Origin of the sequence: Xanthobacter sp. SG618 (assembly GCF_012932745.1) — a bacterium.
GTDB classification, from domain to species: Bacteria; Pseudomonadota; Alphaproteobacteria; order Rhizobiales; family Xanthobacteraceae; genus Xanthobacter; species Xanthobacter flavus.
In genome coordinates this window covers 560,411-1,010,507 of the sequence record NZ_JABBHL010000001.1, presented here as the reverse complement: position 1 = coordinate 1,010,507, position 450,097 = coordinate 560,411, and the positions used below count along the sequence as shown (strand labels likewise).

Below are 450,097 nucleotides of genomic sequence, written 5' to 3'. Positions count from 1 at the left end.
CGAAATACAGCCAGGTGATGAGGGCGAAGGGCGGCAGCAGGAAGGTGAGGGACCACGCCATGTAGCCGAAGAAGCTCGGCATCTTCACGCCGCGGTGGCGGGCGATGGAGAGCACCATGAAGTTGGGCGCGTTGCCGATATAGGTGATGGCGCCCATGAACACCGCGCCGGCCGAGATGGCCTCCAGCGTCACCGCCAGCGGCCCCATCAGCTGGTGGGGATCGCCGCCGGCGAGGTTGAAGAAGACGAGATAGGTCGGGGCATTGTCGAGGAAGGCGGAGAGCGCGCCAGTCAGCCAGAAGTACCAGACATTGACCGGCTGGCCGTCCGGCGCGGTGACGAGATTGACCAGCGGGGCCAGCGCGCCGCTGGTGCCGGCCTTGAGGATGGCGATCACCGGAATGATGGTGAGGAAGATGGCGGCGAACAGCTTCGCCACCTCCTTGATGGGCTCCCAGTCGAAGCCGTTGCGCTCGCGCACCAGCGCCGGGGTGATGGCCAGCGAGATCAGCGCGAACACCAGGAGCAGCACGTCGCGCACGACCCATTGCAGCTCCACATGGGTGCCGTAGACGTCGAAATTGATGCCGGGCTTCCACAGCGCCGAGATGAGGATGGCGCCGATGATGCCGCCGAGCAGCGGCACGTTCTGCGCGCCGCGCAGGCCGAGACGCTCGGTGGTGGGCGTGGGGTCCGGCGCCTTGCGCGCGGTCGCATCCTCGCGGCTGTAGAAATAGCGGTCCAGCAGGTAGTAGGCGACGAGCAGGAAGGTCGCGACCACCGCCGTGTCGTGCAGGAGGTGGGTGGTCGTCCAGAAGAAGTTCACGCCCTTCAGGAAGCCGAGGAACAGCGGCGGATCGCCCAGCGGCGTCAGCGAGCCGCCGATGTTCGACACCAGGAAGATGAAGAACACCACCGTGTGCACATTGTGCCGGCGGCCGTCATTGGCGCGCAGCAGCGGGCGGATGAGCACCATGGAGGCACCGGTGGTGCCGATGAGGCTGGCGATGACCGTGCCGATGGCGAGGATCACCGTGTTCACCAGGGGCGTGCCCTTGATGTTGCCGGTGACGAGGATGCCGCCGGACACGGTGAACAGGGCGAACAGCAGGATGATGAAGGGGATGTATTCCAGGATCGCCGTGTGCACCACCTCGTGCGCCGTCGCCGACGGCCCGTAGGTGAGGGAGAAGGGCACGGCGAAGGCGAGGCCCCAGAACAGTGCCACCTTGCCGTAATGGTGGTGCCAGAAGTGCGACGCGAGCAGCGGGAACAGGGCGATCGACAGCAGCATTCCGGCGAAGGGAATGCCCCAGAGCAGCGGGAGCTTGGCGCCGTTGAGGGCGGGGACTCCGTCCGCCGCCAGTGCCGGCGCGGCCGAGAGGGTGGTCAGGAGGAGTGTTGCGGCAATGCCCGAAGCGACTCTCATCCCGCGACCCGGCGCCGTCATCGCCACCCTCCCCGTAGATATCCCAGGGTTTGATGGACGATGGGCCGGCATGTGGCAAGGCCAAACCGGCCCCGTTGTCCGACAGGAGAACCTCCCGCGCGTCCCGGACGCATGCAGTGCCGGACGCATCCAGCGTCACCGGAATGCACCGGCCATGCCCCTCTCCCGCGAGGGGAGAGGGGAGGACGGCGCGCTGCGCGGGAGTTCTTGCGCTGGACCCCGGATCAGCGCTCCGGCTGGCGCCGTCGCTTGTCCGGGGAACGGTGGGGGGCTCGCGTTGGCCGCCGTCGCTCGAGGAAGCGCTTTCGGCGGTGCGGGAAGGTTGACCGCAGGGTTCGTTTCTGTCCTAGTCCCGGCCGTTTCGACGCCTGACGGACCCATGACCCAAGATCGTATGACGGAGCACGCCCCCGAGCGCGCGCAAGAACGCACCCAGGACCGCTACAACGCCCGCGAAGCCGAGCCGAAGTGGCAGAAGACCTGGGCCGAACGCGGCATCTTCCGCACGCGCAACGACGACCCGCGTCCGAAATTCTTCGTCATGGAGATGTTCCCCTATCCGTCGGGGCGCATCCATATCGGCCACGGCCGCAACTATGTGATGGGCGACGTGCTCGCGCGCTACAAGCGCATGCAGGGCTTCAACGTGCTCCATCCCATGGGCTGGGACGCCTTCGGCCTGCCGGCGGAGAATGCCGCCATCGAGCGCGGCATCCACCCCAAGAGCTGGACCTACGAGAACATCGCCTCCATGCGCGAGCAGCTCCAGCTGCTCGGCCTCTCGCTGGACTGGAACCGCGAGATCGCCACCTGCGACCCGTCTTATTACGTGGAGCAGCAGCGCATCTTCCTCGACTTCCTGGACAACGGCCTCGCCTACCGGAAGGAGAGCGAGGTCAATTGGGACCCGGTTGATAACACCGTGCTCGCCAACGAGCAGGTCATCGATGGCCGCGGCTGGCGCTCCGGCGCCATCGTGGAGCGGCGCAAGCTGTCGCAGTGGTTCCTGCGCATCACCCAGTTCGCCCAGGAGCTGCTCGACGCCATCGACACGCTCGACCGCTGGCCGGACAAGGTGCGCCTCATGCAGCGCAACTGGATCGGCCGCTCGGAAGGTCTCGAGGTGCTGTTCGAGTTCGCCAAGGGCTCGCTCGCCGCCGGCAAGCTGCCGGCCGACACCAAGGCGGTGAAGGTCTACACCACCCGCCCGGACACCCTGTTCGGCGCCTCCTTCCTCGCGCTCTCGCCCGACCATCCGCTCGCCAAGCACCTCGCCGGTACGGATGGGCAGCTCTCCGCCTTCATCGCCGAGTGCAAGCGCGGCGGCACCTCGGCGGAAGAGATCGAGACGCAGGAGAAGAAGGGCTACGCCACCGGCCTCAGCGTCGTCCATCCGCTGGATGCCACGCGCACCGTGCCGGTCTACGTCGCTAACTTCGTGCTGATGGACTACGGCACCGGCGCCATCTTCGGCTGCCCGGCCCACGACCAGCGCGACTTCGACTTCGCCACCAAATACGGCCTCGCCATCACCCCCGTGGTGCTGCCCGAGGGCGCGGACCCCGCCACCTTCTCGGTGGCCGACGGGCCGTATGACGGCGACGGCACCCTGTTCAACTCCGCCTTCCTCGATGGCATGAGCGTGCCCGAGGCCAAGGAGGCGGTGGCCCGCCAGCTGGAGCGCTTCCGCGTCGCGGGCGAGCCGCAGGGCACAAGGCGGGTGAACTTCCGCCTGCGCGACTGGGGCATCTCGCGCCAGCGCTATTGGGGCTGCCCCATCCCGGTCATCCATTGCGACGATTGCGGCCCGGTGGGCGTGCCCCGCGACCAGCTTCCGGTGGAATTGCCGGACGACGTCACCTTCGACCGTCCCGGCAATCCGCTCGACCGCGCCAAGGCGTGGCGCGACGTGCCGTGCCCCAAGTGCGGCAAGCCGGCCCGGCGCGAGACGGACACCATGGACACCTTCGTGGATTCGTCCTGGTACTTCCTGCGCTACGCCTCCGACAACGTGGAGAAGCCGCTGGACAAGGCGGCGGTCTCCCATTGGCTGCCGGTGGACCAGTATATCGGCGGCATCGAGCACGCGATCCTGCACCTGCTCTATTCCCGCTTCTTCACCCGCGCGCTGAAGCATTGCGGCCGGGTGGACCTGGAGGAGCCCTTCGCCGGCCTCTTCACCCAGGGCATGATCGTCCACGAGACGTACAAGGATACCGAAGGCAAGTGGCTGTTCCCGGAGGAGGTGAAGCTCCTCGGCAACGGCAAGGCGGTGCGGATCTCGGACGGCTCGCCCGTCACCGTCTCCCCGCCGGAGAAGATGTCCAAGTCCAAGCGCAACGTGGTGGCGCCCGAGGTGGTGGCGGATACCTACGGCGTGGATTGCGCCCGCTGGTTCATGCTCTCCGACACCCCGCCCGAGCGCGACAGCGAGTGGACGCAGGGCGGCATCGAGGGCGCCTGGCGCTTCGTGCAGCGCGTGTGGCGCCTGGTGAACGAGGCGGTGGAGCTGGGCGCCAAGCCCGGCGCGCCGTGTCCCGCGACCTTCGGCGAGCAGGCCCTCGGCCTGCGCCGCGCCGCCCACGGCCTCGTCGCGACGGTGGCCGAGGACATCGAGCGGCTGCGCTTCAACGTGGCCGTGGCGCATGTCCACGAGTTCGCCAACGCCTTCGGCTCGGCCATCGCCGCCGCCCGCTCGGCGCCCGAGGTGCCGGAAGACCTCGCCTTCGCGCTCCGCGAAGCCGCCGAGATGCTGACCGGGGTGGTGGCGCCCATGACGCCGCACCTCGCGGAGGAGTGCTGGGGCGTGCTCGGCCACGGGTCGCTGGTGGCGGAGGCCGCCTGGCCTGTCACCGAGGCCGATCTGCTGCGCCGTGACACGGTCACACTTCCGATCCAGATCAATGGCAAGAAGCGCGACGATATCGTCGTCCCGCGCGAGGCGACCCCGGCCGAGGTCGAGGCCGCCGTGCTTGCGCTGGAAAGCGTCCAGCGGGCACTCGACGGACGCGCGCCGAAGCGTATCATCGTGGTGCCGCAGAGGATCGTGAATGTCGTCGCCTGATCCGTCCTTCCGCATGCGCCCCGCCGCCCTTCTGGGGCGGCTGATGCTGGTGTGCGCCCTTTCCGGGGCGCTCGCGGGCTGCTTCCAGCCGCTCTATGCCGAGAATTCCACCACCGGCGGGCCGGCGCTGCTCGACAAGATGAAGGACGTGGAGATCGTCCAGATCCAGGGGCGGCTCGGCAACGATCTGCGCAACGACCTGATCTTCGCCCTCACCGGCGGCGAGGGGAATCCCAAGGGCGCGCCGCTGCAGATGATCATCACGGTGGATTCCTCCGTCTCCACAGCGCTCATCAATTCGGCCTCGGGCCTGCCCGAGAACCAGATCATCCGCGTCACCGCCAACTGGCGCATCATCAAGGCGGACGACAAGAAGAAGGCCACCGTGACGGAAGGCGCCGCCACCGGCACGGCCACCATCGACACCAGCGACCAGCGCTTCGCCAATTACAGCGCGCAGATCGACGCCGAGAAGCGCGCCGCTCGCTCCGTGGCGGACCAGATCAAGGCGCAGCTCGCCGCGTGGTTCATCCGTACCGGCAACGCGCCGCCGGCCCGTTCGGCGAGCTGAGCGGATGGTCGCGGTCCGGCCCGGCGACGCCGACGCGGCGCTCGCCCGGCGCGACCGGACAAAGAGCGTCATCCTCATTTACGGCCCCGACACCGGCCTCGTGCGCGAACGCGCCGAGGGCCTGGTGCGCCGCGCCGTGCCCGATGCCCACGATCCCTTCGCGCTGGTGCGGCTGGAGGGCGACGAGATCGCCTCCGATCCCCGCCGGCTGATCGACGAGACCTCCACCATCGGCCTGTTCGGCGGCGAGCGGGTGGTGTGGGTGCGCGCCGGCTCCAAGAACATCGTGCCCGCGATCCAGCCGGTGCTCTCCAATCCCTGCGACGCACTGGTGGTGGTGGAGGCCGGCGACCTGAAGAAGGGCGCTCCGCTGCGCACCCTGTGCGAGAACGCCCAGAACGCCCTCGCCATCGCCTGCTATGCCGACAGCGAGCGCGACCTCGCCCGCCTCGTGGATGCGATGATGGCGGAGGCAGGCCTGTCCATCGACCGCGACGCGCGCGAACTGCTCGTCTCCCTCATCGGCGGCGACCGGCTGGCCTCGCGCGGGGAGATCGCCAAGCTCATCCTCTATGGCATGGGCACCGAGCGGGTGACGCTGGAGGACGTGCGCCTCATCGTCGGCGACGCCTCGGCCCTGGCGCTGGACGACGTGGTGGATTCCGCCCTCGCCGGCGAGACGCGGGATGCGCTGGCGGCCCTCTCCAAGGCCTTCGGCGCGGCGACGCGGCCGGATGCCGTGCTGGGCGGATTGCTGCGCGCGCTCACCGCCTTGCATCCCATGACGCTGGCCGTGGCGGGGGGATCGAGCCCCGAGACGGTGGTGGGCTCGGCCCGCCCGCCGGTGCATTTCTCGCGCAAGCCCAAGCTGGAAAAGGCCCTGCGCGGCCTCGATCCCGACCGTTGCATGAAGGCGCTCCTCGCCGTGGACGACGCCGTCCTCGCCGCCCGCCGCAATGCGCCGCTGGCCCCCGCCATCTGCGAGCGCGTGGTGCTGCAGGTGGCCCAGCAGGCGGGGCGGCGGCGGTAGGGGCGCTCTTAGGCGTCGTCATTGCGGGGCCTGTCCCGGCCTTCACCCCGGAACCGCCGTCATGGCCGGGCTGGTCCCGGCCATCCACGTGGTCCGGCTGGGACTAATCCTACGGACAGTGGCGCCGTCGGCCCGACGTGGATGCCCGGCACAAGGCCGGGCATGACGGCACCGATAGGGGAGAGCGGCGGCGCTCACAGGCGGGCGATATTAGCCGGGACGGACGCGCCCCTTCGGGCCATTTTCCGCCATCGGGAGCTGGCGCCCAGCGATGCCATAAGTCCGGGGAGGGCGGCTTCGTCTCGCGTGCCGCCCTGTCCACGCCTGCCCGGAGCGTCGCATGAACTGGATCCTGCCGGAACGCATCGACAACCACTTCCCCGGCCACCGTGCGGTGGTGGCGGTGTTCGCGGTGATCACGGCCATGACCATCGGGCGCAGCCTGTTCCACATGTTCGCGCCGGATGGCGGGGCGCAGTCGGTGGCGCATATTCCGCTCAGCACCTTCTCGCCCGTCCAGGCGGGGCAGGCGGTCATCTTCGTCTTCGCGCTCTGGGGCCTGTCGCAGCTCATCATGGGGCTGCTCTACGTGGTCGCGCTGGCGCGCTATCGGGCGCTGATCCCGCTGCTGCTGGTGTTCATCGTCGTGGAATATACGAGCCGCTATTTGCTCGGCCACATGCGCCCGCTGGATGTCACCCACGCCCCGCCGGGCAAGATCCTGGACCATGTGATGATCCCGCTCGCCTTGGTGCTGCTGTTCTTCAGCCGGCCCGCCTTCGGCCGGCGCTGAGGCGCGCCGCTCAGGCCTTGTCGCGGGCCAGCTCGGCGAAATGGCCCTTCATCTGCAACCATCCGAGGGCCGCGAGGCCGGGCAGGCCGGCGACGGCGGTGAGGATGAAGAATAGCGGCCAGCCCGACGCCTCGGCGATGGCGCCGCTGGAGGAGCCGAGCAGGGTGCGGCCCACCGCGGTGAGCGCCGTCAGCAGCGCATACTGGGTGGCGGTATGCTCCCGTGCGCCGCACAGGGCCGAGAGATAGGCCACGAAGATCACCGTGCCGATGGCGCTGGTGAAGTTCTCGATGAGAATGACGCCCGTCAGCACCGCCTCGTTCGGGCCCACATAGGCCTGGAGCGTGAAGCCGAGGTTGGAGGTGATCTGCAGCACGCCGGAGATCCACAGGCAGGTCACCAGCGGGCGGGCACGGGCGATCCAGGCGCCGACAAAGCTGCCGGCGATGGTGCCGCCGAAGCCCACGACCTTCACGATCTCCACGTAGGTCGCCTTCGAGAAGCCGATGTCCAGCACGAACGGCCCGGTGAGCACGCCGGCGAAGGCATCGCAGAATTTGAACAGCATCACGAACAGCAGGATCATCACCGCCTGGTTGCGGCGCAGGAATTCGCCGAACGCGCCCACGGTGGTGGCGACGAGCCGGTGCCCGGTGCCTTCATCCGGCGCGCGCACCGGCGCCCGGGGTTCGCGGGCGAACAGGGTGGCGATGACGCCGATGGCGACGCACCCGGCGGCGATCATGTAGCCCCAGAACCAGCTGGTGCCGCGGGGCAGACCCAGCGCCGTCTCCAGATAGGCGACCAGCGCGATGACGCCGGCGCCGGTGGCCAGCATGGCGACGCGATAGCCGGTGACGTATCCGGCCATGCCGGCGGCCTGTTCGCTTGCACTTTCCAGCCGCTCCACGCGGAAGGCATCCACCGCGATGTCCTGCGTGGCCGAGGCGATGGCGACGGCCAGCGCGCAGGCGGCGACGCCGAAGGGGGCGCTGATGGGGTCCTGGAGCGCGAGCGCCGCGATGGCGGCGATGAGCACGATCTGGCAGGCCAGAAGCCAGCCGCGCCGCCGGCCGAGCAGGCGGGACAGGATCGGCACGTCCACCGCGTCCAGCACCGGCGCCCACAGGAATTTCAGAGTGTAGGGCAGGCCCACGAGGCTGAACAGGCCGATGGCGGTGAGCGTCACCCCCACGTCCTTCATCCACAGCGAGAGCGTGCCGCCGGTGAGCGCCAGCGGCAGGCCGGAGGAGAAGCCGAGCAGGCTGACGGAGAGCACGTCGCGCTGGGTGTAGAGCGCGACGGCCTCCTTCAGGGAGCGCCGCCGGGGGGCGTCGGCGCCGGTCGGGCTGAGGCTTTGCTCGGTCATCTCGATCCTTCCGCCATTCCCGGAACGCCGGTGGCGTGCCGCTGCGGGATGCTGCGCGCGGCATCCCGGTCCTCGCCCTGCTTTATGAGCGTGACCGGTGAAGAGGTCCCTACCGCGGCAGAAAGGGCCGGTCCGCGCTCACGCCTGCGGGTGGCTCCACAGGCCTTGCTCCACCTTGGACACCGCGATCACGGCCTGGGTGCGGCTTTCCACCCCGAGCTTCTGCAGGATGGCGGAGACGTGGGCCTTCACGGTGGCTTCCGAAACCGACAGCTCGTAGGCGATCTGCTTGTTGAGCCGGCCTTCGGCCAGCATCATCAGCACCCGCACCTGCTGGGGCGTGAGGGTGGAGAGCCGGGCGATGATGGCGTCGGTCTCGGCGTCGGCCTTGGTGGTCACGTTGATGTCGGGCGGCAGGAATGTCTCGCCCTTCAGCACCTGCGCCACCGCATCGCGCATGTTGCCGACGCTCATGCTCTTGGGGATGAAGCCCGAGGCGCCGAGATCGAGGCAGCGGCGGATCACCGCCGGCTCCTCATTGCCGGAGACCACAACCACCGGTATCGCCATGTACTGGGCGCGCAGATAGATGAGGCCGGAAAAGCCCCGCGCGCCGGGCATGGTGAGGTCGAGCAGGATGAGATCGAAGTCCTGGTCGCGCTCCAGCAGCGCCGTCAGATCGTCGAAAGTGCCGACCTCCTCGATCCTGGCATCGGCGCTGCGGCCGAGCACCGCCTCGCGCAAGGCACCGCGGAACAGGGGATGGTCGTCGGCGATGACGAGGCGCAGTCCGTTCCCGGCATCTTCCACCATGCTTCCTCCCCCGCAAGGCTTCTGCTTCTTGTCGCGCGGTCGCCACAACGTTAGCGCGAATCGATTCTGCGATCATCAATCCGTGGCGAAGCGGTGACAAGCCGATCAGGGAAATTGACCAAGCGTTCCGGTGAAAGTCAAAACCACCTCGCGCCGATGCGGCCGCTCGCGATGCTCCACGAGGTAGATTCCCTGCCACGTCCCGAGCCCCGGCCGCCCGCCACGCACCGGGATGGAGAGGCTGGCGTCGCTGAGCATGGTGCGCACATGGGCCGGCATGTCGTCCGGCCCCTCGGTGTCGTGCACCCAGCGGAAATTGCGCGGCGCGAGGGTGCGCAGGGCGGTGATGAGGTCGGTCTGCACGTCCGGGTCGGCGTTCTCCTGGATGGTGAGGGAGGCCGAGGTGTGCCGACAGAAGACGGTGAGCACGCCGTCGCCGGCCGAAATCTCGCTGAGGAAGGCGGAGGCCTCGCGGGTGATGTCGGTGAAGCCCTCGCCGGGCGTCTCCACCTGAAGCGTCGCCTCGGCGTGGCGCACGGCTCCGCTCAGTCTCGCCGGGGTGCGGCTGGTGCGCGCCATGGTGATCTCTCCTCCTGCTTGCGCGGCTTTCGCCCGCCACGTACCAGTTGGGGACCTGTCGCGCCGCGCCGTCGGGGCGGTTATTCCCGAACCATCAGGGTCCTTCAATGTCGAAGCTGGTTCTCGATCCCGCCGTGTTCTCCGACGCGGCCGTCGCGCCCGACACGCGCATGGTCAACGATGCCATCGTGAAGGCCCTGGGCGCCATCCCCGATCGCTGGGCGACCCCGCTGCCGGACATCCGCGCCGCCCGCCTCGCCGGCAAGGGCCCCTTCCCGCTGGCGCCGGAGAGCCCGCGCGCCTCGGTGGAGACCATCCCCGGCCCGCGCGGCGAAGTGCCAGTGCGCATCTTCCTGCCGGACGGGGCACCGAAGGGCGTCTATCTGCACATCCATGGCGGCGGCTGGACGGTGGGCTCGGCGCGCGAGAACGAGGCGCTGCTCGACCGCATCGCCGCAAACTGCGGCCTCGCCGTCGTCTCGGTGGACTACGCGCTGGCGCCGGAAGAGCCCTATCCCGCCGGCCCGGACGATTGCGAGGCGGCGGCGCTCTGGCTGCTTAAGGAGGGCAAGGCCCGCTTCGGCACCGAGCGCTTCGCCATCGGCGGCGAATCGGGCGGCGCGACTCTGGCCGTCGTCACGCTGCTACGCCTGCGCGACCGGCACGGCCTCAGCCCCTTCTCCGCCGCCGTGCTCACCGCCGGCTGCTACGATTTGCGCCTGACCCCTTCCGCCCGCAATTGGGGCGACCTGCCGCTGGTGCTGAACACGCGGGACATCACCTTCTTCGTCGGCAACTACCTGCGCCTTCAGGGCAAGGCGGACGACGCGGACGTCTCGCCGCTCCTCGCCAAGCTCAAGGGCCTGCCCAAGGCGCTGTTCATCGTCGGCGGCCGCGACGCACTGGTGGACGACACGCTGTTCATGGCCAACGCCTGGGCAGCGGCGGGGAATGGGGCGGAGCTGGAGGTCTATCCCGGCGGCTGCCACGTCTTCATCGCCTTCCCCGGCACCATCTCCGACCAGGCGCTGAAGCGCATCGACGGCTATCTGACGGAGTTCTGAGGCCGCTGTCCGTTCGGAGAACAGCTCTCGTGCACCGGACGCATGCCGCGATAGCGGAATGCGAGCCGGGGCCCAGCGCAAGGGTTCGCCGAAGGCACTTCCGACACTGCACCGCTCTCAGGCACTGCCCCGCTGCGCGGGAGTTCTTGCGCTGGACCCCGGATCAGCGCTCCGGCTGACCCCATCGCTTGTCCGGGGCATCCCCCTCAGAGCTTCTCCTGCCCGTTGGGCGCGCGGAATTCGTCGATGAGGCCGCGCAGGCGCTTGTAGAAGCGTTCGGCATAGTCGAGGGCGCGGTCCATGTCGGACGTATCGGCATTCGGTCCCGGCGTCGGCGGCAGGGGCGGGATGGGCGGCAGCTGGGCCGAGCGGCGCAGCGTCTCGTTTTCCGCCTGAAGGCGGGCGATCTCCGCCTCATAGGCATCGCGCGAATCCGGCACCGCCTCGCAGGAGAAGCCGGTGCCGCGCTTGGCGCACAGGGAGACGCGGCCGGTTTCCCGGTCGAGCTTCAGCGCGCCGCCCTCGACCGGCGCGAAGGAGAAACGCGGGGCGGCGGTTTCCCCGGGCGGCGGGGCGGGGGCCTGCGCGAACGCCGGCGCCGCCAGAAGCGTGGCGGCGAGGACCGCCGCGAGGGAGAGACCGGCCGACTGCGCCGGATGAGCCGGGAAGACCATGCGCGCCTCCGCATTGCGCGGCCCATTCCGCCGCGTCACTCCCGCTAGATAATCACGCGGATCGGGGCCGGAAGGGGGCAGGGCGCCTCAGGCCACGTCCGGCCGGTAGGGGGCGCGTCCCGAGGTGAGCGCCTCGTCCAGCAGATCGATGCGGTCCTGGCCCCAGAATACCTCGCCATCGAGCACGTAGGACGGCGCGCCGAACACGTCGGCGGCGAGCGCCTTGGCGCGGTTCTCCAGATAGATAGCGGCGATCTTCTCAGTGTCCGCCGCCGCCACCAGCTCGGCGCCGGGCAGGCCCACGGCATCGGCGCAGGCGGCGATCACCTCGGGCAGGCCGAGATTCTCCTGCCGCTCCCACACGCCGGAGAAGATGCGGCCCATGAGGTCCGCGGGCGCATGCCCCGCCTCCATGGCGGCGATGATGGTCTGGTCGGCCAGCGTGCCGTCGAACGGCCAGTGGGCGGGATGGACATTGAGCGCCACGCCGCGCTTCTCGCGCCAGCGCTGCAGCTCGAGAATGCGGTAGCGCTGGCGCGGCGGGGCGCGCTTGGGCAGCGGCAGCCCGCCCGTCTCGGCGAAGACGGGGCCGAGCGACACCGGATGGAAGCGCACGGTGACGCCATGGCGGGCGGCGACCGCCATCACCGGGCCATGGCCCAGGAAGGTCCAGGGGCTCACGCTGGAGAAGAAATAGTCGAGGCTACGCGGCGCGGCGGCGGTGGGGCTCATTCGGGGCAGGCCTTCTTGCGTGACATCCTTGGGCAGGGGGGATGCTAGAGGCTCTTTCCGCTGCCTTGAAGCCCACTGATCCAGATCAATCAGCGGATCAATCGACCGATCCGGAAGTTGTCCTTGCGCGGGGCGGCTTGACAGGGAGGCGCACGGTGCTTCCCTCTCAGGCGGCCCGGAGACGTTCCGGGAGGCGGTATGAGCGACGAACGGGAATCCGAGCTGGTCGGGCTCCAGAGCGAGCTGGCAGGGGTGGCGCTGAGGGCAGCCATGGCCAAGGATCCGCCGGGCGGACCCGAGGCGGCGGCCGCAGCCGGCGGCGCAAAAGCGCGGCGGACCGTGCGGATGAATCCGCTGGCATGGATGGCGGTGTCGTTTCTGGCCGGCGCGGTGGCGGGTTCGCTGCTCCGCCCGGTCAGGTGGGTGCGCAGAGGAAGGGACGCGGGATGAATTTCGACCAGCTGACGCGGAATCTGAAGATTCTGCTGCGCACCAACACCATCATTGCCGAAATCCACCTGCGCCACATCGCGGCCCGCGCCGGCCTCTTCGCCTTCGCCGCTCTGGTGGCGAGCTTCGGCGTGGTGATGCTGGGCGTCGCGCTGTTCCTGGCGCTGGAGCAGTCCATGGGGCCGATCTGGGCGGCCGTGGTGGTTGGCGGCGGCGGGCTCTTCCTCGCGCTCATCGTGGCCATCATCGGCGCGACGCTGAAGCCCTCCCGCGAGCTGGCGCTGGCCAATCAGGTGAGCCAGTCGGCCATGGATGCGGTGTCCGCGGACCTGCGCGCCACCCAGGCCAACGTCGCCTCCTACGCGTCGCTGGCCGCCGTGCCGGGGCTGATCCTGCCGGCGCTGACGCTGCTCGCCCGCCTGTTCCGCCGCCAGCCGCGGGCTTGAGGGTTTAGGCTCCGTTATCCGTCGGCTGGTCCGGAAGTCGGCGGTTGCCGAGTTCCGTTCGCAAAGGCGGACCGGGTTGCAGGGGGGGGGCCGGGGAATTCACTTCGCCACCTTGCGGCTCTCAGTGTCCCGGAACGCTTTTCGCTGTGGGGTGGATCGCCCGGACAAGCCGGCGATGACGCGACGAGGGGCCGTTCGCCCGCCGAAGACGCGCGCGCAGACCAACCCTCGCAGGGGCGACCGCCTGCCTTACGCCTTGCGCACCCAGCGCCCGTTCTCGTCCTGCTGCCAGTAGGTGAGCTCGTTGCCCGGCACCGCCTTGGCCTCGCGCCAGCGCTCGCGGGCCTTGGCCACCTGCTCGTCATCGCGCCCGTCGAAGAGATGGACGACGCGTGCATAAGGCGAGGCATCGGCCAAAGGCACCGCATCCACCAGAAAGCGCACCTGCGCGCCGTTGGGATTGGCCTCGGAGGTGGCGATGAGCACCGGCTGGCGCTCGGGCAGCGGCTGCGCCTCCGTGCCGTGGGGCAGGAAGGAGGCCTCGCTATAGGTCCACAGATGGGAATCGAGCGCGTCCCGCCGCTCCGCCGACCCGCACTGCACCACGCACCGCCAGCCGCGCTCCAGCGACTTCTCCAGCAGCATCGGCAGCACCTGCTCCAGGGGGCGGCGCTCAAGGTGGTAGAAGAGGATTTCGGTCATTGCGCGGAGGCTAGCACGCGGGGGCGGGAGCGTCCTGTCTCGTCGGGCCGTCGTCCTCCGGCTTGACCGGAGGACCCGTGGCGCCGTTCGTCCCGGCCGCCAGCAGTTGGCGTCGGCGGGGAAGGGACCCTCCGGTCGAGCCGGAGGGTCCGGTGGGGAGAGAGGCTTAGCCCCCCTCAGCCCTCGTAGTGGTCCTTCACCAGCTGGTCGAGCAGGCGCACGCCCCAGCCCGAGCCCCAGCTCTTGTTGATGTCGCTCGCGGGCGAAGACATGGCCGTGCCGGCGACGTCGAGATGCGCCCACGGGGTCTTGTCCACGAAGCGGTGCAGGAACTGGGCGGCGGTGATGGAGCCGGCGTTGCGGCCGCCGGTGTTCTTCATGTCGGCGAACTTCGAGTCGATCAGCTTGTCGTATTCCGGGCCGAGCGGCATGCGCCACACCCGCTCGCCGGTCTCCTGGCCGGCCTGGGTGAGGCGCGCCGAGAGTTCGTCGTCGTTGGAGAACAGGCCGGCATATTCCGAGCCCAGCGCCACCAGGATCGCCCCGGTGAGGGTGGCGAGGTCGATCATGAACTTCGGCTTGAAGCGCTCCTTGGCGTACCAGAGCACGTCGCACAGCACGAGCCGGCCTTCGGCGTCGGTGTTGATGATCTCGATGGTCTGGCCGGAGAGCGAGGTGACGATGTCGCCGGGGCGCTGGGCGGCGCCGTCGGGCATGTTCTCCACGAGGCCGATGAGGCCCACCGCGTTCACCTTCGCCTTGCGGGCGGCGAGCGCATACATGAGGCCGGTGACGCAGGCGGCGCCGCCCATGTCGCCCTTCATGTCTTCCATGCCGGCGGCCGGCTTGATGGAGATGCCGCCGGTGTCGAAGGTGACGCCCTTGCCGATGAAGGCGACGGGGGGCTCGCCCGATGGGCCGCCGTTCCAGCGCATCACCACGACGCGGCTTTCCTTGATGGAGCCCTGGCCGACGCCGAGCAGCGCCTTGAGGCCGGCCTCCGCGAGGGCCGCATCGTCCAGCACCTCGATCTCGACGCCCACGCCGGACAGATGCTCCTCGGCGCGGCGGGCGAATTCCGGCGGGTCGAGCACGTTGGCGGGCTCGTTCACCAGGTCGCGGGCGAACAGCACGCCGTCGCCCACCGCCTGCCGGGCGGTATAGGCGCGCTTGGTGCCGGCCTCGTCGGAGACGAGGAGGGTCACGGCGCGGGCGGTCGGCTCGGCGTCGTCCTTCTTCTTGGTCTTGTAGCGGTCGAAGCTGTAGCTGCGCAGCGAGATGCCCAGCGCCACCTCGGCGGCGGCATCGGCGGAGATCTTGGTGCCGGGCAGGTCGAGCACCACGCTCGCCTCGCGAGCGGAGGCGGGGAGCTTGCCGGCGATGAGGCCGCCGAGCTTCAGGAAGTCCTTGGGCTTCAGGTCCGCCGCCTTGCCCACCGAGATGACGATGAGGCGCGGCGCCTCGATGCCGGCGGGGGCGAGCAGGTCCAGCGCGCTCCAGGCCTTGCCCTTGAACTTCTCGGCGTCGAACGCGCGGGTCAGCGCCTTGTCCGCCCCCTTCACCAGCTTCTGCGCCTGCGTGCCGAAGGCGAGGCTTTCGTCGGTGAGCACCACGAGGACGCCCTTGGCGGCGGCGGTGAGCCGGGCGAACGAGACGGTGACGGGATCGGACATCAGGCGCTCCAGAAGCAGCGGGAGGGGCAGAATGGATTCAGAATATGCGTCGCCCTTGTCTAGCCCGGTCGGCGGACAGGGGGAACCGCCCTTGGCGTCACGGTGGTGCCGCCGCGCCCGAGCTTTCGGGGCTGGGGCTTACATAGGTGCCGGGGCGCGGTTGTGAACCGTTGTGCCAAAAGAAAAGGGGGCGCCAGGCGCCCCCATTCCTCATCTTCCCGAAAGGAAAGCCTCACTCGGCGGCTTCGCCACCGGCAGCCGCGGCGGCCTTGTCGGCCTTCTCCTTGGCGCGCTCCTGGGCCTTCTGGCCGGGCTCGGCCTTCTTCGGGTTGTTGCGGGTTTCGCGCTTCAGCAGGCCGGCGGCGTCGAGGAAGCGGGCCACGCGGTCGGTAGGCTGGGCGCCCTTCTCGAGCCAAGCCTTCGCCTTCTCGGTGTCGAGCACCACGCGGGTCTCGGAATCCTTGGCGAGCAGCGGGTTGAAGGTGCCGATCTTCTCGATGAAGCGGCCATCGCGCGGGGCGCGGGCGTCGGCGACGACGATGCGGTAGTAGGGACGCTTCTTGGCGCCGCCGCGGGCGAGACGGATCTTGAGGGACATGGTCTTCTTCCTTTTTAGGTCGATCGATGTGTTTCGATTTGAGTTGATCTATCGGCCGTCATGCCCCGGCTTGTCCGGGGCATCCACCCTTCCGCCGGGCTGACCTTTCGAAGGTCGAACCCTGCCCGGCGGTGGATCCCCCGGACAAGCCGGGGGATGACGTGCGCAAAAGGCAAAGGGGTCACTTCTTCTTGCCGGGCCCTCCCACTCCGGGAAAGCCCTTCGGCAGGCCGGGGAGCCCGCCGGGGAATTTGGAGGGCAGGCCGCCGCCGGACAGGCCGGGGAAGTTCGGCGGGAGGCCGCCGGGCGCGCCGGGGCCGCCCTTGCCCATCTTTTCCGCCATCTCCTGCAGCATCTCGGGGGAGGGGCCGCCGCCGCCGAAGCCCATCATGCCGGCGAGACCCGCGAGCGGGCCGCGCTTGCCGGCGGCGCCGCCGAGCGACTTCATCACGTCGGCCATCTGGCGGTGCATCTTCAGGAGGCGGTTGATTTCCTCCACCTTGGTGCCGGAGCCGGCGGCGATGCGGCGCTTGCGCGAGGCGTCGAGCAGCTTCGGGGCGCGGCGCTCCTTGGGGGTCATCGAGTTGATGATGGCCACCTGCCGCTTGAACACCTTGTCGTCGAGATTGGCGTTGGCGATCTGGTTCTTCACCTTGGCGACGCCGGGCATGAGGCCCATGAGCCCGCCGAGGCCGCCCATCTTGGCCATTTGCTCCAGCTGGCCGCGCAGGTCGTCAAGGTCGAAGGTGCCCTTGCGCATGCGCTCGGCGGTGATCTTCGCCTTCTCGATGTCGATATTCTCGGCGGCCCGCTCCACCAGGGCCACCACGTCGCCCATGCCGAGGATGCGGCCGGCCACGCGATGGGGATCGAAATCCTCCAGCGCGTCCATCTTTTCGCCGGTGCCCAAGAGCTTGATGGGCTTGCCGGTGACGGCGCGCATGGAAAGCGCGGCGCCGCCGCGGCCATCGCCGTCGGCGCGGGTCAGCACGATGCCGGTGAGGCCGACGCGGCCGTCGAAGGCCTTGGCGGTGTTCACCGCGTCCTGGCCGGTGAGGCTGTCGGCGACGAGCAGCACTTCGTGCGGGCCGGTGACGGCCTTCACCTCGGCCACCTCGGCCATCAACCCCTCATCGAGGGTGACGCGGCCGGCGGTGTCGAGCATCACCACGTCGTAGCCGCCGAGCTTCGCCGCCTCGATGGCGCGCTTGGCGATCTGCACGGCAGACTGGCCGGCGACGATGGGAAGGGTCGCGACCTCCACCTGCTTGCCCAGCGTGGCCAGCTGCTCCATGGCCGCCGGACGGCGGGTGTCGAGCGAGGCCATCAGCACCTTGCGCTTGCCGCGTTCGGTGAGGCGCTTGGCGATCTTGGCGGTGGAGGTGGTCTTGCCCGAGCCCTGCAGGCCGACCATCAGGATCGGCACCGGGGCGGGGGCGTTCAGGTCGATGGGGTCGGCGTCGGAGCCGAGGGTCGCCACGAGCTCGTCGTGGACGATCTTCACCACCATCTGGCCGGGGGTGACGGACTTGATGACCTCCACGCCCACGGCGCGCTGGCGCACGCGGTCGGTGAAGGACCGCACCACGTCCAGCGCCACGTCCGCCTCGATCAGCGCGCGGCGCACCTCGCGCATGGCCTCGCCGACGTCGGCCTCAGTGAGAGCGCCACGCCGCTTCAGCTTGTCGAGTATGCCGCCGAGGCGGTCGGAAAGGGTATCGAACATGGGCACCCATGCGTTGAGGGTTCACACCGGACGGTTCTGATCTCCCGCGCCGCGTGGACCGGATGAAGGGTCATCCAAGCCAACGCAAAGCACGCCCGAGGGCGCATCGCGCTGTCGGGCGGGGGCCTCCGGGCTCTCGGTCCGGTCGGCGGGATCGGCATGGCCGTCCGTGTGAAGCTGGGGCTGTTAGCAGGTTTGGGCCCGGGAGGCAAATGTGCCGCCGAAACGGGCAGGCGCGCGGCCGTGGCGCGCGCCCATCCTTCGCCCACTCCGGGCGGCGAGGCAAGCTGCGCCCTGCAAGCGAAGTTTGCACCGAACGCCCCTACACGCTGTCACTGGGAGAGCGCATGTTTCCCTTAGCGCATCACGCGCGGGTCCGCCGGCCACCGGCGGGGAGGAAGCCATGCCCCAGACGCCTTCGACCGCTGACCCCGAAGCGAGCCAGATCGTTCCCTTTCCCGCCGATTTCCGCATCGAGGAGATCGCCACCAACGGCACCACCCTCCATGTCCGCACCGGCGGGCAGGGGCCTGCGGTGCTGCTGATCCACGGCTATGGCGAGACCGGCGACATGTGGGGCGCGCTCGCCCACGCATTGGCGCCGACCCATACCGTCGTGGTGCCGGACCTGCGCGGCATGGGCCTCTCGGCCAAGCCGGAGGGCGGCTACGACAAGAAGACCCAGGCGGCCGACATGGCCGGCGTGCTCGATGCCCTCGGCATCGCCACCGCGGCCCTCGTCACCCACGACATCGGCAACATGGTGGGCTTCGCCTTTGCCGCGCTCTACCGCGACCGGGTGACGAAGTTCGCCCTCATCGACGCGCCGCTGCCCGGCGTCGGGCCGTGGGACGAGATCCTGAAGAATCCGCTGCTCTGGCATTTCCGCTTCGGCGGGCCGGACATGGAGCGCCTCGTCGCCGGGCGCGAGCGCATCTATCTCGACCGCTTCTGGAACGAGTTCTCCGCTGATCCCAGTCACTTCTCCGAGGCCGCGCGGGAGCATTACGCCGCGCTCTATGCCCAGCCCGGCGCCATGCATGCGGGCTTTGCCCAGTTCGCCGCCTTCGACCAGGACGCGGTCGACAACTTGGAATTCCTCACCCACGGCAAGCTTGCCATGCCCGTGCTGGCGCTGGGCGGCGAGCATTCCTTCGGCCTCGGCATGGCCGAGGTGATGCGCTTCGCCGCCACCGACGTGACCGGCGACGTGGTGCCCGGCAGCGGCCACTGGATCATGGAGGAGAACCCCGCCGCCACCATCGCGCTGGTGACGGACTTCCTCGACGGGAAGTAGCGTTCAGGCCCGGATCGCCGCGCCCACCAGCGCGGCGGCGAGGAAGGCGAGCCAGCAGGCGGCCGAGCGCCGATAGAGGAGGCGCGGCGCGCCATCCCCGCGCTTCAGCAGCGCGCCGCCACCGGCCCAGATGGTCGCCACGGCGACGACGGAGCCGGCGAACAGGGCGAGGTGCGGCAGGAAATCGGGCTCGGACCCGCGCGGCAGCAGGGTCAGGCCGATGATGAGGGCCTTGGGATTGAGCAAGGTGGTGGTGAACACCCGCGCGAGCGTCACTTCCCCCGCCGCCTGCCCCGGCGCGGGAAGCCGCCACAGCCGCACCGCCAGATAGGCGATCCAGCCCGCCGCCGCGAGCCGCACAGCGACCGCCGCCAGCGGCGCGCCGGCAAGAAGATCGGTGCCGGCCGTGGCGAGGGGCACCGTTACCAGCAGATAGGCGGCGAGCTCCGCCGGCATCAGCCGCAGGGACCGCCCGAGCCCCACCGAGGCGCCGGACAGCGCCAGCAGCGTGTTGGTCGGACCCGGCGTCAGCAGCAGACCCCAGATGGCGAACAGGAAGGCGGCGGTGCCCATGGGCGAAAACATTCCGTTGCGAAAGCGCTTCTGGCGGCCGGTGCCGGCGGCGTCGATCCCCGCCGGTGTCGCACCCACCCTGCTAGCGGCGGCATTCCCGGCGCGCCTTGAGCTATGTTAAAGGACGGGACCGACAGGAGAGAGGACCCATGTCCGAGAACAACGAGCTCACGCGCTTCTTCGGCGGTTCGCCGGCCTGGGTGCTGGTGCGCCTCGTGCTGCTCTCGGTGGTGGTGGGCGTGATTCTGGCCGCCCTCGGGCTCGACCCGATGAACATTCTCAACAGCCTCCAGCGGCTCATCCGCAATCTGTTCAGCTTCAGCTTCGAGGCGGTGGAGCGGATGTGGCGCTATTTCCTCCTCGGCGCGGTCATCGTCATCCCGCTCTGGATCCTGATGCGCGTGTTCGGCCGGCGCTGAGGCCGTGTCGCTCGCGGCTGTCTCCGGGGACGTAACGCACCGCCGCGTGCTCGCCATCGCGCTGCCCATGACGCTGGCGCACCTCACCACGCCTTTGCTGGGCGTGGTGGATGCGGCGGTGGTGGGCCGGCTCGGCAGCGCGTCCATGCTCGGCGGCGTGGCGCTCGCCGCCGTCATCTTCGACATGCTGTTCTGGGTGTTCGGCTTCCTGCGCATGGGCACGGTGGGCCTTGCCGCGCAGGCGGTGGGGCGGCGTGATGCGGTGGAGGAGCGGGCGGTGCTGGCGCGCGGCCTGCTGGTCGCGGGGGCGCTCGGCCTTCTGATCGTGCTCCTGCGCACGCCCATCGAGAGCGCAGCCTTGTCTCTGGCCGGGGCGAGCGACGAGGTGAATGCGGCGGTGCGGGACTATTATGCCGTCCGCATCTTCGCCGCGCCCTTCACGCTGGCGAACTATGTGGTGCTGGGCTGGCTGGTGGGCCTCGGCCGCACCGGGCGGGCGCTGGCGCTGCAGGTGGGCATCAACTTCCTCAATATGGTGCTGTCGGCCGCCCTCGTGCTCGGTGCCGGATGGGGCGTCGCCGGCTCGGCGGCGGGCACGCTGGTCGCCGAGATCGCCGGGGCGGTGGCGGGCCTTATCCTGTGCGCCGCGCTGCTGGGCGGGCGGCTCGGGGTGGCGAAGGCCGTGCTGCTGGACAAGGCGCGCCTGATCCAGACCGTCATGCTCAATCGCGACATCATGATCCGCACCGCGGCGCTGATGTTCGCCTTCTCCTTCTTCGCCGCGCAGGGCGCGAGAGCCGGGGACGTGACACTGGCCGCCAACGCCATCCTGCAGAACATGGTGATGGTGGCGGCCTATTTCCTCGACGGCTTCGCCACCGCCGCCGAGCAGATCTGCGGCTCCGCCGTGGGCGCGCGGCGCAAATCGGATTTCTCCGCCGGGGTGCGGCTGTCCATCGTGTGGGGATTTGCCTTCGCGGTGCTGGCGGGGGTGGTCTACCTCGTCACCGGCCCGGCCATCGTGGACGCGATGAGCACCAGCCCGGAGGTGCGGGCCGAGGCGCGCATCTATCTCCTCTATGCCGCTTTGCTGCCGGTGGCGGGCGTCACGGCCTATGCGTTCGACGGCGTCTATATCGGCGCGCTCTGGTCGCGCGATATGCGCAACCTGATGATCGCCTCCCTCGTCGTCTATCTCGCCGTGTTCCTGGCCCTGCGCCCGCTGGGCAATCACGGCCTGTGGCTGGCCATGCTCGCCTTCCTCCTCGCGCGCGGCGGCTTCCAGGCGCTGCGCCTGCCGACGCTCGTGCGGCGGACCTTCGGCTGAGGCCAAGCCCGCGCGGCGCCTAAGCGTCACCCGCTCGGCATCGGTCGAAGACCAAAGCCGGTGGGATCAGTCCAGCTCAGGGAAGACGTGCGCCCCGTCCGCGCCCAGCGGCAGGTCGCGCACCCAGGTCACGGCGGTGAGCGGCAGCGGCGCGTAGAGATGGGGGAAAAGAGCGCCGCCGCGCGAGGGTTCCCACTTCAGCGCCGCGCCCAGCGCCGCCGCCTCAACCGCCACCAGCTTCAGGTCGCCCTGGCCGGCGAAGTGCTTCGCCGCCGTCTCGCGCGCCTGCGCGGCGGTGGAGAAATGGATGTAGCCGTCCGCCACGTCCACCGGCGCCCCGGTAAACACGCCCGCCTGCTCGGCGGCGGCCCACAAAGCGGCGGGGGCGATCTTGTAGATGAGGGGGGCGGCTGTCACGGGCGATGCTCCTCGGTGGATCGGCGACGCACATAGGGCGACACGAACGAAAGGGCAACTGCGCTCGCCCTATGGTTGCATACGGACTGAAGTCCTGTACAAATGGGGAACAAATTCTTATCGTCCACGCATCGGGGGGCGTGGCGTGGCGTCGCGCGGGTGGCCCCGGTGCGCATCCGGATTCGCTGTCGAGGCCCAGGAACGTCTAGGCCATGGATCTTCGAGGCAAGGAACGTCTTTCCCATGCTGACCCACGGTAAGATCTGGCGTGCCGTCGACGAACTCGCCGAGCAGCACGGCCTGTCCACCTCCGGCCTCGCGCGGCGGGCGGGGCTCGATCCAACCACGTTCAACCGCTCCAAGCGCGTGACCATCGACGGCCGGCCGCGCTGGCCCTCCACCGAGAGCATCGCCAAGGCGCTCGCCGCCACCGGCACCAGCCCGGAGCACTTCTTCTCCTTGCTGGACGCCTCCGACCGGACGGCCCATGGCGGCGGCGCGGGCTTTGCCGAGGACGCACCCGCCCCCCCGACGCGGCCGCTCAATGCCATTCCGCAGATCGGCTTCGCCCAGGCCGGCTCCGGCGGCTTCTTCGACGATGCAGGCTTCCCGGTGGGCGCCGGCTGGGACGAGATCGTCTTTCCCGACGTGCACGACGCCCACGCCTATGCGTTGGAGATCGCCGGTGATTCCATGGAGCCGGTCTATCGCGACGGCGACGTGGTGGTGGTCTCCCCCGCCTCCGAGCCGCGCCGCGGCGACCGGGTGGTGCTGAAGACCAAGGAGGGCGAGGTGCTGGCCAAGGAGCTGGTGCGCAAGACCGCCCGCCACATCGAACTGCGCTCCCTCAATCCCGCCCACGAGGACCGGCAGATTCCCCTCGATCAGGTGGACTGGATCGCCCGGATCGTGTGGGCGAGCCAGTAGGGCCTACCCCAGCAACGCCTCCAGCGTCTCCAGCCGGTCCGCCTCGCCCGGCGGCTTGTCCCACCTCAGGCGGGCGATGCGGGGGAAGCGCATGGCGATGCCGGAGCGGTGGCGGGTGGAGCGGGCCAGGCCCTCGAAGGCCACTTCCAGCACCAGTCCCTCGTCCTTTTCGTGCACCACCTCGCGCACCGGGCCGAAGCGGTTGATGGTGGCGCGCCGCACGAAGGCGTCGATCTGCTTCAATTCCTCGTCGGTGAAGCCGAAATAGGCCTTGCCCACCGGCACCAGCACATCCTCGCCCTCGTCTCCTATCGTCCACACCCCGAAGGTGTAGTCCGAATAGAAGGACGAACGCTTGCCGTGGCCGCGCTGGGCATACATGAGCACCGCATCCACCGTGTGCGGATCGCGCTTCCACTTCCACCATGGCCCCTTGGGCCGGCCGGGGAGATAGGGGCTGTCGGCCCTTTTGATCATCACTCCTTCCACCGCCCCGGCATCCGCCCCTGCGCCGGCGGAGGCGGGATCGCTTCGGGCGGCGGTCAGGTCGTCCCAGGTCGAGAAGGGCACCATGGGGGAGAGGTCGATGCGCGGGGTCTGGAGCCGGGCGACGAGCGCTTCCAGCCGGGCGCGACGGGCGGCGAAAGGCTGCTCGCGAAGATCGTCCGTGCCGTCCACGAGCAGGTCATAGGCGCGGATGTGGGCGGGGAATTCCGCCAGCATCTTCACCGTCACCGTCTTCCGGTTCAGCCGCTGCTGGAGCACGTTGAACGGCTCCACCCGGCCATCGCGGACGATGAGCAGTTCGCCGTCCATGGCGCCGTCGAAGGTGATGGCTTCCGCCATGTCTGGAAAGGCGTCGGAGATGTCCTCCCCGGTGCGCGAATAGAGCCGCACCACATGCACCCCGTCCGGGCCCGTGCCGGCCACCGCCTGCACGCGGATGCCGTCCCACTTCCATTCGGCGCTGAAAGCGGCCGGGTCGAGGGTGGTGAAGTCCGTTTCCTCGATGGCGTGGGCCAGCATCACCGGGCGGAACGGGGCGGGGTTGGAGGTCTCCGGCCGCGGCCCGCGCCCCTCCACCCAGGCGAACAGCTCCTCATAGGGCGGCTCAAGGCCGGGCCAGACCAGCTCCACCTCGTCGGGCGTCACCGCTCCGAGGCTCGCCACGGCGGTCTTGGCAAGGCGCGCGGAGGCGCCCACCCGCATGGAACCGGTGATGAGCTTCAAGAGCGCCCAGCGGCCGGTCTCGTCGAGGCCGTCCAGCCAGTCTGCCAGATGCCGGGGCAGGGACACCTTGGAGAAGGTGGAGAGGCCGTGGACGATCTCGGACAGCAGCGGCGCGTGGGGCCGCGCCCCCTCCGGCCGGGGCCACATGAGGGCGACGGTCTCCGAGAGGTCGCCCACATAATCGTAGGACATCTCGAACAGCACCGGGTCCGCCCGCTCGGCGATCAGCGTGCGCACCACGCCGGGCTTGGCATTGGCGAACGACAGCGCCCCGGTGAGCGCCGCCAGCGCGAGCCCGCGCTCGGGGTCGGGCGTCGAGCGGAAATAGTCCGCCATGAGCCGGATCTTGGCATTGCGCCCGGCCTCATAGGACATGCGATCGAGCAGCGCGGCGAAGCGGTTCATGGGGCGGGGGCCTCCCCCTCCGGCGCCGGCACCACCGCCTCCTCGTCCTCCTCGCCGTAGCCGACCATGTGGAGGGGGCGGGCGCGGAGTTGGCGGGTTTGGGCCCAGTGGACGAGGGCGTCCTCGGCGCCGTGCGTCACCCACAATTCCTCGCAGCCGGTGGCGCGGATGGAGGCGGTGAGGCCATCCCAGTCGGCGTGATCCGACACCACCAGCGGCAGTTCCACCCCCCGCTGCCGGGCGCGGGCGCGCACGCGCATCCAGCCGGAGGCAAAGCAGGTGATAGGATCGGCGAAGCGCCGCGCCCACAGGTCCGTCATGGAGGAGGGTGGGGCGATGACGATGGCCCCGGCGAAGGCGGATTTCGGCGCGCCCTTCACCGGCAGGATCTCGCCGAAATCCATGCCGCAACTCGCATAATAATCAGTGATGTTGACCAGCGCCCCGTGCACGTAGATCGGCGCGTCGTGCCCCGCCCGGCGGATCAGCGCCATCATGCGCTGCGCCTTGCCGAGGGAGTAGGCGCCGACGATGTGGGTGCGCTCGGGGAAGATGCGCACCGAGGCGAGGAGCTTGTCCACCTCCCCCGCCGCCGGGGGATGGCGGAACACCGGCAGGCCGAACGTCGCCTCGCTGACGAACACATGGCAGCGGATCGGCTCGAACGGCGCGCAGGTGGGGTCGGCGGCGTCCTTGTAGTCGCCGGACACCACGATCACGAGGCCGTCCTTCTCAAGCCGCACCTGCGCCGAGCCGAGCACATGGCCGGCGGGATGAAGGCTCACCTTCACCCCGTTGAGGGTGATCTCCTCCCCATAAGAAAGCGCCTGCGTCGCGCCCGCGAAGCCCGGCCCCATGCGCAGGGCCATGATGTCCAGCGTCTCGCGGGTGGCGAGCACGTGGGCATGGCCGGCGCGGGCATGGTCCGAATGGCCGTGCGTGATCACCCCCCGCGGCACGGCGCGGGTGGGGTCCACATAGAAGTCGCCAGCCGGGCTGTAGAGGCCCTTGGGCGAGGGGCAGAGGAGGTCTTCCGGGCGCATCACTTTATCGGGCGGGTTCACCACTATATGGGGAGACTTGCGCGCCTGCGCGAGGTTCCCAAACTGCGAGATCGAGCTTGTCCGCTGCTGCCTTCGACACATCAGGTGATCCCGTCCTCGACCGACGGCTCGACTGGGCGCGCGCCTTCCTGGCCGAAGCCGATTTCGCCGCCGCCGCCGAGCTTCTGGCCGAGACGGTGGAGGCGGCGCCGAATTTCGCCGCCGCCTGGTTCCTGCTCGGCGAGGCGCGGGAAGGGCAGGGGGAAAGCGAGGCGGCACGGGAGGCCTATGGCCGGGCGCTGGCGCTCGATCCCGCCGACCGGCTGGGCGCGGGGCTGCGCCGCGCGCGGCTCGGCGGGGCGCCGGAAGGGGCGGAAGGGGCCGGGGAAGGCGTCATGTCGGCGGCCTATGTGCGCACCCTGTTCGATCAATATGCCGACCGCTTCGATACCGCTTTGCGTGAGAAACTCTCCTATCGCGGCCCCGAGCTGCTGCTGGAAGCGGTGCGGGCCGCATGCGATGCCCTCGGCCGGGAGCTGCGCTTCGGCGCGGCGCTGGATCTCGGCTGCGGCACGGGCCTTGCCGGCGTGCTGTTCGCGCCGCTGGTCGAGCGGCTCGACGGGGTGGACCTCTCCCCCGCCATGCTGGAGAAGGCACGGGCGCTCGGCCTCTACGCCGCCCTCGAAGCCGGCGAGATGGGCGCGGCGCTGGGGGCGATGCCGGCCGGCGGCCTCGATCTGGTCATCGCCGCCGATGCGCTCTGCTATGTGGGCGATCTCGCCCCCATCTTCCTCGCCGCCCGCGCCGCGCTGGCCCCGGGGGGCCTCTTCGCCTTCACGCTGGAGACCCATGAGGGCGAAGGCGTGCTGCTGCGCGAGACGCTGCGCTATGCCCACGCCGAGCAATATGTCCGCGCGCTGGCGCAGGAGGTCGGTCTTGACGTCGTCCTGCTGGAGCGGGCCTCCACCCGCTCGGAAAAAAGCGTGCCGGTGCCGGGCCTCGTGGGTGTGCTGGCGGCCGGCTGAGGCCGCTTCAGCCTCTGGCGGCGTTCCGTCCCGACAGCAGGGTGATGGCGAGCGCCGCCACGCACAGGATCAGGCCGGTGGCGCAGACGGCGGCCCAGCCGCCCCAGACCCATGCCATCGTGGCCACGGCCGAGCCGAAGGCGCCGCCGAGGAACATGGTGCCCACGAGGATGGTGTTGAGGCGGGCGCGGGCGGCGGGCCTGAGCGCGAAGATGCGGTGCTGGTTGCCCACCAGCGCACTCTGGATGCCGAGGTCGATCAGCACCACGCCGACGCCCAGGCCGGCCAGCTGTGGCCACAGCGAGAAGAACAGCCACGCGGCGAGCGCCAGCACGGTGCCGAGCACCACCACGCTGGACGGACCCCGCCGGTCGGTGAAGCGGCCGAACAGGGGCGCCGCGAGCACGCCCACCAGCCCGAGGATGCCGAACAGGCCCGCCGCCTCCGCACCGAGGCCGAAGGGTGGTCCCTCCAGCCGGAAGGCGAGGATGGTCCAGAACGCGATGAAGGAGGCGAAGATCAGCGCCTGCGTGATCGCCGCCCGCCGCAACGTCGGGAACTCCTTCCACAATCCGAAGAGCGAGGCCATCAGGCTGCCATAGCTCAGCGTGCCCTCCGGCTTACTGCGCGGGAGCATGGCCGCCATCAGCGCCGCCGCGGCGAGCGCCATGGGCACCGCCAGCCAGAACATGGCGCGCCAGCCCGCATGGGCGGCGACGAAGCCGGCGAGGGTGCGGCTGAGCAGGATGCCGGCGAGGATGCCGGAGAGCACGGTGCCCACCGTGGCGCCGCGCTTCTCCGGCGGCGCCAGATGGGCGGCGAAGGGCACGATCTGCTGCGCCACCGTGGAGCCGAGGCCGAGCAGGAGCGACGCGGCGAGCAAAGCCAGCGCGCCCTGCGCCAGAGCGGAGAGGGCGGCGGCCGCGGCCACGGCGACGAAATGCACGACGATGAGCCGCCGCCGCTCCATCTGGTCGGCCAGGGGCACCAGCAGGAACAGGCCGGCGGCATAGCCGAGCTGCGTCACTGTGGGCACCAGCGGCGTCAGGGGGCCGGGCAGGTCCGCTTCCATCACCGCCAGCATGGGCTGGTTGTAATAGATGTTCGCCACCGCGATGCCGGCGGCGGCGGCCATGGCGAAGATGCGGGCGAAGCCAAGCTGGTTCGGGCTCGGGGCAGAAGCGGGCATGAATGGTCTCTGGCCGGGGCGGCCGGGGCAGGGCGACTGAGCGAGGGGTGGCAGGCAGGGTGCCCGATGCTCGGTCTTTCGGGGAGGAGTTGCGGCGCAACATAGCCGACGCCCGCAAGGCAGGCGAGTTGCGCCCGCGCGCAGCCTCTCTCCGGGCCACGCGCCCGGTGCAGACCTGAAATCCCGCGCGAAACCCCGCCTCCGGGGACGCCCCCCGCCCCCTCAGGCCACCGGCAGGGAGAAGGGCTCGCCCTCGAAGGCGTCGGCACCGCGGCCGATAGAATGAATGGCGGCGACCATCCGGCCGTCCCGCTTCAGCGCGGCATCGGCGAGGGAGACGATGCGCGGGTTGGGCGTCGCGGTGGGCGAGGCGTGGCGCAGGCGCTGGGCCAGCTCCATCTCGTCGCGATCCGGCAGCAGCGCGCAGAGCGTGGCATAGGCCGCCGCCGTCGACCGCGAGATGCCCGCATAGCAATGGATCACCAGCGGCGTTTGCCGCGGCCAGGCGCGCACGAACTCGAACAGCTCGAGCATGTGGGCCTCGCCCGGGGCAACCAGGCCCTCGATCTCCTCCGCGATGTCGTTGATGCCGAGGAAGAGGTGGTTGGTGGGGTCGACGTTGCTCGGCCGGGTCAGCACCGTGCCGCCATTGATGAGGGTGATGACATGCCGCGCGCCGGTCTGTTCCACCGTTTCGTGCAGCTTGGCGAGGGAGCAGACATGGATCATGGCGCAAGCTCCTCGAATCTCTTGAGGAAACGGGCTTTCGCCGTTTCCGCCTCCCAGGGGGTGAGATAATCCTTTTCCACCCCAGCGTCGAGGCGGGCCGGGCGGCCGAAAAAGGCCTTGGCCTCTTCCTCCGCGAATCCCGCCAGCCGCGTCGCTTCGAAATAGGCGGAGGCGCGGTCCGCCGCCTTGACGATCTTCAAAAGTTGATCGGGCCAGCCCACCGGCAGCGAGAAGCGCACGCAGATGGCACTGAGGAGGCGCGCCTCCACCGCCTTGTAGTCGCCGCCCAGCACCGCCTTGAACGGGGAGATCATGTCACCGATGACGTATTCCGGTGCGTCGTGCAGCAGCACGCACAGGCGCCAGCGGGCATCGAGATCCGGATGGGTGCGGCGGGAAATCTTCTCCACCAGCAAGGAGTGCTGCGCCACCGAGAAGATGTTGGCGCCGGAGGTCTGGCCGTTCCAGCGCGCCACGCGGGCGAGGCCGTGGGCGATGTCCTCGATCTCCACGTCGAGGGGGGAGGGGTCCAGCAGGTCGAGCCGGCGGCCGGAGAGCATGCGCTGCCACGCGCGCGGCGCGGCGCGGCGGGGGGCGGTCTTTGCAACGGGTTTGGCAATAGGTTTGGCGGGGACGTCAGGCTCAGTCACGAATCGCGTGCTCCTCGGATCGGGGAAAGGTAAGCTCCGGCCGAAACCTCACAAGCCGCCCGTCACGGCTCCGGCTGCCTAGCCTCGCCCGAGACCCTTCATGTCCGATACCCATGAGAGCGAAAAGGCCGTTCCCCCGCGGGTGGAGGTGCGCCCGACGCTCGCCGCCAGCGCCGCCGTGTTCCGCGGCCCCCTGGTGCTGCTCGCCCGCCGCGCCGCCAATCCCGGTGCCGGGCTGTGGAGCCTGCCGGGCGGACGGGTGGAGCCGGGCGAGACGGTGGCCGAGGCCGCCATGCGTGAATTGATGGAAGAGGTGGGGGTCGAGGCCGAGATCGTCGGCCTCGCCGCCGCCCGCGACATCATCGTCCGCAACCGCGAGGGGGAGCTGAAGGCCCATTTCGTGGTGCTCGCCCATGCTGCCCGCTGGCGCGGCGGGGAGCCCATGCCGGGCGAAGAGGCGGCCGAGGTCGGCTGGTTCCGGCCCAACGAGGTCGCCGGCCTCACCACCACCGAGGGGCTTGCCGAGGTGGTGGCCAAGGCCGCGCTCCTGATGGGCGAGATGTGAGCCGCGGGTTCGCCGCCCCCTTGACCGCGGACGGCGGGCGCCGCAGGAGTGGCGGCGGAACCATGCTGATGCGCGCGCCCTCTCGTCTCCTCGCCCTTCTTCTCGCCTGCGGCCTCATGCTCGCCGGCCCCGCATCGTCCCGCGCCGCCGGGCCGACGGAAGGCGCCGCGCCGCCCTATGACGGCGACCTGATGCGGCTCGCGGAGATTCTCGGCGCCCTGCATTACCTGCGGCCCCTGTGCGGCGTTACCGCCGAGGCGCAGCGCTGGCGCAACGAGATGCAGGCGCTCATCGACACCGAGCAGCCCTCGGATGCCCGCCGCGCCAAGATTATCGCCAGCTTCAACCGCGGCTATTCCAGCTATGCCGAGGTCTATCGCAGCTGCACGCCGGCCGCGCGCGTGGCGGTGGATCGCCAGCTCGACGAGGGCGGGCGGCTCACTCACGAAATCGTGGTGCGGTATGGGGGGAATTGACCCCTTCTGTGTTAACCTTTTGGTCAGAACTCGCCTGAATCCCCCAGCGTGAAGTGCTAGATATCCGGTGCGCCGTTCGGTTCTGCGGCGCGGAGGCAGCCCATCGTGTCCACCTTGACCAACCCCGTCATCGACCTGCCCGAAATCTCGGACATGGCCGCCGATGACCGTCATGCCGCCTTGACCTATCTGAACGATGCGTGGGTCGAGGCCGTGCGCGAAGGGCTGGACGAGGACTGCCTGGTGCAGGCCGCGCTCTTCACCGCCCTGCGCAGCCTCGTCGCCACCTATGGCGAGGCCGCCAGCTCCGAATATGTCGCGCGCGTCGCCGAGCGTGTCGCCGCCGGCGAATACACGGTGGTCAGCCGCTCGCACTGAGCGCCGCGACGAGCCCCCCTCGTCGCTTTTCTCTTCGTCGCATTCCTCCCGCCGGGCGTTCTCGCGAACGTCCGGTTTTTCTTGTGCGCCGGCTCAAAAGAAAACCGGCGCCCCGAGGGACGCCGGCTTGGTCTTGGTTTCGCTTTCACCGCCGTCATCCCCCGGCGTGTCCGGGGGGATCCACGGAGCGGCCGGGCCGGATCATTGATGTCGATACCGGTCCGTCGGCAGGGTGGATGCCCCGGACAAGCCGGGGCATGACAGCACAGAGGAAGTGTCCTCAGGCCGCGTCGCGCTTGTTCTGGCGGTTGCTGATGAGGTCTTCCACCACGCCGGGATCGGCCAGCGTCGAGGTGTCGCCGAGGCTCTCGAACTGGTCTTCCGCGATCTTGCGCAGGATGCGGCGCATGATCTTGCCCGAGCGGGTCTTGGGCAGGCCCGGCGCGAACTGGATGAGGTCGGGCGAGGCGATGGGGCCGATCTCCCGACGCACCCAGGCCACCAGCTCCTTGCGCAGTTCCTCGGTGGGCTCCACGCCGTCCATCAGGGTGACATAGGCATAGATGCCCTGGCCCTTGATGTCGTGCGGGAAGCCGACCACGGCGGCCTCGGACACCTTCGGATGGGCGACGAGGGCGCTTTCCACCTCCGCCGTGCCCATGCGGTGGCCGGAGACGTTGATGACGTCGTCCACGCGGCCGGTGATCCAGTAGAAGCCGTCCGCGTCGCGACGGCAGCCGTCGCCGGTGAAGTACTTGCCGGGATAGGTGGAGAAGTAGGTCTGCTCGAAGCGCTCATGGTCGCCATAGACCGTGCGCATCTGGCCGGGCCACGAGTCGGCGATCACGAGGTTGCCCTCGCAGGCGCCCTCCTGCACCGCACCGGCCGCATCCACCACTTCCGGCTGGACGCCGAAGAATGGACGGGTGGCCGAGCCGGGCTTCAGCTTGGTGGCGCCGGGCAGCGGGGTGATGAGGATGCCGCCGGTCTCGGTCTGCCACCAGGTATCGACGATGGGGCAACGGCCCTCGCCGACCACGTGGTAGTACCACTCCCAGGCTTCGGGATTGATGGGCTCGCCCACCGAGCCGAGCAGGCGCAGGGAGGCGCGCGAGGTGCGCTTCACCGGCTCCTCGCCCGCCTGCATCAGCGAGCGGATGGCGGTGGGGGCGGTGTAGAAGATCGACACCTGGTGCTTGTCGATCACGTCCCAGAAGCGGGACACGCTCGGATAGTTCGGGATTCCCTCGAACATCAGCGTGGTGGCGCCGTTCGCGAGCGGGCCATAGACGATGTAGGAGTGGCCCGTCACCCAGCCCACGTCAGCGGTGCACCAGTAGATGTCGCCGGGGTGATAGTCGAACACGTACTGATGCGTCATGGACGCATAGACGAGATAGCCGCCGGTGGTGTGCAGCACGCCCTTCGGCTTGCCGGTGGAGCCGGAGGTGTAGAGGATGAACAGCGGATCTTCCGCATTCATCGGCTCGGCCGGGCATTCGTCCGTCACCATGGCGGCGGCTTCGTCGTAATAGACGTCGCGGCCGGGGGTCATGTCCACCTTGCCGCCGGTGCGGCGCACCACGATCACGTGGTCCACGCCGCCCTCGATCTGGTTCACGGCCGCGTCCACATTGGCCTTCAGCGGCACCTTGCGGCCGCCGCGCAGGCCCTCGTCGGCGGTGATGACGACCTTGGAGCCGCAGTCGGCGATGCGCCCGCCGAGGCTGTCCGGCGAGAAGCCGCCGAACACGATGGAGTGAATGGCGCCGAGCCGCGCGCAGGCGAGCATGGCGAACGCCGCCTCGGGGATCATCGGCAGGTAGATGGTGACGCGGTCGCCCTTCTCCACGCCGCGGTTGCGCAGCACGTTGGCGAGCTTGTTCACCTCGGCGGAGAGCTCGCGATAGGTGATCTTGCGGCTTTCGTCGGGGCTGTCGCCCTCCCAGATGATGGCCACCTGGTCGCCGCGGGTCTCGAGGTGCCGGTCTACGCAGTTGTAGGCGACGTTGGTCACGCCGTCCTCGAACCACTTGATGGAGACGTGGCCCGGATCATACGAAGTGTTCTTCACCTTCGTGTAGGGCGTGAACCAGTCGATCCGCTTGCCGTGCTCGCCCCAGAAGGCGTTCGGGTCGTTGACCGAGGCGGCATACATGGACTGGTAGTGCGCGTCGTCCACATAGGCCTTCTGGGCCCACTGGGACGGAACGTCATAGACCTTGTCGGACATTCTTCTGCCTCCCTCGCGCGGACCGCTTCGTCCGCTGTCCATCATTCACGGCGGTACCCGCCTTGGTTGGGGCGGATTATGCTGAGCGCCTCGACGCTTCACAAGGCACCGCCGGTCAAGACTTTGGGCTCATAGCCCTTGGTTGGTCTCCGGGGTGCACCCCCCGTTCGGCCTCGGATGTATCCACACTGGCGCACCGCAATGGCCGCGCGCGATGCCGCAGCCGGCGCGGCTCCCGCCATCGGCCCGCCGGGCGTATAGACAACCGCCCGCGATGCGCCGCAGAAAACGCCCGACAGGATACACCCGATGGACCTCTGGACCCGTCTTCTCGTCCTTCTTGCCGGCCTTTTCGGTGCGGCCGGTGTCGCGTCCGCGGCTGCTGCGGCCCATGTGGGCGGGGGCACCAACCTCGAGACCGCGTCGCACTTCCTGCTGTTCAACGCCGCGACTTTGGCGGCGCTGGTCGCTCTTGCCCTCCAGCTCACGCGCGGCGGCGTGCTGCTGAAGGTGGGGGCGAGCACCATCGCGCTCGGCACGCTTCTCTTTTCGGGCGATCTCGCATCAAGGGCCTTGATGGACGTCAAGCTCCTGGGCGGCACTGCGCCATTTGGCGGCAGCCTCATGATCCTCGGCTGGCTGATGGTGGCCGCGACCGCGCTTCTCGCCCGGCGGCACTGAGCCGGTCCGGCGTCACAACCTGCGGGCGGCGACGCGGGCCTCCGCCCAGCCGATCAGGGTGTCGAGACGATCGCCCCCGCCCAGCACGAGGCTGACCGGCAGCTGGGCGATCTGGGCGGTGACGGTGAATTCCGGACCCAGCCGCACGAAGTCCTTCTGCGTCGTCACCAGCCGCGCGCCGAGGCGCCGCGCCTCGCCCGCGAGATAGGCCATCTCCTCGGGGCGGTAGGGGTGATGGTCCGGAAAGGCGTGGCGCCCGACCACGCTGAGCCCTTCCGCCTCCAGCGTGGCGAAGAACTTCTCTGGCCGCCCGATGCCGGCGAAGGCCACGAGCGGCCTGCCCTTTAGCGCCGCGATGGCCGACGCCTCGGGCGCGAGGTGCCCGCTCAGAACGGGCAGGTCCGACGCGCGGGCCGCGCCGGCCACCGCCGCGCCGGGGGCGCCACCGCCGATCACCAGCACCGCGTCCGCCTTCGCCAGCTGCGGGGCAAGCGGCGCACGCAGGGGGCCGGACGGCGTGACGCAGCCATTTCCGACGCCGACGCCCCCGTCGATCACCAGCAGCGTGCAGTCCTTGTGCAGGGAGGGATTCTGGAAGCCGTCGTCCATCACCACATGGGTCGCGCCGGCCTTCACCGCCAGTTGCGCGCCGCCCAGCCGGTCGCCGCCGGCGACGATGGTCGGGGCATGGCGGGCGAGCAGCAGGGCCTCGTCGCCCACTTCGGAGGCGGTGTGGTGGGCAGGATCGACCCGCAGGGGCGCCTTCGCCTCGCCGCCATGGCCGCGCAGCAGCGCGAAGGGCTGCGCGCCGCGCGCCTTGAGCCGCTCGATGAGGGCGATGGCGGTGGGGGTCTTGCCCGCGCCGCCCACCGTGGGATTGCCGATGCAGATCACCGGCACGTCCACCATGCCGCCGGCCTGCCCCAGCCGGCGCAGGGCCACGCCGCCGATGATGGCGGCGATAGGCGAAAGCAGGGCGGCGACTAGGCCCGGCCGGTCGCGCCACCAGAAGGCGGGCGCGCGCAGCATCAGCGGGCCTGCAAGCGGATGTGGACGAGATAGGGCTCGATGGCGACCAGCGTGCGGTCCAGCGCGCCGCCCAGCGACGTCACGGCCGCGTGGGCCGCATCCGCCATCTCGCCATGCAGCTGCGGGTCCTTGATGAGGGCATAGGCGGCGCGGGCGATGCCCAACGCGTCGGTGACCTCGGCCGCGCCCTCGTCGGCATCGAGCCGCTCGTAGATGTTGGCGAAGTTCCACACATGGGGGCCGTGCAGCACCACCGCGCCGAGCTTCGCCGGCTCGATGGGGTTCTGCCCGCCATGCTCCACCAGCGAGCCGCCCATGAAGACCACCGGCGCCATGCGATAGAACAGGCCCAGCTCGCCGATGGTGTCGGCGATGTAGATGTCGGTCTCCCGGTCCGGCAGCTCGCCGAGACTGCGCTGACGGGTGGCGAGGTCCGCCGCCTGGGCGAGTGCCGCCACATCCAGCCCGCGCTCGGGATGGCGGGGGGCGATGACGGTCACCAGCTCCGGGATCTTGGAGGTCAGGATCTCGTGCGCTTCCAGGATCAGCGCCTCCTCGCCCTCATGGGTGGAGGCGGCGAGCAGGATCGGCCGCTTGCCGAGCGCCTTGTCGAGCCGCTGGAGCTCCGCCGGGTCGGCGGAGGGGGGCGGTACGTCGAATTTCAAATTGCCGCAGACTTCCACCCGCGGCGTGCCCAGCGCCCGGAAGCGCGCGCCGTCCTCCTCGCTCTGGGCGAGGCACAGGTCGACGCGTGAAAGCAGCGCCCGCGCGCTCTTGGGCAGCTTCTTCCAGCGGTTGGCGGAGCGCTCGGACAGCCGGCCGTTGACCAGCACGACGGGCGTGCCGCGCCGGCCCAGCTCCGCGAGCAGGTTCGGCCACAGTTCGGATTCGGCGAGCAGCACGAGGTCCGGCGACCAGTGGTCGAGGAAGCGGGCGACAAAGGAGCGGGCATCCAGCGGCACGAACTGATGGATGACGCCGGGGGGCGCCCGCCGTTCCGCCACGCGGCTGGAGGTGAGCGTGCCGGAGGTGAGCAGTACGCGGAAGCCGCGCTGGCTCAGCCGCTCGATCAGCGGCAGGACGGAGATGACCTCACCGACGCTGGCGCCATGCACCCACACCAGCGGGCCCGGGGGGCGCTCGGTGCTGGCATAACCGCGCCGCTCGGAGAGGCGCGCCGGATCTTCCTTGCCCTTGCGGACGCGATAGGAGAGCCACGCCGGCGCCAGCAGCGCCGCCACGGAACTCGCCCGCCGGTAGGCCCGGAGGGTGAGAGGCAGCTTGCGCCCCTTCATGCCTGCGCCTTCATCGACGCGACGTCCGCGCGGCCAGCGCCTCGGCCCGGCGGGTGACGTCCTCTAGGCTCGCCTGCACCTGGTCACGGGCGGCGATGAGGCCGGCCTCGTCCACGTCGCGGTCGACCCAGATCGGCGCGCCGGCGACGGCCGCGCCCTTCCCGAACGGCAGGTTCAGGCTCGCGCGGTCCCAGCTCTTCAGGGTGATGCGATTACGGGTCGCCATGGCGACCGGGATGATAGGGCGTCCCGAGTAGCGTGCAATGGTAACGACGCCCATGCCGACCTTGCGGGCGATCTTGGGCACGTCGGCGGTCATCGCCACGTTGATGCCTTCCGCAAGGGTATCCAGCATCTGATAGGTGGCGGAGACCGCCCCCTTGCGGTGGAAGTCGCGCTTGGAGGTGGCGCCGGAGCCGCGAATGGTCCCGACGCCGAGCTTCTCGGCGGCGATGGCGTTGATCTCCGCATCCGCATGGCGGGAGATCAGCACCTTGGCCTTGTGGTGGGGCTTCATGGCGAACGGCGTGAGGAAATGCTGCCCGTGCCAGAAGGTGACGATCACCGGCAGGTGCTCGTCGATGGCCTCGAAGACGTCGGGAGGCTCGACGACGAAATCGGTCGTATGCGCCACCAGCTTGAAATAGGACGCAAACGTCGTTCCCGCTGCCACCTTGAAGGCGCGGTTTGTCCTCAGTCGCCGCCACATCTTATGGTTTGCCCACTGTTGTTGCGTCCCGCAGCTGGTGCGGGACGAGGAACCCGAACTTCACCCGCCCTGAACCTTGCCGGTTTCCGGATCGAGGAGGCGGTGGAGATGTACCACGAAGTAGCGCATCATGGCGTTGTCCACCGTCTGCTGCGCCTTTGCCTTCCAGGCCGCCGTCGCGCTGGCATAGTCGGGATAAATGCCGACGATGTCGAGCTTGGTCAGATCCTTGAACTCGGCGCTGTCGATCGCGGTGAGCTCCCCGCCGAAAACCAGGTGGGGCAACTGCTTCTTCGTCTCAGTCATGGCGTATCCAATGCGGCTTTGAAAGAAACGGGTGCGCCCATCGCCTCGAGCGCGGCCTGGTGCAGGGGTGCGCCGGCGCAGACGAGGGGAGCGTGGCTTGGAACCGGCGCATTGTAGCGCAGCGCCATGCCGTCGTGGCCGGTGAGGCGGCCCCGCGCCTCGCTCACCACGAGATCGGCGGCGGCCAGATCCCAGTCATTGGAATTGCCGCCGGCGAGGGCGACATCAATCTCGCCGGTGGCGACCCGCGCCAGGCGCAGCGCCAAAGAGCGGATGCGCGGCAGGCGCTCGATGCGGGCGGCGCGGGCGATGCGGTCGAGATCGGCCGGCGGGCCGGCGACCCGGGCGCCTTCGAGCCGCGCGGGGGCGGCGATGGCGAGGGGGCGGCCGTTGCGGAAGGCGCCGGCACCGGCCATGGCGGTGAACATCTCGTCGGTAACCGGGGCGAACAAGGCGGCGGCGACCGGCCGTCCCTCCACCACCAGCGCCACGGACACCGCCCAGTCGCTGCCGGCCGCCATGAAGGCGCGGGTGCCGTCGATGGGGTCCACCACCCACAAGCGCTGGGCGGAGAGGCGCGCGGGCGTGTCGGCGGATTCCTCGGAGAGCCAGCCGGCGGCGGGATCAAGCGCCGTCAGGTGCTGCCGCAGGAAGGCGTCCACCGCCATGTCGGCCTCGGTGACGGGGGAATCGTTGCCCTTGGTCCAGGTCTTCACGCCGGCCGCGAACATGCTACGCGCCATCTCGCCGGCCTCGGCCACCGTATCGATCATACGGCGGGCGAAGGCGTCATCGATGGCGGACCGGGGATGATCCCCGCCGCCGGCGCGCGTCGGTTCGGTGCTCATTGCCCTGCCAAATAGGGGCGCAGGCGCCGCGAGGCAAGCCACCTCATGCTGCACCGCGTCAATCGGACCACCCCGAAGGGTGTCGTTACGGCAGGAGAGGCAGGATGGTGTTGGGCAGGAGCGTGTCGAGGGCGAGACCCGCGAACAGGATCAGGCCGGCATCGCGATTCGACTTGAAGACGGCGAGGCAAAGCTCGGGATTGTCGATGTCGAGCCGGCGCACCTGCATCCACAGGTGAATGGCGAAGCCGATCAGGCCGAGATAGGCGAACGGCCCCACCGGCACCGACATGAGCGCCGCCGCAAACAGGAACACCACCAGCGCGTAGCACAGCGACACGGCAAGGCCCGTGCTGCGCCCGAACAGGAGCGCGGTGGAGCGGACGCCGACGATGGCGTCGTCCTCCTTGTCCTGATGGGCATAGATGGTGTCGTAGGCGAACACCCAGAGCACCGAGCCGGCGAACAGCAGCAAAGCGGGATCGGCGATGGTGCGCATCACGCTCGCCCAGCCCATCAGCGCGCCCCACGAGAAGGCGATGCCGAGAATGAGCTGCGGCACCGAGGTCACGCGCTTCATCAGCGGGTAGACGGCCACCACGCCGAGGGAGGCGATGCCGGTGACGATGGCGAAATGCGGCAGCGAGAGCAGGACCGCGAGGCCGACAAGGGCTTGAAACACGAGGAAGGCAAAGGCGGCGGGAACGCTCACCTGCCCGGATGCGATGGGGCGGCCGCGGGTGCGCGCCACCTGCCGGTCGATCTTGCGGTCGAGGATGTCGTTCCAGGTGCATCCCGCCCCGCGCATGGCGACGGCGCCGATGGCGAACAGTACCAGCAGCTTGGGCGAGGGATAGGGATCGTCATTGGCGATGGCGGCGAGCGCCGTGGACCACCAGCAGGGCAGAAGCAGGAGCCACGAACCGATCGGACGGTCCATCCGCGCGAGTCGCAGGTAGGGACGCACCGGGCTCGGGGCCAGGCGCTCCACCCAGTTACCACGGGGGGCATCAGCGATCGGCGGGGCGGCAGCCCCTTCGCGGGCACTCAATCCGGCGACCTCACTTCAGCGCGTTGCCGTTGAGGGTGCCGAAGACGCCAGTGTTCTTGCCGGAATCGATGCTGTAGCCGGTGGTGATACCGAGCGCGCTGGACATGGAGCCCTGCGGCGGGGGCTTGTTGGGGCCGCCAACGCCGGTCGCGCCGTTGGCGGCGGCTTCGCAGACCCGGTTGCGGATGTCGACGGTCTTCTTGCTGGAGGCGTTGGCCTGGTCGATCGCCTGCTGCGGGATCTGGCACCAGTCCTTGTTGTCGGCGAGGAACTTCACCCACTTCTGCTCGGCGGCGGCGAAGGCGCGGAACGCGGGGCAGAGCACCTGCGGATCCTTTTCCTTCTTGTTCACCACAGCCTGCAGGGCCTTGCCCTTCTGTTCCAGTTCACCGCGCACCGACGCGACATCGCTCTGGCAATCCGCCAGAGCGGCGCCGGCGGACAGCGCAGTCGCGACCAGAGTGGCCGAAATCGCGAGCGTGAACTTCTTCATGAGGCAGAGCCCCTCCTCATCGGGATCCCTCGGGACCGCAGGTTTGATATACAGACCCCCAACTTTGGGCAATATCACGGCGGAAGCCGCAGAAAGCTATCACGCATTCCCTAACGGAGTGCATCGGCCCTGGATACCCCCTTTCCGTGTCGCCCTCTCGCCGGGGCCTGACAGGGTGACTCGCGCAGGCCTCAATTTTCGAAGGATGCACGACAGGGCTGCGCAGATGCGGTTGTGGGAGCGCCGCTGCGGAGAGGGGCGTCATCCGCACTCCGCAGCGCGTTCCCCCTAGGCGCCTTTTCGAGATCGGCCGCGGAAACACGGTCCAGCTGGGACGCGGCGGTCAGTGGGGCTTCGAGGGTGCGGTTAGGTCGGTCTGAGCCTCAAATTGCGAAGAGAGGCTTTGTGCAGGCTTGGTTGCGGAGGTCAGGAAGTTCTGGCTCGCGATATAATTGAATTTCCCGGTTTCTGCAGCGTAAAGTAAGCGAAAGCCTAGCGTGCCGACCGCCCAGATGATGGCTCGGATGGTGCTTTTTAGCCCATGGGGAATGGGTTTGTCCTCGAACGACGACACTTTTTCAAAGCCTATGGTGCGCAAAAGCTGTCGCATCGATGTCGCTGTGAATGAAATTTCATGTGTAATGTCGCCATAGCGGATGCTATCTCCGAAAATGCCGGATGCATTTGGTGTGTGTATGAAGATAGTTCCGTTCGGCTTCAGTATGCGGAATATCTCATCTGATATATGGAATAATTCACATTTTGATAAATGCTCAAAGATGTCGAAGCAAATTACGACATCAAGGCTGTTGGACTGCGTGTTCGAAAGAGCTTGATTGATATCGCTTAGATATGCTTCTGGTATACCACGGCTGTGCGCCAGGTCGATCATTTCGGGAGAGATGTCGAAACCCGATATATTTTTATAGTTCGCCTGTTTCAGCCAGTAGATCATGTCTCCGGCGCCGCATCCGACATCGAGTATTTTTATTTTACGATCCGCCGGAATATGGCGACTGATGAATGAGTTTATGTGCGGGCCGCGTACGGAATATCCAATAGATGCATCATGGCCGCCTTGGTTGCTGGATACGTACGCATTGTATAGACGCTTTTGCCATTCTTGCATCGGACGCCTCCCTTACTCGTTCGTTGTTTTTTCCAGCATAATGTGGATGAGCGCGGGGCGGTATCTAATCGTCAGTCGTATATCCCTATGTCGGAATCTATTGGGTGAAGTTAGGTAGCCTGCTCCGCTCTGCGATGGTAATTATGTGCCAGCCCCTCTCCGGGCCGGCTGGGCCTCCGCTTCCGGTGGTTGCCGCTTGACGGCGCGCTCGGGCGTCGGTAGTTTCGCGCAACTTTTGAAAGGGACGGCGCCGACATGCGCAAGATCGTTATTCTTCTCGTAGGGTGGTGCGCCACTTTCCGTCCGGCCTGAGGGCTGTGACGAACGAGGTGGCGCGTGACGAGGGGCCTTCGGGCCCCTTCGTCGTTTCTGAGCCGGGGCGCCGGCACGGAATTCGGGAGCGAGCCGGGCCGCAGGCCGGGTGGAGACAAGGATAAAAGTCCGGCGTAGCGCGCCGGCCGGGACCGGATGGATCCCGCAGGGAGTTGGATCATGAGCAAGCAGATGACCGGCGCCGAAATGGTGATCCAGGCCTTCGCCGACCAGGGCGTCGAGCACATCTTCGGCTATCCGGGCGGCGCCGTGCTGCCGATCTACGATGCGCTGTTCCACCAGAACCACATCGAGCACATCCTCGTGCGCCACGAGCAGGCGGCGGTGCATTCGGCCGAGGGCTATGCCCGCTCCTCCGGCAAGGTCGGCGTGGTGCTGGTCACGTCCGGCCCCGGCGCCACCAATGCCGTTACCGGCCTCACTGACGCGCTGATGGATTCCATCCCGATCGTCTGCATCACCGGGCAGGTGGCGACCCACCTCATCGGCAACGACGCCTTCCAGGAATGCGACACGGTCGGCATCACCCGCCCCTGCACCAAGCACAATTACCTGGTGCGGGACGTGAACGACCTCGCGCGCACGCTGCACGAAGCCTTCTATGTCGCCCAGAACGGCCGGCCCGGCCCGGTGGTCGTCGACATCCCGAAGGACGTGCAGTTCGCCACGGGCACCTATGTCGGCCGCGAGAACATCCAGCACAAGACCTACCGTCCCAAGCTCGACGCCGAGGCACCGCAGATCGCGGCGGCGGTGGAGATGCTGGCCGGGGCGAAGCGGCCCATCTTCTACACCGGCGGCGGCGTCATCAATTCCGGCCCGGAGGCGAGCCGCATCCTGCGCGAGCTGGCGCGCATCACCGGCGTGCCCGTCACCTCCACGCTCATGGGCCTCGGCGCCTTCCCGGCGGCCAACCGCCAGTGGCTGGGCATGCTGGGCATGCACGGCACCTACGAAGCCAACATGGCCATGCACGGCTGCGACGTGATGGTCTGCATCGGCGCGCGCTTCGACGACCGCATCACCGGCCGCCTCGACGCCTTCGCGCCGGGCTCCAAGAAGATCCACATCGACATCGACCCCTCGTCCATCAACAAGAACGTCAAGGTGGACCTGCCCATCATCGGCGACTGCACCCGCGTGCTCGCGGACATGCTCGCCGCCTGGAAGGCGCGGGACCTCTCCATCGACAAGGCCGCGCTGGACGCTTGGTGGACGCAGATCGACCGCTGGCGGGGGCGCAACTGCCTCGCCTACCGGCACTCGGACGAGATCATCAAGCCGCAATACGCCATCGAGCGGCTCTACAATCTCACCAAGGACAGGGACGTCTACATCTCCACCGAGGTGGGCCAGCACCAGATGTGGGCGGCGCAGTTCTTCCGCTTCGAGGAGCCGAACCGCTGGATGACCTCCGGCGGCCTCGGCACCATGGGCTACGGCCTGCCCGCCGCCATCGGCGCGCAGAAGGCGCATCCCGACGCCCTGTGCATCGACATTGCGGGCGAAGCCTCCATCCTCATGAACATGCAGGAGATGTCGACCGCCGTGCAGTTCGACCTGCCGGTGAAGATCTTCATCCTCAACAACAAGTATATGGGCATGGTGCGCCAGTGGCAGGAGCTGCTGCACGGCGGGCGCTACTCGCACTCCTATTCGGAGGCGCTGCCTGACTTCGTTAAGCTGGCCGACGCCTATGGCGGCGTGGGCATCCGCTGCGACAAGCCGTCCGATCTCGATGCGGCCATCGAGGAGATGATCGCCATCAAGCGGCCGGTGATCTTCGACTGCATCGTGGACCAGCAGGAAAACTGCTTCCCCATGATCCCCTCGGGCCGCGCCCACAACGAGATGATCCTCGGCGACATGGCCGTGGATCTCGACGAGGCCATCACCGACGAAGGCAAGATGCTGGTGTGAGGCGCGCCCGACTGAGGGAGCCGTCATGCCCCGGCTTGTCCGGGGCATCCACGCGGCCACCCGAGCGGTGCTTCCGGCCGGCCGCGGCGGTCCCGCCCATCGGTGGATCCCCCGGACAAGCCGGGGGATGACGCTGGCACGGGAGGCGCCGTCGGCATCAGCCCTTTCTTCTTCTCCATCCGAGACTTCCATGCCCAACTCTTCCGAGCCCATCGAGCGCCACACCCTCTCCGTCCTGGTCGACAACGAGCCGGGCGTGCTGGCGCGCGTCATCGGCCTGTTCTCCGGCCGCGGCTACAACATCGACAGCCTCACGGTGTCCGAGGTGAGCCACGAGGGGCATCTCTCCCGCATCACCATCGTCACCACCGGCACGCCCATGGTGATCGAGCAGATCAAGAACCAGCTCGACCGACTCGTGCCCGTGCACCGGGTGCGCGACCTTACCGTGGAGGCCTCCTCCCTGGAGCGGGAGCTGGCCATGGTGAAGGTGCGCGGCGTGGGCGAGGCCCGCGGCGAGGCGCTCAGGCTCGCCGAAGCCTTCCGCGCCCGCGTCATCGACGCGACGCGCGAGAGCTTCGTGTTCGAGATTACCGGCAAGTCGGACAAGATCGACCAGTTCGCCTGGCTCATGGAGCCCCTCGGCCTGGTGGAGGTGGCGCGCACCGGCGTGGTGGCCATCTCCCGCGGCCCGGAAGCCATGTGAGGATCGTGGCCTGACCGTGTGACCGATCGGAAACAGGCGTTCACCGGCAGGGGTGCCGGGCGAAACGCCTGTTTCCATTTGCCGCGATCCGGTGCAAAGGAGCCGCGGCCATCCCCCAATTCGAGATAACGCCCATAAGGAGACAATGATGCGCGTTTACTACGATAGCGACGCCGACCTGAACCTGATCAAGGGCAAGAAGGTCGCCGTCATCGGCTATGGCAGCCAGGGTCATGCCCACGCGCTCAACATGCGCGACTCGGGCGTGAAGGATGTCATCATCGGCCTGCGTCCCGGCTCCGCCTCCGCCAAGAAGGCCGAGGCCGAGGGCTTCAAGGTGATGGCGCCCGCCGAGGCCGCCAAGATCGCCGACGTGGTGATGATGCTCACCCCCGACGAGCTGCAGGGCGACATCTATCGCGAGAGCCTCGCCGACAACATGAAGCACGGCGCGGCGCTGCTGTTCGCCCACGGCCTCAACGTGCACTTCAACCTCATCGAGCCCCGCAAGGACCTCGACGTGCTGATGGTCGCCCCCAAGGGCCCCGGCCACACCGTACGGTCCGAGTACCAGCGTGGCGGCGGCGTGCCGACCCTCATCGCCATCGCCCAGGACGCCTCGGGCAATGCCCATGACCTCGGCCTCTCCTACGCTTCCGCCATCGGCGGCGGCCGCGCCGGCGTCATCGAGACCACCTTCAAGGAAGAGTGCGAGACCGACCTCTTCGGCGAGCAGGTGGTGCTCTGCGGCGGCCTAGTGGAGCTGATCCGCGCGGGCTTCGAGACGCTGGTGGAAGCCGGCTACGCCCCCGAGATGGCCTATTTCGAGTGCCTCCACGAGGTGAAGCTGATCGTCGACCTCATCTATGAGGGCGGCATCGCCAACATGAACTACTCGATCTCCAACACCGCCGAATACGGCGAGTATGTCACCGGCCCCCGCATCATCACCGCCGAGACCAAGGCCGAGATGAAGCGCGTGCTGAACGACATCCAGTCCGGCAAGTTCACCCGCGACTGGATGCTGGAGAACAAGGTCAACCAGGCCTCCTTCAAGGCCACCCGCGCCCGCGTCAACGCCCACCCCATCGAGGAAGTCGGCGAGAAGCTGCGCGCCATGATGCCCTGGATCAAGGCCAAGGCGCTGGTGGACAAGTCGAAGAACTGATCCTCACTCGCTGAGGCAGGCCCCGGAGCGGCGAAGGCTGCTCCGGGGCTTTTTTATGGGCGGCGGCTTACCGATCCCCGGTCATTTTCCCGGAGCCGCGCGCGCGTTCTGATCCACCGGAAAAGCCATGAACCGCGCGATGCGCCAGATTCCGTCGGCGTCGCGGCGGAAGATGTCCATGCCCTCGTCGCGCGAGAGCGCTTTGCCGTCCGGCCGCTCGGTGAGCACCCAGGTGAGGCGCACCATGGCGAGGTCGCCGGACACCAGGATTTCGTGGATCTGGCAGAGATAAGCGAGCTTGCCGGCCGATTTCGCCAGCGCCGTGGCGAGACGCGCGCAGACGGCGGCCTTGTCCCCCGCCGGGGCGCCCTGGACGTCGGATTTCAGGTCGTCGGCGAACAGGTCGCAGGTGGCGGCGGCATCGCCCCGGTTGAACGCCTCGGTCCAGGCGGCGAGGCGGGCGCGGATGGCGGCTTCGACGGCGCGATCCGCCTCAGAGCGATCCTCTGCGTGGGCAAGTGTCGGCGCCAGCAGAAGTGCGAGGACAAGGACGGCGCGGCGCAGCATCTCGCAGGTCTCCGCGCCGGGCGGGCGCCGGGCGACTACAGCACCGCCGCACGTAGCCCGGCAACCGTCAGTCCGTGATGCGCGCCTGAATGGTCAGGATGTCCCACGCCGGCGCCTCCGCCGGATTGGCATAGACGGTGATGAAGCTGCCGACGCCGCCGTCCGGCCCAACGGTGCGGCGGGCCTCGCCGCCAATTTCGGCGCCATGCACCTCGATCAGGATGGCGGGTGCGGTTGCCGAGCTGTTGGCGATGGCCAGCCCGTCTCCGTTCTTGGGCGAGAATGCATCCACCGCGCCCGCACCGAGTCGCTTCTCCGCCGCCCGCGCCACCGGGGGCGCACCGTCGGGCAGAGCAAGACGCTGGCGCACGATCTCGCCGCGCAGCACGCCGGCCAGTTCCCACACCGTCTGCTCGCACACCGGCAGCGCGGCGCCGGGGGCGAGCACGGTGGCGATGACGGTGAAGCGCGTCATCTGGTCCGCATAGAGCTGGTACTGGCGGAACGGCTGGTCATCGAGCTTGGCGAAGACCTCCGGCAGCCAGTCATCCTGCGCCACCAGCCGGCCCATGAGGTCGCGGCCGATCATCAGGATTTCGCGCGGATCATCCGCCAGTTCCACCATGGACTGGATGTCCCACGAGAAGCGGCGGAGCGGCTCGGGCGGGGCGGCGATGGTGTCCGGCAAGGGCTCGGTTCCCGTCTCAGTGGTCATGATCGTGATCGTCGTGGTGATGATCGTCGTGCTCGCCGGCCGTCTTCGGTTTCGGCTTGACGAGGGAAGCCGACAGCACGCTGCCGGCGGCGATGATGCCGTCGTCGTCCACCCCATGGCCGAGGCCGGGCCGCCGCATGCTCTTGGCGGGGAGGCCGAGAGCCTTGAGGCGATCGCGGGTGGCGACCATGTCGGCGAGGGGCACCACGGCGTCGTCCTCGCCGTGGATGAACACCACCGGCGGCTGCGTGCGCGGCGCGCTAACATCGCGTGCCTCGGGCAGGGCGCCGCCGAAGGCGATGATGACGGCCGGCGGCACGGCCCGGCGCAGGCCCACATCGAGCGCCAGCATGGCCCCTTGGGAGAAGCCGACGAGGGCGAGATGGTCGCCCGGCAGGCGCCGCGCCGCCAGCATCTCGTCGAGAAAGGCATCGAGCAGGGGCGCGCTGGCGGTGAGGCCCGCGGTGATGGTGTCAGGGGAAAAGCCTTCGCCGGGAAACCAGCGGGCGCCTGCCGACCCGGGGAAGGGCGCCTCGGCGGCGAGGAAGTCCGCCTTCGGCAGTTCGGGCGCCCAGTTCAGGGCAAGGTCGATCACCTCCTGCCCGCAGCTGCCCTCGGCATGAAGCAGCACCACGAGATAGACCGGCTTGCCGCAGGAGAGCGCGGCGATCTTCGGCCCGGCGGTGATCCGCGGCGCCTCGGCCGATGCGGTTGCGCAGGCGGTCATCGTGCCGTCGTCCGTAGACGGGGCCGGACTCGGGCGTGTCGGCTTTGCGACGTGGCGCCCCGCCTTCCTTCCGGCGGACAATCCTTTCGGAAAAACAAGAGCATGGCCATTCCCACCCAAGGCGCGTCCCGCGCCTCCGGCGCGTGTGATGAGGCTCGACGCAAGAACAGGGCCGGGCCGAAATCGGGCTGCGCACGCGCACGAAGCATTGCTGCTGGATCACCGCTCCGGGGAGGCGCACAATTTGAGGCGCCTGATCTGTGTGCGCTTGCAATGCCGCGATGCACAAGATGTCCGGCGAATTCGTATGAATCTATAGAAACATTACTTATCAATAGCTTGCATCATGAATTGCCTTTTGCATTCTTCCCGTTGACAACCCATTTTTCCAGAAATAGCCTTTTGTCCGACAAAGTCTGCTTTTGGGGATTTTCCGCCCGCGATGGAACGGTTTGACCGCATCAAGGTCCCTTCCGCCTACGAGATGGTCGCGGAGGCCATCGAGGCCGAGATCGTGTCCGGCCGGCTGCGGCCCGGGGACGAGATCGGCACCGAGGCGGCTCTGGTGCGGCAGTTCGGGGTGAACCGCTCCACCGTGCGCGAGGGCATCCGCGTTCTCGAGCAGGGCGGCCTCGTGCGGCGGGAGGCGAGCCGCAAGCTGTTCGTCTGCGAGCCGCGGGCCGGCGGCCTCTCCACCCGCATCAGCCGCGCGCTGGTTCTGCAGGATGTGACCTTCCGCGAATTGTTCGACACCGCCATGGTGCTGGAGGTGGGGGTCGTCGAAGGCGCGGTCTTCCATGCGGACGCGGCGACGCTGGCCGCGCTGGAGGAAAATCAGGAGCGCCTTGAAGCGGCGGTGAACAATCCCGTGGTGGTGGCGGAGCTGGATTCCGAGTTCCACGCTTTGCTCGCCCGCGCCTGCGGCAACCGCGTGCTGGAAATGGCCCGCGAGCCCGCCGCCTTGCTGTTCTTTCCCTCCACGGAGATGATCTGCCGGAGGGTGCCCGAGGGCGCCGGGCGCATGGCGCAGGCGCACCGTTTCATCATCGATGCCGTTAAGGCCCGCGACCTCGAACTCTCCCGCACCTGGATGCGCCGGCATCTGGTGGACTGGCGCAAGGGCTTCGTGCGGGCTGGCCGGGAGATCGACGAGCCGGTGGAGCGCATCTTCGCGCGCTACGCTTTGAGCAAGTCGCAGAGTTGAAGTGAAGTAAAGCCAAGATGATCGCCGGAAAACCGGCGGCTTTGGAGGGAATGCTTTGGAACACGTCAACTCGGTCCATGGGACCGGGCGGCGCGCGTGCGCCGGCTCGCGGCCGGGGAGGGGGGCATGAGCACCTCTTCCAGCCCGGTGGAAACATCCGCGCCTGTCGCCGCGCACCTGGCGGTGGATGGCCTCGGCCTGTGGTTCGGCGGGCTGAAGGCGCTCACCGATGTGTCCTTCGAGGTGAAGCCCGGCACCATCACCGCCCTCATCGGCCCGAACGGCGCCGGCAAGACATCGCTGTTCAACTGCATTTCCGGCTTCTACCGCCCGCGCGCCGGCTCCATCCGCCTCGATGGCGCGGACATCACCCGCACCCATCCGCCGGAGCGGGCGAAGGCGGGCCTGGCGCGCACCTTCCAGAACATCGCGCTGTTCAAGGGCATGACCGTGCTCGACAACATCAAGCTCGGCCGGCATGCCCACATGAAGACCAACCTTCTGCAGGCGCTGACCTATTGGGGTGCTGCCCGGGCCGAGGAGATGGAGCTGCGCGCCGAGGTGGAGCGGCAGATCATCGATTTCCTCGAGATCGACCACATCCGCAACAAGCCGGTTGCCTCCCTCTCCTATGGTCTCCAGAAGCGCGTGGAGCTGGCGCGTGCGCTGGCCATGCGTCCCCGTCTCCTCATGCTGGACGAGCCCGTCGCCGGCATGAACCGGGAAGAGACCGAGGACATGGCCCGCTTCATCCTCGACGTGAAGGAGGAGTGGGGCATCTCCATTCTCATGGTCGAGCACGACATGGCGATGGTGATGGACATCTCCGACCATGTGGTGGTGCTCAATTTCGGCAAGGTCATCGCCCAAGGGCTGCCCGCCGAGGTGCAGGGCAATCCTGAGGTCGCCGCCGCCTATCTCGGCTCCGGCGATCCCGCCGAGCTGATGCGGCGCCTCTCGGGCGTGGGGGAGGCGGCCTGATGGATTGGCTCTTCTTCACCGAGGTGACGCTGGCGGGGCTCGGCTCCGGCGCATTGCTGTCGCTCACCGCCTTGTCGTTCGTCCTGATCTACAAGGCGACGCGCGTCATCAATCTCGCGGTGGGCGAGATATTGATGCTGGGCGGCTATCTCTTCTTCGCCTTCGTCACGGCTCTGGGCCTTTCCACATGGCTCGCCATTCCGCTGGCCATCGCCGGCGGCGCGCTGTTCGGCTTCGTGGTGGAGCGCACGCTCATCCGGCCCATGCTGGGCGAAAGCTCCATCTCCGTGCTGATGCTCACCGTGGGGCTCGGGTCCGTGCTCATCGGCGCCACGGAACTGATTTGGAACACCGACCCGCGGGCGCTGCCGGATTTCATGGGACAGGCGCCGGTGTTCATCGGCGAGGCCTATGTCTCGCGCAAGATCGCCATCGGCTTCGTGGTGTCGGCGCTGGTGATCGCCCTGTTCCTGCTGCTGTTCCGCTTCTGGCGCGGCGGCGTCGCCCTGCGCGCCACGGCGACCGACCAGGCGGCGGCCTATTCCTGCGGCATCAACGTGCCGGCCGTGTTCTCGCTGGCCTGGATGGTGGCCTGCGCCACCGCCGCGGGGGCGGGGCTGCTGGTGGGGGCCATCGGCGGTATCTCGCCCACCATGGGCGTGTTCGGCCTCTCGGCGCTGGTGGTGGTCATCATCGGCGGGCTGGACAGCGTGCTCGGCGCGCTCATCGGCGGCATCCTCATCGGCCTCGTGGAGGCCTGGGCCGGCACCTTCCTCGGCGGCGAGTACAAGCTCGTCACCACCTTCTCCATCCTCATCGCGGCGCTGATGATCCGGCCCTACGGCCTGTTCGGCACCGTGGAGATCGAGCGGCTCTGATGCGCATCGCAACCGCCAAGGAAACCTACATCGCCGACGAGGGGCTGCTCGTCACCGCCACGCAACGGGCGTGGATGGGCGTGCTCCTCGCCATGCTGGTGCTCGCGCCCTTCGTGCTGAACCAATACTGGCTGTATCTGGCCTGCCTCGTCGCCATCAACGTGGCGAGCGCCACGGGGCTGAACATCCTCACCGGCTATACCGGCCTCGTCAGCCTCGGGCAGGCGGCCTTCATGGCGGTGGGGGCCTATACGGTCGCCTTCTTCGAGGGGCAGGTGGGCACGCCTTTCCTCCTCAACATCCTCGCCGCCGGCCTCGTGTCCGCTTTGGTGGGTGTGCTGGTGGGCATTCCGAGCCTGCGGGTGAAGGGTCTCTATCTCGCCATCGCCACCATCGCGGCCTCGGTGATCCTGCATTTCGTCTTCACCCACTGGGTCTCGGTGACGGGTGGTGTGCGCGGTATCAATGTGGCGCCGGCGCGGCTGTTCGGGCTGGAACTGGCGAGCCCGTTCGCGCTCTATTTCGTCATCGTGCCCATCACCTGCCTGATGGTGCTGGGCGCGGCGAACCTGTTCCGCACGCGCATCGGCCGCGCCTTCATCGCCATCCGCGACCGGGACATCTCGGCCGAGGTGCTGGGCATTCCGCTGCTGCGCTACAAGCTCATGAGCTTCGCCCTCTCCTCGTTCTATGCGGGCGTGGCGGGCGGCATGTGGGCCTATTTCTTCCGCGTGGTGACGCCGGAAAGCTTCCCCTTCGCCACCTCCATCTTCTTCCTCGCGGCGGTGATCGTGGGCGGGCTCGGCACCATCATCGGCTCGGTGCTGGGCGCGGCCTTCATGACGCTGGTGCCGGAGCTGCTGAAGTATGTGGTGGATTGGCTTGCGCCCATCTTCCCCAATGCCGGCGCCGCGCTCTCGCCGGTGCGCACCATCGTGTTCGGGGCGCTCATCATCCTGTTCCTTGTATTCGAGCCGCACGGACTTGCGGAAATGGTGCGCCGTGCGCGCCGCTTCTTCCATCTGTGGCCGTTCCGGACGTGACGAAAGAAAAAGCGAAGTCAAAAATCCCAAGGGAGCAAACGCCAATGACCAGTCTCAACAGACGCCAGATCATGGGCCTCGCCGCCGGCGCCGGCCTGGCCTCGGCCTTTCCGGGCTTCACCGCCTACGCGCAGGAGAAGGAGATCGTCATCGGCGGGTCCATCCCGCTCACCGGCGTGTTCGCCTTCGCCGGTGTCGCCATCGAGGCGGGGATGTCCGATTATGTGAAGCTCACCAACGAGGCGGGCGGCATCGCCGGGCGCAAGCTGCGCCTCGCCTATGAGGACACCGCCTACAAGGTGGATACCTCGGTGGCGGTGTTCAACAAGCTCACCACCCAGAACGACATCCATCTCTATTATGGCGACAGCACCGGCTTCGCCAAGACCATCAACGAGGAGCTGAACCGCCGCGGCACCATCCTCATGGCCGGCGCCTCCTTCGGCAGCGAGCTGAACAATCCCGAGAAGTATCCGTTCCAGTTCATGGCCGGGCCGGACTATGTGGAGATGTTCGCCATCCTGCTCGAATACATCGCCAAGGCGCAGCCGGGGGCGAAACTCGTCTTCGTGAATTCGGACACCGAGTTCGGCCGCGATCCCATCGAGGCGAGCGTGAAGCGCGCGAAGGAGATGGGCCTCGACGTGGTGGCGCAGATCGTCACGCCGCCCACCGCGGTGGACGTGTCGACCGAGGTGCTGAAGCTGCGCCGCGCCAATCCGGACTTCACCATCTTTCACGGCTACGTGCTGGCGCCGCTGCCGGAATTCATGTCGCAGGCCAAGCAGCTCGGGCTCAAGACCAAGTTCATGGGCACCTTCTGGTCCATGGACAACTCGCTCTGGGCCAATGTGGGCGCCCCGGCGGACGGCTTCATGGGCGTGATGCCGTATCGCTACTATTACGACACCTCGCCCGACGCGCCGATCCTCGAGAAGATCCGCAAGCTGCGCCCCACCTACCAGGCGACGGGCTACATGCAGGGCTTCCTCACCGCCATGCTCATGGGTGAGGCGGCCAAGCGCACGCTGGCGGCGGGCAAGGAGCTGAACGGCAAGACCCTCAAGGCCGCGCTCAACTCTATCAAGGACTTTGACACGGGCGGCATCATCGGTGTGCCGATCTCGGTGCCCGGAAACTCCGTCCCCGTCGGCCGCATCTACCAGTTCAACGCCGCCGACAAGCAGATGAAGCCGGCGTCCGACTGGATCAGCCTGAAGAAGTGATGGCGATGACCGCGCACGCCATACTCGACATCTCCAACATCGAGGTCGTCTACAACAAGACGATCCAGGTGCTGCGCGGCCTGTCGCTGAAGGTGGAGGCCGGAAAGGTGGTGGCGCTGCTGGGCTCCAACGGCGCCGGCAAGTCCACCACCCTCAAGGCGGTCTCCGGCCTTCTCGCGCTGGAGGACGGCGACGTCACCTCCGGCGCCATCACCTTCGACGGCGCGCCGAGCGGCGCGCTCAAGCCGCACGACCTGGTGCGCCGCGGCCTGTTCCACGTGATGGAGGGGCGGCGCATCTTCGAGGATCTCTCGGTGGAGGAAAACCTCGTCGCCGCCACCTATGCGCTCACCGGGCGCAAGGCGAAGCCCACGAACTTTGAGGCGGTCTACGAATACTTCCCCCGCCTGCACGAGCGCCGCAACGGCCGCGCCGGCTATCTCTCCGGCGGTGAGCAGCAGATGCTGGCCATCGGCCGCGCGCTGGTGGCGGAGCCGAAGCTGATCCTGCTGGATGAGCCCTCCCTCGGGCTCTCGCCCAAGCTGGTGGAGGAGATCTTCACCATCATCGCCCGCATCAATCGCGAGCGGGGCGTCTCCATGCTGCTGGTGGAGCAGAATGCGGCGGTGGCGCTCGCGGTCTCCCACTACGGCTACATCATGGAGACCGGCAAGATCGTGCTGGACGGCCCCACCGAGCGGCTGATGGCGGACCAGGACGTGCGCGAATTCTACCTTGGCATGGCCGGGGAGGCGGGGGCGAAAAGCTACCGCGACATCAAGCACTACAAGCGCCGCAAGCGCTGGCTTTCGTGAGCGCGCGACCATGACCGCACTTGGCTTTCCCGACCTCACCCTGCCGCAGATGCTACGCCTCAACGCGCAGCGCATCGGTGCCCGTACGGCCATTCGCCAGAAGGATTTCGGCATCTGGAACCCGGTGTCGTGGCAGGCCTATTTCGAGCGCGCCGCCCTCGCCGGGCATGGCCTTCGTGCCCTCGGTCTGCCCGAGGGCGGGCATGTGGCGGTGCTCTCGGAAAACCGCATCGAATGGGTGCTGACGCAGCTCGGCGCCGGCCTCCTCGGCGCGGTCACTGTGGGCGTCTATCCCACCAGCCCGGCCAACGAGGTGGCCTACGTGCTCGGCCATGCGGAGGCGGAGATCGTCGTCTGCGAGGACCAGGAGCAGGTGGACAAGGTGCTGGAGCGCCGGGCGGAACTGCCGAAGCTCCGGCGCATCGTGGTGGTGGAGAAGAAGGGCCTGCGCACCTATGCGGGCGGCGAGGTCATCGCTTTCGACGCGATGATCGAGATGGGCGCCGCCCACCGCGCCGCCCAGCCCTGGATCATCGAGGAGGCGCTGGCGCGCCAGTCGCTCTCCGATGTGGCACTGATGATCTACACCTCGGGCTCCACCGGAAAGCCCAAGGGCGCGATGCTCACCTATCGCAACCTGCGCGCCGAGGCGATTGCGCTCGCCGAGCGGTTGGGGCTCGACGAGACCACCACCCACGTCTCTTACCTGCCGCTCTGCCACGTGGCCGAGCAGATGCTCACCACCATGGCCCCCATCTATCTGGGCTCGCAGGTCAATTTCGGCGAGAGCATCCGCACCATCCAGGAGGATCTGCGGGAGGTCGCGCCCTCCATGTTCCTCGGCGTGCCGCGCATCTGGGAGAAGCTGGCAGCCTCCATCACCATCAAGATGATGGAAGCAGGCGGCCTGCGACGCGCGCTCTACGAGCGCCTCGTGAAGGCGTGCGAGCCATTCGCCGAGAGGCATCCCTCGGCGCGGACGCTGACGGAGCGCGCGCTCTTCTTCGTGGCCTACCTGCTCTACTTCCGCGCCCTGCAGAACTTCATCGGCCTCAGGCGCGCGAAGGTGGCGATGACCGGTGCGGCGCCCATCTCGCCCAACATCGTGCGCTTCTTCCGCACCCTTGGCGTGCCTCTGGTGGAGGTCTACGGCGCCACCGAGACCACCGGCATGTGCACCGGCCAGCGGCTCGACGACCTGCGCCCCGGTTGCGTCGGCCCGGCTGCGGAGGGCGTCGAGGTGAAGCTCGGCCCACACAACGAACTGCTGGTGAAGGGCGACCTCGTCTTCGCCGGCTACTACCGCAACGAGGAGGCGACGGCCGCAGCGCTGCGCGACGGCTGGCTCCACACCGGCGATGTGGTGGAGATGGTGGGCGATCAGGTGAAGATCGTGGATCGCCTCAAGGACATCATGATTACGGCGGGCGGCAAGAATTTGAGCCCGTCGGAGATCGAGAACGTCGCGAAGTCCAGCGTCTTCATCAAGGAATGCATCGTCATCGGCGAGGCGCGCAAATATGTCTCCGCGCTCATCCAGATCGATTTCGAGACGGTGGGCAAATGGGCGGAGGAGAAGTCGCTCGCCTACACCAATTTCCGCAATCTCGTCGAAAATCCGCAGGTTCGCGCGCTGATCGAGGGCGAAGTCGCAAAGGCCAATGCGGAGCTGGCGCAGGTCTCCCACATCCGCCGCTTCCACCTCCTCACCAAGGAGCTGGACCACGACGACGACGAGGTGACGGCGACCATGAAGATCCGCCGCTCCAACATCCAGAAGAAATACGCCACCGAGATCGAAGGCCTCTACGCCTGAGCGGCGCGGCTGCAAGGACCCTCCATGCCAGACGCCTACATCTTCGACCATGTGCGGACCCCGCGCGGCCGCGGCAAGCCGGATGGCGCGCTGCATGCGGCAACGCCGGTGCATCTCGCCGCCACCGTGCTTTCCGCTCTGCGCGACCGCACCGCCCTCGACACGGCGGCGGTGAGCGACATCGTGATGGGCGTCGTCATGCCTATCGGCGAGCAGGGCCAGTGCCTGCCGCGCATCGCCGCGCTGCGCGCGGGCTATGACGATGAGGTGGCGGGCGTGCAGATCAACCGCTTCTGCGGCTCCGGGCTGGAAGCGGTCAACATGGCCTCCGCCAAGGTGATGGCCGGCCAGGCGGATATGGTGATCGGCGGCGGCTGCGAGAGCATGTCGCGCATTCCCATCCTCTCGGACGGCGGGGCGTGGAGCCAGGACCCGGACGTGGCCTTCGCCACCCGCTTCGTGCCGCAGGGCATCAGCGCCGATCTCATCGCCACCAAATGGGGCTATGACCGCGCTGCGGTGGATGCCTTCGCCGTGGAGAGCCACCACCGTGCCGCGCGGGCCTGGGCGGAAGGCCGCTTCGCCCGCTCCATCGTGCCGGTCACCGACCATATCGGCGAGGTGATGCTGGACCGCGACGAGACGGTGCGGGGCAATTCCAGCGTTGAAGATCTCGCCCGCCTCAAGCCCGCCTTCGCCGCCATGGGGGCGGACCCCGGCTTCGACGAAATTGCGCGCCTGCGCTATCCCGAAGTCGGCGAGATCGCCCATGTCCACCACGCCGGCAACTCCTCCGGCATCGTGGACGGCGCGGCGGCCGTGCTCATCGGCACGCGGGAGGCCGGGGCGGCGGCGGGCCTGAGGCCGCGCGCGCGCATCCGCGCCTTCGCAGAGATCGGCTCGGAACCCACCATTATGCTCACCGCGCCGTCCTTCGCGGCCGAGAAGGCGCTGAAGCGGGCGGGGATGAGTGTCGCGGACATCGACCTCTTCGAGATCAACGAGGCGTTCGCCGCCGTGGCGCTGCGCTTCATCGACGCCTTGGGGCTCGACCCCGCGCAGGTGAACGTGAACGGCGGCGCCATCGCCATGGGCCACCCGCTCGGCGCCACCGGAGCCATGATCCTCGGCACCGTGCTCGACGAGCTGGAGCGAACGGGCAAGGCCACGGCGCTTGCCACCTTGTGCATCGGCGCCGGCATGGGCGTCGCCACCATCATCGAACGGGTCTGAGCCATGCTGCGCACGGAGATCGACGGCGACGGCATCGCCATTCTCATCCTCGACCAGCCCGGCCGATCGGTGAACACGCTGGGCTGGGAGCTGGTGGAGGCGCTGGAGGCCGAGGTGGAGCGGCTGGCGGCGGACGGCGCCGTCTCCGGCATCATCGTCACCTCGGGAAAGTCGTCCTTCCTCGCCGGGGCGGATCTCGCCATCATGAACGGCCTCGCGGCACCGGACGTGACATTGCCGGAAGCGGCGCGCCGCATTGGCCGCATGGGGGCGCTGTTCCGTAGGCTCGAGACGTGCGGCAAGCCGGTGGTCGCCGCCGCGCCCGGCACGGCGCTGGGAGCGGGGCTGGAACTGATGCTCGCCTGCCATCGCCGGCTCGTCGCTGATAATCCCAAGGGCCTCTTTGGACTGCCGGAGGTCACGCTCGGTATCTTGCCCGGCGCTGGCGGAACCCAGCGCGTGCTGCGCCGCCTCGGCATCGCCGCCGCCTTGCCGATCCTGGTGGACGGCCGGCCCATGAGCGCCGCCGAGGCGCAGGCGGCCGGGCTCACCGACGCCATTGTGGCTGCGGAGGATCTCATTCCCGCTGCCAAAGCCGCCTTGCGCGGGGGACGGGTCAACCCGGTCGCGCCATGGGATGTAAAGGGCTTTCGCCTGCCGGGCCTCGCACCCACCAGCACGGCCGCAGGCGATCTCTTCGCCCTGTGGAATGCCCGTGTGCTGGCGCGGACCCGGGGGGAAGATCCCGCGCCGCGCGCCATCCTGTCCTGCGTGTTCGAGGGCGCGCGCCTGCCCCTGGACAAGGCGTTGAAAGTGGAGCGCGACTATTGCGCTGCCCTCATTCAGAGCCCGCAGGCGCAGGAAAAGATCGCCGCTTTCTTTGCCCGCCAGGCCGCCAAGGCGGCCGCTGTCTGAGCGGGTTCCCGGATCCAGAACACGCGGCCACGCCGCGCCAGAACAAGGACCATCCCATGCCGCTTCCCGCCGCCTTCGAGGGCCGCCTGAAAATCCCCGCCGTCGCCGCACCCATGTTCCTCACGTCCGGCCCCGACCTCGTGGTCGAGGTGTCGCGCTCGGGCATGGTCGGCACTTTTCCGGCGCTGAACGCCCGTACCAGCGAGGGCTTTCGCGACTGGGTGCGCGAGATCAAAGCACGCCTCGCCGAGGTGGAGGATGCCGCGCCCTTCGGCGTCAACCTCATCGTTCACAAGTCCAATCCGCGCGTCGAGGCGGACCTCGCCATCTGCGTCGAGGAGAAGGTGCCGCTCGTCATCACCTCGCTCGGGGCGGTGCCCGATCTCGTGAAGGCGGTGCATTCCTATGGCGGCGTCGTATTCCACGACGTCATCAGCCGCCGCCATGCGGAGAAGGCGGCGGAAGCGGGCGTGGACGGCATCATCGCCGTCTCGGCCGGCGCGGGCGGCCATGCGGGGCAGATCAGCCCCTTCGCCCTCGTCACCGAGATCCGGCAGGTGTTCGCCGGCACCATCCTGATGGCTGGCGCCATCAATACCGGCGCACAGATCCTCGCCGCCCGCGCGGCCGGGGCGGACCTCGCTTATATGGGCACGCGCTTCATCGCCACCCGCGAGGCCATGGTGCAGCAGGAGTTCAAGGACATGATCCTGTCCTCCGCAGCTGCCGACATCCTCTACACGCCGGCCATCAGCGGCGTGAACGCCAATTTCCTGAAGCCCAGCATCCGCGCCGCCGGGCTCGACCCGGACAATCTCCAGGGTCACGCCAAGCTCGACATGTCCAACGAGGCCAAGGCGTGGAAGACCGTGTGGTCGGCGGGGCAGGGGGTGGGCGGCATCGCCGATCTGCCGGGCGCCGCCGAATTGTGCGCGCGCCTCGGGGACGAATATCGCGCGGCGCTCAAGGCGCTTTGCTCGGATGCGTTCGCCGGGGCCTGACCAGCCAATTGGCGGAATGGGGGCGCGTCGGAGCAGGTGATGGACCCGCGCCGACGCCGGGGTTACGGTCTGGCTCCCGCTTGCTGCCCCTAACGCCTGCCCGATGCCCGTTTCCGGAACGCACCTCATCGATCCGCCCCATGTCGAGCCTCCCCTTGGGCGCGTGACAAGTCTCGATGGCCTGCGGGGCTTTGCCTCCTGCACGGTGGCGATCTTCCATTTCTTCTACGCCTTCACGCCCGGTCCCTTCCGCTCCTGGGGCCGCACGGGTTTTTCGGTCTCCGACACGCCGCTGGCGGTGCTGTGGAACGGGCATTTCTCCGTCGCCGTCTTCTTCGCCTTGAGCGGCTTCGTGCTGGCCGCCTCGGCGCCGCGCACGCTGAAGGAAGCGCCGCTGTTGATCGGCCTCCGGTACTTCCGCCTCGCCTTGCCGGCGCTCGCCGGCTCGCTCATCGCCTGGTTCTGGATCACCGGCTTTCCCGATGCGGGCAAGGCGGCGCAGGCGATCTCCGGCAGTTCGTGGTTCCGCTGGACCCATCAGCCGCCCCTCCCACCCTTGTGGGTGGCGGCGTGGGAAGGGGCGGTGGGGGTGTTCGTGCAGAAGGGCCAGCCGCTGTTCGACAATCCGCTATGGACCATGCGCATTGAGCTGACGGGCTCGTTCCTCATCTATGGCGGCTATGCTCTCATACGCGGCCCGGCACGGGTGCCGGCGCTGGTGGCGGGGCTCGTTGGTCTTGCGATCGCCGGCAATTTCTCACTCGCCGCCTTTTGCGGCGGGGCGCTGCTGTTCGAGCTGCGCGGCTGGCTGAGGCCGCTGCCCATGTGGGGGACGCTGCTCGCGCTCCTCGGCCTCGTGCTCGGCGCCACCTATCCCGGCCATGCGGACGGGCCGGGCCTTGCCGACGCCATCCTCTCCCGCCTCGGCGCCGAGGGATGGCGGGAGGCGGGGGCGCTGCTCGTCATCATCGCCTTTCTCACCACGCCATGGCTGCGTGACCTGTTCGAGCGGCCGGCGCTGCAGCATCTCGGCGCGCTCTCCTTCCCGCTCTATCTGGTGCATGTGCCGCTCATCGTCGGGCCGGCGGCATGGGCCTTCGTTCATTTCGCGCCTCTGGGCGTGGCAGGGCTCGCGCTCTTGTTTGCGCTCACCGCGCTCGCGACGTTCCTCATCGCCAGCCTGTTTCTGGTGCTGGTGGAGCGGCCGGTGCTGGATGGCCTGCACGCCGTCCGCAAATGGGGGCGGGCGCGGCTGGCCGAGGCGTGAGCGCTGCGTTCGCTCAGGCGCTGGGCGGGCTTAGAGGGCCACCGCCATGGCCGGAATGGGGATCACCTCCTCGTCGTCCGGCCCGTAGTCGCGCCACATGAGGAGCGCGAACGGGGCGGGGGCATCGAGCACGGTCAGCGGGGCGTGCCAGGTGCCCGGCGCCAGGGTGATGCCCTGTCCCGGCGCGGGCAGGAAGGCTTCCGCCGCCGCGAGGTCCGGCCCGTCCTCGGCCGTGCCCGGCGCCACCACGATCACCCAGCGCGCGGGTGCCATGGGCACGAAGCTCTGGGAGGTGAAGATATGCCGCTCGATCACCTCCACCGCCACCGGCTGCGGCACCGGCGCGGCGAGAATGATGGAGAGGCTGGCGGGCGCATCGGGCTTCAGGTTGGCGAGACCTTTGTCGAAGGAGGTGCGCACGCCCACCGTCTCCGGCACCGCGAACACCTCGCCATAGGGCGCGAAGGCCGCCGCCGTCAGCGGGCGCGGGACGAGAGGCCTCACGCGCCGCCGCCCGCCACCGCGAGCACCGCGTGCAGCAGCACATTGGCGCCGGCGGCGCACTCCTCTGGCTTGGCCGATTCCAGCTCGTTGTGGCTCACGCCGTCCTTGCACGGCACGAAGATCATGGCGGTGGGCACCACGGTGGCGAGGTGGAAGCTGTCATGCCCCGCGCCGGAGACGATGGGCCGGTGCGGCAGGCCGAGCCGGTCGGCGGCGGCGGCGATGGCGCCGGTCATGGCCGGGTCGAAATGGGTGGGTTCCTTGCGCCAGATGGTGTCGAGGCGGATGTCCACCTTCCGCCGCGCGGCGATCTCCTTGACCTGCGTCTGAAGCGCCTTGTCGAGAGCATCCAGAATGGCGGCGTCCGGCGTGCGGAACTCGCCGGAAAAGGCGATCTCGCCGGGGATCACATTGCGCGAGGGCCGCGCGATCACCGCCTCGCCGACGCTGCCCACCGCGTTCGGCCCATGGGCCTTGGCGAGGCCCTCGATGGCCAGCACGATCTCGGAGAGGGCGGCAAGCGCATCCTTGCGAAGATGCATGGGCGTGGAGCCCGTATGGCTCTCGAAGCCGCTGATGCGGCCGTCGTACCAGATGATGCCCTGGCCGTGTTCCACCACGCCGATGGGAAGCCCCTCCGCCTCCAGGATCGGCCCCTGCTCGATGTGCAGTTCGAGGAAGCCGGAGAATTTCCGCGCGCCCACCTCTTCCGGGCCGCGATAGCCGATGGCGTCCAGCGCCGCGCCGACGCTGATGCCCTCCGCATCGGTGCGGGCGAGGATGTCGGAGACCGGCAGGTCGGCCACGTAGCCCGCCGAGCCCATCATGGCCGGGGCGAAGCGGGAGCCTTCCTCGTTGGTCCAGTTGCAGACGCAGATGGGCGCCTCGGTCTCGATGCCCGCGTCATTGAGCGTGCGCACCACTTCCAGCGCCGCCATCACGCCCAGGATGCCGTCGAACTTGCCGCCGGTGGGCTGGGTGTCGAGGTGCGAGCCGATGCCGAGCGGCAGCTTGGTCATGTCCTTCCCCGGCCGCAGAGCGAACATATTGCCGAGGCCGTCCACGCTCACGGTGCAGCCGGCGGCCTCGCAGGCGGCGCGGAACCAGTCGCGCACCTGCCGGTCCTCTTCCGACAAGGTGAGACGGCGCACGCCGCCCTTCTCGGTGCCGCCGAAGCGGGCGGTCTCGATGATGCTGCTCCAGAGGCGGTCGGCGTCAATGGTCAGGTTGGAGGCGGGTGCGGACATCAATTCACCGGAACGGGGGTTTCAGCCAGAACACAGCGCACGTCGCGGCCGGGGCCGAGATGGACGAGCGGCGGCGGCGCGACGGTGCAGCGCGGCTGCGCGAAGGCACAGCGCGGCGCAAAGGAGCAGGCGACGGGCGCCTTGTCGAGGGAGGGCGGCGTGCCGGGGATGGTCTCCAGCCGCGCCCCTCGCGCCGCCCCATGCACGGTGGAGGCGAGCAGCCCGCGCGGATAGGGATGCTGCGGCGTGCGGACGATCTCGCCCAGCGTGCCGGTCTCCACGATCTGGCCGGCATACATCACCGCCACCTTGTCGCAGATCTCGATGGCGACGCCGATATCGTGGGTGACGAAGATCACCGACATGCCCATCTCCCGTTGCAGCTCGCGCAGCAGCAGCAGGATCTGGATCTGAACCGTGGCATCGAGCGCGGTGGTGGGCTCGTCCGCCAGAAGGATCTTGGGGCGGCAGGCCAAAGCGAGCGCGATCATGGCGCGCTGGCGCATGCCGCCGCTCATCTCGTGGGGATAGGCATCCAGCCGGCGCTTCGCCGAGGGGATGCGCACCAGCTCCAGCATCTCCAGCGCGCGGGCCGTTGCGTCGCGCTGGCTCGCGCCCTCGTGGCGCATCACCGATTCCGAAATCTGCCGGCCGATGGTGTAGACCGGGTCCAGCGCCAGAGCGGGCTCCTGGAAGATCATGGAGACGGTGCGGCCGCGGAAGTCGGAGAGCGTGGCGTCGTCCATGGCGAGCACATCCTGCCCCGCCACATGTACGCTGCCGGAGATCACCGAGCGCCGCTTGGGCAGGAGGCGCATGAGCGCGCGCATGGTGACGCTCTTGCCCGAGCCGGATTCCCCCAGCAGCCCGAGCACCTCGCCCTCGCCGAGGGAGAGCGACACGCCGTTCACCGCATGGACGGTGCGCTCGCCGGTGAAGCGGATGGTGAGGTCGCGGATATCGACGAGGGGCGTTGGGACAGCAGCCATCATGCCTCCTCCGGCATCTGTTCGTGGAAATCGGTTTCGCGCTGAAAGGCGGCGCCGATGCGGATCAGCGTTGTCTCGGCGAACGGCCGGCCGATCACCTGCAAGCCGACGGGAAGTCCTGCGCCGGTGAAGCCGCAGGGCAGACTCACGGTGGGCAGGCCGAGATAATTCACCGGCCGGGTGAACCGGGTGATGCGCTGGATCATCGCCTCCGCGCCCAGCCCGCCGTCCGTGTCGGTCTCGGCGATGGTGGGGGCGGGCATGGGAGCGGTGGGGGCGAGCACGGCATCCACCTCGGCGACCGCCGCCAGATGCTCGGCCAGCGCCGGCCCGCGCCAGCGGAGCGCTTCCAGATAGGTCACGGCGGGGATGGCGAAGCCGTTCTCCAGCCGGGAGCGGATCTGCGGGCCGTAATCCTGCGGGCGCTCCAGAAGCCACGCCTTGTGGCTGGCGGAGGCCTCGCAGTTCAGCACCACCTGCGAGGCGCCGGAGAGCTTCATCTGGTCGGGCAACGACACGCTGACGATGCGCGCGCCGCCGCGCTTCAGCGTCGCGATGGTCTCGTCCAGCACGCGGGCGACTTCGGGGTCGAGATCGTCCACATAGAAGGCATCGGGTATGCCGATGGTAAGGCCCTTGAGGCGGCCTTCGGCGGCGGCGAGATAGTCCGGCACCGGGGCGGTGGCGGTGGTGGGATCGAGCGGATCATGCCCGGCCATGAGGCTGAGCAGGATGGCGCAGTCCTCCACCGTGCGGGCCAGCGGGCCGATGGTGTCGAGGGAGAAGGAGAGCGGCATGGCGCCGTAGCGGCTCACGAGCCCCACCGTGCTCTTCAGCCCCGTGACGCCGCAGAAATGCGCGGGCATGCGGATGGAGCCGCCGGTGTCTGAGCCGAGCGCGCCATAGGTGAGCCGCGCTGCCACCGCCGCCCCCGAGCCGGAGGAGGAGCCGCCGGTGACATGGGCGGTGTTCCACGGGTTCCGCGCGGCGCCGAAATGGGCGTTGTGGCCGGTGGGGCCGTAGGCGAACTCCACCATGTGCAGCGCGCCCAGCCGCACCGTGCCCGCCGCCTTGATACGGGCGAGCGCCGTGGAATTGGTCGTCGCCACCTTGTCCCGCAGGATCTTCGAGCCGCAGGTGGAGACGAGGCCTTCCTCGTAGAACATGTCCTTGTGGGCGAGGGGCAGGCCGTGCAGCAGGCCCTTCACCTCGCCCTGCGCCAGCGCGGCATCGGCCGCATCGGCGGCGGCCAGCGCCGCTTCCGGCTCGATGGCGATGAAGGCGTTGAGCGCTGGCTGGAGCCGCGCGATGCGGGCCAGGCACGCTTCCGTCGCCTCGCGGGAGGAGAGCACGCCGGCGCGGATGGCCATGGCGGCTTCCGCGAGCGTCATCAGCGCCGGATCGGCCGGCGCGCCGGCGGAGGGGCGGAGCGACAGGCTCATTGGCCGCCCTCCTTCGGCTCCGCGCAGGGCCGCTGCACCGCGAGGAAGGTCGCCGGCTCCAGATCGAACGGCAGGGTTCCGGCGATGGCCAAGAAGGCTGCGAGGCCCGGCGAAATGCCGGAAGCGATGCGCGCCGCATCACTGGCGGGAAGATCGAGGCCGGCGGCGCGGATGATGGCGGCGGCGTCTTCAGACGAAAGATGCTGGCTCATGCGGCGACCTCCGTCGCGGCGGGCGCGCGGCTGTGGCCGGAGCCCGGGATCACCATGTGACAGGCGGCGAGATGGGCATCGGGCGCCGTATCGCCAGGTGTCGCCGGGGAGAGCGCCGGGCCGACGCGGCCGCACACCTCTTCGGCGAAGGAACAACGGGTGTGGAAGCGGCAGCCGGCAGGCGGGTCGATGGGGTTGGGCGGATCGCCCGAGAGCGGCGGCGTCTCGGTGCGCTTGTCCGGGTCGAGGGCCGGCATAGCGGCGAGCAGAGCGCGCGTGTAGGGGTGGGCAGGGGCCTCCCACACCTCGTCCACCGGCCCAACCTCCACGACCTGCCCGAGATACATCACCAGCACGCGGTCGGAGATGTAGCGGACGACGTTGAGGTCGTGGCTGATGAAGACGTAGGTGAGGCCGAACTCGCGCTTGAGGTCGGTAAGCAGGTTCAGGACCTGCGCTTCCACCGACTTGTCCAGCGCCGAGACTGCCTCGTCGAGGATGACGAGCCGAGGCTTCAAGGCAAGAGCGCGGGCGATGTTCACGCGCTGGCGCTGGCCGCCGGAGACCTCGTGGGGATAGCGATTGGCGAAGACTTCGGGGCGCAGGCCCACCTTGCCCATCAGCTCGCGCGCCAGTGCCCGCGCCTCCTTGTCGGAGACGCCGTGCACCTTGGGGCCGAAGGCGATGCTGTCCTCGATGGTGAGGCGCGGGTTCAGGGACGCATAGCTGTCCTGGAACACCATCTGCATCCCGCGCCGGAACTCGCGCAGGGAGAGGCTGTAGCCGACGACTTGCCCGTCGAACAGGATCTCGCCGGAGGTGCGCGGCATGAGGTGCATGAGGAGGCGCGCGGTGGTGGACTTGCCGCAGCCGCTCTCGCCCACGATGCCGAGCGTTTCGCCCTTGGCGACGGCGAAGGACACGTCGTCCACCGCCCGCACGGTCTTCTTCTCGGCGAACAGGCCGCCGCCGATGGGGAAGTGCTTGGTGAGGCTGTTGACGGCGAGCAGCGGCTGGGCCGGTCCGCCGAGATCCTCAAGAGGTTCGATGGTGCTCAATTGCGGATGTCCATGGCGCTGCGCAGCCCGTCGCTGAGCATGTTGAAGCAGATGGAGACGGCGAAGATCATCACGCCCGGCAGCGCCGCCACGCCCGGATTGACGTAGATGGCGGTGCGCAGGGTGTTCAGCATCAGGCCCCATTCGGGCTCCGGCGGCCGTGTGCCGAGGCCGAGGAAGGAGAGGCCCGCCGCGAGGATCATGGAGACGGAGATGAGGCCCGTCGCATAGACGAAGATCGGCCCCAGCACGTTGCCCAGCATATGGACGCGCATGATGGTGAGCGCCGAGGCGCCCGATGCCCGCGCCGCATCCACGAAGTCGAGCGAGCGCACCGAGGTGGTGACGCTCTCCGCCACGCGGGTGATCTGCGGCACGAACACGACGGTGAGCGACACGATGGAATTGACGATGCCGGCCCCCAGCACGCCGGAGATGGCGATGGCCAGCAGCACGGAGGGGAAGGCGTAGAACACGTCGATCGTACGCATGATGATCGTGTTGACCTTGCCGCCGAGATAGCCGGCCAGCAGCCCGAGGCTGGTTCCGATGCCGAAGGCGAGGATCACCGGCAGGATGCCGATGAGCAGCGAGAGGCGCCCGCCATAGACGAGGCGGGAGAGCATGTCGCGGCCGAGCTCGTCGGTGCCCAGCGGATAGCCCGGCGTGCCGATGGGGCGCAGCCGGCGGATCATGGAGCCCTGGTAGGGATCGGCGAGGCCGAGCCAGGGTGCGAAGATGGCGGCGAGCACGATGAGGATGAGGATGGCCGCGCAGGCCATGCTCACCTTGTCGCGGGAGAGGCGGCGGGCCACCGTCGCCCAGTAGCCGCGGGCCTTCTCGACGGGGGCCGCCTCGAGGGCGGCGTCGCTGGTCATCGCCACGATCAGGCCCTCTTGATGCGCGGGTCGATCGCCGCCTGGGCGATGTCCACCACGAGGTTGAGGAAGACGAAGAACAGCGCCAGCACGAGGATCGTGCCCTGCAGCAGCGGCAGGTCGCGCTGGAAGATCGCCGAGTTCAAGAGGAAGCCGGTGCCCGGCCAGGAGAACACCGTCTCGATGAGGATCGAGCCGCCCAGCAGATAGCCGAGCTGGAGGCCCATGACGGCGATGGCGGTGGGCAGGGCGTTCTTCACCACGTGGCGGAACACCTGGGTTTCCCTGAGGCCCTTGGAGCGCAGCGCCTCGACGAAATCCTGCGAGAGGATGTCGCCGGTCAGCGCGCGCACCGTGCGCGTCACGATGCCCATGGGGATTACCGACATGGTGACGGCGGGCAGGATGAGGAAGCGCAGATGCTCCCAGTTCCACGCCCAGCCGCCCGGCCCCATGCCCACGGCGGGCAGCCAGTTGAGCCACACCGAGAAGATGATGACCAGCACCATGCCCAGCCAGTAATGGGGCACGGAAACACCGGCCACCGCGATGGAGGTGGCGAGCTTGTCTACCCAGGTGTTGCGGAAATAGCCGGCGATGAGGCCGAAGAACGCGCCCATCACGAAGCCGATGAAGGCGGCCGTCACGGCGAGGATGAAGGTGTTGCCCACCGCCGCTGTGACTTCGCTGAGCACGGGCCGGCCGGTGGCGATGGAGGTGCCGAGATTGCCGTGCAGCGCCTTCCAGATCCAGATGCCGAACTGCACCGGCAGCGGCTGGTCGAAGCCGTAGGCCGCGCGCATCTGCGCCGCGAGTTCCGCGGAGGCGTCGGGCGGGAGCACCGCCACCAGCGGGTCGCCGGGTGTGATGTGCACCAGAAGGAAGCACACCAGCGCCACCGAGACGACGATGGGGATCACGTAGACGATGCGCCTGAGGACATAGACCAGCACGGGGCCACCTTGTGGATGCTGATGGGGCGCGGAGCTGACGGGCTCCGCGCGGGTCGCTTCTGTTCTCCCCCCTCTCCCCTTGCGGGAGAGGGGTCGGGGGTGAGGGGTGAGGGGTGAGGGCCTCTCGGCCCCCGACACCGTCTGGCCGGTGACTGCCCCCTCATCCGTCTCGCGGCTGCGCCGCGATCCACCGCCTCACTGGCTGATGGACACCGGCGAGAAGTCCACGAACCAGCTCTTGGGCTGCACGAAGCCCTTGATCTTCGGGCTCAGCGCGCGGGGGCCAACATCGTGGGCGACCCACAGGAAGGCCGCGTCGTCCACCGAGGCCGCGTGCAGTTCGGCGAGGGCGGCATCACGCGCGGTGGGGTCGAAGGAGTTGCGCGCCTTCTTCACCAGTTCGTCGAACTTCGGGTTGTTGATGTAGCCCCAGTTGTTGGACACCGGCGGCGCCATGCCGGACTGGAGGAAGCGCACCATGGCGAAGAACGGGTCCATGGCGGCGTAGGTGATGTTCACCGCGTTGGAGCCGTTGGCGGAGGGGTCCTTCGCGCCCTTGCGCCAGTTGGTGAACAGCGTGTTCCACTCGATCACGTCGAGCTTCACGTCGAAATAGCATTCGGCCAGAGCCTGCTGCAGGTATTCGTTCATGGGCAGGGGCAGCATCTGCCCCGAGCCGGACGCCGACGTCTGCGTCGTCACCTTCAGCTTCTTGTCCGGGCCGAAGCCGGCTTCCTTCATCAGCTTCTGGCCCTCCTTCACATCATACTTGATCTGGAAGGTGGGGTTGCCGCGCCAGGGGTGGCCGGGCTCCACTGTGCCGGTGGCGGGGGCCATGAGGCCGCCGAGCAGGCCTTCCTTCATCCCCTCACGGTCGATGCACAGGTTCGCCGCCTTGCGCACCCGGATGTCGTTCCACGGCGAGCCCTCGATGCGGGAGAACTGCCAGGGCCAGACGTGCGGCTGCTCGTTCGCCTCGATCTTGAAGCCACGGGACTTCAGCTGGGGCAGGGCGTCGGGCGCGGGCGCCTCGATCCAGTCCACCTGGCCTGCGAGGAGGGCGGCGGTGCGGGCGTTGGCCTCGGGCATGGGCAGCAGCACCATGCGGTCGGTCTTGGGGATGCGGTCCTTGTCCCAGTAAGTGGGGTTCTTCACCAGCTCCAGCCGCTCGCGCGGAACGAAGGCGGCCATCTTCCACGGGCCGGTGCCGGAGGCGCTGCGGGCGAAGATGGTCCAGGCCGCGGCAGCCTTCGCCTTCGCGTCGGCGCCCTCGGCCGTCTCATAGAGCTTCTGCCAGTGGGCGGGGCTCGCCATGAACAGGTTGGTGAGGTTGTAGGGCAGGAAGGAGTCCGGCTCCTTGGTGGTCAACTCCACCGTCAGGTCGTCGATCTTCTTCGCCGATGCGAGGGTGGGCATGCGCGAAGCGGTGACGCCCACCTGGCTGGCATCGAACTGGGGTGCCTCCTTGTTGAGCACCTTGTCCACGTTCCACACCACGGCATCGGCGTTGAAGGGCGAGCCATCATGGAAGGTCACGCCGGGGCGCAGCTTGAAGACCCACTTGGTCTTGTCCTGATCGTCCACCTTCCATTCGGTGGCGAGGCCGGGAACGAGGACGCTGGGCTTGGTGGCCGAGGACAGATCCCACAGCACCAGCGCGTCATACATGGTGAGACCGGTGAAGCGATTGCCCTCGAAGCCCTGGTCGGGCTGGCCGAGGGTGCGCGGAATGTCGGCCGCCGTCATGCCGATGCGCAGGGTGGTCTCAGCAGCGGCAAAGCCCGGTACCAGAAGGGCCGGGACGGCGATGGCGCCCCCCGTGGCCACGAGAAAGGCGGCCGTCCGCAGGAGGCGGCTGGCCGGGCTGTTGCGCAGGTCTTTCTTGAGCATCGTCGAGTCCTCTTCGGCGCGATGCCCATGCTGGCTAGCAACCCCTGTGCCATGCGGTCGAAGCCGCCGCGATCCTTTGTGCCGCTACGGAATGCTTGCAACAGTTCGTCGTCAAATCATCAACGAATTACGCATGTGCCCACCTATTAGGCAGAAGCGGTCCATCGCATGCATTTTGGCCTCAGCGGCGTGCGTGCCGCTTTTCAGCGCGGCCTGCGGGTGCTTCCTTTGGGGCGGGCAGGGGAGGGCGCTTTGAAGATTCTGGTTCTCAACGCGAATACCAGCAAAGCCGTGACCGATCGCATGGTGGCGGCGCTGGGCCGTCGCGCGCCAGCGGGCGTCGAACTTGTCGGCGTCACGGCCACGTTCGGCGAGCCCTATGTCACCACCCGCCAATCCGCGGCGGTGGCGGGCCATGCGGCCCTGGAGGCGGTGGCGTCGGCCGTGGCGAAGGAGCGGGAGGAAGGGCGCCCGCCGTTCGATGCCGCCCTCTACGCGTGCTTCGGCGAGCCGGGGCTTGAGGCGCTGCGTGGCGCGTTCGCCTTCCCCTTTGCCGGAATGGCGGAGGCGAGCATCCTCACCGCGCTCCAATTGGGCGAACGCTTCTCCATCGTGGTGCCGCACGGCGAATGGCCGGCCATGCTGCGCGAGCTGATGCGCCGCACCCACTTGGATGGGCGCTGCGCGGGCATCGCCATGGTCCCGGGCGACGCCCTCGGCCTGTCCGCGCGCCATGCGGACGGTTCCTCGGACAAGACCTGGGCCGTGGCGCGGGTGGTGGAGGAGACCATCGCCGCGCAGGCGCCGGATGTGCTCATTCTCGGCGGCGCGGCGCTGGCCGGTTACGCGGCCGAGATCGAGGTCGCCGCTCCCGTGCCCGTCATCGATTCCCTCGAAGCCGGCTTCGAGCAGGCGCTGGCCCTCGCGCGGCTCGGCTCCTGCCGCAGGGAGAGGCGCTGAGAGGCTTACTGGGGCTTGGCCTTGCAGGGGAATTTCTGTCGTGCCGGGCCGGGGGGGCTGCTATAGGCGGGGGCCGGCGCCTCCGCGCGACCGGCGCCCGTCCCCGCGCGAGGGGCGGCTGCTGCAGCGAGTTCCCCCTTGATCGTTGATCCCCTCTTCTATGCCGCCGCTGTGCCGGCCACCATTGTGGTGGGCCTCTCCAAGGGCGGCTTCACCGGCCTGTCGGTGCTGGGCCAGCCCATTCTGGCGCTGGTGATGTCGCCCATCCAAGCGGCCGCCATCATCCTGCCGGTGCTGATCGTCCAGGATGTGGTGAGCCTCTACGCCTACTGGCGCCGCTGGAGCCGGAAGGAGCTGCTGCGCACCCTTCCCGGCGCCATCGCGGGCATCGTTCTCGGCTATCTCCTCGCGGCCTCCGTGTCCGACGCCGCGGTGGCCTTCGGCATCGGCGTGCTCTCGGTGGCGGAGGCGGGGCGCTCCTTCCTGTCGCGGCGGCTGAAGCGGACGCCGGGGGAGTCCGGTCCCATCGCCGCCGCGGTGTGGAGCGCCGTCTCCGGCTTCACCAGCATGATCGCCAATGCGGGTGGCCCGCCGCTGATGATCTATCTGCTGCGGCGCCCGCTGCCCGTGCAGCAGTTCGCGGCGACGGCCACCGCCTTCTTCGCGGTGGTGAACTGGGTGAAGCTGCCGTTCTTCCTCGCGCTGGGCCAGGTCTCGTTCCAGAATCTCGCGACCTCGGCCGTGCTGATTCCCATCGCCGTGCTCTCGACCATGGCCGGCGTCTGGCTGGTGCGGCGGGTCTCGCCGGAGCGCTTCTTCGGCCTCGTCTATGCCATCCTCGCCGTGGTCGGCGTGAAGCTGATCTATGACGGGGTGACGCACTTCTGAGCGCGCGCCCCGTCGCGTTCGCTCAGGTCAGCGGCGTCGGCATGAGCCCCTGGACCGCCGGGCGCGCCTTCAGCCGTGCGTACCAGTCGGCGAGGTTGGGCAAATCGGGCCGTTCCAGCCCGGTGCCCTCCAGCGGCATGTTGAACCAGCGGTGGGCGCAGCAGGCGAGCGGGATATCGGCGACGGTGAGTCTCTCGCCCACCAGATAGTTTCGGCCGGCGAGCGCCGCCTCCACGATGGCCAGCGCCGCGCCGAGACTGGCGAAGGCCGGCGCGAGGGCCTTCGGATCGCGCTTGTCAGGCGCGGTGCGCACAATGCCCCAGGTCAGCGCGCTCAGAGGGGCGGCGACGGTGCCGAGCTGGAAATCCATCCAGCGCCCGGCCGCAGCCTGCGGCTGCAGGTCAGTGGGCATCAGCGTGCCGAGCCCGTGGCGGGTGGCGAGATAGCGCACGATGGCGTTGGATTCCCACAGCACGAAGCCGTCATCCTCGATCACCGGTACCCGACCCACCGGGTTCATGGCGCGGAAGTCCGGGGTGTCCACCACGCCGAACGCGCCGCCCGCCTCGATCCGCTCGAAGGGAAGGCCGAGCTCCTGCGCGGTCCAGATCACCTTTTCCACATTCACGGAATTGATGCGGCCCCAGACCTTCAGCATGTGCTGTCCTCCGCTTGTGCGACGGGGCGCTTCTAGCCCCGTTCGCGCGCGGGCGCGAGCTTTCAGCGCTCGGTGAAGGCGCGGGCCATGGCGTCGGCCAGTGGGCGCAGCAGATAGCTCATCACGGTGCGCGAGCCGGTGTGGAAGGCGACTTCCGCATCCATGCCCGGCTGGAGCCGGCTCCGCAGGTCGGCCGGCACGTCCGTCTCGTCCACGCCGACGCGGGCGAGGAAATAGGGCTGGTGGGTGGTCTCGTCCACCAGCCGATCGCGCGACACCGACGCGAGATGGCCGAGCACCATGGGCGTTGTGCGGCCGTGGAAAGCGGGAAAGCGCACTTCCACCGCCTCGTGGAGGTCGAGCCGGTCGATGTCCTGCACAGGCACGCGCGCCTCCACCACCAAAGGCGCGTCCACGGGCACGATCTCCAGCAGCGTGTCGCCTGGGCGAACCACGGCACCCACCGTGTAGATGCGCGGATTGATGTTCTGCACGATCCCGCCGCTGGGGGCGCGGATCTCGATGCGCTCTAGCACGCTGCGGGTGACCTGAACCTTCTCCTTCAACTCCGCCAGTTTCTCGCGGATGTCCAGCAACTGGGAGCCGACGTCCTCCGCCCGCTGCTGCGTGAGCTGGACGATCTGCATCTTCTGCTCGCCGATGGAGCCGCGCGCCTTGGCCTCGTCGGCAATGTTGCGGCCGACGAGCCCGTCCAGCCGCGCCTTTTCCCGCTCCAGCGAGGAGACGCGCGACTTGTTGACGAGGTGCTTGCGCTCCAGCTCGCGGACGGCGGTCAGTTCGTCCTCGACGAAGGCCAATTGCTGCCGGGCCGAGGCACGTTCCTGGGCAAGTCCCTCCAGCTCATGGCCGAGCTGGACGATGCGTCCGTTCAGGATGTCGATCTGGCTCTGGAAGGCGGCGCGGCGGTCGCGGAACTGGGCGATCTGGTCGGCCATGGCCTCCCGGACGGCGGGCACGCGGGCAAGTTCCAGAAGCTCGGGCGGGAAGGTGATGGCGGGAGCATTGTCCCGCTCGGCGACGAGGCGCGCTTCCAGGGCCAGGGCGGCGCGTCGCTGGGCGAGGGCGGCCTCGTCATTGGCCCGCGACTGGGTGGGATCGAGCCGGAACAGGGTTTCGTCCCGCCTCACCGTCTGCCCCTCCTGCACCAGGATGGCGGCGACGATGCCGCCTTCCAGATGCTGCACCACCTGCCGCTTGCTCTCCACGCCGATCACGCCCGGCGCGACCACGGCGCCGTCGACACGGGCCATCGCTGCCCACCCGCCGAAGCCGAGGAAGGTGACGGCGATCAGGGCGTAGCCGAGCAGCGCGACGCTGCGATAGCCCGAGGGAGGCCGGGGCGAGGCGCCGGCGAAGGGGCGGTCGGGGAAAGCGGGCGAGGTCATGCGCGCCTCACGGCTGGTTCGCCGGACCGGCCGACGAGGCCGGCGCGGCGCCGAGGCCGGCAACGGATTTGCGGACGCGAACCGTGGGTGCGCCGCCCACGGCAGAGGCTGCCGGCTGAGGCATCTGTGTGGGCGCCGAACCCTGGGCGACGCGCTTCATCACCTCGTCGCGCGGGCCGAAGGCGAGGGCGGCGCCATCCTTGAGCGCGAGCACGAGATCGCATTGGGCGAGGGCGGCCGGCCTGTGGGTGATGAGCACAACCGTGCGGCGCGCTGCCTTCAACTGCTTCAGCGCTTCGGTGAGCGCGGCCTCACCGGCGGGGTCGAGGCTGGCATTGGGCTCGTCCAGCACGATCAGCGCCGGCAGGCCGAACACCGCGCGGGCGAGGCCGATGCGCTGGCGCTGTCCGCCCGAAAGGGCGAGGCCGCCGTCGCCGATCTCGGTATTGTAGCCCTGCGGCAGCTGCTGGATCATCTCGTGAACCCCGGCGAGCTGCGCCGCCGCCACCACGGCCTCCGGCTCGGCCGCGGTGAAGCGGGCGATATTCTCCGCGATTGTGCCGGCGAACAGCTCCACGTCCTGCGGCAGGTAGCCGACATGGCGGCCGAGTTGCTCCTCGTCCCAATGGGCGAGGTCCGATCCGTCGAGCCGCACCGCGCCGGAGGCGGCCTGCCAGACGCCTACCAACGCCCGCGCGAGGGTGGATTTGCCGGCCGCCGTCGGGCCGATGACGCCGAGGACGCTCCCGGCATCGAGGCGGAAGGACAGCTGGCGCAGCACCGCCACCTCGCGGACCGGCGCCCGCACGAACAGGTTCTCCACGCTCACCGTTCCCGTGGGGTCCGGCAGGCGCAGCCGCTCGGGCGGGGGAGGGGCGGCGCGCAGCAGCAGCTGGATGCGGCCATAGGCGGTGCGCATGTTCACCACCGATTTCCAGTTGCTCACCGCCTGCTCGATGGGCTGGATGCAGCGCCCGACCAGAATGGAGCCGGCGATGATCATGCCGGGCGAGATCTGCTTCTGGATCGCGAGCCACGCGCCGAGCCCGAGCACGATGCTCTGCACCAGCGCCCGGTTGAACTTGGTGATGCCGATGAGAAGCGCCCCCCGGTCTCCGGCCCGGCTCTGCCAGCCCATGGCGTCCTCGTGCGCTGCGTTCCAGCGCGCGCGCAGCGCCTGGGACATGCCCATGGCCTTCAGCACTTCCGCATTGCGCAGGGTAGCGGTGGCAATGGCGCTCGCCTTGATGCCGGCGCGACCCGCCTCGGCGAGGCTCTGGCGGGTGGCGCGGTTGTTCAGCACGGCGAGGAAGCCGGAGAACAGGCAGCTCGCCACCGCCAGCACCCCGTAATAGGGATGCAGCAGGGTCGCGCAGATCATGTAGATGGGCACCCACGGCACGTCGCAGAGAGCGGCGAGGCCGGCGCCGGCATAGAAATCGCGCACCGTGTCGAGGTCGCGCAGCGCCTGCGCCTGTCCGTTGCCCGGCGCGCGCAGCGCCATGCGCCGCACGGCATCGAACACATCCGCCGCCACCTTGGTGTCGAAGGCGATGCCGGCCCGCTCCAGCAGGCGGGAGCGCAGCCCTTCCAGCGCCGCCCACACCAGATAGAGGAAGGCGGTGATGAGGGTGAGCAGCACCAGCGTCTCGATGCTGCGGCTGCCGAGCACCCGGTCATAGACCTGCATCATGTAGATGGAGGCGTTGAGGCCGAGGAGGTTAATGAAGAAGCTGAACACCACGACGCTGACGAAGGCCGGCCGGATCGTCCGCAGAGCATGGTCCAGCGCCGTCGGTGCGCCCGAGGCGGCTGGCTCTCTCGATCCCGTTACGCTCATGCCCCAACGTCTCCGGCCCGGCTGCAGGCCATGCTCGTTTGACGCGCAATGGCGCCGAGCCCCCGTTGTATGCGGCGGAAGCGCCCGGCGGAAGCTGCGGAAAGCCCGGGGGCGGCTCAATTTCGATTGCCGCAACGGCAGGTGCGCCTCGCCCGGTCATCCCCTTCGACTTCGCCACAATGGGATGCGAGGATGACGGCACGGAAAGACCATGGCCCGCATCTTCGCCTTCCTCGTCGTCTTCATCTCGCTGCTGGGCGCGGCGCCATGGCTCGTGCCCGTGGCGAAGGAGAGCGCGAAGCTCCTCGCCGCCCGCGACGATCCCGCCGCCCTTGCCGATCTTGGCCTCCGGGACTTCACCGGGGAGGACGCCGCGCGTGCCATCGCCGCGGCGCTGGCGGAGGACGATACGGCCCTCGCCACCTCCTATCTCGCCTTGGCCGATGCCCGGCACCTCGCCGTTCCCCCGGAGCTGCGCAAGCAGGTGGAGGCGGCCAACGGCGGGGCGGCGCAGGCGCTGCATTCCGCCAAGTCGTTCGGCATGGGCTTCGTCACCGGCCAGCCCAATGATCTCGCCGGCCTCGCGGGGGCGGCGGCGAGCGACCTGATGGTGTGGGGCGACATCCGCGACGCCGGCCGCGAAGGCCTCAAGATGGCCCGTGGCGAGGAGCCCGATCAGCTCATCCTCGGCCTGTCCGCGGTGGGCATCGCCGTCACCGCGGGAACTTACGCCACCGTGGGCGCGAGCCTGCCGGTGCGCATGGGTATCTCGCTGGTGAAGGTGGCGAAGCGCACTGGCCGCCTCTCCGCCGGCCTGCTGCGCGCCTTCACCCGGGCCGCCCGCGAAAGCGTGGATTTCGTCGCCCTGCGCCGCCTCCTGTCCGGCTCGACGGCGGTGGACGGGGCGGCGGTGAAAAGCGTCGTGCGCACCGATCGCCTCGCCACCCTCACCCGGATGCTGGATGACACCGCCCGCATCGAGGCCAAGGCCGGCACCCGCGCCGCGCTGGAAGGCTTGAAGGTGGCCGAGGGCGGCCGGGACCTCTCTCGTGTCGCCCGCCTCGCCGACGCCAAGGGGGTGCAGACGCTCGCCATCCTGAAGACGCTGGGGCGCGGCGCCATCGCCATCACCAGCCTGCTGTTCCACCTCATCTGGTGGGGCTTCCTCGCGGCCTTCTATCTCTTCGCGCTGGTGTCCAGCTTCAATTCCTTCTGCGTCGCCTGCGCCCGCCGGACGTGGCGGCATAAGCGGCGGCGGGGGCGCCGGGACGCGGCGTCCGGAGCGATGCCGCGCGGAAAGCTCTTCTTTCGGCGCACGCCGACCGTTGCGCCCGTGGCGGAGATCGCGGTTCCCGCTGGCGCCGCCGCAGATGTCATCGCCGAGGCCACCCGCGACGTCCTCGCCGCCACCGAGGCGGTGCGGGCACTGGCGCGGGACGGCGAGACGGGTGGGGAGTTGGCAGGCGGGGAGGGACCTTCTAGTTTCCCGGCCCGCGCGCCCGAGCGGCGCGACACATTCCCGCTCGCCGTTCCCCGCGAAGGTTCCTCATGCCCCATTTCTCCTCCGACGGTGTCGATATCGCCTATCTCGATCAGGGCGCCGGCGAGCCGGTCCTCCTGATCCACGGCTTCGCCTCCACCAAGGAGATCAACTGGGTCGGCCCCTCCTGGACGAAGACGCTCACCGAGGCGGGCTACCGCGTCATCGCCTTCGACCATCGCGGTCATGGGGAATCCGAGAAGCTCTACGATCCCGCGCTGTACGACACCCGCCTGATGGCAGAGGACGCCCACCGGCTGCTGCGGCATCTCGGCCTCGAGCGGGCGGACGTGATCGGCTATTCCATGGGCGCGCGTGTCGCCGCCCAGATGGCTTTGCATTTCCCCCACGCCGTGCGCTCGGCCATCTTCGGCGGCCTCGGCATCCATCTCGTGGAAGGCGCGGGCCTGCCGCAGACGGTGGCGGACGCACTGGAGGCGCCGAGCCTCGACGACGTCACGGACCCCATGGGCCGCATGTTCCGCGCCTTCGCCGATGCCAACAAGGCGGACCTGAGGGCGCTCGCCGCCTGCATCCGCGGCTCGCGGCAGGTGCTGTCGCGGGAGGAGGTGGGGCGCATCTTCCAGCCGGTGATGGTCGCCATCGGCACCCGCGATGCGGTGGCCGGCGCGGCCGCGCCGCTGGTGGCGCTGCTGCCGGACGGCACCCAGCTCGACATCCCCAACCGCGACCACAATCCCGCCGTGGGCGACAAGGTGTTCAAGCAGGGCGCTCTCGACTTCCTGAAGTCCCGGCCCTGACGCCGGCCGGCGGGAACCTCTCGCCTTGCCGCAGCATGTGCTAGAACAGGAGCAAGTTTGATCCCCGAGGAGGCAGAGATGCCGCAAGTGCCGATGGTTTCCCAGATGCCGGAGCTTGCCGTGCCGCGCGTGACGCGCCTTGGCACCGAGCGCTGGCACGATGTGGTGGACCCCGTGTGGGCGCGCCTGCGCAACGAGGCCGAGGAGGCCGCCGAGCGCGAGCCGCTGCTTGCCGGCTTCTTCACCAGCGCCATCCTCGGCCAGCCCAGCCTCGAAGCCGTGATCGGCGAGCGCATCGCCGCCCGCCTCGGCGACACCGACCTGCCGGGCTCGGCCATCCGCGCCGCCTGGCTCGATGCGGTGGCCCGCGACAAGGACATTTCCCAGGCGCTGCGCGCCGACGTGATGGCGGTGGTGGACCGCGACCCCGCCGCCGACCGCACCCTGGAACCGGTGCTCTATTTCAAGGGCTTCCACGCCATCCAGTCGCACCGGCTCGCGCATTCCCTGTGGGGCAACGGGCACAAGGATTTCGCGCTCTACCTCCAGAGCCGCGCCTCATCCGTCTTCGCCGTGGATATCCATCCGCAGGTGCCCATGGGCCGGGGCGTGTTCTTCGACCATGCCACCGGCATCGTCATCGGCGCGACGGCGGTGATCGAGGATGACGTCTCGATCCTCCAGGGCGTGACGCTGGGCGGCACCGGCAAGGAGAGCGGCGACCGCCATCCCAAGATCCGCCGCGGCGTGCTCATCGGCGCCGGCGCCAAGGTGCTGGGCAACATCGAGGTCGGCCGCTGCGCCCGCGTCGCCGCCGGTTCGGTGGTGCTGAAGCCCGTGCCCCGCAACTCAACCGTCGCCGGCATCCCGGCCAAGGTGGTGGGCGAGGCCGGCTGCGCCGAGCCCGCGCGCTCCATGGACCAGATGTTCGAGGACAACATCTGGTCCGGTGCGGACATCTGACCCCGCCGGCTTGAACGCACGCCCGATGGCGGCCATAAGGCGGCCTTCCGCTCTCAGGAGGATACCCCTTGGACAAGACCGAGATCGAGCAGGTGCAGCGTTATATGCGGACCCTTTTCAACAATCCGCAGATCAACGTGGCAGCCCGCGCGAAGCCGAAGGGCAGCGCCGAGGTGTTCCTCGGCGAGGAAGCCATCGGCACTCTGGACAAGGACGAGGAGGACGGCGAGCTTTCCTATCATTTCCGCATGCCGGTTCTGGATAAGGACGCTCCCAGCTACCTGCGGACCAAGTTCGGCAACCCCAAGTTCAAGGTGGTCGCCTTCGCCAAGTCGAAGGACACGGCCGAAGTCTATCTCGGCGAGGATTCCATCGGCACCCTCACCAAGGACGAGGAAAAGGGGAAGGTCGTGCAGAACTTCCGCATGGCCATCTTCGAGACCGACCTCGAGTGATCGCATCGCGGTAGCCACGGCCGCCCATCCCGTGCTTGCGCCTTCGCCTGAACGCGCTACACCTCTGGCATATTGAATCCAGAGGGGAGGGCGCCGTGGCGCTGCTGGAGGTCTCCGGGGAGCGGTTCAGGGTGGAGGTGACGGGTCCGGAGGGCGCGCCGCCGCTCATCCTCTCCCATTCCCTCGGCTGCACGCTCGGTATGTGGGACGAGGTGGTGCCGCTGTTCGCGGGCCGCCGCCTCATCCGCTACGACGCCCGCGGCCATGGCGAGAGCGCGGCGCCTGACCAGGTCTATTCCATGGGCGACCTCGGCCGCGACGTGCTGGCCATCATGGACCGGCTCCATCTCGCCACCGCCGATTTTTGCGGCCTGTCGCTCGGCGGCATGGTGGGTCAGTGGCTGGCGCTGAACGCGCCGCAGCGCCTCACCCGCCTCATCCTCTCCAACACCACCGCCCACGCCGGCCCGGCGCGCTTCTGGGATCACCGCATCAAGGCGGTGCGCAAGGATGGCACCGGACCCATCGCCGATTCCGTCATCGACAGCTGGTTCACGCCCGAGTTGAAGGCGCAGCGTCCGGCGCGGGTGGCCGAGGTGCGGGCGATGGTGACGGGCACCAGGCCCTCCGGCTACATGGGCACCAGCGCCGCCATGCGCGACATGGATTTCCGCACTGACGTGACGCGCATCACCACCCAGACTTTGGTCATCGTCTCCGACGGCGATCGCTCGACGCCGCCAGCCTGGGGCGAGGCCATCGCCGCCGCCATCCCCGGCGCGAAGCTGGCGCGCCTGCCGGGCGGGCACCTCTCCGCCATCGAGCAGCCGGAGGCAATTGTGCGGGCCGTCTCGGCCTTCCTCGGCTAGGCGCGCGCTCGCGCCGCGCCGGCCGGGCGTGACATCGCCCGGCGCTTGTGGAAGATGCCGCGCGAATGCGTGGAGGCGCGGCATGGCATCCCTTCAGAGCGGTCACGGCCACGATCACGACGACCACGATCACGACGACCACGATAGCCACGATCACGATCACGACCGCGACCACGCCCGCCATTCGCATGGTTCTGGCGGGCACGGCCATTCCCACGCCCCTCCGGATTCGCTGCGGGCCTTTGCCATCGGCGCCGGGCTGAACCTTGGCTTCGTTGTCATCGAGGCGGGGTTCGGCTTCATGTCCGGCTCGCTCGCCCTTCTGGCGGACGCAGGCCACAATCTCTCCGACGTGCTCGGCCTGCTGCTCGCCTGGGGGGCCGCGTGGCTGTCGCGCCGTGCGCCGACGCCCAAGCGCACCTACGGCTATGGCCGCTCGTCCATCCTCGCCGCGCTCGCCAATGCGATGCTGCTGCTGGTCGCCACCGGCGGCATCATCCTGGAAGCCTTCGGCCGCATCGCAGACCCCGAGCCGATCCAGACCGGAATCGTGATGGTGGTGGCGCTGGTGGGCGTCGGCGTGAACATCGGCACGGCGCTGCTGTTCATGGCGGGGCGCAAGGGCGACCTGAACGTCCGCGGCGCCTTCGTCCACATGGTGGCGGACGGCGCGATCTCGCTGGGCGTGGTGATCGCCGGCGCAGTCATCGCGCTCACCGGCTGGCTGTGGCTCGACCCGGTGGTGTCGCTGGCGATCTCCGTCGCCATCGTCGCCGGCACATGGGGGCTGCTGCGGGACAGCGTGAACCTCGCCATGGACATGGTGCCGGCGGGCGTCGACGCGGCCGAGGTGGAGGCCTATCTCGCCGCGCGGCCGGGCGTGAGCGAGGTGCACGACCTGCACATCTGGGGCCTCAGCACCACCTCGGTGGCGCTCAGCGCCCATCTGGTGCGGCCCGGCGCGACGCTGGACGATGATTTCCTGTCGGAGACGTGCGCGGAGCTGAAAGCCCGCTTTGGCATCGCCCACCCGGTGCTTCAGGTGGAGGAGGGGCGCATGCAGTGCGCCCTCGCGCCGAGGGACGTGGTGTAGAAGCCGATCGCCCGCACGCGGCGGGCGATGGGCGAAATCAGGCCGCCTTTGGCGCCTGCAAACCTTCCAGCGCCTCGCGGGCGATGGGCTGAAGGCCCTCGCCGCCGTGCGCCACGTGCTCGGCGATCTTGGAGCGCATGCGCGGGTCCCAGAACTTCTTGATGTGCGTGCGCGTCGCCTCCACGGCCGCCTCGTGCTTCTGCGCGGCGAAGGCGGTGGCGATCTGGTTGGCCATATAGACCAGCTTCTCGGTGGAGTTATGCGACATGGTCCCGTTCCGATGAAGCGGGCGCGATGCGCCCGGGATGGGTGAAAATCTCGAAGCCGTCATCGCGCACGATGGCGGCAAGGGTGATGCCCGCCGCCTCCGCCGTCCGGATGGCGAGGGAGGTGGGGGCGGATACCGCGGCGATGACGCCCACGCCCAGCACCGCCGCCTTCTGCACCATTTCGATGGAAACGCGGCTGGTGAGCAGCAGCAGGCCGCGCGCGGTGTCGAAGCCCGCATCGGCGGCCATGCCGACGAGCTTGTCCAAGGCGTTGTGGCGGCCCACATCCTCCGCAAGAGCGAGGATGCCCCGGCCGGGTTCGAAATAGGCGGCGGCGTGCACCGCGCGGGTCTCGCGGTTCAGCGCCTGAAGCGGGGCGAGCGTCGCCATGGCGCCCAGCACCACGTCCGGCGCGAAGACGGACGTCGCGGTGACATGGGCGGCGGGCTTCACCGCCTCGGCGAGGCTCTCCACGCCGCACAGGCCGCAGCCGGTGGGGCCGGCGAGCGCGCGGCGCCGGGCGGAGAGATGCTTCATCTTCTCCTCGGCGATCCACATGCGCGCCTCGATGCCCTCATCGACGACGATCACATCGCGTGAGAGGATCTCCTCCTTCGCCACGACGATGCCCTCGGTGAGGGCGAAGCCCAGCGCGAAGGCGGCGATGTCGGTGGGGCTCGCCATCATCACCGCATGGGTGGTGCCGTTGAAGGTGAGGGCGACCGGCACTTCCTCCGGCACCGCCCGGGTGCCGGAAGAGACCTGCCCGTCCCGCAGCTGCACACGCTCCACCCGCCGCGCCGGAGGGGGCGCGGGGAGGTCGGCAGGCAGGGGGCAGGCAGGCTCGTCGGTCATCTCGTCCATTCAGATGGGAACACCTGAGGGCACCCGGAAGGGGGGAGCAGGGGGCGAGGCCCCCGGCCCTCACTCCGCCGCGATGCGGCGGCTGGTGCGGCTGAGGTTCTCGTATTCCTCCTGCCACTGGGTCGGGCCGTTGGAGGGCGAGACCTGCACCGCCGTCACCTTGTATTCGGGGCAGTTGGTCGCCCAGTCCGAATAGTCAGTGGTCACCACGTTGGCCTGGGTCACCGGGTGATGGAAGGTGGTGTAGACCACGCCAGGCGCGACGCGATCGGAGATCACGGCGCGCAGCGAGGTGGAGCCGGCGCGGCTGTCCAGCTTCACGAAGTCGCCGTCGCGGATGCCGCGGACCTCGGCGTCGTGGGCATGGATCTCCAGCACGTCCTCGGCATGCCAGACCACATTCTCGGTACGCCGGGTCTGGGCGCCCACGTTGTACTGGCTGAGGATGCGGCCGGTGGTGAGCAGCAGCGGGAAGCGCGGCCCGGTCTTCTCGTCGGTGGGCACGTACTCGGTGAGCATGAACTTGCCCTTGCCGCGCACGAAGCCGCCAATGTGCATGATGGGCGTGCCTTCCGGCGCCTTCTCGTTGCAGGGCCACTGCACCGAGCCCATCTCGTCGAGCAGCTTGTAGTTCACGCCCGCGAACGAGGGGGTCAAAGCCGCGATCTCGTCCATGATCTCGCCGGGGTGGCTGTAGTTCATGGGGAAGCCGAGGGCGTTGGACAGCATCTGGGTGACTTCCCAGTCCGCATAGCCATTCTTCGGAGCCATCACCTTGCGGATGCGCTGGATGCGGCGCTCGGCATTGGTGAAGGTGCCGTCCTTCTCGAGGAAGGAGCAGCCCGGCAGGAAGACGTGGGCGTAGTTGGCGGTCTCGTTCAGGAACAGGTCCTGCACCACCAGGCACTCCAGCGCGGCAAGGCCCGCCGAGACATGCTTGGTGTCGGGGTCGGACTGGAGGATGTCCTCGCCCTGCACGTACATGCCCTTGTAGGTGCCTTCCACGGCCGCATCGAACATGTTCGGGATGCGCAGGCCGGGTTCGTCGTCGAGCCCGACGCCCCACAGGGCCTCGAACGAAGCGCGGGTGGCGTCGTCCGAGATGTGGCGGTAGCCCGGCAGCTCGTGCGGGAACGAGCCCATGTCGCACGAGCCCTGCACGTTGTTCTGGCCGCGCAGCGGGTTCACGCCCACGCCGTTGCGGCCGATATTGCCGGTGGCCATGGCGAGGTTGGCGATGGCGATGACGGTGGTCGAGCCCTGCGAGTGCTCGGTCACGCCCAGGCCGTAATAGATCGCGCCATTGCCGCCGGTGGCATAGAGCCGGGCCGCGCCGCGTACGGCATCAGCGGGAACGCCGGTGTACTTCTCCACCGCCTCGGGGGAGTGGCGCTCCTCGGCGACGAAGGCGGCCCATTCCTGGAACTCCTCCCAGTCGCAGCGCTCGCGCACGAACTGCTCGTTCACCAGACCTTCGGTGACGATGACGTGGGCCAGGGCCGTCACGATCGCCACGTTGGTGCCGGGGCGCAGCGGCAGGTGGTAGGCCGCCTCGATGTGGGGCGAGCGCACCACGTCGGTGCGGCGCGGATCGACCACGATGAGCTTGGCGCCCTGGCGCAGCCGCTTCTTGAGGCGCGAGCCGAACACCGGGTGGCCATCGGTCGGGTTGGCGCCGATGATGAGCACCACGTCGGACTCTTCGATGCTGTCGAAGTCCTGCGTGCCGGCCGAGGTGCCGTAGGTCACGGACAGGCCGTAGCCGGTGGGCGAGTGGCAGACGCGGGCGCAGGTGTCCACGTTGTTGTTCCCGAAGCCGCCGCGGATCAGCTTCTGGACGAGGTAGGTCTCCTCGTTGGTGCAGCGCGAGGAGGTGATGCCACCCACCGAGCGCTTGCCGTACTTCTCCTGGATGCGCTTGAACTCGGAGGCGGCGTATTGGATCGCCTCCTCATAGCTCACTTCCTTCCACGGCTCGTGGATGGAGGAGCGGATCATGGGCTTCAGGATGCGGTCCTGGTGGACGGCATAGCCATAGGCGAAGCGGCCCTTCACGCAGGAATGGCCGCGGTTCGCCTTGCCGTCCTTGTAGGGCACCATGCGCACCAGCTCGTCGCCGCGCATCTCCGCCTTGAAGGTGCAGCCGACACCGCAATAGGCGCAGGTCGTCACCACCGAATGCTCGGGGGTGCCGATATTGTACATGGCCTTCTCGTTCAGCGTCGCGGTCGGGCAGGACTGTACGCAGGCGCCGCAGGAGACGCATTCCGAGGAGAGGAAGCTCTCGTCCATGCCGGGCGAGACGCGGCTGTCGAAGCCACGGCCGGAGATGGTGAGCGCGAAGGTGCCCTGCACTTCCTCGCAGGCGCGGACGCAGCGATTGCAGACGATGCACTTCGACTTTTCATAGGTGAAGTAGGGGTTGGACTCGTCCTTCCCGAGCTTCGTGTGGTTCTCGCCCTCATAGCCGTAGCGCACGTCGCGCAGGCCGACGACGCCGGCCATGTCCTGCAGCTCGCAGTCGCCGTTGGCGGAGCAGGTCAGGCAGTCCAGCGGGTGGTCGGAGATATAGAGCTCCATCACCCCCTTGCGGATCTTCTTGAGCCGCTCGGTCTGGGTCTTCACCACGATGCCATCCGCCACCGGCGTGGTGCAGGAGGCGGGCGTGCCGTTGCGGCCCTCGATCTCGACGAGGCACAGGCGGCAGGAGCCGAAGGCGTCGAGCATGTCGGTGGCGCAGAGCTTGGGGATCTGGTTCCCCACCTCCATCGCGGCGCGCATGATGGAGGTGCCTTCCGGCACCTGCACGGTCATGCCGTCGATAGTGAGTGTGACCAGCTTCTCCGACTTGGAAGCCGGCGTGCCGTAGTCGATTTCATGGACGAGCGACATGGGGGCGTTCCTTTACGGTCATTCGGCCGCGACCGGGAGCTTCGGCGTGGCGCCGAAGTCTTCCGGGAAATGGGTGAGGGCGCTGACGACGGGGTAGGGCGTGAAGCCGCCGAGCGCGCAGAGCGAGCCGAGCTTCATGGTGTGGCAGAGGTCTTCCAGCAGCGCGAGGTTCTGCTCGCGCTTCTCGCCGGCGACGATCTTGTCGATGGTCTCGACGCCGCGGGTGGAGCCGATGCGGCAGGGCGTGCACTTGCCGCAGCTCTCGTGGGCGCAGAACTCCATGGCGAACTTGGCCATGTGGGCCATGTCCACCGTGTCGTCGAACACCACGATGCCGCCATGGCCGATGAGCGCGTCCTTGGCCGCGAAGGCCTCGTAGTCGAACGGCGTGTCGAACTGGTGCACCGGCAGGTAGGCGCCGAGCGGCCCGCCCGCCTGAACCGCCTTCACAGGACGGCCGGAGGCGGTGCCGCCGCCGATCTCATTGACCAGCTCGCCCAGCGAGATGCCGAACGCGGTCTCGAACAGGCCGCCATGCTTGATGTTGCCGGCGAGCTGGATGGGCATGGTGCCGCGCGAGCGGCCCATGCCGAAGTCGCGATAGAACTTGCCGCCCTTGTCGAGGATGATCGGCACGGTGGCGAGCGAGACGAGGTTGTTGATGACCGTGGGCTTGCCGAAGAGGCCCACATGCGCCGGCAGCGGCGGCTTGGCGCGCACCAGGCCGCGCTTGCCTTCCAGGCTCTCCAGCAGCGAGGTTTCCTCGCCGCACACATAGGCGCCGGCACCCATGCGCATTTCCATGTCGAAGGAGACGCCGGAGCCGAGGATGTTGTCGCCGAGCAGCCCCGCCATGCGGGCCTTCTCGATGGCCTTCTCCATCACCACGAAGGCGAGGGGATATTCCGAGCGGCAATAGACGAAGCCCTTCGTCGCGCCCACGGCGAGGCCGGCGATGGTCATGCCCTCGATGAGGCAGTAGGGGTCCGCCTCCATGATGAGGCGGTCGGCGAAGGTGCCGCTGTCGCCCTCGTCGGCATTGCAGACGATGTACTTCTGGTCGGCCGGGGCAGCGGCGACCGTGCGCCACTTGATGCCGGTGGGGAAGCCGGCGCCGCCGCGGCCGCGCAGTCCGCTGTCCACCACCTCTTCCACCGTGGCGGTGGGGCCCAGGTCGATGGCCCGCTTCAGGCCGCGATAGCCGCCGTGCGCCTCGTACTCGGTGAGGGAGAGCGGGTCGATGATGCCGATGCGGGCGAAGGTGAGGCGCGTCTGCTTCTTCAGCCAGGGCAGCTCATCCACCACGCCGATGCACTTGGGATGATCGGCACCGTGCAGGAAGCCGGCGTGCAGCAGCTCATCCACCTCGGCGGGCGTCACCGGTCCGTAGCCGATGCGGCCGCGCTCGGTCTCGATCTCCACCAGCGGCTCCAGCCAGAACATGCCGCGCGAGCCGTTGCGGGTGATGTCGGCGGTGATGCCGCGGGCGAGAAGGCCGGCCTCAAGCCGCTTGGCGACGCGGTCGGCGCCGCAGGCGATGGCGGTGGCGTCGTTGGGAACGAAGATGCGGGGGGACTTCATCACACCTCTCCGAAGTGCTTGCCGGCGGCGACGCACTCGGCGATTTCGTCCAGCGTGGCGCGGTCGAGGCGGCCGACCAGCTGCCCGTCCACCAGGGCAGAGGGGGCGCAGGCGCACAGGCCGAGGCAGTAGATGGGCTCAAGCGTCACGCGGCCGTCGGCCGAGGTCTCGCCCATGGAGATGCCCAGCTTATCTTCCGCATAGGCGGTGAGGGCGGTGCTGCCCATGGACTGGCACGCCTCGGCGGCGCAGAGCTTCACCACCGTGCGGCCCGGCGGCTCGCGGCGGAAGTCGTGATAGAAGGTAAGGACGCCATAGACCTCGGCGCGAGAGAGATTGAGCGTCTCCGCGATCATCGGCACCACGGGATCGGGCACGAACCCGAACGTCTCCTGCATGGCGTGCAGGATCGGCATGGTGGCGCCGTCCAGATGCTTGTGCTCTGCGATCACCTGCGCTGCGCGCTCGGTGCTCCAATCCTCATAGACCGCCATGGACGTCTCACTTTCCCCAACTGACCGAGGCCGCGTTGCCGCTGCTTCGTGTTGCTTGGGGGAAAGTGTGTCACATGCAGCCTCTCGATCAAGGCAGCTGTGGGATGTTGCGATAGAACATCTCTATCAAGCCGGGCCCGTTCGAGACGGGCTGGAACCGGGAATCAAGGCGCTGGCCTGCGTCAATCCGGTCAGTCTGGGATGGTTCTTGGTATATTGATCGTGTTTTTCTATGCGAACACGGTTTTGGGAGCGGCTTTGGCTGCTCCGTTTTATTGCATTGCAGCAATTGCGGGATCGGTCAGCGTGGCCTGTTCGAGCTTCGGCGCGATGCGCCGGGCTTCAGCGACGAGAGCTGCCGTGATGGGCGTGGTCGGCTCGCGATGGGGCACCACGAGGCCGATGGAGTGGGAAATGTCCGGCTCCAGAATCGGAATCGACCGCACCGTCGAAGTCAGCCCAAGCGAATCCGCGAGCATGGCCGGCATCACGCTGGACCACAGGCCGGTGCGAACATGGGTGAACAGCACGATCATCGAGTTGGATTCGAGCGTCGGCTTGTGGCTGGCGCCGGCGGCAGCGAGGAGATTGTCCACGATGCGCCGGTTCTGCATGTCCGGGGTGAGCAAAGCGAGCTGCAACTCGGCCACTTCCGCCCAGGTCACGCTCTCCCGGTCGCCATACTTGGCGTCGGCGGCGGTGACGAGGCGGTAACGCTCGCGATAGAGCGGCACGGTGTTCACCCGGCCGAGGGGCTCGTTGTCGAGATAGGTGAGGCCGGCGTCGATCTCCAGATTTTCCAGGTGGTTCAGGATCTCGATGGAGGTGCGCGAGATCACCGTGAAGCGCACGTCCGGGTGACGGGCGCGGAACGGGGTCGTCAGCGCCGCCACCATGGGCAAGGCGGTGGGAATGGCGGCGATGCGCAGGGGGCCGGCGAGGCCGCGCTTCAGCGCGTCGATGTCCTGACGCATGGCGCGGGAATCGGCCACGATCCGTCGCGCCCATTCCAGCGTCCGCTCGCCCTCGGGGGTGAAGCCCATGAAGCGGGAGCCGCGCTGCACCAGGAGCACCCCCAGCGTGTCCTCCAGCTGCTTGATGCCGGCGGAGAGGGTGGGCTGGGTGACGCCGCAGGCTTCGGCGGCCCGGCCGAAATGACGTTCACGGGCAAGAGCGATCAGGTATTCGAGCTTGTCTATCATGCCGCCATATCAGTGCGCCGGGCGGTGGCGCGCAAGGCGGCTTCGTTGCCGCACCGCAGCGCTGGCGAAGGTCATCCACTGCCACGGCGCGAAATGGGAAACATCGCTGCCGGCGGCGGTGGTAGGCGGAAGGTGCATTCGCTGAGTCGCACAACCCCTCCTCTCGCGAACGTGACCTTAAGCACGGGAACCGTCCACCATGAATTAAGGTTATATTAGGGATGGCGATGGTGCGGCGGACCATCAGCCGAGTTCGGGGAGAGGGAGTCCCGAGATGCCCCGCGTAGCCAATGGGTCTGTTCTGATTTCCGTGGTTGTGATGCTGTTCGCCACCCTGCTGGTGGCGACGCCCACCCTTGCGTTCCTGACGCAGCCGCAGGAGCGCCCGTCCGAAACGCCCAGGCCGCCTGTTCGCAGCGTATCCGCATTCGCCTGACATCCTATCGTCATCAAGCTTGGCTGTGGCTTGCACGGCTCGGCTTCCTGGCGATAGTGCTCGTCTTGAGCCCCATGCCCCGGGGCATCACGCGCGGCGAACCGCGCCCAATTCGATGCCAGCGCCTTCGGCCCGGATGTCTGCTGCACTGACCGGTATCGAACGCCCGGCGGGAACGATTGGGTCGACGCATGCGTCTTAAGCCTGAGCGGGCTTTTCGCCAGCAACAGCCTTGAGACAGCGCGTGGCCTACGACGCGCCGAGACGATTGGGATGGGGTGGAAAATGGCAGGACGATCGGAGCAAGGTGCACGGCAGGCCCCAAAGCTTGGCGAGGGCGAGCCGCCATCGGGACGTGGCAGGGATGATGGGCTGCTGGCCCTGATCGCGGCCCTCGCCCTGGGCCTCGCACTTGCACTTGCGCCCCTTGGCGGCGAGGCCAAAGCGCAGTCGCGTGGGATGTTCCCGTCACACAGCGGGTCGCCCCTCACGGACTTCTTCTCGGCTCTGTTCGGCGGGCGCCCGTCCTACCGGTCCAGCGACCAGCCCCGCATCCTCGTCACGCCGCGGCCGCTGGACGTGGCGCCGAGCTACAGCGGCGGCGGGCACGGCTTCTGCGTGCGCACCTGCGATGGGCGCTATTTCCCGCTTCCCGGCCGCGCTGGGGTGGAGAAGAGCGATATCGCCCAGTGCGCCGCCTTCTGTCCGGCGGCGAAGATGACGGTGGTCAGCACCTCGGATCCGGCGCGCGGCATCGACGGGGCTGTCACTCGCGAGGGCAAGCCCTATTCGGAACTGCCCAATGCCTATGTCTACCGCCAGCGGCTGGTGGAGGGCTGCACCTGCAACGGCAAGGTCGGCGGCCTCACCCATGTGGACGTCATGGAAGATCCCACGCTCAAGCGTGGCGATGTGGTGATGACCAGAGAGGGCAGCCGCGTCTTCACCGGCAAGACCAAGGGGCCGCCTTATCGCACGGCGGATTTCGTCGAACCGTCCCGTTTCCCTGAGCTGCCGCGCTCCATGCGGGCGCGCCTCGACGAGCTCACGGTGGCCTCGCGATAGGGTGTTACCGGCGCTTCGGTGCCTGTCGGGCGATGTTGAGGGCGACGGCAGGCTGTATCAGCGCCTTGAAGGCGCCGGCCTCCACGTCCTCCCCTTCATGAATGTCGATGGCCCGGCGGGTGCCGCCGCCGAGGCCGGCATTGAAGAGCCCGCTGGGATCATCCAGCGCGGCGCCGTGGGCGAAGGTCAGCTTCACATAGGTCTTGTAGACCTCGCCGGTGCAGAGGATGCCGGCATGCTCCCATGTGGGCACGCCGGATGGATTGGTGGGCTTCGCCCACTTCACCGCCTCGGTCACCTGCGGATCGGCCTCGTGGATCAGCGCGCGCACGCGGGCCAGCACGGTGCCGCGCCAATCGTTTAGTCCCGCAATCTTGGCGTCGATCCGGGTTGCGGCGGAATCAGGATCGCCCATGCATCCTCCTCGGTCGTCCGAGAAGCGGCGCGCGTCCGACCGGATGCCTCAGACGGCGGCCCGGCTGCGCGTGGACTTGCGATTGCGACGGACGGTGCCATCGGACGGAACGGCACTGGCTTCGGTCGCCGGAGCGTCGCCGGTGGATGCCTCTTCTTCGGCGCTGCCGTCGGTTTGATCGAGCAGGGCGCGGATGCGCGCGGCAAGATCGCCGCCAGCTTCATCCGCCACGGCTTGGCGGATGGGCGAGCCATTGCCCTCCAGCCGAGCGGTGAGGGTGGCGAGGCGCGCTGCGAGGTCGGTCATGCTTTCGCGCAGGATTGCGTTGCCGGGGTCGTCGGCGGCAGCGACTTCGCGCGCCTGCGGGGCGGGCGCCGCGCTGCCGTCGTCCCGGCGGCGCTGCACGGCCTCTTCCATGAGGGCATGGTCGGCCTTGAGCATGCGCAGGGCATCCTCAAGCCGCCGGTTCTCGGCCTCGGCCGCGACGAACTCGCTGGCGCGGCGCTGTTCGAAGGCGTGGACGACGGAGCGATTGGCGTCGAGGTCGGCCTCCGCTGTGGCGAGGGTCTGGGCGAGCCGGTCGCGCTCGGCCTCCAGCGCGGCGATGGTTTGAGCCCGCACCTCGCTCTCGGCCACCTTCAGGGCGAGGGCTTCCTGCGTTTCCGTGAGATCAGTCGAAAGCTCGGTGGCGGCCTGCGCGGCGATGGCGCGGGCCTCGAGGGTGGCCGCACGCTCGGCTTCCAGCGTGGCGGAGGTCTCTTCGAGCCGGCGGGTGGTGTCGGCAAGGCGGGCGCTCAGGCTCGCCACGTCCGCTTCGAGAGCGGTGATGCTAGCGCGGGCGGAGGACAGCGCCTCCTCTCGGGCCTTCAGTGCCTCGGCCTGGGCGCGGGCATCTCCGGTGAGGGTCCCGTGGGCGGCTTCCAGCGCGGCGAGGGCCGCGGTGCGGTCGGCCAGCGCCTCTTCGAGGCGGGCGACGGTGGCCGTGCGGTCGGCGAGCTGGTCCTGCGTTTCGCCCAGCAGCACGTCGCGCTCGGCGCTGGTGGCCTGCAGTAGCGCGTGCTGCGCTTGAAGGGTCTTCAGCTCCCCTTCCAGCTCGAAAGTGCGCTGGCGCTGGGTCTCGATGGTGGCGGCATTGGCGACGATGGTGTCGCGCATGGCGTCGGATTGCAGCTCCAGCCGCCGCTGGTTGAGGGCGAAGAAGGCGCGCTGCTGGTCCTTGTCGGCCTGCACCTCGAAGATGGAGATGGGAACGGCCGCCTCGACCCTTTTGGTGGTGAGCCGGACGGCCCGGTGCCAGACGGCGGGCAGCACGAGCAGAGCCACGAGCGTTGCGATCAGCACGCCCAGCATGAAGTACATGATCTGCTCGATCACGCGCGCACTCGCCCTTTGCCTAGAGGCCACATCGGCGGAGCCGCCCTGCGACCGAGCCTTCCGCCCGCCGTTGCGGACGGGCGCCAGCCTCATTCATGCCATGGCCCGCGCGCGCGTGCCAGCACCGTCAGGCCCCCAATGCGATCAGAAGGGGTTCCAGGTGGGATTGGGGGTGAACTTGAGGTAGCCGAGATTGGCACCGAGGCGCACGCCCACGCCCGAGCGGATCGGAACGACCACGATCCCGTCGGCGCCGAGCGCGGTCATGCCGAATCCCGCGACGAGATAGGCCGAGCCCGAGATGCCGCCGAAGCGGCGGAAGATGTCGTCCACGCTCTTGAGATTGTAGACGAGGATCATGGTGCGGGCGCCGTCGCCGCCGAAGTCCCAGCCCACCGAGGGACCCTGCCAGTAGACCTTCAGGTCGCCGGCATTTCGGGTATAGAGCACGCCCTCGCCGTAGCGCAGGCCGCCGATGAAGGCGCCGGCGCCTTCCTGGCCGAGGATGTAGCCGTTGGGCTGGCCCCACTGGCCCACCGCCTTCTCGATGGACAGCGCCAGTCCGCGGGAGACGCTGCCGAAGAAGGAGTGACCCTTGCTCACCAGTTCGTTGGTTGAATAGTTCTGCGGTGTCTGGCCCTGTGCGGCGGCCGGGGCGAGCCCGGCGGCGAGCGGCAGGCCCGAGACGAGGCCCACGGCGACCGCCAGCGCGCGGGCGGTCTTCAGGAGGCTCCGGGGGAAGCGGACAGAAGAGAAGCGCACGGAAGCAAAGCGCATGGGGTCTCTCGCGGTGGGCTTCGGCCGGAGGGCTTCAGCGGGCGGGCGGTGAAATTCGCAAACAGCGGGACGAATCGGGTCGATTATGGCGACCAGTGTGACCGCGCAAAGGCGTGCCGTCGCTTGTCCCGAGCCGTTGCATCACAATCACCATGGGGATCGCGTATTATCGCAGCGTTAATCGGCGGTGCTCGCGCGGGCCGGGCCGCCGGCGCCCCAGGCGATAAAGCCGTGCACCTTGTAGCCGGTCTCGGTGTGACCGTAGGTCAGTGGGCCGCCGTCCGGGCGGGTGACGCTGCCGCCCGCGGCGGCGACGAGGGCATGGCCGGCGGCGCTGTCCCACTCCATCACGGTCCCGAGGCGGGGATAAAGGTCCACCTTGCCCTCGGCGAGCAGGCCGAACTTGAGGGCCGAACCGGCCGGGATGCGTTCGGCCACTTCGTAGCGGCCGATCAGCGCGTCCGTGGCGGGGTCGCCGTGGGAGCGGCTGGCCGCGACGACGATCGGCCCTACGGGGACGGGGCGGCAGGCGATGGGCGTCCAGTCCTGCGCATCCACCGCCGCGCCGGGCGCGCGGATGGCGCGGAAGGCGGCGCCGGGCCGGCCGGCGAACAGCAGCGCCCGGGCCGGGGCATAAACGATGCCGAGCACCGGCGTGCCGTCCTCCACCAGCGCGATGTTCACCGTGTATTCGCCGTTGCCGGAGATGAACTCCTTGGTTCCGTCGAGCGGATCGACCAGCACGAAACGGTTGCCGCAATTGACCTGCGCCCCCAGCGCCATGGCCTCCTCCGCCACCACCGGAACGCCGGGCAGGATGCGGGCCAGCGCGGCGCAGATGATCGCCTCCGCCGCATGGTCGGCCGCCGTCACCGGGCTGAGGTCTGCCTTGTGGCTGGGATCGATGCCCTCCGCCTCGATGCGGCGGATGGCGACGCCAGCCTCAAGCGCCGCCTCGGCCAGCCCCGCGAGGGTGGCGGCATCGGTGGGCGCGGGGGAGCGGGGAGGGCGCTGGGTCATGATGGGTCTCGATGGGCTCGTTCCGGCCGTCTCTAGACGGGTGGGGACCCCGTGTCGATGCGGCGGGAGGGTCGCGCGGCTTGTGGCCCTTCCCGGCGGCGGTGTATCAGGGCCGGCCGTCCCTTGAGACGGATTCGTCATTCGAGACGCATGCGGTGCCCGGCGCCGTCTCCGTCGCCGCCTGGGAAACGTCATGTCCGCCGACGCCCCCCGCATTCCGCTTGCCGTCTCCGCGCTCGATCTCGGCGCGCTCCTGTGCTCGCGGGTCTGCCACGACGTCATCAGCCCGGTGGGCGCAATCGTAAATGGCCTCGAGGTGCTGGAGGACGAGAACGCCGCGGATATGCGCGACGTCGCCCTCGACCTCATCGCCAAGAGCGCTCGGCAGGCCTCGGCCCGTCTTCAGTTCACCCGGCTCGCTTTCGGCGCGGCGGGCTCGGCCGGCGCGCGCCTCGACACGGGCGATGCGGAGCAGGTGGTGCGCGGCGTGATCGAGGACCAGCGCACGTCGCTGGAATGGACGCTGCCGCGCGTGCTGCTGCCCAAGAACCGGGTGAAGCTGCTGCTCAACCTCGTCCTGCTCGCCGGCACCACCGTGCCGCGCGGCGGCGTCATCCGCGTCACCGGGGCGGGGGAGGGGGACGACGTGACGTTTGCCCTCGTCTCCACCGGCCAGAGCGCCCGCATCCCGCAGGGCATCGAGGCGCTGGCCAAGGGCACCCTTCCCGAGGGTGGGCTCGACGCCCATTCCGTCCAGCCCTTCTATGCCGGGCTTCTCGCCCGCGACTGCAGCCTTTCGATCGGCTTCACCCAGGACGGCGATACGGTTACCCTGACCGCCGCCTGATCGTACCCAAGGACGTGGCTCCATAGGCCTGACCGCCCGACTTCTCCTGCTTGTCACGCTGCTTTGCGGCGCGCTGGGGCTGGCGGGTGCGACAAGCGGAGCGGTTCTCGCCAGCGTCGGCTGTCATCACGCCGCCGCGCAGGGCACGCCCGTCAAGGCGGGCCCTGACGAGGTGACCGCCCCCGTGGCGGCGACCTTGGCAGCGTCAGCTGCGCCTGAACGATACTCCTCATTGCATCGACCCGCGCGGCGGGTCGCGACGACGCACCCAGGGCATGCGGGCGGCACTTCCGTGCCAACAGGCGCGTCCTGCTGCTTCGGCACCGGTTGCCTGATGACCTGCCACTGGGTCGCGCTGGAGCTTGTCCCGGCCGTCGCGCCGCTCGGCGTCGGCGTGCGTCTTGGCTTCGCCACCGCGGCCGATCGGCCCGCTGGAGGGCCGGAAGTGCAGCTGCCGCCGCCCCGATACCGGGCCTGACGGCCACGGCGCCGGCCGAGGGCGCCGGAACGGACATTTTATCGAACAGGAGAGACCCCATGCGGTCCCGCACTTTCGCGGCGCGCTTTCGCGCGGCCGTGCCCTTCACCTTCGCTGCTGTCGTTGTCGCCAGCTTTCTGTGCGTCAGCCCGGCGGCGGCCCAGTCGGCCATGCCCGGCGGTCCGATGATGCACGACATGCAGAACATGCCCCATGCCATGGGCGGTCCGGCCTCCACTGCGGCCGACACTCCCTCCACGGCCGCGTTCAAGGCCGCCGGGGCGCGGATGCACAAGGACATGGACATCGCCTATTCCGGCGACACGGACGTGGACTTCGTGCGCGGCATGATCCCCCACCACGAGGGGGCCGTCGCCATGGCCAAGGTGGAACTCGCCTTCGGCAAGGATCCCGAGATCCGCAAGCTCGCGGAGGGGATCATCAAGGCGCAGGAGGAGGAGATCGCTTTCATGAAGGCCTGGCTTGCCCGCGCAGAGGCCCGCGCGTCGGCCAAGAAGTAGCCCAAGCCCCGAAAAGCGAAGAGGCCCCAAACGCAAGAGGCCCCGCTGGAGCGGGGCCTCATGACGAGAAGGAAAGGGAAAGGGCAGTCAGGTCAGACGGCGATGCGCTCGGCACCGTGCATGGGCTCCCGCAGCACATAGCCGCGGCCCCAGACCGTCTCGATGTAGTTCTTGCCGGCCGACGCATTCGCCAGCTTCTTGCGCAGCTTGCAGATGAACACGTCGATGATCTTCAGTTCGGGCTCGTCCATGCCGCCGTAGAGATGGTTCAGGAACATCTCCTTGGTGAGGGTGGTGCCCTTGCGGAGCGAGAGCAGCTCCAGCATCTGATATTCCTTGCCGGTGAGGTGGACGCGGTTGCCCTCCACCTCGACGGTCTTGGTGTCCAGATTGACGATGAGGTCGCCGGTCTGGATCACCGACTGGGCATGGCCCTTGGAGCGGCGCACGATCGCGTGGATGCGGGCGACCATCTCGTCCTTGTGGAAGGGCTTGGTGAGGTAATCGTCGGCACCGAAGCCGAAGCCCTTCACCTTGTCTTCCGTATTGGCGAGACCCGAGAGGATGAGGATCGGCGTCTTCACCTTCGCCACGCGAAGGGAGCGCAAGACCTCGAACCCGGACATGTCGGGCAAATTCAGGTCCAAAAGAATGATGTCGTACTCGTAGACCTTACCGAGGTCTACGCCTTCCTCGCCGAGGTTGGTCGTATAGACGTTAAAGCTCTCGGTCTTCAGCATCAATTCGATGCCTCGGGCCGTAGCACTGTCGTCCTCGATGAGCAAGACGCGCATGGCTATCCCTTTCCTCGCAACTAGCCGAAAGGCGGCGGCGCCGACTTTCGTTGCTCGGCCATCGGGGTGATTCGCGTTACGTGTGTAGAATCGTTAACAGAACTCGATTCCTGCCCACAAGAGTCTGCGCAAAAATCTTTGTGCATGAGAGTCAAGACTGACTCCGTTTCAGGCACTTAAGGTTTTTCCACAGGCCCCACGCAAACCGCCCGACCACCCCTCGCCCGAGCCCCTTGATCCGGCGTCCGGCTGAGCGCGCGGCGGCGCATCACCCGAACCGTAGCGTCATCATTAACGAAGGCGGTAAACGATTGGTTGCCGACGGGGCGGTTCGTACGATTTTCCCGCGACGGCGACGCCGAAGGTAAGGAAAGGGCAACCAGCACAGGACATTCTCATCGCCCGGAGGCCCCGGCGCACATGGCAGGCAATATGGGCAGGCAGCATGCGCGATGACCGAAGGGCAGCGTCATAAGTACCGGAGTAGACGCCGATGAAGTCGCGTGACCCCCTGATCCGTGCCAAGCGGTTCCAGATCGACGATGCGCGCCGGCGCCTCGCGCAAATCGATACGATGATCGCCGAGTTCGAGCGCATGGCCCAGGAGCTCGACCGCGACATCGCCGCCGAGGAGTCGCGCTCCGGCATCACCGACCCGCGCCACTTCGCCTATCCGCCGCTGGCGCTCGCCGCGCGCAACCGCCGGGACAATCTGCGGCGCTCCGCTGATGACCTCAAGGTGCAGCAGGACGAGGCCAAGGCCACGCTCGCCGAGGCGGAGGCCGATCTTGCCCTTGTCGAGGCGGCCGGCGAGATGGACCGGTCCGCGCGTGTGGAAAACGCAACCCGCCGCCCGCCGCTGCGGCCCAACGCGCCAGTCCGCTTCTGAGTGCGGTATGGCTTAAGTTTCAAGGGGGTACGCGGGTAGCCGTCGCTGCAGTGCGGGAGACGATTTTTCTCGTCTGCGGGCGGTTCCTGCAACCTTGAGGCTTCCATTCGGGTCTACCGCTCCGGTAGCTTCTGCTCGGCCAAACCCCGAGCACGAGTGTTCCGTGACTCCCCACCGCAAGGTTCATGCCCTCGTCGATGCGGTCGCCGCCGGCGATCTGCGCGCGTTCGAGGAGCTTTACCGGCTGACCAGCCCGAAGCTCTACGGCATCGTGCTGCGTCTGCTGCGCCGGCCGGAGCTCGCCTCGGAAGCCATGCGGCAGGCCTACCGACGGGTGCGCTCGGACGCGCATACCCTTCGGCAGAACGAAGACCCGGTGTGCTGGATGGTCTCCATCGCCCGAGGCTGCGCCCTCGACATGGCCTGGAAGCGGCCGGTAGGCGACGCCTTCGAGCCGTTCGACGCCGCCCAGCGTGGCAACGACCCCATCGCCTCGCCCCACCGCAGCCCGGCGTTAACGCGGCTCCTCACCTGCCTCGGCCGGCTGCCGGAGGAGCGGCGGCGGATGCTGCTGCTCGCCTTCTATGACGGCTGGAGCTACGAGGCGCTCTCGGTCTATTTCGATGCGCCCGCGCCGGCCATCCGCGCCTGGATGGCCCGCAGCATCCATCAGTTGGGCGAGTTCCTGGGGCGGCGATCATGAGTTTCACCCCATGAGCCCCGCCTCGCCCGATCGCCTGCCCGAACGTGTGGCGCCGCCCGATGCCGACCGCATCCTCGCCGCCGAATATGTGCTGGGCACCCTCGACAATGAGGACCGCCGCCGGGTGCGTGCCCGCTGCGCCGCCGAGCCGCAGTTCGCCGCCCTCGTCCGCCTGTGGGAGCGCCGGCTCGCGCCCTTGCATGAACTGGCGGTGCCGGTGATCCCCTCGCCGGATATCTGGCGCGCCATTGCCTCGGATCTGCGGAGCGCCCCGCCGGCGCTGCGCGGGGCCACCCTGCCGCGCGGAATGTCGCCTTCGCCCGATCCGCCCCGCCGGCCGGCCATGCCGGAAGGCAGGCCGCTGCGCTCCGGGACGGGGGCGGGGGAGGGCGCAGTCTCGCGGGTCCGCCGGCTGTTCGGCCTCGGCCGGGGCGCCGAGCCGGGGCGTGTCGAGCCGGCGCGTGGTGCCGAGCGGCCGTCCCGCCGCCGGTCCTTCCCGCCGCTCGAGGCCGGCCCGATGGGGCCGTCCCAATCGATGGACCCGGGCCGGGCGCCTGTCGGGGCAATCCGGGACGCGCGGTCGCCGGGGCTGCTGTCTCCGGAGACGTCCGAGGTGTCGCATCCGGCCTTGCCCCGGCCGGAGAGCGTGCCCATTGCCCCGCGGTTGTCGGAGCCGGTAGCGCCGCTGCAACTGGTGCCGCCTCCGCCGCGCCCCCGCCCGGCGCCCGAGCCGCTGACGCCCCCGCCGGCCTTCATGTTCCTGGAGCCGGATCCGCCGCCGGAGCCGGAGCCCGTCGCCGAGGCGCCTGCGCCCGCCGGGGACGGTGCGCCTGTCGAAACGGCGCCGGTTGCGGAGGGCGTTCCGCTGCCCGCACCGGCGGCTGAGTCGCCTGAAGGAACGCCGCCGGAGGGACCGGCCGAGGCCATTCCAGAGCCGCCCGTGGAGCCGGAGACTGTGGCCTTGGCCTTGTCGGGTGATGTGCCGGATACGGCCGAGCCCGCGCCGGTCGCTCCCGTTTCCCCGCCGCCGGTTGAAACGGAGCCGGCCGCGCTCGAGGCCGCTCCGCCGCCTGATGCGGAAGCGGTGCCTGAGCCTGTCGCGGTGCCCACGTTGCCTGAGCCTATCCCTGCACCCACGGTGCCGGAGGTGATCGAGGCCCCGGAGCAGACGCCGGAAGAGGGGGCAAAGGCGGTCGCTCTGGCTGCTGTGCCCGCAGACGCCGCCGAGGCATCTTCCCCTGAAACCGCGCCCCAGGAGACGCCGGCGAGTGAGCCCCCGTCCGCCGATCCCGCCGCCGGCGAGAAGGCCGAGGAGGCTCCGTTGCCCGGATGGGCGGCTGAGGTCGCCTCAGGCGAGGTTTCGGCGCTGCCGGACGAGCCGAATCCGCCCACGCGTGTCGTCGTGCGTCATGGTCCCTGGCGCGGGATTTCCCTTCTCCTCGCGCTGCTCTGCCTGGGGCTGGGCGGGGTGGCGGCCTATCGCGAGTGGATCTGGCCCGGCGAGGGCTATTGGGTCGCAGTGATGCAGGCGGAGCCACTGCCGGCGGTGTCAGTGCGGATCGATCCCGATAGCGGCGCCGTGCATGTGCGCTCTTTCGCGCCGGCACCGCCGGAGAGCGAGACCTATCGCCTGTGGCTGGTCTCTCCCTCCGCCAGCGCGCGGCTGATCGGCGCCTTCTCGTCAGGCTTGTCCGAACGCATGCCTGAACTCGCGCGGCTCGGCCGGAAGGGGCTTGCGGGCACCGAACTGGTGGTGACGCGTGAGCCGGCCGACCGGCCGGACACCTCGAAGGGGCCCGAGGCCACCGTCGTCTATCGCGGGCGGCTGGTGCCGGAATGAGTGTCTAGCGCGACGGCTCGGCGGCGATCACGCCGTGTCCCGGCATCTCACGTGGCGCGCTGGCGGCTTCGCCGGCCGGAGGCTGGGCTATGACGGTGCGGTTGCGGCCCAGAGCCTTGCCGGAATAGAGCGCGCCGTCGGCGGCAATGATGAGGTCGGCAATCGTGTCCGGCCCGGCGCTTCCCGGAATATAGGTCGCTGCGCCGACGGTGAGCGTGACGCCGATGTCGTGGCCACCGATATCGCGGAGCTGCTCTTCCACCAGCAGCCGCAGGCGCTCGGCGGTGGCGAAGGCGCCCTTCGCTTCCGCCCCCGGCAACAGGATGCAGAATTCCTCGCCCCCATAGCGTCCCGCCACATCGTTGGCGCGGATGCTCTGGGGCACCAGGCTCGCAAAGTGCTTGAGCGCCAGATCGCCCACGTCGTGGCCGAACCGGTCGTTGACCGATTTGAAATGGTCGAGGTCGGCGAGGAGCAGCGAAAAAGGCTGGCGCCGGGCGCGGGCGAAGCGCAGCAACTCCTCGCCCCGCTGGAGGGCGGCGCGGCGGTTGAGCAGGCCGGTGAGGTCGTCGAGGGAGGCGACCTTTTCCAGCACCATGTACAGGCTGCCGAAGGTCCAGCAGATGGCGAGGCCGAGGCCGGCGATGACGACCAGCACCTCCGCCGGGCCGCCATTGCCCGGCAAGGGCAGCAGCCCGAACTGCACGCCGACGCCCCGGATCGTGTAGCCGGCGGCCACCATGATCAGGACGATGGCGGAGGCGACGCGCGAAATGATCGGGCCGCAGCCGGGCGTCTGCAGCAGGGCGCGTCCGGCTGTCGCACTCCAGCCGCCGACGAGAATGGAGCTGATGGTCACGCGGTCGGCCATGTTGTTGCCGCTCCACAGCGACAGGCCGAGAAGACCCGTGCCGAGCAGCGCCACCGTCGCGACGGCGGCCAGCCCCGGCGGGCGTTCATCGAAGACGCGGATGCCGCTGTAGATGAGCCCCATGCCGATGAGGATGCAGCAATTGCCGACCAGCACGCTCGCCGGAAGGCCGATGTCCACGCGCGCGGCAAGGAAAACGCAGCCGGCGGTGAGGAACAGGTTGGCGAGCGACCACACGAACACGCAGGACTGCCGCAACCGCCATCCCGCCAGAAGTTGCAGGCCAGCCAGCAGCAGGCCCACCACGGCCGAGACCGACAGCACAGTCTGGACCTGGAAATCCATGTCTGGGGCCGCTCCGGGGGCGTTGGACCACACGCGAGGAGAAAAATGGGTTGTATGCGCCAATAGCGTGTAGACGACGTGCGCACAAGTCGTTCGTCCTACTATTGTACGGCGTAATTTTGTTTCCGAACTTGGACGGTGTCCCGCGCGCAACCGAGACGGCGCAACAACGCACCCGGGAGGGGCGGGGGACATTGCGTCCCATGGCCGTACTATCGGGCCCATGGGCCTTCGCTATGATGCGCGCGCGGATGGCCGGCGGCGCTGGTTCGTTCGCGAAAAGAGCCAGCGAGGACAATATGGCCGATCCGACCCTTCCCCGCCCCGTCGACCGTGCACTGGACCCGGGCTTCCGCCACGGCCAGTCCACCGAGCCGAATTATTCGGGCGTCGCGTCCTTCTTGCGCCGGCGCTATGCCCGCGACGGCGGGGGCGCCGAGGTGGTGGTATGGGGGGTGCCGCTCGATGTCGCGGTGTCGAACCGGCCCGGCACGCGCTTCGGGCCGCGCGCCATTCGCGCCGCGTCCTCCATCCTCGACGGCGATCCCTTCTATCCCTTCGGCTTCGACCCGTTTGAGGCGCTGGACGTCGCGGATGGCGGGGACTGTGTGTTCGATTATGGTCTGCCCGCTGGCATTCCCGGTGCCATCGCGGCGCAGGCTGCCGCCCATTACGCCCGCGGCAGCCACCTCGTGACCCTCGGCGGCGACCATTTCCTGACCTACCCCATCCTGCGGGCGCTGACGGCGCGCCTCGGGCAGCCGGTGGCGTTGGTGCAGTTCGACGCCCATCAGGACACGTGGGACGACAACGGGGACCGGGTGGACCACGGCACCATGATCACCCGCGCCGTGAAGGACGGCCTGATCAGGGTGGACCGCTCCATTCAGGTGGGCATTCGCACCCATGCGCCCCGCAGCTACGGCATCGAGATCGTGCACGGGAATGTCGCGGGCGAGATGGGGCCTGCGGCCCTCGCGCGGCAGATCTGCGAGCGGGTTGGGGATGCGCCGGTCTATCTCAGCTTCGACATCGACGCCCTCGATCCCGCGTTCGCGCCGGGCACCGGAACGCCGGTCTGCGGCGGGCTCTCCACGCGGGAGGTGATCGCCTGCCTCAGGCGTCTGGGCGCCCTCGACCTCAAGGGGTTTGATGTGGTGGAGGTGTCGCCCCCCTATGACCATGCGGAGATCACGGCACTGGCCGGGGCGACGCTCGCCTCGCTGTATCTGTGCCTCCTGGCGGAGCGCAAGGAGGGCGGACGCTCGCCCGGGCTCTAAACCGAAAGGCGCACGGAGGATGGCTATACCTTTTGGCGGACGGGCAGGATAAGGGAAGGCAAGCTCACCGGACGCCATTGCCAGCTTCAGGAAGGGGAGAGATGGGAAAGCGGTCCGCCGTCTCGGCCTATGTCCTGCCCGCTTCGGGCATCCTGCTGGCGCTGACCTTCTTCCTGTGGCCGAGCCTTTCGCCTGCGGCATCGGGCTTCCTGCCCGGAGTGCTGGCCTTCGGCTCGATCGCGCTGCTGTGCGGCTCGGCCTTCTCTGCCGTCGGCCATGCGGACGTGGTGGAGGCGCGGCTCGGCCAGCCCTGGGGCACTCTGGTTCTCACGCTCTCGGTGACCGTCATCGAGGTCTCTGTGATGGCCTCCCTGATGCTCAACGGCGAGAACAACCCGACGCTCGCCCGCGAATCGGTGCTCTCCGTGCTGATGATCGTGAATGCGGGCATCGTCGGGCTGTGCCTTCTGCTCGGCAGCATCCGCCATCGCGAGCAGACCATTCAGCAGCAGGGCATCTCGGGTTATCTCTCGGCGACGATCGCCCTCGGCGTGATGCTGCTGATCCTGCCCAGCGAGACGCGAGCTGGAGCCTCGGGCATCTTCTCGCCGTTCCAGCTCGTCTACATGTCGGCGATCGCGCTCGCGCTCTATGCCGCCTTTCTCTACATGCAGACGGTCCGCTACCGCGAACATTTCAACGCGCAGCCGGAGGGGCATGCGGAAGCCCCCCCAGAGCTGGGGGCCTTCATTCTCGCCATCGTCATGCTTCTGGCGAGCCTTGGAGCGGTGGTCGCGCTTTCGGGCTGGGTGGCGATGTCGTTCGAGGACTTCATCTCCCAGTTCGCCCTGCGCGACCCGGATGCCGTGATCGGCGCGCTCGTCGCGACCCTCATCCTCCTGCCGGAGGGCATGAGCGCGGTGCGCGCCGCCGCGCGCAATCACCTGCAGCACTCCCTCAACATCGCCCTCGGCTCGGCGCTCGCCACGGTGTCGCTGACCATCCCGGCCATGGCATTCATCAGCGTCATGATCGGACGGCCCATGGTGCTCGGCCTCGACAACGAGGACCGCACCATGCTGCTGCTCACCTTCGTCCTCGCCGTGCTCTCTTTCGGCACCGGAAAGACCAATGCGCTCAATGGGGTGATCCACCTCATCGTGTTCTGCGTTTATGTGATGCTGCTGTTCGCGCCCTAAAGCGCCGGTGGGTCGTTGTGCGGCGGTGGACATCGGGCGGGGCGAGTGGCATGTTCCGCGCGACTTGAACGAGGCGCGGGCCGTGAAGAATTTTCTGCTCTACATCTTCACCTGGTGGAACAAGCAGACCGTCGGCACCATGTGGTGGACGAAGCGCTTCGGCGAGCTCGTGGGCGAGGACGAGTTCGGCAATCGCTACTATCGCACCAAGGGCGGCAAGATCGACCCGACGCTGGGTTTCGAGCGCCGCTGGGTCATCTATCCCGGCTACGCCGAGGCCTCGACGATTCCTCCGGGCTGGTGGGGCTGGATTCATCACCGCGTGGACACGCCGCCGGTGGATGAGACCTACACCGCCCGCTCGTGGCAGAAGCCGCACCGCCGCAACATGACCGGCACGCCCGGCGCCTACCGTCCCAAGGGCTCGGTGCTGGCCGGTGGGCTGCGTCCCCGCGTCACCGGCGACTACAAGGCCTGGACGCCCGGCGAGTAGGCCGCAGCCTCGGCGCATCGGCGTCGCGCGGTACTTCTGCACGGTCTCCTTCTGCAGCGGCTCCTCCGGGCACCGCCTTGCCGCCGCCTGATTCAGGCGGTCAGAAGGGGAGAAGGGCCGGCCCGCTTCCGGCGTCGCCGCCTTCATTCCACGGGTTCACAGACTGATGCGCTTCCTCTGCTCCGTTTCGCTGCTGGCCGCCGGCCTGATTGCCGCCGCGATGCCTCAGGCGCAGGCGCAGAGCCGCGGCACCATCGAGCAGACGCCGCTGCCGCCGCCCGGAACCATTCCCAACCAGCGTCCGCTGCCTCAGGTGCCCAACAGCGTTCCGGTGATCGCGGCCCCGCCTGCGGCTCCCGCGCAGCGCCCGGCGGCCCCGGCCGCCATTCAGCGCGGACCAGCCCCCCCGCCGCCTCCGGCTGCTGCCCAGCAGGCCCCCGCGGGCACGCAGCCCGCGCCTCCCGGGGATGAGGGCGACATGGTGGTGGTGCAGCCGCCGACTCAGAAGATCGCCAACGCCTATGCGGTCTATGCCGGCCTCGACAAGATCACCGGGCGCATCACCTCATTCGATATCGCCATCGGCGAGACCGCCCAGTTCGGCGCGCTGCAGGTGACGCCCCGCGTCTGCTACACGCGCCCCGCGACCGAGACGCAGAACACCACCTCATTCACCGAAGTCAATGAAGTGACCCTGCAGGGGCAGGCCAAGCGCATCTTCACCGGCTGGATGTTCGCGGCGAGCCCGGGCCTGCACGCGGTGGAGCACCCGATCTATGACGTCTGGCTGATCGGCTGCAAGGCAGCCTCGCCGGTCACGGCCCGGGGCCAGCAGTAGAAATCGCCCTCCACCTCGAGGGCGTTTTCCAGCAGCTTGTGATAGTGCCGCCGCGACACCTCAAGTGCCCCGAAGGTCTTGAGGTGGCTGGTGACGAACTGCGTATCGAGCAGCCGGAAGCCGCCGGCGATCAACCGCCCCACCAGATGCACCAGCGCCACCTTGGAGGCGTCTCGCTCGCGGTGAAACATGCTCTCGCCGAAGAATGCGCCGCCCAGCCGCACACCATAGAGCCCGCCCACGAGTTTCCCATCGCGCCAGGCTTCCACGGTGTGACAGCGGCCGCGGGCGAACAGTTCGCCATAGAGGCGGCGGATGGGATCGTTGATCCAGGTCTTGTCGCGGCCTTCCTGCGGCTCGGCGCAGCCGTCGATCACCGCCTCGAAATCGCTGTCCACGCGGACCTCGAACTTGTCCGCGCGGACCGTGCGGGCGAGGCGGGAGGAGACGTGGAAGGCGTCGAGGGGGATGATGCCGCGGCGTTCGGGCTCGATCCAGTAGAGGCCGGGATCGTCGGCGCTCTCGGCCATCGGGAAGATGCCGCAGGCATAGGCCTTCAGCAGCACATCGGGCGTGATCTCGACGATCTGGTCGTTCGGCCGGCTCATGACGGGCCATCCTACCAGCAAATCGAGCGCCCGTGTGGCGCGGCGGCGTGACGGTGCAGTCTCGGGCCACCGCGACCCATTGACACGCGCCGCGCTCTCAACGGGTCGCCGACCTCAGCCCCGCTTGAGGAAATCGCCGATGCGCCGAACCGCTTCCGCCATGTCCGGGCCCGACCCGGCATAGGAGAAGCGCAGGAACTGGCGGCCGTGGAAGGGGTCGAAATCCACCCCCGGCGTTGCCGCCACATGGGCGGCATCGAGCAGGCTGCGGGCGAAGGCGGCCGAATCGTCGGTGAAGTCGGAGACGTCGGCATAGAGGTAGAAGGCGCCGTCGGCCGGCAGGAATCGGCCGAGACCGGCCGCGGGCAGCCCTTCGGTGAGGATGCGGCGGTTCTCCACGTAGGTTGCCTTCACCTGATCCATCTCGGCGCGGCCTTCGAAGGCAGCGTCGGCGGCGATCTGCGACAGGGTGGGCACCGAAATCGAGAAATTCTGCTGAAGCCGCTCCATGGTGCGCGAGACGCCGGGCGGCACCACCATCCAGCCGACGCGCCAGCCGGTCATGCAGAAGTATTTGGAGAAGGAATTGATGACGGTGACGTCCTCGCCGATCTCCACCGCGCTCACGGCCGGGAAGGCGTAGTCGAGGCCGTGATAAATCTCGTCGGACACGAAGGCGAGGCCGAGATCACGGGCGCAGGCATGAAGCGCCGTCAGGGCGGCCCGGTCCATCATGGTGCCGGTGGGATTGGCGGGGCTCGCCACCAGAACACCCTTGAGCGGCGCGGCGCGGTGCGCCTCCAGGAGCCGCTCGGGGGTCAAAGCGTGGCGGTCTTCCGCGCGGGTCTCGATCAGCACCGGCTCGCAGCCGAGGGCGGAGAGGACGTGGCGGTAGGGCGGATAGCCCGGCGCGGCAATGGCCACGCGATCGCCCGGCTCGAACAGCGCAAGGAAAGCGAGGACGAAGCCGCCCGACGACCCGTTGGTGACGACGACCCGCTCCGGATCGACGCAGACGCCGTGCTGCTCTTGGTAGTGGCGGGCGATGCGCGCCCGAAGGGCGGGGATGCCGAGGGCCGCGGTATAGCCCACCTGTCCGGCCGCAAGCGCCGCCGTCGCCGCCTGCCGGGCCACCAGCGGGGCAGGGGCTGCCGGCTGGCCCACCTCCAGATGGATCACATGCCCGCCCTGCGCCTCGATCCGGGCGGCGTGCTCCATCACGTCCATGACGATGAAGGGCTCGACCGCGCTGCGCCGGGAGAGGAGGGGAAGAACCTGCCGCATTGCCGAAATTCCGTTGCGTTCCTGCGGGTGCAAGCCGCGCCGATGCTCGCGCTGCCGTGCTGCCGCCTTATTCTGCCTGTCCCTGAGGCGGGTTCGCCCCAACGTGAAGGCCAGCGGATTGACCTCGGCATCTGCCGAAGCCAGTGTCCGGCAGTCTCGTAACCTGTGCCTCGGAGCGAGCCAAGGCGGATATCGGCGTAGTCCCTGCGTGAATGGCGGCTTGCGTGGTGGTTGACGGAATGGAACGAGCCCAAGCGGATCAGCGGATCGGATGGGGGGATCGTGCCGGTGGCGCGCTTCGCGCAGCCGGGCGCGTGCTCTGCCTTGCTGCGGCGACGTCCCTGCCGCTCCAGACGGCATGGATCGGTGCCGCACAGGCTCAGGAAACGGTGCCCCAGAAGGGGCCGCAGACCATTCAGGACACCGAGATCGAGGCTCTGCTCAAGGATTACACCCGCCCCATCCTGAAGGCGGCGGGGCTTGCCCAGCAGAATGTCGAGGTGGTGCTCATCTCAAGCCGCGCCTTCAATGCGTTCGTGGCGGATGGCCGGCGCATTTTCGTGAATACAGGTGCTCTCGTCGATTCGGTGACGCCCAACCAGATCATCGGCGTGCTCGCCCATGAGACCGGCCATATCGCCGGCGGCCATCTCGCGCGGATGCGCGAGCAGATCGCTGGCGCCCAGACCATGGCGATCGTCGCCATGCTTCTGGCGGCGGGCGGTGTCGCGGCCGGCGCGGCGAGCGGCATGAATGGCCGCGACGTAGGCAATGTGGGCGCAGCTGCGGTGTCGGCGCCGCAGGAAATGATCCGGCGCTCGCTCTTGTCCTACCAGCGCGGCGAGGAATCGGCCGCCGACCGATCGGCGGTGAAGTATCTCAATGCCACCGGCCAGTCGGCCAAGGGCATGCTGGAGACGTTCGAGCGCTTCCAGAACGACCAGCTTTTCATCAGCCAGCGGGTCGATCCCTACGTGCTGAGCCACCCCATGGCGCGTGAGCGCATCGGCGCGCTGGAGCAGCTCGCCAAGTCCAGCCCCTATTACGAGGTCAAGGACCCGCCGGCCCTGCAGGCACGCCATGACATGATGCGGGCAAAGCTCATCGGCTTCATGGAGCGGCCCGAGGCGGTGGCGCGGCGTTATCCTCCTTCCGATACCTCCATGGCGGCGCAGTATGCGCGAGCCATCTCGGCCTACCGTTTCGGCAACATCGATTCGTCCATTCGCCAGATCGATGCCCTGATCGCCAAGGAGCCCTCGAATCCCTACTTCCAGGAGCTGAAGGGGCAGGCGCTGCTGGAGGCCGGGCGAGCGGGCGAGGCGATCGCTCCGCTGCGCAAGGCGGTGCAGATGACCAACGGCGCGCCGCTCATCCGGGCGATGCTGGGGCAGGCGCTGGTGCAGTCGGGCAATCAGGCCAATACCCAGGAAGCGATCCGCGAACTGATCCAGGCGACCCAGCGCGATCCCAATTCCCCGTCCGCATGGCGCTCCCTCGCGCTCGCCTATGGACGTTCCGGCGATACCGCCAATGCGGACCTTGCCTCGGCGCAGTCCTATTTCGCCTCCGGCGACTTCAAGCTCGGGCGTGAGCTTGCCGCCCGCGCCCGCATGAAGTTTCCGCAGGGCTCGCCCGGCTGGCTCAAGGCTGACGACCTCGTGAATTTCAAACCACCCGCATCGGCCGCCAACCAGCGCTGATGCTCAAAGACCGCTTTTCACCCAAGGAGCCCCGCATGTTCTCCCCCACGGGCCTGGCCCGAACCGGCTTTCGGCACCTCGCCGCCCGCCTTTCCGCGCTGGCGCTGGCCGCCGTGCCGGCCTTCTTCCTCGCCGCAAGCCCGGCCGCGGCCTTCACGGACGCGGAGAAGAAGGAACTCGGCGGTATCATCCGCGAGTATCTGATCCAGAACCCGGAAGTGCTCCAGGAAGCCATCTCCGTGCTGGAAAGCCGGCAGATGGTGGCCGATGCCTCCCAGCGCAGCAAGGCGGTCGCCGAGCTGAAGCCGCTGCTGCTGTCCAGCCCGCGCGGCATCGTCGCCGGCAACCCGCAGGGTGACGTCACGCTGGTCGAGTTCTTCGACTACAATTGCGGCTACTGCAAAAAGGCGCTGTCGGACCTTCAGGATCTCATCAAGCAGGATCCGAAGCTGCGCGTGGTGCTGAAGGAGTTCCCGGTGCTCGGCCAGGGCTCGGTTGAGGCCGCGCAGGTGGCCGTCGCCGTGCGCATGGTTGCCCCCGAGAAGTACATGGCCTTCCATCAGGCCCTGCTCAGCGGCCGTGGCCAGGCTGACCGCGCCAAGGCGCTGGCGGCGGCGAAGGAGGTCGGCATCGACCCCGCGCTGATCCAGAAGCAGGCTACCTCGCCCGAGCTGAACGCGACCCTTGACGAGAGCATGAAGATCGCCGAGGCGCTCTCGCTCAACGGCACGCCGTCCTATGTGGTCGGCGATCAGGTGGTGATCGGCGCCGTTGGTTTCGACAAGCTGAAGGCCGCCATCGCGGAAGCCCGCAGCAAGCAGGCCGGCAAGTAAGGGCCACCAGACCCGATCTCCCGCAGGCATGGCCCGCCTTTCACATGGCAGACCGTCCTGCGGGCGCTCTTTCCATCGGACGCGCGCACCCCTATAAGGCTGCGACCCGGCCGACAGGAGGCCGGCGGCAGATCACGCACGGATGACAGACACTGTCCACGTCCTGAACGGGCCCAACCTCAACCTGCTCGGAACCCGCGAGCCTGGCATCTACGGCGCGGCGACGCTTGCCGATGTCGAGGCATTGTGCCGGGCCGAGGGGGAGGCGCTGGGCTTCGATATCGTCTTCCGCCAGACCAATTCGGAAGGCGCGCTGGTGGATTTCATCCAGGCGGCCCGTGGAGCGCGGGGGATCGTCCTCAATGCCGCTGCCTACACCCACACCTCCGTCGCGCTGCGCGACGCGGTGTCCGCGGTGGGGGTGCCGACCATCGAGGTGCATCTGTCCAACGTGTTCGCGCGGGAAGACTTCCGCCACCACTCCTACCTGTCGCCCGTCGTCCGCGGAGTGATCTGCGGCTTCGGACCCCAGAGCTATGTGCTGGGCCTGCGCGCCGTCGCCGGCCTGCCGCAGACCCCTTAGATCCAGCAACGCCCTCGCGCGGCCTGATGGCCGGCCAGAGCCAGGAACATCATGAAGCCCTCCAACCCTCCCATCGACACCGCCATCGTCAAGGAGATCGCCGATCTCCTCTCGGGCAGCGACCTGACCGAGATCGAGGTGGAGCACGAGGGCCTGCGCATCCGCGTGGTGCGCGCGCCCGCCCCGGTCACCATCGCCCAGGCGCCCTACGCCGCTCCTTATCCGGCAGGCGCGCCCGTCGCGGCGGTTGCCCCGGCGGTTGCGGCCGAGGCCCCGGCGGACCTCTCCAAGCACCCCGGCGTCGTGGCCTCCCCCATGGTGGGCACCGCCTATCTCGCCGCCGAGCCGGGCGCTCCCCCCTTCATCGAGGTGGGTGCCAGCGTGCGCGAGGGGCAGACCGTGCTCATCGTCGAGGCGATGAAGACCATGAACGCCATTCCCGCGCCGCGGTCCGGTACCGTCACGCGCATCCTCGTGGGCAACGCGCAGCCGGTGGAATACGGCGAGCCCCTGCTCATCATCGAATGAGCGCGCCCGCACGAGGCAGGCACCCACGAGGCAGGCACCCACAAGGTACGCACCGCTGATGTTCAGAAAAATCCTCATCGCCAACCGCGGAGAGATCGCGCTGCGCATCCTGCGCGCCTGCAAGGAGCTGGGCATCGCGACGGTGGCGGTCCACTCCACCGCCGACGCCGACGCCATGCATGTGCGCCTCGCGGACGAGAGCGTGTGCATCGGCCCCCCGCCGGCCCGCGAGAGCTATCTCAACATCCCCTCGCTGCTCGCTGCCTGCGAGATCACCGGGGCGGATGCGGTGCATCCGGGCTACGGCTTCCTCGCCGAGAACGCCCGCTTCGCCGAGATCCTTGCCGATCACAACATTCATTTCATCGGTCCCAAGGCGGAGCACATCCGCATCATGGGCGACAAGATCGAGGCCAAGAAGACGGCGCAGGCCCTCGGCATCCCCGTGGTGCCCGGCTCCGATGGCGGCATCCATTCGGACGAGGAAGCCCACCGCGTCGCGGCCGAGATCGGCTTCCCGGTCCTGGTGAAGGCCGCTGCCGGCGGCGGCGGGCGCGGCATGAAGGTGGCGATGACCGCCGACGACCTGTCGCAGGCCCTCTCCACCGCCCGCACGGAGGCCAAGGCCGCCTTCGGCGACGATGCCGTCTATCTGGAGAAGTATCTCTCCACCCCGCGCCACATCGAGGTGCAGATCCTGGGCGACGGCAAAGGCCACGCCATCCATCTCGGTGAGCGTGACTGCTCGCTCCAGCGCCGCCACCAGAAGGTTTGGGAAGAAGCGCCGTCTCCGGTCATCACCGCGGCCCAGCGGGCCGAGATCGGCGAGACCTGCGCCGCGGCCATGCGCAAGCTCGGCTATATCGGCGTCGGCACCATCGAGTTCCTGTACGAGAACGGGAACTTCTACTTCATCGAGATGAACACCCGCATCCAGGTGGAGCATCCGGTGACGGAGATGGTCACCGGCATCGATCTCATCAACGAGCAGATCCGCGTGGCGGCGGGCGAGCCGCTGACCCTCACCCAGAAGGACGTGGTGATCGAGGGCCATGCCATCGAGTGCCGCGTGAATGCGGAGCACCCGACCACGTTCCGCCCGTCGCCCGGCAAGATCACGCACTATCACGTGCCCGGCGGCCTTGGCATCCGCGTCGATTCCAACGCCTATCAGGGCTACGTCATTCCCCCCACCTACGACAGCCTCGTGGGCAAGCTCATCGTTCACGGCAAGACGCGGGACGAGTGCCTGCGCCGCCTGCGCCGTGCGCTGGACGAGTTCGTGGTGGACGGCATCGACACCACCCTGCCGCTGTTCCGCACGCTGGTGCGCACCCGCGACGTCGCCGAGGGCCAGTACGACATCCACTGGCTCGAGCACTTCCTCGCCGAGGGTGAGGGCAAGAACGTCGGCTGAGGCAAGACGAACTGAGCCCCAACAGATGAAAAAGCCCGGCCAAGTGCCGGGCTTTTGCTTTTGGAAAGACGCTGCCCCCTCAGCCAAACTTGGCCGCCCGATTAAGCTGGGAAGCCGCCATCGCGAGTTCGCGGACCTTGGCGAAGTTGCCGGCGCGGATCGCATCGGTCGGCACCACCCAGGAGCCGCCTACCGCCACCACGTTGGGCAGGGCCAGATAGTCGCCCGCATTCGCAGGGCCGATGCCGCCGGTGGGGCAGAAGCGCAGATGGGGCAGAGGGCCGGCGATGGACTTCAGAAAGGCCGCGCCTCCCGAGGCCTCCGCCGGGAAGAACTTCAGCACCTCGAACCCCAATTCCGCCAGCCGCATGGCCTCGGAGGCCGTGGCGCAGCCGGCCATGACGGGGATCGGCGCCTCGGTGAAGGCGGCGGCAAGCTCCGGCGTGGTGCCGGGGCTGACGAGGAAGGTGGCGCCGGCCTCGATGGTCGCCTCGATCTGCGCGCGGTTGGTGACGGTGCCGGCGCCGGCGATGGCACCCTCCACCTCGGCCGCGATCAGCCGCAGGGCTTCCATCGCAACCGGCGTGCGCAGGGTGACCTCGATCAGCGGCAGGCCGCCTTCCACCAGCGCGCGGGCGAGGGGCACGGCATCCTCAAGGCGCTCGATGACCACCACTGGCACCACCGGGGCCTTGGCGACGAAGGGAAGTGGGCTCGGAAGGCTCATGAGGTATCTCCGTTAAATCGTTTGAAGCGCAGTCCTGCCGCCGTGTCGAGCCCAATCGCTCCGGTCAACCCACGTCGAAGGTCACGCCCTGGGCCAGCGGCAGGCTGGAGCCGTAATTGATGGTGTTGGTGGCGCGGCGCATGTAGGCCTTCCAGCTGTCGGAGCCCGCCTCGCGCCCGCCGCCGGTCTCCTTCTCGCCGCCGAAGGCGCCGCCGATCTCTGCGCCGGACGGGCCGATATTCACATTGGCGATGCCGCAATCCGAACCCGCCGCCGAGAGGAACCGCTCCGCCTCCCGCAAATCGGTGGTGAAGATGGCGGAGGCGAGGCCCTGCGGAACTTCGTTGTTGAGGCGGATGGCGTCGGCGAGGTCCGAATAGCGCAGCACGTAGAGGATGGGCGCGAAGGTCTCCGCCGCCACACTGTCCGTCTGCGCCGGCATCTCCACCAGTGCGGGGCGGACATAATAGGCATCAAGGGCGAACTCGGCTCCGAGCCGCTCGCCGCCGGTTACGATGCCGCCGGCCGCGCGCGCGGCCTCCAGCGCCACCTGCATGGCCTCGAACGCGCCGGCATCGATGAGCGGACCCACCAGTGTGCCCTCTGCTCGCGGATCGCCGACGCTCACGGAGGCGTAGGCCGACTTCAGGCGGGGCAGGAGCGCGTCGTAGACGCTCTCATGCACCATCAGCCGGCGCAGGGAGGTGCAGCGCTGGCCGGCCGTGCCCATGGCCGCGAAGGCGATGGCGCGCAGGGTCAGATCGAGGTCGGCAGAGGGGCAGACAATGGCGGCATTGTTGCCGCCCAGCTCCAGGATCGTCCGCCCGAAGCGCTGCGCCACGCGCGGCCCCACATGGCGGCCCATGGCGGTGGATCCGGTGGCGGAGACGACCGGCACCCGCGCATCGTCCACCAGAGCCTCGCCGGCGGCGCGGCCACCCAGCACCAGCGTGGAGAGGCCCTCCGGGACACCACCGAAGCGGGCGGCGGCGCGGGCGAAGATGGCGTCCACGGCAAGGGCGGTCAGCGGCGTCTTCTCCGACGGCTTCCAAACGACGGAATTGCCGCACACGAGGGCAAGCGCGGCATTCCACGCCCACACAGCGACGGGAAAATTGAAGGCGGAGATGACACCCACGACGCCCATGGGATGCCAGGTCTCCATCATCCGGTGGTCCGGTCGCTCGGTGGCGATGGTGAGGCCGTGAAGCTGGCGGGAGAGGCCGGTGGCGAAATCGCAGATGTCGATCATCTCCTGCACCTCGCCGAGGCCCTCGGAGGTGATCTTGCCGGCCTCCAGCGTCACCAGCGTCGCAAGGTCGGACTTGGCGGCGCGCAGTTCCTCGCCGAACAGGCGCACGAGCTCGCCGCGCCGCGGCGCCGGCACCATGCGCCATTGGAGGAAGGCGGCATGGGCGCGGCCGATGGCTTCCTGAACACCGGGGGCGTCCATCTCCGTGATGCGGGCGATGGTTTCCCCGGTCAGCGGCGTCACCGCCGCGCGCCCGCCTCTGAGGCGGTCGGCCGGGATGCCGAGGCGCGCCAGCAAGGCGTCTGCATCCGCTCCAATTTCGCCGGTGCCGGGAAAGCGCGCCATGGTCGTCTCCTCGTTCTGATTTGGCCTGTTCTAGCCGTCCTCTCGGCCGGCGGGAACCATCGGGCGCGGCCGAGGGTTTTCGGCAAGGGGGCGAGGCGCGTCGAGACGCGCCCTTCAACTTGCGCGGAGGAACGAAAATGCCCCACGCCACCAACCCCGACACCATCGGCACTGATCCCGGCCCGGCGACCAACGCCCCGTCCGGCCTCTCCGATACCGAACGCGACCGCATCCGCTGGCGCGCCCACGCGCTGTGGCGGGAGGACGGCTGCCCGCAGGGTCGCGACCGGGAATACTGGGAGCGGGCGGAGCTGGAAATCCTGAAAGGCCGGCGCTCTTACTGACGGAGGCTCCAAATGCCTGCAAAATCAAAGGCCCAGCAAATGGCGGCGGGCGCCGCCCTTTCAGCCAAAAGGGGCGAGCGCAAGAAATCCTCGCTCAAGGGCGCCTCCCGCGAGATGGTGGACTCCATGAGCGAGAAGGAGCTTCATGACCTTGCTGCGACCAAGCAGAAGGGCAAGCCTTCCCATGTCTCCAATGACTGAGCGGTGAGCCGGTCATGGCGCCGCGTGCCTTCTGGAAGGGCTATCTGAAGCTCTCCCTCGTGACGTGCCGGGTGGCCATGACGCCGGCCACCTCGGAGCGGGAGAAAGTGCGCTTCCACACCCTGAACCGGGCGACGGGCAATCGCATCGTCTCCCGCTATGTGGACGAAGTCTCCGGCAAGCCGGTTTCCGAGGAGGACGAGGCTCGCGGCTACCAGACCGGCGACGACAGCTATGTCCTTGTGGAGGATGAAGAACTCGACGACGTCGCGCTGGAGACGACCCGCACGATCGACATCGAGAGCTTCGTGGCGCGGGACAGCATCGGCTGGGTCTATCTGGACAAGCCGCACTATCTCGTGCCCGACGACGAGGTGGGCGCGGAAGCCTTCGCGGTGATCCGCTCCGCCATGGAGGAGACGAAGACGGCGGCGCTCTCGCGCCTTGTCATGTATCGCCGCGAGCGAGGCGTGATGCTGGAGCCGCGCGGGCGCGGGCTCATTCTGTGGACCCTGCGCTACGGCGACGAGGTGCGCCATTTCGATGGTGCGCCGGAGGCGGAGGAAGCGCCGGACAAGGCGACGCTCACCCTCGTGAAGAAGCTGATTTCCGAGCGAACCCAGGCGTTTGAGCCCGATATGGTGCACGACCCAGTGCAGGACGGGCTCATCGATCTCATCGCCTCCAAGCGCAAGAAGCGCCCGAAGAAGGCAACCAAGGCCGCCGCAGAGGAGCCGACGGGGGGCAATGTGGTGAGCATCATGGATGCCCTGCGCCGCAGCCTCTCCACCGAGAAAGGCAAGCGCAAATAGGGCGCGGCCCGCTTCACGCGCCCGGCAGCGGCACCGCGGCCGCCTGGAAGTCTCCCCACGGGTCGTGGCCGAGATTCATCAGCCTTGCCAAGGAATTGCCGACATTGAAATGCTGCGGGCCGATAGCCTCGCCCAGCTCATCCCAGGCCAACGGCATGGACACCGGCGCCCCCGGCCACGCCCTTGTGGAATAAGGCGCGACCGCCGTCGCCCCGCGCTGGTTGCGCAGGTAGTCCACCAGGATCCGGCCCTTGCGCTTGGATTTGGTGATGGTGGCGACGAAGCGGTCCGGGCTGTCGGCTGCCATCTCTTCCGCCATCGCCTTGGTGAAGGCCTTCAGCTGAGCCCAGTCGGCCTTGGGGGTGAGGGGCGCGCAGATGTGCAGGCCCTTGCCGCCCGATGTCTTGAGGAAGGCGGAAAGTCCTTTCTTCTCAATTCGTTCGCGCACCTCCTCGGCGGCGGAAATCACGTCCCGCCAGGGCATGTCGTCGCCCGGATCGAGGTCCATGGTGAGGAGGTCGGGCCGATCCCAGTCCGCGAGCGTGGCGCCGAAGGGGTGGATCTCCAAGGCCGCGCCCTGGACCAGGGCTGTGAGCCCGTCGAGGTCGCGGATGGCGAGGTAGGGAGCTTCGTCCTTCGCCTTGGGATCGGGGACCTGGAGGATGTTCTTGTCTAGTCCCTTCCACGGGTGCTTCTGGAAAAAGCGTTGACCGTCAATGCCTTCCGGGCAGCGCACCAGCGCCAGAGGGCGGCCTGTGACGAAGGGGGCCATGAAGCGCCAGACCTGCGCGTAGTAATCCGCCAGCCCCTCCTTGGTGAGGCCGACATCCGGCCAGTAGACCCGGTCCGGATGGGTGAGGCGCACCCGGCGCTTCGGAGCGGGTGGGTCATAAGCCTTTGGTTCAGAATGACTTTCTCGCACGATCTCGGTCGCCGGCTTGTCCTCCCTGAGGCCGCGGAAGGCGGCGTGGCGCAGGTGGCCGTCGCCGGTCCAGGCGCCGAATTCCACCTCCGCCACATGCAGCGGCTCGACGAAGGTGACGCCCCGCGCTTCCTCCGCCGTGAGCTTGCCGGAGAAGGGGGAAATATCAGTCTTTTCAGGGGCTAAGAGCTTGTGGAGATCGGCCGCGACGCGCTGGGTGAAGCCGGTTCCGACCCGCCCCACATAGCGCAGCTTGCCGTCCTCGAACACTCCCAGCACCAGCGAGCCGATGGCGGTGCGCGAGGTGGTGGAGGGGACGAAGCCGCCCACCACAAACTCCTGTCGTTCCAGGCACTTGGACTTGATCCAGTCGCGCGTTCGGCCGCTGTGGTAGGGGGCGGATTTCAGCTTCGATACCACCCCTTCCAAGCTCAGGCGGCAGGCGTGGCGCAGGACGAGGGCGCCGTCGTCCTCGAAATGCGCGCTGTAGCGCACCTTGTCCCCGTCCTGTCCCACGAGTTTTTCCAGCAAGTCCTTGCGATCCTTGAGGGGAAGGGGTGTCAGATCGTGGCCGTCGAGGTGAAGAAGATCGAAGACATAATAGACGAAGCGGTCGCTACGCCCCTCCGAAAGGTCGGCCTGAAGGGCAGAGAAATCCGTGGCGCCATTGCCGGATTCCACGACGATTTCACCGTCGAAAAGCGCGGTTCGGATGGGGAATCGGTTGAGTTCGGCAGGGATGCCGGTGCCGAACCTGTCCGTCCAGTCGAGTCCGGTGCGGGTGAGGAGGCGCACCTTGGCGTTTTCCACCCGCGCCTGGATGCGGTAGCCGTCGAACTTGATCTCATGGAGGTAGCGCGTGCCGGCCGGCGCCTTCGTCGCCAGAGTGGCGAGGGCAGGGGGTACGAAGGCGGGGAGGGGGGCGGTCTTCGCTCCCTTGGGCGGGGTGAGCGGGGTGCCGGTGGTCCCCGTCGTGTCATGGGGCGGGGGATCGTCAGCGGGCGGGGTGGGGGACTTCTGCGCGGCCTTCTTCGCGCGTGTCGCCCCAGCCTTGGCAGCGCGCTTTTTCGGCGGCGGATCATCGGCCGAAAGGGCGTCCACGTCCCGGCCGGAGACGACCGACAGCGGCTCCTCCTCAAGGATATCCGGCGCGCCCTCGGGGCGGGCGAATGCGTCCTCGGCCTTGATGAGCAGCCAGTTGTCGTTCTTCTCCCTGCCGCGCGAGGCCATGCGCACCAGATGCCAGCGGCCGTGGAGCTTTTCGCCGTCGAGGGTGAATTCCATGTGGCCCTTGGCATAGGCCTTGTGCGGATCGCCGATGGGGGTCCAGGTGCCGCGATCCCAGATGATCACGCTGCCGCCGCCATACTGGCCCTTGGGGATTGTGCCCTCGAAGCCGCCGTAGTCGAGCGGGTGGTCCTCCACATGCACGGCGAGGCGCTTCTCGCCGGGCACAAGGCTGGGGCCGCGGGTGACGGCCCAGCTCTTCAGCACCCCGTCCATCTCCAGCCGGAAATCATAGTGCAGGCGCCGAGCCGCATGTTTCTGGATGACGAACGACCCTTCCGGCCGCGCCGCCTCGCTCTTCCCCTTGCGCCGGGCCGCTCCTGAGGGCTCTGGGGTGGCGGCGAAGTCGCGCTTGGCGCGGTAGCGTTGCAGGTCGGCCATGGATCAGCTGGCCTTGCGCGTGGATTTGCGGGCGGTGGCGGGCTTCGCGGCCGGCTTTTTGGCGGGCGCCTTGGCGGCGGCCTTGCCGGCTTTGGCGGACGCCTTTTTGCCCGCGCGGTCCCCGCCGGAGGCCTTCGCGCTGGCGCGCAGGGCGGCGAGCAGGTCCACCACCTTCTCTTCCTTGCGCGGTGCCGCCTTGGGCAAAGGCTTGCCCTCCATCTTGGCGCGCACCAGCTCGGCGAGAGCGGTCTCGTAGCGGTCCTGATAGGCTTCGGGATCGAATGTGCCCGCCTTGGTCTTGATGATGTGGGTGGCCAGCTCCCGCATCTCGCCGGTGATCTTCACGTCCGGCACCTCGGCGAAGGCTTCTTCCGCCGAGCGCACCTCGTAATCGAAGGAGAGGGTGGAGGCGAGGAGCGCGCCGCTCTCTCCCGAGGGGCGGATGAGCAGCTTGCGCACGCGGCGGAACAGCAGGGCCTCGCCCAGCGCCGCCACCTTCTGCGCCGCCATTCCGCGCTTCAGCAGGTCGAAGACTTCGGCGGCGGCCTCGTCCACGGGGGCAAGGAAATAGGGGCGGTCGAGATACACCGTGTCGATGCCGTCGCACGGCAGGAAGGCGTCGATGGAAATGGTCTTGTCGTTGTCGGGCAGCACGGCGGCCGCCTCTTCGGGCTCGATGGTGATGTATTCGCCCTTGGAGACCTCGTAGCCGCGCACCTGATCTTCGTTCTCGACAGGCTTGCCGGTCTCCTCGTCCACATATTGCCGGCGCAGCCGATGGCCGCTCTTGCGGCTCAGCATGTGCAGGCTGATGCGCTCGGAGGTGGACGCGGCCGCGTAAAGGCCGACGGCGCAGCTCAGCGCGCCGACCGTGAGAAATCCCTTCCAGCTCGCCCGTGGCGCCATCTCGCCCCTCGTTGCAGCCGTTCTCTCAACGCCGCTCACAGCACACCCGCGCGGATGTGCGGGCAAGGGAAATCGGTTCCTTTCGCCGTCATGCCCCGGCTTGTCCGGGGCATCCACTTCGCCGCCAAAACGGTGCTTCAGAAGGCGGGGCAGACCCGGCCGAACCGTGGATCCCCCGGACAAGCCGGGGGATGACGGAGGTGAGAGAGAGCCTCACCCGTGCAGCCGCCGGGCATAGAAGAGCGCCAGCAGCCGGGCCTCGGCCTCGGAGCCCGCACGGATGGGGGCGGAGGCGTCGTCCAGCACGCGCCATGTCCAGCGACGGTCGTGGCAATCGAGGCGGGCGATGGGCATGCCGTCGCACACCAGCATTTCGGTTCCCGGCGCCTGCGTGCGCCACTCCAGGATCGGCTCGGAGCCCGGCGGCGCCTGGAAGAAGTTGCCGGCCTGATGGAGAAAATGGCGGATGCTTCCGCTGCTTGCTGCATCGTGTTGCATCGGTGGTCTCCTTTGCAGAACCAAGTTGTCGCGCGGCCCTTTGGTTCCGTGGCGTTGCGGCGCCGTGCCGCGCATGCTCTAGAAGATGTTTCCGGAAGGAGAGGCGGGATGGTCGCGTTCTACGATGCGGGCGAGGTCGAGGCGGCGCTGACCTATGAGCGTCTGGTGCCGGCGCTGCAGGCGGCCTTCGCCGCGGCGCAGGTGGAATCGCCGGTGCGCGGCGTCCACCATGTGGGCAATGAGGAGACCCCCGGCCGCCTTCTCACCATGCCCGCCTGGCGGCCCGGCCAGGTATTCGGCGTCAAGCTGGTGAACGTGTTCCCCACCAACGGCGCGCGCGGGCTCGGCGCGGTGCATGGCGTCTATGCCCTGTTCGATGGCTCCACCGGCATTCCCACCGCCATCATCGAGGCCGATGCGCTCACCAACCGGCGCACGGCGGCGACCTCGGCGCTGGCCTCCACCTTCCTCTCGCGCATGGACAGCGAGACGCTCACCTTGGTGGGCACCGGCAATCTCGCATTCCAGCTGGCGCAGGGCCATTGCGCCGTGCGGCCCATCCGCCGCGTGCTGGTGTGGGGCCGATCATCCGAGCGCGCCGCCGCCATGGCGGCCAACCTCGCGGCGCTGGGCCTTCCGGCGGAGCCGGTGAGCGATCTCTCCGCCGCCGTTGCCGCCGCCGATATCGTCACCAGCGCCACCACCTCCAACGATCCGCTGGTGCTGGGGCAGGATGTGAAGCCCGGCACCCATGTGGATCTCGTGGGTGCCTTCACCCCCACCATGCGCGAGAGCGACGACGCCCTCATCCGCGCCAGCGATGTCTATGTGGACACCTATGCCGGCGCCCTCGGCGAGGCCGGCGACCTGCTGCTGCCGGTGGCGGCGGGGGTGTGGTCTACCGATCAGGTGAAGGCGGACCTCTACGAGCTGTGCGCCGGCACGAAGGAGGGGCGCACGGACCCCAAGGCGATCACGCTGTTCAAGTCCGTGGGCGCGTCCATCGAGGATCTGGTGGCGGCGGAGCTGGTGGCGGGGAAGTAGTCCCGCCACCCCGCGACATGCGCCGGGCCGGAGATCAGCCGGCCGCCGAGAGCGCGGCGTCGAGCGCCTGTGAGACGCGCTCGTCGTCGGGTGCCACGTTCGGCGCGAAGCGGGCGACGACGCGGCCGTCGCGGCCCACCACGAACTTCTCGAAGTTCCAGATCACGTCGGACGTGGCGGGGGCGGAGCGGCCGCGGCTGGACAGGAGCGCGCGCATGGCCTCCGCGCCCTCGGCCTCGGGCCGGGCCGCCACCAGCGCGTCATAGAGCGGATGGCGGGTGGCGCCCGTCACCGAGATCTTTTCGAACATGGGGAAGGTGACGCCGTAGGTCAGGCTGCAGAAGCTGGCGATCTCGCTTTCGGTGCCGGGCTCCTGACCTGCGAAATCATTGGCGGGAAAGCCGAGGATTTCGAGCCCCTGGTCTTTGCGCGCCTCATACAGCTTTTCCAGCGCCGCATATTGCGGGGTGAGCCCGCATTTGGAGGCGACGTTGACCACGAGGAGGACCTTGCCGCTGAATTCACCGAGCGTCGCCGGCGTGCCGTCGATGCGCTTCAGGGGGATGTCGAACAGCGTCTGGGACATGAGAGCCTGCCGGGATGCGTTGCGTCGGCACGCAGGCTAGCACGCCCTCCGTTACCTGCGCAGATCACGCGGCGTCAGGTGGTCAGGCGTCGCGCTCCAGAGCCGCAAGGCGCATGTAGAGGGTGGAGCGGGCGATGCCGAGGCGGCGGGCGGCACGGGTGAGGTTGCCGCCGCAGGCCTCCACCGCGGCGCGGATGGCGGCTTCCTCCACGGTGCGCAGATCGGTGGCGGCGGGCGCGGCCACGGCCGCTGTGGCGATTTCTGGCGGCAGGTCGCCCACATCGATGGGCGCGTCGGCGCTGCCCATGGCGATCAGCATCTCCACCACGTTGCGCAGCTCGCGCACATTGCCGGGCCAGGAATAGGCCGCCAGCGCCGCACGGGCGGCTTCCGTGAAGCGCGGGGCGGGAAGGCCGGCGCGGGCGGCGGCGCTGCGGCCGATATGATCGAGTAGCAGCAGCACGTCCTCGCCCCGCTCGCGCAGGGGCGGAATGCGCAGGCGCAGCGCGGCGATACGATAGAACAGGTCCTTGCGGAAGCGCCCCGCCGCCACCTCGCCGGTAAGGTCGCGATTGGTCATGGAGACGAGGCGCAGATCCACCCGCCGCCCGGTGTGGCCGCCGACGCGATAGACCACGCCGTCTTCGAGCACGCGCAGCAGGTAGGATTGCAGCTCCAGCGGCATCTCGCCGATCTCGTCGAGGCAGAGCAGGCCACCGTCCGCCGCCTCCACCTTGCCCTGCTTGCCCGAGGTGTCGGCGCCGGTGAAGGCGCCCTTCTCGTAGCCGAACAGCTCGCTGGCGATGAGATCGCGCGGGAGGCCGCCGCAATTGAGCGGCACGAAGGGGCCGGCGGGGGCGCGCGCACCGTGGATGGCGCGGGCGAACACCTCCTTGCCCACGCCGGTCTCGCCTTCCAGCAGAATGGGCAGACCGCTCTCCGCCATGCGGCGGGCCTTGGCCTTCACCTCCTGCATGATCGCGCTCTCGCCGATGATGGCGTCGAAGGCGAGGGGCTCCAGCTCTCGACCGGGATCGCGGGGAGCGGATTTGGGCCTGCGGGCGGCGTGGAGCACCACCACGCCGCCGATCTCCTCGCCATCCTCCCGCACGATCTCCACGCTGGCGCCGGGCAGCAGCTGGGCGATGCGCGCGGCCCAGGCGTCCGGCGTCACGTCCTTCAAGGCGGTAAGGCGGCCGTCGGTGATGAGGCGGTCGGAGCGCCGGGCGGCCTCCTTCAGCGCGCGGTCGGTGGAATAGATGAGCGCGCCGGAGCGGCCGAAGGCGAGGATCTCCTCGGTGAGCCAGAGCGAGCGCTTGGAGAGGAAATGGCGCAGCACCTGCTCGTGCTCCATCTCCATCCGCCTGCCCAGCACCGCCTCGATCTGGTGGGCGAGGGCCACCGCATGGGCGAGGTTCTGCGGGTTGAAGGTGTCGGTGGAGCCGGAAATGTCCACCGCGCCGATGATCTCCCGGTCGAGGGGATGGCGCACGGGGGCCGCTGCGCAGGTCCAGCGCTGGACAGGGGCGCAGAAATGCTCGGCGGCGTGGATCTGCACAGGCCGCCCGCAGGCGAGCGCGGTGCCGATGGCGTTGGTGCCGATCTCGGCCTCGCACCACAGGCCGCCCTGCTGGAGCTTCACCTCCTGCCCGGTGTCGAGGGCGCGGGCATCCCCCTCCGCCTCCAGGATCGTGCCGTCCGGGTCGGAGAGGATGAGCATGGAGTGTGCGTCGGAGAGGAGGTGGCGCGCCTCCTCCATGGCCGGGCGGGCGGCGGTGACGAGGCGGTTGTTCTGGTGGCGGCGGCGGAACAGCTCCGCCTCACTGACCAGAGGAGCAGCCGCGCGGTCGGCGGCGATGAGATGGAGGCGGGAGCGCTGCCAGGACGCCATCACCGCCGGGCGGATGACGGCGGAGGCGGCGCCGTCCTGGTGAAACGCCTCCCAGGCGCGCGCAATCTCGCGATGTGGCACCAGCTCTGCCCTCCGGGCCGGGCGGCGCGGCGTTCCCGTTTGCGCCGCCTGAGCCATTGGCCGGCGCGCCGCCCCGGCCGGTGGCCGAAGTGCCCGCAGGCGGGTTCACTCCCTGATATGCCGCATTCTGACCGCCGGCATCGAGGCCGGCGGCGGCGGCTTTGGCCGGAGAATACGCGCACTTTCATGCCTCTCGCAAGTCCGGCTGGTCGCCAAGCGGCAGTCGTCGTCTGAAACGATCGGGCGGCGGACAACAAGTGTCCGGAAATCGGACAGTCGAAGACTTCCATATTACATGATGCGTTGCACAAATATCAGGAGAATCCTCGAATTTATACAGTCTAGCCGCATTGGCACGCATCCTGCCCCTGATGCTGCGAGCCGGCACCCAAAAGCCAACGCCGGCAAGACAGGGAGGAAACGAGCGTGAACGTTCCCGTGGGAAACCTGCGCAGCGTCCAGGTGCTCGGCATCGATGCCGGCGGCACCATGACGGACACCTTCTTCGTGGACCAGGACGGCGACTTCGTCGTCGGCAAGGCCCAGTCCACGCCGCAGAACGAGGCCCTCGGCCTCATCGCTTCCTCTGAAGACGGGCTCGCCAACTGGGGCATGTCGCTCCACGAGGCCCTCGCCCAGCTCCAGACGGGCGTCTATTCCGGCACCGCGATGCTCAATCGCGTGGTCCAGCGCAAGGGGCTGAAGTGCGGCCTCATCGTCAATCGCGGCATGGAGGATTTCCACCGCATGGGCCGCGCGGTGCAGAGCCACCTCGGCTATGCCTATGAGGACCGCATCCACCTCAACACCCACCGCTACGACCCGCCGCTCGTGCCCCGCCAGCTCACCCGCGGCGTCATCGAGCGCACGGACATGATGGGCACGCAGGTGATCCCGCTGCGCGAGGAGAGCGCCCGCGAGGCGGCCCGCGACCTCATCGCCGCCGACGTGGAAGGCATCGTCATCTCGCTGATGCACTCCTACAAGAACCCGGTGAACGAGCGCCGCGTGCGCGATATCGTGACCGAGGAAGTGGAGAAGAGCGGCAAGAAGATCCCGGTCTTCGCCTCGGCCGATTACTATCCGGTGCGCAAGGAAACCCACCGCACCAACACCACCATCCTCGAAGGCTATGCCGCCGAGCCCTCGCGCCAGACGCTCTCCAAGATCTCCAACGCCTTCAAGGAGCGCGGCACCAAGTTCGACTTCCGCGTGATGGCGACCCATGGCGGCACCATCTCCTGGAAGGCGAAGGAGCTGGCCCGCACCATCGTCTCCGGCCCCATCGGCGGCGTGATCGGCGCCAAGTATCTCGGCGAGGTGCTGGGCTACAAGAACATCGCCTGCTCTGATATCGGCGGCACCTCGTTCGACGTGGCGCTCATCACCCAGGGCGAGATGACCATCAAGAACGACCCGGACATGGCCCGGCTCGTGCTTTCGCTGCCGCTGGTGGCGATGGATTCGGTGGGAGCCGGCGCCGGCTCCTTCATCCGGCTCGATCCCTACACCCGCGCCATCAAGCTCGGCCCGGATTCGGCCGGCTACCGGGTGGGCGTGTGCTGGAAGGAGAGCGGCATCGAGACCGTCACCATCTCCGACTGCCACATGGTGCTCGGCTATCTCAACCCCGACAACTTCCTCGGCGGCGCAGTGAAGCTCGACCGGCAGCGCTCGGTGGATGCCATCAAGGTGCAGATCGCCGACAAGCTCGGCCTCTCCGTGGAAGATGCGGCGGCCGGCATCATCGAGCTTCTGGACTCCGATCTGCGCGATTACCTGCGCTCCATGATCTCGGGCAAGGGCTATTCGCCCCAGAGCTTCGTCTGCTTCTCCTATGGCGGCGCGGGGCCGGTCCACACCTACGGCTATACGGAAGGCCTCGGCTTCGAGGACGTGATCGTGCCCGCCTGGGCCGCCGGCTTCTCCGCCTTCGGCTGCGCGGCGGCGGACTTCGAGTATCGCTACGACAAGTCCCTCGACATCAACATGCCGCCGGACGCCCCCGAGGCGGACAAGGTGAAGGCGGTCGAGACGCTTCAGGCGGCGTGGGAAGAACTCACCCACAACGTGCTGGAGGAGTTCAAGCTGAACGGCTATTCGGCCGACCAGGTGACGCTCCAGCCCGGCTACCGCATGCAGTATCGCGGGCAGCTCAACGATCTGGAGATCGAGAGCCCCATGGCCTCCGCCGCCACCGCGGGGGACTGGGACCAGCTCACCGACGCCTTCAACGCCACCTATGGCCGCGTCTATGCGGCTTCCGCCCGCTCGCCGGAGCTGGGCTATTCGGTCACCGGCGCCATCATGCGCGGCATGGTGCCGATCCCCAAGCCCCGCATCCCGAAGGAGCCGGAAGAGGGCGAGACCCCGCCGGAGGAAGCAAAGATCGGCACCCGCAAGTTTTATCGCAAGAAGAAGTGGGTGGATGCGCAGCTCTACAAGATGGAAGCGCTGCGCCCCGGCAACCGCGTCATGGGCCCCGCCATCATCGAATCCGACGCCACCACCTTCGTGGTGCCCGACGGCTTCGAGACCTGGCTCGACGGGCATCGGCTCTTCCACCTGAAGGAGGTGTGAGGGCAGGGCTCCGTCATGCCCCCTCTCCCGCACGGGGAGAGGGGAGCAAACCCAAACAATCTCAAGAGGAAACGAACCCATGAACGTCAACGTCAAGCAGACCAGCCTTCAGGGCGCCACCCGCGGCATCGTCCGTGGCGGCGAGACGCTCAAAGAGCATCGCGACCGGCTGATGACCGCCACCAAGGCCACCGGGCACTATGCCGGCCTGAAGAAGCTGGAGCTCCGCGAGAGCGAGCCCATCCTTTACAACAAGCTGTTCTCCCGCCTGCGCGCCGGCGTGGTGGATGCCCGCGAGACCGCCAAGAAGATCGCTGCCTCTCCCATCGTGGAGCAGGAGGGCGAATTGTGCTTCACCCTCTACAATGCGGCGGGCGACAGCCTTCTCACCTCCACCGGCATCATCATCCATGTGGGAACCATGGGTGCGGCCATCAAATACATGATCGAGAACAATTGGGAGGCCAATCCCGGCGTCCACGACAAGGACATCTTCTGCAACAACGACAGTCTGATCGGTAACGTCCACCCCTGCGACATCCACACCATCGTCCCCATCTTCTGGGAGGGCGAGCTGATCGGCTGGGTGGGCGGCGTCACCCACGTCATCGACACCGGCGCGGTGGGGCCGGGCTCCATGGCCACGGGGCAGGTGCAGCGCTTCGGCGACGGCTATTCCATCACCTGCCGCAAGGTGGGCGCCAATGACGAGCTGTTCCGCGACTGGCTGCACGAGAGCCAGCGCATGGTGCGCACCACCCGCTACTGGATGCTGGACGAGCGCACCCGCATCGCCGGCTGCCACATGATCCGCAAGCTGGTGGAAGAGGTGGTCTCGGAAGAAGGCATCGAGGCCTACTGGAAGTTCGCCTATGAGGCGGTGGAGCATGGCCGTCTCGGCCTTCAGGCCCGCATCAAGGCCATGACCATCCCCGGCACCTACCGGCAGGTGGGCTTCGTGGACGTGCCCTACGCCCATGAGGACGTGCGGGTGCCCTCCGACTTCGCCAAGCTCGACACCATCATGCACGCCCCCTGCGAGATGACCATCCGCAAGGACGGCACCTGGCGGCTGGATTTCGAGGGGTCGAGCCGGTGGGGCTGGCACACCTACAATGCCCATCAGGTGAGCTTCACCTCCGGCATCTGGGTGATGATGACCCAGACGCTCATCCCCTCGGAGATGATCAACGACGGCGCGGCCTACGGCACCGAGTTCCGCCTGCCCAAGGGCACCTGGATGAACCCGGACGACCGCCGCGTCGCCTTCTCCTATTCCTGGCACTTCCTGGTGTCCGCCTGGACGGCCTTGTGGCGCGGCCTGTCGCGCTCCTATTTCGGCCGCGGCTACCTGGAGGAGGTGAATGCGGGCAACGCCAACACCTCCAACTGGCTCCAGGGCGGCGGCTTCAACCAGTATGACGAGATCCACGCCGTGAACTCGTTCGAGTGCGCCGCCAACGGCACCGGCGCGACCGCGGTGCAGGACGGCCTCTCCCACGCCGCCGCCATCTGGAACCCGGAAGGCGACATGGGCGATATGGAGATCTGGGAACTCGCCGAGCCGCTGATCTATCTCGGCCGGCAGATCAAGGCCTCCTCGGGCGGCTCCGGCAAGTATCGCGGCGGCTGCGGCTTCGAGAGCCTGCGCATGGTCTGGAACGCCAAGGACTGGACCATGTTCTTCATGGGCAATGGTCACATCTCGTCCGATTGGGGCCTGATGGGCGGCTATCCCGCCGCCTCCGGCTATCGCTTCGCCGCCCACAAGACCGGGCTGAAGGAGCTGATCGCCTCCGGCGCCGACATCCCGCTCGGCGGCGACACGGACCCGGAGAACCCCACCTGGGACGCGATGCTGCCCAAGGCGCAGATCAAGCGCGACAAGCAGGCCATCACCACCGAGGAGATGTTCTCCGACTACGACCTCTACCTCAACTACATGCGCGGCGGCCCCGGCTTCGGTGATCCGCTCGACCGCGAGCCGCAGGCCGTGGCCGACGACATCAACGGCGGCTACGTGCTGGAGCGCTTCGCCGGCGATGTCTACGGCGTGGTGGTGAGGAAGGGGGCGGACGGTCTCGTGGTGGTGGACGAGGCGGCCACCAAGGCGGCCCGCGCGCAGATCCGCAAGGATCGCATCGCAAAGTCCGTCCCCACCCGGGAATGGATGAAGGGCGAGCGCGAGAAGATCCTCGCCAAGGATGCGGGCACGCAGGTGCAGCAGATGTTCGCCGCCTCCTTCAAGCTGGGCCCGAGGTTCGAGCAGCAGTTCCGCAGCTTCTGGGACCTGCCGGAGAGCTGGGTGCTCAACGAGGAAGACATCGGCGTGCCCACCTACGGCTCGCGCTACTCCATGGACATCTCCGAGCTGCCGGACGTGACCACCGTGCAGTTCGTGGAGGAGTGATCCCTCCACTGGGCGGCGGTCCGCGCCGCCGCCCGCCTTTTCTTCGCAAATCAAGATGTTCAGGAGGAAACCATGTCCTATACCCGCGCCAAGATCGTCGATCTCGTGGAAGGCAAGATCGATCCCGATACCCTGCACCAGATGCTCTCCACCCCGAAGGACCCTGAGCGGTTCGTGACCTATGTGGAGATCCTGCAGGAGCGCGTGCCGTGGGATGACAAGATCATCCTGCCGCTGGGCCCGAAGCTCTACATCGTGCAGCAGAAGGTCTCGAAGAAGTGGACCGTGCGCTGCGAGTGCGGCCACGATTTCTGCGACTGGAAGGACAATTGGAAGCTTCACGCCCGCGTCCATGTCCGCGACACGCCGCAGAAGATGGAAGAGATCTATCCCCGCCTCATGGCCCCGACGCCGTCGTGGCAGGTGATCCGGGAGTATTTCTGCCCCGAATGCGGCACGCTCCATGACGTGGAGGCGCCGACCCCCTGGTACCCGGTGATCCACGACTTCGAGCCCGACATCGACGCCTTCTACACCGAATGGCTCGGCCTGCCGGTGCCGGAACGCGCCGCGGCGTGAGGAGTGGGTCGTGGCTCTGGCGCGGACTTCGCCGTTCGCGCGCCCTCTCCCCTCGCGGGAGAGGGCTGGGGTGAGGGGGCTGGCACCGCACAAAGCGCCGCGGGGGCGTGGTGAGCGGAAGAATACCCCTCACCCCCAACCCCTCTCCCGCAGGGGGAGAGGGGAGTAAGGCCGTTCAAGCAGACGGGGCAGTCGAGCCCCTTGCAAGCCTCGCCGGGCTCTTCGCCGGGAGCCCGGCGTCACGCGGGAGGAAGGGGGCTCAGGGCACCCCTTCCTTTCGCCGTTTCAGGCGCCGGCGCCTTCCGTATTTCCGGTCATCGCCGCGCGGCGGCCGGCGGGGCGGGGGGCGGGCGGGTTGATGGCGGCGAGGACCGCCACGGCGAGGCCGATGACCAGCACCCACACGGCCGGGCGGGGGCCGAGGTCGAAGGTGAAATTGGCATCCAGCACCAGCCACGGGTCCACCCGCGTCGCCAGAGCATACCAGAGCATTTCCACGCCCGCGGTGAGCGCCGCCCCGGCCACCGAGAGGCCGGTCATACGGAGCGGCGTCACGGTCTTCCCGCCGCGCCCGGCCACGCGGAAGGCGAAGAGCAGTAGGAAAATGCCGGCCATCAGCACCGGCTCGGTGACATCCAGCTTCGACTGCATGAAGAAATGCACCGTGCCCAGCACGGCGATGGCGTAGACGGCCATGTGCAGCCGGTTCCAGCGCGTCGAGCCGAGCCGCCGGATGGCGCCGTCGGTGGAGGTGGCGCCGAGCGCCACGAGCAGCGCCACCGCCACCGCGCCGATGGTGAGATAGATGCGCAGCACGATCTCGCTGAGCGCGCGGCCGAAGCCCTGATCGATGATGTAGAGCGTGAGATGCAGCGCCGCATAGCCGAGCGCCACGAGGCCGAAGATGCGCCGGCCGAAATAGAGCTTGGGCATGTTGAACAGCCGCCGCAGCGGTGTCACCGCCAGCGTCACGGCCAGGAAGCGGATGGCCCACAGGCCGGTGAAATGGATTGCCTCGGTCCACGGCCGCGCGCCGAGCTGGCCGTTGGCGGCAAGGCCCACCAGCCACACCGCCGGCAGGATGCTGGAGACGAGGAACAGGGTCTTCTCGGGGCTGAAACGGCCGGACCGCTCGTGAAACAGGGGCATCGGGACCTTTCCGGCAAAGCTGTGCAGGCGCCCGCCCGGCGCCTGCTTCCCCTTACGCCGCCCCCTGCGGCGGCGTTACGGCCCTCTCCTGCACGATGGCGTGAGGTGGGACGCGAGCGTGCCTCAGGCGTTCAGCTCGCCGTCGATCTGCGCCTTGAGGCCGGGATCGATTCCGAGCGCGCCCGCGAGCCAGTCCAGATAGGCGTGCTCGGCGTCGTTGTCCGGCCGGATGGCGAGGGCGGAAGCCGCGTAGATCTGCAGGGCCGCCTCGGGCGTCGTCGCAGCCGCGACCACCTCGTTGGGATCGACCGGGGTCGTGAGGATGGCGATCAGCGCATCGCGCTCCGGCGAACCGGCCCCCATGCGCTCCAGCCCGCCGCCGATGCGCGAGACCTCGTCTTCGTCGATCTCCCCGTCCGCCTGCGCGGCAGCGGCCATGGCCGAGAGCAGCACGCCGGAGAAGGCTTCCGGGCCCCCCGGCGCGGCGGCGGGGGAGAAGGCCGCGTCCGGCGTGCCGGAGGAGAAGGCCGAGCGCCCGCCGGAACCGGCCTGCCACTTGCGGAGCGCCTTCCAAGCCAGCATCCCGATGACGGCGAGGCCGCCATACTTGATCAGGCTGCCACCGCCCGACGCGCCGGACGGCTGGTGGCCGGGCTGGGGCGAGGGCTGCGGCTGGCGATAATCGGAGGGCATCTCCGGCGGGGTATAGCCGCCGGCCTGGCCCGAGCCGCCACGACCGAGGGCATCCGAGGCGAAATCACCGAGATCGCCCCCCGCGCCGCCAGACATGCCGCCCCCCTGTGTGGAGCCGCCGGACGGCCCGCCTGCGCGGCCACCGCCCAGAATCTGGCCGAGAATGTCTTCCAGCCCGCCGGAGGGGCCGCCCGAGGCGCCGCCCGATGGACCACCCTGCGGCGCCCCGCGCCCACCGCCGAGCACCTGCCCGAGAATGTCGCCGAGGCCACCCGGCAGGCCCGAAGGCGCCCCGCCCGAGCCGCCACGCTGGCCACCGCCGCCGAGCACCTGCCCGAGGATGTCGCCGAGGCCGCCCGGCAGTCCCGAAGGTGCCCCGCCCGAGCCGCCGCGCTGGCCGCCGCCGCCGAGCACCTGTCCGAGAATGTCGCCGAGCCCGCCCGGCAGCCCGCCTCCGCCTTGCTGGGCGCCGCCGCCCCGCACGCTGCCCGAGCCGAGCGCCGCGCCGATGAGCTGTCCCAGAAGATCACCCGTTCCGGCCATGGCTTCCTCCCTGTTGGTGCCGCCACAGGCGCAAGGCCCGGCCGCGATCAAGGCTGCTAGCACCTTATTGAGTCCAACCGCGGGCACGGTCTCACGCTAGGGAAGGCCCATGGGAAGGTCCATGCCCGCGTTCGAGCTAAGGACGAAGCCGGCACCCGGACAAGCCCGAAGATGCCCCCGCCCGGTCCGGCGCGCTTACGAAGTCGCGATCAGATGACGCCGGATCTCGTCGGCGGCCGCCGCCGCGTGCGTCTGCGCCAGATCATGTCCCGCACCCGGCACGATGCACAGGCGGGACGCGGGGAGCAGGCGCGCCAGCCTTTCCCCGACCGCCACCGGGCTGATGGGATCGGCATCGCCCCACAGCAGCAGCGTCGGCGCGCGGACCGTCGAGAGTCGGTCGGACAGGTCCTCGACGGGATCGGCGATCCATCGCGCCGCGTCCGGGAACGCGCCGGAATAGTCCGGCCGCCAGTCTTCTCCGCCGAGATCGGCCACCGGGACCCCGCCGGAGGTGACGCAGAGAACGAGCGTGCGGACGAGGTGGGGGAAGGCGAGCGCCAGCTTCAGCGCGATATAGCCGCCCATGGACTGGGCGACGATGGCCACGGGCTCGCGCATCCGCTCCGCCACCAGCGCGACGAGATCATCGATGCTGTTCACGTCCGCGCGGGCCGGCTGGCGGCCCAGTCCGGGCCAGGAGAAGAACGTGCCGTCCCACTCGGCCCGGGCCGCGACAGGCTGCCAGAACGCGGCGTCTCCCGTTGCGCCGGGCAGGAACAGCGTCTCGATCATGGTTTGCGGGGCTGGCGTGGCGGGCGGCTAGACCGCCACCGGGGCCTTGATGGCTGGGTGGGGATCGTAGCCCACGATCTCGATGTCCTCGTAGCGGAAGGCGAAGATGTCGGTCACCGCCGGGTTCAGCCGCAAGGAGGGCAAAGCGCGCGGGGTGCGGGAGAGCTGCTCGCGGGCCTGATCGAGGTGGTTCACATAGAGGTGCGCATCGCCCAGCGTATGGACGAAATCGCCGACGCCGAGCCCCGTCACCTGCGCCACCATGTGGGTGAGCAGCGCATAGGAGGCGATGTTGAACGGCACGCCGAGGAACACGTCCGCCGAGCGCTGGTAGAGCTGGCAGGACAGCTTGCCCTCAAGCACGTAGAACTGGAACAGGCAGTGGCAGGGCGGCAGGGCCATCTTCGCCACATCAGCCGGATTCCAGGCGGTGACGATGAGGCGGCGCGAATCGGGGTTGCGGCGGATGTCGGAAACCACCTGCGCGATCTGGTCGATCACGCCGCCCTCCGGCGTCGGCCAGGAGCGCCACTGGTGGCCATAGACCGGGCCGAGATCGCCCTTGGCGTCCGCCCACTCGTCCCAGATGGAGACGCCGTTTTCCTTCAGGTAGCGGATGTTGGTGTCGCCGGCGAGGAACCACAAAAGCTCGTGGACGATGGATTTCAGGTGCAGCTTCTTGGTGGTCACCAGGGGGAAGCCGCGCGCCAGATCGAATCGCATCTGGTGCCCGAACACCGAAAGGGTGCCGGTGCCGGTCCGGTCGTCCTTGCGCACGCCCTCGTCGAGAATGCGGCGCAGGAGCTGCTGGTAAGCTTCCATTAGGTATGTCCGGCCAAGATCAAGCGCCATAAGGCTTTCGCCGTCCGACTTTAGCCCGCCCGCCCGGACGCGGCCAGCACCCGCCGGCCGCCGTCCACATGCGGGCGGGAACATGGTTGCCGGCGTCTTATGGCAGGGCTGACGCTGGGACAGGTGTGGCAGGGCGGGGGCTGATGGCGAAAAAGTGAGTGATTTCCGCTGCGTATGACCCTTGGAGACCCCCTTTTTCGCCACGAGGTAGCCGTATTAGACCAGCATTGAACGCTTAAGTTGACGATCAAGGGCAAGACACATGAGCTCCCAAACCAACCTCAAGGCCGCGCTGATGGAAGTTCGCGCCTATCTGGCGCAGGAAGCCCAGGCCGAGGACTTCCGCAACGAAGCCGCCTGGGAGGCGGGTTCGAGCCGCGAGGAGCACGCCGCCAGCGATGCCCTCACCCGGCTCGACGAGGTGCTGCGCCAGCTCAAGGCCCAGCAGCGCCCCTGCAAGGACGAGCACACCGTGAAGGGTGAGCGCGCCCATCCGCGCGGTCACGAGCGGGTGCGCCTGCACCCGACCGAACTCGCGGCCTGATCAAGGTTTCCCCTCTCCCGCCGAAGGGAGAGGGCGTTTGCGTCTTTCCGCCTACCCCCGCACGCCGGCGCCGCCGATGGCGTCGAACAGCGCAGCATCCGCGCCGAGGCCGGCATTGGGGGTGGTGAGCAGCGTGTCCCCGTAGAACACCGAATTTGCCCCCGCGAGGAAGCAGAGAATCTGCGCCTCGCGGCTCAGGGCGGCGCGTCCGGCCGAGAGGCGCACCCGCGAGGCGGGCATGACGAGGCGGGCGGTGGCGACCATCCGCACGATCTCCAGCGGGTCCACCGGCGGGCGATCGGCGAGGGGGGTCCCCTCGACTGCCACCAATGCGTTCACCGGCACGCTTTCGGGATGCGGATCAAACCCCGCCAGCACCTGCAGCATGGCGGCGCGGTCGCGCATGGTCTCGCCCATGCCGATGATGCCGCCGGAGCACAGTTCGATGCCCGCCGCGCGCACGGAGGTGAGGGTGTCGATCCGGTCCGCATAGGTGCGGGTGGTGACGATCTCGCCGTAGAAATCCGGCCCCGTATCGAGATTGTGATTGTAGGCGGTGAGCCCCGCCTCGGCGAGGCGCTGGGCCTGATGCGGCTCCAGCATGCCGAGCGTGACGCAGGCTTCCATGCCGAGGCCGCGCACGCCGCGCACCATCTCCAGCACGGCGTCGAACTCGCGCCCTTCCTTCACCCGGCGCCACGCCGCGCCCATGCAGAAGCGCTCGGCGCCATTGGCCTGCGCCTGCTCGGCGAGGGCGACGACGGAGGCGGGATCGAGGAACTTCTCCCGCGTCAGGTCCACCTCCGCATGGCGGGCGGACTGGGAGCAATAGGCGCAATCCTCCGGGCATCCGCCGGTCTTGATGGAGAGCAGGCTCGCGCGCTGGACCTCGTTGGGGTCGTGATTGGCGCGGTGGACGGCATTGGCCCGGCCCACCAGTTCCAGCAAGGGCAGGTCCATGAGCGCCGCGATCTCGTCAACGCTCCAGTCGTGGCGGATCGTGCCGTCCTCAGTCTTGGCCATGCCCATGCTCCTGCTTCCGCGCGATGTGGGAGGGCCGGTCTAGTCGTGTTTGCGGCGCGTTCCAATACCGCCGGCCTTCCCAAATGGGTGACTTGACCTATGCGTTCGCTGCAGTGCAGCGTTGACATTGGGCTTTCGTATACATCACAGTGTTCCCGTTCCAAGGGGGGCCCCGGAAGGGGCTGAGATATCGCAAGTTCGCGGAAGTTTCCTCTTCCGCGGCGCCGCGATGACCCTTCGAACCTGATCCGGGTCATACCGGCGAAGGGATCGGAACTTGTGCTCCCGGCGCTCAGCGTCGCCCCGCACCCGTCTCCTAGCTCTACACCCCGGGTCTCGTTGAAAGCGCAAGCTGAACGGAGATCCGCAATGCTGGACGAAGCCTCGACGTCCTCCCTGAAAGTCACCACCGGGCCGCTGCCCCATTCGCGCAAGGTGTTCGTCTCCGCCACCCGGCCGGACGTGCGCGTCGCCATGCGCGAGATTTCGCTGACCGACCCGTCCGAGCCGCCGGTGAAGGTGTACGACACCTCCGGCCCCTATACCGACCTCGATGCCGTCATCGACCTCACCAAGGGCCTGCCGCAGCTGCGCGCCCAGTGGATTCGCGAGCGCGGCGACGTGGAAGAGGTGGAGGCCCGCGCCGTCCGCCCCGAGGATAACGGCCTGAAGGAGGGCCAGTCCTCCACCCTGCCGCAGTTCGATCTTTCCGGCCGCAAGCCGCTGCGCGCCAAGGCGGGCAAGCGCCCGACCCAGATGGCCTATGCGCGCGCCGGCATCATCACGCCGGAGATGGAATATGTCGCCGCCCGCGAGAACCTCGCCAAGGTGAATGGCGGCGCCCATCCGCACCATCAGGCCATGGGCCTCGGCGCGGCGATCCCCTCCGACATCACGCCGGAATTCGTGCGGCAGGAAGTGGCGCGCGGCCGCGCCATCATCCCCAACAACATCAACCACCCCGAAACCGAGCCGATGGCCATCGGCCGGAACTTCCTGGTGAAGATCAACGCCAATATCGGCAATTCGGCCGTGACCTCGGGCGTGGCGGAAGAGGTGGACAAGCTGGTGTGGGCCACCCGTTGGGGCGCCGACACGGTGATGGACCTGTCCACGGGCAAGAACATCCACACCATCCGCGAATGGATCATGCGCAACTCGCCGGTGCCCATCGGCACCGTGCCGCTCTACCAGGCGCTGGAGAAGGTGAACGGCGTCGCCGAGGACCTGACCTGGGAGATCTTCCGCGACACGGTGATCGAGCAGGCCGAGCAGGGCGTGGACTACATGACGGTGCACGCCGGCGTGCGCCTGCCCTTCGTGCCGCTCACCGCCAACCGCGTCACCGGCATCGTCTCGCGCGGCGGCTCCATCATGGCCAAGTGGTGCCTGGCGCATCACAAGGAAAGCTTCCTCTACGAGCACTTCGAAGAACTGTGCGAGATCCTCGCCCAGTATGACGTGGCTTTCTCCCTCGGCGACGGCCTGCGCCCCGGCTCCATCGCCGATGCCAACGACGCCGCCCAGTTTGCGGAGCTGGAGACGCTCGGCCAGCTCACCGAGATCGCCTGGAAATACGACTGCCAGGTGATGATCGAGGGCCCCGGCCATGTGCCGCTGCACCTCATCCGCGAGAATGTGGAGAAGCAGCTCAAGGTCTGCCACGAGGCGCCGTTCTACACCCTCGGCCCGCTGGTGACGGACATCTCCCCCGGCTACGACCACATCTCCTCCGCCATCGGCGCGGCGATGATCGGCTGGTTCGGCACGGCGATGCTCTGCTACGTCACGCCGAAGGAGCATCTTGGCCTGCCCGACCGCGACGACGTGAAGGCCGGCGTCATCTCCTACAAGATCGCCGCCCACGCGGCCGATCTCGCCAAGGGCCACCCGGCCGCGCGCATCCGCGACGATGCGCTCTCCCGGGCCCGCTTCACCTTCCGCTGGCGCGACCAGTTCGCGCTCTCGCTCGATCCGGAGACGGCCGAGCGCTTCCACGACGAGACGCTCCCCGCCGAGGGGGCCAAGGTGGCGCACTTCTGCTCCATGTGCGGGCCGAAGTTCTGCTCCATGAAGATCTCGCAGGAGCTGAAGCTGGAAGCCGGCGACATCGCCCGCGCCCAGGCCGACAACCTCGCCTCTGCGGGCATGGCCGAAATGGCCCAGAAGTTCCGCGACGGCGGCGGCCTGATCTACACCCCGGCCCCCGAAGTCGCGCCCCCGCCGCCCGCCGCGGCGGAGTGAGGGGCTGAACCCGCACCCCCGGACTCTCTCCCGCAAAGGGAGAGGGGAGGACGGGTGGTGACGGAATCGGGCTTGTGCGCAAATCGAATGGTGCTCCCTCTCCCCTTGCGGGAGAGGGCAGGGGTGAGGGGTGTCTCTCCCCCCGTTCCAGAGGCCGGGGTTGTGGCACCGGCCCTCTCGCCCCTCAGTTTCCAAGCATCCCCATCACCACCCCCAGCGCCTGCTCCGGCGTTGCACGCGCCCAGTCGGGCATTTGGTGGCGGAAGAAGGTGGCCTGGCGCTTGGCGTAGCGGCGGGTGTCGCTTTGGCCCTCGGCGATGGCGTCGGCGAGGGACATCTCGCCTTTCAGATAGCGCGTGAGGGCCGGCGCGCCGTGGGCCTTCAGGACCGTGCGGTCGGGGGCGAGGTGGCGGGCGGCGAGCCGGCGCACCTCCTCCAGCGCCCCGGCGGCCATCATCGCCTCGAAGCGCACGTCGATGCGCTGGCGCAGCAGGTCGCGGTCCACCTCCAGCACGATCTTCGCGCAGCGCGCCGCGTCCAGCACCGGCGGCTGCGCATCCCGATGCCAATCGGTCAGCGAGCGGCCGGTGGCGTGGATCACCTCCAGCGCGCGCAGCACGCGCTGGCGGTCGTTCACCTTCAGCCGCGCGGCGCTCTCGGGATCACGCGCGGCGAGGCGGGCGTGCAAAGCCGGGCTGTCCAGCGCCTCGGCCGCGCCGCGCACCTCGGCGCGCACCGCTTCGGGAATGGCGGGAATTTCGGCAAGCCCCTGCGTCAATGCGCGGAAATAAAGCCCCGTGCCGCCCACGAACACCGGCAGGCGCCCGGCCGCGCGCGCCGCGGCGAGGGCGCGCTTGGCGTCCTCCAGCCAGCGGCCGACGGAATAGTCCGTGTCCGCATCCACATGGCCGTAGAGGCCGTGGGGCACCTCGGCCATTTCCGCGACGGTCGGCCGCGCCGTGAGAACGGACAGATCGCCGTAGACTTGCATGGAATCTGCATTGAGAACGATGCCGCCCGTCCGTGCGGCAATGCTCAGCGCGAGCGCCGACTTGCCGCTGGCGGTCGGACCTGCGATGAGCACTGCCAACGGTTTTCCCCCTTCGAGCTTCGAAAATTCCATGGCCTACGTCGCGACGCTGATTTCAAACCCATCTGCCCCGGCTTTGACCTACGAGGCAATCCATGCCGCGCTCGCGGTGCTGCCGCAGGCGCAGGACCCGGTGGTGCTGGAAGACGGCGTGGCCGTGGACATCCATTTCGCGCCCGAGCTTGCGGCCGATGCGGGCGCGCTGGCGGACGCGGTGCGCGGCGCGCTTGGGGACGCCCCCATCGACGTGGTGGTGCAGCTTGAGACCGGCCGGCGCAAGCGCCTGTTCCTCGCCGACATGGATTCGACCATGATCGGGCAGGAGTGCATCGACGAACTGGCCGACCTCGTGGGCTTGAAGGCGCACGTCTCCGCTATCACCGAGCGCGCCATGCGCGGCGAGATCGCCTTCGAGCCGGCTTTGCGTGAGCGCGTGGCACTACTGCGCGGCCTGTCGGCGAGCGTGGTCGGCGACGTGCTGCGCGAGCGCATCACCCTCACCCCCGGCGGGCCGGAGCTGGTGGGCACCATGAAGGCCAACGGCGCCTATGCCGCCCTCGTCTCCGGCGGCTTCACTTTGTTCACGCAGGAGATCGCCGCGCGCATCGGCTTCGACGAGAACCGCGCCAACGAGCTGCTGGTGGAAGACGGCACGCTGCTGGGCGCGGTGGCCGAGCCCATCCTCGGCCGCGACGCCAAGCTCGCGACGCTGGTGGAGCTGCGCGACCGGCTGCACCTCGCCCCGTCCGAGACCATGGCCGTGGGCGACGGCGCCAACGATCTCGCCATGCTGGGAGAGGCGGGGCTCGGCGTCGCCTATCATGCCAAGCCCGCGGTGGCGGCGGCGGCCCATGCCCGCATCGACCACGGCGACCTCACGGCGCTGCTCTACATGCAGGGCTACAGCCGCAGCGAGTTCCGCACCGCCTGAGGGCTTGCCCGCTCACCCGGTAAAGAGAGCGACGTCATCGCCCGGCTTGTCCGGGCGATCCACGGGTCGGCTTGGTCGAATGATCGTGGAGCGCGCAGGCGGCGGGGTGGATCGCCCGGACAAGCCGGGCGATGACGCGCGCTGAAGGCGAGTCGGCCTCTCGCGCTTGCTCTACTGCGCGGTGCCCTGGCCGGCGGCGGCGGCGCCCTGCTGGTTCTGGGCGTTCTGCGAGCGCGGCAGCGGGATGATGCGCACCTTGCGCTGACCCGGCTGCTCGGAGGCGGGCGCGAGCGGCGCGGCGACGGTGGCGGCGACGGGGCCACCCGCCGCAGCTTCGGCCGCAGCGGTGCTGCCCGCCGGCGGCTTCGCGGCCCCCTTGCTGCCCTTGGGCGTCTCGGCGGGGCGCGGCGCGGACATTTCGCGCGCCTGCTCCTCGGTCACCAGGATGTCGCCCTTGCGCAGGGTGGTCTCGTCCTCGAGCCCGGCGAGGGCCTGCGCCCAGGACTGGCCGGCCGGCTTGCAGGTGCAGGAGGGGACCAGCTCCTTGCGGTAGCGCAGGGCGTTGGGCAGCGACATGTAGGACTGGCCGGAGATGCTCACCGCCGACTTGATGTCGCCGCTATAGGTGAAGAGCTGCGCATCCGAGCCCGGGCACAGCCGCTTGCAGAGCTGGTCGTCCTGCGCGTAGCGGGTGGAATTGGTGGAGCTCGCCATGGGGAAGAAGTAGCCGTCGCAGGTCCGCACGCACACGGTGCGCGAGGAATAGGTCTTCGGCTGCTCCAGCGGCATCAGGTCGAGGTCCGGCGAGGTTTCCTCGCTCTGCGGCTGCTGGGAGCCGAAGATGGCCTCGAAGAAGTTCTTCGGCTTGGCCGGCTCGGCGGCACGACGGGCGGCCTGGACGGCGGCGGTGTATTGCGGGCCGCAATTGTTCTGGGCGAGGGCGATGATGAGCGCCCGGCGCTGGCCGCCATTGTCGGCGCCGCCGCGCTCCAGCCCGGCGATCTGCGACCTGAGGCGCGAGACCTGATCGTCGATCTGGTCGCACTGGGGTGGACGGGGCGGGCCCTGGAAGATGAGGAAGCCGCGCGGCGCATCGCAGCCCATGCCGCGCGCCTGGGCGGACAGACGGTCGAGATCGCCGCGGAGCTTGGCGGCCTGCGCCTGCTGGTTGGCGACGCCGCCGGCGCTGCGGTCGAGGGCCATCAGCGAGCCTTCGAGCTGCTGGCAGGTGGGGCTGCCGGCCTGCGCCAGCGCGGTGCCCGCGGTGGTGAGGGCGACCATGAGGCCCAGCGCCAGACGGCGCGCAGCCCCTCGCACAGCCTTCCCACGGGCTGCAATCCGGGCCATCCGAATGGCGCCGATCCCTCGCGCGGACTCCATCCTCAGCTCTTCTCTCCACTGGCGCCGTGCCGATCCGGCGCCCCTCTATAGACCGACAGCGGGGGACAATGGTGACGAAACTGTGGCCCCTCTCCGGAAGGTGAGGGGCCAGCCCGGTCGCGTTCCGGCGCGCTCAGCCGCGGCCGCGCGAGCGGATGTTGAAGCTGTCGAAGGCGTATTCGGCGATCTGCCACCACACCAGCTGGTCGGCGCGGATGGCGTTCATGGAATCGAACGCCTGCTTGAAGGCCGGGTTGGTGGCGGCCAGCTCGTTGTAGAGCTCGAAGGCCGCCTTGTAGCCGGCCTCCATGATGGACTGCGGGAAGGGCTTCAGCTCCACGCCCTGCTGCACCAGCCGGCGCAGCGCCGGGGGGTTCACCGAATCGTACTTCGCCAGCATCCAGTTGTTGGCCGCCTCGGCGGCGTTGCGGACGATGGCCTGGTAGTGCTTCGGCAGTGCGTTCCACTGGGCGCTGTTGATGACGAGGTGCAGCATGGCGCCGCCCTCCCACCAGCCGGGATAGTAGTAATACTTGGCCACCTTCACGAGGCCGAGCTTCTCGTCGTCATAGGGGCCGACGAACTCCGCCGCGTCGATGGAGCCGCGCTCCAGCGCCGGGTAGACATCGCTGGGGGCGATCTGCTGCGGCACCACGCCGAGCTTCGCCAGCACCTGCCCGCCGATCCCGCCGATGCGGAACTTCAGGCCCTTGAGATCATCGACGCCGGTCAACTCCTTGCGGAAGAATCCGCCCATCTGGCAGCCGGAATTGCCGAGCGGCATGGAGGTGACGTTGTACTTGGCGAGCACGCCGTTGATGATCTGCTCGCCGCCGCCGAAGAACCACCAGGAATGCTGCTGGCGCGAGTTGAAGCCGAACGGCACGCCGGTGCCGAAGGCCAGCGCGGTGTCCTTGCCGGTATAGAAATAGGTGGCGGTCTGGGCGCACTCCACCGAGCCGGTGGAGACCGCATCGAGCGCCTGCAGGCCGGGCACCAGCTCGCCCGCCGGGAAGGTCTGGATCTGGAAGCGGCCGTCGGTGGCCTCTGCCACGTACTTGGCGAAGATCTGCGCGGTGCCGAAGATGGTGTCGAGGGAGCGCGGGAAGGAGGAGGTGAGCCGCCACTTCACCTCGGGCTGGGTCTGCGCGAGAGCGGGGGCGGCGACCGCGCCGGTGGCGAGCGCGGTGGCGGACGCGCCAATGAAATGGCGGCGCTTGATCTCCATGGATGTGCTCCTCGGGCCGTTGATCGGGCTCTATGGGGTAGGGCGAAACCTTGCGATGGGGCGAAAGGGGTGTCACGCGGCGCGGCAGCCGTCAATGTCGTCGGTCGCCGGCACCGCGATATTGCGCGGCTCTTCCGCTGCGGGCGGGGCATCCCATATGTCGATGGCCTGCCTGTGGCAGCTTTCCGGGGAGTTCCATGACGCACGTTTTCTCGACCACCCGTCCCAGCCTCACCCGCCGTCTCGGGCGCCTCGCGCTGGCCGGCGCGCTCGGCGTCGCGGCGCTCGCGGGCGGGCCGGCGCTGGCGCAGGAGCCCAACCTCATCTTCCGCAAGTCCACGGTCTGGAAGTTCCTGACCCCCGACGACAAGCTCGCCGTCTACGGCATCGATGATCCGGTGGTGGAGGGCGTGGCCTGCCACTACACGACCCCCGAGAAGGGCGGCGTGAAGGGCATGGTGGGCCTCGCGGAGGAAGTCTCCGACATCTCGCTCGCCTGCCGCCAGGTGGGGCCGATCTCGTTCAAGTCGAAGTTCGAGCAGGGCGACGTGGTGTTCCGCGAGAGCCGTTCGTTCTTCTTCAAGAAGATGCAGATCGTCCGCGGCTGCGACACCAAACGCAACGTGCTCGTCTATCTCGTCTATTCCGACAAGCTGATCGACGGCAGCCCGAAGAACTCCACCTCCACCGTCCCGATCATGCCGTGGGGCGGCAATACCGACGTGCCGAAGTGCGCGGACTTCCTGAAGTAACGGCAGGCTGAACGCCGCGCGCCCGGGCCGGAGATCCCTCCACCCGGACGCGCGGCGCGCTGTTCAGAGGAAGGTCACCTTGCCCGTGCCGATGTCGTACATGGCGGCGGCCGACTTCAGCTGACCGGCGGCGGCCCGCTCGGAGAGGATCGGCCCCGCGGTCTGCGCCAGCTTGGCGTTCAGCTTCACATTCTGGTCGCTGGCGGCGGCGAGGAGATCGGACGGATTGCTCCGCATGGCCTCATAGACGGCCGGGCGGATGGCGTTGACGAGGCTCGGCAGGTGGCCGGGCGGCAGGGTGTTGTCCTTGATGGACGTGATGGTCGCCTGCACCGCGCCGCACGAGGCATGGCCGAGCACGAGGATCAGCTTCACGCCGAGCACCGCGGTAGCGAATTCCAGGCTCGCCAGGCCGTTTTCATCGATGAAGTTGCCGGCCACCCGGACGATGAACAGTTCACCCGGCCCCTGGTCGAACACCAGTTCCGGGACCACCCGCGAATCCGAGCAGGCGACGATGGCCGCGAACGGCTGCTGTCCCGTCGCGCGCTTCAGGCGGCCGGCGGAATAGTCCGCCTCCTGGGGCGTGCCGGCCACGTAGCGGGCATTGCCGTCCACCAGGCGCTTCATGGCCTCGTCCGGCGTGACCGGGGTCGCCGTGCCATATCCACCGCTGGTCTGGGCGAAGGCGGAGGCGGCGAACAGCGGCGCGGCCGCAAGGGCCAGTCCACCCGCCAGCCCGCCGGCGAGCAGGCGTCGGCGTCCGATGGATGGTGATGAGCACGTCTCGCACATGGGCGATCCTCTCCCGGTAACGGTGGTTCAGGCATGTTTGGACCCGCCCGCAGCGTGTCGCAGGGGCAGGTCAGGGCCGAACATAGCTGATCCGGGGGCGATGGACCGTACCCGGCGATCACAAATCGCTGACCTAAAGCTTTGCCTTAAATCGCCATTTTCGCCTTCGGCGCGGCGGCCGGGACGGCCCGCCGGAGCCGGGCTAGCGCGAGCAGGTGATGGCCACCGTTTCCGGGCAGAGCGGGCCGGTGCAGGTCGCTGCGGGCGGGGCGACGCTAGAGGGGGTGAAGGCGGAGGCATGCGCCGTCACGCGGCCGAAATCGATGACCTGGCTGTAGGCGTGGGTGCGGCACCAGGCTTCCGCCACCTTCTGCCCGCAAGGCGCGCCGGAGGCGAGGCAGGAATCAATGCTGGAGCCGTCGGAATTGTCGATGAGGAAGATGCGCGTCTCCGCCATGGCCGGCGCCATCAGCGACAGGCTCGCCACGGCAACGGCGGCGAGGGTTCGGATCAGCGGCATGGACAGGTCGGCACCTCTTTTACAGGCGCGTCCCGAACGCGGCGGAGCGCTTTCGGGTCACGGGCGGGATCATCGGATGCGCCCCGACCCCCGCCCGGCGCAACTCAGCCGGGGATAGACGCTCACGAAGGGGCAGGTCAAGCTGGGGAAGATAACGATATCCGGAGGTGCGGGGCCACGCCGGGCGGCGTGAAACATCTTGACGAGCGCCCGCGCCCGAACCATTGTCCCGCGCCATGAACGGCGGTCTCGTCACCATCTGCGCCATTGCGGCGATTATTTGCGGTTAGCCGAAAAGCTGGCCGCGGCCGTCCTTTGCTCATCTTCTTAGACAAGGATCTGGACGCCCCGGCCGGTGGACCGGCTTGGCGCTTGTGCTGCGCCATTCGGGGGAACGATCCATGGAGCTCAGGCTCTACAACACGCTGACCCGCTCGAAGGACCTCCTGCGTCCGCTCGATCCCGCCAACGTGCGCATGTATGTCTGCGGACCGACGGTCTACGACCATGCCCATATCGGCAATGCCCGCCCGGTCATCGTCTTCGACGTGCTGTTCCGGCTGCTGCGGCGCCTCTACGGGGCGGAGCAGGTCAAGTATGTCCGCAACATCACGGACGTGGACGACAAGATCAACGCCCGCGCCGCCGAGCGCTCCATCTCCATCCGCGACCTGACGGAGGAGACGTACCGTTGGTTCCGCGAGGATACGGCGGCGCTGCACTGCCTGCCGCCCACCGTGGAGCCGCGCGCCACCGAGCACATCAAGGAGATGCGCACGCTCATCGAGCGGCTCGTCGCCTCCGGCCACGCTTATGTGGCGGAAGAGCATGTGCTGTTCCACGTGCCGTCCATGCCGGACTATGGCCGCCTCTCCCGCCGCTCGCTGGACGAGATGATGGCCGGCGCCCGCGTGGACGTCGCCCCCTACAAGCGCGACGCCATGGACTTCGTGCTGTGGAAGCCGAGCGCCGCGGGCGTGCCCGGCTGGCCCTCGCCCTGCGGCATCACCACCCCCGGCCGCCCCGGCTGGCACATCGAGTGCTCGGCCATGAGCTGGAAGCACCTGGGCGAGACCTTCGACATCCATGGCGGCGGCATCGATCTCGTCTTCCCGCACCATGAGAACGAGATCGCGCAGACCCGCTGCGCCTTCCATTCCGGCGTCATGGCGCAGATGTGGATGCACAACGGCTTCCTGATGCTGGAAGGCGAGAAGATGTCGAAGTCCCTCGGCAACTTCGTCACCATCCGCGAGCTGCTGGACGAGTGGCCGGGCGAGGTGCTGCGCCTCGCCATGCTCTCCACCCACTACCGCCAGCCCATCAACTGGACCCGCCAGGGCCTCGGCTTCGCCGCCAAGACGCTGGACAAGTGGTATCGCGTGATCGGCGACGTGGAGGCCGAGACCGGCGACGCCAACCCGTTCGAGACCGAGATCGCCGACCGCCTCGCCGACGACCTCAACACGCCCTCGGTCATCGCCCACCTGCACCATCTCGCCGAGGTGGCGGAGCACGAGGACACGTCCTCCGCGCTGCGCCGCCGCTTCAAGGGCGCGGCCAACCTGCTGGGCCTGCTCGGCGATACCGAAACCGGGTGGCGCGCGCGGCAGAAGGAGGGCATTGCCCTCGACGAGGGGGTGATCGCCGATCTGATCGCCCAGCGCATCGCCGCCCGCAAGGCGAAGGACTTCAAGCGCGCCGACCAGATCCGCGAGGAGTTGGCGGCCAAGGGCATCGTGCTGATGGACAACAAGGACGGGACCACGAGCTGGGAGGTGTCGCGATGAGCGCGATCGCCCTGCGTCCCTATCTCCCCGCCGATGCCCCGGTGCTCGCCGCGCTGTTCCGCGCCGCCATCGCGGAGCTGACCGGCGAGGATTACGACACCGAGCAGCAGGAGGCGTGGGCCGCCAAGGCCGACGACGCCGAGGCCTTCGCCGCGCGTCTCGCCGCCAGCCTCACCCTCGTCGCCCTGCGCGGCAAGGAGGTGGCCGGCTTCGTTTCGCTCAAGGACAACGCCCACATCGACATGCTCTATGTGGCGCCCGACGCCGCCGGCACCGGCGTCGCCAAGGCTCTGTGCGATGCCGCCGAGACGCTGGCCAAGGCGCGCGGCAGCCGCAAGCTCACCGTGGACGCCAGCGACACCGCCCTCGGCTTCTTCCAGAAGCGCGGCTACGAACCCCAGCGCCGCAACATGGTGCCGCTGGCCGACACCTGGCTCGCCAACACGGCCATGGAGAAGAAGCTGGGGGAAGGGGCCGGGCAATGACGGCATCAGCCGCAGACGGGCGTGAACGCCTCTATCTCTTCGACACCACCCTGCGCGACGGGGCGCAGACCAATGGTGTCGATTTCACCGTGGCCGACAAGCTGCGGGTGCTCTCCCTGCTGGACCGGCTGGGCATGGACTATGTGGAGGCCGGCTATCCCGGCGCCAATCCCACCGACACCCAGCTGTTTGCGCAGAAGCACGAGGCGAAGGCGCGCGTGACCGCCTTCGGCATGACCAAGCGCCCCGGCCGCTCGGCCTCCAACGATCCCGGCGTTGCGGCGCTGCTGGCGGCCCATTCGGATGCCATCTGCTTCGTCGCCAAGTCCTCCGCCTATCAGGTGCGTGTGGCGCTGGAGACGACCAAGGAGGAGAACCTCGCCTCCATCCGCGAGAGCGTCGAGGCGGCCATCGCCGCCGGGCGCGAGGCGCTGGTGGACTGCGAGCACTTCTTCGACGGCTTCAAGGAAGACCGCGACTTTGCCCTCGCCTGCGCCCGCACCGCCTATGAGGCCGGCGCGCGCTGGGTGGTGCTGTGCGACACCAATGGCGGCACCTTGCCCCACGAGGTGGAGGCCATCGTCGCCGAGGTGGTGAAGGTGGTGCCGGGCACCAATGTGGGCATCCACGCCCACAACGACACCGAGCAGGCGGTGGCGAATTCGCTCGCCGCCGTGCGGGCCGGCGCGCGGCAGATCCAGGGCACGCTGAACGGCCTCGGCGAGCGCTGCGGCAACGCCAATCTCTGCTCGCTCATCCCCACCCTTTTGCTCAAGACGGACTATGCGGCGCGCTTCGACATTGGCGTGAGCGAGGAGGCGCTGGGCGAATTGGTCCACGTCTCGCGCACGCTGGACGAGATGCTGAACCGCGCCCCCGACCGCCATGCGCCCTATGTGGGCGAGAGCGCCTTCGCCACCAAGGCCGGCATCCACGCCTCCGCCATCCTGAAGGACCCCGCCACCTACGAGCACGTCGCCCCGGAAAAGGTGGGCAACCGCCGCCGGGTGATGGTTTCCGACCAGGCCGGGCGCTCCAACGTCCTGTCCGAGCTGGAACGCCTCGGCGTGCAGGTGGACAGGAAGGACCCGCGCATCTCCCGCCTTCTGGAAGAGGTGAAGGAGCGTGAGGCGCTGGGCTATTCCTACGAGGCGGCGGACGCCTCCTTCGCCCTGCTGGCGCGGCGGATGCTGGGCTCGGTGCCGGACTATTTCGCGGTGGAGCGCTTCAAGGTGAACGTCGAGCGCCGCTACAACGCGCAGGGCGAGCTCGTCACGGTGGCGGAAGCCATCGTGAAGGTGAAGGTGGACGACGAGACGATGATCTCCGCCGCCGAGGGCAACGGCCCGGTGAACGCGCTGGACGTGGCCCTGCGCAAGGATCTCGGCAAGTACCAGCCCTTCATCTCCGGCCTCCACCTCACCGACTACCGCGTGCGCGTGCTGAACGGCGGCACGGAGGCGGTGACGCGGGTGCTGATCGAGAGCGCCGACGAGACCGGCGACCGCTGGACCACGGTGGGCGTCTCTCCCAACATCATCGACGCCTCCTTCGAGGCGCTGCTGGATTCCATCACCTGGAAGCTGCTGAAGGAAGGCGCGCCGGCCTGACAAGCGTCCTCTCTCATGCACTGCTGCAAACGCCATTTGCAGCAGTGCGCGAGGGGATTGCCTGAAATCAATGTCTACCCTGTTACCGGGACTAAGGTTTCATCCAAGCTTGGTAGCGAGCTTGCAGGCTTAAGGCCTGCGAATATCGGGAGCTTGGTCATGTCCAACGTTCAATCCCGCTTCGACGTCTCCGATCCGATGGTCGTGACGCGAATCCTGTGCGGCCTCTTCTATTTTCCCCACGCCATTTCCAAGATCATCGGCTTTTCCGGTGCCGTCGGATTCTTCGCCAAGGCGGGCCTGATGCCGCCGGAAGCCTTCGTGGTGCTCTCGATCGTCATGGAGCTGACCTGCGGGATCGGCCTCACCTTCGGGCTGTTCACCAAGTATGTGGGGGTCATCTCGGCCGGGGTCATGGCGGTCGCCGCCTATGCCATCGTCGCGGTCTATGGCCTCGGCTGGTTCTGGGCCGGGCACGGCATCGAGTATCTGGTGTTCTGGGCCGTCGCCTCGCTGGCGGTCGCGCTCGATGCGTGGAACCGCAATCCCGGCGTCTTCGGCCTGTTCGCTTGGCCCCTGAAGCGGACCAAGGCGGTCACGGCCTGACAGGCCCGCGAACCGGAATGCAAAAGGGCCGGGCTGCCAACGCCCGGCCCTTTCTTTTCAGTTCCCCGCCAGCGCCTTCAGCGCGGCAAGCACCGCTTCCGTATCTGCCCCCAGCCGCGGGCTCGCGCTCTTTGCCACCTGCCGCTCGCCGTCGAGCACGATGGGGCTCGCCACGGCCGGAATGGTGCCGCCGCCGGCCTCGGCCAGGTCCACGCGCAGGCCGCGGGCCTTCACCTGTGGATCCTCGAACACCTGCGAAACCGTATTGATCGGCCCCGCCGGCACGCCCTTCGCCTCCAGCGCGGCGAGGAGGTCGTCGCGGGCGAAGGCCATGGTCAGCGCGGTGAGTTTCGGCACCAGCACGGCGCGGTTGGCGACGCGGGCGGGATTGGTGGCGTAGTCGGCCGCCTGCGCCAGCTCCGGCGCGCCCAGCACGGCACAGAAGCGGGCGAACTGGCCGTCATTGCCGATGGCGGCGATGAAATAGCCGTCCGCGCAGGGGAAGACCTGATAGGGCACGATGTTGGGATGGGCATTGCCCATGCGCTTGGGCGCCTTGCCGGAGGTGAGGTAGTTCATGGCCTGGTTGGCCAGCACGCCCACCTGCGTGTCGAGCAGCGCCATGTCCACATGCCCGCCCGTGCCGGTCTCGTCCCGCCGGCGCAGGGCGGCTAGGATGCCCACGGTGGCATAGAGGCCGGTGAAGATGTCGGCGAAGGCGACGCCCACCTTCTGCGGCTCCCCATCCGGCGCGCCGGTGAGGTCCATGATGCCGCCAATGCCCTGCACGAGGAAGTCATAGCCCGCACGCGGCGCATAGGGGCCATCCTGCCCGAAGCCGGTGACGGAGCAATAGACGAGGCGCGGGTTTTCTTTCCTCAGGCTCTCATAGTCGAGCCCGTATTTCTTCAGGCCGCCCACCTTGAAATTCTCGATGAGCACATCGCTCTGCCGCGCGAGATCACGGATGATCTTCTGCCCCTCTTCCGTCTCGAAATCCACCGCCACCGAGCGCTTGCCGCGATTGGTCGAATGGAAATAGGCGGCGCCGAGGTCTGCCCCGTCCGCCCCCTTCAGGAAGGGCGGTCCCCAGGTGCGGGTATCATCCCCGCCGCCCGGCCGCTCCACCTTGATGACCTCCGCCCCCAGATCCGCGAGCAGCTGCCCGCACCAGGGCCCGGCGAGGATGCGGGCGAGTTCAAGGACGCGAAGGCCGGTGAGGGGAGGGGACATGGGGGGACTCGCTTTTACCGGCCGGCGATTTCAAAGCCATCGTCATGGCCGGACTTGATCCGGCCATCCACGTGGCAGGGCCGGAACGATGTTCGGTTGTCAGCGCATGTGGCGAGACGTGGATGCCCGGGTCAAGCCCGGGCATGACGGTGTTTCTGAAAGGGGAGACCTTCCCGTTCTCAGAAGAACGCCTGGATGCCGGTGATCGCCCGGCCGAGGATCAGCGCGTGGATGTCGTGCGTGCCCTCGTAGGTGTTCACCGTCTCCAGGTTCGCCGCGTGGCGGATGACGTGGAATTCGGCGGAGATGCCGTTGCCGCCGTGCATGTCGCGGGCGGTGCGGGCGATGTCCAGCGCCTTGCCGCAATTGTTGCGCTTGAGGAAGGAGATGGCCTCGATGGGCAGCTGTCCCTCATCGAACATCCGCCCCGCACGCAGCGCGAGCTGGAGGCCCAGCGCAATCTCGGTGGCCATGTCCGCCAGCTTCTTCTGCACCAGCTGGGTGGCGGCGAGCGGCCGGCCGAACTGCTTGCGGTCCAGCGTATACTGGCGGGCGGCCGCATAGCAGGCTTCCGCCGCGCCCATGGCGCCCCAGCCGATGCCGTAGCGGGCGCGGTTGAGGCAGCCGAACGGGCCGGGCAGGCCGGCGGCGTTGGGCAGGAGGTTCTCTTCCGGGATCTCCACGTCTTCCAGCACCACTTCGCCGGTGATGGAGGCGCGCAGCGAGAGCTTGCCCTCGATCTTGGGGGTGGAGAAGCCCTTCATGCCGCGCTCCACGACGAAGCCCTTGATGGCATTGTCGTGCGCCGCGGACTTCGCCCACACCACCGCGAGGTCGGAGATGGGCGAATTGGTGATCCACATCTTCGCGCCGTTGAGGCGATAGCCGCCGTCGATCTTCTCGGCGCGGGTGCGCATGCCGGCGGGATCGGAGCCGGCGTCCGGCTCGGTCAGGCCGAAGCAGCCGACCCACTCGCCGGTGGCGAGCTTGGGCAGGTACTTCTTGCGCTGCTCTTCGGTGCCGTAGGCGTAGATGGGGTGCATGACGAGAGAGGACTGCACGCTCATGGCCGAGCGGTAGCCCGAATCCACCCGCTCCACCTCGCGCGCGGCGAGGCCGTAGGCGACGTAGCCGAGGCCGGCACCGCCATATTCGGCGGGGATGGTGGGGCCGAGCAGGCCGAGCTCGCCCATCTCGTTCATGATCTCGCGGTCGAACCGCTCGTCGAGATAGGCCGAGGTCACGCGCGGCAGGAGCTTTTCCTGCGCATAGTCGCGGGCGGTGTCGCGCACCAGCCGCTCGTCCTCGGTGAGCTGGCTGTTGATATCGAAGGGGTCGGCCCAATCGAAGATCGGCTTTCCGGATGCGGCCATGGTGCGTCTCCCGCGCTCGAAGGCACCGCCGGGTGGCGGCGGGCATTTACATTCCTACCAGTCGGTATATAAATAAAAGCCAATCGTCAAGGAGCACGACGCTGCAGGATCGAGGCGACCACGAACAGGACGCGCCGGCCCGCCCGGCCCCCGCCCGGCGGCGCGGACGTCCGCCGAAATCGGCGGCGCTGCGCGTCGCGGCGGACGGCGACGGCGCACGCCTCGGCCGTCCGCCGATGATGAACGACCCGCGCGCGGAAATCCTGCGGCAGGCGGCGCAATTGTTCGCGCAGAAGGGCTATGTGGAATCCTCGCTCAGCGAGGTGGCGCGGTCGCTCAACTATTCCAAGGGCGCCATCTACAACTATTTCTCCTCCAAGCAGGAGATCTATGACGCCATCATCATCTTCACGCTCACTGGCCTCAACGACGCATCAGCGGCGGCCGTGAAGCGGGAGGACACGCCGGCCGAACAGCTCAAGCAGTTCATGGTCGCCCATGCCCGCTTCCTCGCCGACAATTACGATTGCTTCGTCACCATGCTGGTGGGTTTCTCCGGCATGGCCAATACCGGGCTTAAGGACGATGCCCTCGCCTTGCGCGACGCCCATGAGGGCCTGCTGCGCCGGATCATCGCCGACGGCGTCGCCGACGGCTCCTTCCGCGAGGTGGGCGCGGCCATGACCGGGCGCGCGGTGCTCTCGCTGCTGAGCTGGATGGCGCGCTGGTTCAAGCCCGGCGGCGACAAGTCGGCGGAAGACGTGGCCCTCGAATATCACGACTTGCTGGTGCGCGGGCTGGTGGCCTGAGGGCGGAAGGAAAGGCGGCGCCGGATGGCGCCGCCCTCTGATCGTCAGTTCGGATCGGCCACCACGCGGTAGACCACATGGCCACCCACGAACTGGGGCAGGTACCAGTTGGGCCCGCACTGCTGATAGGCGACAGCGCCCACCACCACCTGCGTGCATTCATCCGGCAGCGAATAGACATAGCTGCCGATGGCCGCCGCCGTGACCGCCGCACCCACCGCCGCCCCGGCCGCCGCCGCACCCCACCAGCCGTTCGGATAGTAAGGGCCGGGCCAATAGCCGGGATGGTAGGGCGGATACGGTCCGGGTCCGGGCCAGGGATGCGGCCCAGGTCCCGGTCCAGGGCCGGGCCAGGGGTGAGGTCCGGGTCCAGGTCCAGGTCCAGGTCCGGGTCCAGGTCCCGGCCCGGGTCCAGGCCCAGGTCCGGGCCCAGGGTGCGGTCCCGGCCCAGGCCCTGGTCCCGGTCCAGGGTGCGGTCCGGGGCCCGGCCCAGGTCCAGGGTGAGGCCCAGGCCCCGGTCCCGGCCCAGGATGAGGTCCTGGCCCAGGATGAGGTCCAGGCCCCGGCCCGGGGTGCGGACCGGGTCCCGGATGCGGTCCGGGGTCGGGGTTGGGGGCCGGCTTGGGAAAGTGTCGGCCCGGGTCGGGATTGGGCGCCGGTTTCGGGAACTGGCGGCCGGGATCGGGATTGTGCGCCGGCGTGGGGAAATGGTGGCCGGGCGGGATCGGGCGGTTGAAGCTCGGGTGCGCATTGTAGTGGGGCGACGCATTCATGTGCGGGGCAGCCATGTCGAATCCGCCGCGCCCAAATCCGCCGCGTCCGAAATCGCCGTGGCCGAACCCACTGCCCCCGTGGAAGGCGAAGCCGCGGGCCTGCACCGGCCCTGCTGTGGCCGCGGCGAGGGCGAGGAGGCTCGTCGCCACGCCAAGGCGCTTGGCGAGCGACCTGGTGCGTGATCTTGCGTGCTGAGCCATCACTTGCCTCCCTTGCCGGTGGTGGCCTCGGGCTTCAGCACCTCGATGCGCACCACCTCCTTGCCGGGCGTGAAGGCGAACACGTCGTCGCCGAAGGTCGGAGCGGTGACCCATTTGAGGCGGGCGGAGAAGCGCGGGCTGCCGTGGACCCGGTGATCGACCAGTGCGATCTTGAGCGGCAAGGGCGTATCGCCCTGCTGGACCCAGAACTCCACGTCCACATTGCGGCCGAGGAGGACGTAATGGTCGGTCGCCACACCATCCACCTTGGCGGTGCCGACGGCGAACCCGCGGTGGAACGGCTTCAGCGCAGTCGCGGGATCGGACCACTCGTAGAGGTCGGCGAGCGGCAACTCCACGTCGAGGGTCTGGGCGGCGTCGATAAGCGTGTCGCGGATGGTCGGTTTGGCCGGCACCTGCCCGTAATAGCCTTCCGCCGGCGCGACGATGGTGAAGGTCTTCCCGTCGAGGAAATATTGCCGCTTCACCGTGTCCGTCTCGCTGTCCACCCGCACGTGACCGGGGAACTGGACGAAATAGTGCACGGTGCCGCCGATCTCCACCTGATGGCCGCCACGCAGCACGGTCTCGATGGTGGTGTCGGCGGTGAATTCGAAGCGGGTCAGGCCGGAAAGATACTTGCCCATGGCGGTCAGGCCGGTGACGACGGCGGGGTCGATCGCCGCTGCCGACTGGTTCTTTCCGGGGCCGGGGGGCGCGGCGGCCGCGGGTGCGCCTCCGCCGCCCCACACGACTCCAGCCACGGCAAAGGCCGCGGCGGCGCGCTTCAGGCTGTTCGCAGTGAACATGAATGCCTCACAGGGTCGAGATTCTGCTGGCCGGATGGCCGGCTGGCCCTGGTGGGGCGCCCTGTTCGCGTGGGCTGCGGGGGACCGTTCCGCGTCGCCGCCAGCGCCTCTCGGCGTCCCCGTCTTCCGGCCATGTGGCGGGGATGCCGCCGGCCGCTGCCCATCCGGGCCGCCCCGGCCCAAGGTACGGCCAAGCTAGCAGAAAACGGTACTGCGGGAAGCGTACCCCGTCATTGACACCAACAAAAAGGCCCGCGCGAAGGCGGGCCTTTGGGTCTCGTTGCGGCAACCTCGCTCCCTCACGCCACGCAGGCGAGGAAGCCTTCTTCGAGCAGGTCGCGCTTCAGCTGGCGGCCGATGAAGACGATGCGGCTCAGCCGCTTCTCGTCGTCCTTCCACGGGCGCTGGTGGTCGCCGTCGAGGATCATGTGGACGCCCTGGAACACGAAGCGGTCGGGGTCGTCCTTGAACGAGAGGATGCCCTTGGAGCGCAGGATGTTCGGCCCCTCCACCTGCACGATGTTCTGCACCCAGGGGAAGAACTTGTCCGGGTCCAGCGGCTTGTCGGTGGAGAAGGAGACCGACTGGATCTCCTCGTCATGCACCGCCTTCAGCCCGTGGTGATGATGGTCATGACCGTGGTCGTGATGGTCGTGGCCGCAATCCGGGCCGCAGGCCTCGCCGTGCTCATGATGGTGGTGATGGTGCTCGTCTTCCTCCAGGAAGGCGGGCTCCAGCTCCAGCACGCGCTCCAGATCGAAGGCGCCCTGGTTCAGCACCTTGGCGATGTCGATCTCGGACTTCTGGGTGCGGTAGAGCTTGGCGTAGGGGTTGATGCCGCGGATGCGGGCTTCCACCGCGTCGAGCTCCGCGCCGGTCACGAGGTCGGTCTTGTTGAGGAGGATCACGTCGGCGAAGGCCACCTGGTTCTTCGCCTCGGGGGCGTCCTTCAGGCGGTCGGAGAGCCACTTGGCGTCGGCCACCGTGACCACGGCGTCGAGCTTGGTCTTGGCCTGCACTTCCTCGTCCACGAAGAAGGTCTGGGCAACGGGCGCGGGATCGGCGAGGCCGGTGGTCTCCACGATGATGCCGTCGAAGCCGCCCTTGCGGCGCAGCAGGCCGTCGATGATGCGGATGAGGTCGCCGCGCACGGTGCAGCAGATGCACCCGTTGTTCATCTCGAACACTTCCTCGTCGGCGCCCACCACGAGGTCGTTGTCGATGCCGATCTCGCCGAACTCGTTGACGATGACGGCGAATTTCTTGCCGTGGGGCTGCGACAGGATGCGGTTGAGCAGCGTGGTCTTGCCGGCGCCCAGGTAGCCGGTCAGCACGGTGACGGGGATCTTCTCGGCCTGCGTTTCAGCCATGGCTTCACCTTGGTACGGCGGCGGCCGCGCATGGCGGCCGCCGGAGGGGTACGGGCGCTTGCTCAGCTCGACAGGGCGGTGGAGAGCTCGCGCACGTTGGAGTGCATCATGTCGATGTAGGTGCTCGCGGGGCCTTTGTCATCGGACAGCGCGTCGGAATAAAGCTCGCCGCCCACCTTGGCGCCGCTCTCCTTGGCGATGCGCTGGATGAGGCGCGGGTCGGTGACGTTCTCGACGAACACCGCCGGGATCTTCTGCGCCTTGATCTGGCGGATGATGCGGCCCACGTCCTTGGCCGACGCCTCGCTTTCGGTGGAGACGCCCTCGGGGGCGATCAGGGTCAGGCCGTAGGCCTCGCCGAAATAGCCGAAGGCGTCGTGCGAGGTGATGATGCGGCGCTGGTCGGCCGGGATCTTGGCCATGGCGGACTTCACCTCGGCCTCCAGCGCGTCCAGCTTGGCGGTGTAGGCGGCGGCGTTGGAGGTATAGGCGTCGCGCCCGTCGGGATCGGCGGCGATCAGCCCGTCGCGGACGTTGGCGACGTAGATCTTGGCGTTGGCGATGGACTGCCAGGCGTGCGGATCGATGCCGCCGTGGTCGTGGCCGCCTTCCTTGGCGTGGTTGTGCTTGTCCTTGCCCTTGCCCTTCGGCTTCTCGTCGTCGTCATGATCGACGAAGCCGGTGCGCGGCGTGATGCCCTTGGTGGCGACAACGATGGGCGCCTTGGTGCCGGAGGCCTTGATGAGGCGATCCATCCAGCCCTCGAAGCCGAGGCCGTTCACGAACACCACCTTGGCGGCGGCCACCGCCTTCGCGTCGGCGGGGGTGGGCTGGTAGACGTGGGCGTCGCCATTGGGGCCGACGATGGTGGTGACGGCCACGCGGTCGCCGCCCACCTGCTTCACGAAATCGCCGAGGATGGAGAAGGAGGCCACCACAGGCATCTTCTGGGCGGGCGCCTGCGCAAGCGCAGGTCCGGCCATGGGCAGGCCAAGGCCGGCGGCCAAAGTGCCGGCAACGCCGGCGGCGAGGAGGAGACGTCGGGAGATCATGAAAGTCCTCTTCAGGCTTCAAGGTGACGGCGGGGGACGAAGCGGCCGGCGAGGCCGCCGATCGGCCCGAGGATGACCGCGCCGGCATAAGCGAGCCCGGCGACCAGGATGATGGACGGGCCGGACGGCGTGCCGAGGTGGTAGGAAACGAGCAGCCCGGCGACGCCGGAGCCGAAGGCGATCAGCGTCGAGGTGGTGACGAGGGCGGTGAGGTCCCGCACGAAGAAGCGCGCGGTCGCCGCCGGCAGCATCATCAGCCCCACCGAGAGCAGCGTGCCCAGCGCATGGAAGCCGCCAACGAGGTTCAGCACCACCAGGGACAGGAAGGCGATGTGGCTGACGCCGCCGCTGCGGCTGACCGAGGCGAGGAAGGTCGGGTCCACGCATTCCAGCACCAGCGGCCGCCACACCACGGCGAGGGTGAGGAGCGTGACGGTGGTGATGCCGGCGATCAGCATGAGCGTCGCGTCGTCGATACCCAGCACGGTGCCGAACAGCACATGCAGCAGGTCCACGTTGGAGCCGCGCAGCGAGACGATGAGCACGCCCAGCGCCAGCGAGATGAGATAGAAGGCCGCGAGCGAGGCGTCCTCCTTCATCCCCGTGGCGCGCGCCACCACGCCCGCGCCCACGGCCACCAGAAGGCCGGCCGCGAGGCCGCCGGCGGTCATGGCGTAGAGGTTGAGGCCGGCGAACAGGAAGCCGATGGCCGCGCCGGGGAGGATGGCGTGGGCCATGGCGTCGCCCGTCAGCGACATGCGCCGCAGCATCAGGAAGGCGCCCACCGGCCCCGCGCCCAGCGACAGCGCGAACACACCGGCGAGCGCGCGCCGCATGAACTCGAACTCCGCGAAGGGAGCGAAGAAGGTGTCATAAAGGCTCATCGAACCATCCCGGGCCGCGCGCCGCGCGAAAGGCGGCCGGCCGGATCAGTCATCGCCATGCCCTTGCGCTTGGCCGGGGAGCCGATCCGGTGGGTTGGAGGAACCGGATCGGCCTCGGACGGAGCCCGTGGTCCCCGGCCAAGCGAAAGAGCAGCGATGTGCGTCCATGGAACCGGCTGAGGCCGGTCGGTGAAGTCTTTCCGTCAGGCCGCGTCGGAGCAGGGGAGGGCGTCATCCCTCCACGACTCGCCCAGGCGGCGGGCCTTGAGCAGGTTCTCGGGGCCGAGCGCTTCGGCGGTGGGGCCCCAGGCGACAGGGGTGCGGGCGAGGAGAAGCGTCTCCGGAAAGGTCGCGCGCACCAGGTCGAAATCGTGCAGCACCGCGATGACGGTGCGCTTCTCGCCGTGCCAGCGGCGGACGAGGTCCACGAGGTCCGACACGGTCTTGGCATCGAGGGCCGTGAACGGCTCGTCGAGCAGGATCACGCGGGCGTCCTGCAGCAGCAGGCGGGCGAACAAGGTGCGCTGCATCTGCCCGCCGGAGAGCGTGCCGATGGGCCGGGTCTCGAAGCCTTCGAGGCCGACGGCGGCGATGGCGTGCTCGATCTTGGTGCGGTCGGCGCGGCCGATGCCGCCGAACAGGCCGGCCCGCCGCCACAGGCCCATGGACACCATGTCATAAACATGGATGGGGAAGCTGCGGTCGATCTCGGCGCCTTGCGGCAGGTAGGCGATCTCGCGCGGGTCGAGGCCGTGGCGGTCGATGCTGCCGCCGAGCGGCTTCAGCGCGCCGCCGATGCCCTTGAGCAGGGTGGACTTGCCGGCGCCGTTGGCACCGCAGATGGCGAGCAGCGCGCCCTGCTGCACCTCGCCGGAGAGGTGATGCACGGCCGGGTGGCGCTCATAGCCGAGGGTGAGGTTGCGGAACGAAATCTGCGCGCTCATGCGCCGCCTCCCGTCACCAGCAGCACGGCGCCCCACAGGACGATGATGAGCGCCGACACCAGCGCGAGCCGCCCGGCCAGGGACATGCGCAGCACCGATGCGCCGATGCGCACGGGCGGCCTGCGGTCCGCCGGGGAGTCTGCATGGGCGTGAGGCGCATGCGCCGCGCCGGCGTGCCCATGGCTGGCCGGGTCGTGTCCCCCCGCGGCGGCAGCGCCCACGGGCGCGGCGCGGTCCTGCCGGGCGGTCGCCTCGCGGGCCGGCGGCGTCGCTGCGGAAGGGGAAAGAGACAGGGACATGGGGTCCGGCGTGCTGTTTTCGATGGCTAGTTGATACAGTGTATCGCTCAGCCTTGTCCAGCCCGCCGACGCCCCACCGCACGCTTTTGTGCGGTTCCCCTCAGTCAGTTGCCGTGCCTATTCGGCGGCCGCGGCAAAGGCGCGGAAGCTGCGGAACTCGGTGATGTCCCGCGCCCCCTCCAAAGCCGCCGCCTCGGCGAGGAAGCCGGTGACGCGGGTGCCATCGTCCAGCTCCACCTGCCCGAGGCCGAGCGGCGCGGGAATGGTGGCGAGGAGGCGGCCGACGCCCTCGAAGGGCAGGGACCACACCTCGCCCTCCACCGCCGCGCCGTCCGCAGTCACGCGCACCACGCCGGGGCGGGGCACGGCGCCGGTCAGGAGCTTCATGCGATAGGACGGCACGGTCTTCGCGGCACGCACGAAGCGCGCGCCCATGGCCTTCAGGTCGCCATTGAGCGGCATGCCGGAAAGGTGGGCGCCGAACACGCAGACATCGAGCCGCTCCGGCTCGCTGGCGGGCGCCAGTGGGGGGAGTTCCGGCGCCGGCGCGTGGCCGCAGCCGAGGGGCAGGGTGCCCGCCGCCACATAGGCGCGGCCCAGCGCCGCCATCTCCGCGTCCCGCCCGGCGGGGGCGAGGAGGGTGATGCCATAGGGTACGCCGGCCGCGGTGATCTTGGTCGGCACGGCGATGCCGCACAGATCCATCAGGTTCACGAAATTGGTGTAGGTGCCATTGCGCGAATTGAGGCGGATGGGGTCGGCCAGCACCTCTTCTACCGTGTAGGCAGAGGGCGCGGTGGGCAGCAGCAGCGCGTCGATGCCGGCGAGGATGGGGGCGACGCGCGCGCGCAGCTCCTTCAGCCGGTACATGGCGCGGAAGGCATCCGCCGCGCTCGCCTTGCCGCCCGGCTCGGTGATGGCCCGCGTCACCGGATGCACCGCATCGGGATCGGTGGTCAGCAAATGCTCGGCGGCGATCCAGCGCTCCGCCACCCACGGCCCCTCATAGAGCAGGCGCGCGGTCTCGGCGAAGGCGGAGAAATCGATCTCCTTCAGCACGGCGCCCAGCGACGCGAAGCGCGCCAGCGCCTCCTCATAGGCCGCGGCGGACTCGGCATCGCCGAAGAACTCCCGCTGCGCCTCGGGCAGGATGCCCAGCACCGGCGCGGGCGGCGCGGCGGTGAGCGGGCCGACCGGGAGATCGCGGGAATAGGCGTCCTGCTCGTCGAAGCCGGCGATCACGTCCAGCACCGCCATGGCATCGTCCACGGTGAGGGCGAAGATGGAGATGCAGTCCAGCGTCTTGCAGGCCGGCACGAGGCCGGTATTGGGCACGAGGCCGAGGGAGGGCTTCAGGCCCACGATGTTGTTCAGCATGGCCGGCACGCGGCCGGAGCCGGCGGTGTCGGTGCCCAGCGACACCGGCACGATGCCCGCGCCCACCGCCACCGCCGAGCCGGAGGAAGAGCCGCCCGGCACCAGCTCCGGGTTCACGGAATTGCGCGGGATGCCATAGGGCGAGCGCACGCCCACGAGGCCGGTGGCGAACTGGTCGAGATTGGTCTTGCCGATGATGAGCGCGCCCGCCGCCTTGAGCCGCGCCACGACGGTGGCGTCGCGCTCCGGCACATAGGCGAAGGCCGGGCAGGCGGCGGTGGTGGGCAGGCCGGCGACGTCGATATTGTCCTTCACCGCCACCGGGACGCCGTAGAGCGGCAGGTCCGTGTTGCCGGCGGCTTCCAGTGCCGCCGCCTCGGCCAGCACGTCGGCTTCCTCGCGCAGGGTGATGAACATGGCCGGGTCGTCATGCACCGCAAGCCGGGCATAGACGCCGCGCACCGTATCCGAGACGGAGCGGAGGCCGGACCTGTGGGCTTCGAGGAGGCTGGCGACGGTCTGCATGGTCTACCCTGATGACGGCGCTCCACGCGCCTGATGGCAGAGGTCTAGCAGGAAGCGCGCCACTTGTATGCAATTTCTGATAAAGACAAAAATATCATATGCTTATCTTAAAATGGCTGCGCCCCGCCGCGGCTGGATTTGCCACTGCGGGGCGCAGGAAACGGGGCTTGTGCCCAGAAATTGGGCGCCGTTTACGGGCGGGTGCTGTTCTGCTCCGACGGCGAGAGTGTGCGGCCGGGCGCGGCATCGGGTGCGGTTGTCAGCGGCGGGGGATTGCCGCGCGGCACAGTGATGTTTTCCGGTGCGGTCTCGCTTGGCGCCGGCGTGCCGCGGTTGGAGAACATGTTCGCCGCGACCAGCGCGAGGACCAGCACGAATGCCGCGGCGATAAGCATGCCCTGGCGTTGCATGGGGCTCTCCTTTTTGTGGATGTCGCCCCTTCAACGCCCCGGCCCCGGTGTCGGGTTCCGCTTTGTGACGCTCAGTCGCGGAACACCACGGTGCGCGAGCCGTTCAGCAGCACCCGGTCCTGCAGGTGCCAGGAGATGGCCCGGGCCAGCACGCGGCGCTCGATATCGCGGCCCTTGCGCACGAGATCCTCGGGCGAATCCTGGTGGGAGATGCGCTCCACGTCCTGCTCGATGATCGGGCCTTCATCGAGGTCCGAGGTCACGTAATGGGCCGTCGCGCCGATCAGCTTCACGCCGCGCGCATGGGCCTGGTGGTAGGGCTTGGCGCCCTTGAAGCCGGGCAGGAAGGAGTGGTGGATGTTGATGCACTTGCCCGAGAGCTTGGCCGACAGCCCGTCCGACAGCACCTGCATGTAGCGCGCGAGCACGGCGAGCTCCGAGCCGGAGGACTGGAAGATTTCCCAGACCTGCGTTTCCTGCTCCAGCTTGGTGGCCTTGGTCACCGGCAGATGGTGGAAGGGGATGCCGTCGAAATCGAGATGGGCATAGGTCTCGCGCGGGTGGTTGGAGACGATGCCGGAGATCTCCATGGGGATCTCGCCGATGCGCCAGCGATAGAGCAGGTCCGCGAGGCAATGGTCGAACTTGGAGGCGAGCAGCAGCACCTTCCGCTTTTCCGACACGGGGCGGAGCGTGAAGCTCAGCGAGAAGGTCTCCGCCACCGCCGAGAAGCCGGAGCGGATCTCGGCGAGGCTGGCCTCGCCCTCCACCACGTTGAACACCACGCGCATGAAGAAGCGGCGGGTCTCGGTGTCGTCGAACTGCTGCGCCTCAAGAATGTTGCAGCCCTTCTCGAACAGGAAGGTCGAGACGCCGGCGACGATGCCGGGTCGGTTGGGGCAGGAGAAGGCGAGGATGAACGGCTCGTTGGGGCTGGTCATGGTGCGTCCTTAAGATGCGTCCTGGGGTGGCGCGCCGCGCGAGGTCGCAGGCGGGCGCCTTTCGGCAAATTCGGGGGTGGCAGAGGAGGCGCGCGCCGCGCTGCCGTCAACCTCGATCGGTGCCGGAGAGGGCGAAGCCGTATTCCGCCGCGCTCGCCGCCAGCCAGCGCAGAAAGGCGGGCGCGAAGGTGTTGCCCACCGCGAAGCGATAGCTGGGCGCGTTGTCCCGCTGCCAGAAGGTGACGCCCACATGGGAGACCGGCGTGGTCGCCGCATCGCCCGGCTGGAAGGCGCGGGGGTCGAGATCCACCGCCACGCCCTTCACCAGCGCCTCGCGCGCCTTGGGGCCGCAGATGTCGAGCACGAGATTGGCGTCGCTCTGGTCGGTCACGGCGCCAAGGTCGGTCGCCAGCTCTTCCAGACGCCGGCGCAACGCGGCGCCGCTCGATCCTTCGGAAAACACCTGCCATTTGCCGGGGCCGGTGCCGACGGCTTCCAGCCCGGCGCCAAAGCTCGCCTTCGGCGCATCGACGAGCGGCAGGCCGGACGCGGTGGCGGCGGCGATCAAAGCGGCGGTCTTGCCCTTGCGGGCCACCAGCGTCGCGGCGGCAAGGTTCGTCACCACCTGCGCGGTGACGCCGGTGATGCCTTCAACGCCGTAGTGCCCGGCCGGGAGGAGACGGACGGGGGAGAGGGACTGGAAGAGGTCAGACACGCTGCTTCTCCCCTTCGGGATCGACAAAGTGGGGAGAGCACACCTCGACCTCGATGTCACCGCCCCGCACCGGGTCATAGGCGCGCAGCGTCTCGCCGATGCGCTCCGGCCCGCGCTTGAGGAGGCCGAGGCCGATGGAGTGGCCGAGGATGGGCGAATAGGCGACGGAGGTCATGTAGCCCTCGTCATTCTCAGTGGTGGGGGCCGCCCCGAGCGCCAGGAAATGCGCCCCGGCTTTCAGCCGCGCGCTCCGGTCCACCGGCCGGAAGCCGACGAAGGTGGGCCGGTCGGGATCGGTGAAAGCGGGGCGTCCCGCCATCACGCGGCCGATGAAGTCCTTCTTGGTGGAGGCCATGCGGCCGAGGCCGAGGTCGCGGGCGGAGGTCTGCCCGTTCAGCTCGCTGCCCGAGACATGGCCCTTCTCGATGCGCAGCACCGCCAGCGTCTCGACGCCGTAGGGCGTGATGCCATAGGGCGCGCCGGCCGCCATGATCGCCCGCATCAGCGCATCGCCGTGGCGGGCGGGCACCGCGATCTCGTAGCCGAGCTCGCCGGAGAAGGAGAGGCGGAAGACGCGCGCTTCCACGCCGCCCATCACCGTGGTCTGGCGCGCGCCCATGAAGGGCAGGCCGGTGTTGGAGACATCGGCGCCATCCACGAGCTTCGCCAGGACGTCGCGGGAGCGGGGGCCGGAGACGGCGATCTGCGCCCACTGCTCGGTGATGGAGGCGAGGCACACGTCCAGTTCCGGCCACAGCACCTGCAGGCAGAATTCCAGATGCTGGAACACCTTGGCCGCGTTGGCGGTGGTCGTGGTCATCACATAATGGTCGTCGGCGAGGCGCGCGGTGGTGCCGTCATCCATGACGATCCCGTCCTCGCGCAGCATCACGCCGTAGCGTGCCTTGCCGACGCCGAGGGTGGAGAACATGTTGATGTAGACGCGATCCAGCAGCCGGCCCGCGTCCGGCCCCTGAAGGTCGATCTTGCCGAAGGTGGAGACGTCGATGACGCCGACGCTTTCGCGCGTCGCCTTCACCTCGCGGTTCACCGCCGCCTGCCAGTCCTCGCCGGCCTTCGGGAACCACGCGGCGCGCAGCCACTGTCCGGTCTCCACGAACACCGCGCCCTGTTCCTCCGCCCACTGGTGGGTGGGGGTGGGGCGGCTGGGCTTGAAGTCCACGCCGCGATGGTGGCCGGCGAGCACGCCGAGGGCCACGGGTGTATAGGGCGGGCGGAACACGGTGGTGCCGGTCTGCGGAATGCCCTTGCCGGTCAGCTCCGCCATGATGGCGAGGCCCGCCATGTTGGAGGTCTTGCCCTGGTCCGTGGCCATGCCCATCGTGGTGTAGCGCTTCAACAGCTCCACCGCGCGGAAGCCTTCGCGATGGGCGAGGGCCACGTCCTTGGCGGTCACGTCGTTCTGCGGGTCCACGAAGGCGGGGCCCTTGGCGTGCACCTGCCAGAAGGCCTTGAGGCCGTTGGGCGCATCGCCCGCCACGGGGGCGGGAGCCGCGACGGGCGCGGAGCCCGCATCCTCGGCCGCAGCGGCGCCCAGCGCGGTGCCATCCGCGAGGCTTTCGGCGAGCGTGAGGTGGCCGGCCGCCGCGCCCGCCACCGCCATGCCCACCGGCAGGGCGCCGGGCACGAAGGCGGCGATGTCCTCGCGCCAGATGGGCCTGCCACCCTGATGGCAGGTGAGGTTCACATTGGGCGTCGCGCCGCCGGAGACGCCGAGCGCTTCCACGGAGAGCGTGCGGACGCCGCTGGGCGTGCGCACCGTGACGCTCGACAGGCACTTGCCGGAGGTGGCGATGACCTCGCTTCCGGTGAGGAGATCGACGCCCAGCGCCTTCGCCCGGGCGGCCAGCGCCGGGGCGACAGCCTCCCGCACGTCGGCGATGGCTTCCAGCTTCACGCCGGCCGCGGCGGCATCGAGCAGCGCGGCGACGGCGTGGTCGTTGTTGGTGAAGCCCGCCGCCCGCGGCCCCGCGCCGACGCCGAAGCGCGTGGCATAGGTGGCGAGCGCCAGCGCCGACATGACGCCGGGCCGGTCATTGCCGGGGAAGACGATGGGACGGTCGAACGCCCCCGCCGCCAGCACGGAGCGCTTCGCGATGAAGCGCCACAGCCGCTGGCGGGGCTGGAAGGGGGCGGGGACGGCGAGATGGTCGCTCACCTTCTCCACCGCACCGAATTCGCCGCCGTCATAAGCGCCGAACACGGTGGTGCGCGGCATGAGCCGGACGTTGGGCAGGCTCGCCAGTTCGGCGAGGGCGCGCGTCACGAAGTCCGCCGCGCTGCCGCCGTCGATCTCGGCCTGCTCGGAGAGGAGCCGGCCGCCGAGGCGGAAATCCTCGTCCGCCAGCACCACCCGCGCGCCGGAGCGTCCGGCCGCGAGGGCCGCCGCGAGGCCGGTAGCGCCGGAGCCGATGACCAGCACGTCGCAGAAATGGGTGGCCTTCTCGTAATGGTCCGGGTCGGCCGCCTCGGCCGCGCGACCGAGGCCGGCGGCGCGGCGGATCATGGGCTCGTAGACCTTCTCCCAGAAGGCGGCGGGCCACATGAAGGTCTTGTAGTAGAAGCCCGCGCCGAGGAAGGGCGACACAAGCTGGTTGATGCTGAGGAGGTCGACGTCCAGCGAGGGCCAGCGGTTCTGGCTGGTGGCCTCCAGTGCGTCGAACAGTTCAATGGTGGTGGCGCGGGTATTGGGCTCGCGCCGGGCGCCGGAGCGCAGTTCCACGAGCGCGTTGGGCTCCTCCGAGCCGGCGGTGACGATGCCGCGTGGCCGGTGATACTTGAAGGAGCGGCCGACGAGGCGCACGCCATTGGCGAGCAGTGCTGAGGCCAGCGTGTCGCCGGGATGGCCGGTGTAGCTCTTGCCGTCGAAGCTGAAGGAGAGGGTGCGGCTGCGGTCGATCAGCCCCCCTGCGGAAAGCCGGGTCATTCGGCCGCCTCCGTCCCGGTGAAGCGCGTGGTCGTGAAGCGCACCGCGGTGATGGCGTGGGTGCGGGTGTCGCGCGTGACGGTGAGCCAGCGGCGGCAGCCGCCCGCGTGGTACCAGAGCTCGTCCATCACGCCGGCGACGTTGTCGCGCTCGTAGACGTAGGCGTTGAAGGCGTCCGGCGCCTCAGGATCGGCCGGGTCCGGCCGGGTGGGCGCGGCATCGCCGAGATAGGCGAACTCATGGGACGACCTCGCGCCGCAATAGGGACAGGTGATGCGCATGGGTCAGGTCCGGGTGGAGGGGTGAAGAGCAGTTTGGCTCCCCTCTCCCCCCGCGGGAGAGGGGCGGGGGGTGAGGGGGGTGCGCTGGGCTCGGATGGACCGGCGTGGGGTGGAGGAAATACCCCTCACCCCAACCCTCTCCCGCAAGGGGAGAGGGAGTCCAAAAGGCGAGAGCGTGCTCCCAGACGGATTGCACTCTGGGCTGCGCCGTCGCTGGTCCGGGGCGCGAAAATCGAGAAGCGTGCCCATCAGTGCAGGTTCGGCTGGGCGCCGACTCCCTTTTCGTCGATCACATGGCCGGTGCGGAAACGGTCCAGGCGGAAGGCGGCGTTGAAGCGGTGCGCCTCTTCCTTGGCGATGGTCCAGGCGAAGCACCAGCCGGAGGCGGGCGTCGCCTTGAAGCCCCCGTAGTTCCACGCGGTGTTGAGGAACAGGCCGGGCAGGGGACCGACGTCGATGATAGGCGAGCCGTCCATGGACATGTCCACGAGGCCGCCCCACGAGCGCAACATGCGCAGACGGCCGATCAGCGGCATCAGCGCCATGCCGCCCTCGGCCACATCCTCCACCACCGGCAGGTTGCCGCGCTGGGCGTAGGAATTGTAGCCGTCGATGTCGCCGCCGAAGACGAGGCCGCCCTTGTCCGACTGGCTGACGTAGAAATGTCCCATGCCGAAGGTGATGACGCCGGGCACCAGCGGCTTCAGCCCCTCGGAGACGAAGGCCTGCAGCACATGGCTCTCGATGGGCAGGCGCAGGCCGAGATGCTTGGTCAGCCGTGAGGTGGAGCCGGCGACGGCGAGGCCGACCTTGCCGGCGCGGATCGGGCCGCGCGTGGTCTCCACGCCCACCACCGCGTCACCCTCGCGGATGAAGCCGGTGACCTCGCAATTCTGCACGATGTCCACGCCCAGCCGGTCGGCGGCGCGGGCATAGCCCCACACCACGGCATCGTGGCGCGCAGTGCCGGCGCGGGCCTGCATCAGCCCGCCTTTGATGGGGAAGCGGGAATTGTCGAAATCGAGGAAGGGGCAGAGCGCCTTCACCTGCTCGCGGTCGAGCAACTCGGAATCCGCGCCAGCGAGGCGCATGGCATTGCCGCGCCTTGCATAGGCGTCGCGCTGGCCGTCCGAGTGATAGAGATTGATGATGCCGCGCTGGGAGACCATGGCGTTGTAGTTGAGGTCCTGCTCCAGGCCCTCCCACAATTTCATGGACCACTCGTAGAACGGCTCGTTGCCGGGCAGCAGGTAGTTGGAGCGGATGATGGTGGTGTTGCGCCCCGCATTGCCGGAGCCGATATGCCCCTTCTCCAGCACCGCCACGTTGCGGATGCCGTGCTCCTTGGCGAGGTAGTAGGCGGTCGCGAGGCCATGGCCGCCGCCGCCGACGATGATCACGTCATAGGAGGGCTTGGGCACCGCATCGCGCCAGGCGGGCGTCCAGCCCTTCTGGCCGTTGAGCGCGTTGGCGATCAGGCTGAATACGGAATAGCGGGACATCGAACCCCTCGGAACACCTCTGCACACCTCCGACACCGTTCGGCGCGGAGGCGGCTGCACCCCTTTGGAAAAGATATAGCCCCACCAAAAACCACAGGTAATATAAATCCTGCTTATTCTGTGGGGATGCCCGTGCGCGAGCTACTGCCGTTCGATCTGAAGGCGCTGGAGATCTTCCTCGCCGTCTGCGAGGCCGGCGCCATGGCGGGCGCAGCGCGGCGGCTCGGCCTCACCCAGCCGGCGGTGTCGCAGGCGGTGGCCGAGCTGGAGACGCGCATGGGCGTCGCTTTGTTCGATCGCAGCGTCCGCCCGCTGGGGCTGACGGCCGCGGGCGGCGTGCTCCGGCAAAAGGCGAGCGCGCTGCTCTCCGAGGCCCGGCAGATCGTGCCAGCGTTGAAGGAGACCGAGCACGGCCGCCTGCCGCTGATCCGCGCCGGCCTCGTCGATTCCCTCTCCCGCGCGCTGTCTGCGCCCCTGGCTGGGCGGCTGTGCGCGGTGGCGGAGGAGGTGTCGCTGCTCGCCGGGCTCACGGCGGCCCATGCGAGCGCGCTGCTCTCCCGCCAGCTCGATCTCTTGGTAGGTGTGGACGAACTCGCCGACATCGAGGGGCTGGAGCGCTTCCCGCTTTTGACCGAGCCCTATGTGCTGCTACTGCCCGCCGGCGAGAGGGCGCCCGAGCGGGTCGAGGAGATGGCGCGCCTGGCGCAGCGCCTGCCTCTGGTTCGCTTCTCCGCCCGCTCGCGCACGGGCATCGAGGTGGACAGGCATCTGCGCCGTCTCAAGCTCGATCTGCCGCGCCGGCTGGAGTTCGACACGCCCTTCGGCGTCTCCGCCACGGTGGCGGCGGGGGAGGGGTTCGCGGTGACGACGCCGCTCTGCATCTTCGAGGCGGGGCTGGATGGCGATCAGGTCCGTTACGCGCCCCTGCCCGGGCCGGCTTTCTCCCGCAGCCTGACGCTGATCGGGCGGCGGCAGGAACTCGGCCGCCTGCCGCGGGACGTGGCGACCTTCTGCCGGCAGACGCTGGAGGAAGCGGTGCTGCCGGCCCTGCGCGCCACCCTGCCATGGCTGGGCGACACGCTCGCATAGATGGTGCGCGACGCCTTGCGCCGCTTAAGACCAAGCTTTGAATCTCCGCCCGGCTCTGGCCGAAAAAGTCACGCGTCCGACCTGACGTTAAGTTTGTGCGGAAAAGTCCAGCGTGCCGGAGGCCCATGCCCGCTGTCGGTCCCAAGAGTTTAATGATACCCCTCATACGTTTTCGGGAGTTCACATAAACGGGGTGGGGAAAAACATGAGGATCGGTGGAGTTCTATTTGCGGTGGTAATCCTGGCTGGCTCTGCCTCTGCGGCAGGCGCGCAGACCATGAGCTATGCGCAGGCGGGCGCCCTTTTGGCGCGCAGCTGCGGCCCGGACATCAACAAGTTCTGCTCGAACGTGAATCTGGGCGAGGGCAAGCTGCTCGCCTGCATGGACGGGAAGATCAATCAGGTCAGCGCCAAGTGCAAAGCCGACTATGCGACGGCGAAAGCCTCCATCGCCGAGCGTGATGCGGCGCAGGATTCCATCCAGGAAGTCTGTTCGGCGGATACGGCACGCCTGTGCCCCGGCATGGTGCCCCAGGACGGCAACCTGCTCTCCTGCCTGCTTCAGGCGACGCGGGTGGTGAGCGACCGCTGCAACGCCGCGATCACCAACGCCGGCTACCGCTGAGCACTTCCTCCTCTTCTGATCTCGAACCAAGGACGATTGCGATGACATCGCCTTTGACCCGCCTTGCACTGGCCGCGCTGCTCGCTGCCGCCGTGCCGGCGATCACCCCCGCCAAGGCCCAGACCGCCCTTTCCGATGGCCAGATCCTCAAGGGTCTGGAAGGACTGAGCGAGAAGGCCCCGACCATCACGGCGCAGCAGCTGCGCTCCATGGTCCAGACCCACATGGCCCAGAACCCGGGCGAGGCGCTCACCCGCCCGTCGCTGGCCCTGAAGCTGGACCAGCTGCCGCAGATCAATGTGCAGATCCAGTTCCGCCTCGGCTCGGCGATCATCGAGCCGTCGTCCTACGGCACGCTCGGCGCGATCGCCGACGCCATGCACAATCCCATCCTGCACGGCTACAAGTTCATCGTCACCGGCAACACCGATGTGACCGGCCCGCGCGAGGTGAACCTCAAGCTCAGCCAGGCGCGTGCGGATGCGGTGGTGAGCGCGCTCGTCACCGTGTTCAACGTCAATCCCACGCGCCTCGAGGCGGTGGGGCTCGGCGAGGAAGTGCTGCTTGATTCCAAGCGGCCGACGGACCCCATCAACCGGCGCGTTCAGATCTTCACCGTGGGCCGCCTCGCACCCTACGTCGCTCAGCGCTGAAGCACCGACGATCATGCATGAGGAAGGCGCCGACCCCGGCCGGGGCGGCGCCTTTTTCGTTGCGTCCGGGCCGGGTGCGCGGCCTCTCGCCGCGCGCGGAAATCCCGTTATCCTGAGGAGCCTGCGCGGCGCGCGGGCCAATATTGGGAGGACAGGATCATGCTCGCTCGACGCCGGTTCATCTCCTGCGCCATCTGCTCGCTGGCGGGGTTCGCCGCCACGCAGGTCGGTGGCACTCAGGCCATGGCGCAGGGCCAGGCTGCGCCCGCCGCGGCGCCCACGGGGATCTCGCGCAAGGTGCTCGGCCGCACCGACGTGCCGGGGGACAAGTATGTCGCCATCCTGATGGAGGCGGAGTTCGACGGCGGCCTCAAGGTGGCGCGCCACACCCATCCGGGCATCGAGAGCACCTATCTCATCGCCGGCGGCGGCGTGCTCTCGGTGAAGGGCCAGCCCGACCGCACGCTGGCACCGGGCGACGGCTTCCAGATCCCGCCCGAAGTGCCGCACGCCTTCCAGGTGGGAGGCGACAAGACGAAGCTCGCCATCACCTACATCGTCGAGAAGGACAAGCCGCTGGCGACGCCTGCGCCGGAATGAGGCGCGCGTCGCTTGTGGGCCGACGGGAGTGACGACCGGGAAAGGGGCATGGCTGGCATGGGTGATCTGTTCACGCGGTTCGCAATGGCCCCGCGGCGCGCGCCGCCCGACACAGGGGCCGGGACGTCCAGGCATCTCGACCGCCGGGCGTTTCTCGGCTGCGCCCTCTGCGCGGCGGCGCTTGCCGTGCGCCCGGCGCGGGCGGAGCAGATCGTGCCGGGGGTCGATCGTCTCTTCCTCAAGCGCATCGACTATCCCGACGAGCGCCATGTGATCGTGCTCGCCGAGGTCGATTATGGCCCCGGTGCGCTGCTGCCGCGCCACATCCATCCGGGCGTCGAAAGCAGCTACATGGCTGCCGGTTTCGGCACGCTCGCCATGGACGGGCACGCCGATCTGCTGGTCCCGGCGCGGCAGGGTTTTCAGGTGCCGGCGGCGCTGCCTCACAGCTTCCGGGCGGGCGTCGAGGGCGCGCGTATCGTCGCCAATTATGTGGTGGAGAAGGACAAGCCCCTCTCCACCTGGGTGCCCTGATGATTTCGCAAGCAAAAAAGGCCCCGGTGCGGTTCGCGCCGGGGCCTTTTCTATTTGGTTCGGGGGAAGAGGATCAGATGTCGAGGGTGTTGTCCCGCTCCCACTGGGTGAGGTGGCGCGAGAAGGCGTTCCATTCCTCGTTCTTCAGCTTCAGGTAGCCGTCGACGAAGGGCTTGCCGAGGCGGTCGGCCAGCACCTTGGACTTCTCCAGCGCGCGCATGGCATCGAGCAGGTTGAGCGGCAGGCGCTTGGCGCCCTTCACCTTGTGCCCGTCGGTGTACATGTTGATGTCGAGGCGCTTGCCCGGATCGCGCTTGTTCTCGATGCCGTCGAGGCCGGCGGCGGCGAGGCCCGCCTGCAGCAGATAGGGGTTGGCCGCGCCGTCGGCGAGGCGGAACTCGAAGCGGCCCGCATCGGGGATGCGGATCATGTGGGTGCGGTTGTTGCCGGTGTAGGTGACGGTGTTCGGCGCCCAGGTGGCCCCCGAGATGGTGCGCGGGGCGTTGATGCGCTTGTAGGAATTCACCGTCGGGTTGGTGAGGGCGCAGAGCGCGTCGGCATTGTGGATGAGGCCGCCGATGAAGTGGTAGCCCAGCTCCGACACGCCCAGCTCGCCCTTGGGATCGGAGAAGGCGTTCTTGCCCTTCTGCCACAGCGATACATGGGCATGGCAGCCCGAGCCGGTGAGGTTGATGAAGGGCTTCGGCATGAAGGTCGCGCGCAGGCCGTGCTGCTCCGCGATCGACTTGACCATGTATTTGAAGAAGACATGGCGGTCGGCGGTGAGGAGCGCGTTGTCGTAGTTCCAGTTCATCTCGAACTGGCCGTTGGCGTCCTCGTGGTCGTTCTGGTAGGCGCCCCAGCCGAGCTTCAGCATGGCGTCGCAGATGTCCTTGATGACATCATAGCGGCGCATCAGGGCGGACTGGTCGTAGCAGGGCTTCTCGGCGGTGTCGGAGGTGTCCGAGATGGACTTTCCGTCCGGCGTGATGAGGAAGTATTCGCACTCGACGCCGGTCTTCATCTCGTAGCCGAGGGCGGCGGCGGCGGCGAGCTGCCGCTTCAGCACGGTGCGGGGCGCCTGGTCCACTTCCTTGCCGGCCATGTAGAGGTCGGCGGCGAGCCAGCCGATCTCTTCCTTCCAGGGCAGCTGGATGAGGCTGGTCGGGTCCGGAACGGCGAAGAGGTCGGGGTCGGCCGGCGACATGTCGAGCCAGGTGGCGAAGCCGGCAAAGCCGGCGCCTTCCTTCTGCATGGGGCCGATGGCGGCGGCGGGCACCAGCTTGGCGCGCAGGCCGCCGAACAGGTCCACGTAGGAAATCAGGAAATACTTGATGCCGCGGTCCTTCGCGACCTTGGCGAGGTCGATCTGGGCAGCGGCGGAAGCGCGGCCTTCGGCCTCGCGAAGCGGCGTGCGGAAGTGGTCCATGCGAAATTCCCCGGAATTTGGAAGCGGTGTTCTTTGAAAAAGGCCGCGCCGATCGAGCGGCGCGGCCTGTAGGGTCGGATCAGTATCCGCCGGTCTTGCCGGGCACCCAGGTGGTGCCGGCCAGCGGCACGCCGGCCATGGCGGCGGCCTCCACGGTCAGCGCCACGAGGTCTTCCGGCTCCAGATTGTGCAGGTGGCTCTTGCCGCAGGCGCGGGCAATGGTCTGCGCCTCCAGCGTCATCACCGACAGATAGTTGGCAAGGCGGCGGCCGGCCTTCACCGGATCGAGCCGCTTGGACAGCTCGGGATCCTGCGTGGTGATGCCGGCGGGGTCGCGACCCTCGTGCCAGTCGTCATAGGCCCCGGCGGTGGAGCCGAGCGCCTGGTATTCGTCTTCCCACTGGGGATCGTTGTCGCCGAGCGCGACGAGGGCCGCCGTGCCGATAGCCACCGCGTCCGCGCCGAGCGCCAGAGCCTTCGCCACGTCCGCGCCGGTGCGGATGCCGCCGGAGACGATGAGCTGCACCTTGCGGTGCATGTCCAGGTCCTGGAGCGCCTGCACGGCCGGGCGGATGGCGGCGAGGATCGGGATGCCCACGTGCTCGATGAACACGTCCTGCGTCGCCGCGGTGCCGCCCTGCATGCCGTCGAGCACCACCACGTCGGCGCCCGCCTTCACCGCCAGCGCGGTGTCGTAATAGGGCCGCGAGGCGCCGACCTTCACATAGATCGGCTTCTCCCAATCGGTAATCTCGCGCAGCTCCTCGATCTTGATCTCAAGGTCGTCCGGGCCGGTCCAGTCGGGATGGCGGCAGGCCGAGCGCTGGTCGATGCCCTTGGGCAGGGTGCGCATGGCGGCCACGCGATCGGAGATCTTCTGGCCGAGCAGCATGCCGCCGCCGCCGGGCTTGGCGCCCTGGCCGATGACGATCTCGATGGCGTCGGCCTTGCGCAGGTCCACCGGGTTCATGCCGTAGCGGGACGGCAGGTACTGGTAGACGAGGGTCTTGGACTGGCCGCGCTCCTCCGGCGTCATGCCGCCGTCGCCAGTGGTGGTGGAGGTGCCCACCGTGGAGGCGCCACGCCCCAGCGCTTCCTTCGCCTGCGCGGAGAGCGCGCCGAAGCTCATGCCGGCGATGGTGACGGGGGTCTTCAGCGTGATCGGCTTCTTGGCGAAGCGCGTGCCGAGGGTGACCTCGGTGCCGCACTTCTCGCGATAGCCCTCCAGCGGGTAGCGCGACATGGAGGCGCCGAGGAACAGGAGGTCATCGAAGTGGGGCAGCTTGCGCTTGGTGCCACCGCCACGGATGTCATAGATGCCGGTCGCCGCGGCCCGGCGGATCTCGGCCAGAGTCGCCGGATCGAAGGTCGAGGAGAAGCGCGGCGGGGTGCGCGGCGTATTGTTGTGGGCGGTCATAGGGTCCTCACCCGGAAAAGTTCGAATGCTGTCGGTGCGTCCCGCCCGTGGCGGGAGCGACGGCGGCGCGCGTCAGTAGGCGGACGCGTTGTCCACGTGGAAGTTGTAGAGCTGGCGGGCGGAGCCGTAGCGCTTGAACTCCGAGACATCGACCGCGCCTTCGAGGCCGGCGGCCTTCAGCTTCTGGGCGAGGAGCGCCTTGTGCTCGTCCCGCATCTCCTTCTCGATGCAGTCCGCGCCGAGGCTCTTCACCGTGCCGCGCACGAAGAGCTTCGCCTCATAGAGGCTGTCGCCCAGCGCCTCGCCGGCATCGCCCAGCACCACGAGGGAGCCGGACTGACCCATGAACGCGCTCATGTGGCCGATGGAGCCCTTCACCACGATGTCCACGCCCTTCATGGAGATGCCGCAGCGGGCGGAGGCATTGCCATCCACCACCAGCATGCCGCCATGGGCGGTGGCGCCGGCCGACTGGCTGGCATCGCCGCGCACATGCACGAAGCCGCTCATCATGTTCTCGGCGACGCCCTGACCGGCATTGCCGTGGATGATGACGGAGGCCTCCGCATTCATGCCGGCGCAGTAGTAGCCGACATTGCCCTCGATCTCGACGGTGAGGGGCATGGCCAGCCCGACGGCCACCGCGTGGCGGCCGTTGGGGTTCAGCACCCGCCAGCGGCGGGCGTTGGATTCGGCGGTGGCCTTGTGAAGGGCCTCGTTCAGCTCGCGCAGCGGCGTGGTGGCGAGGTCGAAGGTCACGTCGGGCGCAATGGCGTTCACTGTGCGCGCTCCCAGAAATACACGGTGGCGGGCTCGGGCTCGAAGACCTTGGCCTTGGAGATGCCGGGCAGGTCGACGAGCGCGCGGTACTCCGAGCCGAAGGCGACATACTGGTCGGTCTCGGCCATCACGGCGGGCTTGCAGGCGATGGGATCACGCAGCACGCCGAAGCCGCTCTCGGTGCCCACCACGAAGGTGAAGAAGCCGTCGAGGTCCTTCAGGCCGGCTTCCAGAGCCTGCCCGAGGGAGGCGCCTTCCCGCATCCGCCAGGTGAGATAGCCGGCGGCCACCTCGCTGTCGTTCTCGGTCTCGATGGTGATGCCCTCGCGCTTCAGCTGCCGGCGCAGGGCATTGTGGTTGGACAGCGAGCCGTTGTGCACGAGGCACTGGTCGGCACCGGTGGAGAAGGGATGCGCACCGGCGGTGGTCACCGCGCTCTCGGTGGCCATGCGGGTGTGGCCAATGCCGTGGGTGCCGCGCATCTGCGCGAGGCCGAAGGTCTCGGCGACGGAGGAGGGCAGGCCGACCTCCTTGAAGATTTCCATGCGCGAGCCGGTGCCCACCACCGCCACCTCGGGATGGCGCTCGGCGAGGAAGGCGCGCACGGCAGCCTCACGCACCTGCGGGATTTCCACCACCGCATGGGTGCCGTGGAGGACGAGGGCGGGCATGCCGTTCGCCGGGCCGGAAAGACCGGCGGCGAGGCCCTCGAAATCATAGCCCCTGGCGGCGCGCAGGGAGAGCTTCACACTGTCCTTGCCGCCTGCGCCATAAACCGCGAAGCCCGCGCTATCGGGGCCGCGATCGGTCATGACGCAGAGCATGGACGCGAGCATGGCGCCCAGCTCGCCCTCGAGCTTCGGGTCCTTGAGGAAAAGTCCGACGATGCCGCACATGGCGTTTGATTTTGCTCCATTGCGGGCCGCCGCTGCGGCCTTGTCACAAAGGAGTACGCCCGTTAGGCAGGGGCGTCAATCGTCAGAGAATATAATTTTCTCTGGAGGAAAACTTTCGCGATCGGGAGGGCAAGACGGCCCGCCGGTTCAGTGCCGGTCGCGGCCATAGACGATGATGGACAGGTAGGTCATCGGCGCCTTGATGAGGTCTTCCGGGCCGTGGGCGGCGCCGGAATCGAACATCAGCGCATCGCCGGGACGCAGGTGATAGGTGCGGTCTGCATGGCGGTAGAGCACCTCGCCGGAGAGCATGTAGATGAACTCCACGCCCGCATGGCGGAAGCCGGTATAGGGCGCCGCCTCCTCGGTGAGGGTGATGAGATAGGGCTCCACCACGATGTCGCCGCCGAGGCCGTGGCCCAGCAGCTCATACTGGTGGCCCACCTTGGTGCCGCGCCGTTCGATGATGACGCCCTGCTGCGCCTTGACGAAGGAGCAGTCGCGCCGCTCCTCGAACGCCGAGAAGAGCGTGGTGAGCGGCACGTTGAGCGCCTTGGAGATGGATTGCAGCGTGGCGAGGGAGGGCGAGATCTGCCCGTTCTCGATCTTCGACAGCATGCCCACGGAGATGCCGGCCGCACCGGCAAGATCGGAGACGGTGAGGTCGAGCTCGCGGCGGATGGAGCGCACCTGCACGCCCAGAGCCTCCTCCAGCGTGACCGCCTCCGCCGCGGGTGCGCTGGACCCGGTGACGTAGTCGGCACTCTCCTGGTCGACGCTCTTCGGCTCGGCGACGCTCTTCATCTTGCGCTCGGGCACACCATCCCCCGTCATTCCCCGTCCCGCCCGGCCGCAACCCTGCGCCCGAGCGGTGATTTGCCGGCCATTGTGCCAGCTTCCGCGCAAGAATGCATCGCACCGTTGGCGACTCGCGCCACGCCGCGCGGGCCAGCAATCAGTACCGCTTGCGGCCCCGGCAGGGCGCCCTGCGTCAGGGCCCGGCGCTTCGCACCCGTCACGGGATTCTGTTCAGAAAAGCTTGAGCCGCAACGCTTTGCGACGATCGCGGGCGCCCCTTGTCCACAGCCCGTAGGCGCCGTTCCTCCGACAACGCGCCGGCTCTGGACACGGCCCAACTTCCTCACTATACACTCGCCGCTCCGAAGGGGTTGACGCCCCTACGGACCCGGGCCCCGGCCCGGCGGATGCCCAGGTAGCTCAGTTGGTAGAGCATGCGACTGAAAATCGCAGTGTCGGTGGTTCGATTCCGCCCCTGGGCACCATCCATTTCCTAAGATACTGAAATCATTGGCTTTTTCGCTTTATCTTTCCCGCTGGGCACGGTGGGTAAGACAGAGTGGGAAAGATTTGTTCACTCTTTGGTCGGCGCCACGAGGTGCATGGCGTCGCCGGCGAGGCGCTTGCGGTTCGCCTTCCGGGTGTAGCGGGCGGCCTGCTTGGGGCTCTCCCATCCATAGATCGCCATGAGCTGATGCTCGGTCGCGCCGTTCTCGGCGGCGATCGTGGCGCCGGCCTTGCGCAGGCCGTGGGCCGAGCACTGCGGCAAGCCGGCTTCGTCGCATCGATCGCGAAACCAGTTGCCGAAGCCGGCGTCGCTGAAGGGTGCGCCGAACTCCGTCACGAGGAAGGTCATGTGGCCTCCGGGCGTGGCGTCTATGACCGCCTGGAGCTGCGGCAGCACGGGGATCTCCCGCTCTTTCACGAGGTGGCGGCGGCCCTTCATCTCCGTGAAGCGCAGCCATCCGTTCCGGATCATCTGGCGGCCGAGCTGGACCACATCGGAGCGTCTTACTCCGGTATATAGGAGAAGCGCGAGCGCGAGACGGGCCTTGGAGCCGAGGGGGTGCCGCGCCTCATATTGCTCGATCTCATCCACGGTCCATGTGTGCCAGCCGTTTCCGGCGGCCGTGAAATAGGGCACGTCGCGGGCAAGGTTGACCGAGATGCCGGGGAGTTCATCGGCGATCGCCCAATTGAACACCTTCCGCAGCACCTTGATTCGGCTGTTGCCGGCTTCCGGCGCGGCGAGCTTGCGATCGCGCAGCACGCGGATCGCCTTGACCGTGAGTCGATCAAGGGGGAAGTCGGCATAGAAGGTCTTGGCGCCGGGCTCGGTCGGCTCCTCGAACATGCTTTCCAGAATGAGCTTGCGGACATGGCGCGTGCGCGGGCTGTCGCGCTTGTGGTCCGCGCTCTCGGCCATGAACCGCACGCACATCCACCGGAACGTGCCGGGCTTCGGGGTGCGGTCGCGGGACTTGTCTTCCGTCTCCTCCGGCTCGGCGGGGACGGGGGAGAAGGCGCGCGCAATCGCCTCATCATAGGCCTTGCGGAATTCCGGGGTGCCGGGGCGCTCGCGGATGCGGATCTTCTTGTGACCCTTGCCGCGCCACACATAGATCCGCACGTTTCCGTGGCGGTCCATGTCCTCGTAGACGTATTGCAGCCGGTCCATCATGGGTGCGCCGCCCGTCATACCGCCACCCGTGCCCACGGATCGTCGCGGTTTTCTTCTTGTGCGCCATCGGGCAGCGCATCGAACGCAGCGTCAAGCTTCCTGCGGTCCCACACCGTGCGGGTGTTGATCCTCTTCGCCGGCGGCATGCGGCCATCCTTCACCAACTGATCGAAGGTGCCGGCGGACACGCCGATATAGGCCGCGGCCTCGGTGCGGGAGAGACCGCGCGGGGGCAGGCTGATGGGAAGGATGTCATGCCGGGCCATTCTTGTCCCCCAAGGCCCTGATGCGCTCGGCCACCTTGCGGGCCTGCGCCTTGGTCATGCGCTTGCGGACGGCCCGGCGGACAGCATCCCCATCGTCGTAATAGACGTAGGCGATCGAGGTCCCGGCCGCGTCCTCGATGGCGAAGCTCTCCGTATGCTCGATGACGCGGAGCGGCAGGCTGATTTTCGTCATGGTGGCGGCCTCGGCGGAATACCCCACCAAAATCTCCCATGCCGCCGCGAGCCGGTCCACCAGCCGGCGGCCGGCCTCGGCCACCTCGCATAGATCCTCGATGCGGGTGAACAGCAGCATCCGCGCGGCGCTGGTCTCGCCGGCGGCCTCATATTCGGTGACGATGCCGAGGGCACGATCAAAGGGTGTCATGGGCGCGCCTCAGCCGAACGGGATTTCATCGTCGCGACCGGCCGGCGCGGCGCCGTAGCTGCCTTCGTCGGGGGCGGGCGCGCGCTCGGTCGAATCGAGGAGGGTCAGATCACCTCGAAACGGTTTGAGCACCACCTCCGTCACGTAGCGCTCTATGCCCGCCCTGTCGGTCCATTTGCGGGTGGCGTTCTTGCCCTCGACGTAGACCTTCGAGCCCTTCGAGAGGAACTTCTCGGCCACCTCCACGAGGCGCTCGTTATAGATCACCACCTGGTGCCACTCGGTTTCTTCCCGGCGCTCGCCGGTGGCCTTGTCGCGCCAGCTCTCGGATGTGGCGACGGAGAAGCTGGCCATACGCGCGCCGGCTTGCGTCCTGGCGATCCTCGGGTCTTTGCCGAGATAGCCAACGATGATGACTTTGTTGACGCCTGCCATGGGTCAGGGCCTTCCCTTGGGTGCGCGGGCCGGCGGCCACGGAATCTTGCGGATCTGGCCGGCGTGGGTGCCGAAGGCTTTCCAGAGCGGCGGCTGGGGCAGGTCGGGGTGCGGAGCGACGGCGGACGTGATGGCGCGAAACACCACTGCCACGTCATCAATGTTGAGGCCGAGGCGCGGGTGCAGCACCAGCGCACGCTTCAAGCCTTCCATGAGCTGGCGCAGCAGCGCCGGGGAGGCGCCCTGTGTCAGGTCGGTGAGGATGTCGAGGCCGTCCTCGCCAAAGTCGAAGGGTGCCGCATAGCGGTTCAGGATGGCGAAGCGCTCCTCGCCGTCCGGCAGGTCCACCGAGATCTGCATGCCGAACCGTCGCCACAAGGCGGGATCGAGCTGATCCTTGCGGTTGGTCGCCGCGATCGCCATGCCGCGAAAGGCTTCCACCCGCGTGAGCAGAGTGGTCAGCACCATGTTCCGCTCGCGCCCGGCCGAGCTGTCGTCGGACAGGCGCACGCTCCCGATGGAATCGATCTCGTCCAGCAACAGCACGCAGCCGTGCTCGGCCTCGGCGAGCCCATCGAACAGCTCGCCGATATTGTTGGAGCTGCCGCCGAACTGCGGGGTCATCAGCCGCTCGGCCTGGACCGTCACCAGCGCCAGCCCAAGGCGGGCGGCGAGGTGATGGGCCAGCGTCGTCTTTCCCGTGCCGGGCGGGCCATAGAGCAGTGCCGTCGCGCGGGGCTTGAGGCCCACGCTCTCCAGCTCGGCGCGGGAGCGCAGCTCAGTCAGCCATTCATAGATGGCGAGCCTCGGCCCGGCGGCGAGGATGGGCTCATCCGCCTCGTGGGGCAGGAGGATGGTGCCGAACTTCTGGACCTTATCGAGGCCCTTGGTGAGGTCCGGCTTGCGGGTGCGGGCTGGCTCGCTCACGGCTGGCCCTCCCCGTTGGCCTTGCGGGGCTTAGCGGGTGCCTTGGCGCCGCGCTTGGTCGCCCCCTTCGGCGCGCTCTTGGCGGCAGCTTTCTCGGCGGCGGTGTCCGCCTGCCTGCGCTTGGTGCGCTTCACCAGATCGTCGAGCCGCTTGGCGGCGTCACCTTCCGGCTGGGGCGCGGGATCGGCGTTCGGGGCCTCCCATGGTGCGTCGGGCGCGGGATCCTCGAAGGCGCCGGGATGGTCATCCGGGTCCGCCGGGTCGGCGGGATCTTGGGGGTCGCCAAAGGGGAGGGGGTCTTGGTCGGGATCCACGGCGCTCTCGGGGGCAGCGGACGCCTCGGCTGTCGCTCCGCCGTCGCGCTTGTCGTCGCCCTTCCCGCCTTTCTTGGCCTTGCGGCGCCACGCCTCGGGGATGTCCATCCCATCCGAGCCGGAGGCGGCGCAGAAGCCTTCATCCCACGCGGCGCGGCGCGGATCGCCCGCCGTATAGGGATTGTCGATGATGCGCACGCCGGCGCGGAATGCCTCACGCCCTTCGTCGCGGGCTTCCTCGACGGTGCGCATCACCTCCTGCGCATGGGCAGGCGGCGCGGGCTCCGGTTCGGCGTTGGGCTCCTCCTTCATGAGGCGCTCGCGGGCGGCGTCGCCCAGCGGCGTGCCGTCGAGGAGACCGCAGGCGGCCTCATAGATCTCGCTGAGTTCCTTCTCCTGCCTGCGTTCGGCCGGGGTCATGCGACGCAGGGAGATCATCTTTGTGATCATCTTCACGTCGAAGCCGGCGGATTTCGCCTCCGCCTTCACATCCTTGATGTCGTCGGCGACGGACCTCTTCTCTTCCTCCAGCCGCTCGATGCGCTCGATGTAGGAGAGAAGGCGCGCGTTGTTCACGGCACTCATGCGACGCTCCGGAGGGTAGCGGGGAGGTGGATGCGCAGCTCTTCGACAAAGGCTTCCTCGGCCTTCGGCCACGGCTGCGGGCGGATGCGGTTGCCGAGCGGGCGGCAGGGCACGGGCGCGGGTTCGTTGGGGCTCGGCCCCACGTCGCGCCATTCGGTGGCGAAGGCCCTGAGGTCCGCCTGGTGCACGGCCTCGGCCACGTCTGCCGGGGGCGGCCATTGCAGCCCGGCGGCTTCATGGATGGCTGCATCCGCCCGCGAAACGAGGGCGGCGAGCGCCTCGCCCCCGCCGAGCGCGCGCAGCGCCGCTTTGAAGGGCGAGGAGATGTCCGCCAGATAGGCCTCGTGCGCGTCGTGCAGCAGGCCATAGGCGCGCTGGCTCGGCGGCAGCTGCGCGGCAACGAACAGCGAGTGTTGCGCGACGGAATAGAAGGGGCCCGTCGCGCCCACGAAACGGCAGATCTTGGCGAGGTGCGAGGCGATGTCGCGGAAATGCACATCGCTGGGGCGCGGATCGAGAAGGTACCACCGCCGGCCCGACGCAGTGGTGATGAAGATGTCGGCGGCGTGGTGCATGCGCTAGAGGCTCCGCAGAAGGAAGATGAAGAGCGCGGCGAGCACCCCGCCGGCGAGGAAGAGGGGGGCAAGGCGCGCCTCGGCGCGGGGCGGGTCGCCGAAGCCGATGGGCGCGCGGCGGCCGAGACGCTGCGCGACGGCGCGGGCCTCGGCCTGCGAGCGGACGGTGCCCCGATAGGAGAGGCGCGTGTAGGCGAGCGGCGTGAGGCCGCTGCCGGGCGGGGGGCGGCGAAGCCCGCTTTCCATGAGTGGGCCGGGCGGCATGTCAGGCGCCCTCCGCCTTCGGTGCCCGCGCATCGAGGGCCTCCGCAGCCAAGTGGCAGAGGAGAAGCATCACGTCCGTGTCGCACGTGATCTGCGCGGCGCCGCGCCGGAACGCGGCCTGGGTGAGAGTGGTGACCTCCTGAAGGCCCCCGGCGAGCAAGTAGGCGTCGGCGGCCGGGAGGCTGGGGCTGACAGCTGCGGGGCGCCCGCAGACGGATGCGGCTATCTCTTCGCGGATCGCCGCCGTCTGGCTGGCTGAAGTGAAGGCCTCAGCCATGGATTGCCCCGCGCGTCGGGCCGAGGCGTTTGCGGGCGGCGGGGCCGAGGTCGCGGAGCTGATCGGGGGTCCAGCCGATGCGCACCAGCTCATCTTCGGTGGCCGCGCCGGTGAAGGCCGCCAGTTCGCGCATGTCTTCGGCGAGGGCGGCGACATGATCGCGCGATGCGCCCAGCGTGAGATGGTGGGTTTTTGAGCAAGACAAGGATGCGGGTGACATGGAGGCTCCTCATTTCAGAGGAACGCATTTCGTCCATATCAGACGATTTTAGTCAAGCGTACTCGTCTATTTTGGACGTGGCCTGTTCGATGGCGCGACTTTACGCTTGGGTAAACTAGGGGTGGTGGGCCATGTCGCCGCGGGGATGTCTGTTCGGGGCTTAGGATTGGTATTTGTGGTGTTCGGCGTGGGCTATTGCGCTCAAGTCACCAAAACGCCCGAGCAGAAGGCGCAGGAATATCTGCGCGATCTTAAGTTTTCGGCCTGTTATGTTGTTCAGGAGAAGGCGCGAAGCCTTTTGAAAGCTCCGTCAACAGCCAAATTCGACAGCTGTACGACCGGCGCAATCGTCGCCAAGGTGAAAGACAAAGACGAGTTTATCGTCATCGGAGACGTCGATGCTCAAAACTCGTTCGGTGCAATGCTCAGGTCTAAATATTCTGGAACCGCCGTCCACACTGGAACGGAGCCAGACAGGGGTTGGCAGGTAAAAGTTATGATTGTTGACCGCTAAACTCCAAACAGATCGTTCATCGTCAGCACCTTGTGGACGGATACGACGTATTGCGTTGGGATTTCCAGAATGGCAGCGGGATTTAATTGCTGCAGTACGATGTTGGTCGGCGTACGGCGCTTCAAGAGCTTTATATACCCCTGCCCGGGATCGCCATTATAGTGCTTTGTCTGGACGACGACACTATCGCCGATTGACGGCCGTTGCTCAGGGTCCACAAAGCGAAGGTCGCCGGGGTTGTGCATTGGCGCCATCGATTCGCCAACGACGAAGATGGCATAGGCGTTCATCTGCTTGGCCAGCGCCGGCGGGCGCCTGACATAATCCACCACTTCGTGCTCCATCCGGAACCCATCTACTTGCCGGATGACAGCCCCGCCGGCCGTGCCGAGAACGGGAAGGTCGCGGGAAAAGCGCGAAGTCGCGGGGATCTCCACATCTGCCGGCTCTACCGTAGCCTTGGGCAGGAGTGACGAAGCGTCAAGCGCGATAAGCTGCTCGGTCACAACCTCATTCTGCGCCTGCGGCAAAAGCTCGCTCGGCGCCGCGCCCAGGACGGGGGCGAGGCGGAACATCCAGTCGCTGGTCAGCCGAAGCCGCCCCCTCTCCAGCTTGGAGATGGTGGATGATGTGCTGCCAACTGCTTCTGCCACGTCCTCCAGGCTCATGCCTGATGCTAGGCGAAGCTCCTGGATGCGGTTTGGCAGCTCGGCCGCCTTGGGGGTCCGGCTCATAGATTATGTATGTCCGATATGGACGGGCTGTGCCACGTCCGGTCCGGACGATATGGCTTGACTTAATTCGTCTGATATGGACGAATTGCGCGTCATGGACCCGAACACTCCCAAGCTAGAAGCATGGCGGCAGGCCAAGGGGCTCTCATACATCGAGCTCGGGCGGTTGCTGCAATGCGCCGATGTCACCGCTCGCCGCATCGCTCTTGGCATGCGGCAGGCCGACGCCACCACGACAGAGCGCATCGTCGGCCTCACCGGCGGTGACGTGAGCGTACTCGACCTGCACACAGCCCGCCTCGCCTACGAACGCGCGAGCGAGACGGAGATCCGCGATGGCGGCAGTGAGGGCGGGACTGGTGAGGGTGTGGCAGGCCATGGCGCCACCTTGGGTGGAGCAGCGCCGGCCGTCACCGCGAATGATGCCAAAGGTTTCGCATGAGCACATTCGAAACCACGGCCACCGCACCGGGCGCCCCGCTCTTTCGGGACTGCATCCTCCGCCTCTTCCGTGGTGATGAGGGATTGGCCGGCCTAGTCCTTCGTTCGTTCTGCCCGATACGCATCGAACAGGCGCCGCAGCTCGGCGATGGCGGCGGCAATAGCGGGCTCGGCCTCGAAGTCGGTGAACTCCTCGGCGGAGGCGTGGGCCTCGCGCAACAGGGTGAGGGTGTCGCGCTCGATGGCGGCGATGTCGGCATTGGTCAGGCGCTTCCGCCAAGCCTGCCTCGCGAGATCGCCATAGGCACGGATGAGGCCGGCGGCCATCAACATGCTGGTCATCTCGGCCGCCGTCTTCGGAAGCACTGGTGTCGCAGGTGTCTCTGCCGGCATTGCGGGCCTCATTCTTCACGCGTTCGGGGGTCTTAGCATGGGCAAGCTCTTGGTCCGCACGCTGTCGCCGGACTTCTTCCGGTTCCGGCGCCCATACACCCTTAGATCTCGCTATTATGTGCGGGGGCCGTCAGCCCCGGCCCTGCGGCCGCGCGTGTCGATTGAGGTGGGCGAGCATCTGCCCACTCAATTGCTCGAAGCTCCCGAGGGCGAAGGCGGCCGTCTGCGCCATCTCCTTCGGAGCGCTCTGCGCCGCCTGGCGCAGGGCGTTTTCGGTATCGCCCATAGCTTGGGCGGTAAAGCGCGCGGGGTCGTTCGTATGCGCCGCGACGTGCGCCGTGAGCGCCATGAGGATGGTCTCGACGGTCATCAGCCGCCCGCGCAACTCCGCCTCGAGCATAGCGAGCCGCTCGCTGTCCGTGCCCTTCCCCATGGCTTCTTCTCTCCCGCTCTGGTCTTCAACAAAGCCGCGACGGTTGCGACGCGTGGCTACTGCGATCCTAGCGGGAAGGCGCGACCATGAACAAGCTCGCGCGCCCGCATCGGGAAGCGGATTATCTGGCGCTCAAGGGCGCCACGCGGCGGTTGGTGGAAGCCTGCGGCGGTCTTGAGAGCGCGGCAGCGGTGACCCGCACCGGCTTTCAGGTGCTCTCGAAATATGGGCGGCCCGCAGAGCCTGTGTTCGCCCCCGTGGACGTGGTGGCGGATCTGGAGGCCGATGCCGGCGTGCCGCTGGTGACGCGGGCGCTCGCCGCCCTCTGCAATCATGTGCTCGTGCCGCTGCCTCGCCCCGAAGCGGGATCGGGTCGCTGGTATCGCCACATATCGGAGGTCGCGCAGGACGCGGGCGCCGTGGTGTCGCGTCTCGGCGAGGCCTTGGCGGATGACGGGGAGGTCTCCCGCGCTGAAGTGCGAGCGCTGGACCTGCGCGATCACGTGCGCCGCGCCATCAAGGAACTCGCGGCGTTGGACCTTGCCCTTGAACGACTGGAGAAGGGGGACGGTGATGCGGCGTGAGCCCTGCTATGCCCGCCGCGAGCTGGCGCCCATCGAGCGCGTCGTCTGGCGCATCCGCACCCTGCAACCTTTCCGCCCGCTGGTTCTGGTGGACGGCCAGCGCCCGGCTTTGACGCTGGACCGCGTGGAAAACGTGACGCTGGCGCGCGTGCGCTTTCTTGAGCGGAGGGGCGTGGCGTGAGCCCCCCGACCACGCCCCCGTCAGAATTCAATACGGGCCGCTGTGAGCGCATCGAACAAGCGCGAGTCGTCCCCATCAGCTACAGCGGCTTTGATTTCCGTAATATCGATCAAGCTGAGCTTCCTGATGGATTGGACCCGCGCTCCACCGTCGAGGAGGTCGCGCCTTCTAGAGAGCGAGATCATGATGAGTTCATAGATCGGTTCGACGACCAGAGAGGCCGCTGCGCTTTGGGTCCCGCCCGTGCGGACGGCTGCCGCTTCCGCCAGCTTAACCAGCCACCAATCTACCGCTTTTCGGTCCGACCCAAGTGCAGTGTCCATGTAGATCGCCGCCAGATCGGAGCGAGTTACTTCCTCGACAAACGTGGAATAAAGCCTGCCTTGCTCGGCTTCATCAGTGGAATACACCTTCCAATATTTCTTGCGCAGATCCGTCAATCGAATGATGTGGGCAACCATGCGCTCAGCGCATTCGCGGGATGCGGCTCGCTCATTCTGCGATATCGCGCCAACGTAGGCCAAAATGCCGGCGAGAAGAGTGACGGACGCTCCGAGGATTCCACCGAATTTATCCAATACTTGAGCTGTGTTGTTTTGCCGAAGAATGGCCAGAATGCTTCCGTCAGAGAGCATTACAATGACGAAGGCGATACCTGCGATCACTGCAAGGAACGCCTTTCCCTTTTCCAACATGGCACCGTCGCGTCCGTTCGCGCTAACGTTGCAGAGGCTCCCCAATGAGCATGGATGAGCGGGCTTGGCAATTCGGCTCACTCCGCATGTTCGGCTATGACGTGATCGAGGCCGACCTGCCGTGGGACTTTGCGCTCTATTCCGAGGCGGGAGAGGCGAAGTGCGCCAAGGCGCACTATGTCGCCATGTCGTTCGACGCCATCGCCGCGCTGCGCGTTGGCGACCTCGCGCGGGGCGACTGCCTGCTGCTGTCGTTGTGTTGCGAATGGGTGCCACCAGCCGGGCGGCAGGCTGTGCTCGACCCCTGGGGCTTCACCTACAAGGCGAGCCTCATTTGTCGGAAGACGACCGCCAGCGGGAAGGTGGCCATGGGGCCGCGCTATCGGGCGCGCACCATGCACGAGCCAATCCTGCTCGCAACCATGGGCAACCCGCGCCACCAGCCCTTTCTCTCGATGATCGACGGACTGGCATCGGGGCAGTCACGGATGCCCGAGGAATTCTACGCCACCTTTATTGCCTCCTGCCCCGCCACTCACTGCGCTGATTTCTTTGCGCTTCACGTGCCGTCCAGCAGGCAAGAGGGTCTGAGGGAAGACAACCGGGTGCGGCTAAATAGAAATCATCATTTCCATTTCCCTCAGCTTAACCGTATTGGCGGAGACTATGTACCTAATATCCATGCTATGCCTTGTCAGGTGATCGCGCGCGCGTTTATTTGTATCCAAAAATCCGGACATCGCTCTATTCATTTCGTCCGGTCCGACCTGACAAATAAGTCTTTTGTTAAACAGATCTATAATTGTGTATGCGTATTTAATTGTATCGCTCAAGCTAACAATAAATATATTTCTGGATTCGAATGTTGGGGATCCTTGAGGGTTTCTATATACGTATTCTTCTATATCGTGCGCAACAGCGCTAAGTACCTCATTGTAGTTCTCGAAATGTTCCAGCCAATCGGCTGCGATGGATACGTCATAAATCGTTCCTGGCATGGATTCTGCGTATTGACCTATCTTGTTCAGTGTGGCGTCCGCCCGATCGAGCTTTTTGATTTCGGATCTGAGTGGGGCTGTCGCGTCTTCAATCAGTTTGTGAGCCGCCACGGCCCTGATTGCGCGATTTTGCCTAAGCGTGATTGTAATTGTCACGCTGGCTGCTCCGATCGCAAGGACACTTCCAATGAGTGCTTGCCAGTTCCTTATTTCGGAAAAGAAGTCCGACATGTGCGCCCTCGGCCATGCAAGGCTGACACCAAGGACCGCTCCCAGCGCAATCCCTGCCCCAACGAGAATAACAGCATTCCAACGTTCGATGCTCATATGTCGAAGCTGCCCGCTCACGTTCTAGTTGTCGAGAGGGCCGGATGACGATCCTAGAAGCCGCCGTCGCCTATGGCCGCCTCGGCTACCGCATCTTCCCCTGTGATCCGCACGCGGAAAAGCCGCGCTCCAAGCGCCCTCTCGTGGTGGCGGACAAGGATGCCGACGGCAAGCCGATCGAGGGTACCGGCTGGCCGCTGAAGGCTTCCTGCAATGAGGCACAGATCCGCGCCTGGTGGAAGCGCTGGCCGGACGCTCTGATCGGCATGGCGCCGGGCTGGGCGGGCGGCTATGTGGTGGACCTCGATCCGAAGGGCGAGAGCGTCGAGGCTGTGGAAGCGCGCCTCGCCGAGGCCATCGGCGGGGCGCTGCCGGCCGGGCCGCGCACCATCACGCAATCGGGCGGGCGGCATGTGTGGTTCCGCCGGCCGGAGGGCGCACACTGGCCCAATGACCCGCCGGGCCTGAAGAACATAGATATCCGCTGTGACGCCGGCTACGTCATCCTGCCGCCCAGCGTGATGCGCAACGGCAATGCCTATAGCTGGGAAGGCGTGCCCTTCGACCCCGCGACGGCGCCGGAGGTTCCCCCGGCGCTCTTGGCGCTGATCGCCAACCGGAAGGCGGGAAAGCGCGAGGCGGGGCCAGCCGACACCCCGGAGCCGCAGGAGAGCGGCCCGGCGCGGGCGCTAGCCTCCGACCGTCCCGGCGAGGTGGCGAAGCGCAATTACGCGCGCAAGGCTCTGGACCGCATTGCCGCCGATCTGGCGCGGGCGGCGGAAGGCACGCGCGGCACCGAGCTTTATGCGGCGGCCTGCGCCCTCGGCCGCTTCATCGCCGCCGGCGCCATTTCCGAGCGCGAGGCGATGGCCGCGCTGGAGGATGGGGCGGAGGCCTGCGGTCTCGTGCTGGCGGACGGGCGCCCCCGCGTGCTGCGCGAGATCCAGCGTGGGCTCGGTGTCGGCCGCGCCGATGCGGCGGACGTGATCGCTCGTCTGGACGATATCGCCCGCGAAGCGGAAAGCCGGCAGCGGCCTTCGGGCGGCGGGGTGTATCCCCCGGAAGCGCCCTTGCCCGATGGCGCGATCCCGGAACCCTCGCGTCGGCGGGAGGCTCGGAGCGCACCCGCCCCCATGGGCGGTGACGAGGCCGACCCCGACGGGAGCGAGCCCTATTCGAGCGAGCCGGCGGATGATGCTGATGGCGGTGATGACGGCCCTTCGGACGGGGCCGCGCCGGGGACGGACATGGATGTGGTGGCCGCATGCGCCCGCCTTGACCATTCCGACACGGACAATGCCAAGCGCTTCGTGGCGCACTTCGGTCGCGACCTGACAGTGCTGGAGACCGAGGGCATCATCAATACGGACTATTGCGCATGGGCCGGCACCCATTGGGACATGGTGGGCGGCAATGACGCCGCCGTGCGCCTCGCCAAGCAGGTGGGCGGGCTGATCGGCCTGGAGGCGGACCTCCTCGCAGCTACCGCTTTCGAGCTGCGGGCGATGGAGGATGGCGACCAAGCGGAGGAGGACCTCGCGCGGCTCGAAAAATCCTCCGACAGCTGGACCGATGCGGACAAGGCGCAGGTGAAGCGCCTGCAGCGCGTGATCGACGCCGGCGCCGAGGCGCGGGCGGCTCTGGACAAGCGTCGGGTGGCGCGGCGCAAGTTCGGTGTCTCCTCGAAGAACAAGGCTCGCATCGTCGCACTGAAGGATCTGGCGGCTTGTGATCTGACGCGCAAGCCGGAGGGTTTCAATGCCGATCCGCGCGCCTTCGCCTGCCTGACCCACACCATCCAGTTCGGCCGCCGACCCGATCCGGAATGCCCGGATCCCGACGTTGTTCGCCTTGTGCCCTATGCCAAGACCGTGAAGGGGCACAGGCGGGAAGACTTCATCACCAAGGTGCTGCCTGTCGCCTATGACAAGGATGCCAAGGCCCCACGCTTCGAGGCCTTCATGGCGCGCTTCCTGCCCATCGAGGCGGTGCGGCGCTGCGTGCAGGTGGGGGCGGGCCTCGGCCTGCTCGGCCTGCCGGTGCAGAAGGTGTTCTTTCACTATGGCAACGGCGCCAACGGCAAGAGCGTGTTTCTGGAGACGCTGGTGCGCGTGTTCGGCGCGCTGGCGTCCTCGCTGCCCACTGAGGCCATTATCGGCACGAACGACAAGCAGGGCGGCGCGGCGTCTCCCGAGCTGGCCCGGCTCTATGGCGTGCGCTTTGTGCGCGTTGTGGAGCTGCCTGCCAATGTCCCGTTGCGCGAGGATGTCGTGAAGAAGCTCACGGGTGGTGAGACCATCCCGGTGCGCAACCTGTTCAAGGGCTTCTTTGAGTTCCGGCCCGTCTTCATCGCTCATATGTCCGGGAACGGCTATCCGAAGATCGACGGGACAGATAACGGCATCTGGCGACGCATTGCCGTGATCCACTGGCCTATCGCGCTTGAGGACAGCGAACAGCGCGACTTCGAGGAGGTCGTGGGCGAGCTGGCGGCGGAAGCTCCCGGCATCCTGAATTGGCTGATCGAGGGCGCTCTCACCTATCTGCGCGAGGGCTTGATCCTGCCCCCGGAAGTGCGGGCGGCGACGCAGGAATATCGGGACGAGATGGACGTGGTGGGCCAGTTCGTCGCGTCTTGCGTCGAGCCGGCACCGGGCATGTGGGTCACGGCCCGCGCGGCATACCGGGCCTATGCCGATTGGTCCGATGAGAACGGCAAGAAGCCGGTGACCGAGACCCGCTTTGGCCGGGACATGAAGCGCAAGCTGCAGCACGGGCGGAATGGAGCGGGGGTCCACGTGTATCAGGACTGCCGGCTCGTCAACCTCCCCGATCCCATCAGCGCGCCCCGCAGCCCCGACGATGACCGGTGACAGGCAGGTGACCCGTCAGACAATGACGGGTCTGACGCCTTTCTGACGGGTTGCGAAAAACCCTCCGACGCTCATCTGGCAATCAATTCAATGCCATAGGTGGCCCTCTGATGGGTCTGATGGGTTTCGCGCGCCTATAGCAATGCACAGGGGGTAAGGGGGATAGCTCTGCCCAAATAAAAAATATCTCATATACACACATGAATAACCCGTCAGACTTGTCAGAATGATGTATAACTAATTGAGTTATAAATGATTTGTAGTCTGACGGGTCTGTTTTCAAGTCGTCGAACCCGTCATGAACCCGTCAGGAGAGAGCCGATGGAACGGGTGGACATCGAAGCGCTCGTGGGCTGGGCCTATCGGGTGCAGTGCGTGGACCGTATGGCCGGGCTGATGGATGTCGCTTGGGGCGAGGCCGGGCCGTCGTTCCGCTCCGCGACGCATGCGATGCTGGACTTCGCCGCGCTCGGGGTGCGGGTGGACAGCTCGCCGGGCTTCGTGGTCGCCATGGGAGCAACGGCGCAGGACGATGCACTTGTGATCCACGACGCCGTGCTGCGCCTGCCATCCGAGGCCTTCGCCCTGGTGGTCGCGCATGCGAAGGGCGGGAGCCGTCCGCCTTGGCACGGGATCGAGGCCGAGGCGCTGGTGGCGGATACGGATCGGAAGGGCAGGGTGCGCATGCTGCGGGACAACTGCCGTCCCGTCGCCTGCCTCCTGAGGCACAGGGTCGATCCTGCCTTGGTGGAGTTCAGCCGGGCGCAGTACGTGGTGTGGTGGGAGGCGCTGGTGGTGCTCGCTGGCGAGCTTGCGGGGCGGCTGGAGGGTAGCCATCCCCTTGCCCCATCAGCCCCACGCGAGCCGTGGTTCCTGCCGCCTCTCGTCTACGTCGAGGATGGCGCTCGGATGCTGGTTGACACTGCACAAATAATTTGACTACCTTCATCCACAGATAAACAGGTCTCAAGAGAGCCCCGCCGGTATTCGCCGCGCGGGGCTCTTGCGTTAGAGGGGTACGATGCCGCGCCTTCAATCCGCGCCGCCTCGCCTGCCTGCCACCCCTAGCCGTCTCCCGACACAGAGCGCAGATGAAGCCGAGCGCAGCCGCCAGCGCGCGGCCGAGGCGCCTTGGCGCGCCTGGTACAAGTCGGCGCGATGGCAACAGGTGCGCGAGCGGGTGTTCACGCGCGACCTCTTCGGGTGCCAGATGCCGGCATGCGGGAAGGTGATCTCCAACCGGCGGCAGCTCGTGTGCGACCACGTGCGCCCGCATCGCGGAGACCCCGCGCTGTTCTGGGATGAAGGCAACCTGCAGACGCTGTGCAAGCCCTGCCACGACGGGGCGAAGCAATCGGCCGAGCGGCGCGCCCGCTGATGTCCAGCCCTCCGCGCCGCCGCGCGGGCGAGGCCTAAAAACACACCTGTAAGCCGTGGTCTGGCGAGGAGGGGAGGGGGGTCAAAACTCCCCACCCCTCTCCAGCCGGGACCCGCGGCCCCCCCATTCGGAGATTTTTTCCTTGGCTGATGAGAAATCGGGCGGGGCGGCACCGGATGCCGCCGCGCGTGATCTGTTCGGGAATGCGATCGAGCCCATTCGGGATCGGCGTGGTCGACCGAGCTTCAGAAAAGACAAGGAAAATCAAGAGTTTGTAATGGTGCGCGTCGCGGAGGGTTGGACCCACAAGGCCATCGCCGCGAACATGGGGATTGATGAAAAGACCCTGCGCAAACATTTTTCCCGCGAGCTGACGGACGGCGGAGTGCACATCCGGGGCATGTTGCTGGACGTGCTCGTGCACAAGGCGCGCGAGGGACACACCCCGTCCGTCCGCCTGCTGCTGGAGCGGCTCGATGGGGCCGGCCCGCTGGCGCCCCGGAACCATCCTCGCGCGGATGACGACGACGATCCGAAGGCGCCGGCCTTGGGCAAGAAGGAACAGCGCGTCCAAGATGCCCAAGCCGTGCCCGACGACTATGGTGACATCTACGCGCGCCTCGAAGGCCGGCGGCAGCATTGACCGCGCCGTCCTTCGCCTGCCTCGATTGGGAAGACAGGTTGCGGAAGGGCCTCACGCCCATTCCGTCCCTGCCTCTGGATCCGGTGCTCGCCGATTGCGCAGTGGCCCTCTTCGACAAGCTGCGCGTCCCCGACATCCCCGGCACGCCCACCATGGCGGAGGTGGCCGGGCCGTGGATGCGGGACATCGTGCGCGCGGCCTTCGGCTCCATCGATCCGGTGACCGGCGAACGCTTCGTCGGCGAGATCTTCAACCTGGTGCCGAAGAAGAACGGGAAGACGACGAACGCTGCCGCGCTGGGCCTGTTGGCCCTGCAGCTCAACCAGCGCCCCAACGTGGAAGGGGTCATCGTCGGGCCGACGCAGGAGGTGGCCGACAAGTGCTTCGCGCAGGCGGCGGCCATGATCGCGCTCGATCCCTATCTGAAGCGCCGCTTCGACGTGATCGAGCACAAGAAGACGATCCTTGATCTCCACGTGGACCCCCTCACGGGGGTGAAGCGAAACGTAAAGCTGAAGATCACGAGCTTCAGCCCGAAGGTGGTCACCGGCTCGATCCCGGCGTTTGCCATCGTGGACGAACTGCACGAGATGGCGGCGGCGAGCTTCGCCAGCCGCGTTCTCGGCCAGATCCGCGGCGGCATGATCACGAACCCCGAAAGCCTGCTGATCATCATCACCACGCAATCGGCGACGCCGCCCGCCGGCGTCTTCAAGGATGAGCTGACCTATGCGCGCGGCGTGCGCGACGGGACCATTACCGAAGGGGTGCGCATGCTCCCCATTCTCTATGAGTTCTCGGAGAAGATGCAGACGGCCGAGCACAAGCCGTGGGCGGACCCCAAGAATTGGCCGATGGTGCTGCCCAACCTCGGCCGCTCGCTGACGATCGAGCGCCTCGCGAAGGAATGGCGCACCGCGCAGGAGAAGGGCGATCAGGCCGCGCAGGAATGGGCCTCCCAGCACCTCAATGTGCAGATCGGCATGGCCATGCACAATGACCGTTGGGTTGGCGCGGACTTCTGGCCTCAGGCGGCGGACCCCGCCATCACGCTCGATAGCATCATCGAGACGTCGGACGTGGCGGTAGTGGGCGGCGACATCGGCGGCATGGATGATCTGTTCGGCCTCGCTGTGGCCGGCCGGCATAAGGTCACCCGCCAGTGGCGTGCCTGGGCTCGCGCATGGGCGCAGCCGAAGCTCTTCGAGCGGCACAAGGAAGCTGCCGAGACGCTGCGGGACTTCGAGAAGGCCGGCGACCTGGTGGTGTGCAAGGAAGTGACGCAGGACATCGCCGAGGTAGTGGCGATCATCCTGCGCCTCAAGGCTGCGGGTCTTCTGCCGGAGGCCGGCGCCATCGGCCTTGATCCGGCGCTTGCCATCACGCTCCTCGATGCGCTGTCCGAGCACGAGATCGTGCACCCGCAGGTGCTCGGCGTATCGCAGGGCTACAAGCTGTCCTCGGCGATCTTCGCAGCCGAGCGCAAGCTCGCGGACGGCACGCTGAAGCATTGCGGCTCGGGGCTGTTCAACTGGTGTGTCGGCAACGCCATGGCCGAACACCGGGGCTCAAACATCTACATCACGAAGCGCAAGGCCTCGGCGAAGATCGACCCGCTCATGGCCTTCTTCAACGCGGTGGACATGGTGAGCCGCAATCCGGTTGCCCGTGGCCTCTCGGTCTACGAGAGCCGCGGCATCCTCATGGTGTGAGGCGGGCATGAACCTTTGGAACGTGTTCCGCCGCCGGGCGCGCGCGGAGGGCGGCGCCGTCGCGAACCCGCTCATTTCCGAGCTGCTGCGGTTCGGCGTGTCGGAGACGGCGACGGGCATCCACGTCAACGTGGACAAGGCGCTGAAGAACCCGGCCATGTTCCGCGCGGTGTCGCTCATCTCGGGGAGCATCGGCATGTTGCCGCTGCACCTGATCGACAACACCACGAAGAAGAAGCGCGACACGCATCCGCTGTACCGGCTGCTGCACCGCCGGCCGAATGCGTGGCAGACGGCCTTTGATTTCCGCGTGCTCATGCAGCTGCGCGCCCTGGTGAAGGGCAACGGCTATGCGCTGGTGGTCCGCAGCCCGAACCTGCGCGCCGGCGGCGCGCTCACCCCGACGCAGATGGTGCCGCTGGATCCGGACCTCGTGACGCCGGAGCAAGGGCCGGACTGGTCCGTCTCCTACGTCTACCGGCCCGCGAAGGGCGCGGCCGTGCGCTACCCGGCGCGGGACATCCTGCATCTGCGCGGGATAACCCTTGATGGCATTTCCGGCCTCTCGCTGGTGAAACAGGCGGCCGAGGCGGTAGGCATCGCGCTTGCGGCCGAACTCGCCGCCGCCCGCATGATGCGCAACGGCACGATGGTGGGGGGTGCGCTGGAGCATCCTGAACGCCTGTCGCATGAAGCGTATGCGCGCCTGCAGGAGAGCCTTGAGAGCAAGTCCGGATCCGACAAGGCGGGCCGCAACCTCATCCTCGAAGAGGGGATGAAGTATGTCCCGATCTCCTCGACGGCCCGCGACGCGCAGATGGTCGAGATCCGCAAGATGCAGATCGAGGAAATCGGCCGGGTCACGGGCGTACCGCGTCCGCTCCTCATGCTCGATGAAACGAGCTGGGGCTCCGGCATCGAGGCCCTCGGCCAATTCTTCGTCACCTATGCGCTGAACCCGTGGTTCGAGGCATGGCAACAGGCCTGCGAGCGCACCCTCCTGACCGAGGCCGAGGCGGACGAAATGGCCGTCAAGTTCAACGCCGGCGCGCTGCTGCGCGGGTCCATGAAAGATCAGGCGGACTTCCTCGCGAAGGCGCTCGGCGCCGGCGGCAGTGCGCCGTGGATGTGGGTGGATGAGGTGCGCGACGTGCTGGACCTGCCGGAGCGCGAAGCGCCGCCGCACGTGATGGCCGGCGGCTCGGCAGATCAGGGGAGCAAGGGAAATGGAACTGCAGCGTAAGCCGGCCGAGGGCCGGTCTGGAGGCCGTTTTGTGGGCCGTGCGATCGTAGGCCGGCCGATGGCGAAGGCGCGTCCCGGCGCCATGCCGATCCCGGCCGAGCGCATGGTGCAGGCGTTCACCTCGCCGGCCGCCCTTGAGCGGTGGGGCGAGGACGCGGCTGGCGTGCGGGCGCTCGCGCCGGGTGACAACGTGATCACCATGTTCGACATGATCGGCGAGGACTTCTGGAGCGGCGGCGGCGTCACCGCCAAGAAGGTGTCGCAGCAGCTGCGCGCCATCGGTGACCGCCCCGTCGAGGTGCAGATCAACTCGCCGGGCGGCGACGTGTTCGAAGGCCTCGCCATCTATAATGTGCTGCGCGAGCATCCGCAGGACATCACGGTCAAGGTCATGGGCTGGGCCGCCTCGGCCGCGAGCCTCATCGCCATGGCTGGCGACCGGATCGAGGTGGGGGCCGCCTCCTTCATCATGATCCACAATTCGTGGGTCGTTGCCGCCGGTAACCGTAACGACATGCGGGAAGTGGCCGACTGGCTGGAGCCCTTCGACCGGGCGATGGCCGATCTCTATGCGCAGCGTTCGGGGCAGGATGCCGCCGCGATCGCGAAGTGGATGGACGCCGAGACCTATATGTCCGGCTCCATCGCGATCGAGCGCGGCTTCGCGGACGGCCTCCTGCCGGCCGATGCGGTGAAGGTGGACGATGCCGCCCGCGCCTCCGACCGTGCGGTCAATGAGCTGCGCGCGCTGGAGCTGACCCTCGTTTCCGGCGGCATGACCCGCGCACAGGCGCGCAGCCGCATTTCCAAGATCAAGGGCACGCCGGGCGCTGCCCCTGAAGACGCCACGCCGGGCGCTGGCGACGACTGGAGCGGCCTCGCGGCTGCGTTCCTTGCCAATCTGAAATCCTGAAGGGGTTCGCCATGCACCACGTTTCGACCTCCGCCCTCCTGGGCGCGACCGCGCTCGCCCCGGTTCCCCGCGCCGTCCACGCCGCCCCGCGTGCCGACGCCAGCAACCCGGCGCAGATCCTCGCCAAGCTCAATGAGGCTTTCGAGGAGTACAAGAAGACCAACGATGACCGGCTGAAGGCCAAGGCCGACGATACGGTTGTGAACGCCAAGCTGGAGAAGATCGATCAGGCGATCGAGGCCGCGCAGAAGGCCCTCGATGCCATCTCGGCACAGCAGGCGGCGGCCACGGCCAAGGCGGGCGGCGGCACGGCGGCGCTGGTGGATCCGGAGTACAGCACCGCGTGGGGCGCCTTCTTCCGCGAGGGCGAGAACGAAGCGCAGATCAAGGCCCTGAACAAGGCCGGGCCGCGCGCCGCCATGACCGTCGGCAGCAATCCGGATGGCGGCTATCTCGCGCCTGTCGAGTGGGACCGCACCATCACGGCCCGTCTGAAGGAGATCTCGCCCATCCGGCAGAACGCACAGGTGCAGAGCATCAGCAAGCCGGGCTTCACCCGCGTTTACAATGATCGCTCGGTGGGCTCGGGCTGGGTCGCCGAGAACGCCGCGCGCCCCGCCACCAGCACGCCGCAGGTGGCGCCGCTGACCTTCACGCCGGGCGAGCTGTACGCCTTCCCCTTCGCCTCTCAGACGCTCCTCGAAGACGCGGAAGTCGATATTGAGGGCTGGCTCGCGAGCGAGGTGGAAACCGAGTTCTCGCGTCAGGAGAACATTGCCTTTCTCTCCGGCGACGGCAGCGGCAAGCCTTACGGCATCCTCACCTATGTCACCGGCGCGGCGAATGCCGCGCGCCACCCGTGGGGCGCGATCGAGGTGGTGAACTCCGGCGGTGCGGCGGCCCTCACGTCGGACGGCATCATCACCCTCATCTACACCCTGCCGGACGCCTTCCGCGCCGGGGCGAAGATGTACATGAACCGCCTCACCCGCATGGCGGTGCGCAAGCTGAAGGATGGGCAGGGCAACTATCTCTGGCAGCCCTCCTATCAGGTTGGCCAGCCTTCGACCCTCGCGGGCGAAGCGATCGTGGACGTGCCGGACATGCCGAACGTGGCCGCCGGCAACATTCCGCTCCTCTACGGCGACATGAGCGCGACCTATCTGGTGGTGGATCGCGTCGGCATCTCGGTCCTGCGCGATGCCCTCACGAACAAGCCTTATGTCGGCTTCTACACCCGCAAGCGCGTCGGCGGCGGGGTGCAGAACCCGGAGCCCATGAAGGCCATGAAGATCTCGGCCTGAGATCGGACACGCATTCCGGCGGCGCGTCCGCGCCGCCGGCCCCATCCGGAGGATCGAAATGGCCGAGACAGACGAAAACCAGATCATCGCCCCCGAGGCGCCGGCGCCCGAAGATGCGGCCCCGACCCCCGAGGCGCCGGCGCCCGAAGATGCGGCCCCGACCCCCGAGGCGCCGGCGCCCGAAGATGCCGCCCCGACCGTCGAGGCTCCGTCGCCCGAAGAGGTCGCGCCGGCCCCCGAAGCTGCGGCGCCCGAAGAGGTCGCCACGACCGTCGAGGCTCCGGCACCCCAAGAGGTCATTCCTGTCCAGCTCCTGCGCCTCGTGCCGACCGTGGGCGAGCCGGACATGAATGATACGCGCCTGGACGGCGCCGCCATTGTCGAGGCGGCGCTGGCGCGGCAGGCGGCCGATGAGGCCTGACATGCTGGATCCCGTCATGTTGGATCCCGTCCGCATCACGGCGCCTGCGTCTCCGCTCGTGACCGTGGCGGAGGCTCGGCGCGACCTGAAGGTGGATCTACCCGACGATGATGGCCTGATCGAGGATCTGATCGCCACGGCGGAAAGCTTGCTGGACGGGTACAGCGGCGAGCTGGGGCGGGCGCTGGTGACGCAGGTGTGGCGGCAGGATCTGCCGTGCTTCCCCGCCAGCGGCGTCATCCACCTGCCCCTCGCGCCGGTGCGGGTGGTCTCCTCTATCACCTATTGGGGATTGGATGGTGTGGCTCGTCCGCTGTCGGCACAGGTCTATAGCGGGGTGCTCAAAGCAGCCAGCGACCCCTATATAAAGCTCGCCTATGGGCAGTCTTGGCCTGCCACCTATCCCCGCGACGATGCTGTCTCGGTGACATTCGAGGCCGGGTATGGCGCGCCGGGGGACGTTCCTGCTGCCATCCGCCGGGCGGCGCTCCTCATCGTCGGCCACCTCTATGAGAACCGGGAAGCGGTGACGGTCGGCGGCCCCGCTTATGAGCTTCCCTTCGGTGCGAACCGTCTCACGTCCAATTTCCGGCGGGTGCGGGTGTAGCGTGGCGAAGGTGGATAACGGGCTTGCCCGCCTCAACCGGCGGCTCAACGCCATTCCGCAGAATGTACGGGCTGCGGTGCAACCGGCCCTTGTGAAGGCCGGCGCCGCGCTCGCGGATGACATGCGCGCGCTCGCGCCCGTCTATGACGGCGACCTGAAGGACAGTATCGCCGTGACGCCGGGCGGGGGCACCACGCCGCCCTATTCCCAGCCGGGCGGGCGGCAGGTGGTGCCCGAACTGCAGGTGCTCGTGACCGCTGGCAATACCAAGGTGCGCTACGCCCATCTGGTGGAGTTCGGGACCAGCCCCCACGAGAACCGCGGATTGTTCGCGGGCACGCGCCACCCCGGCACCAAGGCCGAACCCTTCTTCTGGCCAGCCTTCCGCCTGCACCGGAAGAAGCTCGCCTCGGCCATAAAGCGGGCCATCCGCAAAGCGGTGAAAGACGCCAAATGACGGACCTTCTCGACGGCCAAGTGAGCCTTTCCCTCGGCGGCGACGCCTTCACCCTGGCGCCCACGCTCGGCGCCGCCATGGCGCTGTGCCGCGCGCACCAGAGCTTCGGGGCGCTGATCGACAAGCTGGAGGCCTATGACCTTCCGGCGGCGATCGACGTGACGCGGGCCGGCATCGGCCTGCCGGCTCCCGGCGATCTCGATGCCCGCGTCTATGCCGCCGGCGTCATGAACATCGCGCCGGACCTCATCCGGTTCGTGATCCTCCTCGCCAATGGCGGGCGCAGCCCGAAGGCGGAGGCGGAAGACAAGCCGGGATCCCGCCCTTTCGACGCATGAGCCACGCGGACTATCACGCCTGGCTCTTCAAGGCCGCGACGGGCTGGCTGGGCTGGACCCCGGCCGTCGCCCTCGCGACCCCCATCCCGCAGATCGCCGCCGCTCATGACGGGCGGATCGACATGCTTGCCGCCCTGTTCGGTGGGCGCAAGGAAGCCGCGCCGCAGACGCCGCTCACGGCGGCGGCCTTCGACGCGATGTTCACAGCCAAAGGTTAGGAGCAAGCACCATGGCACTCTTCAGCGCGAGCGGATCGAAGATCTTCATCGGGGCCGTCAAGGTGCCCGGATCCGCGGACTTCGTGGCGGCCGACTTCACCGCCGAGGACTGGACCGAGATCGATGAGGTCGAAAGCGTCGGCTCCTTCGGCGACACGTCCGAGCTGATCACGTCCAACGTCCTGAGCAAGGGGCGCACCCGCAAGGCGAAGGGCGTGAAGAATGCGGGCACCATGGAAGTCACCATGAATGCGGACTATGGCGACGAAGGGCAGCTTGCCCTGCGCGCCGCCGCTGCCGCACGCGACAGCTACGCTTTCAAGGTGGAGTTCCCCGACAAGCCGGCGGTCGGCGCCTCGCCCAAGAATTCGGTGCGCTTCTTCACCGCCCTGGTGATGTCGGCGAGCGACCAGATGGATGAGGCGAACGCCATCATCAAGCTCACGTCCACGCTGGAGATCAATTCCAACGTGGTTGTCGTGCACGCCTCCGCCACCTGATGGCGCCGGATCGCGCCCTGCAGAGGGCGCTTCTCGCGCGGTTCCTCGCGGAGCCGGCGCTCCTCGCGCTGGTGCCGGCCGCCAACATCATCGATGGGGACGGCGCGCCGCAGCGCTTCCCCTCGATCCTGTTCGGAGAAGGGCAGGCGGTGCGCGAGCCGCAATCCCTCTGCGGCCGCGAGCGGCGCCTCTACGCCACGCTGCATGTCTGGACGAAGAGCGCGCCGCTCGCCCGCGATATCGCGGACGGCATCGTGGCGGCGGTGGAGGGCGCGACGCTGCCGCTCGAAGGGGGACACCGGGCGGTGACGGCCATCGTGTCGTCGTCCCGCCTCCTGCGCGATCCGGACGGGGAAACCTCGCACGGCGTGGTTACTGTCGAGAGCCTGGTGGAGGTGGCGCGGTGAAGGCGGGGCAGCTAGACCGGCGCATCGCGATCGAGCGCGGCACCGAGGCGCGGGACGCGGACGGGGTGCTGACCACCACATGGGCGCCCGTGGCGACCCTGTGGGCGAGCCTCATCCAGTCCAGCACCTCGGAATTCCTTCAGGGCTCCGGCCTGCAGGGCGATACGGCCACGATCTTCCGGATCCGCTGGCTCGCCGGCGTGACCCTGCTGGACCGCATCCGCTTCGACGGGGTGGGTTACGACATCAAGGAAATCAAGGAACTCGGCCGCAGGCGCGGCCTGGAGATCCGCACCATTGCGCGGGGAGTGGACTGATGGCCGGCGAAGAGGAACGTCTTGTCGTTGCCCTTGAGGCGCGGATCCGCGATTTCGAAAAGAACTTCGAAAAGGCGAAGGCCGTCTCGAACCGCCGGTTTCTGGAGATCGAGAAGCGGGCGCAGCAGAATGCGGTGAACCTGAAGAACTACTTCAACGGGTCCACGGCCTCGATAAGCTCCGCTTTCGAAGCGCTCGGCGGGGCCGGCATCATCGCCAGCGGCGGCATCGCCGGCGCCATCACGACGCTGAAGGCAGCGGCCACCTCCGTCGCGGATCTCGCGGCCGAGGCGCAGAAGGCCGGCGTCGCCTTCGAGCCCTTTCAGGAGCTGAAGTTTGCGGCCGAACAGGCCCGCGTCGGGGTGGATGCGCTGACCGATGGCCTGAAGGAAATGCAGCTGCGGGCGGATGAGTTCATCCGCACCGGCGCGGGATCGAGCGAGGAGGCGTTCAAGCGCCTCGGCTATACCGCCGCCGAGCTGAAACAGAAGCTGCAGGATCCCGCCGCTTTGTTCGAAGAGATCATCGACAAGATGAAGCGCTTCAGCAAGGCGGGGCAGATCCGCATTTCCGATGAGATCTTCGGCGGCTCCGGCGGCGAGCAGTTCCTGCGCTTCATGGATCAGGGGATCGGCGCGATCTCCAAAGCGCGCGAAGAGGCTCGGCGGCTCGGCCTCATCATGTCGGATGAGGTGGCGAAGGAGGCGGCCAAGGTCGCCAAGATGTTCGACATGCTGGCCCTCAAGATCGAGGTCGCGCTGAAGTCGGGTGTCCTCGAAGGCGCCGCCGCCCTGGAGAAGTACAAGACGGAGATCCTCGCGATCGGCGTGGCGCTCGGTGCGGTCACCTCCGGGATAGTGCTTGGCCCTCTCGCTGCGTCGCTGGCGTCTACGGCTGCGGCGGCGGTCACGGCCGCCGGCAGGATCACCGCCCTGAATGCCACCATCCTCGCGGTCGCGGCGGCACAGCGCACGGCGGCGCTGGCGTCGGCCGGCCTCAGTGCCGCCCTGAGCCTCCTCGGTGGTCCATGGGGCATTGTCATTGCTGCGGCCGTGGGGACTATTGCAGCGCTGGCTCTCCGGCAGGACCAAGCGAAGGTGGCGGCCGAGGCGCACAAGAGCGCTATGGGGGATCTCGACGGGGCCATTGCGCGGGTCAAAGCTGGTGCGCCTGGTGCCAAGGAAGAACTGAAGGCCCTGGCAGACCAGCACGTCACCAATGCCGAGAAAGCGCTCGCCGATGCGCGGGCCGAACTGGAATACGCCCGCGCCGTCGCTGCCAACCAGAAGGTGGGCGGATGGGCCGGCAAGTACAACGCGAAGATGCCGACCACTGACACGGCGGAAATGACGGCAGCGCTGGAAAAGTACGTTGCGGCCGTCGATCTTGCGCAGAAGCGGCTCGATGAACTGAAAGCGAGCGTTGAAGGGGTGAAGCCGCCGGGCACGAAGCCGGATCCGTCCATCGGCTACGGCTTCAAGGATGTGCAAAAAACCATGTCCGAGCGCCTGCGGGATCTCGAGCAGGAACAGGCGCAGCTCGGCATGACGACGCAGGCCGCGGCCGAATACAAGTTCATGATGGACGCCATCAACACCGCGCAGGAGCACAATCTCAAGCTCTCGCCGGAACAGCTCCAGCAGCTCCAGATGCTCGCCGCGCGCTATGGCGACGTGACCGCCGCCGTCGAAAAAACCAAGGCGTCGCAAGAGCGGCAGCGGGAGATGCAGCAGGAGGCCGGCAACCTCGCTCAAAGCTCGATCATGGGCCTGATCGACGGAACGAAGAACTGGAATGATGTCCTGAAGGACAGCATCAAGCTCCTCGCGGAAATGGCGCTGAAGGCGGCATTGCTCGGCGAGGGGCCGCTCGGGTCGGGTGGCGGCGGCATCGTCGGCGGACTGGTGAAGTCCGCGGGCTCGGCCTTTTCCGGCGGCACCACCTGGTATGCGGATGGCGGCGTCCACACCCCGCAAGGCCCCCGCAAGCTGAAGAAGTATGCCCGTGGCGGCGTCTCGCGCAACGCGGCGATCTTCGGCGAGGCCGGCCCGGAAGCGGCCGTGCCCCTGCCGGATGGTCGCCGGATCCCGGTGGATGTGCGCGTGCCCATCTCGCCGGCCGAGACCATGATCCGCAATGCCTTCAGCAACAACGTCAGCGTCTCGCCCTCCTTCGTCATCAACCAGCCGGGCGGCGGGAATGACGGGCGCGCCAGCGACAGGGACAATCTGCGGGCCGCCCTGCGCGACGCCACGGCCGATATCGAGGCCATGGTGCGCAAGATCTTCACCAACGACATGACCACGATGGGGCCGATGGGGCAGGCGGTGCGTGCCCGCTTCGGCCTCAATCCCATGCGCGGGGTCGGCCGATGAGCCTCCCTGTCTGGCCTGCCTCCGTGCCCTATGAGCCGCTGCGGGACGCCTGGGATGTGAAGCCGATCCGGGATCCGCTGGAAACCGAGATGGAAGCCGGGAATGTGCGGATGCGGCGTCGCCCCGGCGATGCCCTGCCGCTCATCAAATGGTCGGCCGATCTCTCCGCCGCCGAGTTCGCGACCTTCCTCGCGTTCGTGTCGGGATCGCTGTTCGGCGCCTCCGTCCGGTTCACGATGCCCGTCAGCCTCGATGGGGCGGCATTCTCGGCGCGCACGGTGCAGATGCGCGCCGGGACGCTCGGGTGGAGCGCGAGCGGCGACAAGGTGCGCGTCGTATTCGATCTCTACGTGTTCCCCGCTTCCGTGGTGTCCTGACATGGTGGATCTGTGGACCGACGCATGGGCGGAGGCCGAGGCCTCCTGCCCCAACAGCGTGCTCGTCTTCGACACGATCGAGCTGCAGCACCCCGCGTTCCTTGAGAGCGGCGCGCCCATTCCCCTGCGCTTTGTCTGCGATGTGGAGCCGCGCACCTTCGGGATCGAGCCGGGGGCGACGTTCGATGCCGGGTCGTCGGCGGAGTTCACGCCGATCGCCTTCTCGGCGGACGCGCCGAATTTCTCGGAACAGCAGGTGCCTCAGTGCCGCGTCGTCATCGATAACGTGGCGCGCGACGTGATGCCCTACCTTGAAGCGGCGATCGGCTACAGGGCGGATCTCAAGGTGCTGTTCCGGCAGTACCGCGAGGATGACGTGAGTGAGCCGGTCTGCGGCCCGTGGGAATTCCTTCTCCGCAAGGTCACAGTCGCCGGGTCAACCGTCGAGGGCACCGCCTCATTCGACGATCTCACCAACATGAAGTTCCCGCGCCGCATCTATTCGCGCCGCGAATTCAGCTCCCTGATCGCCTGATGATGCCGGATGCTCCGGCCCGCGCGGCCTATCTCACGGGTCTTATCGGCCGGCCATGGTCTCCCGGCGCCTCGTGCTGGCACCTCGCGTGCGAGGTGGAGGCGGCGTTGTGGGGGCGCCACCTTCCCGCGGTGGAGATCCCCGATGCGGTGACCTGGCGGTGGATGGTGGACACCCTTGCCGCCCATCCGGAGCGCGGGCGCTGGCGGGAGCTTCCTCCCAATCCGGCGGGCCTCGTGGCGCCGTCTGACGGTGCGCTTGTGCTCATGGCCCGCGTGACGCAGGGCGCTCACGTGGGCATCTGGCTCCAGCCCGAAGGGCGGGTGCTGCATGCCGACGCCGAAGCCGGCGTCGCCCTCGACGCCATGGTGACCCTGCGCGCCCGTGGATGGGCGCGCCTGCGGTTCTTCGAGCCCATCTGAGGACACGATGCACGAAGCGGTTCACATCGTCCTGCCGGGACAGGTGCTCGGCCGGGCGCAGCCCCGTGCGCGCGAAACGGTCGCCGGCTTCCTGCGCCGGGTGCGGCGATCGGGTGGCGCGCCGCGCGCCTGGGCAACCGACATCCTGCCGACTGTCGTCGCCATCAACGGCGAGCCGGTGCTGCGCGCCGATTGGCGCCGGCGCCGGATCCGCGCCTCGGATCGGCTGGTGGTCATGTCGAGGCCGCTCGGCGGGAGCCGGGCGCAGAACAAGCAGGTGCTCGGCCTCGTGGCGCTGGTTGGCCTCTCGCTCCTCGCGCCGGGAGTGGGCACGTGGATCGCGGGCCTCGGCCTCGGGATCTCCGCCAGTGTCGGCAGCGCGGCCTTCCTGATCGGCGGTTCGTTCCTCGTCTCGACGCTGGTGAAGGCCAAGGCCGGCGGACAGGATGACGATGCCGGACAGGTCTACAGCTTCGCAAAGCAGGCCAACTCGGCCCGGCTCCTGCAGAGCATCCCCGTCAGCTACGGGCGGGTAAAAAGGTCTCCCGACTATGCCGCCGTGCCGTGGTCGGAATACATCGGCAACGATGAATATCTGAACATCCTGTTGTCTGAGGGCTGCGGGCGGTACAGCCGCGAACAGATCCTCATGGATGACACCATCCTGTGGGACGCGGCGACGGGGGTGAACCCGGAGTTCACCGGTGTCTCGGTCGCCTTCTATGAGCCGGGCGAGGAGGTCACGCTCTTTCCCGTCAACGTCTATTCCTCGCCGGAGGTGTCGGGGCAGGAGCTGCCGAAGCCGGCGGACGGCTATGTGGGCGGCTTCATCTCGGCGCCGGCCGCCACCACCACCACGGATCTCGCCATCGATGTCGCCGCGCCGGGCGGCCTCTACACCACCAATTCGGACGGTGACCGGCGGCCCTTCTTCGTGCCGATCGTGGCGGAGTATCGGCCGGTGAACGACCTCGGCGCGCCCACGGGCGGGTGGTCGCAGCTCCTCGGTCAAAGCCTTGGGGGCGTAACGAACAAGCCCAAGCGCTGGAGCTTCAAGGTGACGGTCGCCCCCGGCCGCTATGAAGTCCGCCTGAAGCGCACCTCGGCGCCGAGCACGGACAGCAACGTGTCCGACACGATCGTATGGATGGGCCTCCGTGCCTTCCTGTCGGGGCCGCGCGCCTTTGCCGGTGTCAGCACGATCGCGCTTCGCCTCAAGGCGACGCAACAGCTCACCTCGGCAGCGGCGCAGGCCCTGAAGGTGATCGAGACGCGGATCCTGCCGGTGTGGACGGGATCGGCCTGGGTGGAACTGCCCACGCGCTCGCCCGCCTGGGCATTCTGGGACATGGCCACCAATACGGACTATGGCGCGCGGCGCTCGGCCGCGAAGGTCGATCTGCAGGGCGTTCTGATGCTGGCGGCGACGGCGGCGGCGCGGGGCGATTGCTTCGACTATGAGTTCACGTCCTCGGTTGGCGTGCCGGAGGCCTTCGACACGGCATTGGCGACCGTCCGCGCGAAGCATCGGTGGGCCGGAGACATGCTCACGCTGGTGCGCGACGAATGGCGGGCCGTGCCGAGCATGTTGCTCACGGATCGGGAAACGGTGCGCGGCACCTTCGCCGTGGACTATGAGTTCGCCTCTTCCGACGCGGCGGATGCGGTCATTGTCGAGTATGTGGATGAGACCACGTGGCAGGCGGAGGAGGTCCAGTATCCCGCCGGCGTCGTGGCCGAGAACCCGATGCGCATGCAGATCCCCGGCATCGTGCAACGGGCGCAGGCCTACCGGGAGGCCGGCTTCCACTATCGCCAGAATGTCTATCGCCGGGTGCGCCCCTCGGTCACCACGGAACACGACGGGCGGCTGATCAGCCTCGGCGAGCACGTGCAGATCCAGTCGGATCTTCCGGGCGCGTGGGGCGCCGCCGGCGTGGTGGCGGCGCGGGCCGGCGCCACCCTCACCCTTGAGCCGGCCCCGGCCTGGGCTGGCGCGGGGCAGCACTACGTGGTGCTGCGGGACCGGACGGGCGCGGCCTTCGGGCCGGTGAAGTGCGCCCGTGGGGGATCGGATGCCCTGTGCGTCCTCGACGCAGCGGATCTCGCCATTGTCGAGACGGCGCAGGGGCAGGCACTGGCGGCGGTGCTGGCGCGAGCCGAAGGATCGGAGCTGCCGACCTTCGCCCATGGATTGGGCTCGGCATGGCAGCGCCGTTGCATCGCCCTGTCCGGAGCGCCGAGCGGCGACCGGGTGTCGCTGACGTTCGTCGTGGATGATCCGCGGGTGCATGACGATGACGGCGCGGCCGATCCCCTGCCGGGCCTGCCGTCCCTCAGCCTGCCGAAGGCGCCCATCGTCGCGGGCCTGCTGGCGACGCTGGAGCAAAACGTGCTGGAGCCGGTGCTCTCGGCCTCGTGGTTTCCGGCGTCGGGAGCGCTCTTCTACCGGGCGCGGATCTCCTATGACGCAGGGGAGAGCTGGACTTCGCTCCCGGATGTCACGGCAGCGGAACTGTCCGTGGTGGCGGAGCCGGCAGCGCTCCGGCTTCAGGTCTCCGCCGTTGGCGCGACGCAAGGTCCGTGGGCAACCGTGGATCTGGATGCGCCTGTGATCGACGGCAGCAAGCTCCCGGTGTCCGCGGAACAGTTCACGGACGCCACGCGCGACCTGGTGCTGAAGCGGACGCAGGCCGCGCTCACCTCGCTGCAGGACGGCTTCAACGCCCTCGCGATCATCGTCGCGGACGTGGATGCGGCAGGGGATCTCAATCGCCGCGACATGGCGCGCACCCTTGCCGCGCAGCTCGGCGCGGCCTCGGCCAAGTTCTCCGAGGAAATCACCGCTGCCGTTGGGCCGGACAGCGCCCTTGCCCAACAGGTCACGGAACTGGCGGCGGCGGTGGCGGGCGTGGACGCCAGCCTGAAGGCGCGCTTCGTCGTCGCCGTGACGCCGGCGGGCGCCATCGCGGCCTATGAACTGGAGACCACGGCTCAAGGGGCCTCGGCCGGGCTGCGGGTCATCGCCCGCAGCGACGGCGCGGGCGGCGCCATCGGCGAGGTGCAGATTGATGCCGATCGCTTCTATGTGAGCGGGGACGGCATCAACGGGGTGCCCGTCTTCCTCGTGGACAATACGGGGCCGACCCCTGTCGTCTACCTCAACGGGGACATGGTGGCGGCGGGCTCCATCACGTCGCCGAAGATAGCCGCCGGGGCGGTGAAGACGATCAGCCTTGAGGCGTCGTCTGTAACGACGGACAAGATCATCATCGGCGGCGTTGCCACGAGCAATATCGCGCCGGGCGCGGTGACGGCGTTCGTGACCGAAACGCTCACCACGACGCTGCCGCCTTCGTCCACTCCGAGCGCGACCAGCGTCACAGTGTTCACGACTTCGATCGTCCGCACGGCGGGATCGTCCTGCATCGTCCGGGCGAACATCGGCACCAATGCTTGGAACATGCCTTACACTGATCGCGGGAGCGGGACGGTTCCCGTCACGGTCTATCGCTCGGTGGCGGGCGCGGCCGAAACAGTCGTGTACAGCGGAACGCTTTTCCTCGGTGCCTATCCCGCCGGCTACGTGGGCAGCACGGCCATGATCAATTTCGGCGGCAATCCCCTGCCGCTCGAATTCCTCGACGCGGACAACATATCCGGCGCGACCACCTATCGCGTCGTGGTCGGCGGCGTCGGTTCGTCCGGTTTCTACGGCTCCCGCATCATTTCCATGACGGAGTTCAAGAGATGATCTTCATCAAATACGACAATCGCTCTGGTGAAATCATCTCCATGCTCAGCGTGACGCGCCTTGAGGACGCATTGGCGGCGGTTCGCAGCGGGCGGGAAGAGTTGCTTCTCGTGCAGACGGCTTCGCTGGACCCGGCCGCCCACTATGTGGCGGACGGCGTGGTGACGCCCCGCCCGGATGCGCCTGTCCTCGAGGCGGAGGAACTCACAGTCTTGGTGGGTGAGCCGGTAGAGATCGGGCGGAACCTGACAAGCGGCACCGTCTGCATTCTGGTGGGCGGGCCGGGGGCTCCGGAAGCGCTGGTGAGCGAGGGCATCGCAACGGCGGTTCCCTCCCAGCCCGGCGCCTGGACGGCGGAGATCATCCCGCCATGGCCGCAGCAGGCAGCGCGCTGCCGCGTCGTCGTCACCGCCGGGATCTGACGGCAGCTCAAGGATCGTTTCATGTCTTTCAGCGACTTCTATGCGACCGGCACCGTGACGGTGCCGGCGGGCGGCACCGCCGTGGTCGGCGCCGGCACGCTCTGGAGCACGCCCATCGTCGCGGGCGACACTCTGGAGGCCGGCGGCCGGGCGGTGCGGATCCTCGACGTGGTGGACAATACCCACCTCACGTTGGCCTATGGCTGGCCTGGGACGGCGCTCGCCGGATCCTCCTACATCATCGTGTTCAACTCGCCTTCGCGCACCACCGGGGCCTATGTGGCCGAGCGGCTGCGCGAGCTGATCGAGCGCCAGCGCATCCTTGACGATGGCGTGCCCACCTATGTCGCCAAGGGCGCGGGCACCAACGCGCCGCCTGCAACGCCGGCGGCGAGCGATCTCTATCTCGTGGGCAGCGCCCCCACGGGCGCGTGGGCCGGCTATGGCGGCTATCTGGCGGTGGCGACGGATGCCGGGGCATGGCGCTTCACGGCGCCCGCGCAGGGCATGCGCCTCTATGACACCGCGACCGATGCCACGTGGGAGCGCCACGCCGCCGGGTGGGTGAACATCTCTCCGGTGCCGACATCCGCCCTCGGGGCGGCGAACGGCGTGGCGACGCTGGACAGTGGCGGCAAGGTGCCGGCGGCACAGCTGCCGGCGCTGGCGATTACCGAGACGTTCCCGGTTGCCTCGCAGGCCGCAATGTTGGCGCTCACGGCGCAGGCCGGCGACGTGGCAATCCGCTCCGACATCAGGAAGAGCTTCATCCTTTCCGCCTCGCCCGCGACCACGCTGGCGAACTGGCTAGAGATCCTCGCGCCCCTCGGCGCGGTCTCCTCTGTCGCCGGCCGAACGGGCGACGTGACCCTTGGCACGGCGGACGTGTCCGGCCTTGACGCCTCCCTTGCCGGGAAGCTGGCGACGGGGACGCGCACGATCTGCATTCCGGTGGCGGCGTTCACGCCGCGGTCCACTAACCCGCCCGCGTGGGGGCTGACAGAGACGGCTTCCAACAAGCGCATGGTGCGCTCGCTCGATTTCGACCCGGCAACCGCCGAGTACGCACAAGTCTGCCTGCCCATGCCGAAGAGTTGGAATAAGGGCTACCCCTACCTGTGGACGCGTGTCCTGTGGGCTCCTTCGGATGGGTCCATCGGCAACGTGCGCTGGGCTGTTCGAGCGGTCTGCGTCGATTTTTACGATGGTACGGACCACCTTGATCGCGCTTGGGGAACGGCCATTGCAGCTGCGTCGGCCTCATCCGGCCAGAGTACGGCGACCTGTTACACAGATGTTCCGAACATCACCATCGACGGGACGCCGGCAGACAACACGTTGATGTTCATTGAAGTGTATCGGGACGCAGCGAACGCAGCGGACACCTACACCGGGGATGTCAAATTGCTGGCGCTCTACGTGCATGTGAACATCAACCTGCCGAACGACGCCTGACATGCTGCCCTTTATCCAAGCCTACGCTATGTGGGCCAACATCCCGCTCCTGACGGCAGCGGCAGTGCCATCCATCGCCTTCCGGGCGGGCTATTCGGACGGCGCCAATGCATCGTCCTACACCTTCGCCGGTTGCGACATCGGCGCGGCTCCCCCGGCCGGCGAGACGCGCGAGGTGTTCGTTGCCGTGGGGTGGTACCAAGGCGGCTCGGCCTCGCGGACGCTCTCGTCCGTGACCATCGGCGGCATCGCCGCGACACTGGAGACGCCGTTCAACAATGGCGTCCTGCAGGCGCTGTGCGTGGCCCGCGCCGTGGTGCCCACCGGCACGACGGCGGATATAGCGCTCACCTTCAGCAACACCGTCCAGAGCTGCAATCTGGCCGCCTATCGGGTGATGAACCGGCCGAGTGCTGCCGCCGGAGCGTCCGACACCGGCTCGGCCACCTTCTCGGCCGCGACCTCGGTCGGCGTCGCCGGCATGGATGTCGGCGCGGGCGGCTTCATCCTTTCCGCCGTGGCATGGGGCAACACCGTGTCGGCGCCGGCGCTGTCCGGCCTCGGCGCCGGATCGGACGCATTCCTTACGCCCGAAGCCACGGGATATGTGGCCTTCGGGTCCGCGCCCCTGCAGGCGTCTGCCAGCACCGGCAACACCCTGACGTGGACGTGGACCACCTCGCGCAGCGGGTTCGCTGCCGCATGGGCTTTCTGACGCCGGCGAGCCGGCACCATCTGGAGACCAACGATGCCCGATCCCTTCAGCGCGCAGGCTGACAACCTGTCGTCGCCCTGTTCCCACCTCGCAACGGTCGCGCCAAGCGACACCGTGGACCTCGCGGTTCCCTGCCGCTCGCTTTGGGTGGGCACGCCCGGAAATCTGAAGGTCACCACGCTCGGCGGTGAGGTGGTGACCGTGCCCGATGTCGTCGGGATATTCCCCGTCCGTGTCACCCGCGTATGGGCGACGGGGACGGTGGCGGCCGGCATCGTGGCGATGTGGTGAGGAGGTCCACATGCTGGGGATCTCGCTGTCTTGCTGGATCGCATTGCTGAGGCAGGCGGCGAAGCTGCGTCCGCCTCCGGGGTTCGTCTTCCTGGTCGATAATGACGGCAAACGTCTCACCGATGCCGATGGCGCCTATCTCATCGAACGCATCTGAGGGCAGGCGCCGGCGCCGCCGGCCGCTTTCAGAGGAAGAACTCGCGGATCTCCGCGCACTCTTTGAACGTGGCGTGCCCTCCCGCGTGCTCGCCCAAAAGTTCGGATGCGCAGGGGGCGCGGTCATCCGCAACATCGCGCGAGAACGCGGATGGCGGCGGCCGGAGGGGTTTGAGGCTGCGCGTCGCGCCGCCGCCCGCTGGCACCCGACGCGGGAACAGACGGCATGGCTCCGTGCGAATTGGAACGCCGGGCCGACCATGCTCGAAATGATGGCGCATCTCCAAGTGTCGCGGAACGCGATCGAGAGGGCCGCCCGGCGCCTGGGGCTCCCGCCGCGGGATCGCCGGGCCGTCCTCGATGCGCGGCGAGCCAGCTCCACCCGGCGGGCCTTCGTGCTCTCCCTTTGGAATGCAGGCGTCGATACCGACACCATCTGCATTGAGGCCGGCAAGTCTCCGGCCTCCGTCCGCGCCATCGTTCGCAACGCAAGGGCGCGGGGGGAGGAGGTCGCGCGGCGCCTCTCGCCGAAGCCGTGCGCCATGCCGGTATCCGCTCCCTCGCGTGCCGAGATGCAGGGATTTAGCTCCCCATGAAGCGCCTCACGACCGAGGAAAAGCGCCGGATCATTCGTGACCTGCGGATCGAGACTGCGCCTGCGCGCTGGACCGGGGCTTACATCCATGAGCGGCTCGTGGAAGCCTTCCTCGTGCTGGCGCGACTGCCGGGCCGCCTTGGGCCGGACAGGGTGCGCGGCATGCTCGGCGGCCTTGCTCTTCCGGAGCCGGAAGGCACGGGGCAGGGGCTCGCCGGCGAGCGCCGCATGAACCGGCCGCCGCCGTCTCCCGCGCAGATCTCCCGGATGGACCGCGCCTTTGAATGGTGCGGCCTCTACCTCGCCGAAGACGAAGAGGCGCGTCGAAGCCTCCTCCTCTGGAGCCACGGCAAGGCGCACGGCCGCAAGGTGGCGGCCATTCTCGGACAGGCCGGCTTGACCCGCTCCGACTTCGACGCAGCCCGGCGTCGTGGCGCCCTTGCGATTGCTGTCTGCCTGGACCGCGAGGGCCGGCCGATCGACTGACCCGCCGCGAGCCCCTTCACCTCCTGCCCCCAGCCGCCCCTTCCGGGCGGCTTTTTTGTTTCACCACCTGAAAGGACCATCCGATGGTTGCGGAGAACTTCCCTCCCGCGCTCGCCGCAGTGCTCGTGCACGAAGGCGGATACTCCAATCACCCGTCCGATCCCGGCGGCCCCACCATGAAAGGCGTTATCAAGCGGGTCTATGACGACTATCGCCGCTCGAAGGGCCTCCCGGTGCGCGACGTGCGCGAGATCACGGACGCCGAGCTGCAGGAGATCTACAAGCGCCGCTATTGGGATCTCGTGCGCGGCGACCGTCTGCCGGCCGGCCTCGATTATGTGGTCTTCGACGGGGCGGTGAACTCCGGCCCGGCACAGGCGACGAAGTGGCTGCAGCGTGCGCTCGGCCTGCCGGCGGACGGCGTGCTTGGCCCGTCCACCCTGGCGGCCGTGGATGCCATTCAGGACGTGGACGCGATCGTGGCCGATGTGCAGGCCCGGCGGCTCACCATGCTGAAGTCGCTGCGCACCTGGTCCGTCTTCGGGAATGGCTGGGGTCGGCGGGTTGCGGAGGTGCGCGAGCTAGGGCTCGCCATCGCCAGCGGCTCGGTCAACCTGCCCCTGCCGACGAAGACGGCGAGCGGCAAGGCCTATGTGTCCTCGGCGCGGAAGGCGCCGCCCAAGGCCATCGGCGACGCGCTCGCCGGCGGCGGCGTGGTGAGCACCACCATTTCCACGGCAACGGATGCGATGACGCCGCTGGCGGACAAGAGCGCGCTCGCCGGCACGGTTCTGACCGTCCTCATGGTGCTCGGCGCGATCGCCCTGGTGGGCGGCGTGGTCTATCGCATGTGGGCCAAGAGCAAGGCCGACGCTCTCGCCGATGCGCTGGATCTCAATCCGCCCCAGCTCGGCACTGCGGCCAATGACAACCCGGCCGAACCAGCCGAGGCGGTGGCGTGATGTTCGCCGCCCTCCTCGCAACCCTATGGTTCCTCCCCGCGGTCTCGGCCGCGGGGGGCTTGGTGGTCGCGCTGCTGTTCGGCGGTGACTGGTCGGAGGCACTGCTTGCCGCCGGCATCCTCGCCGCGGCCGTGTTCGCCTTCCGCCTCCTCGGCCTCAAGGGAGCGCTGGCGGTTCTCGCCGCCGGTGCCGTTGCCACCGCCTATCGCCGCGGGGAGCGCCGCGGCGCCGCCCGCCAGATCCAGAAGGACAAGGCCAATGCCGACCGTGCTGTCCAGCGGGCGAATGAAGCTCGCGCTGATGCTGACCGCCGCAATGCCGATCCTCGCCGGCTGCGTGACGACGACGGGTTCAAACGGCGCGACTAGCGTCTATTGCGCCTCGGCCAAGCCCATGCGCTGGTCGGACAATGACACCGATGAAACCATCCGTCAGGCCAAGGCTCACAACGCTGTTGGCAAGCGGCTCTGCGGCTGGAGGTGAGCGATGACGGGGGAGGTTCCGGCCGCAGCGCGCGCGCCGAGCGGGGCCATCATCATCTCTGAACGGGCGCTGGAGCTGATGGTGGTGGAGGTGGCAGAGGACGCAGCCGAGAAGGCCGTCCGGAAGGTGCTGAAGGAGATCGGCCTTTCCACCTCGGACGAAGCGCGGATCGAGGAGGCACGAGCCGATATCGAGCACCTGCGCCGCTTCCGCCGCATGTGGAACCGGGCGGCGCTCGTGATCGGTACCGCCGTCCTGACGGTGCTGGTCGGCGGCGCCCTGACTGTGTTCTGGCTGGGGATCAAGACACATGTGCTCAAACAGCCCTAAGGTCCGCCTGCGAATCGACTGGGATGCGGACGGCGCGTTCGCATCCCTGACCCGGCCGGGGGAGGCGGCGGAGGAGATACGCCTATCCACTGTCGACACCGTGAGGATCATGAAGGAAGCCGCAGAGGCGTGGCTTCGGACGCGGGAGAAGATGAGCGGGATGCCTGCGAGGGGTGCGTTCCGCGGCGGTGGTCAGCACCATCGTTGCCGGTAATAGCGCTCCAGCTGCTGCGGCCGCCACGCCCGCTATCTCGGCGTCGCCTCTGAGACCGCCGGTGCACCGCGGCATGGGAAAATCCGTGGCAAGTTGTTGATTTGCGGTGACAGGATCCAGAGGCGATTCAAGGCCCGACGAAAATGCGTTGATCGCTGTCGATTTTCAGGGGCATTTGATGCTACCGAACGCTAGAATCAGCCGGCCGAAGGAATGCTATGAACCACATACCTTTCACCGGAATGGGCCTGCCGGGGCCAAACGAAGGGTGGGACTTCGCCGACTCGCAATCTGATCCTTTGAGCGCGATCCATCCCTATCCCGCCAAATTCATCCCCAGCATACCCCGCAAGCTTATCGAACATTTTCCGCCCCGGAAGGGGCTGGCGCTGCTCGACCCATTTTGCGGTAGCGGCACAGCCCTGTCCGAGGCGCAGGCTGTAGGAATCCCTTCAATCGGTGTAGATATTAACCCCATCGCGGTCATGATCTCGCGCGTGCGATCGTCCGAAATTCCGGCTGATGCCCTAAATATCGCGCAGCAAGTGGAGATGGCTGCCCGCGCCGACTTGGCGCCGCGAGTTCCTCTCATCCCGCGTCTCGATCACTGGTTCAAGCCACAGGTTCAGTCAGCGATCGCGAGCTTGACAAAAGCGATCGAGGTTTGCGGTGGGGACTGCAGGGAATTGCTCCGATTGGCACTCTCCTCAATTATCGTTCGCGTATCTAACCAGGACAGCGATACACGTTATGCGGCGGTCGAAAAGGCTGTCGACGCTGAAGATGTTTACGAACGGTTCCGCTCTGCGGTTAAAAAAACGCTTAGGGCCCTGGAGAATCGACCGGTCCGCTTGGCTGGCGTCGAGGTTATAGAAGCAGACGTGCTCACTATCGATCGGAGTATGATCGATAAGCCAATCGGTTTGGTCGTCACCTCCCCCCCTTACCCAAACGCCTACGAGTACTGGCTTTATCATAAATATAGGATGTGGTGGCTCGGGCTTGATCCGCTGGCCGTAAAGGAGCGGGAGATCGGCGCGCGGGCACATTTCTTCAAAGGCCGAAACAGCCACACGGCCGTTGATTTCCAGCGCCAGATGGCAAACGTTCTCGGCATGCTGCGCGACGTGATGGTAGTGGGAGGGCACGCTTGCTTCGTCGTCGGGAGATCGCGCATCAGGGGCGAGATTGTGGACAATGCGACGATTGTCGCCGAAGCTGCAGCAGCAGCGGGTTTTCGCGAGGTGATGCGAACTGAGCGAGTCATCGCCGCTTCGCGTAAATCGTTCAATCTTTCCCACGCTAACATCAAGACCGAAACGGTCCTCGTTATGAGGAAGCAGAATTGATTCATCTGCAATGGCATGACTACGGCTATTTTCCCTACGAACGGGAGTTGGCCAGGCGCGAAGTTCGGGCTTTGCTTGGCGTCGAGCGCTACGACGTTTCGGACCAGGGGGTGCATCTGTCGCCTCTATTTGACGCGACGCTTGCGCGCCGTCTGACTTATTTCTCAAAGGTTTTCGGCGCATCGGGCGCAGCGCCGACCACGCAGGCCCTCCTTGAGGACGCTGTCCGCAGCGGCCGACCACGCCAAGCCACGCGATACTCGGTGCATGGGCTTCACGAATACAAAGGCAAGTTCAACCCACAGGTTGCGAAGGCCATTCTGAACATTTTTGGTGTTGGGACCGGCAGCCGGGTGCTTGATCCCTTCTGTGGCAGTGGCACCACCCTTGTCGAATGCGCCCATCTTGGCGCCGTCGGTGTCGGGACTGATATGAACCCGCTCGCAGTCCTCCTCGCCAACGCCAAACTGACGTGCTTAGCAACCCCGGTGGCAGTACTGCGCGAGGACTTCGTTCGTTTGTCGGTGCGCCTCAAGCGACTGAGGAATCCGAGCCTTCCCCGGCCCGAAAGCGACCGCGACGAGTACCTCAGATCGTGGTTCGACCATGGCCAACTGGCCTGGATCGAGGCCGTCAAGCGCGCAATCATTGCGACCTGCCCTGAGCATCAGAACATCTTTCTTGCGATAGCTAGCAACCTGTTGCGCGACTATTCCGACCAGGATCCAAACGACCTCAGGATCCGCCGTCGTAGCAGTCCACTGCCCGATACTGCATTCCGTGAGGCGTTCGAGTCCGCCGCGGCTCGCTTTCTGGACCGGGTCGAGGCGGCGCAAGCCGTGCTCGGTGTGGTGGATCCGTCATCCCACGCGTTAGTTGCTGACGTGCGCTCGACGGACGCTGGTGCTGTGGGCCGCCCGTTCGACGCCGCGATAACCAGCCCGCCTTATGCTACTGCCCTGCCTTACATCGATACTCAGCGACTGTCGCTCGTATGGTTAAACCTATGTGCGCCATCTGACATAGGTACGCTAGACGCCCGCCTGATCGGCAGCCGGGAGATGAAGACCAAAGAGCGTAAGTGTCTCTCTGAGGAACTGCGCAGCAATATGTTGCGGCTGCCAGACGCCCAGCTACGATTCTGCCATGAGTTGGAGGCGGCAGTCGGCGCGACAGATGGCTTTCGGCGGAAAGCGGTCCCGACACTTATTTACCGATACATGGCTCACATGAGAGACGGCTTTGCTTCAGTCAAGAAGTTGGTTCGCAAGGGGGCGCCTTATGCTCTCATTGTTGGCCACAATCACACGGTGCTTTCTGGCGTTCGGCGGGACATTAACACCCCGTCGCACCTTGCAGCACTGGCCGAAAGCGTGGGATGGGCGCTGGACGAGGCTCTCCCACTACAGACTTATCAGCGCTACGGGCTCCACGCGGTGAACGCTGTCGGAGCTGAAACGCTCCTGATCCTGCAGAATCGTTGAGCTTCACTCCTCTGGGTCATCGGGGCCGTAGCCAAACCGATGCCCGGGCCGTGTAGTGGTCAGGTAGCGGTGGTAATCGTCGTACTCAGGTTCACCCTGGGTGATAATTCTTAGTCGGAAATCGTAAGCCTCCTCCTTAGCCAGGCGCTCGATGACAACCAACGACGTTACGCTAAAGTGGGCCGGAAGTGCGCTCTGAAAGGTTGCCTTCGGGCCGGGTCGGAAACGGAATTCGGCCGCATGTTGCCTTGGGTCATCTTCGGTCTTCGGTCTGGCCTCACGAAACCAGATCATTAGCTCGATCTCGACGCCTGCTGGCTTTGCCGTGGAGAACACCACTGCGCGGGCTGCCCATTCATCACGCGGCTTGGTGTGGACCACGGTTCGGAATTCGCTGGGCCACCCCCAGAATTCTGGAAGTTGGTCACGCGCCATTGTGCCCAGATCAGGCTCGAAGGTTCCAACCTGGGCGCCGATAGCCTTAGCAACATCATTGGAGGTAAGCGTGCGCACAAAAAAGGTTCCGTCTGCAGCGAATGTCGGAGCCGGAACGGTCCGTGGCGCGGCGGCGCGCGCAACCTTCGCCTTGGTACCTGAGGAAGGAACGGAGAAGACTCTGGTCGGAGGCGGAAGCTCGGGTACGATCAACGGCGGCGGAGGTGCTTCTGGTTTCCCCCTGCGCGCGCTGCCCTTTGCCGCCTTCTCATTGTCGTCGCGGCTTCCTCGTCGGAGTGACGCCTCGGTGCTGAGGTAACCCTCCTCAAGGAGGATTTGTATGCGATCGTCGGTGATGATCGCTTCTGCGAAGGGGGAGGCGACGAGATGATCGTATGCCTTCAGGATCGACCGCCAAGCCTTCTCGTCCTTATCCGAGGTGGCCGGCGCGAGCGTCGCCACTAGACTCGCCTCGAAGTTCGCGAACATTCCGCCGCCAGTAAGATTCGATGATCCAACCAGCACTCGTGTAGTATCGGGTGGAGTTCCTGCGCTGTCGAAGCAGTAGACTTTCGGGTGAAAGGTCTGTCTGTGATGTTTGTGAAATAGGTGAACCGAGCCGCAGTGGGCACGTAGGAACGACAATGCTTCAGCGCTGGTCCCCGCGCCAGCCATGCCGACTATTATGCGAACTTTTCTGCTGTCAGTACCTAGCATATCGAGAAAGTAGGCAACGCCGGTGACTCGTGCCCAGGCAACGAGCACTGTTATCCGGCTCACCTCGCCTCGGTCGTGCAACCGGCGCAGGGCATCTATTGCTGGTTTTTCAGGACCCAGAATCAGTCTCATGAGTCGTAAGATTGACTCGGGAGGCTCAAGGAGGCGATACCGAACCTGTCTCTAGGTTGTGCATTACGCATCATTCAATGAGGCGCGAATGTCCTGTGGGGTGACACCGGCGCTCGCGGGTCGCCGAGGTAATGGCCAGTTGCGGGAACGCCATCGTGGCCATTGGGGCGTTTGAGGCAGCGCTGATCCAAGGCAAGAGGCGGTATCGGCTTGTGCACCATGGCGCCCGATTTCTCCGGCGGTCACCTCTCGCCGAATTCCTCGACGCGAGGGAGCGGGCAATAATGACCAGAGCTAATGGGATGGTGACGGCACCAATGGAAGGCTTTGCTCTCCTCCGGCGGGGAGAAGACGAGTCCCTTTTTGGTGAGAAAGAGCGGGCTGCGAGCTGTTGAGTGTAGCTGAAATAGCCTGCTTTCCCACCTAGCTCTAACGACCTGATTATTCGAGCCAACAGCGCCCCGCCCCTGGGCACCATTTCACGCTCCAATAGCGTCCGACGTGATCCTGCAATCCTGAAAAATCAATGACTTAGCTCGTGCTGCCTGTCCGGCATGGTGCGGGAAGGTGCGGTTGCATCCGGCGAATCTGGGGGTAGCTTTGGGGGTATCGGCTCATACCCCCAGCGGCGATACCCCCACCGATGGCACTCACGGACCTTGCCATTCGCAATCTCAAGCCCAGCGAGAAGCCGTTCAAGGCGTCGGACAGCGGTGGGCTGCATCTCCTTGTCAACCCGAACGGATCGCGCCTCTGGCGGCTGAAGTACCGCTACGAGGGCAAGGAGAAGCTCCTCGCCTTGGGCGCCTATCCGATCGTCACGCTCGCCAAGGCGCGGGAGAAGCGGGACGAAGCCAAGGCGCAACTGGCGGACGGCATCGATCCCGCCAAGTCCCGGCGCGAGTCGCGCATTGCGGCTGTGGCCACCTCCGGCAACACGTTCCGCCTTGTCGCCGAGGAGTATCTCGACAAGCTGCGGCACGAAGGCCGTGCGCCGGCCACTCTGGCCAAGGTCGAATGGCTGCTGTCCTTCGCCTATGGCGATCTTGGCGAGCGTCCGATCTCGGAGATTGCCGCGGCCGAGGTGCTCGCCGTCCTGCGTAAGGTGGAGCAGCGCGGCCGACGGGAGAGCGCCCGGCGGTTGCGATCGACGGTGGGCTCGGTCTTCCGCTATGCCATCGCCACCACGCGCGCCGAGAACGATCCGACCTTCGCCCTGCGCGCCCTTGATTCCTTTGACGGGCAGGTGATGACGCGCACGGCGCTGTCCCTGCTTCCACTCCTGTTCCCGCGTCCCGGTGAGCTTCGCGCCGCCGAATGGGCGGAAGTGGATCTGGACAAGGCCGTGTGGACCATTCCCGCCGCGCGGATGAAGATGCGCCGTCCCCACCGCATCCCCTTGCCCACACAGGCGGTGGCGCTCCTGCGCGAGCTGCACCTGCATACGGGAACCGGGCGGCTCGTGTTCCCCTCTGTCCGGTCCACCGTGCGCTCGATCTCGGAAAATACGCTGAATGCCGCCTTGCGCCGCATGGGCTACACCACCGACGAAGTCACCGCCCACGGCTTCCGCGCCACCGCGTCAACGCTGCTGAATGAAAGCAGCCAGTGCAACGCCGACGCCATCGAGCGCCAGCTCGCCCACGAGGACGCCGACGCCATCCGCCGCGCCTATGCCCGTGGGGAGCATTGGGAGGAGCGGGTGCGGATGATGCAGTGGTGGGCAGACAGGTTGGAGACGTGGAAGGGGGAGGGGTGAATCGTTATCCCCCTGCCTTGCGCGTCAGGCGTTCTCCCCACCTGCGAAATCGACGAGGTATTCCGAAGCCGGCGCGACCCCCGACAGCAACAGATGCTCTCGCGCCCGTGTCGCCGCCACATAGAGCAGGCGGCGCTCGGTCTCGTAGATGTCGTCCAATTCGGCTTCGTCGGCGGCGTCAGCGATGCGCTCATCGAGGGGCAGGGTGCCCTCGTCGCAGGCCATCACCACCACGGCGCGGAATTCTAACCCCTTGGCGAGGCTCATGGGCGCGGTAGTGATGCGCTCGGCTCCGGCGAGGCCGGCAAGGGCGGCGCGGGCTCGGGGCACCAGTTCTTCCGTGCGCACGAACACGCCGATCTCCTGCGGCGCGATGCCTTCGGCGAGCCAGCCGGAGACTGCCGCCCGCACCCGTTCCGCCTCTGCTTCGATGGAGGGCAGGCGCGCGACTTCCGGCGGCGGCCCATCGAAGACGGAGACGATGCCGCGCCGCTCGTCCTCCAGCCCGTCGGCGTCGCGCAGCACGGTGGGCAGCAGGCGGTCGGCGACCCGGCGGATCTGCTGGGAGGTGCGGTAGCAGACCTTCAGCGTGTGCGAGCGGCCGCGCACCTCCACGCCCAGCCCGGCCCAGGAAAACGGATGCTGGAAGATGCGCTGGCCCACGTCGCCGGCGAGGAACAGCCCGTCCGTCCCAGAGGGAGCAAGCGCCGCGAAGAAGCGCAGCTCGGCGGGCGCGAGGTCCTGCGCCTCGTCGATCACCACATGGTCGAAGGGGCGTGCGGTGCGGGCGGCCAGCGCCTCGGCAAGGCCGCTGAACACCTGCGCCCAGGTCGTGTAGCGCTCCCCCGCCAGCGCCGCGCGCACGGCGGCGAACACCGGCCACAGGCGGGCGCGCTGGTTGGGGCCGAGGCGGCTCTTGCGGCCCATGCGCGGCACGCTGGTGTAGGCATCGAGCGACGCGAGGCCCCAGGCGTCCACCACATGGGCCCATTCGGAGAGCAGGAATCGCTCCGAGAAGCCCTTGAGGCCGGCCTCGGCGGCCGCCGCATTGAGCCGCGCGCGCAGCACCACGTCCGAGGCGATGCGCGGACGCACGCCGTGCTGAAGCTGATGCATCTCGTTGGCGATGCCGCGGAAGGACGCGGTGGTGATGCGCGGCACCACGCCGCCGGTGTCGGGCGCAAGCACGCGCAGCTTCTTCGCCAGCGCCTCGGCCAGAGGATCGGAAAAGCTCGCCAGCAGCACGCGGGCGGCGGGATTGGCCCGGGCGAGGCGCACCGCGCGGTGCAGGGCGACGATGGTCTTGCCGGTGCCCGCCGAGCCGGCCACGCGGGCGGGGCCGTTGAAGGCGCGCTCCACCAGCGCCCGCTGGGAGGGGTGCAGGAAGACGCCCCATTTTTCCCACGGGAAGGCGAGGGCCTGCTCCAGCTCTTCCTGGTTGGCGATGAGGCGGATGCGGCGCAGGGCGTCCGGGTGGGCGAAGGGATCGGCGGCGGGGACGGGCTGAGGTGCGATGCGGCCCGTGGTGGCGTACTGCAGCAGTGCCTCGGCGGCTTCGGCGGGCAGGTGCGTGGCGAGGGCGAAGAAGCCATCCTCATTCACCGCCCGCACATCGGCGAGCCAGTCCGCCGGCACGCCGAGGGAGAGCAGGGTATCGTCGTCGAGCGCGGCGAAGAGGGGCGGGGCGGGCGCGGGGAGGGGCGAGGCCGGCGCGGCCACCTCCTCCACAAGCTCGCGCACCTCCACGATCTGGATGGCGCCGGTGCGCGGATGCGCCTCGATCCGCCGCCGCTCGGCCCAGGCATAGGCCGCGTCGTGATGGTCCACATAAGCGAGCAGCAGGCTGTCGCCGGTCTTGTGGAGCACAAGGCGGATGTCGCGGTTGACGCGGGCGGACCAGAAATTGGCGTCCTTCGAGGCGTCGATACGGTGCAGTTGCAACCCGTTGCCGGCCGCCCCCATCTGCAGATCGAACACGCTCGCCTTCACCGCCTTCTGATCGGGACCGGAGAGGCGGGTGAAGGCGGAGGTGAAGGTCTCTGCGATGAGGAAGGTCATTGTCTATTAACTTCTACATCATCAGCTGCGTTGATGTGGACGGAGTGCTCTGGTGATCGATCACGAAACCATTGGATCAACTCCTCGACTCCCGCCTTCCCTCCTGAAAGAAGGACCGGAGACGCGATCTTGAAGTCTATGGTTTTCTGACAGTCCCTTATTGTCTGGAAGAATCTCTTATCCGCGGTAGCGATAAATGCTGCATCTGTAAGGTAAGACGCTAGTTGACTATCGCCGGGAGCCCCAGGTGAAATCTTCTGAAATGCCTGAAGCCATTCAACCCGTGAGCGCAGTCTCTGCCGTAGAGTAGAGTGATCTCCCACCTCGTAGAACCAAAATTCATTCCAGGCCCGTTGAGTGATGCGGCAGCTCGCGTCCAACCAAGGTATTAGCCAATCGCGATAAGGTCCACCTTCTCGCTTCAAGTGAATAAATGTTGTATTAGCCGCGTCAAAACGCCAGAGAGGAAATGGCTTTCCCTCTCGTCCGCCAAGACCCTCTTTAGGGTTGACAAATGGTTCGTTTAACCAATCATTCTTTCTTAAATTTAACATGAATTTTCGTCGACGTTCAGCCTCCGAGCGAGCCTCTTCTAAATGCGGGAAACGCGTGAGGCGGGCCATCCGATCTGTGTCGTTGCGCACACGATCCCAAAAACCCCGTTTTGGACGCGACCAGTCACGTCGATTTTTCTCCCAGAGGTGAAGATCAGGTTTAGTGCTTAGCCACTCAGGATGTATTCGCTGAATTTCGGCCCGAATTTCCTCGCATTCGCTGAATGCATCCGGCATTAAACGATGCCATCTTGGACGCGATATCAGCTGGGCGACGCTCTGACGCAACTTGGGGTCTGGGATCGCGAGCGACTCGTAGACAGCAGCGGGGGAGACGACGATTGGCACGCCAGCTCTGTGGCTGTTCGTAAGCAACTTTGTATAGGCATCCGCATCCGCGAGATAACGCCAAACGTTCGTATCGAGCAGTACCCCCTCGGCCACGTCCTCCTCCCTCACACCCCATAAACCTTCATCACTTCATCCCCGTAGTGACTAATCACCTTCACGGCGATCCGCCGCCCCGCCCGGCCTTGGGAACGGGCGGGACGTGTCCGAATAGAGCGTCGCCCAGGCCTCCGTGTCGATCTCCGCCTGCAGGGCCGTCTTGAGGCTCTTGTAGGGGTCGTTGGCGCCGAGGAAGTAAGCGTGGCGGACGAAGAAGCTCTCTTCGTTATAGTCGGTGTCGATGAACCAGGCGGCGATGCCGGAGGTGTCGTTGGAGCGGATTTCGCCGGTGTTGGGGTCGAACACGTCCATGCCTTCGACCTTGACCCGGATATCCGGGCCGCCGTCGTCCAGGATCTTCACGTCCGGCTCGCCGAAGACGACGAACATGTTGCCGCGCCCGGTGTTCTTCAGTTCGTCCGACATGTGCATGTCGGGATTGATGCGGGCTTTGAGGATCTTCAGGCTGCCGAGGCTGCCCAGCTCCGAGGACAGGGCATCGAAATTGAAGGCGCAGGCGATGAGCAGGTCGAAGCGGGCGTCTACCGCCTCGCGGGCGGCGGCGACGATGTCCTGCCGGCCCACCGTGCCGTATTCCGGGCCGATGAGAATGGCGGCGCGGCGCTCGGGGCCGTTCTCGCCCTCGATGAAGGTGCCGGCGGCGCCGATCCACTGGCCGGGCCAGGGGGTGAGGCTGTCGAAGGTGATGCGGTCGCCCTTGGCCTGCTGCTTCACGCCCTCGGCCTTGAGATAGTCGATGACGATGGCGGAGAAGTCCTGCCCGGCAAGGTCTGCATCGGCGGCGGAGCGGCGGCCCTCTTCCGCCTCGATGAGGTCGATCAGCTCCTCCTCGCTCGCCGGCAGCACGCGGTGGGGGGAGAGGCTCTCCACCGTGAAGGGGCCGGCGACGCGCACGCGGGAATTGTCCGCATAGGGCTTGTCATAGAGATATTCCACCTCCGCGCGGGCGGCGATGGCGGCGTCGATCTCCCTCTGGCGAGCGATGCGCGCCTCCCACCATTTGCCGTGCGGCGCCGTGGCGGCGGCGGGCGCGCTGGGGGGAAGCTCGCGCGGCACCTGCCATTCCTCGTGCGCGGTTCCGAGGGCCGTGTTGAGGGCGGCGCGCAGGGGCTCCAGCACCTGCTGCCACTTCTCCCAGATGTCGTCGATGAGCGGGTTGTTGGCGATGGATTTGAGCGTGATGTGGGGGACGCGCTCATAGACGAAGCCCTGGCGGATGTCGCCATGCACCGGGGTGTCGGCGGGCGGGCGCCTGGTGAGTTCGGCCTCTTTCGCGCGGCCCTCGCGGCTGTCGGCGAGCAGATACCAGGGGTAGCGCGCCGCCATCAGCCGGGTGCGGGCCAAGGCCAGCGCCACGCGGGAGGTGTCGATGGTGATCCAGCGCCGGCCCCATTGCTCGGCCACATAGGCCGTGGTGCCCGAGCCGCAGGTGGGATCGAGCACGAGGTCGCCGGGATCGGTGGCCATCAGGATGCAGCGTTCGATGACCTTTTGTGACGTCTGTACAACGTATGTTTTGTCCATCGCGCTCCCGGATTGAGTATCTCCCCATAAATCCGTCACCGGAAAGACAGGAAAGTCTCCATGATAGCGGACGTAAGAAATCGAGTTTCCGGTCTGCTCGACACGCATTGCTGCGAGAAGACGGCGCATTCCAATTTCATTGGTCTTCCATCGAGCTGTTGCCGGAGGGCGAATGGTGCGTCCGCTAATTTCGACCGGAAACCAGCTAGCAGCACCTTCCCCTTTGGCGCGCCCAACTGACTGACTCGTAAGTGTTTGGAGCCGGTAGACCTGTTTGGATTTCTCGTTGTCGAGTTTCGACAGTTCCTGCGTCCTTAGCCTTCCCCGTCGCCCTTGTTTATCATCGAAGAACGTGTAGGTGGCGTCGCCATCTTCACCAAGGCGTCGCTCGGTGTATGGCTGTAAAAACTTCAATTTTTGAATATTTCGCGCAAATAAAATTATGTAATCAATCGTTCCGGCCAAATATTCACTCGTGGCGCCACTTGTTTTCTTTACTGCAATTTGCCCGATGAAGTTCCCCTCCCCAAACACCTCGTCCATCACCGCCCGCACGCGGTGGACATTCTCATCCCCGATCTGCACGAAGATGGACCCGCTCTCCGTCAGCAGGTCCCGCATCACCGTGAGCCGGTCGCGCAGATAGGTGAGGTAGGAGTGGATGCCGTCCTTCCAGGTGTCGCGGAAGGCCTTCACCTGCTCTGGCTCGCGGGAGATGTCGGTCTGCTTGCCGTCCTTCACGTCGCGCGAGAGGGTGGAGACCTGCCAGTTGGAATTGAACTTGATGCCGTAGGGCGGATCGAAATAGATGCACTGCACCTTGCCGCGCAGGCTCTCGCGCTCGGCCAGGTTCGCCATCACCTGCAAACTGTCGCCGAGGATCATGCGGTTCGACCAGTGCTGGTCGTGCTGGTAGAATTCCGCCCGCTGGTCCGGCTTCAGGCCGTTGAAATCGCCGAACAAATCCGGCGCGTCGCTTTCCGCCTCCCGCCGCGCCTGGGTCCGGCGCTTGAGATCATCGATGATGGCCTTGGGGTGGATCTTCTCCTGGATGTAGAGCGGCGGCACGTTCACCACCAGGTCCGACCAATCCTGCCGGTCCTTGCCCCGCCACACCAGTTGCGCATCCGAAAGCGTGAGCGTGCTGGTCGCCGCCAGCTCCTCCATCTGCGCCTCGGTGATGGTGATCTTCGCCCCGTTCCAGATCAGCTCCGGCTGCCGCGGCTCCTCCTGCGTCCGCGTCTCGCCTTCGGCGAGCGGCCGCGCCCGGGGATAGGACACCGGCGCCATGGGCGCGGCATCCTCCTCCCGCCGGAAGAAGCTTTCCATCTCCGCCGTGGGGATATTGATGCGCGTCGCGTCATTGTGCTTGAGCGCATCGACGGATTTGGCGGACTTGGTGCCGGAAGAACGGGGGGAACGGGCCATCAGGCGGCACTTTCGGTTTCGGCGGATTCGAGCATCTCGGCTTCCCGCTCTTCATCGGTGATGACATCGTCCGGGTCCGGAGGCGCGATATCCTCCCGCACAGCCGATTTGCCCATGGCCGTCTCGACGAGGGCCAGCAAACGTTCGCGCCGGTGGTCGAAGAAGTCGTCGAACTCGTCCGCTCGCAGATGGCTGGCGGCAATCTCGTGGGATTGCAGGATGGCATTCAGCCGCTCGGGAGGAATGGCCGGGTTCTGGGGGCTGCCCTTCTCCAGCCGGGCCAGATAGGACGACGGCGCCACGCCACCGATGATCCGATTGGTCCGGGCGGAAATCGGCGTCTTGTTGATTATGCTGTTGTAGCGCTCCGGTTTGATGCCGCGCGGTTTGCACCATGCCTCCGGGAAGATGTGGTGGATGTCCACGTTCTCGTCGAAAAATACCGCCTGATCGAAGGGCTGACCGGAGCGGAAATCCTCTGCGCCGCAACGCATCAAAAGGGCATGTACGCCCTTGTAGGCGGCGGAAAGCCGGGTTCGCATGGTCCGGAGCCGTTCCTCGCGGAAGTCGGCGCGTTCCACGGTCTGAGGCCGGGGACCTCCAGCGATCCACCGCGGGACATCCCGAATGTCGAGCGCAAATCGCGACTCTACCGCCGAGCCATAGAGCTCGCCGAAGACTCCGCACCAATACCATTGCGCGATCAGCTTGCGGACAGAGTCGTTGTCCCAGCTTGGGCCGAGGTCGGCCAGTATGGCCGCGAGCGGCACAAGTTGCGTCTGGTAGGGCAAGTCGTGCGATCGAAAAATCCGCAGGCCATGCAGGAATTTGGCGGCCGTCAGATAGCCTTGCTCGACGCGATCCGCATACTCCAGATAGGCGGACAACGGGATGGCCAGCAGGCTGTTGCGCGTGGCGCTGATGGCCGGCGGCTCGCGACCTTCCAATTCAACCTTTGCGCGCACCGCCTTAGTGTGGAGCAGCGAGATCGCCTGAAGAAATTCCACCGGCTCGACATTGGCAAGCACGGCCTGCCTGACCAACCGATCCTTTCGCGCCTTCCAATCATCGCGAAGGTGGAACTTCTGGCCCGCATACATGGCCGTGACCAGCTCGAATGCATCGAGCGGCTTGCCGCCTGTATTCACCTTTTCAAAGACAAGACAGACCGCGGCGCGGCTGGTGTCCTTGCCGAGCGTGATGACAGGAATCTGATATTCAATGAAGTTGTTGACCACGCTGGTGGAGAACTTATTGATTAACGCCATGTGCTCGGTTCGGCTTGGATCTTGAAGCATCCACGTCAGCGCGGACGTAAACCAAGTCTGGAACTCAAAAATGCGATCGATGGGAAAATGAAGGGCTGCGAATTCCGCTTCCTCGCTCGACAGATCAAGGTCAATCTTGCGCCCGAAATCTGAGCGGACGATACGATCCTCCGGCACGGCGATGATCGAATCTCGGCGCGGGGTCTGCGGGTCCAGCGCCGCTTTGATGTTGAAGTAGAAGTGCACCCGGACAGGGCGCTTCTTGACCGTCTGCGTCAGCACCGGCGCGCGGGTGGATGTCGCCTGATAAAGCGATGTCATCCGCTGCTGGCCATCCAGCAGATAGGCCTCCAGCTCCTTGACCGCGGGCGGAGCGCCTTCCACTGGACGGACGGCGAACGAGACTTCTGGATTGCGCTCTCGCGATGCTTCCAGCGTCATCAGAGCTCCGACGGGAAACCCGTCCGAGATGGAGGCGAGCAGATCAATGATCCGGTCCTGATCCCAGACCCAGCCCCGCTGGAAGTCCGGAAGCTGCAACTTGCCTTCATGGCAATCGCGCATCAGGTCCTTGAGCGAAATCGGGTGTGTCTTGAAAGAAGTCGTCACTTGTCTGTCCCCGCCAGTCGTTCAATCACGTCGTCCAGGTCCTGCGCCATGGTCGATCCGTCGCGGAATTCGGCATAGGCCCAGCGGCCGAAGCTGCCCAGGGCGTTCACGCCGGGCACCCACAGGTCGCTTGTGGTTTCGGTTTTCGCCTTGTCGGTCTCGTTGCGCTCGCCCTTCACCTCGATGACGAGGTTGAGCAGCTCCGCCCCACCGTCATCGATGCGGGCGAGGAAATCCGGCACGTAGCGCCGCATCACGCCCGCGTCGAGATAGGGGATGTCGAAGCCCAGCGCCTGGTTGCGGGCATAGGCGAGGACGCGCGGATGCGCCTCCAGCGCCAAAGCGAGGCGCTCCTCCCAGCCGGAATCCAGCACCACATGGCTTATCTGGCACTTGGGCGGCCGCGCCCCGGTGGGCCAGCAGGATTTGGAGGTGATGAAATTGACGAAGCCGGTGGAGCCCTTGGGATTATAGGGGTCCAGCACCGCCACCACCTGCCCGCCACCGCCGCGGGTCAGGGCGATGTCGATCTTCTCTGCGGCGCGGGCCAACTGGTCCTGATAGAGGATCGCGCCCATGGGCACGTCCTTCGTCACCAGATAGCCCTCCTCGATCCAGCGGCGGGCGATGCGCTGGATCTGCGGGAAGAGGTGCTGCTTGGGCACGTCGTCCTCGTCGCGGAAGCGCGAATAGAGCAGGTGCTTGGCGAGGTTGAAGCTGATCTCCGAGGATCGCAGCCGCGCCAGCACGGTGGGCGAGATGGTGACGCCCGCCCCCACGATTCCCTCCATGAGAACGGAGGTGGGGCCGATGTCCTCCGGCGTGATGACGAGGCGGCTGTCGTCCGAGAAGGTCGGCTCCAGCCGCTCGCTCTCCAGCTCCCGCCGATAGCCGCTGACGCGGGGAAAGACGATCTCCAGCGCGCCGCGCTCCCGAATGGCGTGAACGCGCGTGACCGGCTTCGGCGGCGTCACCTTCGTCTCCTGCGGGGTGGAGGCGAAGTCGAAGGGAATGCCCATGATGTCGGCATATTCCGGCTCGAACAGGCCGGTCTTCGGGTTCTCTTCGTAGGACTGCCGGCGCAGCGCCCGGCCCACCACCTGCTCGCACAGAAGCTGGGAGCCGAAGGCGCGCACCCCCAGCACATGGGTCACGGTGTTGGTGTCCCAGCCCTCGGTGAGCATGGAGACCGACACAACGCAGCGGATCTGCTCGCCAAGCCGGCCGGGACGGCCCACCGTGTTCATCACCTCGCGCAGCAGGTCCGCCTCGTCCACCTCCGCGCCGATGCTGCCTGCCCCCTGCCGGGCCTGCAGTTCCCGCTTGAACTGCTCGATCTCCGGCCCCGCCGCCTCGCGAAAACTCTTGTCCAGGCTGCCACCGGCCTCGATCTGCCGGCTGTCGATCAGCAGGGTGCGCGGACGCGGCAGGCGGGCGCCGTGCTCGTTATAATTGCGGAACAGCTCCAGATGGCCGGGAAAGAAGCCGGCCCGCTCGCCCTCGCCGCCGGTCTCCCAGCCGGCGATCCAGTCGAACACCAGCTTGGAGATGGCGGTGTTCTGGCACACCACGATGAACACGGGCGGCACGCCGATGCCGGCCCGCTCCCAGGCCGCGAACACGCTCTCATAATGGCTGTAGAGGGCGTTGAGGGCGGTCTTGAGCAGGTTCGGCAGATCGTGCGGGCTGAGCTTGCCGGCCCCGGTGGCGGACTTCGGCAGGTCCTTGCCGATCTCCTTCCACAGGTTGCGGTAGACCACGGTGCTGGTCTGGGCGAGATTGTCGCTCACCGGCACCCGCGGCAGCTTCACGATGCCGCTCTCGATGGCGTCCATCAGGGAGAAGTCGGATACCACCCAGGGAAAGAGATAGCCCTCCGGATAGCCCGAGCCGCGCAGGAAGAAGGGCGTGGCGGAGAGATCATAGACCGCGCGAACGCCGCGCCCGCGCCCGCCCTTGGCGAACTGCCGGTCCAGCGCCTCGATACCGTTGATCCACAGCCGCGCGGCCTTCTCGTTCTCTTCAGCTTCCTTCTTGTCCTCGGCGGTTAGCTTGCCCTCCTCGTCGCCGCCCACCTTGTGGCGATAGCAGTGATGGGCCTCGTCATTGATGACGTTGACGCGCTCGAACTTCAGGAGCCTGCCGCAGGCCCGCTCCAGCATCTCCGCGTCGGTCTCGGTGGTGCGGATCGGGTCCGGCGCATTGCCCTGCAGGAAGCTCCTCGCCACCTTGGGCAGCGCCAGCGTCTCCCGGTGCTGGAAGGCGTGGTAGTTGGTAATGACGATCTCGGCGCGGCGGATGTCCGGCAGCATTTCGGGCGGCACGATCTCCCGCGTCTCGAAATAATTGTCCGGCTCGCTCGGCAGCAGCACGCGCAGCCGGTCGCGGATGGTAATGCCCGGCGCGATGATGAGGAAGGCGCGGGAAAAATCCCTGGAGGCCTTGCGCGCCGCATTCACCGCCTGCCAGGCGATCAGCATGGCCATCACCGTGGTCTTGCCGGTGCCCGTCGCCATTTTCATGGCGAGGCGGAAGAGGGCAGGGTTGGCCTCTTCGTTGGCCTTGGCCAGCTGGTCCAGGATACCTTTCGTCGCCGCCCGGCGGGGGGCGACCTCGGTCAGCCATATGATGGTCTCCACCGCCTCGATCTGGCAGAAGAACGGCTTGGGGCCGTTGAAATCGTGGTGCCGCCAGTGCTCCAAGAGGCGCTGCGTCGCCGCCGTCACGCCCCAGTCGGCAGGGTTGCGCACCGCCCGCCAACTTTCAAGGTAGCCGCGGATCTCGTTGATGAGGGCATAGTCCGTATAGGTTTCAAGATCGAGGGCGCCCTGGCCCGCTGATCCCTTCTTCCGCGACGAGGGAGCGGGCGCAATGAATCGCGCCGGCCGTCGCCTGGGCCGCGGCGCGCCATCGAGCGGCTGCCCATGCGGATCAAGCGGGTGGTGCAAGGCGGGCGGGCGATAGGGCGAATTCAGGATCGGCCGCTCGTAGAAGCTCGACAAGGTGCGAATCCCCTCAGAATGCAACCGGCATCATATCGGTACACCTCCTCATGCCAACGCTTTCGAATTCCCAGGGAGCATCCCAGGCAAGGCGACTTATGCTTGTTGCAGTCCGGCCAAGGTTGCGATTGCTGCAGCAATGTCTTTCGGGGCAATCTCCCGCCGCTCCGCTATCCCCCGCATCACCTCCCCCTGCCGATGCACCGGCAACGTGCCATAGCTGGTGAAGGTGGTGAGGGCATCCTCGTGGCCGAGATTCTGCGACCACGCCTTGAAGGCCTCCGGCGGCAGCTGGAGCTTGTAGGCGAGTTGCACGAGGGTGTTGCGGAAGCTGTGCGGGTTGGCATAGGGCTGGCCCGCCGCCTCGAAGGCCGCGCGGACCACCTTGCGGACGGGGCCGGCGCTGGACCAATGCTGCCGCGCCAGCCCCACCGTGTGGAAGCTGCGGGCGGGATCGGCCGCGGTCTTGGTGGCGGGAAACAGGGGATCATTCTCGCCCCAGAGCTTCTCGGTCCGCAGGAAGCGCACCCATTCGGCGACGATGGCCTTGATGTCGTCGCCCACCGGGAAAAAGAAGAAGGTCTTCGCTCGCTTGGTCGCCACGTCGCGGGCGTCCTGCTCCAGCCGGCAGGCGGCCATATCGAGGTGCTTCAGCTTGAAGGTGATGAGCGCGCCGTCACGCGCGCCGGTGAGGATGAGGAAGGCGAGCAGCGCGCGGTCGCGCTTCTCGATGTCGGTTTCCGCCGGCATCCGCTCCAGCACCACCCGCACCTGCTCAAGGCTGGGCACGGGACGTTCGCGGCGCGCGGTGGCGATGCGGGCGTCGCGTGCGGTGGGGGTGAAGTAATCCGCGTCGGCCGAGGTCAGCACTCGGCGATAGCCCGGCTCCATGGCGAGCCACGCGAAGAACCGCTTCAGGGCCGTCAGGATCGAGGTGACGGTGGCGGCGCTGAGTTTCTCGCCAGTGCGGGCGTTCACCGCCTTGGCGAGGTGGTCGCGGAAGCCCTTGGCCTGCTCGATGTGAAACCGCTTGAAGTCGCGGTGGGATGTATAGTGCTCGAAGCGGTGGAGTGCTTCTGCCGCTGCGGAGATAGAGGCATCGCTGCGGCCGAGGGCGAGGCGCTGGAAATCGAGATATTTGCGCTTGATCCGCTCGTTCGGGCGCCTGGATTTCGGGCTGGGCATTTCGGTCTCTTTCAAGTCATGATTGAGCATGGGGGCTGTCATCTCGCTTAGGCGCGGATGGCCCCTGCAAAATCTTCACGTCCAGATCGCCCGCAGCCGTCCGCCAGCGTGCCATGGCCACCGCCCGGTGCATCAGTGCGCCACACCGGGGGCACAGCCCCTGGAGGGCGCCGAGCCGATCGTTGCGCGGCACAAGATCGACCATGTCCCCGGCCGGGCGGACAGCCTCGCGGCACCGGAAACAATAGAAGCGTCCCGGTCCCGTCGGGCGCTTGCGGGAGGCCCTGCGCTCGCAGAGGAAGGTGCGGACATCGGCACCTGCGAGGATCACCGGGCGGTGCGCGTCGGCCACCGGCAGGCCCTGCTTGATCCAAAGGCGCACCGTGTTCTTGTGGACCTTCAGGGCATCCGCCACCTGCTCCACCGTGTAAGGCAGATGCATATGGATACGCCGCGGGTTGATCCGGCTCATCGCCATCGTCAGCGCGCGCCCGTCTCGATCAGGGCGCGGATGTCTTCCACGCGCCAGACGGTGACGCGCGGGCCGAGCTTCAGGGGCTGGGGGTAGCGCCCGGTGCGGACCCCTTCCCACCACGTGGACTTGGACACGGGAATGGGGCCGGCGGGGCCGAGGATGGCGGACAGGCGCAGGAAGCCGGTGTCGGGGAGGGGGCGGTTGTGCAGCATGGTGGGCCTCGATCCGTTGGGATGGGACCAAGACCTAGAAAGGCCGGCGCGGGCGGTGGCCGAACGCGGCGAACGTGAAACCGAATTCGGCTTCGGCCGAGTCTATTCGGCTTTTTCGGGAGGCAGTTCCTCGGCGGCTTCCTTCAGCCATTTCCGCACCGTGTCGACGTCGATGTCGATGCCCAGTTGGTGCAGGTCGTTCATTATGTTTGACGGTGCAGGGCCGCGCGCGGCAGCCGGGTCATAACGATACTTCTTCACCGCCATGCCGATGATGAGCTTCAGGCAGCTCGATCGCTCCCGCTGGGAAAGGGCCTTGTCCGCGCTGATGCGCTCAATCTCGGCCTTCAGGCGCTCCAGCTCGGCGCGAGTGGTGTTGTGCTGCTCTGTCTCGGCGGCGTGGGCGGCTCGCCAATCCTCGGCGGGATCGGCAGATGGCAGGGCAGCGTCAAGCGCAGGGGGAAGCCCAATGTCGTGCGCGCGGGCCCATTGGACGAAATCGAGAGGGCGGATGGGAAACGAGAGATCTCTCGCCACCGCGGCGCGCTCGACCATTTCCCGCCGGCGGGAAAATTGGAAGGCGAACGGGGACGATCGTACGTAACCTTTCACATCCGACCATTTCACCACTTCGGGTGCGCGGTCGAGGCTCAACGCTACGGCTTCCTCAAGCGTCCAGAGCGGCATCTTAGACCAATAGGCGTGATCCGCCCTTGCCGATCGTAGATTGAATGATCGCCCGGCTTCGGTTTCGGCATCCCGCTTGGCCTGCCATTCTCGATAGGCCCTAGTGTATCGGCTTTGCAGGTCCGTTTCCGGCAGGCCCTCCAGTTCCGCCTTCAAAGCCCGGTACTGGACCGCCCGCTCTTTCGTCAGCTGGACTCGGCCGTCTTCTAAGCGATTTTTGGGATCGCGCACCTCTGGGAACTGCAGATCGAGCAGAAACTCGATCCGATTGGCCTCTGGAATGCGGACCATCTCTGGCACCTGGAGCGATCAGCGACGCTCGTGCATAATGTCCCCGAACAGAGCCGCGCGCACTCCCCTGTGGATAAAGCCCGTCCAACCTGCACCGCGCGGAATTGGGGGTAGATTTGGGGGTATGGATCTGAATTTCAGGAATGAAAGTAATTTAATTTCAGATAGATGGACATGTAGTGAGGCGCCGCCCCTGCACCATCATCGTTCTAAAATTCTTGAAATTAACGCGTTTTAGTGCTGGCGCCCAAACAGGAACGCATGGCGCGGGTCGACTTATTCGTCTGTCTGCTTCGGCGGGAGCGAGCTTCCTGTCTCTCGCGCCAGGCGCTTCTCGCTCGTCGCGCGGGTTGAGTGGGCCGCCATCTAGACATGTCCTTTGGAACCCAGCCCGAACTGCAGCACGCCCCGGATGGGGTCGCCCGAAAAGCGGCGCCCACCTCATCGACTGCGGGCAGCCATCGCTCTCCCGTCGCGCGCGCTGCCGAGCCTTAGATCCCTCGAGCGCGGTGGCGCGTGTGCATCCACCGTTGCGATGACACGGTCCCGCAACCGCCCTATGGTCATCTGCGAATCACGTGGGCGGCGATAGGGGCAGCGATGTCGAGCGTCCGGGTACTGTTACTTTATCCTCGGTTCGCGCAGGATAGTTTCTGGCGCAATCTGGAGCTGGCGCGGCTCAAGGGCGCGCGCTGCATGGCGCCGCCGCTGGGTCTCATCACGGTTGCGGCGCTCCTTCCTCCCCATTGGGAGGCGCGGTTGTGCGACCTGAACGCCCGCACCCTCGACCCTGCTGATCTTGCATGGGCGGACGTGGTGTTCGTCAGCGGCATGCTGCCCCAGCGCCAGGAGGCGCTGGCCGCCGTCGCCGCTATGCAGGCGGCGGGCAAGGTGGTGGTGGTCGGCGGGCCGGATGTGTCCTCCAGCCCCGAAGCCTATGCGGCCGCCGACTTCCGTGTCCTCGGCGAGGCGGAGGCGACGCTCTCGGCCTTCGTCGAGGCCTGGGAGGGTGGAGCACGGTCCGGCCTCATCACCGCGCCCGAGGACCGGCCGGACGTGTCCCGCACGCCGGTGCCGCGCTTCGATTTGCTCCATTTGCCGGACTATCTGTTCGTGGGCGTGCAGTTCTCCCGCGGCTGCCCCTTCACCTGCGAGTTCTGCGACATCATCGAGCTCTATGGCCGGGTGCCGCGCACCAAGACGGCGGAGCAGATACTGGCGGAGCTCGATGCGTTGTACGCGCTCGGCTATCGTGGCCATGTGGATTTCGTCGATGACAATCTCATCGGCAACAAGAAGGCGGTGAAGGCCTTCCTGCCGCACCTCATCGCGTGGCAGCAGGCGCACGGCCATCCGTTCCATTTCTCCACCGAGGCCTCGCTCAACCTCGCGGACGACACCGCGCTGCTCGATCTCATGGCGAAGGCCGGGTTCTATCTGGTGTTCGTGGGCATCGAGAGCCCCGATCCCGAGGTGCTCCGCTCCACCCAGAAGAAGCAGAACACGCGGCGGGACATCGCCGCCAGCGTCCACCGGATCTATGCGGCCGGCATGGTGGTGATCGCCGGCTTCATCGTCGGTTTCGACAATGAGGCCCCCGGCGCGGCGGACGCCATGGCGGAGCTGATCGAGGAAGCGGCCATTCCGGTGGTCTCGCTGGGCCTGCTCTATGCGCTTCCGGACACCCAGCTCTCGCGCCGGCTGGAGCGGGAAGGGCGGATGTTCCCGCTCAAGGAAGAGGACTTCCAGCACGGGGACCAGACCGGCGCCGGCCTCAATTTCGCGACGCTGGAACCGCGCATCGACGTGCTGCGGCGCTACCGCGAGGTCTATGCCCGGGTCTATGCCCCGCGCGCCTTCTTCGGCCGCATCCGCCGCCTATCGGAGCTGGTGGGGCGGCAGGAGGGGGGCGTCACCTCGACCGAGCCGCCCGCCCCGCCGGAGCCCATCGACGTCAGGCAGCTGCTCGCCGATCTCGGACGGCTGTTCGGCGTGCTCGCCACCGTCACCTGGCGCCACCCGCGGGCGGCGGTGCACATCTGGCCGGTGGCGCTGCGCGGGCTGAAGCGGCTGGACAGGCTGGAGCAACTGCTCTCGCTGGCGCTCTTCTACATGCATCTCGGCCCCTTCTCCCGGAAGGTGGTGCGCGATGTCTCGCGCCAGATCGCCGAGATCGAGGCGGGCCGCTGGGTCGATCCCCGCGAGGCGGCGCCCGCGCAAAGCCCGCTGCGCGCCGCAGAATAGCCCGAGGCCGCAAGCATTAAGGTTGACGTCGCCATTCCCTTGGGTTCAATCCGGGGCGCGCTCCGGACTGGTCGGCGCTGTCTTCACAATCTGGTCTTGCCATGCGCCGTCTTCGCCGTTTCGCTCTTCCCCTGTTCGCCGTCGCCTTTTCCGCTCTGGTTCCCGCTGCCGCGTCCGCGGCCGGCGGATGCACCGCGCGTCCGTCTCCGGCGCTCTCCATGCCGGCCGGCGTGAAGGCGCTGAAGGAAGGCCAGCCGCTGCGCATTCTGGCCATCGGCTCCTCCACCACCGCCGGCGCGGGCGCGTCGAGCTCCGACCAGAGCTATCCGAGCCAGCTGGCCCGCCGCCTCGCCACGCTGATGGGCGAGGGCCGCGTGACGGTGATGAATGCCGGCGTCTCGGGAGAGACCGGCCCCTCGACCCTCGCGCGGCTGCAGTCGCTGGTGCAGAGCCAGCCGGCGCCGCATCTCGTGATCTGGCAGGTGGGCACCAACGATGTCGTGTTCGGTGGGGATCCGACCCGGCTGCGCGCGACCGTGACCCAAGGGCTTTCGGCGATCGCGGCCGCGGGCGCCGCGGCGATCGTGATCGACCAGCAGTATTTCCCCGGCATCACCGATGTCGCGCGCTACGAGACGTTCGTGGACGCGGTGGATTCCACGGCGACGGGCCGGGGCGTTCCGCTCCTGCGTCGCTACGCCATGATGAAGCAGTGGGCCGCGCAGGATCCGCAGGGCTTTCGCAAGACCCTGGCGTGGGACAGCTTCCACATGAATGACGCGGGCTATTCCTGCCTTGCCGAAGCCCTGGCGCCGGCCATTGTCGCCGCGTCTCGGCAGGGCAGCGGCGGCACCGCGATGGCCCCGGCGAAGCCGGCCCGCTGAGCTTCGCGCCCAAGCGGGCCGGACTTCGTTTCAGGCCGTCGTCGCGCCGGTACGCGCGAGCCAGTCGCGCATGGCCGTCATGTCGGTGGGCGTGAGGCCATGGCCGCCGGGCAGCACGCGGTGCTCCACGCGGGCGCCTCGCTCATTGAGCTGGGCGGCGAGCCGGGCCGCGTTGGACGCGGGCACGATGGGGTCCGCCGCGCCCGAGAGCATCAGCACCGGCGTTCCCGGAAGGGAGCCTGCCGGCGGGTTCGCCAGGGGCACCATGGCCCGCAGCAGGGCCGCGCCGGAGAGCGCGTCCGGACCCAGCATCAGCATGGCCGCCGCGATGTTGGCGCCATTGGAGAAGCCCACCGCCACCGGGGCGGCCAGGCCATAGGCGGTGCGCGCCTCGCCGATGAAATCGGCCAGCTCGTGGGCGCGCCGCACCACGTCCTCCTCGTCGAATACGCCTTCCGCCAGCCGGCGGAAGAAGCGCGGCATGCCGCCTTCGCTGATCTTGCCGCGGGGCGACAGCAGCGCCGCGCCGGGCGAGAGCATCCGGCCGAGGGGGATGAGATCATTCTCGTCGCCGCCGGTGCCGTGGAGCAGCAGCAGCGGCGCCGCGGCCGGATCGGTGGCGGGCACGAAGCGGTGGGTGAAGGAAAGGGCGCCCCGCGCGGGGGCAGCGGGGGGCGCAGGCAGGGCGTTCATGGGGGCAGATCCTTTCGGTGCCCGGCCGCTGGTGCGGCCGGGCGATGATGGGGTGTCGGGTCTGTCCGCTCAGGCGACCTGCGGCAGAACCCGCTCGATCTCGGCGCGGTGCGCTTCGTACTGGGCCGGCAGCTTCAGCGCCTCGCCGAGATGCTCGGGCGCCTCGTCCACGGCGAAGCCGGGATCGTCCGTGGCGATCTCGAACAGCACGCCGCCGGGCTCGCGGAAGTAGACAGAGCGGAAGTAGTTCCGGTCCCGCTGCTCGGTGACATGGCGGCCGTGGCGGGCCGTCAGCTTCTCCACCATCTCGGCCTGGGCCGCGTCGTCAGAGGCGCGGAAGGCGATGTGGTGGACGCTGCCGCGTCCCTGCCGGCCGGAGAGGAAGCCGCCGGCCTCGCGGATGTCCACGATGCCGCCCACGGCCACGCCCGGCGCCCGGTAGCGGATGCGGGTTCCCTCGCGGCCGGCCTCCTCGAAGCCGAACACGTCGGTGAGGATGTCCGCGGTGGCACCCGCCTCCTTCAGCAGGAGGGTCACGGAATGCATGCCGCGGATGGCGTTCGCCTCCGGCACTTCGCCGCCGGCCCAGGCGGGCTCGGCCTCGATGCCGGGGACGCCGACGAGGGCGATGCGCATCCCGTCCGGGTCCTTGAACGCGATCACCGTCTCACCGAAGCGCTTCTCCGGCAAATCGGGCGAGAGGCCCGCGCCGATGAGGCGCTCGGTCCAGTAGCTCACTGCGGCCTCGGGGATGCGGAACGCAGTCTCCTGCGTCTCGCCCACGCCCGCCCGGCCGGTGCCGGCGGCTTCCCAGGGGAAGAAGGTGAGGATGGAGCCGGGCGAGCCGGCGGCGTCGCCGAAATAGAAGTGATAGGTGCCGGGATCGTCGAAATTGACGGTCTTCTTCACCAGCCGCAGCCCGAGGGTGCGGGTGTAGAAGTCGAGATTGCGACGGGCCGGGCCGGCGATGGCGGTGACGTGATGAAGTCCGATGCTGCGCATGGTCTGCTCCTTGATCCTCTGGGCGGCACCGTGGGCCGCCGTTGAGACAAATCTATGCAAGCATTTACGGAATGAAAGTGGATGTTTATTGCATCCGTGCAATCTGAAAATGCGAGGGGTTTCGGCGGTCCCGGCGCGCTGTCGTGCGAATTGCGAGGAGAGCGATGCGTGGCGGTATGATCGTGGCGCGTCCGCCGGACGCCTGTGGCAAAAATGCTTTTACGTCACGGAAACGCGCATGAATCCTTGGCTTCGTCGGCGCGTGGAATCCCCTTCCGGCACACGCAATGGTAAGGATCGCTGCATGGGCAAGGGGCGGGGCCTTGCCAGCAAAAGCCGGATGGTCAGGCATGCTGGTAAAGCGGTACAATACTCGGGTTGCGGGCCCGAGCAGGGGTAGTTTGGGGGCTGGGGTGTCCGTGCGCGGCATCGTGCTGGCCGTGGCGCTAGGCGCGATGGCGGGGCCGGCGCTGGCGGCGCAGCCGACCGTGCTGGCGGACGCCGACCCCGAATTCAACGCCTTGTTCGACCAGTCCCTGAAGCGTCCCGCGGACGTGGAACTGGCCTTCCGCCTCGCCCGGCGTGCGGTGGAGGTGGGCGACTACGAGGCCGCCATCGGCGTCTACGAGCGCATCCTCTTCTACAATCCCAAGCTGGTCCGCGTGCGCCTCGAACTGGCGCGGCTCTATTACCGGCTGGGCTCCTATGAGTCCGCCCGCTCTTATTTCGAGCCCATCGCCCAGTCGCCGGAACTGTCCGGCCAGGAGCGGGACAATATCGCTGCCTATCTGGTGGAGATCGACCGCCGCCTCTCCACCAACCAGTGGAGCGTCTACGGGCAGGTGGGCGTGCGCTACCAGTCCAACGCCAATTACGGCCCCTCCAGCCGCCTCGTGATCGGCCAGGATGTGGGCGCCCTGCTGCCGCCGAGCGCGGCCGCGCAGGCGGACGGCAACGCCTTCGCCCTCGCCTCCATCCGCCACGTCTACGACTTCGGCAACCAGCGCGGCGATGTCTGGGAAACCAACCTCAATCTCTATTATTCGCAGCAGTTCCAGCTGCAGCAGCTGAACCTCGGCTTCGCCGAGTTCAACACCGGCCCGCGCTTCGCGCTGGCGCCGGACGCGCTGCCGGGCTCCTCCATCCGCGCCTATGTGCTCGCGGGCGGCGTGGCGCTGGGCGGCTCCGGCTATCTCGGCACCTACGGTGCGGGCGTCTCGCTCTATCTGCCGTTCAGCGCCTGGTTCGGGCTGGAGCCCTTCGCGGAGATCCGCCAGCGCGACTACCAGTCGTCGCAGGACTATCCCACCGCCTCCTTCCAGAGCGGCGAGATGTGGACGGTGGGCGGCAACGCCTTCGGCCGCATCACCGACGACTGGCGCTGGCGCGCGCGGCTCTCCTACAACGACGCCTCGGGCGACCTGCCCTGGTACTCCTACAACACCTTCGCGGTGGACCTCGCCCTGCCGTTCGAGTTTCAAGGCTTGTGGGGTGTGAAGCGCTGGATCGTCATCCCGAGCGTCGGCTACACGCGCTACAATTATGACGCGCCCAACCCGTTCATCACCAAGTTCATCACGGAACAGGACAACCAGTACCGGGTCGGCCTCGCCCTCGATGTGCCGGTCCACGAGCAGTGGGGGCTGCTGACGCAGATCCAGTACAGCTGGTCCACCTCGACCTTGCCGAACTATGCGTTCGACAATTTCAGCGTTTCCATCGGCCCGAACGTGCGGTTCTGAGGAGCAACGCATCATGCCCATCAGCACCCCCGCCCGTCTCCTGGCGTCCGTCGCCTCCCTCGCCATCGTGGCCGCTACCGGCCCGGCGCTCGCGCAGAACAGCGTCGGCACGGCCGCCGCGGTTAATCCCCGCTCCACCGGCAATGCCGGGTCTGGCGTGCGGACGCTGGAGCTCGGCTCCAGCATCATCCACCGCGAGCGCATCGAGACCAGCTCCGCCGGCAGCGTTCAGGTCCTGTTCGTGGACAAGACCACGCTGAACATCGGCCCCAACTCGAACCTCGTCATCGACGAGTTCGTCTACGATCCGAACGCCAAGGCCGGATCCATGGCGCTCACCCTCACCAAGGGCGCCGCGCGCTTCGTCGGCGGCAATGCCAGCCACACCGGCGGGGCCGAGGTGAAGACGCCGGTGGCGACCATCGGCATCCGCGGCGGCGTCGCGGCCATCATCCACCGCGACGGCGAGACCCAGGCCATCCTCCAGTTCGGCACCCTCACCGTGGTGGGGCCGGGCGGCGAGACGGTGGTGATCCGCCGGCCCGGCTTCATGGTCACGGTCGGGCGCGGTGGCATGAGCGGTCCGGTGCGTGTCTCGCAGGCCCAGATCGATGCGGTCATCGCCCAGACCCGCAGCCAGACCGGCCAGACCGGCGGGCGCCGCGGCCCGGTCGCGGACACGACCGGCCTCGACCGCGGCTCCAGCCATCCGTGCGGCGTGCCGGTGCAGGGCCAGACCACCATGGACCTCGCGGCGGCCACCTGCCGGTCGGTGAATACCCAGCTCCAGGGCGAGGCGGACACCATCGCCCAGCAGGCTTCCCAGCAGAACCAGGGCAATGTCGTCATTCCCGTGACCCCGCCGCCTTATGGCTACGGTGGTGGCGGCGGCGGCTTCCCCGGCGGCTATGGCGGCGGTGGCGGCTTCCCGAGCTTCCCCAACCTGCCGACCTTCCCGAATATCCCGGGCTTTCCGGGCTTCCCCGGTGGCGGCGGGGGAGGGGGCGGCGGTGGCGGCGGACCGATCGGCTACTGACCGAGCCTAGAGGAGCGCGCGGCAGCGCTCCGTCAGCACGTCGAGCGGATCGCGGGCGGCGAGTTCCGCCCGGTGCATCCGGCCGGCCGCCGCGGCGATCAGGGCCATGTCCCTGTCTTCCAGCGCCGCCAGAACCGGCTCCGGCGCAACCCGCGCATCGGGATGAAACAGGGGGAAGTTGCGGCTGAGCCCGGCGGCGGCGAGCGCCTCGCCGTTCAGCCAGTGTTCCACATGCACCGAGAAGGTGACTTGCGGCACGCCCGCCGCGAGCGCATCCGCCGCCACGCCGGCGCTGCCCTGGTGGATGAGCAGGCGGCTCCGGGCCATGGCCTCCGCCATGGAGACCGGCCGCCCGTGCACGATGGCCCCGGCCGCCGAGAGCGGCGCCAGCCAGGACGGATCGACGCCCGGCACGAAGATTTCCAGCCGCGGGGTCAGCGCCATCAGCACCGCCGCCACGTCTGGGCGCGCGGCCACGTCGGTGTGGACATAGGCGAAGACGGTGCGGGCGCCGGGTGATGCCTCGCGCATGGCCTCGGCCATCACCGGACCTTCGGCCTGCCGGCTGCGCAGGTCCGCATAGGGATCGAGCAGCTGGAAGCTGCGAACGAAGGCGTCGTCGCCGGTGAAGAGGGCGCCGATGCGGTCGATGGGGGCAAGGCCCTCGTCCGCCAGCGCGGCATTCACCGCCGCCACCACCTCCGCATCCGTGTGCAGCGGCGGCACGAAATCGTGGAACACCGGCATGGCTTCGAGATCGGCCGGCGGCAGGCAATAGGCGGTGCTCACCTGCATCACCGGACAGCGCCCGCGCGCGGCAAGCCCGGCGAGGGGGGCATAGTCGCAGACCATCAGGTCCGGCCGCTCGGCATCCAGCAGATCGCGCCACGCGCGCAGCACCGGGCGCACGCTGTCGGGATCGCGCAGGCCGACGCGCGCGAGGCTGTCGGTCAGTGTCGCCGAGGCGGGGATGTGGTCGTTGGCGCGCGGGGCAGGGGCGGGCCACGGCGGCGCCTGGATCAGCCGGATGCCAGTCTCGGCCAGTGGCCCGGCATTCTGCAGATAGCGTACGGCGGCCATCACCTCCGCGCCGGCTTCAGCGAGCCGACGGCCGAGGCGCGCCAGCTGGATGGTGTGGCCGAACCCCGCGCCCTGCTCCCAGGTGAGCAGTACCCGCCGTGCCATGGCCCCTCCGCTCGTCGGCATCCGTCATCGACTGGAGTGGCCTAGGCGGCGGGATCTGTCCAGCAGGGGGAAGGGCGCGGTTTGCACATGACCTAAGCAATCTGCCGATCTTGAGGGCAGGAGCTGCGTGCCTCATCGTGCGGCAGTCGCCGATCCGCGATGCTCGGGGCGCCCGTGGCCTGCCGCTGCGGCGTCCGGCCCCGCTGGCATGGCGGTTGCAGTCCACGGCAGCGAAACCGAGGAGCTTTTTCCATGAGCCTGATGCGTTCCGTTTTCGCCGCGGTCCTCGCCACGCTGGCGGCAGCGCCGGCTCTGGCCGAGACCGACGTGAAATTCGCGCTCGACTGGAAGTTCGAAGGGCCGTCCGCGCCGTATTTCGTGGCGCTGGACAAGGGCTACTACAAGGCCGAGGGCCTCAACGTGACCATCGACAGCGGCCCCGGCTCGGTGGCCGGCATCGCGCGGGTGGCGGCGGGCACCTATCCCATCGGCTTCTTCGACATCAACTCGCTGATGAAGTTCCGCGACCAGAACCCGGACAAGAAGGTCGTCGCCGTCCAGATGGTCTATGACGAGCCGCCCTTCGCCATCGTCAGCCTGAAGAAGACCGGCATCACCAAGCCGAAGGACCTCGAGGGCAAGATCCTCGGCGCCCCCGCGCCGGACGGCGCCTTCGCCCAGTGGAAGGCCTTCGTGAAGGAGAACGGCATCGACGCCGAGAAGGTGAAGATCGAGAATATCGGCTTCCCGGTGCGCGAGCCCATGCTGGCCGACGGCAAGGTGGACGCCATCACCGGCTTCTCCTTCTCCTCCTTCTTCAACCTGCGCCAGAAGGGCGTGCCGGCGGATGACATCGCGGTGATGCTCATGTCCAAGCACGGCCTCGTGCTCTACGGCAACGCCATCATGGTGAACCCCGATTTCGCCAAGGCCCATCCCGAGGTGGTGAAGGGCTTCGTGAAGGCCACCGTCAAGGGCATCATCGACACCGCCAAGGATCCCAAGAGCGCCATCAAGTCGGTCATGAAGCGCAACGAGACGGCCGACGAGGCCATCGAGCTGGCCCGCCTCGAAATGGCGCTGAAGGATAACATCGTCACCGACTGGGTGAAGGCCAACGGCACCGGCGACGTGGACCCCGCGCGTCTTGCGAAGTCCATCGACCAGGTGGGCATCACCTACGAGTTCAAGGCCAAGCCCACCGCCGCGGACATCTTCACCAGTGAATATCTGCCGCCGGCGAGCGAACGGAAGATGTGAGGCGATTTCGGACCCCGGACACATGCCGCGTCAGCCGAATGTGCGCCGGGGTCCAGCGCCAGGGACCGCCGAAGGCGGCCGGACCTGAGGCTGCCGGGGCTATCGCCGGCTTCGCCGACTTTTCCCCTGGACCCCGGATCAGCGCTCCACCTGCGGTGTTGCTTGTCCGGGGAGCGGCCGACGCCGAACCGAAAGGCCTTCCCGTGATCGTCCTCGACAATGTGACCCTGACCTATCCCGGCCGCACCGGCCCGGTGACGGCGCTGGCCGGCACCACGCTCCATGTGCGCAAGGGCGAGTTCGCGGCGGTGGTGGGGCCTTCGGGCTGCGGCAAGTCCACGCTGATGAAGCTTGTCACCGGCCTCATCCGCCCCACCTCCGGCACCGTCTCCATCGACGGCGCGGAGGTGAAGGGGCCGGTGAAGGTGGCGGGCATGGCCTTCCAGCACGCCAACCTGCTGCCGTGGCGCACCGTGCTGCAGAACGTGATGCTGCCGCTCGAGATCGTCGAGCCCTACCGCCGCCGCTTCTCCCGCGACAAGGCCGAGTTCCAGGACAAGGCCATGGCGCTGCTCAACGTGGTGGGCCTCGGCGCCTTCGCCGATCGTTTTCCGTGGGAGATGTCCGGCGGCATGCAGCAGCGTGCCTCGCTCTGCCGCTCCCTCATCCACCAGCCGGCGCTGCTGATGCTGGACGAGCCCTTCGCCGCGCTGGACGCCTTCACGCGAGAGGAGCTGTGGTGCGTGCTGCGCGACCTCTGGCAGGAGTTCGGCTTCACCGTCATCCTCGTCACTCACGATCTGCGTGAGGCCGCCTTCCTCGCCGACACAATCCACGTCATGAGCGCGCGCCCCGGCCGCATCGTGGAGACGCGGCAGGTGCCGTTCCTGCGGCCGCGCGATCTCGATGTCTGCTACCGGGCCGAGTTCACCGGATTGGTCCACGAGCTGCGCAACAAGATCGCCGAAGTGCGGCAGGCGGCGTGACATGATGAAAAAGCTCTCCGTCGAGAACCTTGCCCCGGTCTATTTCACCGTCGCTTTGTTCGTGATCTGGGAGGCGGCGTGCCGCCTGTTCAAGATCGATACCTTCATCCTGCCGGCGCCCACCGAGATTTTCGCCGCCATGGTGAAATACTGGTGGCCGCTGCTGAAGAACTCCTTCGTCACCTTGTGGACCACCATGGCGGGCTTTGCCATCGCGGTGGTGTTCGGCATTGCGCTGGGGGTGGTGGTGGGCTGGTCGCGCACCATCTATCGCGGGCTCTATCCGGTGATGATCGGGTTCAATTCCGTGCCCAAGGTGGCGGTGGTGCCCATCCTCATCATGTGGTTCGGGATCGGCGAAGTGCCGGCCATCCTCACCGCCTTCCTCATCTCCTTCTTCCCCATTGTGGTGAACGTGGCCACCGGCCTTGCCACCACCGAGCCGGAGCTGGAGGACGTGCTGCGCGCGCTTGGCGCGTCCAAGCTCGACATCATGCGCAAGGTTGGCATTCCCCGCACCGGGCCCTATCTCTTCGGGGCGCTCAAGGTGGGCATCACGCTCGCCTTCGTGGGCGCGGTGGTGTCCGAGACCATCGGCGCCAATGCGGGGGTGGGCCATCTCATGGTGCAGGCGGGCTCCAACTTCCAGATGCCGCTGGTGTTCGCCGGCCTCATCTCCCTCGCCATCCAGGGCATCCTCATGTACGCGATTTTCGCCGTGTTCGAGCGCCGCATGGTGGCCTGGGCCTTCCGCTCGTCCCAGAGCGCGGGAGGCTGAAAGCGTGGCCATCGCCTTCGTCCTGAACGGCGAGCGGATCGAGGTGGCGGATGCCGCCCCCTCCATGACGGTGCTGGACTTCCTGCGCACCCGCCGTCGGCTGACAGGGACCAAGGAGGGGTGCGCGGAAGGCGATTGTGGCGCCTGCACCATTGCCATCGGCTCTCGGCAGGGCGGGGCGGCGCGCTGGCAGGTCGCCAATTCCTGCATCCTGCTGCTCTCCCAGATCGACGGCAGCGAGGTGAAGACGGTGGAGGGGCTTGCCGGCCCGTCCGGCCTCCACCCCGTGCAGACGGTGCTGGCCGAGAGCGACGGCACCCAGTGCGGCTTCTGCACGCCGGGTATCGTCATGTCGCTCTATGCCCTCGCGCAGGAGCGGGCAGGCGAAACGCCGGTGAGCGATGCCGATATCCACGAGGCGCTGGCGGGCAATCTCTGCCGCTGCACCGGCTATCGCCCCATCGTAGATGCCGCCCGCGCGCTCTGCGCTGCCCCGCCGGTGGCGGAGCCTGAGAGCGTCCCGCCGGTTGCCGGCACCCGCATCGCGGGACAGGGGGAACTGCATCTCGTGCCGCAGACCCTCGCCGAACTGGTGGCGCTGCGCAGCGCCTATCCGGACGCGGTTCTGATCGCCGGTGCCACCGACCTCGGTCTCATCCCCGCAAAGAAGCGGCAAGGCTTCCCCCTCGCCATCTCCACCCGTCGCGTGACGGAGCTGAAGCGCATGGGGTGGGAGGGCGACCAACTCGTCCTCGGCGCCGCCGTCACCTATGCGGATGGGCTGGAGACGGTGGAGGCGGCTTTTCCCGCTTTCGGCGCCCTCATCCGCCGCATCGGCTCGCGGCAGATCCGGACCATGGGCACCTTCGGCGGCAATCTCGGTACCGCCTCGCCGGTAGGCGACACGCTGCCGGTGCTGCTGGCGCTGGATGCGGAGGTGGAGCTTGCCGGGCCCGCCGGCGTGCGGCGCATGAAGGTGGCCGAATTCCTCACGGGGTATCGCCAGACCGCGCTGGCGCGGGACGAGGTGATCGCGGCGCTGCGCCTGCCGCGTCTTGCGGAGGGTGAAGAGCTGTTCGCGTGGAAGCTATCGCGCCGCTTCGATCAGGACATCTCCACTCTGCTCGGCGCCTTTCGCGTGCGGGTGGATGGCGGACGGATGGCGGCTCTCGCAGCGGCCTTCGGCGGCATGGCGGACCGGGCGAAGCGTGCCCCAGCTCTGGAAGCTCTCGTCATCGGCGCACCATGGGGCGATATTCCGCCCGGAGGCATCGAAGCTGCGCTGGACGCTGATTTCGCACCCCTCTCCGACCATCGCGCCAGCGCCGCCTATCGGCAGGCCGCCGCCGCCAATCTCGTACGGCGCCTGCACCTCGCCACCACGCGCCCCGGTGTGCTGCTGGAGCTGGAGGCGCTATGACCCGCGCCGTCCATGTCCCCGCCCGTCACGAGAGCGCCAACGCCCATGTGAGCGGCCGTGCCGTCTATCTGGACGACATGCCGGAGCCGCCCGGCCTGCTCCACGCGGCCTTGGTGCTCAGCCCCCATGCCCGCGCGCGCATCGTCGCCATCGACCTGTCCGCCGCCCGGGCTCTGCCGGGCGTCGTGGCGGTGGCGGCGGGCGACATTCCCGGCGTCAACGACATTGCCCCCATCCGCACCAACGAGCCGCTGCTGGCGGCGGGTGAGGCGGACTATGTGGGCCATCCCGTCGCCGCCGTGGCCGCGCCGACCCTCGATGCCGCCCGCGCTGCCGCCGCTCTGGTGCGGGTGGAATATGAGGTGCTGCCCGCGCTGCTCGATCTCGATGCGGCTTATGAGGCCGGTGCTCGCGTCGCGCCGGACCAGCAGGTGGGGCGAGGCGATGTGGCGGCCGCGCTTGCCGGCGCACCCTTGCGCCTCTCCGGCGAGGTGCGGTGTGGCGGGCAGGACCATTTCTATCTGGAAGGGCAGATCGCCATCGCAATCCCCGGCGAGGACCGGGACATGCTTGTCCATTCCTCCACCCAGCATCCCACCGAGGCGCAGCACGGCGTCGCCCATGTGCTCGGGCTGCCGTTCGCGGCGGTGACGGTGGAAGTGCGGCGCATGGGCGGGGCCTTCGGCGGCAAGGAGAGCCAGGCCACCATCGTCGCCGCCATCGCGGCCCTCCTCGCCCATCACGCCGGCAAGCCGGTGAAGCTGCGCCTGCCGCGCGAGGTGGACATGGAAGCCACCGGCAAGCGCCATCCGTTCCGCGTCCGCTGGGAAGCCGGCTTCGACGGGGACGGGCGCATCGCCGGGCTCGACATGGAATTCGCCGCCGATTGCGGCAACGTGGCGGACCTCTCGCCCGCCGTGGTCTCCCGCGCCCTGTGTCACGCGGACAATTGCTATTTCATCCCGGCGACGCGCTTCCGCGGCGTGCTGGTGAAGACCAATACCGTCTCCAACACCGCCTTCCGCGGCTTCGGCGCGCCGCAGGGCATGCTCGCCATCGAGGCGGTGATGGCCGAGATCGCCCGCCATCTCGGCAAGCCTATCGAGGTCGTGCGCGCCGCCAACCATTATGGCGCGGCCCCGCGCAACGTCACGCCCTACGGGCAGGAGGTGGAGGACAGCCTGATCGAGGAGGCCATGGCCCATCTCGATGCCAAGGCGAACCTTGCTGCATGGCGCGCCGAAACCGACGCCTTCAACGCGCAGAGCCCGGTGATCCGCAAGGGCCTCGCCACCATGCCCATCAAGTTCGGCGTCTCCTTCAACCTGACGACGCTGAACCAGGCGGGGGCGCTGGTGCATGTCTATACGGACGGCTCGGTGCACCTGAACCACGGTGGCACGGAGATGGGGCAGGGGCTGTTCGTGAAGGTGGCACAGGTGGTGGCGGACGCCTTCGGCATTCCGCTCGACCATGTACGTGTCTCCGCCACCAGCACCGCCAAGGTGCCGAATACCTCCCCCACGGCGGCCTCCTCGGGTTCCGACCTCAACGGCATGGCGGCGCTGATCGCGGCGAAGGAGATCAGGGGCCGCATGGCCGGCGTGGTGGCGGCGCATTTCGATGCGCCGGTGGAAGAGGTGGTGTTCGCCGAGGGCCGCGTGAGCGTGGGCAATCGCAGCCTCTCCTTCGGTGAAGCGGCGCACATGGCGTGGCAGCAGCGCGTGCCGCTCTCCGCCACCGGCTTCTACAAGACGCCGAAGATCCACTTCGACCTCGCGAAATCCGAAGGCCGCCCCTTCTATTATTACACCTACGGCGCCGCCGCGGCCGAGGTGGCGGTGGATACGCTCTCCGGCGCGGTGCGGGTGCTGCGGGCGGAGATCGTGGGCGATTGCGGGCGCTCGCTGAACCCAGCCATCGACATCGGACAGATCGAGGGCGCCTTCGTCCAGGGCATGGGCTGGCTCACCTGCGAGGAGCTGAAGTGGGACGCCAAGGGCCGTCTCGCCACCCGCGGCCCCTCCACCTACAAGATCCCCGGCTCGCGCGACGTGCCGCCCGTGCTCAACGTCCACCTGCTCGACAAGCCCAACGCGGAAGAGACGGTGCTACGCTCCAAGGCGGTGGGCGAGCCGCCGCTGATGCTCGCCATCTCGGTCTGGCTGGCCATTCGCGACGCCATCGCCGGCCTGCCGGGAGACGGGCCGGTGCATCTGGATGCCCCTGCAACGCCCGAGCGCGTGCTCGCCGCTGTCGCCGCGCGGCGCGAGGGGCAAGCGCGGGCGTGAATGTGCAGACGGCGGTGCCCGGAGCCCCGCGGTTCGACCCTTGGCATCTGGCGACAGGGGTGTGAGGGTACTTCACGCGCCGTCTTCCCCAATGTCAGCGGGATCGGCCACCGCGATTTGCATTGCCTGACGGGGGCGGTGTCGGATATGTCCCGGCGGCGGCACCGCTGCGGGGCGCGGGTGCGATTGAGAGGACGTAAAAGATGGCGCTTACCGGTCTCATCCCTTCCCTCCGTCTCTCGCTCCTGTCTGCTGTCTTTGCCGCCTCGGCCTTTGCCCTTCCCGCCGCCGCCCAGACGGCCGCCGCCCCGGCTCCGGCCGCTGCGCCTGTTGCTGCTCCTGCCGATCCCACCGAGACCCACTCGGTGCATGACGACTGGACCGTGCGCTGCAAGGGCAAGGACGAGAAGCGCGGCTGCGAGGCGGTGCAGACGCTGCAGACCCCTGACCTCGCGCACATCCTCGCCCATGTCGCGGTGCGGGCCGAGAAGAGTGGGCCGGTGCGCCTCATCGTCCTCACCCCGCCCGGCGTGTGGCTGCCGTCCAACGTGGCGCTGAAGGTGGGTGGCGTGGCGGACGTTGTGCTCACATTCAAGCGCTGCGGCCAGCATTGCGTCGCGTCCGCCGAGCTGACGCAGGATCAGCTCACGGCGCTGAAGGCCAGCTCCGGCAAGGGTGAGATCGTGTTCGAGGACGGATCGCGCCGCCCCGTCATCCTGCCGCTGTCATTCAAGGGCCTCGGCGCCGCCATGCAGGCCAGCCTCAAGGGCTGATTTTCGCCGCAGGGAAACAGAATTGAAGGCCGGTGCCAGAGCGCCGGCCTTTTTCATTTCCGCGTCCCGTCTTGTGCTGGTGCGGGCGCCGTCAGTTCGCCGGAGGCTGCTGCGGGTCTGCTGCCGATGCGCCGCCATCCATGGCCCGTTCTGCGGCGGGGGCGGTGGTGCGCCCCTTCACCGCCTCCAGCAGGGGCAGCGCCGCGCCCGAGCGCTCAATGAGGCTGAGCGGGTCGGCCATGATGCTCGGCTCGTCCCACGGTCCGCGGACGCTGAACGGCAGGTCGATGGCGCCGGTCTTCGCGCCCTTGGTCGCGGGCAGAGCGGCGTGGCCGGCGAGGTCCAGCGCGCGCTGGGCGATGGAGAGGGAGCCGGTCATCTCGATCTGCGCGCGCGGCCCGCGCATGGCCAGTTCCTCGATCGTGCCCACGCCGTCGCTGATGGCGATGCGGCCGCTGATCTCGGTGAAGGCGGTGCGCCCGCCGCGCCAGTCGCTGGTCGCGGAGAGGGGACGCCGCTCGATGCGCTGCAGCAGCTGCGCCACGTCGAAGCCGTTGAGATAGCCGTTGGCCGCGGTCAGTCCCGCGCTGCCCTGAAGGTTCGCGGCGATGTCCTGGATGCTGCGCCCGGCCCCGGTCACGTCGACCTGAAGCGTCCCGGTGCCGTCGATGCGGCGGAAACCGCCGATGTCGTCAAGGGCGCGGGCGAGCTCCACGTCGGTCGCTTCCGCCTCCAGCCGCAGCTCCGCGCCCGCCGAGCGGTGGGCCTGGAGGGTGGCCGCGTCGGGGGGAGCGGGGGCGAGGGTGAGGGAGGCGCGCAGCACGCCGCCCCAGCCATGGGCCTCGCCGATGGCGAGCACCAGCCGGCCGGCGGAAAGAACGGCACTGGCGGCGACGGTGGACAGCGCGGTGTCGCCCACATCCATTCGGGCCGCCGAGAGCCGCAGGTCGAGGTCGCAGGCCCCGAGGGCGGAGAGATCGACCGCCCCCCGGTCCCAGCCCTGCCGGTCGCCGCCGGTCAGGCGCATGGCGCCGTAGGGGGCCAGCGTGATGTGGTCGGCGGCAAACGTGCCCTGGATGAGGGGGCGTTGACCGGAGACCTTCACCAGAAGGCCGCCGTCGCCGCGATTGCCGTCGAGATCGACGCTCGCCTCGGTCAGGGCCACCTCGCCCTTCTCAAGCTTCAGGCGGGAGGAGAGCGAGAAGGGCCCGAAGCCGCTGCGGGTGGGCGTTTCCATGCCGGACCAGTCGAACAGGTCGCGCAGCGAATCGGCATCCGCCGTCACCGCGCCGTCCATGGTGGGCGACTTGCCGAGCGCCGCGCGGCCGTGGAAGCGGGCCTTGGCGCCGTCCGTCGCCACGTTCACCCGCATGGGGGCCGGCGTGCCGGCCATGAAGGCGGTGATATCGTCGATGAACAGCGTTGCGTTCACCGGCTGCTCGCGCCAGTCGAACTGGATGGCGACGGCGATGCCCGCGCGATCGAGCACTCGGTCGAGGCTTGCGGTGATACCACTCACCAGCTCGCGGGTGAGGCCGCTGCCGCTTCGCCATGCGATGGTGCCGTCGACGATGCGCAGTTCGGGGCGGTCGGTGGCCGCAAGCACCGGCGCGATGCCGAGGGCAGGCGCCATGCCCTCCCCGGTGAGGACGAGGGTGGGGTGCTCGACGATGACGTCGTTCACGGCCACCCGTCCGGCGACGAGCTGGAGCAGGTCGAGCCGTGTGACCACGTTCTCGGCATCGAGCGACTGGCCGGCCGGGAGCGGGAAGCTGACCTTGCCGAGCACGACGCGGGGGGAGGGGAAGAGGCGAATCGACGGCTCGCCGAGAATCTCCACCTTCTGACCGGTGGAGCCGGCGAGCGCCTGCGCCGCCACCCGCCGCAGCTCGGCGGCCGGCACCAGGAAAGGCAGAACCGCCATGGCGACGAGCAGCAGCGCGGCACCCGCGCCCAGCACGGATGCAGCGATGAGCCCGGCCCGGCGGGTGTTCTGGCCGACACGCAGCATGAAGATACAGATGTCTCCGAGGGAGCAGGCGGGGCGATGCGCGCGACGCCTGTGGCCACGTTGGATCGTGGCCGCACCTTTAGCGGGCTCTGTGTCGCTTTGATGGCCTGCAGGATGTGCCGGCGGGCGGCTCAGTCGCGGGCCGAGGAACTGCCTCGTGCGCCGTCCGCCGAAGCGGCCAGGGCGGATGACGACATGCGGGCGAGGAGCATCACCGGTCCCAGCCCGACGAGGAGAATCACCAGCGCCGCCAGCGCCCCGTCCTCATAGGTGCCCCGCGCCGCCTCGCCATAGACGTGGGTGGCCAGCGTCTCGAGGCCCAGCGGCCGCAGCAGCAGGGTGGCCGGCAGCTCCTTCATGGCGTCCACGAACACCAGAAGGGCGGCGGTGGCGAGCGCCGGCCGCAGCAACGGCAGCAGCACCCGACGCACGGTGCGCGGCTGCGACGAGCCGAGGCTGCGGGCCGCCATGTCGAGATGCGGGGAGAGCTTGGCGAATCCCGCCTCGATGCCGCCGACGGGAATGGCGAGGAAGCGGATGGCGAGCGCCATCACCAGCGCCGCCCCCGAGCCAGACAGCAGGAGGCCGGTGGAGATGCCGAACGCCTGCTTCATCGCGGCATCCAGCATGTTGTCGAAGCCGGCGAGCGGGCTGAGCAGGCCGACGGCGAGCACCGTGCCCGGCACCGCATAGCCGAGGCTCGCCACTCGCGCGAAGCCGGAGGCGAGCGGGGCGCGCGTCAGCCGCTGCCCCAGCGCCACCACCAGGCCGAGGCCGAGGCCGAGGGTGACCGTGCCGGCGGCGAGGGCGGCGGTGGTGGCTGCCTCTCCCAGGATACGGGTGGGAAAGCCGGTCTCCGCCATGCGTCGCGCGGCCGAGATGGAGAGATGCAGCAACGGCACGAGGAAGCCGAGCATGACCGGCAGGGCGCAGAGGGCGGCGGCGGCGAAGCCCTGTAGCCCGGTCAGCCGCAGCGGCGCCTGCGGCCGGGCCGAGCCGGTGGCGACGAATCGGCGGGCGCGCCGCGCCCAGCGCTCCAGCAGGATCAGCCCCAGCACGAGAGCGAGCATGACGAGGGCGATCTGCGCTGCGCCCGGCAGGTTCGAGCGGTTCACCCAGGTGGAATAGATGGAGACGGTGAGGGTGCGCACACCGAGGAATTCGGAAGCGCCGATATCGCCCAGCACTTCCAGCAGCACCAGCGTCAGCCCCGCCACGATGGCGGGGCGGGCCAGCGGCAGGCCGATGCGCAGGAAGGCGCGCCAGCGGCTGGCGCCCAGCGTGCGCGCGACTTCCAGCGCCGCCGCCGATTGCAGCACGAAGCTCGCCCGCGCCGAGAGGTAGACGTAAGGGTAGAGCACGGCCGAAAGCACGAGAATGCAGCCGCCGGTGGAGCGCACATCCGGCAGACGCAGGCCGCGCGGGCTGGCGATGCCCAGCAGCGCGCGCAGTGCCTCCTGCACCGGCCCGAGGGGGTGCAGCACGTCGAGATAGGAGAAGGCGACGATGTAGCCCGGCACGGCCAGTGGCAGCAGCAGCGCCCATTCCAGCACCGAGCGGCCGGGGAAGGTGCAGGTGGCCACCAGCCAGGCGCACGGCACGGCCACCACCAGCGTCACCACGCCGACACCGAGCACGAGCAGGCCGGTCTCGGCCAGCGCATCGGGCAGCACGGTGGCGATGAGGTGGGGCCACATGTCTCCCGATCCGCGCGCGGCGATGCCGGCGAGGGCGAGGAGCGGCAGCAGAACGAAAAGAGCCACCAATCCCGACGCCATGAGGAGCGGGGAGAGGTGGCGGGGAAGGCGGAGCCGCGTCGCGCGCGGCTCGCCGGTCAATGCGGTCTCAGCCATCGGCCGTCAGTTGTCGAAGCCGACCTTGTCGATGAGCTCGCTGGCGCGCTTGCGGTTCTTGGCGATGTCCACCAGCGGGATGGGATCGACCTTGAGCGGCCCCAGCGCGCCGATGATGGGATCGACCTCGGCCGCGGCGATCACCGGATATTCCAGGTTCTGCTTGGCGTAGATCGCCTGCATCTCCGGGGAGACGGCGAATTCGAGCAGCTTCACGGCGGCGTCCTTGTGGGGCGCGTTCTTGGCCACGGCGGCGCCGGAGACGTTCACATGGGTGCCGCCGCCCTGGAAGGTGGGGAGCAGCACGTTGATGCCGTCGCCCCACTTCTTCTGGTCGGCGCCGCCCTTGCCCGAGCGCATCAGGCCCACATAGTAGGAATTGCCCACCGCCAGATCGCAGATGCCGCCGAGGATATCGCGGGCGCCCTCGCGGTCGCCGCCGGCGGGCTTGCGGGCGAGGTTTGCCTTCAGGCCGCGCAGCCAAGCCTCGGCCTTCTCCTCACCGTGATGGACGATGTAGGCCGCCACCAGCCCCACATTGTAGGGGTGCTGGCCGGAGCGGATGCAGATCTTGCCCTTCCATTTGGGGTCGGCCAAATCCTCATAGGTGATGGCCGAGAGCTTCACCTCGTCCTTCGCCGCATAGACGAGGCGGGCGCGCAGGGAGAGGGCATACCAGTTGCCGGCCGGATCGCGCAGGTTGGCGGGAATGGCGGAGAGGGCGGGGGAGGTCACCGGCTGGGTGATGCCGGCATCCACCACGTCGAGCAGGTTGCCCACGTCCACGGTCATCAGCACGTCGGCGGGGGAGCTGGCGCCCTCCGCCTTCACCCGCTCGGCGAGGCCATCCTTGATGAAGACGCTCTTCACCTCGATCCCCGTCGCCTTGGTGAAGGCCTCGAACAGGGGGGCGGCAAGGCCGGGCTCGCGGGTGGTGTAGACGTTCACGACCTGCTGGGCGCTGGCGCCCTGCGCCGCGACAAGCAGTGCGCCACCGGCGAGAAGGCTGCGCAAGAGATGAAGGCGACCCATTGAAATCCCCACACGCGGGCTCGGAACGAGCACGAAAAGACTATGGAGAATTGGCTAGCCCGAGGCGTTACGAAGGGTCAATGAAGAAGGGTGTGAGCCCGGAAACATTGGAAATTATCTAATTCCGAAATGCATTGCGGCCCGATCGCCCAGTTTATACTTGCTCCAATCTGGTTCGCGGCCAAAACAAAAAAGCCCGGCATGAGGGCCGGGCTTTGCGTCGGTATCGCGTGGATGGCGGAGGGATCAGTCCTCGTCCATCTCGCCGATGTGATGCTGGGCGTACAGCTGGAGGCCGAGCTTGGACACGAGGTCGAGCTGGGTCTCGAGGAAGTCGATGTGGCCTTCCTCGTCCGCCATCAGCTCCTCGAAGAGGTCGCGGCTCGGATAGTCCTTCACCGAGTGGCAGTAGGTGGCCGCTTCCTGGTAGAGGGCGCGGGCATCGAGCTCGGCGGCGAGATCGCAGTCGAGGATTTCCTTCACGTCCTGACCGATTCGCAGGGGGTCGAGCACCTGCATGTTCGGGAAGCCGTCGAGGAACAGGATGCGGTCAGTGAACTTGTCGGCGTGCACCATCTCCTCGATGGACTCGGCGCGCCACTTCTTGGCCAGCGCCTTGTAGCCCCAATTGTCGAGCATCCGGTAATGCAGCCAATATTGATTGATGGCGGTCAGCTCAGAGCGCAGGCCCCGATTGAGGTATTCAATAACCTTCGGATCGCCCTTCATCATCAGCTCCTGGTGCCGTAAGGACAGTTAGTTTGGATTAAGCGTTAGACTAATTCTAATGTGGTGGCAAGGTACCCAAGGGTACGCCCGGCTCATCGCCGGGCGGTTCGTCGTGCTTTTAGGAAGCTTATTCGGCCGCGACCATTCCGGTAAGTCCCGCGACGGGACATTCGTCGGCGCAGGCGCCGCAGTCGTGGGCCTGCACCTGATCCATCAGGGTGCGGATGGTCCGGGCGCAGCGTCCGCACTGGGGCGAGCAGCCGAGGCAGCGATAAACTTCGCTGGGGGAGCGCAAAGGCGTTCCGGCAAGTGCATCAAGCACCTGACGATCTGAAAAGACGTTGCATGAACAAACGATCATGGCGCGGCTCGAAGCTAACTTGGAAGGCTTCTAAAAACTTGTTTCTATTACATTTTTCGCAGAGGGCGGTCGGATCCGTCAACTCCGTAGATATGCGACATGGTAGGTCGCGCGCCGTTCGGACAGGGTTTTGGATGAACAATGGAGTTGTTCCATTGTGCGGATACCACCCGATAGGTGGCTGAACACCGTTTGCGGGCGTTCAAGCCGGCAGGGTGAGCCGGGCGATCATGCCGCGGCGCCGGCCGAGGTCTTCGCCGGCCTGATTCATCCCGACGGGATCAATCTCAAGGGTTCCGCCCAGCGCCCGCGCCGCTTCCGCCATGCGGGTGAGACGCAGCGGGCGCCCCTCCGCAGCGAAGCGGTCGTCCGGCGAGAGGCCGGACAGCGGATCGAGGGCCGCCGCTGCCGCCGTTGCGTCAAGGCCTGCGCCGGCATCGCTCAGCTGCACCTTGGCGCGCGGTCCCTTGTCACCCTCGTCCTCGGTAAAGACCGAGACGGCCACCGCCCCGCCGGCGGGCGTGGCCGCAACGGCCTCTTCGACCAGCATCGCCACGAGGTCCGCGAGCGGCGCTTCGGCGGCCTGGGCCGTGACGCCTCCGGCATCGTCGAGGCGCAGCGCGAGCCGTCGCCGCCGGGCAGCCGGAAGAAGCGCGGCCACGGCGGCGCGCACCGCCGCCGACACGTCGCAGGTGACGGCTTCCACCGGTGCAGCCGGCTTGGAGAGGGCGTTGAGGTCATCAAGCATGGCGTTGAGGGACTTCAGCGCATCCCGCAGGGGATCGCTCAGGGCCTCGGCGGGCGCCTCGCGAAGGATCGCCATGGGGCCTTCGAGCCCGGCGCGGAGGCGGCCGGCGAGGCGCGGCAGGAGGTTCGTCGCGGGTTCCGGTTCGGGCACCGCCATCGGCGCCAGCTCGGGCTGCTGCGGCACCGGACCGATGACGACGCACAGGATCTGGTCCTCGGCACCGGCGCGGGTCACGGCCGCCAGCCCCGGCAGGAGCTCGCCCTCGCGATTGCGCAGTGCGAGCGCGACCTGCGCGGAGGCCCCGTCGTCCCGCACGCGGTCGAGGGTGGCCACGGCGTCGGCGCGGTCGGTCGGCGCGACGGCGGTGGTAAAGGGCTCGCCGGCAAGATCATGGGCCGGAAAGCCCAACCGCTCGGCTGCCGCGAAATTGGCGAGGCGGATGGTGCCGTCCATCTCCAGCAGGAAGACCGGCCAGGGCACCATGTCGAGCGCCGCGCGGCGGGCGCTCGCGCGGGCCTCGCGGTCGTCGTCGGTGGTGTCGAGGGCGCGGATGACGTGGATCAGCGCCGGCCGGCCGAGAAACGGTGCGGCGACGAGGCGCACTTCCACTGGCAGGCGGGCGCCGTCCGGCGTCAGCACATGAAGGGCGCCGGATTCGCGGGAGAGGACCCGCTCAAGCCCGCCGGCCTCCGCCAGCGCGTCCAGCCCGCTCCAGCCGGTGAGGGCCAGAAAGGCCCGGTTGGCGTGGACCAGCTCGCCTTCCTGCTGCACCAGCAGGCTCACCGGAAGCTTGTCCAGCAACTCCGCCTCATCCCCGGAGGCGGGCGGGGGCTCCGGCTCGGCGTATGCGGCGTCCAGATTGTCGGGCGGAGCGTTATCCGGCGGAATTCTCGGCCAGTCCTCGATGGCTGCGGCGAGGGTGCGGGCGATCTCGCGGAAGGCGGAGCTTTCCTGCGGCGACAGGCTGCCCTGCCGGAGCGGCACCACATTCCGTCCGAAGGCGACCGGGGGCTGGGGGGCAGGAGCGCTCGCCTGCGGCGCTTTCGGCGGCTGGGGCAGCGGCGCTTCCGCCGCGGTCACGATACCGAAGCCGCGCACGCCCCTGAGCCGGCGCTCCGCATCGAACAGCGGCGCGCCGCCGAGACTGAGGTCGAGCGGGGATTCGACACCGACGGGGGGCACCGTCGCCGTGCGCTCGGTGAAGCTTTCGCCCGAGGCCATGGCGTCGATGAGCGCGTCGGCGTCGGTCAGGTGGCCGTCACGCTCAAGATCCGCGAAGCTCGCGCCGAGGAAGGTGCCGGAGCGGCTGCCGAGCGCCGCCGCGAACAGGGGGGAAAGCGCGCGCAGGCGTCCCTCCGCATCGCTTTCCCAGGTCACGCGCAGCGGCTGGGCCAGAAGCGGGCGCAGCGCCGCCGGTACGGCGGGGGCCGCCGCGGGGAGCACCGGAGAGGGTGCGGCAGGCGCGAATGCGGCCGGGTCCGCGAACAGGAGCGCGGGGCCGGAGGGCAAAGCAAGGGCGGCAAAGCGCAGGGTGCGGGGCGAGAGGTCGCCGGGCAGGCGCAGCCGCGCCACGCCGAAGCCGGCGGCGGTGCGCCGGGCGAGGCGAGCGGCCGTCGTCGTCACCGGCTCGGGTGCCGGTTCGCCGGGCGCGATCGCCAGCCGTGCGGCTGCCGACGTCGCCGCGAGGATACGCCCGGAGCCGAGGTCGAGGAGGAAGGAGGCGAATTCCTGCCGCGCGAGGGGCGCCAGCACCGCCTCCGCGCCTGGAAGAGCGGACGCGATGGCTTCCACGCCCTCCCCGGAGAGGGGAGACGGGTCGTCCGGGCTGCCGTGGTGCTGCGTCATCGTTTGCAGGATCGCACCTTGCGGAGGAGGAGTGAACCAAGGCGGGACCACCCCGCCGGCTCATATTCTCGCTGCCATTGATTAACGTCAGTGCAACTTCGCCGCGCGCCTGCCATTCATATTGGCGAAGCGGCGGTACCGTAGATTAAGATCGGTCGCTGCGCGGTGGCTTGCGCCGCCCGACACCCGGAGGAGAGACGGCCATGACGACGAAATTCGGTCCGGAGCTGGAACTGCCGCCTGAAATGCGTGCCATTGCCGAGAAGAACGTGGCGCAGGCCCGACAGGCGTTCGAGACCCTGTTCCAGAATGCGCGTGAGACGGTCGGCGAGAGCGAAGGCCATATCGAGGAGGTCCGGTCCAACATCAAGGACTTCCGCCAGAAGGCCATCGGCCTGATGGAAGCCAACGTCGAGGCGAGCTTCGACTTCCTACACAAGCTGGTCGCGGCCAAGAGCCCGCAGGAGATGATGAGCCTGCAGGCGGAATTCCTCACCAACCAGCTGAAGTCCGTCTCCGAGCAGGCGAAGGCCTTCGGCGACGACGCCAAGGCCCTCGGCGAAAACGCCGTGCGCACCATGGACGAGCACGCCCGCACCCTGGCCGAGCGGCTGAAGGCCCTCGCCGCGTCCGCCGCCCAGAGCGCCCAGGCTGTCGCCCAGGACCTGAAGACGGTGGGCGAGACCGCCGTGCGCGAGGCCCAGGCCGCCGCGGCCAAGGCCACCGACCCTAAGCAGCAGGGCTGACGGGATTACTCTACCCGTCCGCACCTACCCCCGTAGTCGCGGAAGCTTGACTTGTGCAGCGCAGAATTTCATTTTGCGCTGCACGTTTACTGCTGTATAACCCTATTGTCGGGGTTAAACACAGCTCACCTATGAATGCTCGAAACGCAAGCGTTGCACGGCGCTGCGCCTTGCGTGTCGTTCTGGTGGCACTGCAGCAATACACCTCGGCACGGATCGCCATGCCCCGTTTCCGAGGATGACATGAACGACACCTTCATCAAGGCTTATCAGGACCAGATCGAGGCGGCGAAAAAGGCGTTCTCGACCCATGCCGTTCCCGGCGTCGAAGTGCCGCCGGCCGTGCGCGAGATCGCCGAGAAGGGCATCGCCACCTACCGCGAGAACTACACCAAGCTGAAGGCCGCTGCCGAGCAGGTGAACGCTGCCCTCGAGGACACCTGCACCACCGCCTCCAAGGGCGTGGCCCAGTACAATGCGAAGGTTCTCGAGGCGGTTCAATCGAACGTGAACTCGGCCTTCGACTATTTCAATTCGCTGCTGTCGGCCAAGACCGTCGCCGAGGCTGTGGAGCTCTCCACCGGCCACGCGCGCAAGCAGTTCGAGGCCCTGACCGGCCAGGCCAAGGATCTCTCCGCCCTCGCGCAGAAGGTCGCCGCCGACTCGTCCGAGCCGATCAAGTCGTCGGTCGAGAAGACGATCCGTCCGGCCGCCTGAGCCTTCGCTCCATCAACGACCGCCGCGTCCGGGCCAGCGTGCTTGACGCGGCGGGTCCGCCTTGTCATGACGCGGGGCGTTCCACCCCGCGAGTTTTCGCATGCGTGCCCTCGGTTCCGTATCGCCGCTCCTGCTCGTCGGCCCCTCGTGGGTCGGTGACATGGTTATGGCGGCGAGCCTTGTGGACGTGCTGCGCCTGCGCGAGCCCGGCCGGCCCATCGATGTGCTGGCGCCTCCCGCCTCCCTTCCCGTCGCCCGCATGATCCCCGGCGTTCGCCGCACCATCCCGCTGGGGCTGGGCCATGGCGAGCTCGGCCTTCTCGCCCGCTGGAAAGCCGGCCGCGCCCTGCGCGGCGAAGGCTACGGCAAAGCGATCATCCTGCCGCGGGCCTTCAAGGCCGCCATCGTTCCGCTCGCCGCCGAGATTCCCGAGCGCGTGGGCTATCGCGCCGAACTGCGCAGCGCGCTTCTCACCGACGCCCGCCCCGACCCCGATCGCAAGACCGCCCGCACGCTGGATCGCTTTGTCGCGCTCGGCCTGCCACCGGGCTCCATCGCCCGCGCGCCGCGTCCGCGGCTGATGCTGCCCGATGGCGCCGTGGACGTGGCTGCCGCCAAATACCCCCTCGCCGGCGAGGAGCCAGTGATGGTGCTGTGCCCGGGTGCCGAATACGGGCCCGCCAAGCGCTGGCCGGCGGCGAAGTTCGCGGCGCTTGCCGCGCTGGCGGTGAAGGAGGGCTATCGCATCCGCATCCTCGGCTCGCCCAAGGATGCGGATGCGGCGCACGCCATCGAGGCCTCGGCCGGCGTGCCGGTGGACAATCTCGTCGGCCGCACCACCCTCTTCGAGGCCGCCGCCATCCTCGCCGGGGCGGACGTAGTGATTTCCAACGATTCCGGCCTGATGCACATCGCCGGCGCGTTCGACCGCAAGCTGGTCGTGATCTACGGCGCGTCATCCGAGAAGATGACGCCCCCGGCCTCGCCCTTCGCCCGCGTGGTCTCCCGCGACCTGCCGTGCCGGCCCTGCCACAAGCGGGAATGCCCGCTGAAGACGCTGGCGTGCCTCGAAGGCATCGCGGCAGAGGACGTGCTGGCCGCGGCCGAGCAAATGCGCCGATGAAGCTGCTGCTGGTGAAGCTGTCGTCGCTGGGGGACGTGGTCCACACCTTCCCCGCGCTGACGGACGCCGCCGCCCGCGTGCCCGGCCTCACCGTGGACTGGGCGGTGGAGGAGGCCTTCGCGCCGGTCGCCCGGCTCCATCCCGCCGTCCGCCGCACCATCACCGTTCCGCTCCGCCGCATGTTGCGCCGGCCGCTCGCTGCGCTTTCGGGCGGGGAGGTGGGGCGCGTGCGCGGGGTGCTGTCGGCCGAGCCCTATGATCTCGTCATCGATGGCCAGGGGCTGATGAAGAGTGCCGCCGTGGCGACGCTGGCCCGCGGCCGCCGCCACGGTTTCGACCAGGCGAGTGCGCGCGAAGGGCTGGCAAGCCTCCTTTATGGCGCGCGCCACCATGTGCCCGAGGTGGAGCACATGGCGGTGCGCCTCCGGAAGCTTTTCGCGGCGGCCCTCGGCTATCGGCTCGATGATCTGCCCGCCGACACGGGCCTGCGGCCGGCTCCCTGCGGCGTGCCCTATCTCGTCTTCCTGCACGGCACCACGTGGCCGACCAAGACGTGGACCCTCGACGGCTGGCGCGCCCTGGCGGGGCTGGCGGGTGAGGCGGGGGTGGAGGTGCGCCTGTTCGCCCACGGCGCCGAGGAGCGTGCCCGCGCCGAGGCCATCGCTGCCGGGCAGGACAATGTGCGCCTGCTGCCACCCCAAGGGCTGGAGGGGCTCGCCCCGCAGATCGCCGGAGCGGCGGGCGTCGTGACGGTGGACACGGGCCTCGGCCATCTTGCCGCGGCCTATGGGGTGCCGACTGTCGGTCTCTATGGACCCACCAACCCGGTGCTGACCGGCCTGTTCGGCCCGCGCGTCGTCGAGCTGAAGGCGCGTCGCGACTGTGCGCCCTGCGAGAAGGCCCGCTGCCGCATCGCGCCCGCGACCATCGAGGGGCCGCCCTGCCTTGCCGACATCTCCGCCGCCGAGGTCTGGCAGGCGCTCGGGAGGCTGAGCGCGGCAGCCTGATACTGGCGGTTCGGCCACGGTCGAGATGGACAAGGTATCGGCGGGGTGGCACACCCTGCGCCCAATGGACTGGATGGGATGCCCGCTATGACCCGATCGGTGGCGTTGAGTCGTGACCTTCTGCTCGTCACCGGCGGCGCGGGCTTCATCGGCTCCAACATCGCCCGCGCGGCGGCGGAGGACGGCTATCGCGTCGTCGTGGCCGACTGGCTGGAAGACGGCCCCAAATGGCGCAACATCTCCGACATCCCGCTCCATGACGTGATCCGTCCCGAGACGATCAACGACTTCGTGGAGAAGGAAGGCGGGCGGCTCGCCGCGGTGGTCCATATGGGCGCCATTTCCGCCACCACCGAGCGCGACGCCGACAAGATCGTCGCCCGCAACATCCGCGCGACGCTGGACCTGTGGGACCTGTGCGCGCAGAAGGCGCTGGGTCTGATCTTCGCCTCCTCGGCCGCGACCTATGGCGACGGCACCCAGGGCTTCCGCGATTCCGAGGCGGGGGACGATCTCGCCGCGCTCGCGCCGCTCAATCCCTATGGCTGGTCCAAGCTGTTCGTGGACCGCCGCATCATGGCGGATATCGCCGAGGGCCGGCCCCGGCCGCCGCAGTTTGCGGGCCTGCGCTTCTTCAACGTGTACGGACCCGGCGAGGCCCACAAGGGCGACATGCGCTCGGTGGTCCACAAGATCTATCCGAACGCCGAGGCGGGGGAGAGCGTGACGCTCTTCAAGTCCCACGACCCGCGCTACACGGACGGCGGGCAGCTGCGCGACTTCGTCTATGTGGGCGACTGCGTGGAGGTGGTGCGCTGGCTGCTGGAGAGCCCGGACGTGTCCGGCATCTTCAATGTGGGCACCGGGGAGGCCCGCTCCTTCGCGGATCTCGCGACGGCCGTGTTCACCGCGCTCGGCAAGGCGCCGAACATCACCTATGTGGACATGCCGGAGAGCCTGCAGAAGGCCTACCAGTATTTCACCCAGGCCGATGTCTCCAAGCTGCGCGCGGCTGGTTTCACCCGGCCGTTCACCTCGCTGGAAGACGGCGTTTCGACCTATGTGAACCGCCACCTCAAGCCGCGCAACACGGCAGGGTGAGGGCGGCGGCTCAGCCGCACCGGTGCTGGAACAGACTCCCGTTTCGCAGAACTGACACCTGAATAGAGGTGCTTGGGTGCCGTTGCGAGCAGCGACGGCACCGTTTTGCGCGTCACATCGCGGCGGCCAACGAATACAAGGGGTCGCGCTATGCTGTAAGCGCTTGCAGCGTTGGTGCGCAACGCCGCGACAGCGCGGGCAATGGCCGGAGCCTCAATGGCCCAGCCAAATTGCAGATATACCAGCAGTCATCACGGCAAAACGGAAAGCAGGAGGGGAGGGCGCGTCTCTCTTGCCACCCGGCGAGCGGCGCCGAGCGCAGGAATATTTTCCTTTAAACAAAAAATCATTATTTATCAATATGATAATGAAATAAGTGGATGCGTTAATGCAACATGTTAAGTGGTATTTTAAAACCGTACCTTGGCATAATCACTCGCTAGTCAATTGGTTTTAATAATGAAATATCAATTTGCGCGATGCCTTCCGTGCCCAATCATGCAAGTTAACGTTAAACATTAACCATAAATAATTGATTTATATGAAAAATACCGCTCTCTTAAAGTGACTTGCGATGCGCGTGGTGCGCCACGAAGGGGCCGCGAAGCGTTCCCTGCCCCATCCGGCGATATGGATGGGAGCGGTGCGGTCGTGGCGGCGCGGAGGTGTCCTGATGCTCATCCTTCGCCGTCCGTCGGTTTGCGGGCGGGGGGGCCATGCCTATAGTCGCGGCTGTTTCGCCGGAGGTGGCGGTGGAGGAGTCGTGATGAGACTGTGCCGGTCCGGCCGTGCGAGCCGCGCCTCACGCCGGTGCCCAAGCGTGCCGGTCATGGTGAGCGCCTGATGGCGGAGGCTGCGACGGCCCCCGATCTCGTTCTCGTCCTCGGCGGCGCGCGCTCCGGCAAAAGCCGGTTCGCGGAAGGCGAGACTGTGCGCCATCCCGGCCCCTGGACCTATGTCGCCACAGCCCAGCTCGGCTATGGCGGCCAGCCTGACCCTGAGATGGAGGCGCGCGTCGCGCTGCATCGCGGCCGCCGAGGCGGAGGGTGGGAGACGGTGGAGGCGCCGTTCGATCTCGCTGCCGCGCTCGGCGCGCTCCCGCCGGATCGGCCGGTGCTGGTGGATTGCCTCACCCTCTGGCTCACCAACCATCTCCTCGCCGACCATGACCTCGACGCCGAGGCGGCGGCGCTGGAGGCCGCCCTCGTCGCCCGGCCGGGGCCGACCCTCTGCGTCGCCAACGAGGTCGGCTTCGGCATCGTCCCCGACAATGCGCTGGCCCGCCGCTTCCGCGACGCCGCCGGCCTCCTCAACCAGCGCCTCGCCGCCCGCGCCCGCAAGGTGGTGCTGGTGGTGGCCGGCCTGCCCCTGACCGTGAAGGACGTAACCCCGTGAGCGATCCCGTCCCCCCGTCCCCAGCCGAAGACGAGGCCGCCGCCCGCCATCGCGCCAAGATGGAGAAGCGCAAGGCGGTTCAGGACAAGGAGGTGGCCGAGAAGACCATCGAGAAGGGCCTGCTCGTGGTCCATACCGGCCCCGGCAAGGGCAAGAGCACGGCCGCCTTCGGCCTTGCCTTGCGGATGCTGGGGCGTGGCGGACGGGTCGGCGTGGTGCAGTTCATCAAGGGCGCCTGGCAGACCGGCGAGCAGGACGCCTTCCAGGCCTTCGGTGATCGGGTGAGCTGGCACACCATGGGCGAGGGTTTCACCTGGGAGACGCAGGATCTCGCCCGCGACAAGGCCGCCGCCGCCCGCGCCTTCGGCAAGGCGCGCGAGCTGATGGCGGACGAGACCATCTCCCTCCTCATCCTCGACGAACTGAACATTGCCCTGCGCTACGACTATCTCGACCTCGCCGAGGTAGTGGCCACCCTCGCGGCGCGGCGCCCCGGCCTGCATGTGGTCGTCACCGGGCGCAATGCGAAGCCCGAGCTTCTCGCCGCAGCCGACCTCGTGACCGAGATGGGGCTGGTGAAGCATCATTTTGCCGCCGGGGTGAAGGCGCAGCCGGGCATCGAGTTCTGATGGCGCGCGCGCTGATGTTCCAGGGCACCGGCTCGGATGTGGGCAAGTCCCTCATCGTCGCCGGCCTTGCCCGCGCCTTCACGCTGCGCGGTCTCAAGGTGCGGCCGTTCAAGCCGCAGAACATGTCCAACAATGCCGCCGTGACGGCGGACGGCGGCGAGATCGGCCGCGCGCAGGCGCTGCAGGCGCGGGCCGCGCGGGTGCGCGCGAGCGTGCATATGAACCCCGTACTGCTGAAGCCGCAGGGCGAGACCGGCGCGCAGGTGGTGGTGCAGGGGCAGGTCCACGGCTCCGCCAAGGCCGCCGCCTACCAGTCCCTCAAGCCCACGCTCATGCCCGCCGTGCTGGACAGCTTCGCCCGTCTGAAGGGCGAGGCCGACCTCGTGCTGGTGGAAGGGGCGGGCAGCGCCTCCGAGGTCAATCTGCGCGCCGCGGACATCGCCAACATGGGCTTCGCCCGGGCGGCGGACGTGCCCGTGGTGCTCATCGGCGACATCGACCGGGGTGGCGTCATCGCCAGCCTTGCCGGGACGAAGGCGGTGATCGACCCGGCCGACGCGGCCATGATCCGCGGCTTCATCGTCAACCGCTTCCGGGGCGACCCGGCGCTGTTCGCCTCCGGCATGGAGCTGATCGCGCGCCTCACCGGCTGGGACGCCCTCGGCCTCGTGCCGCACTTTCCCGGTGCGGCACGCCTGCCGGCGGAGGATGCCCTCGCCCTGTCGGCGCCGCCGCCGCCCAAGGCCGGGGCGCGGCTGCGCATCGCCGTGCCGATCCTGCCCCACGTCTCCAATTTCGATGATCTCGATCCGCTCGACGCCGAGCCGGGCGTCGAGGTGCGGCGCATCCGCCCGCACGAGAGCCTGCCGCTCGATACCGATCTGGTGCTGATGATCGGCTCCAAGGCGACCATTGCAGATCTCACCGCGCTAAAGGCCGACGGCCTGCACCACGACATTCTCGCCTTCGCCCGGCGTGGTGGGGCGGTGCTTGGCCTGTGCGGCGGCTACCAGATGCTCGGCCGGACCATCGCCGATCCCGAGGGCGTGGAGGGCGAGGCCAGGATCGCTCGCGGCCTCGGCTTGCTCGATGTCCACACGGTGCTGACCGTTGAGAAGCGGCTGGAGGAGGTGAGCGGCACCGCCGAGGGCGCCCCCTTCCTCGGCTACGAGATGCATATGGGTGCAACCCACGGCGCCGATTGCGACCGGCCGTTCGGCCATCTCGCCGATGGACGGCCGGAGGGCGCGCGCTCGGCCTCGGGCCTTGTCGCCGGCACTTATGTGCACGGCCTGTTCGCCTCCGATGCCTTCCGCGCCGCCGTGCTCGGCCGGCTGGGCGGGGAGGGCGGCGGCGTCGCCTATGAAGATGGCGTTGAGGCGACGCTGGATGCGTTGGCGGCCCATCTCACCGCGCACCTGGACCTTGACCGTCTGCTCACGCTGGCCCGGTGACCCCTCAGACCAGCAGGCTGAGGGCCGTTCCGGCGAGCACCAGCAGGATCATCAGCGCGTCCGCCCGGCGGTAGACCTTCAGCGCCATCCGCACGTCCTGGGCCGTGGCTTCGCGCCGGCCATCGCCCATGTAGGCGTCCTGGGTGAGCACGCCGGCATAGACCTTCGGGCCGTTCAATCGCAGTCCGAGCGCGCCCGCCATCGCGGCTTCCGGCCAGCCCGCATTGGGCGACCGGTGGCGCGGGGCGTCGCGCAGCATGGCCCTGTGGGAATGGCGGGGATGGGCGCCGGGCGTGAGCGCGGCGCCGGCGATGATGAGCATTCCGGCAAGGCGCGAGGCGGGAAGGTTCACGTAGTCGTCCGCCCGCGCGGCGGCCCAGCCGAAGGCGGCGTGACGCTCCGTGAGGTGTCCGATCATACTGTCGGCGGTGTTGAGCGCCTTGTAGGCGGCGCCCCCAGCAAGGCCCGCCACGCTCAGCCAGAGGGTCGGGGCCACCACGCCATCGGAGAAATTCTCGGCGAGACTTTCGATGGCGGCGCGGGCGACGCCCGCGGCGTCCAGCGTCTGCGGGTCGCGGCCCACGATATGGCCGACGGCTTCGCGCGCGGCATCAAGGCTGCCGGTCTCCAGCGCGTCGGCAACCCGCGCCACATGCCAGTGCAGGGACCGCTGCGCGATGAGGCTCGATCCGACGAGGCCGAGAATGAGCAGCCCGAAGGGGAGGGGACGCAGCAGCGCCTCCAGCGCGAGGGCCGGCAGGGCGGCTGCCGCGAGCACCAGCACGACCGTCACCACGCCCATCAGGCGCCGGCGGCCGGGGGCGAATCCTGGGCGGTTGAGCCGGCGGTCGAGAAAGAGGATGAGGCGGCCGATCCAGATCACCGGATGGCCGATCCGCCGCACCAGCGCAGCCGGATACCCCAGCAGCACCTCGAAAAGGACCGCTAGTGCCGCAACGTCAAAGGCCATTCTCTCCCCCGCTACCGCACTGCGGAAAAATATTGCACCGCTCGCGTCATGCCTGAGTTGTTATTGTTGCATTGCAACTAAAAGATCGCCAGAATCGAACTCGTGCGTTATATTAGGGGCTTACCAGTGGTTCGTGCGGGGGCATTGACACCAGCAGGGATGTTGCGGACATGACGATGCTGAAGATCCGCCCGAACAGCACCGTGACAGAACACTTTCGCGACCCGGCCATTCCGCTCGTCCCGGACCATATGCGCATCTATGCCGTCGGCGACGTCCACGGCCGCCTTGACCTGCTCACCGCGCTCCAGGCCGCCATCGACGAGGACATGGCCGCCCACCCCGGCCCCGACTGCGTCGAGGTCTATCTCGGCGACTATGTGGATCGCGGCGCGCAGTCGTCCGGCGTGCTGGATGCGCTGCTGCAGCGGCAAAAGGATCGCAAGGCGATCTGCATCTCCGGCAACCATGAAGCGGTGATGCTCGAGTCGCTGCTTTCGCAGGAGTCCTTCTCGCGCTGGCTGCGCATGGGCGGGCTTGAGACCGTCTTCTCCTATGTGCGTCCCGCCGCCGGTGCGGATGAGGCCCGGCTCTGGAATGAGTGGCGCGCTGCGGTGCCCGCCGAGCACATCTCGTTCCTGCGCAAGCTCACCAGTTTTTTCGTCTGCGGGGACTATGTGTTCGTCCACGCCGGCCTGCGCCCGGGCATCCCGCTCGAAGAGCAGAGCCGCGAGGACATGATGTGGATCCGGCGCGAGTTCCTGGATCATCAGGACGGGTTCGGCCACTGCGTCGTCCACGGGCACACGCCCATGAAGGACCCGGAAGTGCTGAGCAACCGGATCAACATCGACACCGGCGCCTATGCCACCGGCCATCTGACTTGCCTGGTGCTCGAGGGCGCGGATCGCTTCCTTATCGCAACCTGAGCGCGACGGTAGCGCCGCGCTGCAATCGCGCGCGATCGCTGAGTCGCAGCTGCGTCGCCGCTTGCAAAAAGCGAGACTAACAGGCCATTGGCAGCATTAACCTTTACAGCTCGCGCCGCCCCTACCTTAGTACGGTTTTTCGTGTGGCCGATGAGTCACATAGGGGGTGGAAACGGCGTCGTTGAGCCATTTCTGTGCTGCTCTGCAATATGCCCTCCGGCCCCTGCGTGTTAGGTAGGAGCACGTATCCCACGGGGGCTCTGGCAGTGCATTTTGCCACCGAAAATTGGCTTGGACGGTTCCGTCGCGTGACGGGGATGGCCGTATCCGTCGCCGTGTCCGTCGCATTGGCCGGCTGCAATCTCCTTCCCGCATCCGGGCCCTATTCGGTCGAGGTGACCAATCCCGCGACGCAGGACACCGATGGCCTGAGCTACAAGCTCGTGCCGCTGACCGCCCAGGTGGTCAGCGTGCTCTCGACGATGGATTCCCAGGGCCTGATCGGCACGTTCCGCAACGATCGCCGTCCGGTGCCGGACATCAAGATCGGCGTCGGCGACATCGTCGGCGTGTCGATCTTCGAAGCTTCCTCGGGCGGTCTCTTCATCCCCGCCGAGGCGGCCTCGCGCGCCGGTAACTTCGTCGACATCCCCACCCAGACGGTGGACGTCAACGGGAACATCTCCGTGCCCTATGCCGGGCAGGTGAGGGCGGCCGGCCTGCAGCCCGCGCAGGTGGAGAAGGAAATCGTCGAGCGCCTGCGCAATCGCGCCATCGAGCCCCAGGCGGTGGTCTCGGTGAAGTCCCAGCGCTCCAATTCGGTGACGGTCATCGGCGAAGTGAGCGCGCCGGTGCGTTTCCCCCTCACCCCCACGGGCGAGCGCGTGCTTGACGCCGTGAGCCGCGGCGGCGCCACCTCCAGCAAGGGCTACGACCTGTTCGTGACCCTGCAGCGCGGGGGTCGAGAGGCGACCATCAGCTTCAACCGTCTGGTGCGTGAGCCCGCGAACAACGTCTATCTGCAGCCCGAAGACACCATCTACATCTTCAGCCGCCCGCGGACCTTCCTGGCCTTCGGCGCGACCGGCAAGCAGGGGCAGTTCAACTTCGACAACGACGCCATCAGCCTCAGCGAGGCGGTGGCCAAGGCGTCGGGCCTCGTGGACGCGCAGGCGGACCCGCAGTCGGCCTTCCTGTTCCGCATCGAGAACCGCACGACGCTCGAGCGGATGGGCGTGGACGTCTCGAACCTCCCCGAGAAGCGGATCGCCACCATCTATCAGGTGAATTTCCGCGAGCCGACGGGCTACCTGCTCTCCACGAAGGTGCCGATGCGGGACAAGGACGTCCTCTACATCGGCAACGCCGGTTCGGTGGAACTCACGAAGTTCCTGAACCTCGTGCTCCTCGGCGCGCTGACCGTGGAAAGCATGACCAACACCAACGCCAACCTCTACGGCGTGAACTGAGGATTTCCGCCGCCACCAAGGCGGCGGGGCCTCTCCAGACATGAAAAATGCCCCGGCCGGTGCCGGGGCATTTTCTTTTTGCTGCGTGACTTTGCGGGAGGCGCTCGGCCGGCAATTTTGCGTGGCGGCGCGCGGGCGCGCTATGTTTCGGTCCCGAAGGGCGAAACGGCCCCGCGACATACCGCGTTGGAAGGGTGAGGGCGCGATGTTCATTGCCTTCTTCGAGGCGCTCAAGGCCGCAGGCGTGCCGGTCTCGGTGCGGGAATATCTCACCCTCATGGAGGCCATGGACCGCGACGTGGCCGGCCGGCAGGTGGACGCCTTCTACTATCTCGCCCGCGCGAGCCTCGTGAAGGACGAGCGCCACCTCGACCGCTTCGACCAGGTGTTCGGCCGCTGCTTCAAGGGGCTTGAGCAGGCGCTGGGCGAGGAGGGGCATTCCATCCCCGAGGACTGGCTGCGCAAGCTGGCCGAGAAGCACCTCACCGACGAGGAAAAGGCGCAGATCGAGGCCATGGGCGGCCTCGACAAGCTCATGGAGACGCTCAAGAAGCGGCTCGAGGAGCAGAAGGGGCGCCACCAGGGCGGCTCCAAATGGATCGGCACCGCCGGCACCTCCCCCTTCGGCGCCTATGGCTACAACCCCGAGGGCGTGCGCATCGGCCAGGACGGCAACCGCAATTTCCGCGCGGTGAAGGTGTGGGACAAGCGCGAGTTCAAGGACCTCGACGACGGGGTGGAACTGGGCACCCGCAACATCAAGGTCGCCCTGCGTCGGCTGCGCAAGTTCGCCCGCATCGGCGCGCCCGACGAACTGGATCTCGACGGCACCATCCGGGAGACCGCCCGCCAGGGCTATCTCGACGTGAAGCTGCGGCCGGAGCGGCGCAATGCGGTGAAGGTGCTGCTGTTCCTCGACGTGGGCGGCTCCATGGATTGGCACGTGGAGCAGGTGGAGGAGCTGTTCTCCGCCGCGCGCATGGAGTTCAAGCACCTCGAGCACTTCTATTTCCACAACTGCGTCTATGAGAGCGTGTGGAAATCCAATGCCCGCCGGGCTTCCGAGCGCATCCCCCTGTTCGACGTGCTCCACACCTACGGCCACGACTACAAGCTGATCTTCGTCGGCGATGCCTCCATGAGCCCCTACGAGATCACGTTCGCCAACGGCTCGGTGGAGCACAACAATGCCGAGCCGGGGAAGCTGTGGCTCGAACGCCTGCTCACCACCTATCCCAAGGCGGTCTGGCTGAACCCGGTGCCGGAGCCGCACTGGGGCTATACGGAATCCATCCGCCTCGTGCGCCACATCCTGGAAGGGCGCATGTTCCCCCTCACCGTGAAAGGCATCGACTCCGCCATGCGGGAGCTGACGTGACGGCCACTTCTCCCGCGGGACCGATCAGTTATTCGCATCTGCCCCGCCTCGGCGGCGCGGGGGTGCGGCTGGAGCTGGACCGGGTGGCGCTCGCCTGGAGCATCGGCCCGCGCGAGGGCCGGCTGCCGTTGGCGGACATCACATCGGTGCAATTGCGCTTCCTGCCGGCCAAGTTCGCCGCGCCCAGCTTCGAGATGGAGATCGCCGGGCGCGATGGCACGCGTCTGAAAGCGGGCTCTGCCTCGCGCATCTCGCTCACCGGTGTGCGCGACCAGCGGGAGGATTATGCGGCGTTCGTCCGGGCTCTGCACCGGGCGCTCGCCAACACGGCCGCGCGGCCCCGCTGCCGCGGCGGCTATGCGCCGTTCCGCTTCTGGATGATGGTCGCGGCGGGCCTTGCTGCGCTCGCCGGCCTGCTTGCGGTCTTCGGCTTCGCCATCTGGCAGCAGGAATGGGCCTTTGCCCTGTTCCTCGGTGCGCTGGGGGCGTTCGTGGTATGGCCCACCGCCGAGATGATCTGGCGCAACCGGCCGGTCACCTACACGCCCGAGGCCCTGCCGCGTCACCTATTGCCGGCGTGAGGCCACCGTTTCCTCTTCCTCGGTCTTGCGCATCAGCCCGGTGGCCACATCCGAGAGGCGCGGGGCGGGCAGGGCGGTGAAGGGCAGCGGCCGTGTCACCGCGATGGCGGCAAGGCCGAGCCGGGCCGTGAGCAGTCCGTTCACCACGCCCTCGCCCAGCCGGGCGGAGAGCCGCGCGGCCAGACCCTGGCCGACGATCTGCTGCACCAGCGTATCGCCCGCCGCCATGCCGCCGGTGACGGCGAGATGCCCGAGCACATGGCGCACGAGGCGGAAGGTGCCGAGCGTGCCCGGACGTCCGCCATAGAGATAGGCGAGCCGGCGCATCAGCGTCACGGCGCTATAGAGCACGAAGGCGAGGTCCACCGCCGCGCGCGGCGACACCGCGGTGACGACGGAGACGTTGCGAGCGGCGTCCGACACCATCTGCCGTGCCTGCGCATCCAGCGCGGGCAGCAGCGTGCGCTCGGCGAGGCGCACGAGATCGGCTCCGTCGATGATGCCGGAGAGATGGCCTTCCAGATCCATGCGCGCCCGCGCAAGGGTGGGGGCATGGGAGGACAGCTTCAGCACGTCCCTGACCACGCCTTCAGCGAGCGGCCGGTCGTCCTCGGCCAAGGCGCGCTCGGCGCGGTCGCGGATGTCGTCGAGGCGGGCCAGCCGCGACAGCCCCGCCACCTCGCGCGCGACGATCAGCACGGCGGCGATGACAAGCAAAGCGGTAACGCCGATGCCCACCCAGCCGAGCCATGGCGCGCGGGCATAGAGGTCCTCGACCAGCTTGCTGAGCCCCACATAGGCGGCAAGGCTCAGCACGCCCCCGAGGGCGGACCAGAACAGCCCAGCAAGGGACAGGCCCCAGCCGCGCTTCGGCGGCACCGGAACGGGCAGAGCGGCTTCCACCTCGGCCATTTCAGGCGGCGCCAGGGTGATGTTCGCCTCGTCGAGGCGGAACACCTGCGGCCGCCGGGGGGAATTGCGCTCGTCGCTCATGGTGCTGAGATGTCCCTGAATTGCGGCGTCCGCAAGGGCCGGGCGCGCGTGCGAACCGCGCAGGGCGCCGCTCACAAGCCGGCGAGCGCGGCGAAGTGTGGCTTGCCCCGGCCGGCGCGGGGCTCCAATAGGGGCGCAAAGAGGGGCGTTCCCGTCCACCAGAAGAGAGCCGCGACCCAAGAATGGCCGACGTGACCCTGCCTGCCGCCTTCCTCGCCGGCCTCGCAAGCTTCGTTTCCCCCTGCGTCCTGCCTCTGGTGCCGCCCTATCTGTGCTTTCTCGGCGGCAGCACGCTGGAAGACCTCGCCGGAGCCGAGCCGGTGAAGGAGGTGGAGCGGCGCGCGCTGGTGGGGGCGGCGCTGTTCGTCTCGGGCTTCAGCGTGGTGTTCGTGGCGCTGGGGGCGGGCGCCTCGGCCATCGGCGATGTGCTCCGTGCGCATCTCGACGTGCTGTCGATCATCGCCGGGCTCGCCATCATCGTCATGGGGCTCAACTTCCTCGGCGTGTTCCGCATCCATCTGCTGCACCGCACGGCGCGGCCGCATGTGCAAGCGCCGGCGGGGCTGTGGGGCGCCTTCGTGATGGGCCTCGCCTTCGCCTTCGGCTGGACGCCGTGCCTCGGCCCGGTGCTGGGCGCCATCCTCGCGGTGGCGGGATCGGAGGCGACGGTCTCCAAGGGCGCGGGCCTGCTCGCCGTCTATTCGCTGGGCCTCGGCGTGCCCTTCCTGGCGGCGGCCTTTGCTGTGCGGCCGTTCCTGCGCGGCCTCGTCCACATGCGCAAGATGCTGCCGGTGGTGGAGAAGGCCATGGGCGCGCTGCTGGTGCTCACCGGCATCGCCTTCATGTCCGGCTGGATCGCCCATGTGAGCTACTGGCTGATCGAGACCTTCCCCTCATTGTCCACCATCGGCTGAGGAGATTGCGCGTTGGCGGGGCTTCCGGGATACTCCGCGCCCCGAACCCTTCCTCGCGCGCCGGCGCAATGCCGGATCATCCCGCGCACGCCCGCAAGCCACCCGAGGCAATCCCAATGAAGATCACCTGGTACGGCCACGCCGCCTTCCGGCTTGATTTCGCCGATAAGGCCGTCCTCATCGATCCCTTCTTCACCGGTAATCCCAGCTTCCGCTCCACCGTGGAGGAAGCCTCGCGCGGGGTGACGCATATCCTGCTCACCCACGGCCACGGCGACCATATCGGCGACACGCTCTCGCTGGTCGAGGACGCCGCCGACGCCAGCCGGACCCTGCCGGTGGTGGCCAATCCCGAGCTGTGCGCCTACCTCTCGGCCAAGGGCGCGGGCAATGCGCCGCAGATGATGAACACCGGCGGCAAGCTCGACCTCGGCGGCTTCACCGTGACCATGGTGCGCGCCGACCACTCCTCGGGCGGCCCTGCGGCGCCGTCCGAATATCTCGGCAACCCCACCGGCCTCATCGTGAAGGCGCCGGGCGAGCCGACCGTCTGGCACCTGGCCGACACGGATATCTTCTCCGACATGGCGCTCCTGTGCGAGATCCACGCGCCGAAGGTGGTATTCATCCCCATTGGCGACCGCTTCACCATGGGCCCCGAGGTCGCGGCGCTGGCGGTGAGGCGTTTCCTGCCGGGCGTCGAGGTGGTGGTGCCGATCCACTACGGCACCTTCCCCATCCTGGTTCAGGACGCCTCCGCTTTCGTGGAAGCGCTTAAGGGCCATCCGGTGAAGGTCATCGTCCCGGAGAGCGGCGGCTCGTTCGAGGTCTGAGCGGGGAGGGGGCTTCTCCTGAGCGGGGGCTTCCCGGCCCCGCCCATTGCGTCCCGGCGCCCGCAAGGCTAGGCCTTGCGGGACCAGAACAGGCTGAAGACAGGCCGCATGAGCGAACATACCCTGCGCACCGCCATTTATGGCGGCTCCTTCGATCCGCTCACCAACGGCCATCTGGACGTGGTGCGCTCCGCCTGCCGCCTCGCCGACCGGCTCGTGCTGGCGGTGGGCATCCATCCCGGCAAGGCGCCGCTGTTCGCCGCCGAGGAGCGGCTCGCCATGCTGCGCGAGGTCTGCGGGCCGGTGGCGGCGGAAGAGAATGCGACGCTGGAGGCCATCACCTTCGACGATCTCATCATCACCACCGCTCAGCGGCTCGGCGCTACCCTGCTCATCCGCGGCCTGCGCGACGGCACGGACCTCGACTACGAGATGCAGATGGCCGGCATGAATGGCACGCTGGCGCCGGGTATCCAGACGGTTTTCCTCCCCGCTTCGCCCCGCGTGCGCCCCATCACCGCCACTCTGGTGCGGCAGATCGCGTCCATGGGCGGGGACGTCTCCGCCTTCGTGCCGCCCGAGGTGCTCGCGCGGCTCGATGCCAAGTTCAAGCGATAGCGCCCTCATTCGCCGCCGCGCCCATGCGGCCAAACCGCCCCGAGGCCGGGGCTTTCCGGGAGAGACCCTTATGACGCGCCTTTTCGGCCGCTTCCTCGCCGCAGCATTCGTCGTGCTCGCCTTCGCGCTGCCGGCGGCGGCCCAGACGAAGCCGGACCCGCAGAACACGCTCTATCTCGACACGCCCTACGGCCGCGTCGTCATCGCCCTGCGCCCCGACCTCGCCCCGCAGCACGTGGAGCGGCTCAAGACCCTCACCCGCGAGGGCTATTACAACAACGTGCCCTTCCACCGCGTCATCGACGGCTTCATGGCCCAGACCGGCGACGGCCAGTATGGCAACGGCACCGGCGGCTCCAAGTATCCGAACCTGCCGGCGGAATTCTCCAACGTGCCGTTCAAGCGCGGCGTCGTGGGCATGGCGCGTGCGTCCTCCCCGAACAGCGCAAATTCCCAGTTCTTCATCATGTTCGACGAGACCCCCAGCCTGAACGGCCAGTACACGGTCGTCGGCCAGGTGGTGTCGGGCATGGAGTTCGTGGACAAGGTCAAGAAGGGCTCCGGCTCCAGTGGCTCGGTGTCCAATCCCGACAAGATCGTGAAGATGCAGGTCGCCGCCGACGCCAAATAGGCACCGGCCAGAAGATGCCCCGCCGCGGCCGGCTCAGCCGCCGCAGCGGTTTCCCCGACCGGCGCCCGGTGCGCCGCAAGTGAAGGAAGAGATTGATGAGCGATGAAGTCCTGATCCTCGAAACCACGAAGGGCCCGGTGACCATTGCGTTCCGCCCCGATTTGGCCCCCGGCCACGTCGCCCGCATCAAGGAGCTGGTCTCCCAGGGCTTCTATAACGGCGTGCCGTTCCACCGCGTGATTGAGGGCTTCATGGCCCAGACCGGCGATCCGACCGGCACCGGCATGGGCGGCTCGGGCAAGAAGCTGAAGGCGGAGTTCAACGCCCAGCCCCACGTCCGCGGCACCTGCTCCATGGCCCGCGCGCAGAACCCCGATTCTGGCGACAGCCAGTTCTTCATCTGCTTCACCGACGCCCGCTTCCTGGACCGCCAGTACACGGTGTGGGGCGAGGTGATCGACGGCATGGACAACATCGACCAGATCAAGCGCGGCGAGCCCGTGAAGGATCCGGACAAGATCGTCACCGCCAAGCTCGCCCCCAAGGCGGCCTGAGCTTCGGTTCTGGCGTAGGTCGAAAATGAGAAGGGCGCCCGCTGGGGCGCCCTTTTTCATTCCGCAGTAGGCTTGTGCCTCAGGCCTCGTTGACCACCCGCGGGCGGGCGTTCTTCAGGTAAGGCGGCTTCGGGATGGAGGCGTGGGCCGAGCGCAGCGCGGCCGACCAGCGCTCGCGCAGATCGTGGAAATAGGGCTCGCCGGGCTCGATGCGATAGATCAGCTCGGAGTGGAGCGAATCCGGCGTCACCACCATCACGTCGATGGGCAGGCCCACGCCGAGATTGGAGCGCATGGTGGAATCCATGGAGATGAGGCTCGATTTCAGCGCCTCGGAAATCTCCATGTCGTAGTTCACCGCGCGGTCCAGCACCGGCTTGCCGTATTTGTGCTCGCCGATCTGCAGGAAGGGGGTGTCCTGCGTGCATTCGATGAAATTGCCGGCGGAATAGACCATGTAGAGCCGCAGGCTGTCGCCAGCGATCTGGCCGCCGAGCAGGAAGGACACGTCGAAGCTTACGTTCGACTGCTCCATGAAGGCGCCGTTGACCTTGTGGACCTGGCGGATGGCGGTGCCCACAAGCTGGGCGGCCTGGAACATGGTCCGGCAGTCGCGCAGCTGCCTGCGCTCCCCGATTTCGTGGTCCTCCACGCCCTCGTTCAGCATGCTGACGACCGACTGGGAGACGGAGAGATTGCCGGCGGTCGCAAGGCCGAGCACATGGTGGCCCGGCTCCTCAAAGATGTGGAGCTTGCGGAAGGTGGAAATGTTGTCGAGGCCCGCATTGGTCCGGGTGTCGGCGATCAACACCAGACCATCCCGAACCAGAACCCCACAGCAATACGTCATCGCCTGTCCCCAAGATTGGCGGGGGGACTATAGCGACCCGCCCGTGAGCCGGGCAACGGGCGGATGATGTCGCATTGGGGAGAAAGCGCACGCAGGCGTCTGCGGGAACGGGCGGAAGCCCGCTTCAGTCCTGCTCCTCCTCCTCGCAGCGCCTGAAGGGGCCGAGCTCGGTCAGCACCGCCGAATCTTCCTCCACATGGGTGCGCTCGCGCTCCAGATATTGCGCGACGGCACCGGCGAGGCCCTGGTGCACGATGTAGTGAGCGGAGAAGGTCGCCTTGGGCAGATACCCCCGCGCCAGCTTGTGCTCGCCCTGCGCTCCGGCCTCCACCACCTTGAGGCCGGTGGCGATCGCATAGTCGATGGCCTGATGGTAGCAGACCTCGAAATGCAGGAAGGGGTGGTGCTCCACCGCGCCCCAGTAGCGGCCATAGAGCGTCTCGGCGCCGATGAAATTCAGGGCACCGGCGATGTAGCGCCCGTTCCGGCGGGCCATCACAAGCAGAATCTGGTCGGCCATGCGCTCGGCGGCGCTCTGGAAGAACTGGCGGTTGAGATAGGGCGTGCCCCATTTGCGGCCGCCGGTGTCGAGATAGAACATGAAGAAGGCGTCGAAGGCTTCTTCCGTCAGGGTCTTGCCGGTGAGCCACTCGATGGAGATGCCATCCGCGATGGCCTCCCGCCGCTCCTTCTTCAGCGCCTTGCGCTTGCGGGAGGCGAGTTCGGCGAGGAAATCGTCGTAGGTGGCGTAGCCCGTATTGGTCCAGTGGAACTGCCGATCGGTGCGCTTGAGGAAGCCCAGAGACGCCAGCTCCTCCCATTCTTCCTCGGTGGAAAAGGTCACATGGGCCGAGGACGCGCCGCGCAGCCGCACGAGCTGCTTGATGCCGGCGCCCAGCGCCAGCCGGCCCACCGGATCGTCCGGATTCTTCAGAAGGAGGCGGCGGCCGGTGACGGGGGTGAAGGGCACAGCCACCTGCACCTTGGGATAATATTCGCCGCCGGCCCGCATATAGGCGTCGGCCCAGCCCTGATCGAAGACGTATTCCCCGCGCGAATGGGACTTCAGATAGGCCGGGCAGACAGCGGCGGCCTTGCCATCCGGCCCGTCGAGCACGAGGTGCTGCGGCAGCCAGCCGGTGCGCGCGGCGGCGCAGCCGGATTCCTCTAGGGCGGAGAGAAAAGCGTGGCTCACAAACGGTTCGGGGCGGGCCGCCCCGCCCGCCGCACAGGCGTCCCAGTCGGCCGCCTTGATCTCGGACAGGTTGGGCAGGATGCGGATGTGGGCGTCGGGCATCGAGCTTAAGTGTGCATTGCGGCAGAGACTGACCACCGCGACAGGACGCCGCAGATTTACGCCCCTATCCCTGCGGCGTGAACCCCTCGAACACGATCTGGTCCGCGCCGGCCAGCGCGCGGGCGGCATCGCTCGGGCTGCGAACAGTCCAGGCGGTGATGGGCACACCGCGCGCGCGGGCCGCGATCAGTGCCGGCTGGTCCAGATCGGTGAAATGATAGGTGATGAAATCGTAGCCGCTGGAGGCATGGTGATCCATGTCCGCCAGCATCCGCGCGCGCTCGGGCGTCATGCCCGGCCAGTGGGCGCCGTCATAGCGCGCCTGGGCGATGATGCCGCGCGGAATGTGCGGCGCCCGGGCCTTCGCCTCGGCCAGCATCTGCGGATCGAAGGAGATCAGCGCGACCTTGCCGCCATAGTCCTTGAGCACGTCCACCGCCCGCGCCGCGAGCCGCGTGTCGCCGGAGAGCGCGCTCTTGATCTCGATGAAGAGCGGCACCCGCCCGCCGACGCAAGCGAGGAAGTCGGCGAGGGTGGGAATCGTGTCCGGTGTGCCCGCCAGAGCCGTGTGTCCCAGCTCCGCCGCGCTCAGCGCCGAAACCGCGCCCTTGGCCGCCGTGAGGCGATCGAGGGTGAAGTCGTGGAACACCATGGCCTCGCCGTCGGCGCTGATCTGGATGTCCAGCTCGATGGGATAGCCCGCGACGGCCGCCGCCTCGGCGGCCGACAGGGAGTTCTCGATGCGGCCGCGGTCCTTGTCGTGCAGGCCGCGATGGGCGACCGGGCGGGCAGTGATCCAGCTCAGGTCGCCCATGGTCATCTCCGCTCAAGCGATCTCGACGATGGCTTCCACTTCCACCGAGGCGTCGAAGGGCAGGCCGGAGACGCCCACCGCCGAGCGGGCATGGCGGCCCTTGTCGCCCAGCGCCTCGACGAAGAAGTCGGAGCAGCCGTTCACCACTTTGGGATGGTCGGTGAAGTCGCCGGTCGCATTGACGAAGCCGACGAGCTTGACGATCCGCACCACCTTGTCGAGGTCGCCGATGGCGGCCTTCACCTGGGCGAGGATGTTGATGGCGCAGAGCTTTGCAGCCGCCTGGCCGGCCGCCACGTCCACACCCGCGCCGAGCTTGCCGGTGGCCATCTTGCCTTCGCCGTCGACGGAAACCTGCCCGGAAATGAACAGCAGGTTGCCGGTGCGCACCGCCGGCACATAATTGGCGATGGGCGGCTTGGGGCTCGGCAAAGTGATTCCGAGTTCGGCGAGCTTCTTTTCGACGGATGAAGTCATGATGGCCTCCTGCCATATGCAGCGCGCAATTAAGCCATCCTCTTCGCCGAAGAGCCGCGCCGGCGCAAGCAACGCGACAAGCGGGCGGCACGCATGCGTTGTCCGCGCCGGACGCCCGGAAGGAGTTGAGACATGAGCACGCATTTGCGCCTCGCCGCGGCGATGATGGCCGGCCTGTGGAGTTTCTCCGCACTGCCTGCCGGAGCGGTGAGCCTGCTGCCGCACAAGGCGACCTACCGCCTCTCCCTGGACGGCTCCAAGCCCTCGGGCCAGCTCGAGGAGATGAACGGCGAGATTCGCTACGAGATCACCGGCGACGCCTGCGCCGGCTACACCACCGTCACCAGCCAGCAGAGCGCCGCCTCCACCGGGGGCGAGCCGCTGCGCCAGACCGTCACCTCCAAGGCCTGGGAGGACGGCGCCGGCAAGACCTATCGTTTCCTGGCCACCACCGAGGGCGGCGACGACGACGGGCTGGAGCTGGAGGCCAATGTCGAGCGGCAGGAGCCGCCGGCCCTGAGGGTCGTCGTCACCAAGCCCGAGTCGGCCACCTTCACCCTCAAGGGCAACATCCTGATGCCCACCGAGCATGTGAAGAAGGTGCTGGCCGCAGCTGCGGCGGGGGAAAGCGTCTATCAGGCCAAGGTCTATGACGGCGCAAGCGACCCGCAGAAGGTGTTCGACACCCTGGCCGTCATCGGCCGCCCCAGCACCGACGAGAGCCGCCTCGCGGCCCCGGCCAAGGCGACGCTCACCGGGCGCACCTTCTATCCCGTCACCATCAGCTATTTCGACGAGGGCGGCGTGGACCGCACGCCCGCTTATGTCATGAGCTTCTCGCTCTATGACAACGGCGTCGTGGGCAGCCTCAAGATCGACTATGGCCGCTTCGCCCTGGTCGGCGCCATGGCGTCGTTCGAGGCGCTGACGCCGCCCGGCGCCTGCACGGAATAGGCGCCCATGCGCTATGTCCATGTGATGCTGCGCGGGCGGGTGCAGGGCGTCGGCTATCGCGCCTGGTGCGCGCGGGAGGCGGAGGGACGCGGTCTCCTCGGCTTCGCGCGCAACCGCCGTTCCGGCGCCGTGGAGGCGGTGTTCGCCGGCCCTCCGGAGGTGGTCGAGGCCATGCTCGCGGCCTGCCGCTCCGGCCCCGCCGGCGCCCGCGTGGACGAGATGCTGGTGCATGAGGTGTCCGACGCTGCACTGGCCGCCGGCGGGCGCGACCGCTTCACCGTGCTCGAAACCCTCTAGTTTTCCCTGCCCGTTCCGGCATCGCTCGACGCCGCAGCCCCGCGCTCGCCGCGGTGGCGCCTCGCCCTCCGCGACAGTATAGAGGCGCTGATGAGGAGTGCCCCGTGACCGACACTTATCTCGACAGGGATGCGCCCGCGTCCGCAGCGGCTGGCGCGCAGGGGGCCGTCCCCTTCTGGGCCCGGCCCGAAGGCGTCGCCTTCATCGTCGGCCTCTGGATGGTCCTGCACGCGGTGATCGCGGTGGTGTTCGAGATCGCGGTGAACGCGGACGACGCCATCGAGAGCTACATGGTGCAGTCGCTGGAGCTCTCCTACGTCCCGCGCAACCCGCCGCTGTTCGACTGGCTGCTGTGGGCCCTGCAGCGCGTGCTCGGCGTCGGCACCCTGTCCTTCGCAGTGCTGCGCTACACGCTGCTGTTTGCCTGCGCCATGCTGGTCTATCGGGTGGCGCGGCGGATGATCGCCGATCCACGGTTGCAGGCGCTCGCCACCTTCTCGCTCTCGTTCATCTGGGTCATCGGCTATCACAGCCACCGCATCCTGACCCATTCCAACGTGATGATCGTCGCCATCGCCGGTGCCTTCCTCACGGTGATGGCGCTGAGCCGCCGGCGCAGCCTCGGCCTCTATGTCGGGCTCGGGCTGTGGATCGCCGCCGGCACGCTCGGCAAGTTCGGCTTCGTGGCCTTCCTCGGCGTGCTGCTGGTGGCCTGCCTGCTGGAGCCGACCTACCGGAAGGTGATTCTCGATCCCCGCCTTCTCGTCACCTTCGTGGTGGCGGCGGTGCCGCTCGGCATCTACGGCTTCGCGCTCTGGCACTACGGACAGAACGTCGCCGAAGCCACGGCCCAGACCATCGGCATCACCGGCGCGGGATGGGACGCGGTGGTCTCCGCCACGGTCGGCGCCCTGTTCGGCTATGTGCTGCCTTTGGTGCTGGTCGTCGCGCTGGTGTTCCTCCCCTACAATCGCGGCGATGGGGCCACGCCCGACGCCCCCGAGCGCGGCGCCGCGCGCCGCGTGCTGCGGTCCGTCATCGTCATCGGCATCGCCGTCACCTTGGTTTCGACGCTCGCCATGGGCACCGCGAGCCTGCGCGACCGCTATTTCCACGTCTTCCTGCTGCTGCTGCCGGTCTATCTGTTCGCCGAGCTGGAACGGCTCGGCGGCTGGCGGCCGCGGGTGTGGATCTATCTCACCCTGCTGGCGGTGGTCAGCGGCGGCATCATGGTCTCCCGCATGGTGGTGCCGCTGTGGCCCGACCCCCGGCTGTGCGGGCGCTGCATCGCCGCGGAGCCGCTCTACAAGCTCCAGGTGGCGGTGGCGAACAAGCTCGGCGCCGCCCCGACCCTCGTCGCGGACGACCGGACCTCCGCCGGTCGGCTCAGGGCCGCCATCCCCGGGGCGCGGGTGGTCATCGTGCGCGAAAACCAATACCGGCCGCCGTCCCGCCCCACCACCGGCTGCGCCCGCGTCACCGGCATCTTCAACGGCCTGCCCAAGCTGCTCCTGCCGCCGGCGGATCAAAGTACCATCGAAGTATCGGTGAAATGGTGGTCCCCCTGGATGAATCCCCACCGCTGGAGCGATTGGCAGATGACCATTCTCCCGTCGGACGATCCGCTGTGCCGCTGACGCCCGAGTCCGCGCCGCCCGGCGGTCTCCTGATCCGCGAGGCCCGCGCCGGCGACCTTCCCGCGCTGGTGGCGTTGTTCGCCGCCGATACGCTGGGCGGCCACGGCGACACCACCGCGCCGGATGCGCTGGACCACTATCGAGCCGCCTTCGCCGCCATTGCGGAAGATCCGCGGGCGCAGCTTTATGCGGCCGAGCTGGATGGGCGTGTGGTGGGTACGTTCCAGCTGGTGTTCGTGACCAGCCTTCCGGGGCAGGGCGCCAGGCGCGCATTCCTGGAAGCCGTGCAGGTGGACGGAAGCCTGCGCGGCCAGCGCATCGGCGAGGCCATGGTGCGCTTCGCCATGGAGAAGGCCGCAGCGGAAGGGGTGGCCGCGCTCACGCTCACTTCCAGCAAGCTGCGGTCCGATGCGCATCGATTCTATCGCCGGCTCGGCTTCGCGAATTCCCACGAGGGTTTCAAGATCGTTCTGGCCTAGGAGGCGGGCGCCTTCGGTGGTCCCCCCTTGCCCCGGCACCGGGGGGTGTCTACCTCTTACCGAAGCGGCGGCACAGGCCGCAGGGAGGGCATGATGGCCGCAGTCCAGTCTTCGCCGATCGAGCTTTATTATTGGCCGACGCCTAACGGCTACAAGATCAGCATCATGCTCGAGGAGTGCGGGCTTCCCTACACGGTGAAGCTCGTGAACATCGGCAAGGGCGACCAGTTCCAGCCCGATTTCCTCGCCATCTCCCCCAACAACAAGATGCCCGCCATCGTCGATCCCGATGGACCGGGGGGCGAGCCGATCTCGGTGTTCGAGTCGGGTGCCATCCTGCAGTATCTCGGCCGCAAGACCGGCCAGTTCTATCCGTCAGACGAGCGCAAGCGGGTCGAGGTGGAGCAGTGGCTGTTCTGGCAGATGGGCGGCCTCGGCCCCATGGCCGGGCAGGCGCACCATTTCCGCATCTACGCGCCGGAAAAGATTCCCTACGCGGTCGAGCGCTACACCAACGAGGTGCATCGGCTCTACGGCGTCATGAACACGCGCCTGAAGGACCGGGAGTATCTCGCCGGCGACTATTCCATCGCCGACATCGCCTGCATCGGATGGGCCAAGCTGTGGGAGCGGCAGGGCCAGCACATCGAGGAATTCCCCCACTTCAAGGCCTGGCTGGAGCGCGTGCTCGCCCGGCCGGCGGTGCAGCGTGGCCTTGCGGTGAACCAGGAGGAGCGTGCCAAGCACGACCTCTCCAAGGACAAGGAAGCCCAGAGCATCCTGTTCGGCCAGCGCGCCCGCACCTGACGGCAGTAAGGTTCACGCGACCGCGCGGACCGATCACGCACGCCATTGGGGGGCGCATGCAGAAGGATTTTCGGGCCGACCTCGCCCGCGCCGGGGCGCTGCATCGGGAAGGGCGCCTCGATCAGGCGATCCCCCTCTACCGGGCGATCTTGCGCGAGGCGCCGAATTCCTTCGAGGTCGCGCGGCTGCTGACGCTGGCGCTGCTCCAGTCCGGTCGACCGAAGGAAGCCCATGCCGTCGCGCGCAAGGCGCGGGACGGCCACAAATCCAACCCGCACGCCCAGCTCATAATGGGCGCGGTCTATCAGGCCGAGGAAAAGTGGGACCGCGCCCTCGCCGCCTTCGAGAAATCGGCAGAACTCGACCCCGGCCTCGTGGAGGCCCACTACCTCGCTGCCAACACCTTGGCGCGTCTTGGTCGTCTGGAAGAGGCAGTGACGGGCTATAACCGCGTGCTGGGGATTGACGGCAGGTCGGTTGAAGCGCGGGCGAACCGCTCGACAGCATTGCTCCAACTCGGCCGTCTTCAGGCTGCGCTCAGCGATATCGAGCAGCTCATTTCCCAACTGCCGGGCGAGTCGCGATTCTGGGCGGCCAAGGCGACCACGCTTTACGAGCTCAATCGTCCGGGTGAAGCCGTGAATGCGGCGACGCAGGCGATCCGCCTCGCTCCGAGGTCAGCGGAGGGGTACGTCATCAAGGGCCGAAGCCTCATGGCGAGCGGTCAGCTCAAGGAGGCGCGAGACTGCTTTGTCGCCGGCCTTGAGCGCGACCCTTCGGATATGAAGGCGCGCGAGGCGTTGATCGTCGTGTTGCGGCATCTGGAGGAGTTCCCAGCCGCGCTCGCTCAGTGCAACCTCGCTCTGGCCCAGACCCCCGGTGCAGCCCTCTTCCTGCAGCATCGCGCCGAAATCCGCCGGGCGGAAGGCGATTTCGCCGGGGCGCTGGCCGATGTGGAGGCCGCCCTCGCCGCTGATCCGGGGCTTGCCTCCGCCCATGTCACCTGTGCCCGCCTTCTCGGCGACCTCGGCCGCCCGGACGAGATGCGCCAGGCGCTGGACACTGCCCTTCGCCTTGACCCCAACGAGCCCAATGGCCGCTTCATGGCTGCGGCCGACGATCTGGCGCGGGAGCGCTGGGAGGTGGGCTGGGCGGCGTACGAATCGCGCGATCACCTGCTGCCGCCTCCCTATCGGCCGCTGGATTTCATCCGGTGGGACGGGCGCGAGCGGCCGGAACTGCTCGTGGTGGTCGGCGAGCAGGGAATCGGCGACGAGCTATTGTTCTTCCGTCTGGCCCGGTCGCTCGCCGATGACGGGATCCGCACGGTGCTTCTGACACGGCCCGGACTGGTGCCGTTGCTGAAAAACCTTGATGCGCGCGTCGCCGTCGCCGGAGACCTGTCGGCCATCGACACCACGCAGCCGGGTCTGCGCTGGGTTCCAGCCGGCAGCCTGCCGCTCCTGCTGCAACCGAAGCCCGAGAAATGGCCAGCGGCGCCCTATCTCACGGCCCCGCCGGAGCGCATCGCCAAGTGGCGCTGGGTGCGCGACGAGGGGAGCTTCAACGTCGGCATCAACTGGCAGGGCAACCCGTCCCGGAACGTGGATGTCGGCCGCTCCATTCCGCTCGCGGCGTTCGCGCCCCTCGCCGAGATTCCCGGCGTCCGTCTCGTCAGCCTCCAGCACGGGCCGGGGACCGAGCAACTCCGCAAGGTGGCATTCGCCAATTCCATCATCGAGCTTGGCGACGATTTCAACGCGGACGGCATTTTCATCGATACTGTCGGCATTCTCCATCACCTCGATCTCGTCGTATCGAGCGACACGGCGCTGACCCACCTGTGCGGTGCGCGGGCGCACCCGACCTTTGCGGCTCTGCGCGCGGTGCCGGACTGGCGGTGGGGATATTCCGGCGACCGCAGCGTCTTCTTTTCCAGCGTGCGTCTGTTCCGGCAGTCCGAGGCGGGAGACTGGGGCGGGGTTTTCAACGCAATCGCCGGCGAAATCCGTGCCATGGCGGCAGGGCGCTGAGCTGGCCCGACGCGGGTTGGCAGCGTGAATTTCGATGCCGCAGAGCAGTTTGGCGGGGAGAAGCCGTGCAGGGAATGGCTATGGCGCCTTGCAAAGGGCGCAGCGGTCCGGCATAGGAAGGGGCGTTGGAGACGTGGCCGAGAGGCTGAAGGCACTCGTTTGCTAAATGAGCAGACCCCCAAAAGGGTCTCGAGGGTTCGAATCCCTCCGTCTCCGCCACTTTCCCCATAAGGTTTTGAAAAAGCCCGCGGTTTTGGCGGGCGGCAGTGCAGTGTGCGCTTCCACCCACTGACCGGCCGGCCATAGTGCTCAAGAGCCCAACCGCGTCATCGCCGAGGCGCTGGAATCACGGCATGAGCGATCGAGCACTGCCTCATGTCGGGGCTCATTCCTACTCCTGCCAGTTTATGGCAGCTGCCGGTGGTGTAGACTTGCGGCCATGTCCCGTTCGGAACGCCTCCTCGACCTTCTCCATGCTTTGCGGCGCCATCGTCACCCGGTGAGCGGCAAGGTTCTGGCGGATGAGATCGGCGTCAGCATCCGCACCCTCTACCGCGACATCGCCAGCCTCCAGGCGCAGGGCGCGACCATCGAGGGCGAGCCCGGCGTTGGTTACGTCCTGAAGCCGGGCTTCTTCCTGCCGCCGCTGATGTTTTCGCCGGAGGAGATCGAGGCGCTCGTCCTCGGCTCCCGCTGGGTGGCGGAGCGGGCGGACGATCGCCTGCGCGACGCGGCCCGCAGCGCGCTTGCGCGTATCGGCGCCGTTCTGCCGCCCGATCTGCGGGACGAGCTGGACGCGTCTTCCCTCCTGATCGCGCCGGGTGCGGAGATTCCGGCCGATGCAATCGATCCTGCCATTCTCCGAAAGGCGATCAGGACGGAACGCAAGCTGTCGATCGCCTATCGCGACGGGTCCGGCGCGCCGTCGCAGCGTGTCGTCTGGCCGTTCGCGCTGGCCTTTTTCGACCATGTGCGCGTTCTGCTGGGGTGGTGTGAACTGCGCCAGGACTTCCGCTCCTTCCGCACGGACCGCATCGCCCTCGCCGACCTTCTGGGCGCGCGCTATCCCGAGCGACGTCAGGCTTTGCTGAAGCGATGGCGGATCGCCCAGAAAAAGCAGCCGCCGGACGCATGATACTGCCGGAATCTGGCAGTATCGAACTCTAGGGTCTCGCCTGTCCCTCACGACAGGAACCCGCAATGACCAACAAGAACAACGTTCTCCTTTACGTCTCCGATGCGGTGGCGAGCGCCGCCTTCTATGCGACGCTGCCTGGAATGGAGCCCGTCGAAGCGAGCCCGAGCTTCGCCATGTTCATTCTCCCGTCAGGCCTGGGCCTCGGCCTCTGGGGACGCGGCGGCGTGACGCCCGCGCCGGTCGCCGCCGGTGGAGGCTGTGAAATCGGTTTCAAGGTGGATGCGCCCGCGGCGGTCGATGAGACGCACGCCGAATGGCTGGCCCGGGGCGCGGCCATTGCTCTGCCGCCCATCGACCTCGAATTCGGCCGAAGCTTCGTCGCGCTCGATCCGGACGGCCACCGTCTGCGCGTCTATGCCCTCAGCCAGGAGATGTAGGCGCTGGCGGTGCTGGCCCGGCTCATCCCATGGCCTGGGCCAGCACCGTGAGCACCCGCGGGTTGCTCATCTGCGCCACGTTGAAACGCAGGAAGGCGCCGGCGGACTGGGCCACGCTGAAGACGTTGCCGGGGGCAAGGATCACCCCTTCTTCCCGGCAGCGTCCCGCGATCATAGCGGACTCAAGCCCGTCCGGCAGGCGGCACCAGAGATAGAATCCGCCCCGCGGCATCAGCCATGGGACGATGCCGAGCCGTCCGAGCTTCTCGGCCACCTCCAACCGGGCGCGGGTCAGGCGATGGCGCACCTCCTCCATGTGCTTGCGATAGCCGCCCCCGGTCAGGATGCCCGCAACCAATTCGCCCGCCACGGGGCTGACCGCGCCGAAGCTCGTGGCGATCTGCAGGTCGCTCAAGGCCTCGATCCACTCCGGCCGTGCCGCGATGTAGCCGCAGCGGATGGCAGAGGAGAGGGTCTTGGAGAAGCTGCCGATCCGAATCACCCGGTTGAGACCATCGAGGATGGCGAGGCGCGGGGAGGGGGCCGGCTCGAAATCGGCGAAGATGTCGTCCTCGACGATGGTGAGCCCGTGCGCCTGCGCGTGGGTGAGGACGCGGTGGGCCGTCTGGGGGGAGAGGGTCGCTCCGGTCGGGTTCTGGAGCGCGGAGTTGGTGATGTAGAGGCGGGGCGTTTCCGCCACCAGCACCCGTTCGAACGCGGCCGGGTCCGGCCCGGAGGGGGTCATGGGGACGCTGACGATGCGAACCGGATGGGCGCGCAGCAGCGCCTGGAAGTTGAAATAGCAGGGATCGTCCACTAGCACGGCATCGCCCGGCCGCAGCAACAGGCGACAGATCAGATCGATGGCCTGCGTTCCCGAGCCGGTGAGCATCACCTGGTCGAGCGTTGCGCCGATCCCCTCCTCGGCGAAGCGCCCGAGCAGCAGCCGGCGCAGCGCCGCCGGGCCGCGTGTGCTGCCATATTCCGTGAGCAGAGCGCCGTCCGCGCGGGCGAGCGTCCGCAGCCCCTTGCGCAGGGCGGCGACGGGCATCCAGTCGTCCGGCAACCAGCCGCAGCCGGGCTTGAGCACGGAGGGCCCGGCATCGAGCGACTGCTTCGAGACCCAGAACGGGTCGATATCCGGCGCGCGCGGCGCATCCGCATGGCCGAGCGCCATCAGTTGCAGATCGCGCGGCAGGCCGGAGCTGGTCACGTAGAAGCCCGAGCCGCGCCGCGCGCGGATGACGCCTTCCGCCTCCAGCCGGTCATAGGCCTCCACCACCGTGGAAGGAGAGACGCCCATCGCCGCGGCGAAGCGGCGGACCGAGGGCAGGCGATCACCGGGGGGCAGGGCGCCGCCTGCGATGCGGCCCCTAATTTCCGCCATCAGGGCCTCGGTGCGTGTCGTGCCGGGCTTTGGCGATGCCACTGTGTGGCTCCCTGAACTAATACAGTTTGGCAGAATTGTATGTGAGTGTGGCTGTCTCCGCCACCGGCGCAGGCGTATCGCGGGCCCTAAAGCGAGGTCACATGGAACGCAAAGCAGCCGGCTGGGGCAGCGGATTTCTCGGCGTCGTCATCTTCAGCGGCTCCTTGCCAGCGACGCGGCTCGCCGTCGTCGATTTCTCGCCGCTCTTCCTCACCTCGGCGCGGGCCGTCATCGCCGCGATCATCGGCGGGGTGTTCCTGGCCGCGCATCGGCAGGTGCGGCCGGCTGCGGATGATCTCTTCTCGCTGGTGATCGTCGCCATCGGCGTCGTAGTCGGCTTTCCGTTGCTGACCGGACTGGCGCTGCAACACATCACGGCGGCGCACTCCATCGTCTTCATCGGCCTGCTGCCCCTCGCGACCGCCATCTTCGGTGTGGTCCGCGGCGGCGAGCGGCCGAAGCCGGCCTTCTGGCTGTTCTCCTGCGTCGGAGCGGCGACTGTGGCAGGCTTCGCGCTGTCACGCAGTGCGGACGGCTCCCTGTCAGGGGACATGCTGATGATTGGCGCCGTCTTGCTCTGCGGGCTCGGCTATGCCGAGGGGGCGACGCTCTCGCGGCGCCTCGGCGGCTGGCAGGTCATCTCATGGGCGCTGCTGCTGGCGCTGCCCTTCATGGCGGCGATTGCCCTGACCGTCCGCCCCGACCACTGGACGGGAATCGGCCTGCCGGCCTGGGCGAGCCTCGCCTACGTCTCGGTGTTCAGCATGCTGATCGGATTCGTCTTCTGGTATCGCGGCCTGGCCCTGGGGGGAATCGCCGGGGTCGGACAGCTCCAACTGCTGCAGCCCTTCCTCGGGCTGATGCTGGCGGCCGCGGTGCTGGGGGAGAGCATCGCCTGGCCCATGCTCGCCGCCACCGGCGTTGTGGTGCTGTGCGTGGCCGGCGCCCGGCACTTCGCCCGCCGCTGAAAGGCAGGGTGAACCGAGCGTCTCGATTCGAGCCGGGATGCCATAGGGGAAACCGTTGCGCGGTATGGTGCGGCGGCAGAAAAGTCGCCTCAATCGCGGGGCACCGGCCGTTTCTGCTTGTCGTCACGACCGGGGGCCGGCGGGGGCCTGGAGCCGGTGCGGCGGCCCATCGGGGCGGCACCATGGTGGGGCTCGCCGCTGACGGGGACGGGCCGCCTCAAAGGTTCAGCTCAAGCATCCGGCCGAACCCGGTGTTGCAAAAATACACAATCTTTATCAATGACTTAACCTTAATGACCTTCGGTCATGCGGGGAATGGGTCTTGGTATCAAGGTAGGCAATGACCCAGCGTGCCATTCCTGCAACACCCGCTGGAAAAGCACCCTCTCGGGGCCGTGATCGGCATGGTTTGGATTGATCACAGGTTGGCCTTTTGTATGTTGGCTTTGCGACGAAGGGGGGCAGTCCCCGGTCGACCGGTCCGCGTTCGGGGGGTCTGAATGCGGAATGGGAATCGGGGCAAGAACCCTCTCGGGGTGCAGCCGCACCGGCGAAGCGGAACTCGCTCCCTCGGAACCAACTTGGAGGTCACGATGAAGATGGTGAAGAGCCTTCTCCTCGGCAGCGCGGCGGGTCTCGTCGCGGTCGCTGGAGCCCAGGCCGCCGACCTGCCTGTCAAGGCAAAGCCGGTTGAGTATGTGAAGGTTTGCTCTGCCTACGGCGCGGGCTACTTCTATATCCCCGGCACCGACACCTGCATCAAGATCGGCGGCTACGCCCGTTTTGACACCTATGTGAACGCTGTCGGCACCTTCAACCCGAACATCTCGTCGACCACGGGCACGGCCTTCAACGGTCCCGGCGTTGGCGTGTTCGCCTATCCCTTCAAGGATGGCGATGATCCGGACTACCTGACCCGCGTCCGCGGCGTCATCGACTTCGACGCCCGCACCCAGACCGACTACGGCACGCTCCGCTCCTACGTGCGCTTCGGCGCCGAGTGGAACTCGCAGTCCGGCGCTGGCGTCGGCGCGAATAACGGCCTCTACTTCGAGCGCGCGTTCATTCAGTTCTCGGGCTTCACCTTCGGTTACACCCAGTCGTTCTTCGACCCGGGCGTCGGCTACATGCTGACCACCCCGTATGCGGGTTCGAACCGTTGGACCACCATGCTGGCCTACACGGCGCAGTTCGGTAACGGCTTCTCGGCGACCATCTCGCTGGAAGACGCCGCCAACCGCACCACCGGCGTGCAGATGACCGGCTCCACCGTGCAGCCCGTCTTCAACGTCACCACCGGCGCTACCGGCCTGACCTACACCAACTACCAGGGCGGTCAGCAGGCTCCCGACATCGTCGCGAACCTGCGCTATGACGGCTCCTGGGGTACGGCTCAGCTGTCTGGTGCTCTGCATCAGGTCGTGAGCACCCTCGCCCTGTACAACGGCTTCTACCCGGGCATGGGCACCACCAGCGAGTGGGGTTGGGCGGTCGGCGGTCACGTCGAGTTCAAGCTCCCGATGCTTGCGGCTGGCGACAGCCTCTTCATCCAGGCTGGCTACGAGCAGGGCGCCGTGTCCTACATCGGCCTGTCGGGCACTTCGCAGGGCCAGGCCACCTCGGTGGGCTCCATCGACCTGAAGCAGGTTGGCGGTTCGCTGATCGCTTCCGGCGCCTTCTACACCGTGGCTGATGCCGTGGCCGACCTCTTCGGTCAGCCCGCGCTCACCACCGGCTGGGCCATCCAGGGCCAGTTCCGCCACTACTGGACCCCGGGCCTGCGCTCGGCGCTCTATGCTGGCTACCTGAAGTACGAAGTTCCCACGAACGTCGTCGCCGCTCAGAACTTCAACATGTGGCAGGTTGGTGTGAACACCATCTGGTCGCCGGTGAAGAACCTCGATATCGGCGCCGAACTTCTGTACTCCAAGGTTGACGGCTCCGTGCCGCTCGGCCAGTACGCTGCGACCAACGCTGCTGGCGTCCTGCAGGGTTCGCTGGTTGGCGGCTCCACCGACATCTGGTCGGGCGGCGTCCGCGTGCAGCGCAACTTCTGATCCTTCGCGATTGGACGAAGAACCCCGGTGGGCAACCACCGGGGTTTTTCTTTGTCTGTACTTCACCTTGCCGGGGCTTTTCGTCTTCGCCATCGAGTGTGATCTTTATCTGAGACCCATCGCGCATTTTCAGCGCGCGTCGATGTGCCTGCCGCGCTATCAAGTTCCGGCCCCCGCGCAATTTTGGCATTGCTCGAATTTACTTCGCGCTATACTGCGCTCAGGCCATGAGCGGACCGCGGCACGCCCGTCTGCATTTTCCATTTTTCACTTCTACCGCGGATGCGGGTTGCTTTGTGAGTGCCATCTAGGGTTGGCAACGGCTGCTCTGCACGTCTGCACACGTTGAGCCCGCTGCTGGTCGCTCGTGATTACCGCGAGAGGGGTCCATGCCGGTCGCCCGCGCCATCGTATTGCGCCGTCTCCACGGCCTGATCCTTGCCGGCGGGGTCGTCGTCGCGGCAGGTTGGGCGCAGGGGTGGGCTGCCGCCGCGGACCTGATATCGCCACCGGCAGCCGATGCCCGCATGAGAGCCTGTACGGCGCAGGCGCCGGGCTTTGTCTTCATTCCGGGTACTGACACCTGCCTGCGTGTCGGCGGATACCTTTGGGTCGAGGGTTATTACAATACCTATACCCAGTACCCGCCGAGCTATGACAAGACCTATTCCATCTCGACCGGTGGGCTCATTCTCGACACCCGCACGGCGACCGACTACGGCACGGTGCGCGCCTATTTCGAGACGCGGTTCCGGTGGCGAACATCCGATCCCTGGTCGGATGGCCCGAATATGCCGACGGGCTCGCAGCCGGCGCAGATCGACCTGCGCGACGCCTACGTCCAGTTTGCCGGCTTCACCATCGGCCACGGCCAATCCGTTTTCGATTTTTACGGCAACGCCAACGTGCTGGGCACCGATCCCGCCACCATCGGCGACGACACGCGGCTGAACCTCGTCAGCTACACCTACGAATTCTCGAAAAATCTTAGCACGAGCTTTTCGCTGGAAGATGCGGCGAACCGCCAAAGCGGTATTCTCGCCCGCAACCCGAACCTCTTCGGCCCCTCTGACTACCAGGCTGGCGTGCGCGCTCCCGACCTGGTCGCCAACCTGAAGTACCAGGCGTCCTGGGGCACGCTGCAACTGTCCGGCGCCCTGCATCAGGTCAGTGCGACCGCTGTGCAGACTCCAGCCGTCACACTCGGCGGCGGCTGGGGCTATGCGTTGCAGGCGGGCGTCATGTTCAACCTGCCGGCGCTCGGCGAGGAGGATACGCTCTACCTCCAGTCGGCCTATACGAGCGGCGCGACGTCCTATCTCGGCCTGCAGGATCCCTCGGGCGACTACGGCGCGCCGGACGCTTTCGTTGGTGCCGGTGGTAACCTCACCAAGCTGTCCGGCTGGAACGTGACCGCTTCGCTCCTGCACAACTGGAACGAGCGGTGGAGTTCGGCCCTGTTCGGCGGCTATGCCGCATACGACTTCAACACCACTGGCATCCAGGCCTTCTATGGCGCGTCGGGGGGCACGAATTACAATGTCGGTGGCTATGTCGCCTTTGCGCCGGTGAAGAAAGTCTCCATCGCCTTGCAATATGACTACACCTACAATTCGGCCTCCAGCTACAGGCCCACAGCCTTCGCGCCGGCGCTGCCTTCGGTGGGCGCACAGCAGGTACTTCTGTTCATCTCCCGCGATTTCTGAGGTGACCCGGCACACCGGGGCGCCCCTCTAATGCCGTCTTCACCCGCGAGGCTTCCGGTGCGACGGCGAAGTATGCTGAAGTCCCCTTCCGGCTCCCGAGAGCGGGGCGGACAGCGGGGTGTGCGTGGTGCGGCAAGGCGAGGTGAACACGGCGGGCGAGGGCGGGCTCGGGCAGGGCCAGCCCCGCCGGGGCAAGGGCTGGCAGCGCCTGTGGCCGCTGGCCGCCGGGCTCGCTGCGCTCGCCGCCCTTACGGTCTTCACCATCCTGTTCGCCCGTGGCCCCATCGAGGCCGATCTCGATTCGGCGGCGCGCGATGTGCTTGCGCGTACGGGGGAGTCCTGGGCGTCCGCCCGCTTCCAGGGCCGCGACGCCACCATGGAGGGCGAGGCCCTGGCCGAGGAGGCGCGGGCGAAGGTGCGCGCTTCGCTGGAAGGCCTGTTCGGCGTTCGCGTGGTACGCGATGCAACCACCCTTCTTCCCGAGCGGCACCCCTTCACCTTCAGCGCGGTGAAGGACGGGCGCACGGTCGCCCTCGATGGCTACGTTCCCTCCGCCGATGCCCTCGTGCGGATCGTCGCGGCTGCCCGCAGTGGCGGGGACCAGGTGACAGGACAGAACCGGCTGGTGCGGGCCCGCGGCGCGCCGCCCGGTGATTTCGCGGCGCTGGTCATCTTCGGCCTCGGCCAGCTGAAGCGCTTGCCGTCCGGCCGGCTCACGCTGTCGGATGGCGCGATTGCGCTGGAAGGGCGGGCCCGCGACCTCGCGAGCTATGACGAACTGGCCCAGACGCTGCACGGCCCGCTGCCCGGCGGCATGGTGCTCGCGCGCTTCGAGGTGCGCCCGCCGGTCGCCGCCCCGTTCCTGTGGTCGGCGGTGCGCGATGGGACGGTGCTGCGGCTCAGCGGCTACGTTCCCTCGGCGGATGCGCGGTCCGAGGTTGCGAAGGCCCTGTCCTCGACCGTGCCGGGCATCGGCATCAAGGACGACACACTGCTCGCCGATGGTGCGCCGAGCGCGGAGCTCTGGATGCGGGCGGTGCGCTTCGCCGGCGCGGCCCTGGCCCAGCTTCCCGAAGGCCGGGTGACGCTGTCCGATTCGACCATTTCCATCGAGGGCGCCGCGCCCAGTTTCACCTCCTTCGACATCCTCCTCACGCTGCGCCGGCAGCCGCCGGAAGGTTTCCAAGTCGTTCGCTTCGCCGTGGAGCCGCCGCGCGCCTCGCCGTTTACCTGGCAGATCGAGCGAAGCCCCGAGCAGGTGCGGCTTTCCGGCTTCGCGCCGTCCGAGGAGGCCCGACGCCTGTTGCTGGATGCCGCGCGCTCGGGCTTTCAGGGCGTGCCGGTCGCTGACGACCTGCAACTGGCCTCCGGCGGCCCGGCGCCCGAAGTGTGGGCGAGCGCCGCCAGCTTCGCCGTCGCCCAGCTCGCCCGCATGCATGCTGGCTCCGCCGAGGTGTCCGGCACGCGGATGGTGCTGTCGGGCGAGGCGGCCGATTCTGCGGGTTATCTTGCCGTGATGCAGGCGGTGCGCACGCCGCCGGCCGGTGTCATCGTCGACGCCAAGGGCGTACGGCCGCCGACCATCTCGCCTTATGTCTTCTCGGTCCGGCGGGAGGCCGGCGAGCTCACGGTTTCCGGTTTCTATCCGGACGAGGCGGCGCATCTCGCCATCAAGGCCGCGCTGGAGCGCGACTTCCTGCGCGAAAAGGTCAATGATGTGTCGGCGGTCGGCGGCGGAGCGCCATCCGGCTTCCGCGACGCGGTGCTCGCCGGGCTGGCACAGCTCTCCCGTCTTTCCTCCGGCGAATTGAGTGTCGCCGATGCGCAGATGCGCCTGAGCGGAACGGTGCTCGACACAACCGTGGGAGGCGAGGTGGAGGCCGCACTGAAGCGAGCTGCGCGGCCGCCCTTCGTGGTCGAGACGGCGCTCCAGCTGGCTCCGTCCGCCCCGCCGGTGAGCGTGGCGGAATGCGGCCGGCTGGTGGGCGAGCTGCTGTCACGCGGGACGGTCCGCTTTGTCGGCGCCACCGCGGACATTGATCCGCTGAGCCGCGGCCTCGTGGATCGTATCGCCGCCGTGCTGAAGCGATGCCCGGAGGGGCTGGTGCGGGTGTCCGGCCATACGGACGGCATCGGCGATGCGGCCGGCAATGTGCGCCTCTCCGAGGCGCGGGCGAAGGCTGTGGTCGCCGCGCTGGCCGCCGAGGGCATCGCGCCTGACCGGCTGACGGCAGCCGGGCTCGGCTCGGGTCAGCCGGTGGCCCCCAATGACACTGAGGCGGGCAGGGCGCTGAACCGGCGCATCGAGGTCGAGGTGAAGGAGCGCGCGCCATGATCTATCTCGCCGTCGCGCTTTGGCCTTACGTGCTCGGGGCTGTGGCCATCGGCCTGGCCACCGGCTACGCGCTCGGCCGGAACGGGGGGAGCCGGCCATGACCGCCTTTGCCATCGAGGTGGCGCTGCTCCTCGCCGTCGTCTTTGGTCTGGCCCTTGCCGTCGGCTATCGCATCGGCCGTAAGCAGCGTCCGCCCGAGCCGGTGCAGGTCGCGGTGCCGCCCCCGCCCGCCGCCATGGAGCGTCAACCCGCCCCGGCCACGTCGGTGCCCCCGCCGGAGCCGCCGATCGTGGTCGAGCCCGCTCCTTCGCCTCAGCAGGATCTGTTCGCGCGGCTCGGCATCGCCGACATGAATGCGGTGCCGCCTCTGGATGACGAGGAGGAAGAGCCACCGCCCCCGGCCGTGCCATCGCCGACCCGCCCGGCCCCGCGCGCCCGGCGCCGGCCGCCGGAGAGCCTGCCGGGTGTGCGCCCGCCCGCCCTCGCTGCGCCGGAGGGCGAGGGGGCGGACGATCTGAAGCAGCTGAAGGGTATCGGGCCGCAAAACGAGCAGCGGCTCAACGAGATCGGCATCTTCCATCTTCGGCAGATCGCGGCATGGACGCCGGAAGAAGCCGCCTGGGTCGGCAGCTATCTGGCCTTCCCCGGCCGCATCGAGCGCGAGGACTGGATGGGGCAGGCGAAGGCCATTCTCGAAGGTGGAGCACCGCCGCCCCGTCGGCGGCGGTGAGCGGGCTCAGCGCCCGCCGCGCAGGTCGGCTTCCATCTGGAGCTTGCTCGGGATGTTGAAGCGCACCTTGTAGACTTGGTAGTTCTCCATCACCCGCTGCACGTAATTGCGGGTCTCGGAGAAGGGGATGCACTCCACCCAATCCACCACGTCCACGTCCGGGTCGCGCGGGTCGCCATAGCGGGCGATCCATTTGGCGACGCTGCCGCGCCCGGCGTTGTAGGCGGCGAAGGCGAGCACGTAGTTGCCGCCATATTGCGCCACCAGCTCGCCCAGCTCGGCGGCACCGAACTGCACATTGTAGGACTGGTCGCTCATCAGCCGGCGCTCGTCATAGGCGACGCCCGTGATCTTGGCGACCTGCCGTCCGGCCTCGGGCGTCACCTGCATCAGGCCCATGGCCTTGGCGCTGGAGACGATGGCGGGGTTGAACTGGCTTTCCTGCCGGGCGATCGCATAGACGGCCGCCTTGTCCACTGGATCGCCGATGGGGCTGTAATTGGGCAGGCCGAAGGTGGGGAAGGCCTCGGCCTCCAGCGGATGGCCCTCGGCAAGACCTTCCTTGCCCACCACCAGCGCGCCGCGCGGATCGTTGTTGGATTCGGCGAGGGTCGCGAGCATGGCGAGCTGGCTCGAATCCTCCATCCGCCAGGCGAGGTCGTAATAGATGGTCAGCGGGATATCGCGTGCGCCCACCGCATAGAGCATGCGGATCGCCTTCACCGGCTCCAGGCGGGCGAAGGTGTCGCGCGCGCCGAAGGACGGGGAGGGCGCGCCGCGCAGCACCACCGGCGCCATGCCGAGCTTGGTGCGCGAGAGCTGGCCGTAATAGGTCGCCGGGAATTTCGCCGCCGCCTGATAGGCGGCATTGGCCCGGCCGCGGTCGCCCATGGCCTCGGCCGCGCGGGCCTGCCAGTAATAGGCGCGCGAGAGCGTGATGGGGTGCTTCTGGTCGTCGTCGACCTTTGCGAAATGCTGGGCCGCCCGGCTCGGGTCCTTCAGGAAGCGCAGGGCGATCCAGCCGGCGGTCCACTGCTGCTCGGCCCGATAGTTGTCTGCCTGCGGCGGCACGCCGGTGGCGGCGACCTTGTAGGCGGTCTGGAAGTCGCCGGCATCGAGCAGTTCACGCGCGACGAGGCGGCGCTCGATCCACCATTCGTCGGGGTCCGCCAGCACCTGATCGGAGCTGGAGCCCGCGAGCAGCGCACGCGCCGCTTCCTGCGGCTTGTCGGCCCGGCGCAGCAGCTGGGACTTGGCGAAGAGATAGGCGGGATCGCTGGACAAGGTGAAGGGCACGAGGCCGAGCAGCTTCTCGCCGTTCGCTTCCTTGCGCGCGATCGCCATGCGCGCCTTGGTGAGCGCCACGATGTCGCTGCCGGCGCGTGCGGCGGCGCGCAGGGCGCGATCCGGGTCCGGCTTGTAGCTGAAGTGGTCGGCCCTGAGCTTGTGGTCGGCGCGGGTCAGGAAGCCGGAGAACTCGTCGATGATCTTGCTCTCGAAGAGCTCGTTCAGCTCGTCGTTGCGCCAGGCGTCGCGGACCCACTCGGCCGCGTCCTGCCGCTTGCCGATGGAGACGAGATAGCGGGCGAGCGCCACCTTGCCCTCGCCGGAGAGCGGCGCCTGATCGGCGAAGAAGGCCTGCGCCTTGGCCGGATCCTTGTTTTCCTGGAACAGCACGCGCTCGGCACGACGGCGCAGGGTGGACTGGGTCGGCCAGCCCGGCTTTTCCTGGATGAATTCGTTGATGGCGTTGAAGCCGAGATCGTTCGGGGCGTGCCGGATGACGAGCCATGTCACCAGCGTGCGCGCCACCGGATCGTCGAGCTGCTGGGCCGCGCCCATGGCCTCGGCGGCGCGGCCGTTGCGGGCGGCATTCACCGCGACCTTGAGCGCGGCGAGGTCGCCGCCGGGAATGCTGGACGAGGCGCCGACCGTCGGCGCGGGCTGATGGACGGTGGGCGCGACGCGAGCGGCAGCGGGCTTGCCGGCCGCCGGCTTGGTGGTCGCGCTTTTGCTCGCCGCCGGCTTTGCGGCCGCGGCAGGCTTGGCAGGCGTGGACGACTTCGAATCCTTGGCCTTCGTGTCCTTGGCCTTGGCGTCCTTCGATTTGGAATCAGCCGTCTTGCTGTCCTTGGATTTTGCGTCCTTGGACTTGGCGTCGGACGACTTCGAATCCTTGGAGGCGGACGCGGACGGCTTGGCCGGGGGTGTCGGCGCGGATTCCGCGACCGCCGGCATCGCCCCGCTCCAGGCGAGGGCGAGCGCAAGCGCGCTCACGGACATCAGGCTCGAAACAGGCGACATGAAGCTTCCTCGCGGGCGCGGGCTGTGGCGGCGTGTTCCCCCACCCGCATGTTCGGCCACCGGCGTTGACGAAACCCTAACCTCAATGAAGTCCGAAAACCGGGCGAAACCACGGCTTTCGGGATCCCGGCAGTTGTGCCGGGGCAAATCTGCCGCGGGCTACCCCCTTGCGGCAGGTCGCTACCATTCCCGAAGGGCATTTTGCCCTGATGGCAATGATCGTCGCAGCCAATCCCCCTTTCCGGCCGGGCGGCAAAAGGATAAGGGTCAAGGTCCGCACCCGCCGCTCTTCCGAGCCGGCGCGGCGCCGGGCCGGTCGTTCGCGACAGGTCCCGGCCAACCACAAGCTCCCAGGAACCCAAGGCGTTCGCCATGTCGCCCATCCCGTCTGCGTCCCGTTTCCGCGGCTCGTTCACCGCCCTCGTCACCCCGTTCCGCGACGGCGTTCTGGATGAGAAGGCGTTCCGTGCCTTCGTGGACTGGCAGATATCCGAGGGGACGCACGGCCTCGTTCCGGTCGGCACCACCGGCGAAAGCCCCACCGTCTCCCACGAGGAGCACAACCGCGTGGTGGAATGGACCGTGGAGCAGGCCGCCGGCCGCGTTCCGGTCATGGCCGGCGCGGGCTCCAACAACACCGCAGAGGCGGTCGCGCTGGCCGAGCACGCCCAGAAGGTCGGCGCCGACGCGCTCCTCGTGGTGACGCCCTATTACAACAAGCCCACGCAGGAAGGGCTCTATCGCCACTTCAAGGCCATCGCCGACGCCGTGGACCTGCCGATCTTCATCTACAACATCCCGAGCCGCTCGGTGATCGACATGTCTGTCGAGACCATGGCCCGGCTGTTCGAGATCAAGAACATCGCCGGCGTGAAGGATGCCACCGCCTCCATGACGCGCGTGTCGCTGCAGCGGCAGGTGCTGGGGCCGGACTTCATCCAACTCTCGGGCGAGGATGCGACCGCGCTCGGCTTCATGGCCCATGGCGGCCACGGCTGCATCTCGGTTGCCTCCAACGTCGCGCCGCGCCTGTGCTCGGAGTTCCAGCTGGCCTGCCTCGCCGGCGACTTCAAGGCGGCGCTGGCCATCCAGGACAAGCTGATGCCGCTGCACACGGCGCTGTTCGTGGAGACCAACCCGGCCCCCACCAAGTACGCCCTCTCGCTCCTCGGCAAGATGAGCGAAGAGGCGCGCCTGCCCATGGTGCCGGTCTCCGAGACCACCCGCGCCGTGGTGCGCAGCGCGATGGTGCAGGCCGGCCTCATCAACTGAGGTCGATGGATCGGGGGATCAGGCGACCCGCCGTCGCCTGATGGCCCGTTCTCCAGCGCTCCGCCAACCGACCTGACCCCTTGCGGCTTGCTTCGGCGGTGCGCTGCGACCACATTCCCCCATCATGACATCCAAGAAGACCGAAGCCCCCCGCAAGATCGCCGCCGACAACCGGCGCGCCCGCTTCGATTTCGAGCTCGGCGAGACGTTCGAGGCCGGCATCTCCCTCACCGGCACCGAGGTGAAGAGCCTGCGCAACGGCAAGGCGACCATCGGCGAGAGCTACGCCGCCCAGAAGGAGGGCGAGATGTGGCTCTACAACGCCTATATCCCCGAATATCTGGAAGCCAACCGCTTCAACCACGAGACCCGCCGGCCGCGGAAGCTGCTGCTACACAAGCGGCAGATCGCCAAGCTCGGGCAGGCCGTGGAGCGCGAGGGCATGACGGTGGTGGCGACCAAGATCTATTTCAACGATCGCGGTCGCGCCAAGGTGGAGCTGGCGCTCGCCAAGGGCCGCAAGGCGCACGACAAGCGCGAGGCCTCCAAGGAGCGCGACTGGGCGCGCGACAAGGCGCGCCTGATGCGCGAACGCGGGTGAGGGAAGGGGCGCCATGCCGGGCAAGATCGCCTTCGACCATTGCGTCGTCCATGTGAGCGATTTCGCCCGCTCCAACGCCTTCTATGCGTCCGTCCTCGGTGCGGAGGTGGTGACGGTGGGCACGGGCTTCGCCTACCGCTTCGGTGACCGCCAGCTGAATCTGCACGGTCCGGGCGTCGACCCGGTGCCGGTGGCGCGCCTGCCGGTGCAGCCGGGCAATTCCGATCTGTGCTTCCGCTGGGATGGCCCGATCGCGGAGGCCGTGGTGCACCTCGCCGCCCACGACATCACGCCAGAACTTGGCCCGGTTCGTCGCTTCGGCGCACAAGGCCATGGCACCAGCGTCTATTTCCGCGATCCGGACGGGTCGCTGCTCGAATTCATCTCCTACGACACCTCTCAGGGGGACGCGTCATGAGCACTTCCGGCTACACCAGCCTGCCCGATGACCTCCCGTCGCCGGAAGACGACGGCCTCGCCGCGCACCTGCCGGGGCTCGAACTACCCATCATCACCCTTCCCGCCACGGACGGCCGCCACATCGATCTCTCCGGCCTCTCCGGACTGACCGTGGTCTACGCCTATCCGCGCACGGGAGTTCCCGGCCAGCCCTTACCGGAGGGCTGGGATGCCATTCCCGGCGCGCGTGGCTGCACGCCCCAGTCCTGCGCCTTCCGCGACTACTTCGCCGATCTGCGCGACGCCGGCGTGGAGCATGTGTTCGGCCTGTCGCTGCAGGACAGCGACTATCAGCGCGAGGCGGCGGAGCGGCTGCATTTGCCGTTCCCGCTGCTCTCCGATCATCGGCATGAGCTGACGACGGCGATCCGCCTGCCGACCTTCGAGGTGGAGGGCGCGAAGCTGCTGAAGCGCATCACCCTCATCATCGAGGAGGGCGCCATCAGCCATGTCTTCTATCCGGTCTTCCCGCCGGACCGGAACGCGGCGGACGTGCTGGCCCATCTGCGCCGGCGGCGGGAGGACTGACCGCTCAGCCCGGGCTGGTCAGGCCACGCAGCTCAGCCGAGGCTGGCGCGGACCGCGGAAAAGACGGAGCGGAACATCTCGGGCGTCAGCACGCCGGTGTTCGTGTTGTAGCGCGAGCAGTGGTAGCTCGCGAACAGCCGCACGCTGCCCACCTCGTCCGACACGCCGTGGCCGAACTTCAGCCGCGAGGCCTTCTGGCCCAGCGCCGCGAGGGTCGAATCGTGGGCGATCTTGCCCAGCGTGACGATGGCCCTGAGCGCCGGCATCTCGGCCATGGCGGCGGAGAGGAAGGGCCGGCAGGTGCGGATTTCCTCGGGCGTCGGCTTGTTCTGGGGCGGCACGCAGCGCACCGCATTGACGATGCGCGCGCCGGTGAGGGCCAGGCCATCTTCCGGGTGCGCCGCATAGGGTCCACGGGCGAAGCCGTATTCGATCAGCGTTGCGTAGAGCAGATCGCCGGCATAGTCGCCGGTGAACGGGCGGCCGGTGCGGTTGGCGCCACGCAGGCCGGGCGCGAGACCGACGATGAGCAGGGGCGCGTCGACCGGCCCGAAGGCGGGCACGGGCGCATTGTGCCAGCCGGGTTCATTCGCCCGCCATTCCTCGCGGAACTCCACGAGGCGCGGGCAAAGCGGGCAGTCGCGCCCCGGCTCGGACGCCGCGGCAGGCCGGGCGGCGGCCGTCTTGGCAGCCATCTTGGGAGGCACGGCGGCGTCAGTCGTTGCCGTCGCCGGCCGCGGTCGTGGCACTGCGCCGCTCGAGGAAGCGGGGCGTCTCCTGCATCCGGCCCTGCCGCTCGGACGGGTCGCGGCCGATCTTGGGCTGGAGGTCCACCAGATCGATGAAGACGTCCGCCTGGCGGCGCAGGTCATCCGCGATCAGCGGCGGCTGGGTGGAGATGGTGGACACCACCGAGACCCGCACGCCCTTGCGCTGCAGGGCTTCCACCAGCGAACGGAAGTCGCCGTCGCCGGAGAACAGGACGATGTGGTCCACGTGCTCGGCGAGCTCCATGGCGTCCACGGCGATCTCGATGTCCATGTTGCCGCGCACGCGGCGCCGGCCCTGAGCGTCCGTGAACTCGCGGGCAAGCTTGGTGACCACCGAATAGCCGTTGTAGTCCAGCCAATCGAGCAGCGGCCGGATGGAGGAGTATTCCTGGTCCTCGATCAGCGTCGTGTAGTAGAACGCGCGAAGGAGGTATCCGCGGCTCTGGAACTCCTTGAGGAGCCGCTTGTAGTCGATATCGAAGCCCAACGCCTTGGTCGCGGAATAAAGGTTGGCGCCATCAATGAGAAGAGCGATCTTTTCCTGGCCCTGCATACAAAAGTCCGCCGATGGAATGGGATGGGCAGAACGGGGAACGGCTGCAAACCACGTCGTCCTGTCGCCTTTCTCCGACGAAGAACCGTTCAAGGCAAGCGAAAAAGGCGCGGCGCTTGGTCGGCGGGGTTGCCCCTTTGGCCGAATTGCTGTATCGACGCCCTCTTCTCAAGGCCTGTATTCTGTGCGCATCGCGCATAAGGGAGTGACGAGCCCATGGCCCGTGTCACCGTAGAAGACTGCATCGACAAGGTGGACAACCGGTTCGAGCTGGTTTTGCTCGCCGCCCACCGCGCGCGCATGATCTCGTCCGGCCAGCAGATCACCATCGACCGGGACAACGACAAGAACCCTGTCGTCGCCCTGCGCGAGATCGCCGACGAGACCGTGAGCCCCGAGGATCTCAAGGAAGACCTCATCCACTCGCTGCAGAAGTACACCGAGGTGGACGAGCCCGAGCCCGAGGCCGTGCCGCTCATCGCGTCCAGCGACAGCTCCGGCGGCGAGGACAGCGACGTCATGCTCGACCGGATGACCGAGGAAGAGCTGCTCGCCGGCCTTCAGGGCCTCGTGCCCCCCGAGCACAACGACGACGACGAGGGCTGATCGCCGCTTCGGCGACGGACCCAGCGTTCGCGGCCGGGCACTGCCCGGCCGTTTGCGTTTCGGGCGCCCGTCGCCGGCATTTCATGGCTAAAACGATTTGCCCATTGGTTGACGCCTCCTTCCCGGAAGCCTAACGTCCGCGCCATGCTCCGTTCCGGATACCATATGCCGGGCCTCCTTCCGGCCCTGCGGCGAATTCGTCGCCCGGTCGACCCTGTCGGCCGGGTAGACTTGCGCGCCTGAGGCCGTCGACGGCCGCGGCGCGATCCTCCGCCGGGGCAGGCCCGTCAGGTGACTGCCCAGAGAATTGCGCGGCAAGGCCCGCATCAGTCCGGATCGTCCCCCATGTCCAGCCGTGAACCCGCCGCTCATCGCGACGGCTCCTCCCCTGTTCGTCCTCATCACTCCTCGTACCGCCTCGCCGTCGCCGCCGAGCCGGCCACCAACCTCCTGCTGCGCCTGCTGGAGCCGTTCGTGATCCACGACGTCCTGCCCGGCCGCATCGACTGCCGGACGGATGCGGACACGCTCACCGTCACGATCGAGTTCGCCGCAGAGGAGGCCGTCGCCGTGCGCCTCGGCCAGAGGCTCGGCGTCATGGTCGGCGTCCGCAGGGTGGACCTTGCGACCGCCGAAGAGACGGCGCAGATGCGGGCGGCCTGACGGAAACGGCCATGCTCAACACGTTCGCGGACATTTCCGTCATCGTCCTGCCGGTGTTCGGCATGGTGCTCGTGGGCTACATCTCCGCCCGGATCGGCCTCGTCAGTGAACGGGCGACGGATGGGCTGGCGGAGTTCGTGTTCAGCCTGTCGGTGCCGGTCCTCATCTTCAAGACGCTGACCGAATCGAAGCTGCCGGAGGCCCAGCCCTGGGGCTATTGGATCGCCTATTTCGCCGGTGCCTTCTTCGTGTTCGCCATCGCCATGGTGGCGGCGGAGCGGCTGTTCGGGCGGGGGCGGCAGGAAGCGGTCATCCACGGCTTCGCTGCGGGCCAGGCCAATACCGTGTTCGTCGGCGTGCCGTTGATCCTGAAGGCTTATGGCGAGGCGGGCGCGGTGCCGCTGTTCCTGCTCATCGCCATCCACCTGCCGGTGATGCTGGTGGCGGCCACCGTGCTGCTGGAGGGCAGCCACGGCTTCTCCCGTGCGACCATGATGCGGCTCGGCAAGGCGCTCGCCTTCAACCCCATCCTGCTCGGCATCTATGCCGGGGCGCTCGCCAAGGTGGTGGGCATCCAGGCTGTGGGCGTGCCGAAGCAGATGATCGATCTTCTCTCGGCCGCGGCGACGCCCTGCGCGCTCATCTCCCTCGGCCTGTCGCTGAAGCGCTACGGCATGGCGGGGGGCGATCTTTTGCCCTCGGCGCTCATCAGCTTCCTGAAGCTCATCGTCCATCCGGCGGCGGTGTTCGCGCTCACCATGGTCTTCAGCATGCCGCCGGTGTGGGCCGGCGTGGCGGTGCTGTTCGCGGCCATGCCGAGCGGCGTCAATGGCTATCTGCTGGCGCAGCGCTATGGTGTGGGGGTGGCTGCCTCCACCAGCGCGGTCTCCCTCTCCACCGGGCTCGCGGTCGTCACCGTGGCGTTCTGGCTCTACATCCTCGGGGTCGGCTGAGGCGCGTCGAGCCCCAGCCGCGCGCGGATGTCCGCGGGCGTCGCGCCGCAGGTCCTGAGCGCCAGGAGGCTGGTGGCCGAATTGCTCTTGGACAGCTTGTGGCCGCTGGCGTCGAGGATCAGTCGGTGATGGTGGTAGACGGGCGTCTCTAGGCCCAGGAGCCGCTGCAGCAGCACGTGAACCGAGGTGGCGTGGAACAGGTCCATGCCGCGGATGACGCGGGTGATGCCCTGCAGCGCGTCGTCCACCACCACCGAGAGATGGTAGGACGTTGGCACGTCCCGCCGCGCCAGCACCACATCGCCCCACTGGGCCGGATCGGCCGGCGCCGGGACGGCTGGGCCTTCCGGCATATCCCGGGCTTTCGGCCAGAAGAGCGGGCCGCTGCCGACGGCCTTAAGCGCTGCCGCCATGTCGAGCCGCAGCACATAAGGCTCGCCCGCCGCCCGCCGCTGCGCGCGTTCCCCATCGGACAGCCCTGAGCGCTGGAAGGGATAGAGCGGTGCCCCGTCCGGGTCCCGTGGGGCCGGGTGCCCCTGCTTCGCCTCGGCCTCGATCACCGCGCGCGCGATGTCGGAACGGCTCTCGAAGGCGGGATAGACGAGGCCCATGCGCTCCAGTCGCGCCAGTGCTTCGGCATAGTCGGCGAAATGCTCGGACTGGCGCCGCGGCGGCGCGGCGGGCACGATGCCGAGCCAGGCGAGGTCGTCGAGGATGCCCCGTTCGAATTCGGGTCGACAGCGGGTGGTGTCGATGTCCTCCATGCGCAGCAGGAAGGTGCCGCCCGTGCGCGCCGCCGCCTCGGCATTCACCAGCGCCGAGAAGGCGTGGCCGAGATGCAGCCGGCCGTTGGGGCTCGGCGCGAAGCGGCAGACGAAGGGAAGGGGAGGCTGGGGCATGGCGTGCGCTATTAGAGCGATATCCCGGTGTGACAGACAAGCCTGCGGGTTTGCGCAATGAAGGAGCCGCTGCTCACCGACCAGGGCGTATTCGACCGCGCCTTCGCGCAATTGCTGGAGCTGGATGATCGCCTCGTTCCGGTGGCGGAGGTGGCCGGCCGCCCGGCCCTGCGCCGTCGCCCACCCGGATTCGCCGGCCTGTGCGCGGTGGTGATCGCCCAGCAATTGTCGGTCGCCTCGGCGCGGGCCATCTCCGCCCGGTTCGAGGCCGCGCTGGGCGGGACGCCCACGGTGGAGGCCATGCTGGCCGCGCCGGTGGAGACATTGCGCGGGGCCGGCCTGTCCGCACCGAAGATCCGCACCCTCACCGGCATCGCCCGCGCGCTTGCGGAAGGCGAGGTCGATCTTGAGGCTGTGGCGCGCCTGGAGGCGGACGCCGCGGCCGAGGTGATGACGCGGCTGCCCGGCATCGGGCTTTGGACCGCCGACATCTACCTCCTGTTCTGTCTCGGCCGCGCCGATGCCTTTCCCCATGGAGACCTCGCGCTCCAGGTGGCGATGGGCGATGCGTTCGAGCTGGGCGGCCGCTGCACGCCCCTCGGCCTGCGCGCCATCGCCGAGGACTGGCGGCCGCTGCGTGGCGTGGCGGCTCATCTTCTGTGGGCGTATTATGGTGCGCGGCGCGCCCGCCTCGGCGCCCCGGCCTGAGAAGAGCGTGCCCATGTCCTTTCCCCTCGACGGCGTTTCCCTCGACGAGCCCATTCTCGACGGCCCGCGCCTGCGCCCGCGCAACGGCGGCGCGCCCGACAGTCTCGTCGTGCTGCTGCACGGCTATGGTGCGGACGGGCGCGACCTCATCGACCTCGGCAATGCCTGGGCCGATTTGCTGCCCGGCACCGCCTTCATTTCCCCCCACGCCCCCGACCCCTGCGGGGAGGCACCGGTGGGCCGGCAGTGGTTCCCGCTGAGCTTCCGGGATCCCCACGAACTGGCCCGTGGTGCCGAGGCCGCGGCGCCCGTGCTGGCTGCGTTTTTGGAGGTGGAACTGGCGAAATACGACCTGCCGCCGTCGCGGCTGGCGCTGGTCGGCTTCAGCCAGGGCGCGATGATGGCGCTGAAGATCGCGACCACCGCCGCCGTCGCACCGGCCGCCGTCGTCTCCTATTCGGGGCTGTGGGTGGAAGCGGCGGGCGGCGTGCCGCGCGACCTGCAATTGCACACGCGCCCGCCCATCCTTCTGGTGCACGGCACGGAGGATGAGGTGATACCGGCCCAGGCGCTGTTCGCCTCCGCCCGTGGCCTCGCCGAGGCCGGCGTGCCGGTGGAATGGCACCTCAGCCAAGGCCTCGGGCACGGCATCGACGATGGCGGCCTCGCCCATGGCGGCGCCTTTCTCGCCGAGTTCCTCGCACCCAAGTCGCGCTGAGACGGTAACGGAAGCAGGTGCGGCCGGTGGCGCGAGTAAATGCCCGGAAATGGCCGTGGTTTGGCCTCGGCTTCACAACAGTGACACGGAGCATATAGAGTATCCGCCGCGTACCGGGATCGTCAGGCGCGATTCGGGTGCGAAGACGAGGAGTTCGGTCCTTGACCACTGCTTTGTCACCAGGTGCCTGGCCAGCGCTCGTGCTCAACGCGGACTACCGCCCGTTGAGCTATTACCCGCTGTCGGTCTGGAGTTGGCAGGACGCCATCAAGGCGGTCTTTCTCGACCGGGTGAACATCGTCGAATATTACGACAAGGCGGTGCGAAGTCCGGGCTTTGAAATCCGACTGCCGAGCGTCGTTTCACTGCGCACCTTCGTGAAGCCAACGCGGCAGCCTGCCTTCACCCGCTTCAACGTCTTCCTGCGCGACCGCTTCTCCTGCCAATATTGCGGCTCCCGCGAGGATCTCACCTTCGACCACGTGATTCCGCGCTCGAAGGGAGGCCAGACGACCTGGGAGAATGTGGTCGCCGCCTGCTCCCCCTGCAATCTGCGCAAGGGCGGCCATATGCCGGCGGATGCGGGGATGTGGCCCGCCCAGACGCCCTTCCAGCCCTCCGTCCACGATCTCCATCAGAACGGCCGGCATTTCCCGCCGAACTACCTGCATGAGAGCTGGATGGACTATCTCTACTGGGATACCGAGCTCGATCCGTAGGCGATATCGCCTCGCCAATATCCGGCGGCTTCAGCGCCCGCGAACCCGCATGCGCAGGCACGCTTCAATTCAAGACGCCAAACGTTCCGGAGCCGGCTCCGCAGGAACAGGCTCGGGACTTCGCCGCAGGTGCGGCCTCGCGCGAGGCCGCACGCTGTCAGCCGACGGCAATCTCCTTGCCGCTCGCGCCCCATTCGGTCCACGAACCGTCATAGAGGGCGAGAGGCTGCTTCCCGACCATCTCCAGCGCCACCCAGAGGATGGCCGCCGACACGCCCGATCCGCATGAGGTGATGACCGGGCGCGAGAGATCGAGGCCGGAGCCGTCGATGGCCTTGCGCAGCTCGGCCGGCGGGAGGAGGCGGCCGTCCTTCACGATCAGGCCGTGCGGCAGGTTGAAGCTGCCCGGCATGTGGCCGGAGGGCAGGCCCTCGCGGGGTTCCGGCGCCTCGCCGCGGAAGCGGGCGTCCTGGCGGGCGTCCAGCACCTGCGCGGAGCCGGTCTTGAGCGCCTGATCCACCCGATCGATGTCGGCGACGAGGGAATGGTCGAGGCGCGGGGTGAAGCTGGCCGGCAGGCGGCGCACCGGTCCGTCCTCCAGAGGACGTTCCTCGGCCTTCCACTTGGGCAGGCCGCCATCCAGCAGCTTCACGTCGCTCGCGCCGAAGGCCCGGAAGGTCCACCACACGCGCGGCGCGGAGAACAGGCCGACGGAATCATAGACCACGATGCGCAGGCCGTCGCCGATGCCCAGCGCCCCCACCGCCACCGCGAAGCTGTGCGCGTCCGGCAGCATGTGGGGCAGGGAGGTGGAGTGGTCGGCGATGGTGTCGATGTCGAAATGCACCGCGCCGGGAATGTGCTCGGCGAGATATTCCTTCGCGCCGCTGCGGCCGGAATTCGGCATGTGCCAGGAGGCGTCCACCACCACGAGGTCCGGCGCGCCGAGATTGGCCGCGAGCCATTCAGTGGAGACGAACGGGCTCTGCGGGGTGTCCACCGGCAGGGTGCTCTCGGGCGATGTGCTCATGACGATCTCGCTCGCGTTTGGGCGGGGCGCGGTTTCCTCGGCCGGAACGCGCCCCGCGTCAAGCCGTCAGACGAGGACGTTCGGCACCTCGGCCTTGCGCTCCAGCCACGCCGGCACCGGCAGGTTCTTGGAGCGCAGGAACTCGGGGTTGAACAGCTTCGACTGGTAGCGGGTGCCATAGTCGCAGAGGATGGTCACGATGGTGTGGCCCGGCCCCAGCTCCTTCGCGAGGCGGATGGCGCCGGCGACGTTCACGCCCGACGAGCCGCCGAGGCATAGGCCCTCGTGCTCCAGCAGGTCGAACACGACGGGGAGGGCCTCCTCGTCCGGGATCTGGAAGGCAGCATCCACCGGCGCGTCGACGAGGTTGGCGGTGATGCGCCCCTGCCCGATGCCCTCGGTGATGGAGGAGCCCTCGGCCTTCAGCTCACCGGTCGTGTAATAGGAATAGAGCGCGGCGCCCATGGGATCGGCGAGGCCGATCTTGATGTCCTTGTTGCGCGCCTTCAGTGCCATGCCGATGCCGGCCAGCGTGCCGCCGGTGCCGACGGCGCAGATGAAGCCGTCCACCTTGCCCTGCGTCTGCTCCCAGATTTCCGGGCCGGTGGTGTCGATATGCGCCTGGCGGTTGGCCACGTTGTCGAACTGGTTCGCCCAGATGGCGCCGTTGAGCTCGGTCTTGGCCAGCGCCTCGGCCAGGCGGCCGGAGACCTTCACGTAATTGTTGGGATTGGCGTAGGCCACGGCCGGCACTTCCACCAGCGTCGCGCCGGCGAGGCGCAGCATGTCCTTTTTTTCCTGGGACTGGGTCTCGGGAATGACGATCACGGTGCGGAAGCCGAGCGGGGCCGCCACCAGGGCGAGGCCGATGCCCGTATTGCCCGCCGTGCCTTCCACGATCACGCCGCCGGGCTTCAGCTCGCCGCGGGCCACTGCGTCCTGGATGATGCCGAGCGCCGCGCGGTCCTTCACCGACTGGCCGGGATTGAGGAACTCCGCCTTGCCGAGGATGTCGCAGCCGGTCTCCTCGGAGGCCCGCTTCAGACGGATAAGGGGTGTGTTTCCGATGGAGTCCACAAGGCCGTTACGGATCATGGAAGAAATACCTTCATCGCAATGTGAAATTTAATGGGCCTTATGCTGCCTCGGCGCGCGTCTCCCCTCAATAGCGGCGTTGCAGGGCCGGCGCAAACTCATGGGATTGCGCCGGGAAGAGGCGTCAGCGGACGGCCGCGCGCGCCTCTGTGGCGGCCGCGTGCCGCAGATGTTCGAAGGCGCGCAAGGCTCGGTCGCGGGCGGCGGCGTGGTCCACCAGGGGCTTGGGATAGGTGTGTCCCAGCCGGATGCCCGCAGCGGCGAGGGTGTCCTGCGGGGCGGTCCATGGCTGGTGGATGAGCTTCGCCGGCAGGCGCTTCAGCTCGGGCACATAGGTGCGCACATAGGTGCCGTCGGGATCGAACTTCTCGCCCTGCATCACCGGATTGAAGATGCGGAAATAGGGCGCGGCATCAAGGCCGGAGCCGGCGACCCATTGCCACGACGCGGCATTGTTGGCGGCGTCCGCGTCCACCAGCGTGTCCCAGAACCAGTCTTCGCCGGCGCGCCAGTCGATGAGCAGGTGCTTGGCGAGGAAGGAGGCCACCACCATCCGCACCCGGTTATGCATCCAGCCGGTCTGCCAGAGCTGGCGCATGCCCGCATCCACCAGCGGATAGCCGGTGAGGCCGCGCCGCCAGGCCTTCAATTCGCCGGAGCACTCCCGCCAGGGGAAGGCATCGAAGCTCTGCTGGATGTTGCGCCGGGCGATGTCCGGCTCCTCGGCGAGGAGATGGTAGGAAAATTCCCGCCAGTAAAGTTCCGCCTCGAACTTGGCTGCATCGCTGCCCGGCACCTCGCCGGCATCCACCGCGTGGCGCACGGCGAAGAAAATCTGCCGGGGGGATATCTCGCCGAACCGCAGGTGCGGCGAGAGGCGTGAGACGTAATCGAGGTCTGGCCGGTCGCGGCCCGTGGCGTAGCCCTTGAGGCCGTCGGCGATGAAGGCGGAAAGCCGCTGCCGCGCCGCTGCCTCGCCGACATGCCAGGCGGTGCGCAGGCCGCCGGCCCAGTCGGGCTTTTCCGGCTCCAGCGCGAAGCTCTCAAGCGTGTCGCCATCCGGCGCACGGGTCACGCCCTTGAGGCGCTTGGGTGCGGGCAGGGGCGGGGAGAGATCGCGCTCGCGCAGGGCCGCGCGGTGGAAGGAGGAGAAGGTGCGCGGCATGCGCCCCGATCCGCCCAGCACCGTTCCCGGCGGGTGGAGCAGGTGGGCGCAGAAGTGCAGCACGCGGCGATCCTCGGCCGCCAGCCGGGCGGTGATGGCCCGGTCCAGCTTGCCCTCGGCCTCGCCCGCCCGATCATTGAACGCGACCGTAGCCGCGCCCAGCGCGGCAGCCACCTCCGGCACGATGCGGGTGACCGGCCCCTGTCTCAGGATCAGGGGAATGCCGTGATGGGAGAGGTCTGCCCGGAGCGCCCTCAGGGATTGGGCGAGCCACCAGCGGGCGGCGCCGCCGAGCGGGCGGATGTGGGGGCTGTCCTCGTCGAGGACATAGAGCGCGGCGATGGGCGCGCCGGTCTCGGCGAGGGCGTTCAGCGCCGGGTTATCGGCCAGGCGCAGATCGTCGCGGAACCACAGGAGGGATGGAGCGGCTGTCATGACGCACCTTCCTACGCGGACGGGGCAGGGGAGGTTCACTCCCTTTTCCCGTCCGGCGCAAGAGGGGCGTCACAAGAGGGCTATCGTGCCCTCAGTGGTCCATGTTCACGTCGCGCGTCTCCTTGCCCAGCACTAGGGCGGTGAGGGTGAGGAGCGCCATGACCGAGAGATAGACGCCGACCCAGAACGGGCTGCCGCCGCCATAGCTCCACAGCGCCACCGCGATGAACGGGGCCACCGCCGCGCCGAGGATGGACGAGACGTTGTAGGAGATGCCCGAGCCCGTGTAGCGCACATTGGCCGGGAACAGCTCCGGCAGCAGCGCGCCCATGGGGCCGAAGGTGAGGCCCATCAGCGTGAAGCCGATGACGAGCCACGCCATCACGCCCACCGGCCCGGCGGAGAGGATCGGCACCCACAGCAGGCCGAACACCACGATGGCGGCGGTGATGCCGATCAGCGTGCGGCGGCGGCCCCAGCGGTCGGCCCAGGGGCCGGACACCAGCGTGAAGATGCCGAAGAACACCACGCCGCCGATCATCATCAGCACGAAGGTGCGGTAGTCATAGCCGAGCCCCGGCACCGCCGCCGTGGTCGGGGCGCGGCCGTAGCTGAGCGAGAAGGTGGTCATCAGGTAGAACAGCACGTAGGTCGCGAGCATGTAGAAGGTGCCGAGGATCAGCTCGCGCCAATGGGTCTTGAACGCTGCGGCCAGCGGCAGCTTCTGGATGCGGCCGTGCTCCAGCGCCTTGGCGAAGGCGGGGCTCTCCACCAGCGAGATGCGCACCCACAGGCCGACGATCACCATCACCGCCGAGAACAGGAAGGGCAGGCGCCAGCCCCAGGAGAGGAAGGCATCGGACGGGCGGGACGGATCGCTCGACGGCATCAGCGCCGCGATGGCGAGGAACAGGCCGTTGGCGATGATGAAGCCGATGGGCGCGCCGAGCTGCGGGAAGGTGCCATAGACGGCGCGCTTGCCGGCCGGCGCATTCTCGGTGGCGACCAGCGCCGCGCCGCTCCACTCGCCACCCAGCGCGAAGCCCTGGGCGAGGCGCAGGATCACCAGCAGCAGGGGCGCGAACCAGCCGGCGGTCTGGAAGGTGGGCAGCAGGCCGATGAGGAAGGTAGCGATGCCCATGGTGAGCAGCGCGCCCACCAGCGTCAGCTTGCGCCCCTTCTTGTCGCCGAGGTGGCCGAAGAAGATGGCCCCGAGCGGCCGCGCCACCATGGCCGCGCCGAAGATGGCGAACGAGGCGAGCAGCGCCGTCGTGTCATTGCCGGCCGGGAAGAACAGGTGCGGAAACACCAGCACCGCCGCCGTGGCATAGACGTAGAAGTCGTAGAACTCGATGGTGGTGCCGATCAGGCTCGCGAGGATGACGCGCGAGCGGGGATTGACGGCGGGCGCCGCATCGGCGGCGAAGGTCGTGGACATGCCGGTACTTTCCAACTGCGCCCCGTAAAGGCCGGGAGCCGTTGGCGGCGGCTGAAGGGTCCGGCAATTTTCTGTCGCGGCTGGATGGGGCAGTGAGCCAACGGCGCGAACGGTTGCCGCCAGTTGATAGATTGTTGCGCGCTATATGACCAGACGGTCTCTATGGCACTGAGACAAGCCGGCTATGTGGCGGGCGCATACGTCCGGTGTCGCCTATCCCCCTCGGTCGCTGCCCGTGCGCATCTCGAACGTGACAATGGGATGGCAGATTTTTGGACAAGCTGTGGATGACGGGCATGCCGGAAAAAATGCGAACTGGCGTGGCCCGCTCGGCACGGCGGAGGCCGCGACGCCCCGGCACTACATTGAAATTAAGCGTTTCCTCACCATATGAGACCCAACATCTTGTGCCTGTCGGGTCTATGGAGCACCATTGGTCGTAGTTCGAGGGCGCTTCGGCCACTCTGAGGTGCGTTGACGGACGGCGCGGACTCACACTAGCGTCACGCCCATCAACGACCCGCGCCTCGCGTAGCTTATGCGGCATGGGCACCTCACCAGAACCCGAAGTCGGCAGTCCTTGCAAAGGGACGGCGCGCTGCGCCGTACCTGACGGGAAGCCGTCCGCCATATTCGTCCTGTAGAATGATCGGCCCGAGCGGGGCCGAGCCGAAGGAGCACCGGTCATGCGCGTTGAACGCCGCTACACGCAAGAGGGTCGTTCCCCTTACGCGGACATCGCCTTCCGCGAGACCGTGAGCGAGATCCGGAACCCCGACGGCTCCGTGGTCTTCCGCCAGGAGGGGATCGAGGTTCCCGCGCAGTTCTCGCAGGTCGCCTCCGACATCCTCGCGCAGAAATATTTCCGCAAGGCCGGCGTGCCCGCGCGCCTGAAGAAGGTGGAGGAGAATTCCGTCCCCTCCTTCCTGTGGCGCTCCGTGGCCGACGAGGCGGCGCTCGCCGCCCTGCCCGAGAACGAGCGCTATGTGGGCGAGACCACCGCGCAGCAGGTGTTCGATCGTCTGGCCGGCACCTGGACCTATTGGGGCTGGAAGGGCGGCTATTTCGACAGCGAGGCCGACGCGCAGGCCTTCTTCGACGAGCATTGCTACATGCTGGCCATGCAGATGGCCGCGCCCAACTCGCCGCAGTGGTTCAACACCGGCCTGTTCTGGGCCTACGGCATCGACGGGCCGGGGCAGGGCCACTTCTATGTGGACTACCAGACCGGCGAGCTGATGGCCTCCACCTCGGCCTATGAGCATCCCCAGCCGCACGCCTGCTTCATCCAGTCCGTGGGCGACGACCTCGTCAACGAGGGCGGCATCATGGATCTGTGGGTCCGCGAGGCGCGCCTGTTCAAGTACGGCTCCGGCACCGGCTCCAACTTCTCCGCGCTGCGCGGCGAGGGTGAGAAGCTGTCCGGCGGCGGCCGCTCGTCCGGCCTCATGAGCTTCCTCAAGATCGGCGACCGCGCGGCGGGCGCCATCAAGTCCGGCGGCACCACCCGCCGCGCTGCCAAGATGGTGGTGGTCGACGCCGACCATCCGGACATCGAGGCCTATGTGGACTGGAAGGTGATCGAGGAGCAGAAGGTCTCCTCCCTCGTCACCGGCTCCAAGCTCAATGCCAAGCACCTCAAGGCCGTGCTCAAGGCCTGCGTGAACTGCGAGGGCAATGGCGACGACTGCTTCGACCCGGAGAAGAACCCGGCCCTCAAGCGCGAGATCAAGGCCGCCCGAAAGGCGGCGGTTGCCGACGCCGCCATCCGCCGGGTGATCCAGTACGCCCGCCAGGGCTACAAGGACATCGATGTCGCCATCTACGACACCGATTGGGACGGCGAGGCCTACATCACCGTCGCCGGCCAGAACTCCAACAATTCCGTCCGCGTCACCGACGACTTCCTGCGCGCCGTCGAGGCCGATGAGGACTGGAAGCTCATCCGCCGCACCGACGGCAAGGTCGCCAAGACCATCAAGGCCCGTGAGCTCTGGGAGAAGATCGGCTCGGCCGCGTGGCACTGCGCCGACCCCGGCATCCAGTTCCACACCGCGGTGAACGACTGGCACACCTGCCCGGCGGCCGGCGAGATCCGCGCCTCCAACCCGTGCTCGGAATACATGTTCCTCGACGACACGGCCTGCAACCTCGCATCGCTGAACCTCCTGCAGTTCCGCGATGCCGAGAAAAGGTTCGACGTGGAGAGCTACGAGCACGCCGTGCGGTTGTGGACCGTGGTGCTGGAAATCTCCGTGCTGATGGCGCAGTTCCCCTCGCGCCGCATCGCCGAGCTCTCCTACGAGTACCGCACGCTGGGCCTCGGCTACGCCAATATCGGCGGCCTGCTCATGTCGAGCGGCATTCCCTATGACTCCCCCCAGGGGCGCGCCATCTGCGGTGCGCTCTCGGCCATCATGACCGGCGTCTGCTACGCCACCTCCGCCGAGATGGCGAAGGAGCTGGGCACGTTCGCGGCCTATTCGGCCAATGCCCAGTCCATGCTGCGGGTGATCCGCAACCACCGCCGTGCCGCCCATGGCATCGCCGAGGGCTATGAGGGCCTCTCCATCGCCCCGGTGCCGCTCGATCACCTCTCCTGCCCGGACACCCGCCTCGTCGCCCACGCCACCGCGGCCTGGGACAGGGCGTTGGAGCTCGGCGAGAAGCATGGCTACCGCAACGCGCAGGTCTCCGTGATTGCCCCCACCGGCACCATCGGCCTGGTGATGGACTGCGACACTACCGGCATCGAGCCCGACTTCGCGCTGGTGAAGTTCAAGAAGCTGGCCGGCGGCGGCTACTTCAAGATCATCAACCGCGCCGTGCCCGAGGCGCTGCGCACCCTCGGCTACAAGGAAGCGGAGATCGCCGAAATCGAGGCCTATGCGGTGGGCCACGGCTCGCTCGCCAACGCGCCGGCCGTCAACCACGGCTCGCTGCGCGCCAAGGGCTTCGACGACGCGGCCATCCAGAAGGCCGAGGCCGCGGTGAAGACCGCGTTCGACATCAAGTTCGCCTTCAACCGCTGGACGTTCGGCGAGGAATTCCTCGCCAACACCCTGAAGGTGCCGGCGGCCCAGCTTGCCGACCCGAAGTTCGACCTGCTCGCCTTCCTCGGCTTCTCCAAGGCCGACATCGACGCCGCCAACGTGCATGTCTGCGGGGCGATGACGCTGGAGGGCGCGCCCTTCCTCAAGCCGCAGCACCTGCCGGTGTTCGACTGCGCCTCCCCGTGCGGCCGCATCGGCAAGCGCTATCTGTCGGTGGAGAGCCACATCCGCATGATGGCGGCGGCTCAGCCCTTCATCACGGGCGCCATCTCCAAGACCATCAACATGCCCAACGACGCCAGCGTCGAGGATTGCAAGGCAGCTTACCTGCTGTCCTGGCGCCTCGCGCTGAAGGCGAACGCGCTCTATCGCGACGGCTCCAAGCTCTCCCAGCCCCTCAACGCCCAGCTGGTGGCGGACGAGGAGGACGAGGACGACGCGCTGGACGCCGTGCTCGCCCAGCCCAACGCGGCCCGCACCGCGTCGGTCACCGAGAAGATCGTCGAGCGGGTGGTGGAGCGCATCGTCGAGCACCGCGTGCGTGAGCGCGAGAAGATGCCCGACCGCCGCAAGGGCTACACCCAGAAGGCGGTGGTGGGCGGCCACAAGGTCTATCTGCGTACCGGCGAATATGATGATGGCCGCCTCGGCGAGATCTTCATCGACATGCACAAGGAGGGCGCGGCGCTCCGCTCGCTCCTCAACAACTTCGCCATCGCCATCTCGCTCGGCCTCCAGTACGGCGTGCCGCTCGAGGAATATGTGGACGCCTTCACCTTCACCCGCTTCGAGCCGGCCGGCCCGGTGCAGGGCAACGACACCATCAAGTACGCCACCTCCATGCTCGACTACGTGTTCCGCGAGCTGGCGGTGAGCTATCTCGGCCGCAACGACCTCGGCCATGTGGACCTGTCCGAGACCGGCTTCGACGCGCTCGGCAAGGGTGTGGACGAGGGCAAGGCGCCGACCAATCCGTCGGCCCGCATCGTCTCCAAGGGCCTCGTGCGCGGCAAGACGGTGAACCTGCTGGTGCCCCAGCCTGTCGCCCCCGAGCCGCGTTCCGGCACGGACAACGTGACGATGCTGCGGACGACCACCGTCGGCGCCACCGCGCTGAAGGCTGACACCGCCGAACTCAAGGATCCGGCGCCCCAGCCGGAGGAGATCGAGGAAGCGGTCGAGAGCCTGATGGAGAAGTCGCTCCCCTGGTCCGCAACCGCCCGCAAGGCCGAGGCCCGTGCCGAAGCCAAGGCCAAGGGCTACGAGGGCGAAGCTTGCCCCGAGTGCATGAACTTCACCATGGTGCGCAACGGCACCTGCCTGAAGTGCGACACCTGCGGTGGGACGACCGGCTGCAGCTGAGGTATTTTTCGCCTCCGTAAGAACAATGCCCGGGCCTGCGGTCCCGGGCATTTTTCGTTTTGATCAGGGCCTTGAGCCTTGGAGGTCGGCTCGCCGTTTCTGCATCGGGCTTCCCGCCGCAGCGTCGGATTGGAGAAACGGATCTCGCGCCCATGGAACCGGGAAGCCTGCCCACATCCCCCGAGGGTGGATGTGCGAGAGGACAATGGAACGCGGGTTCCGGTTGACGCCTCAGCGCAATTTCTGAATATGAAGTGGTCTCGTCTGCCCCGCCGATGTACGCCGCCAGCCCCATCAGAGATGAGGTTCGCCGCCACGCGTTGATACACGCGCCATCTGGTATCATGGCAGGAGGCCGATATGGATTACGCTCATCCGCTTGCGCTGGCGGTTCGTCGTATCGGCCAGAAGGCCGGAATACTCAGGCCTCTCGTAAAATTATACCGCAAGATTACCAGGAGCGGCTACGAAGATGCCTTCGGGGTGGCGCTCCTGAACGATGTCAGGACGGCCGACATCGTCTGGGACGTGGGCGCCAATACTGGCCTCTACAGCCGAAAATTGGCCGAGGCCGTGGGGCTGACTGGAAAGGTCGTCGCTTTCGAACCCACACCCTCGACCCTTCAGGCGTTGCGCGACACGATTGCGCCCTATCCTCAGGTGACCGTCGTTCCGGTTGCGCTTGCCGACTATTCCGGCGTGGCACATTTCGGCACCAGCGACCATCACCAGAGCAACACGCTCAATGCCAGTGCCAAATCAAGCGAATGCATCGAGGTGAAGGTCGAGCGGGGCGATGTCTATGCGGCCGATCAGTGTCCCAATGTCATCAAGATTGACGTCGAGGGCTTCGAGCTCGATGTGGTCAGGGGCCTGACGCAGACGCTGGCGCAGCCCCAACTGCGGTCTGTTTTTGTGGAAGTCCACTTCCTCGAAATGGCTAAGCGGGGCCTAGATGACGGTGCGGGGCAACTGAAGGCTGCCCTCGAACGAGTCGGCCTTCGTGTCACTTGGCTCGATCCATCCCATATCGTCGCGCGCAGAGCATAGCAGTCCGCAGACGGAGGCGGGGCAGCCCTCCGTCCCCGGACAGCGCCTGATCAGGCGGCGTTCTTGATGCTCAGGCCGTCCTCGTAGGACACTTCCTTGTAGTGCGAGACTTCCGCATATTTCAGCCCCACGTCGGCGAGGGCGTCGAGCTTGGCGGCGGTGTCGAACTTCTTGAGCTTCACCTTGTCCACATAGAAGGTGTCGATCAGCTCGTTGTAGACCGAGGTTTCGTCGAGGAAGATGGCGAAGATCTTCACGTCGCCGAAGCGGATCAGCAGGCGGTTGCCCTGCGGCAGATCCGAGATATAGACGAAATACTTGCCCTCGCCGTCGAGGGCGGCGCCGAGCGTTTCCACCAGCTTGGGCAGGCTCTCGTAGCTGGTGATGGAGCCGGCCAGGAAGCCGATGGCGGGCTTGCCGTCCTCGCACACCGAGAACACTTCCTTCAGCACCGCCTCAGGCCCGTCGTAGGAAATCTCGCCGCGGAAGCCGAAGCGGTCGGCCACATGGGTGTCGGCGTTCAGCGTCGGCTTCAGGAGCCGTCCCTCGGTGCTCAGCTTGGCAAAAGGCGTATCAGCAACAGCGGTCATGGAAAAATCCTTGGGTGAGGTCGCGGTGGGCGAGGCCCTTATGGGCGTGCCGTGGAGAACCTCGTGTGCGCCGGCCAGGGAGGGCCGGACCGGGCACGAGGCCCCGGTCTGCCGTGCCCCTTCGGACACGACCTCTTGTCCAGCGGAGGTGTGAGGCCTCAGTCGCCGGTAATCAGCACCTCCGGGACCTCGTTGGGGTCCTCCACGTCCAGGCCGTCCTCCTCGGCGAGGGGGACGTTGACGAGGCAGACGTCGCCGTCATCGACGACGATCTCGATGGGGGTGAGGGATTTGCCCTTGCAGGGGCCGATGAAACAGGCGCCGGTGTCGGGGTCGAACTTCGCCTGGTGCCGCCCGCAGGCGAGGAAGTTGGCCTCGCGGTCCAGGAATTCGCCGGGATAGGCGTCGAGCCGCTTGCCCTCGTGCGGGCAGACATTCTCGTAGCCGTGGAAGCTGTTGCCGCGGCGGGCGATAAAGATCGGCCACGCCTTCTTGTTGCCGTCCGCGTCGAGCCGCGCGAGCACGAAGCCGCGGGCGTCGCCATCCTGGATCTCGTAGGTGGCGCAGATGGCGAAGAGTTCGGTCATCACACAGCTTTCTCAGGTCCGGAGGGACCGGGAAAGCTTACGCAAGAATTGGGCCGCCACTCCGGCGGCCCCGATTGTCGTGTCTCCGACACAGCCCGCCGGAGGGCGGAATGACCGGGTCGAACTGATCCCTCCGAGGAGATCAGTCCACGTCGTCGACGCTCTCCGGCCCGCCGCCATAGGCGCGCTGGGCGAGGGCCGCCTGCATAAAGGGGTCGAGGTCGCCGTCCAGCACCTCCTGCGGCGTGCCGGAGGTGACGCCGGTGCGCAGGTCCTTCACCAGCTGATAGGGCTGGAGCACATAAGAGCGGATCTGGTGGCCCCAGCCGATGTCGGTCTTGGCTGCTTGCTCCGCCATGGCCTCCGCCTCGCGCTTTTTCAGCTCAAGGTCGTAGAGCTTGGCGCGCAGCATGTTCCAGGCGGTGGCGCGGTTCTTGTGCTGGGAGCGGTCTCCCTCGCTCACCACGGCGATGCCGGTGGGAATGTGGGTGAGGCGCACCGCCGATTCCGTCTTGTTCACGTGCTGGCCGCCGGCACCGCCGGAGCGCATCGTGTCGACCCGCACGTCCGCTTCCTTGATGTCCACCACGATGCGGTCATCCACCACGGGATAGACATCCACCGAGGCGAAGGACGTCTGCCGCCGGGCGTTGGAATCGAAGGGCGAGATGCGCACGAGGCGGTGGACGCCCGCCTCGGTCTTCAGCCAGCCATAGGCATTGTGGCCCTTCACCTGGATGGTGGCGGACTTCAGGCCGGCCTGCTCGCCCTGGCTCTCGTCCATCAGCTCCACCTTGAAGCCGTGGCGCTCGCACCAGCGGCGATACATGCGCAGCAGCATCTCCGCCCAATCCTGGCTGTCGGTGCCGCCGGCGCCGGCATGGACTTCGAGATAGGAGTCGTTGGAATCGGCCTCGCCCGAGAGCAAGGCCTCCAGCTCGCGCCGGGCCAACTCCGCCTTCAGCCCGTCAAGGGCTCCGGCGGCCTCGGAGATCACACCCTCGTCGCCTTCCGCCTCTCCGAGATCGATGAGCTCGATATTGTCGGCAAGGTCGCGCTCCACCCGATCGATGGCGCCGAGGCCATCCTCCAGGCTGGTGCGCTCCTGCATCAGCTTTTGCGCCCGCTCGGGATCGTCCCAGAGCTTGGGGTCTTCAACGATGGCATTCAGCTCCGCGAGACGACGGCGCGAACGGTCCACGTCGAGGTGGGACCGCAACAGGTCGAGGGAGGCTTTGATCTCGTCGACTTTTGCGGCGAGTTCCGCGCGCATGGCTCATCTTTCTCCGGCTGAGGGCCGCGGAAAATAGCGGCGGGGGGCGCGGGTGTAAACGCCGGGCCGGCGGGGAGGGGGCTTCGGGGGCAGAAAGCTTCAGCCGGCGCGCCGTGCCGCGAGCCAGGAGCCGATGTCCACCGCTTCGATGGGACGGGCGAACAGGAAGCCCTGCGCCGCGTGGCAACCGAGGAATCGCAGGAGATCGGCTTGCGCCTGCGTCTCGACGCCCTCCGCTACCACCGTCATGCCGAGGCTGTGGCCGATGCGGATCACCGCCGTGGCCAGCGCCTGGGCGTTCTGGTCTTGCTCGATGGAGAGCATGAAGGACCGGTCGATCTTCAGCTCGGCAATGGGGAGGCGCGAGAGGGCGCTGAGGCTGGAATAGCCCGTGCCGAAATCGTCCATGGCGATGCGCACGCCGAGGGCCTCGATGGCGCGCGCGGTGGCGAAGGAGTTCGGGTGCTGGTCCATCATCACCCGCTCGGTGATCTCCACCCTGAGGTCTGAGGGCTTCAGGTCGTACTCGCGCAGCGCGCCCGAGATGAAGCCGACGATATCGCCGCTGCGGAAACTGAGCGGGGAGAGGTTCACAGACACGTGGGGGACGTCGACGCCCTCCTGCCGCCATGTGGCGATGCGCTGGCAGGATGCCTCGACCGCCCATTCGTCGATGCTCTCGATGAGGCCGTATTCCTCGGCGAGCGGGATGAAGCGGGTGGCGGGGACATCGCCGTGGATCGGATCCGTCCAGCGGGCGAGCGCCTCCACGCCGTGGAGCGCGCCGGAGGAGAGCAGCACCTGCGGCTGGTAGACGAGGCGCAATGCGCGGTTCTGGATGGCCTCGCGCAGCGCGACGGACAGCACCAGGCGGTCCAGCACCCGGCGGTTCAGCTCCTCCGTAAAGAAGTGGAACTTGCCGCGGCCCTTGCGCTTGGCCTCGTGTACGGCGGTATCCGCGTGCTTGAGGAGCGTTTCCGCGTCCGTTCCATGGTCGGGATAGAGCGCGATGCCGACCGACGCGGACATGGTGAGGTGGAGCGCCTGCGCCGTGATGGGCGCGGCCACGTATTCCAGCAGCCGCCGGGCGATGCGGGCCGCCTCCTCTGCGGTGCAGTCATGCACCAGCACGAGGAATTCGTCGCCGCCGGTGCGCCCCACCACGTCACCGGTGCGAAGCTGCGCCTTGAGCCGGCGGGACACTTCCACCAGCAGCTGATCGCCCGTTGAATGGCCGAGCGTCTCGTTCACGTCCTTGAAGTGGTCGATGTCGAGATAGAGCACGGCGAGCGGCTGCTCCAGCGTGCGGGCCTCCACCAGCAATTCCTCGAGGATCGCGTGGAGCTGGCGCCGGTTGGCGAGGCCGGTCAGCGTGTCCACATTGGCCAGCATCTCGATGCGCTTCTTGGCCTCGAAGCGCTCCAGCGCCAGGGCGCAGAGATCGGAGCAGGCGGCGACGACGTTCTCCAGCCACGGGGTCGGGCCGTGGGCGGTCTGGAAATAGAAGGCGAAGGTGGCCGCCACCTTCCCGCCGCGCAGCTTCACGGGGATGGACCAGCAGCCGGTGATGCCGGGCGGGATGGGAATGTCGCGGAAGTCCTCCCAGAGGGGACTGGTGGCGATGTCCTCGACCAGCACCGGCGTGCCGCGGAAGGCCGCCGTGCCGCAGCTGCCGCTGCGGGGGCCGATGGGGAGGCCTTCGACGGCGGCGGAAAACTCGGCCGGAAGGCTCGGGGCCGCCAGCACCGTCAGACGATCGTCCGCGGTGACGCCGAGAATGGAGCAGAGCGCGTTGGGTGCGAGGCCCTGCACCTTGCGGCACAGGATGTCCATGATGTCGGCCATGGGCGCATCGGCGGCCAGTGCGCCGAGCACCTGACGCTGGAGATCCTCCACGAGCCGGGTGTGGGTGATGTCCGCGACGACCGCGACCACCTGCTCCAGCACGCCGGTCTGGCGATCCATGATCGGAGTGACGCTTGCCGACACCCAGACCTCCATTCCCGTGTTGCCCTTGAGCGCAACGTCTTCGGACAGGGCGATGCGCCGGTCCATGGCGTCCTGGATGTGGTCTGCGAAGCAGGCATTCCCCAGCCGGCCGCAAAACAACTCGGCCAAGGTGACGCTCTCCGGCCATTCCGTACCGTCATCCAGCATGTCACGGAAAGCGGGGTTGGCGTAGATCACCTTGCCGTGCGCGTCGGCGACAAGCACGCCGCGGTCGGTCTTCTCGGCGACAGCGGCGAGGATTGCGAGGCTCTTGGTGTGCACGGGCGGGTTCAGAGTGGGGCGGACGAAGGCGATGTAATAGGTCTCCCGTTTATGCTTCGCGCGGGTGACGGAGACGAGGCCCTCCACGCGGGAGCCGTCGTCCCGCGTGATCAAGAGGGGAAGCTCTCCACTGGGCTGCCCTCCCGCGCCGGGAATGAGGTCGCCCACGGGGCGCCCGATCGCCTCCCCCTCGTTCAGTCCCCACAGGCGCTCGGCGGCCGTGTTGATGAACGTGACGAGGTTGTTCGTGTCGAAGAAGACAACAGCCTCGCGGCCTTGGGCGCGGGCAGCTGCTGGGCGATCCGCCATATTCCCGTCCATGGCTGAAGCTCCCGGCTGTACGCCCTCTGCGTGAGAGGACGCCACAAGGCCATCCACGCGCGAAAACTTCAGCTTACCCAATGGCAAGTGGCACGCGTGACTAGCTTACCTATCTCGGCGGGCTTGTACAGGAACGGTACGAGAATGAGGTTAATCTGCGTCAAAATCCGGGCTGGCGGTCGGGGGCAGAGACCGCATAACGCAAGGCGATGACCCGTCGGGAAAGCTTGCCAATGCAGCGCCGCTGCATCCCGGAAGACGCGGGCACTTTGCGCTGCAGCATACTGACGCACAGCAACGCTCAAGCGCCCGCCGCCGGCCTGCCGACCGCTGCGAGAGGAGCAGGGGCCGCGGGGGGATCAGGACGGGAGCTTCAGTAGAGGCCGCCGGTCCCGGTCCGGGCCACTGGGGTGACGGGCTCGGGATTCGACCCATCGGTGCCCGCATAGCCCGCCACCGAATAGCCGTCCGGCGGCGCAGTGCCGGGCTTGAAGGCTTCGAGGATGGCGTTGCCGTCGCCGGCACCGGTGCGCTGCCCGCTCTTGCGGTCGATACGGACCAGCTTGATGCCGGCGGGCACGCGGAACGGGATGGCAGGACGATCGGCGATGGCCACCTTCATGAAGTCGCGCGCAATCGGCGCCGAGAGGAGGCCGCCGGTGGAGCCCTTGCCCATGGGCCTAGGCTTGTCGTAGCCGAGATAGATGCCGACCACGATTTCCGGCGTGAAGCCGATGAACCAGGCGTCCTTCTCGTCGTTGGTGGTGCCGGTCTTGCCCGCGATGGGCTTGCCCAGCTCCTTGAGCGCCGTGCCCGTACCGCGCTGCACGACGCCCTCCATCATGGAGGTGATCTGGTAGGCGGTCATGGGGTCGAGCACCACCGGGCGCCGGTCGATCAGCGACGGCTCCGGCTGGTTTTCCCACTTGGTCGCCTCGCAGCCGCGGCACTCGCGCTCGTCGTGGCGATAGATGGTGTGGCCGTAGCGGTCCTGGATGCGGTCGATGAGCGAGGGCGTCACCTTGCGACCGCCATTGGCGATCATGGCGTAGGCGCCGGTCATGCGCATCAGCGTGGTCTCGCCGGAGCCGAGCGCCATGGCGAGGTAGGGCGGCATGTCGTCATAGATGCCGAAGCGCTTGGCATATTCGGCGATGATGGGCATGCCCACGTCGTTCGCCAGGCGCACAGTCATCACGTTGCGCGACTGCTCCAGGCCGAAGCGCAGCGTCTGCGGGCCGTAATACTTCTTGGAATAGTTCTCCGGCCGCCAGGTATCCTGGCCCTGCTGCTCCAGCTCGAACGGCGCGTCGACCACGATGGTGGACGGCGTGTAGCCGTTGTCCAGGGCGGCCGAGTAGACGATGGGCTTGAACGAGGAGCCCGGCTGCCGCATGGCCTGGGTCGCACGGTTGAACTGGCTCTCGTCGTAGGAGAAGCCGCCGGAAAGGGCGAGCACGCGGCCGGTGGTGGGCTCCATGACCACCATGGCGCCTTCGACGCCGGGCGGCTGGCGCAGGCGCCACTGGCCGCCGGAGCTGCCGAGCGGCTCCACATAGACCACGTCACCGGGCTTCAGCACCTGGTTGATGGCCTTGCGCGTCCACTTGGCGCCCTCGGCCGGGATCAGGCCGACCTCGCGTTCGATGGACCGTTGGCCGGACTTGGTGCGCGACGGCTGGAGACCGATGCGGGCATTGTCCTTGCTCACGTCGAGCACGATGGCAAGGCGCCAGGGAATGTCGGTCCATTCCCGCACTTCGCCCAACTTCACACCCCAGTCGTCTCCGGGCACGAGGTCGATGTGGGTGACGGGCTTGCGCCAGCCGCGCTCCTCGTCGTAGCGCACCATGCCGTCCGTGAGGGTCTTCTTCGCCAGCACCTGCAGCTTGGGATCGAGCGGCGTGCGCACGGAGAGGCCGCCTTCGTAGAGCTTGCGCTCGCCGTAGCGCTCGTAGATCTGCCGGCGCACCTCTTCCGCGTAATATTCCGCGGCGAAGATCTGCGCGCCCGTGGCGCGGGGGGTGACCTCCAACTGCGCCCGCTTGGCGGCCTCGCCCTCCTGCTGGGAGACGAAGCCGTTCTCCACCATGCGGTCGATGACCCAGTTGCGGCGATCGGTGGCGCGGTTGCGCTCGCGGAAGGGATTGTAGTTGGACGGTGCCTTCGGCAGGGCGGCGAGATAGGCCACCTCCTGCACGTTCAGCTCGTCCACGGACTTGTCGAAATAGACCAGCGCCGCCGCGGCGATGCCGTAGGCGCCCATGCCGAGATAGATCTCGTTCAGGTACAGCTCGAGGATGCGGTCCTTGGAATAGGCACGCTCGATGCGCAGAGCGAGCAGGGCTTCCTTGATCTTGCGGTCAAGGCTGCGCTCGTTGGTCAGAAGGAAGTTCTTCGCCACCTGCTGGGTGATGGTGGAGGCGCCCTGGGCGCGGACGTTCTTGCCGTAGTTCTGCGCGAAGGTCAGAGCGGCGCGGAAGATGCCCGTCGGATCGATGCCGCCGTGCTCGTAGAAGTTCTTGTCCTCGGCCGAGAGGAACGCCTCGATCACAAGGCGCGGCACGGACTGGATGGGGATATAGAGGCGCCGCTGCTTGGCATACTCCGCCACCAGCGCACCGTCCGCCGCATGGACCCGGGTCATCACCGGCGGCTCGTAATTCTGCAACTGGGAGTAGTCGGGCAGGTCCTGGGAATATTTCCAGACCAGATAGGTCGCGCCCGCCGCACCCGCCAGCAGGACCAGCGTCGCGAGCGCGAACAGGAAACCCAGGAACCTCAAAATCACCCGCATCTCGCAGCTTCCTCCCGCCGCAACCCGAGGGACGCCCTACGCCGGGCCCTGACTGCCGCCGTTCCGGCCGTCGCAATCCTCGCCCGACCGCACGCTGTCCACGCCGACCGCCAACCCGGCGGCCGCCTTGGCAGGACCGCGACCTTCAAGAGCGCGACTTGCCATAACCCGACTTGGCACCGATGCGAAGCGACTACATTGGGAAACCCAAGGCCCCAAGGCAACCGTTCACCGCATTCGCGCCGCCTTGACGCTGCGTCACGGTGGCGGCCAGTATCGGAATTCGTCAACCGTGTCCGCCCTCAGGGACTCGCACGGCCACCGCTATGGGGGCGAAACGTGGCCTCTTCGCGACGGAAGAGCGCTTTCGGCCGGGGGCTCCTTTCGAACCGGATACCCGACATGAAAAGGGCCTCCCGAAGGAGGCCCTTTCACATTCAGGACAGGTCTGCCCGGAAGGCGTCAGCCGCCGAACAGCTTGCGCTGCCACCAGCCCGAGCGGGGCTTGGCGGGGGGCGTGGTCTCTTCGGCCGGCGCTGCGGGCGTCTCGGGCGCCGGGGCAGGCTCGGCAACGGGAGCAGGCGTTGCCGCCTCGGGAGCAGCCTCAGGAGCTGCCGCCTCAGGGGCGGCCTCCGCGGCCGGCTCGGAAGGCGCTTCCGCCGCAACGGGTGCGACCGGGGTGGCGATGCCGCTCTCGGACAGGATCACCGGCGCCTTCTCGCGAATGGTGGAGCGACGACGGCGCGGCGCCGCCTCGGCGCTTTCCGCCACCGGCTCGGGCGCGGGGGCCGGGGCGGCAGGGACTTCGGCTACCGGCTCGGCCCGGACTTCAGCCGGGGCTTCGGCAAAGGTCGGCGAGGTGACGGGAGCTGCCGCAACCTCGGCCTCTGCGGCCACGGGCTGCTCGTCGTCGCTCTCCTCGGAGCCGTCGTTCTCGCCGTCGGCGCTCCCCGGAGCATCGTCGTCCCGCTCGCGGCGGTTGCGACGGCCACCACGGCGACCCCGGCGACGGCGACGGCGGTCGCCGTTCTCGTCGTCGGAACGCTCGCCATCGGCGCGCTCGTCTTCGCCACGCTCTTCGTCGTCGCGCTCGTCATCCTCGCGGGCGTTCTCGTCGCGCGTGCCATCCTGGGCCTCAGCGGTTTCGGCGGAGGCGTCATCCTCCTCCTCGCCTTCGGCACCCTCGGCGCTCTCGCGGCCTTCCTCGCGATCGCCCCGCCGCCGACGGCGGCGACGGCGGCGCTTGCGGCCAGCATCGTCGGACCGCTCGCCATTGCCCTCGGACGCTTCGGCCTCAGCCTCAGCCTCGGTCTCGGCTTCCTCGACGATCTCCTCCTCATCCTCCTCGAGGAAATCCTCGTCGGGCAGGATGGAGTCGGGCTGAACCACGGTGCTCGGCCGCGGGGCGGCGGGCGCGGGGGCGGCCAGATCACCCTTCTCGATAATGAAGGGCTGGTGGCCGGTGACGCTCTCGTCCGCCGCGACGGAGAGGGTGACGCTGAAGCGCTCCTCCAGCTCGCGCAGATGAGCGCGCTTCTGGTTCAGAACGTAGAGCGCCACCTCGGTGCGGGTGCGGGCGACGAGATTGTGGGTCTGCGAGCGCAGCAGCTGCTCTTCCAGCGCGCGCAGCAGCTGGAGCGAGACAGAGGCCGCCGAGCGCACGTGCCCGGTGCCGCCGCAGTGCGGGCACACCTCGATGGAGCTTTCCAGCACGCCGGTCCGGATGCGCTGGCGCGACATCTCCAGAAGGCCGAAGTGCGAGATGCGGCCGATCTGGATGCGGGCGCGGTCGTTCTTGAGGCAATCCTTGAGCTTGCGCTCCACCGACCGGTTGTTGCGCTTCTCCTCCATGTCGATGAAATCGATCACGATGAGGCCGGCAAGGTCGCGCAGGCGCAGCTGGCGGGCGATTTCCTCGGAAGCTTCGAGGTTCGTCTTGAGGGCGGTGTCCTCGATATGGTGCTCGCGGGTCGCCCGGCCCGAGTTCACGTCGATGGAGACGAGCGCCTCGGTGGGATTGATGACGATGTAGCCGCCGCTCTTCAGCTGCACCACGGGGGAGAACATGGCATCGAGCTGCTGCTCCACGCCGTAACGGGCGAAGATGGGCTGCGGCTCGCGATAGGGCATCACCGACTTCGCATGGCTCGGCATGAGCATGCGCATGAAGTCACGGGCCTCGCGGAAACCCTCCTCGCCGGCGACGTGGATGTCGTCGATGTCCTTGTTGTAGAGGTCGCGGATGGCGCGCTTGATGAGCGAGCCTTCCTCGTAGACGAGGCTCGGCGCAGTGGAGGAGAGGGTCATCTCCCGCACCGTCTCCCACAGCCGCAGGAGATATTCGAAGTCGCGCTTGATCTCGGTCTTGGTGCGGTTGGCGCCTGCGGTGCGCAGGATGATGCCCATCCCTTCCGGCACCTCCAGGTCCTGCACCACTTCCTTCAGACGCTTCCGATCCACGGCGTTGGTGATCTTGCGGGAGATGCCGCCGCCACGGGCGGTGTTCGGCATCAGCACGGAATAGCGGCCGGCGAGAGAGAGGTAGGTGGTGAGGGCCGCGCCCTTGTTGCCGCGCTCTTCCTTGACCACCTGCACCAGCATCACCTGACGGCGACGGATGACTTCCTGAATCTTGTAGCTGCGGGCGCGGCGCTGCGGCGCGCGCTCCGGCACCTCCTCGAGGGCGTCCTCGTCGGCGCCGAGGTGCTCGATTTCCTCTTCCTCGTCGATCTGGTCGACATCGCTGTCGTCCTCGTCTTCGTCCTCATCCTTGTCGCGCTTGCGGTCATGCCGCCGGCCGCGGTGACGGCGGGAACGCGGCTGCTCCTCGTCGTCGGAACGCTCTTCGCGCGCGGACTCCTCGGGGGGCTTCTCTTCCGAAGCCTCGTCCGAGTCCTCTTCGTCCTCGTCCTCGTCTTCGTCGTCGTCCTCTTCGGCGTGGTCGTCCTCGTCGGTCTCCGACTGGGGCGCCTCGTCCTCGCCGGGCGCGGACGTAATGGTCACTTCCTCGCGGATCACCGCGTCGCCTTCGAGGATCGGCGCGGGATCGCTCTCGCCCTCGGCGGCCTCGCGGCGGCGCAGGGCCTCCTCGTCATCCGCCGCCTGCTCCTGCGGGGCGGGGAGGGGGGTGCCCAGGGGGGCGTCGATGGCGGCCTCGACCACGGCGGCCGCGGCTTCCGCGGCCTCGGCGGGGGCGACCAGCGCGCTCATCGGCTCGGCGTGATGCGCGGAAGACGCCTCCGGGGCCTCGAAGGGGGCCTCGGTTACAGCATCCTGCGCGGGCGCGGCGCCTTCGGCGGCTTCAAACTCTTCGGCGGCAGGGGCCTCGCCGGCCTCGGGGGCCGGATGCTCCACCGGCTCGGCGGCGGTGCTGATGCTCTGGTCCGGCTGGGAGCGCTTGGCGCGGCTGCGCTCGCGGCGGCGGTCCTTGAGGTCGGCCTCGTCCTCGGCAAGGCGCGCGGCGCGCTCCTCCTCCTCGATCAAGGCGAGGCGGTCGGCGACCGGGATCTGGTAATAGTCGGGATGGATCTCGCTGAAGGCGAGGAAGCCGTGGCGGTTGCCGCCGTACTCGATGAAGGCCGCCTGAAGCGACGGCTCCACGCGCGTCACCTTGGCGAGATAGATGTTGCCCCGCAGCTGCTTGCGGGATGCGGACTCATAGTCGAATTCTTCGACCCGGTTCCCGCGCACGACCACGACCCGGGTCTCCTCCGGGTGGGTCGCATCGATGAGCATCTTGTTGGCCATGGAAATCTCTCTTCACGGCGCCGGGAGCAATGCTCCGCGACGGCCGCGGCTCGACCCCTGCGGGCGCTGCCGCGACACCGTTCTGGCGCCGGATGTGATGACGTGAGGAAGAAGGGGAGGCACAGGTACGCCCAAGCGCGTCGCTCGCACGCTCGGGGGCGGGGCACACGGAAGCGCGCTCAGCGCGCATGTCGTGCGGAAAAAATTCCATGCCCTCGGCTACCCGCTCCTCGATGAAGGGTTCAGGCCGGGGCGGAGGCGGGCGCCTCGTTCCGGCCACGGTACACACTCGCCCGATTCCCCAGATCGTCCCCTCGCGGACCATCGGCGAAGCTGGCTTCGAGGCATGCCGCCCGCGCCGGTTCGGCGCTTGCCTAAAGGGTCCTCGGTGACGGGGGATCGTCCCTGAGGTGCCGCCGTCGGCAATTGGGGCTGCCTTGATTCCGGGCTATCGCATGCGCAGCGACCCGCCCGGATTCTCGACACGCCCTGCGGCAGCCGCGGCAACCGGGGCCGAAGAGCCTGTTCCGGAACGCGAACTGTGTACGGTTCCCTTCTTACCCGCCCGACTTCCCGCTTGGCAAGGATCATGCGTCCTGAACCTCGCACCGGACGGCTATAACGCTCCGTCAACGGGCCGTTTACACCCCCGCCTTAAGCCTGCCCCTCTCTTGTGGCCCGCTTCTGACCGCTGCCGACGGGCGGCCTGCACGAGGGTGAGATTGCGATGATGCGACGCCGCCCCGGCCCCGCCGCCTTGTCTGTTCTCCCGACGTGGAGGCTGCGCGGGGCTGCTGCTTTCTTGATCCTGTTCACTTTTGTGGCAGTGGTCGCCTGCCCCGCTTGGGCGCAGGGGGAGGGGGGCGCACCGGCACTGGCGCCGGCTTTGGCGCGGGAGGCGCGGCTCGCTGGCGACGCCAAGCGCACGCGCCTGATCGTCGACCTCGATCGTGCCCCCGCCTTCCGGGCCTTCACCCTCGCCAACCCGCCGCGGGTGATTCTCGACCTCTCCGACGTCACCTTCGCCCTGAAGCCCGATACCGGCCAATTGCGGCGCGGGCTGGTGACAGCGTACCGATTCGGTGTCTTCGCGCCGGGCAAGGCGCGCATGGTGCTGGAGGTGTCCGGCCCGGTCGCCATCGACAAGGCGTTCGTGCTGGATGCGGTGGACGACCAGCCCGCCCGCCTCGTGGTGGACCTGGTCAAGGCCGATGCGGACGCCTTCGCCCGCTCCATCGCCACCGAGGCCGAACAGCGCACCGCACTACCGGCTGCGGCTGTCGCCGCGCCGCCGGCCGGCGACACGCGCCCGGTCATCGTCATCGATCCGGGGCATGGCGGTATCGATTCCGGTACGTCCGGCTATTCGGCCTTCGTCGAGAAGACCATCGTGCTGGAAACCGCCCTCGCCCTGCGCGACCGACTGGAGAAGGCCGGCGGGTATCGCGTGGTGCTGACCCGCACCACCGACACCTTCATCCCGCTCGCCGACCGGGTGCGCATCGCCCGCACGAACCGGGCCGACCTGTTCATCTCCATCCATGCCGATGCGCTCGCCCGCGGCGATGGCAGGGCACGCGGCGCCAGCGTCTACACCCTGTCGGAGACCGCCAGCGACACGGAATCCGCCCATCTGGCGGACAAGGAAAACAAGGCCGACCTCATCGCCGGCGTCGATCTCTCCGACGAGACGGACGAGGTGGCGGGCATTCTCGTGGATCTCGCCCAGCGGGAGACGCGCAATTTCTCCGCGCTCTTTGCCCGCACGCTGGTGGGCAGCATGAAGGCGGCGACGCGGATGCACGGCACGCCCTTGAAATCTGCCGGCTTCCGCGTGCTGCGCGCCCACGACGTGCCGTCCGTGCTGGTGGAGCTCGGCTACATGTCGAGCCCCGACGACCTCAAGCAGCTCACCTCCGAAGCCGGTCGGGACCGCATGGCCGACGCCATCGCGGCTGGCGTCACGCAGTTCTTCGCCCACAAGGGGGCGGCGGGACATCAGGCGGTGGAAGACGGCGCGCCCTCTCCGGGCCGGTAGGCGAGCGCCGCACGGTGTGCGCGTCAGGCGCGCAAATGTGACTCGTGTCGACATGAGCCTTGCCCCGCGCCTTGGACCGAGTACCATGGGGCGGAGCGGCGTCCGGCCGCGGTTCAAAACGATTTAGTCCCCGGCCGGCAAACAAGCTGCATCGAGCACAAAAGCGGACAAAGACGCCGCATTCCGTGTGGGAGGAAATTGATGATCGACCGTCGTCGTGGCCTTGCGGCCGCGCTCGCCCTTGCGGCTGCCTTCACGCTCGGCGGGCCGGCCAGCGCCCAGACCAAGCTCAAGTGGGCGCATGTCTACGAGCCGTCCGAGCCGTTCCACACCGCCTCCGTCTGGGCTGCCGGCGAGATCGCCAAGCGCACCAACGGGCGTTACCAGATCGATGTCTATCCCTCCTCGCAGCTCGGCAAGGAGAGCGACATCAACCAGGGGCTGACGCTCGGCACCGTGGACATGATCATCTCCGGCTCGAGCTTTGCCGGAAAGGCCTATCCGCCCATCGGCGTCACCTATTACCCCTACACCTTCCGCGATGCCGGCCACCTGCTCGCCTACGCCAAGAGCGACGTGTTCAAGGATCTCGCCAAGGGCTACGAGGACAAGACCGGCAACCATATCGTCGCCGTCACCTATTACGGCGTGCGCCAGTCCACCTCGAACAAGCCGTTCAAGACCTGCGCCGAGATGAAGGGGCTCAAGATCCGCGTGCCGGATGCCCCGGCCTATCTCGCCATGCCCAAGGCCTGCGGCGCCAACATCACCCCCATCGCCTTCGCCGAGGTCTATCTCGCCCTCCAGAACGGCACGGTGGATGCGCAGGAAAATCCGCTCACCACCATCGAGGCGAAGAAGTTCTACGAGGTGCAGAAGAACATCGTGCTGACGGGCCACATCGTGGACCATCTCAACACGATCATCTCCGGCAGCCTGTGGAAGAAGCTCTCGCCCGAGGATCATAAGATATTCACCGAAGTCACCCAGGAAGCGGCCGCCAAGGCCACGGCCGAGGTGGCGCAGCGGGAGAAGGAACTGCTCGACATCTTCAAGCAGAAGGGCCTCACCGTGGTGGAGGTGGACACGGACGACTTCCGGAACACGGTGATGAAGAACATCACCTTCGAGAGCTTCGGCTATCGCAAGGCCGACTGGGACCGCATCCAGGCCATCAAGAGCAACATGTGAGGCTGGGCGGTCTCCGGCTGCTCACATCGCCTCACAGGTCTCAACAACCGTCATGCCCCGGCTTGTCCGGGGCATCCACGGTGCCGCCGATGCGGTGCTCGTGATGCTCTCGCCGTTCTCGCCGATACGTGGATCCCCCGGACAAGCCGGGGGATGACGGCGGCGGGCAGGGCTCCGCTTTCTTGATTTCCGCGCGCACCTCTTCCTCAGCCCGGACCCCTTCATGGCCCAAGAAGTCCACACCCGCGTCACCGGCGAGGAACTCGCCCATACGTTCGAGCAGCAGGAGGAGGTGGATCTCTCCGGCTACGCCTTCGAGGACTGGATCACCCTCGCCATCTTCTGGATCATGGCGGGGCTGGTCTTCACCCAGTTCTTCACCCGCTACGTGCTGAACGACAGTTTCTCGTGGACCGAGGAGCTTGCCACCTATTGCCTCGTGGCGGTGGTGTTCATCGGCGCGGCCATGTGCGTGCGGCTCTCCCGGCACATCCAGGTGGACCTCATCTACCGCTTCCTGCCGGAGCGGGCCGGGCACGTGCTCTCGCTGTTCGTGGACCTCGTGCGCACCAGCTTCATCGCCTACGGCGTGTGGCTGATGGTGCGCTACATCGCCCTCGTCGGCGACGAGCCCATGGTGATGGTCGATGCGCCGAAGAGCGTCGTCTACTACGCGGTCCTGTTCGGCTTCGTGATGATGCTGATCCGCTCGGTCCAGGTCGCCATCGGCAACATCCGCCGCGGCTACAGCGTGCTCGAACGCCCAGAGGCGTTCGAAGGCACCTACGATCACAAGGGGGACTGAGCCATGTGGCTGCTCATCGGCGGGTTCCTCTTCCTGATGCTCTGCGGCGTGCCGGTGGCCATCGCCATGGCCGGGGCATCGCTCGTCTACATCCTCGTCAGCGGCACCGTGCCGGACGTGGTCATCGCCCAGCGCATGATCGCCGGCGTGGAGAGCTTTCCGCTCCTGGCGGTGCCGTTCTTCATCCTCGCCGGCAACCTCATGAACATCGCGGGCGTCACCGGGCGCATCTATGCCTTCGCGGTAGCGCTGGTGGGCTGGATGCGCGGTGGCCTCGGCCAGGTGAACATCATCGGCTCGGTGATCTTCTCCGGCATGTCCGGCACCGCCATCGCCGATGCGGCCGGGCTCGGCACCATCGAGATCAAGGCCATGAAGGATCATGGCTATTCCACCGAGTTCTCGGTGGGCGTCACCGCCGCCTCCGCGACGCTGGGGCCGATCATTCCGCCCAGCCTGCCGTTCGTGATCTACGGGATGCTGGCCAACGTCTCCATCGGCGCGCTCTTCCTCGGTGGCGTGGTGCCCGGCGTGGTGATGACGCTGCTGATGATGGCGACGGTCGCCTATTTCGCCCGCCGCAACGGCTGGGGCTCCGATGCCGCCTTCAACTGGCGGAAACTGCTCTCGGCCAGCATCGAGGTCGTGATCGTGCTGGCCTTCCCGGCGGCGGTCTATGTGATGATCGAGGTTGGGCTCTCCACCAATCAGGCCGTCCTCATCGCCCTCGCGGTGCTGATCGCCCTCGACTGGTATTTCGACTTCTCCGCCGTCATGGCGCTGATGACGCCGGTCATCCTCATCGGCGGCATGACGCTCGGCTGGTTCACGCCCACCGAGGCGGCGGTGGCGGCGGTGATCTGGTCGCTGTTCCTGGGGCTGGTGCGCTACCGCTCCATGACGCTGAAGACGCTGGCGAAAGCGACCTTCGACACCATCGAGACGACGGCCTCGGTGCTGTTCATCGTCACCGCGGCCTCCATCTTCGCGTGGCTGCTCACGGCGAGCCAGGCGGCGCAGATGCTGTCGGACGCCATCCTTGGCTTCACCCAGAACAAGTGGGTGTTCCTGGCGCTGGCCAACCTGCTCATCCTGTTCGTGGGCTGCTTCATCGACACCATCGCGGCCATCACGATCCTGGTGCCGATCCTGCTGCCCATCGTGCTCAAGCTCGGCATCGACCCGATCCATTTCGGGCTCATCATGACGCTGAACCTGATGATCGGGCTGCTGCACCCGCCGCTGGGCATGGTGCTGTTCGTGCTGGCGCGGGTGGCGCGGCTCTCGGTGGAACGCACCACCATGGCCATCCTGCCCTGGCTGGTGCCGTTGATGATCGCGCTGCTCGCGATCACCTACATTCCCGGCCTCACCCTCTGGCTGCCCCATGCCATGGGGCTTGGACGCTGAGGGCGATCAGGCGCCCGTCCGTCCCTCGGGGGCGGACGGGGCGATGACGCGGCGGCCTTCCTCGGCCTTGTAGTAATACTGGCTCGCCACCAGCCAGCCCTTCAACGGCCGCAGGGGCGGGATGCAGGTGAGCAGCAAGAGGGGCAGCGTGGTCACGAGGTGGACCCAGTAGGGCGCCTGGAAGGCCACCTCCAGCCAGATGGCGAACAGAACCGCCGGCACGCAGGCGAAGCACATGACGAAGAAGGCCGGCCCATCCGCCGGATCGGCGAAGGAATAATCGAGCCCGCAGACCTCGCAGGCCGGGGCAATCGTCAGGAAGCCATTGAAAAGGTGGCCCTCGCCGCAGCGGGGGCAACGGCCTCTCACGCCCGTCGAAAGGGGCGAGAGTCTCGGCCAATGTTGTTCGTTCATGTCTTCTCCCGGGCCGGTGCGGGCGTCTGCCCATCCGGCGTCACGCGGGTCTGGCGATTGTTCGCCGGCGCAGTGTGCTCCCGTGAGGTAAGTGTCGACCGAGCCACCCGCAAGTGAGACCGAGTCGCAGCGGCACCAGGCCGCATCCATCCTGACGCAGGGGGTGACACGCGGCCGGACGCCCTTTATTCGGCTTTCAGGAGGCGCAACCCAAGGGAACGGGGCGGGCATGGATATCGTTTTCGTCGGTGCCGGGCTCGCCAATTGCCTGATCGCCGCCCGCATCGCCGAACGGCGCAGCCGCGTGCGGGTGCTGTTGCTGGAGGCCGGCGAAAGCGTCGGCGGCAACCACAGCTGGTCCTATCATTCCAGCGATTTCGGCCGCATGCAGCACGCCTTCCTCAGCCCGTTCCGCGCCCATGTGTGGATGGGGCACGACGTGCACTTTCCGGCCTACTCCCGCATCCTCAAGGGCCATTACGGCACCATCACCTCCGAACGCATGTCGCAGGTGATGCACGAGCGCCTCCATCCATCCATCCGGCTCAACGCCAAGGTGGCCCATGTGGCGGCCGATCATGTCGTCCTCGCCGGCGGCGAGCGCATCGATGCGGGGGCGGTGATCGACGGGCGCGGGCCGGTTTCGTCGCGCCATCTTGACCTCGGCTTCCAGAAGTTCCTGGGCCAGGAGGTGCAGCTCACCCGTCCGCACGGTTTGCACCGGCCTTTCATCATGGATGCGCGGGTGGAGCAGATTGACGGCTATCGCTTTGTCTATGTGCTGCCGCTGGACCCGCAGACGCTGCTGATCGAGGATACCTATTATTCCAGCGGCGCGGAGCTCCCCATCGAGACCCTGCGCCGCCGCCTCGCCGCCTATGCCGGGACCCAGGGCTGGGAGATCGACCACGTGGTGCGCGAAGAGGAAGGCGTCCTGCCCATCGCCCTTGGCGGCGATATCGGCGCCTTCCTGGCCGAGGCGCCCCAGGGTGTCGCGCGGGTCGGGCTGCGCGCCGCGCTGTTCCATCCCACCACCGGCTATTCCTTGCCGGATGCGTTGGAACTCGCGGACCTCGTGAGCGAGCTGCCGGATCTCTCAGGCCCCGCGATCGCCGCCTTCGTGCGCCAGCATGCGGCCCGACGCTGGGAGAGCCGCGGGTTCTTCCGGCTGCTTAACCGGATGCTGTTCCGCGCGGCCGCGCCGGATCGCCGCTATGCCATCCTCGAGCGCTTTTACCGCTTGCCCGAGGACCTGATCCAACGCTTCTACGGGGATCGCCTCACGTTCAAGGACAAGGCACGCATCCTTACGGGTCGTCCGCCCGTATCGGTGCTGAAGGCCCTTTCCTGCCTCCCCGAGACGAAATCCGCTATCGGTCCCAGATAATGCTCGACGTCACCAAGTCTCCCCGCCGCGCCGCCGTCATCGGGTCCGGATTCGGCGGGCTCTCCCTCGCCATCCGCCTGCAGGCGGCCGGCATCGCCACCACCATCTTCGAGCAGCGGGACAAGCCCGGCGGCCGGGCCTATGTCTACGAGGACAAGGGCTTCACCTTCGATGGCGGGCCCACCGTCATCACAGACCCCTCCTGCCTCGAAGACGTCTATGAGGCGGCCGGCCGGCGGTTCAGCGACTATGTGGACCTGATCTCGGTCTCGCCCTTCTACCGGCTGCTGTGGTCGGACGGCCGGCAGTTCGACTATGTGAACGAGCAGACCGCCCTCGACGCCCAGATCGCCGCCTTCAACCCGGCGGATGTGGAAGGCTACCGGCGCTTCTTCGCCTATTCTAAGGCAGTGTTCGAGGAGGGCTACCTCAAGCTCGGAGCCGTGCCGTTCCTGAATTTCTCCGACATGATGAAGGCCGGGCCGCAGCTGGCCAAGCTCCAGGCGTGGCGCTCGGTCTATTCCATGGTGTCGAGCTTCATAAAGGACGAGCACCTGCGGGAGGCGTTCTCCTTCCACTCGCTGCTGGTGGGGGGAAATCCCTTCTCAACCTCCTCCATCTACGCCCTCATCCATGCGCTGGAGCGCAAATGGGGCGTGTTCTTCCCCCGCGGCGGCACCGGCGCGCTGGTGCGCGGCATGGTGAAGCTGTTCACCGACCTCGGCGGTACCATCCACCTCTCGGCCAAGGTCGATGAGATCGTCGTGGAAGGCGACCGCGCCACCGGCGTGCGCGTCGGCGGGGAGATGCGGCCGTTCGACCTCGTCGCCTCCAATGCGGATGTGGTGCACACCTACGCCCACCTCATGCGCAACAGCGCGCGCGGGAAGGCGGAAGGCGCCAAGCTCGCGCGCAAGCGGCATTCCATGTCGCTGTTCGTCATCTATTTCGGCGCCAACCGCACTTGGGACCATCTCCAGCACCACACGGTGCTGTTCGGCCCGCGCTATCGCGGCCTCGTGGACGAGATCTTCAAGGGCCCGCGCCTGCCGGATGATTTCTCTCTCTATCTCCACGCGCCGACCGTGACCGACAAGTCGCTGGCGCCGGAGGGCTCCACCGCCTTCTACGTGCTCTCCCCCGTGCCGCATCTCGGCAAGGCGGAGATCGACTGGGAGGTGGAGGGGCCGAAGTATCGCGACCGCATCCTCGGCCATCTGGAGCAGCGTCTGCTGCCGGGGCTGAAGGAAAGCCTCGTCACCACGCGCATCCTGACGCCCTTCGGCTTCCGGGACGAACTCTCCGCCCATCTCGGTTCCGCCTTCTCAGTGGAGCCGATCCTCACGCAGTCGGCCTGGTTCCGCCCGCACAACCGCGACGACAAGATCGCCAACCTCTATTTCGCAGGGGCCGGTACCCATCCGGGCGCGGGCGTGCCCGGCGTGGTGGGCTCGGCCAAGGCGACGGCCGGCCTCATCCTGGAAGATCTCGGCATCGCCGCCCGGTCGCCAGCATGAGCGGGGCGGACGCTGCTCCGGACGTGGTGGGCGCGAGCGAGGAGGCCATCGCCAAGGGTTCCAAGAGCTTCGCCGCCGCCGCCCGGCTGTTCGCGCCGCGCATGCGCGAAGACGCGGTGATGCTCTATGCGTGGTGCCGCCACTGCGACGACGTGGTGGACGGGCAGGAGCTGGGCCACGGCCGCATTGCGAGCGCGCAGACGCCCGCCGAGCGGCTGGATGCCCTGTTCGAGGAGACGCGCCGGGCCTATCGCGGTGTCCCTTCGTCCCACCCCGCCTTCGCCGCCTTCGCAGAGGTGGTCCGCCGCAACGACATTCCCGAGCGCCATCCCCTCGACCTGCTCGAAGGCTTCCGCATGGATGTGGAAGACCGCCGCTACGAGACCCTCGATGACACGCTCACCTACTGCTATCACGTGGCCGGCGTGGTGGGGGTGATGATGGCGCTGATCATGGGCGCGCGGGACGAGGTGGTGCTGGACCGGGCGAGCGACCTCGGCCTCGGCTTCCAGCTCACCAACATCTCCCGCGACGTGATCGAGGATGCCGGCATCGGCCGCATCTATGTGCCGGAGACCTTCCTTCTCATGGAAGGCGTGCCGGACGGCGGGATCGCCGCGCCGGAGCATCGTCCCCAGGTCGCGGCAGCCGTCGCGCGGCTGCTGGATGTGGCCGAGCCCTATTACGAGCAGGCGGTGATCGGCATGGGCGCCCTGCCGTTCCGCGCCGCCGCCGCCGTGGGCGCCGCGCGCTGTGTCTATCGCGCCATCGGCACCGAAGTGCGCCGGCGCGGGCCGAAGGCGTGGGATGCGCGCGTCTCCACCACCAAGGCGCAGAAGATCGGCTATCTCATGCAGGGCATCGGCCTCGCCCTCGCCACCCGGCGCAGCGGCCCGCAGCCGCCGCGCCCGATGCATCTGTGGACACGGCCGCGATGACCCATTTCGCCGTCGTCGCCCCGCCGCTGCCGGGGCACTACAACCCCTTGCTGGTGCTCGCCCGCGAGCTTGGCGCGCGCGGCCATCGCGTCACCTTCGTCCATATGGCGGATGCGGCGCGGCTGGTGGAAGGCAAGGGCGCGGGCTTCGCTGCGGTGGGCACGCGCGATTATCCCGCTGGCGCCCTCGACGCCTATGTGAACCGCCTCGCCAAGCCCACGGGCCTGTTCGGACTTCTCGGTACCCTGCGCGCGACCGCCGCGCAGACGGACATGCTGTGCCGTGATCTGCCCGGTGTGCTTCGCGACATCGGAGCGGATGCGGTGATTGCGGACCAGACGGAGGCCGCCGGCACGCTGGTGCCGCGCCATCTCGGCCTGCCGGTGATCTCCACCGCGACGGCGCTGCTGCTCAACCGCGAGGTGGGCGTGCCGCCGCCCTTCGTGCCCTGGCCCTATGAGGCGGGGGAGAAGGCGCTCGTTCGCAACAAGGGCGGTTATCGCGTCACCGATTTCCTCATGTCCTCCATGCGCAAGGTGCTGGTGCGCCATGGCTCGGCGTTCGGGCTCGATCCGTTCGCCGATGGCGGCTTCTCGCCACTGCTCACCGTGGCGCAGATGCCAAAGGGGCTGGATTTCCCCCGCACCGAGCTGCCCGCCACCTTCCATTACGGCTCGCCATGGCGCGATGACGCCGCCATCCCGGCCACGACTGCGCCGCTGCCGGAGGCGGAGGGCAAGCCTCTCGTCTTCTGCTCGCTGGGCACCCTGCAAGGGGCGCGGGCGGACTTGTTCCGCAAGGTGGCGCTGGCGGCGCGGGAGGTGGGCGTGCGCCTGCTCATCGCCCATGGTGGTCTTCTCTCGCAGGCTGAGGTTGGTCGGTTGAGCGACCTCGCCGAGGTGCGCGCCTTCGTGCCCCAGCAGGAGGTTCTGAAGCGCTGTGCGGCGGCTGTGCTCCATTGCGGGATGAACACGGTGCTCGATGCCATGGCCGAGGGCGTGCCGCTCGTCGCCATGCCTATCGCCTTCGAGCAGCCGGCCACGGCCGCGCGCCTCGCCTATGCGGGTGTTGCCGAGGTGGTTCCGGCCGGCCGCGCCAGCCAGAAGCGCCTCACCGCGGCGCTCCGGGCGGTGCTGGAACAGCCGAGCTATCGCGAGAATGCGCGGCGTATCGCGGCCGAAATGGCGCAGGGGCGCGGCGTGAAGGATGCCGCCGATCTCATCGAGGCGGCGGTGGTCAGCCCCGCGCTTCTGACCGTCTGAGGCGATAGAGCACCTGCCGCCGCAACGGGTGGCCCGGCGGCGTCGACGGCAGGTCGAAATCCCCGTTTTCGTCGCGCACCATGCCGAGCCGTTCCATCACCGCCCGCGAGCGAAGGTTCGCCGGCACGGTGATGGCGACGATCTCGTCCAGTCCCAGCTTTTCAAACCCGAAGTCCAGCGCCGCCCGCGCCGCTTCGGTGGCATAGCCCCGGCCCCAATAGGCGGGATCGAAACGCCAGCCGATCTCCACCGCTGGTGTGAAGTGCTCCGTGTAGGGCACATGGACCAGCCCGCAATAGCCGGCGAAATCGGCGACGCCCGGCGCCTCCACCACCCACAGGCCGAAGCCGTGGCGGGCGAAATGCGCCTCGGCGCGATCCGCAACCGCATCGCTCGCGGTGCGGTCGGGCACCGGCATGAGGAATTCCATGGTGCGCGGGTCGGACTGCATCCGCCACAGATCATCGCGATCCGATGGGCGCCAGGGGCGCAGCGTGAGGCGCGCGGTGGCCAGCGTCGAGGCGGTCATGGCCGGCTGTCTCATGGCCGGCACCTCATGCGCCCTCGATCAGGCCGCGCAGGCGTTCAGCGGCAGCTATGGAGGGGAGGGGGCGTCCCTCCAACGTCGCGACGGAGCGGATGCCGAGCGCCGAGGTGAGCAGGATTTCCTCGGCCGAGGAGAGGTCGTCCGCCGTCAGCGGCCGTTCCTGCGCCCCGGCGGCGATCACTTCTGCCCGCATCACGCCGGGCAAGACGCCCTCGGACAAAGGCGGCGTGACTAGCACCCCGTCGATGAGCGCGAACAGGTTGGCGATGGAGGTTTCGGCCACGCTATCGCGCGTGTTGAGCAGGATGGCGTCATCCGCGCCCCGTCTCGCCGCTTCCTGCCGGGCGAGGATGCCGTCGAGATAGTTCAGCGACTTCACCTGCGCGAGCGGCGAGCGGTCGTTGCGGCGGGTGCCTTGCGCGATCACGAGACGCGCGGCGGGCAAGGGCGGCGAGAGCGGGGCGGCGGTGATGACCAAAGTGGGCTTCGGCTCGGCCGGCGGCAGCACGCCGCGTGGGCCGGTGCCACGGGTGAGGGTGAGGCGCAGCACGCCTTCGCTCAGTCCGTTCGCCGCCGCGGTTCGCGCCAGCGCTGCTGTGAGATCGATGGCGGGCAGGGGCATGCCCAGCACGTCGGCCCCGGCAGCGAGGCGGGCGAGGTGCGCCTCCACGCGCAGCACCTTGCCGGCCTTCACCCGCAGCGTCTCGAACAGTCCATCACCCAGAGTGAAGCCGCGATCGAAGGGGGAGACGGTCGCGTCCGCCTCTTCCACCAGCGCGGTGCCGAGGAACAGCTTCATGCGCCCTCTCCCGAAAGCGCGCGCAGCATGGGTGAGAGCTTCACGAGGCTCTCCTCATATTCGTCCGCCGGATCGGAATCCGCGACGATGCCGCCACCCGCCTGGGTCAGCAGCGTGTCGCCGGAGCGGGTGATGGTGCGGATGACAATGGAGGAATCCATCGCCCCGTCGAAGCCGATCCACGCCACCGAGCCGCAATAGACGCCGCGCGGGGTGGGCTCCAGCTCGTGGATGATTTCCATGGCGCGGATCTTCGGCGCGCCGGTGATGGAGCCGCCGGGAAAGCAGGCCTTCAGGAGGTCCACCGGGCCGAGGCCGGGCTTCAGCCGGCTGTCGATGACCGACACGAGGTGATGGACGCTGGCGAAGGTCTCCAGCCCGCACAGCACCGGCACCTTCACGCTGCCCACCTCGGAGACGCGCGAGAGATCGTTGCGCATCAGGTCCACGATCATCAGGTTTTCCGCCCGGTCCTTCACCGAGGCGAGAAGCGCGTCGGCGAGCGCCTTGTCCTCCGCGGGATCGGCGCTGCGGCGGCGGGTGCCCTTGATGGGGCGCGTCTCGACCCGCCCGTCCGAGGAGAGGGAAAGGAAGCGCTCGGGGGAGGCGGAAAGCACCGCGAGGTCGTCGCCCGCACGCAGGAAGGCGGCGAAGGGGGAGGGGCTGAGCGCACGCAGGCGGGTGTAGAGGGCAAGGTCGGTGAGGCCCTCCGGCACCTTCGCCCGCATCTGGTGCGTGAGGTTGGCCTGGAAGATGTCGCCGGCGCGGATGTATTCGATCACCCGCGCGACGGCGGCCTCCACCTCGGCGCGGGGCTGGTCGGGCACGAATGTCCCGGTGCGGCTGAAATCCGCAGCGGGCGCGACGGCGGGCGCAGTGGCGATCCGGTCGAACAGCTCCTGTGCGCGGCGCTGGGCGCGGGCCTCGGCCGCATCTCCGGTTTCGGGCCGGCCGTTGGAGACGATGAAGGCGCGCTTCTCCAGCCCGTCGAAGGCGAGGATGGCGTCGTAGAGGCCCATGGCCATCTCAGGCACGGAGGGCGTCGCCGGCCGGGGCGGCGGCAGGCGCTCCAGATGCCGGCCCAGCTCATAGCCGAGATAGCCCATGGCGCCGCCGAGGAACGGCACAGGCGCGGAGGAGGGGCCGAGACACGGCGGCAGGTCGCCGGGATTGAGCGCACGCGCCAGCACATCGAACGGCGTGCCGGGCACAAGATCGCCGTTCAGCCGGACGCCGTCGGCGCCGGAGGTGATGAAGGCATAGGGATCCGCGCCGATATAGGACCAGCGCGCCCGCACGTCGCTGTCCGCCGCGCTGTCGAGGAAGGCGCATTGGGGAGCGTCGGCGAAGGCCTGGAACGCGGCGAACGGGTCGCGATACGGGATTTCAACGATAAGCACAGGGGGCGACCGATTCAGAACGCTTCGGTCCCACCATGGCGCTACGGCGCCGCCGGGGCAATCCGCGCGGGCGAGACGCCGCAGGCTCCGCCGCGACCGCCGGCCGCGGCGACCTCACCTCGATCCGCGACGGCAGCCGCGGATGGCGGTGTCTCAAGCCTGCGCGAACCGTCTCACGCCGCCTTGGCGAACGGCGGCTGGTCTTCCGGCTGCTCCGCCTGCGTGGCGTTCAGCAGCTTGGACTGGACAATCTCGGCGACCGCGACCAGTTCGGTGCTCCAGGCGAGCGCCGATTGCTGCAGGAACGCCGCCTCGCGGGTGACGAAGGCAGACGGGTTCTGCTCGCGCGAGAGCTGGCCGAGAAGCTCCACCTGCTCCTGCACCTGCCGGCCGACGAACTGCTGCAGGTGCGTGCTGACCGCGACCGGGCAGTCGAAGAACAGGTTCTTCCATGCGGTCACCGGCCAAGCCATGGGCGGCGTGGCGGGCGACAGCGCGCGGGCGAGACCCTGGAACATCACCGAGTCGTTCATGTCCAATTCTCCCGTCTGTCGATGACCCCCGGACCTGAGCACTCCCCCAGCGCCCACTGGAATTACCGTTTCACGGATGTGAGACTTCGGCGTTGCGGAAGGTCAAATGCCTTGCGCGCCGGATCGGGGAAAATCACATTTCCACGCGTCGCCCCTCGGGCGACATCATCATCGCACTCCGCCGGCCCGCTGCCTATGGTTGCGCCGGCCCGGCGAAGGGCGAAACAGGCTTCCGTCAACGCATCGTGATGTCCGCGCTCGGGACGGAGCCACAGGCCGCAAGGTCGGGGAGAAAAAAGCATGACCCAGTTGCCGCACGGCTTCCGTCAGATCCGCATGGAGCTTGCCCGTGAGAAGGGGCATCCGGACGGCGCGCGCAATCACGGCTACAGCTTCGTGGCGCCCCTCGACAGCGCCGGCCACATCGATGCGGCGGAGTGGGCCAAGCATCGCGACAGCTGCCGGGTGGTGAAGTTCCGCCCGGACGAGGCCGACGAGGTGGGCCACCTGGTGCGCCGGCCAGGCGGTAGCTGGGCGTTCCGCTATGACATTTCCGGTACCGACGATGACGAGGCCGGCTACCGCTTCGGCGATGAGCGGTTCGAGGTGGGCGAGTATGTCTCCGTCCATGAGGACGACGAGATGCACACCTTCCGCGTGGTGTCGGTGGTCTGATCCGGGCAATGCGGTCCGCCGGGAAAGGCGGACCGCGGCCCCCTCAGTAGCTCTTGTATTCGGCCGTGCCCTTGGAGAGGGCGAATTCCTCCTCCGGTGACAGCACCAGCTTGTGCCGGCCCCAGATGCCGAAATAGGCGATGCCGGCCGCGAACCAGATGGCCACGCCGATCACGCCATTGCGGTAGATGGGGTCGGAGAGCTGGAACCAGATGGTGACGATCGCGATCACGATGGTCGCCACCGCGCCGGGGACGCCGAACGGGCTCTTATAGGGCCGTTCGATGTGCGGCATGTTCTTTCGCATCAGGATGAAGGAAATGGCCTGCATCACGTAGGAGAGCATGGCGCCGAACACCGCCATGTTCAGCAGCGTGCCGCCGATGGCCGCCGCGCCCGCTTCCGCTCCCAGCGCGAACCAGATGCCGAGCATGATGACGAGGCCGACCAGCGCGCCGGCCACCATGGCCACATGCGGGGTCTTGCGGCCGCCATGGGTGACGGAGAGGCCGCGCGGGAAGTAGCCGGCCCGCGACAGCGAATAGATCTGCCGGCCCTGGGCGTAGATGATGGTGTGGAACGAGGCGATCAGCCCGATCACCGCCACCAGCGCGAGAAGCTTCGCCAGCCCGTCGCCATAGATGGCCTTGAAGCCGTCCAGCAGCGGCTCCAGCGAGGTGGAGAGGCCGAAGGAGCCATTGGCCACCGAGGAATTGAGCCAGAGGATCATGAAGGCAGAGACGATGAGCGTCGCCATGCCCAGCATGATGCCCTTGGGCATGTCCGTCTTCGGGTCCACCGATTCCTCCGCCGCCAGCGGCAATTGCTCGATGGCGAGGAACAGCCAGACGGCGAAGGGCAGGGCGGCCAGCGCGCCGCCGATGCCGAAGGGCAGGAACGGCCCGCCGCCATTGGGCAGTTCCACCGCCGTGCCGTCCGGCCCGACGCCGATGTTGAGCGCCCAGCGGGAGAAGTTGGCCACCGGAATGGCGCTGACCCAGAAGGCGACGAGGCAGGCCAGCGCCGCCAGCGTCACCACCAGCGTCACGCGGAATGAGAGCTCCACGCCGGCGATGTTGAGGCCGACGAAGATGATGTAGCCGAAGATCCAGTAGACCGGCTGGAACGCTGGCGGCGTGCCGAAGATGGAGCCCATGTAGGAGCCGATGAAGGACACCACCACCGCCGGGGTGATGACATATTCCACATTCTCGCACAGGCCGGTGACGAAGCCGCCCCACGGGCCCATGGTGGTGCGGGCGAAGGAATAGGCGGCGCCCGTGTGGGGCAGGGCCGGCGACATCTCCGCGATGGAGAAGGTGAGGCCGAGATACATGATGGCGATGATGACGGCGGCGATGAACATGCCGCCCCAGCCGCCCGAGGCAATGCCGAGGTTCCAGCCCGAGAAATGGCCGGAGATGACCGCCCCCACGCCCAGCGCCCAGAGCGACCAGACGCGGGCGTGCCGCTTCAGGGCCCGCTGCTCGAAATAGGAAATATCAACCGTGGTGTAGGTAACGCCGGATTTGCTGCCCTCGGCCATGCCCAGCCCTCCGATAGCACCAGAGTAAGGTCCGGCGCGCTTGCCCTACAGGCAACTTTGTTGCCATTCCCTAAGGGTGAGGGCAAAAACCGTCAGCGCGCACCCAGATGCAGCGGCGGCAGGCCGGTTTCGAGCAGGAGATCGCTCTCGTCCTTCAATTCGACGCCGGTGATCTGGCGGGCGAATGCCTCGCGAATGTGCCAGGCGAGCTTGAAGGCAGCCAGATCGTAGGCAAGACCCTCCGGACGCACGTTAGAGATGCAATTGCGCTCCGCGTCCGATCGGCCGGGCTTGGGATTGTAAGTGAGGTAGAGGCCGAGGCTGTCCGGCGAGGAGAGGCCGGGCCTCTCGCCCACCAGCAGCGCCACGGCGCGCGCCTTGAGCAGGTGCCCCACCTCGTCGCCGAGCGCCACCCGCGCCTGCGAGGCGATGACGACGGGGGCGGTGGTCCAGCCGGCGTCAGTGATGCGCGCCTTCAACGCCGCGAGGAAGGGGAGCGTGTGGGCGAGGACGGCGGCGGAGGAGAGACCATCCGCCACCACCAGCACAAGGTCCACCGGCTCGCGCGCCGCCTGCGCGAGGCGGGCGCGGCTTTCGTCCGAGAGCCGCCGTCCCAGGTCCGGCCGGCGCAGATAGACGTCGCGCGCCTGCGCCGCGCTTTCGGCGCGCAGGGTGGAAAAGCCGAGGCCGCGCACCTCCTCTTCCACCCGCGCCGCATCGAACGGCGTGTGCACGGCATCGCGCGCCTGGGCATGGGCGAGGGCGAAGCGCAGCACTTCCTCGGTGGGCAGGCTCGCACCCGTGCGGCCCAGAGCGATGCGGGCCGGGGTGTGGCGGGAGAGCTTCGACCAGGGATCGCGCGCGATCATGCGGCGCGCTCCGCCACATAGCCAAGCAGGGGATGGCGGGCGTCGGCCGGCAGCAGGCGCCCGTCCGTGCCGGTGATGTCCATCTTCTCCAGCCACGCCTCGAACTCCGGCGCCCGCTTCAGCCCCAGCACCTCGCGGATATAAAGCGCATCGTGGAACGAGGTGGACTGATAGTTCAGCATCACGTCGTCCGCACCGGGAATGCCCATGATGTAGGTGACGCCCGCCGCCCCGAGCAAAGTGAGCAGGGTGTCCATGTCGTCCTGATCGGCCTCGGCATGGTTGGTGTAGCAGACGTCCACCCCCAGCGGCACGCCGAGCAGCTTGCCGCAGAAATGATCCTCCAGGCCGGCGCGGATGATCTGCTTGCCGTCATAGAGATATTCCGGGCCGATGAAGCCCACCACCGTGTTCACCAGCAGCGGATCGAAGGCGCGGGCGACGCCATAGGCGCGGGCTTCCAGCGTCTGCTGGTCCACCCCGTGGTGCGCGCCGGCCGAGAGGGCCGAGCCCTGGCCGGTCTCGAAATACATGGCGTTCTGCCCCACTGTGCCGCGCTTGAGGCTGCGGGCCGCATCGGTGCCTTCTGCGAGCAGTTTCAGGTCGATGCCGAAGGAGCGGTTCGCCCCCTCCGTGCCGGCGATGGACTGGAACACGAGGTCCACCGGCGCGCCCCGATCCATCAGCGCGATCGCGGTCGTGATGTGGGTCAGCACGCAGCTCTGGGTGGGAATCTCGAAGCGCGAGATGATCTCGTCCATCAGCTTCAGCAGGCGGTCGATCACTGGCACGCTGTCGGAGGCGGGATTGATGCCGATCACCGCATCGCCGCAGCCATAGAGCAGGCCGTCGAGAATGGCGGCGGAGACGCCGGCCGCGTCGTCGGTGGGGTGGTTGGGCTGCAGGCGTACCGCCATGGTGCCGGACAGGCCGATGGTGTTGCGGAAGCGCGTCACCACCCGGCACTTGCGGGCGGCGAGGATCAGATCCTGATTGCGCATGATCTTGGAGACCGCCGCCGCCATCTCGGGCATCAGGCCGGGCGCGAGGGCCGCCAGAACCTCCGGCGTTGCGGCGGGGGAGAGCAGGAAGTCGCGGAAGTCGCCCACCGTCATGGCCGAAACCGGCGCGAAGGCCGCGCCGTCGTGGCTGTCGAGGATGAGCCGCGTCACCTCGTCCCCTTCATAGGGCACCAGCGGCTCGGCGAGGAAGGCCTTCAGGGGCAGGTCGGCGAGGCACATGCGCGCCGCCACATTCTCCTCCGCCGTGGCGGCGGCGATGCCGGCGAGCATGTCGCCCGAGCGCGGCGGGGTCGCCTTGGCCATCAGGTCCTTGAGGTCGGAAAAGACGAAGGACTTCGCTCCGATGCGATGGACATGAGCCATGGCGCGCTCCGATCGGGCGGGCGCGGCGCATCTGCCGCGTCCTCAGGCCCTAGCGATAAGCAACAAATATGCCTTCGAGGAAAGCCCTGTCTATTTCGGCACGCCGTTTATGACGAAGAGCGCGTTCAGGAACTGGTCCGGCGGGAACTTGCCGAAACTCTTGGCATAGATGTCGCGGATGCGGTCAGTCCGGTAGAGGTCGGCGAGGGTGGTGTCCACCAGAAGGCGGAACGCCTGATCGCCGCGCGGCAGGCCCAGCGCATAGGTTTCGAAGGTGAAATACTGGTCCGAGAGGCTGAGGCGGCTGCCGAACGGCGTGTTGGCGATCAGGTAGTTGAGGATGCCGCGGTCGCCGAAATAGGCGTCGAGCTTGCCTTCGGCCAATTGCTTCAGGCCGTCCGGATGGTCGGTGACGGTGACGATGGTGGCGGCGATGCCCATCTGCGCGAGGGTCGAGCGCAGCGTCTCCTCGGTCGTGGTGCCCTTCAGCACGCCGACCTTCTTGGCCCGCAGCTCTTCCAGCCCCTTCACCGCCGGACCGCGCGTGACGACGCCGGCGCCGTCCAGGAAGGTGGGCAGCGAGAAATCAACCAGTGCCCGCCGCGACATAGTCATGGAGGTGGGCTCGCACAGGATGTCGATGCGACCGTCACGCACCGCCTCGAAGCGGTCCTCGGCCGAGACCTTCACGTATTCCACCGGCAGGTTGGGCAGCTTGAGGGAGCGCTTGAGCGCATCTGCCACCTCGCGGCAGAGATCCACGATGTAGCCCGCCGGCTGGCCGTTGCTGGCGGCATATGAATAGGGCGGGGCGAACTGGCGATAGCCGATGCGGAAGGGGTCGCCCTTTGCAAGGCGGTCCAGCGTCTGCGCGCCGGCCGGCGCGGCAAGCGCGAGGAGGAGGGCGGCGAGCCCGGCGACGATGGTCGCCGCACGCAGTCCCGCCAACCTGATGTTTGAGCTGAACCCCAGCCCGATCTGCCCACCCATCCGCGCCCCCTTGTGCCGCCCCCCGCGGTCCATTTCGCCTGATCTTGCCCGGCCGGCCGTGCGCGGCCAAGGGCTTCGGCGCCTCTTGAGGGACGCGGGCGCGCATTGTGGCGCGAAAGCAACCCTCCCGGCTTCCCGCCGCTCTTGTCGTCCGCCTGCGGCGCCCATCCGCGGCCGTTCCGCCGCAGCCATCCCGGCTTTGTCCGGAAGCGAAATTGTTATATTGAAATGGATATAGCTTTGCCGGCCGCGCCGGCTTTTTCTGCCGGGGAATTGGACATGACCGTGTTGCTCAACCGGCGCCGCATGTTGGGCGCCATCGCCGCCGCGACGGCCAGCGCATGCGCCGCGCCGCTCACTTCGGCGCTGGCCGCCCCGGCGAAGGGGCTGGAAATTCTCGGCGCGCCGAACGGCTCCACCATCGTGCTGCTGCGCCTTCTCCAGTCCGGTGCCCTCAATGCGAGCGCGCCCGACGCCACCTTCCGCCTGTGGCGCGACACGGACGAATTGCGCGCGGCCATCGTCTCCGGCCGCACCAGCCTGTTCACGACACCGACCCATGTCCCGGCGAACCTCGCCAATCGCGGCCTGCCGCTGAAGCTGTTCGCCATCCTCTCCATGGGCCATCTGTTCGTCATCTCGTCCGACGCGAGCATCACCTCGTTCAAGGATCTCGCCGGCAAGGAGCTGGTGGGCTTCTTCAAGAACGACATGCCCGACCTCGTCTTCCGCTCCATCGCCCGCGGCTACGGCATGGACCCGGACAAGGACATGACCATCACCTATGTGCGCACCCCCATGGAGGCGGCGCAGATGCTCGCCGCCGGGCGCGCCACCACGGCCATCCTCTCCGAGCCGCCGGCCACCGCCGCCATCATGATGGCGAAGAAGGAGGGCCGCACCCTGAACCGTGCCATCAGCCTTCAGGACGACTGGAAGAAGCAGCATGGCGGCCTCGGCCTGCCCATGGCCGGCATCGCCGTGCACGAGCGGCTGATCGAGGAAAGCCCCGAGCTGCTCAAGGCCATGGCCGCCGGCCTGCCCGGCGCGCGCGACTGGGTGCTGTCCGATCCCGCTGCCGCCGGCCAGCTGGGCCAAGAGAAGATGGACATGAAGGCGCCCATCCTCGCCAGCGCGCTCTCGCATTTCAATGTGGTTGCGGAGCCGGCGGCGAAGCTGAAGCCGGGCCTCGTCGCCTTCTACGAGACGCTGCTCTCCTTCCAGCCGGAGGCGCTGGCCGGAAAGCTGCCGCCCGACAGCTTCTATCTCGACTTCTGAGCGCCGCCATGGCGGTTCACGCGCGCCAGCTCTCCCCCGCGCTCCGGTCCGCGATCTGGGGGATGGCGGGGCTCTTGGCTCTGGCCGGCGCGTGGCAATGGGGGGCGGTGGCCTTCGGGCCGTTCGTGCTGCCGAGCCTTGCGGAGACAGGGGAGGCCGTCGTGCGGCTCGTCGCCACCGGAAAGGCGGGGCCGGCTCTGCTGGCGACGCTGGTACACGCTCTGGCCGGCTGCGCCGCGGGGGGCGCGGCCGGCTTCCTGCTTGGCGTGGCGGGCGGGCTGGCGCTGCCGGTGGGGGCCATGTCCTATCCTGTCTTCACCGCGCTTCTCGGCACGCCGCCCATCGCCTGGGTGGTGCTGGCGCTGCTCTGGTTCGGTCCCGGCGGTGGCGCCGCGACCTTCACGGTCGCCATCACTGCCGCACCCATCCTCTTCATCGCCACGCTGCAGGGCGTGCGCAGCCGCGACCGCGCGCTCGCCGAGATGGCGCAGCTCTATCGCGCACCCGCTTTCATGCGCTTCACCGATCTCGTCCTGCCCGCGCTGGCGGACTTTCTCATTCCCGCGCTCGCCACCGCGCTCGCCTTCTCCTTCAAGGTGGCAGTGATGGCCGAGGTGCTCAGCGGCGCGGACGGCGTGGGCGGCGGCATCGCCACTGCGCGCTCCCATTTCGACCTGCCGGAAACCATGGCGTGGATCGTGCTAGCGATCGCGGTGCTGATCCTCGCCGACGCCCTGCTGCTTGCGCCCCTCCGGCGTCGGCGCGCCGAGAGGGGTGCGCCCGCGCCCTTCTCGGCGGAGGCATGAGAATGCTGTCCCTGAGCGGCCTGAGGCTGCGGTTCGGCGCGGCCGAGATCATCGCCGGGATCGACCTTCATATCGGCGCGGGCGAACTGGTGGTGCTGCTGGGGCCGTCGGGCTGCGGCAAGACCAGCCTCCTGCGCATCGCCGCGGGGATCGAACGGGCGACCTCGGGGCGGGTCGAGAACGGCTTTCGCCGCGTGGCCATGGTGTTTCAGGACCCGCGCCTGCTGCCCTGGGCGGATGCGCGCGACAATGCCGCCTTCGGCCTCAAGGCTGGGGGAATGGGCAAGGCCGAGCGCCGCGCCATCGCCGAGGCGATCCTGCTGCGCCTCGGCTTTTCGGCGGGGGATCTGGATAAGCGCCCGTCCCAGCTCTCGGGCGGCATGATGCAGCGCGTCGCCATCGCTCGCGCTTTCGCCCTTTCGCCGGATCTGGTGCTGATGGACGAGCCGTTCTCCGCCCTCGACGTGGGTCTGCGCCACGATCTCCAGGCGCTGCTGCGGGCCGAGGTGGGGGGCGCGGGTGCGGCGGTGCTGTTCGTCACCCACGACGTGACCGAGGCGGTGCGCCTCGCGGACCGGATCGTCGTCTTCTCCCCGCGGCCAGCTTGTGTGGTGGCGGACGTGACGCAGGCGCCCATGCTCGCGTCGGTCGGTGCGGCCTATGAGGCGTCCGCCGCGCTGCTGCGCCGGCCCGAAATCGCCGCCGCCCTCGCGCCGCCGGGTTTATCGCCGCTTGCCTTGGCGGGCGCACGCGAACGGCTCTCCCTCGCAGGGAAGGCACGCGCGGCTCTGCGCTGAAGTGGCAGCGCGCTATTTGATGCGCGGCTTGTGCACGGATGTCGGTGCCGCCTCCGCTGCGGCGCGGCGGACGCGTTCGGCGAAGCGGGCCACGGCGTCCTGCTCCAGCGTGCGCTGGATGGCCTTGGCGGCCACCACCCCGTCGGCCATGGAGGTGACGCAGCACGGATGCATCCGCTGCGCGATCTCGCCGATTGCATAGAGGTTGGGGACCGAGGTTTCGCAATCGAGGCTGGTCTCGACGAAGCCGCGCGCATCCCGCGCGAGGCCGAGGTGGCGCGCGTAGGGCAGATAGGGCTCCCAGCCGTAGAGCACGAGGAAACGGTCGAACCGCTCGCCCGCCACCGCCGGCACATCCGGCTCCACCGGATATGGGCCGATGCGCACGTCCGCCGGTGGCACCTTCTCCAGGAACTCGCGACGCGCCCTTATGGTGCGGGCGAAGAGGGTGACGCGGGCGGCACCGCGCTTGCGCACGAAGATGTAATTCTCGAACGCATTGTCGCCGCCACCGAGGATGGCGACCGAGCGACCCTCGAAATCCGCGTTGAAGAGGGTCTGGCCCGGCCCGATGATGACCTCGTCGGAGGCGGTGAAGCCGCCCTTCACCGGTCGCACGCCGGTGGCGAGGACGCAGGCGCGCCCCATCACCATCTCGCCGGTGGCGGTGGTGATGCGGAAGCCGCCGGGCACCACCTCCAGCTCGGTCACCGCCTCGCCGGTGCGGCAGACGATATCGTGGTCGCGCATGTGGCGGTCGACTTCGGCCGCGATCTCGATGCCGGTCTTGTCGCGGATGGGCGCGATCCACTGGTTGGGATAGGGATTGTCGTTGCCGAGCCCGCCCAGCACCGGCCGGCGTTCGACGATGCAGGGCCGGAAGCCGAGCATCTTCAGCCAGAGCGCGCATGACGCCCCGGCCGGACCGCCGCCGATGATTACCGCGTCGAACATGCCGATCCCGATCCAGCCTGCGCGCCCATGGCGCCTGTCGCAGCTTATGCGAGGCTGTCGTCCGCGGCTAGGAAGGGCGCTTGCGGCCTCAGGCCGGCTGAAGCTGCCGACGCGCCAGAGCCTCTTCCCAGTCCAGCGCCGAGCGGACGATGATCTCGAGATCGTCGAACCGCGGTTTCCAGCCGAGCTCGGCCTGGATGCAGGTGCCGTCGGGTGTGTCGTAATCCTCGCCATAGTGATCGACGTGGGGCCGGCGGCTCGCAACGGCTTCGGCGGCGACCTTTGTGAGGTGCGTCGCGCAGCGTGAGGACTGGCCGCAGAGCCCGGCCGAGTCGGCGCCAGCCACGTTGAAGTCGCGCAGCACGGCGTGGGAGAGGCCGTGGTTGCAACCTCGCAACACGTTGTCATCTCACGTCGGTTGCACGGCTGTCACAACGCAGAGTAAGGCAGTGGTTGGCATCGCAGGAGGTTGAGATTCGATGCGCGGCGTGCCGCAGGATGTTCCGAGACTCTCCCTGCGGCCATTGCGCGTCGCGCTGTTCGTGCACGCCTTTTATCCGGACCATGTCTACGGCACCGAGGCCTACACGCTCGCTCTGGCGCGTCAGTTCAAGGCTCTGGGACACGCCCCCACCGTCGTGACCGCACGGGCAGCCGGCGAGCCCGAGCAGGCGGAGGAGATCGTACGCTACGAAGTCGAGGGGATTCCCGTGGTGCGGATCGACCGCAACCGGACGCCCTCCCACTCGGCCCGCGAAGACTACGACCACCCCGGCCTTGCTCCACTCCTCGAACGCATCCTGCACACGCTCGCGCCGGACGTGGTGCACATCTGTCACCTCGCCAATTTCACCGCCGTCCTGCCGCGTGTGACCGCGCGGCTGGGCATTCCGACGTTCGCGACGCTCACGGACTTCTTCAATCTCTGCATCACCACCCGGCTGGAGCTGCCGGATGGCGGCCTGTGTCACGGGCCCAATGCGATCCGCAGCAATTGCCTGTCCTGCGGCCTGCTCGCGCGGTCGGCCGAACGGCCTGACAGCGCATTCTGGCGGACGCTGGCGCAGCCCGCCGTCCGTTCCGCTGCCGCCGTGACGGCCGCCACGCTCGCACCCGTGCTGCCGTTCTCGCTCGGCCGCGACGCGCGGGCCGTTCGCGACCGGGCGCAGGTGCTACGCGTCGCTTTCGCCCATTGCCGGGCGGCCTTTGCGCCCAGCGCCTTCCTTGCCGAGCTGTTCGATGCGCACGGTGCGGGGCCGCCGCTGTTCCGCTCGCCGTTCGGCGTCGAAATCGACCGCGCGCCCAAGCCCGCCGTGCCCGCCCGGCCGGTGCGCTTCGGCTTCATCGGCCAGCTCGCCTATCACAAGGGGCCGCACCTGCTGCTCCAGGCGTTGCGAGCACTGCCGCGCGATGCCTTCACGGTCGATATCTGGGGGTCTGAGAGCCTGTCGCCGGCCTATGCTCGCGATCTGCGCGCGGTGGCGGAGCAGACGGTTCCGCCCTTGCCGGCGCGGTTCCGCGGCACTTTTCCCGAAGCGGAGATGGCGGGCCTGCTGGCAGAGGTGGATGTGCTGGTCATGCCCTCCACCTGGTTCGAGAATGCGCCTTTGACCCTGCTGAAGGCCCTCGCCACGCACACGCCGGTGGTGGTCTCCGACGTGCCGGGCATGACCGAGTTCGTGGAGGAGGGCGTCAACGGCTTCTCCTTCCCGCGCGGCGACGCGGAGGCACTGGCCCTGGTGCTCCAACGCTTCGTGGACGAGCCCGGCCTCGCTGCGGCCCTCAGCCGGACGACCTCCTACGAGCGCACCGAGCGCGACATGGCGCTCGATCTTCTCGCCATGTACCGCGCTTTCGGTGCCGTACCGGCAGACACCGTGCCGGTCCCCGCTTGAGGGGGCCGGCATGAGGATCGCCATCCTCGCCTCCGGCGTGCTGCCGGTGCTCGATGGTGTCACCGTCAGCGTCGATGCCCGCGTGCGCCGGCTGGTGGCGCGGGGCGACGAGGTGCTGCTGCTGGCGCCCGCTTCTGCCGACCGGACCCGCCCCGCCGGTCTGCCGCCGGCCGTCACCTTTGCGGCATTGCCGAGCGTGCCCTTCGGCGCGGCGGCTTCGGACCGCAACGTGGTGCCTGAGGCTGCGGCCGAGATCGACCGGGCGCTTGCCGGTTTCCGACCCGACCTCATTCATGTGGACGAGCCCGAGCGTCTCGCCCTAGGCCTGCGCCGTCTTCCCGCCCGCGCCTTCGCGCGGCGCCACCGCGTGCCGCTGGTCGCTTTCTTCCACACCAATTTCGCCGATTATCTCGGATCTGGCGGCAACCGTTACGGTCTTTATGCCCCGCTGCGCGCGGTTGTCTGGCGGGCGGTGGCGCAGCTCTACAATCGCTACGACGCCACCCTTGTCCCAAGCGCGGCCAGCCTTGCACGGCTCCGACGTTTCGGCCTCGCGAACGGCCTTGCCGGCCGGTTCAATGGGACGGATACGCAGGACTTCCATCCCGATCTGCACCGTCCCGGCTACTGGAGTGCGCGCTGGGGCCGCCCCGATCTCGATGGCCGTTCCGTGATGCTAATCGCCGGGCGGCTGACTGCCGACAAGGGGTGGGCGGACTGGCGACAGGTGTTGCCGGCGCTCGCCGAGAGGCTGGGCGACTCACTGGCAGTGGTGGTTGCGGGCGATGGCGCGCTGCGGGGGGACGTCGAGCAACTGGTCGCGGCGCTGCCCTGCGGCTTCCTCGCTGGGCCGGTGCCACGCGCGGAAATTGGCGCCCTTCTCGCCAACAGCGATCTTTACGCCACCTTGTCGCGCTTCGAGAACGCCAGCTTAGCTGTCTACGAGGCCCTCGCGAGCGGTCTTCCCGTGCTTGCGCTTGAGGCCGGCGGCCTGCCCGGGCAGGTGCGCCACGGCGTCAACGGTCTGTTGTTCAGGCCCGGGGATGCGCCCGGCTTCGTCGATGGGACGGCGCGATTGGTGGAGGACGCGGCGGCCCGCCACGCCCTTCGCGCGGGGGCGCTGGCAGAGCGTCCGCTTCTTGATTGGGACCGCGCCTTCGCCGCGTGGCTCGATGCGCTCAGCGCGGTCGATCCTTGATCAGTCCCAACGCGCCGGCCTCCTCGGCCAGCGCCGTCAGGGCCGCGTCGATCTGCTCTGGCCGGTGCGACGCGGAGAGGAAGAAACGCAGCCGCGCCGAGCGTTCCGGCACCCCCGGCGGCAGCACCGGGAATGCGTTGATGCCGCGCTCCAGCAGGCGCTGGGCGAGGATCACGGTCCTGATGGTCTCGCCCACCATGATCGGCACGATGCCGGCGCCCCAGGATGGACCTACGTCGAGGCCGAGTGCGGCGGCGCCATCGCGGAAGGCACGGCTGTTGGCCTGAAGCCGCTGCACGCGCTCCGGCTCTTCCAGCATCAGGCCCAGCGCCGTGCGCGCGGCTTCCGCCACCGGCACCGGCAGGCCGACGCTGTAGACCATGCCCGGCGCGAAGGCCTTGAGATAGCCCACCATCGCCGCCGGCCCGGCGATGTAGCCGCCGCAGCTCACCAGCGACTTGGACAGCGTGCCGAACCAGATGTCCACGGCCCGCGGATCGACGCCCGCATGCTCGGCGATGCCGCGTCCCGTCGCGCCCAGCACGCCGAGGCCGTGCGCGTCGTCGATCATCAGCCAGAAGCCGAACCGCTCCTTCAAGGCGACGAGTCGGGCGAGGTCCGGCCCGTCGCCATCCATGGAGAACAGTCCCTCGCTGACGACCAGCACCCGCTCGAAGCGGTGGCGCTCGCGACTGAGCATCGTCTCCAGCGCATCGAGATCGTTGTGGGGGAAGGTGCGGCGCGTGGCGGGCGAATACTGGGCGCCGAGCACCACGCTGTTGTGCATGAAGGCGTCGGTGACGACGAGATCCTTCGGGCCCATCAGCGTCGGGAGGGCGGCGATGGCGGTGGCGTGGCCACTCACGAAGGCTACAGCGTCCTGCGCCCCGTAGACGTCAGCCAGCGCCCGCTCCAGCGCCACATGCGCCGGCCGCTCGCCCGACGACAGGCGGCTGCCGGAGACGCTTGTGCCCCATGTCTCGACCGCGGCGGTGACGGCGCGGGTGATGCGCGGGTCACCATTGAGGCCGAGATAATCGTAGCTCGCGAAGTTGACGACCTCGCGCCCGTCGATGCGCGCGGTGGCCCCGGACCGGCCTTCGTGCAGCCGGTGATAGGGGTTCTTCAGCCCCAGCATGTCGGCCGCCGCCTGCTGCGCCGTCAGCTCCTTGTAGCGCGGCAGGTTCTCGAACGAGAGCAGCCCGTCCCGGTCGACGAAGGCGGGTGAGAGAGCGGGCGCCGGCGCCGCCGTGCCCGCACGCATCTCGCCCAGCAGATGGGCGAGATCCTCATCCGACAATCCACGGCGCCCGCTCATGGCACGTGCCTCACGAACCGGTCCCCGCAGCGTCGCGCGGCGATGCGGCGGCCATCTCGGTCAGGGCCTCGATGGATTCCGCATCGAGCCGCACCCCGTGACGGGCCGCAAGGGCGGCTTCCTCGGGAGCGAGGACCACAGCCGGTGCAACCGCCTCGGCAGATGCGGCATTCTCTGGCGTCCTGAGACTCGACAGCGCGACAGCCGCCAGATCGTCCAGCGTGCGCCCGCTGCCGATGGAGAGCAGCGGCAGCTCGAAGCCGAACTTCTTCTCCAGCGTCAGGCGCAGCTCCAGAGCCATCAGCGAATCCATGCCAAGCTCGGACAGCGCGGCCGTGCCCGTCACCGCGTCCGGCGGCAGGCGCAGGATGCCGGCGACCTCGCGGCCCAGCACTTCGCGCAGAAGCACGCGCGCCTCCGCATCGCCGAGACCGGCGATCTGCTCCATCAGATCCTCGCCGCTCCCCGCCGCCCCATCCGCCGCGGTGGAGAACAGGCGGGGGAAGGTCGGCGTGCGCAGCACCGGCAGCTGGCTAGCGATGGCGGTGCGGTTCACCTGCGCGTAGACGTTCACCACGTCCGCGGCCACGCCCTGCGCCATAAGCCGGCCGAGGAAGCCGAGCGCCTCGGCCGAGGCGATGCCGGCGACGCCGGTGGCCCGCGTCAGCCTCTGGCCGAGTTCCTGGTCCTTGGCGATGACGCCGGCATCGGAGATCGCGCCCCAGGCGACCGCAAGGCCCGGCAGCCCGCGTGCGCGGCGGTTGCGCACCACGCCTTCCAGAAAGGCGTTGGCCGCCACATAGGCGCCTTGTCCGGGACTGCCGATCATGGCCGAGGCGGAGGAGTAGACGACGAAATGGTCGACCGGATGCTTCTCGGTGATCCGGTCGAGGGTCAGAACGCCATCGACCTTCGGCGCCAACACCGCGTCGAGGCTCTCCGCATCAAGATTGGGAATGGCGCCGTCGCGTAGCACCATGGCGGTGTGGACCACACTGCGCAGCGGGCCGTGCTTAGCGACGAGGCGCTCCACCAGAGCCTCCAGCGCCGCGGGATCACGGGCATCCGCCTGCTCGACGACGATCCGCGCGCCGGCCGCGCGGGCCGCCTCGATGCGTGCAAGATCGCCGGCCACACGCACGCCGGAGCGCGAGGCGATGGCCACCGTACCGGCGGTCTGGGCCGCCAGCCACAGGGCTGTCTCAAGCCCGAAGCCGCCATTGCCGCCGAGCACGAGATGGACGCCCTCGCGCAGCGCCGGCGTCTCCGGCGCGGTGGAAACGACGCGGCCCGTGCGGGGCGGGCGCACCACGATCTTGCCCACGTGCCGTGCCGCCTGCATCTGGCGGAAGGCGTCTTCCGTCGCCGATCCTTCCATGACGCGGTACGGAATGGGTTGGAGCGAGCCGTTCGCAAAGGCTTCGCCGATCTCGGCCATCAGCGCCGTCGCCCGCGCCTTGTCGTGGGCAAGCAACTGGTCGAGGTCCACGCCGAAATAGCTGATGTTGCGGGCGAAGGGGCGTAGCCCCACCGTCGTGTTGGAAAGGAAGTCGCGCTTGCCCAGCTCGACGAAGCGACCGAACGGCTTCACCAGCTTCAGACTTGCCGCCATGGCGTCGCCGGCCAGCGAGTTCAGCACCACGTCGACCTTGCCGTGATCGCGCGCGATGTCGCGGGCGAAGGCGAGATCGCGGGAGTTGTAGACGGCCTCCACGCCCAGCGCCTTGAGGAGCGCCGCCTTTTCCGGCGTGCCGGCGGTGGTGATCACTCGGGCGCCGCGCGCCAGGGCGATGCCCACGGCGGCGAGGCCCACGCCACCGGCGGCGCCGTGCACCAGCACGGTCTCGCCAGCAGTCAGGCGGGCGCGGTCGATGAGGGCGTACCAGGCCGTGGCGAACACCACCGGCACGGCGGCTGCCGCCTCAAGGGCGAGCGTCTCCGGCACCTTGAAGGCGAACCACGCCGGCACTGTCACATGGGACGAGAACGCGTCGGGGGCAAAGCCCATCACGCGGTCCCCCACGGCGTGATCGCTGACGCCGGGACCCACCCGCGTCACCGTGCCAGCCATCTCGAAGCCGAGTGACGCACCGGTAAGGCCCGGTCCGAGGATGTCATCGTCCAGCGCGCCCAGCGCCAGCATCACGTCGCGGAAATTGAGGCCGGTCGCGGCCACCTCGATCTCGATCTGCCCCGCATCGGGGGCGATGCGCGGCTCGGAGCGCCACTCCATGGCCCCGAGCGCGCCCTGCCGGCCCACATGGAGCCGTGTGCGATGGGCGTCGTCGATCGAAGCCGCCGCGTGCGCAGGGCCACGGCGAACCCGGATGGCATATTCCCCCGTGGGGCGCGAAACCCGTTCCGTCTCCAGCCCGGGCGCGTCGATGATGCCGCGGACGCGACGCGCGGACGCGGCGTCGAGCGCCCCCACGTCGATAAGGCGGAGGTCGAGGCCGGGCGTCTCGTTCATCGCGACCCGGACGAAGGCCGAGACGGCGACCGCCAGCGGATCCAGCACCTCACCCGGCTGTTGCCGGCCACGCACCGTGATGATCCAAAGCGGCGTGTTCGCCGTCGCCACCCAGGCGATCTGCGCCTTGAGGTCGAGCAGGGCAGACGCCAATGCGTCGCGTGGTGCAGCCTCGGCGTCGAAGACCATCGGCAGGACCAGCGCCCGCGGGGCGGTCTCAGGCTCGGGCGGCGTTCCGCCGATGACGCGATCGGCAGAGCCCGCCAGCGCCAGCGCGAAGGCCGGAGCGCGATCGCCGATGACCCAGACAGGCGCGGTCGCCTCGGGGGCCTGCGCGGGGAGGGCGATGGACGCAGTGAGCAGGACGGTGCCGGCACCGTCGATCCGGGTGGCATCAACCGCACCGGCGCGCTGAAGGGCATCTTCCACCAGTTCCGGAGCCGGCCGCTGTCTCGCCGCGGCGGCGTCGGGATCGGCTGCGCCCAGCAGAAGGTCGAGCGCAGGGTCGAAGGTCGGAACGGCGATCGCGACCTGCGCGCCGGGGCAGAGGGGGGCCACGCGCTCAAGCACGTCGATGTCGGCGGTGGTGTCGGCAAGGCCGAGCACGAGATCGACGGGCAGGAAGGCCGCATCCGGTGCCGCGCCGTCGACCACGGCAAAGGCGTCCATGCCCGGCATGGACGCGAGGCGCTCACACTCGGCGGCATTGGCGCCGACGATCGTCACCTGAGCGCGACCATCGCGGGCGAACGGAAGCAGGAGGGCCATCAGCGCAGCGCCGGGCCGCGAGCCGGCAACGATCTGGATCGGTCGCGGCGCGCAGGCGGCAATACGCGCCTCGATGGACCCGCGAAGGGTTCCGAGCGTCGCGGCGGCGGAGACCGACTCCGTCTCGAACTGCTCGGCCAGGTGTGCGGGAAGGTCTGAGCCCCCTCCCGAGAGCGACGCGGGCAGGCTGGCCATGAGATGCGCGGCAAGGCGGATCTCGGCATTCGCCTGCGGAAACCGCTCGGCGAGCGAGCGGAAGATCAGCTGGGACGGAGGAGGAGCCGCCTCCTTCAGGTGCCAGCCCGTTTCATAATGGTCGGCAAGGCCGCAGGCGGCCAGATAGCCCATGAGCACCGACGCGCGGCCTTCGGAGGCGCGCAAGAGGAGGCCGGCATCGGCTTCGGATGCGCACTCATACGCGAAGGAGCGCACGAAGGCGCGCAGCAACAGCGCCGCATCGCTCGCTTCGGGCTGCACCTCGATCGCGCGGCCGGGCGGCGTCGCCGTGTCCATGCGCACGGGCTCTATGTCCACATGGAACTGGCGTTCCTCGTCCGGACGCTGGGACAGCACGACCTCGCGCAGCACGAGATCGGCGACCTCGGCGACGACGCTGTCGTCGGCGGCGAGCAAGGTGAGGTCCACCACCGCCGTAAAGCGGTTCTTGCGCTTGCGGCGCATGATGCTTCGGGTGACGGCTGCGCCCGGCTGCCAGACCCTGAGCGCGCCAAGGCGCACCGGCAGATGGGTGCGGGTCTCGCCCTCCACCACGTCGGCATCGAGGAACAGCATGTGCAGCGCCGCGTCGAGCGCGGTCGGGTCGATCAGCAGCCTGTCCTGATAGGCGCCGAGCGGCGGACGGCCCGGCGCGATCTGCGCGATGCCGGAGTCGGCATCGCGGACCACGTGGCGCACGCGGCGGAAGCTCGGCCCGTAATCGAGGCCGCAGCGGATGGCGGCGGCATAGACCTCGTCCTCGCTCACCTGCCAGGCGGCGGAAAGCTCCGGCCCGGGCTGGCGCGCGGCCTCACCTACCGCGAGCGAGAGCCGGCCGGTGGCGTGCAGCACGAAAGCGCCGCCGGCGAGCCGGTGGCGGGACCAGATCTCACAGGTGCGGGTGGTCGCCTCGAAGCGCGTGGAGACCTCCCGCATGCTGCCCTCGGCCAGGGCAAGCGGACGCAGGATGTCGAAGTCGGAAAGCTCCAGCGGGCCTTCGCCGAGTTCCGCGCGGCCGACCGATAGCATCATCTCGGCAAGCGCAGCGCCGGGCACCACGGCCTCGCCGTCCACCCGGTGGTCGCCGAGATAGGGCACGATCTCGGCATCCACCCAGGCATGCCATTCCGGCACGCCCTCGCTCACCTTCAGGCCGAGCAGGGGATGGGGCGCGGGCGCATCGTTGAGCCGTCCGTAGAGGCCGATGGCCTCCGACGTGGTGGGCAGCACGTAGTGTTGCCGGTCCCAGGCATAATTGGGCAAGGAGAGGGGCGGGGGAGGGGCGCCGAAGCCCCGCTCTGCGTCGGGTTCGAGGCCGCGCGCCGCAAGGCGGGCGACCAGCGCACGCACCGGATCGCCGTCGGTCTGGTCGTCCCGCTCGGAGAGGCTGCCAAGGCATTCGGCGGCGACGCCGGCCTCGCGCAGGGTGTCGCTCGTGGGGCCGACCAGGATGGGCCGTGCGCCGATCTCGACGAAGTGGGTGCCGCCCAGTGAACCGGCAGCCTCGACCGCCGCCGCGAAACGCACCGGCAGGCGGATGTTGTGCCACCAGTATTCGGCGTCGAGGGCCGGTCCGGCGAGGACCGACCCGGTCACGGTCGAGACGAAGGTGGCGCGGGTTTCGCGCGGGGCGAGGCTTTTCAGGTCTTCGCGGATGGCCTGTTCGGCCCCATCCAGGAGGCCGGAATGGAACGGATAGGCGATATCGAGGGCGACGGTGGCGATACGCTGCAGCCGAGCCGCCTTTTCCGCGAGCGCAATCGAGGTTTCCGGCCCGCTGAGCGTCACAGATCCCGGGCCGTTATAGGCCGCGACCACAAGGCCGGGCGCGGCGAGAGCGGCGACGAAGGCATCCGCCTGCGCCGGCCCGGCGGCGAGCGCGATCATGCGGCCGAGGCCGGCAACGCTCTCCTGCCGCTGGCTGCGGTGGTGGATGAGATGGACGGCCTGCTCCAGATCGAGCGCTCCGCTCGCCAGAGCTGCGGCCACCTCGCCGACGCTATGGCCCAGCACCACGTCGGGCACCACGCCCTCCGCCTCCAGCGCGGCCGTGAGCGCGGCCTGGATGGCGAAGAGCAGCGGCTGTGCCACGCTGGTGCGGCCGAGGCGGGTGGCGAGGTCCGGTGCTTCCAGCGCTTCCGCCAGAGACCAGCCGCCGATGTCCCGATAGAGGGCATCGATCGTGGTGAAGGCCGCGCGAAAGGCGGGGTTGCGGACGAGTGCCGTCCGCCCCATGCCCACCCATTGCGCGCCATTGCCGCTATAGACGAAGACCGTTTTTCCGGGGCGCCCCTGAACCTTGCCCGTGGCAACGGAGGGGGCCGTCTCTTCCCGGGAAAACCCGCGCAGGGCCGCCGCCATGTCCCTGGCATCGCCGACCGGCAGTGCGAGCCGAAGGTCCATCCGTTCGCGCTGGTGGAAGGCGGCGGAGGCGATGGTCGCGGGCGACGCGTCGCCGGCCTCGATCCGCTCGGCATAGCCGGCGGCAAGCCCCCGCAGCGCGGCCTGGGACCGGGCGGAAAGGAGAAGCAGGCGCGCCCCGGAAGCTGGCTGCTGCTCGGGCTCCTTCTCCGGTGCGCGCAGGATCACGTGCGCGTTGGTGCCGCCGAAACCATAGTTGGACACGCCGGCGAACGGCGTGCGGGTCAGGTCGAGGGCCACCTCTTCTCGCGCCGGCGCGAGGTTGAGCGCGGCGAAATCGATGTAGGGGCTCATCTCGTCGAGATAGAGCGTGCGCGGCAGGCGGGCTTCGGCGAGGGCCATGCCGGCCTTCACCAGCCCAGCGAGGCCGGAGACGCATTCGAGATGTCCGATATTGGACTTGACCGAGCCCACCGGCAGCGCCGCCGAACGGCCCCTGCCAAGTGCGGAGCCGATGGCGCTCGCCTCGATGGGGTCGCCCACCGGCGTGCCCGTGCCGTGCGCCTCGACGAATGCGAGTTGGTCCGGCGTGATGCCGAGCCGCTGATAGAGCGCGGACATGAGGGCCGCCTGGCCCTCAGCGGAGGGAAGTGAAATGCCGGAGGTGCGACCGTCCGAATTGGCGGCGGCGCCGACGATCCCGGTGCGAATCCGCTGACCGGCCGCGCGAGCGTCCGACGCGCGCCGCAGCACTATGGCAATGGCGCCCTCCGACCGCACATAGCCGTCGGCGGCCGCGGAGAAGGGACGGCAGCGCCCCGTCGGCGACAACATGGAGGCGCGCGAGAAGCCGATGAAGGGCGCCGGCGACAGAAGCAGGTTCACGCCCGCGACGACCGCGGTATCGATCAATCCGGCATCGAGCGCAGCCGCGGCCTGGACCAGCGCCACGAACGACGACGAGCAGGCGGAATCTACCGTGAAGCTCGGGCCGCGCCAGTCGAAGATGTAGGAGATGCGGTTCGAGATGATCGACAGGGAATTCCCCGTCATGAAATGGCTCTCGATGGCCGCGGGATCGCCTGCCGCGCCGGACTGGTAGTCCACGTTCGAGGCGCCGACATAGACGCCGATCTCCTGCCCCGCCGTGCGCGAGGGGGGCAGGCCGGCATCCTCCAGGGCCTCGAAGACCACTTCCAGCAGCAGCCGTTGCTGCGGGTCGATCTGCTGCGCCTCGCGCGGCGAGATGCCGAACACCGCCGGATCGAAGCCGAAGGGGGCCTCCAGATAGCCGCCGGCAAAGGTGTAGCTGAACCCCGGCTCGGTGCGACGCGGGTGCAGCGCGCGCTCGATGGGCCAGCGCCCGGTCGGAAAGTCGCGGACGGATGACTGACCGGACTTCAGAAGACGCCACAGCGCATCGGCACTCGCCGCGCCAGGCAGGCGCAGGGCGTGTCCGACGACCGCAAGATCAAAGCCACCCTGACTGGAAACAATCTCAGAACGCAACCCCGTCGTCTCCCGCTGTGCTTTTCGGGTCCGCGCCCGACAATGCCGCCATTGCACTTTCGCGCGGTCAGACGCGGCCCGAGATCACCCGGGGCAGTTCGGGCGCCCGACGCGGCGTGTCGTCGAGAGCCCATTCGAGATATTGCCGCGCCGCAGTTGCGACGGGAACCGGTGGCCGCAGGCTTTGAACAAGACGATCCCAACGGTCCGGGTCGGTGGCGGCCAGAAGGCTTTCGCCCCAGTCCGTCACGTTGCCCACACCGACATGAAGTCCGTCCACCCCGTCGCGCACATGCTCCGCCATGCCACCGATGTTCGAGCACAGGATGGGCCGGCCGAAACGGCGAGCCTCCTGAATCACAACCGGTGAATTCTCCCACCACACCGAAGGCATCACAACCCAGTCGATGCGTGACAAGCGCCGTTCGAGATCATCGCGATGATAGGCGCCGGGCCAGTGCAGCACGCCCTCCTTCATCAGCGGCTGGCGCAGCGCCTCGATGCGGTCGCGGAAGGCGTCCGACTGTTTCTCTAGGTTGGCGCCGTGAATCTCCACATGCAACTCGCGCCGCTGGGCGCGGCTGAGGTTGGCGAGGGCAGAGAGGAGCACGTCCACGCCCTTGAAGGGCGTCACCTGGCCGAAAAAGGCGAAGCGGTTGCGCCTTTCGTTGTCGGTCAGCGGGCGTGGCGGGAGGCGCTTGCCGGACGGCTGGCCGTTCTCGATCACCGCGATGCGCTCGGGAGCGATGCCCCAGTCGATATAGCGCTGGCGCAGGAATTCCGAGGGGGCGATGAACCGGTCGACCATGTCGAAGTGCCGGCTGATGAAATGCTTGCGCAGCCAGAAATCTTCCTCGCTGCGCTCAGGGAAGCAGACCGAGCAGGACTCCGCAGAGGAATTGAAGCAAAGTTCAGTGGTCCCGGGCTTCACCATCTGTCCGTTATTGTTGCAGATGGCCTGGAATTCGTGGAGCGTCAGGATGATCCGCGTGTCCGGACAGATGCGGCGGATTTCCCGCAACATTTCCAGGCCCATATGGGCATAGTGATGGATGAACACCACATCCGGCTGGAGCCGCTCGAGAAAGCTCCGGAACGGTCCGGTCACGGCATGGGGCTGGGACGAGCGGAAGGTGAACCAGTCGCCCATGCCGGTGCGCCAGAGGTATTCGTCCTCCCGCAGCATGGTCACGAGGCCAGTCGGCGTGCCGCCGTGGCGGGCGAGAAGCGCGACCCGGCGGGCGGCGCCGCTCTCACGCAGGGCCGTAAACAATTGATGTGCGGCGACTTCCGCGCCGCCGGCGCTGAAATCAAGATGGCCGTGGGCGATAATGAGGGCGGTGCCAATCATGCCGCGGCTCCCGCATCGGTGACTGAGTGGCGCTCGATGGCGGGGCGCCAGCGTTCCTGATGGAGCCAGGCGTTGAACAGCATCACACGCATGCGGAAATCACCCGAACCTTGGAGGCCGAAGGACTGGCGTTCGAGATGCGTCAGCGCGATGTCCGGGCACACACCGACGGAGCGGCCGGCCGCCTGCATCTTCAGGCACAGGTCGGAATCCTCAAAGTCGCCAATGAGATAGTCCTCGCTGAAGCCCCCGAGTGCGGCCACCTCCGCGCGGTCGCCGAGGAGGCAGGCGCCGGTGGCGGCGGGCCAGGGCACGACTTTTCCCGCCGTGGCGCTTGTCGGAGGCAGGCCCTTGCCGGGATGCTGATTGAGCCAGACGCCGTATTTTCCGTTATATTCGAAGACCATACCGTCATGCTGGACGCCGCCAGAAGGAAACAGCAGGCGGGTGCCGAGGAGGCCGTAGTCGGAATGGTCGTCGAGGCGCCGGCTCAGTTCCTCGAGCCAGCCGGAACGCGTTGGAATGACGTCCGAATTCAGGAACAGCACCTGCCGTCCCCGCGCCTGCGAGAGGCCCAGATTGCTGGCGCCGGAGAAGCCGCGATTGCGCCCGCCCCATACCAGAGTAAGGGGGACGCCGTAGAGCTGCCACCAGGTGTCGAGGTTGGCGAAGACGGCCGCGCGGATGGTCGGGTCATCGACCACGTAGATCACCTCGCAACGCTTGCGAATAAAGGGATCTTCGGCGAATTCCAGCAACTGGTGGTCGACGAAATCGTAGCGGCCGTAGAGCGGCACAACGATCGACACCTCGGGCTGAGCCGGTACGATTCCAGCCCGTTCCACCGAGGTATTCTTGGGGTGTTCGATGCGGTTTATGAGGGTTTTCAGCACCGATCCGTCATGCCGGCTGAAACGCGCCGCCATCCGCTCGGGAGGGACCGGGAAGGAGAACGCCCAGCGGGCATACCCCACCGCGTCGCGCGGGGCGGGATCGACGTCCCGCTCGTGGGCGAGGACCAGGGTGTCGCCGTGGCGGGCGATGAGGCGCGCGCGTTTGCCGAAGCCGGCGGGCAGCGCCTGGAGGAAGCCGGCATCAGCGCAGGCGGCGCCGTAGTCGGCGGCGAAGGCTTCGAAGATGTCCGCGCGGTTCCAGCGCTCCGGCGCCTCCAGCGGCTGGCACAGGCCGTTCTCGTCCACCAGGAAGAAGGGGCCCTCACCCAGCGTCCAGCCGACGCAGAGGCCGCCGGCGCCGGGCACCGACTTCAGTATTTCCATGTGACCCTGCGGGGCACCGGGCTCGGTGGAGGGGACGGCGGACCGGGCGACGGCGGCGAGATGCTTCGGCAGGTCGTATACGACGTCCACCAGCGGCGCCCGCGCCACGGAATATTCGGCGACGATGCGGCCGAGGTCGCGCTCGTAGCGATTGGCCGGGAAAGCGGTAGCGTCGCTGGAGCGGTTGTGCTTGCCGGCGCTGGCGACGACGCGGACGGGCCGGCCAGCCGGCAGGCGATAGGCGAGGAGCAGGCCGTCCACCCGCGCCGCAAATCCGTAGGCGGCGGAGACGTCCTGGCGGGAAACCTGCACGCGCAGGTCGGGTTCGATCACGCCCGCCGCGCCCTCCACGTGGAGCGAAGCGGTGCCGCTGACCCAGCCTGTGATGACCAGCAGGTCACGGTCGCGGAACACCCGGTCGAGCCCGGCCCCGTCAGTCGGGCGCTCGGCCTTGCCATCAACGAGGGGCGGCCAGATCGGCCCGTTCTCGACGACGGTTGCGGGGGGGGCAGGAGGCATGGGCTGGTCCGGGGGCGGGCCCTGATCAACCGGCGGCGCGTCCGCCTCGACTCGCGCCGCTGGAAACGCACCCACCGGCCCGGACTTGTGGCGCTGCAGCAGATTTGCGAGCCAGCCCATCACCTTGCTCCGCCCTGCTTCCACCGCAACCACCGCACGCTCAGGTTTGGGTGCCGAAATGTTCAATTAACGTTCAGGAATCGCGCTGTCAAACCTGTGTGGCGGTGCAGCATGGCGGTAGGCTCATACGACGTGGAAAATCCTAATCAAACTATTGCGCAGCTCAGCCTTCCGATGCGAAGTTGCCCCAACGACAATGTCAGGGTGGAAGAACGAGTGGAGCGGTGCGAGCCAGCTGGATAGCTTGGGCTCGTGAATTTCGGGCGGTCTGCCCGCCGAACGATCATCGCAACATTTAGACCAATGATTGCCGCAACGGCATGTGAGCGGCAGCTTGCCGCCATACGGGCGGTTTCTAGCCGGCAAATAAATTTCGCTGCCAGATCGGCAACTTAGACGAGAGAGGTCGAGAGTCAGCATGAAGCCACTGATGATCGCGAGCATCGCAAATGTGAGCGACATGGAGCGTTTCTCTGCGATTCGCTGGTTGTATACGATCGAAGGCAGTCACCAGTTCACGATCAATCCGCCGAGATTGGTTCTGGGTGGACGTCCTGAAATTGAACCGGACATATTCTATGCGTTTCGGGCAGGGAGAACCTGTTCGATACCCGAAATGTATATTGCCGAGTTGGAAGACGTGCTGATTGGTCCGTCTGGGATTATCATATCCGATAGCAATATTCTCTATGAGAGTCTTTTCCCGTGGGAGGAGGCGAACTTCATGTCCCAGTTCTCAGGAGATCTTTGGGCTCGGGATGGTGGATATGCGCCCAGAATCGATGGGGACGTTGAAGAGGTTGAGTGTCTCTTTTATGCAAGAGAGGCTGGGGAGGCGGGTTATTTCCACTTCCTGAACTCGATACTTCCGCGCCTAGCAATATTCAGTCGATTTCGTGCCGACGGAACTCCGCTGCTTGCGTCGTCCTATCAAAAATTTGCATCTCAGATGTGGGGCATCGCAGGTGTCTCCCCCTATGTGCAGCGTTCGAGATGGCTGCGTGTCAAGCGCCTGATCTTCCCTTCACCCGTCATTTTCAAGGGCGATCACTTTACGAGATCGCCGCTGGCGAACAGGATGCTGGAGGGCTGGCTCCGGAATATCATTCCGCAGAGCGAGGAAGGATCGCCGAAGCGGATCTACATCAGCCGGGACGATGCGTCGGTTCGTCGGCTGACAGATGAAGCCGCCCTGGCCGAACGCCTGCAGCGGCATGGAGTTCAGGTTGTTACGCTCAGCGGAAAGAGCGTGTCCGAGCAGATGCGGCTCTTCTCCGGGGCCGAACTGGTGATCGGGCCGCACGGTGCGGGCCTGTCCAATGTGATCTTTGCACAGGACAGATGCCGTGTGATCGAACTCGTAAGCCCCGCCCGGCTGTGGCCAACATTCCGGACCCTGTGCGCTCGACGCGGCCAGCAGTATTCAGCTGTCATCGGCAGCGCCTTCGATGCGGAGCAGACGAACGCGCGCGGATGCGGCAACGAAGATTTCTCGGTCGATCCGTGGCTTGTCGAGAGGGCCATTGAAGATGCGATGCAGGCGCCAAGTCAGTGACGAGGTACTGTCAATCCATAATCCAATCGTACGCTTCGCGAACAAGGTGTATTGGCGCGGTCCATGGGCTGACGATCATTGAGTGGCGATCGCCCTTTTGCAGTTCGCCGAACAGGAAACTGTAGGCCGTTTCGGAGCTGCTGTATATTTTTGCATGCTGCCTAACGCATACATGGAAAGATTCCATGTCCACGATTTTTGTGCTAGGCTCGGAAAAGACAGCGTTCAGCATTCCGGACCCGGAAGGGCCAACTATTTTGGATGCGCCATGAAAGAGATGGATTTGTTCCGAAAAAGTCAGCGTCTCCGGATAGACGATTTCAAATCCGCGTTCTGAAAAGAACGCTTCGATGTCCATTTCGTTTTTGAGCGGGCGATAGTCCGGCCTCGCGAGCGACGACAGCAGGCGCGACACATAGATATGACGTTTGGAGGGTTCGGTGCGGGCTCTTCCTTCGGGTGTCGCCAAACGTCTCATTCTGCCTATTGTTGCAGGCGTCAATGTACCTTCCGCATCGAAATCCGAGAACAGGGAAATCGAGCGGAAGGTGTCTCCGCTCACCTCGCGAAGTGAAAACACGGGCGTGTTTTCAAATCCCATCATTTTCAGGGTGGCGGATGTCCATGGTGTCCTGTCGGGAACGATAATGGCTTGAAATCGATTAATATCTGGGACTGACAGGATCTGTGGAAGCTGTCTGAATATGAAAGATCCGTAGTTTCCCGGCTCCAGGTTCGGAAAATATACTGCGTCAAGATTAAAGTGTTTATCGTGCGGTCGGGCTGCGTAATAGACGTAAAAGGATTCGTCTGACCTCTGGATCAGATAGCCTTGATGGTCGGTCGCATTTTTCTGTAGCAGGCTGTCGATGTTTTTTTTGGTGGTGGGAGATGGCGCAAACAGTTCTCCCGTAGGGCCCAGGATGCTGTCGAAGCCGACTACCCGTGCGTTTTCGACTGTATAGATGGATTTTTCAGGGACGCTGACTCCCAGGGCGCCAACGCCCGACAAGCAGGATTCATCCACAGGCCGCCCGAATATCTCCCGCGGTCCGGTCATCCCACCATGCCAGGCAGGCTCAACCATCACCGACGGGAGGCTCGGAGCAGACGGCATGCTGATTTGCACACGGTCCAGCGAGAGGTTCCCGAGCATCGATACTTCGGGGTTCTCTGCTACGGCTCTGCGCAACTGCGCGATAAGGTGGGGATTGAGCATGAATGGCCTCGCCGGGAGTTATGGTTGGTCGAGGCGGTCGGCGTTGGCTTGGGGCCGCCTCCAGGGTCAGGATACTTTCCTCGTGACGGGTATGAGAGCCATCCCGGCGGTGAGCAGAACGAGAATTTGAATTGATAACGATTTTTCGCTGTAGAATGACGAGTAGTATTCCGCATAATAGGAAATGCGAAGTCCGTCGATTATCTGGCTCAACGGGTTATAGTAAAGAACGTTCGAAATGCGTTCCGGAAGGCTGTCGGCGAGGAAGAATATTCCTGATATGCCCCACAGAAGGGGGCCGATGAGGTTGCCGATCAACAATGCAATCGGCGCGAATGTGCTCGTCGTGCCAAAGATCAGGCCTGTCGCTACGCCCAGGAGCCAAGCCTGCAGCAGCGCATAGGTGAAGCCCGGCCAGTCCGCGATCTGCACATCGTGGCCGATCATCGACAGAGACCCGAGAACGATGCCGACAACGAGTGTCGCCGTCACGATTTCAATGACGATACGGGCGGCAAACAGGTCGAATATGTCCACGCCGGGAAAGTAGAGGAGTGGCCGATTCTGGGCGATTGTCAGCATGATCTGGCGATGGCCGTAGAGCCAGACGATGAAGGGCAGAAGCCCTGTCGTCAGGAAGATCGCCGTATCCGATCCGACGGGCGCCGGCCGACCGAGAAGGAGCGTGATGCCCATCGCGACCGATAGATGCCCCAACGGCATGATCAGCCCCAGCAGGAAGCCGAAATAGCCGGTGCCGAAGCGCGTCTGCAGGTCGCGCATGATGACGGCGCCGACCACGCGGGCATGCATGCCGGAGGCGGCGGCCCAGGTTTCGGCGGCGTGTCGCGCGGGGGCGTGTCGCGTCGGGGCGTGGCGGGGGCGCTGCATCGTCAGGCCTCCATCGCCTGGCGGTGGACCTCGATGGCGTCGTTGATGTCCTCGAACACCATCAGCCGCCCCTTCTGCAGCACCATCCCGGCCGAGCAGTATTCCTTGATGGTGCCGGTGGAGTGCGACGCCATGATGAGGCCGGCCCGCGCCCGCCGCTCGGCGAAGGCGCGCGCGCACTTCAGCTGGAAGCGGGAATCACCCACGGCGGTGATTTCGTCCACCAGGTAGAAATCGAACTCGATGGCCATGGAGACGGCGAAGGCGAGGCGCGAGGTCATGCCCGAGGAGTAGGTCTTCACCGGCATGTCCAGGTCGCGGCCGAGCTCGGAGAAGTCCTCCACGAACTCCGTCACCTCCGCGATGTCGGCGTCGTAGACGCGGGCGAGGAAGCGGATGTTCTCCCGTCCCGTCATCATCGGGTGGAAGCCGCCCGCGAACCCCAGCGGCCAGGAGATGCGCACCGAGCGGTAGATGCGCCCGGAGGTCGGCGCCTCGGTGCCGGCGATGAGCTTCAGGAAGGTGGACTTGCCCGCCCCGTTCTGGCCGAGCAGCCCGTAGCTGGCGCGGGTGTCGAGGTTCACCGACACGTCGGAGAGCACCACCTTGCGCTTCAGGTGCGTCCAGTAGGTCTTGGTGAGGTGGTCGGTGACGATCATGCCCGCCTCACGACTTGATGTGCCGCATCAGCTCGAAGGCCGAGACCAGGAGCAGCCACAGCAGGCCGAACAGCAGCGCCGCCGCCATCGGCATCCAGAAGCGGTGGGGCCAGTCGTGCTCCTGCGCCAGCACCGGCTTCACGAAGGTCGCGAGGTACATGCCCTGCCGCTCCGCCGCCACCCGCGCCTGCTCCAGCGCCGCCGCCGCCGCCGTGTACTGGCGCTCGGCGATCTGGCGCTCGAGGTCGAGGGTGTCGTAGCGCGTCATCACCGCGGACAGGGTGTCCTTGTCCGATCCGGTGCCGCTGGTGAGCCGGGCCTTCAGCAGCGCGATGTTCTCGCGCACCGCCTGCCGGCGGGCATCGAGCAGCGCGAACTGCGGCGCGCTGGGGCTGAGCGTGCGCCGGGCGGTGGCGATCTCCTGGTCGATGAGCACCTGGTCGCTCTCGAGGTCGGCGATGAGCTTGCCGATGCCCTCGTTGGTGCGGGCGGGATCGATCACGCCCACCTCGTTGCGCAGGTCGCGCACGGCGGAGCGGGCCTTGCGCAGGCGGACCTCCGAGCGCTCCAGCTCCTTCTCCGCCTGAGAGATGGCATCGGTGCGGGTGCGCTCGCCGAGCTTGTTCACCATGTCCTCGGAGAGCGAGACGATGGCCTGCGCGATCTTGAGGGAATCCTGCGGCGAGAAGGCCCACACCTTCACCGTGATGATGCCCGACGGCGACTCGATGGCCGTGTCGATCTGGCTGCGCCAGCTGCGCTCCAGCCGCTCGATGGGGCGATTGGGGTTGAAACGGGAGAACCAGTCGATGCCGGGGCGGGAATAGAGCTGGCGCAGGTTCACCCGCTCTTCCAGCGCCTCCACCACGGCGAGGCTCTTCACGTAATTGGCGATGATGAGGCTGTCCTGGATCTCGGCGAGGCCGCCGAGCCCGGCGGCACCGGAGAGGGACTCCAAACCGGCATGCTCGGACGCGCGCACGGCGAAGCGCGCTTCGGAGAGGTACTGGCTTGATGCGATGAAAACGAAATAGAGCGTGGCGAGGAGGGTGGGAATCACCGCCACCACGATGAAGCTCGCCATCAGCGGCAGGCGGAACTCGGCGATGGCGCGCACTTCCGCGCCCCAGAAGGCCGCGGCCGAGGGCCGCACCACGGAGCGCTGCAGGCGCGCCTCGCGGGCCTGTCGCCTGAGCTCCTCGCGCAGCCGCGAATTGCGGCGCACAAGCAGGTCTGGCGACCCGCCCCGTGCCGGCAGCCGGACGCGCGATGCGACCTCCTGGTTCACTCCTCGACCCTCCCGGAGCGCCCCATACTGCCCCAGTTCTCCAGCCTGCGCGCCGCCGCAACCGGCGCGCGTGCCGGGACACGCCGCTACTAGCAGCCGGCGGGCTTGTGTGTCTATCCTCGCCGCCTGCCGGCCAGACCATGGCCTGAGATTACCCAACAAAAGGTTCGCGTTGCAGATGCCTCGTCCGTTCGTCGCCGGTCCGCCCTCAGCCGATCCCGTGCCGGACGGGGACGACGCCCTCGCCGCCCGTCTCGACCGGATGGAGGAGACCCTCGCCCGCCTTGCGGCCGGGCAGGAGGAAATCGTCCGCCGGCTGGAGGCGCTTCAGGACCATGCCAATCTCGTCGGCTACAAGGTGGAGCAGATCGCCGCCGGGCGGCCGTCCCGCACCTTCAACCTGTCGCTACCGCTGCCGCTGGAGCGGCTGCGCGATCTCATCGTGGCGCCCGGCCCCTCCATCGGCACGCTCGTGGAGATGTGGCGCGCCGCCGGCCGCACCACCGTTGTGCCGGAGCGCGATAGCGCCGGCCTGCTGAAGGCGCGCGCGCAGCCAGCCCGCCGTGCTCGCACCTTCGGCCGCGACTTCACCGGCCTCGTGTTCGGGCGCAAGGGCGTGGTTTACCGTGTGCGGCCGCACCATCCGCCGGTGCCTGCGCGCCCGCGCATGCTCCACATCATCCCCAACGTGTTTGTGGGCGGCTCGACCCAGTTGGTGGTCGACCTCATGGAGCGCCTCGGCCACCGCTACGAGATGCAGGTGCTCACCGCCGCCTTGCCGCCGCAGGGCCGGCACGAGAACATGGTGATCCACCATTTGCCCCTCGGCAGCCCGACGAGCGCCTTCGCCCACGTCCTGGCGCAGGTGGCGCCGGACATCGTGCATATCCACTATTGGGGCGACAGCGACCGGCCCTGGTACGAGGCGGCGCTGGAAGCGGCGCGGCCGACCCCGGCCGTGCTGGTCGAGAACGTCAACACGCCGGTGGAGCCGCTGCGCGATGCGCGGATCTCCACCTATGTCTTCGTCTCGGACTATATCCGCGCCGCTTTCGCGCCGAACATCGTCAGCGGACGCGTGGTCCATCCCGGCATCGACCTCGACGCCTTCACGCCCGGCCCCTGGATCGGGGATGCGGCGGACAGCATCGGCATGGTCTATCGCCTCCATCCCGACAAGCTCGGCGAAAACTCCGTGGACCCGCTGATCGCGGTCGCGCGGCGCCGGCCCAAGACGCGGATCATCGTGGTGGGCGACGGCGAGCTTCTGCCCGTGTTCCATGCCAAGGCCGTTGCGGCCGGCGTCATCCACAACTTCGAGTTCACCGGTACCGTGCCCTATGCGGACCTTCCGACGCTCTATCGCCGCTTCCGGGTGTTCGTGGCGCCGGTGGTTCGGGAGAGCTTCGGGCAGGTGACGCCCTTCGCCATGGCCATGGGGCAGGCGGTGGCCGGCTTCAAGGTCGGCGCCCTGCCGGAAATCCTCGGCACCTCGGAGACGCTGGCCGAGGATTCCGAAGGGCTTGCGGGCATCATCTGTGACCTGCTGGACGATCCCGCGCGGCTCGATGCCGTCGGCGCCCACAATCGCGAACGGGCGCGGATGTTCGGCCTCGACGCCATGATCGCGGCCTACGCCGAGGTTTATGCACAGGCGCTCGGCCGACCCACCGACCTCATGCCGGGCTTCCCTCGGGCCAGCCTGTTCGCTGAAGTTTAACCAACGTTGCTGCATATTGCGGTGCGATACGGACTGGCGGGTTCGAATCGTTCGCGCTAAGGTAGCAGCTGAGGTGGTAGGCTGGTCCCAACGGCAGGTGCCGACTGAGGCTTGATCTTGGCCGCTTCTGTAAACTTCACTCGGTGGAGGGTGCGGGGAGGCGGTGCCTCGCGCCGGCGGTGCATGACATCACTGGTTGTGGGGGGCGCAGGCGTCATCGGGCGTCGTCTGTGTCAGAAGCTTGCGGAAAGTTCGGTCGGCACCATCGCCACCACCCGCCGGCTCGAGCATGCCCCCTTCCATCGTGGCGTACGCTGGCGTGCCCTCGATCTTGCGACCTTCACCGGCTGGGATGACCTGCTCGACGGCGTCAGCACGGTCTATCATCTCGCCTGGTCCACCATCCCTTCCAGCGCCGGTCTCGATCCGGCCCGCGACATTCTGGAGAATGTGGTGGGCAGCGTGCGCCTGATGGAAGCCGCGCGCCGCTATCCCGGCATCCGCATCGTCTTCGCCTCCTCCGGCGGCGCCGTCTATGGCGCGCCGGAGCAACTGCCGGTGGCAGAGCATCACCCCGCCAAGCCGCTCAGCGCCTACGGCATCTCCAAGCTCATGGTGGAGCATTATCTGGAGAAGTTCCGCCGCTTGCACGGCCTGGACGGCATCGCGCTGCGCATCGGCAATTGCTACGGCGCGGGGCAGACCGAGCTGGGCGGCCTCGGCGCCGTCACCCTCTTCACCCGCGCCGCCCTGCGCGGTGAGCCGGTGAAGCTGTTCGGCAACGGCTCGACCGTGCGCGACTACGTGCATGTGGACGACGTGGTGAGCGCGCTGCTCGCCGCCGGACGGATGCACAATGTGCCCGGCCCGGTGAACATCGCCTCCGGCACCGGCCATTCCCTGTCCGAGCTGATCGCCAAGGTCGAGGCGGCGGTCGGGCAGCGCATCATCATCGAGCCCATCGCGGCCCGCCCCTTCGACGTGCCCGCCTCCGTCCTCGACATCCGCCGCGCCAGCGAGCGGCTTGGTTGGGCCCCCGTCATCGATCTCGATCTCGGCATCGAGATGCTCGTCAACGAGCTGAGGACCGAAGCAGACGTTCAATGCGGGTCGCCCTTTACGTCCATTGCTACTTCCCCGACCATTTCTACGGTACCGAAAGCTACACTCGCACCGTAGCGCGGGAGCTGAAGGCCCTCGGGCACGAGCCGGTGGTGGTCACGGCCACCTTTCCGGGCGAGCCGGCCCAGGGTGCGCTGGTGGAGCGCGACAGCTTCGACGGCATCCCGGTCATCCGCATCGACCGCAACGTCCATCCCAATGCCGCCCTGCGCGACACCTTCCACCTGCCGGCCCTGCGCTTCATCCACGAGCGCATCCTGAGGGACATCCGGCCGGACATCGTGCATGTGTGCCATCTTATCAACCACACCACGGCGCTGCTGGATGTGACCGGGCGGCTCGGCCTGCCCACGGTCGCCACCTTCACCGACTTCTTCGGCTTCTGCTTCAACAACAAGCTGGATGCCGCCGACGGCAGCCTCTGCGCCGGGCCGGATGCCGACCGCGCCAATTGCGTCGCCTGCGCGTTCTTCGCCGGCGGCAAGGACAAGGGGCCCGTGCAGGGCCTGCTGCGCGCCGTGGTGCCGCCGGTGGTGGCGCGCGCGCCGCGCCTCGCGCCCGCCGACTGGCGCGGCACCATCGCCGCCCTCAAGGAGCGGCCGGGCCATCTCGCCGCCGCCTATTCCGCCTATGCTGGCGCGCTCACCCCCACCCGCTTCATGCTGGAGAGCTATCGCCGCTCGGACATCCGCGTGCCGCTGGACCTGTGCCGGTTCGGCATCGACATTGACCGCGCGCCCAAGCCCGAGCGCACCGGCGGGCCGCTGCGCCTCGGCTTCATCGGCCAGCTCGCGCCCCACAAGGGCCTGCACCTGCTGCTGGAGGCCATGAAGTCGGCGCCGGCGGACGCCTTCAGCCTCGACATCTATGGCGACGAGCGGATGGACCCGGCCTATGCCGGAGAGGTCCGCGCCGCCGCCGCCGGGCTTCAGGTGGCCTTCCGCGGCACCTTCCCGGTGGAGCGGATGGCCGCGGTGCTGGCCGAGATCGACGTGCTGGTCATCCCCTCCGTATGGGTGGAGAACAGCCCGCTGATCCTGCTCCAGGCCCTCGCCACCCACACGCCGGTGCTGGTCTCCGACGTGGAGGGCATGAGCGAATTCGTGGAAAACGGCGTCAACGGCTTCACCTTCACAAAAGGCTCGGTCAAGGCGCTGTATGGCAGGCTGGAAGCCTTCACGCGTGATCCGGGCCTCGCCCGCACCCTCTCCGCCGGCACGCGATACGATCGCACCTCGCGCCATATGGTGGAGGATGTGGTCGCCTTCTATGATCGCGCCCGCCAAGGCGGGGCGTCGGCCTGAGGGCATCGGGGCACGGAGCGGGGAGATGGAAGAGGCGTGATGAGCATTGAGGCGGAGACGATGGCGGGTTCGCAGAGTGACGGCACGGCAGCGGGTGAGCGGGCAGACGACGAGGTGGGCGCGCGCGCCCAGGCCGCGGCGCCGGGCACCGTCGCCTCGGGCATCGCCGGGGATTTCGACGCCTGGCTCGCGCTCAACCTCGCCGAGGCGGCGCCCGAAGGCACCATCGCGCCGTTTCCGCCTGAAGAGCTGATGCACAACACCACCGGCCTCACCGCTACGCGCGACTTCGCCAGCCACGGCGTCGATTTCCTGCGCGCGCTGCAGGCGCTGAGCCCGGTGCCGCTGGCCAGCTACCGCTCGCTGCTCGACTTCGGCGTCGGCGTCGGCCGGCTGGCGCGCATGTTCCACGGCTTCTCCGGCCGCTACGTGGGCATGGACGTGGACGCCCGCCACCTCGACTGGGTGGGGCAGAACCTCGCCCATGTGGAGCCGGTGCTGAGCGTGCCGCGCGAGCCTTTGCCGGTGGCGGACGGCAGCTTCGATGCGGTGGTCTCCATCTCGGTCTTCAGCCACCTGAACGAACAGGACCAGCTGTTCTATCTTCAGGAGCTGCGCCGCGTATGCGCGCCCGGCGCGCTGCTGTTCCTCTCCATCCACGGCGACCGCGCCTTCGCCCGGGCGCGGACGGAGGCGCGCATCTTCGAGATGCTGTCCATCCCGGAGCCCGAGCTTGCCGCCGCGCAGCCGGTGATGGAGGACGGCCACGGCTACGTCTTCATCCGCCAGGAGGGGCACCTCACCAGCGCGGCCTATGAATACGGCATCACCTTCATCAGCGCGGCCTATGTTCATGCCGAATGGAGCCACTTCTTCGATGTGGTGGCCATCGGCTCCGGCGCGCTGCATGATTTCCAGGATGTCGTGGTCCTGAGAGCGAGGTGACGATGGGCCTGCCGTCGGCGCCGCCCATCCGGGTTCTGATCGAGCGCAGCCGTGCCTTCGTGGTGCTGCCGTTCGTGCAGCCGGCGCTGCGCTGGCGGCGGTTGCCGCGCACCTTCGGCACCGGCGCGACGGCCTCGCAGCGCTGGTTCCGCCTGCTGCGCCTCTCGTTCGTCGCCTGCGTGCTGCTGCCGGCCGCCGTCTGCGCCTTCTATGCGGGGGTGATCGCGAGCCCCGTCTATGTCTCCGAGGCGCGGCTCGCCGTGCGCGAATCCCTGCCCGACCGGGCTTCGAGCGATGACGGCGAGGATGGCACGAAGGGCGCGATGGCCGGGGTGATGAAGGGCCTCTCCAGCCTGTTCGGCGGCGGGGCCGGTGGCCGCCAGGCGCAGGCGCCTTTCGTGCTCGCCAGCTACATCACCAGCCGCTCCTTCGTCGCCGCCCTCGATGCCGACGGCTGGCTGCGCGCCTTCTTCTCCCGCCCGGGGCTCGATCCGCTCTCGCGGCTCTCCACCGATGCGACGCTGGAGGACGTGTGGCGCTACTGGAACCGCCACGTCACCGCCGCGGTGGACCGCCGCTCCGAGATCGTGCTCCTGCGAGTGCGCGCCTTCTCGCCCGAGGATGCCCGCACCATCGCCCAGCGCATCGTGCGCGACGGCGAGGTGCTGCTCAACGACATCATCTCCCGCTCCCGCGCCGACAGCGTGACCCGCGCCGCGGACCAGCTCAACCGCGCCAAGGCGCGCTACGTGGTGGCGCTCGCCCGCCAGCAGGAATGGCGCGGCCGCCAGCGCGCGGTCGATCCCGTGCAGGCGGCCGAGGCCCTCGGCACGAGCCTGCTTCGGCTGGAGCAGGAGCGCATCTCCGCCGACAAGGAGATGCGCTCGCTGGAGAAGCTCTCCGCGCCCGATGGTCCCGCCCTCGGCGTGCTGCGCGACCGGGTGCGCGCCATCGACACCGAGATCGCTGCCTTCCGGGCCAGCCTTGGCGGCCCCGGTGGCTCCAAGGGGAGCACGGTGAACGCCCTCGCCGCCTTCGAGGAGGCCGAGATGGAGGTGCGTTTTGCCGAGACCATGCAGTCCATCGCCGTCGCCGGCCTGCAGGAGGCGGAGCGGCGGATGCGGGCGCAGAGCGCCTTCGTCAACGTGTTCGTGCCGCCGAGCCTGCCCACCACCTCCACCGAGCCGAGCTGGTGGCGCACCGGCCTGTTCGTGCTGGTGCTGGCCGGCATCTTCTGGCTCAACGTCATGGTCCTGATCGCGGTCATCCGCGATCATCGCCGGTGAGGCCGTCTATGATCGCGCCCCATCGCGACCACCACCAGGAGGGCCGGCGTGCTCTTTAGCATCGACGAGGACGCCGGCAGCCGCATCGTCGGCTGGATCATGCCGGACAATCCCGCCTCCACGCCGCGCGTCTCGGTGCTGGTGGGCGGTGAGCTGCGCAAGGTGATCCCCGCCACCGTGCTGCGCCCGCTGCTGCGCGAGCAGGGCCTGCACGAGACCGGCATCTGCGGTTTCGTGGTGGACGACCATGTGGTCGCCGATCTCGCCGGCACCATCGACATCGAGCTTTACGACGAGACCACCAACATCCGCATCTATCGCCGCCGGCCGCCTACCGCGAGGGCGGACCAGAAGCTGTTCCGGCTGGAGACGCGGGTGGTGGCGCAGGCGCAGCTGAACCTGCCGCTGCAGGACCTCTTCCACATGCCGTTCACGCGGCTGGAGCGCACCCCCGAGGAGGCGGTGAAATCCATCCTCGGCATCGCTTTCACGCCGTCCATCTTCTGCACGGGGCGGGTGTTCTTCCGCACCTACGAGCCGCTGCTGCGCGACCGCGGCTTCAAGTGCACCGTGCTGCTGCGCGATCCCTATGAGGAACTCGCCGAAGAGCTGCTGGTGCTGCGCTGGGCGGTGAAGACCCCGAACCTTGCCAACTCGGTGCTGAGCGACGTCTACAAGCCGCTGGTGGACAGCCTCGCCAAGGCAGACCTCGCCGAGATGGCGGATCTCGAGACCTGGCTCGGCACCCTCTCGCCCTTCGAGCGCAGCCTCGTCGCCAATCCCATGGCGCGGCTGCTGACCTGCCGCGGCTCCGACGACGTGCTGGAGACCTCGGCGGTGGAGAATGCCCTCGATACCCTCTCCGAGATGGACGTGGTCGGCCTCTCCGGCGATGAGGACGTCTGGTGGGAGACCATGCGCGCGGTGCTGGAGCTGAACCTGCCGCCGCTTCCGGAACTCGCTTGGTCGCGGCAGGTCGGCGAACTGCGCGAGCAGATCGCCCAGTGGCCGTCGGCGCAGGATCTCCTCGCCGTGGACGAGCGCATCTTCTCCGACGTCACCGCGGCCGTCGGCCGGGTGGACGAAGACACCGACGAGGCGGCGCAGGAAGCCGTCCAGGAGAGCCTGTAGTCGCCTCCGTCCGCCGGACGAGCCGGGGACGCCCGACCTACCGCGTCCGCGCGTAGACGCTGGCCACGTAGAGGGCGACCACCGCCCAGGCCGCGAACAGGATGGCGAAGACGGCGCCGGCCTGCAGCGGGGGGGTGGGGAAGGCCTTTTCGTGGGGCAGGGTAGGGGCCATGAAGGCCAGGATGTAGACCTGCTGCCGGCCACGGTCCGTGCGGGCCTCGATGAGTTCCGCCTCGGCCTGCTTGAGCCGCTGTTCGGCGAGGCGGCGGCTCGCTTCCAGTTCGGCGCCGGCGACGAGGTTGCCGCTGGAGCCGGTGGAGGCCGCATCGCCGAGGAGGGAGCCGTCGAGCGCGGCGATCTTCTCGTCCAGCGAGCGCAGCCGCTCCTTCAGCGCCCGCACCACGGGGGAATCCTCGTCGAGCCGGGCGCGGGCGGCGTTGAGGTCCGTGTTCAGGGCCGAGCGCTGGTCGCGCAGCTTGGAGATGACGGCGAAGGCGTCGCTGGCGCTCTTGGTAGGGTCCAGCGTGCCCTGGCTGTTGCGGAAGGTTTCGAGCGCGGTGCGCACCACCGCCAGCTCGGTGAACGCCGCGCGCTCCTCCGCCTCGGCCTCCACCACGCGGTCGCTGCGGTTGCGGGCGGTGAGATCGTTGGTCACCTGCTCGGCCTGGCGGACCACGGCGGCGGCGAGCAGGGCCGCGCTCTGCGGGCTGAAGGCATAGACCTGCACCTTGATGACGCCGGACATCTGCTCGAGGCTGACGCTGACCTGCCGGTTCCAATAGGTGACGAGATCTTCCGTGCTGGCCTCGGGCGACAGGGCGAACACCGGGTCGCGATCGGAGATGCCGAAGATGCGCTTCAGGTCGAGCTGCTCCTGGAGCGCGTCCACCATGGCGCGGCTGCGCAGATAGTCCACGACGACCCGCGCCTCCTGTGTATTGGCCACCTGCGGAATGCCATTGGCCGCAGGGGAGGCCGAGGCGTTGGAGACGGTTTCCAGATTGCCGCGCACCACGAGGCGCGCCTCGGAGCGGTACTGGGGGGCGGCGACGAAGGTGAGATAAAGCAGGGTCGCCACCGCCGGCAGCAGCACCAGCAGCCCGAAGCTGCCGAGGGCGAGTTCCGTGCGGGTGAGATGGGCGCGGCGCCCTTCCGCAAGGGTCGCCTGCGCCTCGTTCCGTGATGCGGCGCGGCGACGGGAGATGGCCGCGCCGACGCCGCGCAGCAGCGGAAGCGGCAGGAAGCGCTGGATCCGCGCGACGGCCGGGGAGGCGGCGACGGCTGGCTCCTGAGCCACGGCTGGCTCCTGGGTGACTCTGTCTGGGGCGGCGGCGGTCCTGCCGCCCCGCGCGCGGGGCGATCCGTTGTCGCGGGTCGCCTGCGCCGGGGAGACCATGCCGGCCCTATTGCGCCACCGAGACCGTGCTGACCACGGGCTGGGCGACGGAGTTGAACAGCGAGGTGACCTTCTGCAGGTCCGCCAGCGGCGCGTTGGCGACGTAGATCGCATCCTTGTTGCGGATATGGAATCCGCGGGCGAGGAAGACGAAGTTCGGATCGCGCATGTTCCAGCGGTAGATCACGCGCACATAGCCGTTGCTCTCCATCGGCTGGGAATCCGGCCGCAGGCGGGTGGCGAAGCGCACAGGCTCCACGCGCATCAGATAGACGCCCGAGGGATCGGCACGGGCGTCGAGCACGCCGCCGACGCGGGCGACCGCCTCTTCGAGCGTGATGCCCACCGCGTCGAACGGCACGATGGTCGGGTTTCCGGCGGCGCCGAACACCGTATAGGTCTGTGGGTCGCGGATCAGCACGATCTTGTCCAGCGGGCGGACGTAGACGTCCTCCTTGGGATCGTTGAGCAGCGCCTGCATGGGCACCGTCACGGTGCTGCCGCCACGGCTCAGGCGCACGAACACCTCGTGGGCGGGAATCTTGATGCCGCCGGCCGCCGCGATCACGTCCAGCACGCGGTCGCCGCGCGGGGAGAGGGGGACGACGGCGCCGGAGGTCGCCTCGCCGAGCACGGTGGCGGCGTTGCTGACGCTGCGCGTGACCACCACCACCACCTGCGGCTCGATGGCCTTGCCGCTCAGCTTCTCGACCACCGCGGTCTCGATCTGCGCCGTGGTGCGGCCAGCCACCGAGATGCGCCCGGCATAGGGAACGGTGATGGAGCCGTCCTGCGCCACCTGCTGCTCGGGGATCGCGGCACTGCGCGAGCCGGTGCCGAGCCGATCGATGACCGGACCTGAGAACAGGCCGCCGGCTGCCGCCTCCCAGATGGTGACGGAGATGACGTCGCCGACGCCCACCACGTAGCGGGTCGGCGGACGATAGTCGCCGAAGCGCCCGCCGAAGGAGGCGGGGCGCTCCTGCGCCAGAAGCGAAAGGGTGCGGTCGTCAACGTCTACCAGCAGATAGCGCTGATCGTCGGACGGCTGCGCCATCTCGATCTCGACGCGCGACGGTCCGGAAGAGGGTAGCGCCGTGCAGCCGCAGGTTGCGGCTGCGAGCAGCAGCGACGCGAGAAATTTTTTTGCCGACAACATTGACGCGCTACGGTCCCGCCGCTGGAGGAGCAGGGCTGTTATACATCCCCTCGCCTTGCACAGCGACCTAGCCACACAACGTTTAAGGGAGCGTTGCGGTACTGCAACACGTCAACGTTGTCCCGCAAAATTGCGCAGTCGGTACGTGCAGTTGCAAGGTAAAGCGCTCCGATCGGCACCGTAGATTACCTACGGGAAGATGGTAATAAGGTAAGTCTGGCATGTCGCAGCACTTGGTCGCAGCAGGGTCAGGTCCCCCGAAACGGCCCCTCGCCATCATCAGCGGGGGATCGAGCGGCATTGGCCTCAGCGTGGCGCAAGTCCTTGGAAAACGGGGTTGTACGGTTGCGATCTTCGCCCGCGATCCGGCGCGCCTCGCTCAGGCCCGCGCGAATCTCGAGGCGCAGCGAATCGTCGTGTCCGCCCACGTCCTCGACGTGCGCGACGGAGCGGCATGCACTGCGCTGGCGGACGCCCTTGTCTCGGAGCACGGGCCGCCGCTCTGGGTTGTGGCGAGCGCCGGCATCGTCGAGCCGGGCTTCTTCCTGGAGCAGGATGCCGCGGCCACCCTGGCCCAGATGGAGACCAATTTTCTCGGCACCGCGAATCTCGTGCGTGCCGCAGCCCCGTCCATGGTGGCGGCGGGGCGGGGCCACATCGCCATGGTCGCCTCCGCCGCCGGCCTGTTCGGGGTCGCGGGCTATGCCGGCTATTGCGCGTCCAAGTTCGCGGTGCGCGGCTTCGCCGAGGCGCTGCGCATTGAGCTGGCTGCCGCGGGCGTCAGCGTGACGGTCTCTGTGCCCCCGGACACCGACACGCCGCAGCTCGCTTATGAGCGGCCGCTGCGCCCCGCCGCCATCGCGCCATTTGCCGGTTCCGGTCGCTCGCTGCCGCCGCAGGTTGTGGCGGCGCATCTCGTCCGCACCGCCGAGCGCGGGGGCTTCCTGTCCGCGCCGACGGCGCAGCTTGCCGCCATCGCCCGAATGCAGGGCCTCGCCTCCGGCGTTTTCGCGCGGGTGCAGATGCGGCTGCTACGCCGGAACGAGCCCTGACGTCTCAGCGACCCAGCGCGTCCAGCAGCGGCTGGATGGCGGGGCCGTAGCGCCGCCATCGGCCGACCGAGGTGGCGTAGAGCGGCTCGCGCACCTGGGTGATGCTGGCCGTGCGCACCGGCCGTTCGGTCTCGTGGAACTTCAGGCAAGCCGGGTCCCATTCCTCCCCGCAGGCGGCGATGAGGCGGCGGGCTGCGCCCTCGATGTCGGCGACCACCGCCTCGTAGTCCATGGGCAGGATGGTGCCTTCCGGCAGCACCTCGTCCCAGTGCGCCATCAGCCCGGCATAGGCGTGATGGTGGCGGGCGAGTTCACCGAAGTCGTAACTGTAGGGCAGGTCGTCCCGGAACAGCTTCGAGAAGCACGAGATGGCCGTGTCCACCGGATCGCGCCGGCAATGGATGATGACGGCGCGCGGGAACAGGATGTGGATGAGGCCGAGATAGAAGTAGTTGTTCAGCATCTTGTCCGCCACCAGCCGCTTGCCGGAGGCGCGGGCGGGCAAGGCGTCGAGATAGGCGGACGTGATCTCGGCCATCTCCGGTCGCTCGATGAGATGCATCAGCTCGGGATAATGGACCATGCCGCCGAAGGCTTGGTCGATGCGGTTCACCGCGCGGTGGAACAGGTCCATCTCGCCGCCGCCCTGGATGGCGGGATGGCTGGCGAGGATCTGCTCCACCAGCGTGCTGCCCGAGCGCGGCATGCCGACGATGAAGATGGGCCGCGCCTGTGCGTGGCCCATCCCGGCCCGCTCGGCCATGAAGGCGGGGGTGAAGATGGCGCGGATGCGCTCGAAGGTGGCGAGTGACGCGGGCTCGTCATAGGTCAGCTGCGCCCGCTTCAGCCGGGCGCCTGCGATGAACTGCTCCATGGCCTCGGCATGGCGGCCGAGGTCGTCATAGGCCTTGCCGAGGGCGTAGTGGAGCGGGATGCGCTCGGTCTCGCCGGCCTCGGCGGCGAGCGCGCCCTCCAGCGCCGCAACCATATCCTCGTTCGGCCGCACCTTGCGGGCCGCGACGAGGTTGATGCGGCTGTTGACCGAGGCGGGATCGTTCGCCAGCGCCCGCTCGAACAGGGCGCAGGCGCCGCGCAGGTCGCCGGTTTCCATCAGCAGCAGGCCGAGCACGTTCAGCGCGTCGAGATCATCCGGGGCGAGGGCCAGCGCCCGGCGGGCAGCCTCCATCGCCTCGTCGCCGCGCTCCAGATCGCGCAGGATGCGGGCGAGCAGGACGAGGGTCGGCACATGGTGCGGGTTGGCCCGTAGCGCCCGCTGGCAGGCCGAGCGCGCGCCCTCCGCCTTGCGCTCGTTCAGCAGGCCCTGCGCCAGATAGAAGGCCGGCTCCGGCCGCTCCGGTGCCGCCGCGATGGCGAGCGCCAGCACGGCGAAGGCCTCCTCGCTGCGCTCCTGCGCGAACAGGGACAAGGCGAGGGAATTGTAGGGCTCCACATAGTCCCGCCGCTGGGCGATGGCGGTGTGGAAGGCGGCGTCCGCCTCGCGGAAGTCGCCCTGCTCGCGCAGCACGTTGCCGAGATTGTGCCAGGCCTCCGGATAATGCCCGCGCTGGGCCAGCGCGGCGCGGAAGGCGGCGACGGCCTCGTTTGGCAGGCCCTTGGCGCGCAAGGCGTTGCCGAGATTGTTGTGGGCCTCGACAAAGGCGGGGCGCAGCGCGATGGCCCGGCCGTAGCAGGCGATGGCCTCCTCCAGCGCGCCGGTCTCGAACAAGGCGATGCCGAGATTGTTGTGCCCGGCCGCATAGGCGGGATCGGCCGCGACCGCCGCGCGCCCGGCGGCGACGGCGCCCGCCCGGTCGCCGGTCTGGCGACGCATCTCGCACAGATTGCTGTGGTAGGAGGCCCGGCCGGGATCAGCCCCGGCCGCCCACGCCATGAAGGTGACGGCTTCAGCCGTGCGGCCCGTCTGCGCGAGGATGACGCCGACGAGGTGCGCCGCCTCCGCCGTTGCCGCCTGCTCGCCCAGAACGGCGCGCTGGACGATGGCCCGCGCCACCGCCTCCGCCCCGCCGAGGTCGCCGGCGCGGTAGAGCTCCCACGCGCGCTCCAGCGTCGGCAGAGGTCCGCCGCGATCCGCGCCCATCCCCTCCGCCATCAGAACCGCAGCCGTAGCTGTGCGGATGCCGTGCTGTTGGAATAGCCGTCGCCGAAGCTGCCGCGATATTCGAGGTAGCCGTCGAGATTTGCCGAGAGTGCGAAGGAGAGGCCCGCCGCCGCGAGCGCCATGTCGCTCGGCCCACCCGACAGGATGTTGAAGGCGATGGTGCTGTCGGAGAGGAAAGCGGCGCCGAGGCTCGCGCCCGTGTCGAGATATTCGTGCTGCCAGCCCGCCTCCAGCCGCAGCGTCACCGGCAGGGTCGAGAACGACAGGGGCTGGATAACGCGCAGGCCAAGGGTGGATTGCAGCGACTGGGTGGTGTCGGCGGCGACGTTCAGGTTGAACACGCCGGCCCCGCGCTCGGCGAAGGTCTCGGTGCCGAGCGCCGCATAGGCGAGCCGCAGATAGGGCTCGAGCTTGGCGCTGGGGGCATAGGAATAGTCGTAGCCCGCCTCGCCCACCACCGCGCCGGCATTGCCCGCAAAGTTCGAGCGCGCGGTGAAGAGCGTGCCGCCGTACGCGATAGAGCGGCTCATGTCGTAGGTCTGGTAGCCGTAGGTGCCGAACAGGTTGGCGTAGAAGGCGCCCCACTGCTTTTCCGCATAGAGCGAGGCGGTCCACTGGTCCACCGATCCCGAGGCGGGCGTGGTGAAGCCGAGATTGGCCGTCTGGTAGCTGAAGACGGCGCCGCCACGCACATCGTCTCCGAACGCCCGCTCGATGCCGCCCAGCACGCCGCCGCCGGAGCTGGAGACCGTGCCGTTGCCGGTGTCGTAGCTGCCCCAGTTGCCGAACGGCCGCAGCCACACGCCGTTCTGCGGCGCCGGCGCGGCGGCCGGCGAGAGCGACGCCCACGGGCTGGACGCGCCGGACGCGGAGCCGGTCGCGGCATAGGCGTTGCCGGAGAGGTTCACCTCGCCGGCGCCATAGGAGAGGAGCGCGCTGCCGCCGCTGGGCAGGGCGCCGGTGCCGCGCGTAGAGGCGAGCTGCTGGCTGATCTGCCCGTTGATGGTGCCGAACGAGGCCATGCCGGCCGTCTTCGCATCGGCCAGCGGCGCGCCGGACATCTGGTTCAGCAGGTTCGCGACCTGCCCGTCGGTGCTGGAATAGAAGCTGTCCAGTACCGGGCTCAGCGGCGAGGAGAGGGAGAGGCGCTGGTAGTTGAGATCGATGCCCGCCGCCAGCGAGCGACCCGCGAGGGAGAGGCCGGCGAGGGAGGTGGTGGCGTTGCGCGTGAGGACCAGCGTTGCCCCGTCCGCATCATAGGTGACGGCGGCGGAGAGCAGGCTGTTGGGGGTGGTCACGTCGGAGAAGGAGCCGGAGATGTCGGACGAGGCGACGAGATCGTAGCTCGTGGTCTTCACCCGTAGCCCCGAGGCACCCAGCACCGCCACCGTGCCGTCCAGATCGGCGCTGGTCGCGACGATGGGCGCGGCGGTCCATTGCGGGGAGAGATAGACGCCCAGCGTGCCGCCCGCGGACTGGGTGTAGGACTTGGTTTCGATGGCGCTGTCGGAGGTGAGGATCAGCGTGCCCTGGTCCTTCACGGCGAAGGTGCCGATGCCCACCGCCGTGCCGATGAAGGCGAGGCTCACCGGCGTGCCGTCGCCGCCGACGCTGACCTTCGCGAGGCTCTCTAGCGTGCCGGAATAGGCGAAGCTCGTGTCCACGCCGGCCAGCACCGTGAGGCTGCCGAGCCCGCCGCCGAGCACGTCGCCGCTGAGCGTGCCGCCGCTCCAGGTGATGGCGTCGGCATAGGTGGAGGAGAGGGCGAGATCGCCGTAGACGGCGCCGTCCTGCAGCAGGACGCGGGTGGCCGAGCCCTCGCCGGTGAGGTCGATGGCGACGCCGGCCGTGTTGCCCTCGGCGGCGATGATGCTGCCGCGATTGGTGAGCGTGCCGATGCTGCTGCCGCCGGCGACCTTGATGGCGGTGGCATTGCCCGAGGCGCCGGTGGTCGCGGCGATGGTGCCGGTGTTCACGAGGCCGTCCGTCAGCGTCACCACCCCTGCGACGGCGAGCGCGGTGTCCACCTTCAGGGTCTCGAGGGTCGTCACCTCAGCCGCGCCCAGCGCCTTGCCGTCGATGGTGGAGCCGATGGCGATGCCGATGGCGGTGGCGTCCGTGCCGCTCGCCTGCGCGGCGATGGTGCCGGTGTTGGCGAGGGCGCCGCCCACCGTGCCGGACGCGAGCTGGAGGCCCACCGCCGTCGCCTTCGCGCTGCGGCTCGCACCGGTGGCATCGGCCCCGGCGATGGCCATCACGGTCCCCGAATTCACGATGCTGCCGCCGATGCCGCCGGTGGCATTCAGCGCAAGGCCATAGGCGAAGGCGGAGGCATCTGCCGTGCCGCCGCTCGCGGTCGCCGATGCGTTGGCGACGGCGCCGATGGTGCCCGTATTAACGAGATCGCCACCGATACCGGCGCCAGCCCCGGTGAGGAGACCGAAGGCCGAGGAGACGGCCGTGGCGTCGGTGGAGATCGTTCCGCCGACGCCCGACGCGGTTACGCTCGAAAGCGCGGTCGCGCCGATGGTGCCGGTATTGGTGAAGCCGCCGGAGATCTTCCCCGTGCCCGACAGCATCACGCCCAGCGCCATCGCCGAGCCGACGCCGTTCGCGGCTGCATTCGCGTTGCCGCTGCCGGTCGCCGAGACGGTCGTGGTGACGGCGGCGCCGGAGAGGATGTCTGCGCTGTTGGAGAAGCCCGCCATGCCCTCCGTCGAGGCGATGAGGCCGCTGGCGAGAACGATGCCGGTGGCGTCCGCCTCCGCCTTGCCGCTCTGGCCCGAGGCGTTCGCCGTCGCGCCGAAGGTGCCCCTGGCGACGGCGGTGATGTCGCCGGAATTGACGATCGATCCCGTCATCTTGCCGGGCAGTGCGAGGACGCCCATGGCGAGCGACAGCCCGTCCGAGACGGTGGTTGCCTGCGCGCTCGTGCCGGTGGCGGTTGACGTGCCGGTGATTGCGAGCGCCTGCTCCACCGTGATGACGCCGGAATTGGTGAAGCTGCCGTCGATCCCGTTGAGGCTGGCATAGAGGCCGTAGCTCGCGGCGATGGCGCCATCGAGCCCCGGCATGGTGCTGAGCTGCGTGGACTGGCTGAGCGCCGATGCCGTCGCCGCACCGCCTGACGCGTTGGCGATGGCAGAGTTGGTGAGCGCTACCGTCGACGACAGGCCGATGGTGCCGGAATTGGTGATGGCGGTGGTGGCGACCGTGCCGCTCGTCGGCCCGGTCGCAACCGAGGTGATGTTGAGGCCGAAGCTGTTGAAGGTCGGCGAGGCGGAGCTGGCCGTTGCGTTCGCCTGCGTGCCCCCAGACGCCGTCGCGGTCTGGGTCGAGGCGAAGGTCGAGGCGAGGTCGATGATGCCCGAGTTCGTCACTTCGGCGATATTGGGCGAGTTGACGACGATACCGATCGCCTGGTTGATGGCGAACAGCAGTCCGCCGACGAGAAAGCTGGAGCCCGAGGAGAAGGTGACGTCCGCCACCGCCGCGCCGTCGGACTGGGCCGTTCCTGCAAAGGTGCCCACCGCGTTGGAAGACAGAAGGATGCGCCCGCTGTTGCGCACGGTGGCGCTGTAGTTGTCGGCCTGGAAGCTGCTCGCCACCACCTCGACGCCCACCAGCCGCGTCTGCAGATAGCCGGAGGCATTGACCGTGGACTGCTTGCTGGTGGGGCCGCTCGCGCCCGAGGCGACGAGCTTGCTGTTCACGGAGGCGGAGGCCGTCAGCGCCACTGTGCCGCTGTTGACGACGGGGCCGGTGAGGCTGTCCACGGACACGCTGATGCCGGTGAGCTCGACGGCGGCGAAATCCTGCTGCGCCACCAGCGTCTCTTGCTTGGCGGTGGCTGACGCGGTTGCCGTGGTCTTGGCGACGCCGGTCACCTCGATGGTGCCGCTGTTGGTGAGCCCGCCCAGGCTGCCGTTCGCGAGGTTGACGCCATAGGCGATCACCGCCCCACCCACCGAGCCCGACTCCAGCGAGGTCGTCGGCCCGGCGGGGGAATTGTAGTTCACGAGCTGGGCGATCTTGTCCGCCGTCGCATTGCCCGAGGACGTCGCCGTTGCCGACGCGGCGACCGAGATGGTGCCCGTATTCTCGAAATGGCTGATCGCCACGCCGCTGCTCTGCACGCCCGACGCGAGGGCGTTGGCGGTGGACTGGATCATCAGCCCGGTCGCCTTCGCGGCGGTGGTCGTTACCGAGTACTGGGTGGCCGCGGTGATCGAGGCGGCGATGTCGATGATGCCGGAATTGGTGATGGTACCTGTCGCGCCCGCGGGGGTCGCCATGCCGGACTGGGTCATCATCAGGCCGATGGCATTGGCAGTGGCCGAGGCGAGCAGGGTGCCGGTGCGGGTCTGGGCGAAGGTCTGGCTTATGGCGGCGCCGGCGCGCACCTTGATGGTGCCGGCATTATCGAAGCTGTTGGCCGCCCCGGTGCCGTAGCCGGTATAGCCATAGGCGCTGATACCGGTGACGATATTCAGCTGGGTGTATTTGTCTGACTGCGTGATGGCGATGGTCGCCGTGTTGGCGACGTCGATGACACCGGTGTTGGCATTGGCGACGCCGCCGGCGAAGTAGCTGTCCAACTGCACACCATAGGCATATTCGGAGATGCCCACTGCGCCGCTCGTCTTGATGACGGGCTGGTCGGTGACGATGCGGTGCGCCAGCACGGTGCCGCTGTTCTGCACGCTGCCGGAGGACGGCGCGGTGCCATAAAGCACGATACCCTTGGTCTCGCCCGACGCAGCGACCGACGTGCCGCCGGCGTGAAGCTTCAGCTTGGTGATGACCTGCGTGAGGCTCACGGTGCCGGAATTGACGATGCTCGCGCTGTCGGTGAGGCCGGTGCGGCTGATCTCCAGCGCCGCCGAGCTGTTCTTGGTGGTCTCTGTATAGATGATCCCGCCCTGGTTGATGACGCCGCTGAAGGGCGCGCCCGGCGTGGCGCCGCTGATCGAGACAGGCGCCGTGAGCACCGTGTCCGAGGGGATCACATAGTCCCCGGCATGGGCCACCGGGCCGGCCAGCGCGAGCGCGAGAAGCGAGGTGGAGGCGAGCAGGCTGGTCGCAAACAGGCGGGACATGCGCACCTCTCCCGGAATGGCGGGGCAGCTTTGATTGCAGGACGGACGCGTGAAAACCTTAAGGAAGTTACCTCCCGATTCGGCGTAAGCGCAACGCTCCGAGCGGGACTTCTCCCCTTGTCGGCTCGCTTTTTGCCACTTGGCCAAGGGACGATTTGCGGTGTGCTTTCCCCCGGGTTAACGGCAATGCTAGGTTGAGCCGCCTGCAGGTTGGGGGCTGGCTATGGAGCTAATGCGAATCTTCGTCGGCGCGATTCTCTCGTTGGTCGTCTGCGCCTCAGCGGCAGCGCGCACTCTGGCGAGTTACAATATCGCCGGATGGGAGCTGAATGCTTTCGCCGATGATAAGACTGGTCGGTTTAGTAGTTGTATCGCTTCGGCTCGCTACAATAGCGGCGTTTCTGTATTTTTCATGATTGATAGTGATTTTAGATGGTACGCAGGGCTTAAGGGGAGCAAAATTCGTGTCATTGATGACCGTAGATACGATTTCTTGCTCAAGATCGATGATGGGCAGGTTTATAATTTTTCTGGAATTAGTGCCGGGCGTGACATGGTTATCGTGCCTTTGCAGAATAGTTCTGGAATATTTCAAGAAATGCGGCGCGGGAGAATGTTGTATACGAAGGTGGCTGGAGAGCTTACGTCTTTCCGGCTCGATGGCACGTCACGCATGCTGGCCGCGCTTCTCGATTGCGTCCGCTACAAGGGACAGCTCTCGGACCCTCCGGCTGCCGGGCCGGCGACGGGAGGAGAGGCAACCGCCGGAGCGTCACAAAAGCCCGCCGGCCCCAGCCGAGGAACGATTCAGACCGGAAGTGGCTTCTTCGTGAATGACCGCGGAGCTGGGATCACGAACGCGCATGTCGTTGCTGACTGTAAAAGCGCGACCATTTCTGGCTATGGGCCGGCGCGTATCGTGGCGCGAGATGCCATCAATGACATGGCGTTGGTACAAGCTTCCGGAGATCCGAAGACGCCGTACGCCAAGATACGGCGCAAGCCCCTTCAATTGGGAGAGGCCGTGTTCGTTATGGGTTTTCCCCTCGCCGGCCAGCTCGACAATGGTCTCAACTTCACCAGCGGACTTGTTAGCTCCCTCGCTGGAATGGGCAACGATGCCCGTCTGCTGCAGTTCACTGCGCCGATACAGCCGGGTAATTCAGGAGGGCCGATCGTCGATAACGGGGGATCAATCGTCGGGGTGATCCAATCCAAACTCAGCGAAGTTGCTTCGCTCCAAAATAACGGATCGCTGCCCCAAAATATCAATTTCGGCATCAAAGCAGACCTTGCGGCCAATTTCATGCGGGCGAATGGCGTTGATCCTACAGACGTTGATACTGCGCCTCCACAAGAGGCGACTGCGGTAGCGCGCGAGGGGCGAGGATACACATTCCAGATCAAATGCACTGTGGAGTAGCGACCTGCGCCAACCTGGTCTTGGCGCCGGCATGCTCTATGCCCCCACCCTTGATCGGCTGGCGCCGCACGGCGAGACTGGGGCGTCGCCGCCGGGGCGGCCGGGCACCTGTTTCATGCGTCTCCTGCTGGTCGAGGACAATCACGAGCTTGCCGACTGGCTCGCCAAGATCCTGCGGCGGGACAATTTCGTCGTTGACGTGCTGAACGACGGGGAGGCGGCCGACCAGGCCCTGAGCCTCGAGACCTATGATCTCGTCATTCTCGACCTCGGCCTGCCCGGCATGGGCGGGATGCAGCTTCTGAAGCGCCTGCGCAGCCGGGCCAATGCGGTGCCGGTCATCATCCTCACCGCCAATGCCAGCCTCGACGGGCGGGTGGCCGGGCTGGACGAGGGGGCGGACGACTATCTCGCCAAGCCCTTCGACATCGCCGAACTGGAGGCGCGCATCCGCGTGCAACTGCGCCGCTCGGCACGCCGGCCCGATCCGGTCATCACCTGCGGCACGCTCGCCTTCGACACCAACACCCGCCTGTTCCGCCTCGGCCCCGAGCCGCTGGCGCTGACCCCGCGCGAGCATGCGGTGCTGGAGGCCCTCCTCATCAAGGCCGGGCAGACGGTGAGCAAGGCCCAGCTCTCGCAGAGCATCTTCGGCCTCGACGATCTCGCCGACCCCAGCGCCATCGAGATCTACGTCCATCGCCTGCGCAAGAAGCTGGAGGGCTCCGACGTGCGGATCGTGACCCTGCGCGGGCTCGGCTATCTGTTGCAGCATGCGCATTGACAGCCTCCGCCTCCAGCTCCTGCGGTGGCTGCTGCTGCCGCTGGCGGGGCTCGTGGCGGTGAACGTCTTTACCAGCTGGCGGCAGGCGAGCGCCACCGCCGATCTCGTCACCGACCGCACGCTGGATGCCTCGGTGCGCGCCATCGCCGAGGATGTGCGCATTGATCGGGGCGTCATCGATGCCATCGTCCCGCCGGTGGCGCTGGAGATGTTCGATACCGGCCACCGGGACCGGGTATTCTACCGGGTGGACACTGCCGCAGGACGCCTGCTCACCGGCTATCCCGATCTGCCGCTGCCCGAGCCGCCTCCGAAGGCGAGCGCGCCGGTGCATTTCACCGGCAGCTATCGCGGCAATGATCTGCGGCTCGCGGCCCTGTCCTATCCGCTGGTGGGCGCCACCGACGGGGAGCGGGTGACGGTGGTGGTCGGTGTCACCCTCGCCGGCCACGCGGCCATGGTGCGGGAATTGTGGGTGGGCAATTTCGGCCAGCAGCTCATCTTGCTGGTGGCGGCCGGCGTGCTGGTGATCATCGGCCTCGGGCGGGGGCTGGCGCCGCTGATGCGGCTGCGCGAGGCGGTGATGGAGAAGGGGCGGGACGATCTCTCCCCTTTGCCGGACCACGCCGTGCAGAGCGAGCTGCGCCCGCTGGTGGCCGCGCTCAACACCTATATGGGCCGGGTCGCCGGGCAGATGGCGGCGCAGCGCCGCTTCGTCGCCAATGCCGCCCACCAGCTGCGCACGCCGCTGGCGCTGCTCGCCACGCAGGTGGCCTTCGCCCGCCGCACCGGGGAGGCTGCCGAGCGGGCGGAGGCTTTGGCGGGCGCCGAGGAAAGCACCCGTCGCCTCGCCCGCCTTGCCGCCCAGCTCCTCACCTTGTCCCGCGCCGAGCCGGGCAGCCGCCGCCCGCGCGACGAGGACATCGACCTCGCCCAGTCCGCCCGGCAGGTGCTGGAGGGGCTCGCTCATCTCGCCGTGGAGCGGGACATTGACCTCGGCCTCGATGTGAATGCCCCTGCCGTCACGCGCGGCGATGGCGCCATGATGCGGGAGGCGGTGGTGAACCTCGTGGAGAACGCTTTGCGCTACACGCCGAAGGGCGGCAGCGTCACCGTCACGGTGGATGGCGGGGCAGGGAAGGCGGGTCCCGAGGCTGTGTTGGTGGTGGAGGATTCCGGGCCGGGCATTCCGCCCGAGGAGCGCGACAAGGTGTTCGAGCGCTTCTACCGGGTGCCGGGCACGCCGGGGGAGGGCTCCGGCATCGGCCTCTCCATCGTGCGCGAGGTGGTGGATGGCGCGGGCGGCGTACTGATCCTCGGCACGGCGGCGGCGGGCGGGCTGAGGGTGGAGATGCGGCTGCCGGGCGTGTGACCCGGCTCTCGCGCTCCGGACGCATGCAACGAAGTGGAATGCGAGCCGGGGCCCAACCAAGGGTCTGCCGAAGGCGGCAATAACACCCAGCCCCGCCGGCTTCGCCGGATTTTCCCCTGGACCCCCGGATCTGCTCTCCGGCGCACGCCGTCGCTGGTCCGGGTGCCCGAAATGCAAACGGCCCCGGAGGTCATCCGGGGCCGTCGTGCGTGAGGGATCAAGCCCTCAATTCTGCTCGCTGTAGGGCACCGGCCGCCACTTCACGAGACGGTTCTCCACCAGTGTGATGAGGAATTCCATCACCAGCGCCACCACCGCGAGGATGATCATGGCTGCGAACACGCCGTTGGCGTTGAACGCGCCCTGCGCGGTGGCGATCAGGAGGCCGACGCCCTGCTTGGCACCGAGGAATTCGCCCACCACGGCACCCACCAGCGCGAAGCCGAAGGAGACGTGGAGCGAGGCCAGGATCCAGCTCATGGCCGAGGGGATGATGACGCTCGTGGTGATCTGGAAGGGCGAGGCGCCGAGGATCTGGGCGTTGGCGATCATGGCGCGATCGGCCTCGCGCACGCCCTGGAAGGCGTTGGCGAACACCACGAAGAACACCATCACCACCGCCAGCGCCACCTTGGACGCCATGCCGAGGCCCAGCGCGATGATGAAGATGGAGCCGAGCACCACGCGCGGGATGGAATTGGCGATCTTAATGTAGATGGAGAACACGTCCGCCAGCAGCTTGTTGCGGCCGAGAACGATGCCGCACACGATGCCGCCCACGGCGCCGATGAAGAAGCCGAGGATGGTCTCCTCCAGCGTCACCATGATCTGCACCCAGAGCGGACCCTGCGAGGTGCCTTCCGTCATCCACACCCAGATCTGCTCGGCGATGCCGGAGGGGCTGGCGAAGAAGAACGGGTCGATGAAGCCGGTGCGCGCGCCGATTTCCCAGATGCCGAGCACGGCGACGAGGATGGCGATGCGCAGCGAGATGACGAGGGCGCGGCGGGCCTTCAGCCGGGCGCGGGCCTTGGCCTCGATCTCGGCCTCGGTGGGCACCGCGCGGGCGGCGGCGAAGGGGGCGGAAGCGGCGTCTGCCTGCATGGTCATGGTCGTTCCTCCCGTTCAGTGGCCGGTGTCGAGCGTGCGCTGCTGGCCGATCTGCACTTCCTCGCGCAGGTCGTCCCAGATGGTGCGGCAGCGTTCGACGAAGGCGGCGTCGTAGCGGATTTCCGCCATCACCCGGGGGCGCGGCAGGTCGATGGTGTAGACGCTCTTCACCGTGGCCGGGCCGGCGGTGAGCACATAGACCTTGTCGGCGAGGGCAACGGCCTCTTCCAGGTCATGGGTCACGAACACCACCGAGGCGCCGGAGCCGGACCACAGGCTGAGCAGCTCGTCCTGCATGTTGGTGCGGGTCTGCACGTCGAGGGCCGAGAAGGGCTCGTCCATGAGCAGGATTTTTGGCTCGTTGATGAAGGTCTGCGCGAGGGCCACGCGCTTCCTCATGCCGCCGGAAAGCTGGTGCGGGTAGTGGCTCTCGAAGCGGGCGAGGCCCACGCGGGCGATCCAGTCGCGCGCCTTCTCATAGGCCTGGGCTTTGGGCAGGCCGCGATAGAGCGGGCCAGCGGCCACGTTGTCCAGCACCGAGCGCCAGGGGAACAGCGCATCCGCCTGGAAGACGAAGCCCACGTCCTTATGGATGCCGTTGACCGGCTGGCCCATGACCCGCACTTCGCCGGCGCTGGGCTTGGCGAGGCCGGTGACGAGGTTAAGCGTCGTGGACTTGCCGCAGCCGGTGGGGCCGACCACGCAGGCGAACTCGCCGCGGTCCACGCTCATGTTGAAATCCCGGAGCGCCGTCATGGACTTGCCGTCGGGCGTCAGGAACCGGCGGGTGACGTTGTCGAGCTCGATGGCCGGGCCGAGGCCGGCGGCCGTGAAGGCTCCGGGCACCGCTGCCGGGCGGGCAGGGTCGAGGGTCTGAAGGGACATGAGTTTCCTCCCGCCGCCGGCACGGGGCGCGGCGACCTCAATTCTTTCGGGGTGTGATGAGGGGCGCCGCGACGAGGCCGCAGCGCCGGGGTCAGCGGACGCGGGTCAGGTGCCGAGCGTCAGTTGCCGAGGGTTTTGGCGGCGTTGTCCACGTAGGTGGTGGTGTAGGTCTTGGACAGGTCGATGGCCTTGCCCTGCACGTTCTTGGAGAACGCCTCCAGCACCTTCAGCACCGTCTCGGGACCACCGGCGGGCATGCGGCCGTCCGGCGTGAACTGCGCCTTGCCCTCGGCGAGACCCTGGATGTAGAGGTCCTTGTCGCCGACGTAATAGTCCTTCGGCATCTTCTCCGCGATCTCCGCCGCCGAGTGGCTGGCGATGAAGCGCATGGTGCGCACGAAGGCATTGGCGAGCTTCTGCGCCTCCTTGGGATGGCTCTCCAGCCAGCTTGCCTGCACGTAGAAGGAGGCGGCCGGATAAAGGCCGCCGAGGGCCGCCACGGTCTTCTCCGGCGTGCGCATGTCGATGAGGATTTTCGCGACACCCATCTTCACCAGCTGGCCGATCGTCGGCTCGGTGGTCATGCCGGACTGGATCTGGTCCTGCTTCATGGCGGCGATGAAGGTGTTGCCCGCGCCCACCGGCAGCAGGGAATAGTCGCCCGGCTTCAGGCCGCCCTTGAAGGCGAGATAGCGGGTGAGGAAATCGGTGGAGGAGCCGAGGCCGGTCACGCCCAGCGTGCGGCCCTTGAAGTCGGCCGGCGACTTGATCTGGTCGGCATACTTGGTCGCCACCATCTGCACTTCGCCGGGCGCCTGGCTGAACTGCACCACGGAGGTGATGAACTTGCCCTTGGCCTGGAGGTCGATGGTGTGATCGTAGAATCCCACCACGCCCTGCACGGCGCCGGCGAGCAGTTCGTTCTCCGCCTCGACGCCCGCGCGGGAATTGATGAGCTCCACGTCGAGCCCTTCGTCCTTGAAGTAGCCGAGCGCATTGGTGAGGGCGGCGGGCAGGTAGATCTGCTTTTCCATGCCGCCGACGATGATGGTCAGCTTCTCAGCATGAGCGGCGGCCGGGCCGAGCAGGCCGGCGGCAATGACGGCCGCGCCGGCGAGCGCCTTCAGGCGACCGCGCGCAAGAATGCGAGCAGAGGATTTCAGCATGTGATGCCCTTCCCTTGAGGGCGCCCTGCGCCCGCGTTTCCCGGTGGTGGACCTGCGGCGCTTATGAGACGGCCGGCTTCTCCACGCCAACACGGATAAACCCATGCAGCTTTCAGTCGGCTTTCATTCCTGAAAGGAACGCTAAAGGAATTGGAATGCCCTTTCGTCAGCTTGCCGGCCGTGTCATGAGCAGCGAGGCTGTCAGGATCGGGCTGGAGAAACGCATCATGTCGCTGCCGTCGCGCGTCGTCGCCTCGCTCAAGGCGTCCATCGGCGATGTGGTGTTCGGCATGGAGGACGGCACCGTCTCCATCTTCGGCCTCGTCTTCGGCGTCGCCATGAGCACCAACGATCCCCGTGCGGTGCTGATCGCCGGCGCCACCGGCGCGGCTGCGGCGGCCGTGTCCATGATGGCGGGCAGCTATCTCGATGCGGAATCGGTGCGCGACGCCCGCCGCGCGCGCCGCAAAGGGCCGGTGGATGCGACGGAGGCCGCCGCGCAGGTGGAGACCGTCGCGGCGGCCCTCACCCGCGGCGGCATGGCGGCGGCCGACGTGGCGCAGGTGTCAGAGGCGCTGAAGCGCGCGCCGCGCGCCACCCTCGGCCTGCGTTCCGAACTCGACGAGGCGGACGACGGCGCAAGCCCGACCTCGCACGCCTTCTGGATGTTCGTCTCGGACCTGTTCGCCGGCTTCACGCCGGTGCTGCCCTTCGCCTTCCTGCCCATGGACCAGGCGCGCATCGTCTCGCTGGTGCTGACGACGGTGCTGCTGGTGGCGCTGGGCATCGGCCGCGGCATCGTGGGGAAGCGCTCCATCGTGCGCGCCACGGCGGAAACGCTGGCCATCGCCGCCTCCGCCGCTGCGGCCGGCGTGCTGGTGGGGCGGCTGCTCTCGTAAAGCTCAGCGGCGGCGGCCGCGTCGCGGCCTGGTTTCGTCCGTTGGCGGTCTCAGCGTCTTTGAACGTCCGCCATGCGCGCCTCAAACCGCGCCACCAGCCCGGACGGCATCCACGCCTTCACGACGCCGCCCTTCCCGAGCAGTCCCATCTCGATCAGAAGAGACCCGAAGCTTCGCCGGCCGGGCTCGCTCACCATCGGGCCACCCGACTCCTGCCAGCTCATCCGAAGCGTCGGCTCGCCCGCCTCTTCGTCGATCGTCCACGACAGGTCGACCTTGCCGCCGGGTACGGACAGCGCCCCATGCTTGGCCGCGTTTGTCGCCAGCTCGTGAAGGAGCAGGGAGAGCGAGAGCGTGGTCTTCGGACCGAGTTCGATATCGGGGCCGGATGTCGCGATGCGGCCGTCGTCCCCATGAAGTTCGAGCATCGGTCGCACGACGCTCATCATGGAGGCGGCCATCCAGTCCTGCTGGAGCAACTGGTCGTGCGCGATGCCCATGGCCGCGATCCGCCGGCAGAGGGCATCGACCGCGTCGCGCTCCTGCACGCTCTTGAGCGTCTGGGTCGCAATGGCCTGAACCATGGCCAGCGTATTCTTCATCCGGTGGGTGATCTCGGCATTCAGGATGGCCTGCTGCTTCTGCGCTTCGTCACGCTCGCGCAGGGCCTGCCGGAGCTCCAGCTGCCGCATGACCTGACGGGCGAGCACCTTGAGGGTGTCCTGCTGAAGCTGGGAAAGCTGCCGGGGCTGGTAGTCCAAGACGCACAGGGTGCCGATGGCATGGCCTTCGGTGGTCTTCAATAACGCGCCTGCATAGAAGCGCAGGTTCGGCTCCCCCGTGACCAGGGGATTGCAGGCAAAGCGCGGGTCCTGGGTCGCGTCAGGAACGAGAAGAAACTCCTGTTCCAGGATCGCCTTGGCGCAGAACGAGCTGTCCAGGGGCGTCTCGCGGACCCCCAGGCCGACCTCGGCCTTGAAGAACTGACGATGTTCGGCGATGAAGTTCACGACGGCGATCGGCGTTTCGCAGATGCGCGAGGTCAATTCGGCAATCTCGTCGAAATCCCGCTCTCTCGGGCTGTCCAGCATATTGAAGCTGGCGAGCGCCTTGAGCCGCTCATTCTCCTTCAACGCTGTATTCAAAGGGGCATCCCGAGCTTGCCGACAGGTCGATCGTCAATGGCACTTTCTCGCAAGGGAGCATAGCGCTTTTCACCGAAGCCCCCGAATGCGCGGAGCGGGGCAGGGGCCAGCGGTTGGCCCGCGACAGGCCCGCGACCTGGTGTCCCTCGTGTGCGAAGCGGCGGCGTCTGGCATTGAACTTGTTTGCGCCCTGGCGGAGGAGCCAAGGGAGGAAGCCCGATGCAGCAAAAGCCGGACGCCGACGACTATCTCGCACTCTTCGGTCGCTACAAAGAGGATTTCGGGGATGTCTACATGGACCCCGAGGACGAGCGCTTCCGCCTGCTGTTCGACCAGATCTGCCGCATGCTGACCCAGCCTTCGCCCTTCAATCTGGCCCTGCCGGAGCAGTTCCGCTCCACGGCCTTCCGCTATCTCGAGGGCGATCCGCACACGGTGGCGCACATGACGACCATCGAGAACCGGCACTTCATGCTGAGCGACCTGTTCGACTACGTCCACCTCGTCAACACCATGGGCGGCCGCTGGGACCAGCGCGGGCGTTGAGGCGCCGCCTTAATGCGGTTCGGCGAACGCCTGCCGCACAACCGAACGGGCGCCGCGCGACCAGGCATAGTCCGCCCCCATGCGCAGCCCGCTCGAACGTAACATGACGAGTTCGCCCGTGCGTGCGTCCCGCAGCTCGATCCGCAGCGTGAACTCTGTGCGGCTGATGCGGGTGACGACCCCCACAAGCGAGAGGTCGGCGCCAAGGACGCGGGCGACCTCAGCGTCGCAGCCGTGACAACGATAAAGCGTACGTGTGCGCACCTCTTCGCCGGCCGCCGGCGCGACGTCGACCAGCGCATAGCGCGAATTGGCGGCGACCAGCCGCCGGGCCTCCTCCGTCGCCTCGTCGAGATGGCGGCGGTCGGAGGCTGCATCCCCGGCGACCCCGGCACCGCCGCTCAAGTCATCCAGCTCGAAAGCGAACACCGCCACGCGGGTTGGGGCATTCTCCGCCGCCCCGGCGGGTGCGGCGAGGCCGAGAAGCAGCGCGATGACAGGACGGAGGCGTTTCGGTGCGGTCTGGCAAGGCATGGGGGTCTCCCTTGGCGTGAGCGGACGCGGTTCAATCCTGCGGAACGGTCAGGATCTGGCCGGCGATGAAGGATTCCGCCCGGCGCCATGCTTCGTCAGTGTCGCCGCGGAAGGTGTAGAGCTTCTGGAACACCACGCGCCCGGCCTTCACCGCGACCACCTCCACCTTGGCCATCTGCACCAGCGTGCTCATCTTGTGGATGCCGCCGACCACGAGCAGGTCGGCGCCGGCCTGCTTTGCCGCCTCGGCCAGCTCGGGCACCGCGCCGGCCGTGAGGATGCAGGGGGCGGGATCGCAGCGGGGCGTCACCACGCGCAGGCGTCCGCCGGCGGCAAGGTCGGTGGCGAGGGCGGCCATGAAGGCCTTCAGCCGTGCCTGATGCTCGGCGGTCTGGTCGCGCGGCTCGCCGGAGGAGTCGCTGTAGGTGAAATCGATGATCGCCACGCCCGGCGGCTCGCCGGCCATGGCGCCGCCGGCGAGCGTCGCGAGGAAAGCGAGGGCGGGCAGGAACGGGAAGGGGCGCAGCGCCATCGTCGTGTCTCCGGTCTGATGGCCTGAGCGTGCCGCCGGGGCCGCCCCCCGACCAGGGACGGGTTCACGCCGGGGGCCGGGAAGATTTCCCGACGTGCGCCGGCGATCTTCCGCCCGCGCGCCGGCGTCCCTAAGGTCTTGCACCGGCATCGCGGCCGCTGCCGCGATGTCCGCCTGCGAGTGAACCGATGACCCGTTCCCGGCTCGACCTCAAGCTCCGGCTGACCCTCCAGATCGCCGCGCTGATGGCGCTGTGCCTCGCCGGGGCGGTGGGCTGGCTGCTCCTCGACGGCGCGCGGGCGGGCGAGGCGCAGGTGGCCCGCATCGCCGATCTGATGGCCCGCGATCTCGCGTTCCAGCGCCAGCAGATGCAGTGGGTGCGCGGCGCGCCGGGGGTGTTCCCCGATCTCCAGCGCCTCGCGCCGGCCCTGATGGCGCCGGGCCTGTGCATCGCCTTCCGTCCCGCCGGCGCCGATGGATTGCAGCGCCTGTGCAGCGGCGCCGAGCCGGACGACGGGCGCACGCCGGAGCTGTTCCAGCGCCTCTATGATGGCCTGTTCGGCGCGCGGGGTACGGCCGAGCGCACGGTGGAGGTGGCGGGCGCGACGGAAGGCGTCGTCACCGTCAGCCTCGCCCCGGAAACGCTGGCGGGGAAAGCGTGGCGCGAGGTGAGCCGCCTCGCCGGGCTGGTTGCGGCCATGCTGCTGGTGCTGTGCGCGCTGGTTTATCTCGCTCTGGCGCGGGCGCTCAGGCCCACCCGCACCATCCGCGACGGGCTCGATCGCCTGACCCATGGCGACCTCTCCGCCCGCATGCCGGCCTTCGATCTCGCCGAGCTGTCGGCGGTGGGGCAGGTGTTCAACGCGCTCGCGGGGCGGCTCGAGGCTGCATTGGCGGAGAGCCGCAGCCTCACGCGTCGGCTGATCGCGGTGCAGGACGAGGAGCGGCGCTCCCTCGCCCGCGAGCTGCACGACGAATTCGGCCAGAGCCTCGCCGCCATCGGTGCCGCGGCGGCCCTCGCCGGCCAGACGGCGGCGCGCGACTGTCCAGCCCTTGTGCCGGAATGCCAGAGCATCGGCCGCACCGCTCAATCCATGATGCAGGCCCTGCGCGGTGCGCTTCTGCGCCTGCGGCCGCCGGAGGTGGAGGAACTCGGCCTCGTCGCGAGCCTCGAAGGGCTGGTCGCCGGCTGGAACGGCCGGCTCGGCGCCACGACCCGCTTCAGCCTCGATGTCTCCGGCCGGCTCGATCCGCTGGAGCCGGCCTTCGCCGCTGGCCTCTACCGGATCGCGCAGGAGGCCATCACCAATGCCGCGAAGCACGCCGGGGCGTCCCGCGTGCAGCTCGTCCTCGCCCGCGAACCGGGGCCGGCAGGCGATGCCGTCGCGCTCACCGTGGAGGATGACGGCCGGGGCTCCCCGGCGCCGGCGGCGGACGGGTTCGGCCTGCTCGGCATGCGCGAGCGCGTGGCCGCCATGGGGGGCGAACTCTCCATCGGGACCGCAGCCGCCGGTGGCCTTCTGCTGCGTGCCGTGCTCCCGCTCCCGGCCGGGGATGCAACATCATGACCCAACGCATCATGCTGGTGGACGACCACGCCGTGGTGCGCGAGGGCTACCGCGCCCTTCTGGACCGCCAGCCCGGCCTCGCCGTGGTGGCGGAGGCCGGCGAGGGGGCCGAGGCCTACCGGCTGTTCAAGCAAGCACGGCCCGATCTGGTGGTGATGGACCTGTCCCTGCCCGGCTTCGGCGGCGTGGAGGCCATCCGGCGCATCCGGCAATGGGACGGGACGGCGCGCATCCTCGTCTTCACCATGCACCAGAATGCCGCCTTCGCGGTGCAGGCCATCCGCGCTGGGGCGCAGGGCTACGTGACCAAGAGCAGCCCGCCGGAGGTGCTGATCGGCGCGGTGCGCGACGTGCTTGCCGGCCGCATGGCGTTGAGCCCGGACATCGACCACGAGCTCGCGCTCTCCCGCCTCAAGGAGACCCCTTCAGTCGCGGAGGTGCTGAGCCCGCGCGAGTTCGAGGTGCTGCGGCTGCTCCTCGCCGACAAGGGCACCGACGACATCGCCGAGACCCTGAACCTCAGCCCCAAGACGGTGGCCAACATCCGCTCCCAGATCCGCGCCAAGCTCGGTGTCCAGTCGGACATTGCGCTGACGCTCCTCGCCCTTCGGCAGGGGATTCCGGCCTGAGGTGATCAGGCCGCGGCGACCGCCACGGCCTCGATCTCGAACCGCCATTCCGGCCGGGCGAGGGCAGCGGCGATCACCAGGGTCGAGGCCGGCTTGTGGCCCTTGAGCAGCGCGGTGCGCAGCGCGCCGTAGCCGGCATAGTCGGCGGGATCGGTCAGAAACGCGGTGACCTTGGCGAGGTCGCCGAGCCCCATGCCGGCCGCCGCGAGCACGGCCTCCAGATTGGCGAAGGCGGCGCGCACCTGCCCCTCGAAATCCGCCGGCACCTGCCCCGAAGCGTCGATGCCCACCTGTCCAGAAATGTAGAGCGTGCGCACCGGGCCGCTCGCCAGCACGGCGGGGCTGTAGGGCAGGGCGGCGTCGGCGGGGGTGGCGAGCACGGGCGAGAGGGCGGGCATTCAGGCCTCCGGAGGGTGAGCGAGGGCGAGGATCGCGCGGGTGAGCGGGTCGGCGCCGTCGGCCAGGGGATCGAGCAGGGTGAAATGGTTGCGGCGCGCCGGCTCCATATGCTGCACGGCGCCGCCACGCGCTGCCCACAGCTCGGCGAAATCGCGGCTCCACCGCTTGAAGCCGTCCGTCTCCTCGCCCCCCACGGCGGCCAGCAGCGGCATCAGCCGCGCGCCGGGTGGAAGGTCGCCGAGGCGCAGCAGCGGGCTCATTGCCGCCGCCTCGAGCGCGGAGAGGCCGAGGTCGGCATTGATGGAGGTGTGCCGCAGGGGGCGCAGATCATAGACGCCGGAAAGCCCGGCGAGGGCGCAGATGGGGCCGTCGCCCCGTTCCGCCTGATCGAGCGCTAGCATGGCGGCGAGTTGTCCGCCCGCCGAATGGCCGGCCACCACGATGCGGGAAGGGCTGAGGTTGTCCACCACCCAGCGCAGCGCGAGACGCATCTCGTCCACGATGTCGGCGACGCGCACGCCGGGCACGAGATCATATCCCGGCGCCACCAGCGTCACCCCCGCGGCGAGGCAGGGACCGGCGATGAAGGAGACGTCCGACTTGTCCAGCGCCCGCCAGTAGCCGCCATGGATGAAGAACAGCACCGGGGCCCCTTCCTCCGCCGGGAATGCATCCAGAAGGCAGCGCGACCCCGGGCCATAGCGCTGGTCGAGCCGCCAGCCGCCGACTGCACGCAGCGCCGCGCCCAGGCGGCGATGGCCGTCATAGACGCTCTCGCGCTCGGGATGCCGGCGGCGCAGGGCGTATTCGGCTTCGAGCGCGGGATCGATGAGGGTATGCGGCATGGGATTTCCGAAAACTCACAGGCCGAGATAGGCGGCGCGCACGCCGTCGTCATGGAGGAGATCCGGGCCCGCGCCGTCGCGGACCACAGACCCCTCGGCGAGGACATAGCCGTGGGCGGCGCTACGCAGGGCCATGCTCGCATTCTGCTCGGCGATGAGGAGGGACATGCCCTCCGCATTGAGGCGGCGGATGGTGGCGAAGATCTCCTGCACCACCTTGGGCGCGAGGCCCATGGAGGGCTCGTCCAGCAGGAGAAGGCGGGGGCGGCCCATGAGCGCGCGGCCAATGGCGAGCATCTGCTGCTCGCCGCCGGAGAGCAGCCCTGCCGCCTGCCGCCGTCGCTCGGCGAGGCGCGGGAAGAGGGCGAACACCATGTCGAGATCGGCGGCGACGCCCTGCGCCCGGCGCGGCCACAGCCGGCGGAAGGCGCCCATCTCCAGATTCTCTTCCACCGTCATGGGCGCGAACACGCGGCGCCCTTCCGGCACCAGCGCCAGCCCGCGCGACAGGCGGGAGGAGGTGGAGAGGTTGGTGATGTCCACCCCGTCGAACACGATGCGCCCCGCCGTGGGGCGGATAAGGCCGGCGAGGGTGCGCAGCAGGGTCGTCTTGCCCGCGCCGTTGGCGCCGATGAGGCAGACCGACTGCCCGCGCGCCACCTTCAGGGAAACCGCGTGCAGCACATCGGTGCCGCCATAGCCGGCGACGAGGCCTTGCACCTCAAGCATCGACCGCCTCCTCGCCGAGATAGGCGGAGAGCACCTCCGGGTGGCGGCGGACCTCTTCCGCCGTGCCCTCGGCGATGCGCCGGCCGTTGTTGAGCACCAGAATGTCGTGGGAGAGCGACATGACCATGCGCATGTTGTGCTCCACCAGCAGCACGGTCATGCCGTCGCGGTTCAGGTCGCGGATGGTCTCGGCCATCTTGTCCGCCTCGGCGTGGGGCAGGCCGGCGGCGGGCTCGTCCAGCAGCAGCAGGCGGGGCTCGGAGGCGAGGGCGCGGGCCAGCTCCAGCACCTTCATCTGCCCGAAGGCCAGCGACCCCGCCGGCAGACCGGCCTTGGCGGCGAGGCCGAAGCGCTCCAGCAGGGCCATGGCGGTGGCCTCCATCGCCCGTTCCTCGGCGCCCACGGACGGGATGTGGAGGAGGGCGGACAGGGTGGTGGCGCGGCCGCGCAGATGGCGGCCCACCATCACGTTCTCCAGCACGCTCATCTCGCGGAAGATCTGCAAATTCTGGAAGGTGCGGGCGATGCCGCGGCGGGCGCGCGCGTGGGTCGGCAGGCGGTCGACGCGCGCGCCGTCGAACTTTATGGCGCCGTCGGTGGGGCGGGTGACGCCGGCGATCATGTTGAACAGCGTGGATTTGCCGGCGCCGTTGGGGCCGATCACCGCCTTGATCTCCCCGGCCTTCACGCGGAAGGAGAGGTCGTCCACGGCGGTGACGCCGGCGAAGCGGCAGGTGAGGCCTTCGACCTCCAGAAGATCACCGGTGCTGCGCGGCGTGTTCATGCCCGCCTCCTGCGCACAAGGCCGGCCAGCGCCGCGGGGATGCCGGCGAGGCCGCGGGGGAAGAGGATCAGCACCACCAGAAGGCCGAGGCCGAACAGCATTAGTTCGGCATCCTCATAGTCGAGCAGAATCTGCGGCACGGCCGTGTAGATCAGCGCGCCCAGCATTGGCCCGTAGAAGGTGCCCGCGCCGCCGATGGCGACCATCACGAGGAGCATGATGGATGGCGCGATGCCGAAGGTTTCCGGCGAGGCATACTGGTTGATGTGGACATAGAGGCTGCCGGCGATGCCGGCCATGCCGGCGCTGAGCACGAAGACGGCGAGCTTGGTGCGGAAGCTGTCGATACCGAGCGACTGCGCGCCCAGCTCGTTGGTCGCCACCGCGCGGATGCTGCGGCCGATGCGCGAGGCGAGGAGATTGGAGATGGCGAGCATCACCAGGAAGGCCACCGCCCAGGCCAGCGGAAAGGCCTTCGCTTCGGTGTCCAGGGCATGGCCGAAGATCGAGAAGGGCGCGACGCCGATGAGGCCGTTGGGCCCGCCGGTGAGCCCCACCAGTTGGGTGAAGAAGACGACGAGGATGGCGTTCCACCCCAGCGTCGCCATGGCGAGGTAATGCCCCCGCAGCCGCAGCGCGGGAATGCCGATGAGGAGCGCGCCGAGCCCGGCGACGACGGCCGCCGCCGGCAGCCCGGCCCAGGGCGGCAGGCCGTAGCGCACGTTGAGGATGCCGCTCGCATAGGCGCCGAGGCCGAAGAAGCCGGCATGGGCGAGGGATATCTGGCCGCCATAGCCCATCAGCAGGTTGAGCGAGGCGATGAGCACCAGATTGATGAGGGCGAGGTTGGCCAGCGAAATCCAGTAGGCGTTCGGCACCACGAAGGGCACCGCCGCCAGCACCAGCCACACCAGCGCGAGGCGGGCATGGCGGGACAGGCCGCGCCGGGGCAGGCGGCTGTGGGTCATTGGTCCGGTCTTCGCCTCGATGCTCGCCATGGCCTCACACCTTCACGATGTCGGCCCGGCCGAGCAGGCCGGAGGGGCGGACGAACAGGATGAGCAGCAGCACGGCAAAGGCGATGGCATCCTTGAAGTCGGACGAGATGTAGAAGCTGCCGAACGCCTCCAGCAGCCCCAGCGCCAGCCCGCCGACCACGGCGCCCGGCAGGCTGCCGAGCCCGCCCAGCATGGCGGCGCTGAACCCCTTGAAGCCGAACATGGCGCCCTGATCGTAGGAGGCGAGGGTGAGGGGCGTGACAATAGCCCCAGCCAGCGCCCCCGCCAGCGCCGCGATGCCGAAGGAGAGCAGCACGGTGCTTCCCACATTCACCCCGACGATGGCCGCCGCCTCCCGGTCCGCCGCGGCGGCGCGCAGCGCCTTGCCGAGGATGGTGCGCTCGAAGAAGGCGTGCATCACCACCAGGAAGGCGAGGGTGATGGCGATGATCCACAGCGTCTGGCTCTGGATGCTGACCCCGCCGAACGAGAGCGCCGTGTTGCCGGAGAAGCCCGCATAGCCCACCGGCTTCTTGCCCAGCACCAGCATCACGAGGCTGCGGGTGACGATGGAGAGGCCGATGGTGACGAGGGTGATGACGAGGGCGTCCGGCCGCTTCAGGGGCTGCACCGTGAGCCGCTCGGAGAGGAGGCCGACCACGCCCACCAGCACCACCGCCGTCACCACCGCGAGGCCGGTGCTGGAGAAGGTGCCGATGAGAAGGGCGGTGACCATGCCGCCCATCACCACCCATTCGCCCTGCGCGAAATTCATTGCGCCCGTGCTCTTGAAGACCACGTTGAAGCCGAGCGCCACCAGCGCATAGACGGCGCCCGTGCCGATGCCGGCGGACAGGACCTGGAGGAGGGCGGTTACGGTCTGCATGGGGGGACGGCCAGCCTTCGGCGCCTTGCGGAAATGACGCCCCCGTCAGGGGGATGAAGATCCCGGCCGCCGCGCTCCGGAAGGATCAGGGCTTCCCCCCGATGGGCGCGGACGGCCGGGACAGGTCCGGGTCGGGCGCAGGGCCCGCCCGTTTCCTCGGAACGAGACGTCCGAGGGGTCAGAAGCTGCGCATGCGGTTGGTCTCGAACAGGGGCACCATCACCCCCAGCTCCGCGAGGCGGGTGCGAGCGTTGCCGGCGAAGGTGGCGAGCGCATCCTCCTCGGCCGCGCGCGGCGCGCCGCCGAGGCCGGCCTCGGCCGTGATCGCGTCGGCTTCCGCCTCGGCCGCGGCGTGCTCGGGGGCGAGCCAGGGGCAGTGATAGCCCTTCAGCACCACGTCCCGCACATAGTCGGAAAGCTCGGCGGCGATGGTTTCGCGCTCGTCCTTGCTCCAGCCCTCGGCCTTGGCCGAAATATAGAGCCAGCCGAAGGCGGCGTGGCGCTCCTTGTCGGCGATGACATGGTCGAGCACGGACTGCACGGCCGGGTTGGTCGCCGAGGCGCGCCAGGCCTTCGCGAGTTCCAGCTCCAGCCCGTCCTCGAAGGCGGCGTGGGCCGCCACATAGGCGTCGAGCAGCTGGCCGGCATCCATCACCCGGCGGTGCAGATGGCGGTTGAACACCGCCTCATAGGCCTTGGCTGCGGGGCGGGCGAGGCGGCCGCCGAAGCTTTCGGCGATCCGGTCGTAGCACTCGACGTGCCAGGCTTCCTCGGTGTTGCGGGTGGTGAGGTAGAATTTCGGGTCGATCTCCCGGCCCACTTCCATGCAGAAGCGCACGATGAGGGCCGGGGTCTCGGTGAGGCCGGTGGCCTCGGTCCACACCCGCCGGCTCCAGGTGCGGCGGGCGGCGGCGCGCACGGCGTCCGGATAGGCTTCCGGCGCCAGCGCGCTCCAGTCCACGTCGCGGTGCGGGTTCCAGCGGCCGGCCTTGCCCGTGTCATAGAGGGCGCGGATCTCCGGCAGCGTGACATTCATCTCGAGCGGAAAGCGCCTCTCGACCAGCAGCCGCACCGGCGGCAAGGAGGGCTCGGCCCGCGTGGCGTGAAGCGGCATGTCAGATGGTCCCGAGCTTGGGATGCGTGAACGGGGGCAGTTCGATGCCCAGCGCCCGCATCTGCTCGCGGATGCGCTGGACGGTGGCGATGAATACCGGCTTCTCCACCTCTTCCACGGTGGAGCCGAGGCCCGCCTCGTAGGTGATGCGGTCGGCTTCCACCTCGGCGTTGGAGGCTGGGTTTTCCGGTGCCAGCCACGCGCTGTGGTAGCCGTTCAGCTCCACCTTCTCCATCATGGTGATGACGGCATCCTCGATCATCTTCTTCTGCTCTGGGGTGAGCTGCTCGCAGATGGCTTCGAGGAAATACCAGCCGAAGGCGCAGTGCCGGCTTTCGTCGCGCATGATGTAGCGCACGATCTGCTTGGCGACGGGATCATGCGTGACGTCGTTCAGGTGCTTGAACACGTCGAACGCGATCTCTTCCGCCGTGCAGACAAGGGCGGCGATGATGCCTTCCAGCGGCACGTCGGCATTGAGCGCGGCGCGGCGCACGCCGTGCGTGGAGACCGAGCCCTCGAAGAGTTGCTGCACCGGCTTCTCGATGTAGCCGCCCAGCTTCTCCGCCATGGCGTGGCACGCTTCGGCGTGGCGCGCTTCTTCCTGGGAACGGATGGTGAAGAAGAGCTGCATGTCGGAGGGGCGGTTCTCCACCCCGAACCGCACCTGCAGCGCCGGGCTTTCGGAGATGGCGCCGTATTCGCTCCACGCCCGGCGGCTCCAGTAGAGCCGGGCCGCGTAGCGCTGCTCCTCGGTGTATTTCGAGGGATCGAGCTGGTCCCAGTCCACGTCGGTCTTGGGGTCCCACTGGTTCCGCGTCGCCGCGTGGAACAGCTCGCGGATGCGCGGCAGGTCGGAATTGAAGGTCAGCGGAAAGCGGTCCTCGGGGGCGTCCAGCAGCGTCTGGACCACCTCGAACGCCTGCTCGGCGGACATGTCTCGCGAAAGGGCCATGGCTGTTTCCTCCCGTTGGTGTTTCGCGTCAGGCGTAGTCGGCGAGGTTGAAGCGGCCGTCCCGCCAGTTGACCAGCACGATGTCCTGCTTGGAGAGCCCCGAATGGCGCTCCGGCGAGAAGGTGAAGACGCCGGAGATGCCGGGGAAATCCTTGATCTGCTCCATGCCCTGGCTAAGCTTGGATACATCGCCCCCCACCTTCTTCAGCGCCTCGCGGGCGAGCAGCGCAGCGTCGTAGGATTCCGCCGCATAGATGCTGGCGGGACGCTTGAAGCGCGCCTCATAGGCCTTCATCAGCTTGAGGATGCCGGCCTTGAGCGGGTCGCTGTCCGGCAGCTGGTCGCCCACGGGCAGCTTGAGGCTGGCGAGGAGCAGGGTGTTGGCGGCATCGCCGGCGAGCTTCATGTAGTCGGCGGAGACGAAGCCGTAGCTGTGGATCAGCGTCTTTTTGTCGAGGCCCAATTGCTGTGCCTGCTTGAGAAAGACGACGCCGGCGGGCGTCACCGTCCAGCAGATGATGGCCTCTGCGCCGGCATCGCGGATGCGGGTCAGCTGGGGCATCATGTCGGTGTCGGAGGGCGCGAAGGATTCATACATCACGTCGAGGCCGCGCTTCGGCGCGACGATCTTCATCTGCCCCACCGCGCCCTGGCCGAAGCCCGACGTGTCGGCGATGAGCGCCACCTTCTTGATCTTCTTCTTGTCCAGATAGTCGGCGATGCGCTCCAGCACGTCGCCGTCGTCCACCGTGCTCTTGAACACATACTGGCGCTCGGCGACCGGGGTGACGATGGCGAGGGCGCCCTCGGACGAGATGAAGGGCACCTTGGCGGCATTGGTGATGGGCGCCATGGCGAGGGCGATGCCGCTCATGTTGCCGCCGCTCAGGATCACTTCCACCTTGTCCTGGCTGATGAGCCGGCGGGTCGCGGTGATGCCCTTCTGGGTCTGGCTCTCGGCGTCGTAATAAGTCCACTCGATCTTGCGGCCGCCCATGCCGCCGGCCGCATTGAACTCGTCCACCGCGAGTTCGAGGCCCGCCTTCATGTCCTCGCCGAGGAAGGCCGCCGGTCCGGTCACGGAGAGGATGGAGCCGACGCGCAGCGGCTCGGCGGCGCGGGCGGCGCTGCTCCACAGGCCGGCCACGGTCCCGGTGCCGGTGGCCGCGAGGGCGGCGGCGGGCACCATCTTCAGGAAGCTGCGTCGTCCGAACTGCACTTCTGGCCTCCTCTGGAAGGGCGCTTGGTGCGCCTCGTTCATCGTGCGCCGGACGGAATGCCCGGAGCGGAAACGGCTGCGGGCGTGCGGTCAGTCGTCGTGGACGCCGCTGCGGTCCATATCGGCGGCGGGGCCACCGTCGCGGGAGAGGGGGACGCTCAGCGAATAGCGCACGAGATCGGCGCGATGCACCGTGTGGCCGGACAAAGCGAGGCGCCCGGTGGCATCGCGATAGCTCAGGGTGCGGGTCAGCACCGGCGCGCCCTTGGCGAGGTGCAGATATTCCACCTCCTCCGGCCCGGCGACGCCCGCCTCTATGGTGAAGTCGCCGGTCTTCAGGTCCACCGCCTGCCACAGGCGGTGGAGGGGGGAGCCGTGCACCGCCTCTTCCGTCCAGTCGGCGGTGAGGTCGGCCGGCAGATAGCGATAGTCGATGGCGAGCGGCACCCGGGCCGCCGCGCGCAGGCGCTTGATGAAGAGGACCTTCGTGCCGACTTCGGTCTCAAGGCTTGCCGCGATGGTTTCGTCCGCCGCGATGCGCTCGAAGGCGAGCACGGTCGCCTGCATGGGCATGCCGGTGGCGGCCCACTGGTTCAGGAAATCCATGCCCGGATTGAAGCGCTCTTCCAGCTTGCGCACAGCGACGAACGTGCCGAGGCCGCGGCTGCGGGTGAGCAGCCCCTCCTGCACCAGCTCCGCCACCGCCTGCCGCGCGGTGTCCCGGCTCACCGAGAACATGGCGCAGAGCTGCTCATCCGAAAAGAAGCGCCGGTCGCCCTGGTCCCACTTGAGGATGAGGCCGATGAGCCGCTGCTTGATCTGGGCATAGAGCGGCAAAGGGGAGGCGCGATCGAGGGGCGGGAAAGGCCCCTCGGCATCCAGTGCGGCAACGCTTGTCAACGTCTCGGACATGATGCGTGACCCTGGCGCAATCGCGCTCGGTGGGACCCGGCCGAAGCACGCTTCTGCCGGCTTTATATGAATGTAGGATCAAGCATACATTTCACGCAACAGCTTTCTTCGCGGGTCTCTATGGTGGGCGCCTCGGCACCGCAGGAGAGATGCCCAGCGGCCCCAAAAGCACGCGGGCCTGCGCCGGAGTAACTCCGAACGCAGGCCCGGCTGGGGCGGGGGCGCCAGGGAAGCCAGGAAGGGTGGGGAACAGCCTCCCAATCGCCGCCGCCGCGCGCTTCGATGGGCTACTTGCCGATGCGGTGGAGGGGACGCCCGCCGACGCCGAGGCAAAGGGCGATGAGGATTTCATCCGGCCGCGGCGCGTCAGGGATGGCGATCTCCGTCGAATCCATGTCGTCGAAGCTCCAGATGTTGTTCTTGTTGGTGAGCGGCATGAGGAGCGGTGCCCCCGGCCCGCCCATCTTCTTGGTGCCGGGGATGATGTCCTTGCCGGTGCCGACCGCAGCCCGGACCGGTGCGCCGAACCGCGGATGCAGCAGGGCAGCCGAGTGTTCCAGCTCTCCGTTGACCCCGACCACGGCCCCCTTGCCGTAGCTCACCACCTCGTCGGGCGCGATCCCCAACGCCGCGACGCCGCGGGTCGCCAGCAGGCCGCCCACCTCCGCGCCGAGGTCGTGGAGCGGGGTCAGATCCTCTACATACTTTCCTGCATAGGGATTGGCGATGACGGCCGCCACCGTAACCTTGCGGCTGGGCGGGGAAACCTCGCGGCCCATTTCCTCATGGGTCTCTTCCACCTGCACCACGAGCTTGCGCACCTTCAGCAATGACATGACATTTCCTTCGGACTTGGATGACGGGCGAAACCTCGGTCAGCTCTTCAGCAGGGCGCATTCGCTCTGGGAGAGCGGGCGGAAGGCCTCCTCGGCGGGAATGGTGGCGCGCAGCTTGTAGTAGTCCCACGGCGCCTTGGATTCGGCGGGCTTCTTCACCTCGAACAGGTACATGTCGTGGATCTTGCGCCCGTCCGCACGGATGCGGCCCTCCCCGAACAGGGGGTCCTTGATGGGCTTGGCCTTCATGGCGTCCACCACCTTGCGGCCGTCCTTGGCATCGCCCAGCTCCGCCACCGTCTTCAGATAGTTGAGGGTCGCGGAATAGACGCCGGCCTGCACCATGGTTGGCTTTGCGCCGCGCATCTTCTCGGCGAAACGCTGGGAGAAGGTGCGGGTCTTGTCGTTCATGTCCCAGTAGAAGGGCGAGGTGAGGATCAGCCCCTGCGCCACGGGCAGGCCCATGGAGTGCACATCGGAAATGTAGATGAGCAATCCTGCGAGGTTCTGTCCGCCGGCCACGATGCCGAATTCAGCCGCCTGCTTGATGGAGTTAGTGGTGTCCGCCCCGGAATTGGCGAGGCCGACGATCTTTGCTTTCGAGCCCTGCGCCTGCACGAGGAAGGAGGAGAAGTCGGACGTGCCGAGCGGGACGCGCACGCGGCCCACCACCTTGCCGCCGTTCTTCTCCACCACGTCCGCCGTGTCGCGCTCCAGCGCCTGGCCGAAGGCATAGTCGGCGGTGAGGAAGAACCAGGTGTCGCCGCCTGTCTTCACGATGGCCTGTCCGGTGCCGTGGGCGAAGGCCCAGGTGTCGGAGGTCCAGTGCACGGTATTGGGCGAGCAGGCCTTGCCTGTGAGATCCGAGGTGGCGGGGCCAGAGGCCAGCATCACCTTGTTCTTGTCCCGCGTGATCTGGTTGACGGCGAGGGCGGCCGCCGAATTCGTCACGTCGGTGATCATGTCGACGCCGTCCACGTCGAACCAGCCGCGGGCGACGTTGGCGGCAATGTCGGCCTTGTTCTGGTGGTCGGCGGAGACCACGTCGATGGTCCAGCCCTTCTGCTTCAGGCCGGAATCCTCGATTGCGAGCTGCGCGGCGACGACGGAACCGACACCGCCCATGTCGGCATAGGCGCCGGACTGGTCGTTGAGGACGCCGATCTTCACCGTCTTCGGGGCTTGCGCGCTCGCCGCGGTCGTCGCGGCAAGAAGAATGGCAAGTCCCATAAGGATGCGTGATTTCATCTTGTTTCCTCCCTTTATTTTTGTTCGTTCTGCTTGCGGGTTCCCCGTTATGTCCCAGAGCTTCGTTTGGCGCCGAAGGTCAGAGCGTCTTCAGGTAGGAGATGACCGCGGAATAGTCCCGACCGCGCCCGCCATTGGCCGCGTAGCGCCCGAAGATGTCCTCCGCCGCCGCGCCGAGGGGGGTACGGGAGCCGCTGGCGTCGGCGGCTTCCTGCGAGAGGCGCAGGTCCTTCGCCATCAGCTCGGTGGCGAACCCCGGCGTGTAGCCGCGGTTGGCGGAGGCGGTGGGCACGGGGCCGGGCACCGGGCAATGGGTGGTGAGCGCATAACACTGGCCCGAAGAGGTGGAGGCCACCTCGAACAGGGCCTGATGGGAGAGGCCGAGGGATTCAGCGAGGTTGAACGCCTCGCTGACGGCGATCATCGAGACACCGAGGATCATGTTGTTGCAGATCTTGGCGACCTCGCCATTGCCGGGCCCGCCGCAATGCACGATGCGCCGCCCCATGGCCGCAAGCAGCGGCTGGCCGACGGTGAACGCCTCGTCCGTGCCGCCGGCCATGAAGGTCAGCGTGCCGGCGGTCGCGCCCTCCGTGCCGCCGGAGACCGGCGCGTCGAGGGAGAGCAGCCCCGCAGCCGTGGCCAGATCATGGGCGGCGCGGGAGCTGGTCACGTCGATGGTGGAGGAATCGATCATCAGCGCGCCCGGCGCCATCTGCGGCACCGCCCGCGACCACACCTCGCGCACCGCAGCCCCGCTCGGCAGCATGGTGATGACCACGTCCGCGCCGGCGAACAGGCCGTCCTCCGACGCGGCGACCTTCAGCCCCGCCTCGGCGGCTGCCGCGCGCGCCTCGGCCGAGAGGTCGAAGCCGGTGACCGAATGATTGGCCTTCTGGAGGTTGGCCGCCATGGGGCGGCCCATGTTGCCGAGGCCGATGAAGACGATATGTGCCACGCCGAAAATCCCCTTCTCACGCGACCGACGCCTCTGAAGAGCCGCGCGCGAATGTGCCGCAACGAGGATTAGCTGTTCCTCCACGGACAGGCGCTGCTTATGTTTCCGCCATAGTTGTGCAGAAATGGGCAGCGGAGCGCGGCATGAACTGGGACTATCTGCGGGCGCTCATCGCGGTGGCGCGGGGTGGCACGCTGTCGGCCGCGGCGAAGATGCTCGGGGTGAAGCATTCCACGGTGAGCCGTCATCTGGCGGGCCTGGAGGCTGAGATCCGCACTCGCCTCGTGGTGCGCGCGCCGGGCGGGCTGACGCTCACCGACGCGGGGCTGCGCCTGCTGGAGGCCGCGGAAGCCATGGAGCTGCAGGCCCAGACCGCGCAGGACGAGATATCGGGGCGTGACGTGTCTATCTCGGGAACGGTGCGCATCGGCGCGCCGGATGCCTTCGGCGCCTATTTCCTGTCGCCGCGCCTCACCCGCCTCCTGGACCAGAACCCGGCGCTGAAGGTGCAACTCGTGGCCACGCCGCGCTCCTTCAACCTCACCAAGCGCGAGGCCGACATCGCCATTGCCCTGACCATGCCGGAGCGCGGCCGTCTCGTGACCCGCAAGATGGCGACCTATGGACTCGGCGTATTCGCCAGCGCCGCCTATCTCGCGGACAAGCCCGCGATCCGCAGCGTGGACGACCTGCGCCGCCATCGCTTCATCAGCTATATCGACGATCTCATCTTCACCCGCGAGCTGGACTATCTCGGCGAGGTCGCCACCGGCATCGATGCCGCCTTCCAGAGCTCCAACCTCTTCGCCCAGATGCATGCGGCGCGGGCGGGGCTGGGCGTGTGCATCCTGCCTTACTTCCTCGCGTCCGGCTGTCCGGACCTGAAGCTGGTGCTGCCAGATGCGGTGCGCCTCGTGCGGTCATGGTGGATCATCGTCCATGAGGAGCAGAAGAACATCGCCCGGGTGCGCATCACCGCGGATTTCATCACGCAGGAGCTCGCCAACGAAGCCACCCTGCTGATGTAGCCGGCCGCGCATAATCTTTGAGATCGTCTACACCTCGCCAGATCCTCGCGCCCAGAAGGCCTTGATCTTCGGCGCCTCGGTCGCAGCGCGCTCGTATCCCGCGGGCAGGGCAAGGGCGATCTGCTTCGGGTCGAAATGGTTCACGCTCGGCAAGGTGCCGGCGATGATGAGCATCCGTTTCCGCACGGCTGCCTCAACGGTCCAATGGCGAGGGAGAGGGGATGAGGCTAAAGAACCTCAAGCTGGCGAGGAGAACGATTCATGCCGAAGCCCCCATTTCGCCGAACCGGTCTCTCGTCGCGCGACGCTGCCGAGGCCGCGTTCAAGTCGGCGACGACCAAGCCGGTCGAAGCCCCGCCCAAGGCTCCTGCCATTCCCAATGCGAGGGAACTGGTTTCCATTCGGATCGATCGTGACGTGCTGGAGCACTTTCAGGAGGGTGGCCCCGGCTGGCAGGAGCGGATCAACGATGCGCTCAGGAAGATCATCGAGGGGAAGTCCTGAGCGTCCGCGCCTAGGGACGCCGCCGTCACGCGTCTGCCGTCCGTATCGAACGCACACGAAAGCGCGTTCCACGGATCTCGCTTAATCCCCCGAGGGCCGACCGGCCTGAGCCCGCGACCTGTTGCCTTCGCTTCCCGCCGCCACATCGAGGTTCGCGGGCCGGTCGGCCTCGGCCTTGACCTCATCAAGCGCGAGCAGCAGCGAGGCGACCCGGTTCGCGGAAGACCGCCACTCGGCGAGGCGGGCATAGCTGTCGGTGATCCAGTTGAAGGCGGCCTGCACGATGGTGAACGCCGCGGCAGCCTGGACCACCTCACCGAGGCTCATCAGGCCGACAAGGTATTTCGGCATGCAGAGCAGCAATCCGATCACCGGCGTCAGCAGCAGGTTCGTCTGCGATACCAATGTCATGCCCATGAGTTGCCAGCACAGGGCGCGCCATTGGGCGATCACCTTCGCCAGCGCATCGCCGATGATGCCGCGTCCGTCCGGCCGCGCATCGTGCGCGAGAGGGTGTTCTCCGCTTTCGCGCAGATGAGCCCCGATCGCCCGCAGGTCTGCTTCGGCGCGCTTGCTTTCCCCCAGCACGCGCATCAGGTGGCGCCCGATGAACATCATCGCCGCCGTGACCAGCGCCGAATAGCCCACGACAGCGAGCACAAGATAGCCGGGAATGGTGATGTGCCGGCCAAGTGCCGGGAGGACGAGTGAACCTCCGACACTCCAGAGCACCCCGATGAATGTGATGGCATTGAGCACCGACGAGAGCAGGCCGACCGCGAGATCCACGGGCACGTCGGTGGCGACCTTCGCGTCCTCCGCAATGCGATATTCCGGGGTCTGATGCTCGCCGAGCATGAATCTCAGCCGACGAGAGCGCGCGCCGCCCAGCCAGAAGTCATACAGGTGGCTGCTGAGCCATTGGCGCCATTGGCGCTGCATCGTCATGCGTCCCCAGACCGAGACGATGGCAAGGAAGATGCTGGCGGCGGCCAAGGGTACGAAATGCTGCGCCTGCCGCCACAGCTCCTGCCCATCCCTTCGACCGACCGCATCGAAGAAATCGCGGTTCCAGAAATTCAGCAGATACTGGGTCCAAAGCTGCAGGAACACTGTGGCCACCACCAACGCCACCAGGAACCAGGCGCGCCAGACCGAGCCGCCGCGCCAGAACCCCGCCGCACTTTCCGAGAAACGCGACAGAAGGCGTCGTTGGTCTGGCGGAAGGTACGGATCGTGCGACATCGCAACCATTCCAGAAACGCCGGACAGGCACCACGGCGCGCCGCGCTGAAGGGGCGGCCGTCAGCCTCCTCCACGCTCGCTCCGCCGGTCAAGGGCCGAGCGTGCGCCGGGCGCGCCCCGGCATCAGGCCCCTATTTTTCCTCGATGGAAATGCCGCTCTTGCCGAAATTGATCTCGATGCCGGAGGGCTTCTGGCGCTCCTTGTAGAGTTGGTAGCCGACGACGCCGACGACGATCAGGAGTACGCCGATAGCCAAATAAAGAATATTGCGGTTGAGCATCGCGATCGACCTTTGTGACGGGGCAGTCTGGTGTGGCACCACGCTTGTTTTCGCCCCCAAAATGGGAGGCACCGACGCTGTGCACGTGAGTAGTTTCCGATCCTGCTCTTTCTTCGATCGGACGTGCACCCTGCAGACGGTGCGTTCCCCCGCCGCGGCTTGCCGCGATCGTGCCCTGCCGGCGGCGGCGTTCTGCCGCCGGTAGATCTCACGACTGCATCCGTCGGAGGGCGCTCTATGGTGCTGATGCACAGAACCTGGTGCGGCCTGTTCGGCTGGGACGAAGATTCCAGCGGCACGGCGGCCCTATTGCTTCGGGACAATGCAAATGATGCTGCGGATTCTGATCGTCGAGGACGATTTCATGATCGGGGTCCATCTGGCCGAGATGCTCGAAGACATGGGCCATGAGGTCTGCGCCGTCGAAACCACCGAGGCGGAGGCCGTCGCAGCCGCCGATCGCTGGAATCCGGACCTGATGATCGTGGATGCGTATCTACGGACCGGCAGCGGTATTTCGGCGGTGGAGACCATCTGCCGGACCCGGAAGGTGCCGCACGTCTTCGTCAGCGGCGATCCGGCGCGCGTCAAGGCGGTGATGCCGGCTGCCGTCGTCGTGGAGAAGCCGTTCCGGCCCGAAGTGCTGACCACCGCCATCCAGCGCATGATCGACGGCCTGCCGCCGCTCTGAGCGGAACGGCGGCCGGCGTTCACACGGGGCCGGCCAACGCATGTGGCCGCCCCGGATCCCGATCCGTCTCGATGCGTCAGATACGCAATCCCTGGAGCCCGCCCAGCAGCCACAGCACGAGGATGACAACCAGGATCAGCCCCAGCACGCCACCGAGCCCGCGGGTGCCGTAGCGGTTGAAACCATAATAGCCTCCCCCGCCGAACAGCAGGATAAGAACCACGATCAATAGGATTGTGCTCACGTTCCAGTCTCCTTTATTGATTTTTCGACTGACGAAACGCTTCGCGCTCTGATCACCAGATTCCTCTGGCTCGCAGGCCTTCAGGCCACGTCAAGCGGCAGGCGCCCCGCTTCCGCAGAAGCGCCATATCTCTTGCATTTTAGCTTCGCCTGAGCGTGGCGGCAGGCTCGGAAACTACTCAGCTTCGCCGCAGTCCGCCGCTCACGAGGGCGAGCCTAGTTGAAGTGTTCGCCCGATCCGGTCCACGTCGCGGCGAGCGCGATACGCGCGAGCGCCGGCAGGGATTTGGCGCCGGTCTTCTTCATGATGGCCGCCCGATGGTTCTCGACGGTGTGCTGGCTGATGCCGAGGTCCGCGGCGATGTTCTTGCTGGGATGACCGGCGAGCACCAGATCGAGGATCTCCCGCTGCCGATGTGTCAGTGACGACAATTGCTCGGCCGCCGCCGCGTGCCACACCGGCCGCGCCTGCGCATTTTGCGCATGGTCGAGCGCCAGCTTCACGCACGCGAGCAATTCCCGCCGGCCCACCGGCTTCTCGATGAAATCGAAGGCGCCGGCCTTCATGGCCTCGACAGCCATCCGCACATCGCTGTTCCCGGTAATCATGATGGCGGCCATGCCATGGCTGGATGCCTGCAGGTGCTTCAGCAGGTCCAGCCCCTTCATGCCGGGCAGATAGGCGTCCACGAGCAGGCAACCGGGCCGCCCGCTGCCGAAGGCCTCGATGAAGGCCTCGCAGCTGTCATAGTCCTCGACCGTCCGGCCATCCTCCTCCAGCACGCTGCGCATGCCCTGCCGGACGAGATCGTCATCATCGACGATGAAGACGGTGGGCGAAGCCGCCGGGGCGTGTTCGCTGGCCGGGGCGGGGGCATCCTGCGCCACGGGTGAAGGACGGGCAGCAAGCAGTCTCTGGATGATAAGCGTCAGCTCGTCCGCCTTCACCGGCTTGTTGAGCTGCACGCAGTCCTGGCCCGCAATGTCGCGCAGGGTGGTGGTGGAGATGTCGCCGGTGACTATCACCACGGGGACCCGCCGGCCCAGCCGGGCGCGCAGCCGCGATGCGGTCTCCAGCCCCGTCATGCCGTTGGGCAGGTTGTAGTCGGCGAGGATCAGCTCGGGTCGGATCGCGTTGCGCTCCACCAGAGCCACCGCCGTGTCGCCGTCGGGCGCCACGGTCACGGCATGGCCCTCGGTGGTGAGCAGCAGCTCCAGCAAAGAGCGCACGTCCGGGTCGTCCTCGATCACGAGGACCACGGCGGCCTTGCGGCTGCCCGTATCCTTTCCGGGCAGTGGGGCAGGGAGCGTCGGGACGCGACACTCAGGCGCCGGGGGCGCGCGCTTCACGTCGATGGAAAACACCGACCCATGTTCAGGGCGCGAGCGCACCTGGACGGGATGCTCCAGCAGCCGGCCGAGCCGCTGCACGATGGAGAGGCCGAGACCAAGGCCGAGATTGCGCTCACGGGCAGGGTTGTGAAGCTGGTGGTACTCGTCGAAGATGGCGCGTAGCTCGGTCTCGGGGATGCCGATGCCAGTGTCCCACACCTCGATGCGCAGCCACGGCCCATGCCGGCGGCAGCCCACCAGCACGCGGCCGCGCGGCGTGTATTTCAGCGCATTGGAGATGAGGTTGCGCAGCATCTGCTCCAGAAGGCGCGGGTCGCTCTCCACGGAAAGGCTGCACGGGATCACGCTCAGGCTCAGCTTTGCGCTGCGCGCGTGATAGGTCAGCTCCTCCCGCATCCGATCCAGCAGATCGTTGATGGGGAAGGTCACCAGCTCGGCCTTGATGGTGCCGGCCTCGATCTGGTTGATGTCCAGCAGCGCATTCAGCATCCCGGACATGGCGCTGATGGTCTCGTCGAGCCGCTTGACCAGCCGCTCGACCTTCTCCCCCGATGCCACCTTCGCCAGAAGCCCCTGAAGCAGGACCAGCGATTGCAACGGCTGACGCAGATCGTGGCTGGCGGCGGCCAGGAAGCGTGACTTGGCGCTGTTGGCCAATTCCGCGTCGCGCTTGGCGGTTTCCAGCGCATCGGCGGCCCGCCGCCGTTCGGTGACATCGACAAACGTGATGACCACGCCGTCGACGCCGCCGACCTGCGTCCGGTAGGGCAGGATGCGGCGCAGATACCAGGCGCCGTCCCGGGTCTCGATCTCCTGCTCCTGGGCCGCCTGATCCGACAGCACGGCCTTGACGTCCGTGATCAGTGTCGCGTCGGCGGCCAGCGAGTTGAGGTCCGAGAGCGGCCGGCCCACATCGCCCGGGATCACGTTGAAGAGCGCGCGCGTGGCCGGCGTGAAGAAGCGGATCTTCATCTCGGTGTCGAGGAACAGGGTCGCCACGTCCGTGCTGTAGAGCACGTTCTGGAGGTCGCTCGATGTCGTGCGTTGGCGCTCCAGCGTTTCCTGAAGCTGGCCGTTGAGGGCCGTCAGCTCCTCATTGAGGGACTGCAACTCCTCCTTGGACGCCAGAAGCTCCTCATTGGTGGACTGGAACTCCTCGTTGACGGACAGCGCCTCCTCGTTCACCGCCTTCTGCTCTTCGCTGGAAAGCTCGAGGTTGCGGATGGCGCCTTCGAGTTCGGCGCGGGTGGATTCAAGCTCCCGTTCCAGCTCGGTCACGCGCGAGACGTTGCGCGTGGGGTGCGACGGCGCAGGAGTGACGCCGGGCGTGGCGGCATCGAGGAAGCAGACCAGCAGCAGGTCCTCGCCTTCGCTCTGCAACGGATGCACGGCGATGCTGAAGGAGAAGGGCTCGCCATCCCGGCGGGCGCGGCCGCCCGTGACCACGACGCGCTTCTTGTCCTGGCTGGCCTGATGGATAGCGGCCCGGAGCTTTGTGCGGATGCCCTCCCGCGCCATGGAGAGCAGGTCCTGGGTCGGGTGGCCGGGAACAAGCCGCAGATAGGGGTCTGTTGACCCCAGATAGTACAGGCACTCGCAGGCGCGGTTGATCAGCACCGCCGCCGGAGCATACGAGTCCAGAACCACCTGCCGGCACAGTTCGGCGAAGGCCGCCTGCCGCGACGGGGTGGCAACCTTGGCCGGACGGGCGGGAAGGTACACCCCATCCTTCGTGCCGATCGGAAAGGGCAGCGCACCGGGCCGGCGTTGCCCGACACGCCGGTAAAGCCGCAGGGGCTTGGAGAGGAGGGCGAAGCGGAGGTCGGCTCCGTTCACCTCTTCGGAGGTTCCCAGCAGCAGAAGGCCATTGTCGAGCAGCGCGAAGTGGAACAGGGAAATGGCCTTGGCCTGCGCCTCCGGCGTCAGATAGATCAGCAGGTTGCGGCAGGAGATCATGTCGAGGCGGGAAAAGGGCGGGTCCGCCAGCACGTTCTGCACGGTGAACACCACCGCGGCGCGCAGGTCCGCCGAGACCCTGAAGCCCCCGCTGTCCTTCACGAAAAACCGTTCGAGCCGCCCCGGCGAGACACTCTCGGTGACGGCATCCGGATAGAAACCCTCCCGCGCCTTGGCGACGGCATCGGGATCGACGTCGGATGCGAAAATCTGCACGTGAACGCTGCGCTCGAGCGCGGCGATCGCCTCGAAGAACAGCATCGCCAGCGAATAGGCTTCCTCCCCCGTGCTGCACGCGGGCACCCAGACGCGCAGGGGCCGGCCCGGCGGGTGGTCGCGGACCAGATCGGGGATGATCTTTTCCTCGAGGGCCGTGAACACTTCGGGATCGCGGAAGAAGCCGGTGACGTTGATGAGCAGGTCCTTGGCCAGCAGGTCGAGCTCCACCGGGTCCTTGCGCAGCACCTCGAGATAGCGGTCCATCTCCCCGGTGCCCATGGCGGCCAGGGCCATGCGCCGCTCGGTGCGACGTTGCAGCGTGCCCGGCTTGTAGAGGGTGAAGTCGAAGGCGGTGCTTGCCCTGAGCAACGCGACGATGCGCGCCAGGGCGGAGGGCGCGGGCGCATCGGCGGGCTGCCGGGCGCGGGCGAGAAGGGCCTCGGGGATTTCCGTCACCGGCGCGACCAAATCCACGGCCCCGGCGCCGATGGCGCTGCGCGGCATGCCGTCGTAATCCGCCTCCTTGGGATCCTGGGCGACGGTGAATCCGCCCTTCGCCCGGATGGCCTCAAGGCCGATGGTGCCGTCCGTGCCGGTTCCGGACAGCACCACCCCCATGGCGGCGGCGCCATATTCACCCGCCAGCGACTTCAACAGGAAATCGAACGGCAGGCGGGCCCCGTGCGGCGCCTCGGGCGTGGAGAGGCGCAGGTGGCCAGCCTCTACCGAGAGGTAGAACGCGGGGGGAATGACATAGAGATGATCGGCCTCCACCGGCATGCCATCGGCCGCCTGCTGCACCACCATGGAGGTGTGCGGGGCGAGGAGATCCGCCATCAGGCTTTCATGGGTGGGATCCAGATGCAGGACCAGGATGAACGCCATCCCGTGACCGCCGGGCAGTGCCGAAAGCAGCCTCTTGCAGGCATCGAGCCCGCCGGCCGAAGCCCCGACGCCGACCACATGGAAGTCCTGCGGCCTGTGCGACGCGGTTGCTCCACCCGCGGAACGTCCACGGGATCGTGGCGCGGTCGAACGCGCCGCGCGCGGGGGCAACTTCGGCATCGATTTTATCTGCTCATCACAAGGAGCTCTCGCGGACGCGCTCCAAACATTCGGCCATTGCCGCAGAATTCTCGGGCAATCGCGACGATTAGTCCTTGTTTCCTATCAATAATGAAGTCGTCGAAAGCCGCGCCAAACAGCAGATCTGGAAATCGGATACAGTGACGCTCAAGTCGGCCCCTATGTACAAGAGCACATCCGGCAGCACCATGATAGGGTTCTTATTGAACCGCGGCCCCTGGCATTGGCGAAACAAGACTTGGGTACCGCCCGTAATGGTCTCATCGCGGGCCGGCAGCCCGCTGCCAGGTCCATGATCGAGCGCAATGCGGCGGGGGCGGGACGCGGGTAGGGAATTGCGGTGGATCAGACGCACATGGCCGATCATCGCCTTGCCCCCGAGCGCCCGGCGCGAACCCGGATTGCGCAAGTGGTGTGGCGTCGCAAATGGCAGATCGGCGGCGCCGTGCTGCTCGCTGCCGCCCTCGCCTGGGCGCTGATGCGCTGGCTGCTGGGGCCGGAGGTCGTCGTCTATCCCGTCACCCGCGGCGAGCTGGTGAAGACCGTGGTGGCGAGCGGGCACGTGGAGACGGCGTTCCGCGTCGAGATCGGCAGCCAGATCACCGGGATGGTCCGGGAGGTGCTGGTGGACGAAGGACAGGCCGTCACCCAGGGCCAGCCCCTCGTCGCCCTCGAAACCAACGAGCTGAAGGCCCTTGAAGTGCAGGCCCAGGGCGCGAAGGCCCAGGCGGAGGCGCGCGTTCGCCAGATGCGGGAGCTGACCCGCCCGGCCGCCGAGGAGGCGCTGAAGCAGGCCAAGGCCAACCTTGCCAATGCCGAGGCCGCCTATGACCGCGCCCAGCAGCTCGCCAAGTCCGGTGCCGGCACGCGCGTCACGCTCGACGACGCCACGAAGAACATCGATGTGGCCCGCACGCAGGTGCGCACCGCGGAGCTTCAGGTCTACACCTCCAGCCCCGGCGGCAGCGACTATGTGATGGCCGAGACCCAGCTGAACCAGGCCAGCGCAAACCTCGAAATGGTGCAGGCGCGCCTCGGCTACGCCACCATCACCGCCCCGCGTGACGGCGTCCTCATCACCCGCAACGTGGAGCGCGGCGCCGTCGTCCAGGCGGGGAAGGCGCTGCTGGTGCTGGCCCCGGCCGGCGACATGCAACTGGTTCTCCAGATCGACGAGAAGAATCTCGGCCTGCTGAAGCTCGGCCAGACCGCATTGGCCTCGGCCGACGCCTATCCCGACCAGCGCTTCGCCGCCACGGTGACCTACATCAACCCCTCCGTGGACATCACCCGAGCCTCGGTGGAGGTGAAGCTGACGGTGGTCGATCCTCCGGCCTACCTGCGGCAGGACATGACCGTTTCCGTGGACATCGCGGTGGACCGCCGGGCGGCGGCGGTGATCGTTCCGGCGCGCACGGTGCACGATGCCACCTCCGCCGCGCCCTGGGTGCTGGTGGTGCGCGATGGCCGGGCGCGGGTGCAGAAGGTGCGCATCGGGCTGCGCGCGGGCGAGTATGTGGAGATACTTGAGGGCGTCGCACCGGGGGAAATGGTGCTGCCGCTCTCGTCCGGCGTGCGGGCCGGCCAGCGCATCCGGCCGGTGCAGGCGTGAAACGCTGGCTCCCCTTCGCCTGGATCGCGGCGCTGCGCTTCCTCGCCGAGGGGCGGATGCAGACCACCTTCATCCTCAGCGGCATTGCCATCGGCGTGGGGGTGATCGTCTTCATGTCGGCCATGCTGGCCGGCTTGCAGGCCAATTTCATCAAGCGGGTGCTCACCTCCCAGCCGCAGATCCAGCTGCTGCCGCCCGACGAAGTGGCCCGACCGCTGCGGCAGGGGGAGGGGGTGTTCGAGGCGGCGGTGGTGCAGCGCCCCGCCCAGCGGGTCCTCTCCATCGACCAATGGCAGGCCATCCGCGATGCCATGCGGGCGCGGCCGGATGTGGTTGTGGCTGCCCCCACCGCATCGGGCGCCATGCTGGCGGTGCGGGGCGATGCCAGCCGCTCCATCACCCTCACCGGGATGGAGCCGGAGCAATATTTCAAGATCGTTCGGGTGCCGGACTACATCGTCGCCGGCGAGCTGCGGCTGGGCACCGACGACATCCTCATCGGCACCGAGCTGGCCAAGGACCTCGGCGCCTCGGTGGGCGACAAGCTCAACGTCACCTCCGCCGAGGCGCGCAGCCGCATCCTCACCATCACCGGCATCTTCGACCTCGGCAACAAGGGTGCCAATCAGCGCAACACCTTCGTGGCGCTGCGCACCGCCCAGAGCCTGCTCAACCTGATCGGCGGCGTGACCACCATCGACCTGACGGTGAGCGACATCTACGCCGCCGAGACCATCGCCCAAGAGATCGAGGCGAGCCTGCCGGTTCAGGCGGAGAGCTGGATCGCCACCAATGCCCAGTTCTTCACGGCGGTGCGGGCGCAGCAGAATTCCAATACGCTCATCCGCCTGTTCGTGGCGCTCTCGGTGGCCTTCGGCATCGCCGCGGTGCTGATCGTCTCGGTGATCCAGCGCTCCAAGGACATCGGCATCCTGCGGGCCATGGGCACCGCGCGGCGGCAGATCCTGCAAATCTTCCTCATCCAGGGCGGGGTGCTCGGCTTTCTCGGCTCCCTCGTCGGCTCCGTGCTCGGCGCCGGCGCGCTGATGCTGTGGCACCATCTGGCCCGACAGGTGGACGGCACCGAGCTATTTCCGCTGGTGCTGGAGCCCGGCCTGTTCGTCGCCGCGGCGGCGATCGCCACGCTCACAGGCGTCGCCGCGGGCGTCGCCCCGGCGGTGCGGGCGGCAAGCCTTGATCCGGTGGAGGCGATCCGTGGCTGACGTGCTCGTGCTCGACCAGATCCGCAAATCCTACAATGTGGGCACGCCGGTGGAGGCGGAGGTGCTGCACGGCATCGACCTCGCCATCCGCCCCGGCGAATTCGTCGCCCTGATGGGGCCGTCCGGCTCCGGCAAGAGCACCCTGCTCAACATCATCGGGCTGCTGGACCGGCCCACATCCGGGCGGCTCCTCATCAATGGCGAGGACACCACGGACCTGCCGGACGCGGCCCTGACCAAGCTCAGGGGCCACACCATCGGCTTCGTGTTCCAGTATCACTATCTGATCTCGGCCTTCACCGCGGCCGAGAACGTGATGATGCCCATGCTGGTGGATCGCGGCCACCCCGATCGCCAGATGGAAGAGCGCGCTGCCGAGCTGCTGGACCGGGTCGGCCTCGGCAAATGGCGGGATAACCGGGCCACCAACATGTCCGGCGGGCAGCAGCAGCGCGTCGCCGTCGCCCGCGCTCTGGCCATGGACCCCACCCTCGTGCTCGCGGACGAGCCCACGGGCAATCTCGATACGGCCTCGGCCAATGCGGTGTTTGAGCTGATGCGGCAGATCAACCGCGAGCGGTCGACCACCTTCCTGATCGTCACCCACAATATGGACCTCGCCCGGCAGTGCGATCGCATCGTCGAGGTGGTGGACGGCCGGATCACGCCGGCACGGCAGCCGGCCGGCTGATCAGGGCGCGATGTCTCGCCCTAGAAAAAGGCCGGATAGCCGAGGATGGGCAGCAGCCGGGAAATGATCGCCCCCAGGCAGACCAGAGCGACGAGGATCTTGAGAAGCTGTGCGAGCCGTCCATCCGTGCAGAACTTGTCGATGGCCCAGAACAGGATCGCGCCGACAACAACGATAATCAAAATCCCGATGACCAGACTGATCATGACAACCTCCCGTCGCCCATGCGAACGCAATACGAGATTACCACATACAACCAGAATAATGCGGTCTTGTGTGGCTCAATCTTGGCGTTGGCTTCGTGCGGGGGCCTACCCTCAGGATGAAGCGATAAGGGGGCGCATCCATGCCCCCTTATCGCCGGTCCGTCAGGTCGGGTTTTCCAGATTGAACTGGCCGGTATGCTCGTCATAGCCGAACAGCTCGCCGTAGCGTCCCCAGGTGATGAGCGCACGCAGGGTGGTTTCGGCGAAGTCCTCGGACATGTGGTCTTCCAGCTCTTCGCTGAAGCGGCTGAAGGGCGCGCGGTGGGTGGGGCGCTCGTCCAGCACCCGGCGGATCAGGCCGGCCAGCGGCACGTAGGCCATCAGGTGATCGGCGAACAAGCGCTTGCGGGCATCCACCTCGGATTCGGCGAAGTGCCGACCGGCCTCCGACAGCGTCACGTCGCCCGCTTCCACCCCTGCGAAACGCAGCAGCTGCAGCGTTTCGACAATGGGGAACAGCTCGTCCACCTCCATCTGCAAGGCGGCTGCGAGAACGGGCAGGTCGGCCCTGCCATTGTAAGGCGGCGCGGCCAGCGTCTCCATCAGGCCCGAGAGGAGGTTGGTGGAGATGTTGGGCAGAGCGGTGCCGATGCCCGCGGTGCCGGCGCCCTCGTGCCGGGGTTCGCTCTTTTCCAGCGGCGTCCGCTGGGTCATGCGGCCATAGATGTCATCCACGATGGCGCGGAACACCGGGTCGAGCCGCGAGCGCGGGTGCGGCAGGTCGATCTTGATTTCCGCCGCCACCCGGCCGGGATTGGAGGAGAAGATCAGGATGCGGTCGCACATGAGCACCGCTTCCTCGATGTTGTGCGTGACCATGAGGATGGACTTGATGGGCAGCCTTCCTTCGATCCACAGGTCGATCAGGTCGGTGCGCAGGGTCTCGGCGGTGAGCACGTCGAGGGCGGAGAAGGGCTCGTCCATGAGCATCAGGCGCGGGTGCACCACCAAGGCGCGGGCGAAGCCCACGCGCTGGCGCATGCCGCCGGACAGCTCCTTGGGATAGGCGCTCTCGAAGCCGTCGAGGCCGATGAGGTCGATGGCCGCGAGCGCCCGGCGCCGGCCTTCCGCCGCCGGCACGCCGATGGCATCGAGACCCACCTCCACATTCTCCAGCACGGTGAGCCAGGGAAAGAGCGCGAAGCTCTGGAACACCATGGAGAGGCCCTCGCACGGGCCGGTCACGGGCTTGCCGCACCATTCCACGCGACCGGTTGTGGGCTTCACCAGGCCGGAGATGATGCGCAGGAGCGTGGACTTGCCCGAGCCCGAGCGGCCCAGCAGCCCCACCACTTCGCCCTCGTTGATGGTGAGGGCCACGTCGTCCAGGACGACCAGATCGGAATTTTCGCCCTTGTGGTAGATCTGGCGGACGCCGGAAGCGGAGACGAGGACTTTCTTTTCGCTGTCGACGGCAGAGGCGTTGTGTTCCATCAAGGTCATCTCATCCTCCATCAGTCGAGGCGCAGACGGCGGCCGGCGAAGACATAGAGCGGGCGCCAGAGCAGACGGTTGAACAGGATCACGAAGATCGACATCACCGCGATGCCGAGCACGATGCGCGGATAGTCGCCGGCAGCGGTGGCATCGGCGATATAGGCCCCGATGCCGTGAGCGCGCAGCGTGGTGTCACCCCAGCTCGCGACCTCGGCGACGATGGAGGCGTTCCAGGAGCCTCCGCTCGCGGTGATGGCGCCGGTGACGTAATAGGGGAAAATCCCCGGCAGCATCACCTTCTTCCACCAGCTCCAGCCGCGGATGCGGAAGGTGCCCGCCGCTTCCCTCAGGTCATTGGGGAAGGCGCTCGCCCCCGCCACCACGTTGAACAGGATGTACCACTGGGTGCCGAGCACCATCAGCGGCGACAGCCAGATGTCCGGGTCGAGACCGAGCCGGACGATGGCCACCACCGCGAAGGGGAAGATGATGTTGGCCGGGAAGGCGGCGAGGAACTGGGCCATGGGCTGCACCCGCTCGGCCCAGGCCGGCCGGAGGCCGATCCAGACGCCGATGGGCACCCAGATGAGGGTGGCGAGGGCGATCAGCACGATCACCCGGAGCATGGTCAGCACCCCGAGGCCGAAGGCCTGCGCCACTTCCGGCAAGGTCAGTTCGGTGGCGACGAAGGTGACGATGGTCCACAGGCAATAGGCCGTCACCGCCAGCACAAGGGCGAGCCACACCTTGTCTGAGAGGGGGCTGGACAAGGCGCGGCGCGCGTCCGCCGGCACCGCCACTTGAAGGGCAAGGCGCTGGCGCGGGACAGCGGACAGCAGCGCGCCCAGCGGCCGCAGCAGACGCTGGAACAGACGCGTGCGTCGGGCCGCCGAGAGCAGCCAGGAGGAGGGCGCGGCCCCGCTGGCGGAGGTCTCCACCCGGAACTTGTCTGCCCATGCCACCAGCGGTCGGAACAGCAGCTGGTCGTAGATGAGGATGACGGCCAGCATGGCCAGCACCGCCCAGCCCACCGCCGGCAAATTCTGCTCCTTGATGGCGAGGGCCACATAGGAGCCCACCCCCGGCAGGGTGATGGTGGTGTCGCCCACCGAGATGGCTTCCGACGCCACCACGAAGAACCATCCCCCGGACATGGACATCATGGTGTTCCACACCAGCCCCGGCATGGAGAAGGGCACTTCCAGCCGCCAGAAGCGCTGCCAGCCGGTGAGGCGGAAGGAGCGGGTGGCCTCGTCGAGGTCGCGCGGCACGGTCTTCAGCGACTGGTAGAAGCTGAAGGTCATGTTCCAGGCCTGGCTGGTGAAGATGGCGAAGATGGCCGCCAGTTCCACCCCCAGCACCTTGCCCGGGAAGAGCGACATGAAGCCCACCACGGTGAAGGACAAGAAGCCCAGCACCGGCACCGACTGGAGGATGTCCAGCATGGGGATGAGCACCATCTCCGCCCGCCGGCTCTTGGCCGCCAGCGCGCCGTAGAGGAAGGTGAAGACCAGCGAGGCGAGGATGGCCGCAAGCATGCGCAGGGTGGTGCGCAGCGCATATTCCGGCAGTTGGGCGGGATCGAGGGAGACGGGCGTCTGGTTCAAGGCGGCGAGGGGCACGAGGGTGCCCTGACCCCCATGCACAATCAGGATGAGCGCGCCGAACAGCAGGCCGAAGGCCAGCGCATCCCACAGGTTCGGCGCGAAGCGCCGCCGACGGCCCGCTTCCAGGGCCGGGTGCTGCATCGTCATGACTACAGATCCGAATGCGATGGGAATTTACGGCGCCGACGGGCAGCCGGTGCCGGGAGGCTTCGCATGGGACTGGGGCTCACCTTGTCCTTACGGGACAGCAGGAACCGCCTTGCCCGAGGCCGCGCAGCGGAGCACGGCCATGCGACGCGGCCGTGACGGCGCCGCATTGGGGCTGTGGTCAGCCGGGATGGCTACAAGGCCAGCGCTCGTGCGCGCATCGGCTTTGATCGCCGTCCTCGTTACGATGAGAGAACGCGACAGGTTTGCGGAAATACAGCGCCCGCATGGCTCACCTCTTGTCCCCGGAGCCTGCCGGCGGGACGGTGAACCGGACGCGAAAGGTCAGGTCCGCGCGGCCGCGGGCGGGCTCGAGCTAGATCGACTGGAACTGTCCATCACTCGCTTGCTTTCAAGAAATCCGGCCGGCCTGACGGTGGAGTGTTCGATAGGCCCGCGAACGGGCACGCTCCATCTCCGGGGCGTCCGGTGTCGCCGCCTATCGCGCCGGGCGCCGACAGGGTCAAGGGGAAAAATGCGCCGTGCGGCAAGCTGTCCGTAGGGGTGCCGCACAGGCAATTTCGCCGCGCCCGGACGATCGACAGCAATGGACCGCGGACGCGCGCCGCATTGTGCGGGGCTGACGGAGGGGCGGCCTCCATCGGGCTCGCCGGCATCCTTACGGCATCTTCCGATGCGGTAAGCTCGACGCGGGGGGCGTCAGCGCGAGGCTTTCGCGCCAGCAACCGGCATTGGGGCGCACCGATGCCGGCGTCCGCACGGTCATCGGCGCGCTCGGGTTCTTCGGAGGCGTCCTCTTGCCCCAAAAACCGGAAGGCGAGAGCTATCCCAGATAGCTCTCGATGACTGCCCGGTCGCGCCGCAGCTCGGCGGCCGGGCCGCTGAGGGCGACGCGACCGCGTTGCAGCACATGGGCCTCGTCTGCCGTATCGAGCGCGAGCAAGGCGAGTTGCTCGACCAGAAGCACCGAGAGGCCATCGTCGGCAAGGCCCCGCAGCGCCTTGAGAATGGTCGTCACCACCTGCGGCGCGAGGCCGAGGGATGGCTCGTCCAGCAGCAGCACCTTAGGCCGCATCATCAGCGCGCGGCTCACCGCAAGCATCTGCTGCTCGCCGCCGGAGAGATTGCCGCCGAGGATGTGCTGGCGTTCCTTCAGCACCGGGAAGCGGGCGAACTCCCGTTCCAGTCCCTCGGCGATGGTGCCGGCGTCGAGGCCAGCGCGGTCGGCGCCGATCACGAGATTGTCCCGCACGGTCAGGCCCGGAACGATCTGCCGCCCTTGCGGCACATGCACCAGCCCGGCGCGCGCCAGCAGATGGGGCTTGATGCCCGCGGTCGGCCGGCCGTCGAAGCGGATGGTTCCGGAGCGGGGACTCACGATGTTGGACAGCGTGCGCAGCAGCGTGGTCTTGCCGGCGCCATTGGCGCCGATCACCGTGACGAGGCGGCCCGGCGCGAGGCTCAGCGAGACGTCGTGGAGGATACCCACGGGTCCTATGGCGACATCGATGTGATCGACCTCGATCATGCCGCATCCTCCACGGCGCCGAGATAGGCGCGGATGACTTTCGGGTCCTTCTGCACCTCGGCCGGCGTGCCGCTGGCGATGGGATTGCCGAAGTCGAGCACCGTCACGCGGTCGGCGAGGCCCATCACGAACTCCATGTTGTGCTCCACCAGCAGCACGCTGATGCCGGCATCGCGCAGCTTTGCCACGATGCGCGCGACCTCGCGGGCCTCCTGCGGGTTCACGCCCGCCACCGGCTCGTCCAGCAGCAGGATCGCGGGCTTCTGGGCGATGGCGCGGGCCAGTTCGACCAGCTTGCGATGGCCATAGGACAGGTCCTTGGGCTTCATGTCGGCGAGCTGGCCAATACCGAGGAAGGCGAGGATGGAGGCGGCCTCCGCGCGCTCGCGCGCCTCATGGCCGGCGCCGCCGAGAAAGGCGAGCACATCGGCCGCAAGGCCGCGGCGCCGCTCCATGCCCAGCATGACGTTTTCCAGCACGCTGACGCCCTGGATGAGCTGGAGGTTCTGGAAGGTCCGCACAAGACCCAGGCGGGCGCGCCGGTGCGCAGGGAGGTCGGTCACATCGACACCTCCGATGCGGATGCGGCCTGAGGTGGGGGCGTAGAGCCCGGCCACCACGTTGATGAACGTGGACTTGCCGGCGCCGTTCGGGCCGATCAGCGCGTGAACGGTTCCGGGCTCGACCGAGAGGGTCGCCTCGCGCAGGGCCACCACGCCGGCATAGCTCTTGGTCACGCTTTCCACGTCGAGCCGCCCACCGGCGCGTCCGCGCCCGGCGATGGCAGGGTGGAAGGCGGGAGCGGCTTCGGGTGCGACGGCGGCGCTCGCCCGACGGCGGCCGAACAGGCCGATGGCACCCTCGGGGAAGACCAGTAGCACGACCAGCAGGATGCCGCCATAGAGCATCAGCCCGATATCGTGGACGGCCGCGATGGCCTCGGCGATGCCGATCAGGATCGCGGTGCCCAGCAGAGGCCCCGCCGAGCGTCCGAGCCCGCCGATGACGGTTGCGATGAGCAGGGAGATGGTGAGGCGGATATTGAAGGCGTCGGAGGAGACGAACCCGCTCTGGTGCGCGAACAATACGCCGGCGAGGCCCGCCAGCGCCGCGCTCGCTGCGAACACGCCGATGCGCCAGAGCGGCACGTTGAGACCCACCGTCGCGGCGAAGGATTCGCTTTCCTTGATCGCGTTGAGGCGGCGGCCGATGGCGGAGCCGAACACGTAGTCGCTGCCAACCTGCACAAGCAGGAGGATGCCCGCGGCCACCCAGAAGAAGTAGGTCGGCCCCATGCGGAAGTTGCCGAAGTCGATCTGCGGCACGCCCATAACTCCCATGGTGCCGCCGGTGACCGAGACCCACCGCTGGGCCACGATCTCCACGATGAAGCCGAAAGCCAGCGTCGCCATGGCGAGATAGAGCCCGCGCGTGCGCAGCGCCACCGCGCCCACCAGCAGGCCGGCGACCAGGCAGGCGGCGAGCGCCACCGCCATGGAAAGGGTCAGCGGCCATCCGTAGGTGGTGGCGAGGATGGCGGAGACATAGGCCCCCACCGCATAGAAGCCGCCATGGCCGAGCGACATCTGCCCGGACAGGCCGAGCAGGATGTTGAGGCCGATCACCGCGATGGCGGTGTAGGCGAAGGTCTGTCCCACATGCACGAAGAAGGGATTGGGCGCGATGAGGGGAAAGATCGCGATGACCGCGACGGCGAGGGCGTAGGCGGCGAGGCGCGGGATGCGGGGCATGATCGGGCCTCCTCAGCGCACGTCGGCACGTCGCTCGCCGAACAGCCCGGACGGGCGCACGGCGAGGAGGGCCATGACGAAGAGCAGCGGGTAGAGATCGCCGAAGGCGCTGTCCCAGTAGTTGGAGAAGGCCTCGGCGACGCCGAACAGGAGCCCGCCCAGCAGGATGCCCACGGGATTGGTGAAGCCGCCGACGGCCGCCACCGCGAGCGCCTTGATGGTGAAGATCAGCCCCATGTGCGGATGCACGGACACCAGCGGCCCCACGAGCACGCCGGAAATGCCGGCCATGAGCGCGGCGAGCACGAACACCAGCACGACGACGCCGCGCACATCGATGCCGAACAGCGAGGCCGCTTCCGGATTGAAGGCCACCGCATAAACGGCCTTGCCCCAGCGCGAACCGAACAGAAACCAGTAGAAGGCACCAACGACGATGAAGGCCGTGATGATGATCGCCGCCTCCTCGAAGAAGATACCGACGCCGAGGATGCTGATGACGTTGTCCCGCGTCTTGGAGAACAAGGGCGGCGCATATTGCGCGGACTTGCCGAAGCCGAGCTCGACGATGTTCTGCAGGATCAGCGCCGCGCCGGCGGTGGTGAGCACCCAGGAATAGGCGCCGGCGCGGTCGCCGAGCCGGTCGAGCGGGCGGATGGCGAAGCGTTCCAGCAGATAGCCGAGCACGCCCATGAGGACGAGCACGCCCAGCACGGCGAGCGGCGCGGGCACGCCTGCGGTCAGCATGCCGATGGAGGCGAAGGCGCCCACCATCAGGAAGTCACCCTGGCCGAAGTTGAGCCGGTGCGTCGCGAGATGGGTGATGAACAGGCCCTTGGCGGTGAGCGTATAGATCGCGCCCATGGCGATGCCGCTGACCAGCAGCTGGAAGAAATTGAGCAGCGTCACGATACCCCTCCCGCGCCGGGCGGATCGGACGGACGTACTGCGTATGGTCTCGTGGACATGCGCTCTCCCGAAGGTCTTTCCGGGCCGGTCTGGCGCCGGCCTCGTCGTGCGAACTCAGCGGCCGGCGTCGGCCGGCGCAAAACGTGTCATGCCCGGGCCCCCGCCGCAGACGCGCATCCGCGCGCCGAGCGCCGGGGCATCGGCTTCCTCCATCGGCACGTCCGCGAGCCGCCCCGTCAGGCGCACGCCGCAGTCGAGGTCCACCACCGCAACCGCATAGGGGCCGTCCGCCTGGAAGCGGGTCGGCGGACGGCGCACGAGCGTCCAGGAGACGAGCACGCCGTTCCCCTCGACCGTGACCGGCTCCATTCGGGGGCTGTGGCAGGTGGGGCAGAGTTCGCGCGGGCCGGCATCGAGCTGGCCGCACGCGGCACACCGCAGGATCTCGACGGGGGAAGAGGCGGAGGACATGGGACGGGCGTGATCCTGATGGCAGCGGACGGGGACGGGCTCAGCGACCCTTGAAGTCGGCTTCGCGCTTCTCGCGGAAGGCGGTGGTGCCCTCGACGATGTCCTGGCTCTGGCCGAGATCGAAGAAGGAGCGGGATTCGAGCCGCAGCGCCTCACCCATGGGCATGCCGATGGCGCGCCGCATCACCTCCTTGGCGAAGCGGTGGGAGAGGGGCGAGCGCTTGGCCAGCATCTGCGCATAGTCGAGCGTGAAGGCCACCAGCTCTTCGGCGGGCACGATGCGGTTGACGAGGCCGATGCGGAACGCATGCTCGGCGTTCACGCGATCGCCGGAGAGGATGATCTCCATGGCATGGCCGAGGCCGACGATCTGCGGCAGGCGGATGAGCCCGCCATCGCAGGCATGGAAGCCCCACTTGGCGTCCTGCAGGGCAAATTCCGCGTTGGGCGCGCAGAAGCGGAGGTCACAGGCCAGCGCCAGCTCGAACCCGCCGGAGATGGCAAAGCCGTTCACGGCGGCGAGGATGGGCTTGTCGATCTCCACCGAGCGGGTGATGCCGCCGAAGCCCGGCCCGTTGGTGTAGCGGGTGCGGAATCCCGGCGCCGGGGTGCGGGCGAAATTCACCGTATAGGTCTTGAGGTCGGCCCCTGCGCAGAAGGCCTTGTCGCCTGCGCCCGTGACCACGGCCACGTGGGCTCCGTCATCGCGATCGAAGTCGCGGAAGACTTCGACCAGTTCGTCGTTGGCGGCGAAGTCGAGGGAGTTCATCACCGCCGGGCGGTCGATGGTGATGAGCCAGACCTTGCCGTGGCGGTCGCAGCGAATGTCGCCCATGGGATGTTCCAATGCTGTGAGGGGCGCGCGCTCAGGCGTCGGTGGCGCGCAGGATATTGACGGTGCAGGCGACGCCCGTGCCGCCGAGATTGTGGGTGAGGGCCACCTTGGCGCCCTTCACCTGGTTGGTGTGCATGCCGCGCAGCTGGAGCACGCTCTCATAGATCTGGCCGAGGCCGGTGGCGCCCACGGGATGCCCCTTGGCGAGCAGGCCGCCGCTGGCATTGATCGGCCGGTCGCCATCCACCGCTGTGCGGCCCTCGGCGGCGTAGCCGGCACCGGCCCCGCGCGGCATCAGGCCGAGATCTTCCGCGTCGATGATCTCGGCGATGGAGAAGCAGTCGTGAAGCTCCACGCAGCTCACCTCGTCGGCCGTGATGCCGGCCTGGGCATAGGCGCCCTGGGCTGCGGCCACCGTCGCCTCGAAGGTGCACAGGTCCGGATGGCCGGCGATGCGCGCGCTGCCGCGCGCCTGGGCCGAGGCCAGCACCTGGACAGGTTGTGGGATCACTTCTCGCAGGCGGTCACCGGACACGAGCAGCACCGCCGCCGCGCCGTCGCTCGCCGGGCAGCAGTCATAAAGGCGAAGGGGGTCGCAGATCAGGCGGGCATTGCCGATCTCTTGCGTGGAGAGATCCGCCCCCATCTGGGCGAGGGGGTTCTTCAGGCCGTTGCCCTTGTTCTTGCGGACGACGGCGGAGATGTCGTCGCGCGTCGCGCCGTAGCGCTGCTCGTAGAGGCGCCAGGCGAGGCCAAACAGGCCGGGGAAGGTGAGCCCGCTCACGCCGTCACTGCGGAAATCCATGGCGCAGTTGAGCGCCGAGGTGACGGCGGCCGTGTCGGCGTGGGTCATCTTCTCCGCGCCCACGGCGAGCGCCATGTCGCACATGCCGGTCGCCACCGCGAGGTAGGCATGGCGGAAGGCGATGCCGCCGGATGCGCAGGCGCCCTCCACCTTGGTGCAGGGAATCTGCGGCAGGCCGAGCCCGTCCGCCACCAGCCCCGCCAGCACCTCTTGCCCCAGCAGGGGGCCGGCGACGAAGTTGCCAAGATAGAGCGCGCCGATGTCGCTCCGGTCGAGGCCCGCCTCGCGGATCGCCGCATCCGCCGCGCGGATGGCAAGGGCCTCAATGGACGTTTCCGGGTGGCGACCAAAGGCGGAGGAGCCGATGCCGGCGACGAAAACGGGCCTCATGAGGCGGCTCCCTGCTGCTGCGTCCGCGCGGCCGCGTCGTCTTCCGCCAGCCGGCGGCGCAGCTCGGTCTTGAGGATTTTTCCGTAATTGTTCTTGGGCAGCGCTGCCTCGAAGCGGTAGCGCTTGGGGCGCTTGAAGCGTGCGATGTTGTCGAGGCAGAGCTGGTCCAGCTCCGCAGCGTCAACCTCCGCCCCCGGGCGCACGGCGACGAACGCCACCACCTCCTCGCCCCAGTCGGAATGGGGCGCGCCGATGACGGACACCTCCAGCACGCTCTCATGCTGCAGCAGCACTTCCTCCACTTCGCGGGGATAGATGTTGCTGCCGCCGGAGATGATGAGATCCTTGGAGCGGTCGCGCAGGGTGAGGTAGCCACGCGCGTCGAGGCTGCCCACATCGCCGGTGTAGAGCCAGCCGTCGCGCAGGGCGGCGGCCGTGCCGGCAGGATTGTTCCAGTACCCTTCCATCACGCAGTCGCTGCGGGTGATGACTTCGCCCACTTCGCCGGGCGGGAGATCTTGCCCGTCCTGGTCGACCACCCGAACTTCCTGCCCGGAGCGGGGGAAGCCGCAGGAGCCCAGCACGGCATCATCCGCCGGGGCACCATCGGCGCCGACATGCAGGCTCTTGGGGAGCAAGGTGATGGTCATGGGGGATTCCCCCTGGCCGAAGATCTGGCACAGCTTCGGCCCGATGACGCGCAGCGCCTGCTTCAGGTCGGCGACGTACATGGGCGCGCCGCCATAGTAGATGGTCTTCAGGTTGGACAGATCTGCGGAGAGCGTGGCGGGATGGTTCACCATGCGCGTGAGCATGGTGGGAGCCGCGAAAATCGTGACCTTGCTGTAGCGCGCGATGGCCTCCAGCACCTCCTCCACATCGAAGCCGGGCAGCACCACCTGATGCCCGCCTTTCATCAGGAAGGGCAGGGCGTAGAGGCCCGCGCCGTGGGAGACCGGCGCGCATGCGATGTGCGTGTCATCGGTGTCGATGGGATCGACATCGGAATAATAAGCGAGCGACATGGCCAGCAGGTTGCGGTGGCTGAGCATCGCGCCCTTCGGCTTGCCGGTGGTGCCGGAGGTGTAGAACAGCCACGCGCGCTCTTCCGGCGCCGCATCCTCGCAGGCGATGGGCTCGGCGGCGACAAGGCGGGCGTAGGCCTCGGCGCCGGTCGAGATGACCGCGAGCTGGGCGAGGGCGTCGATCTCCGCCGCAAGGGCTTCGGACAGGCCGGGGGTGGTGAAGAGCGCCTCGGCCTCCGCATCTTCCGCGATGCCGATCACCTCGCGCGGATGCAGCTTGGCATTGACCGGCACGGCGCACAGGCCGGCGATCCAGCAACCGAGAAGGCATTCGAAGAAGGCGCCGGTGTTCTCCATGAACAGCACGACACGCGCGCCCGGCTTGAGACCCATCGCGCGCAAACCGCCGGCTATTCGGGCCGACCGCTCGGCAAAGGCGGCGTAGGTGAGGGTGCCGTTGGCATCGGTGATCGCGGGATTGTCCGGCAGGCGACGCGCGGTCTGCAGGATGAGCGTGGCGATGCTCATCGGTCCTCCCTACCATTTAGTAGTTATATTTACTGATGAGTCAGGCTAGCTGTTTTGCGAGTTTTATGCAAGCATGCGACACAGTATTTGTTCGAAGGCTGGCGCGCCGGATGCTTTCTCCGGCAAGCCGGTCCTCGTCATCGTAGAAAGCAGGACCCGCCAGTTCATGAGTGACACTCCCAGCGCGGCGACCCGCGCTCCCGCGCCGGGGCGTGCGGCCTTCGACCGAGACGAGCAACGCCGCCGCAAGCGCGAGGCGGTGCTGCGGGTGGCTGCATCCGCCTTCAACCGTCGCGGCTTCGCCAACACGTCCATGGATGATGTGGCGTCGGTTCTCGGTGTGTCGAAGCCGACGCTCTACCAGTATTTCAAGAGCAAGCAGGAGTTGCTTTACGCCTGCCACCAGGTTGCCATGGACAATGGCGAGGCGGGTCTTGCTCTCGCCGCCGCCCATGACGGGACTGGCCTCGAAAAGCTGATCATCTACCTGCGGCGCTACATGGAAGGCATCTTCGGCGACCTCGGAAACTGCCCGGTGCTCACCGACGTCGATTCGCTGGTGCCGGAAGATCGCGCGAACGTGGTGGCCCGCCGAAAGCGCATCAGCGCCGCCACGAAGGAGCTGATCGCCCTTGGTGTCGCCGACGGCTCCATCGGCCCCTGCGATCCGAAGCTTGCGAGCCTGTTCGCCCTCGGCGTGGTCAACTGGATTCCGGCCTGGTATCGGGATTCCGGCCCCAACACGCCGGAGGAGATCATGGAGAGCTTCGCGGCGCTCCTGATCTCCGGCCTTGCGGCCCCGGCCGCGCCCAAGCGCCAGCGCGCGAAGGCGAAGCCGAAGGCCTGATCGCTGGTTCGGGCCTATTTCGGCGCCGGAACCACGGTGTCGCCCTTCCAGATGCCGAGGAAGATGTCGCCCTGGCCGAGGCATTCGTGATCGTTCGGCCCGAACGGCTTTGCCGGCGTGGCGGATATCGCCTGGACGCCGTCGATATTCTCGATGGCATCCCGCAGCTTCGCCGGGTCCGACTTGCCGACCTTGTCCACGGCGGCGAACATGATCTGGCCCGCGTCATAGCCGAGGGCGGCGACAACCGGCCAGCGATAGTCCTTGCCGTATTTCTCGGTCATCCGCTTGTTGAAGGCCTGCGCCTTGGGATCGGACAGGTCCAGTGCCTGGCCCATGGCGGTGCCCTGGATGGCCTCCACGCCCACGATGTCCTTCACCTTCAGGGACGACAGGCCCCAGTTGCCGGCAAAGGTCGGCTTGTAGTCGAGCCGCGGCAGGGGCCGATACGGCAGCTCGAACGACTCGTGGAAGTGGAGGATGAGATCGGCGCCGGCATCGCGCATCTTGATCATCTGCGGGGTCAGGTCGTTGACGCCGGGCGCCGCCGCCTCCACCGCCACGAGCTCCACGCCGCGCGCCTTCAGGCCGGCGGTCGCCTCCTGCGCGGCGAAGTTGCCGTAGCCGGTGGTCGAGTGAAGCAGGCCGATCTTCTTGTAGTTCTTCACCGCCCAGTCGAGGATCGCGTCGATCTGGTACTTCTCGATCATCGAACAGCGGAAGATGAAGCTCGGCTTCTGGTCGATGAACTTGGTGGTGATATCGGTCGCCGCGGAGGGGCCGGCGATGAGCGGGACGCCAGCGCGCTGGAGCACCGGTGCAAAGGCCATGACATTGCCGCTCGAGACCGTGCCGATGACGCCCGCGACGCCGTCGTTCTGGATCAGGCGCTGCACCACGGAGACCGCGCGCTGGGGATTGGCCTCGTCGTCATAGACCACAAGCTCGATGGGCGTCTTGCCGCCCTTGGCCTTGTAGTCCTCCAGCGCGAGCTTGATGCCCTGCAGATAGCTCTCGCCGAAATCGACGATGGCCGGCGGCCCGCTCAAGCCTTCCACGACACCGATCTTCACCGGCGTCTGGGCCAGTGCCGGGCCGGCCGCCCCGAGCAGCAGCGCGAGCGCCGTGGCGGCGCTTCGGAGCAGTGCGCCTCTTCCCGCTTCCATCCGAACCATACCCATTCCTCCCCTTCACCTCTCATCGGTTCGGCGACCTCAACGTGGCCACAAAACTCGTGAGTAAGTTTTATATGCTTTTTAGTAGGCGTATCGGATCGTGTGGCGCTCCGCAAGGGGGCGGAACGCCAGCCGGCACGTATCTCGAGTCCCGCGGGTACGGCCCTTCCGGCCCGAGTCCGCGCCCCTAAGCGTGCCGACGCGGCGCGCAGCTGGCGCTCGCCGCGCAGCTGCTCAATACGGAGCGGCGCAGGGGAGGGGGAATCATTCCGCCGCGTTCAAGCTGGCGCTGGATCGTCTCCGCCGAGGGCGCCGGAACTCGCTCCAGAGGCGACAGACGGCGTCCTGTGCCCCGGACGGGCTCGGGCATTGGGCGGGATTATCTAAATCTCTGAAGGGCTTGCGATGGTACAGGTGGGTGGGCTCGAACCACCGACCTCCGGTTCCACAGACCGGCGCTCTAACCAACTGAGCTACACCTGCACGGCTTCCGGCGCGCCGGGCGCCGGAAGAGAGGGCGGAACCTACGCGGGGCGCTCCGCAATTTCAAGGGGGCGAAAGCCACTGGCCACAGCGGCATTGTGCGCGGGGTCAAATCGAGTACCGGCGCGGGCTCGCGCCGGGTCGGCCCGGTCCGGGGGCATTGCCGGGCTTCAGTTGGCGCGGGACGGGATGTCCTCGTCCTGCACCAGTTCCTCGACCTTGGTCATGATGGAGACCCAGGTGCGATGTTCCTCCACCTTCCCGCCGATCTCGAAGCTCTCGGCCATCCGATGGGCGAAGGCGACGCCCTCCGGCCCGTATTGCTCGGCGATGATGAAGGCGGTCCGCCAGACATCTTCCTCGGTCACCATGGGTCTCATCCTTCCTTCGCCCCGGGGCAGCAAGCGCGAAGCGGATTTGTCACAAATCCAACACCAGCAGGTCGCCTTTGGCACGCGAGACGCAGGCCAGGAACCAGCCCTGTTCCTTCTCCTCGGGTTTGAGGCGCTTGTCGCGGTGGTCCACCTCGCCCTCCAGCACCTTCACCTTGCAGGTGCCGCAGGCGCCCTGCTCGCAGGAGGTGGGGATCTTCACGCCGGCCTCTTCCATGGCGGTGGAGACGGAGCGGTCGCCGGGGATCTTGATGACCTTGCCGGTGGAGGCGATCTTCACCTCGAACACCTTGTCCAGCAGCGGAGGAGGCGCCTTGCCGGTGAAGCGCTCCACATGGATGCGGTTGACGCCGAAGCCCTTCTGCTGCGCGCTGGCGATGATGGGGTCGAGCCACCAATCCACGCCGCACAGGAAGAGGTGCGTGTCATCGGGCCGGTCCCCAAGAAGGTTCGCGGCGTTGAGGCGTGGCTCGGTGGCCTCGAAATAGAAGGTGGTGTTGGCGGCGAAGGCGGATGCCTCGATGGTGGACTTGAACGAGCCCGGCGAGCCGCCCGCGAAGAGGTAATGGAACTCGAAGGGGATGTTCTTCGCCTTGAGGTGATCGGCGATGGAGAGGATGGGCGTCGCGCCGATGCCGCGGGCGAACAGCAGCGCGCGCTTGGTGTCGCGCGGCACGGCGAAGCGGTTGCGCGGGGTGCCCACCGCGAGGCGGTCGCCCTCGTTCACCTGCTGGAACATAGCCTTGGAGCCGCCGCGGCTGTTGGCGTCCTTCCACACGCCGATGACGTAGCGATGGCGCTCGCTCTCGCTGTTGATGAGCGAATATTGCCGCACCAGACCACCGGGGATGCTCACATCCACATGGGCGCCCGCCGTGAAGGCCGGCAATTCGCCGCCCTCGGCGGGGATCAGCTCGAAGGAGGCCATGTTTTCGGCCTCGATCGTCTTCTTGGCCACGATCACCGGGCTCAGGGCATCGTCCGACATCGCATCCTCCAAACCATCCGCACAGGAACGCTGAGGGGAGGAGGTGCAAACGTGGGGCCAATTTCGCTGCGGTGCGGGAGATGGTGTCCGCGTGTGGCGGTTCAGGCGAGCCGCGCCAGCGCCTCCTTGGCGAGCTTGCGCGTGAGGTCGGCGGCCGGCAGGCGCGGGCTCAGGGCGGCGGACTGGCCGCACCAGAGGTTGGTGAAATCGTCCCGGCCCTCGGCCTCGGCCTTCGCGCGCAGCGGGGCGAGGGCACCGCCGGAGGTGGGGAAGGCGGATGCCTCCGGCGCGATGGGGCCGACCTCGCGCATGACGCGGTTCATGATGCCACGCGCGGGTCGGCCGGTGAAGATGTTGGTGAGCGCGGTGCTCTCGTCCGTCGCCGCCTCCAGCGCGGCGCGGTGGACGGCGGGCACCTTCGCTTCCGGAGAGAACATGAAGGCGGTGCCGATCTGCACCGCCGAGGCCCCCAGCGCCAAAGCCGCCACGATGCCCCGCGCATCGGCGATGCCGCCGGCGGCGATCACCGGCACCTTCACCGCATCCGCCACCTGCGGCACGAGGGAGAAGGTGCCCACCTGCCGGGCCACATCCTGCCAGCTGATGGGCGTCTGCGAATAGTCGCCGCCGAGGAAGAGCGCGCGATGGCCACCCGCCTCGAAGCCCATGGCGATGATGGCATCGCAGCCGCGATCTTCCAGCCAGCGGGCCTCGGCCACCGTGGTTGCGGACGAGATGATCTTCGCCCCCGTCGCCTTCACCCGGGCCACGAGGTCCGGCGCCGGCAGGCCGAAATGGAAGCTCACCACCTCGGGCCGCACCTCTTCCACGACGGTGCAGAAGGTGTCGTCGAACGGGGCACGGGAGGGGGATGGTGTGCTGGCGGCGGGGTCCAGCCCGGCCTCGACATAATAATCGGCCAGCCGCGCCCGCCAGCGCATTGCCCGGGCCGGGTCGTCCTGCGGCGGGCTGTGGCAGAAGAAGTTGAGGTTGAGCGGCTTGCCGGGCAGGCCGGCGCGGATCTTCGCCACCGCCGCCTTCAGATCATCAGGCGCGTACATGGCGCAGGGCAGGGATGCGAGGCCGCCGGCCGCGCCCACCGCGATGGCGAGTTCCGGCGAGCCGGGGCCGGCCATGGGGCCGAGCAGGATGGGATGGGCGATGCCGAACAGATCGAGGATGCGCCGGTCCGGCCAGCGGGCGGCAGCTTCGGTATTCAGGGCATCGGTCATGGCGTCGGTCTCCCGCAGGGTGGCCGCCATTATCGCTCTTCCGCCAATCATTGAAATTGAAACATTCTGATATTATCGTTCACTTCTGATGATGGAATGACGATGATTGACCTGCGCGATTTCCGCTTCCTGGAAGCCGTGGCCGAGACCGGCAGCGTCACCCGCGCTGCCGGTCGGCTCGGCTGCGTGCAGTCCAATGTCACCACCCGCCTGCGCAAGCTGGAGGACCGGCTGGGACAGAAGCTGGTGGAGCGCATCGATGGGCGCATGGTCCCCACCGCCGCGGGCGCGCTGGCGCTCGATTATGGCGCGCGCATCGTCCGCCTGTCGGAGGAGGCCGAGAAGCGGCTGCGCTCGGCGGCCGAGGCCTTTCCGCCGCTGCGCCTCGGCACCATGGAGACCACCGCCGCCGTGCGCCTGCCGCCGCTGCTGAAGGCGGCGCGGGCGAAGCTGCCGGACCTGCGCCTGTCCATCACCACCGGCACCAGCGGCGAGCTGGTTGCGGCGCTGGGACGGGGCGACATCGATCTCGCCTTCGTGGCCGAGGAGGCGGCGGAGGCGCGCTTTGCCAGCGTGCCCCTGTTCGAGGAAGAGCTGGTTGAGGTGCTGCCCATCGGCGGCGCGGCGGAGGCGGCGGCCGTCGTTTTCCGGGCCGGCTGCTGCTACCGCGCGCGCTTCGCCGAAGCGTTCGGCGACCTGCCCTTGCTGGAGCTTGGGACGCTGGATGGCATCATGGGCTGCGTCGCCGCGGGGCTCGGCCGCACGCTGCTGCCGGCAGCGGCCGTGGAGCGCTGGCGCCGGGCGGGGGAGGTGGAGACGCGCTCCCTTCCCGCCGGGCGGCGCCTTGTGCGCACGCTGGCGCTCTTCCGTCCCGCGAGCCCGTCCCGCCGCTCCATCGATGCCCTCGTCGGCCTCGCCGGCGTGTGAGCAGGGGCGCCTTTTTCCATCGCCTCGCAAGATCGTGCGCAGGGCGGGTGTAACGGCGAAGGTCCGCCGCACGAACACGGCCGTAGAAACCACACGCGCGCTCCGGCGTTAAAGTGGGAGGCGGTTCAGGTCGAACCGGTCGAGCGAGGAACAATGAACAAGCCCTGGAACCCGCTCGCGATGCCGCAGCCTTCCTCATCCGCCGCCACCGGGGACACCGGGGACACCGGGCGCGGCGCCGCGATTGCGTGTTTTCTGAAGGTGCGGGGACAGACCGAAGCGCTGGCGCGGGATCTCCATCCCGAGGATCAGACAGTGCAGTCCATGCCGGATTGCAGCCCCACCAAATGGCATCTCGCCCATGTCTCGTGGTTTTTCGAGACCTTCCTGCTGGTGCCGCATCTTCCCGGCTACAGGGTCGTTAACGCGGACTTCGCCTTCCTGTTCAATTCCTATTACGAGGCCGCCGGCCCCCGCCACGCTCGCTTCGCGCGCGGGCTCATCACCCGCCCCACGGTGGATGAAGTGGCCGGCTATCGCCGCCATGTCACCGAGGCCATGACCGATCTTCTGGCCAGCACGGACGAGGAGGCCTTCGCCCGCCTCGCGCCGCTGGTGGAGATCGGCATCAACCACGAGCAGCAGCATCAGGAATTGATCTTGATGGACATCCTGAACCTGTTCGCCGCCAATCCGCTGCGCCCCGCCTATCGGCCTGGCGGTCCGGTGGCCCGGGGACAGGCGGCTGCGCTCGCTTTCCTCGACTATCCCGGCGGCATCTTCGAGATCGGCTATGCCGGGGAGGGGTTCTCCTATGACAATGAAGGGCCGCGCCACGAGGTGCTGCTGCGCCCGTTCCGCCTCGCCTCCCGGGCCGTGACCAACGGCGAATGGCTCGCCTTCATCGCGGATGGCGGCTATCGCCGGCCGGACCTGTGGCTGGCGGACGGCTGGGCGCGGGTGAAGGCGGGGGAATACGAGGCGCCGCTCTATTGGGAGCTGCACGACGGGGACTGGCAGGCGTTCACGCTCAATGGCCTGAGCCCGCTCGATCCCGCCGCGCCGGTGGTGCATGTGAGCTATTACGAGGCCGACGCCTTCGCCCGCTGGGCCGGCAAGCGCCTGCCCACGGAAGCCGAGTGGGAAGTCGCCGCGCGCGGCCTGCCGGTCGCCGGCAACTTCCTCGACAGCGGCGCGCTGCGCCCGCTTCCGGCGGCCACCGACGATCTGCCCGCGCAGATGTTCGGCGATGTCTGGGAATGGACCCAGAGCCCCTACGTGGCTTATCCGGGCTACCGCCCCGCGCCCGGCGCGCTCGGCGAATACAACGGCAAGTTCATGTCGTCGCAGATGGTGCTGCGCGGCGGCTGCTGCGCCACGCCTGAGGGCCATGCCCGGGCCACCTACCGCAATTTCTTCTATCCCCACCAGCGCTGGGCCTTCGCCGGCCTGCGCCTTGCCGAGGATGCCTGATGCGCGCTTCGACCCTTCTTCGCGCCGAACTGAGCCCGCAGACCCCCGAGCGCGCCGCCTTCCGCGCCGACGTGATCGAGGGGCTGTCCGCCAGCCCCAAGCAGCTTGCGCCCAAGTATTTCTATGACGAGGCCGGCTCGCGCCTGTTCGATCTCATCTGCCGCCTGCCCGAATACTATCCCACCCGCACCGAGCTTGGCGTGCTGAAGGCCCATGCGGGTGACATCGCCGCCCTCGCTGGGCCGGGCGCCAGCCTCGTCGAGTTCGGCTCGGGATCGAGCGTGAAGGTGCGCCTCCTGCTCGATGCGCTGGAGCGGCCGGCCGCCTATGTGCCCATCGACATTTCCGGCCCGCACATGCGCGCCGCCGTCGCCGCGCTGGCGCGGGATTATCCGACCGTCGCCATGACGCCGGTGGAGGGTGATTTCACCCGGCCGCTGGAGCTGCCTCACCTCGGCGAGGGCGGGCGGCGCATCGGCTTCTTCCCCGGCTCGACCATCGGCAATTTCACGCCGGCGGAGGCCGAGGCATTCCTGACCCATGCGCGGCAGTCGCTGGGCGCTGGCGCGGCGCTGGTGCTCGGCTTCGATTTGCCGAAGGAGCGCGCGGTGCTGGAAGCCGCCTATGACGACCATCAGGGCGTCACCGCCGCCTTCAACCTCAACCTGCTGACGCGCATTAACCGCGAGCTGGGCGCCGACTTCGACCTCGCAGCCTTCCACCACCGCGCGCTCTTCAACGAGGCCGAAAGCCGCATCGAGATGCATCTGGAGAGCCGTGCCGCGCAGACGGTGCGGCTCGACGGCGCGCGCTTCACGTTTGCGCCCGGCGAGACCATCCACACGGAGAACTCCTACAAGTACGCCGCCGCGCGCCTGATGGGCATGGCGCAGGCCGCCGGCTGGCGTCAGGCCGCGCTCTGGACCGACCCGCGCGGGTGGTTTGCGGTTGCGGTGCTGGAAGCGGTGTGAGCCGGGAAACAAACCGGCTTCCGCCTCGTTAGTCCTCCACCATGGCACGCTTCTGGGAAACCGAACTCCTCCGCCCCATCTGGCTCCACGACGGCTCATGGCTGGCGACGGTGGGCGATTGCGGGCGCGTCCTGCTGCAGCGGTTCAGCGAGGGGGAGAAGGGGCCCGAGCTCGACTCGGCCCTCAAGGCGCTCATCGGTGCGGCCGAGGCAGGACGTCCGGAAGATGTGGCCTTCGCCGAGCGGCAGGTGCGCCTCTTCTTCCAGGTCCGCGCCTTGCTGTGAGGGCAGGCGGAAATGCGGCCATCATGTGACCGCGATCATCGGGTATATGTTCGCGATGATCTGCGCCGAATGTGACCGTTGCCACCGCCGCTCCATCCTCTCGCCGCGCGGCGAGGAGGAGGGCAAACTCGAAAACTCCAGCGAAACCGCTCCGCTCGCCTTGCGCTGCGACCTGTGCGGCAGTCGCCGGGTGCGGCTCGTGCGCGTCGCGTCGCCGTTCGAGGCCGTGGCCTTCATCAACGGCCGGCTGGCGACGGATCGCTCCGGCGGATAATTCAAGCGATTTAGGAGAGCATCAGGCCCGGCTCGGAGCGGCCATTGCGATACGAACGCTCGGAAGCGCCGAAGCCGTGGAGTGAGCCGCTGGAGTAGAGGGCGCCGTTCTGGATGCTGCGCCCCTCGGCATCGAGGGCATACACGCCAACCCAGGTGCAGTGATCGCCGTCGTCGTCCGCCATTGCGAAGGCAAGATCGCGATCGAAGCAGACGGTTTCACTCTGGAGGAGAAGTTTCCCCTCTTCGCTTACCATCGCCATGACAAGATAGGCGTTGGGGGTGCGGCTAGATGTCATTCGCGTACCTTTCCGCCCCCGGATCGGTCCTTTTGCAATACAGAATTGGTAATTCCACACCGCGACACTAGGAACCTTACGCCTTAGACGAACGGCGCGCTACTGTTACGTTCTGGATTCGAGGAGGGTGAGGCGTTTCGAGCACATGGGATCGGTTGTCGTCTCCAATATCGTCCTTCTTGTGGTTGCGGCTCTGGTTGTGGTTGGCACGTTGTCCAGCCTGCTCGCCGCCCGCTTCGGTGCGCCGATCCTTCTCGTCTTCCTCGTCGTCGGCGTCGCCGCCGGTGAGGGGGGGCCGGGTGGCATCCATTTCGACGACTATTGGGCCACCTACATGGTGGGCTCCGCCGCGCTGGCGGTGATCCTGTTCGATGGCGGCCTCCGGATGCGCGTCGCGTCCATGCGCGGCGCCATCCTGCCCGCCGTTGGGCTCTCGACGGTGGGCGTCGCCTTCACCGCCGCTCTGGTGGCGCTGGTGGCCGCGCCGCTTCTCGGCCTCGGCTGGATGGAAGCCCTGCTGGTGGGCGCCATCGTCGCTTCCACCGACGCCGCGGCGGTGCTGTTCCTCGTGCGGGCGCAGGGGCTGCATCTCGGCCGGCGGGTGGGCTCGGTGATCGAGATCGAGTCGGCCACCAACGATCCCGCCGCGGTGTTCCTTACCGTCCTGCTGGTGGAACTGCTCACCAGCCACCTGGCCGACCCCGGCCTCATGGTGGTGTTCGGTGCGCTGCGCGAGATGGTGGTGGGCGCGGTGCTGGGCGTCGCTGGCGGCTATGCGCTCGTGGCGCTGCTCAATCGCGTGGACCTGCCGGGCGGGCTCCATCCGGTGATGGTGGTGGGCGTGGCGGTGCTGCTGTTCGCGCTCACCTCGCTGCTGCACGGCTCCGGCTTCCTCGCCGTCTATCTCGCCGGTCTGGTGGTGGGAAACCGGCCGGTGCGGGCCATCGCCTCCATCACCTCGTTTCTCGATACCATCACCTGGCTCTGCCAGATCGTGATGTTCGTGATGCTGGGCATGCTCGTCTCGCCCGAGAAGATCCTGCAATACGCCCTGCCGGCGCTGGGTGTGGCGGCCTTCCTCATCCTCGTCGGGCGGCCGGCGGCGGTGTTCGCCTGCCTCGCGCCGTTCCATTTCTCGCTGAAGGAGAAGCTGTTCGTCTCCTGGGCGGGCCTGCGCGGGGCGGTGTCCATCTTCCTGGCGACCATTCCCATGCTGGCGCACCTGCCCATGGCCGAGGTGTATTTCAACGTCGCCTTCGCGGTGGTGCTGGTCTCGCTCATCCTGCACGGCTGGACCATGGCCTATGCGGCGCGGCGGCTCGATGTGGCGCTGTCCGATCCCGATCCCGGCGTACGGCGCTTTGAGATCGACCTGCCGGGGCAGACCGACATGGAGCTGGTTGCCTATCCGGTCATGGCCGCGACGCCCGCGGTGGGGCAGGCGCAGCTTCCCCCCTGGGCGCGCCTCGTGATGGTGGTGCGGGCCAACGAGACGTTGACGCCCGAGGCGGCCGGTCCGCTGAAGGCGGGGGACTATGGCTACCTGCTGGCGCCGCCCAAGCGCGTCCACCAGCTCGACCGCATGTTCCGCCCGGAGGAGACCACGCCGCTGGACGACAGCGCCGCCTTCCCCTTCGTCGGCGAGGTGCGGCTTGGCGATCTCGCCAGCTTCTACGGCCTCGCCGTGCCGGACAGCGAACTCGGCCTCACCATCGCCGACGCCTTCGCCGACCGGTCCGACGACCAGCCCGCGCCGGGCATGCGCATCGCCTACGGGCATGCGGTGATCGAAGTGCGCGGCGTGACGGACGGGCGGGTGACCTATGCCGTGCTGCGGCTGGAGGCGGGCCGGCTCAAGCGCTCCATCGCCCGGGTCCGCCGTCTGCTCGGTTTTCCCCCGGAGCAGGATGAGGACGACGAATAGGGGGCGAAGTCGCGCCTCCGTCATGTTCATGCCGCGAGCGTGGGCGAGACAGG

General features: G+C 68.0%; 415 protein-coding genes, 3 tRNA genes and 1 riboswitch (1 of these 419 only partly in view). Of the genes, 208 read left to right on the top strand and 210 right to left on the bottom strand.

Annotation, left to right across the window (positions count from 1 at the left end):
* Positions 1-1,429, bottom strand: the 5' portion of a protein-coding gene (locus tag FHT36_RS04775; protein WP_210257555.1) for a sodium:proton antiporter. It extends 5 nt beyond the left edge of the window; only the first 1,429 of its 1,434 coding nucleotides appear in the window; the start codon lies at positions 1,427-1,429; the stop codon falls past the left edge of the window.
* Positions 1,430-1,829: 400 nt separating this feature from the next.
* Between FHT36_RS04775 and leuS the strand changes: the two genes are divergently transcribed.
* From leuS to FHT36_RS04755, 4 genes are all read left to right on the top strand, one after another.
* On the top strand, positions 1,830-4,514 hold the full coding sequence (gene leuS / locus FHT36_RS04770) for a leucine--tRNA ligase (protein WP_169121316.1): 2,685 nt from the start codon (positions 1,830-1,832) through the stop codon (positions 4,512-4,514).
* Entirely contained in the window at positions 4,501-5,085 is a 585-nt protein-coding gene (gene lptE / locus FHT36_RS04765) for an LPS assembly lipoprotein LptE (RefSeq protein ID WP_169121315.1), read from the top strand. The genes leuS and lptE overlap by 14 nt, the downstream gene beginning before the upstream one ends.
* Positions 5,086-5,089: 4 nt before the next feature.
* Positions 5,090-6,115 carry a DNA polymerase III subunit delta gene (gene holA, locus FHT36_RS04760; protein ID WP_169121314.1) on the top strand — a complete coding sequence of 342 codons (1,026 nt, stop codon included), beginning with the start codon at positions 5,090-5,092 and terminating at the stop codon, positions 6,113-6,115.
* A gap of 340 nt (positions 6,116-6,455) precedes the next feature.
* Positions 6,456-6,908, top strand: a complete 453-nt coding sequence (locus FHT36_RS04755; protein ID WP_169121313.1) for a hypothetical protein — start codon at positions 6,456-6,458, stop codon at positions 6,906-6,908.
* 10 nt (positions 6,909-6,918) lie between these two features.
* Here the strand turns inward: FHT36_RS04755 and FHT36_RS04750 are convergent, their stop codons facing one another.
* From FHT36_RS04750 to FHT36_RS04740, 3 genes are all read right to left on the bottom strand, one after another.
* Positions 6,919-8,277 (bottom strand): AmpG family muropeptide MFS transporter, encoded by a 1,359-nt coding sequence (locus FHT36_RS04750; RefSeq protein WP_169121312.1) that lies wholly within the window; start codon positions 8,275-8,277, stop codon positions 6,919-6,921.
* Positions 8,278-8,415: 138 nt separating this feature from the next.
* Entirely contained in the window at positions 8,416-9,090 is a 675-nt protein-coding gene (locus tag FHT36_RS04745; protein WP_169121311.1) for a response regulator transcription factor, read from the bottom strand.
* Positions 9,091-9,195: 105 nt separating this feature from the next.
* Positions 9,196-9,669, bottom strand: coding sequence for a secondary thiamine-phosphate synthase enzyme YjbQ (locus FHT36_RS04740; protein ID WP_169121310.1), 474 nt, complete (start codon positions 9,667-9,669; stop codon positions 9,196-9,198).
* A gap of 107 nt (positions 9,670-9,776) precedes the next feature.
* Between FHT36_RS04740 and FHT36_RS04735 the strand changes: the two genes are divergently transcribed.
* The gene (locus tag FHT36_RS04735) at positions 9,777-10,733 is read left to right on the top strand and encodes an alpha/beta hydrolase (protein ID WP_169121309.1); all 957 of its coding nucleotides are present in this window, start codon (positions 9,777-9,779) and stop codon (positions 10,731-10,733) included.
* A gap of 206 nt (positions 10,734-10,939) precedes the next feature.
* Here the strand turns inward: FHT36_RS04735 and FHT36_RS04730 are convergent, their stop codons facing one another.
* Both FHT36_RS04730 and FHT36_RS04725 read right to left on the bottom strand, forming a co-directional pair.
* Positions 10,940-11,407, bottom strand: a complete 468-nt coding sequence (locus FHT36_RS04730) for a hypothetical protein (RefSeq protein ID WP_169121308.1) — start codon at positions 11,405-11,407, stop codon at positions 10,940-10,942.
* A gap of 87 nt (positions 11,408-11,494) precedes the next feature.
* Positions 11,495-12,139, bottom strand: a complete 645-nt coding sequence (locus FHT36_RS04725) for a 2-hydroxychromene-2-carboxylate isomerase (RefSeq protein WP_169121307.1) — start codon at positions 12,137-12,139, stop codon at positions 11,495-11,497.
* Positions 12,140-12,337: 198 nt separating this feature from the next.
* On the opposite strand from FHT36_RS04725, the gene FHT36_RS04720 reads away from it, so the two are divergent.
* Positions 12,338-12,589, top strand: a complete 252-nt coding sequence (locus FHT36_RS04720; RefSeq protein ID WP_169121306.1) for a hypothetical protein — start codon at positions 12,338-12,340, stop codon at positions 12,587-12,589.
* Positions 12,586-13,035, top strand: coding sequence for a phage holin family protein (locus FHT36_RS04715; protein WP_169121305.1), 450 nt, complete (start codon positions 12,586-12,588; stop codon positions 13,033-13,035). Before FHT36_RS04720 ends, FHT36_RS04715 begins: the two co-directional genes overlap by 4 nt.
* Positions 13,036-13,284: 249 nt before the next feature.
* On the opposite strand, the gene FHT36_RS04710 is transcribed toward FHT36_RS04715, so the two are convergent.
* From FHT36_RS04710 to ffh, 4 genes are all read right to left on the bottom strand, one after another.
* Positions 13,285-13,737 (bottom strand): DNA polymerase III subunit chi, encoded by a 453-nt coding sequence (locus FHT36_RS04710; protein ID WP_169121304.1) that lies wholly within the window; start codon positions 13,735-13,737, stop codon positions 13,285-13,287.
* A gap of 176 nt (positions 13,738-13,913) precedes the next feature.
* Positions 13,914-15,410 (bottom strand): leucyl aminopeptidase, encoded by a 1,497-nt coding sequence (locus FHT36_RS04705; protein ID WP_169121303.1) that lies wholly within the window; start codon positions 15,408-15,410, stop codon positions 13,914-13,916.
* A 232-nt stretch (positions 15,411-15,642) separates the two neighbouring features.
* Positions 15,643-16,008 carry a 30S ribosomal protein S16 gene (rpsP, locus tag FHT36_RS04700; RefSeq protein WP_169121302.1) on the bottom strand — a complete coding sequence of 122 codons (366 nt, stop codon included), beginning with the start codon at positions 16,006-16,008 and terminating at the stop codon, positions 15,643-15,645.
* A gap of 181 nt (positions 16,009-16,189) precedes the next feature.
* Positions 16,190-17,734, bottom strand: a complete 1,545-nt coding sequence (ffh, locus tag FHT36_RS04695) for a signal recognition particle protein (protein ID WP_169121301.1) — start codon at positions 17,732-17,734, stop codon at positions 16,190-16,192.
* Positions 17,735-18,137: 403 nt separating this feature from the next.
* On the opposite strand from ffh, the gene FHT36_RS04690 reads away from it, so the two are divergent.
* Complete coding sequence (locus FHT36_RS04690; RefSeq protein WP_169121300.1) at positions 18,138-19,031, top strand: alpha/beta fold hydrolase; 894 nt, start codon at positions 18,138-18,140, stop codon at positions 19,029-19,031.
* A gap of 3 nt (positions 19,032-19,034) precedes the next feature.
* Here the strand turns inward: FHT36_RS04690 and FHT36_RS04685 are convergent, their stop codons facing one another.
* Positions 19,035-19,616, bottom strand: coding sequence for a hypothetical protein (locus tag FHT36_RS04685; RefSeq protein WP_246702002.1), 582 nt, complete (start codon positions 19,614-19,616; stop codon positions 19,035-19,037).
* Between the two features lie 137 nt (positions 19,617-19,753).
* Here FHT36_RS04685 and FHT36_RS04680 point away from each other — a divergent pair, with 137 nt between their 5' ends.
* Both FHT36_RS04680 and FHT36_RS04675 read left to right on the top strand, forming a co-directional pair.
* Positions 19,754-20,023 (top strand): DUF6460 domain-containing protein, encoded by a 270-nt coding sequence (locus FHT36_RS04680; protein WP_168456425.1) that lies wholly within the window; start codon positions 19,754-19,756, stop codon positions 20,021-20,023.
* A gap of 4 nt (positions 20,024-20,027) precedes the next feature.
* Positions 20,028-21,350 carry an MATE family efflux transporter gene (locus FHT36_RS04675; RefSeq protein WP_348644375.1) on the top strand — a complete coding sequence of 441 codons (1,323 nt, stop codon included), beginning with the start codon at positions 20,028-20,030 and terminating at the stop codon, positions 21,348-21,350.
* Positions 21,351-21,416: 66 nt separating this feature from the next.
* On the opposite strand, the gene FHT36_RS04670 is transcribed toward FHT36_RS04675, so the two are convergent.
* Complete coding sequence (locus FHT36_RS04670) at positions 21,417-21,767, bottom strand: DUF952 domain-containing protein (RefSeq protein ID WP_169121299.1); 351 nt, start codon at positions 21,765-21,767, stop codon at positions 21,417-21,419.
* 243 nt (positions 21,768-22,010) lie between these two features.
* Here FHT36_RS04670 and FHT36_RS04665 point away from each other — a divergent pair, with 243 nt between their 5' ends.
* On the top strand, positions 22,011-22,694 hold the full coding sequence (locus FHT36_RS04665; RefSeq protein ID WP_169121298.1) for a helix-turn-helix transcriptional regulator: 684 nt from the start codon (positions 22,011-22,013) through the stop codon (positions 22,692-22,694).
* 3 nt (positions 22,695-22,697) lie between these two features.
* Here FHT36_RS04665 and FHT36_RS04660 read toward each other — a convergent pair whose 3' ends face one another.
* Positions 22,698-24,329, bottom strand: a complete 1,632-nt coding sequence (locus FHT36_RS04660) for a cisplatin damage response ATP-dependent DNA ligase (RefSeq protein ID WP_169121297.1) — start codon at positions 24,327-24,329, stop codon at positions 22,698-22,700.
* The gene (locus FHT36_RS04655; RefSeq protein ID WP_169121296.1) at positions 24,326-25,372 is read right to left on the bottom strand and encodes a ligase-associated DNA damage response exonuclease; all 1,047 of its coding nucleotides are present in this window, start codon (positions 25,370-25,372) and stop codon (positions 24,326-24,328) included. Before FHT36_RS04655 ends, FHT36_RS04660 begins: the two co-directional genes overlap by 4 nt.
* Before the next feature lie 77 nt (positions 25,373-25,449).
* Between FHT36_RS04655 and FHT36_RS04650 the strand changes: the two genes are divergently transcribed.
* On the top strand, positions 25,450-26,397 hold the full coding sequence (locus FHT36_RS04650; protein WP_169121295.1) for a methyltransferase domain-containing protein: 948 nt from the start codon (positions 25,450-25,452) through the stop codon (positions 26,395-26,397).
* 7 nt (positions 26,398-26,404) lie between these two features.
* Here the strand turns inward: FHT36_RS04650 and FHT36_RS04645 are convergent, their stop codons facing one another.
* From FHT36_RS04645 to FHT36_RS04635, 3 genes are all read right to left on the bottom strand, one after another.
* On the bottom strand, positions 26,405-27,586 hold the full coding sequence (locus FHT36_RS04645) for an MFS transporter (protein ID WP_169121294.1): 1,182 nt from the start codon (positions 27,584-27,586) through the stop codon (positions 26,405-26,407).
* Positions 27,587-27,808: 222 nt separating this feature from the next.
* Positions 27,809-28,315: a tyrosine phosphatase family protein gene (locus tag FHT36_RS04640; RefSeq protein WP_169121293.1), complete on the bottom strand. Its 507-nt coding sequence runs from the start codon at positions 28,313-28,315 to the stop codon at positions 27,809-27,811.
* Positions 28,312-28,875: an HD family hydrolase gene (locus FHT36_RS04635; protein ID WP_169121510.1), complete on the bottom strand. Its 564-nt coding sequence runs from the start codon at positions 28,873-28,875 to the stop codon at positions 28,312-28,314. The genes FHT36_RS04640 and FHT36_RS04635 overlap by 4 nt, the downstream gene beginning before the upstream one ends.
* Positions 28,876-29,065: 190 nt before the next feature.
* Between FHT36_RS04635 and FHT36_RS04630 the strand changes: the two genes are divergently transcribed.
* From FHT36_RS04630 to FHT36_RS04620, 3 genes are all read left to right on the top strand, one after another.
* Positions 29,066-29,530, top strand: a complete 465-nt coding sequence (locus FHT36_RS04630) for an NUDIX hydrolase (protein WP_169121292.1) — start codon at positions 29,066-29,068, stop codon at positions 29,528-29,530.
* 68 nt (positions 29,531-29,598) lie between these two features.
* Complete coding sequence (locus tag FHT36_RS04625; RefSeq protein ID WP_348644374.1) at positions 29,599-30,006, top strand: TIGR02301 family protein; 408 nt, start codon at positions 29,599-29,601, stop codon at positions 30,004-30,006.
* Positions 30,007-30,111: 105 nt separating this feature from the next.
* Positions 30,112-30,384 (top strand): hypothetical protein, encoded by a 273-nt coding sequence (locus FHT36_RS04620; protein WP_229645783.1) that lies wholly within the window; start codon positions 30,112-30,114, stop codon positions 30,382-30,384.
* 280 nt (positions 30,385-30,664) lie between these two features.
* On the opposite strand, the gene acs is transcribed toward FHT36_RS04620, so the two are convergent.
* Positions 30,665-32,617, bottom strand: a complete 1,953-nt coding sequence (acs, locus tag FHT36_RS04615; RefSeq protein WP_169121291.1) for an acetate--CoA ligase — start codon at positions 32,615-32,617, stop codon at positions 30,665-30,667.
* 309 nt (positions 32,618-32,926) lie between these two features.
* On the opposite strand from acs, the gene FHT36_RS04610 reads away from it, so the two are divergent.
* Positions 32,927-33,298, top strand: a complete 372-nt coding sequence (locus FHT36_RS04610; protein ID WP_169121290.1) for a DUF423 domain-containing protein — start codon at positions 32,927-32,929, stop codon at positions 33,296-33,298.
* Between the two features lie 12 nt (positions 33,299-33,310).
* On the opposite strand, the gene lpxK is transcribed toward FHT36_RS04610, so the two are convergent.
* The 8 genes from lpxK to FHT36_RS04570 form a co-directional block, all read right to left on the bottom strand.
* Positions 33,311-34,327: a tetraacyldisaccharide 4'-kinase gene (lpxK, locus tag FHT36_RS04605; protein ID WP_246702001.1), complete on the bottom strand. Its 1,017-nt coding sequence runs from the start codon at positions 34,325-34,327 to the stop codon at positions 33,311-33,313.
* Positions 34,327-35,622: a 3-deoxy-D-manno-octulosonic acid transferase gene (locus FHT36_RS04600; protein WP_169121289.1), complete on the bottom strand. Its 1,296-nt coding sequence runs from the start codon at positions 35,620-35,622 to the stop codon at positions 34,327-34,329. The genes lpxK and FHT36_RS04600 overlap by 1 nt, the downstream gene beginning before the upstream one ends.
* A 10-nt stretch (positions 35,623-35,632) precedes the next feature.
* Positions 35,633-36,331 carry a lysophospholipid acyltransferase family protein gene (locus tag FHT36_RS04595; RefSeq protein WP_169121288.1) on the bottom strand — a complete coding sequence of 233 codons (699 nt, stop codon included), beginning with the start codon at positions 36,329-36,331 and terminating at the stop codon, positions 35,633-35,635.
* A 60-nt stretch (positions 36,332-36,391) separates the two neighbouring features.
* Positions 36,392-36,637, bottom strand: coding sequence for a DUF4170 domain-containing protein (locus tag FHT36_RS04590; RefSeq protein ID WP_169121287.1), 246 nt, complete (start codon positions 36,635-36,637; stop codon positions 36,392-36,394).
* Positions 36,634-37,485, bottom strand: a complete 852-nt coding sequence (locus FHT36_RS04585) for a 3'(2'),5'-bisphosphate nucleotidase CysQ (protein ID WP_169121286.1) — start codon at positions 37,483-37,485, stop codon at positions 36,634-36,636. The genes FHT36_RS04590 and FHT36_RS04585 overlap by 4 nt, the downstream gene beginning before the upstream one ends.
* A gap of 85 nt (positions 37,486-37,570) precedes the next feature.
* The gene (ubiA, locus tag FHT36_RS04580; protein WP_169121285.1) at positions 37,571-38,536 is read right to left on the bottom strand and encodes a 4-hydroxybenzoate octaprenyltransferase; all 966 of its coding nucleotides are present in this window, start codon (positions 38,534-38,536) and stop codon (positions 37,571-37,573) included.
* 10 nt (positions 38,537-38,546) lie between these two features.
* On the bottom strand, positions 38,547-39,029 hold the full coding sequence (locus FHT36_RS04575; protein ID WP_169121284.1) for a hypothetical protein: 483 nt from the start codon (positions 39,027-39,029) through the stop codon (positions 38,547-38,549).
* A gap of 343 nt (positions 39,030-39,372) precedes the next feature.
* Positions 39,373-40,158 (bottom strand): bifunctional 2-polyprenyl-6-hydroxyphenol methylase/3-demethylubiquinol 3-O-methyltransferase UbiG, encoded by a 786-nt coding sequence (locus FHT36_RS04570; RefSeq protein ID WP_169121283.1) that lies wholly within the window; start codon positions 40,156-40,158, stop codon positions 39,373-39,375.
* A 492-nt stretch (positions 40,159-40,650) separates the two neighbouring features.
* On the opposite strand from FHT36_RS04570, the gene FHT36_RS04565 reads away from it, so the two are divergent.
* The 3 genes from FHT36_RS04565 (at position 40,651) to ilvC (ending at position 44,285) form a co-directional block, all read left to right on the top strand.
* Positions 40,651-42,411, top strand: coding sequence for an acetolactate synthase 3 large subunit (locus FHT36_RS04565; RefSeq protein WP_169121282.1), 1,761 nt, complete (start codon positions 40,651-40,653; stop codon positions 42,409-42,411).
* A gap of 190 nt (positions 42,412-42,601) precedes the next feature.
* Entirely contained in the window at positions 42,602-43,117 is a 516-nt protein-coding gene (ilvN, locus tag FHT36_RS04560) for an acetolactate synthase small subunit (protein ID WP_169121281.1), read from the top strand.
* Between the two features lie 148 nt (positions 43,118-43,265).
* Complete coding sequence (gene ilvC, locus FHT36_RS04555; RefSeq protein WP_024279649.1) at positions 43,266-44,285, top strand: ketol-acid reductoisomerase; 1,020 nt, start codon at positions 43,266-43,268, stop codon at positions 44,283-44,285.
* Positions 44,286-44,366: 81 nt separating this feature from the next.
* On the opposite strand, the gene FHT36_RS04550 is transcribed toward ilvC, so the two are convergent.
* The 3 genes from FHT36_RS04550 to FHT36_RS04540 all read right to left on the bottom strand — a co-directional run bounded on the left by FHT36_RS04550 (position 44,367) and on the right by FHT36_RS04540 (position 46,294).
* On the bottom strand, positions 44,367-44,852 hold the full coding sequence (locus FHT36_RS04550) for a nuclear transport factor 2 family protein (RefSeq protein WP_169121280.1): 486 nt from the start codon (positions 44,850-44,852) through the stop codon (positions 44,367-44,369).
* Between the two features lie 67 nt (positions 44,853-44,919).
* Entirely contained in the window at positions 44,920-45,567 is a 648-nt protein-coding gene (locus FHT36_RS04545; protein ID WP_246701999.1) for a hypothetical protein, read from the bottom strand.
* Positions 45,557-46,294: an alpha/beta hydrolase gene (locus FHT36_RS04540; RefSeq protein WP_169121279.1), complete on the bottom strand. Its 738-nt coding sequence runs from the start codon at positions 46,292-46,294 to the stop codon at positions 45,557-45,559. The genes FHT36_RS04545 and FHT36_RS04540 overlap by 11 nt, the downstream gene beginning before the upstream one ends.
* Before the next feature lie 442 nt (positions 46,295-46,736).
* Between FHT36_RS04540 and FHT36_RS04535 the strand changes: the two genes are divergently transcribed.
* The 11 genes from FHT36_RS04535 to FHT36_RS04485 all read left to right on the top strand — a co-directional run bounded on the left by FHT36_RS04535 (position 46,737) and on the right by FHT36_RS04485 (position 58,673).
* Positions 46,737-47,498 carry a FadR/GntR family transcriptional regulator gene (locus FHT36_RS04535; protein ID WP_169121278.1) on the top strand — a complete coding sequence of 254 codons (762 nt, stop codon included), beginning with the start codon at positions 46,737-46,739 and terminating at the stop codon, positions 47,496-47,498.
* A gap of 126 nt (positions 47,499-47,624) precedes the next feature.
* A complete protein-coding gene (locus FHT36_RS04530) occupies positions 47,625-48,479 on the top strand; it encodes an ABC transporter ATP-binding protein (RefSeq protein WP_169121277.1) in 855 nt (284 codons plus the stop codon).
* Positions 48,479-49,357: a branched-chain amino acid ABC transporter permease gene (locus FHT36_RS04525; RefSeq protein ID WP_169121276.1), complete on the top strand. Its 879-nt coding sequence runs from the start codon at positions 48,479-48,481 to the stop codon at positions 49,355-49,357. The genes FHT36_RS04530 and FHT36_RS04525 overlap by 1 nt, the downstream gene beginning before the upstream one ends.
* Positions 49,357-50,400: a branched-chain amino acid ABC transporter permease gene (locus FHT36_RS04520; RefSeq protein ID WP_169121275.1), complete on the top strand. Its 1,044-nt coding sequence runs from the start codon at positions 49,357-49,359 to the stop codon at positions 50,398-50,400. Before FHT36_RS04525 ends, FHT36_RS04520 begins: the two co-directional genes overlap by 1 nt.
* A 44-nt stretch (positions 50,401-50,444) precedes the next feature.
* The gene (locus FHT36_RS04515; protein WP_169121274.1) at positions 50,445-51,626 is read left to right on the top strand and encodes an ABC transporter substrate-binding protein; all 1,182 of its coding nucleotides are present in this window, start codon (positions 50,445-50,447) and stop codon (positions 51,624-51,626) included.
* A 5-nt stretch (positions 51,627-51,631) separates the two neighbouring features.
* Entirely contained in the window at positions 51,632-52,441 is an 810-nt protein-coding gene (locus tag FHT36_RS04510) for an ABC transporter ATP-binding protein (RefSeq protein ID WP_169121273.1), read from the top strand.
* Between the two features lie 10 nt (positions 52,442-52,451).
* Positions 52,452-54,257: a long-chain fatty acid--CoA ligase gene (locus tag FHT36_RS04505; RefSeq protein ID WP_169121272.1), complete on the top strand. Its 1,806-nt coding sequence runs from the start codon at positions 52,452-52,454 to the stop codon at positions 54,255-54,257.
* 24 nt (positions 54,258-54,281) lie between these two features.
* Positions 54,282-55,490 (top strand): acetyl-CoA C-acetyltransferase, encoded by a 1,209-nt coding sequence (locus tag FHT36_RS04500; RefSeq protein ID WP_169121271.1) that lies wholly within the window; start codon positions 54,282-54,284, stop codon positions 55,488-55,490.
* A 3-nt stretch (positions 55,491-55,493) separates the two neighbouring features.
* Positions 55,494-56,405 (top strand): enoyl-CoA hydratase-related protein, encoded by a 912-nt coding sequence (locus FHT36_RS04495; protein ID WP_169121270.1) that lies wholly within the window; start codon positions 55,494-55,496, stop codon positions 56,403-56,405.
* A gap of 56 nt (positions 56,406-56,461) precedes the next feature.
* Positions 56,462-57,406, top strand: coding sequence for a nitronate monooxygenase family protein (locus tag FHT36_RS04490; RefSeq protein WP_169121269.1), 945 nt, complete (start codon positions 56,462-56,464; stop codon positions 57,404-57,406).
* Positions 57,407-57,569: 163 nt separating this feature from the next.
* Positions 57,570-58,673, top strand: a complete 1,104-nt coding sequence (locus FHT36_RS04485) for an acyltransferase (RefSeq protein WP_169121268.1) — start codon at positions 57,570-57,572, stop codon at positions 58,671-58,673.
* 30 nt (positions 58,674-58,703) lie between these two features.
* Here the strand turns inward: FHT36_RS04485 and FHT36_RS04480 are convergent, their stop codons facing one another.
* The 9 genes from FHT36_RS04480 to FHT36_RS04440 form a co-directional block, all read right to left on the bottom strand.
* On the bottom strand, positions 58,704-59,177 hold the full coding sequence (locus FHT36_RS04480; RefSeq protein ID WP_169121267.1) for an ureidoglycolate lyase: 474 nt from the start codon (positions 59,175-59,177) through the stop codon (positions 58,704-58,706).
* Complete coding sequence (locus FHT36_RS04475) at positions 59,174-60,424, bottom strand: Zn-dependent hydrolase (protein WP_169121266.1); 1,251 nt, start codon at positions 60,422-60,424, stop codon at positions 59,174-59,176. The genes FHT36_RS04480 and FHT36_RS04475 overlap by 4 nt, the downstream gene beginning before the upstream one ends.
* Positions 60,424-61,413: an ABC transporter ATP-binding protein gene (locus tag FHT36_RS04470; protein WP_169121265.1), complete on the bottom strand. Its 990-nt coding sequence runs from the start codon at positions 61,411-61,413 to the stop codon at positions 60,424-60,426. The genes FHT36_RS04475 and FHT36_RS04470 overlap by 1 nt, the downstream gene beginning before the upstream one ends.
* The gene (locus FHT36_RS04465; protein WP_169121264.1) at positions 61,413-62,855 is read right to left on the bottom strand and encodes an amidase; all 1,443 of its coding nucleotides are present in this window, start codon (positions 62,853-62,855) and stop codon (positions 61,413-61,415) included. Before FHT36_RS04465 ends, FHT36_RS04470 begins: the two co-directional genes overlap by 1 nt.
* Positions 62,852-63,067 (bottom strand): hypothetical protein, encoded by a 216-nt coding sequence (locus FHT36_RS04460; RefSeq protein WP_169121263.1) that lies wholly within the window; start codon positions 63,065-63,067, stop codon positions 62,852-62,854. Before FHT36_RS04460 ends, FHT36_RS04465 begins: the two co-directional genes overlap by 4 nt.
* Positions 63,064-64,125, bottom strand: a complete 1,062-nt coding sequence (locus FHT36_RS04455; RefSeq protein WP_169121262.1) for an ABC transporter ATP-binding protein — start codon at positions 64,123-64,125, stop codon at positions 63,064-63,066. Before FHT36_RS04455 ends, FHT36_RS04460 begins: the two co-directional genes overlap by 4 nt.
* Positions 64,122-65,003, bottom strand: a complete 882-nt coding sequence (locus tag FHT36_RS04450) for an ABC transporter permease (protein ID WP_169121505.1) — start codon at positions 65,001-65,003, stop codon at positions 64,122-64,124. Before FHT36_RS04450 ends, FHT36_RS04455 begins: the two co-directional genes overlap by 4 nt.
* An 8-nt stretch (positions 65,004-65,011) precedes the next feature.
* Positions 65,012-65,956, bottom strand: a complete 945-nt coding sequence (locus FHT36_RS04445; protein WP_169121261.1) for an ABC transporter permease — start codon at positions 65,954-65,956, stop codon at positions 65,012-65,014.
* A gap of 195 nt (positions 65,957-66,151) precedes the next feature.
* Positions 66,152-67,846 carry an ABC transporter substrate-binding protein gene (locus FHT36_RS04440; RefSeq protein WP_169121260.1) on the bottom strand — a complete coding sequence of 565 codons (1,695 nt, stop codon included), beginning with the start codon at positions 67,844-67,846 and terminating at the stop codon, positions 66,152-66,154.
* A 252-nt stretch (positions 67,847-68,098) separates the two neighbouring features.
* Here FHT36_RS04440 and FHT36_RS04435 point away from each other — a divergent pair, with 252 nt between their 5' ends.
* Positions 68,099-68,806, top strand: coding sequence for an aspartate/glutamate racemase family protein (locus FHT36_RS04435; protein WP_169121259.1), 708 nt, complete (start codon positions 68,099-68,101; stop codon positions 68,804-68,806).
* A gap of 138 nt (positions 68,807-68,944) precedes the next feature.
* Positions 68,945-69,694: a sulfite exporter TauE/SafE family protein gene (locus FHT36_RS04430; RefSeq protein ID WP_169121258.1), complete on the top strand. Its 750-nt coding sequence runs from the start codon at positions 68,945-68,947 to the stop codon at positions 69,692-69,694.
* Positions 69,695-69,716: 22 nt separating this feature from the next.
* Here FHT36_RS04430 and FHT36_RS04425 read toward each other — a convergent pair whose 3' ends face one another.
* From FHT36_RS04425 to FHT36_RS04415, 3 genes are all read right to left on the bottom strand, one after another.
* Positions 69,717-70,352 carry a glutathione S-transferase family protein gene (locus FHT36_RS04425; RefSeq protein WP_169121257.1) on the bottom strand — a complete coding sequence of 212 codons (636 nt, stop codon included), beginning with the start codon at positions 70,350-70,352 and terminating at the stop codon, positions 69,717-69,719.
* Between the two features lie 62 nt (positions 70,353-70,414).
* Complete coding sequence (locus FHT36_RS04420; protein WP_169121256.1) at positions 70,415-71,758, bottom strand: HlyD family type I secretion periplasmic adaptor subunit; 1,344 nt, start codon at positions 71,756-71,758, stop codon at positions 70,415-70,417.
* Between the two features lie 7 nt (positions 71,759-71,765).
* A complete protein-coding gene (locus tag FHT36_RS04415; protein ID WP_169121255.1) occupies positions 71,766-73,598 on the bottom strand; it encodes a type I secretion system permease/ATPase in 1,833 nt (610 codons plus the stop codon).
* 211 nt (positions 73,599-73,809) lie between these two features.
* On the opposite strand from FHT36_RS04415, the gene FHT36_RS04410 reads away from it, so the two are divergent.
* The 6 genes from FHT36_RS04410 (at position 73,810) to FHT36_RS04385 (ending at position 79,279) form a co-directional block, all read left to right on the top strand.
* Complete coding sequence (locus FHT36_RS04410) at positions 73,810-75,219, top strand: hypothetical protein (RefSeq protein WP_169121254.1); 1,410 nt, start codon at positions 73,810-73,812, stop codon at positions 75,217-75,219.
* Positions 75,147-75,899, top strand: coding sequence for an alpha/beta fold hydrolase (locus tag FHT36_RS04405; protein WP_169121253.1), 753 nt, complete (start codon positions 75,147-75,149; stop codon positions 75,897-75,899). The genes FHT36_RS04410 and FHT36_RS04405 overlap by 73 nt, the downstream gene beginning before the upstream one ends.
* Before the next feature lie 78 nt (positions 75,900-75,977).
* Complete coding sequence (gene cysE, locus FHT36_RS04400) at positions 75,978-76,862, top strand: serine O-acetyltransferase (RefSeq protein ID WP_210257553.1); 885 nt, start codon at positions 75,978-75,980, stop codon at positions 76,860-76,862.
* A 68-nt stretch (positions 76,863-76,930) separates the two neighbouring features.
* Positions 76,931-77,317: a DUF3126 family protein gene (locus FHT36_RS24330; RefSeq protein WP_229643817.1), complete on the top strand. Its 387-nt coding sequence runs from the start codon at positions 76,931-76,933 to the stop codon at positions 77,315-77,317.
* Positions 77,318-77,412: 95 nt separating this feature from the next.
* Entirely contained in the window at positions 77,413-78,186 is a 774-nt protein-coding gene (gene pcaD, locus FHT36_RS04390) for a 3-oxoadipate enol-lactonase (RefSeq protein ID WP_169121252.1), read from the top strand.
* An 82-nt stretch (positions 78,187-78,268) separates the two neighbouring features.
* Positions 78,269-79,279, top strand: a complete 1,011-nt coding sequence (locus tag FHT36_RS04385) for a cation diffusion facilitator family transporter (protein WP_169121251.1) — start codon at positions 78,269-78,271, stop codon at positions 79,277-79,279.
* A gap of 37 nt (positions 79,280-79,316) precedes the next feature.
* Here the strand turns inward: FHT36_RS04385 and FHT36_RS04380 are convergent, their stop codons facing one another.
* The 6 genes from FHT36_RS04380 to FHT36_RS04355 all read right to left on the bottom strand — a co-directional run bounded on the left by FHT36_RS04380 (position 79,317) and on the right by FHT36_RS04355 (position 86,581).
* Positions 79,317-79,547, bottom strand: coding sequence for a formate dehydrogenase subunit delta (locus FHT36_RS04380; RefSeq protein ID WP_024279615.1), 231 nt, complete (start codon positions 79,545-79,547; stop codon positions 79,317-79,319).
* Positions 79,537-80,403 (bottom strand): formate dehydrogenase accessory sulfurtransferase FdhD, encoded by an 867-nt coding sequence (gene fdhD / locus FHT36_RS04375; protein ID WP_169121250.1) that lies wholly within the window; start codon positions 80,401-80,403, stop codon positions 79,537-79,539. Before fdhD ends, FHT36_RS04380 begins: the two co-directional genes overlap by 11 nt.
* 69 nt (positions 80,404-80,472) lie before the next feature.
* Entirely contained in the window at positions 80,473-83,304 is a 2,832-nt protein-coding gene (fdhF, locus tag FHT36_RS04370) for a formate dehydrogenase subunit alpha (protein WP_169121249.1), read from the bottom strand.
* Positions 83,305-83,322: 18 nt separating this feature from the next.
* Positions 83,323-84,885, bottom strand: coding sequence for an NADH-quinone oxidoreductase subunit NuoF (locus tag FHT36_RS04365; RefSeq protein WP_169121248.1), 1,563 nt, complete (start codon positions 84,883-84,885; stop codon positions 83,323-83,325).
* Positions 84,885-85,379: a formate dehydrogenase subunit gamma gene (locus FHT36_RS04360; protein ID WP_169121247.1), complete on the bottom strand. Its 495-nt coding sequence runs from the start codon at positions 85,377-85,379 to the stop codon at positions 84,885-84,887. The genes FHT36_RS04365 and FHT36_RS04360 overlap by 1 nt, the downstream gene beginning before the upstream one ends.
* Positions 85,380-85,651: 272 nt before the next feature.
* Positions 85,652-86,581 (bottom strand): LysR family transcriptional regulator, encoded by a 930-nt coding sequence (locus FHT36_RS04355; protein WP_168456480.1) that lies wholly within the window; start codon positions 86,579-86,581, stop codon positions 85,652-85,654.
* A gap of 274 nt (positions 86,582-86,855) precedes the next feature.
* On the opposite strand from FHT36_RS04355, the gene FHT36_RS04350 reads away from it, so the two are divergent.
* Both FHT36_RS04350 and FHT36_RS04345 read left to right on the top strand, forming a co-directional pair.
* The gene (locus FHT36_RS04350) at positions 86,856-87,017 is read left to right on the top strand and encodes a hypothetical protein (RefSeq protein ID WP_169121246.1); all 162 of its coding nucleotides are present in this window, start codon (positions 86,856-86,858) and stop codon (positions 87,015-87,017) included.
* Positions 87,018-87,476: 459 nt separating this feature from the next.
* Complete coding sequence (locus tag FHT36_RS04345; RefSeq protein ID WP_169121245.1) at positions 87,477-88,082, top strand: DUF2865 domain-containing protein; 606 nt, start codon at positions 87,477-87,479, stop codon at positions 88,080-88,082.
* Between the two features lie 4 nt (positions 88,083-88,086).
* On the opposite strand, the gene FHT36_RS04340 is transcribed toward FHT36_RS04345, so the two are convergent.
* The 4 genes from FHT36_RS04340 to cysQ form a co-directional block, all read right to left on the bottom strand.
* Complete coding sequence (locus FHT36_RS04340) at positions 88,087-88,497, bottom strand: DUF1801 domain-containing protein (RefSeq protein WP_169121244.1); 411 nt, start codon at positions 88,495-88,497, stop codon at positions 88,087-88,089.
* Between the two features lie 48 nt (positions 88,498-88,545).
* Complete coding sequence (locus FHT36_RS04335) at positions 88,546-89,871, bottom strand: hypothetical protein (protein WP_169121243.1); 1,326 nt, start codon at positions 89,869-89,871, stop codon at positions 88,546-88,548.
* Positions 89,872-90,015: 144 nt separating this feature from the next.
* On the bottom strand, positions 90,016-90,648 hold the full coding sequence (locus FHT36_RS04330; RefSeq protein ID WP_373878191.1) for a DUF1134 domain-containing protein: 633 nt from the start codon (positions 90,646-90,648) through the stop codon (positions 90,016-90,018).
* 177 nt (positions 90,649-90,825) lie between these two features.
* Entirely contained in the window at positions 90,826-91,668 is an 843-nt protein-coding gene (gene cysQ / locus FHT36_RS04325; protein WP_169121242.1) for a 3'(2'),5'-bisphosphate nucleotidase CysQ, read from the bottom strand.
* A 193-nt stretch (positions 91,669-91,861) separates the two neighbouring features.
* Between cysQ and chpT the strand changes: the two genes are divergently transcribed.
* Positions 91,862-92,515: a histidine phosphotransferase ChpT gene (gene chpT, locus FHT36_RS04320; RefSeq protein ID WP_169121241.1), complete on the top strand. Its 654-nt coding sequence runs from the start codon at positions 91,862-91,864 to the stop codon at positions 92,513-92,515.
* A gap of 648 nt (positions 92,516-93,163) precedes the next feature.
* Positions 93,164-93,514 (top strand): DUF305 domain-containing protein, encoded by a 351-nt coding sequence (locus tag FHT36_RS04315; RefSeq protein ID WP_210257593.1) that lies wholly within the window; start codon positions 93,164-93,166, stop codon positions 93,512-93,514.
* A 92-nt stretch (positions 93,515-93,606) separates the two neighbouring features.
* Here FHT36_RS04315 and ctrA read toward each other — a convergent pair whose 3' ends face one another.
* Complete coding sequence (gene ctrA / locus FHT36_RS04310) at positions 93,607-94,308, bottom strand: response regulator transcription factor CtrA (protein ID WP_024279602.1); 702 nt, start codon at positions 94,306-94,308, stop codon at positions 93,607-93,609.
* Positions 94,309-94,801: 493 nt separating this feature from the next.
* Here ctrA and FHT36_RS04305 point away from each other — a divergent pair, with 493 nt between their 5' ends.
* The 3 genes from FHT36_RS04305 (at position 94,802) to FHT36_RS04295 (ending at position 97,740) form a co-directional block, all read left to right on the top strand.
* Complete coding sequence (locus FHT36_RS04305) at positions 94,802-95,197, top strand: flagellar export protein FliJ (RefSeq protein ID WP_169121239.1); 396 nt, start codon at positions 94,802-94,804, stop codon at positions 95,195-95,197.
* Positions 95,198-95,360: 163 nt separating this feature from the next.
* Entirely contained in the window at positions 95,361-95,900 is a 540-nt protein-coding gene (locus FHT36_RS24810) for a sigma factor-like helix-turn-helix DNA-binding protein (RefSeq protein WP_169121238.1), read from the top strand.
* Between the two features lie 10 nt (positions 95,901-95,910).
* Positions 95,911-97,740 carry a hypothetical protein gene (locus FHT36_RS04295; RefSeq protein WP_169121237.1) on the top strand — a complete coding sequence of 610 codons (1,830 nt, stop codon included), beginning with the start codon at positions 95,911-95,913 and terminating at the stop codon, positions 97,738-97,740.
* Between the two features lie 4 nt (positions 97,741-97,744).
* Here the strand turns inward: FHT36_RS04295 and FHT36_RS04290 are convergent, their stop codons facing one another.
* A complete protein-coding gene (locus FHT36_RS04290; protein WP_169121236.1) occupies positions 97,745-98,956 on the bottom strand; it encodes a GGDEF domain-containing protein in 1,212 nt (403 codons plus the stop codon).
* Between the two features lie 299 nt (positions 98,957-99,255).
* On the opposite strand from FHT36_RS04290, the gene speB reads away from it, so the two are divergent.
* The 4 genes from speB (at position 99,256) to FHT36_RS04270 (ending at position 102,766) form a co-directional block, all read left to right on the top strand.
* On the top strand, positions 99,256-100,236 hold the full coding sequence (gene speB / locus FHT36_RS04285) for an agmatinase (RefSeq protein WP_169121235.1): 981 nt from the start codon (positions 99,256-99,258) through the stop codon (positions 100,234-100,236).
* A 101-nt stretch (positions 100,237-100,337) separates the two neighbouring features.
* Positions 100,338-101,435, top strand: a complete 1,098-nt coding sequence (locus FHT36_RS04280; protein WP_169121234.1) for a calcium:proton antiporter — start codon at positions 100,338-100,340, stop codon at positions 101,433-101,435.
* 82 nt (positions 101,436-101,517) lie between these two features.
* A complete protein-coding gene (locus tag FHT36_RS04275) occupies positions 101,518-101,928 on the top strand; it encodes an NADH:ubiquinone oxidoreductase subunit NDUFA12 (RefSeq protein WP_169121233.1) in 411 nt (136 codons plus the stop codon).
* 166 nt (positions 101,929-102,094) lie between these two features.
* On the top strand, positions 102,095-102,766 hold the full coding sequence (locus tag FHT36_RS04270; protein WP_169121232.1) for a DUF2155 domain-containing protein: 672 nt from the start codon (positions 102,095-102,097) through the stop codon (positions 102,764-102,766).
* Here the strand turns inward: FHT36_RS04270 and aat are convergent.
* Together aat and FHT36_RS04260 are read right to left on the bottom strand one after the other, a co-directional pair.
* Positions 102,703-103,374, bottom strand: coding sequence for a leucyl/phenylalanyl-tRNA--protein transferase (gene aat, locus FHT36_RS04265; protein ID WP_169121231.1), 672 nt, complete (start codon positions 103,372-103,374; stop codon positions 102,703-102,705). The genes FHT36_RS04270 and aat overlap by 64 nt on opposite strands.
* Positions 103,375-103,488: 114 nt before the next feature.
* Positions 103,489-104,658, bottom strand: a complete 1,170-nt coding sequence (locus FHT36_RS04260; protein ID WP_169121230.1) for a pyridoxal phosphate-dependent aminotransferase — start codon at positions 104,656-104,658, stop codon at positions 103,489-103,491.
* 239 nt (positions 104,659-104,897) lie between these two features.
* Here FHT36_RS04260 and FHT36_RS04255 point away from each other — a divergent pair, with 239 nt between their 5' ends.
* From FHT36_RS04255 to accC, 5 genes are all read left to right on the top strand, one after another.
* On the top strand, positions 104,898-106,361 hold the full coding sequence (locus FHT36_RS04255) for a M48 family metalloprotease (protein ID WP_169121229.1): 1,464 nt from the start codon (positions 104,898-104,900) through the stop codon (positions 106,359-106,361).
* 35 nt (positions 106,362-106,396) lie between these two features.
* Positions 106,397-107,194, top strand: coding sequence for a DsbA family protein (locus FHT36_RS04250; RefSeq protein ID WP_169121228.1), 798 nt, complete (start codon positions 106,397-106,399; stop codon positions 107,192-107,194).
* Between the two features lie 142 nt (positions 107,195-107,336).
* The gene (aroQ, locus tag FHT36_RS04245) at positions 107,337-107,777 is read left to right on the top strand and encodes a type II 3-dehydroquinate dehydratase (protein WP_169121227.1); all 441 of its coding nucleotides are present in this window, start codon (positions 107,337-107,339) and stop codon (positions 107,775-107,777) included.
* A 51-nt stretch (positions 107,778-107,828) separates the two neighbouring features.
* Entirely contained in the window at positions 107,829-108,305 is a 477-nt protein-coding gene (gene accB, locus FHT36_RS04240; RefSeq protein WP_210257552.1) for an acetyl-CoA carboxylase biotin carboxyl carrier protein, read from the top strand.
* A gap of 58 nt (positions 108,306-108,363) precedes the next feature.
* On the top strand, positions 108,364-109,722 hold the full coding sequence (accC, locus tag FHT36_RS04235) for an acetyl-CoA carboxylase biotin carboxylase subunit (RefSeq protein ID WP_169121226.1): 1,359 nt from the start codon (positions 108,364-108,366) through the stop codon (positions 109,720-109,722).
* Between the two features lie 79 nt (positions 109,723-109,801).
* Here the strand turns inward: accC and eda are convergent, their stop codons facing one another.
* Both eda and FHT36_RS04225 read right to left on the bottom strand, forming a co-directional pair.
* The gene (gene eda, locus FHT36_RS04230; protein WP_169121225.1) at positions 109,802-110,449 is read right to left on the bottom strand and encodes a bifunctional 4-hydroxy-2-oxoglutarate aldolase/2-dehydro-3-deoxy-phosphogluconate aldolase; all 648 of its coding nucleotides are present in this window, start codon (positions 110,447-110,449) and stop codon (positions 109,802-109,804) included.
* 64 nt (positions 110,450-110,513) lie between these two features.
* Entirely contained in the window at positions 110,514-112,046 is a 1,533-nt protein-coding gene (locus FHT36_RS04225; RefSeq protein WP_169121224.1) for an aldehyde dehydrogenase family protein, read from the bottom strand.
* 137 nt (positions 112,047-112,183) lie between these two features.
* On the opposite strand from FHT36_RS04225, the gene FHT36_RS04220 reads away from it, so the two are divergent.
* From FHT36_RS04220 to FHT36_RS04210, 3 genes are read left to right on the top strand one after another with little or no spacing between them, the layout of a single operon-like run.
* Entirely contained in the window at positions 112,184-112,390 is a 207-nt protein-coding gene (locus tag FHT36_RS04220; protein ID WP_169121223.1) for a DUF2934 domain-containing protein, read from the top strand.
* A gap of 12 nt (positions 112,391-112,402) precedes the next feature.
* Positions 112,403-112,591, top strand: a complete 189-nt coding sequence (locus FHT36_RS04215) for a DUF3008 family protein (protein WP_169121222.1) — start codon at positions 112,403-112,405, stop codon at positions 112,589-112,591.
* 14 nt (positions 112,592-112,605) lie between these two features.
* Positions 112,606-113,403, top strand: coding sequence for a Ku protein (locus tag FHT36_RS04210; protein WP_169121221.1), 798 nt, complete (start codon positions 112,606-112,608; stop codon positions 113,401-113,403).
* Positions 113,404-113,416: 13 nt separating this feature from the next.
* Here FHT36_RS04210 and ligD read toward each other — a convergent pair whose 3' ends face one another.
* The 3 genes from ligD to FHT36_RS04195 all read right to left on the bottom strand — a co-directional run bounded on the left by ligD (position 113,417) and on the right by FHT36_RS04195 (position 117,397).
* Complete coding sequence (ligD, locus tag FHT36_RS04205; protein ID WP_169121220.1) at positions 113,417-115,993, bottom strand: DNA ligase D; 2,577 nt, start codon at positions 115,991-115,993, stop codon at positions 113,417-113,419.
* A gap of 3 nt (positions 115,994-115,996) precedes the next feature.
* Positions 115,997-116,899 (bottom strand): Ku protein, encoded by a 903-nt coding sequence (locus tag FHT36_RS04200; RefSeq protein WP_169121219.1) that lies wholly within the window; start codon positions 116,897-116,899, stop codon positions 115,997-115,999.
* A gap of 213 nt (positions 116,900-117,112) precedes the next feature.
* Positions 117,113-117,397 (bottom strand): hypothetical protein, encoded by a 285-nt coding sequence (locus FHT36_RS04195; RefSeq protein ID WP_169121218.1) that lies wholly within the window; start codon positions 117,395-117,397, stop codon positions 117,113-117,115.
* A gap of 108 nt (positions 117,398-117,505) precedes the next feature.
* On the opposite strand from FHT36_RS04195, the gene FHT36_RS04190 reads away from it, so the two are divergent.
* Positions 117,506-118,441: an ornithine cyclodeaminase family protein gene (locus FHT36_RS04190; RefSeq protein ID WP_169121217.1), complete on the top strand. Its 936-nt coding sequence runs from the start codon at positions 117,506-117,508 to the stop codon at positions 118,439-118,441.
* Between the two features lie 34 nt (positions 118,442-118,475).
* Here the strand turns inward: FHT36_RS04190 and FHT36_RS04185 are convergent, their stop codons facing one another.
* Both FHT36_RS04185 and FHT36_RS04180 read right to left on the bottom strand, forming a co-directional pair.
* A complete protein-coding gene (locus FHT36_RS04185; RefSeq protein WP_169121216.1) occupies positions 118,476-119,027 on the bottom strand; it encodes a glutathione peroxidase in 552 nt (183 codons plus the stop codon).
* Positions 119,028-119,109: 82 nt separating this feature from the next.
* The gene (locus FHT36_RS04180; RefSeq protein WP_169121215.1) at positions 119,110-120,999 is read right to left on the bottom strand and encodes a sigma-54-dependent Fis family transcriptional regulator; all 1,890 of its coding nucleotides are present in this window, start codon (positions 120,997-120,999) and stop codon (positions 119,110-119,112) included.
* 426 nt (positions 121,000-121,425) lie between these two features.
* Here FHT36_RS04180 and FHT36_RS04175 point away from each other — a divergent pair, with 426 nt between their 5' ends.
* The 3 genes from FHT36_RS04175 to FHT36_RS04165 all read left to right on the top strand — a co-directional run bounded on the left by FHT36_RS04175 (position 121,426) and on the right by FHT36_RS04165 (position 126,568).
* A complete protein-coding gene (locus FHT36_RS04175) occupies positions 121,426-123,579 on the top strand; it encodes a hydantoinase/oxoprolinase family protein (RefSeq protein ID WP_169121214.1) in 2,154 nt (717 codons plus the stop codon).
* Positions 123,580-123,658: 79 nt separating this feature from the next.
* Positions 123,659-125,989 (top strand): hydantoinase B/oxoprolinase family protein, encoded by a 2,331-nt coding sequence (locus FHT36_RS04170; RefSeq protein ID WP_169121213.1) that lies wholly within the window; start codon positions 123,659-123,661, stop codon positions 125,987-125,989.
* Positions 125,990-126,061: 72 nt separating this feature from the next.
* On the top strand, positions 126,062-126,568 hold the full coding sequence (locus tag FHT36_RS04165) for an acetone carboxylase subunit gamma (protein ID WP_169121212.1): 507 nt from the start codon (positions 126,062-126,064) through the stop codon (positions 126,566-126,568).
* A 285-nt stretch (positions 126,569-126,853) separates the two neighbouring features.
* On the opposite strand, the gene FHT36_RS04160 is transcribed toward FHT36_RS04165, so the two are convergent.
* The 4 genes from FHT36_RS04160 to FHT36_RS04145 form a co-directional block, all read right to left on the bottom strand.
* Positions 126,854-127,717 carry a sulfite oxidase heme-binding subunit YedZ gene (locus FHT36_RS04160; protein ID WP_169121211.1) on the bottom strand — a complete coding sequence of 288 codons (864 nt, stop codon included), beginning with the start codon at positions 127,715-127,717 and terminating at the stop codon, positions 126,854-126,856.
* Between the two features lie 123 nt (positions 127,718-127,840).
* Positions 127,841-128,953, bottom strand: a complete 1,113-nt coding sequence (locus FHT36_RS04155; RefSeq protein ID WP_169121210.1) for a tellurite resistance TerB family protein — start codon at positions 128,951-128,953, stop codon at positions 127,841-127,843.
* A gap of 195 nt (positions 128,954-129,148) precedes the next feature.
* Positions 129,149-129,748: an alpha/beta fold hydrolase gene (locus tag FHT36_RS04150; RefSeq protein WP_169121209.1), complete on the bottom strand. Its 600-nt coding sequence runs from the start codon at positions 129,746-129,748 to the stop codon at positions 129,149-129,151.
* Between the two features lie 27 nt (positions 129,749-129,775).
* Complete coding sequence (locus FHT36_RS04145) at positions 129,776-130,570, bottom strand: thymidylate synthase (protein ID WP_169121208.1); 795 nt, start codon at positions 130,568-130,570, stop codon at positions 129,776-129,778.
* Positions 130,571-130,862: 292 nt separating this feature from the next.
* On the opposite strand from FHT36_RS04145, the gene FHT36_RS04140 reads away from it, so the two are divergent.
* On the top strand, positions 130,863-131,144 hold the full coding sequence (locus tag FHT36_RS04140; protein WP_169121207.1) for a hypothetical protein: 282 nt from the start codon (positions 130,863-130,865) through the stop codon (positions 131,142-131,144).
* Between the two features lie 51 nt (positions 131,145-131,195).
* On the opposite strand, the gene bioB is transcribed toward FHT36_RS04140, so the two are convergent.
* Positions 131,196-132,167, bottom strand: a complete 972-nt coding sequence (gene bioB, locus FHT36_RS04135) for a biotin synthase BioB (RefSeq protein ID WP_169121206.1) — start codon at positions 132,165-132,167, stop codon at positions 131,196-131,198.
* 153 nt (positions 132,168-132,320) lie between these two features.
* Positions 132,321-132,455: riboswitch (TPP riboswitch) on the top strand.
* Between the two features lie 81 nt (positions 132,456-132,536).
* Here bioB and thiC point away from each other — a divergent pair.
* Positions 132,537-134,411, top strand: a complete 1,875-nt coding sequence (gene thiC, locus FHT36_RS04130; protein ID WP_169121205.1) for a phosphomethylpyrimidine synthase ThiC — start codon at positions 132,537-132,539, stop codon at positions 134,409-134,411.
* A 184-nt stretch (positions 134,412-134,595) separates the two neighbouring features.
* On the opposite strand, the gene miaA is transcribed toward thiC, so the two are convergent.
* Positions 134,596-135,534 carry a tRNA (adenosine(37)-N6)-dimethylallyltransferase MiaA gene (gene miaA, locus FHT36_RS04125; protein WP_169121204.1) on the bottom strand — a complete coding sequence of 313 codons (939 nt, stop codon included), beginning with the start codon at positions 135,532-135,534 and terminating at the stop codon, positions 134,596-134,598.
* On the opposite strand from miaA, the gene serB reads away from it, so the two are divergent.
* Positions 135,533-136,432 (top strand): phosphoserine phosphatase SerB, encoded by a 900-nt coding sequence (gene serB / locus FHT36_RS04120; protein WP_169121203.1) that lies wholly within the window; start codon positions 135,533-135,535, stop codon positions 136,430-136,432. The genes miaA and serB overlap by 2 nt on opposite strands.
* Before the next feature lie 171 nt (positions 136,433-136,603).
* On the opposite strand, the gene FHT36_RS24805 is transcribed toward serB, so the two are convergent.
* Together FHT36_RS24805 and FHT36_RS04110 are read right to left on the bottom strand one after the other, a co-directional pair.
* Positions 136,604-137,749 (bottom strand): DUF2865 domain-containing protein, encoded by a 1,146-nt coding sequence (locus tag FHT36_RS24805; RefSeq protein WP_348644372.1) that lies wholly within the window; start codon positions 137,747-137,749, stop codon positions 136,604-136,606.
* A 196-nt stretch (positions 137,750-137,945) separates the two neighbouring features.
* Entirely contained in the window at positions 137,946-139,034 is a 1,089-nt protein-coding gene (locus FHT36_RS04110) for a TRAP transporter substrate-binding protein DctP (protein WP_169121500.1), read from the bottom strand.
* A gap of 203 nt (positions 139,035-139,237) precedes the next feature.
* Between FHT36_RS04110 and FHT36_RS04105 the strand changes: the two genes are divergently transcribed.
* Positions 139,238-139,792, top strand: coding sequence for a CreA family protein (locus tag FHT36_RS04105; RefSeq protein ID WP_169121201.1), 555 nt, complete (start codon positions 139,238-139,240; stop codon positions 139,790-139,792).
* Between the two features lie 63 nt (positions 139,793-139,855).
* On the opposite strand, the gene FHT36_RS04100 is transcribed toward FHT36_RS04105, so the two are convergent.
* Together FHT36_RS04100 and FHT36_RS04095 are read right to left on the bottom strand one after the other, a co-directional pair.
* Complete coding sequence (locus tag FHT36_RS04100; protein ID WP_169121200.1) at positions 139,856-140,587, bottom strand: carbonic anhydrase; 732 nt, start codon at positions 140,585-140,587, stop codon at positions 139,856-139,858.
* Between the two features lie 202 nt (positions 140,588-140,789).
* Positions 140,790-141,107, bottom strand: a complete 318-nt coding sequence (locus tag FHT36_RS04095) for a hypothetical protein (protein WP_169121199.1) — start codon at positions 141,105-141,107, stop codon at positions 140,790-140,792.
* A 401-nt stretch (positions 141,108-141,508) separates the two neighbouring features.
* Here FHT36_RS04095 and cysS point away from each other — a divergent pair, with 401 nt between their 5' ends.
* The 4 genes from cysS to FHT36_RS04075 all read left to right on the top strand — a co-directional run bounded on the left by cysS (position 141,509) and on the right by FHT36_RS04075 (position 145,598).
* Positions 141,509-142,897: a cysteine--tRNA ligase gene (gene cysS, locus FHT36_RS04090; protein ID WP_169121198.1), complete on the top strand. Its 1,389-nt coding sequence runs from the start codon at positions 141,509-141,511 to the stop codon at positions 142,895-142,897.
* Positions 142,894-143,382, top strand: a complete 489-nt coding sequence (locus tag FHT36_RS04085; protein WP_169121197.1) for a GNAT family N-acetyltransferase — start codon at positions 142,894-142,896, stop codon at positions 143,380-143,382. The genes cysS and FHT36_RS04085 overlap by 4 nt, the downstream gene beginning before the upstream one ends.
* Complete coding sequence (gene cimA / locus FHT36_RS04080; RefSeq protein WP_169121196.1) at positions 143,379-144,992, top strand: citramalate synthase; 1,614 nt, start codon at positions 143,379-143,381, stop codon at positions 144,990-144,992. The genes FHT36_RS04085 and cimA overlap by 4 nt, the downstream gene beginning before the upstream one ends.
* Positions 144,993-145,151: 159 nt before the next feature.
* On the top strand, positions 145,152-145,598 hold the full coding sequence (locus FHT36_RS04075) for a DoxX family protein (protein WP_169121195.1): 447 nt from the start codon (positions 145,152-145,154) through the stop codon (positions 145,596-145,598).
* Positions 145,599-145,655: 57 nt separating this feature from the next.
* Here the strand turns inward: FHT36_RS04075 and FHT36_RS04070 are convergent, their stop codons facing one another.
* Both FHT36_RS04070 and FHT36_RS04065 read right to left on the bottom strand, forming a co-directional pair.
* On the bottom strand, positions 145,656-146,831 hold the full coding sequence (locus FHT36_RS04070) for a CaiB/BaiF CoA-transferase family protein (protein WP_169121194.1): 1,176 nt from the start codon (positions 146,829-146,831) through the stop codon (positions 145,656-145,658).
* A 179-nt stretch (positions 146,832-147,010) separates the two neighbouring features.
* A complete protein-coding gene (locus FHT36_RS04065; protein WP_169121193.1) occupies positions 147,011-148,204 on the bottom strand; it encodes an acyl-CoA dehydrogenase in 1,194 nt (397 codons plus the stop codon).
* Positions 148,205-148,440: 236 nt separating this feature from the next.
* On the opposite strand from FHT36_RS04065, the gene FHT36_RS04060 reads away from it, so the two are divergent.
* On the top strand, positions 148,441-149,013 hold the full coding sequence (locus tag FHT36_RS04060) for a TetR/AcrR family transcriptional regulator (RefSeq protein WP_169121192.1): 573 nt from the start codon (positions 148,441-148,443) through the stop codon (positions 149,011-149,013).
* Between the two features lie 44 nt (positions 149,014-149,057).
* On the opposite strand, the gene FHT36_RS04055 is transcribed toward FHT36_RS04060, so the two are convergent.
* From FHT36_RS04055 to FHT36_RS03990, 14 genes are all read right to left on the bottom strand, one after another.
* Positions 149,058-149,231 (bottom strand): hypothetical protein, encoded by a 174-nt coding sequence (locus FHT36_RS04055; RefSeq protein WP_169121191.1) that lies wholly within the window; start codon positions 149,229-149,231, stop codon positions 149,058-149,060.
* A 755-nt stretch (positions 149,232-149,986) separates the two neighbouring features.
* Positions 149,987-150,796 (bottom strand): DUF2092 domain-containing protein, encoded by an 810-nt coding sequence (locus FHT36_RS04050; RefSeq protein WP_169121190.1) that lies wholly within the window; start codon positions 150,794-150,796, stop codon positions 149,987-149,989.
* Between the two features lie 299 nt (positions 150,797-151,095).
* The gene (locus tag FHT36_RS04045; RefSeq protein WP_169121189.1) at positions 151,096-152,166 is read right to left on the bottom strand and encodes a GTP-binding protein; all 1,071 of its coding nucleotides are present in this window, start codon (positions 152,164-152,166) and stop codon (positions 151,096-151,098) included.
* 62 nt (positions 152,167-152,228) lie between these two features.
* Positions 152,229-153,218: a metal ABC transporter substrate-binding protein gene (locus FHT36_RS04040; RefSeq protein WP_169121188.1), complete on the bottom strand. Its 990-nt coding sequence runs from the start codon at positions 153,216-153,218 to the stop codon at positions 152,229-152,231.
* Positions 153,219-153,229: 11 nt separating this feature from the next.
* Positions 153,230-154,102, bottom strand: a complete 873-nt coding sequence (locus FHT36_RS04035; RefSeq protein ID WP_169121187.1) for a metal ABC transporter permease — start codon at positions 154,100-154,102, stop codon at positions 153,230-153,232.
* Positions 154,103-154,305: 203 nt separating this feature from the next.
* Complete coding sequence (aztA, locus tag FHT36_RS04030) at positions 154,306-155,046, bottom strand: zinc ABC transporter ATP-binding protein AztA (protein ID WP_169121186.1); 741 nt, start codon at positions 155,044-155,046, stop codon at positions 154,306-154,308.
* Positions 155,043-155,345, bottom strand: coding sequence for a hypothetical protein (locus FHT36_RS04025; RefSeq protein ID WP_210257548.1), 303 nt, complete (start codon positions 155,343-155,345; stop codon positions 155,043-155,045). The genes aztA and FHT36_RS04025 overlap by 4 nt, the downstream gene beginning before the upstream one ends.
* A 117-nt stretch (positions 155,346-155,462) precedes the next feature.
* Entirely contained in the window at positions 155,463-157,247 is a 1,785-nt protein-coding gene (atzF, locus tag FHT36_RS04020; RefSeq protein ID WP_169121185.1) for an allophanate hydrolase, read from the bottom strand.
* 191 nt (positions 157,248-157,438) lie between these two features.
* On the bottom strand, positions 157,439-157,657 hold the full coding sequence (locus FHT36_RS04015; RefSeq protein ID WP_169121184.1) for a hypothetical protein: 219 nt from the start codon (positions 157,655-157,657) through the stop codon (positions 157,439-157,441).
* A gap of 71 nt (positions 157,658-157,728) precedes the next feature.
* Positions 157,729-158,598: a formyltetrahydrofolate deformylase gene (purU, locus tag FHT36_RS04010; RefSeq protein WP_169121183.1), complete on the bottom strand. Its 870-nt coding sequence runs from the start codon at positions 158,596-158,598 to the stop codon at positions 157,729-157,731.
* Positions 158,599-158,704: 106 nt separating this feature from the next.
* Positions 158,705-159,313 (bottom strand): sarcosine oxidase subunit gamma family protein, encoded by a 609-nt coding sequence (locus FHT36_RS04005; RefSeq protein WP_169121182.1) that lies wholly within the window; start codon positions 159,311-159,313, stop codon positions 158,705-158,707.
* Positions 159,306-162,260: a sarcosine oxidase subunit alpha family protein gene (locus FHT36_RS04000; RefSeq protein WP_169121181.1), complete on the bottom strand. Its 2,955-nt coding sequence runs from the start codon at positions 162,258-162,260 to the stop codon at positions 159,306-159,308. The genes FHT36_RS04005 and FHT36_RS04000 overlap by 8 nt, the downstream gene beginning before the upstream one ends.
* A complete protein-coding gene (locus FHT36_RS03995) occupies positions 162,257-162,541 on the bottom strand; it encodes a sarcosine oxidase subunit delta (protein ID WP_024279540.1) in 285 nt (94 codons plus the stop codon). The genes FHT36_RS04000 and FHT36_RS03995 overlap by 4 nt, the downstream gene beginning before the upstream one ends.
* Before the next feature lie 248 nt (positions 162,542-162,789).
* Positions 162,790-164,043 carry a sarcosine oxidase subunit beta family protein gene (locus FHT36_RS03990; protein WP_169121180.1) on the bottom strand — a complete coding sequence of 418 codons (1,254 nt, stop codon included), beginning with the start codon at positions 164,041-164,043 and terminating at the stop codon, positions 162,790-162,792.
* Positions 164,044-164,169: 126 nt separating this feature from the next.
* Between FHT36_RS03990 and FHT36_RS03985 the strand changes: the two genes are divergently transcribed.
* From FHT36_RS03985 to FHT36_RS03965, 5 genes are all read left to right on the top strand, one after another.
* Positions 164,170-165,132: a LysR family transcriptional regulator gene (locus FHT36_RS03985; protein WP_169121179.1), complete on the top strand. Its 963-nt coding sequence runs from the start codon at positions 164,170-164,172 to the stop codon at positions 165,130-165,132.
* A gap of 277 nt (positions 165,133-165,409) precedes the next feature.
* Positions 165,410-165,757 carry a cysteine rich repeat-containing protein gene (locus FHT36_RS03980; protein ID WP_169121178.1) on the top strand — a complete coding sequence of 116 codons (348 nt, stop codon included), beginning with the start codon at positions 165,410-165,412 and terminating at the stop codon, positions 165,755-165,757.
* 41 nt (positions 165,758-165,798) lie between these two features.
* On the top strand, positions 165,799-166,410 hold the full coding sequence (locus FHT36_RS03975) for an OmpA family protein (RefSeq protein ID WP_169121177.1): 612 nt from the start codon (positions 165,799-165,801) through the stop codon (positions 166,408-166,410).
* 159 nt (positions 166,411-166,569) lie between these two features.
* Complete coding sequence (locus FHT36_RS03970; protein WP_169121176.1) at positions 166,570-167,010, top strand: cupin domain-containing protein; 441 nt, start codon at positions 166,570-166,572, stop codon at positions 167,008-167,010.
* Between the two features lie 48 nt (positions 167,011-167,058).
* Positions 167,059-167,544 (top strand): hypothetical protein, encoded by a 486-nt coding sequence (locus FHT36_RS03965; RefSeq protein WP_169121175.1) that lies wholly within the window; start codon positions 167,059-167,061, stop codon positions 167,542-167,544.
* Between the two features lie 73 nt (positions 167,545-167,617).
* Here FHT36_RS03965 and glnT read toward each other — a convergent pair whose 3' ends face one another.
* The 5 genes from glnT to FHT36_RS03940 form a co-directional block, all read right to left on the bottom strand.
* Positions 167,618-168,973, bottom strand: coding sequence for a type III glutamate--ammonia ligase (gene glnT, locus FHT36_RS03960; RefSeq protein ID WP_210257547.1), 1,356 nt, complete (start codon positions 168,971-168,973; stop codon positions 167,618-167,620).
* Positions 168,974-169,052: 79 nt separating this feature from the next.
* Positions 169,053-170,390, bottom strand: coding sequence for an FMN-binding glutamate synthase family protein (locus tag FHT36_RS03955; RefSeq protein ID WP_168456546.1), 1,338 nt, complete (start codon positions 170,388-170,390; stop codon positions 169,053-169,055).
* Positions 170,391-170,462: 72 nt separating this feature from the next.
* Positions 170,463-171,170: a protein glxC gene (locus FHT36_RS03950; protein ID WP_024279532.1), complete on the bottom strand. Its 708-nt coding sequence runs from the start codon at positions 171,168-171,170 to the stop codon at positions 170,463-170,465.
* Entirely contained in the window at positions 171,167-172,066 is a 900-nt protein-coding gene (locus FHT36_RS03945; protein ID WP_169121174.1) for a glutamine amidotransferase family protein, read from the bottom strand. The genes FHT36_RS03950 and FHT36_RS03945 overlap by 4 nt, the downstream gene beginning before the upstream one ends.
* Before the next feature lie 147 nt (positions 172,067-172,213).
* Positions 172,214-172,870 (bottom strand): XRE family transcriptional regulator, encoded by a 657-nt coding sequence (locus tag FHT36_RS03940; protein ID WP_169121497.1) that lies wholly within the window; start codon positions 172,868-172,870, stop codon positions 172,214-172,216.
* 403 nt (positions 172,871-173,273) lie between these two features.
* Between FHT36_RS03940 and FHT36_RS03935 the strand changes: the two genes are divergently transcribed.
* Positions 173,274-173,349: transfer RNA gene (locus tag FHT36_RS03935), tRNA-Phe, on the top strand.
* A gap of 89 nt (positions 173,350-173,438) precedes the next feature.
* On the opposite strand, the gene FHT36_RS03930 is transcribed toward FHT36_RS03935, so the two are convergent.
* The 10 genes from FHT36_RS03930 to FHT36_RS03885 are packed head-to-tail and all read right to left on the bottom strand — an operon-like array spanning position 173,439 to position 178,793.
* Positions 173,439-174,563: a tyrosine-type recombinase/integrase gene (locus FHT36_RS03930; RefSeq protein ID WP_169121173.1), complete on the bottom strand. Its 1,125-nt coding sequence runs from the start codon at positions 174,561-174,563 to the stop codon at positions 173,439-173,441.
* Complete coding sequence (locus tag FHT36_RS03925) at positions 174,560-174,811, bottom strand: AlpA family transcriptional regulator (protein WP_169121172.1); 252 nt, start codon at positions 174,809-174,811, stop codon at positions 174,560-174,562. Before FHT36_RS03925 ends, FHT36_RS03930 begins: the two co-directional genes overlap by 4 nt.
* A complete protein-coding gene (locus tag FHT36_RS03920; protein ID WP_169121171.1) occupies positions 174,798-175,196 on the bottom strand; it encodes a hypothetical protein in 399 nt (132 codons plus the stop codon). The genes FHT36_RS03925 and FHT36_RS03920 overlap by 14 nt, the downstream gene beginning before the upstream one ends.
* 9 nt (positions 175,197-175,205) lie before the next feature.
* Positions 175,206-175,631 carry a single-stranded DNA-binding protein gene (gene ssb / locus FHT36_RS03915; RefSeq protein ID WP_169121170.1) on the bottom strand — a complete coding sequence of 142 codons (426 nt, stop codon included), beginning with the start codon at positions 175,629-175,631 and terminating at the stop codon, positions 175,206-175,208.
* Positions 175,632-175,634: 3 nt separating this feature from the next.
* Positions 175,635-176,558 (bottom strand): ATP-binding protein, encoded by a 924-nt coding sequence (locus tag FHT36_RS03910; RefSeq protein ID WP_169121169.1) that lies wholly within the window; start codon positions 176,556-176,558, stop codon positions 175,635-175,637.
* The gene (locus tag FHT36_RS24800) at positions 176,555-177,457 is read right to left on the bottom strand and encodes a GapR family DNA-binding domain-containing protein (protein ID WP_210257546.1); all 903 of its coding nucleotides are present in this window, start codon (positions 177,455-177,457) and stop codon (positions 176,555-176,557) included. Before FHT36_RS24800 ends, FHT36_RS03910 begins: the two co-directional genes overlap by 4 nt.
* Complete coding sequence (locus tag FHT36_RS03900; RefSeq protein WP_169121168.1) at positions 177,454-178,032, bottom strand: phosphohydrolase; 579 nt, start codon at positions 178,030-178,032, stop codon at positions 177,454-177,456. The genes FHT36_RS24800 and FHT36_RS03900 overlap by 4 nt, the downstream gene beginning before the upstream one ends.
* Positions 178,033-178,035: 3 nt before the next feature.
* Complete coding sequence (locus tag FHT36_RS03895) at positions 178,036-178,296, bottom strand: hypothetical protein (RefSeq protein ID WP_169121167.1); 261 nt, start codon at positions 178,294-178,296, stop codon at positions 178,036-178,038.
* A gap of 1 nt (position 178,297) precedes the next feature.
* Positions 178,298-178,573, bottom strand: coding sequence for a hypothetical protein (locus FHT36_RS03890; RefSeq protein WP_169121166.1), 276 nt, complete (start codon positions 178,571-178,573; stop codon positions 178,298-178,300).
* Positions 178,566-178,793, bottom strand: a complete 228-nt coding sequence (locus tag FHT36_RS03885; protein WP_169121165.1) for a hypothetical protein — start codon at positions 178,791-178,793, stop codon at positions 178,566-178,568. Before FHT36_RS03885 ends, FHT36_RS03890 begins: the two co-directional genes overlap by 8 nt.
* A gap of 175 nt (positions 178,794-178,968) precedes the next feature.
* On the opposite strand from FHT36_RS03885, the gene FHT36_RS03880 reads away from it, so the two are divergent.
* Positions 178,969-179,307, top strand: coding sequence for a hypothetical protein (locus FHT36_RS03880; RefSeq protein WP_169121164.1), 339 nt, complete (start codon positions 178,969-178,971; stop codon positions 179,305-179,307).
* Here the strand turns inward: FHT36_RS03880 and FHT36_RS03875 are convergent.
* Positions 179,304-180,041 (bottom strand): helix-turn-helix domain-containing protein, encoded by a 738-nt coding sequence (locus FHT36_RS03875; protein WP_281408734.1) that lies wholly within the window; start codon positions 180,039-180,041, stop codon positions 179,304-179,306. The two genes, FHT36_RS03880 and FHT36_RS03875, sit on opposite strands and share 4 nt — an antisense overlap.
* 94 nt (positions 180,042-180,135) lie before the next feature.
* Here FHT36_RS03875 and FHT36_RS03870 point away from each other — a divergent pair, with 94 nt between their 5' ends.
* A complete protein-coding gene (locus tag FHT36_RS03870; protein ID WP_169121162.1) occupies positions 180,136-180,483 on the top strand; it encodes a hypothetical protein in 348 nt (115 codons plus the stop codon).
* Between the two features lie 92 nt (positions 180,484-180,575).
* Here the strand turns inward: FHT36_RS03870 and FHT36_RS03865 are convergent, their stop codons facing one another.
* Together FHT36_RS03865 and FHT36_RS03860 are read right to left on the bottom strand one after the other, a co-directional pair.
* Positions 180,576-180,824: a hypothetical protein gene (locus FHT36_RS03865; protein ID WP_169121161.1), complete on the bottom strand. Its 249-nt coding sequence runs from the start codon at positions 180,822-180,824 to the stop codon at positions 180,576-180,578.
* A 181-nt stretch (positions 180,825-181,005) separates the two neighbouring features.
* Positions 181,006-181,308, bottom strand: coding sequence for a hypothetical protein (locus FHT36_RS03860; protein WP_169121160.1), 303 nt, complete (start codon positions 181,306-181,308; stop codon positions 181,006-181,008).
* Positions 181,309-181,394: 86 nt separating this feature from the next.
* Here FHT36_RS03860 and FHT36_RS03855 point away from each other — a divergent pair, with 86 nt between their 5' ends.
* Together FHT36_RS03855 and FHT36_RS03850 are read left to right on the top strand one after the other, a co-directional pair.
* Positions 181,395-181,892 carry a phage regulatory CII family protein gene (locus FHT36_RS03855; RefSeq protein ID WP_169121159.1) on the top strand — a complete coding sequence of 166 codons (498 nt, stop codon included), beginning with the start codon at positions 181,395-181,397 and terminating at the stop codon, positions 181,890-181,892.
* On the top strand, positions 181,882-182,073 hold the full coding sequence (locus tag FHT36_RS03850) for a hypothetical protein (protein ID WP_169121158.1): 192 nt from the start codon (positions 181,882-181,884) through the stop codon (positions 182,071-182,073). The genes FHT36_RS03855 and FHT36_RS03850 overlap by 11 nt, the downstream gene beginning before the upstream one ends.
* Positions 182,074-182,093: 20 nt before the next feature.
* Here the strand turns inward: FHT36_RS03850 and FHT36_RS03845 are convergent, their stop codons facing one another.
* Entirely contained in the window at positions 182,094-182,768 is a 675-nt protein-coding gene (locus FHT36_RS03845) for a hypothetical protein (protein ID WP_169121157.1), read from the bottom strand.
* Positions 182,769-182,812: 44 nt separating this feature from the next.
* Between FHT36_RS03845 and FHT36_RS03840 the strand changes: the two genes are divergently transcribed.
* From FHT36_RS03840 to FHT36_RS03685, 32 genes are all read left to right on the top strand, one after another.
* Positions 182,813-184,141 carry an MT-A70 family methyltransferase gene (locus FHT36_RS03840; protein ID WP_246701996.1) on the top strand — a complete coding sequence of 443 codons (1,329 nt, stop codon included), beginning with the start codon at positions 182,813-182,815 and terminating at the stop codon, positions 184,139-184,141.
* Positions 184,138-186,966 (top strand): phage/plasmid primase, P4 family, encoded by a 2,829-nt coding sequence (locus FHT36_RS03835; protein WP_169121156.1) that lies wholly within the window; start codon positions 184,138-184,140, stop codon positions 186,964-186,966. Before FHT36_RS03840 ends, FHT36_RS03835 begins: the two co-directional genes overlap by 4 nt.
* Positions 186,967-187,287: 321 nt before the next feature.
* Positions 187,288-187,905 (top strand): hypothetical protein, encoded by a 618-nt coding sequence (locus FHT36_RS03830; RefSeq protein WP_029558063.1) that lies wholly within the window; start codon positions 187,288-187,290, stop codon positions 187,903-187,905.
* A gap of 82 nt (positions 187,906-187,987) precedes the next feature.
* Positions 187,988-188,344, top strand: coding sequence for an HNH endonuclease (locus tag FHT36_RS03825; RefSeq protein WP_169121155.1), 357 nt, complete (start codon positions 187,988-187,990; stop codon positions 188,342-188,344).
* A gap of 142 nt (positions 188,345-188,486) precedes the next feature.
* Positions 188,487-188,987: a hypothetical protein gene (locus FHT36_RS03820; RefSeq protein ID WP_169121154.1), complete on the top strand. Its 501-nt coding sequence runs from the start codon at positions 188,487-188,489 to the stop codon at positions 188,985-188,987.
* Positions 188,984-190,699, top strand: a complete 1,716-nt coding sequence (locus FHT36_RS03815; RefSeq protein WP_169121153.1) for a terminase large subunit — start codon at positions 188,984-188,986, stop codon at positions 190,697-190,699. The genes FHT36_RS03820 and FHT36_RS03815 overlap by 4 nt, the downstream gene beginning before the upstream one ends.
* A 7-nt stretch (positions 190,700-190,706) precedes the next feature.
* Entirely contained in the window at positions 190,707-191,942 is a 1,236-nt protein-coding gene (locus FHT36_RS03810) for a phage portal protein (RefSeq protein WP_169121152.1), read from the top strand.
* Between the two features lie 58 nt (positions 191,943-192,000).
* Positions 192,001-192,855, top strand: coding sequence for a head maturation protease, ClpP-related (locus FHT36_RS03805; protein ID WP_169121151.1), 855 nt, complete (start codon positions 192,001-192,003; stop codon positions 192,853-192,855).
* 11 nt (positions 192,856-192,866) lie between these two features.
* Positions 192,867-194,159, top strand: a complete 1,293-nt coding sequence (locus FHT36_RS03800; protein WP_169121150.1) for a phage major capsid protein — start codon at positions 192,867-192,869, stop codon at positions 194,157-194,159.
* 58 nt (positions 194,160-194,217) lie between these two features.
* Positions 194,218-194,580, top strand: coding sequence for a hypothetical protein (locus FHT36_RS24170; RefSeq protein WP_210257545.1), 363 nt, complete (start codon positions 194,218-194,220; stop codon positions 194,578-194,580).
* 16 nt (positions 194,581-194,596) lie between these two features.
* Positions 194,597-195,187: a head-tail connector protein gene (locus tag FHT36_RS03790; RefSeq protein WP_169121149.1), complete on the top strand. Its 591-nt coding sequence runs from the start codon at positions 194,597-194,599 to the stop codon at positions 195,185-195,187.
* A 1-nt stretch (position 195,188) separates the two neighbouring features.
* A complete protein-coding gene (locus FHT36_RS03785; RefSeq protein ID WP_348644371.1) occupies positions 195,189-195,644 on the top strand; it encodes an HK97-gp10 family putative phage morphogenesis protein in 456 nt (151 codons plus the stop codon).
* The gene (locus FHT36_RS03780) at positions 195,641-195,982 is read left to right on the top strand and encodes a hypothetical protein (protein WP_169121147.1); all 342 of its coding nucleotides are present in this window, start codon (positions 195,641-195,643) and stop codon (positions 195,980-195,982) included. Before FHT36_RS03785 ends, FHT36_RS03780 begins: the two co-directional genes overlap by 4 nt.
* Positions 195,979-196,200: a hypothetical protein gene (locus tag FHT36_RS03775; protein WP_169121146.1), complete on the top strand. Its 222-nt coding sequence runs from the start codon at positions 195,979-195,981 to the stop codon at positions 196,198-196,200. The genes FHT36_RS03780 and FHT36_RS03775 overlap by 4 nt, the downstream gene beginning before the upstream one ends.
* A gap of 11 nt (positions 196,201-196,211) precedes the next feature.
* Positions 196,212-196,700 (top strand): phage tail tube protein, encoded by a 489-nt coding sequence (locus tag FHT36_RS03770; protein WP_169121145.1) that lies wholly within the window; start codon positions 196,212-196,214, stop codon positions 196,698-196,700.
* On the top strand, positions 196,700-197,107 hold the full coding sequence (locus tag FHT36_RS03765) for a DUF3168 domain-containing protein (protein WP_169121144.1): 408 nt from the start codon (positions 196,700-196,702) through the stop codon (positions 197,105-197,107). Before FHT36_RS03770 ends, FHT36_RS03765 begins: the two co-directional genes overlap by 1 nt.
* Positions 197,104-197,424 (top strand): phage head closure protein, encoded by a 321-nt coding sequence (locus FHT36_RS03760; protein ID WP_169121143.1) that lies wholly within the window; start codon positions 197,104-197,106, stop codon positions 197,422-197,424. The genes FHT36_RS03765 and FHT36_RS03760 overlap by 4 nt, the downstream gene beginning before the upstream one ends.
* Positions 197,425-199,795: 2,371 nt before the next feature.
* Positions 199,796-200,176: a hypothetical protein gene (locus FHT36_RS03755; protein ID WP_169121142.1), complete on the top strand. Its 381-nt coding sequence runs from the start codon at positions 199,796-199,798 to the stop codon at positions 200,174-200,176.
* A gap of 1 nt (position 200,177) precedes the next feature.
* A complete protein-coding gene (locus FHT36_RS03750; protein WP_169121141.1) occupies positions 200,178-200,711 on the top strand; it encodes a DUF1833 family protein in 534 nt (177 codons plus the stop codon).
* Positions 200,711-201,133: a hypothetical protein gene (locus tag FHT36_RS03745; RefSeq protein WP_169121140.1), complete on the top strand. Its 423-nt coding sequence runs from the start codon at positions 200,711-200,713 to the stop codon at positions 201,131-201,133. Before FHT36_RS03750 ends, FHT36_RS03745 begins: the two co-directional genes overlap by 1 nt.
* Positions 201,134-201,140: 7 nt before the next feature.
* On the top strand, positions 201,141-204,887 hold the full coding sequence (locus FHT36_RS03740; protein WP_169121139.1) for a host specificity factor TipJ family phage tail protein: 3,747 nt from the start codon (positions 201,141-201,143) through the stop codon (positions 204,885-204,887).
* Positions 204,884-205,309 carry a hypothetical protein gene (locus FHT36_RS03735; RefSeq protein ID WP_169121138.1) on the top strand — a complete coding sequence of 142 codons (426 nt, stop codon included), beginning with the start codon at positions 204,884-204,886 and terminating at the stop codon, positions 205,307-205,309. Before FHT36_RS03740 ends, FHT36_RS03735 begins: the two co-directional genes overlap by 4 nt.
* Before the next feature lie 21 nt (positions 205,310-205,330).
* Positions 205,331-206,764, top strand: a complete 1,434-nt coding sequence (locus FHT36_RS03730; protein ID WP_169121137.1) for a DUF2793 domain-containing protein — start codon at positions 205,331-205,333, stop codon at positions 206,762-206,764.
* A gap of 1 nt (position 206,765) precedes the next feature.
* On the top strand, positions 206,766-207,479 hold the full coding sequence (locus tag FHT36_RS03725) for a hypothetical protein (RefSeq protein ID WP_169121136.1): 714 nt from the start codon (positions 206,766-206,768) through the stop codon (positions 207,477-207,479).
* 33 nt (positions 207,480-207,512) lie between these two features.
* Positions 207,513-207,770, top strand: a complete 258-nt coding sequence (locus tag FHT36_RS03720; protein ID WP_169121135.1) for a hypothetical protein — start codon at positions 207,513-207,515, stop codon at positions 207,768-207,770.
* Positions 207,771-207,780: 10 nt separating this feature from the next.
* On the top strand, positions 207,781-207,927 hold the full coding sequence (locus FHT36_RS03715; RefSeq protein WP_169121134.1) for a hypothetical protein: 147 nt from the start codon (positions 207,781-207,783) through the stop codon (positions 207,925-207,927).
* 591 nt (positions 207,928-208,518) lie between these two features.
* The gene (locus FHT36_RS03710) at positions 208,519-209,007 is read left to right on the top strand and encodes a DUF6362 family protein (protein ID WP_169121133.1); all 489 of its coding nucleotides are present in this window, start codon (positions 208,519-208,521) and stop codon (positions 209,005-209,007) included.
* A gap of 83 nt (positions 209,008-209,090) precedes the next feature.
* Positions 209,091-209,969 carry a glycoside hydrolase family 108 protein gene (locus FHT36_RS03705; RefSeq protein WP_169121132.1) on the top strand — a complete coding sequence of 293 codons (879 nt, stop codon included), beginning with the start codon at positions 209,091-209,093 and terminating at the stop codon, positions 209,967-209,969.
* Positions 209,969-210,337, top strand: coding sequence for a hypothetical protein (locus tag FHT36_RS03700; protein WP_169121131.1), 369 nt, complete (start codon positions 209,969-209,971; stop codon positions 210,335-210,337). Before FHT36_RS03705 ends, FHT36_RS03700 begins: the two co-directional genes overlap by 1 nt.
* A 118-nt stretch (positions 210,338-210,455) precedes the next feature.
* On the top strand, positions 210,456-210,782 hold the full coding sequence (locus FHT36_RS03695; protein WP_024279519.1) for a hypothetical protein: 327 nt from the start codon (positions 210,456-210,458) through the stop codon (positions 210,780-210,782).
* Positions 210,783-211,214: 432 nt separating this feature from the next.
* Complete coding sequence (locus FHT36_RS03690) at positions 211,215-212,345, top strand: DNA methyltransferase (RefSeq protein ID WP_169121130.1); 1,131 nt, start codon at positions 211,215-211,217, stop codon at positions 212,343-212,345.
* Positions 212,342-213,829 (top strand): TRM11 family methyltransferase, encoded by a 1,488-nt coding sequence (locus tag FHT36_RS03685; protein ID WP_210257544.1) that lies wholly within the window; start codon positions 212,342-212,344, stop codon positions 213,827-213,829. The genes FHT36_RS03690 and FHT36_RS03685 overlap by 4 nt, the downstream gene beginning before the upstream one ends.
* A 3-nt stretch (positions 213,830-213,832) precedes the next feature.
* Here FHT36_RS03685 and FHT36_RS03680 read toward each other — a convergent pair whose 3' ends face one another.
* A complete protein-coding gene (locus FHT36_RS03680; RefSeq protein ID WP_246701995.1) occupies positions 213,833-214,753 on the bottom strand; it encodes a hypothetical protein in 921 nt (306 codons plus the stop codon).
* A gap of 1,003 nt (positions 214,754-215,756) precedes the next feature.
* Between FHT36_RS03680 and FHT36_RS03675 the strand changes: the two genes are divergently transcribed.
* Positions 215,757-216,872 carry a phage integrase central domain-containing protein gene (locus tag FHT36_RS03675; RefSeq protein WP_169121128.1) on the top strand — a complete coding sequence of 372 codons (1,116 nt, stop codon included), beginning with the start codon at positions 215,757-215,759 and terminating at the stop codon, positions 216,870-216,872.
* A gap of 24 nt (positions 216,873-216,896) precedes the next feature.
* On the opposite strand, the gene FHT36_RS03670 is transcribed toward FHT36_RS03675, so the two are convergent.
* The 9 genes from FHT36_RS03670 to FHT36_RS03630 form a co-directional block, all read right to left on the bottom strand.
* Positions 216,897-218,930 (bottom strand): UvrD-helicase domain-containing protein, encoded by a 2,034-nt coding sequence (locus tag FHT36_RS03670; protein WP_169121127.1) that lies wholly within the window; start codon positions 218,928-218,930, stop codon positions 216,897-216,899.
* Positions 218,927-219,928: a hypothetical protein gene (locus FHT36_RS03665; protein ID WP_169121126.1), complete on the bottom strand. Its 1,002-nt coding sequence runs from the start codon at positions 219,926-219,928 to the stop codon at positions 218,927-218,929. Before FHT36_RS03665 ends, FHT36_RS03670 begins: the two co-directional genes overlap by 4 nt.
* A gap of 51 nt (positions 219,929-219,979) precedes the next feature.
* On the bottom strand, positions 219,980-222,904 hold the full coding sequence (locus FHT36_RS03660) for a site-specific DNA-methyltransferase (RefSeq protein WP_246701994.1): 2,925 nt from the start codon (positions 222,902-222,904) through the stop codon (positions 219,980-219,982).
* Positions 222,904-224,781, bottom strand: coding sequence for a DUF262 domain-containing protein (locus FHT36_RS03655; protein ID WP_348644369.1), 1,878 nt, complete (start codon positions 224,779-224,781; stop codon positions 222,904-222,906). The genes FHT36_RS03660 and FHT36_RS03655 overlap by 1 nt, the downstream gene beginning before the upstream one ends.
* Positions 224,778-227,783, bottom strand: a complete 3,006-nt coding sequence (locus FHT36_RS03650) for a BPTD_3080 family restriction endonuclease (protein WP_169121125.1) — start codon at positions 227,781-227,783, stop codon at positions 224,778-224,780. Before FHT36_RS03650 ends, FHT36_RS03655 begins: the two co-directional genes overlap by 4 nt.
* 96 nt (positions 227,784-227,879) lie before the next feature.
* A complete protein-coding gene (locus FHT36_RS03645; protein WP_210257543.1) occupies positions 227,880-228,968 on the bottom strand; it encodes a site-specific integrase in 1,089 nt (362 codons plus the stop codon).
* Positions 228,969-228,984: 16 nt separating this feature from the next.
* On the bottom strand, positions 228,985-229,440 hold the full coding sequence (locus FHT36_RS03640; protein WP_169121124.1) for a helix-turn-helix domain-containing protein: 456 nt from the start codon (positions 229,438-229,440) through the stop codon (positions 228,985-228,987).
* An 8-nt stretch (positions 229,441-229,448) separates the two neighbouring features.
* On the bottom strand, positions 229,449-229,655 hold the full coding sequence (locus tag FHT36_RS03635; RefSeq protein WP_169121123.1) for an AlpA family transcriptional regulator: 207 nt from the start codon (positions 229,653-229,655) through the stop codon (positions 229,449-229,451).
* 102 nt (positions 229,656-229,757) lie between these two features.
* Positions 229,758-230,633 carry a hypothetical protein gene (locus FHT36_RS03630; protein ID WP_169121122.1) on the bottom strand — a complete coding sequence of 292 codons (876 nt, stop codon included), beginning with the start codon at positions 230,631-230,633 and terminating at the stop codon, positions 229,758-229,760.
* A 600-nt stretch (positions 230,634-231,233) separates the two neighbouring features.
* On the opposite strand from FHT36_RS03630, the gene FHT36_RS03625 reads away from it, so the two are divergent.
* Complete coding sequence (locus FHT36_RS03625) at positions 231,234-232,877, top strand: B12-binding domain-containing radical SAM protein (RefSeq protein WP_169121121.1); 1,644 nt, start codon at positions 231,234-231,236, stop codon at positions 232,875-232,877.
* 101 nt (positions 232,878-232,978) lie between these two features.
* Positions 232,979-233,761, top strand: a complete 783-nt coding sequence (locus tag FHT36_RS03620; protein ID WP_169121120.1) for an SGNH/GDSL hydrolase family protein — start codon at positions 232,979-232,981, stop codon at positions 233,759-233,761.
* A 30-nt stretch (positions 233,762-233,791) separates the two neighbouring features.
* Here the strand turns inward: FHT36_RS03620 and FHT36_RS03615 are convergent, their stop codons facing one another.
* Together FHT36_RS03615 and FHT36_RS03610 are read right to left on the bottom strand one after the other, a co-directional pair.
* Positions 233,792-234,454: an alpha/beta hydrolase gene (locus FHT36_RS03615; protein ID WP_169121119.1), complete on the bottom strand. Its 663-nt coding sequence runs from the start codon at positions 234,452-234,454 to the stop codon at positions 233,792-233,794.
* Between the two features lie 69 nt (positions 234,455-234,523).
* Positions 234,524-235,456 carry a ring-cleaving dioxygenase gene (locus tag FHT36_RS03610; RefSeq protein WP_169121118.1) on the bottom strand — a complete coding sequence of 311 codons (933 nt, stop codon included), beginning with the start codon at positions 235,454-235,456 and terminating at the stop codon, positions 234,524-234,526.
* A 413-nt stretch (positions 235,457-235,869) separates the two neighbouring features.
* Here FHT36_RS03610 and FHT36_RS03605 point away from each other — a divergent pair, with 413 nt between their 5' ends.
* Both FHT36_RS03605 and FHT36_RS24310 read left to right on the top strand, forming a co-directional pair.
* Positions 235,870-237,198, top strand: coding sequence for a tetratricopeptide repeat protein (locus FHT36_RS03605; RefSeq protein WP_169121117.1), 1,329 nt, complete (start codon positions 235,870-235,872; stop codon positions 237,196-237,198).
* 13 nt (positions 237,199-237,211) lie between these two features.
* The gene (locus FHT36_RS24310; protein WP_246701993.1) at positions 237,212-238,234 is read left to right on the top strand and encodes a FecR domain-containing protein; all 1,023 of its coding nucleotides are present in this window, start codon (positions 237,212-237,214) and stop codon (positions 238,232-238,234) included.
* A 6-nt stretch (positions 238,235-238,240) separates the two neighbouring features.
* On the opposite strand, the gene FHT36_RS03590 is transcribed toward FHT36_RS24310, so the two are convergent.
* Positions 238,241-239,419 (bottom strand): hypothetical protein, encoded by a 1,179-nt coding sequence (locus tag FHT36_RS03590; protein ID WP_169121116.1) that lies wholly within the window; start codon positions 239,417-239,419, stop codon positions 238,241-238,243.
* 252 nt (positions 239,420-239,671) lie between these two features.
* Between FHT36_RS03590 and FHT36_RS03585 the strand changes: the two genes are divergently transcribed.
* From FHT36_RS03585 to FHT36_RS03560, 6 genes are all read left to right on the top strand, one after another.
* Positions 239,672-240,679, top strand: coding sequence for an ABC transporter substrate-binding protein (locus FHT36_RS03585; RefSeq protein ID WP_169121115.1), 1,008 nt, complete (start codon positions 239,672-239,674; stop codon positions 240,677-240,679).
* 203 nt (positions 240,680-240,882) lie between these two features.
* The gene (locus tag FHT36_RS03580; RefSeq protein ID WP_169121114.1) at positions 240,883-241,665 is read left to right on the top strand and encodes an ABC transporter ATP-binding protein; all 783 of its coding nucleotides are present in this window, start codon (positions 240,883-240,885) and stop codon (positions 241,663-241,665) included.
* 1 nt (position 241,666) lies between these two features.
* Complete coding sequence (locus FHT36_RS03575; RefSeq protein WP_371745079.1) at positions 241,667-242,443, top strand: ABC transporter permease; 777 nt, start codon at positions 241,667-241,669, stop codon at positions 242,441-242,443.
* Positions 242,444-242,447: 4 nt separating this feature from the next.
* On the top strand, positions 242,448-243,863 hold the full coding sequence (gene xdhA / locus FHT36_RS03570; RefSeq protein ID WP_169121113.1) for a xanthine dehydrogenase small subunit: 1,416 nt from the start codon (positions 242,448-242,450) through the stop codon (positions 243,861-243,863).
* On the top strand, positions 243,860-246,154 hold the full coding sequence (gene xdhB, locus FHT36_RS03565; protein ID WP_169121112.1) for a xanthine dehydrogenase molybdopterin binding subunit: 2,295 nt from the start codon (positions 243,860-243,862) through the stop codon (positions 246,152-246,154). The genes xdhA and xdhB overlap by 4 nt, the downstream gene beginning before the upstream one ends.
* 203 nt (positions 246,155-246,357) lie before the next feature.
* Entirely contained in the window at positions 246,358-246,927 is a 570-nt protein-coding gene (locus FHT36_RS03560; protein WP_169121111.1) for an invasion associated locus B family protein, read from the top strand.
* Positions 246,928-247,018: 91 nt separating this feature from the next.
* Here FHT36_RS03560 and FHT36_RS03555 read toward each other — a convergent pair whose 3' ends face one another.
* The 6 genes from FHT36_RS03555 to FHT36_RS03530 form a co-directional block, all read right to left on the bottom strand.
* Positions 247,019-248,938, bottom strand: coding sequence for an AsmA-like C-terminal region-containing protein (locus FHT36_RS03555; RefSeq protein WP_169121110.1), 1,920 nt, complete (start codon positions 248,936-248,938; stop codon positions 247,019-247,021).
* A 131-nt stretch (positions 248,939-249,069) separates the two neighbouring features.
* Positions 249,070-250,791: an iron ABC transporter permease gene (locus FHT36_RS03550; protein WP_169121109.1), complete on the bottom strand. Its 1,722-nt coding sequence runs from the start codon at positions 250,789-250,791 to the stop codon at positions 249,070-249,072.
* A 6-nt stretch (positions 250,792-250,797) separates the two neighbouring features.
* A complete protein-coding gene (locus FHT36_RS03545; protein WP_169121108.1) occupies positions 250,798-251,823 on the bottom strand; it encodes an extracellular solute-binding protein in 1,026 nt (341 codons plus the stop codon).
* A gap of 246 nt (positions 251,824-252,069) precedes the next feature.
* Positions 252,070-252,552 carry a bacterioferritin gene (gene bfr / locus FHT36_RS03540; protein ID WP_169121107.1) on the bottom strand — a complete coding sequence of 161 codons (483 nt, stop codon included), beginning with the start codon at positions 252,550-252,552 and terminating at the stop codon, positions 252,070-252,072.
* Between the two features lie 127 nt (positions 252,553-252,679).
* Positions 252,680-252,913 (bottom strand): bacterioferritin-associated ferredoxin, encoded by a 234-nt coding sequence (locus FHT36_RS03535; protein WP_081762651.1) that lies wholly within the window; start codon positions 252,911-252,913, stop codon positions 252,680-252,682.
* Between the two features lie 202 nt (positions 252,914-253,115).
* The gene (locus tag FHT36_RS03530; RefSeq protein WP_169121106.1) at positions 253,116-255,506 is read right to left on the bottom strand and encodes a PAS domain-containing protein; all 2,391 of its coding nucleotides are present in this window, start codon (positions 255,504-255,506) and stop codon (positions 253,116-253,118) included.
* A 203-nt stretch (positions 255,507-255,709) separates the two neighbouring features.
* On the opposite strand from FHT36_RS03530, the gene FHT36_RS03525 reads away from it, so the two are divergent.
* The 8 genes from FHT36_RS03525 to FHT36_RS03490 all read left to right on the top strand — a co-directional run bounded on the left by FHT36_RS03525 (position 255,710) and on the right by FHT36_RS03490 (position 263,678).
* Complete coding sequence (locus tag FHT36_RS03525; RefSeq protein ID WP_169121105.1) at positions 255,710-256,252, top strand: phasin family protein; 543 nt, start codon at positions 255,710-255,712, stop codon at positions 256,250-256,252.
* Between the two features lie 243 nt (positions 256,253-256,495).
* Entirely contained in the window at positions 256,496-256,969 is a 474-nt protein-coding gene (locus FHT36_RS03520; protein WP_169121104.1) for a phasin, read from the top strand.
* A 100-nt stretch (positions 256,970-257,069) separates the two neighbouring features.
* Positions 257,070-258,092: a lipopolysaccharide heptosyltransferase II gene (gene waaF / locus FHT36_RS03515; RefSeq protein ID WP_169121103.1), complete on the top strand. Its 1,023-nt coding sequence runs from the start codon at positions 257,070-257,072 to the stop codon at positions 258,090-258,092.
* Positions 258,089-259,099, top strand: a complete 1,011-nt coding sequence (gene waaC, locus FHT36_RS03510; RefSeq protein ID WP_169121102.1) for a lipopolysaccharide heptosyltransferase I — start codon at positions 258,089-258,091, stop codon at positions 259,097-259,099. The genes waaF and waaC overlap by 4 nt, the downstream gene beginning before the upstream one ends.
* Before the next feature lie 87 nt (positions 259,100-259,186).
* Complete coding sequence (gene rfaD / locus FHT36_RS03505; RefSeq protein WP_169121101.1) at positions 259,187-260,200, top strand: ADP-glyceromanno-heptose 6-epimerase; 1,014 nt, start codon at positions 259,187-259,189, stop codon at positions 260,198-260,200.
* Positions 260,201-261,043: 843 nt separating this feature from the next.
* Positions 261,044-261,595 (top strand): bifunctional adenosylcobinamide kinase/adenosylcobinamide-phosphate guanylyltransferase, encoded by a 552-nt coding sequence (cobU, locus tag FHT36_RS03500; RefSeq protein ID WP_169121100.1) that lies wholly within the window; start codon positions 261,044-261,046, stop codon positions 261,593-261,595.
* Positions 261,592-262,224 (top strand): cob(I)yrinic acid a,c-diamide adenosyltransferase, encoded by a 633-nt coding sequence (cobO, locus tag FHT36_RS03495; RefSeq protein WP_169121099.1) that lies wholly within the window; start codon positions 261,592-261,594, stop codon positions 262,222-262,224. Before cobU ends, cobO begins: the two co-directional genes overlap by 4 nt.
* Positions 262,224-263,678, top strand: a complete 1,455-nt coding sequence (locus FHT36_RS03490; protein ID WP_246701992.1) for a cobyric acid synthase — start codon at positions 262,224-262,226, stop codon at positions 263,676-263,678. Before cobO ends, FHT36_RS03490 begins: the two co-directional genes overlap by 1 nt.
* Before the next feature lie 4 nt (positions 263,679-263,682).
* On the opposite strand, the gene cbiB is transcribed toward FHT36_RS03490, so the two are convergent.
* Positions 263,683-264,648, bottom strand: a complete 966-nt coding sequence (gene cbiB / locus FHT36_RS03485) for an adenosylcobinamide-phosphate synthase CbiB (RefSeq protein WP_169121098.1) — start codon at positions 264,646-264,648, stop codon at positions 263,683-263,685.
* 170 nt (positions 264,649-264,818) lie between these two features.
* Between cbiB and FHT36_RS03480 the strand changes: the two genes are divergently transcribed.
* The 4 genes from FHT36_RS03480 to FHT36_RS03465 all read left to right on the top strand — a co-directional run bounded on the left by FHT36_RS03480 (position 264,819) and on the right by FHT36_RS03465 (position 269,005).
* Entirely contained in the window at positions 264,819-265,577 is a 759-nt protein-coding gene (locus FHT36_RS03480) for a metallophosphoesterase family protein (protein WP_246701991.1), read from the top strand.
* Between the two features lie 317 nt (positions 265,578-265,894).
* On the top strand, positions 265,895-267,046 hold the full coding sequence (locus FHT36_RS03475; RefSeq protein WP_169121097.1) for a polysaccharide biosynthesis/export family protein: 1,152 nt from the start codon (positions 265,895-265,897) through the stop codon (positions 267,044-267,046).
* A gap of 205 nt (positions 267,047-267,251) precedes the next feature.
* Entirely contained in the window at positions 267,252-268,424 is a 1,173-nt protein-coding gene (locus FHT36_RS03470) for a VWA domain-containing protein (protein WP_169121096.1), read from the top strand.
* Complete coding sequence (locus FHT36_RS03465) at positions 268,421-269,005, top strand: hypothetical protein (RefSeq protein WP_169121095.1); 585 nt, start codon at positions 268,421-268,423, stop codon at positions 269,003-269,005. Before FHT36_RS03470 ends, FHT36_RS03465 begins: the two co-directional genes overlap by 4 nt.
* Here FHT36_RS03465 and FHT36_RS03460 read toward each other — a convergent pair.
* A complete protein-coding gene (locus tag FHT36_RS03460; RefSeq protein ID WP_169121094.1) occupies positions 268,991-269,998 on the bottom strand; it encodes a YcjF family protein in 1,008 nt (335 codons plus the stop codon). The two genes, FHT36_RS03465 and FHT36_RS03460, sit on opposite strands and share 15 nt — an antisense overlap.
* A gap of 182 nt (positions 269,999-270,180) precedes the next feature.
* Between FHT36_RS03460 and FHT36_RS03455 the strand changes: the two genes are divergently transcribed.
* From FHT36_RS03455 to FHT36_RS03435, 5 genes are all read left to right on the top strand, one after another.
* On the top strand, positions 270,181-270,912 hold the full coding sequence (locus FHT36_RS03455; RefSeq protein ID WP_169121093.1) for a cytochrome c biogenesis CcdA family protein: 732 nt from the start codon (positions 270,181-270,183) through the stop codon (positions 270,910-270,912).
* A 116-nt stretch (positions 270,913-271,028) separates the two neighbouring features.
* Positions 271,029-271,745, top strand: a complete 717-nt coding sequence (locus FHT36_RS03450) for a metal-dependent hydrolase (protein ID WP_169121092.1) — start codon at positions 271,029-271,031, stop codon at positions 271,743-271,745.
* Positions 271,746-271,853: 108 nt separating this feature from the next.
* On the top strand, positions 271,854-272,363 hold the full coding sequence (coaD, locus tag FHT36_RS03445; protein WP_169121091.1) for a pantetheine-phosphate adenylyltransferase: 510 nt from the start codon (positions 271,854-271,856) through the stop codon (positions 272,361-272,363).
* A gap of 70 nt (positions 272,364-272,433) precedes the next feature.
* Positions 272,434-272,994, top strand: coding sequence for a peptidylprolyl isomerase (locus FHT36_RS03440; RefSeq protein WP_169121090.1), 561 nt, complete (start codon positions 272,434-272,436; stop codon positions 272,992-272,994).
* A gap of 95 nt (positions 272,995-273,089) precedes the next feature.
* A complete protein-coding gene (locus FHT36_RS03435; protein WP_169121089.1) occupies positions 273,090-273,548 on the top strand; it encodes a peptidylprolyl isomerase in 459 nt (152 codons plus the stop codon).
* Positions 273,549-273,627: 79 nt separating this feature from the next.
* Here FHT36_RS03435 and FHT36_RS03430 read toward each other — a convergent pair whose 3' ends face one another.
* The 4 genes from FHT36_RS03430 to FHT36_RS03415 all read right to left on the bottom strand — a co-directional run bounded on the left by FHT36_RS03430 (position 273,628) and on the right by FHT36_RS03415 (position 276,986).
* On the bottom strand, positions 273,628-274,398 hold the full coding sequence (locus FHT36_RS03430) for a proteasome-type protease (protein ID WP_169121088.1): 771 nt from the start codon (positions 274,396-274,398) through the stop codon (positions 273,628-273,630).
* A gap of 124 nt (positions 274,399-274,522) precedes the next feature.
* A complete protein-coding gene (locus FHT36_RS03425; RefSeq protein ID WP_169121087.1) occupies positions 274,523-275,695 on the bottom strand; it encodes a GNAT family N-acetyltransferase in 1,173 nt (390 codons plus the stop codon).
* Positions 275,696-275,759: 64 nt separating this feature from the next.
* On the bottom strand, positions 275,760-276,509 hold the full coding sequence (locus FHT36_RS03420; protein ID WP_169121086.1) for a glycerophosphodiester phosphodiesterase family protein: 750 nt from the start codon (positions 276,507-276,509) through the stop codon (positions 275,760-275,762).
* 12 nt (positions 276,510-276,521) lie between these two features.
* The gene (locus FHT36_RS03415) at positions 276,522-276,986 is read right to left on the bottom strand and encodes a RidA family protein (protein ID WP_169121085.1); all 465 of its coding nucleotides are present in this window, start codon (positions 276,984-276,986) and stop codon (positions 276,522-276,524) included.
* A gap of 132 nt (positions 276,987-277,118) precedes the next feature.
* Between FHT36_RS03415 and FHT36_RS03410 the strand changes: the two genes are divergently transcribed.
* The 9 genes from FHT36_RS03410 (at position 277,119) to FHT36_RS03370 (ending at position 284,768) form a co-directional block, all read left to right on the top strand.
* The gene (locus FHT36_RS03410) at positions 277,119-277,940 is read left to right on the top strand and encodes a cell envelope integrity EipB family protein (protein ID WP_169121084.1); all 822 of its coding nucleotides are present in this window, start codon (positions 277,119-277,121) and stop codon (positions 277,938-277,940) included.
* Between the two features lie 6 nt (positions 277,941-277,946).
* Positions 277,947-278,237: an acylphosphatase gene (locus FHT36_RS03405; RefSeq protein ID WP_169121083.1), complete on the top strand. Its 291-nt coding sequence runs from the start codon at positions 277,947-277,949 to the stop codon at positions 278,235-278,237.
* 104 nt (positions 278,238-278,341) lie between these two features.
* Complete coding sequence (locus FHT36_RS03400; RefSeq protein WP_169121082.1) at positions 278,342-279,874, top strand: glycosyltransferase family 39 protein; 1,533 nt, start codon at positions 278,342-278,344, stop codon at positions 279,872-279,874.
* Positions 279,865-280,353: a GNAT family N-acetyltransferase gene (locus tag FHT36_RS03395; protein WP_348644368.1), complete on the top strand. Its 489-nt coding sequence runs from the start codon at positions 279,865-279,867 to the stop codon at positions 280,351-280,353. The genes FHT36_RS03400 and FHT36_RS03395 overlap by 10 nt, the downstream gene beginning before the upstream one ends.
* Before the next feature lie 93 nt (positions 280,354-280,446).
* Positions 280,447-281,160 carry a glutathione S-transferase N-terminal domain-containing protein gene (locus tag FHT36_RS03390; protein WP_169121080.1) on the top strand — a complete coding sequence of 238 codons (714 nt, stop codon included), beginning with the start codon at positions 280,447-280,449 and terminating at the stop codon, positions 281,158-281,160.
* 56 nt (positions 281,161-281,216) lie between these two features.
* Positions 281,217-283,193, top strand: coding sequence for a tetratricopeptide repeat protein (locus FHT36_RS03385; protein ID WP_169121079.1), 1,977 nt, complete (start codon positions 281,217-281,219; stop codon positions 283,191-283,193).
* Between the two features lie 127 nt (positions 283,194-283,320).
* Positions 283,321-283,412, top strand: a tRNA-Ser gene (locus FHT36_RS03380).
* Positions 283,413-283,632: 220 nt separating this feature from the next.
* A complete protein-coding gene (locus tag FHT36_RS03375) occupies positions 283,633-284,328 on the top strand; it encodes a YafY family protein (RefSeq protein WP_169121078.1) in 696 nt (231 codons plus the stop codon).
* A 65-nt stretch (positions 284,329-284,393) separates the two neighbouring features.
* Positions 284,394-284,768, top strand: coding sequence for a VOC family protein (locus FHT36_RS03370; RefSeq protein ID WP_169121077.1), 375 nt, complete (start codon positions 284,394-284,396; stop codon positions 284,766-284,768).
* 22 nt (positions 284,769-284,790) lie between these two features.
* On the opposite strand, the gene FHT36_RS03365 is transcribed toward FHT36_RS03370, so the two are convergent.
* On the bottom strand, positions 284,791-286,155 hold the full coding sequence (locus tag FHT36_RS03365; RefSeq protein ID WP_169121491.1) for a PLP-dependent aminotransferase family protein: 1,365 nt from the start codon (positions 286,153-286,155) through the stop codon (positions 284,791-284,793).
* A gap of 143 nt (positions 286,156-286,298) precedes the next feature.
* On the opposite strand from FHT36_RS03365, the gene FHT36_RS03360 reads away from it, so the two are divergent.
* The 5 genes from FHT36_RS03360 to FHT36_RS24925 all read left to right on the top strand — a co-directional run bounded on the left by FHT36_RS03360 (position 286,299) and on the right by FHT36_RS24925 (position 293,993).
* On the top strand, positions 286,299-287,165 hold the full coding sequence (locus tag FHT36_RS03360; RefSeq protein WP_169121076.1) for a DMT family transporter: 867 nt from the start codon (positions 286,299-286,301) through the stop codon (positions 287,163-287,165).
* 593 nt (positions 287,166-287,758) lie between these two features.
* On the top strand, positions 287,759-289,222 hold the full coding sequence (locus tag FHT36_RS03355) for a porin (protein WP_169121075.1): 1,464 nt from the start codon (positions 287,759-287,761) through the stop codon (positions 289,220-289,222).
* 389 nt (positions 289,223-289,611) lie between these two features.
* The gene (locus FHT36_RS03350; RefSeq protein ID WP_169121074.1) at positions 289,612-290,928 is read left to right on the top strand and encodes a porin; all 1,317 of its coding nucleotides are present in this window, start codon (positions 289,612-289,614) and stop codon (positions 290,926-290,928) included.
* A 124-nt stretch (positions 290,929-291,052) separates the two neighbouring features.
* Positions 291,053-293,263, top strand: a complete 2,211-nt coding sequence (locus FHT36_RS24795) for an OmpA family protein (RefSeq protein ID WP_169121073.1) — start codon at positions 291,053-291,055, stop codon at positions 293,261-293,263.
* 97 nt (positions 293,264-293,360) lie between these two features.
* Positions 293,361-293,993 carry a hypothetical protein gene (locus tag FHT36_RS24925; protein WP_169121072.1) on the top strand — a complete coding sequence of 211 codons (633 nt, stop codon included), beginning with the start codon at positions 293,361-293,363 and terminating at the stop codon, positions 293,991-293,993.
* A gap of 6 nt (positions 293,994-293,999) precedes the next feature.
* Here the strand turns inward: FHT36_RS24925 and FHT36_RS03335 are convergent, their stop codons facing one another.
* Entirely contained in the window at positions 294,000-296,297 is a 2,298-nt protein-coding gene (locus FHT36_RS03335) for a lytic transglycosylase domain-containing protein (protein WP_169121071.1), read from the bottom strand.
* A 372-nt stretch (positions 296,298-296,669) separates the two neighbouring features.
* On the opposite strand from FHT36_RS03335, the gene dapA reads away from it, so the two are divergent.
* From dapA to FHT36_RS03315, 4 genes are all read left to right on the top strand, one after another.
* Positions 296,670-297,569 (top strand): 4-hydroxy-tetrahydrodipicolinate synthase, encoded by a 900-nt coding sequence (gene dapA / locus FHT36_RS03330; RefSeq protein ID WP_210257541.1) that lies wholly within the window; start codon positions 296,670-296,672, stop codon positions 297,567-297,569.
* 124 nt (positions 297,570-297,693) lie between these two features.
* On the top strand, positions 297,694-298,170 hold the full coding sequence (gene smpB / locus FHT36_RS03325; RefSeq protein ID WP_024279430.1) for an SsrA-binding protein SmpB: 477 nt from the start codon (positions 297,694-297,696) through the stop codon (positions 298,168-298,170).
* Between the two features lie 13 nt (positions 298,171-298,183).
* On the top strand, positions 298,184-298,588 hold the full coding sequence (locus FHT36_RS03320) for a VOC family protein (RefSeq protein WP_169121070.1): 405 nt from the start codon (positions 298,184-298,186) through the stop codon (positions 298,586-298,588).
* Positions 298,585-299,157, top strand: coding sequence for a peroxiredoxin (locus FHT36_RS03315; RefSeq protein WP_169121069.1), 573 nt, complete (start codon positions 298,585-298,587; stop codon positions 299,155-299,157). Before FHT36_RS03320 ends, FHT36_RS03315 begins: the two co-directional genes overlap by 4 nt.
* A 32-nt stretch (positions 299,158-299,189) precedes the next feature.
* Here the strand turns inward: FHT36_RS03315 and FHT36_RS03310 are convergent, their stop codons facing one another.
* Positions 299,190-299,852: a uracil-DNA glycosylase gene (locus FHT36_RS03310; RefSeq protein WP_169121068.1), complete on the bottom strand. Its 663-nt coding sequence runs from the start codon at positions 299,850-299,852 to the stop codon at positions 299,190-299,192.
* Between the two features lie 19 nt (positions 299,853-299,871).
* Positions 299,872-300,480: an NYN domain-containing protein gene (locus FHT36_RS03305; protein WP_029558161.1), complete on the bottom strand. Its 609-nt coding sequence runs from the start codon at positions 300,478-300,480 to the stop codon at positions 299,872-299,874.
* A 216-nt stretch (positions 300,481-300,696) separates the two neighbouring features.
* Between FHT36_RS03305 and rpoZ the strand changes: the two genes are divergently transcribed.
* The 3 genes from rpoZ to FHT36_RS03290 all read left to right on the top strand — a co-directional run bounded on the left by rpoZ (position 300,697) and on the right by FHT36_RS03290 (position 302,702).
* Positions 300,697-301,086, top strand: coding sequence for a DNA-directed RNA polymerase subunit omega (gene rpoZ / locus FHT36_RS03300; RefSeq protein ID WP_024279425.1), 390 nt, complete (start codon positions 300,697-300,699; stop codon positions 301,084-301,086).
* A 345-nt stretch (positions 301,087-301,431) separates the two neighbouring features.
* Positions 301,432-301,749 (top strand): hypothetical protein, encoded by a 318-nt coding sequence (locus tag FHT36_RS03295; protein ID WP_246701989.1) that lies wholly within the window; start codon positions 301,432-301,434, stop codon positions 301,747-301,749.
* 11 nt (positions 301,750-301,760) lie between these two features.
* Positions 301,761-302,702 (top strand): AEC family transporter, encoded by a 942-nt coding sequence (locus FHT36_RS03290; protein ID WP_169121067.1) that lies wholly within the window; start codon positions 301,761-301,763, stop codon positions 302,700-302,702.
* On the opposite strand, the gene gluQRS is transcribed toward FHT36_RS03290, so the two are convergent.
* Positions 302,681-303,601 (bottom strand): tRNA glutamyl-Q(34) synthetase GluQRS, encoded by a 921-nt coding sequence (gluQRS, locus tag FHT36_RS03285; protein WP_169121066.1) that lies wholly within the window; start codon positions 303,599-303,601, stop codon positions 302,681-302,683. The genes FHT36_RS03290 and gluQRS overlap by 22 nt on opposite strands.
* A 57-nt stretch (positions 303,602-303,658) precedes the next feature.
* Between gluQRS and FHT36_RS03280 the strand changes: the two genes are divergently transcribed.
* The 3 genes from FHT36_RS03280 to FHT36_RS03270 all read left to right on the top strand — a co-directional run bounded on the left by FHT36_RS03280 (position 303,659) and on the right by FHT36_RS03270 (position 305,746).
* Positions 303,659-304,309 (top strand): DNA-3-methyladenine glycosylase, encoded by a 651-nt coding sequence (locus FHT36_RS03280; protein ID WP_169121065.1) that lies wholly within the window; start codon positions 303,659-303,661, stop codon positions 304,307-304,309.
* Between the two features lie 13 nt (positions 304,310-304,322).
* Positions 304,323-305,027 (top strand): alpha/beta hydrolase, encoded by a 705-nt coding sequence (locus FHT36_RS03275; protein ID WP_169121064.1) that lies wholly within the window; start codon positions 304,323-304,325, stop codon positions 305,025-305,027.
* A gap of 161 nt (positions 305,028-305,188) precedes the next feature.
* Entirely contained in the window at positions 305,189-305,746 is a 558-nt protein-coding gene (locus FHT36_RS03270) for an HNH endonuclease (RefSeq protein ID WP_081762648.1), read from the top strand.
* Between the two features lie 157 nt (positions 305,747-305,903).
* Here FHT36_RS03270 and sseA read toward each other — a convergent pair whose 3' ends face one another.
* The 4 genes from sseA to FHT36_RS03250 all read right to left on the bottom strand — a co-directional run bounded on the left by sseA (position 305,904) and on the right by FHT36_RS03250 (position 310,909).
* Complete coding sequence (sseA, locus tag FHT36_RS03265) at positions 305,904-306,776, bottom strand: 3-mercaptopyruvate sulfurtransferase (RefSeq protein WP_169121063.1); 873 nt, start codon at positions 306,774-306,776, stop codon at positions 305,904-305,906.
* Positions 306,777-306,842: 66 nt separating this feature from the next.
* Entirely contained in the window at positions 306,843-307,871 is a 1,029-nt protein-coding gene (locus FHT36_RS03260) for a cysteine synthase A (protein ID WP_169121062.1), read from the bottom strand.
* 124 nt (positions 307,872-307,995) lie between these two features.
* Positions 307,996-309,471 (bottom strand): deoxyribodipyrimidine photo-lyase, encoded by a 1,476-nt coding sequence (locus FHT36_RS03255; protein WP_169121061.1) that lies wholly within the window; start codon positions 309,469-309,471, stop codon positions 307,996-307,998.
* Between the two features lie 91 nt (positions 309,472-309,562).
* Entirely contained in the window at positions 309,563-310,909 is a 1,347-nt protein-coding gene (locus tag FHT36_RS03250) for an MFS transporter (protein WP_169121060.1), read from the bottom strand.
* A gap of 686 nt (positions 310,910-311,595) precedes the next feature.
* Here FHT36_RS03250 and FHT36_RS03245 point away from each other — a divergent pair.
* Entirely contained in the window at positions 311,596-315,324 is a 3,729-nt protein-coding gene (locus FHT36_RS03245; protein ID WP_169121059.1) for a vitamin B12-dependent ribonucleotide reductase, read from the top strand.
* Between the two features lie 360 nt (positions 315,325-315,684).
* On the top strand, positions 315,685-316,374 hold the full coding sequence (locus FHT36_RS03240) for an FkbM family methyltransferase (protein ID WP_169121058.1): 690 nt from the start codon (positions 315,685-315,687) through the stop codon (positions 316,372-316,374).
* Between the two features lie 50 nt (positions 316,375-316,424).
* Here FHT36_RS03240 and FHT36_RS03235 read toward each other — a convergent pair whose 3' ends face one another.
* The 6 genes from FHT36_RS03235 to FHT36_RS03210 form a co-directional block, all read right to left on the bottom strand.
* The gene (locus FHT36_RS03235) at positions 316,425-316,964 is read right to left on the bottom strand and encodes a hypothetical protein (RefSeq protein ID WP_169121057.1); all 540 of its coding nucleotides are present in this window, start codon (positions 316,962-316,964) and stop codon (positions 316,425-316,427) included.
* A 158-nt stretch (positions 316,965-317,122) separates the two neighbouring features.
* Positions 317,123-317,551 carry a Rieske 2Fe-2S domain-containing protein gene (locus FHT36_RS03230; protein WP_169121056.1) on the bottom strand — a complete coding sequence of 143 codons (429 nt, stop codon included), beginning with the start codon at positions 317,549-317,551 and terminating at the stop codon, positions 317,123-317,125.
* A gap of 142 nt (positions 317,552-317,693) precedes the next feature.
* Positions 317,694-318,824 (bottom strand): peptide chain release factor 2, encoded by a 1,131-nt coding sequence (gene prfB / locus FHT36_RS03225; protein WP_169121055.1) that lies wholly within the window; start codon positions 318,822-318,824, stop codon positions 317,694-317,696.
* Between the two features lie 99 nt (positions 318,825-318,923).
* A complete protein-coding gene (locus FHT36_RS03220) occupies positions 318,924-321,416 on the bottom strand; it encodes an EAL domain-containing protein (RefSeq protein WP_169121054.1) in 2,493 nt (830 codons plus the stop codon).
* A 373-nt stretch (positions 321,417-321,789) separates the two neighbouring features.
* Positions 321,790-324,213 carry a penicillin-binding protein 1A gene (locus FHT36_RS03215; protein WP_169121053.1) on the bottom strand — a complete coding sequence of 808 codons (2,424 nt, stop codon included), beginning with the start codon at positions 324,211-324,213 and terminating at the stop codon, positions 321,790-321,792.
* Positions 324,214-324,675: 462 nt separating this feature from the next.
* On the bottom strand, positions 324,676-327,960 hold the full coding sequence (locus tag FHT36_RS03210; RefSeq protein WP_169121052.1) for a ribonuclease E/G: 3,285 nt from the start codon (positions 327,958-327,960) through the stop codon (positions 324,676-324,678).
* Positions 327,961-328,762: 802 nt separating this feature from the next.
* On the opposite strand from FHT36_RS03210, the gene FHT36_RS03205 reads away from it, so the two are divergent.
* The 4 genes from FHT36_RS03205 (at position 328,763) to FHT36_RS03190 (ending at position 333,404) form a co-directional block, all read left to right on the top strand.
* Positions 328,763-329,998 (top strand): N-acetylmuramoyl-L-alanine amidase, encoded by a 1,236-nt coding sequence (locus tag FHT36_RS03205; RefSeq protein ID WP_246701988.1) that lies wholly within the window; start codon positions 328,763-328,765, stop codon positions 329,996-329,998.
* 201 nt (positions 329,999-330,199) lie between these two features.
* Positions 330,200-331,189, top strand: coding sequence for a sialic acid TRAP transporter substrate-binding protein SiaP (locus FHT36_RS03200; protein ID WP_169121051.1), 990 nt, complete (start codon positions 330,200-330,202; stop codon positions 331,187-331,189).
* Positions 331,190-331,412: 223 nt separating this feature from the next.
* A complete protein-coding gene (locus FHT36_RS03195; protein WP_169121050.1) occupies positions 331,413-331,994 on the top strand; it encodes a TRAP transporter small permease in 582 nt (193 codons plus the stop codon).
* A 3-nt stretch (positions 331,995-331,997) separates the two neighbouring features.
* Complete coding sequence (locus tag FHT36_RS03190) at positions 331,998-333,404, top strand: TRAP transporter large permease (RefSeq protein ID WP_169121049.1); 1,407 nt, start codon at positions 331,998-332,000, stop codon at positions 333,402-333,404.
* A gap of 6 nt (positions 333,405-333,410) precedes the next feature.
* On the opposite strand, the gene FHT36_RS03185 is transcribed toward FHT36_RS03190, so the two are convergent.
* Positions 333,411-333,818 (bottom strand): DUF983 domain-containing protein, encoded by a 408-nt coding sequence (locus FHT36_RS03185; RefSeq protein WP_169121048.1) that lies wholly within the window; start codon positions 333,816-333,818, stop codon positions 333,411-333,413.
* 229 nt (positions 333,819-334,047) lie between these two features.
* Between FHT36_RS03185 and crtY the strand changes: the two genes are divergently transcribed.
* From crtY to FHT36_RS03165, 4 genes are read left to right on the top strand one after another with little or no spacing between them, the layout of a single operon-like run.
* Positions 334,048-335,205 (top strand): lycopene beta-cyclase CrtY, encoded by a 1,158-nt coding sequence (gene crtY / locus FHT36_RS03180; protein WP_169121047.1) that lies wholly within the window; start codon positions 334,048-334,050, stop codon positions 335,203-335,205.
* On the top strand, positions 335,205-336,722 hold the full coding sequence (locus FHT36_RS03175; protein WP_169121046.1) for a phytoene desaturase: 1,518 nt from the start codon (positions 335,205-335,207) through the stop codon (positions 336,720-336,722). Before crtY ends, FHT36_RS03175 begins: the two co-directional genes overlap by 1 nt.
* On the top strand, positions 336,719-337,660 hold the full coding sequence (locus FHT36_RS03170) for a phytoene/squalene synthase family protein (RefSeq protein WP_169121045.1): 942 nt from the start codon (positions 336,719-336,721) through the stop codon (positions 337,658-337,660). Before FHT36_RS03175 ends, FHT36_RS03170 begins: the two co-directional genes overlap by 4 nt.
* Positions 337,657-338,922, top strand: a complete 1,266-nt coding sequence (locus tag FHT36_RS03165; RefSeq protein ID WP_169121044.1) for a glycosyltransferase — start codon at positions 337,657-337,659, stop codon at positions 338,920-338,922. Before FHT36_RS03170 ends, FHT36_RS03165 begins: the two co-directional genes overlap by 4 nt.
* Here FHT36_RS03165 and FHT36_RS03160 read toward each other — a convergent pair.
* From FHT36_RS03160 to FHT36_RS03145, 4 genes are all read right to left on the bottom strand, one after another.
* On the bottom strand, positions 338,897-339,466 hold the full coding sequence (locus FHT36_RS03160) for a GNAT family N-acetyltransferase (protein ID WP_246701987.1): 570 nt from the start codon (positions 339,464-339,466) through the stop codon (positions 338,897-338,899). The genes FHT36_RS03165 and FHT36_RS03160 overlap by 26 nt on opposite strands.
* A gap of 10 nt (positions 339,467-339,476) precedes the next feature.
* On the bottom strand, positions 339,477-340,268 hold the full coding sequence (locus FHT36_RS03155) for an aminotransferase class IV (protein WP_169121043.1): 792 nt from the start codon (positions 340,266-340,268) through the stop codon (positions 339,477-339,479).
* Positions 340,265-341,668: an aminodeoxychorismate synthase component I gene (pabB, locus tag FHT36_RS03150; protein WP_169121042.1), complete on the bottom strand. Its 1,404-nt coding sequence runs from the start codon at positions 341,666-341,668 to the stop codon at positions 340,265-340,267. The genes FHT36_RS03155 and pabB overlap by 4 nt, the downstream gene beginning before the upstream one ends.
* Before the next feature lie 173 nt (positions 341,669-341,841).
* Positions 341,842-342,201: a hypothetical protein gene (locus FHT36_RS03145; RefSeq protein ID WP_169121041.1), complete on the bottom strand. Its 360-nt coding sequence runs from the start codon at positions 342,199-342,201 to the stop codon at positions 341,842-341,844.
* A 300-nt stretch (positions 342,202-342,501) separates the two neighbouring features.
* On the opposite strand from FHT36_RS03145, the gene FHT36_RS03140 reads away from it, so the two are divergent.
* Entirely contained in the window at positions 342,502-342,876 is a 375-nt protein-coding gene (locus FHT36_RS03140) for a hypothetical protein (protein ID WP_169121040.1), read from the top strand.
* A 43-nt stretch (positions 342,877-342,919) separates the two neighbouring features.
* Here the strand turns inward: FHT36_RS03140 and FHT36_RS03135 are convergent, their stop codons facing one another.
* The 4 genes from FHT36_RS03135 to FHT36_RS03120 all read right to left on the bottom strand — a co-directional run bounded on the left by FHT36_RS03135 (position 342,920) and on the right by FHT36_RS03120 (position 347,666).
* Positions 342,920-344,422: an amino acid permease gene (locus FHT36_RS03135; protein ID WP_169121039.1), complete on the bottom strand. Its 1,503-nt coding sequence runs from the start codon at positions 344,420-344,422 to the stop codon at positions 342,920-342,922.
* Positions 344,423-344,514: 92 nt separating this feature from the next.
* The gene (eutC, locus tag FHT36_RS03130; protein WP_169121038.1) at positions 344,515-345,291 is read right to left on the bottom strand and encodes an ethanolamine ammonia-lyase subunit EutC; all 777 of its coding nucleotides are present in this window, start codon (positions 345,289-345,291) and stop codon (positions 344,515-344,517) included.
* Positions 345,288-346,676 carry an ethanolamine ammonia-lyase subunit EutB gene (locus FHT36_RS03125; RefSeq protein ID WP_169121037.1) on the bottom strand — a complete coding sequence of 463 codons (1,389 nt, stop codon included), beginning with the start codon at positions 346,674-346,676 and terminating at the stop codon, positions 345,288-345,290. Before FHT36_RS03125 ends, eutC begins: the two co-directional genes overlap by 4 nt.
* 90 nt (positions 346,677-346,766) lie before the next feature.
* Positions 346,767-347,666 (bottom strand): amino acid ABC transporter substrate-binding protein, encoded by a 900-nt coding sequence (locus tag FHT36_RS03120; protein ID WP_169121036.1) that lies wholly within the window; start codon positions 347,664-347,666, stop codon positions 346,767-346,769.
* 279 nt (positions 347,667-347,945) lie between these two features.
* Here FHT36_RS03120 and FHT36_RS03115 point away from each other — a divergent pair, with 279 nt between their 5' ends.
* Genes FHT36_RS03115 through FHT36_RS03105 form a run of 3 tightly spaced genes read left to right on the top strand, consistent with a single transcriptional unit; the run spans position 347,946 to position 350,547 of the window.
* Positions 347,946-348,944, top strand: a complete 999-nt coding sequence (locus FHT36_RS03115) for an ABC transporter substrate-binding protein (protein WP_169121035.1) — start codon at positions 347,946-347,948, stop codon at positions 348,942-348,944.
* 8 nt (positions 348,945-348,952) lie between these two features.
* On the top strand, positions 348,953-349,750 hold the full coding sequence (locus FHT36_RS03110) for an ABC transporter permease (RefSeq protein WP_169121034.1): 798 nt from the start codon (positions 348,953-348,955) through the stop codon (positions 349,748-349,750).
* Between the two features lie 2 nt (positions 349,751-349,752).
* On the top strand, positions 349,753-350,547 hold the full coding sequence (locus FHT36_RS03105) for an ABC transporter ATP-binding protein (protein ID WP_169121033.1): 795 nt from the start codon (positions 349,753-349,755) through the stop codon (positions 350,545-350,547).
* A 12-nt stretch (positions 350,548-350,559) separates the two neighbouring features.
* Here FHT36_RS03105 and FHT36_RS03100 read toward each other — a convergent pair whose 3' ends face one another.
* Positions 350,560-351,501, bottom strand: a complete 942-nt coding sequence (locus FHT36_RS03100) for an NAD(P)/FAD-dependent oxidoreductase (protein WP_169121032.1) — start codon at positions 351,499-351,501, stop codon at positions 350,560-350,562.
* 88 nt (positions 351,502-351,589) lie between these two features.
* A complete protein-coding gene (locus FHT36_RS03095; protein ID WP_169121031.1) occupies positions 351,590-351,901 on the bottom strand; it encodes a hypothetical protein in 312 nt (103 codons plus the stop codon).
* 79 nt (positions 351,902-351,980) lie between these two features.
* Between FHT36_RS03095 and FHT36_RS03090 the strand changes: the two genes are divergently transcribed.
* Together FHT36_RS03090 and FHT36_RS03085 are read left to right on the top strand one after the other, a co-directional pair.
* Positions 351,981-353,396 (top strand): glycosyltransferase, encoded by a 1,416-nt coding sequence (locus FHT36_RS03090; RefSeq protein ID WP_210257540.1) that lies wholly within the window; start codon positions 351,981-351,983, stop codon positions 353,394-353,396.
* Positions 353,397-353,406: 10 nt separating this feature from the next.
* Positions 353,407-354,594, top strand: a complete 1,188-nt coding sequence (locus tag FHT36_RS03085) for a glycosyltransferase (RefSeq protein WP_169121030.1) — start codon at positions 353,407-353,409, stop codon at positions 354,592-354,594.
* On the opposite strand, the gene FHT36_RS03080 is transcribed toward FHT36_RS03085, so the two are convergent.
* From FHT36_RS03080 to FHT36_RS03065, 4 genes are all read right to left on the bottom strand, one after another.
* Positions 354,575-355,912 (bottom strand): aminotransferase class I/II-fold pyridoxal phosphate-dependent enzyme, encoded by a 1,338-nt coding sequence (locus FHT36_RS03080; RefSeq protein WP_169121029.1) that lies wholly within the window; start codon positions 355,910-355,912, stop codon positions 354,575-354,577. The two genes, FHT36_RS03085 and FHT36_RS03080, sit on opposite strands and share 20 nt — an antisense overlap.
* A 10-nt stretch (positions 355,913-355,922) precedes the next feature.
* A complete protein-coding gene (locus FHT36_RS03075; RefSeq protein ID WP_169121028.1) occupies positions 355,923-363,236 on the bottom strand; it encodes a type I polyketide synthase in 7,314 nt (2,437 codons plus the stop codon).
* 67 nt (positions 363,237-363,303) lie between these two features.
* Complete coding sequence (locus FHT36_RS03070; protein ID WP_169121027.1) at positions 363,304-364,587, bottom strand: glycosyltransferase family 4 protein; 1,284 nt, start codon at positions 364,585-364,587, stop codon at positions 363,304-363,306.
* Complete coding sequence (locus FHT36_RS03065; RefSeq protein ID WP_169121026.1) at positions 364,584-366,383, bottom strand: glycosyltransferase family 2 protein; 1,800 nt, start codon at positions 366,381-366,383, stop codon at positions 364,584-364,586. The genes FHT36_RS03070 and FHT36_RS03065 overlap by 4 nt, the downstream gene beginning before the upstream one ends.
* Positions 366,384-366,921: 538 nt before the next feature.
* On the opposite strand from FHT36_RS03065, the gene FHT36_RS03060 reads away from it, so the two are divergent.
* Complete coding sequence (locus tag FHT36_RS03060; protein WP_169121025.1) at positions 366,922-368,058, top strand: DUF563 domain-containing protein; 1,137 nt, start codon at positions 366,922-366,924, stop codon at positions 368,056-368,058.
* Between the two features lie 10 nt (positions 368,059-368,068).
* On the opposite strand, the gene FHT36_RS03055 is transcribed toward FHT36_RS03060, so the two are convergent.
* From FHT36_RS03055 to FHT36_RS03040, 4 genes are all read right to left on the bottom strand, one after another.
* On the bottom strand, positions 368,069-369,277 hold the full coding sequence (locus FHT36_RS03055; RefSeq protein ID WP_169121024.1) for a DUF563 domain-containing protein: 1,209 nt from the start codon (positions 369,275-369,277) through the stop codon (positions 368,069-368,071).
* Positions 369,278-369,343: 66 nt separating this feature from the next.
* Positions 369,344-370,168, bottom strand: a complete 825-nt coding sequence (locus tag FHT36_RS03050) for an ABC transporter permease (protein ID WP_169121023.1) — start codon at positions 370,166-370,168, stop codon at positions 369,344-369,346.
* A gap of 2 nt (positions 370,169-370,170) precedes the next feature.
* Positions 370,171-370,827: an ABC transporter ATP-binding protein gene (locus FHT36_RS03045; protein WP_169121022.1), complete on the bottom strand. Its 657-nt coding sequence runs from the start codon at positions 370,825-370,827 to the stop codon at positions 370,171-370,173.
* Positions 370,828-370,834: 7 nt separating this feature from the next.
* Positions 370,835-372,115 carry a hypothetical protein gene (locus FHT36_RS03040; RefSeq protein WP_169121021.1) on the bottom strand — a complete coding sequence of 427 codons (1,281 nt, stop codon included), beginning with the start codon at positions 372,113-372,115 and terminating at the stop codon, positions 370,835-370,837.
* A gap of 178 nt (positions 372,116-372,293) precedes the next feature.
* Here FHT36_RS03040 and FHT36_RS03035 point away from each other — a divergent pair, with 178 nt between their 5' ends.
* The 6 genes from FHT36_RS03035 (at position 372,294) to FHT36_RS03010 (ending at position 379,623) form a co-directional block, all read left to right on the top strand.
* Positions 372,294-373,835 carry a glycosyltransferase family 4 protein gene (locus tag FHT36_RS03035; protein ID WP_169121020.1) on the top strand — a complete coding sequence of 514 codons (1,542 nt, stop codon included), beginning with the start codon at positions 372,294-372,296 and terminating at the stop codon, positions 373,833-373,835.
* Between the two features lie 183 nt (positions 373,836-374,018).
* On the top strand, positions 374,019-375,014 hold the full coding sequence (locus FHT36_RS03030) for an NAD-dependent epimerase/dehydratase family protein (RefSeq protein WP_169121019.1): 996 nt from the start codon (positions 374,019-374,021) through the stop codon (positions 375,012-375,014).
* Positions 374,939-376,261: a glycosyltransferase family 4 protein gene (locus FHT36_RS03025; RefSeq protein ID WP_169121018.1), complete on the top strand. Its 1,323-nt coding sequence runs from the start codon at positions 374,939-374,941 to the stop codon at positions 376,259-376,261. Before FHT36_RS03030 ends, FHT36_RS03025 begins: the two co-directional genes overlap by 76 nt.
* A 39-nt stretch (positions 376,262-376,300) precedes the next feature.
* Complete coding sequence (locus FHT36_RS03020; RefSeq protein ID WP_169121017.1) at positions 376,301-377,206, top strand: class I SAM-dependent methyltransferase; 906 nt, start codon at positions 376,301-376,303, stop codon at positions 377,204-377,206.
* 2 nt (positions 377,207-377,208) lie between these two features.
* Entirely contained in the window at positions 377,209-378,492 is a 1,284-nt protein-coding gene (locus FHT36_RS03015) for a hypothetical protein (protein ID WP_169121016.1), read from the top strand.
* Between the two features lie 48 nt (positions 378,493-378,540).
* Positions 378,541-379,623: a hypothetical protein gene (locus tag FHT36_RS03010; RefSeq protein ID WP_169121015.1), complete on the top strand. Its 1,083-nt coding sequence runs from the start codon at positions 378,541-378,543 to the stop codon at positions 379,621-379,623.
* 37 nt (positions 379,624-379,660) lie between these two features.
* Here FHT36_RS03010 and FHT36_RS03005 read toward each other — a convergent pair whose 3' ends face one another.
* Together FHT36_RS03005 and FHT36_RS03000 are read right to left on the bottom strand one after the other, a co-directional pair.
* A complete protein-coding gene (locus tag FHT36_RS03005; protein ID WP_169121013.1) occupies positions 379,661-380,920 on the bottom strand; it encodes a hypothetical protein in 1,260 nt (419 codons plus the stop codon).
* A 106-nt stretch (positions 380,921-381,026) separates the two neighbouring features.
* On the bottom strand, positions 381,027-382,076 hold the full coding sequence (locus FHT36_RS03000) for a polysaccharide biosynthesis/export family protein (protein WP_246701986.1): 1,050 nt from the start codon (positions 382,074-382,076) through the stop codon (positions 381,027-381,029).
* A gap of 323 nt (positions 382,077-382,399) precedes the next feature.
* On the opposite strand from FHT36_RS03000, the gene FHT36_RS02995 reads away from it, so the two are divergent.
* Positions 382,400-383,230: an SDR family NAD(P)-dependent oxidoreductase gene (locus FHT36_RS02995; RefSeq protein WP_246701985.1), complete on the top strand. Its 831-nt coding sequence runs from the start codon at positions 382,400-382,402 to the stop codon at positions 383,228-383,230.
* A gap of 4 nt (positions 383,231-383,234) precedes the next feature.
* Here the strand turns inward: FHT36_RS02995 and FHT36_RS02990 are convergent, their stop codons facing one another.
* A complete protein-coding gene (locus FHT36_RS02990) occupies positions 383,235-385,328 on the bottom strand; it encodes a tetratricopeptide repeat-containing sulfotransferase family protein (RefSeq protein WP_169121007.1) in 2,094 nt (697 codons plus the stop codon).
* A gap of 11 nt (positions 385,329-385,339) precedes the next feature.
* Positions 385,340-390,448 (bottom strand): autotransporter domain-containing protein, encoded by a 5,109-nt coding sequence (locus tag FHT36_RS02985; RefSeq protein ID WP_169121005.1) that lies wholly within the window; start codon positions 390,446-390,448, stop codon positions 385,340-385,342.
* 232 nt (positions 390,449-390,680) lie between these two features.
* On the opposite strand from FHT36_RS02985, the gene FHT36_RS02980 reads away from it, so the two are divergent.
* The 3 genes from FHT36_RS02980 (at position 390,681) to FHT36_RS02970 (ending at position 394,027) form a co-directional block, all read left to right on the top strand.
* Entirely contained in the window at positions 390,681-391,871 is a 1,191-nt protein-coding gene (locus FHT36_RS02980; RefSeq protein WP_169120996.1) for a serine protease, read from the top strand.
* A 115-nt stretch (positions 391,872-391,986) separates the two neighbouring features.
* On the top strand, positions 391,987-392,655 hold the full coding sequence (locus FHT36_RS02975; RefSeq protein WP_169120994.1) for a response regulator: 669 nt from the start codon (positions 391,987-391,989) through the stop codon (positions 392,653-392,655).
* Positions 392,645-394,027 (top strand): sensor histidine kinase, encoded by a 1,383-nt coding sequence (locus FHT36_RS02970; protein ID WP_169120992.1) that lies wholly within the window; start codon positions 392,645-392,647, stop codon positions 394,025-394,027. Before FHT36_RS02975 ends, FHT36_RS02970 begins: the two co-directional genes overlap by 11 nt.
* 225 nt (positions 394,028-394,252) lie before the next feature.
* Here the strand turns inward: FHT36_RS02970 and FHT36_RS02965 are convergent, their stop codons facing one another.
* From FHT36_RS02965 to FHT36_RS02955, 3 genes are all read right to left on the bottom strand, one after another.
* Positions 394,253-395,137: an ABC transporter permease gene (locus FHT36_RS02965; RefSeq protein ID WP_371745082.1), complete on the bottom strand. Its 885-nt coding sequence runs from the start codon at positions 395,135-395,137 to the stop codon at positions 394,253-394,255.
* A gap of 15 nt (positions 395,138-395,152) precedes the next feature.
* Positions 395,153-396,022: an ABC transporter ATP-binding protein gene (locus FHT36_RS02960; RefSeq protein ID WP_246701984.1), complete on the bottom strand. Its 870-nt coding sequence runs from the start codon at positions 396,020-396,022 to the stop codon at positions 395,153-395,155.
* A gap of 119 nt (positions 396,023-396,141) precedes the next feature.
* Positions 396,142-397,188, bottom strand: a complete 1,047-nt coding sequence (locus FHT36_RS02955) for an ABC transporter substrate-binding protein (RefSeq protein WP_169120990.1) — start codon at positions 397,186-397,188, stop codon at positions 396,142-396,144.
* Positions 397,189-397,415: 227 nt separating this feature from the next.
* On the opposite strand from FHT36_RS02955, the gene FHT36_RS02950 reads away from it, so the two are divergent.
* Complete coding sequence (locus tag FHT36_RS02950) at positions 397,416-398,087, top strand: VIT1/CCC1 transporter family protein (RefSeq protein ID WP_169120988.1); 672 nt, start codon at positions 397,416-397,418, stop codon at positions 398,085-398,087.
* Between the two features lie 50 nt (positions 398,088-398,137).
* Here FHT36_RS02950 and FHT36_RS02945 read toward each other — a convergent pair whose 3' ends face one another.
* Positions 398,138-399,220, bottom strand: a complete 1,083-nt coding sequence (locus tag FHT36_RS02945; protein WP_246701983.1) for an HWE histidine kinase domain-containing protein — start codon at positions 399,218-399,220, stop codon at positions 398,138-398,140.
* A gap of 231 nt (positions 399,221-399,451) precedes the next feature.
* On the opposite strand from FHT36_RS02945, the gene FHT36_RS02940 reads away from it, so the two are divergent.
* Entirely contained in the window at positions 399,452-399,778 is a 327-nt protein-coding gene (locus FHT36_RS02940) for a hypothetical protein (protein WP_169120986.1), read from the top strand.
* 9 nt (positions 399,779-399,787) lie between these two features.
* Here FHT36_RS02940 and FHT36_RS02935 read toward each other — a convergent pair whose 3' ends face one another.
* A complete protein-coding gene (locus tag FHT36_RS02935) occupies positions 399,788-400,312 on the bottom strand; it encodes a DUF3280 domain-containing protein (RefSeq protein ID WP_169120984.1) in 525 nt (174 codons plus the stop codon).
* 31 nt (positions 400,313-400,343) lie between these two features.
* The gene (locus FHT36_RS02930; protein ID WP_169120982.1) at positions 400,344-400,844 is read right to left on the bottom strand and encodes a DUF2380 domain-containing protein; all 501 of its coding nucleotides are present in this window, start codon (positions 400,842-400,844) and stop codon (positions 400,344-400,346) included.
* Positions 400,845-401,032: 188 nt separating this feature from the next.
* On the opposite strand from FHT36_RS02930, the gene FHT36_RS02925 reads away from it, so the two are divergent.
* Positions 401,033-402,412, top strand: coding sequence for a histidine kinase (locus FHT36_RS02925; RefSeq protein ID WP_169120980.1), 1,380 nt, complete (start codon positions 401,033-401,035; stop codon positions 402,410-402,412).
* Entirely contained in the window at positions 402,409-403,041 is a 633-nt protein-coding gene (locus tag FHT36_RS02920) for a response regulator transcription factor (protein WP_246701982.1), read from the top strand. Before FHT36_RS02925 ends, FHT36_RS02920 begins: the two co-directional genes overlap by 4 nt.
* Before the next feature lie 5 nt (positions 403,042-403,046).
* Here the strand turns inward: FHT36_RS02920 and FHT36_RS02915 are convergent, their stop codons facing one another.
* From FHT36_RS02915 to mmsB, 13 genes are all read right to left on the bottom strand, one after another.
* Entirely contained in the window at positions 403,047-403,439 is a 393-nt protein-coding gene (locus FHT36_RS02915; RefSeq protein WP_169120978.1) for a RidA family protein, read from the bottom strand.
* On the bottom strand, positions 403,440-404,285 hold the full coding sequence (locus FHT36_RS02910; protein ID WP_169120976.1) for an alpha/beta hydrolase: 846 nt from the start codon (positions 404,283-404,285) through the stop codon (positions 403,440-403,442).
* A gap of 15 nt (positions 404,286-404,300) precedes the next feature.
* The gene (locus FHT36_RS02905) at positions 404,301-405,014 is read right to left on the bottom strand and encodes an ABC transporter ATP-binding protein (protein WP_169120974.1); all 714 of its coding nucleotides are present in this window, start codon (positions 405,012-405,014) and stop codon (positions 404,301-404,303) included.
* Positions 405,007-405,798 carry an ABC transporter ATP-binding protein gene (locus FHT36_RS02900; protein WP_169120972.1) on the bottom strand — a complete coding sequence of 264 codons (792 nt, stop codon included), beginning with the start codon at positions 405,796-405,798 and terminating at the stop codon, positions 405,007-405,009. Before FHT36_RS02900 ends, FHT36_RS02905 begins: the two co-directional genes overlap by 8 nt.
* Positions 405,795-406,796, bottom strand: coding sequence for a branched-chain amino acid ABC transporter permease (locus tag FHT36_RS02895; RefSeq protein WP_169120971.1), 1,002 nt, complete (start codon positions 406,794-406,796; stop codon positions 405,795-405,797). The genes FHT36_RS02900 and FHT36_RS02895 overlap by 4 nt, the downstream gene beginning before the upstream one ends.
* A gap of 4 nt (positions 406,797-406,800) precedes the next feature.
* Positions 406,801-407,682 (bottom strand): branched-chain amino acid ABC transporter permease, encoded by an 882-nt coding sequence (locus tag FHT36_RS02890; RefSeq protein WP_169120969.1) that lies wholly within the window; start codon positions 407,680-407,682, stop codon positions 406,801-406,803.
* A gap of 178 nt (positions 407,683-407,860) precedes the next feature.
* Positions 407,861-408,796: a hypothetical protein gene (locus FHT36_RS02885; protein WP_169120967.1), complete on the bottom strand. Its 936-nt coding sequence runs from the start codon at positions 408,794-408,796 to the stop codon at positions 407,861-407,863.
* 1 nt (position 408,797) lies between these two features.
* On the bottom strand, positions 408,798-409,751 hold the full coding sequence (locus FHT36_RS02880; protein WP_038193438.1) for a hypothetical protein: 954 nt from the start codon (positions 409,749-409,751) through the stop codon (positions 408,798-408,800).
* A gap of 28 nt (positions 409,752-409,779) precedes the next feature.
* Positions 409,780-410,970 (bottom strand): ABC transporter substrate-binding protein, encoded by a 1,191-nt coding sequence (locus tag FHT36_RS02875; RefSeq protein ID WP_169120965.1) that lies wholly within the window; start codon positions 410,968-410,970, stop codon positions 409,780-409,782.
* A 90-nt stretch (positions 410,971-411,060) separates the two neighbouring features.
* Positions 411,061-411,882, bottom strand: coding sequence for a GntR family transcriptional regulator (locus FHT36_RS02870; RefSeq protein WP_169120963.1), 822 nt, complete (start codon positions 411,880-411,882; stop codon positions 411,061-411,063).
* Positions 411,883-412,169: 287 nt separating this feature from the next.
* Complete coding sequence (locus tag FHT36_RS02865) at positions 412,170-412,718, bottom strand: amino acid synthesis family protein (protein WP_169120961.1); 549 nt, start codon at positions 412,716-412,718, stop codon at positions 412,170-412,172.
* 39 nt (positions 412,719-412,757) lie between these two features.
* Positions 412,758-413,966, bottom strand: coding sequence for an ABC transporter substrate-binding protein (locus FHT36_RS02860; protein WP_169120959.1), 1,209 nt, complete (start codon positions 413,964-413,966; stop codon positions 412,758-412,760).
* Between the two features lie 79 nt (positions 413,967-414,045).
* Positions 414,046-414,924, bottom strand: coding sequence for a 3-hydroxyisobutyrate dehydrogenase (mmsB, locus tag FHT36_RS02855; protein ID WP_169120957.1), 879 nt, complete (start codon positions 414,922-414,924; stop codon positions 414,046-414,048).
* A gap of 143 nt (positions 414,925-415,067) precedes the next feature.
* On the opposite strand from mmsB, the gene FHT36_RS02850 reads away from it, so the two are divergent.
* Complete coding sequence (locus FHT36_RS02850; protein WP_169120955.1) at positions 415,068-415,952, top strand: LysR family transcriptional regulator; 885 nt, start codon at positions 415,068-415,070, stop codon at positions 415,950-415,952.
* A 27-nt stretch (positions 415,953-415,979) separates the two neighbouring features.
* Here the strand turns inward: FHT36_RS02850 and FHT36_RS02845 are convergent, their stop codons facing one another.
* Positions 415,980-416,126 (bottom strand): hypothetical protein, encoded by a 147-nt coding sequence (locus tag FHT36_RS02845; RefSeq protein WP_169120953.1) that lies wholly within the window; start codon positions 416,124-416,126, stop codon positions 415,980-415,982.
* 87 nt (positions 416,127-416,213) lie between these two features.
* Here FHT36_RS02845 and FHT36_RS02840 point away from each other — a divergent pair, with 87 nt between their 5' ends.
* Complete coding sequence (locus tag FHT36_RS02840; protein ID WP_169120951.1) at positions 416,214-416,456, top strand: BrnA antitoxin family protein; 243 nt, start codon at positions 416,214-416,216, stop codon at positions 416,454-416,456.
* A gap of 81 nt (positions 416,457-416,537) precedes the next feature.
* On the opposite strand, the gene FHT36_RS02835 is transcribed toward FHT36_RS02840, so the two are convergent.
* Entirely contained in the window at positions 416,538-417,701 is a 1,164-nt protein-coding gene (locus FHT36_RS02835; RefSeq protein ID WP_169120949.1) for an SbmA/BacA-like family transporter, read from the bottom strand.
* A 131-nt stretch (positions 417,702-417,832) separates the two neighbouring features.
* On the bottom strand, positions 417,833-417,958 hold the full coding sequence (locus tag FHT36_RS24645; protein WP_256444967.1) for a hypothetical protein: 126 nt from the start codon (positions 417,956-417,958) through the stop codon (positions 417,833-417,835).
* Between the two features lie 352 nt (positions 417,959-418,310).
* Here FHT36_RS24645 and FHT36_RS02830 point away from each other — a divergent pair, with 352 nt between their 5' ends.
* Positions 418,311-418,673 carry a response regulator gene (locus FHT36_RS02830; protein ID WP_169120947.1) on the top strand — a complete coding sequence of 121 codons (363 nt, stop codon included), beginning with the start codon at positions 418,311-418,313 and terminating at the stop codon, positions 418,671-418,673.
* Between the two features lie 76 nt (positions 418,674-418,749).
* Here the strand turns inward: FHT36_RS02830 and FHT36_RS02825 are convergent, their stop codons facing one another.
* A complete protein-coding gene (locus FHT36_RS02825; protein ID WP_169120945.1) occupies positions 418,750-418,917 on the bottom strand; it encodes a DUF3309 family protein in 168 nt (55 codons plus the stop codon).
* Between the two features lie 215 nt (positions 418,918-419,132).
* Positions 419,133-423,509 carry a chemotaxis protein CheB gene (locus FHT36_RS02820; RefSeq protein WP_169120943.1) on the bottom strand — a complete coding sequence of 1,459 codons (4,377 nt, stop codon included), beginning with the start codon at positions 423,507-423,509 and terminating at the stop codon, positions 419,133-419,135.
* Between the two features lie 376 nt (positions 423,510-423,885).
* On the opposite strand from FHT36_RS02820, the gene FHT36_RS02815 reads away from it, so the two are divergent.
* From FHT36_RS02815 to FHT36_RS02805, 3 genes are read left to right on the top strand one after another with little or no spacing between them, the layout of a single operon-like run.
* Positions 423,886-425,142 carry an efflux RND transporter periplasmic adaptor subunit gene (locus FHT36_RS02815; protein WP_169120941.1) on the top strand — a complete coding sequence of 419 codons (1,257 nt, stop codon included), beginning with the start codon at positions 423,886-423,888 and terminating at the stop codon, positions 425,140-425,142.
* A complete protein-coding gene (locus FHT36_RS02810) occupies positions 425,139-426,365 on the top strand; it encodes an ABC transporter permease (RefSeq protein WP_169120939.1) in 1,227 nt (408 codons plus the stop codon). The genes FHT36_RS02815 and FHT36_RS02810 overlap by 4 nt, the downstream gene beginning before the upstream one ends.
* Positions 426,358-427,056: an ABC transporter ATP-binding protein gene (locus tag FHT36_RS02805; RefSeq protein WP_169120937.1), complete on the top strand. Its 699-nt coding sequence runs from the start codon at positions 426,358-426,360 to the stop codon at positions 427,054-427,056. Before FHT36_RS02810 ends, FHT36_RS02805 begins: the two co-directional genes overlap by 8 nt.
* 20 nt (positions 427,057-427,076) lie before the next feature.
* Here FHT36_RS02805 and FHT36_RS02800 read toward each other — a convergent pair whose 3' ends face one another.
* From FHT36_RS02800 to FHT36_RS02755, 10 genes are all read right to left on the bottom strand, one after another.
* Positions 427,077-427,262, bottom strand: a complete 186-nt coding sequence (locus FHT36_RS02800; protein WP_169120935.1) for a hypothetical protein — start codon at positions 427,260-427,262, stop codon at positions 427,077-427,079.
* 162 nt (positions 427,263-427,424) lie between these two features.
* The gene (locus FHT36_RS02795; RefSeq protein ID WP_373878167.1) at positions 427,425-428,765 is read right to left on the bottom strand and encodes an AAA-associated domain-containing protein; all 1,341 of its coding nucleotides are present in this window, start codon (positions 428,763-428,765) and stop codon (positions 427,425-427,427) included.
* Positions 428,766-428,776: 11 nt separating this feature from the next.
* Positions 428,777-430,513 carry an ABC transporter permease subunit gene (locus FHT36_RS02790; protein ID WP_169120933.1) on the bottom strand — a complete coding sequence of 579 codons (1,737 nt, stop codon included), beginning with the start codon at positions 430,511-430,513 and terminating at the stop codon, positions 428,777-428,779.
* 844 nt (positions 430,514-431,357) lie between these two features.
* Positions 431,358-432,062, bottom strand: coding sequence for an ABC transporter ATP-binding protein (locus FHT36_RS02785; RefSeq protein WP_169120931.1), 705 nt, complete (start codon positions 432,060-432,062; stop codon positions 431,358-431,360).
* The gene (locus FHT36_RS02780) at positions 432,059-433,813 is read right to left on the bottom strand and encodes an ABC transporter permease subunit (RefSeq protein ID WP_169120930.1); all 1,755 of its coding nucleotides are present in this window, start codon (positions 433,811-433,813) and stop codon (positions 432,059-432,061) included. The genes FHT36_RS02785 and FHT36_RS02780 overlap by 4 nt, the downstream gene beginning before the upstream one ends.
* Positions 433,814-433,825: 12 nt before the next feature.
* Positions 433,826-434,722: a branched-chain amino acid ABC transporter permease gene (locus FHT36_RS02775; protein ID WP_169120928.1), complete on the bottom strand. Its 897-nt coding sequence runs from the start codon at positions 434,720-434,722 to the stop codon at positions 433,826-433,828.
* Positions 434,723-434,836: 114 nt separating this feature from the next.
* Complete coding sequence (locus tag FHT36_RS02770) at positions 434,837-435,193, bottom strand: Zn-ribbon domain-containing OB-fold protein (protein ID WP_169120926.1); 357 nt, start codon at positions 435,191-435,193, stop codon at positions 434,837-434,839.
* Between the two features lie 40 nt (positions 435,194-435,233).
* Positions 435,234-436,028, bottom strand: a complete 795-nt coding sequence (locus FHT36_RS02765; protein ID WP_169120924.1) for an enoyl-CoA hydratase/isomerase family protein — start codon at positions 436,026-436,028, stop codon at positions 435,234-435,236.
* Between the two features lie 31 nt (positions 436,029-436,059).
* Positions 436,060-437,223: a thiolase C-terminal domain-containing protein gene (locus FHT36_RS02760; RefSeq protein ID WP_169120922.1), complete on the bottom strand. Its 1,164-nt coding sequence runs from the start codon at positions 437,221-437,223 to the stop codon at positions 436,060-436,062.
* On the bottom strand, positions 437,220-438,776 hold the full coding sequence (locus tag FHT36_RS02755) for a long-chain fatty acid--CoA ligase (RefSeq protein WP_169120920.1): 1,557 nt from the start codon (positions 438,774-438,776) through the stop codon (positions 437,220-437,222). Before FHT36_RS02755 ends, FHT36_RS02760 begins: the two co-directional genes overlap by 4 nt.
* A 166-nt stretch (positions 438,777-438,942) precedes the next feature.
* Here FHT36_RS02755 and FHT36_RS02750 point away from each other — a divergent pair, with 166 nt between their 5' ends.
* A complete protein-coding gene (locus tag FHT36_RS02750; RefSeq protein WP_169120918.1) occupies positions 438,943-439,623 on the top strand; it encodes a TetR/AcrR family transcriptional regulator in 681 nt (226 codons plus the stop codon).
* Between the two features lie 14 nt (positions 439,624-439,637).
* Here FHT36_RS02750 and FHT36_RS02745 read toward each other — a convergent pair whose 3' ends face one another.
* The 5 genes from FHT36_RS02745 to FHT36_RS02725 form a co-directional block, all read right to left on the bottom strand.
* Positions 439,638-440,804, bottom strand: a complete 1,167-nt coding sequence (locus FHT36_RS02745) for an ABC transporter substrate-binding protein (RefSeq protein WP_169120916.1) — start codon at positions 440,802-440,804, stop codon at positions 439,638-439,640.
* 400 nt (positions 440,805-441,204) lie between these two features.
* Positions 441,205-441,281, bottom strand: a tRNA-His gene (locus FHT36_RS02740).
* A 170-nt stretch (positions 441,282-441,451) separates the two neighbouring features.
* A complete protein-coding gene (locus FHT36_RS02735; RefSeq protein ID WP_169120914.1) occupies positions 441,452-441,652 on the bottom strand; it encodes a hypothetical protein in 201 nt (66 codons plus the stop codon).
* Between the two features lie 49 nt (positions 441,653-441,701).
* On the bottom strand, positions 441,702-442,661 hold the full coding sequence (locus tag FHT36_RS02730; RefSeq protein WP_169120912.1) for a PDR/VanB family oxidoreductase: 960 nt from the start codon (positions 442,659-442,661) through the stop codon (positions 441,702-441,704).
* Positions 442,662-442,762: 101 nt separating this feature from the next.
* A complete protein-coding gene (locus tag FHT36_RS02725; RefSeq protein WP_169121481.1) occupies positions 442,763-443,893 on the bottom strand; it encodes a nitronate monooxygenase family protein in 1,131 nt (376 codons plus the stop codon).
* A gap of 96 nt (positions 443,894-443,989) precedes the next feature.
* Here FHT36_RS02725 and FHT36_RS02720 point away from each other — a divergent pair, with 96 nt between their 5' ends.
* The 5 genes from FHT36_RS02720 to FHT36_RS02700 all read left to right on the top strand — a co-directional run bounded on the left by FHT36_RS02720 (position 443,990) and on the right by FHT36_RS02700 (position 447,822).
* Positions 443,990-444,820 (top strand): LysR family transcriptional regulator, encoded by an 831-nt coding sequence (locus tag FHT36_RS02720; protein ID WP_169120910.1) that lies wholly within the window; start codon positions 443,990-443,992, stop codon positions 444,818-444,820.
* A 153-nt stretch (positions 444,821-444,973) separates the two neighbouring features.
* On the top strand, positions 444,974-446,293 hold the full coding sequence (egtB, locus tag FHT36_RS02715) for an ergothioneine biosynthesis protein EgtB (RefSeq protein WP_246701981.1): 1,320 nt from the start codon (positions 444,974-444,976) through the stop codon (positions 446,291-446,293).
* Complete coding sequence (gene egtD, locus FHT36_RS02710; RefSeq protein ID WP_169120908.1) at positions 446,293-447,264, top strand: L-histidine N(alpha)-methyltransferase; 972 nt, start codon at positions 446,293-446,295, stop codon at positions 447,262-447,264. The genes egtB and egtD overlap by 1 nt, the downstream gene beginning before the upstream one ends.
* A gap of 41 nt (positions 447,265-447,305) precedes the next feature.
* The gene (locus FHT36_RS02705; RefSeq protein WP_169120906.1) at positions 447,306-447,548 is read left to right on the top strand and encodes a hypothetical protein; all 243 of its coding nucleotides are present in this window, start codon (positions 447,306-447,308) and stop codon (positions 447,546-447,548) included.
* 25 nt (positions 447,549-447,573) lie between these two features.
* Positions 447,574-447,822 (top strand): hypothetical protein, encoded by a 249-nt coding sequence (locus FHT36_RS02700; protein WP_169120904.1) that lies wholly within the window; start codon positions 447,574-447,576, stop codon positions 447,820-447,822.
* Positions 447,823-447,832: 10 nt separating this feature from the next.
* Here FHT36_RS02700 and FHT36_RS02695 read toward each other — a convergent pair whose 3' ends face one another.
* Positions 447,833-448,120 carry a hypothetical protein gene (locus FHT36_RS02695; protein WP_169120902.1) on the bottom strand — a complete coding sequence of 96 codons (288 nt, stop codon included), beginning with the start codon at positions 448,118-448,120 and terminating at the stop codon, positions 447,833-447,835.
* Positions 448,121-448,265: 145 nt separating this feature from the next.
* Between FHT36_RS02695 and FHT36_RS02690 the strand changes: the two genes are divergently transcribed.
* On the top strand, positions 448,266-450,044 hold the full coding sequence (locus FHT36_RS02690; protein ID WP_169120900.1) for a potassium/proton antiporter: 1,779 nt from the start codon (positions 448,266-448,268) through the stop codon (positions 450,042-450,044).
* The last annotated feature ends 53 nt before the right edge of the window (positions 450,045-450,097 follow it).

What these genes read in the sequence shown, in the direction of transcription:
- leuS (WP_169121316.1), top strand. Translation starts at nt 1,830, where the DNA reads ATGACCCAAGATCGTATGACGGAGCACGCCCCCGAGCGCGCGCAAGAA.
- lptE (WP_169121315.1), top strand. Translation starts at nt 4,501, where the DNA reads ATGTCGTCGCCTGATCCGTCCTTCCGCATGCGCCCCGCCGCCCTTCTG.
- holA (WP_169121314.1), top strand. Translation starts at nt 5,090, where the DNA reads ATGGTCGCGGTCCGGCCCGGCGACGCCGACGCGGCGCTCGCCCGGCGC.
- FHT36_RS04755 (WP_169121313.1), top strand. Translation starts at nt 6,456, where the DNA reads ATGAACTGGATCCTGCCGGAACGCATCGACAACCACTTCCCCGGCCAC.
- FHT36_RS04750 (WP_169121312.1), bottom strand. Translation starts at nt 8,277, where the DNA reads ATGACCGAGCAAAGCCTCAGCCCGACCGGCGCCGACGCCCCCCGGCGG.
- FHT36_RS04745 (WP_169121311.1), bottom strand. Translation starts at nt 9,090, where the DNA reads ATGGTGGAAGATGCCGGGAACGGACTGCGCCTCGTCATCGCCGACGAC.
- FHT36_RS04740 (WP_169121310.1), bottom strand. Translation starts at nt 9,669, where the DNA reads ATGGCGCGCACCAGCCGCACCCCGGCGAGACTGAGCGGAGCCGTGCGC.
- FHT36_RS04735 (WP_169121309.1), top strand. Translation starts at nt 9,777, where the DNA reads ATGTCGAAGCTGGTTCTCGATCCCGCCGTGTTCTCCGACGCGGCCGTC.
- FHT36_RS04730 (WP_169121308.1), bottom strand. Translation starts at nt 11,407, where the DNA reads ATGGTCTTCCCGGCTCATCCGGCGCAGTCGGCCGGTCTCTCCCTCGCG.
- FHT36_RS04725 (WP_169121307.1), bottom strand. Translation starts at nt 12,139, where the DNA reads ATGAGCCCCACCGCCGCCGCGCCGCGTAGCCTCGACTATTTCTTCTCC.
- FHT36_RS04720 (WP_169121306.1), top strand. Translation starts at nt 12,338, where the DNA reads ATGAGCGACGAACGGGAATCCGAGCTGGTCGGGCTCCAGAGCGAGCTG.
- FHT36_RS04715 (WP_169121305.1), top strand. Translation starts at nt 12,586, where the DNA reads ATGAATTTCGACCAGCTGACGCGGAATCTGAAGATTCTGCTGCGCACC.
- FHT36_RS04710 (WP_169121304.1), bottom strand. Translation starts at nt 13,737, where the DNA reads ATGACCGAAATCCTCTTCTACCACCTTGAGCGCCGCCCCCTGGAGCAG.
- FHT36_RS04705 (WP_169121303.1), bottom strand. Translation starts at nt 15,410, where the DNA reads ATGTCCGATCCCGTCACCGTCTCGTTCGCCCGGCTCACCGCCGCCGCC.
- rpsP (WP_169121302.1), bottom strand. Translation starts at nt 16,008, where the DNA reads ATGTCCCTCAAGATCCGTCTCGCCCGCGGCGGCGCCAAGAAGCGTCCC.
- ffh (WP_169121301.1), bottom strand. Translation starts at nt 17,734, where the DNA reads ATGTTCGATACCCTTTCCGACCGCCTCGGCGGCATACTCGACAAGCTG.
- FHT36_RS04690 (WP_169121300.1), top strand. Translation starts at nt 18,138, where the DNA reads ATGCCCCAGACGCCTTCGACCGCTGACCCCGAAGCGAGCCAGATCGTT.
- FHT36_RS04685 (WP_246702002.1), bottom strand. Translation starts at nt 19,616, where the DNA reads ATGTTTTCGCCCATGGGCACCGCCGCCTTCCTGTTCGCCATCTGGGGT.
- FHT36_RS04680 (WP_168456425.1), top strand. Translation starts at nt 19,754, where the DNA reads ATGTCCGAGAACAACGAGCTCACGCGCTTCTTCGGCGGTTCGCCGGCC.
- FHT36_RS04665 (WP_169121298.1), top strand. Translation starts at nt 22,011, where the DNA reads ATGCTGACCCACGGTAAGATCTGGCGTGCCGTCGACGAACTCGCCGAG.
- FHT36_RS04660 (WP_169121297.1), bottom strand. Translation starts at nt 24,329, where the DNA reads ATGAACCGCTTCGCCGCGCTGCTCGATCGCATGTCCTATGAGGCCGGG.
- FHT36_RS04655 (WP_169121296.1), bottom strand. Translation starts at nt 25,372, where the DNA reads ATGCGCCCGGAAGACCTCCTCTGCCCCTCGCCCAAGGGCCTCTACAGC.
- FHT36_RS04645 (WP_169121294.1), bottom strand. Translation starts at nt 27,586, where the DNA reads ATGCCCGCTTCTGCCCCGAGCCCGAACCAGCTTGGCTTCGCCCGCATC.
- FHT36_RS04640 (WP_169121293.1), bottom strand. Translation starts at nt 28,315, where the DNA reads ATGATCCATGTCTGCTCCCTCGCCAAGCTGCACGAAACGGTGGAACAG.
- FHT36_RS04635 (WP_169121510.1), bottom strand. Translation starts at nt 28,875, where the DNA reads ATGCTCTCCGGCCGCCGGCTCGACCTGCTGGACCCCTCCCCCCTCGAC.
- FHT36_RS04630 (WP_169121292.1), top strand. Translation starts at nt 29,066, where the DNA reads ATGTCCGATACCCATGAGAGCGAAAAGGCCGTTCCCCCGCGGGTGGAG.
- FHT36_RS04625 (WP_348644374.1), top strand. Translation starts at nt 29,599, where the DNA reads ATGCGCGCGCCCTCTCGTCTCCTCGCCCTTCTTCTCGCCTGCGGCCTC.
- acs (WP_169121291.1), bottom strand. Translation starts at nt 32,617, where the DNA reads ATGTCCGACAAGGTCTATGACGTTCCGTCCCAGTGGGCCCAGAAGGCC.
- FHT36_RS04610 (WP_169121290.1), top strand. Translation starts at nt 32,927, where the DNA reads ATGGACCTCTGGACCCGTCTTCTCGTCCTTCTTGCCGGCCTTTTCGGT.
- lpxK (WP_246702001.1), bottom strand. Translation starts at nt 34,327, where the DNA reads ATGCTGCGCGCGCCCGCCTTCTGGTGGCGCGACCGGCCGGGCCTAGTC.
- FHT36_RS04600 (WP_169121289.1), bottom strand. Translation starts at nt 35,622, where the DNA reads ATGAAGGGGCGCAAGCTGCCTCTCACCCTCCGGGCCTACCGGCGGGCG.
- FHT36_RS04595 (WP_169121288.1), bottom strand. Translation starts at nt 36,331, where the DNA reads ATGTGGCGGCGACTGAGGACAAACCGCGCCTTCAAGGTGGCAGCGGGA.
- FHT36_RS04590 (WP_169121287.1), bottom strand. Translation starts at nt 36,637, where the DNA reads ATGACTGAGACGAAGAAGCAGTTGCCCCACCTGGTTTTCGGCGGGGAG.
- FHT36_RS04585 (WP_169121286.1), bottom strand. Translation starts at nt 37,485, where the DNA reads ATGAGCACCGAACCGACGCGCGCCGGCGGCGGGGATCATCCCCGGTCC.
- FHT36_RS04575 (WP_169121284.1), bottom strand. Translation starts at nt 39,029, where the DNA reads ATGAAGAAGTTCACGCTCGCGATTTCGGCCACTCTGGTCGCGACTGCG.
- FHT36_RS04570 (WP_169121283.1), bottom strand. Translation starts at nt 40,158, where the DNA reads ATGCAAGAATGGCAAAAGCGTCTATACAATGCGTACGTATCCAGCAAC.
- FHT36_RS04565 (WP_169121282.1), top strand. Translation starts at nt 40,651, where the DNA reads ATGAGCAAGCAGATGACCGGCGCCGAAATGGTGATCCAGGCCTTCGCC.
- ilvN (WP_169121281.1), top strand. Translation starts at nt 42,602, where the DNA reads ATGCCCAACTCTTCCGAGCCCATCGAGCGCCACACCCTCTCCGTCCTG.
- ilvC (WP_024279649.1), top strand. Translation starts at nt 43,266, where the DNA reads ATGCGCGTTTACTACGATAGCGACGCCGACCTGAACCTGATCAAGGGC.
- FHT36_RS04550 (WP_169121280.1), bottom strand. Translation starts at nt 44,852, where the DNA reads ATGCTGCGCCGCGCCGTCCTTGTCCTCGCACTTCTGCTGGCGCCGACA.
- FHT36_RS04545 (WP_246701999.1), bottom strand. Translation starts at nt 45,567, where the DNA reads ATGACCACTGAGACGGGAACCGAGCCCTTGCCGGACACCATCGCCGCC.
- FHT36_RS04540 (WP_169121279.1), bottom strand. Translation starts at nt 46,294, where the DNA reads ATGACCGCCTGCGCAACCGCATCGGCCGAGGCGCCGCGGATCACCGCC.
- FHT36_RS04535 (WP_169121278.1), top strand. Translation starts at nt 46,737, where the DNA reads ATGGAACGGTTTGACCGCATCAAGGTCCCTTCCGCCTACGAGATGGTC.
- FHT36_RS04530 (WP_169121277.1), top strand. Translation starts at nt 47,625, where the DNA reads ATGAGCACCTCTTCCAGCCCGGTGGAAACATCCGCGCCTGTCGCCGCG.
- FHT36_RS04525 (WP_169121276.1), top strand. Translation starts at nt 48,479, where the DNA reads ATGGATTGGCTCTTCTTCACCGAGGTGACGCTGGCGGGGCTCGGCTCC.
- FHT36_RS04520 (WP_169121275.1), top strand. Translation starts at nt 49,357, where the DNA reads ATGCGCATCGCAACCGCCAAGGAAACCTACATCGCCGACGAGGGGCTG.
- FHT36_RS04515 (WP_169121274.1), top strand. Translation starts at nt 50,445, where the DNA reads ATGACCAGTCTCAACAGACGCCAGATCATGGGCCTCGCCGCCGGCGCC.
- FHT36_RS04510 (WP_169121273.1), top strand. Translation starts at nt 51,632, where the DNA reads ATGACCGCGCACGCCATACTCGACATCTCCAACATCGAGGTCGTCTAC.
- FHT36_RS04505 (WP_169121272.1), top strand. Translation starts at nt 52,452, where the DNA reads ATGACCGCACTTGGCTTTCCCGACCTCACCCTGCCGCAGATGCTACGC.
- FHT36_RS04500 (WP_169121271.1), top strand. Translation starts at nt 54,282, where the DNA reads ATGCCAGACGCCTACATCTTCGACCATGTGCGGACCCCGCGCGGCCGC.
- FHT36_RS04495 (WP_169121270.1), top strand. Translation starts at nt 55,494, where the DNA reads ATGCTGCGCACGGAGATCGACGGCGACGGCATCGCCATTCTCATCCTC.
- FHT36_RS04490 (WP_169121269.1), top strand. Translation starts at nt 56,462, where the DNA reads ATGCCGCTTCCCGCCGCCTTCGAGGGCCGCCTGAAAATCCCCGCCGTC.
- FHT36_RS04475 (WP_169121266.1), bottom strand. Translation starts at nt 60,424, where the DNA reads ATGTCCGCACCCGCCTCCAACCTGACCATTGACGCCGACCGCCTCTGG.
- FHT36_RS04470 (WP_169121265.1), bottom strand. Translation starts at nt 61,413, where the DNA reads ATGGCTGCTGTCCCAACGCCCCTCGTCGATATCCGCGACCTCACCATC.
- FHT36_RS04465 (WP_169121264.1), bottom strand. Translation starts at nt 62,855, where the DNA reads ATGAGCCTGTCGCTCCGCCCCTCCGCCGGCGCGCCGGCCGATCCGGCG.
- FHT36_RS04460 (WP_169121263.1), bottom strand. Translation starts at nt 63,067, where the DNA reads ATGAGCCAGCATCTTTCGTCTGAAGACGCCGCCGCCATCATCCGCGCC.
- FHT36_RS04450 (WP_169121505.1), bottom strand. Translation starts at nt 65,003, where the DNA reads ATGACCAGCGACGCCGCCCTCGAGGCGGCCCCCGTCGAGAAGGCCCGC.
- FHT36_RS04440 (WP_169121260.1), bottom strand. Translation starts at nt 67,846, where the DNA reads ATGCTCAAGAAAGACCTGCGCAACAGCCCGGCCAGCCGCCTCCTGCGG.
- FHT36_RS04425 (WP_169121257.1), bottom strand. Translation starts at nt 70,352, where the DNA reads ATGCTGAAGGTCTGGGGCCGCATCAATTCCGTGAATGTGGAAAAGGTG.
- FHT36_RS04420 (WP_169121256.1), bottom strand. Translation starts at nt 71,758, where the DNA reads ATGACCTCGCCCGCTTTCCCCGACCGCCCCTTCGCCGGCGCCTCGCCC.
- FHT36_RS04415 (WP_169121255.1), bottom strand. Translation starts at nt 73,598, where the DNA reads ATGAGCGTAACGGGATCGAGAGAGCCAGCCGCCTCGGGCGCACCGACG.
- FHT36_RS04410 (WP_169121254.1), top strand. Translation starts at nt 73,810, where the DNA reads ATGGCCCGCATCTTCGCCTTCCTCGTCGTCTTCATCTCGCTGCTGGGC.
- FHT36_RS04405 (WP_169121253.1), top strand. Translation starts at nt 75,147, where the DNA reads ATGCCCCATTTCTCCTCCGACGGTGTCGATATCGCCTATCTCGATCAG.
- cysE (WP_210257553.1), top strand. Translation starts at nt 75,978, where the DNA reads ATGCCGCAAGTGCCGATGGTTTCCCAGATGCCGGAGCTTGCCGTGCCG.
- FHT36_RS04385 (WP_169121251.1), top strand. Translation starts at nt 78,269, where the DNA reads ATGGCATCCCTTCAGAGCGGTCACGGCCACGATCACGACGACCACGAT.
- FHT36_RS04380 (WP_024279615.1), bottom strand. Translation starts at nt 79,547, where the DNA reads ATGTCGCATAACTCCACCGAGAAGCTGGTCTATATGGCCAACCAGATC.
- fdhD (WP_169121250.1), bottom strand. Translation starts at nt 80,403, where the DNA reads ATGACCGACGAGCCTGCCTGCCCCCTGCCTGCCGACCTCCCCGCGCCC.
- fdhF (WP_169121249.1), bottom strand. Translation starts at nt 83,304, where the DNA reads ATGTCGCTCGTCCATGAAATCGACTACGGCACGCCGGCTTCCAAGTCG.
- FHT36_RS04365 (WP_169121248.1), bottom strand. Translation starts at nt 84,885, where the DNA reads ATGAAGTCCCCCCGCATCTTCGTTCCCAACGACGCCACCGCCATCGCC.
- FHT36_RS04360 (WP_169121247.1), bottom strand. Translation starts at nt 85,379, where the DNA reads ATGGCGGTCTATGAGGATTGGAGCACCGAGCGCGCAGCGCAGGTGATC.
- FHT36_RS04355 (WP_168456480.1), bottom strand. Translation starts at nt 86,581, where the DNA reads ATGATAGACAAGCTCGAATACCTGATCGCTCTTGCCCGTGAACGTCAT.
- FHT36_RS04350 (WP_169121246.1), top strand. Translation starts at nt 86,856, where the DNA reads ATGCCCCGCGTAGCCAATGGGTCTGTTCTGATTTCCGTGGTTGTGATG.
- FHT36_RS04345 (WP_169121245.1), top strand. Translation starts at nt 87,477, where the DNA reads ATGTTCCCGTCACACAGCGGGTCGCCCCTCACGGACTTCTTCTCGGCT.
- FHT36_RS04340 (WP_169121244.1), bottom strand. Translation starts at nt 88,497, where the DNA reads ATGGGCGATCCTGATTCCGCCGCAACCCGGATCGACGCCAAGATTGCG.
- FHT36_RS04330 (WP_373878191.1), bottom strand. Translation starts at nt 90,648, where the DNA reads ATGCGCTTTGCTTCCGTGCGCTTCTCTTCTGTCCGCTTCCCCCGGAGC.
- cysQ (WP_169121242.1), bottom strand. Translation starts at nt 91,668, where the DNA reads ATGACCCAGCGCCCTCCCCGCTCCCCCGCGCCCACCGATGCCGCCACC.
- chpT (WP_169121241.1), top strand. Translation starts at nt 91,862, where the DNA reads ATGTCCGCCGACGCCCCCCGCATTCCGCTTGCCGTCTCCGCGCTCGAT.
- FHT36_RS04315 (WP_210257593.1), top strand. Translation starts at nt 93,164, where the DNA reads ATGCCCGGCGGTCCGATGATGCACGACATGCAGAACATGCCCCATGCC.
- ctrA (WP_024279602.1), bottom strand. Translation starts at nt 94,308, where the DNA reads ATGCGCGTCTTGCTCATCGAGGACGACAGTGCTACGGCCCGAGGCATC.
- FHT36_RS04305 (WP_169121239.1), top strand. Translation starts at nt 94,802, where the DNA reads ATGAAGTCGCGTGACCCCCTGATCCGTGCCAAGCGGTTCCAGATCGAC.
- FHT36_RS04295 (WP_169121237.1), top strand. Translation starts at nt 95,911, where the DNA reads ATGAGCCCCGCCTCGCCCGATCGCCTGCCCGAACGTGTGGCGCCGCCC.
- FHT36_RS04290 (WP_169121236.1), bottom strand. Translation starts at nt 98,956, where the DNA reads ATGGATTTCCAGGTCCAGACTGTGCTGTCGGTCTCGGCCGTGGTGGGC.
- speB (WP_169121235.1), top strand. Translation starts at nt 99,256, where the DNA reads ATGGCCGATCCGACCCTTCCCCGCCCCGTCGACCGTGCACTGGACCCG.
- FHT36_RS04280 (WP_169121234.1), top strand. Translation starts at nt 100,338, where the DNA reads ATGGGAAAGCGGTCCGCCGTCTCGGCCTATGTCCTGCCCGCTTCGGGC.
- FHT36_RS04270 (WP_169121232.1), top strand. Translation starts at nt 102,095, where the DNA reads ATGCGCTTCCTCTGCTCCGTTTCGCTGCTGGCCGCCGGCCTGATTGCC.
- aat (WP_169121231.1), bottom strand. Translation starts at nt 103,374, where the DNA reads ATGAGCCGGCCGAACGACCAGATCGTCGAGATCACGCCCGATGTGCTG.
- FHT36_RS04260 (WP_169121230.1), bottom strand. Translation starts at nt 104,658, where the DNA reads ATGCGGCAGGTTCTTCCCCTCCTCTCCCGGCGCAGCGCGGTCGAGCCC.
- FHT36_RS04255 (WP_169121229.1), top strand. Translation starts at nt 104,898, where the DNA reads ATGGAACGAGCCCAAGCGGATCAGCGGATCGGATGGGGGGATCGTGCC.
- FHT36_RS04250 (WP_169121228.1), top strand. Translation starts at nt 106,397, where the DNA reads ATGTTCTCCCCCACGGGCCTGGCCCGAACCGGCTTTCGGCACCTCGCC.
- aroQ (WP_169121227.1), top strand. Translation starts at nt 107,337, where the DNA reads ATGACAGACACTGTCCACGTCCTGAACGGGCCCAACCTCAACCTGCTC.
- accB (WP_210257552.1), top strand. Translation starts at nt 107,829, where the DNA reads ATGAAGCCCTCCAACCCTCCCATCGACACCGCCATCGTCAAGGAGATC.
- accC (WP_169121226.1), top strand. Translation starts at nt 108,364, where the DNA reads ATGTTCAGAAAAATCCTCATCGCCAACCGCGGAGAGATCGCGCTGCGC.
- eda (WP_169121225.1), bottom strand. Translation starts at nt 110,449, where the DNA reads ATGAGCCTTCCGAGCCCACTTCCCTTCGTCGCCAAGGCCCCGGTGGTG.
- FHT36_RS04225 (WP_169121224.1), bottom strand. Translation starts at nt 112,046, where the DNA reads ATGGCGCGCTTTCCCGGCACCGGCGAAATTGGAGCGGATGCAGACGCC.
- FHT36_RS04220 (WP_169121223.1), top strand. Translation starts at nt 112,184, where the DNA reads ATGCCCCACGCCACCAACCCCGACACCATCGGCACTGATCCCGGCCCG.
- FHT36_RS04215 (WP_169121222.1), top strand. Translation starts at nt 112,403, where the DNA reads ATGCCTGCAAAATCAAAGGCCCAGCAAATGGCGGCGGGCGCCGCCCTT.
- FHT36_RS04210 (WP_169121221.1), top strand. Translation starts at nt 112,606, where the DNA reads ATGGCGCCGCGTGCCTTCTGGAAGGGCTATCTGAAGCTCTCCCTCGTG.
- ligD (WP_169121220.1), bottom strand. Translation starts at nt 115,993, where the DNA reads ATGGCCGACCTGCAACGCTACCGCGCCAAGCGCGACTTCGCCGCCACC.
- FHT36_RS04200 (WP_169121219.1), bottom strand. Translation starts at nt 116,899, where the DNA reads ATGGCGCCACGGGCGAGCTGGAAGGGATTTCTCACGGTCGGCGCGCTG.
- FHT36_RS04195 (WP_169121218.1), bottom strand. Translation starts at nt 117,397, where the DNA reads ATGCAACACGATGCAGCAAGCAGCGGAAGCATCCGCCATTTTCTCCAT.
- FHT36_RS04190 (WP_169121217.1), top strand. Translation starts at nt 117,506, where the DNA reads ATGGTCGCGTTCTACGATGCGGGCGAGGTCGAGGCGGCGCTGACCTAT.
- FHT36_RS04185 (WP_169121216.1), bottom strand. Translation starts at nt 119,027, where the DNA reads ATGTCCCAGACGCTGTTCGACATCCCCCTGAAGCGCATCGACGGCACG.
- FHT36_RS04170 (WP_169121213.1), top strand. Translation starts at nt 123,659, where the DNA reads ATGAACGTCAACGTCAAGCAGACCAGCCTTCAGGGCGCCACCCGCGGC.
- FHT36_RS04165 (WP_169121212.1), top strand. Translation starts at nt 126,062, where the DNA reads ATGTCCTATACCCGCGCCAAGATCGTCGATCTCGTGGAAGGCAAGATC.
- FHT36_RS04160 (WP_169121211.1), bottom strand. Translation starts at nt 127,717, where the DNA reads ATGCCCCTGTTTCACGAGCGGTCCGGCCGTTTCAGCCCCGAGAAGACC.
- FHT36_RS04155 (WP_169121210.1), bottom strand. Translation starts at nt 128,953, where the DNA reads ATGGCCGGAACGGGTGATCTTCTGGGACAGCTCATCGGCGCGGCGCTC.
- FHT36_RS04150 (WP_169121209.1), bottom strand. Translation starts at nt 129,748, where the DNA reads ATGATCGAGACGCTGTTCCTGCCCGGCGCAACGGGAGACGCCGCGTTC.
- FHT36_RS04145 (WP_169121208.1), bottom strand. Translation starts at nt 130,570, where the DNA reads ATGGAAGCTTACCAGCAGCTCCTGCGCCGCATTCTCGACGAGGGCGTG.
- FHT36_RS04140 (WP_169121207.1), top strand. Translation starts at nt 130,863, where the DNA reads ATGAGCTCCCAAACCAACCTCAAGGCCGCGCTGATGGAAGTTCGCGCC.
- bioB (WP_169121206.1), bottom strand. Translation starts at nt 132,167, where the DNA reads ATGGCCAAGACTGAGGACGGCACGATCCGCCACGACTGGAGCGTTGAC.
- thiC (WP_169121205.1), top strand. Translation starts at nt 132,537, where the DNA reads ATGCTGGACGAAGCCTCGACGTCCTCCCTGAAAGTCACCACCGGGCCG.
- serB (WP_169121203.1), top strand. Translation starts at nt 135,533, where the DNA reads ATGGCCTACGTCGCGACGCTGATTTCAAACCCATCTGCCCCGGCTTTG.
- miaA (WP_169121204.1), bottom strand. Translation starts at nt 135,534, where the DNA reads ATGGAATTTTCGAAGCTCGAAGGGGGAAAACCGTTGGCAGTGCTCATC.
- FHT36_RS04105 (WP_169121201.1), top strand. Translation starts at nt 139,238, where the DNA reads ATGACGCACGTTTTCTCGACCACCCGTCCCAGCCTCACCCGCCGTCTC.
- FHT36_RS04100 (WP_169121200.1), bottom strand. Translation starts at nt 140,587, where the DNA reads ATGTGCGAGACGTGCTCATCACCATCCATCGGACGCCGACGCCTGCTC.
- FHT36_RS04095 (WP_169121199.1), bottom strand. Translation starts at nt 141,107, where the DNA reads ATGCCGCTGATCCGAACCCTCGCCGCCGTTGCCGTGGCGAGCCTGTCG.
- cysS (WP_169121198.1), top strand. Translation starts at nt 141,509, where the DNA reads ATGGAGCTCAGGCTCTACAACACGCTGACCCGCTCGAAGGACCTCCTG.
- FHT36_RS04085 (WP_169121197.1), top strand. Translation starts at nt 142,894, where the DNA reads ATGAGCGCGATCGCCCTGCGTCCCTATCTCCCCGCCGATGCCCCGGTG.
- cimA (WP_169121196.1), top strand. Translation starts at nt 143,379, where the DNA reads ATGACGGCATCAGCCGCAGACGGGCGTGAACGCCTCTATCTCTTCGAC.
- FHT36_RS04075 (WP_169121195.1), top strand. Translation starts at nt 145,152, where the DNA reads ATGTCCAACGTTCAATCCCGCTTCGACGTCTCCGATCCGATGGTCGTG.
- FHT36_RS04070 (WP_169121194.1), bottom strand. Translation starts at nt 146,831, where the DNA reads ATGTCCCCTCCCCTCACCGGCCTTCGCGTCCTTGAACTCGCCCGCATC.
- FHT36_RS04065 (WP_169121193.1), bottom strand. Translation starts at nt 148,204, where the DNA reads ATGGCCGCATCCGGAAAGCCGATCTTCGATTGGGCCGACCCCTTCGAT.
- FHT36_RS04060 (WP_169121192.1), top strand. Translation starts at nt 148,441, where the DNA reads ATGATGAACGACCCGCGCGCGGAAATCCTGCGGCAGGCGGCGCAATTG.
- FHT36_RS04050 (WP_169121190.1), bottom strand. Translation starts at nt 150,796, where the DNA reads ATGTTCACTGCGAACAGCCTGAAGCGCGCCGCCGCGGCCTTTGCCGTG.
- FHT36_RS04045 (WP_169121189.1), bottom strand. Translation starts at nt 152,166, where the DNA reads ATGGCTGAAACGCAGGCCGAGAAGATCCCCGTCACCGTGCTGACCGGC.
- FHT36_RS04040 (WP_169121188.1), bottom strand. Translation starts at nt 153,218, where the DNA reads ATGATCTCCCGACGTCTCCTCCTCGCCGCCGGCGTTGCCGGCACTTTG.
- FHT36_RS04035 (WP_169121187.1), bottom strand. Translation starts at nt 154,102, where the DNA reads ATGAGCCTTTATGACACCTTCTTCGCTCCCTTCGCGGAGTTCGAGTTC.
- aztA (WP_169121186.1), bottom strand. Translation starts at nt 155,046, where the DNA reads ATGAGCGCGCAGATTTCGTTCCGCAACCTCACCCTCGGCTATGAGCGC.
- FHT36_RS04025 (WP_210257548.1), bottom strand. Translation starts at nt 155,345, where the DNA reads ATGTCCCTGTCTCTTTCCCCTTCCGCAGCGACGCCGCCGGCCCGCGAG.
- atzF (WP_169121185.1), bottom strand. Translation starts at nt 157,247, where the DNA reads ATGCAGACCGTCGCCAGCCTCCTCGAAGCCCACAGGTCCGGCCTCCGC.
- FHT36_RS04015 (WP_169121184.1), bottom strand. Translation starts at nt 157,657, where the DNA reads ATGCAACGCCAGGGCATGCTTATCGCCGCGGCATTCGTGCTGGTCCTC.
- purU (WP_169121183.1), bottom strand. Translation starts at nt 158,598, where the DNA reads ATGACCAGCCCCAACGAGCCGTTCATCCTCGCCTTCTCCTGCCCCAAC.
- FHT36_RS04000 (WP_169121181.1), bottom strand. Translation starts at nt 162,260, where the DNA reads ATGACCCGGCTTTCCGCAGGGGGGCTGATCGACCGCAGCCGCACCCTC.
- FHT36_RS03995 (WP_024279540.1), bottom strand. Translation starts at nt 162,541, where the DNA reads ATGCGCATCACCTGTCCCTATTGCGGCGCGAGGTCGTCCCATGAGTTC.
- FHT36_RS03990 (WP_169121180.1), bottom strand. Translation starts at nt 164,043, where the DNA reads ATGTCCCGCTATTCCGTATTCAGCCTGATCGCCAACGCGCTCAACGGC.
- FHT36_RS03985 (WP_169121179.1), top strand. Translation starts at nt 164,170, where the DNA reads ATGCCCGTGCGCGAGCTACTGCCGTTCGATCTGAAGGCGCTGGAGATC.
- FHT36_RS03980 (WP_169121178.1), top strand. Translation starts at nt 165,410, where the DNA reads ATGAGCTATGCGCAGGCGGGCGCCCTTTTGGCGCGCAGCTGCGGCCCG.
- FHT36_RS03975 (WP_169121177.1), top strand. Translation starts at nt 165,799, where the DNA reads ATGACATCGCCTTTGACCCGCCTTGCACTGGCCGCGCTGCTCGCTGCC.
- FHT36_RS03970 (WP_169121176.1), top strand. Translation starts at nt 166,570, where the DNA reads ATGCTCGCTCGACGCCGGTTCATCTCCTGCGCCATCTGCTCGCTGGCG.
- FHT36_RS03965 (WP_169121175.1), top strand. Translation starts at nt 167,059, where the DNA reads ATGGCTGGCATGGGTGATCTGTTCACGCGGTTCGCAATGGCCCCGCGG.
- glnT (WP_210257547.1), bottom strand. Translation starts at nt 168,973, where the DNA reads ATGGACCACTTCCGCACGCCGCTTCGCGAGGCCGAAGGCCGCGCTTCC.
- FHT36_RS03955 (WP_168456546.1), bottom strand. Translation starts at nt 170,390, where the DNA reads ATGACCGCCCACAACAATACGCCGCGCACCCCGCCGCGCTTCTCCTCG.
- FHT36_RS03945 (WP_169121174.1), bottom strand. Translation starts at nt 172,066, where the DNA reads ATGTGCGGCATCGTCGGACTTTTCCTCAAGGACCCGAAGCTCGAGGGC.
- FHT36_RS03940 (WP_169121497.1), bottom strand. Translation starts at nt 172,870, where the DNA reads ATGAAGAGCGTCGCCGAGCCGAAGAGCGTCGACCAGGAGAGTGCCGAC.
- FHT36_RS03930 (WP_169121173.1), bottom strand. Translation starts at nt 174,563, where the DNA reads ATGACGGGCGGCGCACCCATGATGGACCGGCTGCAATACGTCTACGAG.
- FHT36_RS03925 (WP_169121172.1), bottom strand. Translation starts at nt 174,811, where the DNA reads ATGGCCCGGCATGACATCCTTCCCATCAGCCTGCCCCCGCGCGGTCTC.
- FHT36_RS03920 (WP_169121171.1), bottom strand. Translation starts at nt 175,196, where the DNA reads ATGACACCCTTTGATCGTGCCCTCGGCATCGTCACCGAATATGAGGCC.
- ssb (WP_169121170.1), bottom strand. Translation starts at nt 175,631, where the DNA reads ATGGCAGGCGTCAACAAAGTCATCATCGTTGGCTATCTCGGCAAAGAC.
- FHT36_RS24800 (WP_210257546.1), bottom strand. Translation starts at nt 177,457, where the DNA reads ATGAGTGCCGTGAACAACGCGCGCCTTCTCTCCTACATCGAGCGCATC.
- FHT36_RS03900 (WP_169121168.1), bottom strand. Translation starts at nt 178,032, where the DNA reads ATGCACCACGCCGCCGACATCTTCATCACCACTGCGTCGGGCCGGCGG.
- FHT36_RS03895 (WP_169121167.1), bottom strand. Translation starts at nt 178,296, where the DNA reads ATGCCGCCCGGCCCACTCATGGAAAGCGGGCTTCGCCGCCCCCCGCCC.
- FHT36_RS03890 (WP_169121166.1), bottom strand. Translation starts at nt 178,573, where the DNA reads ATGGCTGAGGCCTTCACTTCAGCCAGCCAGACGGCGGCGATCCGCGAA.
- FHT36_RS03885 (WP_169121165.1), bottom strand. Translation starts at nt 178,793, where the DNA reads ATGTCACCCGCATCCTTGTCTTGCTCAAAAACCCACCATCTCACGCTG.
- FHT36_RS03875 (WP_281408734.1), bottom strand. Translation starts at nt 180,041, where the DNA reads ATGAGCCGGACCCCCAAGGCGGCCGAGCTGCCAAACCGCATCCAGGAG.
- FHT36_RS03870 (WP_169121162.1), top strand. Translation starts at nt 180,136, where the DNA reads ATGGACCCGAACACTCCCAAGCTAGAAGCATGGCGGCAGGCCAAGGGG.
- FHT36_RS03865 (WP_169121161.1), bottom strand. Translation starts at nt 180,824, where the DNA reads ATGACCAGCATGTTGATGGCCGCCGGCCTCATCCGTGCCTATGGCGAT.
- FHT36_RS03860 (WP_169121160.1), bottom strand. Translation starts at nt 181,308, where the DNA reads ATGGGGAAGGGCACGGACAGCGAGCGGCTCGCTATGCTCGAGGCGGAG.
- FHT36_RS03855 (WP_169121159.1), top strand. Translation starts at nt 181,395, where the DNA reads ATGAACAAGCTCGCGCGCCCGCATCGGGAAGCGGATTATCTGGCGCTC.
- FHT36_RS03850 (WP_169121158.1), top strand. Translation starts at nt 181,882, where the DNA reads ATGCGGCGTGAGCCCTGCTATGCCCGCCGCGAGCTGGCGCCCATCGAG.
- FHT36_RS03845 (WP_169121157.1), bottom strand. Translation starts at nt 182,768, where the DNA reads ATGTTGGAAAAGGGAAAGGCGTTCCTTGCAGTGATCGCAGGTATCGCC.
- FHT36_RS03840 (WP_246701996.1), top strand. Translation starts at nt 182,813, where the DNA reads ATGAGCATGGATGAGCGGGCTTGGCAATTCGGCTCACTCCGCATGTTC.
- FHT36_RS03835 (WP_169121156.1), top strand. Translation starts at nt 184,138, where the DNA reads ATGACGATCCTAGAAGCCGCCGTCGCCTATGGCCGCCTCGGCTACCGC.
- FHT36_RS03830 (WP_029558063.1), top strand. Translation starts at nt 187,288, where the DNA reads ATGGAACGGGTGGACATCGAAGCGCTCGTGGGCTGGGCCTATCGGGTG.
- FHT36_RS03825 (WP_169121155.1), top strand. Translation starts at nt 187,988, where the DNA reads ATGCCGCGCCTTCAATCCGCGCCGCCTCGCCTGCCTGCCACCCCTAGC.
- FHT36_RS03810 (WP_169121152.1), top strand. Translation starts at nt 190,707, where the DNA reads ATGAACCTTTGGAACGTGTTCCGCCGCCGGGCGCGCGCGGAGGGCGGC.
- FHT36_RS03805 (WP_169121151.1), top strand. Translation starts at nt 192,001, where the DNA reads ATGGCGAAGGCGCGTCCCGGCGCCATGCCGATCCCGGCCGAGCGCATG.
- FHT36_RS03800 (WP_169121150.1), top strand. Translation starts at nt 192,867, where the DNA reads ATGCACCACGTTTCGACCTCCGCCCTCCTGGGCGCGACCGCGCTCGCC.
- FHT36_RS24170 (WP_210257545.1), top strand. Translation starts at nt 194,218, where the DNA reads ATGGCCGAGACAGACGAAAACCAGATCATCGCCCCCGAGGCGCCGGCG.
- FHT36_RS03790 (WP_169121149.1), top strand. Translation starts at nt 194,597, where the DNA reads ATGTTGGATCCCGTCCGCATCACGGCGCCTGCGTCTCCGCTCGTGACC.
- FHT36_RS03780 (WP_169121147.1), top strand. Translation starts at nt 195,641, where the DNA reads ATGACGGACCTTCTCGACGGCCAAGTGAGCCTTTCCCTCGGCGGCGAC.
- FHT36_RS03775 (WP_169121146.1), top strand. Translation starts at nt 195,979, where the DNA reads ATGAGCCACGCGGACTATCACGCCTGGCTCTTCAAGGCCGCGACGGGC.
- FHT36_RS03770 (WP_169121145.1), top strand. Translation starts at nt 196,212, where the DNA reads ATGGCACTCTTCAGCGCGAGCGGATCGAAGATCTTCATCGGGGCCGTC.
- FHT36_RS03765 (WP_169121144.1), top strand. Translation starts at nt 196,700, where the DNA reads ATGGCGCCGGATCGCGCCCTGCAGAGGGCGCTTCTCGCGCGGTTCCTC.
- FHT36_RS03755 (WP_169121142.1), top strand. Translation starts at nt 199,796, where the DNA reads ATGAGCCTCCCTGTCTGGCCTGCCTCCGTGCCCTATGAGCCGCTGCGG.
- FHT36_RS03750 (WP_169121141.1), top strand. Translation starts at nt 200,178, where the DNA reads ATGGTGGATCTGTGGACCGACGCATGGGCGGAGGCCGAGGCCTCCTGC.
- FHT36_RS03745 (WP_169121140.1), top strand. Translation starts at nt 200,711, where the DNA reads ATGATGCCGGATGCTCCGGCCCGCGCGGCCTATCTCACGGGTCTTATC.
- FHT36_RS03740 (WP_169121139.1), top strand. Translation starts at nt 201,141, where the DNA reads ATGCACGAAGCGGTTCACATCGTCCTGCCGGGACAGGTGCTCGGCCGG.
- FHT36_RS03735 (WP_169121138.1), top strand. Translation starts at nt 204,884, where the DNA reads ATGATCTTCATCAAATACGACAATCGCTCTGGTGAAATCATCTCCATG.
- FHT36_RS03730 (WP_169121137.1), top strand. Translation starts at nt 205,331, where the DNA reads ATGTCTTTCAGCGACTTCTATGCGACCGGCACCGTGACGGTGCCGGCG.
- FHT36_RS03725 (WP_169121136.1), top strand. Translation starts at nt 206,766, where the DNA reads ATGCTGCCCTTTATCCAAGCCTACGCTATGTGGGCCAACATCCCGCTC.
- FHT36_RS03720 (WP_169121135.1), top strand. Translation starts at nt 207,513, where the DNA reads ATGCCCGATCCCTTCAGCGCGCAGGCTGACAACCTGTCGTCGCCCTGT.
- FHT36_RS03715 (WP_169121134.1), top strand. Translation starts at nt 207,781, where the DNA reads ATGCTGGGGATCTCGCTGTCTTGCTGGATCGCATTGCTGAGGCAGGCG.
- FHT36_RS03710 (WP_169121133.1), top strand. Translation starts at nt 208,519, where the DNA reads ATGAAGCGCCTCACGACCGAGGAAAAGCGCCGGATCATTCGTGACCTG.
- FHT36_RS03705 (WP_169121132.1), top strand. Translation starts at nt 209,091, where the DNA reads ATGGTTGCGGAGAACTTCCCTCCCGCGCTCGCCGCAGTGCTCGTGCAC.
- FHT36_RS03700 (WP_169121131.1), top strand. Translation starts at nt 209,969, where the DNA reads ATGTTCGCCGCCCTCCTCGCAACCCTATGGTTCCTCCCCGCGGTCTCG.
- FHT36_RS03695 (WP_024279519.1), top strand. Translation starts at nt 210,456, where the DNA reads ATGACGGGGGAGGTTCCGGCCGCAGCGCGCGCGCCGAGCGGGGCCATC.
- FHT36_RS03690 (WP_169121130.1), top strand. Translation starts at nt 211,215, where the DNA reads ATGAACCACATACCTTTCACCGGAATGGGCCTGCCGGGGCCAAACGAA.
- FHT36_RS03680 (WP_246701995.1), bottom strand. Translation starts at nt 214,753, where the DNA reads ATGTTCGCGAACTTCGAGGCGAGTCTAGTGGCGACGCTCGCGCCGGCC.
- FHT36_RS03675 (WP_169121128.1), top strand. Translation starts at nt 215,757, where the DNA reads ATGGCACTCACGGACCTTGCCATTCGCAATCTCAAGCCCAGCGAGAAG.
- FHT36_RS03670 (WP_169121127.1), bottom strand. Translation starts at nt 218,930, where the DNA reads ATGACCTTCCTCATCGCAGAGACCTTCACCTCCGCCTTCACCCGCCTC.
- FHT36_RS03660 (WP_246701994.1), bottom strand. Translation starts at nt 222,904, where the DNA reads ATGGCCCGTTCCCCCCGTTCTTCCGGCACCAAGTCCGCCAAATCCGTC.
- FHT36_RS03645 (WP_210257543.1), bottom strand. Translation starts at nt 228,968, where the DNA reads ATGCCCAGCCCGAAATCCAGGCGCCCGAACGAGCGGATCAAGCGCAAA.
- FHT36_RS03640 (WP_169121124.1), bottom strand. Translation starts at nt 229,440, where the DNA reads ATGAGCCGGATCAACCCGCGGCGTATCCATATGCATCTGCCTTACACG.
- FHT36_RS03635 (WP_169121123.1), bottom strand. Translation starts at nt 229,655, where the DNA reads ATGCTGCACAACCGCCCCCTCCCCGACACCGGCTTCCTGCGCCTGTCC.
- FHT36_RS03630 (WP_169121122.1), bottom strand. Translation starts at nt 230,633, where the DNA reads ATGGTCCGCATTCCAGAGGCCAATCGGATCGAGTTTCTGCTCGATCTG.
- FHT36_RS03625 (WP_169121121.1), top strand. Translation starts at nt 231,234, where the DNA reads ATGTCGAGCGTCCGGGTACTGTTACTTTATCCTCGGTTCGCGCAGGAT.
- FHT36_RS03620 (WP_169121120.1), top strand. Translation starts at nt 232,979, where the DNA reads ATGCGCCGTCTTCGCCGTTTCGCTCTTCCCCTGTTCGCCGTCGCCTTT.
- FHT36_RS03615 (WP_169121119.1), bottom strand. Translation starts at nt 234,454, where the DNA reads ATGAACGCCCTGCCTGCGCCCCCCGCTGCCCCCGCGCGGGGCGCCCTT.
- FHT36_RS03610 (WP_169121118.1), bottom strand. Translation starts at nt 235,456, where the DNA reads ATGCGCAGCATCGGACTTCATCACGTCACCGCCATCGCCGGCCCGGCC.
- FHT36_RS24310 (WP_246701993.1), top strand. Translation starts at nt 237,212, where the DNA reads ATGCCCATCAGCACCCCCGCCCGTCTCCTGGCGTCCGTCGCCTCCCTC.
- FHT36_RS03590 (WP_169121116.1), bottom strand. Translation starts at nt 239,419, where the DNA reads ATGGCACGGCGGGTACTGCTCACCTGGGAGCAGGGCGCGGGGTTCGGC.
- FHT36_RS03585 (WP_169121115.1), top strand. Translation starts at nt 239,672, where the DNA reads ATGAGCCTGATGCGTTCCGTTTTCGCCGCGGTCCTCGCCACGCTGGCG.
- FHT36_RS03575 (WP_371745079.1), top strand. Translation starts at nt 241,667, where the DNA reads ATGATGAAAAAGCTCTCCGTCGAGAACCTTGCCCCGGTCTATTTCACC.
- xdhB (WP_169121112.1), top strand. Translation starts at nt 243,860, where the DNA reads ATGACCCGCGCCGTCCATGTCCCCGCCCGTCACGAGAGCGCCAACGCC.
- FHT36_RS03560 (WP_169121111.1), top strand. Translation starts at nt 246,358, where the DNA reads ATGGCGCTTACCGGTCTCATCCCTTCCCTCCGTCTCTCGCTCCTGTCT.
- FHT36_RS03555 (WP_169121110.1), bottom strand. Translation starts at nt 248,938, where the DNA reads ATGCTGCGTGTCGGCCAGAACACCCGCCGGGCCGGGCTCATCGCTGCA.
- FHT36_RS03550 (WP_169121109.1), bottom strand. Translation starts at nt 250,791, where the DNA reads ATGGCTGAGACCGCATTGACCGGCGAGCCGCGCGCGACGCGGCTCCGC.
- FHT36_RS03545 (WP_169121108.1), bottom strand. Translation starts at nt 251,823, where the DNA reads ATGGGTCGCCTTCATCTCTTGCGCAGCCTTCTCGCCGGTGGCGCACTG.
- bfr (WP_169121107.1), bottom strand. Translation starts at nt 252,552, where the DNA reads ATGAAGGGCGATCCGAAGGTTATTGAATACCTCAATCGGGGCCTGCGC.
- FHT36_RS03535 (WP_081762651.1), bottom strand. Translation starts at nt 252,913, where the DNA reads ATGATCGTTTGTTCATGCAACGTCTTTTCAGATCGTCAGGTGCTTGAT.
- FHT36_RS03530 (WP_169121106.1), bottom strand. Translation starts at nt 255,506, where the DNA reads ATGACGCAGCACCACGGCAGCCCGGACGACCCGTCTCCCCTCTCCGGG.
- FHT36_RS03525 (WP_169121105.1), top strand. Translation starts at nt 255,710, where the DNA reads ATGACGACGAAATTCGGTCCGGAGCTGGAACTGCCGCCTGAAATGCGT.
- FHT36_RS03520 (WP_169121104.1), top strand. Translation starts at nt 256,496, where the DNA reads ATGAACGACACCTTCATCAAGGCTTATCAGGACCAGATCGAGGCGGCG.
- waaF (WP_169121103.1), top strand. Translation starts at nt 257,070, where the DNA reads ATGCGTGCCCTCGGTTCCGTATCGCCGCTCCTGCTCGTCGGCCCCTCG.
- waaC (WP_169121102.1), top strand. Translation starts at nt 258,089, where the DNA reads ATGAAGCTGCTGCTGGTGAAGCTGTCGTCGCTGGGGGACGTGGTCCAC.
- rfaD (WP_169121101.1), top strand. Translation starts at nt 259,187, where the DNA reads ATGACCCGATCGGTGGCGTTGAGTCGTGACCTTCTGCTCGTCACCGGC.
- cobU (WP_169121100.1), top strand. Translation starts at nt 261,044, where the DNA reads ATGGCGGAGGCTGCGACGGCCCCCGATCTCGTTCTCGTCCTCGGCGGC.
- FHT36_RS03490 (WP_246701992.1), top strand. Translation starts at nt 262,224, where the DNA reads ATGGCGCGCGCGCTGATGTTCCAGGGCACCGGCTCGGATGTGGGCAAG.
- cbiB (WP_169121098.1), bottom strand. Translation starts at nt 264,648, where the DNA reads ATGGCCTTTGACGTTGCGGCACTAGCGGTCCTTTTCGAGGTGCTGCTG.
- FHT36_RS03480 (WP_246701991.1), top strand. Translation starts at nt 264,819, where the DNA reads ATGACGATGCTGAAGATCCGCCCGAACAGCACCGTGACAGAACACTTT.
- FHT36_RS03475 (WP_169121097.1), top strand. Translation starts at nt 265,895, where the DNA reads ATGGCCGTATCCGTCGCCGTGTCCGTCGCATTGGCCGGCTGCAATCTC.
- FHT36_RS03470 (WP_169121096.1), top strand. Translation starts at nt 267,252, where the DNA reads ATGTTCATTGCCTTCTTCGAGGCGCTCAAGGCCGCAGGCGTGCCGGTC.
- FHT36_RS03460 (WP_169121094.1), bottom strand. Translation starts at nt 269,998, where the DNA reads ATGAGCGACGAGCGCAATTCCCCCCGGCGGCCGCAGGTGTTCCGCCTC.
- FHT36_RS03455 (WP_169121093.1), top strand. Translation starts at nt 270,181, where the DNA reads ATGGCCGACGTGACCCTGCCTGCCGCCTTCCTCGCCGGCCTCGCAAGC.
- FHT36_RS03450 (WP_169121092.1), top strand. Translation starts at nt 271,029, where the DNA reads ATGAAGATCACCTGGTACGGCCACGCCGCCTTCCGGCTTGATTTCGCC.
- coaD (WP_169121091.1), top strand. Translation starts at nt 271,854, where the DNA reads ATGAGCGAACATACCCTGCGCACCGCCATTTATGGCGGCTCCTTCGAT.
- FHT36_RS03440 (WP_169121090.1), top strand. Translation starts at nt 272,434, where the DNA reads ATGACGCGCCTTTTCGGCCGCTTCCTCGCCGCAGCATTCGTCGTGCTC.
- FHT36_RS03435 (WP_169121089.1), top strand. Translation starts at nt 273,090, where the DNA reads ATGAGCGATGAAGTCCTGATCCTCGAAACCACGAAGGGCCCGGTGACC.
- FHT36_RS03430 (WP_169121088.1), bottom strand. Translation starts at nt 274,398, where the DNA reads ATGACGTATTGCTGTGGGGTTCTGGTTCGGGATGGTCTGGTGTTGATC.
- FHT36_RS03425 (WP_169121087.1), bottom strand. Translation starts at nt 275,695, where the DNA reads ATGCCCGACGCCCACATCCGCATCCTGCCCAACCTGTCCGAGATCAAG.
- FHT36_RS03420 (WP_169121086.1), bottom strand. Translation starts at nt 276,509, where the DNA reads ATGGGCGACCTGAGCTGGATCACTGCCCGCCCGGTCGCCCATCGCGGC.
- FHT36_RS03415 (WP_169121085.1), bottom strand. Translation starts at nt 276,986, where the DNA reads ATGACTTCATCCGTCGAAAAGAAGCTCGCCGAACTCGGAATCACTTTG.
- FHT36_RS03410 (WP_169121084.1), top strand. Translation starts at nt 277,119, where the DNA reads ATGAGCACGCATTTGCGCCTCGCCGCGGCGATGATGGCCGGCCTGTGG.
- FHT36_RS03405 (WP_169121083.1), top strand. Translation starts at nt 277,947, where the DNA reads ATGCGCTATGTCCATGTGATGCTGCGCGGGCGGGTGCAGGGCGTCGGC.
- FHT36_RS03390 (WP_169121080.1), top strand. Translation starts at nt 280,447, where the DNA reads ATGGCCGCAGTCCAGTCTTCGCCGATCGAGCTTTATTATTGGCCGACG.
- FHT36_RS03385 (WP_169121079.1), top strand. Translation starts at nt 281,217, where the DNA reads ATGCAGAAGGATTTTCGGGCCGACCTCGCCCGCGCCGGGGCGCTGCAT.
- FHT36_RS03375 (WP_169121078.1), top strand. Translation starts at nt 283,633, where the DNA reads ATGTCCCGTTCGGAACGCCTCCTCGACCTTCTCCATGCTTTGCGGCGC.
- FHT36_RS03370 (WP_169121077.1), top strand. Translation starts at nt 284,394, where the DNA reads ATGACCAACAAGAACAACGTTCTCCTTTACGTCTCCGATGCGGTGGCG.
- FHT36_RS03365 (WP_169121491.1), bottom strand. Translation starts at nt 286,155, where the DNA reads ATGGCGGAAATTAGGGGCCGCATCGCAGGCGGCGCCCTGCCCCCCGGT.
- FHT36_RS03360 (WP_169121076.1), top strand. Translation starts at nt 286,299, where the DNA reads ATGGAACGCAAAGCAGCCGGCTGGGGCAGCGGATTTCTCGGCGTCGTC.
- FHT36_RS03355 (WP_169121075.1), top strand. Translation starts at nt 287,759, where the DNA reads ATGAAGATGGTGAAGAGCCTTCTCCTCGGCAGCGCGGCGGGTCTCGTC.
- FHT36_RS03350 (WP_169121074.1), top strand. Translation starts at nt 289,612, where the DNA reads ATGCCGGTCGCCCGCGCCATCGTATTGCGCCGTCTCCACGGCCTGATC.
- FHT36_RS24925 (WP_169121072.1), top strand. Translation starts at nt 293,361, where the DNA reads ATGACCGCCTTTGCCATCGAGGTGGCGCTGCTCCTCGCCGTCGTCTTT.
- FHT36_RS03335 (WP_169121071.1), bottom strand. Translation starts at nt 296,297, where the DNA reads ATGTCGCCTGTTTCGAGCCTGATGTCCGTGAGCGCGCTTGCGCTCGCC.
- dapA (WP_210257541.1), top strand. Translation starts at nt 296,670, where the DNA reads ATGTCGCCCATCCCGTCTGCGTCCCGTTTCCGCGGCTCGTTCACCGCC.
- smpB (WP_024279430.1), top strand. Translation starts at nt 297,694, where the DNA reads ATGACATCCAAGAAGACCGAAGCCCCCCGCAAGATCGCCGCCGACAAC.
- FHT36_RS03320 (WP_169121070.1), top strand. Translation starts at nt 298,184, where the DNA reads ATGCCGGGCAAGATCGCCTTCGACCATTGCGTCGTCCATGTGAGCGAT.
- FHT36_RS03315 (WP_169121069.1), top strand. Translation starts at nt 298,585, where the DNA reads ATGAGCACTTCCGGCTACACCAGCCTGCCCGATGACCTCCCGTCGCCG.
- FHT36_RS03310 (WP_169121068.1), bottom strand. Translation starts at nt 299,852, where the DNA reads ATGGCTGCCAAGACGGCCGCCGCCCGGCCTGCCGCGGCGTCCGAGCCG.
- FHT36_RS03305 (WP_029558161.1), bottom strand. Translation starts at nt 300,480, where the DNA reads ATGCAGGGCCAGGAAAAGATCGCTCTTCTCATTGATGGCGCCAACCTT.
- rpoZ (WP_024279425.1), top strand. Translation starts at nt 300,697, where the DNA reads ATGGCCCGTGTCACCGTAGAAGACTGCATCGACAAGGTGGACAACCGG.
- FHT36_RS03295 (WP_246701989.1), top strand. Translation starts at nt 301,432, where the DNA reads ATGTCCAGCCGTGAACCCGCCGCTCATCGCGACGGCTCCTCCCCTGTT.
- FHT36_RS03290 (WP_169121067.1), top strand. Translation starts at nt 301,761, where the DNA reads ATGCTCAACACGTTCGCGGACATTTCCGTCATCGTCCTGCCGGTGTTC.
- gluQRS (WP_169121066.1), bottom strand. Translation starts at nt 303,601, where the DNA reads ATGCCCCAGCCTCCCCTTCCCTTCGTCTGCCGCTTCGCGCCGAGCCCC.
- FHT36_RS03280 (WP_169121065.1), top strand. Translation starts at nt 303,659, where the DNA reads ATGAAGGAGCCGCTGCTCACCGACCAGGGCGTATTCGACCGCGCCTTC.
- FHT36_RS03275 (WP_169121064.1), top strand. Translation starts at nt 304,323, where the DNA reads ATGTCCTTTCCCCTCGACGGCGTTTCCCTCGACGAGCCCATTCTCGAC.
- sseA (WP_169121063.1), bottom strand. Translation starts at nt 306,776, where the DNA reads ATGAGCACATCGCCCGAGAGCACCCTGCCGGTGGACACCCCGCAGAGC.
- FHT36_RS03260 (WP_169121062.1), bottom strand. Translation starts at nt 307,871, where the DNA reads ATGATCCGTAACGGCCTTGTGGACTCCATCGGAAACACACCCCTTATC.
- FHT36_RS03255 (WP_169121061.1), bottom strand. Translation starts at nt 309,471, where the DNA reads ATGACAGCCGCTCCATCCCTCCTGTGGTTCCGCGACGATCTGCGCCTG.
- FHT36_RS03250 (WP_169121060.1), bottom strand. Translation starts at nt 310,909, where the DNA reads ATGTCCACGACCTTCGCCGCCGATGCGGCGCCCGCCGTCAATCCCCGC.
- FHT36_RS03245 (WP_169121059.1), top strand. Translation starts at nt 311,596, where the DNA reads ATGCGCGTTGAACGCCGCTACACGCAAGAGGGTCGTTCCCCTTACGCG.
- FHT36_RS03240 (WP_169121058.1), top strand. Translation starts at nt 315,685, where the DNA reads ATGGATTACGCTCATCCGCTTGCGCTGGCGGTTCGTCGTATCGGCCAG.
- FHT36_RS03235 (WP_169121057.1), bottom strand. Translation starts at nt 316,964, where the DNA reads ATGACCGCTGTTGCTGATACGCCTTTTGCCAAGCTGAGCACCGAGGGA.
- FHT36_RS03230 (WP_169121056.1), bottom strand. Translation starts at nt 317,551, where the DNA reads ATGACCGAACTCTTCGCCATCTGCGCCACCTACGAGATCCAGGATGGC.
- prfB (WP_169121055.1), bottom strand. Translation starts at nt 318,824, where the DNA reads ATGCGCGCGGAACTCGCCGCAAAAGTCGACGAGATCAAAGCCTCCCTC.
- FHT36_RS03220 (WP_169121054.1), bottom strand. Translation starts at nt 321,416, where the DNA reads ATGGACGGGAATATGGCGGATCGCCCAGCAGCTGCCCGCGCCCAAGGC.
- FHT36_RS03215 (WP_169121053.1), bottom strand. Translation starts at nt 324,213, where the DNA reads ATGCGGGTGATTTTGAGGTTCCTGGGTTTCCTGTTCGCGCTCGCGACG.
- FHT36_RS03210 (WP_169121052.1), bottom strand. Translation starts at nt 327,960, where the DNA reads ATGGCCAACAAGATGCTCATCGATGCGACCCACCCGGAGGAGACCCGG.
- FHT36_RS03200 (WP_169121051.1), top strand. Translation starts at nt 330,200, where the DNA reads ATGATCGACCGTCGTCGTGGCCTTGCGGCCGCGCTCGCCCTTGCGGCT.
- FHT36_RS03195 (WP_169121050.1), top strand. Translation starts at nt 331,413, where the DNA reads ATGGCCCAAGAAGTCCACACCCGCGTCACCGGCGAGGAACTCGCCCAT.
- FHT36_RS03190 (WP_169121049.1), top strand. Translation starts at nt 331,998, where the DNA reads ATGTGGCTGCTCATCGGCGGGTTCCTCTTCCTGATGCTCTGCGGCGTG.
- FHT36_RS03185 (WP_169121048.1), bottom strand. Translation starts at nt 333,818, where the DNA reads ATGAACGAACAACATTGGCCGAGACTCTCGCCCCTTTCGACGGGCGTG.
- crtY (WP_169121047.1), top strand. Translation starts at nt 334,048, where the DNA reads ATGGATATCGTTTTCGTCGGTGCCGGGCTCGCCAATTGCCTGATCGCC.
- FHT36_RS03175 (WP_169121046.1), top strand. Translation starts at nt 335,205, where the DNA reads ATGCTCGACGTCACCAAGTCTCCCCGCCGCGCCGCCGTCATCGGGTCC.
- FHT36_RS03170 (WP_169121045.1), top strand. Translation starts at nt 336,719, where the DNA reads ATGAGCGGGGCGGACGCTGCTCCGGACGTGGTGGGCGCGAGCGAGGAG.
- FHT36_RS03165 (WP_169121044.1), top strand. Translation starts at nt 337,657, where the DNA reads ATGACCCATTTCGCCGTCGTCGCCCCGCCGCTGCCGGGGCACTACAAC.
- FHT36_RS03160 (WP_246701987.1), bottom strand. Translation starts at nt 339,466, where the DNA reads ATGAGACAGCCGGCCATGACCGCCTCGACGCTGGCCACCGCGCGCCTC.
- FHT36_RS03155 (WP_169121043.1), bottom strand. Translation starts at nt 340,268, where the DNA reads ATGAAGCTGTTCCTCGGCACCGCGCTGGTGGAAGAGGCGGACGCGACC.
- FHT36_RS03145 (WP_169121041.1), bottom strand. Translation starts at nt 342,201, where the DNA reads ATGAACGACTCGGTGATGTTCCAGGGTCTCGCCCGCGCGCTGTCGCCC.
- FHT36_RS03140 (WP_169121040.1), top strand. Translation starts at nt 342,502, where the DNA reads ATGACCCAGTTGCCGCACGGCTTCCGTCAGATCCGCATGGAGCTTGCC.
- FHT36_RS03135 (WP_169121039.1), bottom strand. Translation starts at nt 344,422, where the DNA reads ATGGCCGAGGGCAGCAAATCCGGCGTTACCTACACCACGGTTGATATT.
- eutC (WP_169121038.1), bottom strand. Translation starts at nt 345,291, where the DNA reads ATGATCGCGCGCGATCCCTGGTCGAAGCTCTCCCGCCACACCCCGGCC.
- FHT36_RS03125 (WP_169121037.1), bottom strand. Translation starts at nt 346,676, where the DNA reads ATGGCTCATGTCCATCGCATCGGAGCGAAGTCCTTCGTCTTTTCCGAC.
- FHT36_RS03120 (WP_169121036.1), bottom strand. Translation starts at nt 347,666, where the DNA reads ATGGGTGGGCAGATCGGGCTGGGGTTCAGCTCAAACATCAGGTTGGCG.
- FHT36_RS03115 (WP_169121035.1), top strand. Translation starts at nt 347,946, where the DNA reads ATGACCGTGTTGCTCAACCGGCGCCGCATGTTGGGCGCCATCGCCGCC.
- FHT36_RS03110 (WP_169121034.1), top strand. Translation starts at nt 348,953, where the DNA reads ATGGCGGTTCACGCGCGCCAGCTCTCCCCCGCGCTCCGGTCCGCGATC.
- FHT36_RS03105 (WP_169121033.1), top strand. Translation starts at nt 349,753, where the DNA reads ATGCTGTCCCTGAGCGGCCTGAGGCTGCGGTTCGGCGCGGCCGAGATC.
- FHT36_RS03100 (WP_169121032.1), bottom strand. Translation starts at nt 351,501, where the DNA reads ATGTTCGACGCGGTAATCATCGGCGGCGGTCCGGCCGGGGCGTCATGC.
- FHT36_RS03090 (WP_210257540.1), top strand. Translation starts at nt 351,981, where the DNA reads ATGCGCGGCGTGCCGCAGGATGTTCCGAGACTCTCCCTGCGGCCATTG.
- FHT36_RS03085 (WP_169121030.1), top strand. Translation starts at nt 353,407, where the DNA reads ATGAGGATCGCCATCCTCGCCTCCGGCGTGCTGCCGGTGCTCGATGGT.
- FHT36_RS03080 (WP_169121029.1), bottom strand. Translation starts at nt 355,912, where the DNA reads ATGAGCGGGCGCCGTGGATTGTCGGATGAGGATCTCGCCCATCTGCTG.
- FHT36_RS03070 (WP_169121027.1), bottom strand. Translation starts at nt 364,587, where the DNA reads ATGATTGGCACCGCCCTCATTATCGCCCACGGCCATCTTGATTTCAGC.
- FHT36_RS03065 (WP_169121026.1), bottom strand. Translation starts at nt 366,383, where the DNA reads ATGCCTCCTGCCCCCCCCGCAACCGTCGTCGAGAACGGGCCGATCTGG.
- FHT36_RS03060 (WP_169121025.1), top strand. Translation starts at nt 366,922, where the DNA reads ATGAAGCCACTGATGATCGCGAGCATCGCAAATGTGAGCGACATGGAG.
- FHT36_RS03055 (WP_169121024.1), bottom strand. Translation starts at nt 369,277, where the DNA reads ATGCTCAATCCCCACCTTATCGCGCAGTTGCGCAGAGCCGTAGCAGAG.
- FHT36_RS03050 (WP_169121023.1), bottom strand. Translation starts at nt 370,168, where the DNA reads ATGCAGCGCCCCCGCCACGCCCCGACGCGACACGCCCCCGCGCGACAC.
- FHT36_RS03045 (WP_169121022.1), bottom strand. Translation starts at nt 370,827, where the DNA reads ATGATCGTCACCGACCACCTCACCAAGACCTACTGGACGCACCTGAAG.
- FHT36_RS03035 (WP_169121020.1), top strand. Translation starts at nt 372,294, where the DNA reads ATGCCTCGTCCGTTCGTCGCCGGTCCGCCCTCAGCCGATCCCGTGCCG.
- FHT36_RS03030 (WP_169121019.1), top strand. Translation starts at nt 374,019, where the DNA reads ATGACATCACTGGTTGTGGGGGGCGCAGGCGTCATCGGGCGTCGTCTG.
- FHT36_RS03025 (WP_169121018.1), top strand. Translation starts at nt 374,939, where the DNA reads ATGCGGGTCGCCCTTTACGTCCATTGCTACTTCCCCGACCATTTCTAC.
- FHT36_RS03020 (WP_169121017.1), top strand. Translation starts at nt 376,301, where the DNA reads ATGAGCATTGAGGCGGAGACGATGGCGGGTTCGCAGAGTGACGGCACG.
- FHT36_RS03015 (WP_169121016.1), top strand. Translation starts at nt 377,209, where the DNA reads ATGGGCCTGCCGTCGGCGCCGCCCATCCGGGTTCTGATCGAGCGCAGC.
- FHT36_RS03000 (WP_246701986.1), bottom strand. Translation starts at nt 382,076, where the DNA reads ATGGCGCAGCCGTCCGACGATCAGCGCTATCTGCTGGTAGACGTTGAC.
- FHT36_RS02995 (WP_246701985.1), top strand. Translation starts at nt 382,400, where the DNA reads ATGTCGCAGCACTTGGTCGCAGCAGGGTCAGGTCCCCCGAAACGGCCC.
- FHT36_RS02990 (WP_169121007.1), bottom strand. Translation starts at nt 385,328, where the DNA reads ATGGGCGCGGATCGCGGCGGACCTCTGCCGACGCTGGAGCGCGCGTGG.
- FHT36_RS02985 (WP_169121005.1), bottom strand. Translation starts at nt 390,448, where the DNA reads ATGTCCCGCCTGTTTGCGACCAGCCTGCTCGCCTCCACCTCGCTTCTC.
- FHT36_RS02980 (WP_169120996.1), top strand. Translation starts at nt 390,681, where the DNA reads ATGCGAATCTTCGTCGGCGCGATTCTCTCGTTGGTCGTCTGCGCCTCA.
- FHT36_RS02975 (WP_169120994.1), top strand. Translation starts at nt 391,987, where the DNA reads ATGCGTCTCCTGCTGGTCGAGGACAATCACGAGCTTGCCGACTGGCTC.
- FHT36_RS02970 (WP_169120992.1), top strand. Translation starts at nt 392,645, where the DNA reads ATGCGCATTGACAGCCTCCGCCTCCAGCTCCTGCGGTGGCTGCTGCTG.
- FHT36_RS02965 (WP_371745082.1), bottom strand. Translation starts at nt 395,137, where the DNA reads ATGACCATGCAGGCAGACGCCGCTTCCGCCCCCTTCGCCGCCGCCCGC.
- FHT36_RS02960 (WP_246701984.1), bottom strand. Translation starts at nt 396,022, where the DNA reads ATGTCCCTTCAGACCCTCGACCCTGCCCGCCCGGCAGCGGTGCCCGGA.
- FHT36_RS02955 (WP_169120990.1), bottom strand. Translation starts at nt 397,188, where the DNA reads ATGCTGAAATCCTCTGCTCGCATTCTTGCGCGCGGTCGCCTGAAGGCG.
- FHT36_RS02950 (WP_169120988.1), top strand. Translation starts at nt 397,416, where the DNA reads ATGTCGCTGCCGTCGCGCGTCGTCGCCTCGCTCAAGGCGTCCATCGGC.
- FHT36_RS02940 (WP_169120986.1), top strand. Translation starts at nt 399,452, where the DNA reads ATGCAGCAAAAGCCGGACGCCGACGACTATCTCGCACTCTTCGGTCGC.
- FHT36_RS02935 (WP_169120984.1), bottom strand. Translation starts at nt 400,312, where the DNA reads ATGCCTTGCCAGACCGCACCGAAACGCCTCCGTCCTGTCATCGCGCTG.
- FHT36_RS02930 (WP_169120982.1), bottom strand. Translation starts at nt 400,844, where the DNA reads ATGGCGCTGCGCCCCTTCCCGTTCCTGCCCGCCCTCGCTTTCCTCGCG.
- FHT36_RS02925 (WP_169120980.1), top strand. Translation starts at nt 401,033, where the DNA reads ATGACCCGTTCCCGGCTCGACCTCAAGCTCCGGCTGACCCTCCAGATC.
- FHT36_RS02920 (WP_246701982.1), top strand. Translation starts at nt 402,409, where the DNA reads ATGACCCAACGCATCATGCTGGTGGACGACCACGCCGTGGTGCGCGAG.
- FHT36_RS02915 (WP_169120978.1), bottom strand. Translation starts at nt 403,439, where the DNA reads ATGCCCGCCCTCTCGCCCGTGCTCGCCACCCCCGCCGACGCCGCCCTG.
- FHT36_RS02910 (WP_169120976.1), bottom strand. Translation starts at nt 404,285, where the DNA reads ATGCCGCATACCCTCATCGATCCCGCGCTCGAAGCCGAATACGCCCTG.
- FHT36_RS02905 (WP_169120974.1), bottom strand. Translation starts at nt 405,014, where the DNA reads ATGCTTGAGGTGCAAGGCCTCGTCGCCGGCTATGGCGGCACCGATGTG.
- FHT36_RS02900 (WP_169120972.1), bottom strand. Translation starts at nt 405,798, where the DNA reads ATGAACACGCCGCGCAGCACCGGTGATCTTCTGGAGGTCGAAGGCCTC.
- FHT36_RS02895 (WP_169120971.1), bottom strand. Translation starts at nt 406,796, where the DNA reads ATGGCGAGCATCGAGGCGAAGACCGGACCAATGACCCACAGCCGCCTG.
- FHT36_RS02890 (WP_169120969.1), bottom strand. Translation starts at nt 407,682, where the DNA reads ATGCAGACCGTAACCGCCCTCCTCCAGGTCCTGTCCGCCGGCATCGGC.
- FHT36_RS02885 (WP_169120967.1), bottom strand. Translation starts at nt 408,796, where the DNA reads ATGCCGCTTCACGCCACGCGGGCCGAGCCCTCCTTGCCGCCGGTGCGG.
- FHT36_RS02880 (WP_038193438.1), bottom strand. Translation starts at nt 409,751, where the DNA reads ATGGCCCTTTCGCGAGACATGTCCGCCGAGCAGGCGTTCGAGGTGGTC.
- FHT36_RS02870 (WP_169120963.1), bottom strand. Translation starts at nt 411,882, where the DNA reads ATGTCCGAGACGTTGACAAGCGTTGCCGCACTGGATGCCGAGGGGCCT.
- FHT36_RS02865 (WP_169120961.1), bottom strand. Translation starts at nt 412,718, where the DNA reads ATGTCATTGCTGAAGGTGCGCAAGCTCGTGGTGCAGGTGGAAGAGACC.
- FHT36_RS02860 (WP_169120959.1), bottom strand. Translation starts at nt 413,966, where the DNA reads ATGAAATCACGCATCCTTATGGGACTTGCCATTCTTCTTGCCGCGACG.
- FHT36_RS02850 (WP_169120955.1), top strand. Translation starts at nt 415,068, where the DNA reads ATGAACTGGGACTATCTGCGGGCGCTCATCGCGGTGGCGCGGGGTGGC.
- FHT36_RS02845 (WP_169120953.1), bottom strand. Translation starts at nt 416,126, where the DNA reads ATGCTCATCATCGCCGGCACCTTGCCGAGCGTGAACCATTTCGACCCG.
- FHT36_RS02840 (WP_169120951.1), top strand. Translation starts at nt 416,214, where the DNA reads ATGCCGAAGCCCCCATTTCGCCGAACCGGTCTCTCGTCGCGCGACGCT.
- FHT36_RS02835 (WP_169120949.1), bottom strand. Translation starts at nt 417,701, where the DNA reads ATGTCGCACGATCCGTACCTTCCGCCAGACCAACGACGCCTTCTGTCG.
- FHT36_RS02830 (WP_169120947.1), top strand. Translation starts at nt 418,311, where the DNA reads ATGATGCTGCGGATTCTGATCGTCGAGGACGATTTCATGATCGGGGTC.
- FHT36_RS02820 (WP_169120943.1), bottom strand. Translation starts at nt 423,509, where the DNA reads ATGCCGAAGTTGCCCCCGCGCGCGGCGCGTTCGACCGCGCCACGATCC.
- FHT36_RS02815 (WP_169120941.1), top strand. Translation starts at nt 423,886, where the DNA reads ATGGCCGATCATCGCCTTGCCCCCGAGCGCCCGGCGCGAACCCGGATT.
- FHT36_RS02800 (WP_169120935.1), bottom strand. Translation starts at nt 427,262, where the DNA reads ATGATCAGTCTGGTCATCGGGATTTTGATTATCGTTGTTGTCGGCGCG.
- FHT36_RS02795 (WP_373878167.1), bottom strand. Translation starts at nt 428,765, where the DNA reads ATGACCTTGATGGAACACAACGCCTCTGCCGTCGACAGCGAAAAGAAA.
- FHT36_RS02790 (WP_169120933.1), bottom strand. Translation starts at nt 430,513, where the DNA reads ATGACGATGCAGCACCCGGCCCTGGAAGCGGGCCGTCGGCGGCGCTTC.
- FHT36_RS02785 (WP_169120931.1), bottom strand. Translation starts at nt 432,062, where the DNA reads ATGATCGAGGTCGATCACATCGATGTCGCCATAGGACCCGTGGGTATC.
- FHT36_RS02780 (WP_169120930.1), bottom strand. Translation starts at nt 433,813, where the DNA reads ATGCCCCGCATCCCGCGCCTCGCCGCCTACGCCCTCGCCGTCGCGGTC.
- FHT36_RS02770 (WP_169120926.1), bottom strand. Translation starts at nt 435,193, where the DNA reads ATGTCCTCCGCCTCTTCCCCCGTCGAGATCCTGCGGTGTGCCGCGTGC.
- FHT36_RS02765 (WP_169120924.1), bottom strand. Translation starts at nt 436,028, where the DNA reads ATGGGCGACATTCGCTGCGACCGCCACGGCAAGGTCTGGCTCATCACC.
- FHT36_RS02760 (WP_169120922.1), bottom strand. Translation starts at nt 437,223, where the DNA reads ATGAGGCCCGTTTTCGTCGCCGGCATCGGCTCCTCCGCCTTTGGTCGC.
- FHT36_RS02755 (WP_169120920.1), bottom strand. Translation starts at nt 438,776, where the DNA reads ATGAGCATCGCCACGCTCATCCTGCAGACCGCGCGTCGCCTGCCGGAC.
- FHT36_RS02750 (WP_169120918.1), top strand. Translation starts at nt 438,943, where the DNA reads ATGAGTGACACTCCCAGCGCGGCGACCCGCGCTCCCGCGCCGGGGCGT.
- FHT36_RS02745 (WP_169120916.1), bottom strand. Translation starts at nt 440,804, where the DNA reads ATGGGTATGGTTCGGATGGAAGCGGGAAGAGGCGCACTGCTCCGAAGC.
- FHT36_RS02735 (WP_169120914.1), bottom strand. Translation starts at nt 441,652, where the DNA reads ATGGTGACCGAGGAAGATGTCTGGCGGACCGCCTTCATCATCGCCGAG.
- FHT36_RS02730 (WP_169120912.1), bottom strand. Translation starts at nt 442,661, where the DNA reads ATGTCGGACGATGCCCTGAGCCCGGTGATCGTGGCCAAGAAGACGATC.
- FHT36_RS02725 (WP_169121481.1), bottom strand. Translation starts at nt 443,893, where the DNA reads ATGACCGATGCCCTGAATACCGAAGCTGCCGCCCGCTGGCCGGACCGG.
- FHT36_RS02720 (WP_169120910.1), top strand. Translation starts at nt 443,990, where the DNA reads ATGACGATGATTGACCTGCGCGATTTCCGCTTCCTGGAAGCCGTGGCC.
- egtB (WP_246701981.1), top strand. Translation starts at nt 444,974, where the DNA reads ATGAACAAGCCCTGGAACCCGCTCGCGATGCCGCAGCCTTCCTCATCC.
- egtD (WP_169120908.1), top strand. Translation starts at nt 446,293, where the DNA reads ATGCGCGCTTCGACCCTTCTTCGCGCCGAACTGAGCCCGCAGACCCCC.
- FHT36_RS02705 (WP_169120906.1), top strand. Translation starts at nt 447,306, where the DNA reads ATGGCACGCTTCTGGGAAACCGAACTCCTCCGCCCCATCTGGCTCCAC.
- FHT36_RS02695 (WP_169120902.1), bottom strand. Translation starts at nt 448,120, where the DNA reads ATGACATCTAGCCGCACCCCCAACGCCTATCTTGTCATGGCGATGGTA.
- FHT36_RS02690 (WP_169120900.1), top strand. Translation starts at nt 448,266, where the DNA reads ATGGGATCGGTTGTCGTCTCCAATATCGTCCTTCTTGTGGTTGCGGCT.